The sequence below is a fragment of the Micromonospora sp. DSM 45708 genome (assembly GCF_039566955.1).
Taxonomy (GTDB): Bacteria; Actinomycetota; Actinomycetes; order Mycobacteriales; family Micromonosporaceae; genus Micromonospora.
Genome location: NZ_CP154796.1, coordinates 897,849 through 1,352,995, shown reverse-complemented (window position 1 = coordinate 1,352,995; position 455,147 = coordinate 897,849). Strand labels below are relative to the sequence as shown.

Below are 455,147 nucleotides of genomic sequence, written 5' to 3'. Positions count from 1 at the left end.
CCGGTGGTCGTCGACGACGCGGCGGCGCTCGGCCACGGTCAGCTCGGCCCAGGGACGGCCGTCCGGGGTGGGCCGGTTCCCGCCCTCGAACTCGGCGATCAGCTCGGCCACCGGGCGGGCCCTGCGCGCGTCCGCGTCGTACCAGGAGTTGTAGACCTGCAGAAAGATCCACTGCGTCCAGCGGTAGAACTCGGTGTCGATGGTGGCGACCGAGCGCCGCTCGTCGTGGCCCAGCCCCAGCCGGCGCAGCTGCGCCTTGTACCGCTCGATGTTGGCCACCGTGGTGGTCCGCGGGTGGGTGCCGGTCTGCACCGCGTACTGCTCGGCCGGCAGGCCGAACGCGTCGAAGCCCATCGCGTGCAGCACGTTGTGGCCGGCCATCCGCTGGTAGCGGGCGTAGCAGTCGGTGCCGATGTAGCCCAGCGGGTGGCCCACGTGCAGGCCGGCGCCCGACGGGTACGGGAACATGTCCAGCACGTACAGCTTCTCGGCGCCGGCGCGGGGGTGCCCCGGGTCGGCCAGCGGGCCGGTCGGATTCGGGGCGTGGAAGGTGCCCTCCCGTTCCCAGGTGTCCTGCCAGCGCTGTTCGATCTCCTCGGCCAGGGCGGCGGTGTAGCGGAACGGGGGAATGTCGGTGGCCGGTGCGGCTGCCTCACTCATGGCGTCTCCTCGGCGCGGTCTCATCGGGTGGTGGAGGTCTGCTGCGGGCACAAAAAAGCCCCTCGCGCAGGAGGGGCGGCCGTGCTGTCGCGCGTTCAGCGCATCAGCACGGCTCGGTAAGAAGCAGGAAGACTCCGGCCATGGGTCGCAGTGTACCCCGGTCCCCCGTCCGGCGAATATTCCGGGCGTAACCGACCGACCACCTGCGGGAGTCGGCGTTCCCGGCAAACATGGTTAGCCTGAGAGGCCAGTGAGATGCGTGCGGCAGACGAGGCTCGGCGTCGCGAACCCAACGGCGGGTCCAGGTGCTCTATACAGAGCTGCCGTTCCGGCGACGAGGAGGAGGCCCGTGACACAACAGACCTGGGACGAGGTGGGCGGTCTGCTGCCGCACGACGAGTTCCGTGCCGCCAGCGAGGCCGTCGTGGCCAACATCGAGCAGGTCATCGCGGGCAAGACGGCCACCGTCCGGCTCGCCCTGGCGGTGCTGCTCGCCGAGGGCCACCTGCTCATCGAGGACGTCCCCGGCGTCGGCAAGACCAAGCTGGCCAAGGCGTTGGCCCGCTCCATCGACTGCTCGGTCCGCCGGATCCAGTTCACCCCCGACCTCCTGCCCAGCGACGTCACCGGCGTCAGCGTCTACAACCAGGAGACCCACGACTTCGAGTTCCGCCCCGGCGCGGTCTTCGCCAACCTGGTGGTCGGCGACGAGATCAACCGGGCCTCGCCGAAGACCCAGTCGGCCCTGCTCGAGTGCATGGAGGAGCGGCAGGTCACGGTCGACGGGGTGACCTACCAGCTCCAGACGCCGTTCATGGTGATCGCGACGCAGAACCCGATCGAGATGGAGGGCACCTACCCGCTGCCCGAGGCGCAGCGGGACCGGTTCACCGCCCGCATCGCGATGGGCTACCCGGACCCGAGCGCCGAGCTGGCCATGTTGGACGGACACGGCGCCACGGACCCGCTGCCGGCCCTGCGACCGGTCTCCGACGCGGCCACCGTCCGGCGGCTGATCGGCCACGTCCGCCAGGTGCACGTCGCCGACGCCGTCAAGCAGTACGCGATCGACCTGGTGACCGCCACCCGCGAGGCGCCGGACCTGCGACTCGGCGCGTCCCCGCGGGCCACGCTGCAACTGCTGCGCACCGCCCGCGCGGTGGCCGCCCTGGAGGGCCGCGACTACGTCCTCCCGGACGACCTCCAGGCCCTCGCGGTGCCGGTGCTGGCACACCGGATCATCCCGACCGCGGACGCGCAACTGGCCCGGCGCACCACCGACGCGATCGTCGCCGAGCTGGTGCACCGCCTGCCGTTGCCGCACGACCGGCAGCGCTCGCCGTACGACACCCGGCCCGGCGGTGGCACCGGCACCGGCAACGGCCGAGGGCCGTTCGAGCCGCGGAGGCCGTGACGTGCGCGACGGGCTGCGTGGGCTGACCACCCGCGGCCGTTCCTTCCTGGCGGCAGCGGTGGCCGCCGCGCTCTCCGCCGGCATCCTCGGCGAGAAGGACCTGCTCCGGGTTGCCGTCCTGCTCGCCGTCCTGCCGCTGCTCGCCGCCGCGTACGTCGGCCGCAGCCGCTACAAGCTGGCCTGCAACCGCACGCTCGAACCGCACCGGGTGCCGGTCGGGGCCAGCTCCCGGGTGGTGCTGCGGTTGCAGAACCTGTCCCGGCTGCCCACCGGCACCCTGCTGCTGGAGGACCGGCTGCCCTACGCGCTGGGCAGCCGGCCCCGGGTGGTGCTGGAACGGCTCGGCGCGCACCAGGCCAGCTCGGTGGCGTACACGGTCCGTGCCGACGTGCGGGGCCGCTACGACGTGGGCCCGCTGGTGATCCGGCTGACCGACCCGTTCGGGCTGTGCGAGTTGACCCGCTCGTTCCCCAGCACCGACCACCTCACGGTGATCCCCCAGGTCACCTCGCTGCCCGCGGTGCGGCTGCCCGGCGAGTACGCCGGCAGCGGCGACAGCCGGGCCCGCTCGGTGGCCGTGCACGGCGAGGACGACGCCGCCACCCGGGAGTACCGGATGGGCGACGACCTGCGTCGGGTGCACTGGAAGTCGACCGCGCGCACCGGCGAGCTGATGGTGCGCCGCGAGGAGCAGCCCTGGGAGAGCCGGGCGACGGTGGTGTTGGACACCCGCGCCGCCGGGCATCGCGGCGAGGGCCCGACGGCCAGCTTCGAGTGGGCCGTCTCGGCCGCCGCCAGCATCGCCGTGCACCTGCGCCAGGCCGGCTACAAGCTGCGCCTGGTCACCGGCAACGGCGCCGACGTGGGCGCCACCGAGACCGGTGGTGAGGGGTTGCTCCTCGACCACCTCGCCGAGGTGCACCTCGACCGGCGTGGCGAGATCACCGCGCTGGTGCAGCAGGTCCGGCAGCGGGCCGACGGCGGCCTGATCATCGCGCTTCTCGGCACGCTGGGCGACGCCGAGGCGGAGCTGCTGGCCGGGCTGCGTGGCAACGGCGCCACCTGCGTGGCGTTCCTGCTCGACAGCAACACCTGGCTGAACCTGGCGCCGAAGGCACGGGCCGAGGCGGAGCGGGCGCACGGCAGTGCCGCGCTCGCCCTGTTGCAAAGCGGCTGGCGGGTGATCGGGGTGGAGCACGGCAACCGGCTGCCGGCGCTGTGGCCGCAGGCCGGGCGCGGCTCCCAGGGCTTCGCCCTGCGGGCGGCGCTGGCCGAGACCGTCGCCGGAGGCATGCGATGACCGGAAGGGTGGTTCGGTGATCCCGCACCGCAACATCGGCTTCGTCGCCGCGGCGGCGACGCTGCTGGCGGCGGCTCCGCTGTCGGCGATCTTCGAACGGTGGACGTGGCTGGTCCAGGCGGCCATCGTGGTCGCCGTGGTGGCCGGCGCGGCGGCGCTGAGCCGGCTGGGGCGGGCCCCGCTCTGGGGCCAGCTGCTGGCCATGCTGGCCGGCCTGACCCTGGGCCTGACGTGGGTCTTCCCCGGCGGCACCGAGGCGTTCGCGTTCGTGCCGACCCCGGCCACGTTCGCCCACTTCGGCGAGCTGCTCCAGACGTCGTTGCAGGACATGCGCGGCTACGGCGTCAAGGTGCCCGACGTCGACTCGCTGCTCTTCCTCGCCGTGCTCGGCATCGGCGCGGTGGCCGTGGTGGTGGACGTGCTCGCGGTCGGGCTGCGCCGGCCGGCGCTGGCCGGGCTGCCGATGCTGGCCATCTACTCGGTGCCGGTCGCGGTCTACGTGGACAGCGTTCCCGCCACCCCGTTCGTGGTGGGCGCCGCCGGTTACCTGTGGCTGCTGGTCACCGACAACGTCGACCGGGTGCGCCGGTTCGGCCGCCGGTTCACCGGCGAGGGCCGCGACGTCGACGTCTGGGAGGCGTCGCCGCTGGCCGCGGCCGGCCGCCGGCTGGCCGTGGTCGGGGTGGTGGTGGCGGTGGCGCTGCCGCTGGCCGTGCCCGGGATGACAAGCGGCCTGATGAGCAACGTCGGCGCCGGCCCCGGCGACGGCAACGGGCGGCCCGGCCAGGGCGGCAGCACGGGCCGGATCGACCTGTTCGCCGCGCTCAGCGGGCAGCTCAACCAGAGCGAGCGGTTCGACCTGGTCAAGGTCACCACCGACGAGCCGAACCCGTTCTACCTGCGCCTCGGCGTGGTGGACGATCTGCGGCCGAGCGGCTTCCAGGCGCGCGTGCCCAGCGGGCAACCGGTCACCCGCGGCCTGCCCGACCCGGCCGAACGCGCGCCCCGCGGCGTCGAGCAGCAGCGCTACCGGGCCACCGTCGAGGTGACGAAGAACCTGAACATGCCACTGATGCCGGTCTACGCCGAGCCGGTCAAGACCGATGACCTGGCCGGCAACTGGCGCTACGACCCGCAGCAGCAGATCGTCTTCTCCAGTCGGGACAACGCCCGCGGCAAGCGCTACTCCTTCGACTACGTGCGGTCGACGTTCAGCCCGGCGGCGCTGCGCGCCGCGCCGTCCCTGCCGTCGGACAGCGCGGTGCTGCGCCAGCAGACCGTCACCCCGTCCGTCCCGGCCGTCGACCGGCTGGTCGAACGGCTGGTGAAGGGCCGGCAGACCGACTACGACAAGGTCCGGGCGGTCTACGACTACTTCTCGGTGGAGAACGGCTTCACCTATGCGCTCTCCACCCGCAACGGCAGCAGCGGGGACGACATCACCGACTTCCTCGCCACCAAGGTCGGCTACTGCCAGCAGTACGCGGCGGCCATGGCCTGGCTGGTGCGGGCGGCCGGCGTACCGGCCCGGGTGGCGGTGGGGTTCACCAACGGCACCAACACCGGCGACGGCTCCTACGTGCTGACCAACCAGAACCTGCACGCCTGGACCGAGGTCTACTTCGGCGGGATCGGTTGGGTGCCGTTCGACGCCACCCCGGCGGCGAGCATCCCGGGCTCGGTCCGGTCGGCCTGGGCCCCGGACACCGACGCCCCGGAGGAGATCACCCCCGCGCCGGGAAGCAGCGCCGCGCCCGACGCGACCGACCCGTCGGCCGGCCCGAACGAACCGGACCGCCTGGACAAGGACGCCGACCAGGGCCTGGCGGTCGGCGACAACGGGCCGACCCGGCAGGACCAGGTCTGGCCGTGGTGGCTGGCCGGGGTGCTCGCGCTGCTGGCGTTGCTGGCCCTGCCGGCCCTGCGCCGCTCCGCGCTGCGTCGTCGGCGGCGGGTCCGGGCGACCCTGCCGGCGGCCACCGCGATGGCCGTGCCCGGGCAGCGGGGCCGCGGCCCCGAGATGGTGGTCGGGGTGGACGCCGAGGCGGCCCGCGCCGACGCGCATGCCGCCTGGGACGAACTGCTCGACACGCTTGTCGACTTCCATGTGCCGGTGGACGGCACGGAGACGCCGCGGGCCACCGCCGAGCGGTTGAGCCGGGAGGCGCTGGTCGAGGACGCGGGCGCGGTGACCGGGGTACGGCTGCTGGGCCGGGCCGAGGAGCGGGCCCGGTACGCCCGTGACCCGCTGACCGACGCCGAGTTGCAGCCGGCGCTGCGGACGGTGCGGGGGGCGCTCGCCGCCCGGGCGAACCGGCGGACCCGGCTGCTGGCCGCGGTGCTGCCGCCGTCGGTGCTGGCGCGGTGGCAGACCGCCCTGGCCGAGCGGTCGGCCCGGCTGATCACCGTCACCGGGCAGGTACGGCAGCGGATGCTGCGCTGGAGCCCGCGTCGCCTGCTGGCCAACCGCCCCGCCCGCTGACCGCCGAGCCGAGCAGGCGTGCCACCTGCCTTCCTCCGCTGCCGCACCGAGCCAAGCAGGCGTGCCACCTGACCTCCTCCGCTGCCGCAGTTTCACGGAAAGAGTGGTCATTCGGGCTCGAATGACCACTCTTTCCGTGAAACAGGCCGCACGGGGGTGGGCGCACGCGGGTGGGCGCGCACGGGGGCGCGCGGGGTGGGGCGCTCCGTGGGGGGAGAACGTGGTCATGGGAGCGATGCAGCGGACGCGCTCGCCGGCGTGCGCCGGCAAGGCGTCCGTCGCGGCCCCGCCCGGTCAGGGGCGGGGCGTGGTCAGCGGTGGCCCTCCGGGCGCTGCCGCCAGCGGTCCTCCATCCGGTCGAGGAAGGAGCCCCGACGGCCACTGCGGCCACGGGGACGACGCCGACTCGTCGTTGTGCCGCCCACCACGTGCAGGTCGGGCGACTGGGACCGGCGGTGCGACTGCACCGCGTAGCCCAACGAGGCCAGCATGACGACGAAGCCCGCCACGGCCACCGCAGGAATCTTGATCACGGCACCGTAGATCAACAGTGCCAGACCAGCGACGACCACGCCGGCAGCGACGAGCACGCGACGCCGCGCGTGGAAACGCGGGTCGCTGGCGCGCACGGCCGAGGCGAACTTGGGATCCTCGGCAAGCGACCGCTCGATCTGCTCGAACAGCCGCTGCTCGTGCTCCGAGAGCGGCACGGCACTCCTCCCCGGTCACGTTGGTCGGCCCGGTCGGGCCGACAGACCGTGGCAGCCAACCGGCTGCTTACCCGCAAGTCTACGAGGGGGCTCGCGCGTCGGAAAGCGGGACGACCTACGGCCGGGTCGGTTTTTCGACTCGTCGTGGATCCCGCCGGCCGAGAAGACTGGCCGGACCTATGACGGACCGCCCGAATCGGGCGGCTGCCGCGTCCGCCGCCGCCTCCGCCTCCCGCCACCCCCGCTCCGGCGCACCCAGGGTGAGCTGCTGCGGCGTCTCCTCCGCCGCGGCCAACCCCTCCATCCGTACGCCGACCAGGCGGACCGCCTCGCCGGGGGCGAGAGCGACCCAGAGCGCCCAGGCGGTGTCGAACATCTCCCGTGCGGTGTCGGTCGGCACGCCGAGCGTGCGGGAGCGACTGATCGTGCGGAAATCGGCGAAACGGACCTTCAGCGACACCGTGCGGCCGACCTGACCGGCCGCCCGCAGCCGGGCGCCGGCCTTCTCGGCGAGGGCGAGCAGCGCCCGCCGGATCTCGCCCGGGTCGGTGACGTCGGTGTCGAACGTGATCTCCGCCCCGATCGACTTCTCCACCTGCTCCGGGGAGACCCCACGCGGGTCCCGCCCCCAGGACAGCTCGTGCAGGTGCCTCGCGGACGCCTCGCCCACCGCCCGACGCAGCAGACCGGTCGGCGCCTCGGCCAGGTCGCGCACGGTGCGCAGGCCGAGCCGGCGCAACGCCTCCGCCGAGCGCTCCCCCACGCCCCACAGCGCCGACACCGGCAGCGGGTGCAGGAAGTCCAGCACCCGGTCGGCGGGCACCACGAGCAGGCCGTCCGGCTTGGCGCGGGTGGAGCCCAGCTTGGCCACGAACTTGCTCGGGCCCACCCCGACCGAGCAGGTCAGCCGCTGCTCCTCGGCCACCCGACGGCGGATCAGCGCGGCGATGGCCGCCGGTCGGCCGAACAGCCGGCGGGCGCCGGCCACGTCGAGGAACGCCTCGTCCAGGGAGAGCGGCTCGACCAGCGGGGTGACGTCCCGGAAGATCTGCATGACCGCCCGGGACGCCGCCGAGTAGGCGGTGAAGTCGGGCGGCAGGTAGATCGCGTCCGGGCAGAGGGCCCGGGCCCGGGCGGTGGGCATGGCGCTGCGTACCCCGAACACGCGGGCCTCGTAGCTGGCCGAGCTGACCACGCCGCGTGGGCCGATGCCGCCCACCACCACCGGCCGGCCGCGCAGCTCGGGGCGGCGGCGCACCTCGACCGAGGCGAAGAACGCGTCCATGTCGACGTGCAGGATGGAACAGCCGGTGTCGTCGGCGTCCGGCCCGAAGCGCGGGTCACCGCCACCCCGGGGCAACGACTGGCTGCGGCCCATGCCCCGCAGGCTAGCCCGCCCGTCCGACAGGTCCGCCGGTCAGCCCCGCCCCCACCGGACCGCCGGCCGCCCCCGGCCCCACCGGACCGCCGGTCAGCCCCGGACCACCAGCAGCGGGACGGTCATCTCCGCGGCGGTGTCCGCGCCGTGGTACGCCACCAGCCGCGACGCCATCGGCGGCTCGGACCGGGTGGCGACCACCGCGTACGTGTCCCGGCACACCACCACCACGTCCCCGATCCGGGCCAGGTGTGCCTCCGGCACCGGCCCGAACCAGCCGGTGGCCACCGCCTCCGCCCGGGTCAGCACGTCGGCCGCCCCGCCCAGCACCCCGGTCCAGGCGGCCACCACGTCGGCCTCGGCACCCGGCGCGACGTGCAGGTAGCGGACCCGGGGCTCGCCGGCCACCACCCGCACCCCGGCCCGCAGCCGGGGGTCGGTGTCCAGGTCGAACCGGTGCCCGGCGGGGATGTCGAGCTGGCCGTGGTCGGCGGTGACCAGCAGCGCGGCGTCCGGCGGCAACCCGTCCACCAGGCGGGCCAGCAGCGCGTCCACCTCGGCGGCGGCCGTCCGCCAGGGCGCCGAGTCGACGCCGCTGAGGTGCCCGTGCCGGTCCAGGTCGGGGTGGTAGCCGGAGACCAGGGCGGGCCCGGCGCCGGCGGCCAGCGCGGCCAGCATCCGCGCGGCGAGCGCGTCGACCCCGGCCGCGCCCCGGTAGTCGCCGCCCCGGTTGGCGGCCAGCGTCAGGCCGCTGCCGGCGAACTCGGGGCGGCTCACCACGGTCACCGCCACGCCGGCGGCACGGGCCCGCTCGTACCAGGTGGGGACCGGTTGCCAGCGGGACGGGTCGGGGTCGCCGGCCCAGTCGACGTGGGTGAGCACCCGGTCGGTGCCGGGCACCCGGACCGTGAAGCCGAGCACGCCGTGCGCGCCGGGCGGGGTGCCGGTGCCGAGGCTGACCAGACTGGTCGGGGTGGTGGAGGGGAAACCCGCGGTGAGCGGCGTGCCGGTGGTGGCGGCCAGCCCGGCCAGCGTCGGCGCGTACCGGGCGGCGGTGGGGATCTGGTGCCAGCCGAGGCCGTCGACGAGCAGCACGGCGATCCGGCGGACCCCGGCCAGCCGGGGCGTCAGGTCGAGCAGGTCGATCGCGCCGGGCACGCCGAGCAGCGCGAGCGCGCTGGGCAGCACGTCGACCAGACTGCCGCCGCCGTAGCGGGGCGCGACCCGGTCGAGTGGGCCGGTCATGCCGGACGACGGGCGAACAGGTGCAGTTGGGCGGCCAGGTCCCGGTACGGCGACCGACCGGCCAGGGCCCGTTCCAACTCCACCAGGGCGGCCGGCTGACCGTCGGCCACGGCGGCCGGGAGCAGGTCGGCGAGCACGCGTACGCCGTGGATCTCCTCGACGACGAGCCCGGCGGCGGTGAGCAGCGCGGTCGCGCCGTCGGCGTCGTAGCGGCGGCGCAGCGTGTCCCGGCCGCCGGCGGTGCCGTGCGGGTCGGCGGCGAGCGCGGCGGCGGCGTCGAGCTGCCCGTTCATCGCCCGGCCGAGCACCGCGGCGGCCCGCGCGGCGACCAGCACGCTGGCCGCGCCGCCCGGCCGGAGCGCGGCGACCAGCGCCGCCGTCACCGGGTGCGGGTCGTCGACCACCTCCAGGACGGAGTGGCAGAGCACCAGGTCCACCGAGGCGGGTTCGACCAGCCCGGCGAGCGCGTCGGCGTCGCCCTGCGTCGCGCGTACCCGATCGGCGACCCCGGCCTCGGCGGCCCGGCGGGTCAGCGCGGCGAGCGCGTCGGGGCTGGCGTCGACCACGGTGACCCGGTGGCCGGCCTCGGCGAGCGGGACGGCGAAGCCGCCGGTCCCGCCGCCGACGTCGAGCACGGCGAGCCGTTCGTCGGCCCGCCGGCCCAGCTCGGCCCGGAGCACCGACCAGATCACGGCGGTGCGGGGGGTGAGGGTTCGGGTCTGCTCCACGAGGGGAGCCTAGCCATGGTCGTCAGCGCCGGTCATCCCCCCGGCTCGGGGTCAGGACTCGCCGCCGCCGGCCGGGTCCTCCTCGGCGCGGGAACGCTGGGCGTTGGCCACCGGGCCGTCGGTCACCTGGTGCTCGCGCGGCTCGATCTCGTGGGTGGGCGCCCACCCGGCGCCGAGCCGGGTCCGTCGGGCGTTGGCCACGCCACCGGGGTACGTGCTGTGAAAGGTCATCGGTTCATCCCCCATACCCGGGTGCGCCACTCTGCCCACCCGTGTCCGGGAGTCTCCCGTGTCCGGCCCCGGGAAACCGTAATGTGGATCACTACGGTCAACGGAAATCCCGGGACGCCGGCGTGACGGGCGGCTCGATCGAGTCCAGCCGGTCCGCGGTGAGGTTCGTGACGCCCTCGTGCCGCTGCAACCGGCCCCGCACCACCAGTGCCCCGCTGGTGCGGGCGATTCGACGGTATCTCTGCCACAGCCCCGGCGAACACGTGACGTTGAGCATGCCGGTCTCGTCCTCCAGGTTGAGGAACGTGACCCCGCCGGCGGTCGCCGGGCGCTGCCGGTGGGTGACGATCCCGCCGACCCGGATCCGCCGCCCGGGCGGCACCTGGCCGAGCCGGGCGATCGGCACCGCGCCCAGCGCGTCGAGCCGGTCCCGGAGGAAGCGGGCCGGGTGGCTCTCGGGGGACAGGCCGGTAGCCCAGACGTCGGCGACCAGCCGGTCCACCGCCGCCATGCCGGGCAGCGTGGGCGGGTCCGCGCCGGTCACCGTGCCGGGTAGCCGGTCGGGCCGGTCCTGGGCCGCCGCGCCGGCGGCCCAGAGCGCCTGCCGCCGGGTCAGCCCGAAGCAGGCGAACGCGTCCGCGGTGGCCAGCGCCTCCAGCTGCGCCGCGGTCAGACCGGTCCGCCGGGCCAGGTCCGGCATGTCCCGGTACGGCCCGTGCGCGGTCCGCTCCGTCTCGATCCGCTCGGCCGCGTCCTCGCCGAGGGTACGGACGCTGCCCAGCCCGAGCCGGACCGCCGGACCGCCCAGCCCCCAGGCGTGCGGCGGCTCCCCCGGCAGGCTCCCCCACCGGGTCTCCGGCGTCGACTCCAGCACCGCCTTGGCGCCGCTGGCGTTGATGTCCGGCCGGCGCACCTCCACCCCGTGCCGGCGGGCGTCGTCGGCGAGCGTCTGCGGCGAGTAGAAGCCCATCGGCTGGGCGTTGAGCAGCGCGGCCAGGAACGGGCCCGGGTGGTAGCGCTTGAGCCACGAGCTGGCGTAGACCAGGTAGGCGAAGCTCATCGCGTGGCTCTCCGGGAAGCCGTAGCTGGCGAACGCGGTGAGCTTGCGGTAGACGTCGTCGGCCAGCTCGCCGGTGATGCCGCGCTCGGCCATCCCGGCGTAGAGCCGGTCGGCGATCCGGGCCATCCGCTCCACCGAGCGTTTCGCGCCCATGGCCCGGCGCAACTGGTCCGCGCCGGCCGCGTCGAACCCGGCCAGGTCGATGGCGAGCTGCATGAGCTGCTCCTGGAACAGCGGCACGCCGAGCGTCTTCTCCAGCGCGTTGCGCATCAGCGGGTGCGCGTACGTCACCGGCTCCTGGCCGTTCTTGCGCCGGATGTACGGGTGCACCGAGCCGCCCTGGATCGGACCGGGCCGGATCAGCGCCACCTCCACCACCAGGTCGTAGAACTCGCGGGGCTTGAGCCGGGGCAGGGTGGCCATCTGGGCCCGGCTCTCCACCTGGAACACGCCGACCGAGTCGGCCCGGCAGAGCATGTCGTAGACCTCGGGGTCGTCCAGCGTCATCCCGCCCAGGTCCAGACTCATCCCGATCATGTCGTAGCCGTAGTGCAACGCGGACAGCATGCCGAGGCCGAGCAGGTCGAACTTGACCAGGCCGACCGCGGCGCAGTCGTCCTTGTCCCACTGGAGCACGCTGCGGCCGGGCATCCGGCCCCACTCCACCGGGCAGACCTCGATCACCGGCCGGTCGCAGATCACCATGCCGCCGGAGTGGATGCCCAGGTGCCGGGGGAACGTCTGCAACTCGTTCGCGTACGCGACCACCTGCTCGGGGATGTCCGCCACGTCGACCGCGGCGACCGAGCCCCACCTGTCGATCTGCTTGCTCCAGGCGTCCTGCTGGCCGGGCGAGAACCCGAACGCCTTGGCCACGTCCCGCACCGCCGACCGGGGCCGGTACGAGATGACGTTGGCGACCTGGGCGGTGTGCTCCCGGCCGTATCGGGCGTAGACGTGCTGGATCACCTCCTCCCGCCGGTCGGACTCGATGTCCACGTCGATGTCGGGCGGCCCGTCCCGTTCCGGGGCGAGGAAGCGCTCGAACAGCAGCCGGTGCCGGACCGCGTCCACGTTGGTGATGCGCAGCGCGTAGCAGACCGCCGAGTTGGCCGCCGAGCCCCGCCCCTGGCAGTAGATGTCCTGCTGCCGGCAGAACGTGACGATGTCGTAGACCACCAGGAAGTAGCCGGGGAAGCCCAGCTCGTCGATCATCCGCAGCTCGTGCTCGAGCTGCGCGTACGCCTCCGGGTGCGCCTCGGGCGGGCCGTAGCGCTCCCGGGCGCCGTCCATGGTCAGCCGCCGCAGCCAGCTCATCTCCGTGTGCCCGGCCGGCACCGGGTACGCCGGCAGCCGCGGCGCGACCAGGTGCAGGTCGAACGCGAGTTCCGCGCCGAACTCGGCGGCCCGGGCCACCGCACCCGGGTACGCGGCGAACCGCGCCGCCATCTCCGCGCCGCTGCGCAGGTGGGCGGTGGCCGCGGCGGGCAGCCAACCGTCGATCTCGTCGAGGCTGCGCCGGGCCCGGACCGCCGCCACGGTGGTGGCCAGCCGACGTCGGCCCGGCGTGGCGTAGTGCACGTTGTTCGTGGCGACCGTGGGCAGCCCGGCGGCGGCGGCCAGCTCGGCCAGCGCGTCGTTGCGGTCGGCGTCGACCGGGTGGCCGTGGTCGGTCAGCTCCACCGCCACCGTCTCCGCGCCGAACAGCGCGGTGAGCCGGTCCAGTTCCCGGGCTGCCGCGTCGACCCCGTCGGTGAGCAGCGCGGCCGGCACGTGCCCCTTGCGGCAGCCGGTGAGCACCAGCACGTGGTCCTTCAGCTCGGCGGCGATCTGTTCCAGCTCGCCGTAGACCGGGCGGCCCTTCTCCCCACCGCGTAGCTGGGCCCGGGAGATGGTGGCGGCGAGACGCGCGTACCCCTCGTGGCCGTGCGCGAGCACCAGCAGGTGCCGGCCGAGCGGGTCGGGTTCGCCGTTCTGCGGGCCGGGCAGCCCGAGCGAGAGTTCGGCCCCGAAGATCGTCGGCAGTCGCAGCGCGCGGGCCGCCTCGGCGAAGCGCACCACGCCGTAGAAGCCGTCGTGGTCGGTGACGGCGAGCGCGGTGAGCCCCAGCCGGGCGGCCTCCTCGGCCATCTCCTCGGGGTGGCTGGCCCCGTCGAGGAAACTGAAGTTGGAGTGCGCGTGCAGCTCGGCGTAGGGCACGGCGCCGTCCGCGCGGTCCAGCTCCGGCGGCCGGTATTCCACGCGTTTGCGGCTCCAGGCCGGGGCGTCGCCGCCGTCGGCGTCGACCGCGAGCGGGTCCACCACGTGCAGGTGCCGTTCGCCCCGGCCCCGCTCGTCGCCCCGGCCGGACAACACCTGCTCCAGCTTCGACCAGGGCATCCTCGGGTTGTGGAAGCTCATGCCGCGCTCCCCCGCCCGCCACGTTCTCCCCTGTCGGCCGGTCGAAGGGCTACCTGCGGTGGCCTGCCAACTTGATGGCACGGATGAGTCATGGCGACACCGGCAACGGCAGCGGTGGTGGTGGTGGTGGTGGCGACGGCGGCGACAGGTCGGTGGGGCGACCCGTTTACGCCATCAAGTTCGTAGCCCCCGGCGAGCGGAAGTCGGCGCGGCACGGCGGCACGCCAGCGAGCCGCGGCGAGCCGCTCAGTCATAGATCGCCTCCACCAGCCACTGCCCGCCCTCGACGGCGAGCAGCAGGGCCGTGCCGTCGACCAGGCAGACCTGGAACCGGGCCCGCCGACGCGCCTCGGCCGGCGCCCACCAGCGCTCGTCCACCGGCCACGGGCCGGCCCATCCGGAGACCTCGGCCGGCCGGCCGGCGCCCACGGTCAGCCGGGCCGGCGCCGCGCTGACCACCAGCCGGGCGCTCACCACGACCGGCTGGCCCGCCGCGTCGTGCACCTCGGCCGCCAGCGGGGTGGGCAGCACCACCGCCGGCGACGGCGGCGGGATCCGCCCCGGCCACGGCGGCTCGGGCACCGCCCTGGCCCGGCCGGTCCGGCGACCGGCCCGCACCGCCGTCCGGCCCGAATCGGCGGACCCGACCGGCACGACAGCCGACTCGGTGGCCGGCTCCGGCACGACAGCCGCCTCGGCGGACGGCTCCGGCACGGTGGGCGGGACGGGCGGTGGGCCGGGACGGGCGGGCACCCGCTCGTCCCCCCACGGAACCAGACGCACCTGGTCGGCCGGGGAGCGCCCCCCACCCAGGACGGCGGTGACCACCGCCTCGGGGCCGAGGATGCCCTGCACCCGGTGCAACGCCCGGTGCGCCCGCTCCCGCTCCTCGCCGGTCTCCCCCCACAGCCCGGGTTGCAGGCCGGCCCGGGCGAGCACCCCGTCCGGCACCAGCCGCAGCCGGATGATGCCGGCGGTCGGGCGGGTCGGGCGGGCCCCGCCCCGGCCGTTGCTGCCCGAGAGCCACCCGTCGAGCTGCCAGCGGACCCGGTCGGCGATGGCCGCGGCGGTGAGCAGGCCGTCGTGCCGCCAGACCCGGTGCAGTTCCTGGCCGTGCGCGGTGACCGCCTCGATGCCGAGCCGGGTGCAGGCCAGCCCGTACGCGGCGAGCCGCTCGTGCAGTCGCTCGGCAAGCGTCCGGGCGGCGAACGCGGCGGCGTCCACCCGGTCGATCGGCTCGTCGTGCTCGACGGTGACGGTCAGGTCGGCGGGCGGCTGCCGGACCGCGAGCGGTCGGTCGTCCCGCCCGGCGGCGAGCCGGTGCGCCAGCGCCCCGTCGAAGCCGAACCGGGCCAGCACGTCCCCGGCGGGCAGCGCGGCGAAGTCACCGAGGGTGCGGACGCCGAGGCGGCGCAGCAGGTCGGCCAGGGCGGGCCGGCCGAGCGCCTCGACCGGCCGGGCGGCCAGGAAGGCCGCGGTGCCGCCCGGGGGCACGATCCGCCCCTCGCGGGCGGCCAGGCCGGCCGCGAAGACCCCGTCGGCGATGCCGACCTGGCTCTCCACCGCGCAGCTCTGGGCCACGTGCTCGACGATCCGCTCGGCCGCCGCCTCCTCACCGCCGAGGTAGCGGCTCGGCCCCCGGGCGGCGGTCGCGCAGGCGCCGGGACGGATCACCTCGACGCCGGCGACCACCTCCTCGACGGCGGCCACCACCGGCTCGAACGCCCGCGCGTCCCGGCCGGGATCGTGGTCGACCACGGTGAGCCGTGGGCAGCGCGCCTGCGCCTCCCGCCGGCGCAGCCCGCGCCGGATCCCCTCGGCCCGGGCCCGCTCGGAACAGGCCACCACCCGGTTGGCGTGCAGCACCACGACCGGGTCGGTGGCGGGCACACCGTCGACGATCTCGGCGGCGAGGACGGGCCAGTCCGGGCACCACAGCAGCAGCGCCCGCGCCGGCTCACTCCTCGCGCTCACGGTGCACCGGCCACGGTGGTGAGCGGACGGGCGGCGGAGGTCACCACGCGCAGCCGGCGGGCCGGGGCGGCGGGGACGCCGGACCCGACCGGGCGGGGGATCACCCGGGTCAGCTCGTCGCCGGGCAGCCACACCTTGATCTCCTTGGGCCGGGCGGCGGCGCCCCGGCCGCGGGCCGAGACGGTCACCTCGCGACGGCGCAGCCGCCCGCGCCCCGGCCCGAGCCCCTGCCAGACGCCACGGACCACCTGGAGTGTCACGTCCGCACCGTCCCACCGGCCGTACGGGACCAGCACGCTGCCGCGCTGCCGGGCCCGGGCGGCCAGCCGGGCGGAGACCGAGGCGGAGACCGCGGCCGGCACGGCGGTGACCACCACGTCGACCCCGTCGATGAGCGCGGCGACGACGGTGGGCCACTCCGGCCCGGGATCGGGCACCAGGGCGAGCCGGTCCAGGGCGATCCCGGCCTCGGCCGCCGCGCCGGCCCCGAACGTGGGTACGCCGACCACGGCGCACCACGAGCCGGCCCGGGACGCCTCGGCGAGCAGCGCGAGGATCAGCGAGGTGGCACCGCTGTGCCGGGGACGGCCGACGCCGACCGCGACGGTGCTGCCGCGTCGCAGCCCACGGTTGGGCAGCAGCCCGGTCAGCTCGGCCCGGACGGGGAGCACCCGGTGGCCGCCGGCCGGGTCGGGCGCGCTCGCCGGACGCACCAGTTCGGCCAGGGCGGCGGAGCCGACCACCATGCGGCCCGCCATCGGACCAACCCCCCGTCGTGTTCTCGCCACGAGCCGGCCCGTGGTGGTGCTGTGGATCATGTGGTGCGCTGGATCAGGTGGTGCGCTGGGTCAGGTGGTGCGGCGCCCGGCCCCCCGGGTCCCGCCGATGGCGGCCGGGCGCCACGACTCAGGCGGCGGCCGACCCGGGGCGCGGCGCGGCGTCGGAGCTGCCGGGCCGTAGGGGCCGGGGCAGGCCGTCGAGCGCCGGCTGGTGCGGCCGGCCGAGTGCGGTCTCCACCACGGTCACGAACTGTTCGGCGGCACGGAGCAGGTCGTCGGCCTCACGGGCGGTGACCACCCGGGGTATGCCGGCCTCGGCGGCGGCCCGCTTGCTGGCGCCGGCGGCGAAGTAGGCGGCCCACTCGTCCAGCTCGGGGGCGACGGTGGCGAGCAGCACCCAGACGCTGGTGATCCGGTTGCGGCGGGTGGGCGCGGGCCGGGCCCGGGCGGCCAGCACGGCGGCGGCGGCGCGCAGCGCCGCGAGGTGGGCGGCGGCGTACCGGAGACCGTCGGGGCGGGTGCGGGCGGCCTCGGCCAACCCCTCACGGGCCACCGCGAGCAACTGGGCGGGGGTGCGGTGCGGCAGCACGTGCGCGGGCACCGTGGGCGCCTGGGCCGGACCGGGCATGGGTCTCTCCTCCGCGTGTGGCCGGGGCGGGCGGTCGGGCGACGGGGAACCGTCGTCCGGTCGCCCGGAGCGGTCGGTGCGGAGGAAGACGCACCTCAGGTGGCGGCCGGCCGGGTGTGAACGCTTCCCCACACCCACACCCGGCCGGCGTGCCCGGCGGGTCCGTCGCCCGCCGCCCGGGGGTCGGGGGCGGCGGGCGACGACCTGCCTGACGGGCTCGGACTCGCGACTGTCCGAAGCCCGGTGCGGCCCGCGGAGCCGCACCTTGTCCGGAAGCCGGTGCCGCGAAACACCGCTTCCGGAGCTGGGGAACGGGTGGGCGACCCGACCGCGCGGGACCGGGTCAACCGCGACCCGCGTCAACGCGATCCAATCGAACACTCGTTCTAACTACCCTGACAGTACACCTCCCCGCCGACGAAAACGCAACGTGTGACGTGCCCGGGACACGCCGGAGGGCGGCCGGAATTCCCAGCCGGCGCACAGCCGCGGCAAAGGCGGCCCGGAACTCGCCGGACCAGGGTTTACCCCGTGAACGTGAGCCGTACCGAAAAGCCCCTCCGGTGAGCACCACCGTGGCCGACCGGCGCGCGGGGCGCCGCACCCCGCCGGCCGCCCCCGACTGGTGGGCCGACGTCGCCGGCGGCCTCGCGGCGCTCAGCCTGCTGGTCGTCACCGCCCTCTGGACCGCCGACCGTGGCGTGCAGGAGCTGCTGGCCGGCGCGGCCACCGGGCTCACCTCGCTCGGCCGGCTGACCGGCCTGGTCAGCGCCGACCTGATGCTGCTCCAGGTGGTGCTGATGGCCCGGGTGCCCCTGCTGGAGCGTCGCTTCGGCCAGGACCGGATCGCCCGCTGGCACCGGCTCGCCGGCTTCACCTCGTTCCACCTGCTCCTGGCGCACGTGCTGCTGACCGTCCTCGGGTACGCCGGCACCGCCCGCCAGGGGGTGCTCGCCGAGATCCGGGACCTGGTCGTCACGTACCCGGGGATGCTGCTGGCCACCGCGGCGCTGGCGCTGCTGGCGCTGGTGGTGGTCACCTCGGTCCGCGCGGCCCGGCGGCGGCTGCGCTACGAGTCCTGGCACCTGCTGCACCTCTACGCCTACCTGGGTGTCGCGCTGGCGCTGCCGCACCAGCTCTGGACCGGTGCCGACTTCGTCGCCTCGCCGCTCGCCCGCGCCTACTGGTGGACGGTCTACCTGCTGGCGCTGGCCAGCGTGCTGATCTGGCGGCTCGGCCTGCCGGCCTGGCGCTCGCTGCGGCACCGGATCGAGGTGGCCGCGGTGGTGCCCGAGGCGCCCGGGGTCACCTCGGTCTGGCTGCGCGGGCGGGACCTGCACCGGCTGCCGGCACGGGCCGGGCAGTTCCTGCTCTGGCGGTTCCTGGACGGCCCCGGCTGGTCCCGGGCCCACCCGTACTCGCTGTCCGCGCCGCCGCACGGCGACCTGATGCGGATCACGGTCAAGGACCTGGGCGACGACAGCGCCCGGGTGGCCGCCCTGCGTCCCGGCACCCGGGTGTTGATCGAGGGACCGTACGGGCGGCTCACCGGGCAGCACTGGCGCGGCGGCGGGATCACCATGCTGGCCTGCGGCGTCGGCCTCACCCCGTTGCTGGCGTTGCTCTGGGAGCTGCCGTACGCGCCGGGGCAGGCGGTGCTCGCCTACCGCGCGCGCAGCGGGGAGGACCTGGCCTTCCGCGACGAGCTGGACCGGCTCGTCGCGGAACGCGGGCTGGTCGTGCACCACCTGGTCGGTCCCCGGGCGACGCGACCGTCCTGGCTGCCGGCGTACGCCGAGGGGCTCTCCGACGCCGAGTCGTTGCGCCGGCTCTCCCCCGGCGTGGCCGGACACGACGTCTTCCTCTGCGGGCCGGACGGCTGGGTCGACGCCGTCCGCGCCGCGGCCCGCGCCGCCGGGGTGCCTGACGCGCACGTCCATCACGAACGTTTCGCCTGGTGACAGGCGCGAAGGGAGGATCCGTGCGACGGATCACCATCTGGCTGCTGTCCACGGTGGCCGCGTTGGTGCTGCTGTTCAGCTACCGGACCAGCACCATGGGCGCCGGGGAGACCGGCGCGGTCGCGGCCGGGACCGACCCGGGTGCCGGCTCGTGGAGCGGCACGGACGGCGGCGCCACCGGGTCCGACCCGTCCACCGACACCGGCGGCGGCACCGGCACCGGCACCGGCACCGGTGGTAGCGGCACGGCCACCGGGTCGGTGGCGCAGACCCGGTGGGGGCCGGTCCAGGTGAAGATCACCGTCTCCGGCGGGAAGATCACCGACGTCACCGCCGTGCAGGTGCCCGACGGCAACCGGCGGGACCAGGAGATCAACGACTACGCGGTGCCGATCCTGCGGCAGGAGGCGCTCGCCGCCCAGAGCGCGGAGATCGACAGCGTCTCCGGAGCCACCGTCACCAGCGACGGCTACCGGGAGTCGCTCCAGTCCGCCATCGACGCCGCGCACCTGCGGTGAGCGGGCCGGACCGGCGGGCCTGGGTGGAGCAGGTGATGGGGCTGCCGGTCAGCGTGCACCTGCGCGGCCCCGGCGTGCGTACCCCGGCGGTGGAGCGGCGGGTGACGCGGGTCTTCGCCGAGCTGCGCGCGGTGGACGCGGTGTTCAGCACGTACCGGCCGGACAGCGTGCTGGGCCGCCTGCGCGGCGCGCCGCCCGGCCCGGCCGCCACCGCCGACCCGCTGGTGCGCGAGGTGGCCGGGCTCTGCGAGACGGCCCGCGCGCGGACCGGCGGCTGGTTCGACGCCCGCCGCCTGCCGCTGCCGCGGGGCGGCACCGGCTACGACCCGTCCGGCCTGGTCAAGGGCTGGGCGGTGGAACGGGCCGCCCGGCACCTGACCGACCTGGCCGACCACGACCTGTGCCTGAACGCGGGCGGGGACGTGCTGCTGCGGGCCGGACCGGGCCGGCCGGCCTGGCGGATCGGGGTCGAGGACCCCGACCGCCCGGACCGGCTGCTCGACGTGGTCGAGCGGGCCGCCGGCGCGGTCGCCACCTCCGGCACCGCGCGGCGCGGCACGCACATCACCGACCCGCGCGCCGGGCGGCCGGCCGAGGCGGTCCGATCGGTCACCGTGGTCGGCCCCGAACTGCTCTGGGCCGACGTGTACGCGACCGCCGCCGTCGCCCGCGGCCCGGACGCGCTGGACTGGCTGGCCACCCTGGACGGGTACGCGGCCCTGCTGGTGGACGCCGCCGGCCGGGTTCGGGCCACCCCCGGCTGGCCCGGCTCCCGGGCCGTATCTTCTCCGCTGACGGACGGATGCCGGGGAGGGTGAACACGTGCGCACCGGTGAGGTCGACAAGAAGCGGCTGTTCGAGTTGCTCTGGGGCACGCCCGTCGGGCCCCGGCGCGGGCCGCGTCCCACGCTCTCGCCCGCCGTCGTGGCCCGCGCCGGCATCGCCGTCGCCGACGCGGACGGGCTCGACGGGCTGACCATGCAGCGGGTCGCCGCGTCGCTGGCGGTGACCAAGATGGCGCTCTACCGCTACGTGCCGGGCCGGGCCGAGCTGATCGCCCTGATGCTGGACGCGGCGCTGGGCGAGCCGCCCCCGGCCCCGGCCGACCGTCCCGCCGACCGAGGCGTGGCTCACGTCCCGGTACCGGCCGACCGAGGCGCGGCCGACGTCCCGGCGCCGGCCGACGCGGGCTGGCGGGCGCAGCTCGACGACTGGACCCGGCGGCTGGTCGAGCGGTTCCGCCGGCATCCCTGGGCGCAGGCGGCAGCCGTCGGCGCGCGACTGCCCGGGCCGAACGAGCTGGCCTGGGTGGAACGCGTCGTCGCCGCGCTCGCCGACACCGGGCTCACCGCGTCCGAGCGGCTCGACGTGGCCACCCTGCTGGTCGGGCACGCCCGCAACCTGGCCGCCCTCCCGCCCGGGTCCGGCCGGGAGGCCGCGTTCGCCGCGCTCGTGCACGGCCGCGAGGACCGCTTCCCGGCCCTCGCCGCCGCCCTGGCCGACCCCGCCGCCCCACCCGCCCCCGACCGCACCCTCGACTTCGGACTCGCCCGCATCCTGGACGGCATCCAGGCCCTGCTCCACGCCCGCACCCCCACCGACCCGTCCGTCGATCATGAGGTTGACGGTCCGACACGCCGAGGGGCGACACCGCCAACCTCATGATCAACGTACCCGGGTCCGGTCGGGGACCGGGTGGGGGGAGAATGCAGGGCATGCAGTCACAGCCACATCCGAACGTGCAGGCGGTGCAGCGGGCGCTCGACGAGGCGGGGGCGCGGGACGGGTCCGGCCACGCCAGCGCCGTCCGGCTGCTGCCCGCGGCGGTGCACACCGCCGCCGCGGCGGCCTCGGCGCTCGGCGTCGACGTCGGCGCCATCGCCAACTCGCTGGTCTTCGACGCGGACGGCAGGCCGCTGCTGGTGCTCACCTCCGGCGCGCACCGGGTGGACACCGCCGGGCTGGCCGCCACGCTGGGCGTGACCCACCTGCGCCGGGCCACCCCCGACTTCGTCAAGCGGCACACCGGCCAGGTGATCGGCGGGGTCGCCCCGGTCGGCCACCCCGGGCCGCTGCGCACCCTGGTCGACACCGCCCTCGAGGGGTACCCCGAGCTGTGGGCGGCCGGCGGCGTGCCGCAGGCGGTGTTCCCCACCACGTACGCGGAACTGCTGCGGATCACCGGCGGCGACCCGGCCGGGGTGGCGTGAACCCAGCCCTGGTCACGCTGCACGTGTGGCGCGTCCCCCGGCGGGCGGTGCCCGGGGCGCTGGCCCGGATGGCCACCCACCCGACGCGGCTGCGCCGGCTGCCCGGCGTCCGCTTCGCCAAGCTGCTCGGCACCGGGACCGGCACCGGCTTCGGGCCGGGCGACGCCGACCTGACCCGGTGGGCCGCGCTGGTGGTCTGGGACTCCCCGGCCGACGCGACCCGCTTCGACGCCGCCCCGGTCGCCCGTTCCTGGGCCCGGATCGCCGACGCCGCCGTCCGGGTGGACCTGCGCCCGCTGACCAGCCGGGGCCGGTGGTCCGGGCGGGAGCCGTTCGGCACGCCGGCCGGCGGGCGGGCCACCGGGCCGGTGCTGGCGCTGACCCGGGCCCGGCTGCGGGCCCGTCGGGCGGCCACGTTCTGGCGGGCCATCCCGCCGGTCGCCGCCGAGCTGCACGCCGCACCCGGGCTGCTCGCCCGGTTCGGCGTCGGCGAGGCGCCGCTGGGCTGGCAGGGCACGGTGAGCGTGTGGCGTGACCCGGCGGACCTGGTCGCGTTCGCGTACCGTTCCCCCGAGCACCGCGCCGCGATCACCCGTACCCCCACCGAGGGCTGGTACGCGGAGGAACTGTTCGCGCGGTTCGCGGTGGGCGACGTCGTCGGCGACCGCACGGTGCTCGGCTGGGTCGCCGCCGAGGGCGGCCCCGACTCCGCGAGAGGGAACGCATGAGGCTGGTGCGGTGGACGCCGGACGACCTGGTCCGGCGGCTGGACGACGTGGTCGCCGTCTACGGCGAGGCGATGGGCTACCGCCCCGACCTGCTGGAGGCCCGGCGCGGCTACATCGCCACCCACGTCCGCCGACCCGGGTTCCGGGCCGTCGCCAGTCTCACCACCGAGGGGCACCTGGCCGGCTTCGGGTACGGCTACCTCGGGGCCACCGGCCAGTGGTGGCACGACCAGGTGCACCGGGCGTTGGACGCGGAGGCCCGGCAGCGCTGGCTGGCCCGCCCGTTCGAGGTGGTCGAGCTGCACGTCCGTCCACCCGCGCAGGGACACGGCGTGGGCGCCCGCCAGCTCCGCGCGCTGCTCACCATGGCCGAGGGCGACACCACGTTGCTCTCCACCCCGGAGGCGGACGAGCAGGCGTCGCGGGCCTGGCGGCTCTACCGCCGGTTCGGCTTCGTCGACGTGCTGCGGCACTTCCACTTCCCCGGCGACGAGCGGCCGTTCGGGGTGCTCGGCCGGGACCTGCCGCTGCCCGCCCCCGGGCCGGAGCCGGCGTGAGCCTCCGCCGGCTGCCCTGGGCGCTGCTGGCCGTGCTGGTTCTCGCCCAGATCTGCTATCCGCTCACCGGCGGCGCGACCCGGGCCGGGCTGACCGTGGCCACCGTGGTGCTCGGCTGGCTGCTCTCCGTCGGCCACGCGCTGCTCACCCGGGGCGCCCGGGCCGCGACCGCGCTGGTCGCGGTCGTCACCGGCGGCGGCTTCGCGGTCGAGGCGGTCGGCGTGGCCACCGGGTTCCCGTTCGGCAGCTACGACTACTCCGGTGAGCTGGGCCCGAAGCTGGCCGGCGTGCCGCTGATCATCCCGCTGGCCTGGACCTGGATGGCCTGGCCGGCGTGGCTCACCGCGGTCCGGCTCACCCGATCCCGCGCCGCCCGGGTCGCGCTCGCGGCGGTGGGGCTCGCCGCGTGGGACCTGTTCCTCGACCCGCAGATGGTGGCCGAGGGCTACTGGACCTGGCGGGACGCCACCCCGGCGCTGCCCGGCCTGCCCGGCATCCCGGTCAGCAACTATCTCGGCTGGCTGGGCTTCGCGGTGCTGCTGGCCGTCGCGCTGCGTCCGCTCGCCGGGCCGGCCGTCGACCGGGTGGACGGCCGGGACGCCCCGATGTTCACGCTCTACCTCTGGACGTACGCCTCCAGCGTGCTGGCGCACGCGGTCTTCCTCCGGCTGCCCGCGTCCGCGCTATGGGGCGCGGCCGGCATGGCGATGGCCGCGGTGCCGCTGGCGGTGGTGCTGTGGCGGGCCCGCCGCGACCGCGCCGCCGCCCCGGCTCCCGTGCCCCGGGTCGACGCGCCGGCATGACCGCCGCCCTCGCGCTGGTGGTGGCGGTCGCCGCGCTCACCGGGCACACGCTCGTCAACGCCGTCGCCTGGCTGCGCCGCCCGACCGGCGGCCCGGCCGAGGTGACCGGGCCGGTGGCGGTGCTGCTGCCGCTGCGCGACGAGGCCGAGCGGGTCACCCCGTGCCTGCGCGCGCTGCTCGCCCAGCGCGGCGTGCCCGGGTTGCGGATCGTGGTGCTCGACGACGGGTCCACCGACGGCACCGCCGACGTGGTCCGCGCGGTGGCCGGCGCCGACAGGCGGGTCACGCTGCTCACCGGCGTCGCGCCGCCGCCCGGCTGGCTGGGCAAGCCGCACGCCTGCTGGCAGCTCGCCACCCGCGTCGATCCGGAGCCGACAGTGCTGGCGTTCGTCGACGCCGACGTGGTGCTCACCCCGTACGCGGTCGCGGCGGCGGTGACCGAGCTGCGCGCGGCGGGCGCGACGCTGCTGTCGCCGTACCCCCGGATCGTGGTGCGGACGGCGGCCGACCGGCTGGTGCAGCCGCTGTTGCAGTGGTTGTGGCTGACGTTCCTGCCGCTGCGCGCGATGGAACGCTCGCGGCGGCCCTCGCTGGCCGCCGCGGGCGGGCAGTTCCTGGTCGTGGACCGGGCCGGCTACCTGCGGGCCGGCGGGCACGCGGCGGTGGCCGACAAGGTGCTGGAGGACATCGAGCTGGCCCGGGCGGTGAAGCGGGCCGGCGGCCGGATCGCGCTGGCCGACGGCTCCCGGCTGGCCACCTGCCGGATGTACGAGGACTGGCCGCAGCTACGCGACGGCTACACCAAGTCGCTCTGGGCCTCGTTCGGGCACCCGGCCGGCGCCGCCGCCGTGCTGGCCCTGCTGTTCCTGCTCTACACCGTGCCGCCGCTGCTGGCCGTGGCCGCGCTGGCGGCCGGCACGCCGGCGGTGGCCGGCGTGGCGTTCGGCGCCTACCTGGCCGGCGTCGCGGGACGCGTGGTCAGCGCCCGGGCCACCGGCGGTCGGGCCTGGCCCGACGCGCTGGCCCACCCCGTGTCGGTCGTGGTCCTGGGTTGGTTGACCGTCCGGTCGTACCATCTGCGGAAGCGACGCCGGCTCACCTGGCGGGGTCGCCCGGTCACCTAGGAGGGCACCCATGGCGCGCATCGTGGTCATCGGCGCCGGCGTGGGCGGGCTCGCCACCGCCGCCCGGCTCGCGGTCACCGGGCACGACGTCACCGTCCTGGAACGGGCCGGCACGGTCGGCGGCAAGCTCGGCCGCTACACGCACCACACCCCGGAGGGGACGTGGCGCTTCGACACCGGGCCGAGCCTGGTCACCCTGCCGCAGGTCTTCCACGACCTGTTCGAGGCCACCGGCGCGAAGCTCGACGAGTACCTCGACCTGGTCCCGGTGGACCCGATCGTGCGGCACGTCTTCCCCGGCGGCGGGCCGACGCTGGACTCCTGCGCCGACCCGGACGAGTTCGCCGCCCGGATCGGCGCCGTGTTCGGCGACCGGTCCGCCGCCGACTGGCGGCGGCTGTGGCGCCGCGCCGACCGGGTCTGGGCGGCCTCGCACCGGGACATCCTGCGCCGCACCGTGGACTCGCCGCGCGACCTCGCCGCGCTGGCCTGGCGGCTGGGCGACCTCGCCGCCATCGGGCCCGGCCGCACGCTGCGCGGGTTGGGCCGGAAGTACCTGTCCGACCCGCGGCTGCGGATGCTGCTGGACCGGTACGCCACCTACACCGGCGCCGACCCGCGCCGCGCGCCGGCCGCGCTGGTCGCCGTCCCCTACGCCGAGCTGACGTACGGCGGCTGGTACCTGCGCGGCGGGCTGGGCACGCTCGCCGACGCGCTGCTGTCCCGCTGCCTGGACCTGGGCGTGCGGATCCGCACCGGCGCGGCGGTCACCGGCATCGACGCCGCCGGCGGCCGGGTGCACGGGGTACGCGTCGCCGGATCGGCCGCGCCGGTCCCCGCCGACGTGGTGGTGGCCAACACCGACGCGCTCACCGTCTACCGGGACCTGCTGCCCGACCCGCGCCGGTTGGCCGCGCTCACCGACCGCAGCCTCGCCGGTTTCGTGCTGCTGCTCGGCGTGCGCGGCGACTCCGGGCTCGCCCACCACAACGTCTTCTTCCCGCGCGACTACGACGCCGAGTTCGACGCCGTCTTCGGCGACCCCGGTCGCGGCGTGCGGGCCCGCCCGACGCCCGACCCGACCGTGTTCGTCACCGCCGCCGACGATCCGGCGGTCCGCCCCGACGGCCACGAGGCCTGGTTCGTGCTGGTCAACGCGCCCCGGCACGGCACCGCCCCGGACGCGGTGGACTGGCGGCGGCCGGGGCTGGCCGAGGCGTACGCGGATCGCGTCCTCGACGTGCTCGCCGAGCGCGGCGTGGACGTGCGGGACCGGCTGGTGTTCTCAGAGATCCGCACCCCGGCCGACCTGGACGCGGCCACCGGCGCGCCGGGCGGGTCGATCTACGGCACCGCGGGCGGGCTGCTGCGCCCGGCGAACCGGGGGCCGGCGGCCGGGCTCTGGCTGGTCGGCGGCTCCACCCACCCCGGCGGCGGCCTCCCCATGGTGACGCTCTCCGCCGAGATCGTCGCCGACGCCATCGGCCCTGCGTGGTAAGGCGGGGCCCCTTCTCGCTACCTCGACAGGCGGTCAGCCGGCGTCGACGAGGGCACGGCGGACCGCGGAGAGCAACTGCCCGAGCCCGAAGCCGGCGAGCAGCACCCACACCGTGGTCGCCATGGTGACGGTGCCGGCGGTCAGGTCGGCGTCGACCAGCCCGGTGAGCCCGGCTACCAGCAGCCCGACCAGGGCCACCGAGACCCGGGTGGGCCGTTCCCCCACGGTGACCGCGCCGATCTCCCGCATCCCGGCCGAGACGGACCGGGCCCGCACGTACTCGTGCAGCCAGGACAGTCCGCCGGCCGCGGCGACCAGCGCGCCGGGCGCGCCGAGCAGCCAGAACGCGATCAGCCAGGCCACCTCGCCGAGCCGGTCGGCGACCGAGTCGTAGACGTAGCCCAGCCGGGTGGTGCGGCCGGTGGCCACCGCCACCGCGCCGTCGACGCTGTCCGCCACGGCGGCCAGCAGCACGAACAGCGCGCCCAGGAACGGCCCGTCGCCGGCCCGGCCCACCAGCAGGGGTACGCAGAAGCAGAGCAGCACCCCGAACACGGTCACCGCGGTCGGGCCGACGCGCAGCCGGCCCAGCACGAAGCCCACGTGATAGGCGAAGCGCAGCCAGGCGCGCACCACCGGCGCGGCGCTACGGGGATCGAACCCACCGTGCAGCCGCGCCCACGCGGTCGCGTACTGGTCCCAGTTCAGCTGTGTGCCCACCACGGATCAACCGTAGAAGGGTGGCCCGGGTGTCGTGTGGGCGGTGGTCACACCCGCGCGTCGGCCCGCAGCCGCTGCCACACCTCGCGGGTCGCGGTGGACCGGTTGAGCGTGATGAAGTGGATTCCCGGCACGCCCTCGTCCAGCAGCTTCCCGCACATCTCGCCGGCCTGCTCGACGCCGAGCCGGTGGACCGCCTCGGGGTCGTCGGCCACCCGCTCGAACCGCTCGGCCAGCGCCGGTGGGAACGGCGCGCCGGAGAGCTGCACCGACCGCGCGATGGTGCCGATCTGGGTCACCGGCATCACCCCGGCGAGGATCGGGGTGTCACAGCCGGTGGCGGCGACCCGGTCGCGCAGCCGCAGGTAGTCGTCGGCGTCGAAGAACATCTGGGTGATGGCGAACTCGGCGCCGGCCCGGCACTTACGGACGAAGTGCGCGGTGTCGCTGTCCACGTCCGGCGAGCGCGGGTGCTTGTACGGGAAAGCGGCCACGCCGACGCTGAAGTCACCGCTGTCGCGGACCAGGCGGACCAGGTCCTCGGCGTACCGGACGCCCTCGGGGTGCGCGATCCACTCGCCACCCGGGTCACCCGGCGGGTCGCCCCGCACGGCGAGCACGTTGCGCACACCGACCGAGGCCAGCCGGCCGATCACGTGGCGCAACTCGGCGGTGGAGTGGTTGACGGCGGTGAGGTGCGCCATCGGCAGCAGCGTGGTTTCGGTGGCGATCCGTTCGGTCACCGCGACCGTGGTGTCCCGGGTCGAGCCGCCGGCGCCGTACGTGATCGAGACGAACGAGGGGCGCAGCGGCTCCAGCTCGCGGATCGCCTGCCAGAGCAGCTTCTCCCCGGCGTCGGTCTTCGGTGGGAAGAACTCGAACGAGAAGGTCGGTTGGCCGTCACGGATCAGCTCCCCGATGGCCGGCTGGGGGTTGGGGAGGACCGAGGGTAGACCGAGCGCCACGGACCGACTGTAGCCGGACCGGACCGCCGTGCCGAGGACCTTCCCAGTCCACGAACGGGTCGGCCCCGGAACGTCGCACCCCCGGAGTAGGAACGACGGCAGCGCGGCGGGCGGCCGGTGGCCGGCCCGGGGGCCCGCGCGGGGGTCGCCCGACGGCGACGCGCCGGTGCGGCACGGCCGGGCGTCCGCGTCGCCACCGCGCCGTCGCCCCGGAGGTCCCGATGTTCCCGTCCCCGCCGTCCGGCCCCCGCCCGCTCGGGCCGCTCCTGGCCGAGCTGCGGGCCGCCCGCGGCTGGAGCCAGCAGCGGATCGCCGCCGAGCTGTGCGCCGCCGCCGGCGTGCCCACACTCACCCGGCACGAGGTGTCCCGGTGGGAGCGGCAGCGCCGGCTCCCCGGCGACTTCTGGTCCGCCTGGCTGGCGACGGTCCTCGGCGTCCCGGACGAGCTGATCGCCGAGGCCGCGGCCCTCAGCCGCCAGCTCCGCCGCGGGCCGGCCGCCCGGCCGCCCGGGCCGCCCGTCCCGCCACCCGGGCCGCCCGTCCCGCCACCCGGGCCGCCCGTCCCGCCACCCGGGCCGCCGGTCGTCCGAGCCGGGGGTCCGGCGCCGCCCGGGGTCGCACCGGTCACCCGCGCCCACCCGCCCGCGTCGGGCCGGCCCCCGCACCCGGGCGGCCCGGGGCCGACGCCGACGCGCACGCGGACCGAACCGGCGCGGACCCAAACAGCGCGGACGCGGACCGGACCCGCTGGACGCGGACCGAACCGGCGCGGACCCAAGCAGCGCGGACGCGGACCGGATCCGCTGGACGCGGACCGAACCGGCGCGGACCCAAGCAGCGCGGACGCGGGCCGGACCGCGCCGGGCGGCGTGCCGGGGCGGCGACGAGGCGTGTCCGGCGGGAACCGGCTAGCGTCGTGGCGTGACCCATGCTGCTCCCGTCTCCCCCGTCGACCGCGCCGGCCTGCGCCAGCGGATCGACAAGGCGCTCACCGAGTTCCTCGCCGGCCAGCGGGCCTGGCTGACCACTGTCGACGACGGCCTGCTGCCGGTCGCCGAGGCGATCGAGGCGTTCGTGCTGGGTGGCGGGAAGCGGCTGCGCCCGGCGTTCGGCTACTGGGGCTTCCGGGGGGCCGGCGGGGTCGACTCCGACCAGGTCGTCGCCACTCTGGCCGCGCTGGAGTTCGTCCAGGCCAGCGCGCTGATCCACGACGACCTGATGGACCGGTCGGACACCCGGCGGGGCGAGCCGGCGGTGCACCGGCGGTTCGCCGCCCGGCACCGCGCGGCCGGCTGGGGCGGCGACGCCGACTCCTTCGGTGACGCCGCCGCGATCCTGCTGGGCGACCTCTGCCTGGTCTGGTCCGACGAGCTGCTGCACTCCGCCGGCCTGCCCCCGGCGACGGTGGCGCGGGCCCGGCCGGTCTTCGACGAGATGCGCACCGAGGTGACCGTCGGGCAGTACCTGGACGTGCTGACCCAGGCCACCGGCGACACCTCGCTCGAGCGGGCCGGCAAGGTGGCCCGGTACAAGTCGGCGAAGTACACCGTCGAGCGTCCGCTGCTGCTGGGCGCGGCGCTGGCCAACGCTCCGGCCGAGGTGCACGCGGCCTACTCGGCGTACGGGCTGCCGCTGGGTGAGGCGTTCCAGCTCCGCGACGACGTGCTGGGGGTGTTCGGCGACCCGGAGCGCACCGGCAAGCCGGCCGGCGACGACCTGCGCGAGGGCAAGCGGACGTACCTGGTGGCAGCCGCGCTGGAGGCGCTCGACCCGGCCGGCCGGGAGCTGCTGCTGGGCGGGCTCGGCGAGCCGGGTCTGGACGCCGCCGGGGTGACCCGGCTCCGCGAGCTGATCACCACGAGCGGCGCGCTGGAGCGCACCGAGCGCCGGATCGCCACGCTGACCGAGGGCGCGCTGGCCGCGCTGACCGCCGTGGACCTGGACACCGAGGCCCGCCAGGCCCTTGTCGACCTGGCCATCGCCGCCACCCGCCGCACCGACTGACCCACCCGTCGCCCCATCCTCACCCCCCACCCCAAGATCCGCGCTGTTTCACGGAAAGCGTGGTCATTTCGCGCGCGATGGCCACGCTTTCCGTGAATCTGCGGTGCCGGGTGGGGGGGTGCGGGGTGGGGGGTGGGTGCGGAAGGGGGCGGGGTTAGAAGGCGACGGCCTGGGCTCGGCGTTTGACCTCGCGCGCCAGGTCGCCGGAGAGGGCGGCGGCGGGCGTGCCGGGGAGCGACGGGTCCTCCCGGTAGAGCCAGCGCAGGGCCTCTTCGTCGTCGTACCCGGCGTCGGCGAGCAGGTTGAGCACGCCGGGCAGGTGCTTGAGCACGATGTGGTTGGCCACCAGGTCGGCCGGGATCCGGCGGACGCCGTCGCGGCGCACCGCGAGCAGCTCCCGGTCCCGGATCATCTGGTGCACCTTGCTGATCGACAGGTCGAGACGCTCGGCCACGTCCGGCAGCGTCAGCCAGCCGGCCGGGTCGGTCGGTCCGGGCAGGTCGGCTCCGGTCTCGGCGGGTACGGAATCGGTCACCAGAACACCCTGCCACGTGCCCGCCGCGCCCGGCGCACGGCACCCCCGGACGGCCCGTGGAGTGTGGCGGCCCACCCTCGTCGTACCCCGGCGGTAGCATCCTGTTCAACCTTCACCCTCCCGACACATAGACTGCCTGCCGATGGACACACAGGTCGCCGACACGTTGCTGGGCTCGCTGATCGACGGGCGCTACCGCATTCGCGGTCGCGTGGCTCGTGGCGGCATGGCGACCGTGTACACCGCCACCGACGAGCGCCTGGAGCGCACCGTGGCGGTCAAGATCATTCATCCCACCCAGGCGCCCCAGGCGCGGGCCCGGATGGCCGGCTTCGTCGACCGCTTCACCGACGAGGCGAAGACCATCGCCCGGCTCACCCACCCGAACGTGGTCGCGGTCTACGACCAGGGCATCCACGCCGGCCTGCCCTACCTGGTCATGGAGTACGTCCGTGGCCGCACGCTGCGCGACGTGCTCGCCGAGCGGCGGCGGCTCCGCCCGGACGAGGCGCTCGCCATCGCCGAGCAGATGCTCGCCGCGATCGCCGCCGCCCACCGGGCCGGTCTCGTGCACCGCGACGTCAAGCCGGAGAACGTCCTGGTCGCCGAGGCACCCGCCGGCGTCGGCGGCAACCTCGTCGACAGCGTGGTCAAGGTGGCGGACTTCGGGCTGGCCCGGGCCGTCGAGGCCAGCGCCGAGGAGGAGAACGGCAACCAGCTCATGGCGACCGTGGCCTACGTGGCGCCGGAGCTGGTCACCCAGGGGCACGCGGACCCGCGCACCGACGTCTACTCGGCCGGCATCGTGCTGTTCGAGATGCTCACCGGCCGGGTGCCCTACGACGGCGACCGCCCGGTGGAGGTCGCCTGGCAGCACGTCGACCGGGACGTGCCGGCGCCGTCGACCCTGGTCCCGGCGCTGCCGCCGGTCCTCGACGCGCTTGTCGCCCGGTCCACCCGGCGGGATCCGGCCGCCCGCCCGGCCGACGCCGCCGCGCTGTTGACCGAGGTGCAGTCCGCCCGCGAGGAGCTGGGCAACCCGCACGCGCACACCGCCGTGCTGCGCCAGCTCAGCGACGACACGGCGGTGTTGAGCCAGCCGACCCAGGTGGTGGCCGCCGTCCGCCCGGCGGAGCGGCCGGCCTGGGCCCGGCTGCCGGAGGGGGGCGGCGCGCAGCAGCCGCACCGGCGTCGCGCCGACGAGCCGGCGGGGCTGGGCAAGCGGCTGGCCGCCCTGCGTACCCGGGTCATGGGCTCGCCGCGCGGTCGGCTGGCCGTCGCCGCGGCGGTCGTGGTGCTCGGCCTGGTGGCCGCGGTGGGCGGTTGGTGGTTCGGGGTGGGCCGGTACACGGTCGCGCCGCAACTGGTGAGCCTCACCAAGGCCGAGGCGGAGGCGCAGGCCCAGCGCGGCGGCTTCACGCTGCGCTACGCCGACGCCCGCTACGACGAAAAGGTGCCCAAGGACACCGTGCTCGGGCAGGCGCCGGGTTCGGCCGCCCGGATCGTCAAGGGCGGCGCCATCACGCTGACGCTGTCCCTCGGCCCGGAGCGGCTGCCGGTGCCGGACGTGGTGGGCAAGGACTTCGAACTGGCCCAGACCGAGCTGACCGACGCCAAGCTGGCGCCGGCCAAGGGCGCCTCCCGCTACGACGACGCGTTGCCGGCCGGGGTGGTGCTGGCCACCGACCCCAAGGTGGGCACCGTGGTCAAGCCCGGGTCGAAGGTGACGCTGATCCTCAGCAAGGGCCGCGCCCCGGTGACCGTGCCCAACCTGGTCGGCAAGAACGTCAACGAGGCCCGGGGCATCCTCGGAAAGCTCGGGCTGACGCCGGAGGAGAACTACAAGGACTCCGACAAGCCGAAGGACGAGATCCTCGGCCAGAGCCCGGCCGACGGCACCGGCGTGGAGAAGGGCGCGAAGGTCAAGCTGGAGATCAGCAAGGGCCCGCCCCAGGTGGCCGTGCCCCGCGTCGTCGACATGCCCTGCCAGCAGGCCAAGCAGACGCTGGAGAGCCAGGGCTTCCCGGTCAACGTCCAGCTCAACCCGAACGGCGTGGTCCGGCTCCAGAACCCGGCCGAGAACACGCCGGTGCCGCCGGGCACCACGGTCACGGTGACCTGCCTGTGAGCCCGGCGGAGGCGACCGGCGGGCGCCGGCGGGTGGGTTCGCACACCCCCACCTCCGGTGGGCTGGCGCGGGCGGCGCTGCCGTACGCCGAGGCCGCCGCGTCCGAGGTGGTGCAGGTCTACGTCTCCAACTCGCGGGGCTGGGCGCTGCCGGCGGGCGACCCGGCGCAGGACGCGCTGTTCCGCGACGGCTGCGGCGAGCGTGGCCTGCCGGTGTTCATCCACGCCTCGCTGCTGGTCAACCTCGGCTCCCCCACTCCGGCGACGGTCACCCGGTCGGCCGAGACGCTGGCCCACGCACTGCGCCGGGGCCGGGCGATCGGCGCCGAGGGCGTGGTGTTCCACGCCGGCAGTTCGGTCGACGCCGGGCACGCGGAGGCGGCGCTGCGGCAGGTCCGGGAGTCACTGCTCCCGCTGCTGGACGAGACCGCTGCCGTCGGGGGGCCGATGCTGCTGGTCGAGCCGAGCGCCGGGGGCGGCCGGTCGCTGGCCTCCCGGGTCGAGCACCTCGGTCCCTACCTGGACGCGGTCGACCGGCACCCGATGCTCGGGGTCTGCTTCGACACCTGTCACGCCTGGGCCGCCGGGCACGACCTGGCCGCCGAGGGCGGCATGACCGCCACGCTGGACACGCTGGTCGCCACCGTGGGCGCCGACCGGCTGCGGCTGGTGCACGCCAACGACTCGAAGGACCTGTGCGGCTCCACCCGGGACCGGCACGAGAACATCGGCAAGGGCAGCATCGGCGAGCCGGCGTTCGCCGAGCTGATGCGCCACCCGGCCACCGCGGGCGTGCCGGTGCTGGTGGAGACCCCCACGGAGAAGCACGTCGGCCACGCCGCCGACATCGCCACCCTCAAGCGCCTCCACCCCTGACGGCGGAGGCCACCCGCCCGCCCCGCCGCCGGAAGGTTGATCAAGGAGTTCGCGTCGCGGTCCGCGCCCGGAACCGACACGAACTCCTTGATCACGAAGTGGGGTGGGGCGGGGTGGGCGGGGGCAGGGTTAGGAGCGGAGGATGTGGGCCAGGATCTCGGCGGCGCGGTCGACCTGGGCGTCGGTGACGTCCAGGTGGGTGACCAGCCGGGCGGTACGCGGGCCGAGCACCGAGATCAACAGGCCCTCCGCCCGGGCGGCGGTCGCGAGGTCGTGCGCGTCGAGCGGGTGCTTGGTGAGGTCCAGCGGCACGATGTTGGTCCGCACCCCGGTCGCGAGCACCCCGTGCGGGGCGACCGCCTCGGCCAGCCGGGCGGCCTTGGCGTGGTCCTCGGCGAGCCGCTCGACGTGGTGCGCCAGCGCGTACCGGCCGGCGGCGGCGAGGATGCCGACCTGCCGCATGCCGCCGCCCATCCGCTTGCGCAGGAACCGGGCCCGGGCGATCTTCTCGGCGCTGCCCACCACCAGCGAGCCGACCGGCGCGCCCAGCCCCTTGGAGAGGCAGACCGAAAGCGTGTCGAACAGCGCGCCGTACTCCGCCAGCGGCACCCCGTCGGCCACGTGCGCGTGCCAGATCCGGGCGCCGTCGCAGTGCAGCGCGAGCCCGTGCTCGTCGGCGACCTCCCGCAACCGGCGCAGCGTCGACAGCGGGACCACCCCGCCGCCGCCCCGGTTGTGGGTCTGCTCGACCGCGATCGCCCGGGTCGGCACCGCGAAGTAGCCGTCCGGCCGGATCATCCCGACGACCACGTCGGGGTCCAGCTCCGCGCCCACCGCCGGCCAGGTCCGGGTGGAGATCCCGGCGTACGCGGCGGCAGCGCCGACCTCGTACGTGACGACGTGTGCGTCGGCGTCGCAGAGCAGCTCGTCACCGGGCGGCACGAGCAACTGGAGCGCGAGCTGGTTGGCCATCGAACCGCTCGGGGCGAACAGCGCCGCCTCGTGCCCGAACCGGGCCGCCACCTCGGCCTCGAGCGCGGCGACGGTCGGGTCCTCGCCGTAGACGTCGTCGCCCACCTCGGCGGTGGCCATCGCCTCCCGCATCGCCGGCGTCGGCCGGGTCACGGTGTCCGTCCGAAGATCGATCAACGGGTCAGCCACTGTCATCCCTCCGGCCGCCGACTGCGGGGCTCGCAAGCTCACTCCTCGCGTCAGCCACTGTCATCCCTCCGGCCGCCGACTGCGGGGCTCGCAAGCTCACTCCTCGCGTCAGCCACGGAGCATCTCCGCCACCAGGAAGGCCAGCTCCAGCGACTGCTGGGTGTTCAGGCGCGGGTCGCAGGCGGTCTCGTACCGGTCGGGCAGGTCGAGGTCCTCGATGCCCTGGGCGCCGCCGAGACACTCGGTGACGTCCTCACCGGTCAGCTCGACGTGCAGGCCGCCCGGGTGGGTCTCCAGCCCTCGGTGCACCTCGAAGTAGCCGAGCACCTCGTCGACGATCCGGTCGAAGTGCCGGGTCTTGTAGCCGTTCGAGGACTCGTGGGTGTTGCCGTGCATCGGGTCGCACTGCCAGACCACCTTGGCGCCGGCCGCGGTGACCTTGGCGACGATCGGCGGCAGCGCGTCCCGGACCCGGTGGTTGCCCATCCGGCTGATCAGGGTGAGCCGGCCGGGGACGTTTTCCGGGTTGAGCTTCTCGCACAGCTCGATCGCCTCGTCCGGCGTGGTGGTGGGGCCGAGCTTGACGCCGATCGGGTTGGCGATCCGGGAGATGAAGTCGATGTGCGCCCCGTCGATCTGCCGGGTCCGCTCGCCGATCCAGAGGAAGTGCCCGGACAGGCCGTACGCCCGGCGGTCGGAGATCCGGGTGAGGGCCCGGTCGTACTCCAGCGCGAGCGCCTCGTGGGAGCAGTAGAGCGTGACCGTGCGCAGGGCCTCCTCGTCGGTCATCCCGCAGGCCCGGATGAAGGCGATGGCGCGGTCGATCTCCCGGGCGATCGCCTCGTAGCGCTCGCCGGCCGGGGACTGCCTGACGAAGTCCTTGTTCCAGTCGTGCACGGCGTGCAGGTCGGCCAGTCCACCGGCCAGGTAGGCCCGCATCATGTTCATCGCGGCGGCCGAGTTCGCGTACGCCCGGATCATGCGCTGCGGGTCGGCGACCCGCGCCTCCGGCGTGGCCTCCAGCGAATTGATCATGTCACCGCGGTACGCGGGCAGGCCGCGCGCGTCGGTGGGCAGCGACCGGGGCTTGGTGTACTGCCCGGCGACTCGGGCCACCTTGACCACCGGCAGCGACGCGCCGTAGGTGAGCACGATCGCCATCTGGAGCAGCGTGCGGGCGTTGGCCAGCAGGTGACTCTCGGTGTTGTCGGCGAACGTCTCCGCGCAGTCGCCGCCCTGGAGCAGGAACGCCTTGCCCTCGCAGACCAGGGCCAGCCGCCGCCGGAGCTGGTCGACCTCGTAGGGCGCGACCACGGACGGCACCGTGTCGAGCACGGTACAGACCTCGGCGACCTGCGCGGGGTCGGTCCAGGGCGGGGTCTGCGCGCGCGGCAGCTCCCGCCAGCGGTCGAGGCCGAGGGCCACGTCCTCGGCGGAGTCGGCGGTCGGGCGGCTGGTCTGGAGACCGGGGCTGCCCACGGCGGGGTGACTCAGCTGATGCCACTCATGGCGCATGAAGGAAAGCGTACGGCGACCGCCCGGAACGCTCTACGCCGAGGGGGACGGTTCCGGTGCGTGGGAGAACCGGGCGGCCGGGTCAGGGCGTGCCGGCCGGCTGGGCGGAGTTGCCGCCCGGGGCCTCGCCGGCGATGCACCAGTCCGCGCCGGTGCGGGTGACCGTGAACAGCAGCGCGCGGGTGGCCGTCCGGGACCCGGCGGCGACCGTTACCGAGGCGCTCACCTCCTGGCCACGCGGCCCGGTGCGGACGTCGGTGATGGTGGCCTGCGGCACCGTGAAATGGTCGGCGAAGTCGCCGTTGGGGCCGGTGGCGGACGTGTCGAAGGCGGCCTGGAGCGGGGCGCAGAGCTGGCTGCGGCCGGCGGCGACGTCGCGGGCGGTCAGCGCGTCGAGGTACGCCTGCACCCGCTCCCGGCTCTTGGCGGCCGCCTCCCGCGCCGGCGCCTGCTGTGTCGCGGGAGCGGAGCCCTCGGTGGTCTCGTCGTCGCCGCAGGCGGTCAGCGCGACCGGCAGGAGCGCGAGCAGGACGGTGGCGGTCGCCATCTTCCGGTGCTGCTGACCCATCCGTCCTCCCATCGGTGCCGGGGCACCGTGACGTGCCCGACCGGCGAGTGTGTCACACCGACCCGCACGCCGGTCACCGGCCTCCCATCCTCGCCTCGATCGCCCCGTCCGGCCAGACGGCACGCCTGTGACCGGCGACCCGGCCGGACGATCACTAGTCTCGGATGGGCGCGGCGACACCCTGCCGCGCACTTCTCGGAGGTGACGAAGCATCCTCACCGTGACATCCGTCGACACCGCGTGGCTGCCCCCGGCCGAACGGTTCGACTTCTGGCAGGACCTCGTCGCGCGGCAGTCGACGACGGCCACGATCCGGAGCGCGCACGCGGACGACTTCACCGCCTCGGCTCGTGTGATCGACCTCGGCACGCTCCGCCTCGGCGTCTGGCGTTACCCGCCCCTGGAGCTCATCCGTTGCGCGCACATGATCGACAGCGGCGATCCGGAGCTGTACCACCTCGTGCTGCCGCTGTCCGGGCGCGGGGTGGTGACCCAGCAGCGTCGCGAGGCGCCGCTCGACCCGTCGGCGTTCACTCTCGTCGACACCGTCCGACCCCACGGCTCCCGGTTGCGACTCGACGGCGCGACGGCGGGGCCGGTGGAGACGCTGACCGTCCTGGTGCCGCACCGGGCGTTGCCGTTGGCGCCGCACCGGCTGGCGGAGCTGTTCGCCGCCGAGATCCCGGCCCGCACCGGGATGGGCGCGCTGCTCGCCGCGTTCCTGCGGCGGATCGTCGCGCACCCGGAGCAGTACGCGGCGGCCGACGCGGCCGACCTCGACCGGGTCGCCCTGGACCTGATCGCCGGCACCCTGGCCCGGCGGCTGGACGTCGAGCGGGACCTGCCGGTCGACACCCGGGTCACCGGGCTCCGGGTGCGGGTGACGGCGTTCGTCCGGCAGCACCTGACCGATCCGGGGCTCTCCCCGGCCGCCGTCGCGGCGGCGCACCACCTGTCGTTGCGGTCGCTGCACCGGCTCTTCGAGGGCACCGGTACGACGGTCGGCGGCATGATCCGTGCCGGCCGGCTGGAGCGGGCGGCCCGGGAGCTGGCCGACCCGGGGCTGCGGCGGTTGAGCGTCGCGCAGATCGGCGTCCGCTGCGGGTTCGCGCACCCGGCGCACTTCAGCCGCGCGTTCCGGGCCGCCTACGGGTCGTCCCCGGGCGAGCACCGGCAACGGGCCGCCCGGGGTTGACCACGCGGGCGGGGAGGGGCTGGTGCGGCCCCTCCCCGCCGGGTGGGTGGTGCGTCGGCCCTCGGCTCAGCCGAGACCGCCCTTGATGGCGCCGATCAGCTCACCGTTGCTGGTGTCTCCGGAGAGCTCCCAGAAGAACGCGCCACCGAGGCCCTGGGTGTTGGCGTAGCTCATCTTCCCGCCGATGGTGGCCGGGGTGTCGTAGCTCCACCAGTTGCTGCCGCACTTGGCGTACGCCGTGCCGGCGACCGTGGCCGTGGCCGGGCAGGTGTTCTTGAGGACCTTGTAGTCCTCGATGCCGGCCTCGTAGGTGCCCGGGGCCGCGCCGGTGGCGGTGCCGCCCGGAGCGGTCTGGGTCACGCCGGTCCAGCCGCGTCCGTAGAAGCCGATGCCGAGCAGCAGCTTGTTGGCCGGCACGCCCTTGGACTTGAGCTTCTGGATGGCCGCGTCGGACCAGAAGCCCTGCTGGGGGATTCCGGTGTACGAGGTGAGCGGCGAGTGCGGGGCGGTCGGCCCCTGGGCCGCCCAGGCGCCGAAGTAGTCGTACGTCATCGGCATCAGCCAGTTGAGGTTCGACGCCGCGCCGGCGTAGTCGGTCGCGTCGATCTTGCCGCCGTTGCTGCCGTCGGCGGTGATCGCCGCGGTGACCAGGAAGCTGGAGCCGAACTTGCTCCGCAGCGCCGAGATCACGTTCTTGAACGCGTTCGGGCCGCTGGTGTCGCACTGGAGGCCGCAGGCGTTCGGGTACTCCCAGTCGATGTCGATGCCGTCGAAGACGTCCGCCCAGCGCGGGTCCTTGATCAGCGAGTAGCAGGAGTCGGCGAACGCGGCCGGGTTCTGCGCGGCCTGGGTGAAGCCGGCCGACCAGGTCCAGCCGCCGAAGGACCAGAGCACCTTGAGGTTCGGGTACATCTTCTTCAGCTTGCGCAGCTGGTTGAAGCTGCCGCGCAGCGGCTGGTCCCAGGTGTCGGCGACGCCGTCGACGCTGTCCGCCGCGGTGTACGCCTTGTCGTAGTCGGCGTAGCTGTCCCCGATGCTGCACCGTCCGCCGGTGGTGTTGCCGAAGGCGTACAGGACATGGGTCAGCTTGGCGGCGGAGCCGCTGGTGTGGATGTTCTTGACGTGGTAGTTACGGCCGTAGACGCCCCATTCGGCGAAGTAGCCGACCACCTTCTTGCCGCCGGTCGGCGGCGTGGTGGTGGGCGGGGGTGTGGTCGGCGGCGCGGTGGTGGGCGGCGTCGTCGTCGGCGGGGTGGTGGTCGGCGGGGTGGTGGTGGGCGGGGCGGTGGTCGGCGGGGTGCCGCCGCCGGCGCACGAGCCGCCGTTGACGGTGCAGTTCAGCGGCCCCTGGTACGCCCCGGCGCCGTTGTAGCCCCAGTTGAAGCTGGCCCCGGGCCCGAGCGGGCCGGCCCAGCTCTTGTTGACCGCGACGTAGTGGTTGCCGCTGCGGGTCACGTCGGCGTCCCAGGAACTGCTGATCGAGGTGCCGGAGGGCAGGTCGAACTCGATGCGCCAACCGTTCACGCTGGCGCCGGTGCCGTTGGTGACGGTCACCCGAGTCTCGTGTCCGGTTCCCCAGTCCTGCACCTTGGTGAACGTGGCGGTGACGCTGCCGGCGGCCGACGCGGTGGTCATCGGCACCGCGGCGACCGCGAGCGCGACCACGGCGCCGGTGGCCCAGAGGGCCCGGCGGAGGGATCTCTTCATACGGCGTCTCCCCAAACAGTTAGGAAACTTTCCAAATGGATTGCTGAGACGCTACTCACGCCGTCATCAGTTCGTCAAGATGCAGATGCATCGATTTCACGGGTGGCGTGGGGCGAAGCGGGCGACGGGTCGTAGCCTCGTCGCATGACCGTTTTCGACGTGCAGATCGACGCCCTCACCGGCGGCCCGGCCGACCTCGACCGCTACCGCGGCCGCGCCCTGCTGGTGGTCAACGTGGCCTCCCGCTGCGGCCTCACCCCGCAGTACGCGGGCCTCCAGGCGCTCGCCGACGCGTACGCGGAGCGCGGGCTCACCGTGCTCGGGGTGCCGTGCAACCAGTTCGCCGGCCAGGAGCCGGGCAGCGCGGCGGAGATCGAGGAGTTCTGCCAGGTGAACTACGGCGTGACCTTCCCGCTCACGGAGAAGGTCGACGTCAACGGCGCGGACCGGCACCCGCTCTACGCCGAGCTGGTGTCCACGCCGGACGCCGAGGGACACACCGGCGACGTGCGCTGGAACTTCGAGAAGTTCCTGGTCGCGCCGGACGGCGTCGTGGTCGCCCGGTTCGCCCCGCAGGTCACGCCCGACGACCCCGAGCTGCGGGCGGCGATCGAGAAGGCACTGCCGGCCTGAGGGCACGACGCAGCGGCGCGCCTCCGGGCGGAGGCACGCCGCTCGCGGTGCGCGGATCAGCCGGCGGCGGACCGGAAGACCGGGTAGTAGCCGCCGGACTGCCCGGCGGCCGTCGGGTGGTACGACACGGTCAGGTTCAGCACGTTCAACGCGTGCAGCCACTTGGTGCCGTAGCTGCACAGCTGGTGGCCGACGAAGATGGACCGGACGTCGGCGAACGTGAAGCCGGCGGAGGTGGCGGCCGTCCGGGTGATGTCGTCGAGCAGGTTGATGCCCTCGTTGATCTTCGCCCGGGAGGTGGCGGTGAGCCCGACGCAGACGGTGCCGAGCTGGTAGAAGACCGGGTAGCCGACCACCACGACGCGCGCCGAGGGGGCCCGGTTCCGGATGCCGTTGTAGACGTTGGCGAGCCGGCCGGGCATCTGGGTACGGGCCACGTTCATGGCCGCGTCCACGGCCGCCACGCACTGCGACTCACCCTGGAGCACGCAGGTGCTCATGATGTTGGCGAAGCCGACGTCGTTGCCGCCGATCGTGACGCTGACCAGCGTGGTGGTCGAGGAGAGCGCGGAGAGCTGGCTGTTGATCACGTCCGCCGTGGTGGCGCCGGAACAGGCGACCGAGCGGTACGAGGCCGGCCGGATGTTGGCGTTGTAGAGCGCCGGGTAGGCGTTGGTACTGCGTAGGCAGTTGCCGCTCTCGGAGGTGTAGCTGTCCGCGCCGACGCCGGAGGCGTACGAGTCGCCGAGCGCGACGTACCGGTCGGACGGGGACGCCTGCGCGGGCGCGGCGCCCAGCGACAGCGCGACCCCGATCGAGGCGGCCATGGACAGGGCGAGGGTGGCAAGACGGGATCTCCGCACGTCGCACTCCTGGGGGTGGGAAGTGGTGGTGAGAGATTGATATCAATGAGATCACTAAACAGGGAAGATCATCGATTTGCTGTCTCTGCCCATAGCGACTTGTCGGTACAAATCAATGCCACTCCGGGCCGGCAACCTGAAGGTTTCCGCCGGGCGAACAACCTACCGCCATGGTCGGGAATGCGGCGGGGTCGGCACCGGACGTGATGACTGTGGACTGGTCGGCAGCGGCAACATCGGCGGCACGGGGGCGACACGCGATGGACGCCGGCCCCCAGGTGGCGCTCAGCAACTCACGGAGCCCACGCCCGCCGCTACGCCGACGGCTGACCTCCGGCACCCGGCGGGCCGCCGGGCCGATGCCGCGTCGGCGGGCCGCTCAGACCGGACGGCGGCCGGCGAAGCCGCACTCGACCCGGTGGTACCAGCGGACGTCGGTGTCCCCCTCCAGCCAGCACCAGAGCACCGCCCGGCCGTCCCGCTCGCCGGGGAAGTCGAGCAGCACCGGCGCGATGCCCTTGACCTCGATGCCGTGCTGGTGGAACTCGTCCACCACGGCGTGCAGCCGGGCCTCGATGGCCTTCACCTCGGCGAGCCCGCCGAGCGCGCTGGCGCCGTGGTCGGCCAGGTCGACCCGCAGCTCGGCGAGGTCGGCCCGAAGTTTGATCAGCTCGTCGACGCGGGGCCGCAGGGTGGCCACCAGGTGTCGCGCCTGGGCGAGAGTGAACACCGGGCCAGTATGCGGCACGACCGGGCACCTCCGTCCACGTGACATCCACCGTCCTCAGGAAGCCGGCCGCTCCGCGTCCTGCACGAACGTGTCCGACCGACGGGCGAGTCCGTCCAGCACGGTGGTGACCGCGTCGCCGTCGACCGGCACGCTCACGTGTAGCCGCTCCGCCAGCGGCTGTTCCTGCCAGTAGCCGCGGGGCAGCAGGCGCGCCTCCGGCGCGACCGCGATGGGCAGCCTGACGCCCCTGCTGACCCGCACCGCGGGCATCGCCACGCCGACCACCTACCAGTCGGGCACCACGGCGAAGACCGGCGAGCACGCCGTCCGCTGGCTCGTCGGCGCCGCCGACTCCGGGGCGGGCCCGGCGGGGAACGCTGCTGGGGCTGCTCGCCATCACCAGCCACAGCGCCGGGGGCGCGATCGGCACGATCGCCCAGCACCAGCCCCGGTGGCTGCCGTTCGCGGGGCTGCCGGCCCTGGCCGTGCTGGTCCTCGTCCGGCGCCGCGACGAGTGGCCGGCACCGGCCCCGCCCTCGCGCTGAGCGTCAGTCGACCTGGGCGGCGAGTTCACGGGCGCGGTCGCGGGCCGCCTCCAGCGCCGCCAGCATGGCCGCGCGTACGCCGTGGTTCTCCAGCTCCCGGATCGCGGAGATGGTGGTGCCGGCCGGCGAGGTGACCGCCTCGCGCAGCTTCACCGGGTGCTCGCCGGAGTCGCGCAGCATCACCGCCGAGCCGATCGCGGTCTGCACGATCAGCTCGTGCGCCACCTGACGCGGCAGCCCGAGCAGGATGCCGGCGTCGATCATGGCCTCGACGAGCAGGTAGAAGTAGGCGGGACCGGAGCCGGAGAGCGCGGTCACCGCGTCCTGCTGCGACTCGGGCACCCGGAGGGTGGCGCCGAGCGGGGAGAACATCTCCTCGGCCAGCGCCAGGTGCGCGGCGGTGGCGTGCGCGCCGGGCGAGATGGCGCTCATCGCCTGGTCGACCAGCGCCGGCGTGTTCGTCATCACCCGGATCACCGGGGTGCCCTCGGGCAGCCGCCGGTTGAAGAACGCGGTCGGCAGGCCGGCGCAGAGCGAGATGACCAGCTTGCCGGCGGGGACCTTCGGGCCGATCTCGTCGAGCAGCGCGGCGGCGTCCTGCGGCTTGACCGAGACGGCCAGCACCTCGGCCTCGCCCACCGCGGTGACGTTGTCCACCACGCGTACGCCGTAGCGTTCGGTCAGCTCCTGGGCGCGGGCCGGCCGGCGCGCGGTGGCGAGCAGCCGGTCCACCGGCCAGCCGGAGCGCAGCAGCCCGGAGAGCATCAGCTCGCCGATCTTGCCCGCGCCGATCACCGCGACCGTGTGCCCGCCCACCCGCGCCTCCTCGTTCGACGACTGTCAAGCGGGGCCCCCACCCACGCGCAGGGCGTCAAGCGGGGACCCCTCCTCGCACGATCAGCTACCGAAGAAGACCTCGGCCTCTTCGTAGCGCTCCAGCGGCACGGTCTTCAGCTCGCGGGTGGCCTCGGCCAGCGGGACGCGGACGATGTCCGTGCTCTGCATCGCGACCATCTTGCCCCAGTCGCCCTCGTGCACCGCGTCGATGGCCTGGAGGCCGAGCCGGGTGGCGAGCACCCGGTCGAACGCGGTCGGGGTGCCGCCGCGCTGGATGTGGCCGAGCACCACGGTGCGGGCCTCCTTGCCGGTCTTCGCCTCCAACTGCTCGGCGAGCCACTGGCCGATGCCGCCGAGGCGGACGTGGCCGAAGGAGTCGAGCTCCTGGTTGTGCAGCACCATCTGGCCGTCCAGCGGCTGGGCGCCCTCGGCGACCACGACGATCGGGGCGTACTGGTGCTGGAAGCGCTTCTCGACGTAGCCGGCGACCTGCTCGACGTCGAACTGCCGCTCCGGCAGCAGGATCACGTTGGCGCCACCGGCGAGGCCGGCGTGCAGGGCGATCCAGCCGGCGTGCCGGCCCATCACCTCGACGACGAGCGTGCGGTGGTGGCTCTCCGCGGTGGTGTGCAGCCGGTCGATCGCCTCCATGGCGATGTTGACCGCCGTGTCGAAGCCGAACGTGTAGTCGGTGGCGCCCAGGTCGTTGTCGATCGTCTTCGGCACGCCGACCACGTTGACGCCCAACTCGTGGAGCTTGGTGGCGACGCCGAGGGTGTCCTCGCCGCCGATCGCGATCAGCGCGTCCACGCCCTGCGCGGCCAGGTTCTCCTTGATCCGCTCCACACCGTTGTCAATCTTGAACGGGTTGGTGCGGGACGAGCCGAGGATGGTGCCGCCGCGCGGCAGGATGCCGCGCACCTCCGCGATGCCCAGCGGCTTGGTCAGCCCCTCGAGCGGGCCCTTCCAGCCGTCCCGGAAGCCCACGAACTCGTGACCGTAGGTGGCGACGCCCTTGCGGACCACCGCCCGAATCACCGCGTTGAGACCAGGGCAGTCGCCGCCGCCGGTGAGCACGCCGATACGCATGATCTGCTCATCCTCCTGAAGCATCAGGTCAAGCCCGGATTAAGCCCCAGGATATGTGTCGGATCAGACCATCGGCGCCATTGCCGGCCCGGGGCGGGCCGTCACTGCGCACTGTAGTCGGCGTACGCGTACGCCGGCACCGCGCCCCGGCCCGTCCCGCCCGCCGGACCGGCTACCGGTCAGTAGCCGACCTCGTGGTTCTCCCCCACCTCCGGCGGCTTCCCGGTCACCGCCGCCTTGGCGAAGCCGAGCAGGTTGACCACCGTGCTGCCGGGCGAGTCCCAGTACTCCGCCGAACCGGCGTGCACCTTGATCAGGGTGATCCCCGGGGTCTGGAGACCCTCCGGGAACCACGCCTTGAGCAGCGGGTTCCACAGCTCCTTGGCGCGGTCGGCGTCCCACTCCTCGGTGGCGGTGCCGGCCACCGACACCCAGGCGTTGTGGCGCTGATCGGAGAAACCGACGTTGACCTGCGGGTTCACCCGGATCTGCCGGATCTTGGCGGAGTCCGCGTACGCGAAGAACCACAGGTCGCCGTCGAAGTCGGCCTCCTGGAGGCCCATCGGCCGACTGACCAGCCGCCCGTCGACGGCGCTGGTGGTGAGCAGGCAGATCCGGGCGTCCCGGATCAGCTCGGTGACCTTGCGCCGGGCGTCGGCGGCGCTGCTCGGCTCGTTGCTCATGGACCCTCCTCGGATCGGCGTGATGCCGCCACCGGTGCCCAGGGCAGAACGGGTCAAACCTGCCGTGCCGACCGGGCATGCCCTCACGGCCCTCGCTGCGCTCGGTGCGTTCGCTCACGCCGTGCCGACTGGGCACGCGCTCAGCGCGTGGTCATCGCCCGCCAGCGGGCCAGGTTGTGCCGGGCGTCGACGAGCGCGTCGTGCCGGCCGGCCTCGGCCTCCGGCAGCCGCGGCCGGCCCCGGTCGTCCCAGAGTTGCCGCAGCTCCTTGGTGAACCGGGGGATCTCCCGGGGCAGCGCCGGCATGGCGCCCCAGAGCTGGGCCAGCACCACGTGGTCGTACGCGGCGTACCAGGCCCACAGCTCCAACTGCTCGCCCGGACGGTCCCGCACCGGGGCCAGCAGGAACTCGTGCAGGTCGTCCCGGATCCGCTCCCGGGAACGCCAGGCCCGGTCGGCCGGCGAGGGGAGCTTGTCCAGCACGTTGCGCCGCACCCAGGGCACCGCCCGGGAGTCGTCGAACTCGGTGGAGACCGCGTAGAACTCGCGGCCGTACTCGTCGACGACGCCGATCGACACCAGGTCGACGGTGCGGCCGTCCTCGATGAATTCGCAGTCGTAGAAGTAGCGGTAGACCATCGGTCCCATCCTCGCCCATCGGCTCCGCCGGGCCGTCGCCGGGGCGTCCGCCGAGGTCGGCACGGACCGGCCAGCCGACCGGCCATGGTCACGGAAGTGTCTCCGGGGGTGTACAGCACGCTACCGGGGCGTCATGATCTGATGTGTACCGCCGTCGGGCGCCGAACCGGTTGAACTGCCTCGTACCGGGACTGACCGCTTCACCCGGTGTGCGAGCTGGTGACTTCTGACCGGGGAGGGGTTGAGCCGTGGAGTCTCGCCTGCCGGAGCCGGGTGACGCGCTCACGGGCGTGGAGATGTTCGCCGGGCTGGAGCCGGAGGTGCGGCAGCGGGTCATCGCCGCGGCTGTGCCGCGCACTTACCGCAAGGGCCAGCTCCTCTTCGTCGAGAACGACCCGGGCGAGTCGCTGATCGTGCTGCGCCGCGGCGCGGTGGCGGTGTTCCGCACCGCGCCCACCGGCGAGCGGGCCGTGCTGTCGGTGATCCGACCCCCGGACGTGCTGGGCGAGGTCTCCCTGCTGGACGCCTCGACCCGGTCGGCGTCGGCGGAGGCGATCGAGGACTGCGCCGCGCTGGCGCTGTCCCGGCCCGCCTTCATGGAGCTGGTGCACTCCAACCCGCGCATCCTGGACGCGGTGATGCGCTCGCTCGGCCAGCTCATCCGCCGGCTCACCGAGCAGAACGCCGACCACGTCTTCCTCGACCTGCCCGGCCGGGTGGCCAAGACGCTGGTCCGGCTGGCCGGCGAGAGCCAGGCCCCGATGATCACGATCGAGCTGAACCAGAGCCAGCTCGCCGAGATGGCCGGCGGCTCGCGGCAGAGCGTCAACCAGGCCATCGGCTCGTTCGCCAGCCGCGGCTGGCTGCGCACCGAGGGGCGTCGCATCGTGGTCACCGACGTGGCCGCGCTGCGCCGCCGCGCCGGCATGAGCGACCGCTAGCCCGGCCGGGGCCGGGAGCCGGGCGACGGACGAAGCCCGCCCGACGACGGCGGGGCCCGGCGGTCACCCCGCCGGACCCCACCGGATGGCACCGTCGTGCCGCGTCAGCTGTCCTTGGTGTCCGCCGGCGGCGCGCTCGGGCCGGGCCCGATCTTCGACGGCTCGGTCTTCTTCGGCGTGGTCGTGGTGGTCGTCGTGGTCTCGGTCGATCCGGTGCCCGTGGGCTGCTCCACCATGCCTTTTTCCTCCAGTTCGGCGAGTGTGACGGCGTCCACGTCGACCGTGTCGCCCGAGGCCCACACCGTCCCCCGTGGATCGGTCCATGAGGCGGAAAGCCGGACGTGCACGGCACTCTCCCTGTCGACGGGACTTCCTGCTAGGGGAGACTAGACCCGGCCGATCAGCCGCGACGTCCCGCCGACCCGTCGGGTACCCGACTGGCCGACCACGCGGGACAATGGGGACCTCACGCGTACGGAGCCGGACATCGACCTCACCTGTGGACACTGCGCCCGGACCGCCGGGCCGGACGACCGCTTCTGCGGCGGGTGCGGCCGGCCGCTCGCGGCGGCCTGTCCGGGCTGCGGTCACGCCAACGACGTCGGCACCAACTTCTGCACGAGCTGCGGCCAGCCGCTGCGCGACCACGCGGTCGCGGTGCAGGAGGACCGCCGGCAGGTCAGCGTGCTCTTCATCGACATCGTCGATTACACCACGTACGCCGAGCAGGCCGACCCGGAACAGGCCCGCGGCCTGCAACAGGTCTACTTCGCCACGGTGCGCCGGCTGGTGCACCAGTACGGCGGCGTGGTGGAGAAGTACATCGGCGACGCGGTGATGGCGCTGTTCGGCGCGCCGGTGGCGACCGACAACGACGCGCTGCGCTGCGTACGCGCCGGTCTGGAGCTGCAACGGAGCCTGGCCCGGCAGCCGGCCGGCCCGCACCCGCCACTCGGCTTCCGGGTCGGCATCGCCACCGGCGAGGCGCTCGTCGACCTGGCTGCGGCGCGCGACGGCGGGCAGGCCTTCGTCACCGGCGACGTGGTCAACACCGCGAGCCGGTTGCAGGCGCTGGCCCCGACCGGCGGCGTGGTGGTCGACGAGAGCACCTGGTCCGCCACCCGGCGCGAGATGGAGTACGCCGACCAGCCCCCGGTGACGTTGCGCGGCCGGTCGGCGGTCAGCCGGATCTGGCTGGCGGTGCGGGCCCGGCCCCGGCGCGACGGGCAGGGCGCCGAGCTGACCCCGATGGTCGACCGGGACCACGAGCGGGGGCTGCTGGTCAGCGCGCTGCACCGCACCGTCACCGAACGCACCTCCCAACTGCTGACCGTCTTCGGCCCGGCCGGGGTGGGCAAGAGCCGGCTGCTGCGCGAGCTGGCCCGGCACGCGGCTAACCTGCCCGGCGCGCGGGTCACCTGGCTGACCGGCCAGTGCCCGCCGTTCGGCGAGAACGTCACCTACGCCGCGCTGGCCGACATCGTCCGGAGCTGGGCCGGCCTGACCGGCGCCGACGACCCGGCCGGCACCCGCGAACGCCTGCGCGAGCGGTTGGGCCGGCTCACCGACCCGCACGCGGTCCGGCTCGCCGAGGCGCTCGGCCCGCTGGTCGGCGTCCCCGGCGAACGGCTCACCTCGGCCGAGACCGAGGCGGCGTGGCGACGCTTCCTGCTCGCGCTGGCCGCGGCCGGCCCCACCGTGCTCGTCTTCGAGGACATGCACTGGGCGGACGAGGCGATGCTCTCCTTCGTCGAGCAGCTCGGCGCGGCGGCCCGCAACGTGCCGCTGCTGGTCGTCGCGACGGCCCGGCCGGAGCTGCGCGAACGGCACCCGGCCTGGACCGGGACGATCAGCGGCGCGATGTCCATCTCGGTGCCGCCGATGCACGACGGGGACATCGACACGCTCTACTCGCTGCTGCTCGGCCAGGCCACGCTGCCCAGCGAGGCCCGCGCGCCGTTGATCGAGTTCGCCGACGGCAACCCGCTCTACGCCCAGGAGTACGCCCGGATGCTGCTCGACGGCGGGCTGGTCGAGCGCTCGGCCGGCCCTGGGCGGCTCGATCCGGCCGCGGGCGCCGGGATGCCGCGTACCGTCCAGGCGGTCATCGCCAACCGGCTGGACCTGCTCGACCCGGCGGACCGCGCGGTGCTCCAGGCCGCCTCGGTGGTCGGCGTGCAGTTCTGGGCGGCGCCGGTGGCGCTGGCCCTGGGCCGGCCGGCGGAGTGGGTGGAGCGGGCGCTGCACCGCCTCCAGCGCCGCGACCTGGTCTTCGAGCTGCCGATCTCGACCATGCCCGGCCAGTCGGAGTACCGGTTCCGGCACGTGCTGGTCCGGGACGTCTGCTACCAGCGGCTGCCCCGGGCGGAGCGGGTCGTCCGGCACCAGCGCGCCGCCGACTGGCTGGAGCAGCTCGCCGACGGCCGGCAGCACGACCTGGCCGAGGTGCTGGCCAACCACCGGTGGGCGGCGCACGAGATCGCCCGGACGGTGGGGCTCGACCGGGCGCCGTACGCCGCCGCCACCCGGTCCGCGCTGCACCGGGCCGCCCGCCGGGCGTACGAGCTGCACGCGCTGGAGACCGCGGCCACGCTTGTCGGGCGCGCGCTCAACGTCGAGTGCGGGCCGGACCCGGCGCTGGAGCTGTTCCAGGCCGAGCTGGCGTTCTACACCGACCGTGACGGCTTCCTGGTGGGCGGCGGCGCGGAACTCCTCACCGGCCTGGCCGGGCGGCTGGCCGACGCCGGCGACCTGCCCGGCGCGGCGAAGGCCTGGCGGCTGCTGTCCACGGCGGCCTGGGCCCGGGCCGACCGGTCGGAGATGCGGCGCTGCCTGGACCGGGCGATCCGGCTGCACGCCGAGCTGCCGGACAGCGAGGACAAGGTCGGCGCGCTGCTGGAGCTGGCCCGCGCGCACATGCTCGACGCGGAGACGGAGCCGGCCTGCGCCGCCGCGCGCAGCGCCGCCGAGCTGGCCGAACGGCTGGAGCTGCGCGAGGCGCGGGCCAACGCCCGGATCACGCTGGCGGTCGTCCGCTACCAGGCCGGCGCCGAGGAGGCGTACGCCGAGCTGGCCGAGGTCACCGAGGAGTGCCGGGTGGAGCGGCTCACCAGCCGCCGCCGGGCGGTGCACAACCTGGCCTGGGCGTTGCAGGAGGAGGGGGACCTGGCCGGCTCGGCCCGCCTGGTCGACGAGCAGCGCTCGCTGGACCTCGCCGACGAGCACGGCCTGACGGTCAGCTTCAGCGACCAGTGGGCCCGCTCGTACTACCGGGGGGACTGGACCGCGGCGCTGCGGATGGCCGAGGGGTCCACGCGGCGGCCGACCGACGAGTGGGACCTGCACATCGTCGCGGTCTCCGGCTGGATCCGGGCGCTCGGCGACGACCCGGACGCCGGCGACACCGCTCCGGACCTGGTGGACCAGGCGCTGGTCGCGGCCCGGCGCAGCGGCTTCCACCGGGTGTTGCGGTCCACCGTGGCGCACGCCGCGCTCTGCCGCGCGGTGCAGGGCCGCCGGGACGAGGCGCTGGCGCTGCTCGCCGAGCTGGACGAGGACTGGCGACGGACCCGGGTGATCCCGTTCGCCGAGTGGGTGCCGGCGGTCGGTCACGTCGCCGGCCTGCTCGGCGGCGACGCGGCGGCACTGGTGCGCGACCTGCTGGGTCGCGCCCCGCGCGCCACCCGCTGGGCGCGCGCGGCCGGGCGGTCCGCCGACGCGGCGCTGGCCCGGTGCGACGGTGACGCCGCCCGGGCGGGCCGGCTGTTCACCAGCGCGGCGGCGGACTACGCGGGGATGACCGACGTCACCGACCAGATCATCGCCTCCGCGCTGGCGGTGGGGCCGCTGGCCGAGGCGGATCCGCCCGCCGCGGCGGCGACGCTGGCCCGGGTACGCGCGTTCGCGGACCGGCACGCCGCCACCGGCCTGCTCCGGATCGCCGGGGCCGGCTGAGCGTCAGGCGGGGACCGGCTGTCGCGGCGGGTGCTTCGCCTTCTGCGCGTACGTGTCGACGTACTCGCGGCCGGACAGCTCCATCAACTCGTACATGATCTCGTCGGTGACCGCCCGTTCGACGAACCGGTCGCCGGCCAGGCCGGCGTAGCGGGAGAAGTCCAGCGGCGGGCCGAAGCTTATCCGGACCCGACCCAGGTTGGGGATGATCTGGCCGGTCGGTTGGATGGCGTCGGAGTTGAGCATGGCCATCGGGACCACCGGGGCGCCGCTGGCCAGCGCGAGCCGGGCCACCCCGGTCTTGCCCCGGTAGAGCCGGCCGTCCGGCGACCGGGTGCCCTCCGGGTAGATGCCGGCGATGCCTCCGGCGCGCAGCACCCGGAGCTGGGTGTCGAGCGCGGCCCGGGCGGCCTGGCCGCCGGAGCGGTCGACCGGGATGGTGCCGGAGCCGACGAAGAACATCTTGGTCAGCCACCCCTTGAGGCCCTTGCCGGTGAAGTATTCCGCTTTCGCGATGAAGGTGACTTTTCGCTTGACGATCAACGGCGTGAAGATCGAGTCGGAGAAGGAGAGGTGGTTGCTGGCCAGGATCACCGGGCCGGTGGCCGGCACGTGCTCCAGCCCCTCGACCTGCGGGCGGAAGACCAGCCGCAGCAACGGGCCGAGGATGATGTACTTCAGCAGCCAGTACAGCACCGGGGTCCTTCCGGGTGGGGTGTCGACGCGCGGGATCGTCCGGGACGAGGGTACGAACCACGTACGCCGCGCCACAACGCACTCCCGGAACCGGGCCCCGACGTGTCAGGATTCAGGACACGACGTCAGGCCGTGGCGAAGGGGGTGGCCGGTGTCAGGGGGCGGGGCCCGTCGAGGGCGGCGGGACAACGGGCTCGACGCGGCCGAGTACGCGGTCGCGGGCGACGTCGATCCGCGCGTCGGTGAGCACCTGCTCGACGTGCTGGCCGCCGGCGGCATCGCCGCCTACCTCCAGCCCTCCGCCGACCTCAACCCGGTGACCCGCACCACCACGGTGCCGGCCCGCCCGGTCGACCGGCTCTACGTCGACCGGTCCCACCTCACCACCGCCCGGGACTACCTCACCCAACTCGCCGACGAGCAGGCCGAGCCGCCCCGCGCCGACGAGCCCGACATCGAGGCCGAGTGGGCCAAGATCGTGGCGGGGTTCCACACCGCGCCGGCCGCCGGCAGCCATCCCTGGCCGGCCGCCGAGGACGTCGAGGACGTCGACGACCCGGCCGCGCCGGGCGGCGCCGCCGCCGGCCGCGCCGAGGAGCCGGCCGGACCGACCGCCACGGACGTGCGCCGGCTGCCCTACGCCGCGGACCTCTCCGGCATCTCGGTGAGCCGTAACCGGCCCGACGAGCCGTCCCTGCTGGACGGGCTGGACACGTTCGGCGCCGACCTGCCGGGCGACGCGGAGGAGGAGCACTACACCCCGCCCCCGCCGCCGCCGCTGCCGCGCTTCTCGAAGTACGCGGTGCTGGGTGTGCTCTGCATCGTGCTCGGCTTCCTGTTCTTCCTCTCGCCCACCGTGATGTCGCTCGTCGACCCGTCGGTGGTGACCCTGCTCGGCTTCACCGGCATCCTGGCCGGCTTCGTGATGCTGATCTGGCGGCTGCGCCCGGGTGACCGCGACGACCACGACCCGGACGACGGCGCGGTCGTCTGAGACCACGGCGACGGCTGCCCGGATCGCGGGACGGGGCCCGCCCCGGGTCGGTCCGGTAACAGGGGTGTAACTTACGGTCAGTAGGAATACCGCTGAACGTCACATCCCGCACCGGCTGTCCGGTTTGCGATTCCCCGGTGGCCGGTACCCTGCTGAGCGGATTGCCCGAGATGCGTAAGAGCCCCCTCGTGGTGGTGGCCAACCGCCTCCCCATCGACGACAGTGTGGCGCCGGACGGCGCCTTCGAGTGGCGCCGCAGCCCCGGCGGCCTGGTGAGCGCCCTGCACCCCCTGCTCCGGCACACGCCCGCCACCTGGGTGGGCTGGGCCGGCGGCACCGGCCCGGCGCCCGACCTGCCCGACGTGGACGGCGTCCGGATGCGGACCGTCCCGCTGGACGCCGAGGACTTCCGCGACCACTACGAGGGCTTCGCCAACGCCACCCTCTGGCCGCTCTACCACGACGCGGTCGAGCAGCCGGAGTACCACCGCCGGTGGTGGGAGGCGTACCAGCGGGTCAACCAGCGGTTCGCCGAGGCCGCCGCCGAGGTGGCCGAGCCGGGCGGGCTGGTCTGGGTCCAGGACTACCACCTCCAACTGGTGCCCGGCCTGCTCCGCGCGCTCCGCCCGGACCTGCGGATCGGCTTCTTCCTGCACGTGCCGTTCCCACCGCCGGAGCTGTTCATGCAGCTCCCCCGCCGGGCCGAACTGCTGCGCGGGATGCTCGGCGCCGACCTGATCGGCTTCCAGCGGGCCCAGGCGGCGCACAACTTCGCCCAGCTCGCCGCCAAGGTGCTCGGCCTGTCCGCCAGCGACCGGCGGATCGGCGTCGACGACCGGGTGGTGCGCATCGGCGCGTTCCCGGTCGCCATCGACACCGCCGAGATGTCCGCGCTCGCCGCCCGGCCCGAGGTGGCCGAGCGGGCCCATCGGCTCCGGCAGGATCTCGGCCGGCCCGAGCAGGTGATCCTCAGCGTCGACCGGATGGACTACACCAAGGGCATCGAACAACGCCTGAAGGCGTACCGGGAGCTGCTGGCCAGCGGCGACGTCAAGGTGCGGGACACCGTGCTGGTGCAGGTGGCGGTGCCCAGCCGGGACCGGGTCGCGCAGTACCAGATCCTGCGTGACCGGGTGGAGCACCAGGTGGGGCGGATCAACGGCGAGTTCGGCCGGGTCGGCGAGCCGGCGATCCACTACCTCACCCAGCCCTTCGACCGGGCCGAGCTGGTGGCGCTCTACCGGGTCGCCGACGTGATGGCGGTGACGCCGCTGCGTGACGGGATGAACCTGGTGGCGAAGGAGTACGTGGCGGCCCGGGTCGACGGCACCGGCGCGCTGCTGCTCAGCGAGTTCGCCGGCGCGGCGGCCGAGCTGGAACAGGCGTACCTGGTCAACCCGCACGACCTGGAGGGGCTCAAGCAGGGGCTGCTCGCCGCGCTGCGGGCCGGCCCGGAGGACGTCGCGACCCGGATGCACGCGATGCGGGAACACCTGGCGCACAACGACATCCACGCCTGGGCGGCGTCCTACCTGAGCGCGTTGGAGGAGAGCGGGTCGCTGGTCGGCCGCCGGGGCACCATCCGGTGACCCGGCGCCCGGCGCTCAGCCCGGGGTGGCCGCCGGGTCCTTGTCCAGCCAGTCCAGGATCGCGTCGATCGGCTCCCGCCAGCGGGCGTCGAGCATCAGGTCGTGGCCCATGCCGGGGAAGAGCAGCGGGGCCGAGGCGTGCCGGCGGGCCGCCCGGGTGAGTGCCGCGGCCGGCAGCACCCGGTCGTCCGGGCTGCCCAGCACCAGCACCGGCGGCCGGCCCACCGCCGGCTCCGGCGCCCGGCCGGTGAGCAGCTGCCACTGCGCGCGGCGGCCGGCCCGGCCGAGCCGCGCCACGTGCCGGCGCGCGTCGGCGTCGGGCAGCTCCCGGCTGAACAGCTGCCGCCGGTTGAGTCGCAGCCCGGCGCCGAAGACCGCCGGGAGCGTGCCGGCGGGGTTGCGGCGCAGCGCCGCGCCGAACGTCGCCCAGCCACCGAGCACCGGCGCCACCAGCACCGCGGCCCGCGCCGGGTAGCGGGCCATCGCGTGCGCCACGACCCGGGCGCCGGCGCCGTGCCCCACCAGCACCGCCTGCCGCGGCAGGCTCGCCGCCACCTGCGTCACGTCATGGGTGTACGCGCGCAGCGTCGCTTCCGGCGCCGGCTCGCTGTCGCCGTGCCCGCGCAGACTCAGCGCGTACGCCGGGAAGCCGCGACCGGCGGCGTGGCCCAGCCAGTGCTCGGCGAACGCCCACGCGCCGTGGCCGAAGCCGGGCACGAACAGCAGCGGCGGTTTGGCCTCCTCCTGCTCGGGCAGCGCGGCCAGCACCTCGCGGCGCACCGGCCGCTCCGGCCGGGCCCACTCCCAGGCCCGGACCACCCGCACCCGCTCGCTGGTCACTGTGCCTGCCTTCCGCTCGCGACTGCGGGACTCCGCTGCGCTGCGTTCCTCGCGCTCACCCGTCTCCCTCCAGCTCGTGCAGGGCGCGCTGCAACGCGCGCAGGTAGTCGGCGTGCCCGACCTCGAACCAGTGCCGGGTGCTGTCCTTGACCTTCGCCGAGTACCGCTCGCCGAGGCCGGCGCGGACCCGGTCGTCGAACGCGGCGACCCGCTCCGGCCGGGTGACGCGCAGCGTGAGCAGTCGGGCGAAGAGCACGCTCTGCCAGTGCGAGATGGTGAAGATGCCGGAGTCCGGCTGCACCAGACCGACCAAGGCCAGCGTGGGATGGCCGGCGGTGAACGCGTTCAGCCAGAGCCGGGGCTTCCCGGAGCCGTCCTCGTCGCCGAGCACCCGGCCGTGCAGGAACTCGAAGCGTGGCAGGTAGCCGGTGGCGAAGACGACCAGTTCCGGGTCGATCCGCCGGCCGTCGCTCAGCTCGACGGTGCGGTCGTGGAAGCGGGCCACGTCCGGCACCGGGGTGATCTCGCCGTGCCCGACGTAGTAGACGAGCTGGCTGTTGGCGATCGGGTGCGTCTCGTACACCCGGTGGTCGGGCTTCGGCAGGCCGAACCGGGTCAGGTCACCGACGGTCAGCCGCAGCGTCCAGTGGTAGAGCCACTGGCGTACCCGCAGCGGCACCCGCAGCGCCAGCAACGTGTCGTTGACCTGGTCGGCCGGGCGGCCGAGGACGTACTTGGGGGCGTACCAGTAGCCGCGCCGGGTGGAGTGCCAGCAGTGTGACGCCTGCTGGGCCGCCTCGACCGCGATGTCGCAGCCGGTGTTGCCGGCGCCGACCACCAGCACCCGCTTGCCGCGGAGCTGGGCCGGGTCCTTGTAGGAGGAGGCGTGCATGACCTCGCCGCGGAACTCCGCCAGCCCCTCGTACCGGGGCAGCTTGGGCGACCAGTTGTGGCCGTTGGCCAGCACCACGGCGGCGTAGCGGGAGGTGCGCTCCGGGCCGTAGCCGCCGGTGCTGCGGGTGGTCACGTCCCACCGGTCCCCCTCGACCGGCTCGACCCGGACCACCTCGGTGCCGAACCAGACGTGCTGGCGCAGGTCGAAGTGGTCGGCATAGCGCTCGAAGTAGGACAGCAGCTGGCTGTGGTGCGGGTAGTCCGGCCAGTCGTCCGGCATCGGAAAGTCCGGGAACTGGGTGAACGGTCGGGACGAGATGAGGTGCGTGCTGGCGTAGACCGGGCTGCGGTCGTGCCGCCAGTTCCACGCCCCGCCGACGCCGGTCTCCCGCTCGTAGCAGTCCACGCCGAAGCCGGCCTCGCGGAGGTTTTTCACGGCGGTCAGCCCGCTGGCGCCGGCGCCGATGACGCAGACCGTGTCGCCCCGGTCGGAGACCGGACGGTCGTCCCGGCTCGGGACGGCCGTGGGGTCCGGTTCGGGGCGGCCGAGGTCGGTGGAGGAGGACACCGGGAAATCTCCTTTGTGCGGCACGCGTGCCGGGTCGGTGCGAAATCCTGCCGAGAATGCCCGCCGTTGTCCAGCCACCCCCGAGCGCCGCCGGGTGCCGGCACGGTCCGACCCCGCGACCGGCCTGACGCTCAGTCACCACGGGTGGCTCACCCAGCGTGAGGGCGAGCTCGGGGGGTGGGCGTACCCCTTCCGCGCCTTTGCTCTGCAGCCACGGGCGCAGCACGGCCGTGAGCTGGGCGAGGTCGTGCGGCCCACCGGGTCGTGGGCCGCCGCCGCCATCACAACGGGTTACTGCTGCGCAGGTGGCTGCAGAGCAAAGGCGCCGGCGGGCGACGCCTTCCGGCCGCCGCCGTGTCACGTTCCGTCGTGGCGTCCGGCACCCGCCGCGGGCGGCTCCGCGCGCCGCCGCCGGCGGGCCTCCGCGCCCGCCGCCGGCCGCCCGCCGCCGGCCGCCCGCCGGCGCGGGCCTCCGCGCGCGCCCGCCGGCGCGCGCCGTGGCCGGGGTGCGGTCAGTCCGCGGCGGGCAGCAGCAGGTCGACCAGGACCGGAAAGTGGTCGCTGGCCCGGCGGGTCCGGGGCGTGTCGACCACGTCGTAGTCGACCACGGTGATCCGCGGGTCGACGAAGAGCGCGTCGATCCGGCGGCGCGGGTCGGTGCAGGAGAACGTGTGCCGGTCCGCCCGGTCGGCGGCGACCGCGGTGTCGGTCAGCCCCTCGGCCACGGTCCGCCAGGCCGGCCCGTCCGGCCCCTCGTTCAGGTCGGCGCCGGCCACCACCGGCAGCGGGGACGCGGCCAGCTCCCGCTTGAACGCCGCCGCCTGGGCCGGCCGCTCCGCCGGGTCGGTGGACAGGTGCGAGCCGGCCAGCAGTAACTCGACGCCGCCCACCCGGCACCGCGCGTAGGCGGCCCCGCGCAGGTGCCGGCCCGGCGTGAGCGGGTAGCGCGCGCACCGGGTGTCGGTGACCCGCACCCGCAGACTGGTCAGCAGCAGGTTGCCCAGCGACGGCAGACCGCCGGCGGCGACCACCAGACCGAACGAGTCGGCCAGCGTGGCGCACTTCTGCCGCCACCGGAACCGGCGCGGCCCCTCCTGGACGATCACCACGTCCGGGGCGGCCTCGCGGACCACCTCGGCCAGCGCGGCGGTGTCGTCACGCTGGCTGTGGACGTTGTACGACAGCACCCGCAGCGGCGCACCCGGCACGTCAGACCCTCCGGGCCAGGTCGGCGGCGCCGATCACGCCGGCGGTGTTGCCCAGCTCGGCCGGGCGCACCTCGGCGACGGGCAGGCGGCTGCGCTGGGCCAGCGCGTCGGTGAACGACCGCCGGGTCGGGCCGAGCAACAGGTCGCCGGCGTCGATCACGCCGCCGCCGACCACCAGCACCTGCGGGTCCAGGATCTGCGCCATGTCCGCCAGGCTGGTGCCGAGCCAGCGCCCGACCTGGGCGAACGCCTCGGTGGAGACCGGGTCACCGCCCTTGGCCGCGGCGGTCACCATCGGGCCGGTGATCGCCTCCGCCTCGCCGTCGGCCAGCTCCAGCAACGCCCCGGCCCGGTGCGGCTCCTGCCGGGCGGCGGCGCGGGCGAAGCGGACCAGCGCGCTGCCGCTCGCGTACTGCTCGATGCAACCGAGCCGGCCGCAGCCGCACTGGTGGCCGTCCGGCACGGTGAGCATGTGCCCCAGCTCGGCGGCGATGCCGTTGGCGCCACGGACCAGCTCGCCGCCGAGCACGATGCCGCCGCCGACGCCGGTGCCGATGGTGAACATGACCATCGAGTCGTCGGCGTCCCGGGCCGCGCCGTAGCGGAACTCCGCCCAGGCGGCCACGTTCCCGTCGTTCTCCACGATCACCGGCAGCCCGGTGGCGTTGCCGACGTACTCACGCAGCGGCTCGTCCCGCCACGCCAGGTTGGGTGCGAAGAGCACGGTGGACCGGGAGGCGTCGATCCAGCCGGCCGCGCCGATGCCGACCGCCTCGACGGTCCGGCCGGCGGTCAGCTCCGTGACCACCTCGATGATGACGTCACGGGTCTTGGCCACGTCGTCGGCGGGGGTGTCCCGTCGCGTCTGCACGAGTACCGCGCCGGTGTCGTCCACGACACCGCCGGCCACCTTCGTGCCACCGACGTCGACTCCGATGGTCAGCGTCACCGCTGCCACTCCCCTCTGCTGTGCTGCCCCGGGCGTCGGCCGAACCGGCCGTGCGATCCGGGATGTCCGGTGGTCAGGCCCCGTCGCCTGGTGCGTCCGCGCCCGACTCGTCGGGCGTGCGCGAGGTGGGCACCGAGGGACGGCCGCCACGCCGCGACCCGGAGCCGTCGGAGGCACCCGGGTCGGCCGCGCCCTCCCCCCGGGTGGCGGCGGACCACACGTCCTGCTCGGGTGCCGGCTGAGAATCATGCCCGGTACGGGTCGCCTCGCGCCACACGTGGTCGCCCGACCCGGCCGGCTTGGGTCCCTCGGGGCCGGCCGGCGTCGCCGGTCCCGGCGGGTCGGCCGGCGTCGCCGGTCCGGCCGGTTCCGCCGGCGCGAACGCCCGCAGCAGGCTGGCCACACCGGCCGCCAGGTCACCGGCACCGGTGGCGAGCCGCTCGGCGAATTCCGGACTCGGGTCCCGCAACGCCGCGATCCCGCGGCAGACCGGGCAGACGCAGCATTCCGGCGAGCCGGTGGCGAAACCGGCGCCGGTGCCGGTCGGGATGTGACCGAGGACACCCGAGAGGATCCCACCGAGCGGGCTGTGGCCCCCGGCCCCGGACGAGGCGGCGGCCATCCGCGCGGTGGCCAGCAGCGTGACGACGAGGCGCTCGGCCTCTTCCCGGGCCGAACCCGGATCAGTGGTGCCCATGGTTCGGCTCCTCCAGCGTGACGACCGGGACGACGATCGGGTCAGTTGGCCGCACCGGGTGCTTCTACCCGGCGCTTGAGCTGCTTCAACGCCGTATCCATGATCATTTTCTCGGCCTTGCGGCGGAACATGCCGAGCATCGCCACGGACAGTTCCACCTCCAGCGTGTAGGTCACCGTGGTCGTCCCGTCCGGATTGCCGACGAGGTCGTACGACCCGCGTTGGGACCGCTGCATCGTCGACGGCGCGACCAGGTGCCACTCGATCCGGGAGATGTCCTCGGCGTACTCGTAGGCCAACACGTACTCGTCGGCCAGCACGCCCGCGTCCAGCGTGAACCGGACCTGACTGGCGTAGCCGTCCTCGTACTCCTCGATCACCTCGGCCCGGCGCACCGACTCGGTCCACTCCGGGTAACGGGGGAAGTCACAGATGACGGCCGCCACCTGCTCCGGTGACGCGCCGACGATGATCGACTGGGTGGAGGAGTCCGCCATGGGGGGAGGCTACCCGGCTCCCCACCCGGGCGGGCGGGTAGGTTTCGACAGAGCCGACCAGGCCGGCCCGGCGCCGGTGCGAGCACGAGGGAGTGCAGGTGCGCGAGTTCTCCGTTCCGCCGATCGTCACCGTCGGCGACGCGGCCAACCTGACCGACGCGGTCTGGGAAAACGCCGAGGTCGCCCCGGACACCGTGCAGTTCGTCCGGCCGGCCGGCGACACGGGGCCGGTCGACGTGACCTGCCGGCAGTTCCGCGACGAGGTGGTCGCGGTGGCGCGGGGCCTGATCGCGGCCGGCGTGTCCCCCGGCGACCGGGTCGGGCTGATGAGCCGCACCCGCTACGAGTGGACCCTGCTCGACTACGCGATCTGGGCGGCCGGCGCGGTCACCGTGCCGATCTACGAGACCTCCAGCGCCGAGCAGGCCGCCTGGATCCTCGGCGACTCCGGCGCGGTGGCCGTGGTGGTGGAGAGCACCGCGCACGCGACGCTCGTCGCCGGCGTCCGGGACCGGCTGCCCGACCTGCGCGAGGTCTGGCAGATCGAACTCGACGCGGTGCACGAGCTAATCACCGCCGGCGCCTCGGTGGACCCGGCCGAGGTCGAGGTGCGCCGGTCGATGCTCAAGGCCGACGACCTCGCCACGATCATCTACACCAGCGGCACCACCGGCCGGCCGAAGGGCTGCGTGCTGACCCACCGCAACATCTACGCCGACATCGCCAACGCGGTGCCGGTGCTGCCGAACCTGTTCCGCCAGGGCGCCTCCACGCTGCTCTTCCTGCCGCTGGCACACGCGTTCGCCCGGCTGATCCAGGTCGGCGTGGTGCAGGCGCGGGCCACCATGGCGCACTGCGCGGACACCAGCGACCTGGTCGGCGCGCTCCAGGAGTTCAAGCCGACGTTCGTGCTCTCCGTACCCCGGGTCTTCGAGAAGGTCTACAACGGCGCGCGGCAGAAGGCGGAGGCCGACGGCAAGGGCAAGATCTTCGACCGGGCGGAAAAGGTCGCCATCGCCTGGAGCGAGGCGCTGGAGACGCCGGGCGGGCCGGGCCTGGCGCTACGCGCCCAGCACGCGCTCTTCGACCGGCTGGTCTACGGCAAGCTGCGCGCGGCGCTGGGCGGCCGGTGCCGCGACGCGATCTCCGGCGGCGCGCCGCTCGGCGCCCGGCTCGGGCACTTCTTCCGGGGCGTCGGGGTGACCGTCTGCGAGGGGTACGGCCTCACCGAGACCTCGCCGGCCGCCGCCGCGAACCTGCCCACCGGCACCCGGATCGGCACGGTCGGCCGCCCGCTGCCCGGCGTCACCGTCCGGATCGACGACGACGGCGAGATCCTGATCTCCGGCGACATCGTCTTCCAGGGGTACTGGCACAACGAGGAGGCCACCGCCGAGGCGCTCACCACCGACGGCTGGTTCCGCACCGGTGACCTGGGCCAGCTCGACGCCGACGGCTACCTCAGCATCACCGGCCGCAAGAAGGAGATCATCGTGACCGCCGGCGGCAAGAACGTCGCCCCGGCGGTGCTGGAGGACCAGGTACGGGCGCATCCGTTGATCAGCCAGTGCGTGGTGGTCGGCGACCGGCAGCCGTTCATCGCGGCGCTGGTCACCATCGACGAGGAGGCGCTGCCGAAGTGGCTGGCCGGGCACGGGCGCCCGGAGACCACGAGCGCCGCCGAGCTGCGCGACGACGAGGCGCTGCGGGCCGAGGTGCAGGCCGCGGTCGACCAGGCCAACCAGTCCGTCTCCAAGGCCGAGGCGATCAAGGTGTTCCGGGTCCTGCCCCGGGACTTCACCGAGGCGACCGGCGAGCTGACCCCCTCGCTGAAGGTCAAGCGGCAGGTCGTCCACAAGACGTACGCCACGGAGATCGCGGAGATCTACCAGCGCTGACTACGATCCGTCAGGTGCCCGCCTCCACATCCGGACAGCCACAGACGCAGCTCCTCGCGGTCGCGGCCCGCGCGGTCCTTCTCGCGCTGGTCGCCGCCCTGACCCTGTTCGCCACCCGCGACGCCACCCAGCTCTGGTGGATCGCCCTGCTCGGCGTCGCCGGGCTGCCCGCCGTCCTGGCCCCGCAGCACCGGCTGCTCACTCCGATCAGCCGCTTCGCCGAGGTGGTGGTGCTCGGGCTGGCGGCCAGCCAGGTCGCCGCCGACACCCAGCTCACCGGCGTCACCGGCGGGCTGGGCGCGTCGGCGGTGCTGCCGTACCTGGCCGTGCCGGTCACCGTGACCGCGCTGCGCCGCCGGTTCTCCGAGGGCGCCGCGCTGCTCGCGGTCGCCGCGGCGACGCTGCTGGCCAGCGCCGCGTTCACCGAGGTCGACGGCGAGCCGCAGCTCGGCCAGGTCGGTTACCTCGCGGTCTGCGCGCAGTGGCTGATCCTGGCCGGCCTCGGCCTCTACACCGCCGGCACGCTCCAGCGGGTGATGCGGGTCCGCGGCGAGGGCAAACCCCAGCCGTACGCCGAGGCCACCCGGCTGCTGACCCAGCTCCGGACGGTCGCCCGGCAGCTCCCCGGCGCCACCCTGGACCCGGGCGGCATCTCCGAGCACCTGCTGGAGGAGCTGCGGGTGGTGGCGAAGACGGACCGTGGCGCGGTGCTCTCCGCCAGCGGTGGCGGCCGGCTGGTGGTGCTCGCCCAGATCGGCGCGGACCGGGTCGACTGGGAGACCACGCTCGACGCGGACTCGGCCATCGCCGACGCCTGGGCCAGCCAGCAGCCGACCGTCTCGGCCCGCTCGCAGGCCCGGTCCCGGCACTCCGGCGAGGTGTCCGCGCTGATCGTGCCGCTGGTTGCCGGCGTACGCACGGTCGGCCTGGTGGTGATCGAGGCGGACACCGGTGCCGCGTACCCGCCGCCCGTGGTGTCCCGGGTGACGGCGCTGACCGGCCCGGCGGCGCTGCGGCTGGAGGCGGCGCTGCTCTTCGACGAGGTGCGCTCGCTGGCCACCAACGAGGAGCGGCAGCGGCTGGCCCGGGAGATCCACGACGGGGTCGCCCAGGAGCTGGTGATGGTCGGGTACGGCATCGACAACGCGCTGGCCACCGTGCACGACGACGCCGAGGAGACCGCCGACTCGCTGCGGACGCTGCGCCAGGAGGTCACCCGGGTGATCCAGGAGCTGCGGTTGAGCCTGTTCGAGCTGCGCAGCGAGGTGGACCGGCACGGTGGCCTGGCGGCGGCGATCGCCGAGTACGCCCGCACCGTCGGCGCCTCCGGCGGGCTGCGGGTGAACCTGTCGCTGGACGAGTCCACCGCCCGGCTGCCGGCCGCCACCGAGGCCGAGTTGCTGCGCATCGCCCAGGAGGCGGTGACCAACGCGCGCAAGCACGCCGGCGCGTCGAACCTCTGGGTCACCTGTGAGGTGGATCCCCCGTACGCCCGGATCGAAGTGTCGGATGACGGTCACGGCATCGGTGACCAGCGGCCCGAGGGGCACTATGGTCTTGCGATCATGGCGGAGAGGGCGGAACGTATCCGAGGCCGGTTGGAGATCAGGCCGCGACAACCCCGCGGCACAACCGTGGCGGTGGTACTCGGCTCGTCGCCCCGGCGCGATAAGGTGCGCGGCAGCGCCGCAGCAGCAGAAGGGGAGTAACCCGAGGATGACCACTAGCCCGACACCGGCCACCCGGACCAAGGTTCTCCTTGTCGACGATCACGACCTGATCCGCAAGGGTCTGCGGCACGCCTTCGAGCGGGACCGGCAGTTCGAGGTCGTGGGTGAGGCCGCCACGGCGGCGGAGGGTGTGCGCCAGGCCGGCGCGCTCCAGCCCGACGTGGTGATCATGGACCTGCGACTTCCCGACGGCAGTGGCCTGGAGGCCACCCGCGCGCTGCGCAAGTCCAGCGCCTCGATGGGCATCGTGGTGCTGACCATGTACGCCGGCGACGACCAGCTCTTCGGCGCGCTGGAGGCGGGCGCGAGCGCGTTCGTGCCGAAGACCGCCCCGGCCGACGAGGTGGTGGCCGCCGCCCGGCACGCCGCCTCCTCCCCCAGCGCGTTCACCGCGGCCGACCTGGCCGAGGCGATGAAGCGCCGGCTGGCCCCGTCCGGCCCGCAGCTCTCCCCCCGCGAGGGGCAGGTGCTGCGGCTGCTCGCCGACGGCATGAGCGTGGCCGGCATCGCCAAGCAGCTCTTCGTCAGCGAGTCGACCGCCAAGACCCACATCTCCAAGCTCTACGAGAAGCTGGGCGCGGCCAACCGGGCCCAGGCACTGATGACGGCGCTGCGGCTGGGGCTGCTGGAGGCCCCCGACGCGCCGAAGTTCTGACGGCACCGCCGGGAGAGGCCCGTCCGCACACCGGACGCGGCCTCTCCGGCGTTCCGGGCGCGGGCTGACCGCGTACGGTGAGCGACCAGACGCGGAGCGACGGCGGTCTTTGCACCGCGACGGCGGGCGGGCAGAATACCCGGGTGATCCGCGCGGCGGTGACGCCGTGCGCCGCCGACACCCAAGGGGCAGGGACATGCAGCGGCCGGACTGGGCACCCGAGACGATCGACATCGAGCGCCCGAGCGTGGCCCGCATGTACGACTACTACCTGGGCGGCTCGCACAACTTCGCGGCCGACCGGGCCGCCGCCCGGGCGATGGTGGAGGCGGTGCCGGAGGCCCCGCTGATGGCCCAGGCCAACCGCGCCTTCCTCCGCCGGGCGGTGCACTACCTGGCCGAGACCGGGGTGCGGCAGTTCCTGGACATCGGCTCCGGCATCCCGACCGTGGGCAACGTGCACGAGATCGCCCAGCGGATCGCCCCCGAGTCCCGGGTGGTCTACGTCGACGTGGACCCGGTGGCCGTCGCGCACAGCCAGGAGATCCTGGCCGGCAACGAACGGGCCGCCGTGGTCCGGGAGGACCTGCGCGACCCGGCGGCGATCCTGAACCATCCGGACGTCAACCGGCTGCTCGACTTCACCGAGCCGGTCGCGTTGATGATCGTGGCGGTGCTGCACTTCGTCCCGGACTCCGACCGCCCGGAGGAGATCCTGCGGACGCTGCGCGCGGCGCTGGCGCCCGGCAGCCACCTGGTGCTCTCCCAGGCCAGCGACGACGGTCGGGACGGCACCGGCGAGCGGGCCGAGGCGGAACGGGTCTACCGGCGCACCGACAGCCAGCTGTTCATCCGCGGCCGGTCCGAGCTGACCGCGCTCTTCGCCGGCTTCGAGCTGGTCGACCCGGGCGTGGTGTGGGTGCCGCAGTGGCGACCGGACGCCCCCGACCAGGCGGAGGACGCCGAACGGGCGGTCTTCATGGGCGGGGTGGGGCGGCTCGGTGGCTGACGACGTGGCCACCGTCACCGCCGGCCGCTGCCGCCCCGACGTCTTCGCCCGGGCCTGGGCCAAGGCGGTCTCCGGGACCAGCTACCTGCCGATGACCCAGGCGCAGCTGGAGGAGATGCTGCAACGGCTCACCGAGCGGCTCGCGCAGGCGATGCGCGCCGACCCGTTCGACCTGCGGATCGGCCAGCAGGTGGGCGCGGAGCTGGTGCAGTCGCACATCGCCTCCGCCGAGGGGCTGGGCCGCACCGTCGAGGTGATCCAGCTCCGGCTGGCCCGCGACCTCGACCTGGACGTCGACGACGTCCAGGACCGGATGTCCCGGCTGCTCGCCACCGTCGCCACCGGGTACGCCCGGGCGCTGCGCGACCGCACGCTGGACGAGCAGGAGTCCATCCGGCGGGCCGCCATGATGGCGCGCGCCCAGGCCGAACGGGCGCTGCGGGACAGCGAGGCCCGGTTCCGGCACCAGGCCACCCACGACCCGCTGACCGACCTGCCGAACCGCACGCTGTTCACCGAGCGGCTGACCGCCGCGATCGTCGCGCCCGGTCGGGGCGCGGACCGGATCGGGGTCTGCTTCCTCGACCTGGACCGGTTCAAGGTGGTCAACGACTCCCTCGGCCACCAGGTCGGCGACTCGCTGCTGGTGGCGGTGGCGCAGCGGCTGCGCCGGACGCTCGGCGAGCACCTCGTGGCCCGCCTGGGCGGCGACGAGTTCGTGATCCTGGTGGAGCGCACCGCCGGCACCGACGACGTGGTCGAGGTCGCCGAGGCGGCCCTGGACGCGGTACGCGAGCCCGCGCTCGTCGACGGGCACGAGCTGACGGTGTCGGCCAGCATCGGCATCGTGGAACGGCCGGTGGCCGGCACCTCGCCGATGGAGCTGATGCGCGCGGCGGACAGCACGCTGCACTGGGCCAAGGCCGCCGGCGGGGCCCGCTGGTCGCTTTTCGACGCCGACCGCAACCGCCGCGAGCTGGCCCGGTACGCGCTCTCCGCGGCGATCCCGGCCGCGCTGGACCGGGGCGAGTTCTACCTCGACTACCAGCCGCTGACCTCGCTGCGCGACGGCCGGGTGCTCGGCATGGAGGCGCTGGTGCGCTGGCGCCACCCGGAGCTGGGGGTGCTCCGGCCGGACAGCTTCATCCCGCTGGCCGAGGAGACCGGCCTGATCGTCCAGCTCGGCAGCTGGGTGCTGGCCGAGGCGTGCCGCGAGGCGGGCACCTGGTCGGCGGCGGACGGCGACGCGCCGTTCGTCAGCGTCAACCTGGCCGTACGCCAGTTGCACCGGGCCGACCTGGTGCCCGAGGTGCGGGGCGTGCTCGGCCGCACCGGCCTGCCCCCGGAACGGCTGCAACTGGAGATCACCGAGAGCACCATGATGAGCACCGTTGTCGAACCGGTCCGGGCCCTGCGGGTGCTGGGCGACCTCGGCGTCCGGGTCGCCATCGACGACTTCGGCACCGGCTACTGCAACCTCGCGTACCTGCGGGACCTGCCGGTGAACGAGCTGAAGATGGCCGGCGAGTTCGTGACCGGGCTGCGCGCGCCGACCGGCGACCCGGGTGGCCGTACCGACGAGCGGATCCTCGCCTCGCTGGTCTCGCTGGCGCACGCCCTGGACCTCACGGTCACCGCCGAGGGGGTGGAGACTGCCGGCCAGGCGGACCGGCTGCGCGCCATCGGCTGCGACGCCGGGCAGGGCTGGCACTTCGGCCGCCCCGGCTCGGCGCTGCAACACCTCACCCGCGCGCCCGCGGCGTAAGGAGGGGCCCCTTCTTAACGCTTCAGGTATAGGAGGGGGCCCCGCTTAACAACGTGGCCGAGCCTTTCCCGACCCCGGAGGCACCCATGACCGGTCAGCGCGTTCTTGCCCTCGTTCTCTTCGTCGTCGCGTTCCTGGCGCTGGCAGCCTCCCGCGCCTTTCCCTTCCTGGACGACGTCCCCGCTGCGGCAAAGGTTGGCATCGCGGTGGCTGGAGCCGCCTGCCTACTGGTGGGTGTCTGGCTGTGGCAGCGAGCCAGCCCCGAATCCGAGGGCTGAGCGGACGTCTGGTTCACGTACCACACCCGGTCGCCGCACGCGGTCAGCCTGCCTGGCGGCGGGTGTCCGCCCCGTCCAGATAGGCCAGCACGGCCAGCACCCGCCGGTTGTCGTCACCGGACGGCGGCATCCGCAGCTTGCTGAAGATGCTGTTGATGTGCTTGTCGACGGCCTTCTCGGTGACGAACAGCCGGGCCGCCACCGCGGCGTTCGACCGGCCCTCGGCCATCAGGCCGAGCACCTCGCGTTCCCGCGCGGTCAGCTCGGCGAGCGGCCCGGCACCGTCGCGGCGGGCCAGCAACTGGGCCACCACCTCCGGGTCCATCACGGTGCCGCCGGCGGCGACCCGGCGCACCGCGTCGACAAACTGGTCCACGTGCGACACCCGGTCCTTGAGCAGGTAGCCGACGCCGCCGCGCCGGTCGGCGAGCAGCTCACGAGCGTAGAGCTGCTCGACGTGCTGGGACAGCACGAGCACCGGCAGCCCGGGCAGCTCGGCGCGGGCCCGCACGGCCGCCTGCAACCCCTCGTCGCTGAACGTCGGCGGCAGCCGTACGTCGATCACCGCGACGTCCGGCCGGTGCGCGGCCAGCGCGGGCAGCACTGACGGTCCGTTGTCGACGGCCGCCACCACCTGGCAGCCGAACGCCTCCAGGATCCTGGTCAGCCCGTCCCGGAGCAGGGCGAGATCCTCGGCGATGACAACGCGCACGGCAACTCCATGCTGATGACGGTGGGTCCACCGGCCGGACTGGTCACTGCCATCGTCCCATCGAACGCGGCCAGCCGGCGTCCTGTCCCGGCCAGACCGCCGCCGGCCGCCGGCGCCGCCCCGCCCCGGCCGTCGTCACCGACCACGGCGGTCAGCCGCCCGTCGGCGTGCCGCAGCTCCACCCAGGCCCGGGTCGCCCCGCTGTGCTTGCCCACGTTGGCCAGCGCCTCGGCGACCGCGAAGTAGACAGCCGACTCGACCGGGGCGGCGGCCCGGCCGGGCAGGTCGACGGTGACCTCCACCGGCAGCGGCACGGCCAGCGCCAGCGCCCGTACCGCGCCGGGCAGGCCGCGCTCGGCGAGCACCGGCGGGTGGATGCCGCGAACCAGCCCGCGCAGCTCGGCCAGGGCCTGGCCGCTGGTCTCCCGGGCCTCGGCGAGCAGCCGGCGGACCGCCTCCGGGTCGTCACGGACCAGTTGCTCGGCCAGCCCGATGCTCATGCTCAGCGCGACCAGCCGGGCCTGCGCCCCGTCGTGCAGGTCCCGTTCGATCCGGCGCAGCTCGGCGGCCTGCGCGTCCACCGCCTCGGCCCGGGTGACGGTGAGCTGACGCACCCGCAGCGCCAGCGCGGCGCCGCGGGTCGGGGTCAGGAAGAACCCGGCGAACGTCACGTGCAGCCAGACCAGCCAGCGCCCGGCGGCCACCCCGGCGGCGAGCAGCAGCGCGCCCAACGGGACGCAGAGCACCGCCTCGACGAGGTTGTCGAGCGGCCAGAACGGGCCGTAGCCGTACCAGACGCCGGCGGCACGCAGCACCAGCGGCACACCGATCAACCCCTCCAGCCCGTACAGCGGGAGGACGAACGCGGCCAGGCACACCGCGCCGGTGACCGCGCCGGGCAGCAGCCAGGCCAGATCCCGCCAGGTCGCCGGGTCGCCCACCACCCACCGGAACCGCCGCCAGGTGCCGAACTGGGCACCGGCCGGCGCGGGCAGGTAGGGCGTGGGCATCTCGACGCCGCTCCACCGGGCCAGCCGGCGGTGCAGCCCGGCGCAGATCCGGACCGCGCCGGTGACCACCGGGAAGAGAGCGAAGCCGACGCCGAACGCCGGGATCAGCAGCAGCGCGACCAGCGACAGCACGAACAGGGCCACGTGCGTGGTCAACGACAGCAGCGCGGTCAGCAGCCCCTGGGCGGCGGTCACCGCGGCGGGCCGCAGCCGGGTCCGGAGCAGTACCCGTACCGATGCGTCCACGAGTTCCATTCTCCGGTATCACCGCCGGTTCGTCGGTGGTGCTGGCACCACCGGCGGAGTCGGGGCGGCACCCCTGACCGGCGGGCCGCCGGCCCGAAGGATCGAGTCAGGGCCCGCGGTCCGCGCCGGGCGACGAGTGAGAGGAACCCTGATGTCCCCGCACCGAACGGCCCGGCTGCCCGCCGGCCGCCGCGGCAAGTACGCCGTTCTCGTCCTCTGGCTGGCGCTGCTCGCGGTCGCCGGGCCGCTCGCGTTGAAGCTGGGCGAGACGCAGGACAACTCGACGCTCGGCGCGTTGCCGCCCGGCGTCGAGAGCAGCCGCGCCGCACAGCGGGCCGAAGCCGCCTTCCCCGAGTCCCGCCGGCAGTTGGCCGTCGCCGTGTACGTCCGCGACACCGGCCTCACCGCCGCCGACCGGGCCCGGGTCGACGCCGACCGGGCGGCCTTCGCCGGGTACGCCGACGGCGGCGCGGTCTCCGCGCCGGTGCCGAGCGCGGACGGCCGGGCGCTGCTGTTCTCGCTCCCGGTCACCCTCGACGAGGAGCGACGCGCCGACACGGTGCGCGCCATGAAGGACCGGCTCGTCGACGCGGCGCCCGGCCTGCGGACCGCGCTGACCGGCGACGCGGTCGCCGAGAGCGACGTCTGGGACGCGTTCGACGGGATGGACGGCGCGTTGCTGCTGGCCACCGCCGTCACCGTCGCCCTGCTCCTGCTCGTCACCTACCGCAGTCCGGTGCTGTGGTTGGTGCCGCTGCTCGCGGTCGGCGTCGCCAACCAGCTCGCCGGCGCCACCGTCTACCTGCTGGCCCGGCACGCCGGCCTGGCGGTGGACTTCCAGAGCCAGACCATCCTCACCGTGCTGGTCTTCGGCGTCGGCGTGGACTACGCCCTGCTGCTCATCGCCCGCTACCGCGAGGAGCTGCGCCGGCACGCCGACCGGCACGCCGCGATGGCGGTGGCGCTGCGCCGGTCGTACGGCGCGGTCTGCGCCTCCGCGGCGACTGTCGCGCTCGGGCTGCTCTGCCTCGTCGCGGCGGACCTGCCCGCCACCCGCGGCCTGGGACCGGTCGGCGCGGTCGGCATCGTGGCCGCGTTGCTGGCGATGACCACGCTGCTGCCGGCGGTGCTCGTGGTGTGCGGGCGGTGGCTGTTCTGGCCGTTCGTGCCACGCCACACGCCCGGCGCGGACGAGCGCGACCTCGGCGTCGACCACGGGGTGTGGCAGCGGATCGCCGGCCTGGTCGGTCGCCGGCCGCGGCCGGTCTGGGTGGGCACCGCCGTCGCCCTGGTCGCATTGACCCTCGGGATCGGCAATCTCACCCTGGGCCTGCCCGACGACGAGTCGTTCACCACCGAGGTCGGCTCGGTCGCCGGTCAGCGGCTGGTCGCCGCCCACTACCCGGGCGGGTCGGCCGCGCCGGTCGAGGTGCTGGCCGCCGCCGGCACGGCCGACCTGGTCGCGGGCGCGGTCCGCGCGGTGCCGGGCGTCGCGGAGATGGGCGGTCCGCAACGGTCCGCCGACGGTCGTTGGGTACGCGTCACCGCGGTGCTCGCCGCCGCCCCGGACAGCGCCGCGGCCCGGGACACGGTGGGCCGGCTGCGCACCGCCGTGCACGCGGTGCCCGGGTCGCAGGCGCTCGTCGGCGGGCGCACCGCGACGCTGCTCGACGAGCGACGCACCGTGGACCGGGACAACCGGGTGGTCATCCCGCTGGTGCTCGCCGTGGTCCTGGTGATCCTGATGCTCCTGCTGCGCGCGCTCGTCGCGCCGCTGCTGCTGATGGCGAGCGTGGTGCTGTCGTACGCGGCGGCGATGGGCGCCGCCGGGCTGCTGCTCGACGCGATGGGCCACCCACGGCTGTTCGTCGGCGTGCCGTTGCAGGCGTTCCTGTTCCTGGTCGCCCTCGGCGTGGACTACACGATCTTCCTGATGACCCGGGCCCGGGAGGAGACCGCGTCGATCGGGCACCGGCCCGGGACGCTGCGGGCGCTGACTGTCACCGGCGGCGTGATCACCAGCGCCGGGGTGGTGCTGGCGGCCACCTTCGGCGCCCTGCTGGTGCTGCCGCTGGTGCCGTCGGTGCAGATGGGGGTGATCGTGGCGGTCGGGATCCTGCTCGACACGCTCCTGGTGCGCAGCCTGCTGATCCCGGCGCTGACCCTGGACCTGGGGGTGCGTGTCTGGTGGCCGGGACGGCTGTCGCGTCACACGGCCGAGCGTCAGGAGGAGGCCCCGCCCACCGCGTCGAGGAGAGAAGCGGCCCCCGCTTAACACGTCGTCGCCGACGAGCCCGCGCCGTCCGCCCGGCGTGCCACGACCTCGCCCTCGGGGCGGGACGCGGTTCGGGGGCGGGCGGGCGGCGCGCTCGACGTGTCCGGGCGGGAAGCGGCGCACGGGTGAGGCGGAGACGGGACGGCGGTGGCCGGTGAACCGCCCGGGCGCCGGTCAGCCGGCGAGCAGCGTGGCCATCCGCTCGGCCTGGGTCTCCCAGCGCCACTCCCGCTCGACCCAGGCGCGGCCGGCCGCGCCGAGCTGGCGGGCGAGGTCACGGTCGGCGAGCAGGGTGGCCACCCGGTCGGTGAGCTGGGCGGTGTCCCGCCCGCTGACCACGTACCCGGTCTCCCCCTCGCGGACCGCGTCCGGCGCGCCGCCGGAGTCGCCCGCCACGACCGGCAGCCCGGTCGCGCTCGCCTCCAGGTAGACGATGCCCAGGCCCTCCACGTCCAGGCCACGGTTGCGGGTGCGGCAGGGCATCGCGTAGACGTCGCCGGCGGCGTAGTGCGCGGGCAGTTCGGCGGCGGGCACCGAGCCGGTGAAGACCACGTCCCGCTCCACCCCGGACTGCCGGGCCAGCTTCTCCAACGTGGCCCGGTAGGGCCCGCCACCGACCACCAGCAGCGCGGCGTCCGGCACCCGGCGACGGATCCCGGGCAACGCCCGGATCAGCGCGTCCTGCCCCTTGCGCGGCACCAGCCGCGACACGCACACCACCACCGGCCGGTCGGCGAGGCCGAGCCGCGCCCGGACCCGCTCGCCGTCGACGCCGGGATGGTAGGTCTCCACGTCGACGCCGGGCGCGAGGCGGCGCAGCTCGGTCAACCCGTCCAACGCCCGGGCCAGCCGCAAGCGGGTGTACTCGCCGAGGTAGGTCGTCACGTCCACGCCCCGGCCGATGCGCCGCAGCGCCGACCGGGCGCCGGGCAACGCGGCCCAACCGACCTCGTGCCCGTGCGTCAGCGCCACCGCCCGGCGGATGCCGGCCCGGCGGCGCAGCCCCGGCGCGAGCAACCCCAACGGGGCCGCCGCGCCGAACCACACCGTGTCGCAGTCGTACGCCCGGGCCAGCCGGGCCGCCCGGCGGGCGATCAGCGGCGTGGGCAGCAGCACCTTGGTGCGTTCCCGGACCACCTCGAACGGCTGGTCGGCGTCGAACTTCTCCGCGCCCCGCCAGCTCGACGCGTAGACCACCACCGAGCCGGGCGGCTGGCGCACCGCGAGGTTGTGCACGAAGGACTGGATGCCGCCGGGGCGCGGCGGGAAGTCGTTGGTGATCAGCAACGTGCGGCTCATCGGCCGGACTCCCTGGCGTAGGCGCGGGCGGCGGCGATCCGCTCCACGGTGGAGGGGTGGGACGCCGACCAGAGGTACTCCCCGCGCGGCGGGTCGGGGTCGGCCAGGTTCACCCCGGCCAGCCGGCGCTGCATCGCCTCGAACGTCGCCGGGTCGCCGGTGAGCGCCAGCGCGTGCGCGTCGGCCCGGGCCTCCACCCGTCGGGAGACCAGCGCCTGCACCGGGGTGGCGACCAGACCGGCCACCGTGACCAGCGCGATGAGCAGCGGGAACGCCCGCGGCTGGACGATGGAGTCGACGCCGGCCAGCCGCAGCAGCGGCGTCCAGGAGCCCACCAGGTAGAGCGCCACCACCGCGGCGGCGGCACCGAGCGCGCCGATGAGCGTGCCGGTCCACACGTCGCGGTCCTTGGCGTGCCCCAGCTCGTGGGCGACCACGCTGGTCACCTCCGCCGGCTCCGCCTCCCGCAGCAGCGTGTCGTAGACCACCACCCGCCGGGTCGGCCCGAGCCCGGAGACGTAGGCGTTGACCGCCCGGGTCCGTCGGGACGCGTCGGCGACCAGCACGTCGCGGACCGGGACCCCGTCCCGGGCGGCCATGCTGGTCAGCTCCGTGCGCAGCGGACCCGGCTCCATCGGGGTGAACCGGTTGAACACCGGTTCGACGAGCACCGGCAGCACGAACGACAGGATCACCACCAAGGCGGCGGCGCCGGCCGCGCCGTACGCCCACCACCACCGGGGGGTGAGCCGGACGACCGCGTAGAAGGCGAGCAGGACGAGCGCGCCGATGACCGCGCTGACCGCGTACGACTTGAGCAGGTCGACCGTCCAGCCACGCCAGTCCTGGGTGCTCAGCCCGTAGCGGACCAGCACGGTGCGCCGCCACGCCGCGAACGGCAGGGTGAGCAGGTCGGCGAGGAACATGACGCCCAACCCGCCGAGCACGGCCTGGGCCACCCAGTGCCCGCCGAAGGGCCGGCCGGCCAGCTCGACCAGGCGCCCGCCCAGCGGGGTGAGCCCGAGCAGCAGCGCCACCACCAGCCCGACCGCGAGCGCGGACCAGCCGGCCGGCCGCAACGCGCCCTGGAACGCCCGGCCGCGGGCCACCTGCTCGACCGGGAGTGCCCGCAGCGCGGCGAGCTGGTCGGCGCGGGGCGCCGGCGGCCGGCTCCACGGCACCAGCAGCGCCACGGTGACGACCAACGCCACCGCCAGCCCGGCCAGGGTCAGCAGCGCCCAGCCGCGCGGGGTCACCGCCCCACCCCGCCGTCGCGACCCGTCCGCGTCATGCCGCTCCCCTCCCGCCGTGACCGCCCATCCTATTGCCCGGGCGCGGTGGGACGGCCCGGGTGCCCGGACGGAGTCGGGCCACCCGGCGGCGGGCGGCGCGCGGAGAACTCAGGCCACCCGGCGGCGGACGGCGCGGCGGGGTGCGGGTGCGGGTGCGGGTGCGGCCTCCGGTGGCAGCACCTCCACGTCGAAGCCGGCCCGGGCGAACACCTCGATCGCCCGGTGCTCGGCCGGACCCAGGTCGGCCGCCGGGGAGTCGGAGTCGAGCAGCGCGGTCACCAGGCACCCGGAGCAGCCGGCGCCGCGGATGCCGCAGCCGTCGCAGTCGATGAGCATGAACGCCTCCTGACGCGGTCGCCGGTGGCGGTCGGGGAAGGGACCACCACCGTCGGTCACCGGAAGGCTATGCGCCGGGTACGACAGAACCGGACAACGAGGCAGCACCCACCCCGAAAACGATCATCCAGCCACCAGTACGCCGAAGTGGCGCGAGCGGGTCAGGAGCGGGCGAGCCGGCGCAGCAGCGAGTCGGCGCCGAGCGGGTACGCGCCGTGCCGGCGTACCCCGTCGGCGACCTCGCGGTCCGACGAGACCACCACCACCGGCCGGCCGGCCGGCTCCGCGCGGACCAGCCGGCGGATCAGCTCGTCCGCGGTCTCGCCCTTGCGGGAGAAGAGCACCCGCACCCCGCGCGGCGACGGCGGCAGCCCGTGGATCCGCTCCGCGCCGTCGAAGACCACGGTGACCTCGTCCCCGGTCTGCGCCGCGATCCCGCCCAACCCGGTGATCAGCCGCTTGCGCTGCTGCTCCAGCGACATCTCACCGAAGCCGCGCTTGGTGACGTTGTAGCCGTCCACCACCAGGTGCGCCCGGGGCAGCGCGAGGAGCTGGTCGAGGCGGGCCGGGTCGTCGGTGTCGCGGGCCCGGGTCGCCACTCCGGCCGGCGCGGCGCCCGGCTGGTCGGCGAACGCGTCGGCGACGAAGTCCGCCGGCAGCGTGTCCACCGGGTCGAGCGCCAACTCCCGGCGCAGCCCGACCGCGGCCTGGCCGATCGTCTCCAGCAGCAGCCACAGCCGGGCGTCGTCGACGGAGCGGGCCTCCTTGGCGCTGGCCCGGGCCACCCCGGCGGCGGCCTCCGCCTCGGCCAGTCGGGCCCGGGCGCGGCGCAGCTCGGCGTCCGCGTCGGCCGCCGCGCGGGCCGCCCGGCCCCGTTCGGTGGCCAGCAGCTCGGCGGCCCGGCGCTCGCGGGTCTGGGTCTCCCGCAGGGTACGGGCCAACTGGCGGGCCTCCTCGCGGAGCTGGCCCAGCTCCTCCCGGACCCGGGCCAGCTCGTCGCGGAGCTTCTCGGCCTCGACCCGGGCCACCGCCCGGTCGTGCTCGGCCCGGGTGGCCCGCTGCTCGGCCTCCCGGACCAGCTCGGCCACGACCGCGCTGTCCGCCTCGGCGCGTACCGCCTCGCCGCTGGCCTCGATCAGCTCCCGCCAGCCCCGGGGCCGGGCCAGGTAGGCCAGGGCGGCCACCTCGACCGGGTCGGCGGCGGCCGGCGCGGTGCCCTCCACCACCGCCGCGCCGAGATCACCGGCGTCGGCGAGCACCCGGGCGGTGACCCGCTGCCGGAACAGCGGGTCGGCGGTGAGCTGGGCGGCGATCGCCGGAGCGCCGAGCCGGGCGCGGCGGTTGGGGGCGAACTTGGCGACCCGGCGCAACGGCACCGGCACCTCGTCGCCGGGCAGGCCGGGCAGGACCGCGGCGGTCAGCGTGACGATCCGCTGTCGGACCGGCTCGGGGAGCGTGGGCTCGGGCTCGGGCAGCGACGGGTCCTCACCGGCCTCGGGCGCGCCGACCACCGGCTCCTCCGCCGAGGAGTGGTCGTCGTGCGGCTCGGTGAGGGGCATGTGGCAAGTCTCCCACCCCGAACGGGCCCACCGCCCGGTGAGTGAGCCGATCTCTCATCGTACCCCCGTGGTAGCGGCGGGACCGGAGTGACGCGAGTGTCGGACCGTGCCGTTACCGTCCCGCTGGTGACGGGAACGGAGTACGTCCAGGAGGCGCTGGCCGGTCTGGACCGGTCGGCGGGCAGCGGCGTCGACCCCGCGCTGCCGCTCTACGCGACCACCTTCGTGGTGGTCGACCTGGAGACCACCGGCGGCGCGCCGGACGGCGGCGGGATCACCGAGATCGGCGCGGTGAAGGTCCGCGGCGGCGAGGAGCTGGGCGTGCTCGCCACGCTGGTCAACCCGGGCGTGCCGATCCCGCCGTTCATCACCGTGCTGACCGGGATCACCCAGGCGATGCTGCTGCCCGCCCCGCCGATCGAGCAGGTGCTGCCGAGTTTCCTGGAGTTCCTCACCGACGCCGTGCTGGTCGCCCACAACGCCCCCTACGACGTGGGCTTCCTCAAGGCCGCCTGCGCGAAGCACGGCTACCGCTGGCCCAACCCGCGGGTGCTGGACACCGCCGCGCTGGCCCGGCGGGTGCTCACCCGCGACGAGGTGCCCAACCGCAAGCTGGGCACGCTGGCCGGCTACTTCCGCACCGCGACGCAGCCCACCCACCGGGCGCTTGACGACGCCAAGGCCACCGTCGACGTGCTGCACGGGCTGATCGGCCGGCTCGGCGGGCACCGGGTCGACACGGTCGGCGAGGCGATCGAGTTCGCCCGGGCGGTCACCCCGACCCAGCGGCGCAAGCGGCACCTGGCCGAGGGGCTGCCGAAGGTGCCCGGCGTCTACATCTTCCGGGCCGCCGACGACCGGCCGCTCTACGTCGGCACGTCCGGCGACATCGCCACCCGGGTGCGCAGCTACTTCACCGCCGGCGAGAAACGCGCCCGGATCTCCGAGATGCTGGCCGCCGCCGAGCGGGTGGAGGCGGTCGAGTGCGCCCACTCGCTGGAGGCCGAGGTGCGCGAGCTGCGGCTGATCGCCGCGCACGCCCCGCCGTACAACCGCCGGTCGAAGTATCCCGAGCGCCAGGTCTGGCTGAAGCTCACCGACGAGGCGTACCCCCGGTTGTCGGTCGTCCGCGACCTCGGCCCCACCGACACGGCCTACCTCGGCCCGTTCCGGTCCAAGCAGGCCGCGGAGCTGGCCGCCGCCGGCTTCCACGACGCGGTGCCGCTGCGCCAGTGCACCCACCGGCTCTCCCGGCGCACCACGATGCCGGCCTGCGCGCTGGCCGAGCTGGGTCGCTGCCCGGCGCCCTGCGAGCACCGGATCACCCCGGAGGAGTACGAACACGCCGCCGCCACCCCGTTCCGCACCGCCACCCGCGACGATCCCGCCGTGGTGGTCGACGCCCTGCTCGCCCGGATCGAGGTGCTCGCCGCGGCGCACCGCTACGAGGAGGCAGCCGTGGTCCGTGGTCGACTGGCCGCGGTGCTGCGGGCGGCGGTCCGGATGCAGCGCCTGGCGGCGTTGACCGGCATCGCCGAGCTGGCCGCCGCCCGGCCCGCCGCCCGGGGCGGCTGGGAGCTGGCGCTGGTCCGGCACGGGCGGCTCGCCGGGGCCGGCGTGTCGCCGCCCGGTGTCCACCCACGACCGACCATCGCGGCGATCCGGGCCACCGCCGAGACGGTGCTGCCCGGGCACGGCCCGGTGCCGGCGGCCACCGCCGAGGAGACCGAGCGGATCCTGTCCTGGTTGGAACGGCCGGAGACCCGGCTGGTCGAGGCCACCGCCGGATGGGCCTCGCCGGTGGCCGGCGCGGGGCGCTTCCGCGACCTGCTGGCGAAGGCCGAGAACGGCGGATCCCCCCAACTCTCGACCGAACGCTCATGACCAAGTGTCCGATCGGACGACGTCGGCTCCCTTAGGCTGTTGAAGAAGTGCAGCACTGCCCGATTCGCGGGCCTGCTCCCGGTCACCGGTCCCGGTGGCCGGAGGCCGGGGTGAGGAGGTGTCCCAGGTGGACGTCGACGCCGGACCCGGCGCCGCCCTGGGCGGCGCCCTTCCGACCCAGGGCGAGTTGCCGCTCACCCGCCGGCTGCGCTCGCTGCTCACCTGGCCCACCGCCGACGGCGACCCGGTCACCACGCTGGTCCGCGCCCACCGCGGCATCCACGCCAACGCCGACGCTTCGGTGCTGCGCCGGGCCTACACGATCGCGGAGAACATGCACCGCGGCCAGTTCCGCAAGAGCGGCGAGCCCTACATCACCCACCCGTTCGCGGTGGCGCAGATCTGCGCCGACCTCGGCATGGACACGACCACGCTGGTCGCGGCGTTGCTGCACGACACGGTGGAGGACACCCGCTACACGCTCCAGGCGCTCCAGGAGGACTTCGGCCGCGAGGTGGCCCACCTGGTCGACGGCGTGACCAAGTTCGACAAGGCGTTCTACGGCAAGGCCGCCGAGGCGGAGACCGTCCGCAAGATGATCGTCTCGGCCGGCAAGGACGTCCGGGTGCTGGTCATCAAGCTGGCCGACCGGCTGCACAACATGCGGACGCTCGGCGTCCGCTCCGCCGCCTCCCGGGAGCGGATCGCCCGCAAGACCCTCGAGGTGCTGGTCCCGCTCTGCGACCGGCTGGGCATCCAGACCCTCAAACGCGAGCTGGACGACGTGGTGCTGTTGCACCTGCGGCCCGAGGAGCACGCGCGGATCGCCCGGTTCGTGCACGACCGGCCCGGCTGGCACGCCTACCTGGCCGACGTGGTGGCCCGCACCCGGGCGGCACTGCGCCGCAGCCGGGTGGACGCCGACGTCTCCCCCCGCCCCCGGCACCTCTACTCGATCTGGAAGGACACCGTCGCCGGCGGCCACACCGCCCCGTACGACCTGCCCCGCATCGCCATCGTGGTGGACGGTCCGGCGACCGACTGCTACGCCGCGCTGGGCGCCGTGCACGGGCTCTGGCGGCCGGTTCCGGGCCGCTTCAAGGACTTCATCGCCTCGCCGAAGAACAACCTCTACCGGTCGTTGCACACCAGCGTCTGCGGCCCGCAGGACCGCACCGTCGAGGTGCTGATCCGCACCACCGAGATGCACCGCTCCGCGGAGTACGGCGTGGCCGCCCACTACCGCTTCCCGCGCGCCGCCGGCCGGGCCGCCGACCGGGCGGACGAGCTGGCCTGGCTGCGTCGGGTGCTCGACTGGGAGCAGGACACGGTCGACCCGACCCAGTTCATGGCGTCGCTGCGCTGTGACCTGGCCGAGGCGCAGATCCAGGTGGTCGCCGACGGCCGGCAGGTGGTGCTCCCGGCCGGGGCCACGCCGGTCGACCTGGCGTACGAGCTGGGCACCGAGCGCGGCGACCACTGCCTCGCCGCCCGGATCAACGGCCGGCTGGCCCCGCTCTCCTCCGAACTGGAGGAGGGCGACGTGGTGGAGATCTTCACGGAGAGCGACGCGGAGAGCGGCTTCGAGGTCGACGTGGCCCCGCGCGGGCCGCGCCGGGAGTGGCTGGGCTTCGTCAAGTCCCCGCACGCCCAGATGCAGATCAACAGGTGGTTCGCCGAGCACACCGAGCCGGGCATCTCGATCGCCGACAAGGTCCGGCTCGGGCGCGCCTCGATCGGCCTGGCGTTGCGCAAGCACGACCGGGGTCTGGCCAGCGACCTGCCCCTGCTGCGGCTCTCCGAGGAGTTGGGCTACCCCGACCTGGAGACGCTGCTGGTGGCGGTCTTCGACCGCTCGGTCGAGCCGGACGCGGTGGTCGAGCAGCTCATCGACCTGGTCGACCACCGGCAGTAGTGAAGGGCGTTCGCCCCCGCCGACCCACCGGCCACTAGCCTGAAGGCATGATCCCCCGCGCGCGTGCCACCGGACGGGCCTTCGGCTACCGCCTCTTCTACCGGTTGCCGGTCCCGCTGCGGCGGCGACTGGTCCGGATGGCCGTGCCGAAGTACATCGTGGGCGCGGTCACGCTGGTCCGGGACGCGGAGGCCACCGGCGCGGGGCGGATCCTGCTGCTGCGCCAGCCCCCCGGCCACAGTTGGAGCCTCCCCGCCGGCCTGCTGCAACGCGGCGAGCCCCCGGTGGTCGGCGCCGCCCGGGAGCTGCACGAGGAGTCCGGCATCCGGCTCTCCCCCGACCGGCTCCGGCCGGCGGTGCCGAACGCGGTGGTGCACGCCAAGGGCTGGGTGGACGTGGTCTTCGAGGTGACGGTGCCGGCGTCGCGCACCGCGCTGAAGGTGGACGGGGCCGAGGTGTTGGAGGCCGCCTGGCACCCGCTGGACGAGCTGCCCCGGCTCAGTCGCGCCACCGCCAACCTGCTCGCCTACTACGGCATCGGCCCGCGCGCCGGCGAGGCCCCGCCGCCCGCGCCCCCGTCCGCGTGAGCCCCGGGCCCGGCACGGAGGTCCCGCAGCCCGGCAGCGCGCCATCGGTGCACGGCCGCTCAGCGTCCGGCGGCAGCCCGGCAGCGGGCGACGGCCCGACGGCGGGGGGCGAGGTGTGCGCGGTGGTGCTGGCGGCCGGTGCGGGCACCCGGCTGCGCCCGCTCACCGAGCGGGTACCGAAGGCGCTCTGCCCGGTCGGCAACGTGCCGCTGCTCGACCGCGCCCTGGCGCGGCTGGCCGGCCTCGGCCTGACCGGCCCGGACCGGGTCGCGGTGAACGCCTGTTACCTGGGCGACCAGGTGACCGCGTGGGTCGGCGACCGGGCCCACCTCTCCGTCGAGCCGGGCGACCCGCTGGGCACCGCCGGCGGCGTCGGCCGGCTGCGGGACTGGATCGCCGGGCGGGGCGTGCTGGTCGCCAACGCCGACGCGTACCTGGCCGACCCGGCGGCCCCACCCGGCCCCGACGTGGCCGCGCTGCTCGACGGCTGGGACGGGCGGAGCGTACGCCTGCTCGGCCGGCCGGTCGACGACCCGGCCGCCCCCGGCACCTTCGCCGGCCACCGCTTCGCCGGTCTCTCACTGCTGCCCTGGCGGCTGGTCCGGGCTCTGCCGGCCACGTTCGACGAGCTGGTCCGGGCCGTGTGGCGGCCGGCGGAGGCGGCCGGCGCGCTGACCGTGATCCGCTACCGGGGGACGTTCTACGACACCGGCACGCCGGCCGACTACCTGGCCGCCAACCTGCACGCCGCCGGTCCGGCCGGGCTGGTCGACCCGTCCGCGACCGTGGACGGGCCGGTCACCCGCTCGGTGGTCGGGGCCGGCGCGCGGGTCCACGGCACGGTCGACCGGTCGGTGATCTGGCCGGGCGCGACCGTCGCCGCCGGGGAACGCCTCGACGGTGTGATCCGGGCCGGCGCCGACCTGACCGTCCCGGCCGCGCGGTGACCGCACCGCGCTCTAGCATGGGGCTCGTCGCCGACGAACGGAGAAACGTCCCGTGATCACCGCGATCGTGCTGATCGACTGCGCCACCGACTCCATCCCCGAGGTGGCCGAGAACCTGGCCAACCTGCCCGGCGTCAGCGAGGTCTACTCGGTGGCCGGGCACGTGGACCTGATCGCCATGGTCCGGGTGCGCGAGTTCGAGCAGATCGCCCAGGTCATCGCCGGCAGCATCTCCAAGGTGCCCGGCGTGCTCAACACCGAGTCGCACATCGCGTTCCGGGCCTACTCCCAGCACGACCTGGAGGAGGCGTTCGCGATCGGGCTGGCCAGCGCCGACTGAGACGCCGGTGGCCGGCCCACCCCGGTGCGGGGCGGACCGGCCACCGCCGGTCGTACGGCCGGTCAGCTCTGCGCGGGCGCCGGGGTCTCCGTGGTGCCCGGAGCGGGCTCCTCGGTCCCGGTGCCGCCAGGCGCCGGCGACTCGGTGCCGCCCGGCGCCGGCGACGTGGTGCCACCCGGGCTGGGCGTGCCGCTGGCGCTGGTCTGCGGAATCGGGACGCCCAGCGTCTGGGCCAGCGCCACCAGCGCGTCGTAGTGCGCCTGCAGGACCGGCAGCGCGTCCTGGGCGAGCTGCACCACCGACTGCTCGGAGCCCTGCGAGATCTCCGTCTGGGTGGCCTGGATGGCCTGGACGTGGCCGGCGAGCTGGGCGGTCACCCACGCCTTGTCGAACTGGGCGCCGTTGAGCCCGTTCAGCTTGTCGAGGACCTTCTGCTGGTCGGCGGTCGGGTCGGCCGGTAGCTGCACGTTGAGCTGCTGCGCGGTCGACTGCACCGTCTGGTCCAGCTGGGTGTGGTCCGTGACGAACATCTTGCCCAGGTCCTTGACCTGCTGGTTCTGGCCCTTCTGCTGGGCCAGGTTACCGGCGGTGATCTCGAACAGGTTGACCTGGTGCAGCGCCTGCAGATACTGGGTGTCCTGCGTCGACGGCTGCGCCGCGGCCTGTGCCGCGGCGGCGGGCGCCAGCCCCACGACCACCAGCGCAGCCAGCAGACCCAGGCGTTTGATTCCCCGCATGCGTTCCTCCCCCATGAGACGTCGGACCGCACGGATACCCGGCTGACCGGGGTTATTCCTGCGATTCCACCCGTCCGGGGCGCACCGGGCCGCCGATCGCGGCGGAAACGGACGTGGCGCCCGCCGGAAGGATCCGGCGGGCGCCACGGTCAGTCGTACCCGGAAGGGTCAGCGTCGGCTCTCGCCGCTGCCGATCTCCTCCCGTTCTCCTCGGGGCTCGACCGGCGGGTGACCCGGCGAGACCGGCGCCTCGGCCGGCTTCTCGATCGGGTAGAAGAAGCCCCGGATGGCGGGCCCGAGGGCACCGAGCCGGTTCATCTTCTTCGGCACCACCCAGCCGGCGTAGTCCAGCGCCGGGGCGTGGCCGTCGTGTCCGTCCGCCGACGTGAGCGGCTGGTGGACCTCGACGAACCGGCCGTCGGGCAGCCGCTTGATGATGCCGGTCTCCACGCCGTGGGCCAGCACCTCCCGGTCGTGCTGCTGGAGGCCCAGGCAGATCCGGTAGGTGACGTAGTAGGCCAGCGGCGGGATCACCAGCAGGCCGACCCGGCCGGCCCAGGTCATCGCGTTCAAACTGATGTGGAACTTGTCGGCGATGACGTCGTTGCCGCCGGAGAGCGTCAGCACGACGTAGAAGGCGACCGCCATGGCGCCCACCGCGGTCCGGGCCGGCACGTCCCGGGGCCGCTGGAGCAGGTTGTGGTGCTTGTAGTCCTTGAGGCGGCGGGCCTCCAGGAACGGGTACATCGTCGACAGGCCCACCAGGATGCCGGGGAGCACGACCGTCGGCCAGAACAGCGGCGGGATGACGTACCCGTCGCCGATCGGGATGCTGATCTCCCAACCCGGCATGAGTCGGGTCGAGCCGTCGAGGAACATGACGTACCAGTCGGGCTGGCTGGCCGCCGAGACCACCCACGCCTCGTAGGGGCCGAAGTACCAGATCGGGTTGATCTGGAAGAGGCCACCCATCAGCGCGATCACGCCGAAGACGACCATGAAGAAGCCGCCCTGCTTGAGCGCGTAGCGCGGGAACATCCGCTCGCCGACCACGTTCTCGTTGGTCCGGCCGGGGCCGGGCCACTGGGTGTGCTTCTGCTTGAAGACCAGGCCCAGGTGCACGCTGATCAGCGCCACCAGCAGGCCCGGGATGAGCAGCACGTGGGCGATGAAGAAGCGGCTGATGATGATCATGCCGGGGAACTCCCCGCCGAAGATCGACGAGCTGACCCAGGAACCGACCACCGGGATCGACAGGATGATGCCCGAGGCGATCCGCAGGCCGGTGCCGGAGAGGCCGTCGTCAGGCAGCGAGTAGCCGGTGAAACCGGCCAGGAAGCCGACCCAGAACAGCAGCGAGCCGATGATCCAGTTGGTCTCGCGCGGCTTGCGGAACGCGCCGGTGAAGAAGACCCGGAGCATGTGCACCACGATCGCGGCCATGAACAGCAGGGCCGCCCAGTGGTGCATCTGCCGCATGATCAGACCGCCCCGGACGTCGAACGAGATGTCCAGGCTGGAGGCGTACGCGGCCGACATCGGGGTGCCCCGCAACGGCGCGTAGCTGCCGTCGTAGGTCACCTCGGTCATCGCCGGCTCGTAGAAGAAGGTCAGGAACACACCGGTCAGCAGCAGCACCACGAACGAGAACAGCGCGATCTCGCCGAGCAGGAAGGACCAGTGGTCGGGGAAGACCTTGTTCAGCAGCTTGCGCAGCGGCGTGGCGACCTGGAAGCGGTCGTCCACCGCCCCGGCGGTCTTGGCCGGCAGCGCGGCCGCATCGAACTTTCGGCGCTTCATGGCCGCTCCCAGAAGTCGGGACCGATGGTCTCGGTGTAGTCGGACCTCGCCACGAAGAAGCCTTCCTCGTCCACCTCGATCGGCAGCTGCGGCAGCGGCCGGTTCGCCGGGCCGAAGATCGGCTTGGCGTTGTCGGTGATGAGGAACTGGGACTGGTGGCAGGGGCAGAGCAGCCGGTTGGTCTGCTGCTCGTAGAGGCTGGCCGGGCAACCGGCGTGCGTGCAGATCTTGGAGAACGCGACGTAGTTGCCCCACATGAAGTCGCCGCGGCCCTTGCGCTCGTTGGCGGCGCGCGACTTCTGCGCGTCGTCCTCGCGCAGGTGGATCAGCAGGGTCGGGGAGTCGGCGTGCCGGTTGCTGACGCCGCCCTCGATGCCCGGGAACACGGTGAGCTGGCCGCCGACGCTGACGTCCGCCGGGCGGATCGGCCGGCCGTCCTCGCGGATCAGCCGGATCTTCTCGCCGCCCTCGGCCGGCGCGAAGCCGGTGGTGAACATCTGGTTGTTCTTGTGCGGCTGCTCGATCAGGCCACCGATCAGTGGCGCCGCGGCGACCGCGCCGACCGGAGCCAGGCCGGCCAGCAGCGAGATGCCGAGCAGCGGACGCCGCTTCACCCCGAGCTCGTCGGCCAGGTAGAGCATGGTCTCGCCGGTGATCTTGCGATCCTCCGGGTTGCCGCCCTGGTCGTGCCGGTCCTGGATCGAGACCTCCTTGGGCAGCAGCTTCTTGCCCCAGGTCAGGATGCCGAAGCCGACGCCGAGCAGGGCGAGGCCCAGGGTCAGGCCGAGCAGCGGCGTGTAGAGCTTGTCTCCGCCCCGACCGGCCTCCCACTGCCACGGCCACCAGATGTAGATCACCAGGAAGGCGGTGGCGGCGACGCCGGTCAGCAGGAACATCAGCGCGACCGTACGGGTCAGCCGGCGCTCCGCCTTGCTGCCCGGGACGACCTGCTCCTCGTAGTGGACGATCTCGATGTCGTCCCGCCGGGCGCCCTCCTGGACGATCTCGAACCGGGAGAGCCGGGGGTCGTACACGTCGACCGGCTCCGGACCCTGCGGGGCCTGGTGCTCGGTGTGGGTGCTCATGCCGTCACCTCGCTACACGTGGCGCCGGTGGCCGGCACCAGGGCAATCCTACAGACGTTCGACCGGGTCACGACTTGCCCGCAATCCACAGGCTCGCGAAGACCAGCGCGACGATGCCGACCAGGAAGATCGCCAGCCCCTCGGTCGACGGGCCGTACCGGCCCAGGTTGAAACCGCCCTGGTCCTGGTCGCTCTTCAGGGTCTCCTGGATGTAGGCGATGATGTCCGCCTTCTCCTGGGGAGTGATCTGGTTGTCGCCGAACACCGGCATGTTCTGCGGGCCGCTCAGCATGGCGGCGTAGATCTGCCGGTCGCTGGCCGGCTTGAGGCTCGGCGCGTACTTGCCGGAGGAGAGCGCCCCACCGCCGCCACCGAACGCGTGGCACTGCGAGCAGTTGATCCGGAACAGCTCGCCACCGGTGGACATGTTGGCGCCGTCGCGCAGGTTGCCCGACGGCACCTGCGGGCCGCCGCCGAGCTCCTGGATGTACTGCCCGAGCTGGCGCACCTGCTCGTCGGTGAACTGCGGAGGCTTGCGCATGGCCTGCGCCTCCTGCCGGGCCATCGGCATGCGACCGCTGCCGACCTGGAACTCGACCGACGCCGACCCGACGCCGATCAGGCTCGGGCCCCGACCCTCGACGCCCTGGGCGTTGCGACCGTGACAGGTCACGCAGCTCACGTCGAACAGCGCCTTGCCCTCGTTGCCGGCGGCGGTCAGCGGCGGGTTGTCCTGCGCCTGCACGCCCGGGGCGAAGACGGTGTAGGCGCCGCCGGCCAGCATCAGCGCGGCGGCCAGCCGGACCGCGGCACCCAGCCGGCGGCGGCCCCTGCTGCGCGCCACGGGCCGCCCGCGCAACCGCGCGAGCAGACCGCGTCGGCGGTCGTTGTCAGAAGTCATGACCTGTGTCCTTAACCGGTTGGACCTTGTCTCAGGGGACGGAGCAGCGGCGCGGTTCGTGACGCGCCAAGATCACTGAAGCCAGTAGATCATGGCGTACAGCCCGATCCACACGACGTCGACGAAGTGCCAGTAGTAGGACACGACGATCGCCGAGGTCGCCTGCGCCGGGGTGAACCGGCCCATGGTGGTGCGGACCATGAAGATGATGAAGGCGATCAGCCCGCCGGTCACGTGCAGACCGTGGAAGCCGGTGGTCAGGTAGAACATCGACCCGTAACCGTCTTCGTTGATCTTGACGCCCTCGTGCACCAGGGTCCGGTACTCGTTCGCCTGGCCGAGCACGAAGATCAGACCCATCACGAAGGTGATCGTGAACCACCGACGCAGGGCGTGGACGTCGCCCTTCTCGGCCGCGAAGACACCGAGCTGGCAGGTCACCGAGGAGAGCACGAGGATCACCGTGAAGGTGGTCGCGTACGGGATGTTGAGAACCTCGGTGTGCTTCTCCCACTGCTCCGGCGCCGCCGCGCGGATCGAGAAGTACATCGCGAACAGCGCCGCGAAGAACATGAGTTCGCTGGAGAGCCAGACGATCGTCCCGACGCTGACCATGTTGGGACGCGTCAGGGAGTGGATCCGGCTCTTGTCAATGGCTGGGGCCGCAGTCACGCGGTCATTATTGCCCTTGACCGGGACCGACGATCAGCGGGGTGGCAAACCCGGGCCCGTAGTGGCCCGATCGTGGCCGTCCGCTTCGCCTGACCTACCCTGAAAAGCGTGCTGCACGTCGATCAGATCCTCGCCGTCACCTCGGTCGCCACCCCGGCGACCCTGGCGGCGGGGGGCGAGGCCGCCCCACCGCCGTTCACCGTGGCCCGGGTGCTCACCGAGACCCGGCTGGAGAGCTGGCTCACGCTGGGCCTGGTGCTCGCCGCCGGGCTCTACCTCTACGGGGTGCACCGGTTGCGGCTGCGCGGCGACCGGTGGCCGGTGCTGCGCACCGTCGCGTTCCTCGGCCCCGGCCTCGGCGGCATCGCCGCGGTCACGGTCAGCGGGCTCGGCGCGTACGACACCGCGCTGCTCTCGGTGCACATGGTGCAGCACATGGTGCTGTCGATGATCGCGCCGATCTTCCTGGCGCTGGGCGCCCCGGTGACGCTGGCGCTGCGCACGCTGCCGGTGCGGCCCCGCAAGCGGCTGCTCGCGATCGTGCACAGCCGGGTCGCCCGGATCTACAGCTTCCCGCTGGTGGCGTTCGCCATCTTCGTGGCGAACCCGTTCGTGCTCTACTTCACCAACCTCTACGAGTTCACCCTGCGCCACGAGTGGGCGCACGAGCTGGTGCACGCGCACTTCATCATGACCGGCTGCGTCTTCTTCTGGCCGCTGCTCGGCCTGGACCCGCTGCCCGGACGCTGGCCGTACCCGGCCCGCGCGCTGCTCATGCTGCTCTCGGTGCCGTTCCACACCGTGCTCGGGCTCACCATCATGCAGAGCACCACGCTGCTCGGCGGCGACTGGTACCCGTCGCTGAACCTGGCCTGGTCCGACCCGCGCAACGACCAGGTGGTCGCCGGCGGCATCCTCTGGGCCGGCGGCGAGTTCGTCAGCATCACCATGCTGGCCGTGCTGGTGGTGCAGTGGATCAAACAGTCCGAGCGCGAGGCCCGCCGGCTGGACCGCGAGCTGGACCGCCAGGAGGCCCGCGAGCGCGCCGCCGAGGCGAGCGCCGGGGCCGGGACCGGGCCCACCGACGGAATGTGACGCCCGCTACGATCAGCGGGCAGCTACGAGGTGGGAGCCACGTCACGATGAGCGATCGTCTTTGCACCGTCCTGCTCTACAGCGACGACCCGAAGGTCCGGGACCGGATGCGGCTCGCCGTCGGCACCCGGCCGGCGCCCGGCATCGAGATCGAGTTCGTCGAGGCGTCCGACTACGCCGGCTGCGTCCGGCTGGTCGACGACTACGAGATCGACCTGCTGGTGCTCGACGGCGAGGCGAGCCCGGGCGGCGGCATCGGCATCGCCCGGCAGATCAAGGACGACCGGGACGACGCGCCGCCGACCTGCGTGGTGCTGGCCCGCGCCGCGGACCGCTGGCTCGCCGCGTACGCCGAGGTCGACGCCACGCTGACCCACCCGCTGGACCCGGTGATCGCCGGCAGCACGGTGGCCGAGCTGCTGCGCCGCACCCACGCCGCGGCCTGATCCACCCTGCGGCGCCACGGCGACGCGGCCGTGGCGCGCCCCCAACCGCTTTCCTCACGCCGCTCGGGAGGCCCGCCATGGGCGAACGGACCTGGCCGCTTCTGCTCAACGCGCTGCTGCGCGGCGAGGAGCTCTCCGCCGCCGACACCGCCTGGGCGATGGGCGAGATCATGGCCGGCTCGGCCACCCCGGCGCAGATCGCCGGCTTCGCCGTGGCGCTGCGCACCAAGGGTGAGACCCCGGCCGAGCTGGGCGGCCTGGTCGAGACGATGCTGACCCGGGCCGTGCCGGTGCACCTGCCCGAGGAGATCCGCGCCACCGCGCTCGACGTGGTGGGCACCGGCGGCGACCTCGCCCACACGGTCAACATCTCCACCATGGCGGCGCTGGTGGTCGCCGGCGCGGGCGTCCGGGTGGTGAAGCACGGCAACCGGGCCGCTTCCTCCTCCTGCGGCACCGCCGACGTGCTGGAGCAGCTCGGCGTGCCGCTCGACCTGGCTCCGGAGCAGGTGGCCCGCTGCGTCACCGAGGCCGGCATCGGCTTCTGCTTCGCCGCCCGCTTCCACCCCGGCATGCGGCACACCGGCCCGGTCCGGCGCGAGATCGGCGTACCCACGGCGTTCAACTTCCTCGGCCCGCTGACCAACCCGGCGCGACCCCGGGCGGGTGCGGTCGGCTGCTTCGACAGGCGGATGGCGCCGGTGATGGCCGCCGTCTTCGCGGCGCGCGGCGACTCGGCGATCGTGCTGCGCGGCGAGGACGGGCTGGACGAGTTCAGCACCGGCGCGCCGACCCGGGTCTGGGTGGCGCAACAGGGCACCGTCAGGGAGTCGCTGCTGGACGCGGCGGAACTCGGGGTGCCCCGGGCCACCCTCGCCGACCTGCGCGGCGGAGACGCCGTCTACAACGCCGACGTGGTCCGGCGGCTGCTGGCCGGGGAGACCGGTCCGGTGCGCGACAGCGTGCTGGTGAACGCCGCGGTCGCGCTGGCCACCCAGGGCCCGCTCGACGGCGACCTGCACGAGGCGCTGCGCGCCAACCTGGACCGGGCCGCCGAGTCGGTCGACTCGGGCGCCGCCGCGACCGTGCTGGAGCGCTGGCTGGAGGTCGCGCGCACCGCCTGAACGGTGGGTGTCGGACCCCCGTGCCAAACTACAGGGGAGTAATTTTCCGTTTTCGGTCGATAGCTCTGTCGGTCCACGGCGCCCCGCCACGGCCGGCACCGGAGCGAAAGGAGACGCCCGTGTCGGACCGCGAGCTCTACTGCGACACCTGTGAGGGCGTCGTGCTGTTCGAGGCGCCGCTCTGCGGCGACGGGCACGGCGCCGACTGCCCGGAGCTGGCCTGCACCGGCTGCGGCGCGGCCGTGCTGATCGCCTCGTTCGCGTCGCCCGCCCCGCGTCGCGCCCGCGGGCGTGCCCCCCGCCCCGCCCACCGCCACGCCGCCTGACCCCATCCCGCACCGGTCCGGACGACCGCCGGGCGCCCCAGGCCCGCCCGGCACCCCAGGCGAGGCGACCCCGGCCCCCACTCCGTGACCAAGGAGTTCGCGTCGGAGCAGGGAACCGCGCGGACGCAAACCCCTTGATCAGGCGATTGGGGGCCGGGAAAAGCCGCAGGCCCGCGGCCCCGGAGGGGGCGCGGGCCTGCGGCGGAGACGGTGCGGGTCAGTGTTCGGCGGTGCGGCGGGTGCCGGAGTAGTACTCGAAGAGCAGCCCGCAGGCGGCGAAGACCACCGCCACCAGGCCCAGGCCCAGCAGCCAGAACTGCCAGAACACGAGCCCCAGGCCGGCGAGCGCGGCGGCCAGGGCCAGGCCGAACGGCCAGTAGCTGCCCGGGCTGAAGAAGCCGATCTCGCCGGCGCCGTCGGCGATCTCGCCGTCCGCCCGGTCCTCCGGGCGCAGGTCGATCCGCCGGGAGACGAACCAGAAGAAGCCGCCGCACATCGTGCACAGCAGGAAGGAGAGCAGCAGCGCCACGGTGCCGACCCACTCGACCCGGCCGCCGCTGTCGCCGTACGTCCAGGCGGCGTAGAGCACGGTCGCGCCGAGGAGGAACGCGGCGATGGTCAGGAAGATCTTCCACTCGGTCTTCATGCCGAACCTCTCAGCTTCCCGCGCCGGCCGACGCGTCGGACGGGTTGAAGTTGGCGGTGTTGCGCCGCGTGTCGAACGGCTTGGTCTCGGTGGCGTACTCGGGCTCACCGATCGCCTTGAGCGCGTCCTGGGTCGAGTTGCCGGCCTTCTTGGCGGCCAGGAACTGGTCGAACTTCGCCGGCGAGACGACCCGCAGCTCGAAGTTCATGAACGCGTGGTAGCTGCCGCACAGCTCGGCGCAGCGGCCGACGAACGCGCCCTCCTGGTCGATGCTGGAGACCTCGAACGTGTTGCGGACGTTGCCCGGCATGACGTCGCGCTTGAACAGCAGCTCCGGCACCCAGAACGAGTGGATGACGTCGCGGCTCTGCTCCTCGAACCGGATCGACCGGCCGCTCGGCAGCACCAGCACCGGGATGACCTCGCTGGTGCCCAGCGTCGAGGCGACCGTGTTGGCCTCCCGGCCCTGACCGTCACGGTAGTTGAACTGCCAGTTCCACTTGAACGCGACGACCTCGACGGTGACGTCGGGGTTCTTCGTCTCCTTGTTCACGTCGGTCTGCACGACCGCCGTGTAGTAGAAGAGCACGGAGACCACGAGGATCGGCGCGATGGTGTAAAGGAACTCCATCGGCAGGTTGTAGCGGGTCTGCACCGGCAGCTCGTTGCCGCGCTTGCGGTAACGGACCACGCACCAGAAGATCAGGCCCCAGACGAACACGCCGACCGCCAGCGCCGCGATGCAGGACGCGATCCACAGGTCGTACATCCGGTGCGACTCGGGCGTGATGCCACCCTGGGGCCAGCCGAAGCCGCCGAACGTCTTGCCGACGTCACAGCCGGTGAGCGCAACCAGCAGCGCCGCTCCGCCGAGACCGAGCCCGGCGAGTCGACCAGCACCACGCCGCCGACGCCCACCGGCCCCCGGGGAAGCGCTGTGCCGTACGGCCGACGGCCGTACCTCCGAACTCCTTGCGACCACCTGGTCCTGCCTCCCTAGCGCGCCGCGGCGGTTGTTCTCCTGACACCGACGGCAAAGGCGTCACCGACGGTCGCAGATTACTCGACCATGGCGGGCCAGGCGGTCTTGGGGTCACTGTCCGCCCCCTTCGGGGAGATCGTGGGCGGACCCGGGCGATAGCGTGGAGGACCATGAGCGCCTCCCCGGTCTACCTGGACGCCGCCTCCGCCGTCCCGCTCCATCCGGTCGCGCGGCAGGCGCTGCTGGCCGCCCTGGACGACGGCTGGGCCGACCCGGCCCGGCTCTACGCGCCGGCCCGCCGGGCCCGCCAACTCCTCGACGCCGCCCGGGAGGCCGCCGCGCAGACGCTCGGCGTCCGCGCCGACGAACTCTCCTTCACCCCCAGCGGTACGGCCGCCGCGCACGCCGCCGTGCTGGGCGGACTGGCCGGGCGGCGGCGGGCCGGCACGACGCTGGCGCACTCGGCGATCGAACACTCGGCGGTGCTGCACGCGGCGCAACGGCACACCGCCGGTGGGGGCGACGCGGTCTCCGTACCCGTGGACCGGCTCGGCCGGCTCGACCTGGACGCCTGGGCGGCGGCGGTGACCGCCCCCGGTGTGGCGCTGGCCGCGCTGATCGGGGCCAGCCACGAGGTGGGCACCGTGCAGCCGGTGCCGGCGGCGGCCGAGGTGTGCGCCGAGGCGGGCGTCCCGCTGTACGTGGACGCGGCCCAACTGGTCGGCCGGGCGCCGCTGCCGGCGGGTTGGTCGGTGCTGACCGCCAGCGCGCACAAGTGGGGCGGGCCGCCCGGCGTCGGCCTGCTGGTGGTGCGCAAGGGCACCCGGTGGGAGTCGCCGTACCCGGCCGACGAACGGGAGTCGGGGCGTACCCCGGGGGTGGTGAACCTGCCGGCGGTGGTGGCCGCGGCGGCGAGCCTGCGCGCGGCGGTGGCCGACGCGGCGGCCGAGGCGGCCCGGCTGGCGCCGCTGGTGGACCGGATCCGGGCCCGGGTGGCGGCGGAGGTGCCGGACGTGGAGGTGGTCGGCGACCCGGTGGACCGGCTCCCCCACCTGGTGACGTTCTCCTGCCTGTACGTGGACGGCGAGGCGCTGCTGCACGCGCTGGACCGGCGCGGCTTCGCGGTCTCCTCCGGTTCGTCCTGCACCGCGTCGACGCTGCGCCCGTCGCACGTGCTGGAGGCGATGGGGGTGCTGTCGCACGGCAACGTGCGGGTGTCGCTGCACCGGGAGACCACCGAGGCGGACGTGGAGCGGTTCCTCACCGAACTGCCCGGCATCGTCGCCGACCTGCGCGCCGAGGCGGGGGTGACCGGCCTGTGAGCGGGGAGCGAACCGGTCCGGCGAGCCCCGCAGCCGGGAACGACGGCGACCCGGTGGGCGCGGGGAGCGAGCCGGTCGAGGTGCTCGACTGCCGGGGCCAGCGCTGCCCGCTCCCGGTGATCAACCTGGCCCGCCGGCTGCCCGACCTGCCGACCGGGGCCGTGGTCCGGGTGCTGGCCGACGACCCGGCCGCGGCCGTGGACATCCCGGCCTTCTGCCGGATGCGCGGCCACGAGTTCCTCGCCGCCCACCCGGACCGGGGCCCCGCCTACGACATCCGCCGCGCCCCCTGACCGCACCCACCGCACCCACCGCACGCGGCGGGCCCGGCGGGCCCGGCGCAGATTCACGGAAAGAGTGGCTTCCAGGCCGGAATTGGCCACGCTTTCCGTGAATCTGCGCGGGCGGATTGGGGGGGTGGGGGGTCAGGTCAGGTAGGCGAGGATGCCGGGGAGGGGGTCGGTCGCCACGGCGGTGTCGACCACCAGGCGGGGGCCGATCAGCGGCTCGTACCCGGCGCGGCGTAGCAGCGTCTGCTCCCAGGTCACGGTCGCCTGCTCGCCGGGCGGCCGGGTCTCGACCCGACGCCGGTGCTCCGCCTCGTCACCGCAGTGCACCTCGATCACCCGCAGCGGCACGCCGGCCCGTTCGGCCAGGTCGTGCCAGAGACCGCGGGCGGAAGCGACCGGGTTCACCGCGTCGACCACCACGCTCAACCCGAGGCCGAGCTGCACCTCGGCGAGCCCGGCGACCGCGCCGTACGCGGCCATCCCGGGCACGTCGCCGACCAGTCCGTAGCGGCCCAGGGCCCGTTCGACCGGGTCGACCGGGAGGACCGGGGCGCGCAGCGCGGCGCCGACCCGGACGGCGAGCGTGCTCTTGCCCACGCCGGGCAGCCCGGCGAAGGCGACCAGCACCGGCCCGCCCGAGCCGGGGCGGACCGCCTCCGGGCCCACCCCGCCGGCCGGGCCGGTCGCCCCGCTCACAGCAGGTGCGGCCGGACGTCCTCGGCGGCCGAGTCCCCGTACGACTCGGCGAGCCGCTTCACGAACAGGTCCCGCCGGACCTCGTACTCCTGGCCGCCGAAGTTCTCCAGCACCAGGGTGGCCAGCAGGCAGCCGACCTGGGCGGCGCGCTCCAGCCCGACGCCCCAGTCGAGCGCGGCGAAGAAACCGGCCCGGAAGCCGTCGCCGACGCCGGTCGGGTCGACCGCCTGGATCTCCCGCGCGACCGGCACCCGGACGGTGCCGACCTCCCGGCCGGCGATCTCCACCCCGTGCTTGCCCAGCGTGGTGACCCGCACCTTCACCCGGTCCAGCAACTGCTCGTCGGTCAGGCCGGCCTTGCTCAGCAGCAGCGACTTCTCGTACTCGTTGGTCATCAGGTACTCCGCGCCGTCGACCAGGCCGAGCACGTCCGCGCCGTCCATGCGGGCGAGCTGCTGGGACGGGTCGGCGACGAAGGCGTAGCCGCGCTCGCGGCACTCGGCGGAGTGCCGGATCATCGCGGCCGGGTCGTTGGCGCTGACCAGAACCAGGTCGAGGCCGCCGAGACGCTGCGCCACCGGGGCCAGCTCGATGTTGCGGGCCTCGCTCATCGCCCCGGCGTAGAAGGACGCGATCTGGCACATGTCGGTGTCGGTGGTGCAGACGAAGCGGGCCGTGTGTGCCACGTCGCTGACGTGCACCGAGTCGCAGTCGACACCGTGCCGCTCCAGCCAGGAGCGGTAGTCGGCGAAGTCCGCCCCGACCGCGCCGAGCAGCACCGGCCGCAGCCCGAGCTGGGCCATGCCGAACGCGATGTTGGCCGCGGTGCCGCCGCGCCGGAGCACCAGCTCGTCGACGAGGAAGGAGAGCGAGACCTTGTCGAGCTGGTCCGCGATGAGCTGGTCGGCGAAGCGACCGGGAAAGCTCATCAGGTGGTCGGTCGCGATCGAGCCGGTCACGGCGATCTTCATGTCAACCCTCGTGGTCGGGAGCACGGCGCGGTCAGCCTACCGGGCGTTTCGGCGCTCCGGTCGATGTCGGTCGTGAACCGGTTGTTCTCCGCACATTCGCGTATCAACGAAAACGGCGGAACCATCCCGGAAGGGATGGTTCCGCCGTTCGGCGGGGCGTCTCGGCCCGTCGACTCAGCTGAACGAGTCGCCGCAGGCGCAGGAGCTGCCGGCGTTCGGGTTGTCGATGGTGAAGCCCTGGGCGTCGATCCGGTCGGCGAAGTCGATCGTGGCGCCGGTCAGGTAGGGGGCGCTCATCCGGTCGACGACGACCTCGACACCACCGAAGTCGGTGACGACGTCACCGTCGAGCGACCGCTCGTCGAAGAAGAGCTGGTACCGCAGGCCGGAGCAGCCGCCCGGCTGCACGGCGACCCGGAGCCGCAGGTCGTCGCGGCCCTCCTGCTCGATCAGGGCCTTGACCTTCTGCGCCGCGACGTCGGTGAGGACGACGCTGCTGGGGGCCTCCTTGGCCTCGGTCGACTCGGTCTGCGCTGGCGTGGTCACGTGGAAGTCTCCCTGCGCGGTATGAGGTCCGGACGTACTGGCCAACGCCGCACGTCCGCCAGTATTCCCGGTGGTCCGTCTCCGATCGTACGCCGCTGTCGGCTCGATCACCCGGCGGCGTGACCAGCGGAACGCCTCAGCGGCTCCACTGGCCGGCCAGCCGGGCGCCGAGCGCGCGCAGCCCCTCGGCCGGCCGCTCCATCGCCGCCGCCACTCCCCCGCGCTGCTCGCCGCCGAAGTGCTCGACCAGGCTGTGCGCCTCGGTGACGCCGGCCGCGGCGGCCTCCCGCCGCCCGGTGCTCACCCGTCCGGCCAGCACCACGCACGGCACCCCGCGGTCGCGGGCCGCCCCGGCCACGCCGGCGACCACCTTGCCGCGCAGCGACTGGTGGTCGAACGAGCCCTCGCCGGTGATCACCAGGTCGGCGGCGTCCAGGGCGGCGTCCAGGCCGACCGCGCGGGTGACCAGGCCGATGCCCGACTCGCGCCGGCCGCCGAGGGCCAGCACCGCCGCGCCGAGGCCACCGGCCGCGCCGCCGCCGGGCAGCGCGCCGAGGTCGGGCGGGCACCCGGGCAGCGCCTCGACCAGCACGGTCGCCCAGCGCTCCAGCGCGGCGTCCAGCAGCAGCACGTCCGCCCGGTCGGCGCCCTTCTGCGGCCCGAAGACGCTGCTCGCGCCGTGCAGCCCGAGCAGCGGGTTGTCCACGTCGGTGGCGGCGACCAGCGCCGCGCCCCGCAACCGGGGTACGCCGTCGAGCGCGGCCACCCCGGCCAGCGCCGCCCCGCCGTACGGCAGCGCCCGGCCGGCGGAGTCGAGCGGGGTGACGCCGAGCGGCACGAGCATCCCGGCGCCGCCGTCGTTGGTGGCGGAACCGCCCAGCCCGAGCACCACGGTCCGCGCGCCCGCCTCGACCGCGGCGGCGACCAGCAGACCCAGGCCGTACGAGGTGGTGGCCTTCGGGTCACGTTCGGCGGCGGACAGCAGGTGCAGGCCGCACGCCTGCGCGCTCTCCAGGTACGCCACGCCGTCGTCGGTGAGCAGGATCTCACCGGCGGCGGGCCGGCCGAGCGGGTCGACAGTGTGCACCGGCAGCCGCCGCCCGCGCAGCGCCCCGGCGAGCACCGCGACGAACCCGGGCCCCCCGTCGGCGAGCGGTCGGAGCAGCAGGTCGTCGTCGGGGGCGACGGTCCGCCAGCCCTCGGCCACCGCGGCGGCCACCTCCGGGGCCGGCAGGGTTCCGGCGAACTTGTCCGGACAGAGCAGCACGCGCATGCGCAGCAGTGTGGCAGGCCACATCCGTGGCGGCTGCGCGGCGGCCGGGCTGTGGGACCATGGGGGCGTGACTTCGACCTGGGTTGAGCCCTCCAACACGGCCACTGCGCTGCTGCTCCTCGGCCGCGGCAGCGATCCCGCCACCGAGCGTGGCGTGGAGTGTCCGGGTGACCTCCCCGCGCCGAGCGATCCCGACCTGGTGGCCCGCGCGACCGCCGCGAAGGCCGCGCTCGGCACCAAGGTCTTCGTGCTGGGCCACCACTACCAGCGCGACGAGGTGATCCAGTTCGCCGACGTGACCGGCGACTCGTTCAAGCTGGCCCGGGAGGCGGCGGCCCGCCCGGACGCGGAGTACATCGTCTTCTGCGGCGTGCACTTCATGGCCGAGAGCGCGGACATCCTGACCTCGGACGCGCAGAAGGTGATCCTGCCCGACCTCGCCGCCGGTTGCTCGATGGCCGACATGGCCGTGTTGTCGCAGGTCGAGGCCGCCTGGGACACGCTGACCGACCTGGGCGTGGCGGCGGACACCGTCCCGGTCACGTACATGAACTCGTCGGCCGACATCAAGGGCTTCGTCGGCCGGCACGGCGGCGTGGTCTGCACCTCGTCGAACGCCAAGCGGGCGCTGGACTGGGCGTTCGAGCAGGGCCGCAAGGTGCTGTTCCTGCCCGACCAGCACCTGGGCCGCAACACGGCGGTGCTGGAGATGGGCTTCTCGCTCGACGACTGCGTGCTCTACGACCCGCACAAGCCGGGCGGCGGGCTCACCGCGGAGCAGCTACGCGACGCGAAGATGATCCTGTGGCGCGGGCACTGCTCGGTGCACGGCCGGTTCACGCTGGAGAGCGTGAACGACGTGCGGGCGCGGGTGCCCGGCGTCAACGTCCTGGTGCACCCGGAGTGCCGCCACGAGGTGGTCATCGCCGCCGACCTGGTGGGCTCCACCGAGTTCATCATCAAGGCCGTCGAGGCGGCCCCGGCCGGCTCGGCGTGGGCGGTGGGCACCGAGCTGAACCTGGTACGCCGGCTCGCGCTGGCCCACCCGGACAAGCAGATCATGTTCCTCGACCGGGCGGTCTGCTACTGCTCGACGATGAACCGGATCGACCTGCCGCATCTGGTGTGGGCGTTGGAGGAGTTGGTCGCCGGCCGCGTGGTCAACCAGATCACGGTGGATCCGGAGACCGCCGGTCATGCCCGCGCGGCGCTGGACCAGATGCTGGCGCTGCCGGGCGCCTGATCACCCTCGGTGAGTTCGCTGGCACGGAAACGCACCGGAGGCCCCGGTTCGTGCCCCCGCTGGCGATGTGACCGATTCCATTCTCGTCACGGAGGGCTATGCTGCCGGGGCGACGACATACGCGTGCCTGTTTTCCCATGGCCGCGATCCGGGTAGCGATGACAATCGTGAGCCCCTCACCTACACGGCAACACCCAACGCGCTGGAGGTTGCGTTGACCGACGACGTCCTGGTCGTACACGGAGGCACTCCGCTCGAAGGGCGGATCCGCGTGCGCGGCGCGAAGAACCTCGTGTCCAAGGCGATGGTGGCCGCTCTGCTCGGCGACACACCCAGCCGGCTGTTCGACGTGCCCCGGATCCGTGACGTCGAGGTGGTCCGCGGGCTGCTCGGCCTGCACGGGGTGAAGGTGACCGACGGCACCGAGGACGGCGAGCTGGTCTTCGACCCGTCCAACGTCGAGAGCGCCAGCACCGACCAGATCAACGTGCACGCCGGGTCCAGCCGGATCCCGATCCTGTTCTGCGGACCGCTGCTGCACCGGCTCGGCCACGCGTTCATCCCCGACCTGGGCGGCTGCCACATCGGTCCGCGCCCGATCGACTTCCACCTCCAGGCGCTGCGCGAGTTCGGCGCGACGGTCGACAAGACCCCCGAGGGCCTGCACCTGTCGGCGCCCAACGGGCTGCATGGCACCAAGTTCGCGCTGCCGTACCCGAGCGTCGGCGCCACCGAGCAGGTGCTGCTGACCGCGGTGATGGCCGAGGGCGTCACCGAGCTGCGCAACGCCGCCGTCGAGCCCGAGATCATCGACCTGATCTGCATCCTCCAGAAGATGGGCGCGATCATCAAGGTCCACACCGACCGGGTGATCGAGATCCAGGGCGTCAAGAAGCTGCACGGCTACACCCACCGGCCGATCCCCGACCGCATCGAGGCCGCGAGCTGGGCGGCGGCGGCGCTGGCCACCCGCGGTCACGTCGAGGTGCTCGGCGCGCAGCAGGCCGACATGATGACGTTCCTGAACATCTTCCGCTCCGTCGGCGGCGAGTACGAGGTCACCGACACCCGGCCGCCGAAGCTCGGCGACCCGGGCCAGGAGGGCGGCATCCGGTTCTGGCACCCGGGCGGCGAGCTGAACGCGGTGGCGCTGGAGACCGACGTGCACCCCGGCTTCATGACCGACTGGCAGCAGCCGCTGGTGGTCGCGCTCACCCAGGCCCGGGGCCTGTCGATCGTCCACGAGACGGTCTACGAGCAGCGGCTCGGCTACACCGAGGCGCTGAACACGATGGGCGCCAACATCCAGGTCTACCGGGACTGCCTCGGCGGCACGCCGTGCCGCTTCGGCCGGCGCAACTTCAAGCACTCGGCGGTGATCGCCGGCCCGAGCAAGCTGCACGCGGCCGACCTGGTCATCCCGGACCTGCGGGCCGGGTTCAGCCACCTCATCGCGGCGCTGGCCGCCGAGGGCACCTCCCGGGTCTACGGCGTCGACCTGATCAACCGGGGCTACGAGGACTTCGAGGCCAAGCTGGCTGATCTGGGCGCGCACGTCGAGCGTCCCTGATCCACCCCGTCGTCGGGCCCGGCGCACCGCGATGTGCGGCGGGCCCGACGAGTTGGCTACCCTTGCCGGCGTGCCGTCGCTGTTTCGCCGCAAGTCCGCCGACCTCGTCGAGGAGTCCGTCACCACGGTGACGACCGACGAGGAGTCCGCCGCCGCCCGCCCCCGGGGCTACACGCCCAGCAAGAAGGAGCTCGGGCGGACCACTCCGAAGCGCCCGGCCGCCGGTCGCCGGACCGCCGCGCCGGCCCGCCCGCTGACCAAGGAGGAGGCCCGGGAGCAGCGCCGCGTGGCGCGCGCCGAGGCCAGCGCCGAGTTCCGTCGCGAGGGCGGTCCGCGGGACCGGGGGCCGGAACGGCTGCTGGCCCGCAACGTGGTCGACTCCCGGCGTACGGTCGGCACCTGGTTCTTCGGCGGCGCGCTGATCGTGCTGGTCGGTTCCAACCAGGCCATGCCGCCGATCGTGCGGCTGGTGTCCAACCTGCTCTGGGGCGCGTTGGCCCTGGGCGTGCTGATCGACTCGGTGCTGATCTCCCGGAAGATCAGGAAGCTGGTCCGCGCGCGCTTCCCGAAGAGCACCGAGAAGCTCGGTTCGCTCTACTTCTACGCGATCATGCGGTCGATCACGTTCCGCAAGATGCGCGCGCCCGCCCCCCGGGTCAACATCGGCGACAAGGTCTGAACGGTCGTCAGTCGATCTCGGCCGGGGTGCGGTAGAGGCGGGTGACGACCTCCTCGATGTCCGGCTCCACGATCGAGATGTCCCGCAACGTGGCCAGGCCGGCCAGCCCCGCCACCACCTCGGCGACGCTCGCCCGTTCCAGCGCGAAGACCAGCCGCCGCCCGTCCGCCTCCACGCGCTGCACCGGCGCGCCCGGCAGCACCGGCGTCTCGGGCAGCGCGGTGTCCAGCTCGGCGACCACCATCCGGCGTGAGCCGTACCGGTGGTGCAGCTCCGCGATCGAGCCGTCGTGCACCACCCGGCCGTGGTCGATGACCACGAGCCGCCGGCAGAGCCGTTCGATGTCGGCCAGGTCGTGCGTGGTGAGCACCAGCGTGGTGTCGCCGGCCCGGCCCAGCTCGGCCAGGAAGCCCCGGACCGCCTGTTTGCTGACCACGTCCAGCCCGATGGTCGGCTCGTCCAGGAAGAGCACCTCCGGGCCGTGCAGCAGCGCCGCGGTCAGCTCGCCGCGCATCCGCTGCCCCAGGGAGAGCTGCCGGACCGGGGTGTCCAGGAACGCGTCCAGGTCGAGCAGGTCGCGGCACCGGGTCAGCCGCGCGGCGTGCGCGCCGGCCGGCACCCGGTAGATGTGCCGCAGCAGGTCGAACGAGTCCCGCAGCGGCAGGTCCCACCAGAGCTGGGAGCGCTGCCCGAACACCACCCCGATGCGCAGCGCCAGCCGGGTCCGGTCGGCCACCGGCCGCAGCCCGCAGACCCGCGCGTGGCCCGCCGACGGCATGAGCACACCGGTGAGCATCTTCAGCGTGGTCGACTTCCCGGCGCCGTTCGGGCCGATGTAGCCGAGCATCTCGCCGCGCTCCACCCGCAGGTCGACGCCGTCGACCGCGGTCACCGTCCGTTTCTCGCGGCGCAGCGTCCCGGTCCGGACCCGGACCGTGAACTCCTTGCGCAGCCCGTCCATCTCGATGACGTTCATGACCCCGTACTCCGGTAGTGACGGATACCGACGCGCCAGGCCAGGGCCGCGACCGCTGCCGCGACCAGCGCGACGCCCGGCGCGGCCCAGCCCACCCAGGCCGGCAGGCCCAGCGGGTCGGCGCGGCCGAGCAGCGCCAGCGCCGGGTGGTAACTGACGAACGCGAACCCCATCCCGTACGCGAACAGCGCGCGGAACCACCCGCCGTAGACGGTGACCGGGTACGAGGTGAAGTCGCGTCCGCCGTAGGTGACCGAGTTGGCCAGCTCGCCGGAGTCGACCCAGTAGAACGACACCGTGGCGGTGGTGACGAAGACCGAGGCGAAGAAGACCACCGCGGCCGGCGGGGCGACCACGGCCAGCGCGATCCGGCCCGGCGTCCAGTCGATCCCGGCCGAGGCGAGCGCGAACCCGAGCACGGCCAGGCCGAACACCGCGCGGGACACCTTGCGCAGCGGCAGGTCCATCAGCAGCAGTTGGGGCAACGCGGCGAGCGGGCGGACCAGCACGGCGTCGAACAGGCCGGTGCGCACGTACCGGGGCAGCCGTTCGACGTTGCCGACCAGCAGGTCGGCGGCGGCGAACCCGCACGACGAGAGCCCGACCACGACCAGCGTCTCGCGCAGCGTGAAGCCGCCCAGCTCACGCGTCACCCCGAAGATCACCAGGACGGTGACCACGTCGAACACGGTCGCGCCCAGGTTGCCGACCAGGTCGACCACGAACGACGTGCGGTAGGCCGCCTGTGCACGCGCCTGCGCGCCGAGCAGCGCCCGGTACGCCCGCAGCGCCCCGCCGACGACCTCGACCTCCGCCGCCCGGGGCGCACCGGCGTGCTCAGCCACCCTGCACCACCAGGCGGCGCTCGGCCCGGCGCTGCACCAGCCGGCAGAGCGCCAGCAGCAGCACCGCCCAGCCGAGTTGGAGCCCGACGAGGCCGAGACCTGTCGACATCGGTTCCCGCTCGACCAGCACGTCCAGCGGGACCTGGAGGAGGCTCGGGAACGGGGTGGCGTAGCGCAGGATCGCCTCCAGCCAGCCGGGGAGGAAACCGAGCGGGAAGTAGAGCCCGGCCAGCACGCCCGAGCACAGCGTCCACAGGATCATCGGACCGCGGACGTCCTGCAACCAGTACGCGGTGGCGTTGACCAGGTAGCGGGCACCGAAGCAGACGACCACCGCGAGCACGGTGGAGAGCAGGAACAGCGGCACGGTGGCCCAGTGCCGGGGCAGGTACACCGCGAAGAAGAACGGGCCGACCACCAGCGGGGGCAGCAGCCGGGCGAGCGCGGCGAACCCGGCCCGGCCCAGGTCGACGGCGAGATAGTTGGTCACCGGGTGCACCGGCCGCAGCAGGTCGGCGGCCACCTCGCCGGAGCGGATCCGGTCGGCCAGGTCGGTCCAACCCCAGATCGCGATGACCGCCAGCAGCCCCTGCCCGGCCCAGACGAACGTGGCGAGCTGCGCCCGGTCGTAGCCGGCGACGGTGCCGGCCGCGTCGGTGGCGGCGAGGAAGATGTAGCAGCGCAGGAAGCCGAACACGGTGTTGGTCACCACTCCGGCCACGGCCGCCTGGCGGTAGGTGGCGTGCCGCCGGAACCCGGCCGCCACTATCGCGCCGAATGTCCGAAACCATGGGGTAACGTGTCCGTCGGTGGGTGACGCCACAGTGGCGGTGACCGAGCCCACGCCGTTACCCTCCTTCCGCAGCCAAGACGTGCTGGCCGGGCGACTCTACCGGCACGTCCGACGCCCCAGCGCGACAATTTCCAACGAGGTGACACCGCCGTGAGCGAGCGACGCGAGCCGGTTCCGGGGCCGCGCCGCGCGAGCCGCGGAAGAGACTGCCGATGAGTGGCTGGGGCAGCTGGCGCGAGCCGGCCGAACCGGCCTGGGCGCTCGAGCCCACCCACGAGTGGCAGCCGCAGTTCCCCGGGCAGCGCTACCCGGGTGACATCGGCCTCGAACACCTGACGCCCCCGCCGCGTCGACGGGCCGTGGTGGGACGCGCCGAGGTACGCCCGGTCAGCCCCGCCCCCGAGGACGCGCATCCGATCAGCCCGGCACCGACCGACGCGTACCCGGTGAGCCCGGCGGGCTCGCGCGGGACGTACCCGGTCAGCCCGGCCGCCCCGCGCGGAACGTACCCGGTCAGCCCGGCCGCCCCGCGCGGGACGTACCCGGTCAGCCCGGCCGCGCCGGACGAGGTGCGCGGGCCGCGGCCGGTCGGCGCGTCGGGCGAGTGGCGCGACTCTCCGGACCGGTCCGGCCCGGACGGTCGACCCCCGCGTCCGGCGGACCGGACCCCGCCCGGCCCGCCTCCGTCGCCCGAACGCTTCGACCAGCGCTGGACCCGCCCCGGGGCGCCGTCGCACCGGTCGACCCCGCCGGCACCGGGCTGGATGCCGGAGCCGAGCGAGATCCCGCAACCCGCGGCGGGCTGGTCCGAGCGCCGCCGGCCGGCGGCCGACGCGGGGCGGGATGCCGTACCCGGCCGGCCGACGGAACGCCACGGTCAGGCCGGCCCCGCGCGCGAGCGCGGCACGGCGGCACACGGCGAGCCGGCCCGTGACGGTTGGCGCGAGCCGGGACCGCGTCCCCCGACGGACCGGCGCGAGCCGGTCGACGGACGGTGGGTGGACGGCACGCCGCGCCGGGACGCCGCCGTCCCCACCGGGACCGACCGGTACGGCGCCCCGCGCCCCGCGGTCGACCAGCGGTGGGACGGTCAGCACCCGCCACCCGACCGGATCCACGCCCCACAGGGCGAGTGGCCGGTGATCGAGCGGCGACCGCGTACCGAGCCGGCCGCGTACCGGCCCGACGAGCGGTCCCGCCCGCCCGCGGACCGGCCCGTCCCGGACGGGTACCCGGTCCGTCCGACCGACGACCCGCGCCGCGACGGCCGCCGTCCGGAGCAGGACGGCCCGGCCCGCCCCGAGTCCCGGGACGCCCGACCGCCCGCCGCGCACCCGGACCACCGGCCTCGGCCGGCCCAGTGGCCGGTACGCCCCGACGAGCACGCGCCGGCCCGGGCCGGTGACGTCCCGGCACGGCCGGTACCGCCGACCCGACCGGACGAGCCGCGGCGGTCCGCTCCCCCGGCGCCCGGTCGCCACGACGAGATCCGTCGGCCGGCTGCCGAGGAGGGCCGGCGGGTGTCCACCGGGCCCGCCGTCGCTCCGGTCTCCGGCGTTCCCGTCCGGGACGTGCCCGGACCCGGCAGGCCCGGTTCGCGGGCGTCCGCGCCCGGGGTGTCGGCCGACGCACCGGCCCCGACCACTCCGACTCGCCCGACCGCTCCCGCTCGCCCGGCCACTCCCACTCGTCCGGCCCCGCCCGCCTACCCCGGCCCCGCGTCCAGCCGGACGCCCGACGGCGGCGGACCGACCCGGCCCGGCCATTCCGGTCCGCCGGAGGTTCGGACGCCCCACGCCGGACCGGCCACGCCGGCCGGAGGTGAGCGCCCGACAGCCGGCCCGACCGTCGGTGGCACGGCTGCCGGCCAGGGCCGGGACCGGCCGGAGCATGCCGGGTACCGCCCGCCGGTAGACGAGGCGGGCCCGACGCCGCAGACGAGTGGCTCCGGCGCGGAGACATGGTTCCGGCCGAACAACCCGGCGACGGCCGGCGGGCGTGACGGTCAACCGGGCGGCACGGCCCCTTCCGCGGAGCCGGCTGCGCCGTCCGTTTCCAGCGGGCCGAGCGTGCCGGCAGAACCCGTTCCCGCCGCCACGCCGGCCGGCCACGTCCCGGCTGCCGCGCCGACGGACGAGGTCGCGACTGCCACGCCGGCCGGGCCGGAACGCCAGGTCGGTCCGATCGCGCCCGCCGAAGCGACGGGTCCGGCCGGCGACCGCTACGGACCTGAGAGCGTGAACGAGTCGGCGGTCGCATCCGTGCACCAGGCGGTCCGCCCGGATCCGACCGACCCCGCCGGCCCAGCCGGTCCCGCCGGGCGTTCCGACGGCGGAGCGGCCGGCACCGGCCCGGACGGACGGGACGGTACCGGGCTCGGCACCACGCCCCGGGCCACCGAACGAGCCGGGCACACCCGGTTCACGTCCACGTCCGTCGACGATGCCGAGCACGTCGACCAGGACGGACACCGCGCGGCCGACCCGCCGGCCGGCCCGCTCGCCGCAACGGCGACCGGGGTCGCGCACCCCGGCGCGCGCCCGCCGGAGTCCCAGGCGTCGGCGCCCGCCGACTCCCCGACGCCGCTCACGGCGCCCGCCGGCTCCCGAACCCCCACGTCGACCGTCCCGACCACCGACTCCGCGCCATCCGCCGGTCACGACGGGCCGGCAACGACCGGAGACCCGGCCGGGCACCACAGCACGTTCACCGACGACCGGGCGGTCCACACGGCCGCCCCTGACGCGACGGCCCTCACCGGGGTCGACGCCGCGCCGGTCCCGGTGACCGACGACGCGCCGCACACCGGCACCGACGTCACGTCACAGCCGTACACCGACGAGCCGCCGCGCACGGGCACCGACGAGCCGTCGCGCACGGGCACCGACGTCACGTCACAGCCGTACACCGACGAGCCGTCGCGCACCGAGTCCGGCGCCACGGCTGACGCGGTCGTCCACGTCCAGCCCGGCCCGGGGACCGACGCCGTGGCGAGCACGGATGCCGTGCCGCAGGCCACGGCGGTCGAGGATACGACCGTCCCCTCGGGAGCAGCAGGGGTCTCGACCGCGCCGGCCCCGGGGACCGGGGGCACCGCTCCGAACACCGACGGCCGGGAGCAGGTGGTGGCGGGCGACGTGCGCGCTGACGCCGCCGCACCCGGCCCCGCACCGGTCGTGGACGGCCCGACCGGTGACGAGCCGACCGGTGACGGCCCGACCGACGCCAACGCGACCGACCAGGGCCCGAGCGGCAGTGGGCCGAGAGACGTCCTCCGACCGGCGTCCGGTGTCGCGGTGGCGGACGAGGAGCAGTCCGCCGGCGCGGTCTTCACTGAGGACGAGCCGCGTCGCGTGGCCCTGGCCGAAGAAGATTCGCCCAGCACCCCACCGGCCGCTGCGGATTCCGCCAGCACCACCCTGGCCGAAGGAGGTCCGGTCGATCCCACCCCGACTCCGGCCGGCCACGTCCGGAGCGCCGCGGCGACCGACACGGATCCCGCCGGCCCGACCCGGGCGGAGGCCACTTCCACCGACTCGCGTGCCCCCGGCACGACCCCCACCGACAGCACGAACCCGGCCGTCACGAACCCCGCCGCCACCGACGCGCCCCGCACCCACGCCACGCCCACCGACACCGACGCCCCCACCACGGCCCGGACCGACGCGGCGACCACCGAGGCCCCCGCCACGCCCGCCGGCATCCCCACCCCCCGCACCACTCGGGCCGACGCCACGACCGGTACGACCGTCGGAGAGCGGGACGCACCCGAGCCGGTCGGCGCGTCGGCGGCACGAGCCGACGCCGGACCGGTACGGACGGACCCGGCCGGCCGGTCGGCTGACCCGCGTACCCCCGGATCGGGGCCGGCGGGCGACGTCCGGGCGGACCTGCCGGGCGACGAGCCGGCGCCGCCGCGTCCGGTGGACCCGGAGCGGGCCCTGGCCGCCGTCCACTGGCGGCTGCACCCGGAGACGCTGCGCGAGGAGACGCCCGATCCGGCGGAGCTGCGGCGGATCCGGGACGGTCTCACCGGCAAGCTCGACACCGCGCTGGACAACCGCAGCCGGGCGCGGCTGCTCAGCCTGCGTGCGGTGGCGTCCCGGGTCCTCGGTGACGCCGACGACGCGGTCGCCGACGCGCGGCTGGCCCTCACGTACGCGGAGGCCACCGGCGAGTTGCGGCGGACCGCGCTGGCCCGCGCCCGGCTGGCCGAGGTGCTGCGTTGGCGGGGCGAGTACGCGGAGGCCGACCGGCTCTTCGCCGAGGCGAACTCGACGGAACTGCCGGACCGGTTGCGCGCGCTGCTGCACGAGCACGCCGGTCGCTGCTGCTACGACCAGGGCCGACTGACCGAGGCGTGCCTGCACTTCGAGCGGGCGCTGGACCTGCGCCGGGGCGAGGACGCGGCGCTGAACGCACGGACCCTGGTCGCGCTGGACGCGGTCGCGGCGCGGGCGGCGAGCGACGGGTTCGGGCCGGCGCCGCGCGGGCGGGCGGAGGTGCTCGGCACGCCGCGGTACCCGGTGGCGACGTTCGACGAGGAGCAGGAGCTCTGGGGGTACGCGGACGCCGACGGTGAGCTGGTGATCGGGCACCGGTACGCCGAGGCGCAGCCGTTCCACGAGGGTTTGGCCTGGGTCCGCCGGCCGGAGGCGTCCCGCTGGGCGTTGATCGACACGTCAGGGGCGGCGCTGATCGAGGCGAACAACGGCTACCGCTCGGTGGGCGCGTTCGCCGAGGGCCTGTCGTGGGTGAGCATGGACGGCAAGGGCCGGTGGATGGCCGTCGACCGGATGAACATCGTGCAGATCCCGCCCGGTTACGAGGAGGTCCGACCGTTCCGCAACGGCCTGGCCGCGGTGCGGCAGAACGGCGGCTGGGGGGCGGTGGACCACGCCGGTGAGGTGGTGGTGCCGACCCGCTACCACGGGCTCGGCACGCCGCTGGCCGACGGCCGGCACCTGGACGGCTTCACCGAGGAGGGGCTGGCGGTGGTCGAGCTGGCCGGCCGGCGGGGGGTGGTGGACCGCAACGGCCGGGTACGGGTGGCGCCCGCGTACCCGACGCTGGTGATCCACCCGGTGGCGTTCCTGGTCACCACCGAGACGGGTCGCTGGGGCGCGCTGGACCGGCACGGTGAGCCGCTGATCGACCCGGTGCACCCGGGCCGGGCCGCGGTGGCCGCCGAGATCGACCGGCTGCTCGCCGACGCGAACCCGGTGCTCTGACCCGGGGAGCCACGACGGGTGCCCGCCGTCGGGCGGGGCTAGGGTCGAGGCATGGAATTCCGACACCTGGGCCGCTCCGGCCTGATGGTCAGCGAGATCTCGTACGGCAACTGGATCACCCACGGCTCGCAGGTCGAGGAGGACGCGGCGGTCGCCTGTGTGCGGGCCGCCCTCGACAGCGGCATCACCACGTTCGACACCGCCGACGTCTACGCCGGCACCCGCGCCGAGTCGGTGCTCGGCCGCGCGCTGGCCGGCGAGCGCCGCGAGGGGCTGGAGATCTTCACCAAGGTGTACTGGCCGACCGGGCCGGGCCGCAACGACCGTGGCCTGTCCCGCAAGCACATCATGGAGTCGATCGACGGCTCGCTGCGCCGCCTCCAGACCGACCACGTCGACCTGTACCAGGCACACCGCTACGACGTCAGCACGCCGCTGGAGGAGACGATGGAGGCGTTCGCCGACGTCGTGCACGCCGGCAAGGCGCACTACATCGGCGTCTCCGAGTGGACGGCGGCGCAGCTTCGCGAGGCGCACGCGCTCGCCCGTGAGCTGCGCATCCCGCTGGTCTCCAGCCAGCCGCAGTATTCGATGCTGTGGCGGGTCATCGAGGCCGAGGTGATCCCGGCCAGCGAGGAGCTGGGCATCGGCCAGATCGTCTGGTCGCCGATGGCGCAGGGCGTGCTCTCCGGCAAGTACCTGCCCGGCCAGCCGCCGCCGGCCGGTTCCCGCGCCACCGACGAGAAGTCCGGCGCGAACTTCATCGCCCGGTGGATGTCCGACGAGGTGCTCACCCGGGTGCAGCAGCTCAAGCCGCTCGCCGAGCAGGCCGGGCTGACCATGCCGCAGCTCGCGGTCGCCTGGGTGCTCCAGAACCCGAACGTGTCCTCCGCGATCATCGGCGCGTCCCGGCCCGAGCAGGTGCACGACAACGTGAAGGCGGCGGGCGTGAAGCTCGACGCCGGCCTGCTCAAGGCGATCGACGACATCGTCGAGCCGGTCACCGAGCGGAACCCGGCGAAGACGGACAGCCCGGCGCGGCGTCCGTGACGCCCGCCGTCCCCGGGCCGGCGTCGCCGTCGGCCCGGGGACGGCCGGGTCAGCCCTGCCAGAACCGGATCAGGTAGAGCCCCAGCCGGTAGAGGTCCGGCGGGAGGCCGAGCGCGTCGCCGACCGCGAAGACCCCGCCGAAGAACGCGCCGCCGATCTGCGGGCTCCACAGCAACGCGAAGAGCAGGATGAATCCGTACGGGGCGAACAGGTCGTACATCCGCCGGTAGGCGGGGCTGAGCCAGGGCTGGATCATGTTGCCGCCGTCCAGGCCCGGCACCGGCAGCAGGTTGAGCACGCTGGCCATGAGCTGGAGGAACGCGAGCAGCGCGACGCCGGACCAGAACTCCAGCGGCCCGCCCAGCGCCGGCCCCCACGTCACGGCCGCCACCAGCACCAGCGTGAACACCACGTTGGTGGCCGGCCCGGCGAGACTGACCAGGGTGTGCCGCAGCCGCCCGGGAATGGCGTGCCGGTCCACCCAGACCGCGCCGCCGGGCAGGCCGATGCCGCCGAGCAGCAGCACGACCACCGGCAACACGATCGACAGCAGCGGGCTGGTGTATTTCAGCGGGTTGAGCGTCAGGTAACCGCGATGGGCGATGTCCCGGTCGCCGGCCCGGTACGCGACCACGGCGTGCGCGTACTCGTGCAGGCAGAGCGAGACCAGCCAGCCGGCGACCACGAAGAGGAACACGTCGAACCGGACGTTGCCGTACCGGTTCCAGGTCATCACCCCGCCGGCAGCGAAGAGCGCGACCAGGCCCAGGAAGATGGGGCTGGGCCGGAACGCCGCCCGGGGCACGCCGAGGATCAGCGGGTCGCCCGGGCGGTCGTAGCCCGTCATTCGGCCGGGGGTTGCAGGCTCATCCGGTAGTCCACCCGGTCGTCCTCGACCAGCACGACTGAGGTGACGCCGGATGTCGCGAGCTCCCGCCAGGCCTGGCCGATCCAGGACTCGGCGTCCGCCTGGCTCGGGAACGACTCGCCCGGCCCGTCGACCGGGTCGCCGTCCGCGCCCTCGTACCGCCAGCTCCACGCCATGCCGCGTCTCCCCTCGCCGCCCGTCGCCCCGCAGGACCGGAAACCCCCGCAAGCCTAGTCGGCCCGTCGCGCCACAGCCCCCACCGCTCCCGCGATCTTGCGCTTGTCGCCCCCGCAGAACGGGGCATTTGCCGCGCTCCGCGGGCAGCAACCGCAAGATCGGCACTGGGAGGGGGTGGGGCGGACCGGCAGCCGGAGAACTAAGGTACGGACATGTCCGTTGACGGGTGGCACACCCTCCTGGTGCTCGGCGGTATCCGCTCCGGCAAGTCCGAGTTCGCCGAGTCCCTGGTCGCCGACGCGCCCACGGTCCGCTACGTGGCCACCGCCCCGACCGGGGATCCGGATGACACCGAGTGGGCGACCCGCCTCGCGGCGCACCGCGCCCGGCGGCCGGGAAGCTGGACCACCGAGGAGACCGCGACGGATCCGGGCCGGCTGGCCGAGGTGATCGCCGCCGCCGGCCCGAACGACACGCTGCTCGTGGACGACCTGGGCGGCTGGGTCACCGTGCTGCTCGACCCGGCCCACCAGCCGGCCGACGACACCGCCACCGTCGCCGAGCTGGCCGCCGCGGTGCGGGCGAGCGAGGCCCGGCTGGTGCTGGTCAGCCCCGAGGTGGGCCTGTCCCTGGTGCCCACCACCCCGCTGGGCCGGGCGTTCACCGACGCGTTGGGCGCCACCAACCGGGCGGTGGCCGACGCCTGCGACGCGGTCGCGCTCGTGGTGGCCGGGCAGACCGCCTGGCTCAAGCCGCCCGCCACGTCGCACCAGCCGGCCACCCACGCCCCGGCCGGCATCCCCGCCCCCGCCGCCCCCGCCGACCCGGCCACCGCCGCCGGCGCCCACCCGACCCCGGCCGGCGTCCACACCGCCGGCACGGGCGCCCACCCGGCCACCGTCCCCGCCCCGTCCCCGCCCCGGCACGCGGCCGGCGGCCGGGGCGTCGACGACGTGGCGCTGCCCGAGGTGCTCACCCCGGCCGCGACGCCGCCACCGGCCGGCGCGCCGGCCGGCACGACCGGCGCGGGCGACTGGGCGGCACCCACCATGGCGCTGCCGATGATCGCCACCGGCCTGGTCATCCAGCCGGGCATGGATCTGCCGATGCCGGACGACTACACCGGCCCGCAGGCGGTCGACCGGCTCGCCACGCTGGACGTCCCCGGCGCCGGTCTCGGCGTGCTGGAACAGGTGGTCGGCTTCGCCGCCGCCACCCAGGGCACCTCGACCCCGCGCCCCTGGGACACCGTCCGGGTGCTGCTGCTGCACGGCGACCACGAAGGCGGCGCGTCGGCCGGCGCGGTGGCCGGCGAGTCGGCCCGCCGGGCCCGACAGGCCCGCGCCGGCCGGGGCGCGCTGGCCCGGCTGGCCGCCGAGAACCGCGCCAGCCTCCAGGTCGTCGAGACGCCCGCCTCGGCGCCGTTCGAGGACGGCCCGGCGCTCACCGGCGAGCAGGTCGAGGCGGCGCTGCGCTACGGGTGGCGGTTGGCCGAGCAGGCCGCCGACGCGGGCGTGCAACTGCTGGTGCTGGCGGCCTGCGGGGCCGGCGCCGAGGCAGCCGCCGCGGCGGTGCTGGCGGCCACCGCCGGCGCGGAGCCGCCGGCGGTGCTCGGTCGGGTGGTGAACGACCGGGGCGAGATCGACGACAACGCCTGGATGGTCCGCTGCGCGGCGGTCCGGGACGCGCTGCACCGCACCCGGCGCTCCCCCCGCGAGGCCCACGACATCCTGGCGGAGCTGGGCGGCGGCGACATCGCGACGGCCACCGGCGTGCTGCTCGGGGCCACCGCCCGGCGGGTCCCGGTGCTGCTCGACGGGCCGGTCGGCACCGCCGCCGGCATGGTCAGCCGCGACCTGGCCGGGCAGGCCCGGCACTGGTGCCTGCTGCCCGACCACGGCGGCCGGCCCGGGGTGCGGCTCGCCGCCGACGTGCTCGGCCTGACACCGCTGCTGGACCTGCGCCTCGACCTGGGCGAGGGGGCGACCGCGTTGGCCGCGCTGCCGCTGCTGCGCTCGGCGCTGTCGCTCGCCGCCACGCTGCCGGCGCACCCGTCGCTGGGCGGCGTCGACGAGGACGCGCCCGCCCACGAGCCGGACTTCGCCGAGCCGGTGCCGGCCGGACCGGGTCCGACCACGATCGGGTCCGACGAGCCGGTCTCGCCCGGCCGACGTGCCGACTGAGCGCCGGCTCGCCGACGGCGTCCGGCTGGCGCTGACCACGTTCACCACCGCGCCGGTACGCGCCGGCCGGGTCGACCGGGCCACCGCCGGCACCGCGATGGCGCTGGCCCCGGCGGTCGGCGCGCTGCTCGGCGCGGTGCTCGGCGGAGCGCTGCTGCTGGCCGCGGCGCTCGCCCCGCCGCTGGTCGCCGCCGGGGTGACGGTCGGGTTGGGCGCGCTGCTCACCCGGGGCCTGCACCTGGACGGGCTGGCCGACACCGTGGACGCGCTCGGCTCGTACCGGCGCGGACCGGCCGCGCTGGCGATCATGAAGCAGCCGGACGTCGGCCCGTTCGGGGTGGTCGCGCTGGTGCTCGTCCTCCTGCTCCAGACCGCGGTGCTGGCGGAGCTGGCCGGGCGGGACGCCCCGGCGACGCTCGCGTCGGTGGTCGCGGCCACCGCGACCGGGCGGCTGGCGGTGGGCGTGGCCTGCCGGCGCGGCGTGCCGGCGGCCCGGCCGGACGGGCTGGGCGCGCTGGTCGCCGGCACGGTGGGGTGGGGCGTCCTGACGCTCGGCGCGCTCGCCGTCGCGCTGCTGGCCGCGCCCGCGGTGCCGGGCCGCCCGTGGCAGGGTCCGCTCGCCGTGCTCGGCGCGCTCGCCGTCGCGGCCGGGCTGCTCCGGCACCTGGTACGCCGCTTCGGCGGCATCACCGGCGACGTCCTCGGAGCCCTGGTGGAGGTCGTCACCACGCTGTCCTACCTGGGACTGGTGCTGACCGGCTGATCGCCACCCGCTCGGCCGGGTAGCGTTCGGGTGAGTGCACCGGCGTGGTCGAGGGAGACGGCATGCTCATCACGGACGACTTCCTGCCCGTACCGGTGCCGGAGTCGCTCGACGCGACCTACCTGGTGCCGATCGACGGGCTGCCCCGGGTGAGCCCGAAGACCGCGGTGGAGGGGCTGACCGGCCGGCTGGCCGGGCCGGTGCACGGGCTGGCCAAGCAGATGCTCGACAGCCCGCTGATGAGCGTGGACACGCGTTCGATCAGCGAGTTCCCCGAGCTTCCGCCGGACCTGCTGGCCGCGTTCGGCGCCACCGACGAGCAACTCGCCCGGCTGGCCGCCGCCACCCACCTGGTGGTGGTGCAGGCGGAGTACCGCCCCGGCTGGCCGCCGGCGCACGAGTGGGCGGCCCGGGCGGTGGCCGCGGCCATCGCCGAGACGGTCGGCGGGGACGTGGTCGACGTGTTCGGGCTCCAGTTCCTCGACCCGGCGACGGCGCTGCGCTCACTCCCGGACGAGCACGGCCGGGTCCGGCTGGTCGACTGGGTGCTGGTGCCCTACTCGTCGGACGCCGACGGGCTCTGGTTCACCACCAAGGGGCTGCGCCGGTTCGGGTTGCTGGAGTTGCAGGCCCAGGGCGTGCCGGACCATCTCACCCGGGCCTGGGGCGCGGTGATGACCGGTGCGGCCCGGCGACTGCTGCGGGACTGGACGGACGGGCTGGCCGGCGAGGAGGTGCCGGCGTTCGTGCAGCTCCCGGTGCTGGCCACGGTGACCGGGCACGACATCGCGGTCGCGTACGGCAATCCGGAGCAGCACGGCGCGACCGCGCCGGTGCTGCTGCGGCTGGAGCTGGACCCGGCCACCGACCCGGACGCCGACTCGTTCCTCAGCCTGAACCCGCCGCCGGGGCACCCCGGGCCGCCGGGCCGCTACTTCGCCGCCGCCTGCGCGACGCTGTTCAACGGCATCCAGCCCGACGTCCGCTACACCCGCACGGACGACGCGATGAGCCGGGCCGTGGCGACCGCCCGGGCGGCGCTCGGCGACATCCGGGCCCGGTTCCTGGCCGGCGGGCTGCCGGCGGAGAGCCAGCTCGTGGTCAAGTACGGCCTGCCCGGCGACGACGGCCCGGAGTACGTCTGGGCCGGGGTGACCTCGTGGGACGCCCCGGAACGGATCGTCGGCGCGAGCGCCACCGACGCCACCACCGACCCGGGCGTGCGGATCGGCTCGCCGGTCGTGGTCGAGGCGTCGGACGTGGTGGACTGGGCCGTGCTCGACGGCACCGGTGTGCTGGAGGGCGGCTGGACCCAGGCCGTCCTCGACGCCGGCGAGCGCGGCGAGGGCTGACCCGGGTCGGTCAGCGCACCGAGGGCTGGACGAACGGCGGCCTGGTCAGGCGCATCCGGGCCCGCCGGCCACGGATGTCCACCGTCAGCTCCTCGCCGTCGGGCAGCTTCGGGTCGGTGTCGACGAGCGCGAGCGCGACGCCGTGCTTGAGCGTCGGGCTGAACGTGCCGCTGGTGACGGTGCCGACCTGGCGGTCCCCGGCGAAGACGGCCATGCCGGGGCGCGGGATGGCCCGGTCGACGGCGGTGAGCCCGCGCAGCGTACGGGCCGCTCCGGCGGCCTTCTCGGCGCGCAGCACGTCCCGGCCCCAGAAGGCCGGCTTGTCCCAGCCCACCGCCCAACCGGAGCGGCCCTGCACCGGGGTGATCTCCGGGGACAGGTCCTGCCCGTGCAGCGGGTACCCCATCTCGGTGCGCAGCGTGTCCCGGGCGGCCAGCCCGCACGCCCGCACGTCGTCACGCGCGGCGAACAGCGCGTCCCAGACGGCGACCGCGTGCTCGGCGGGCACCACCAGCTCGTAGCCCAGCTCGCCGGTGTAGCCGGTGCGGCAGACGGTCAGCTCGACGCCGGCCAGGGTGGCGGTGGAGAAGCTCATGTAGTCGTGGGCGGTGGGCAGCCCGAGGGCGTCGAGCAGCGCCGCCGAGCCCGGCCCCTGGACCGCGAGCACCGCGTACGCCTCGTGCTCGTCGGTGACGCTCACGCCGGCCGGCGCGGCGGCGCGCAGCCGGCGGGCCACCTCGGCGGTGTTCGCCGCGTTGGGCACCAGGAAGACGTGGTCGTCGGCGTGCAGGTAGGCGATGATGTCGTCCACCACGCCGCCGGTGGCGTCGTCGCAGCAGAGCGTGTACTGCGCCTGGCCGGGCGCGATCCGGCCGAGGTCGTTGCTGAGGCAGGCGTTGACGAAGTCGGCCGCGCCGGGCCCGGCGACCCGGACCTTGCCCAGGTGCGAGACGTCGAAGACGCCCACTCCGGTCCGCACGGCGGTGTGCTCCTTGAGCACGCCGCCGCCGGCGTACTCGAGCGGCATCTGCCAGCCGCCGAAGGGAGCGAACTTCGCGCCGAGCGCGGTGTGTCGCTCGTGCAGCGGGGAACGGCGCAGCCGGGTCTCGGCGGCGTCGGAGGTCACCTCGGTCATGGGTGGCAACTTACCGGCCGGGACGACGCTGGTTAGCATCGGCGGGATCCCGTCGGTGCGCATCGGCGGGACAGCCACGGTTCCGGCGGGTAGGTTGCCGCCGGAGAGACCTTCATCGCCGGCACGCGACGACGCGGCCGGCCCGGCCCGCCCGGAGTAGCTTTCGTGACATCGCCCCGCACCACCCTCAGCCTGGTCGACACCGACCCCGCCGAACTTCCCGTCGACGCGATCGTGATCGGCGTGCACAGCCAGACCACCGAACCGGGCGACGGCGCACCCGCCGGCGCCCTGCTGCTGGCCAGCGGCGCGGAGAGCATCGCCGCCGCGTTCGACGGAAAGCTGACCGAGACGCTGGCTCTGCTCGGCGCGACCGGTGGCCCCGGCGAGGTGATCAAGCTGGCCACGCTCGGCACGGTGACCGCCCCGGTGGTCGCCGCCGTCGGGCTGGGCCCGGAGCCCGCCGGCGCCGCTCCCGCCCCCGAGTCCCTGCGCCGGGCCGCCGGCGCGGCGGTCCGGGCACTGGCCGGCGCTCCCCGCGTCGCCCTCGCCCTGCCGCTGCCGGACGACGCCGACGCGCCGGCCGCGTTGCGCGCGGTCGCCGAGGGCGCGCTGCTCGGCGGCTACCGGTTCGCCGGCTACAAGACGAAGCCGCAGCCGGCCCGGCGCGAGCCGGTGGCCGAGCTGCTGATCGCGGTGCCGGACGCGGCCGACGCGACCGCCCGCGCCGAGGTCGAGCGCGCGCAGGCCGTGGCCGGCGCGGTGCGCACCAGCCGGGACTGGGTCAACACCGCCCCGAACGAGCTGCGTCCGCCGGCGTTCGCCGACGCCGTGGCCACCGCCGCCCGGGAGGCCGGGCTGGAGGTCGAGGTGCTCGACGAGGCGGCGCTGGCGGCCGGCGGCTACGGCGGCATCATCGCCGTCGGCCAGGGCTCCGAGGCGCCGCCGCGGCTGGTGAAGCTCACCTGGACGCCGGCCGGTGGCGGCAACGGCAAGCGGGTCGCGTTGGTCGGCAAGGGCATCACGTTCGACACCGGCGGCATCTCGATCAAGCCGGCGCAGGGCATGTGGGAGATGAAGTCGGACATGGCCGGCGCGGCGGCGGTCGGCGCGGCCATGCTGGCGGTGGCGGCGCTCAAGCCGGACGTGACGGTCACCGGCTACCTGCCGATGGCGGAGAACATGCCGTCGGGCACCAGCTACCGGCCGGGCGACGTGATCAGCATGTTCAACGGCAAGAAGGTGGAGGTGCTCAACACCGACGCCGAGGGCCGGATGATCCTGGCCGACGCGATGGCCCGGGCCTGCTCCGACGGTGCCGACTACCTGTTCGAGACCTCGACGCTGACCGGCGGTCAGGTGATCGCGCTGGGCAAGCGGATCGCCGGCGTGATGGGCAGCCCGGAGCTGTGCGAGCGGGTCCGGGTGGCCGGCGACGCGACCGGCGAGCCGGCCTGGCCGATGCCGCTGCCGGACGACGTGCGCAAGGGCATGGAGTCCGACGTCGCGGACATCTCCCAGGTGAACGCCGGCATGGACCGGGCCGGTCACATGCTCCAGGGCGGGGTCTTCCTGCGTGAGTTCGTCACCGACGACGTGGCGTGGGCGCACATCGACATCGCCGGCCCCGGCTACCACTCGGGCGAGGCCACCGGCTACTGGACCAAGGGCGGCACCGGCGTACCGGTCCGCACCCTGCTCCACCTGATCGACGACGTGGCCGCCAACGGCTGACCCACCCCCACCCACCCCACCCGGGTTCGAGGGCGCAGATTCACGGAAAGAGTGGCCGTCGCACGTGCGACGGCCACTCTTTCCGTGAAAGCGGCCCCTGGTTTCCGGGAGGGGGAGGGGTCAGAACAGCTCGGGGCGGCGTTTGCGGCGCTCGTTGTAGTCGCGCATCCGCTGGGGGTAGCCCATCAGGCGGACGTCGTAGATCGGGATGGCGGTCCGGTGCGCCCAGCGCCGGGCGTCCTCCGGGCTGCCGACCCGCCGCCGGGTCCACTCGCCGTCGTCGGCGATCAGCATGACGGTGGTCTCGGTGACCGTCGTCCGCGGTTCCAGGAACGCCTCGACGCCCCGCCGGGTGCGGACGAAGTTCTCGAGATGGTCCAGATCGGCGCGATCGGCGGCGCGGTCACGGCTCACCGCGGCCACCCGCTTGCGTCGTCGGAACAGCGCCACCGGACCCACTCCTCCCCCGGACGTCATCGAAGACGATGCCAAGGGTACGTGTCGCCGACGTGTCGTTGGGCACCTCGGTACGCGCCCGGCCGCCGGTGGTGACAAGATGACCGAGGTGGGGTGTGCCTGTTACTCCGCCGTAACCCCCGATGCAGTGACGCGACCTGGGAGTTGGATGTGAGCGAGCCGAACGACACGACCTTCGACATCGTCATCCTCGGAGGTGGTAGCGGCGGCTACGCGGCGGCGCTGCGTGCCGCCCAGCTGGATCTCTCCGTCGCGCTCATCGAGAAGGGCAAGCTCGGCGGCACCTGCCTGCACAACGGGTGCATCCCCACCAAGGCGCTGCTGCACGCCGCCGAGATCGCCGACCAGACCCGCGAGTCGGAGCAGTTCGGCGTGAAGGCCGAGCTGGTCGGCATCGACATGGCGGGGGTCAACTCGTACAAGGACGGCGTGGTCTCCCGCCTCTACAAGGGCCTCCAGGGCCTGGTGGGCAGCGCCAAGAAGATCACCTTCGTGGCCGGCGCCGGCAAGCTGGTCGGCAAGAACGTGGTCGAGGTGGACGGCAAGCGCTACACCGGCCGCAACGTGATCCTGGCCTCCGGCTCGTACGCGAAGAGCCTGCCCGGCCTGGAGGTCGACGGCGAGCGGATCATCACCAGCGACCACGCGCTCACCCTGGACCGCGTCCCGTCGTCGGCGATCGTGCTCGGCGGCGGCGTGATCGGCGTCGAGTTCGCCAGCGTGTGGAAGTCCTTCGGGGTGGACGTGACCATCGTCGAGGCGCTGCCCCGCCTGGTCGCGGCCGAGGACGAGGAGTCGTCGAAGGCGCTGGAGCGCGCGTTCCGCAAGCGGAAGATCAACTTCAAGGTCGGCAAGCCGTTCGAGAAGGTCGAGAAGACCGACAACGGCGTCAAGCTGACCATCCAGGGCGGCGACACCGTCGAGGCCGAGCTGCTGCTGGTCGCCGTCGGTCGCGGCCCGACCACCGCCGGCCTCGGCTACGAGGAGCAGGGCGTCAAGATGGACCGCGGCTACGTGCTGACCGACGAGCGGCTGCGCACCAGCGTGCCGAACGTCTACGCGGTCGGCGACATCGTGCCCGGCCTCCAGCTCGCGCACCGCGGTTTCCAGCAGGGCATCTTCGTCGCCGAGGAGATTGCCGGGAAGACCCCCGCCGTGATCGACGAGGCCGGCATCCCGCGCGTCACCTACTGCGACCCGGAGCTGGCCTCGGTCGGCCTGACCGAGGCGAAGGCCAAGGAGCAGTACGGCGCCGACAAGGTCAAGACCTACAACTACAACCTGGGCGGCAACGGCAAGAGCCAGATCCTCAAGACCGCCGGCCACGTGAAGCTGGTCCGGGTGGACGACGGCCCGGTGGTCGGCGTGCACATGGTCGGCGCCCGGGTCGGTGAGCTGATCGGCGAGGCGCAGCTCATCTACAACTGGGAGGCCTACCCGGCCGAGGTGGCGCAGCTGGTGCACGCCCACCCGACCCAGAACGAGGCCCTGGGCGAGGCGCACCTGGCCCTGGCCGGCAAGCCGCTGCACGCGCACGCCTGACACGACAACCGCGGCGTCCGGCGACGGGCGATGATCCCACCAGGGGAATGAAGGAGTCTGGAGAACATGCCGGTATCGGTCACCATGCCCCGGCTCGGCGAGAGCGTCACCGAGGGCACCGTCACGCGCTGGCTCAAGCAGGAGGGTGACACCGTCGAGGTCGACGAGCCCCTGCTCGAGGTGTCGACCGACAAGGTCGACACCGAGATCCCGTCCCCCGCGGCGGGCGTGCTGAGCCGGATCGTCGTCGGCGAGGACGAGACCGCCGAGGTCGGCAGCGAGCTGGCGGTCATCGCCGGCGAGGGCGAGGACACCGGCAGCGCCCCGAAGGAGGAGGTCGAGCCGGCCACCGAGCCGACCGCCGCCGCCGAGGGCGCCGGCCCCGAGCCGGAGCAGGCCGCGCAGGCCGCCGCGGAGCCCGGGGCCGAGGCCGAGCAGCCGGCCGTCGAGGAGCCGGCCCAGCCCGCCGCGTCGTCGGGCGAGGGCACCCCGGTGACCATGCCGGCCCTGGGCGAGAGCGTCACCGAGGGTACGGTGACGCGCTGGCTCAAGCAGGTCGGCGAGACCGTCGAGGTGGACGAGCCGCTGCTGGAGGTCTCCACCGACAAGGTGGACACCGAGATCCCGTCGCCGGTCGCCGGCACCGTGCTGGAGATCAAGGTCGCCGAGGACGAGACCGCCGAGGTCGGTGGCGTGCTCGCGATCGTCGGAGCGGCCGGTGCCGCGCCGGCCGAGCCGAAGCCGGAGCCGAAGGCCGAGCCCAAGGCGGAGGCGAAGCCCGAGCCGAAGCCGGAGCCCAAGGTCGAGGCGAAGCCGGAGCCCAAGGTCGAGGAGCCCACCCCGGGCATGTCCTACAACGAGCCGTCCGCCGAGGCGGAGCAGGCCGCCGAGCCGGCCAAGGCGGAGCAGGCCGCGCAGCCGGCCGCGCCGACCGCCACGCCGCAGCGCCCGACCGCCCCGGCCCAGGGTGGCGGTGAGGAGGCCGCCGGCTACGTGACGCCGCTGGTCCGCAAGCTCGCCGCCGAGCACGGCGTCGACCTGGGCTCGGTCAACGGCACCGGCGTGGGTGGCCGGATCCGCAAGCAGGACGTGCTGGAGGCGGCCGAGAAGGCGAAGGCCGCCAAGGCTCAGCCGGCCGCCGCCGAGCAGCAGCCGGCCGCGAAGGCCCCGGCCCAGCCGGCCGCCAAGCCGCAGCCGAGCGCCAAGCGGGGCACCACGGAGAAGCTGCCGCGGATCCGGGCCACCATCGCCAAGCGGATGCAGCAGTCGCTGCACGAGACGGCGCAGCTGACCACCGTCGTCGAGGTCGACGTCACCAAGGTCGCCAAGCTGCGGGCCCGGGCCAAGGAGTCGTTCCAGGCGCGGCACGGCGTGAAGCTGTCCTTCCTGCCGTTCTTCGCGCTCGCCGCCATCGAGGCGCTCCAGACCTACCCGATCATCCAGGCCAGCATGGACCTGGACGGCGGCACCATCACCTACCCGGCCGCCGAGCACCTCGGCATCGCCGTGGACACCGAGCGCGGGCTGCTCGTGCCGGTCATCCACAACGCCGGCGACCTCAACATGGGCGGCATCGCGAAGCGGATCGCCGACCTGGCCGAGCGCACCCGGGCCAACAAGATCACCCCGGACGAGATGGCCGGGGCGACCTTCACGCTGACCAACACCGGCAGCCGGGGCGCGCTCTTCGACACCCCGATCGTGCCGTCGCCGCAGTCGGCGATGCTCGGCACGGGCGCCGTGGTGAAGCGTCCGGTCGTGGTCAACGACCCGGAGCTGGGCGAGGTCATCGCGGTCCGGTCGATGGTCTACCTGGCCATGTCGTACGACCACCGGCTGATCGACGGCGCCGACGCCGCCCGCTTCCTGACCGCGGTCAAGGAGCGGCTGGAGAGCGGCAACTTCGAGGCCGAACTGGGCCTCTGACGCCTCAGGCACACAGGGGGTACGCGGCTGGAGCCGCGTACCCCCTTCGTCGTTTCCGCCCCGGCGCGGACCGCACGCTGACACACTCGGCCGGTGGGCGGGTACGGATGGCGGGGGCGCCTCGGGCCGGCGGTGCCGGTCACCCCCGGGGCCCGGGTGGACCGGTTCGAGATCTTCTTCGACCTGGTCTTCGTCTTCTCGTTCTTCATCATCACCCGGGCCACCGCGCTCCAGGTGACCGGCGGCGCGCTGCTGCACGCGCTGCTGGTGCTCGCCGTGCTGTGGTGGTCGTGGGTGGTGCACAGCGTGGTCGCCACCCGGGTCCGGCTCGGCGAGGGCTTCGTCCCGGTGCTCATGACCGTCGGCATGGCGGCGCTGTTCACGTTCGCGCTGTCGCTGCCGAACGCGTTCCGCGAGCCACGCGGCAACGCGGCCGGGCCGATCGTCGCCGCGATCAGCTACACCGTGCTGCGCATGGTGCACATGCTGCTCTACCTGCACGTGGTACGGGACAGCCCGAACGAGCGCCGGCAGTTGATCCGGTTCGCCCCGGAGTTGGTCGGCAGCACCGCGCTGCTGCTGGTCGCCGCGCTGGTGCCGCCGAGGGTCGACAACCTCGTCTCGGCGTCGGTGGTCCGCGACGGGCTGTGGGTCACTGTCGTCCTGCTCCAGTACGGCACCGGCATGCTGGCCGGCACCTGGGGCTGGGGCGTCGCCTCGGCCGAACACTGGACCGAGCGGTACGACCTCATCCTGATCATCGCGCTGGGCGAGTCGGTCATCTCGGTCGGCGTGGGCAGCAACCTGCTCGGGCAGCCACCGACCTGGCCGGCCGTGGCGGCGGCGGTGCTCGGCATCTTCTTCACCGCGGCGCTCTGGTGGGCGCACTACGACATGGTCGGGCCGGCCGCCCGGATCGCCCTGCACGCCGCCCGGGACGGGCCCCGGGTGGCGATGGCCCGGGACGCGTACGCGTACCTGTTCCTGCCGATGATCGCGGGCATCATCCTGTTCGCGCTCGGCGCCGAGATGATCGTGCACGACATCGCCAACCCGGACGTCGCCCCGTCCGAGTCGGCGCACTGGCCGGCCGTGCCGCTGCTCTTCGGCGGGGTGGCCTGCTACCTCTGCGGCAACATGCTGTTCCAGGCGCGGACGCTGCGCACGGTGAGCTGGACCCGGGTCGCGGCGGTGCTGCTGCTCGGCGCCACGGTCCCGGTCGCGGAGCGGGTGCCGGGCCTGATCGCGATGGCGCTGTTGACAGTCATCACGGTGGGCATGGTGACGGCCGAGGTGATCGTCTTCGACGAGGGCCGGCGGGCGCTGCGGAAGCTCGTCTTCGAGGAGCGGACCAGCCACGAGGCGCACGAGGCGGCCTGGCGGGCCCGATGGCACGAGCAGCCCGACGACCGCGACGAGGGCGAGTAGTGCCGGATTGAACCGGCCGGCGGTCGGCTCCGTGGAACCGCTCGGCCCACAATGGGCCTCCGAGAGGAACGGGGACCACATGACCATCGACACCGTCCACGCCGACGCGGCCGGCACCTGGCAGCTCGGCGACCTGACCGTCAACCGGATCGGCCTCGGCGCGATGCGGCTGACCGCGAACGCCGACGGCGGCCCCAGCGACCGGGACCGGGCCGTCGCCGTGCTGCGCCGCGCGGTCGAGCTGGGCGTCAACCACATCGACACGGCCGCGTTCTACTTCTCGCCGTTGCGCTCGGCCAACGAGCTGATCAACCGGGCGCTGTCGCCGTACCCGGAGGATCTGGTCATCGTGACCAAGGTGGGGCCGGGCAAGGACCCGTCCGGCGAGTGGCTGCCGGCGGCCCGGCCGGAGCAGTTGCGCGGGCAGGTCGAGGAGAACCTGCGCCAGCTCGGCCGGGACCACCTGGACGTGGTGAATCTGCGGGTGCACGGGCCGGAGCCGCTGGCCGAGCACTTCGGCGCGCTCACCGAGCTGGTCGACGCCGGGCTGATCCGGCACCTCGGCGTCTCGGCGGTACGCCCGCACCAGGTCGCCGAGGCGCGGACGATCGCCCCGGTGGTCTGCGTGCAGAACTCGTACGGCGTCGGCTACCGCCGCGGCAACGACGAGCTGATCCGGGACTGCGCCGCGTACGGCACGGCGTTCGTGCCGTTCTTCTCGCTCGTCACCAGCGGGCGGGAGGCCGGGGCGACCGGCGAGGAGCACCCGGAGGTGCTCGCGGTGGCGCGCGAGCACGGCGTCACCGCCGCCCAGGTCCGGCTGGCCTGGACGCTGGCCCGGGGCCCGAATGTGCTCGCCATCCCCGGCACCGGCGATCCGGCGCACCTGGCGCAGAACGTCGCGGCCGGCGCGCTCCGCCTCTCCCCCGCCGCCCTGGCGCGCCTCGACGCCGTCTGACGGGGGTGAGGCGGGCACCCACCCCTTCGGCCCTCGGCAGAAGGGGTGGGTGGGGATCGGGGTGGGGACGGAGACTGTGCCGATGGCGACGTTCTCCGTACAGGCCCGGCCCACCGACGCGGCGAGCTGGGGCGAGCTGGCCCGCACCGTCGAGGCCGCCGGCTTCGACGCGCTGCTGGCCGCCGACCATCCGGGTTTCGGCCCGTCCCCGTTCGTGGCGCTGGCCGCCGCCGCGGCGGTGACCGGCACCCTGGGCCTCGGCTCGTACGTGTCGAACGCCGGCGTCCGGGAGCCGATGCTGCTCGCCACCGACGTGGCCACCCTGGACGTGGTCTCCGGCGGCCGGGCGCGGCTCGGCCTGGGCGCCGGGCACACGCCGGGTGAGTGGCGGGCGGTCGGGCGCGAGCGCCCCGACGTCGCCGGGCGGGTCCGCCGCTGCGTGGCGGTGGCCGAGGCGGTCCGGGCGCTGCTGGCCGGCGACGAGGTCACCGTGGACACGCCGGAACTGGCCGCGCACGCCGCCCGCCTCGACGATCCGCGGCCGGTCCAGGACCGGATTCCGCTCGTCCTGGGCACGGCCAACTCCACGCTGCTGCGGTGGGCCGGCGCGCACGCCGACGTGGTCGGCCTGACCGGTTTCGGGCGCACCCTGCCGGACGGCCACCAGCACGAGGTGCGGTGGCGGGCCGACCAGCTCGAAACCCAACTCGCCCAGGTGGCGGCCGGCGCGGCCGGTCGGGGCACGCCGCCGGCCCTGGAGGCGCTGGTGCAGCGCGTCGCGGTCACCGACGACGCCGAGGCGGTCGCCGCCCAGACGGCCGCCGAGACCGGCCTCACCCCGGCGGAGGTGCTGGCCACACCGTTCGTGCTGATCGGGACCGCCGACGAGATCGTCGCGGCGGTGGCGGGGCACCGGCGCCGCTGGGGCGTCACCCGCTTCGTGGTACGCGCCGACGCCGTCGACGCGCTCGCGCCGCTCCTGCCCCGGCTGGCCGGAAACGGGTCGACTTCGAGCGCACTCGAGATAGGACACTGATTCCATGACGACGACACGACGGTTGGGCCGCAGCGGCATCGAGGTGAGCGCGATCGGCATGGGCTGCTGGGCGATCGGCGGCCCGCTCTGGGCCGGCACCCAGCCGCTCGGCTGGGGCGAGGTGGACGACGACGAGTCGATCCGGACGATCCACCGGGCGCTGGAGCTGGGCGCGACCCTCTTCGACACCTCCAGCAACTACGGCGCCGGGCACAGCGAGCGGGTGCTGGGCCGCGCGCTCGCCGGCCGCCGGGACCAGGCGGTGATCGCCACCAAGTTCGGCTACCCCACGGACGAGGCGACCCGACAGGCCACCGGCGAGGACGGCAGCCCCGGGTACGCGCGGCGCAGCCTGGAGGGCTCGCTGCGCCGGCTCGGCACCGACCACGTGGACCTCTACCAACTGCACCTGGGCGGCCTGCCGGTGCCGCAGGCGCTGGAGCTGGTCGAGACGCTGGAGGAGCTGGTCGGCGAGGGAAAGATCCGGGCGTACGGCTGGAGCACCGACGACCCCGCCTCGGCGCGGGTGTTCGCCGAGGCCGGCGCGCACTGCGCGGCGATCCAGCACGACCAGTCGGTGCTGCGGGACAACGCCGCGATGCTCGCGGTCTGCGAGGAGTTCGACCTGGCCAGCCTGAACCGGGGCCCGCTGGCGATGGGCCTGCTCACCGCCAAGTACCAGGACACGCCGGCCGCCCGCGGCGGTGACGACGTGCGCGGGGTGGCGCCCGAGTGGCTGGACTGGTTCAGCGACGGCGTGCCGCGTGCCGAGTGGGCCGACCGGGTGGCCCGGGTCCGGGAGACGCTGACCGCCGACGGTCGCACGCTCGCCCAGGGCGCGCTGGGCTGGCTGCTCGCCCGCAGCCCGCGGACGCTGCCCATTCCCGGCTGCCGGACCGTCGAGCAGGCCGGGGAGAACCTCGGCGCGCTGGCGTACGGGCCGCTGCCGGCGGCGGCGTTCGCCGAGGTGGAGCACCTCCTCGCCGACCTGCGCACCACCCCGGCGACCGCGTGAGCGTCATCCTGCCCGGCGTGTCCACGACCGACCGGCGCTTCGCGCTGCCACCGACGGCGGACGAACGGACGCTGCTCGACACGTTCCTGGAATTCCAGCGGGACGCGCTGGTCCGCAAGTGCGAGGGCCTGTCCGACGAGCAGCTACGGTCGCGGCCGGTGCCGTCCTCCCGGCTGTCGCTGCTCGGTCTGGTCCGGCACCTGGCGACGGTCGAACGCTGGTATTTCCAGGGCGTGGTGGCGGGCGCGTTCCCCGGTGACCTGTTCGACCTGAGCGACGACCCGGACGCGCCGTTCCACGACGTCGCCGACGCCACCGGCCCGGGCACCTTCGCGCTCTGGCGGGAGGAGGTGGCCGCATCCCGCCGGATCGCCGCCGCGCGTTCCCTCGACACGGTCGGGCGCACCCCCGGCTCCGGCGCCGAGCGGTCGCTGCGGTGGGTGCTGACCCATCTGGTCGACGAGTACGCCCGCCACCTGGGCCAGGCCGACATCCTGCGCGAGGCCCTCGACGGTCGCACCGGGGAGTGAGCGGGCGGTCCGGGCCTTCCGGGTCACCTTCGGGGACAGGCGTGACGAGTGAGTGATTTCGCTCCACGCATCCGGATCGCGTCGCGTACCCGAAGATGTGAGCATGCGGATCCTCATGGCCGGCGTGTCCGGCTTCCTCGGCACCCGACTTGTCGACCGGCTCGGCGCGGACGGGCATCAGGTCATCCGCCTGGTCCGCCGCCCGCCGCGCGGCTCCGACGAGCGGCAGTGGAATCCGTCCGCCGCGCAGCTCGACCCGCAGGTGGTCGCGGACGCCGACGCGGTGGTGAACCTGGCCGGCGCGGGGGTGGGCGACAAGCGCTGGAACGACGACTACAAGAAGCTGATCCGGACCAGCCGGGTGGACAGCACCACCACGCTCGCCATCACGATCGCCGGCCTGCCCGCCGCGGACCGGCCGGCGGCGTTGCTGAACTCCTCCGCGGTCGGCTGGTACGGCAACACCGGGGACCGCACGGTGGAGGAGGACGCGCCGGCCGGCGAGGGGTTCCTCGCCGACGTCTGCCGGGTGTGGGAGGCGGCGACCCGGCCGGCCGAGGACGCCGGCGTACGGGTGGTGCGGCTGCGGACCGGGCTGCCGCTGCACCGCGACGGCGGCCTGCTCAAGCCGCAGCTCCTGCCGTTCCGGCTGGGTGTCGGCGGCAAGCTGGGCAACGGCCGTCAGTGGCTGCCGTGGATCTCGATGCCGGACTGGCTGGACGCGAGCGCGTTCCTGCTGGCCCGCGACGACGTGGCCGGCCCGGTGAACGTGGTCGGGCCGGCGCCGGTCACCAACGCCGAGTTCACCCGGGAGTTGGCCCGCCAACTGCACCGGCCGGCGATCATGCCGATCCCGGCGCTGGCGTTGCAGGTCGTGCTCGGCGGGTTCGCGCACGAGGCGCTCACCAGCGCCCGGGTGCTGCCGGGCGTGCTGGGCAAGGCGGGCTTCACCTGGACCCACCCGGACCTGCCGGGCGCGCTGCGCGCCGCCCTCGCCGGGTGAGCCGGCCAGGGCGGCGCGGGCGGGTCAGCAGCCGATGACCCAGTAGCCGGGCCCGGTCTGCTTCAACGAGGTGGTGTAGAACGTGTTGTAGAGGCCCATCCGCTGGCCGCTGCCCAGCGCGTAGGCGTACCCGCCGGACTGGTAGGCCCGGCCGGCGGTGACGTGCGCGTAGTTGCTGGCGGTGACGCAGACCGGCGCGGTGGTCGGCGTCGGCGAGGGCGATCCGGTCGGGGTGGGCGAGGCGGTCGCGGTCGCCGTCGGGGTGGGGCTCGGCGGGACGCCGCCGCCGAGGCCGAAGAAGAGCGCGTCGCGGTACGTCGAGCAGATGGTGTCCAGGAAGTACGCCCCGGCGGTGCCGCACTGGTCCGCCGCCGAGCCCGGGTCGACCGGGGTGCCGTGGCCCATGCCGGAGACGCGGTAGACGCGTACCTGGTCGCTTCCGTAGACCTCCAGGCTGGTGCCGCCCGGCAGGGACGAGGTGCTGCTCGGGGTCGCCGACACGCCGAGCACGTTGGTCCACTGGTCGCGTGACTCGGCCGCGTTCGCCACGTTGACCGTGTAGTCGCTGGTGCCGTGCCAGACGGCCACCCGGGGACGCTTGCCGGAGTAGCCCGGGTACGCGTTGCGGACCAGGTCGCCCCACTGCGCCGGGGTCTTGTCCACGCCCGGGTTCATGCAGCTGAACGCGCTTGTGGTGCTGGTGGCGCAGCGGTACGGGATGCCGGCGATGATCGAGCCGGCGGCGAACACGTCGGGGTAGGTGGCCAGCATGACGGCGCTCATCGCCGCGCCGGCGGAGAGGCCGCTGACGTAGACGCGGCCGGCGTCGGTGCCGTAGTTGGTCTTCGCGTAGTCGACCATCTGCTTGACCGACAACGCCTCGCCCTGGCCCCGGGCGGTGTCGCCGGTCTCGAACCAGTTGAAGCAGGAGTTGGCGTTGTTGCCGGACGGCTGCTGCGGCACGATCAGCGCGAACTTCCACTGGTCGGCGTACTTCTGCCAGCCGGAGTTCGTGAAGTAGGTCGAGGCGTTCTGGGTGCAGCCGTGCAGCAGCACCACGGCCGGCGCGTTGCCGGGCAGGCCGTCCGGCCGGTAGGCGTACATGGCCAGGTTGCCGGGGTTGGAGCCGAAGCCGGTGACCTGGGTCAGCGTGGCGGCCTGCGCGGGCAGCGCGGCGGTCAGGACGCCGGCCGCGGCCAGCACGACCCCGGCCGCCGCCCCGGCGAGACGGGTGATGAGGGATGAGGAGCGGGACACGGGACCTCCCGATCATGGAATGTGAACTGGGTCACTCTCCGAGTTGCCGGAACGTTACGTCCGTGTTTCATCGACGGGAATGGCTGTCGGTCACACATTCACCGTCCGGGCGGTGTGCCCGGGTCCGGTTGGTAACGTCCGCTGCGTGCCGTCCTCCCCGGTCGCCGACCCGCCGCCCGCCACCGCCGCCCGCGCACGGCGCGCCGACCTGCTGGTGATACTCGCCGCGGTCGCGCTGGCGCTCTGGGTCACCAGCGGGATGTGGCGGGACCCGAACACCCGGACGATCACCGTCAACTCCAGCGACCAGGCGCTCTTCGAATGGCTGCTGGCCTTCGGCGGGCACGCGCTCACCCACGGCGAGAACCCGCTCTTCACCCACCTGATCAACGTCCCCGACGGGGTGAACCTCGCGGTCAACACCTCGATCACCGTGTACGCGGCGGTCTTCGCGCCGCTGACGTACCTGGTCGGGCCGCCCGCGACGTTCCTGGTGATCCTCACGCTCAACCTGGCCGCCACGGCGGTGGCCTGGTACTGGCTGCTCAGCCGGCACCTGGTCGGCAGCCGGCTGGCCGCCGCGGTGGGCGCGTTGTTCGTCGCCTACTGCCCGGCGATGGTGTCGCACGCCAACTCGCACCTGAACTGGACCGCCGGCTGGTTGGTGCCGCTGCTGATCTGGGGCGTGTTCCGGCTGCGCCGGCCCGGCCGCGCGGTGACCGGCGGGATCGTGCTCGGCCTGCTGGTGGCCGTCGCGTTCTCGATCGCGGCCGAGGGGTTGTTCTTCACCGCGCTGGCGCTCGCCACGTTCCTGCTGGTCTGGGCGCTGCACCCGGCCCGGCGCGCGGAGGCGCGGGCCGCGCTGCCCCGGATGGCGGCCGGGCTCGGGGTGACCGCCCTGGTGGCCGGCGTGCTGCTGGCGTACCCGCTCTGGCTGCACTTCGCCGGGCCGCAACGGTTCCACGGCACCGGCTTCGACCCGCTGATCCACTCCGAGGACATCGCCGCGTACCTGTCGTACCCGCGCCGGTCGCTCGCCGGTTGGGCCGGGTTCGGCACGTCGCTGGCGCCCAACCCGACCGAGGAGAACTCGTTCTTCGGCGTGCCGCTGCTGCTGCTCGCGGTCGCCTGCTTCGCGTTGCTGTGGCGGCGCGCCGACCGCGCGTTCCGGGCCACGCTGCTCGCGCTCGGCGTGACCGCGGTGATCTTCGCGGTGCTCTCCTGGGGGCCGACGGCCAAGTGGAACGGCCGGCGCACCGACCAGCTCCTGCCGTTCGGGGTGCTGGACAACCTGCCGGTGATCAACGCGGCGCTGCCGTCCCGGCTGGCGCTCGTCGTCGCGCCGGTGATCGGGCTGCTGCTGGCGTACGCGATCGACGCGTTGCGCGCCCGGCCGCCCCGGCGGCGGGTGACCGGCGCGGCCTGGCTGGTCGGGTTCGTCGCCGCGCTGCTGCCGCTGCTGCCCACCCCGCTGCTCACCAGCGTCCGCGAGCCGATCCCGGCGTTCATCACCGGCGGGGCGTGGCAGCGCTACGTCCCGCCCGACGGGGTGCTCACGCCGCTGCCGTTGACCGTCGACGTCTACCCGGACGGGCAGCGCTGGCAGGCGTACGCGCTGGCCCACCGCCAGGGTGAGTTCCGCATCCCGGCCGGCTTCTTCCTCGGCCCGGGCGGCCCGGACGGCCGGGGCCGGATCGGCCCGGTGCCGCGCACCTTCGACACGCTGATGGATCAGGCCGGGCGGACCGGGCTGGTGCCGATCATCACCGAGGGCAGCATCGAGGAGTCCCGGGCCGACCTGCGCCACTGGGGCGTGCGGGCGGTGGTGCTGGCCGACCGGGTGCACGGCGCCAAGTACGACGTCGACGAGGAGGCGTTGCGCCGCACCGCCACCGCGCTGCTCGGCCCGCCGGAGCGGGTCGAGGACGTCTGGGTGTGGCGGGTGCCCGACGCGTGACGCGACGAGCGTCACGGGTGGGCGGCCGGGCCGGCGGGACTAGGCTGGACGGGTGAGCGTGACGACTTCAGGACCGACCACCGTCCGCGCCGGCCGGCTCGACTACCGGGCCGCCTGGGACGAGCAGCGCCGGCTGCACGAGGCCGTGGTGGCCGGCGAGCGGGGCGACACGGTGCTGCTGCTGGAGCACCCGAGCGTCTACACCGCCGGCAAGCGCACCGAGCCCTGGGACCGGCCGATGGACGGCACGCCGGTGGTGGACGTGGACCGCGGCGGCAAGATCACCTGGCACGGTCCGGGGCAGCTCGTCGGCTACCCGATCGTCCGCCTGCCCGACCCGGTCGACGTGGTGGCGTACGTCCGGCGCACCGAGCAGCTCCTGATCGACGTCTGCGCCGAGTTCGGGCTGGCCGCCGGTCGGGTGGAGGGGCGCAGCGGCGTGTGGGTGCCGGCGGACGACCGGGGCCCGGCCCGCAAGGTCGCCGCCATCGGCATCCGGGTGGCCCGTGGCGTCACGCTGCACGGCTTTTCGATCAACTGCGACTGCGACCTGGGCTTCTTCGACCGGATCGTGCCCTGCGGCATCCGCGACGCCGGGGTCACCTCGCTCACCGCCGAGCTGGGCCGACCGGTCACGGTGGCCGACGTGCTGCCGGTGGTGGAACGGCACCTGCCCACGCTGACCCGGGTCTGACCGGGTGCGGCTCGACCTGGTCACGCTGGTCGTCGCCGAGTACGACCCGGCGATCGCGTTCTTCACCGAGGTACTCGGTTTCGAGTTGGCCGAGGACTCACCGTCGCTGACGAACGACGGCCGGCCCAAGCGCTGGGTGGTGGTCCGCCCACCGGGCGGCGGCACCGGGCTGCTGCTGGCCCGCGCGGACGGCGAGCACCAGGCCGGGGCCGTCGGCGACCAGACGCACGGCCGGGTCGGCTTCTTCCTCCAGGTCGACGACTTCGACGCCACGCACCGCCGGATGGTCGCCGCCGGCGTCGAGTTCGTCCGCCCGCCCCGCACCGAACCGTACGGCCGGGTCGCGGTGTTCCGCGACCTCGCCGGCAATCGCTGGGACCTGCTCGGCCCGGCCTGATCCGGACGGATCAATAGACAAGCATTGATATCTACGGTTGTAAATGCGACGCTGGGTATGGAAGCGCTCCCACTCCTATCCTATGCGCCGAAGGAGGACGTAACCGTGCGTTCCCACCACCGATCCGGCCGACCGCGATCAGCCGTCCGCCACCCCGTCCGCGCACTCGTCATGGCGCTCGCCCTGCTGGCCGGCATCCTGGCCGTGCCCGGCGCCGCCCAGGCCCACGGCACGATCGTCAACCCGGCCACCCGCGCCTACAAGTGCTGGCAGACCTGGGGCAGCCACCACACGGACCCGGCCATGCAGCAGCAGGACCCCATGTGCTGGCAGGCATTCCAGGCCAACGCCGACACCATGTGGAACTGGATGAGCGCGCTGCGCGACGGCCTCGGCGGCCAGTTCCAGGCCCGCACGCCCGACGGGCAGCTCTGCAGCAACGCGCTGTCCCGCAACGACAGCCTGAACCGGCCCGGGGCGTGGAAGACCACCAACATCAGCCGCAACTTCACCGTGCAGCTCTACGACCAGGCCAGCCACGGCGCTGACTACTTCAAGGTCTACGTCAGCAAGCAGGGGTTCAACCCGACCACCCAGACGCTCGGTTGGGGCAACCTCGACTACATCACGCAGACCGGCCGGTACGCGCCGTCGCAGAACATCAGCTTCAACGTCTCCACCTCCGGATACACCGGACACCACATCCTGTTCGTCATCTGGCAGGCGTCCCACCTCGACCAGGCGTACATGTGGTGCAGTGACGTCAACTTCACCTGATCGCCGTACCGCACCGCGCCGGCCCGGGACGCACCCGTCCCGGGCCGGTTCGCGCCACCGGTCAGGGCGTGAGGCGGTGCAGGTCGCGCGGGAAGGCGGTCACCTCCCGGACGTTCGCCGCGCCGGTCAGCCGCGCCACGAACCGCTCCAGCCCGATCGCGAACCCGCCGTGCGGCGGCATGCCGTGCCGGAACGCGTCCAGATAACCGGCGTACGGCTCGACCGGCTCGCCGCGCGCCGCCAGCGCGGCCAGGTAGTCGGCGTGTCGGTGCAGCCGCTGCCCGCCGGTGACCAGCTCCACCCCCCGGAACAGCAGGTCGAATCCGTTCGAGTACGCCGGGCGGGCCGGGTCCGGGTGGGTGTAGAAGGGGCGCTTCGCCATCGGATAGCCGGTGACGAACAGGAAGTCGCTGCCGTGCTCGGCCCGCGCCCACTCCCCCAGCGCCCGCTCGTGCGCGGGGGCCAGGTCGGGCTCGTCGGCCGGCGCGCCGGCGATCTCCAGCGCGTCGGTGAAGTGCACCGCCGGGATCTCGGCGGGCACCCGCGGCACCGTCACGCCGAGCGTGTCCAGCGCGCCGGCGGCCCGGTCCACGACGCCCGCCACCATCCCGGCGAGGGTGTCCCGCAGCACGGCCATCACGTCCCGGTGGTCGGCCACGAAGCCCAGCTCGACGTCGAGCGAGGTGTACTGGGCCAGGTGGCGCACCGTGTCGTGCGGCTCGGCGCGGAACACCGGCCCCACCTCGTACACCCGCTCGAAGACGCCGACCATGAGCTGTTTGTAGAACTGCGGCGACTGGGCCAGGTAGGCGGGCCGGCCGAACCAGTCCAGCGCGAAGACGTTCGCGCCGCTCTCGGTGGCCGAGCCGACCACCTTGGGCGTGTGCACCTCGACGAAACGCCGCCGGTCGAGCGTGGCCCGGAAGCCGGCCACCGCCGCCGCCGAGATCCGCAGCGCGGCGGACCGGGTCGGATGGCGCAGCGCGGTCGGCGCGTGGTCGAGCTGGGTGGGCAGGCTCGCGGTGAGCACCGGCCGGTACAGGTCGAACGGGGGCGGCACGGCGGGCGGGCCGAGCGGACGTACCGTCGGCTCGACGACCTCGACCCCGGCGGGCGCGGCGGGGTTCGCGACCACCGTGCCGACCACCTCGACGACGGTCTCCTCGCCGAGCGCCTCGACCTGCGCGCGCACCTCGGGCGCGGCGACCACCACCTGGGCGAGCCCGGTGGCGTCGCGGACGATCAGGAAGGCCACCGACTTGAGCAGCCGGCGGCGGTGGACCCAGCCGGCGAGCCGGACGGTCGCGCCGACCTGGGCGGGGAGTTCAGTGGACAGGATGCGTTGCACGGTGGGCTGCTCCTCGATCGATCGCAACGCCTTCGCCGCCCTGGGGTGGCGAAGCATCGCCTCAGCCCCGGGAGGTGCGGGCGAGCGGGTCCTCGCGGTGCCACCACACCTTCGCCCCCGCCGGAGCGGGGGCCTCGTTCGTCGCCTTTTCACCGGGGCCGGCCGGGCGGGGTCTACTGGGCGCGCGCCGTTCTTCCCGCAGCTCGGGAGGGTCTTCGCGGGCCGGCGCCAGACCGCCTCGCAGCAACCGGCGGCTCTCTGGCTGGCGGGTCGGTCCGCTACTCGGCTCCGTCGCAGCTCTGCCGGGACGCTAGCACCGCGACCGCCCGCTGTGACGTGGATTTTCCCGGCGCTCGTGTCCGGCGTCACAACGTTTCCGGCGTGACGGCCGTCGCCCGATCTTCATCGACCGTCGCCGACCGGCGTAGGCTCGGTTTTGTGACGATCGAGCATTCTGCGCCGACGACTCAGCAGCCAGCGCCCACCGCGACAATCGCGCCGGAGGGGCGCCGCATGCTGCGGATCGAGGCGCGCAACGCCGAGACGCCGATCGAGCGCAAACCGCCGTGGATCAAGGTCAAGGCCAAGATGGGCCCGGAGTACACCGAGCTGCGCGGGCTCGTCTCCCGCGAGGGTCTGCACACCGTGTGCCAGGAGGCCGGCTGCCCCAACATCTACGAGTGCTGGGAGGACCGGGAGGCCACCTTCCTCATCGGTGGCGACCAGTGCACCCGGCGCTGCGACTTCTGCCAGATCGACACCGGCAAGCCGGCCGAGTTCGACGCCGACGAGCCGCGCCGGGTCGCCGAGTCGGTCGCCGCGATGGGTCTGCGCTACGCGACCATCACCGGCGTGGCCCGCGACGACCTGCCCGACGGCGGCGCCTGGCTCTACGCCGAGACGGTCCGGCAGATCCACGCCCTCCGCTCCGGCTGCGGCGTCGAGCTGCTCATCCCCGACTTCAACGCGGTGCCCGAGCAGCTCGCCGAGGTCTTCGGCGCGCGCCCGGAGGTGCTCGCGCACAACGTGGAGACCGTGCCGCGCATCTTCAAGCGGATCCGCCCGGCGTTCCGCTACGAGCGCTCGCTCGACGTGATCCGTCAGGCGCGGGCCGCCGGCCTGGTCACCAAGAGCAACCTCATCCTCGGCATGGGCGAGGAGCGCGCCGAGGTCTCCCAGGCGCTGCGCGACCTGCACGAGGCCGGCTGCGAGCTGATCACGATCACGCAGTACCTGCGCCCCACCCCCCGGCACCACCCGGTCACCCGCTGGGTCAAGCCGGAGGAGTTCGTCGAGCTGCGCGAGGAGGCCGAGGAGATCGGCTTCGCCGGCGTGATGAGCGGCCCGCTGGTCCGCTCGTCGTACCGGGCCGGCCGCCTCTACCAGCAGGCGCTCGCCGCCCGCGAGGGGATCGCCGTCGCCGGCTGAGGCCGGCCGTCGACCGCGTCACCCACCGCCGGCCACCCGCCGGATGCCATGATCAAAGGCATGACCGCCGGGGTACGCCAGGAGCCACGCGAGGCCGACCGCCCGCGTACGCCCCGGCGACCCCGGCTGCCGACGCTGCTCGCCCTGCTGGTCGGGTGCGCCGGCATCGGTTACCGGCTGGCGCTGCTGCTCGCCGACGCGCCGCCCACCAACAGCGACGAGGCGACCATGGGGCTGGCCGCCCTGCACATCGCGCGCGGCGACGCGTTCCCGGTCTGGTTCTACGGCCAGGCGTACATGGGCACGCTGGAGGCGTACCTGGCCGCTCCGCTGGTCGCGGTCGCCGGGCCGTCCGTGCTGGTGCTGCGGATGCCCACGCTGGTGCTGTACGCGCTGTTCCTGCTGTTGTCCTGGCGGCTGACCCGCCGGCTCGGCGGCGACCGCTGGTACGCCCTGCTGGTCGTCGCCGTGCTCGCGCTCGGCGCGGACCGGGTGGTGAAGAACCAGCTCATCGCCGGTGGCGGCTATCCCGAGCTGAATCCGGCCGGGACGGCGCTGGCGCTGCTCACGGTCGGGCTGTGCGCCGGCGGGCCGGGCGCGCGGCTGCCCCGCTGGGCGGCCTGGGGGCTGGTCGCCGGCGTGCTGCTCTGGGTCGACCCGCTGATCCTGCCGTACGTGGCGGCGCTCGGCGCGCTGCTGCTGGCGTGGCGACGGCGGGAGCTGGCCGGCCGCGCCGGGGCGGTGCTCGCCGGCGCGCTGCTGCTGGGCGCCGCGCCGATGGTGCTGGACAGCCTGCGCCACGGCCGCAACCCGCTCACCGCCGTGGTGCGGGCCAGCGGCTCGGACGTGGCGGCGGGCTGGGCCGAGCGGCTGCACGGCGGGCTGGTCCTCGGCCCGCCGCTGGCCATGGGCTTCTGCTCCCCCGGCCACTGCGCCGGGTGGCAGCTCTGGTGGGCGCCGGTCTTCCCGGTCCTGCTGCTGCTCGCCGCGTACACCGCCTGGCGCACGCTCCGCCACGTGCCCGCCGTCCCGGATCACGGGCACTCCGCCCGTCCCCGCCCCGGCGACCCGCCGGCCCGCCGGGTGTCGGCCGGGGTGCGGCTGGCGCTGCTGGGCGGCGCGGCGGCGGTGCTGGCGGCGTACGCGGCGAGCGACGCGGCCGGGCGGACGCCGATCGAGAGCAGCCGCTACCTGTCCTGCCTGGCGGTGGCCGTCCCCGCCCTGCTCTGGCCACTGTGGCGGGCCGCCCGCCCGCTCGCCGGGCCCCGCCACCGCGCCGGAGCGGCGGCGGTCGGAGCGGCGGCGGTCGCGGTGCTGGCGGGGGTCCTCGGGACCGGCGTGGCCAGCACCGTGGACACCGTCCGGGCGGCGCCCGCCGTGCACGCCGAGGCCGACCGGCACCGGGCGCTCGTCGACATGCTCGGCGCGCTCGGCGTCCGGCACGTGCGGGGCGGCTACTGGACCTGCAACCGCCTCACGTTCGCCACCGGCGAGGACGTGCTCTGCGCCGTGGTCGACGACCGGCTGCGTCCCGGCTTCGACCGGCTGCCGGCGTACCGGCGGGCCGTCGACGCGGACCCGGGCGCGGGCTGGGTGGCCCCGGACGGCTCGCCGCTGGCCGCGCGGCTCGATCGGCTGCTCGGCCCCGAACCGGACGCGCTCGACGTGGTGATCGTCGACGGGTGGCGGATCTACCTGCCCCGTCGCTGAGCGGGCCGGGTGACCGGACGGACACGGTCGCGGCTACCGGTCACGCGCCGGCCTACCGGGGCCGGCGCCGGGCCGGGGCGGACGGCGACGGCAGGTCCAGCAGGCCGAGGCGGTGGGCCAGCGCGGCGGCCTCCACCCGGTTGGTCACGTCCAGCTTGGCGATGATCCGGGAGACGTGCACGCTGGCCGTCTTCGGGGAGATGAAGAGCCGTTCGGCGATCCGGCTGTTGCTGTGCCCCTCCGCGACCAGCCGCAGCACCTCCCGCTCCCGGCTGGTCAGCAGGTCCGGCCCGGGTCGCCCGGTGCCGCGCAGCCCGACCCGGCGGGCCAGCGTCGCGGCCTGCTCGCCCAGCGGGGTGGCACCCAGGCGGGCGGCCAGCTCGACCGTCTCCCGGACGGCGGCGGCCACCTCGTCCCGCTCGCCGGCCGCGGCGGCCACCTCGGCCAGCCCGAGCAACGCCCGACCCAGCGGGTACGGCTGCCCGGCCGTCCGCCACGCCGCCACCGCGGCCCGCCACGCGTCAAGCGCCTCGCCGGGTTCCGCACCGGTCCGACCGGCACCGCCCGACGCCGATTCATCCGTCCGACCGCCGCCGCCCGACGCCGTCCCGCCCGGCGTGGTCGGGTCGGCGTCCGCCTCGGCGGGACGGAGGCCGGTCAGGAGCGCGGTGACCTGGGCGGCGTGCGCCCGTTCCGCCGGATGAGGGGTCGGCAGCACGGCTGCCACGGTGGCCACCTCGGCGGCCACCCCCCGGTCGCCGGCCAGCACGGCCGCCCGGGCCGCCGCGCTGAGCACCGGCCAGCCCTCGCGGGGCAGGTCGACCAGATGCGTGTCGGCCAGGGCGGCGCGGGCCGCGCGTACCGCCTCCAGCTTGTCGTCGGCCGTCAGGGCCGCCTCGACGCGCAGCTCGTGCAGCGGCAGCCGGTGGTTCGGCCAGAGGTAGGGCCGGCCCAGGAACGCCAGCGCCCGCCCGACGAGTTCGTCCGCGGCGGGACGGGCCCGGGCCAGCCGGAGCCCGGCGCGCAGTTGGAGCCAGTGCAGCCCGGAGACGCCCGGCGGGTCGATCCGGGCCGCCTCGGCGCAGGTCGCGTCCGCCTCGTCCCACCGGCCCAGCGCGATCAGCGCCTCCGCGCGGTTGGACAACAGGTAGGCGCCGATCGAGCGGCTGATCCCGACCCGGCGGGCCTCGGTGACCCCGGCCGCGGCGGCCTGCTCGGACTCGGCGTACCGGCCCAGCTCGAAGAGCACGTCGGAGAGGAAGACCAGCGCGCTGACCAGCGCCCACGAGTCGCCGACGGCGCGGGCCCGCGCCTCGACCCGGCGCAGCTCGGCCAGGGCGCGCTCCGGGGTGCCGTCGAGGCGGTGCCGCACCACGATCCGGGTGGGCAGGAGCACCAGGTCGGTGCCGGCCTCGGACGCGCCCGTCATCGCCTCGGCGGCGACCGCCGCGGCCTCCCGGGGGTCGACCTTCATCAGGTGCGCCGCGATGTCGGCCAGCACGCCGAACCGGGCCGGGCCGCCGGGCGCGCCGACCGCCAGCCGGTACGCCTCGCGCAGCTCCGCCGCCCCGTCGCTCTTGCCGAGCAGCGCGAGCAGCCGGCCCCGGTGATCGAGCAGGCCGGCGGCGCGCAGCGGCTCGGCGGCGGAGTCGACCTCGGCCAGCGCGGCCCGGGTGAGCGTGAGCGCCCGGCCCAGGTCACCGGCGGTGACCGCCGCGGTGAGCGTCTCCTCCAGCACCCGCAGGTGGTCCATGCCGAGGCGGTCGGCGGCGTCGGGCACCTGCTCCCACAGTTCGAGGACGCGTTCCAGCAGCCGGCTCTGCTCGGCGTACGCGTACCGGTCGGCCGCCGCGGCGGCGGCGACCCGGGCGGCGGTGAGGGCACGCGGGTGGTCGTGCGCCGCGTACCAGTGGTGGGCGATCTCGGCCGGGGCGCGACCGGCGGCCACCAGGTGCGGCTGCGCCTCGATCGCCGCGGCGTAGCGGGCGTGCAGCCGGGCATGCTCGCCGGGGAGCAGGTCGTCGTGCACCGCCTCGCGGACCAGCGCGTGCCGGAACTCGTAGTCGCCCTCCGGGTCGGCGACCACGAGCTGCCCGGCGACGGCGGCGCGCAGCGCGTCCTCCAGCTCGGCCTCGGGCAGCCCGGCCACCTCGGCGAGCAGCCGGTGGGCGAAGCGGGTGCCGCCGGCGGCGGCGATCCGCAGCACCCGCTGGGCCGGCTCGGGCAGCCGGTCCACCCGGGCCAGCAGCAGGTCGCGCAACGTCTCGGGGAGCACGGCGCAGCCGACCGGGCTGCCGGCCGCGGCCAGCTCCTCGATGAAGAACGGGTTGCCCTGGGTGCGTTCGTGCACGTCGTCGACGACGCGGGCGGTCGGCTCGGCGCCGAGCAGGTCGGCGAGCACGGCGGCGGTGCCGTCGCGGTCGAGCCGGCCCAGCTCGACGCGGTCGACGCCACGGACCCGGTCCAGCTCGGCGAGGAAGGGCCGCAGCGGGTGGCCGCGGTGCAGCTCGTCGGTGCGGTAGGTGCAGACGACGAGCAGGCGGGTGGCCCGGGCGGCCCGCACCAGGAAGCCGATCAGGTCCCGGGTGGACCGGTCGGCCCAGTGCAGGTCCTCGATCACCAGCACCAGCGGGCGTTCCTCGGCGAGCCGCCGGAACAGGTCGGCGACCAGGTCGAACAGGTAGCCGCGGGGGGTGTCGGCGAGCGCCGGCCCGGCGGGCACGGCGGCACCGGCCGGCATCCGGGCCAGCTCGGGCAGCAGCCGGGCGAACTCCGCCTCGTAGCCGGCGAACGCGGCCGGGCCGTCGTTGCGCAGCACGTCGCGCAGCGTGGCCGCGAACGGGGCGAACGGCAGGCCGGCCTCGCCCAGCTCCAGGCACTGGCCGACCAGCAGCCGCGCCCCGGCCGCCGTGACGTGGCCGCCGAACTCCTCCAGCAGTCGGGTCTTGCCGACGCCGGCCTCGCCGCCGACCAGGACCGTGGTCGGGTCGCCGCCCCCGGCCCGGGCCAGCGCCTCGCGCAGCACGGCCAGCTCGGGCTGCCGGCCGACGAGCACGGTGCTGGCGGCGCGTACGGTCACGCCGTCGAGCATGCCACGGCGGCCTGACGCCCCGGCCGGCCCGACCGGGCCGTCGGGAGCCGCCGGTCCGGCCGCCCCCGTGACGGCCGGACCGGCGACTGCCGGCCCCGGGAACCCGGCGACGTCCGGCCGGGTGACCGGCCGGGCGGTCACCGGCGGGCGTCGGTGGTGCGGGCGGTGTGCTGGCGGCGGCCGAGCCAGCCGTGCGGATGCCGGCGGGGCAGCGACCGGGCGATCCGGTCGTTGGCCGCGTCGGCCTGTAGCTCGGAGGCGTGGCTGCGGTGGATGCTGAGCAGGAACTCTGCGTCGTTGCCGAACATCTCGGTGCTCCCCTGTCGTGCGGTGGTCGTGCTCCGTCGAGGTCGACTGTCCGCGCGAAGGTGCCCCCGGCGCATGGGTACGCCGCCCGATCTTCGCCCCGTTCCGCCTCCTTACCCGCCGCCGGCCCGGCCCGGCGCGGTCGTAAGGTACTCAGCCCTGCGCGGAACGGGTGGCCACGGATCAACCGGCCGAGCGCCGACCACTAGACTCGGTGGCATGGCAAAGCCCCAGGAGAAGGTCTCGTTCGGCCAGCGGCTGAAGCAGATCGGGATGGTGTTCAAGTTCACCGCCAAGCAGGACAAGTGGTTCGCGCCGCTGACCGCTGCGGCGGTGCTGATCCCGCTCGCGCTCACCGTGGTCGCGGTGCTCGCCTGGGGCTGGCTCTTCCTGCCGATCGGCATCCTGCTCACCCTGCTCGCCGTGCTGATCGTGCTCAACCTGCGCTCCAACAAGGCGATGATGAACGCCGCCGAGGGGCAGCCCGGTGCGGCGGCGCAGATCATGGAGAGCATGCGCGGTGACTGGCGGGTCACCCCGGCGGTCAGCTCCACGACGCAGATGGACATGGTTCACCTGGTGGTGGGTCGTGCCGGCGTGATCCTGCTGGCCGAGGGGAACGCGCAGCGCGTCCGGGGCCTGCTCGGCCAGGAGAAGCGCCGGCTGGCCAAGGTGATCGGCTCGGCCCCGCTGCACGACTACGTGATCGGTCAGGGCGAGGGCGAGCTGCCGGTCCGCAAGCTGCGGATGACGCTGATGCGGCTGCCCCGGTCCCTCTCGCCGAAGGACGTCAACGCGCTCGACAAGCGGCTCAAGGCGCTGACCGCCCGGCCGCAGATGCCCAAGGGCGCGGTCCCGAAGAACATGCGACCGGCGCGCGGCGCGTTTCGGCAGACCCGGGGTCGCTGAGTCCCGGCGTACGCGTCGAGGAGCCGGCCCCGCGCGGGGCCGGCTCCTTTCCGTTACGGGTCAGCGGCGTGGCGCGTCGGTGACGACCGCGCCGGTGAGCCGGTCGTGCAGGCCACGCCGGTGCTGATCCATGATCAGGGCCGGCACGACGAGGGACAGCAGGAGGCCGCGCAGCAGCGCGCGGACCAGCCCGATCCGGCCGCCGTCGGCCCAGGCGACGCAGCGCAGCCGGGTCAGGTACATGCCGGGGGTCTGGGCGAAGAGGCCGAGGAAGAAGCCGTACTCCAGGATCAGCACCAGGACCGGCGGCCACCCGTCGCGGACCGGGTCGGCGAAGGACCGGGCGACCAGCAGGCAGAGCACCCAGTCGATGATCAGCGCGCCGAACCGGCGGCCGAGGCTGGGTGGCGTGAAGGCGGGATCGGTGGCGGGTGGCACCGGTGCGGCGGCGGTATCGGTCACGCGGCCAGGGTAGCGCCGTCTCGACGCCCACCGAAAAATCCGACAAGGCCGCCAAAGTCGGGCAGAACGCGCGGGCGATGACGCTCCGCTAGCGACGTAACACGGCGGAAACAGAGGAGACACGGCCGGGCAACCCCCCGGCCATAGCGTCGCCAAGAGTCAGCCACCGGAGTGGACCTGCCAGGAGGACGTGTGTTCGCCAATTCCGAGGAACTCCTGCGATACCTCAGCAACGAGGACGTGAAGTTCGTCGACGTACGTTTCTGTGACCTGCCCGGCGTGATGCAGCACTTCAACCTGCCGGTCGAGTCCTTCGACGACAGCGTCTTCACCGACGGCCTCGCGTTCGACGGCTCGTCGATCCGCGGCTTCCAGTCGATCCACGAGTCGGACATGCTCCTGCTCCCCGACGTCGCCACCGCGTTCATCGACCCGTTCCGCGCCCAGAAGACCCTCGCGCTGAACTTCTTCGTCCACGACCCGTTCACCCGCGAGGCCTACTCCCGCGACCCCCGCAACGTCGCCAAGAAGGCCGAGGCCTACCTCGCCGCCAGCGGCATCGCCGACACCGCCTACTTCGGCGCCGAAGCCGAGTTCTACATCTTCGACTCCATCCGCCACGAAACCTCCGCCCACCAGTCGTTCTACTACATCGACTCGATCGAGGGCGCCTGGAACACCGGCCGCGTCGAAGACGGCGGCAACCGCGGCTACAAGACCGCCTACAAGGGCGGCTACTTCCCCGTCCCCCCGGTCGACCACTACGCCGACCTGCGCGACTCGATCGTGCGTCGGCTCGTGGACAGCGGCTTCACCGTGGAGCGCTCGCACCACGAGGTCGGCACCGCCGGTCAGTCCGAGATCAACTACCGGTTCTCGACGCTGCTGCACGCCGCCGACCAGCTCCAGCTCTTCAAGTACATCGTGAAGAACGAGGCGTGGGCCAACGGCAAGACCGCCACGTTCATGCCCAAGCCGCTGTTCGGTGACAACGGTTCCGGCATGCACACCCACCAGAGCCTCTGGCGGGGCGGCGAGCCGCTGTTCTACGACGAGACCGGCTACGCCGGCCTGTCCGACACCGCCCGCTGGTACATCGGCGGCCTGCTGCACCACGCCCCGTCGCTGCTGGCCTTCACCAACCCGACGGTCAACTCGTACCGGCGCCTGGTGCCCGGGTTCGAGGCGCCGGTCAACCTGGTCTACTCCCAGCGCAACCGCTCCGCCTGCACCCGCATCCCGGTCACCGGCAGCAACCCCAAGGCCAAGCGCGTCGAGTTCCGCGTCCCCGACCCCTCGGCCAACGTCTACCTCGCCTTCTCCGCGATGATGATGGCCGGCCTCGACGGCATCAAGAGCAAGATCGAACCCCCGGCCCCCATCGACAAGGACCTCTACGACCTCCCCCCGGAGGAGTGGGGCGACGTCAAGCAGGTCCCCGGCTCGCTGCCGGCCGTGCTCGACTCGCTCGAGGCCGACCACGACTACCTGCTCGACGGCGGCGTCTTCACGCCGGACCTGATCTCCACCTGGATCGACTGGAAGCGGGCCAACGAGGTCGACCCGGTGCGCCTGCGCCCGACCCCGCACGAGTTCGCGATGTACTTCGACTGCTGAGCACGCTCGTCAGCACCGGCCGGGCCGGCTCCGCCTTCGCGGGGCCGGCCCGGCCGTTCCATTCCGGCCCGGTCAGCGCGGCGCGTGCCGGTGGCGCAGCCCGGCCCGGACGCCGGCCGCCACAACGACCACCACCAGCGCCGTCATCAGCACCGCGCCGGGCGCCTTGGTGAACCGGGCCAGGTTCGTGCCGTCAGGCAGCGCGAGCACCGACGCCGCCGCGCAGGGCGCCACGAACCAGACGGTCCGGGCCGGCGACACCACCGCCACCGCGAGCAGGGCCAGCGGCCAGGTCGCGTACCAGGGGTGGAAGACCGGGGCGAGCGCCACGGTGGCGGCCAGCGCCAGCCCGGCGCCGAACAGCACCACCCGGGCCACCCGCTGCCGGTCGTCGCCGCGCCGACGCGACGCCGTCCACGCCCGCCACCAGAGCGCCATCAGCAGCCCGACCAGCAGCACCAGCCCGACCACCCGGGTCACCGGCACGGCGTGCGGGTCCCGCCCGACCAGCTCGCCGGCGTAGTCGATCACGAAACCGACAGCGGTCGGCGGCGAGGTCCACTGCTGCGAGTCGCCGCTGCGGCCGAGCCCGTCCACCCAGCCCAACCCGAGGCCGGTGGCGAGCGAGAGGACCAGCAGCGTGCCGAGCACCGCCGCGGCCAGCCGGCCACCGTCACGCAGCAGCGCCCGCCACGTGTGCCGGCCGGACACCGCGGCGAGCGCCGCGAACGGCAGCACCACCACGGCGACCGCCTTCACCGCGACCGCCAGGCCCAGCAGCACCCCGGCCACCACCAGCCCGCGCGGCGTGCCCGGCCGGCGGACGAGCACCAGCAGCCCGAGCAGGACCAGCCCGAGCGCGAGCGCGTCGTTGTGCGCGCCCGCCACCAGGTGCACCCCGACCAGCGGGCAGGCCAGCACCAGCCAGGCCGCGCGGCGGGCCGGCACCCCGGCGGCCCGGGCCAGGCCGGGCAGGGCGGCGGCGACCAGCAGCACCCCGGCCACCGCGACCAGCCGCAGCAGCACGATCGTCCCGACCAGACCACCGCCGGCGAGCACCGCCAGCCCGGCCAGCAGCACGAAGAACGGCCCGTACGGCGCCGGGGTGTCCCGCCAGATCGGCGACACCGAATCGGTCCACGGGCAGCCGGCCGCCGCCACCCCCACCCGGTACGGGCTGACCCCCTGCGTCCAGGTCCAGCCCTGGCAGGCGTACGAGTAGACGTCGCGGCTGCCCAGCGGCGGCGCGGCCAGCAGCGGCAGCGCCCAGAGCCCGGCCGTCAGGTACGCCCACCGGCCCGACGGGGCGCCCCAGCGCAGCGACCACCAGGCGCCGACCAGCAGCACGGTCCCCACCAGCCAGCAGCCGAGCGTCACCGGCCCGTGCGGGGCCTGCCAGAGACCGGCGAGCGTGGTACGCGGTGGCGCGGCCGGCAGCGCCCCGCCCAGCCAGCCGGCGGCGGTGAGCAGCACCACGCCGACGAGACCGGCGTACCGGGCGAGCGCGGCGGCGACCGGCCGGACCGGCGCGTCGGGCTCGCTCACCGGCACACTCCTCACTCCACGGGAACCGGCTGCCGCCCCTTCCGAGCCGACCGTACCAACCGAACCGCCACCACGATCACCAACAGCGTCATCAACGGCGCCCCGGGCATCTTGGTGTAGCGCGGCAGGCCTGTGCCGTCGGGCAGGATGAGGAACGACGCCACCAGCGCGACCACGAGATACCACTTCTGCCGCCCCGGAGCGGTCGCCGCGAGCACGGCCAGCGGCCAGGTCCAGTACCAGGGGTGGACCACCGGCGAGAGAGCCACCGTCAGGGCCAGCGCCAGGCCTGCGTGGTACAGCGGGTCACGGGTGCGGGCCCGCCACCAGAGCCAGACCAGCAGCACGGCCAGGAGCACCACGGCGATCCCCCGGGTCACCGGGAGCGCGTCGACGTGGACACCAAACGGTGCCATGACGTACCCGACGGTCTGTCCCACCGCAGTCGGCGGTGAGGTCCAGGCGACCGCGACGCCGCCCTGCGACAGTCCGCCGACCCAGCCGAAGTCCAGGCCACCGGCGACCGTCACGCCGACGACAGTGGCCACCGCGCCGCCGACCACCCACCCGCCGTCGCGCAGCAGCGTCCGGATCCGGTACGGCCCGGCCATCGCCACCAGCGCGGCGAACGGCACGACGACCAGCGCGGTCACCTTGATGGCCACGGCGATGCCCAGCAGTACCCCGCCGGCGAGCAACGGGCCGGGACGACCCGGCCGGGACGCCACCACCGCCAGACCGGCGACCAGCGTGCCGACCATCAGCGCGTCGTTGTGCGGACCGCCGATCAGGTGCACGGCAACCAACGGGCAGGCCAGCACCAGCCACACCGCCCGCTCGGCCGGTACGCCGCAGCGGCGGGCCAGCACCGGCACCGCGTACGCCGTCAGCGCCACCCCGACCAGTGCGAGCAGCCGGAACAACACGATGCTGGCGGTCAGCGAGCCGGTGGCCCCCACCACCGCACCCGCGATGACGACGAAGAGCGGACCGTAGGGGGCCGGGCTGTCCCGCCAGATGTAGGAGACGGTGTCCAACCACGGGCACGGCAGGGCCGAGACACCCTGCTCGTACGGGCTGATCCCGGCCGCGAAACTGGCTCCCTGGCACGCGTACGCGTAGACGTCCCGGCTACCGAAGGGGGGCGCGAGCAACAGAGGCGTCAGCCACAGCGCGGCGGTGACCAGAGCCCACCGCACGGACGGCACCCGGTCGCGTAGCGACCACCAGGCCCAGGCCAGCAGCGCGGTGCCCACCAGCCAGGCCAGGACGACCAACGGGCCGTGCGGTCCCTGCCATATCTTCACCGGGTTCGTCCGCAACGAAGAATCGGTCCGGGCGCCCCCGAGCAGGGCGGCCAGCGCGAGCAGGAGAGCGCCGGCCAGGCCGGTCCAGCGTGACAGATGGTGAGACACGCCCGCCATGCTGCCAGCCCCGCCGGGCCCGGCCGCCGCCAGGATCGACCACGGCGACCGCACCGGACGCGGGGGCGTCGCCGAGGCCCCGTGCTCGCGCCGTCAGCAGTGGTTCCTCGCCGGGACACCGCTGAAGACCGAAAAGTCACCGGGGACGCGTACCTGGACGGCTGTCCACCCGTCCGGCCCCGGCCGCAGGCAACCGCCGGGCCCGGCAAGGGAAAGCCAGCGCGACCATCGGATGCGGACCGGAACGTCGCCGACGCGGTCCGCGGAGAACCGCACCCGGGCCTGGTCGGCGGCCACCAACGCGCCCGGAGCACCCACCAACGGGGTCGGGTCGGACACCGCGTACAGCCGCCAGTTCGCGTCACGCCAGACCTCGCGCAGGTAGGGCTGACCGGCGAGCACCAGTTCGGCCTCGTCCCGCCCCCACCGGTCCGGCGGCGCGTCGGGCGCGACCGCGACGTACTGGACCGCGTTGCGCCGCAGCCACTCCGCGTACGAGTTCGAGGTCAGGCCGGCGGAGTAGAAGAGGGCGTTGCGGTCGGTGTCGACCTGCCGTTCCCACCCACGCGCCAGCGGTACGGTCGCCGGCAGATACGCCGACTCCCAGTGGTCACGCAGCGGCACCACCTCGACCCGGCCCACCGGCTGCCGCCTGTTCAACTCCTCGCTGAGCGGGCGGTGGAACGCGGCGGCGCTCTCCGGCGAGCCGGCGCGGGTCACGTCGCTGACCATGACCGGGTTCTGCCACCAGACCGTGGCGGCGAGCAGGCCGGCCAGCCACCGGCCGGGCAGGGGGGCGTACCCGGCCAGTAGCGGCAGCGTGAACAGCATCGGCAGTCGCAGCGCGTTGGAGCCGACCGGGCTGGGCAGGTAGTAGGCGCCGACCAGCAGCAGCACGGCAAGCACTGCGCCGATCCGCACCGCGCGGCGTCTCCCCGGCACCACGGCGAACACCAGCACCGCCAGCGCCACGTTGACCCGCATCGACTCGGCCGAATAGGGCTGGGTCCCGCCGTTGCCGAACAGCACCGCCATCGGCGCGAGCGCGAGCGCCGGCGCGAGGCAGAGCACCAGGCTCTCGGCCAGCGGGCGGTCGGCCCGCCAGCCGCCGACCAGCGGCCGGCCCGGCCCCTCACCCCGGCGTAGCGCGGCCAGCAGCAGCGCCGCGCCGGCCAGTCCGGTGAAGAGCCCGGCGACCGGGCTGGCCCAGGTGGCGGCGGCGGCGAGCAGAGCGGCCAGGACCAGGCGGGCCCACCGGGTGGGCCGCTCGGCACCGACCGCGCAGAGCGCGAGCAGCCCGAACGTGAGGCCGACGGCGAAGGTGATCCGGCCGCTGGCCAGGTTGCCGACCAGCACCACCGCGCCGAGCACCCCGGCCAGCACCGGCCGGCGTGCCCGGTGCCGGACGAACAGCCAGCCCAGGGCCGCCGCGCCGAACACGGCTGCCGACGCGCCCAGGGGCCGCACCCCGAGCCACGCACCCAGCCGGGCGGTGAACAGGCTGTAGCCGTACTGGTTCACCCCGCCGTACCAACCGAGGTCGACAGGCGTGCCGCCGTGCCGGGCGACGAAGTCGGCGCGGGCGACCTGCGCGGCCAGGTCGGTGCCCATGGGCGGGGCGAGCAGGAACGCCACCGACAGCAGCAGCGCCGTCGCGACGGCCGGCAACCAGCCGGGCACCGGGAGGCGGCCGGCCCGCCGGGCGGTCCCGGCCCGCGTCGGCCGGTCCAGCGTGTCAGGCATCAAGGACCCGCTCCATCGCGGACCGGGCGTGCCGGGCGGTGCGCAGGTAGCCGTCGAGGAATTCGCCCGGGTCCTCGTGGCCGAGCAGGCGCACCACGCCGGCCAACTCCACCCCGTGCCGGGGCAGTTGGTCACCGGACCGGCCGCGCACCAGCATCAGCGCGTCGCGGACCTGGGCGGCGAGCGTCCAGCCGGCGGCCAGCTCGGCCGCGTCCTCGCCGTCGAGCACACCGGCGTCGCGGGCGGCGGCCAGGACGTCGAGGGTACGGGTGCCGCGCAGCGCGGGCAGCCGGCCGGCGTACCGGAGCTGGAGCAGTTGCACGGCCCACTCGACGTCGGCGAGCCCGCCCCGGCCCAGCTTGGTGTGGGTGGCCGGGTCGGCGCCGCGGGGCAGCCGCTCGGTCTCCACCCGCGCCTTGATCCGGCGGATCTCCACCACCTGCTCGCGGCTCAGCCCGTCGGCCGGGTAGCGCACCGGCTCGATCATCGCCTCGAACTCGGCGCCCAGGTCGGCGTCGCCGCAGACGAACCGGGCCCGCAGCAGCGCCTGCGCCTCCCACACCTTCGACCAGCGCGCGTAGTACTGGGCGTACGCGGCCAGGCTGCGGACCAGCGGGCCCTGCCGGCCCTCGGGGCGCAGGTCGGCGTCGACGCCGAGCGGCGGGTCGGGCGCCGGCGCGGAGAGCAGCCGACGCAGCTCCTCGGCGACGGCGTGCGCGGCGGCGCTGGCCGCGCCGGCCGCGCTCTCGTCCGCCCCGGCTGGCGGGTCGTAGACGAACAGCACGTCGGCGTCGGACAGATAGTTGGACTCGTACCCGCCGAGCCGGCCCATGCCGATCACGGCGAAACGCAGGCCCGGCGGCCCGGGTTGGGCGACCCGGGCGGCGCGCAGTGCGGCGGCCAGCGTCGCGTCGGTGACGTGGGAGAGCGCGGTGCCGACCGCGCTGACGTCCACCACCGTGGGCCGGCGTTCCCCGCCGCCCGCCGGGCGTGGGGTGAGCGGGGCGAGCGACCCGGCCCGGCTGAGCACGTCGGCGGCGGCGATCCGGACCAGCTCTCGGCGGCGTAGCGCGCGGACCGCGCGGGTGGCCTCGACCGGGTCGTCGTGCCGGGCCGCCGCGGCCACGAAGCCCTCGACAAGCGTCTCCCGGGGTCGCGGGGTCAGTTCGCTGTCCTCGGCCAGCAGCCGCAGCGCCTCCGGCTCGCGGGCCAGCAGATCGGCGGCGTACCGGGAGGAGGAGAGCACCCGGGCCAGCCGGCGCGCCACCGGGCCGGAGTCGCGCAGCAGGCGGAGGTACCACGGGGTGCTGCCGAGCTTGTCGGAGACCTGCCGGTAGTTGAGCAGGCCGCGGTCCGGCTCCGGGGCGTCGGCGAACTCGTCGAGCAGCACCGGCAGCAGCGTGCGCTGGATGGCGGCGGTGCGGCTGACGCCGCCGGTGAGCGCCTGGAGGTGCCGCAGCGCACCGGCCGGGTCGGCGAAGCCGAGCACCTCCAACCGGTGCCGGGCCGCCTGCGGGGTGAGCCGCAGCCCTTCGGCCGGTACCCGGGCCACCGACTCCAGCAGCGGCCGGTAGAGCAGTTTGGCGTGCAGCCGGCGTACCTCGGTGGCGTGGGTGATCCACTCGGCGCGGAACTCCTCGACGGCGCTGCGGCCCGGGGTGGCCGCGTAGCCGAGCGCGGCGGCGAGCCAGCGCAGCGCCGCCGGCTCGGTCGGCACGGTGTGCGTGCGGCGCAGCCCCTGGAGCTGGAGCCGGTGCTCGACGGCGCGCAGGAAGCGGTAACCGCGCAGCAGTGCCTCGCCGTCGGCGCGGCCGACGTAGCCGCCGGCGACCAGGGCACGCAGCGCCGGCACGGTGCCCGGCACGCGCAGCGACTCGTCGCCGCGACCGTGCACGAGTTGGAGCAGTTGGACGGCGAACTCGATGTCGCGCAGCCCGCCCGGACCGCGCTTGATCTCGCGTTCCAGCTCCTTCGGCGGCACGTTATCGAGGATCTTGCGGCGCATGGACCGGACGTCCTCGACCGCCTCCGGCCGCTCCGCCGCGGTCCAGACCAACGGGGCGAGCGCCGCGACCCACTCCCGGGCCAGCGCCAGGTCACCGGCCGCCGGGCGGGCCTTGAGCAGCGCCTGGAACTCCCAGGTGCGGGCCCAGCGCTTGTAGTAGGCCAGGTGACTGGCGAGCGTGCGGACCAGCGGACCCCGGTTGCCCTCCGGGCGCAGCGCTGCGTCGACCGGCCACGCGACCAGCCCGCAGATGCCGATCAGCCGGGTGGCGACCTGGGTGGCGGCGGTCAGGTCGTCGTCACCGGCGGCGACGAAGATGACGTCGACGTCGGAGACGTAGTTCAGCTCGTCGCCCCCGCACTTGCCCATCGCGACCACCGCGAGCCGGGGCGGGGCCGTGCCCTCGGGCAGCTCGTCGACAGCGATGTCGTAGGCGGCGGCCAGCGTGGCGTCGGCCAGGCCGGACAGCGCGGCCATGGTCTGCTCCAGGCCGCGCCCGCCGGTCAGGTCGGCCGCCGCGATCCGCAGCAACGCCAACCGGTACGCCTGCCGCAGCAGCGGGACCCCGCCGGTGAGCGTGGTCAGCTTGGCGGCGACGGTCAGGTCGAGCCGGCCGTCGGCGGTCGGGGCGAGCCCGTCCGGCTCGGTGGCCAGCACCGCCCACTGCCCGGGGTTGGCGACCAGGTGGTCGCCGAGCGCCGAGGAGGCGCCGAGCACCGCGACCAGCCGGCGGCGCAGGCCGGGGTCGGCGGCGAGCGCGTCGCGTACGGCGGTCTCGTCGCCGTGCTGCCGTTCCGCCTCGACGAGCCGGTGGAGCTGGCGCAGCGCCAGGTCCGGGTCGGCGGCCCGGGAGAGCGCGGTGAGCAGCTCGGCGGCCTGGTCGTCGGCCGGTTCCTGGGTGTCCGGCCGCCACAGGCCGAGCCCGTCCGGGCCGAGCAGGTCGGCGGCGCGTGGACCGGTGTCGCCCTCGGCGAAGCCGTAGCGGGCCAGGCGCCCGCGGGCCGGCCGGGTCACCTCACGCCCCGAGCAGCGGCAGGCTGCGGCGTGGGGTGTCGTCGCCCAGCTCGCCGAGCGCGAGCGCGGCGAACCGGATCGCGAACGGCTGCCAGGCGTCCTCGACGTCGGCCATCGCCCGGTCGCACGCGGCCACCACCAGCTCCGGGTCGTAGCCCAGCTCGGCGAGCGTGGCCGAGTCGCGCGACCACTCGGCGATCATCGCGGTGTCGCACTCGATGTGGAACTGCAACCCCCAGGCCCGATCGCCGAGGCGGAACGCCTGGTGCGGGTAGCGGGTGGACGCGGCGAGCAGCGTCGCGCCGTGCGGCAGCTCGGTGATCTCGTCGGCGTGCCACTGGAGCACGTCGGGCATCAGCGGCACGAAGCGGAACAGCGGGTCGGTCTCGGCGGCGTCGCGCCGGCCGACCACGGTCGGGCCGACCTCCGGCCCGGACGGGCTGCGCTCGACCCGACCGGCGTGCGCGGTGGCGAGCAGTTGCGCGCCCAGGCAGATCGCCAGCGTGGGCAGCCGGTGGCGGACCGCCTTGCGCAGCAGCCCCTCCAACGCCGGGAACCAGGACGCGCCCGGGCTGCCGTCGGCCAGCGGATAGGCCTGCTGGTCGCCGCCGAGCACCACCAGGGCGGCGAACCCCGTCAGGTCGGCGGGGAGCGCGTCGCCCGCGTGCGGGCGCAGGACGTGCAGCTCCAGACCCCCCTCGGTGAGCCACTCCCCCAGTCGGCGGAGGTCGTCGGTCGGGTCGTTCTCGATCACCAGCGCGGTCGCCACGACGTCGAGGCTAGCCGGTAGGCCCGACACCGGACGGTCCGGCTCGGCCGCACTAGGCTCGCGATCGTGCCCACCGACGACTGCCTGCGCCCACCGGTCCTGCGTCCCGGCGACGCGGTGATGCTGGTGTCGCCGTCCGGCCCGACCCGGCCCGAGCGGGTGGCCCGCGGCATCGAGCTGCTCACCGGCTGGGGGCTGCGGCCGGTGCCGGCGCCGAACGCGTACGCCCGGCGGGGTTACCTGGCCGGCGACGACGCGCTGCGGGCCGCGGACCTGAACACCGCGTTCGCCGACCCGGAGATCCGCGGCGTGCTCTGCACCCGGGGCGGGTACGGCGCGCAGCGGGTGGTGGACCTGATCGACATGGCGGCGGTACGCCGCGACCCGAAGGTGGTGGCCGGCTTCTCCGACATCACCGCGTTGCAGTTCGCGCTCTGGCGGGGCGCCCGGCTGGCCGGGGTGCACGGTCCCGGCGCCGCCTGGCGGGACGAGCGCACCCCGATCCGCTCGGCGGAGTCGCTGCACGCCGCGCTGATGACCACCGAACCGGTGACCGTCGCGGCGGTCGGGACGGAGGAGACGTACCCGGTGCGGGTGCCCGGCCGGGCCGGTGGCCGGCTGCTCGGCGGCAACCTGTGCCTGCTCACCGCGTCGATCGGCACGCCGGACATGCCGGACCTGACCGGTGCGATCCTGCTGGTCGAGGAGGTGCAGGAGCCGCCGTACAAGATCGACCGGATGTTGACCCACCTGCGCCGCTGCGGTGCCCTGGCCGGGCTCGCCGGTGTGGCGGTGGGCCAGTTCACCGAGTGCGCCGACGGCTGGGACACGACTGTGGTCGACGTGCTCTCCGACCGGCTGGGTGACCTGGGCGTCCCGGTCCTCGGCGGCCTCCCGGTCGGCCACGGCCCCGGCCAGCTCACCGTCCCGGTCGGCGTCCCGGCGGTCCTGGACGCCACCGCCGGCACCCTCACGGTCACCCCCGCCGTCCGCTGACCCCCTTCACCCCGTCCCGGGCACCGGGCCCGGGCGGGGGCGGGGTGAGGTGGGCGACCGCGCCGGTTTCCAGGGCGGCCCAGACCGCTCCGTCGGGGGTGAGCGTGAGGCCGTGCGGTTCGGAGGACGGGGTGGGCAGGTCGTGGTGGGTGAACCGGCCGTCGGGGGCGACGTGGCCGATGCGGTTCGCGGCCCACTCGGTGAACCAGCAGCCGCCGGCCGGGTCGGCGACGATCGCGTGCGGGCGGGCCGCGCGGTCCGGCAGCGGGAACTCGTCGATCCGCCCGTCCGGGGTGATCCGGCCGAGCTGACCGGCGAGGATCTCGACGAACCAGAGCGCCCCGTCGCCGCCGCGGGTGATGCCGACCGGCCCGGCGTCCCCGGTGGGCAGCGCGTGCAGCGTCACCGAACCGTTCCGGGCCACCCGGGCGATCGCGTTCGCCCGGTTGAGCGTGAGCCAGAGCGCGTCGTCGGGCCCGACCGCCAGCATCGACGGGAGCGCCCCGGCCACCGGTAGCGGGAACGACGTGACCTCGCCGTCGACGGTGACCCGACCGACCGTGTCGTCGCCCATGCCGGCGTACCAGAGCGCGCCGTCCGGGCCGCTCACCAGGCCGCACGGGGCGCAGCCGGGCGGCAACGCCACCGAACCGACCTGGCCGTCGACGGTGATCCGGCCGAGCCGGTGGTCGCCGGAGCGGGTGTACCAGAGCGCGCCGTCCGGGCCGGTGGTGATGATCAGCGGCCGGCTCTCCGGCGGGTCGGTGCGGTAGGTCCGCACCTCGCCGTCCGGACCGAGCCGGGCGACGCCGCCGGAGCCGGCAAGCGTCAGCCAGAGCGCGCCGTCCGGCCCGACCGTGATCGCGTACGGGCCGGTGCCCGGCCCGGTGAGCGCGACCTCGCGAATGACGGGCTGTGTCATGAGGGATGCCCTTTCGTCGGGATCTTCGCCAAGCGTCGCGCCCGCGTCGGCGAGACTGCAACCGCATTTGTCCGCATCCGTCCCCTGGATTCCCAGCTCGCTGACAGGTTCGCCATGGGTTGTCCCCAGCTCCGGCAGTCACTGTCGGTGACGTCATCGCATCACCACCGAACAGGAGACCCGCATGATCCGCATGACGAGGAAGCGCCTGCTGGTCGGCCTCGCCGCCGCCGGTGTGCTCAGCGTCGGGATCGCCGCCCCGACGGTGGCGCTCGCCGACGACAAGGGCCCGAGCGCCAGCGCGAGCACCGACCAGAACAGCGATCGCCAGCAGCGGCACGCCGACCGGCAGGCCGAGTTCGCCGAGTCGCTCGCCAAGGAGCTGGGCGTCCCGGCCGACAAGGTCACCGCGGCGCTGGAGAAGCTGCGCGAGCAGCGGCAGGCCGACCGGCCGGAGCGGCCGACGCCGCCGTCGGCGCAGGACCGCCAGGCCGCCCTGAAGGAGCGGCTGGACCAGGCCGTCAAGGACGGCAAGCTGACCCAGGAGCAGGCCGACGCGGTGCTCAAGGCCGCCGAGGCGGGCGTGTTCCCCGGTCCGGGCGGCCCCGGCATGGGCCACCGCGGCTGGCACGGCCAGGGCAAGTGACCCGGTGGCCCCGCCACCCCTCGCCGGCCGCACCTCCCTCCCGGCCGGCCCCGGCGGGGCCACCCAGGCAGTAGGGGCGGGGCCCCGCTCAACGCATGTCGCGTCGGCGGGGCCCCGCCCGACACCTCCCGGTCAGCGCAGGTACGGCCCGTCCGCGCCGACCTTTCCCGGCGCAGGAAGCACTCAGCCTGCGGCGGGTGGGGTGAAGACGCCGAGCAGGTTGCCGGACGGGTCGCGCAGCCGCGCGTGCACCAGGCCGCTCGGCGCGGTCACCGGCTGCGCCAGCGCCGTGCCGCCGGCCGCCTCCGCCCGTCGACAGGTCTCCGCCACGTCCGTCACCTGGGCGTAGAAGATCGCGTAGTTGTCGGCGGCGGCGTCGGTGCCCCGGATCGCGCCGCCGATCCCCCGCTCGCCGCCAGCCGCCGTCTGCCGGTAGGAGTTACCCGGGCCGCCCTGCTCCTCGAAGCTCCAGCCGAACAGGTCGGCGTAGAACCGCTGCGCCTCGTCGGGACAGTCGGAGCCGATCTCGAACCAGGTCACCGGCGTGCTGGACATGCTGCCTCCTCACCGCGCCGGCCGCTCGGCCGACGTCGTCAGGAACCAGCGTCGGTGGTCTCCCCGACAACGTGCTGTCGGAGTTTCGGCGTCAGATTCGGCGGATCCTCCACCAGCGGAACCAGGCGGCGCACCAGGTCGGGCCGCCGCTCGCCGTATCGCCGGTCGACGTCGTTGAGCAGCGCCGCCCCGATCGGAATGGTTTCCACGCCGGCCTCGTGCAGCCGAACGGCTATCTCCGCGGCCACCTCATCCAGCGGGGACTCGTGCGGTGGCAGGGGAATCCTCGCTGCCGCCTCGACGACCGCGGCGAGCCGCCGGTCGACCCGCCGGTCCACGCCGAGCACCCGGTGCACGCAGGACATCAGCACGGCCGAGATGTCGGCGAAAGGCAGGAGGTCCAGCCGGCAGACGGCCTCCAACACGTCGGCCACCACCTCGGCGGACGCTTCGCGGTCTCCGGCCACCCGGTCGAGCAGCAGGCGGAGGAAGGCGCCGCGGTCCCAGTCGGGGACCAGGTCCGCGCCGCGCTCAGCCATGAACACACACCGCAGGTACACCCGCCGCCGCTCCTGCTGTGACGCCGCGCGCAACGGCAGCAGCCACGCCTCCAGCAACGCGTGGGCGGCGGACGCGGAGCCGCCCGAGTCCGGCCCCGCCACCAGGGCCAGCGCCGTGGCGAGCTTGTCGAACATCGGCTCCAACGCGCCGATCAGCACCGCGCCGTCGACGTCACAGGCGAGGTGGGCGGCACGACGGACCCGGGTCAGCAGCTCGGCCGGCAGGCCGGCGTCGAATCCCTGAGGCGCGCCAAGCACCCACAGCGGGTCGGCGTCCGGTGGCACTGCGAGCCCGGTGCCCAGCCGTACCCGGACGTCCCGGTCCGGCCCCGCGCCGAGCCGATCCAGGGCCAGCAGGTCGCCGAGGTCCTGCCACTCCTCCGGCGAGAGCTGGGAGCGCCACAACCCCACCTGGGCCCGCCACTCGGCCACCGGCGTCGACGCCTCCGGGAACAACGTCCTGCCGACCGTTTCCCGCTCCGCCACCAGGATCAGCAACAACAGGTTGGCGGTGTAGGTGGCACATCGAGTGGGCGTCCGCAGGCGCCGGGGCCGGTAGCCGTCGAAGCGGCGACCACCGGTCGCGAACGGCGCGGCCCGGAACAGCCGCACCAGCAGGTCGGCCCACGCGGCGCGAGCGGGATCGTCCCGCCCGGACAGCCTCTCCTGAAGGAAGGCGAGCACGGTGGCCCGGCTGCTGAGCACCGCGTACGAGAGCAGGGCGTGCAGCAGGTCGTCCTCGACCGGGTCGCCGGTCAGCGTGAGGCTGGCCGCCCGATGACGGGCGAGCAGGTCGTCGACCACCTGCGCGGTGAGCCGGGCCACCAGGTACTCGCCGAACGTGGCGTGCAGGAACTCGTACGTCTCGCGGCGCCGCTCCTCGTCACCGACCCGGGCCCGGTGAATGAAGAAGAACCGGCCCAACACCACCTCGGCCGCTGCCAGCGGGGCGCGCAGCCCGTCCCGCCGACCCGCCGCCGACCCGCCGAAGGGCAACGCGGCCAGGTCGGCGTCCAGCTCGGCGGAGCTCACCCACTGCACGCCCCGGTTGAACATCGCGAAGGCGACCACGGCCAGCCGGCACAACTCCTCCTCGACCGCCCGGTCCAGCTCCGGCTCGGGCAGGCCGACGCGCTGCTTGACCACCTCCCGCCGGGCGAAGCGGCGCAGCAGCCGCTCGTACAGCTCGCCGCGGCGCAACTCGCCGACCTGGCGCAGGTCGTGTCCCTCGGCGTCGTAGAGGGCCAGCATCAGCAACAACAGCGGCTGCCCGGCCAGCTCCCGGTGCGACAGCACGGTCGTCGGGTCGAGCGGGCGGGCACCGGGTGCCCGGAACGCCCTGGCGTTGACCCGGTTCCAGGTCCGCACCCAGGCGTCGACGCGGTCCTCGTCGAACGGCTCCAGCCGCACCGCCACCGTGCCGGGCGGCGTCTGGGCGCGGTCGGCCACGCTGGTCCGGCTGGTCACCACGACCACCACCGGCCGCCCCTGGTCGGCCTCCCGCCGTTGGAAGGCGGCCACCCGCCGCAGGTAGTCGGTCTGGCTGACGCCGGTGGCCTGCAACAGCTCGTCGAAGCCGTCGAGCAGCACCACCGGCAGCGCGTCGCCGGCCGAGCAGGACAGCGCCGGCCACTCGACGCGTTCGCCGGTGTCCTGCCGTACCGCCCGTTCGATTTGCTCCTGGATGTCGCCGGCCGCGTGCACGTCACGGAGCGCCACCCGAACCACCAGGAAGTCGGCGGCGGGCAGGCGGGCGGCGATGATCCGGGTGAGCACCGACTTGCCCGAGCCGGGTTGCCCGAGCACCAGCAACGGGGCCCGGACGGACCCGGGCGAGGTGAAGTGGACGACAAGCGCCTGCCAGAGGTCGTCGCGGTCCGGCCGGTCGGCCCACCAGCTCTCGTCGCTGGGCCGCGCGGCCCGGTCCAGGTCGGCGATCCGGCACAGCGGCGGTACGTACGCCTCGCCCAGCGTCGGCACGGTCAGCCCGGCCGGCACGTCGCCGGAGGTGATGATCGGTCGGGCCAGTTCGGCGGCGTACGCGGCAGCGAGGCCGGCCCGTCGCCTGTCCGGGGCCGACCCGGTGGACAGCTCGGACAGCGCCAGGTGCAGGTCGGCCAGGCCCACCGTCAGCCGGCGGACCTCGGCCCGGGTGGCCTCGTGCTCGTGCAGACCGATCCAGAAGGACACCTCGGGAAAGTCCACGGCGAGCCGGTGCAGGAGGGCGGCGTACCGGTCGACGGCGACGGCGGGCAGACCGGCGAGGGCCCGCTCGGTGGCTCGCCAGCTCGCATCCGAGAGCGCGTCACCGGCCGCCAGTCCGCCGAGGAAGCTGACGAACCCGTCAGCCTGTTGCGCATACCAGGCGACGAGCGCCGCCCGCAGCGCTGGCTGGGGCAGGTGCGGGCCGGGCACCGGCGCGGCGGTTTCGAACAATGCGGCGGTGAGGTCGTCCGCGGCGTGTGCGGCGCCGGCCAAGAGTAGTTGCTCGGACCGGTCGATCGTCAGATCCCCGGGGCCGAACGGCAGGTCCAGGCCGTCGAGCGCCTCGAAGAACGCGGTCACCGCGATCACCGCGTGTGCCGCCTCCAACCGCTGCGTCCGCCCGTACCGGGACAGCCCGGAGCGCTTCTCGGACACCGTGCGCACCAGCTCGTGGCCGAGCCGGACGAACTCGGCCTTGGCGTCGAAGATGCCCAGCAGCGCCGGCACCGGCACCGACGCGGCCAGCAGCGCACCCCCGGTCAGCTTGTCGAACCAGTCGACGGCCTTGCTCTTCTCCCCGCCGAGCAGGCGTACGGCGTCGGCGTAGCTGAGCGTGTCGGGCACCGGCGTTCCTCCCCAGGGGACGGCAGACCCGCCAGCGTCCCCCATCCGAACCGGAGACGCTGTCGGATTTCAGACCAGGGTCAGCGGGCGCAGCCGGTGCTGCGGGATGTCGATGTCCTCGGCGCGCAGCTCCCGGGTCACCGGCTCGGCCAGCGGGTGCACCGAGCGGATCCGGTCGGTGCGGAAGCAGCGCACCCCGTCCCGCAGCCGGCACCAGGCGATCAGGTACCAGTACGTCGAGTTGCCCAGGTAGGCCAGCGGCTCCACGTCGCGCGCCGAATCCGTGCCGCCACGGTCGGCGTACCGCAGGCGCAGCACCCGCCCGGCGGCGACCGCGTCGGCGACGGCGGCCGGGACGGGACCGGCCGGCCCGCGGTCGATCAGGTGCACCCGGCCGGCGAGCCGGTGCGCCTCGGCCACCGCGGCCGGCGGCATCACCGCGACCAGCTTGCGCAGCGCGGCGCCGGCCGCCGGGGCGAACGGGGAGCCGCCCAACCGGTGCAGCGCCACGGCCATCGCCACCGCCTCGGCCGGGGTCAGGTTCACCGGCGGCAGCGTGCGGGCGCGGTCGACCACGTAGCCGCCGGTGCGGCCCGGCTCGGCCCAGATCGGCACCCCGGCGCCCTGGAGCGCGGTGATGTCGCGCTCGACGGTGCGGGTGCTGACCTCGAACCGGTGGGCCAGCCAGCGCGCGCTGCGCGGGCGCGGCGACACCGCGCGCAGCTCCTCGACGAGGGCGTAGAGACGGTCGGTGCGGTTCACGTCCCGGACGCTATGCCCCGGGTCCGACAACCGGTCAGGCGATGCAGGCGCAGACGATCAGCGCGGCGCCGAAGTGGGTGGCGGCGCTGACCCGGGCCGCCGGGTGCGGCTCGTCGGCGGCGATGACGTCGCCGAGGCGGCCCGGCGTGAGCAGGTCCAGCACCAGGAAGGCCAGCGCCATCACCAGCAGGCCGACCAGCCCGAAGATGACCGTGGAGGCCAACCCCTTGGCGAACGAGCTGTAGCTGGTCAGCACCGCGGTGAAGACGATGCCGGCGATGCCGAGCTGGTTGGCGGCGAGCAGCAGCGCGGCGTTGCCGTTGCGGCGCGTCCAGATCAGCTCGCGCAGCTTGCCCGGGGTGAGCAGGTCGACCAGCAGGAACCCGGCGGCCATCAACGCCACCCCCACCACCCCGAACACGATGCTCTGCCACGCCCCGTTGAGCAGGTCTTCCAGCACCGAACGCCCTCCCCGGCTCCGCCCGCCGGGCGCGGGTGCGCAGGCGGTGCCGCAGACGATAGCGGCACCGCGCAAACACGATCTAGAGGGAGAGGTAGCGCTGCCGCTCGTAGGGGGTGACCTCGCGGCGGTACTGCTCCCACTCGGCCCGCTTGTTGCGCAGGAAGAAGTCGAAGACGTGCTCGCCGAGCACCTCGGCGACCAGCTCGGAGCCGGCCATCACGTCGATCGCCTCGGACAGGTTCTCCGGCAGCGCCTCGTAGCCCATGGCGCGGCGTTCGGCGCTGCTCAGCGACCAGACGTCGTCCTCGGCGCCCGGGGGCAGCTCGTAGCCCTCCTCGATGCCCTTCAAACCGGCGCCGAGCATGACCGCGAAGGCCAGGTAGGGGTTGGTCGCGGAATCCAGCGAGCGGACCTCGACCCGGGCCGAGTTCGGCTTGCCGTACGCCGGCACGCGGACCAGCGCGGACCGGTTCAGGTGACCCCAGCAGACGTACGCCGGGCTCTCGGTGATCCGGTCCGGCAGCGCCTGCGGGAACAGCCGCTTGTACGAGTTGACCCACTGGTTGGTGACCGCGGTGTACTCCCGGGCGTGGGTGAGCAGCCCGGCGATGAACGACTTGGCGACCTTGGACAGCTTCATCGGGTCACCGGCGTCGTGGAACGCGTTGCGCTCCCCCTCGAACAGCGACAGGTGGGTGTGCATGCCGTTGCCCGGCTGGTCGGTGAACGGCTTCGGCATGAAGCTGGCCTGCACGCCGGTGGAGAGCGCCACCTCCTTCACCACGTGCCGGAACGTCATGATGTTGTCGGCGGTGGTGAGCGCGTCGGCGTACCGCAGGTCGATCTCCTGCTGGCCGGGGGCGACCTCGTGGTGGCTGAACTCCACCGAGATGCCGATCCGCTCCAGCGCCAGCACCGCCTGACGGCGGAAGTCGCGCGCCACCGCGTGCGTGGTGTGCTCGAAGTAGCCGCCGGTGTCCACCGGGATCGGCACCGAGCCGTCCTGCGGACCGTTCTCCAGCAGGAAGAACTCGATCTCGGGGTGGGTGTAGAAGGTGAAGCCCTTGTCCGCCGCGCGGGAGAGCATCCGGCGCAGCACGTGCCGCGGGTCGGCCCAGGAGGGGCTGCCGTCGGGCAGCAGGATGTCGCAGAACATCCGGGCGCTCTCGCCGCTGACGCCGCCCTCGAACGGGAACACCTGGAACGTGGTCGGGTCGGGCATGGCGACCATGTCCGACTCGAAGACCCGGGCGAAGCCCTCGATGGCGGAGCCGTCGAAGCCGATGCCCTCCTCGAAGGCCGCCTCCAGCTCCGCCGGGGCCACCGAGACGCTCTTCAGCGTGCCGAGCACGTCGGTGAACCACAGCCGGACGAAACGGATGTCCCGCTCCTCCAGCGTACGGAGGACGAACTCCTGCTGACGGTCCACATCCACCCCTCGTGACACGTACGTTCTCCACCGGTCGGGTCGGCCGGCTGACCGCTCAGTCTCCACCGACCCCGTTACGCCGACGTTACGCCCTTCCCCGGCGTGCCGCCCTACCGTGTCCCGGCCCGGGAGACGGTTGCCGGGCTCCGGAGCATCCGGCCGGATTCGGGCCGGACGACTGGGGCAAGATGGGGAACATGCCCACCTTGCGTCTCGCCCTGTGCCAGGTCAACCCGACGGTCGGCGACCTCACCGGCAACGCCGACCGGGTCCGCGCGTGGACCCGCAAGGCCGCCGACTCCGGCGCCCAGCTCGCGCTCTTCCCCGAGCTGATGCTGACCGGCTACCCGGTCGAGGACCTGGTCTTCCGCCGGTCCTTCGTCGCCGCGTCCCGGGCCGCGCTGCACCGGCTCGCCGCCGACCTGGCCGACGACGGCCTCGGCGACCTGCCGGTGCTGGTCGGCTACCTGGACGCGGACGGGCCGCCGCAGGTCAGCGCCGACGCCGAGCCGGGCCGGGGGGCGCGCAACGCGGCGGCGCTGCTGCACCGCGGCGAGGTGGTGGCCACCTACTTCAAGCACCACCTGCCCAACTACGGGGTGTTCGACGAGGACCGCTACTTCGTGCCCGGCGACACGCTGACCGTGGTACGGGTCGGCGGCGTCGACGTGGCGCTGACCATCTGCGAGGACCTGTGGCAGGCCGGTGGGCCGTTCGCGGTGGCCCGGCAGGCCGGCGTCGGGCTGGTGCTCAGCATCAACGGCTCGCCGTACGAGCTGAACAAGGACGACGTGCGGCTGCCGCTGGTGCGCCGGCGCGCCGCCGAGGCGGGTGCCGCCATCGCGTACGTGAACATGGTCGGCGGCCAGGACGAGCTGGTCTACGACGGCGACTCGCTGATCGTGGACGCCGCCGGCACGCTGCTCGCCCGGGCGCCGCAGTTCGTCGAGCACCTGCTGGTGCACGACGTGGCGCTGCCGGCGGCGCCGGAGGCGACCGGAGGCGCCACCGACCTGGCCGACGGGATGCGGCTGGTCCGCCACGAGGTGCCGGCGGTCCCGGCCGCGCCGACCGGGCCGGCGGCGACCGGCGGGATCATCGAGCCGGTCGCCGACGAGGCCGAGGTGTGGCAGGCGCTGGTGCTGGGCCTGCGCGACTACGCCGACAAGAACCGGTTCCCCTCGGTGGTGCTCGGGCTCTCCGGCGGCATCGACTCGGCGGTGGCGGCGGCGCTCGCGGTGGACGCGCTCGGCCCGCGGCGGGTGGTCGGCGTCTCGATGCCCAGCCAGCACTCCTCCGAGCACTCCCGCGCCGACGCCGAGGAGCTGGCCAAGCGCACCGGCCTGGACTACCGGGTCGAGCCGATCCAGCCGATGGTCGACACGTTCCTGGCCAACATGTCGCTGTCCGGCGTGGCGGTGGAGAACCTCCAGGCCCGGGTCCGCGGCGTGATCCTGATGGCGCTGTCGAACCAGGAGGGCCACCTGGTGCTGACCACCGGCAACAAGAGCGAGCTGGCGGTGGGCTACTCGACGCTCTACGGCGACTCGGTGGGCGGCTACAACCCGATCAAGGACGTGTGGAAGACGCTGGTCTGGCGGCTGGCGAAGTGGCGCAACGCGGACGCGGAGCGGCGCGGCGAGACGCCGCCGATCCCGGAGAACTCGATCGGCAAGCCGCCGTCGGCCGAGTTGAGCCCCGGCCAGCTCGACAGCGACACGCTGCCCGACTACGACGTGCTCGACCCGATCCTGATCGGGTACGTCGACGGCGACCTGGGCCGGGACGGTCTGGTCGAGTCCGGCCACGATCCGGCGGTGGTGGACAAGGTGCTGCGGATGGTGGATACCGCCGAGTACAAGCGGCGGCAGTCCGCGCCCGGCACCAAGATCTCCATGAAGGCGTTCGGTCGGGACCGGCGGCTGCCGATCACCAACCGCTGGCGCGAGGACGGCTGAACGGCCTCCGGCCGGGAGTGAATTCCTCCACTCCGACCTGCCCGTGGCCGGCCGTCCGGTGCGACGATCGCGGGGAACCCGGGGACCGCGTGCGCGGCCTCGAGGAAGGAGATTGTCATGGTGGAGTCCACCCCGACCGAGGTGACCGCCCTCTACGGCGGGCCGGCCACCCGGCGGATCCGCACCCGCGACCTGATCGCCGCCAAGGAGCGCGGCGAGCGGTGGGCCATGCTCACCTCGTACGACCAGTACACCGCCTCGATCTTCGACCGGGCGGGCATCCCGGTGCTGCTGGTCGGCGACTCGGCCGCGAACAACGTGTTCGGCTACGAGACCACGCTTCCGGTGACCGCCGAGGAGCTGCTGCCGCTGGTCCGCGCCGTGGTACGCGCCACGACGCACTCGCTGGTCGTCGGCGACCTGCCGTTCGGCTCGTACGAGGAGGGGCCGGCGCAGGCGCTGCGTACCGCGGTGCGGTTCATGAAGGAGGGCGGCTGCCACGCGGTCAAGCTGGAGGGCGGCCGGCGCTGCGCGACGCAGATCGAGGCGATCGTCGGCGCCGGCATCCCGGTGATGGCGCACATCGGTTTCACCCCGCAGAGCGAGCACACGCTCGGCGGGTACCGGGTGCAGGGCCGGGGCGACACGGCCGAGGAGGTGCTCGCGGACGCGCGGGCGGTGGCCGAGGCGGGCGCGTTCGCGGTGGTGCTGGAGATGGTGCCCGGCGAGGTGGCCAAGCGGGTCACCGGTGAGCTGTCCATCCCCACGGTCGGCATCGGGGCCGGCCCGGACACCGACGGTCAGGTGCTGGTCTGGCAGGACATGGCCGGGTTGCGCACCGGCCGCGCGCCGCGCTTCGTCAAGCGCTACGCCGACCTGGCCGGCGCGTTGACCGACGCGACCCGCCGGTTCGCCGACGAGGTACGCGGTGGCGAGTTCCCCGCCGCCGAGCACACCTTCTGAGAGGTGAGGAGGGCCCCTTCCTGACGCCTGGCGCAGCGGAGGGGCCCCCTGTCAACAGGCAGGCTCAGAGGTCGGTGACCCGGATGCCGGCGTGCGCCTTGTAACGCTTGTTGATCGCGATCAGGTTCGCGGTGAACGCCTCGATCTGGTGGGCGTTGCGCAGCCGACCGGCGTAGATGCCGCGCATGCCGGGGATCCGGGCGGCCAGCGCGGCGACCACGCCGACCAGGTCCCGGTCCTCGGTGCAGATCAGCACGTCGAGGTCGATCCGGTCGACCTCCGGGTCGGCCAGCAACGGCGCGCTGACGTGGTTGAACGCGGCGCAGACCCGGGAGTCGGGCAGCAGCGCGGCGGCCTGCTGCACGGCGCTGCCCTCGGCCACGGTCAGCGCGTACGGGCCCTGCTTGTCGAAGCCGAGCGGGTTGACGCAGTCCACCACGATCTTGCCGGCCAGCGGTTCGGCGAGCGCGGCGACGGTGGCGGCGTGCCCGTCCCACGGCACCGCGACGATCACCACGTCGCTGCGCCGGGCGACCTCGTCGTTGCCGGCGCCGGTGACCGTGGCGTCGGCCGGCACGCCGGCCATCGCGGCGATCTCGGCCGCGGCCTCGACGGCCCGGTCGGCCGCGCGGGAACCGATCAGCACGGTCTGCCCGGCCCGGGCGAACCGGTAGGCCAGCCCTCGCCCCTGGTCACCGGTGCCCCCGATGATGCCGACGGTGAGCCCGGAGATGTCGGGCAGCGTGGTCGCGTCGTAAGCCATGCGGTCATCCTCGCAAAGGGCAGCGCCGCGCCGCGCGTCGAGGCGCTGTGACAATGTCCGCGCGCGGGCGGCAAACGGTCGGGCGGGCGTTCGACGAGCCCGGTCAGGCGCGTTCGAAGGCGACCTTGCGTTCGGCCGGGTCGGCGACGGTCAGCCGGACCCGGACGCGCTCGCCGAGCGGCAGCTCACCGGTGCAGCGGGCCCGCACCGGCGGTTCGTCCAGCGCGACGGTGCCGCCGGGCGGGCGGCCGGGCCGGCCGTTGCCCGCCGGGCGTGGCTCGTCGACGTCCAGCACCGCCGCCTCGAACGTCTCCCCCACCCGATGCGCCAGCAGCACCGCCTCGGCCAGTTCGATCGCGCCGCGGGTGGCCGCGCCGGCGGTCCGGTCGGTCGCCGCCATCACCTCCGGCAGCTTCGGCAGCGCGGCGCGGACGTGCGCGGGCACCTCGCGGCCGTCGTGCAGGGCCAGGCAGACCTCGGTGGCGTACCGGTCGGCGAGCCGGCGCAGCGGCGCCGTGACATGCGCGTACGCGGCGGCCACCCCGCCGTGCTCCGACTGCTCGGGCACCGCGCCGTCGAAGGCGGTGTACGCGGCCCCGCGCATCAGCTCGGCGGCCTGGTCGACGAACGCGGCGGCGCGGGGCTGCGACGCGTCCAGCCCGGCGAGCACCCGACCGACCGACGTGTCGTCCGGCCAGGGCACGCCGAGCGGGCCGGCGGCCAGCCGCAGCCGGTCGACCGCCTCCGGCCGGGGGCGGGGCATGGTCCGCAGCAGCCCGATCCGGCCGGTGAGCATGATGTCGGCGGCGGCCATGCCGGTCAGCAGCGAGATCTGGGCGTTGTGCTCCTCCATCGGGCCGGGGCCGCGCAGCACCAGCCGCCAGCCGTCGCCGTCGGGCTCGACGTCCTGCTCGGGCAGCGGCAGATTGATCGCGCCGCGGCGCAGCCCGCGCTCGGTGAGCAGCGCGCCGATCTCGGGCAGCAGCGCGACCGGCTCGGGCAGCCGGCCGGCGTCGGCGTCGCGCTGCACGCCGCCGTAGTCGAGTTTGGCGCGGCTGCGGACCCGGGCCCGTTCGAGCGTGACCGCGACGGTGCCGCCGTCGGTGTCGAGGTCGATGGTCCAGAGCACGGCGGCCCGGTCGACGTCGGGCAGCAGGCTGGCCGCGCCCTCGCTGAGCGTGTGCGGGTGCAACGGCACGTTGCCGTCCGGCAGGTAGACCGTCTGGCCCCGACGCCAGGTCTCCGCCTCCAGTTCACCGCCGGGACGGACGTGGGTGAGGACGTCCGCGATCGCGTACCGGACGCGGTAGCCGCCACCGGGGCGGCGGGCGAGGTGCATGGCCTGGTCGAGGTCGCGCGAGGTCGCCGGGTCGACGGTGACGAACGGGACGTCGGTCCGGTCGGCGACGGCCGGCAGCGGCGCCGCGGCAGCGGTGTCGGCCTCCCGCTGCGCCGCGGCCGGGAAGCTCTCGGGCAGTCCCAGCTCGCGGCGCAGCGCGCCGAAGTCGATGCGGGGCGCCAGTACGCGTCGGATCACCACGCGGTCAATCCTGACAGCGCCCCGCTCGTTCCGCTCACCGACGCGGCGGGTCGGGGAGGCGGCCCTCCCCCGCCGACGTCAGCGGCAGCCGTCAGGCGGACGCCCGGCGGGCCGGCGCCTTCCGGGCCGTGGTCTTGCGCGCGGTGGTGGTCTTGCGGGCCGGTGCCTTCTTGGCCGCCGTGGTCTTCTTCGCGGCGGTGGTGGTCTTGCGCGCCGTGGTGGTCTTGCGCGCGGGCGCCTTCTTCGCCGCCGCCTTACCGGCCGTCGGCCGGGTGGAGGCGGTGGTCTTCTTCGCCGGCGCCTTCTTCGCGGCCGTGGTCTTCTTCGCGGTGGTGGTCTTCTTGGCGGCGGTGGTCTTCTTCGCCGGCGCCTTCTTCGCGGCGGTGGCCCGCTTCGCGGCGGTGGTCTTCTTCGCCGCCGCCGTCGTGGTCCGCGCCGCCGTGGTCCGCGCCGCCGTGGTCCGCGCCGTCGTGGTCCGCGCCGCCGTCGTCGTCCGCTTCGCGGGAGCCTTCTTCGCCGCCGTCTTCTTCGCGGTGGTCTTCTTCGCGGTGGTCTTCGTGGCGGGCGCGCTCTTGGCGGTGGTCCTGGAGGCGGGCGCCTTGCGCGCCGCCGACACCACCTTCTTGGCCGCCGCCTTCTTCGCGACCGCCTTCCTGGCCGGCGTCCGTCCGGCGCCGGCGCCCGAGGCGTTCGGCGACGCCTTGGTGACCGTCGTCGTCCTACCCGCGGTGGTTCTCTTCGCGGTCGTCCGTTTCGCGGCCGGGCGGGTGGCCTGCTGTGCTACGGCCATCTCGGTTCCCTTTCCTGGGGACGTGCTCTCGCCCTCGCGGAGCACGGATCACCTCGACGCGGTCCGTCCCGCGCCGTCTATCGGCCCTCCCCGGCCCAACGGGCGTCCTCGGCGTCCCACGCGTCGTTCCGCTCCCGCACCTGTTGCAGGGCGTTCTCCGCGTCGGCTGCTGAGGCGTACGGTCCGAGAACGTGCTTCGCGGGGCACACGTCGGCATCGGTCTCGACCCGGTGGTGTCGCGTGCACCAGTAATAGTGCCCACCACTTCCGTCGTCGCTCATGCGATCACTGTGCACCGGGAACCGCCCGGCCGCCACCGGAACGCCACAAATAGTCATCGCCTTCTCCACATTAGACCAGGTCGGGGCCGTTTCGGCGGGGAACGGCGGAAGACCTCCGCCGGGTCCCGTGGGGCGTCAGACGGGTGCCGCGACGGGCCCCCGGCCAGCCGACGCCGCCCTCGTGCGGACGCTGACCGGGTGCCGGCGCGCAACTCGGCCAGGGCGAGCCGGGCCGCGCCGATCCCCTCGCCGCTGCGGCGGTGGTAGCGGCGGGCGGGTCGCCCGGCCGCGGCCGGATCGACGTCCTCCCCGTCGGCGTCGAGCCAGCCGGCCGCCCGGAGGCGGTGCCCTCACTACCTAGCCCACCGTCCGCGCCGGATTAGCCTCACCGGCATGGCCCCGTACCGGCTCGACCGCGTCACCGCCCGCCGCGTGGCCGTACGCGCGCAGTTGCTCGACGCGCACCGCCCGGCCGACCTGCGGACGGCGGTGGACCGGCTGACCTTCCTCCAGATCGACCCCACCGCGGCGGTCGCGCCCAACGCGGACCTGGTCGCCTGGACCCGACTCGGCGCCGGCTACCGGCCGAGCGACCTGGTCCGGGCGCTGGAGCGGGAACGCAGCCTGTTCGAGCACCGCGCCATGATCCGGCCCATGACGGACCTCGCGCTGCACCGCCCGGAGATGGCCGCCTGGCCGGCCGCCAACGACAGCTTCCGCCGCTACGTGCTGGACGTGCTGCGCGACGCCGGACCCCGACTCAGCCGCGACATCGAGGACCGCAGCGCGGTGCCCTGGCCGTCGACCGGCTGGACGAACAACCGCAACGTCACCCAGATGCTGGAGTTCCTCGCCGCGCGCGGCGAGATCGCGGTCGCCGGCCGGGTCGGACGCCAGCGCAGCTGGGACCTCGCCGAGCGGATCTACCCGGCCACCCCGGCGGTCCCGGCGGACGAGGCACGCCGGCTGCGGGCCGAACGCCTGCTGCGGTCGCTCGGCGTGGCCCGGCCCGCCGTGGTCGGCGCGGCCGGCGAGCCGGCGGAGATCGAGGGTACGTCCGGCGCGTGGCGCGTCGACCCGGCCGCGCTCGACGACCGGCCGTTCGCCGGCCGCACCGTCCTGCTCTCCCCGTTCGATCGCCTGGTCCACGACCGCGTCCGGGCCCGGGAGCTGTTCGACTTCGACTACCGGCTGGAGATGTACGTGCCGGCGCCCCGGCGACGATGGGGCTACTTCGCGCTGCCCGTGCTGCATCACGACCGCCTGGTGGGCAAGGTGGACGCGACGGTCGACCGTAAGGCGTCGGTGCTGCGGGTCGACGCCATCCATCCGGACGTGCCGTTCACCCCGGAGCTGACCGCCGCCGTCCGGGGGGAACTCGCCGCGCTCGCGTCCTGGGCGGGCGTGCGCGACCTCCGCCTGCCGGCCGGTTGAGCCCTCCCCCGACCCGCTTTAGCAGGTGGGTCCACGATCGACCATCGGCCGGCGAGTCCCACTTGCGGGGCCAGCGGCCGGCCGAGGCGGACCACACAGGTGGATCACCCGCCGCCCCGGTGCAGGCCGGACCGCCCTGTGCAAGCCTTCGACGAAGCATATTCACGGGAGGCGCCGGCTGTCAGCCCGCACGACACCCCGAGCGGAGACCGGCCCACCCGGCCAACACCCTGGGGAGAACACCGTGAGCAACCTCGACGTCGCGTTGAAGAACGCGATGAGCATCGACGGCGCGATCGGAGCCGCGCTCGTCGACTACACAAGCGGCATGACACTCGGCGTGGCCGGAGGCACCGGTGAGATCGACCTGACGGTCGCCGCCGCCGGCAACACCGACGTGGTCCGCGCCAAGCTGCGCACCATCGAGATGTTGAAGCTCGACGACGAGATCGAGGACATCCTCATCACGCTCGGCACCCAGTACCATCTGATCCGGCCGCTGAGCAACCGCACCGGCAAGGGCCTGTTCCTCTACCTCATGGTGAGCAAGAGCCGGGCCAACCTGGCGATGGCCCGGCACCAGCTGCGCACGATCGAGGAGAGCCTGGAACTGTGAGCCGGGTGGAAGATCTCCCCCGCCGTACGCCGGCCGCGGCCGGCACGCCGCCACCGGCGCGGAGGTTGCCGCCGTCGCTGGCCGGCAACCCGGCGCTGCCGTACCCGGCCATCGGCCAGGTGTTGTCCGCGCTGCGGCTCCAGATTCCCGGCGTGCACGGCTGCGTCCTCGGCGGCGTCGACGGCCTGCTCATCACGCACAACCTGCAGAACGACGCCAGCCCGGACGACCTGGCGGCGCTCGCCGCGACCATGTTCGGGCTGGGCCGGCAGGTCGGGCTCCGGCTGGGCCAGGGCGACTTCCAGCAGTCCACGGTGCGCAACGAGCACGGCTACCTCAGCGTGTACGCGGTCAGCCCGCAGGCGCTGCTCGCCGTGGTCGGCACGGACAGCATCAACGTGGCACGGCTGCACCTGCACGCCCCGACCACCGCGTCCCGGCTCGCCGACCTGCTCGACGGCGTCACCCCGACCACGCACTGACCCGGGCCGGTCGCGGCGGTCCGCAGGGGGCCGCCGCGACCGGTTCGCGGACGTGGCCGCGGTTTCCCGGATTCAGGAGCCGACCTGGCTCAGGGGGCCGGCCAGACTCGGGAAGTTGCGGGTGCTCATGGCCTGCGCACCCGCGGTGTGGTCACCGTTGAACGGGGTGGTCGCGCCCGGGCATCCGGCCGCCACCGCCTCCTGCGGCGAGTTGAACCAGAGGCCCAGGTGGTAGGTGTGGATCGGGCCGAAGGCCGGGTTGACCGTCGCGTCGCGACCGGGATGGGTGTTCGGCGCGGGCCCGGTGCCGGGCGCGAGCGCGAACGTCTCGACGTTGAACCGTCCGATCACCGTCACCCGGGCGACGCCGTACTGGTTGGTCCGCATGTCGCTCTGGTACCACGACACCCCGAACGGCGCGTCGGGCAGTTGCAGGACGAACAGGTCGAAGTTGGTTCGTGGTGGCAGGCCGGCGGCCCGGATGGTCAGGATCTCGTTGAGCCCTTGCGGATGGACCCGCACCTCGGCACGGGCGTTCGGAAGGCAGCCGGCGGTCTCGGCACCCTGCGAACGGACCATGGTGAACGCGAGGCCGCGCCAGTCCGCGCTGGCGGGATTACGCACGACGCCCGAAGCGACGAGCGTGCTGACGGCGGCCACGGCGAGAAACGCCCCGACGGTCCTGATACGGAACCTCATGATGTCCTCCATTCGCCGGGTCGATCACCCCCGACCGCCAGCGTTCGCCGGCTCGGGCCGGTGTGGCGGACGGATGCCCCGGCTATGGAGACGTTATGACCGTCGATTACCATCAGTGCCACAAAGACCGAGATCTGTCAATATGAGCGATTTTCGGTGAGCGTCGCGGTCCACGCCACCACGTCGGCGACGGTGGTGTTGCCGCCGCAGAGCACCAGACCCAGCCGGGCGTCCGCACCCACCCGGTCGCGTACCCGGCGGGCGGCCGGCAGCAGGCATCCGGCCGCCGGCTCGGCCCAGACCTTCGCGTGCTCGGCCAACTCCACGGTGCCCCGCACCGCCTCCGCGTCGGAGACCACGAGCACCTCGCTGACCAGCGCCGTCACGTGGTCGTAGGTGAGCTGCGAGACGGTCGGCGCGCTGAGCGTCGTGACGATCGAGGACAGCGGCACCTCGACCGGCCCGCCCTTGGCGAGGGCCTGCGACATCGCCTGCGCGCCCTCGGTCTCCACGCCCCAGACCCGGACCCCCGGCCGGCGGGCCCGCAGCGCCGCGGCCACCCCGGAGACGAGCGCCCCGCCACCGATGCTGACCAGCACGTCGGTCAGCTCACCGGCGTCGTCGGCGAACTCCAGCCCGACGGTGCCCTGCCCGGCGAGCACCACCGGGTCGTCGAACGGGTGCAGCAGCGTGAGACCGTCCTCCCGCAACCGCGACATGAGCGCGAACGCGGCGGCCATGCCGTCGGTCAGGCGGACGTCGGCACCGGCCGCGCGGGCCACCTCGACGGCCCGCGCCGGCGCCGTCCGGGGCATCACCACGGTCGCCGCCACGCCCAGCGTTCCGGCCATCACCGCCACCGCGATGCCGTGGTTGCCGCCGCTGACCGCCACCACGCCGGCCGCCCGCTCGGCGTCGTCGAGCGCGAGCAGCTTCGCCGCCGCGCCCCGGGCCTTGAACGATCCGGTACGTTGCAGCAGCTCCAGCTTGGCGGTGACCGGCACGCCGAGCAGCTCGGACAGGCCGGGGCTGGGCACGGTGGGCGTGTGTAGCACGTGGCCGGCGATCCGGTCGGCGGCCGACTCGATGTCCGCAAGCGCGATCATCACCGCAGCGTGCCACAACCCCTCGATCCAGGCACCGACCTGTTCGACCGTACCGGCAGCGGGGTGCAGGTCACCGCCGCCGGTCGGACGCTGGCCGAGGCGGCTCGACGCATGGCGGGCCCGCTGCGGGCCGCCACCGCACCCCCGGTCGCCGGCCCGCCGGAGTGCGCCTTCGCCACCTACGTGACCTCGCTCGGCGAGCTGGTGCGGTGGTTCTCGCAGCGCTGGCCGACGAGTCGATGGCACGGCGCCGAACTCCGGCCGGAGCTCGCGACGGCCGACCTGTCGCGGGGTGCCCTCGACGGAGCTCCGCCACCCGCTCGGGGCGGTCGGGCTGGGCGGCAGGGCCAGGAGCAGGCCGGAGGGCTGTCAGTCGTCGAACTCGAACCCGCTCGCCTCGGCGTCCGTCACCAGTCGACGCATGCGTTCACCGTCGGACACGACCAGGTTCATCAGAGCTTCCAGCTCGTGCAGCGCGGCTCGATCAGCGCCGTGAGCGCAGAACATGCCGCCCTCCGGATCGTAGGCGAACCGGCCGTGGAGCGTCGGCGCCTCGGTGCGGACGAGAACCTCCGCGACCCCTTTCCAGAAGTACCCGTTGGGCTCGTGACCGAGTTCCTCGACAAGGGCGTCAACCGGCGTGGTTCCCGCATCCAGCAGCAGTGAATACCGTCCTGGAGTCGTCTCGATCAGCCTGAGCAAGGTCATCTTCGAAGCCTGGCATCGGGCGGTGATCGGCGCAAGATCCGGAAGAGACAGCCGCCGGGACACCGCCCCACGTCGGAGCAGGGTCAGTCGGGATCGAACAGCGTCCGCTCGGGACGGTTCGGCACCTGCACGTCGAGACTGGGTGCCGCAGCGACCGCAGCGCGGAAGGCGGTCGACCGTTCGTTGATCAGCACCCGGCTTTCTACCACTGGGCACGCGACGCCCCCAGCAGACGACCTGACCACGGCAGTCGAAGCGCTCACTAGACCGGGACGAAGGTGGCGGCTAACACCCGCCAGTTGCCGTCCTCACGCACCCACAGCCGGGTGTAGCGCAACCGCGCGGACACAACGGCACCGCCCTGAACGGCATCCACCGCAGCGACCATCCGGGTCACGCCCGTCTCGCCGTCTTCCTGGACATCGAGCGACTCCTCCACCAGGTTGGTGATGCGCAGGGCCCCCGAGCGGTAGCTCTCCAGGTCATCTTCCTTCGTGAAGACCGTGCCATCCGGTCCAGCGCCCACGACCCGGGGGTGCAGAAGGCCGTCGAGGGACTCGACATCGCCGGCGCGCTGCGCGGCTTGGAGCTGCCGTTCCGCAGTATGGAGATCCATCCAGCGATCCTCTACAGCGCCCCGCATCAAGACAAGCGGATTCGCTCGCGGCAGAATGCCAGCCCAGCCCAGCACGGCGGTAGCGGCACAACCGAACTTCGGCATGATCCGGTCGGCGACCTGAGGGGGTCCTAATCACGGCTCTGAGCTGGTGGGCGACGGACGAGTCGACCTGTACGCCGGATTGTGAAGGGTGCACGCACTCTGAGCAGGCGTTTTACCCTCCTAATGCCCTCCCAGGGCGTCGCCAGGGCGTCTGGCGAAATTTCGGAAGCCTCGACGACCGCACTTCCGCCGGGTCACAAGCCGACCGGATCGCGCCGGCAACTATCTGGATGCCACCGGGCCTAGAAGGTCCACGGAGACGAGGAAAACGGCCGTTCCATCCTCGGTCGCCACGCCGTCAGGCTCGGTCGAGACCAGGACCAGCGACGCCGACGAGGCGTCAGGCATGTCGCGGAACTCCTTGACGACGCACCGCACCGCAGCCGGCGTCGGCAACGCGGACGCGGGATCAAGGTCGGTACCGAAGATGGGCGCCTTGTCGACGAGCGACCATGCGCGGCCCTGCGCATCGGTGAACACGACCCGCACCACGGCCGGGAAGGAGACCCGATCCAGCCACTCGACCGCTTCGCAGGCAAGTTCGACGTGATCACCGGGTCGGAGAGGGCGTGGGTCCATCTGTTCGAAATCCTGCCTGTTGAAGCATCTCGGTTGACTGCGCGTCGATCTGGGTTCTCCACCCTCGCGACGCTGCGGTGAGTCTGCAAGGGCCCGTGATCAACCGCCGCATTCGTTCGCCGTTGGTCGCGACTACGTTCATCAGAGCTCCTTAGCTGTCGCCCTCAGCGACTCCGCCGCGTAGGCCCCACTCATCAAGCCCGGAGTAGATCCGTGCGGTGCGACCCGCAGGGAAGGAAAGGCACTCTGCCTCCCCTGTGTAGATCGCCACCAGCGAGTCAGTGCCCCGCCACCAGGTGTCCGCCAGCCCCATGACCTCTCGCACCGGCTCGTAGTCGCCTAACGCGATGTCATCCAGCTCATCGCCGGTGACCTTCGTGATCTGCTTCGCCCACATGGCTGCGTGGTCAGCCAACGCAAGAGACTCCACCCAACCCTCGATGGAGGCATGTAGAGGAACCCAATCCCCTGCGTGAATCCCGAACTCGCCGGCAGGTCCGATCATGAAGGCATACGGAACCGCTGTCCGCTGTGTGCCAGCTTCGAACCACCATCCCTCAGTGATCGACCCTTCCGGTGTATCGACGCCGAGGTACCTGGGGCCGCCGTCGTACTGCGGGGCTGGAGGCAAGACCAGACCGCCCCAGCGCTCCTGATAGACCGCCACCCGGTCGATCTCTGTCGAAGGAATCCCTAGCGCAACCCATCGCTCCCGGTACTGCTCGACTTGCAGGCAGTCGACCTTGACGCCGTGCGCGCGGATGAAGGACCGGGCCCGTAGCGTGAGGCCCTTGGGCACATCGTGGAAAAGGTTCAGATTCACCGGGCCGACCCTACTCAGCGTGTCTGGTCAAGAGGATCAACGGACGACAGCAACGGCGCTGGACGGACCGACGCGGTGGCGGACGAGTAGACGCTGAGACGAGTAGTTGCCGTCATGAGAAACAAGGTCATCGGGGGAGCCTGGCAGCCGTCGGCAAGATCCTGGCGGTCGATCTCACGATGGCGATCCCGCATCTCCGGACCCAGGCTCGAACAGGCGGTCGATGGCCTGCCGGGTGCGTTCCTCGCTGGCCGGCATCAGGTGCGTGTAGACCCGGAGCGTGAAGCCGGGGTCGGCGTGGCCGAGGTACGACGCCAGGGCCTTGATGCTCTCCCCTGCGTCGAGCAGCGACGAAGCGTAGAAGTGGCGCAGCGCGTGCATCCCGGTGGCCCGGGTCGGCGTGATGCCGGCCGCGCGTACGGCGGGACGCCAGCTCTTGTCGTCGAAGGTGTGGCGGTTGATCGCACCCCGCCGGGTGGTGGTGAACAGCAGCGGCACCGTCACCCGCTCCTCGTCGGCCGGGTTCTCCCACGGCAGGGTGAGCGACACAGGCAGGAAGTCGTCGATGTGCTGGCGCAGCACCAGGGCGACGGAGTCGGGCAGCGGTATCCGGCGGTCCCGGTCGTTCTTGGGCAGGCCGAAGACGAGCCGGGAGCGGACGAGCTTGACTTGCCGGACGATGTGCACCCATCCGGCGTCGAGGTCGATGTCGTCGACGCCGAGCCCGAGGATTTCGCCCTGCCGCAGACCGCAGCCGGCGCCCAGGTCGACCATCGCCCGGTACCGCTGGGCGAGGCCACCGCGGATTGCCGAAACCTGGTCGTAGCGCAGCGGCACCACCCGACGCTGCACCGGGCGCGGCGCGGTGACCGACTTTGCCGAACACGGGTTCTTCGCGATGCGTTGGTCGTCGACGGCCGCGCCGAGGATGGTCCGCAGGTGCGCGAAGATCACGGCCCGGGTCGCCGGGGCCAGCTTGCCGACCAACGCGGCGTCCCACTCCCGGATGTTGCCCGGCTTGATCGCCGCCAGTTGCCGAGAGCCGAAGAACGGCAGCAGGTGCTTGCGTACCCGATGCTCGGTGACCTCCCGCGTCGACTCGTCGAAGGACCGGGTACGCAGCCAGGTCTCGGCGTACTCGGCGAACGTCATCCGGCCGGCCAGCGGATCGACGTAGGAGCCCCGGAGCTTGTCCGTCTCGGTTGAGACCATGAACGCCTCAGCCTCGCGCTTGGCCCGGTCCGGGAAGGACTTCTTACGCTCCTTGCCGTCCGGCCCGATGTACCGCACCCGGTAGCGCAGCCCTTTGCCGAACAGTTGCGTCTTGACCCGCTCCTTCCGCCCGCCCGGGTGATGCAGCGTCTTGTACCAGCGATCCTCGACGTGCCCCATCAGGCCGCCGCCTGCTCACGTACCCACGCCCGGACCGCTTCGGACTCGTAGCGCAGGTGTCGGCCGACCCGGGCCGCCGGCGGACCGTACTTGACCTTGCGCCAGCGGTACAGCGTCTCCTGCGGCACCCGCAGATACGCCGACACGTCCCGAACCGTCCACAGCTCGTCCTTGGCCATCACAGCCCCTCCCCCGTCTTGTCGTCCGCGTCCGTCATCGAGGCGTCTGCGGGGAGCTGGGCCGCGCGGTCCTTGGCGGCGAGCAGTTCGGAGCGCCAGCGGGCGCGTTCGTTGATCGACCGCAGCAGCCGGTGAGCCATCGCCGGCACGTCCGGGTCATCGGGGCGGGCCAGTTCCCAGGCGTGGCGGACCGGTTCGACGGCGGCGCCCTGGTCGTCGACGCCATCCAGGCCGACAGTCACGCCGAGCAGTGCCCGCACCCAGGCCCGTACATCGTGCTTGTGGTCGGAGAGCGTCTTGCCGGACCAGTCGCGGGAGATGAGGATGCGCCGGCCGCCGATGCCGAGGGTGTCGCGCTGGTGGACCTTTCCCTTGCAGCGGCCGGGCTTGAGCTTCGCGTGTGCCTTCTTCGGCTGGACCCCGTAGAGCAGCCAGTTGGCGCAGCGGTCGGTGCACGGGGTCACGCGCAGTTCCCGCCACAGCCGGTCCAGGTGCGCCCGCTGCCGGTCGGTGGTCGCCTTGTGGCAGTCGCCGGTGTGCTTGGTGATGTACTTCGTGACGTACCGGATGGTCCGCTCCGCGTCGGCGGTGCCGGGCATGACGCCGCGCGCGTCGACCTGGGCGCCGAAGCGGACCACGTGCACCGGTTCCGCGTCCGGATCGGCGTCGATGCCGTCGAGGGCTTCCGTCCAGGTGGTCAGCGGCTGGCGGGTGTCTGGGTCGACCCACGCCGAGGCGTCCTCGTCCCACACCGGAGGCCGCTCGACGGTGTATCGCTGGACGTCGACCGCCGGCCAACCACACCTGGTGATAGGTCGCCGCCGCGACGGTGCGCAGTATGTCCCGGGGAATCGTGCCCCGGATGGCGAAGTGCGCGTGTGGGGCGAGGCGGCGTTGCGGCTCGACGCAGCCGGCGTACTGGACGTTCCAGCCCTCACAGCGGCGCAGGTTCTGCCAGAACCGGTCGAGCAGACGCGGGAGGTGCACGGCGTCCCACGCGGCGCGGCGGTAGTCGTACCGGTCGGGGTTGAGCGGGGTGCCGTCGGGGCGGACCGGGCCGTAGGAGTCGAGGGTGAGCGTCGGCCACATCGACGGCCGGTAGGTGGCCCCGTCCGGGGCGGTGTACGTCCTGCCGACCGTGCGCGGCTCGACCTTGCGGCGAGGCAGTTCCGGGGCGTCCTGACGCCGCCGGGTGGAGCGCTTGCGGCGCGGGCCGGTGTCGTCGTCGCCCTGGTCCTCATCGCCGGTGGCGTGCGGAGGGGCGACCCGTCCCCGGAGCCCTTCGGCCGCGATGGCCTCTTCCACTTCGCGGATCGCCTCGTCGAGGTCGTCGACCTGGTCCCACTGGCACGCCCGGGATGCCTCGTCGCGGGAGAACTCCAGGTGTGCCCGGAACAGGATCAGGGACGACTGTTCGTCGGTCGCCGGCTCCGGGGGCGGTAGCGGCTCGTCGTCGCGGTGCCAGCCCTCCCGGATCTGGGCCTGCCGCAGCCGGCGGTTCTTCTTCGCGCATGGCGCGCACTTGTCCTCCCGCGTCGCGCCGCAGGGTAGGTCGATGACCTCGGTCCGGCCGGTGTCGAGATCCGTGCGGCGCATCGCAAGGGGACGCACGCACACGCCGTACTCGGCGGCGATCTCCTTGAGCACGTCCACCGAACGAGGCAGCGCCATGCGAGCCGCCCGCGACCCCGGCCGAGGAGCAGCAGCCGGGGTCGGGTCGGCCGGCGCGAGGCCGGGCAGAGTCGGCGCCGTCATCGGTCCACCCCCGCGAGCCGAATGCGGTGGTCCCGGAGAACGGTGCGCCGGTACTGTCCGGGCTCACCATCAACCCACACGGCGAGGTCGACATGAACAGCGATGACGGTACGACGGTGCTGTGGCGCCCGACCGGGCCGACAGAGCTGGCTCTCGTCCGCGAGTCCGGATGGCGGGCGTGGCCGCCACGTCTGCCCGATCAGCCGATCTTCTACCCGGTCCTGAACGAGGACTACGCAATCAAGATCGCCAGGGACTGGAACGTACCGGCCTCCGGCGTCGGCTACGTGACCCGCTTCCACGTGGAGTCGGAGTTCCTGAGTCGCTACCCGGTGCGCCAGGCCGGCGGGCAAACCATCCTGGAGCTGTGGGTGCCCGCCGAAGAACTGGACGACTTCAACGCCCACATCGTCGGTCTGATCGAGGTCGTGCACGAGTTCCGGTAGCCGCCAGCCGGCGGCGTGGGTGGCCCTCATCGGATGATCCCGACGACGTGCGGCCGGTTGGACTGGACAGCGCGCGGAGGCAGTGCCGCCGGGACGACGGGCGACGCTGGCACGGTCGGGCGGACCGGTTCGGCCTCGGTGGCTTCCGCCGGCTCGTCGTACCGGTACGCGTCGGGCTGGTTCGGCTCGACAGCCGGCGGCGTGATCGGGGCGTTGGACAGGACGACCTTGACCAGGGCGAGGAAGGCCAGCGACGGCACCGCCGCCACGACCCAGCCCCACACCGATGGATGGGCTTCGGCGACCTGGGCGGCGAGGGACAGCAGCGCGAACGCCACCAGCAGCGAGCCGACCAGGCCGACGGGTCGACCGGTGCGACGGCGGGCGCGTAGTTCCAGGCCGAGGTAGATCGTCATCAGCTCGACCGCTACGGCGTTGGCCCAGCCGATCCAGTTGGGTTGGCCGTGGGCGACGGAGAGGTCGTGGACGTGGGTGAAGGCGGCGGCGCCGGCCATGGTGGCGATGGCGAGCAGGATCACCAGGCGTACGGCGGTTTCGGTGCGCTCGGTCATCGCCACTCCTCCAGTGGCTTGTCGCGGATGGTCAGGTCGATGCGGATGCGCCGGTCGGCCATGTCGGGGCGGCGGTTGACCATGTGCGCCAGGCCGTGCAGGGCGGCGGCGGTCTGGTCGGCCGGGCCCACCAGGCGGATGCGCAGCGGGCGACGGAGCCGGTTGACGATGCGGGTGAGGGTGGTCATCGCGGTTACCTCCTGGCCGGTCGGATGTCGGTGCGGATGTAGTCGGGAGGGGCGCCGAGCGTGGCGACGGCTTCGGAGAGGCAGCGCCACAGCGCCCACGCCTCGTCGGGGGTCAGGGACATCCGTCGCCGGCCGGCACCGACCGCGAGATACACCGGGTACGGGTCGGGTCGTTGCGGGTCGATGCGGACGGACACGGCGGTGACGGGTTCGGGGGTACGCGTGCTGATCTCTGATATGACCGCTCCGATGGCGATCCCCTGCCGCGCCGAGGACCAAGCCGACGACCCCGGCATCCGTGCCCGAGCCCGCCGGATCACCGACCGGTCCATCCACGCCGTCACCGACGCCGTCCAGGAGCTTGCCGACCTCGGGTTGGTCAAGACCGCCACCACCGAGGTACGCGTCCACAACGCCGCGCCCCTGTTCAAGCTGTTCATCATCAACGAGCAGGAAGCCTTCTTCGGTTTCTATCCCGTCGTCGAGCACACCGTCTCCGTGGACGGCAAGCCGATGGCGATCTACGACGCGATGGGCAAGGACGCGATCCTCTTCCCGTTCACGCCCAGCGACGAGGACACCAGCAATGACGCCCTCTACGTCGAGCAGGCCCGCGCCTGGTTCGACAGCCTCTGGGGCACCATCGCCCGCGAGTACGCCTCGTGACCGCCACCGACCTGGCCAAGGTGATCGACCGTGCCCGAGTGATCCTGCTCGACTTCGACGGCCCCGTGTGCAGCATCTTCGCCCAGCGTCCCGCGCCGACCGTCGCCCACGAACTTCGCCGGCTGCTCGTCGACCAGGGCGTGACCCTGCCGCCCGAGATCCTGGCCGAGCGCGACCCGCTCGCCGTGCTCCGCTTCACCGGAACGCTTGGGCGCCCGGCCGTCGTCCGCCTGATCGACCAGGCGATGACCCGCGAGGAGGTCACCGCGGCCCGCACCGCCACGCCCACGCCGTACGGCCGAGAGGTCATCGTCGCCGCCCAGCAGACCGGCCGTCGGGTCGCCGTCGTCTCGAACAACTCAGCCGGGTCCGTCCACGCCTACCTGAGCGCCCGCCGGCTGAGCGGCTACGTACACCCGGTCATCGGCCGACCGGAGGCGGCACCGGAGCGGATGAAGCCGGACCCGTTCCCGGTGCGGGAAGCCGTCCGCGAGTTGGGCGCCAGTCCGGCAGAATGCGTCCTCGTCGGTGACTCGGAGACCGACATCGAGGCCGCCCACGCTGCCGGGGTGGCCGCCATCGGGTACGCCAACAAGCCCGGCAAGCGCGAGCGGTTCGCCGCCGCAGAGGCCGTCATCGACAGCATGGCCGAGCTGGTGTCGGCGTTCGCCGTCGACGAGCTGTAGCACCCCTCCGCACACGAGCGCCCCGGGGATCATCACCGGGGCGTTTCTCGTTGTCTCGGTTCGGAGCTGGCACCCTCCGCGAGGGACGACTACGAGCTAGTCCAGGTCCCCGCGCCTGGCAGCGATCCACGCCTCGACGTCCTCGGCAAGCCAGACGTTGCCCATCTGAAGCGTGGCCACAGGTTCAGGGAAGTCGCGCCGATTGGTGATCTGGTAGACGCGCTGCCGGGAGACGCCGCCGAGCATGGTTCGGATCTCGCCCGAACCCACCAGACGCAGCTTCTTGCCCATGACACTGACGCTAGGCATCCGTCGACTAGGCACGTATCAACTTGATGGACACCTAGTTACCGGACGCTCTAGTCGTCTACCCTTTACGCATGACTAGGCTCAAGTGGTTCCAGCGCCCTGATCATCCGGTCGACTACGTAGTCGGCGAGCCGGGCTCATCCACGCACACCCCGCAGGCTCAGAAGTGGGTCGGCCGAGCCGCCGTTTCCGCTCCCGAAAAGCCGTCGATGACCAGAGCCGGCGCTCTGCGTTCGTCGGCCGCCCTCAAACGCCTCAACCAGAGGTGAGCCGTGCTGGTCCCCGAGCAACAGCCAGGACCCCCCTTCCCCGTCCTGATGGCCGGCTATGTCATCGACTTCCACCACCGATCCGTCTGCTCGAAGTGCTCCGACACCGGGTGTCCACGCCTCACAGCAGCAGCTGCGACCCTGCGCGAATGGCGAGACCGAAAGAGTCAGCGTGAAGGTCGGTGATCTTCTGCACCTGACCCGAGCCGCGAGCCCTCAATTCACACGACCAATCTTCTTCCGCCTCATCAAGATCCGTGCCGAGTTGCACACGTACGACGGTTGGGTATGGCTTGAGGGGTACCAACTCGACGCCAAAGGTGAGGCAATCGCCCGTAGAGAGTTGTTCGTTCTCCAGTCAGGGGTGAGACGGCTCACCCCCAAGCGCAGCTAGAAACTGATCGATGCCAGCATCAACCTTGACTAGCTAGGACTAACTGAAAGGCGCCGGAACAACCGCAACGTAGGACGACCTCGCCGACGTGGATCGACGCAACCGAACTAGGCGTCCCGCTCCGAGCCGGAGGTCGTCGACAAGCGGGCAGTAGCGTCCGTCCGCCCGTTCAACGAGTAGAAGACGACCAAGAGCTACCGCATAGCCGAATACCGACATCTTAGCCGCTGTCGAGTATCAGACAGTTTCAGTCCGTTCAGTTCCGTGATGTACCAAGTTGTTCTGTCTCATGCAAGGAACCCCGATCTGAGCCTTCCTGGCTCACCCTCGCTGATCTAGTCTCGGTTGCATGCCTGAGCCGAAGACCGTGGATGAGTTAGTGGATCTTTACGGCAGCGACGAGTATCGAGCGACACTTCGAAGCTTGTTGGATTTACGTGAACTGCTGTCCGAGTGCATCATCCGGCGAAGCTACAGAGTTTCAAGGGAGATGTACGAGACGGTCAAACTGTCGGCATTGGGCGAGCGCGTTACGGACAACTTCGTAAAGAAGAACATTAAATATCCCGAGGCGCGATTCATTTGCTATCTACACATGTTCCACTCCGATCTGCTGATCGATGCCATAGGATCAGACGTGCCCGCGCTCGTTGAAATCGTCAGTCGGCAAATTAGAGAGCGCGAGCTGCTTTTTCCCTACGTATACGGGCGCACACTTTACGACAAAATTAATTCAATGCCATTTGGCGCGAACCGAACAGTACTGACGGCCGAGGAAAGTCTAGAGGTGTTGGAAGGTACACCGCAGGGCGTATTTCAGATGGGCCGTTTCATTACAGGACCCTTTGGGTTGATTGAGACCTCCCATCGGCGCGTGCTCCCGCCTGATCGGTCCATTCCTTTCCATTGCTCAGACGCTCGATGCACAAGCACTCACTACAGATCCCTCGTCTCGGATCAGGCTGCCCAAATTAACGAAAGCCGCTCCATCGCTGAGAAAATTTTCGACAAAGAGACCAAGAACCGCTGCGACTGGAAAGAATTTTTTAATAGAATCGATCTAACTCCCCAAAACGTCTACGACGACCTTTCGGGAGACTGCGTCGCCTATCTAATTGGCGATTCGCTCACAATCGAAGAGATGCGCCGTCTGCTGGAATGGCTGCTCGACAACACGAAGAATTCGGTTCGACAAGCTGCCTCCGCAGTAGGCATCAAGGGCGGACCTGCGGCGCGCATGGTCGCAGACTTAAACGTAGCCGAGTTGCTTCAGTTGACGCTAACGGCATCGAACCAGGCAATCTTCGCTGCTCTCGATAGTCTTGTCATGGATGGCACCATCCCCGTACCGCTCGGCGAAGTTCGCCGTCCTGTCGTTAATGAGGACGAGGAGATGGGTGCGTACGATTTGCAGCCCGAGCTGGGGAGGTTCGGGGTTAGGATTCGATCCAGTTCCTTGCCCTTAGCCCTTATGCGCTTGCGGCGCCTGGTCGGGCAGATGTACCGAATGGATGACGAAGGCGACCGGACCGATCTCGAGTGGCAGCTTCGAAGCGAGGAGGGGCCAAGCCTTGAAGCTAAAATCGAACACTATTTGCAGCGAGGAGAGCCGCGCGAGGTGGTCTCATCACTGCTGCTTGCGCGCAGGAGCAATTTCATAGTCGCTGCGTCCAAACTAAGCCTGGCAGAAGAGATTTTGTCGACTGACGAAGAGCGCGTAAACGCCGTAATGTGGAAACTGGGATTCTCTGTTGAAGACCTCCTAGATCCGCATAAAGAATTCTGGCTGCTGCACGAAAGGCTTACTCAGGCGGTTAGACAGGCACCGCCAACGATGACTTCTCGCGACATAGATCGCATCCGCGGAAATACCGGTTCCTATTTCCCTCAACTTGAGTCGGTACTCCGAGAGTCTCTTTACTACACGACGTGGGCACTGACGACAGATCACTCTTCCAGCCCCCGACCTTTCATATATCGGCCGCACGTAGATGAGGAAGGGGCAAGGCTTAAGCTGGACGACCTGGGTAAGGGCAACCGACAGGATGGCGACTATGCCGTTCGTTTCAACGAAAAGCCAGACCTGTACGCTCTAACACGCGGTTTCCAGATCCTCGGCGATTGGCTCGCAGAGCAAGAGGGATCAGCTAGCGATTTCGAGCGGCCCGACACAGGAATCCCCAAGTGGGTACTTAAGCAGGAACTTCAGGCTTTCGCCTTTAGGTCAACGTTGCCTTTCCTGAACCTCCTACCTGATAGCAGGTCGTTTGTCGTTCGACAGCTAAAGGAAATTAGCCAGCGCTTAGTAAGCGCCGAGGCACACGAGGCCCGGAACGAATGGGCCCACGGGAGATCGAGCACTCCTGATGTCGAAATGCTGAAGCGTGCTGTTGATGCAATCCGTGACGCCGTTACCTGGATAGAAGACGCGGGATTCTGTCGCCACGTATTTCGGCGGGTCAAGGCAACCGTAGATGACGCAAGCCGTCAGGAAATCTTGTTTGTGGACGGGAGGGGCAGGGAGTTTGCTTTCCACCGCCCGTCACGCTTCAGCTGGCTGGACCTGCCTTCCCTTACTTATTCGCAGCACATTATGCCAGCCGCACGTTTTGCGGAACCGAATGAGGTGCTGCGGTTTATCTCGGAGAGCGATTCGCCATTCTCTCGTTTATGGCGAGACTACCCGGTTCGATCGGCGGACCCTGCAAATTCGACTAGCATCCAGCACGTTCACGCATCCAAAGCTGGCAAGAGTGACTCCATTACCTGACACCGCCAGCAGGCTCGGCAATGGGGTGGAGACGATCCTCAGACACCGGGTAGTTGGTGATCGTGCGGGCCACTTCGCTTGACGATAGCCACGTGGCAGACGGTAGTGAGCCGCCACACCGTATCCAACAGGACCACTGGCGCACTTCACCTGGCGAATCCGTGAGCACATCACCCGACGGAGGGCACAAAGCGCGAAGCGCCACTGCCGAAACACTCTCATTATGATCAAGGCACCGCGCTGCGCGCGGTGCGGGGGCGGCAAGCCCGGCCGGCGGCAAGCCGCCCCGGCCGCCTACGGCGCCGGGGCGGTGAGCCACCGACAGCCGCCGGGACACCGCCCGCACGCAAGATGACGGCAGAGTCCTACGGTCACAGCATGGACGACCCGATCGAGCTGCGCCTCGACCTCGCCACCGCCGAGTACCTTCGCATCGCGCTGTACGACCTGGGCGAGCATCAGGCCGCAGGCAGGCCGATTCCCCACATGGACGCCGAGGCCAGCAGACGGCTCGGTGCCCTTCTGCGAAACCTGGATATCCGGTTGGGCGGCACCGTAAGATTCGCATAGCCAGCTTGCCAGCGAGCGGGACGGAAGCCGACACCTCGACCGCCATCGGGGTCGGGGCTTCCGCCTGCCGCGCCAGTCCAACCCCAGGACTGGCTTGCCACCGGATCACCGGCTCACCGATCGCGCTCCGCAGCCGTACCCTCGTGGTCGTCGAGGAGGTTGCCGGGTGACCATTTCGTGGAGCGCCACGTCTCCAACGTCAGGGAAGTTCGCCCCGGTGGAGCGGTCAGACTTCGCCGGCCTCATCGAGCGGTTCGACGAACTGCGTGCCCAGGGGCGCGGCTACCTCGAAGTACGGGGCGATGCTGAGTTCCCTGTGCTGACGCTCGGGTTCGCGGGTTCTGCGGCGGTCGTCCATCTGATAACGGACGAGGACGCCGTGTCCCTCCTGGCCGCCGGTAAGCCTGCGGAAGCAGATGCGGAAGTGGTGGTGCTGGACGACCTGGTCGACTTCACCGCGGACTTCGTTCTCGACCTCGAACGCGCCTGGCAAGTTGTCGAAGAGTTCGTCCGCACGGGTGATCCTCGTCGGGCAGGAGAGTGGCACGAGTTGTAGTGATGGCGATGGCGGGTTGCTCCCGCGCGTGCCGCAGCGGTCAAGCGGGCACGAGGCTTGCTGAGCCAGCACTCAGGCCGTCTCCAGGCCGTCTCAGGCCGTGGCCAGGCCGTCAAACGCCACCCAACGATGACCAAGGTCAACCAACAGCACCAGACAAACACCCAGCTCAGAGCCTTGATCACGGCTCTGAGCTGGTGGGCGACGGACGAGTCGACCTGTACGCCGGATTTTGTGCCCGGCACGCCCGTAGGCGCGCCGGCGGCGGCCATCCATCTCGGCCTGCCGTCGCCGGCAGGCTCCAGCGGCCTACCCGCAGACATCGGGCGGGCAGCCCTCAAGCGTCTGCGCGGGTCGTCATCTTGCGGTGACGGCCCTTTCTTGGCCTTGCTCCGGGTGGGGTTTACCGAGCCACCCCGGTCACCCGGGGTGCTGGTGGGCTCTTACCCCACCGTTTCACCCTTACCGTCCCGTGACGGGCCGGCGGTCTGTTTTCTGTGGCACTGTCCCGCGGGTCGCCCCGGGTTGCCGTTAGCAACCACCCTGCCCTGTGGAGTCCGGACGTTCCTCGGCGGCGGGCTGTAACCCGCCGACGCGACCGCCCGGTCGACTCGTCCGTCGCGCCCTCATCCTAACGACGCGACCGCCGCGCCCATTTCCGCCCCGACGCCTTGCGGCGCGTCACCCGGCCTCGGCGAGGATGACCTGCTCCAGCAGCGCGAGCGGGGTCCGCCACTGGTCGGGGTCGTCGTAGTTGCCGGCGGTGACGGCCACGGTGAGGTCCAGGTCGGGCAGGACGTAGAGGCGCTGGCCGCCGTTGCCCATCGCCGCCGCCAGCTCGTGGCCCGCGACGGAGTCGAGGTACCAGTGGTAGCCGTACCGCGCGCCCCATTCGGTCTGGAGGCGCGGCTGGAGCATCGTGCGGAGCCAGTCGGCCGGGACGAGCCGGCGGCCCTGCCACACGCCGTCGCGCAGCACCAGCTCGCCCAGGCGGGCCAGGTCGCGGGGCGCGAGTCGCAGCCCGGACGCGGCGGAGGCCACCCCGTCCGGGCCGGCCGTCCACTCGTGGCGGCTGATGCCCAGCGGGCCGAACAGCGTCGCCTGCGCGTACTCCGGCAGCGACTGCCCGGTGCCGTCGGCAATCAGCCGGCCGAGCAGGGCGGTGGCGCCGCCGCAGTAGGCCCATCGGGTGCCGGGCGGCTCGACGACAGGTCGTTCCAGGATGTACCGGTACCGGTCCGGTGCCAGCTCCATCGCGATCTCGGCGTTGGCCGGGCTGTCGTACGGAAGGTCCTCGCGCCATTCCAGCCCGAGTGACATGGTCAGCGCGTGCGCGACGGTGAGCCGGGCACGCGCGGGATCGGCCGCCAGGTCGGGATAGTGGGGAAACTTCGGCAGCAGCGGCTCCTCCGGCGCCGGGACCAGCCCGTCGCCCAGCGCGATGCCGTACAGCAGCGCGGTCACGCTCTTGGTGACCGAGCGGATGTCGTGCAGCGTCCCGGGCCCGAACTCCACGACGCCCAGTGACCGTTCCCAGGTGAAGTCCTCGCCGACGCCGTAGTGTTCCAACACGATCTCGTCGCCGCGAACCGCCACGACGGCGTGCAGGCCGTCGAGTTGGCCGGCACGCAGCGCGTGGTCCAGTCTGTCCCGCATCGATGCCTCCCCCGTGCCCCCGTCACGCCTGGTTATACCGGAATCCGGGGCGCACAGTGGTCCCCCCGACTCGTACCAGGACAGCCGGACCCGGGCGTACTAGCCTCGGGGATCATGGACTTCTCCGACGTCGCGCTGCTGCTGGTCGCCGGGCTGGCCGCGGGCACGGTGAACGCGGTCGCCGGTGGCGGTTCCCTGATCACCTTCCCGGCGCTGATCGCGACCGGCCTGCCGCCGGTGGCCGCAAACGTGTCGAACTCGGTGGCGGTCTTCCCGGGATACGCGGCGAGCGTGGCGGGCAGTCGGGCGGATCTGCCGCGCGGTCGGGCGTTGTGGTCGCTGCTGCCCACCGCGGCGGTCGGCACGGTGTTGGGCTGCGTGCTGTTGCTGGCCACGCCGGCGCGCGCGTTCGAGGTGGTGGTGCCGTTCCTGGTGCTCGGCGCGACCGCGATCCTCGCGTTCCAGGATCCGCTGCGCCGGCTGGTGGGCCATCCGTCGCGGTTGAGCCCGCGCCGCCGTACCGTCACCGTGCAGACCATGGTTCTGGTCGGCACGGTGTACGGCGGCTATTTCGGCGCGGCGCTCGGGGTGATGCTGGTGGCCGGGCTGGCGCTGGTGCTGGATGCCACGCTGGCCCGGGTGACGGCGGTGAAGAACCTGCTCTCGGCCGTGGTGGGGCTGACCACGCTGGTGGTCTTCGCGTTGTTCGGTCCGGTGCAGTGGGTGGCCGTCGCGGTGGTCGCGCCGGCCACCGTCGTCGGGGGGTACGTGGGCGCCCGGCTGGCCCGCCGGCTCCCGGCGGTGGTGTTGAAGACGGTCATCGTGGTGTTCGGCACGACGATCGGCCTCTACCTGCTGTGGCGGGCGCTGACCTGACGGTCGGTCAGTACGCCTCCCCGACCGGTTCCTCCGGGGCGTGCTCGGCGGCGCGGGCGGCCCGGTTCCACACCATCCGCTCGCCGTAGCCGGCGGCCATCAGGTGACCGAACGCGAGGTAGACCAGCACGCCGACGGCGAGCACCCCGAAGCCGACCCAGAACGGCAGCGCCAGGCCGTGTTCGGCGAGCTTGCCGGAGATGATCGGGGCGGGCGCGGCGGCGCCCCAGCGGACCAGGTTGAACGCGCCGGTGGCGATGCGCCGGTCGGCGGAGCCGAGCCCGAGCGCCAGGTCGGTCAGGTTGGCGTTGGCCAGGCCCATGAACAGGCCGGCGACGACCAGCACGACGAGCGACATGGCGGTGCCGGTGGAGGTGGCGAACAGGACCATGCAGACCAGCAGGCCGAGGAGTGCCACGCCGACGGTCTGCACCGCGCCGATGCGGTGGGCGAGCCGGTGCCCGAGCAGCAGGATGCCGGCGGCCAGGCCGAGGCCCCAGCCGGTGAACGCCAGGCCGAGCGGGATGACGTCGAGGCGCAGGAACAGCGGCGTGTAGCCGAGCACCACGAAGAACACGAAGTTGTACGCGGCGGTGACCACGCAGAGCGTGATGAACGCCGGTTTGCGGTAGGTGGCGAAGATCTGGCCGACGCGTACCGGTGATTGCCTGGTGGTGGGTTCGCGGAGCTTGCGGGCGGCGACGCCGAGCGCGAGCACCATGAAGATGCCGCAGACGAAGAACGGCAGCCGCCAGCTCACCTCGCCGAGCAGGCCGCCGATCAGCGGGCCGACGGCGAAGCCGAGGCCGAGCGCGGTCTCGAAGAGGCCGACCACCCATTCCCGGTCGTTGGCGAGGTTGACCAGCACCACCATGGCGGTGGCGAAGAACATCGCGTTGCCCAGCCCCCAGACGCCGCGCAGCACGGAGAGCTGGACGATGTCGTTGCTGAACGAGGCTCCGATGGCGGCCAGGCCGACCACCGAGACGCCGGTGATCAGCACCGGTTTGAAGCCGAACCGTCCGCTGGCCAGCGTCGCCGGGATCATGCCGACGGCCATCACCGCGATGTACGCGGTGAAGAGCAGTTCGACCTGCCAGGCGGTGACGCCGATGGCCTCGCCGATGGCGGGCAGGATGGGGTCCACCACCGCGATGCCGGCGATGGCGAGGAACGCCACGAGCGTGGTGGCGTAGATGGCACTGCGGTGGGGTTCGGATCGCCGATCCACTCCGCAACCTCCCAGATAGCTGTATCGTACAGGTAATTTCCTTGTATCATACAGCTATGAGCGACGACGCCCACGCGAAGGAAGTCACACTCGGCCGCATCGAAACCGAGGTCGCGTTGCTGATGCGGCTGGGCGAGGCCACCCGGCGCGGCACCGGCACCATGGAACACCGGCTGCTCGACCGGGCCGCGTACGTGATCCTGCGGCACCTCGACGCGGCCGGCCCGCAGAACGTCTCGGCGCTCGCCGCCCGGCTGAACCTGGACGGCTCCACGGTCACCCGGCAGGTCTCCGCGCTCCAGCGCGACGGCCTGATCGCGCGTACCCCCGACCCGGCCGACGGGCGCGGCACGGTGATCTCCGCGACGCCGGCCGGGCTCCAGCGGATGGCGGCCGTGCGGGCCGCCCGCACCCGGCTCTACGGCGAGATGCTGGCCGCCTGGTCCGCCGACGACCGGGACACCCTCGCGGAGCTGCTGCACCGCCTCAACGAGGCGCTCGACGCCCGCAACCGTCGCCGCTGAGGCGGTGTGAGGAGGGGCCCCCTGTTATGCAGAATGCGTTAACAGGGGACCCCATCCTTTCACGCGACCGGCTCGGGCGCGGGGTCGGCGCGGTCGGCGGAGGCGCGGGGCGTGCCCTCGTCGGCGAAGTAGTCGTCCGGGGTGGTGCCGTCCGGGCCGTCGGCCACCTTCGCGGCCCGCAGCACCAGCGTGCCCAGCGCGGCCACCACCAGGTTCACCAGCACCGCCACGATTCCCACGTAGATCGTCTTCTTGGTGTCGAAGCCGAACTCGGAGAGCGGGAACGCCGAGCCGGCGAAGTGCTTCTTCCCGGTCGCCGGGTTGCCGATCTGGTAGAGCATCCACATGCCCAGGCCCATGCCGGCCACCCAGCCGGCGATCAGCGCGCCCCGGTGGAACCAGCGGGTGTAGAGGCCCAGCGCCACCGCCGGCAGCGTCTGGAGGATGATCACGCCGCCGATGAGCTGGAGGTCGATGGAGAACTGCGGGTCGAGGAAGACGATGCAGGCCACCGCGCCGACCTTCACCACCAGCGAGGTGATCTTCGAGACGTTCGCCTCCTGCGCCGGCGTCGCGTCCCGCTTCAGGTACTCCTTGTAGATGTTGCGGGTGAACAGGTTCGCCGCCGCGATCGACATGATCGCCGCCGGCACCAGCGCGCCGATGCCGATGGCCGCGTACGCGACGCCGGCGAACCAGTCCGGGAACTGCTGGTCGAACAGCAGCGGCACCACCGTGTTGCCGTCGACGCTGCCCTCCTTCGCGCCGGGCAGCGGCTTCACGTTCGCCGCGATGGCCATGTAACCGAGCAGCGCGATCAACCCGAGCAGCAGGCTGTACGCCGGCAGCGCGGACATGTTCCGCTTGATCACGTCCCGGTTCCGGCTGGCCAGCACGCCGGTGATGCTGTGCGGGTAGAGGAACAGCGCCAGCGCCGAGCCGAACGCCAGCGTCACGTACTGGAGCTGGTTGTTGGCGTTGAGCAGGATGCCGTCGTTCGGGTTGTTGGCCGTCGCCTGGAACTTCGCGTCGGCGGCGTCGAAGATGCTGCCCCAGCCGCCCAGCTTGTACGGCAGGTAGACCACCGCCACCAGGATCACGACGTAGATCAGCGAGTCCTTGACGAACGCGATCAGCGCTGGCGCGCGCAGCCCGGACTGGTAGGTGTAGGCGGCCAGGATCGCGAACGCGATGATGATCGGCAGGTGCCGGGCCACCGCGCTGTCCCCGGTGACGCCCATGGTCTTGAGCACCGCCTCGATGCCCACGAGCTGCAACGCGATGTACGGCATGGTGGCGACGATGCCGGTGATGGCGACCAGCAACGCCAGGATCGGCGAACCGAACCGGTTGCGGACGAAGTCGGCCGGGGTGACGAAGCCGTGCCGGTGCGAGACCGACCAGAGCCGGCACAGCACCAGGAACACCATCGGGTAGATGACGATCGTGTACGGCACGGCGAAGAAGCCGGCCGCGCCGGCCCCGAAGATCAGCGCCGGCACCGCCACGAACGTGTACGCGGTGTAGAGGTCACCGCCGACCAGGAACCAGGTGATCCAGCCGCCGAAGCTGCGCCCGCCCAGCCCCCACTCGTCGAGGTGGGCCATGTCCTGCGGCCGGCGCCACCGGGCGGCCACGAAACCCATGGCGCTGACCAGCAGGAACAGCACGGAGAAGACGATGATCTCGGTGAGGTGGTCGCGCCACATCAGCGGTCACCCCGCTTCTTCTTCGTCATCTGGTAGACCAGCGTGGTGGTGCCGACGCCCAGCAGGATCCAGGCCAGTTGCAGCCAGTAGAAGCGCGGGAACCCGAACAGCCGGGGCGAGTCGGCGTTGAAGAAGGCCGGGATCAGCGGCACCACGATCGGGATGAAGAGCAGCCAGTTCCAGGGGCTCTTGTCCTTCGCCCGGGAACGCGCCGTGTCCAGCGCCTCCGGTTCCGGTGTGGCCATTGACAACCTCCGGGAAGTCGTAGCGGGCCAGGTGACGGCCGGAGGCTACGACCCCGTGAGCGCGGTCACATTCGACAGGCGGATGTCGATGCGCCGAACGGCCGCCCGGCTGCGCCGAACGGCCGACTCCCGGTCAGAGGTCGGTCAGGTGGGCGGTGTCGTTGACCGAGCGGACCGCGACGCCGCCGTCCGGGTACAGGTCGAGCACCGAGACGCCCGCGGTGTCCAGGTAGAGCCGGTGCAGGAACGCGTCGCCGGCGGCGAGCGCGTCGCGCAGCACCAGCTTGATCGGCGAGACGTGCGAGACCACCACCACGGTCTCCCCCGGGTACGCCGACCGCAGCCGGTCCACCGCCCGACCGGTGCGTTCCGCGACCGCGGCGAACGACTCCCCCTCCGGCGGCGCGACCCGGGTGGAGGCGAGCCAGGCGTCCAACTCGCCCGCCCAGCCGTCCCGCACCTCGGCGAACGTGCGCCCCTCCCAGACCCCGAAGTCGCACTCGACCAGGTCGTCGTCGGTGCGTACCGGCGGGTTGCCGACCAGCGCGGCGACCGCCCTGGCGGTGGCCGTACACCGGGACAGCGGTGAGCTGACCACGGCCGCGACGGACGGCGCCAGCGCGGCCACCCGGGCGGCGGTGGCCCGGGCCTGGGCCCGGCCCCGCGCGGTCAGCGGCACGTCGCCCCGGCCGGAGTACTGCTTCTGCACGGTGCGGTCGGTCTCCCCGTGCCGCACCAGGATCAACCGGGTGCCCTCCTCGGTCGGGCGCGGTTCCCAGGAGGCCGGCGTGGTGGCCGGGTCGGTGCCGGTGGCCTTCGCGGTGGCGGCGCGGGCGGCCACCTCGCGGGCGGCGGCCCGGGCCGCCGAGTCGGGCCCGGCGACCTCGCGCGGCGGCTGCGCGGCGCGCGGCGACGCCACCGTCGGGGCGCGGCCGGCGGCGGCGTCCATGGCGGCGTTGGCCAGCGCGTCGGCGTGCTTGTTGCGCTCCCGGGGGATCCAGGTGAACCGGACGGCGGTGAACCGGCCGACCAGCCCGGCGGCCTGGGCGGCGAGCGGACGCAGCCCGGGGTGCTTGATCTGCCAGCGACCGCACATCTGCTCGACCACCAGCTTGGAGTCCATCCGCGCCTCGACCTCGGCCGCGCCCAGCTCGGCGGCGGCCTCCAGCCCGGCGATCAGGCCCCGGTACTCCGCCACGTTGTTCGTCGCCGTGCCGATCCCCGCCGAACGCTCGGCCAGCACCTCACCGGTCTCCGGGTCCCGGACCACCGCGCCGTAGCCGGCCGGGCCCGGGTTGCCCCGGGAACCGCCGTCGGCCTCGATCACGACCGCGCGCACCGCCACGGTGGCTACAGCCCCGACTCGTTGGTCCGGACCATGATCCGGCGGCACTCCTCGCACCGGACCACGTCGTCCGGGTCGGCCTTGCGGATGCGGGCCAGGTCGGCGCCGGAGAGCTCCAACCGGCAGCCCCCGCAGCGACCGCCGGTGAGCAGCGCGGCGCCCATGCCGGTGTCCTCGCGGATCTTGTCGTAGAGCGTGACCAGGTCCGCCGGCAGGTCACCGGCGAGCGGCTGGCGGGAGGTGCGCTTGAACTCCTCCTCCTTGGCGATCTCGGCGAGCGTGTCGTCACGGCGCTGCTCGGTCGCGGCCCGGCGCTCCCGCGCCTCGGCGATCCGCCGCTCGACGCCGTCCAGCACGCCCTGCGCGGTCTCCCGCTGCTCCATCACCTCCAGCTCGGCGTCCTCCAGGTCGCTCTGCCGGCGGTTCAGCGAGACCAGCTCGTGCTGGAGCGCCTCCAGCTCCCGGGCCGGGCCGTTGCCCGAGGCCAGCCGGGCCTCGTCCTTGCTCTTACGCGCCCGCACCTGGTCGACGTCCTTCTCCAGCCGGGCGATGTCCCGGTCCAGGTCGTCGACGGCCACCTGGGCGCGGACCCGCTCGTCCTCCAGCGCCGACAGCTCGCGGGCGAGCGCCTCCAGCTCGGCCCGTTCCGGCAGGCTGCGGCGGCGGTGCGCCAACTGGGCGAGCGTGGTGTCGATCGCCTGGAGGTCGAGCAGGCGACGCTGCACCTTCGGGTCAGCCTTCACGGTCGGGGCTCCTTGTCGTCCGGTCGGGGCGCGGCGGCGTGCACGGTCCAGGGGTCGGTGTCCAGGTCGGACACCACGGTCTCGACGCCCAGGTCGTCGGCCAGGTGGGCGGCCAGGTCGTCCAGCCAGGGCCGTTCGGTCGCCCAGTGGGCGGCGTCCAGCAGGGCCGGGCCGCCGGCGGCGAGGTGCTCGCCGGCCGGATGGTGGCGCAGGTCCGCGGTGAGGAACGCGTCCACCCCGGCCGCCGTCGCCTCGGCCAGGAAGCCGTCCCCCGAGCCGCCGCTGACGGCGAGGGTACGAACCATACGCCCGGGATCCCCGGCGGCGCGAACGCCCCAGGTGGTGACCGGGAGCACGTCGGCGGCCAACCGGGCCAGCCCGGCCAGGGTGATCGGCGTGGGCAGTTCGCCGACCCGACCGATGCCCCGGCCCGGCCCGTCGGCCGGTGAGCCGGGGCGGGGCCGGTGCAGCGGACGCAGCCCGGTCAGCCCGAACCGGGCGGCGAGCGCGTCGGACACGCCGGGGTCGGCCACGTCGGCGTTGGTGTGCGCCACGTACAGGGCGACGTCGGCCTTGATCAGCCGGTGCACGATCCGGCCCTTGAACGTGGTGGCGGCCACCGAGGAGACGCCGCGCAGCAGCAGCGGATGGTGCGCGACGATCATGTCGGCGCCGGCGGCGAGCGCCTCGTCGACCGTCTCCGGGACCACGTCCACCACGCAGGCGACCCGGCGGACCGGGTGGTCGGGGTCGCCCAGCACCAGGCCGACCCGGTCCCACTCCTCCGCCCAGGCGGGCGGGTAGCGGCGGTCCAGGGCGGCCACCACGTCGGCGACCGTGGGCGGCGATCCGGTTGTGCTCACGGCCGGCCAGCTTACCGGCGTCCGGCGCCTTCCACGGTCACGGCGGCCCAGCGGGGCCCTCGAATGCGTCACCGGAGGCCCGCCGACAGCTCAGGCGACCGGCGCCACCGGCCGGCCCGCGCCACGCAGGGCGGCCAGGCCCGCCTCCCAGGGGAAGGCGTCCAGGTGCTGCTCGCCGGTCCCGGGCGGGTGCAGGCGTACGACGTGGTCGCCGAAGACCACCCGGACGCCCCACTCGGCGAGCCGGGCCAGGCTGGCCCGGAACGCCGGGTGCCCGGCCATCGCCGCGTTGGTGAACGGAACCGCCGCGATCGGCACGCCGAGCCCCTGCGCCTCGATCAGCAGGCCGAGCGCGAGCGTGTCGGTGATGCCCACCGCCCACTTGTTGACCGTGTTGACCGTCGCCGGGCAGACCAGCATGGCGTCCGCCGGGGGCAGCACGTCCCGGTCACCCGGGTTCTTGTAGTGCGTACGGACCGGGTGGCCGGTCTGCCGGGCCAACGCCGCCCGGTCGACGAACTTCGCGCCGTCCGGTGTGGTGACCACGCAGACCGTCCAGCCGTCGGCTCGGGCGAGGTCGACCAGCCGGCCGACGTGACGGGCCAGCGGCGAACCGCAGGCGATGACGTAGAGCACCCCGCGGTGCCCGTCGCTGGTGTGCGGACCGCTCATCCGGCCCGGCCCGCGCTCATACTCCGACTCCCATGTGCTCAGCCAACTCCGCAATCGGCGGCGGCGGCGCACCACGTGTGCGACGGAGCACGTCCGACATCAGCTCGTGGGCGATGGGCCGGCACCGGATCTCGGAGGGCGCGAGCCGGTCGCCCTGCAACAGCATGTCGCCGGCGTTGGCGACGTCGCCGATCTGGGCGTACCCGCGGGCCAGGTCGAGCAGGTGGTGCGCGCGCCGCTCGGGCAGCAGCGCGTTGAACGCCGGGGTGGGCAGCCGTTTGTGGGTCTCCACCGCCCGGCCGCCGTCACCCAGCTCGACCGCCGCGGCGGCGCGGTGCAGCTCCAGGTTGGTCGGGCCGAACGACGTCCAGTAGTGGTTGTGGTCGCCGCCGAGCAGGACGGCCGCCTCGGCGGCGCCGCTGATCAGGTCGTCCACGGTCGCCGAGTCGCCGATCCGGGCGGCGGCCATGGCGCCCTGGAGCAGCAGCGAGCCGTAGACCGAGAGACGCTCGGGCCGGGCGTCGTTGTCGCTGCCGGGGGCGAGCCGGTCGGCGATCCGCACGTTGAGTTCGAGCGCGGGGCGGGGACGGCCCATCGCGACGAGCGCGTTGCAGACCCGGGTGGTGGCGATGCCGGCGAGCAGCGGGTCGTCGGCCCGCTGGGCCACCGCCATCGACCGGTCGGCGGCCAGCCAGGCCAGGTTGCACTCGCCCAGCTTGCGCAGCACCGAGGAGGCGATCTGGTAGACCTGCCCGAGCAGGTGGGCGGCCTCCCGACCCTGGTCGTCGCCGCCGTAGACGGCGTCCGCCGCCTGGGCGTCGCGCAGCAGCTTGGGCAGCGCCCGGGTGAGCATGCCGTAGCGGCCGTACTGGTAGGTGAGCCAGGCGTGGTTGACCGCCTTGCGCATGTCGGCCAGCGGCGGAGGGTACGGCGCCGCGTCGAAGTAGGCGCTCATCGAGTCGTAGCGCTCCAGGGCGCTGCGGATCTCCTCCACCTCGACCTGGTCGATGCAGTTGAGCGCGTCGCTGCGCCGCTCCGGGTCCTTGCCGTGCAGCAGTTGCACGTCGATCTGGAGGATGTCGGCGATCTCGTAGAGCACGGAGAACTTGTCCAACCGGCGGACGCCGCGCTCCACCTTGTCCACCCAGCTCTTCGACTTGCCGAGCCGGTCGGCGAAGACCTGCTGGGACATCTTGCGACGGCTCCGCCAGTACGCCACCCGCCGGCCTATGGGTAGTTCGTCCATCCCACTCCCTCCCCCTGTCGGCGCCGGCCGGTCCCCGCATGTCCACCAGGTTTTCCCTGGTCGCACAGGTTGTACGTCAGCCGTCCAGCCAGTTCTCGTAGTTTTCGTGCAAGTTGCACCGGCCGTTCGTCAGGTCAACGATCCCGGGTTACGGCAGTGACGGTTCTCGACGTGTGGCGGTGGACGATTCGGTGGGGCGAGAGGGGATGGCACACATGTGGGGGAACGTCCGACCGCGCGTCGCTCACCTGTCGCCGCTGGAACGGGTGCGGCTGCGACGGGTCGCGATCCGGTACGCGCTGCACGGCTGGCCGGTCACGCCCGGCGCCTGCCTGGCCAACAGCCGCTTCGTCTGCGGTCGGGCCGGCTGCCCCACGGTGGGCTGCCACCCGGCGCTGGAGGAGTGGGAACACGCGGCCAGCGCCGACCCGGCCCGGGTGGCCACCTGGTGGCGCAGCCGCCCGCACGGGGTGCTGCTGCCCACCGGGCGCGCGTTCGACGTGCTGGAGGTCGCCGCCCACCTGGGCCGGCAGGTGCTGGAGACGGTCGCCGCCCACCCGGCCGGCTTCGGCGTACGCGGGCCGGTGCTGGTCACCCCGACCGGCCGCTGGATGTTCCTGGTCCGGCCCGGCGACCCGCTTCGGCCGGAGCTGGAGCACTGCTTCCACGTGGTGCGGCACGGCCCCGGCTCGTGGATCCCGGCCCCGCCGACCCGGCTGCCCGAGGGCGCCGTGCGCTGGGCGGTCGCCCCGGAACAGGCCCGATGGCAGTTGCCCGACTCCTACCTGGTGCAGAACGCGCTGATCGCGGCGTTGCGGGCGGCCGGCGTCACGCTCACCCCGGAGCTGTTCCCCGGCCACCTCCCGCTGCCCCGGCGGGGTCGCTGACCCGACAGCGACCTCCCCGGCACCGGGCTCGTTGTGCCTGCCGAGGGCGCGTGCGCGCCAGAGCGGGGGTTTGACGATGTCCAGGGACGACGCGGCCCGCCACACCGGCGGCACGGAACCACCACGGCACCGCCGACGCCCGTACCCGTGGGCGTTCACCCGCCCCCGGGGCGCCCGCCCCGGCCGTCCCCGCCCTCCGGGTTCCCGCCCCGCCATCCTCCACCGCCCTCTCCGCTGACCCCGGCCCCCCACGCTGCCCCCTCCCCCCACCCCGGCGTTGAGCAAGGAGTTCGCGTCGGTTCGGCGGCCCGAGCACGACGCCAACTCCTTGCTCACCCCGGTGACGGCCGGGCGCGGGCCGGGTCGAGGGTCGCAGGAAGGGTGCGGGAGTGCAGGAGACGGGCGTCGTCCGTCACCACGGCGTGCTGCCAGGGGGCGGGGAGGCGGTCCAGCCAGGCGATGCCGGGCCCGCCCATGGCCACCGCCGCCGTCGCGTACGCGTCCGCCACGCCCAGGTCCGGGCCGACCACGGTGACCGAGCGCAGGCCGGCCGCCGGCGCCCCCCGGCGCGGGTCGACGACGTGGTGGCCGCGCTCGTACACCCCGCTGGTGGCGACCGCCAGGTCGGTGCCGGTCAGCACCAGGCAGGTGGCCGCCGGGTCCCAGGGATGCCGCACCCCGATCCGCCACGGCTCCCCGGTGGCGGTCCGGCCACGGACCCGGACGTCGCCGCCGGCGTTCACGCAGTGGTTCGGGGCGCCGGCCGCCACCAGCCGGTCCGAGGCGACCTGCGCCGCCCAGCCCTTCACGTAGCCGGACGGGTCCAGCCGGCCGGTGGCGTACGCGTCGAAGAAGCCGTCCGTGGACGACCACAGGTCGGCGCACCGCTCCAGCACCGCCCGCAGGTCGCCGGAGGCGTCGGCCGCCCGCAACTCCCCCCGGTCCAGCCGGCACACCTCGCTGTCGTCCCGGTACGTGCTGAACCGGGCATCCACCTCGCGCAGCCAGTCGAACGTGCGCTCGGCCAGCTCGTGCAACGTGGCGGCGGGCAGGTCGTCGGCCAGGTCGAGGCTGATCGCCGTACCCATGATCTGCTCGACCCGACGCAGGCCGGGCCGGCCGGCGGCGGCCAACCGCGTCACGCCTTGTCGAGGGCGGACTGCAACGACTGCTTGTACGCGGTGCTGGTGTACGTGGCCCCGGAGACGGTGTTCAGGTTGGCGCTCTGCTTCGCCACCACCTCGCCGGAGCTGCCGCTGTAGCGGGCCTGCACATCGTCGGCGCGCTGCCCCTCCTGCCCGCCGACCGGCATGTCCAGCCCGGTGGCGTCGACGATGCGGCTGCCGCTCAACGTGATCTGCACCCGCAGCGACCCGTACCGGTAGGTGACGGTCGGCCCGGTGACCGTGCGCGTGGTGGGCTTCGGCGCCTTCGTGGTGGTCTTCGGCGCGGCCGGGGTGGTCCGGGCCCGGGTGCTGGTCCGGGTGGCCGGCGTCCGGTCGGCGGAGGGCTTCGCACCCGGCTTCGCCGAGGTGCTCGGCGCGGCCGAGGGCGTGCCGCCGCCGGACGCGGTGGGCGTCGGCCCGCCGGGCGCGGGCGAGCCGCCCGGCGCGACCGGGGCCAGCGCGACCGGCAGGTCACCGGCGGTGGCCTGGCCGGCGCCGGGACCGCCCTTGAGGACCACCAGCGCGGTGGTGCCGGCGGCCAGTCCGGTGATCGCGATCAGCGTGCGACGCATGGTGGGTGCCTTCCTACAACTCGAACGCGGTGAGGTGGATCTGGCGGCGGGGCACGCCGGCCGCGCGCAGCGCCTTCACGGTCTCGTCGACCATGCCGCCGGGCCCGCACAGGTAGACGTCGCGGCGGGTCAGGTCGGGCACCAGCCGGCGCAGCCCCTCCGGGTTCATCACCTGGCGCGGGCCGGGGTCGTCGCGCCGGCCGATGACGTACCAGACCGACGTCTGCCGGGCCTGCGCGAGCCAGTCCAGCTCCCGGTGCAGCAGCACGTCGGCCGGGGTACGCGCGCGGTAGATCAGCGCCGCGCCGGGCGGCAACTCCTCCAGCATCGCCCGCAGCGGCGCGATGCCGCTGCCGCCGGCGATGAGCAGCGCCCGCTCCCGGGTGCGGTGCGCGGCGGTGAACGTACCGGACGGCCCCTCGGCCCACACCCGGGTGCCGGGCGTGAGGTCCCGCAGGTCGGCGGTGTGCCCGCCGACCACCTTCACGGTGAGCCGCAGCCAGCGGCCGTTGCCCGCCGCCGAGACGGAGAACGGGTGCGACTGCCACCAGCCGCCGGGGTTCAGGAAGCGCCAGCGGAAGTACTGGCCGCCGAGCATGTCGATCTGGTTGAGCCGCTGCCCGGTCAGGTAGACCGAGACGGTGTCCGGGCTCTCCGCCACCACGTCGGCCACCCGCAGCTTGTGCCGCAGGTTGAACACCAGCGGCGCGATGATCCGGCCCCACAGCAGCGCGGCCACCACCAGCAGGTACGCGACGATCCAGCCGGTGCGCACCGGCCCCGGCTCGTGGAGCTGGGCGCCGTTGCTGAACTGGTGCGCGTAGCCGAGCAGCAGCGTGAGATAGCTGGTCAGGTGCAGCGCGTACCAGAGTTCGTAGGGCAGCCGGCGGCGGATGCCGCGGACCGCCGTGAACCCGACCACCACCATGACGCCGGCGGCCAGGAACGCGGAAAGCATGTCCTCGTAGTCGGTGAGCAGCGCGCCGACCTCGCCGAACACGGAGTTGCGCTCCTGCCGGGCGTAGCCGACCACCAGCAGCGCCATGTGGGTGAGCACCGCCACCAGCAGCGTCGCGCCGAGGTCCCGGTGCAGGCGGGAGATCCGCTCGCCGCCCAACGCGCGTTCCAGCACGCCGAGCCGGCTCATCGCCAGCACCTGCACCAGCAGCAGGTAGCCGGCGATCAGGCCGGTGATCCGACCGCCGGCGGTGAGCAGGTCGGCGGTGTCCGCCAGCGAGCCGGCCGGGGTGCCCAGCCACCACGGCAGGACCGCGACGACCAGGCCGAGCCAGAAGGCCGCCGCGAGCGCACGCCGGCCGCCGGGCCCGCGGCGCGGCCGGCCCGGTGGTACGGGAGCAGCCGGACGGCCGCCGTACGGGGCGGAGTGCCCGGTACGACGGCCGGCGGCGTGGGTGTCCTGATACGTCACGCGTACATCTTGATCGGGGTGAACTTCTGTCGGGGGAAGACCTTGTCCACCTGGGCGGCGGTGAGGCCGAAGCGGCCCTGCGCCACCGACCCGTACACGTTGAACATGTTGTTGTACTCCGGCACGTCGCCGCTGTCCAACGTGTCCAGGCCGTTCCAGGTGCCGAGCAGCGAGCCGGCGAGCTTGCGCCCGGACAGCACGGTGACCACACCGCCGTGCCCGTGGTCGGTGCCGCCGCTGTTCGAGGCGACCCGCCGGCCGAACTCGCTGGACACCATGACCGTCACGTCCGAGGCCTTGTCGCCCAGGTCGGTGAAGAACGCCGCCATGGCGTTGGCCAGCTCGTTGAGCCGCCGCCAGAGCTGGCCGCCCTCGCTGGTGCCCTGGTTCTCGTGGGTGTCGTAGCCGCCCATGCCGACGGTCGCCACCCGCACGTTCGCCCCGCCCTTGATGAGCTGGGCGAGCTGCTGGAACGCGTTGCCGACGCCCTCGTACTTGACGCCGGCCGCCGCCGCGTACGGCTTGGCGGCGAGCTTCTGGGCGGTGGACAGCGCGCCCATGCCCTCGATGACCGCCTCCTCGACCGGGTGGTTGATGCCGGTGAACAGGCCGCGGATCGCCTTCTCGGTGGCCGCGCGGTACTTGTCGTCGCCGTTGAGCCGCAGCTCGCCGACGTTGTTCAGGGAGATCGCGCCGTTCACGCCGACCAGCGAGCGGGGCAGCGTGCTGCCGATGCCGACGCTGCGGAACGCGGTGCCCTTGCCGAGCGTGTCGACCAGGCTGTCCAGCCAGCCCCGGCCGCCGGTCTCACCGGGCAGGCCGCCCAGGTTGCAGGCGTCGGCGGCCTGGAAGTGGCTGCGGGACAGCCGCGGGTCGGACACCGCCGGCACGAAGCCGAGCTGGCCGGCCTTGAGCCACTTCTCCAGCGGCGCGAACGCGCTGGTCAGCTTGAAGCCGCGGCCCAGGGCCAGCGAGTCGTTGCCGAGCAGCAGGTCGGGGCGGGCCTTGCTGAGCACCGGGTCGCTCGCCGGCGCGACCAGGCTCAGCCCGTCCAGCCCGCCGTAGAGGAAGACGTGGATCAGGGTGCCGGTCTTGGTCGCCGCGAACGACGCCGAGGTGGTGACGAACTGCGCGGTCGCCAGCGCGGTCGCGGTGGCCGCCGCGCCGGCCACGAAGGTACGCCGGGTGACGCCCCGGCCGTCCTGCTGGGCCTCCTCGACCTCCTCCAGCCGGCGGTACCGGTCGGCCTCGACCGCGTTCTCGGCCGCGACGATGTCCGCCTCCGCGCGCAGCAGCGCCTCGGTCGGGTTGTCGGCCAGCCGCCGCACGTCGGGGCATTCGGGGTGCAGGGGGTACGGGTTCACGGTCATCTCCATCGAATGCCTCACCGGAGGTGGTGCTGGGGGGACGCGAGGATCGTCCGCGCGACCGCGGCGATGGCCCCGTTGAAGGTGGCGTCGACCTTGGCGCCCTCGGACACCCCGGCCACGGCGAGCACGAGCTTCTTCTCCTTGGCGCTCAGCTTCTGGTGCACGAGCTTCTGCGCCAGCGCGTCCACGTACGCCCCGGCGGTCGTCGGCGGCTTGGCCACCAGCTTCTCCGGCTTGACGTAGGTGAACTGCTTGCGCCAGCCGCCGAGCAGGTCACCGGCCTCGTTCCAGCCGTCGACCATGGTGCCGGCCGAGGTCCAGGCGAGGTAGACGTCGGCGTAGCCGTCCGGGGTGGGCTTGCCCATCGGGTACTGGCCCAGCTCGCGCATCTTGTCCTGGATCTGCCGCAGCCCCTGGGCGAACGGGGTGCGCCGCTGGTCGCCCTCGAACCCGGCGGTCGCGTCCGGGCCCACGCCCAGCGACCGGTACGTGGCGACCAGGTACTCCATCGGGCGGCGGACCTTCTGGCCGACCGCGGCCCAGAACTCCGAGGAGCTGAACAGCGTCGCCAGCACCGGCCGGATCTGGCCCTTGTTGGTGGTGTACGCCTTCGCCAGCCGGTCCACGATCGACTTCGGCGGCGTGTCGGAGACGAACCGGGTGGCCAGGTTCTGGGCCACGTACTTCGCGGTCGACGGGTGCAGCGCGATGTACCGGATGTACGAGTCGATCACCTTGTCGGCGACCTTCGGGTCGTTCGAGTTGTTGGCGTGACTGAACCCGAGGATCTTCACCTTGCCGACGTAGTGCCGGTCGCCGAAGAACATGTACTTGCCGTCGGCGACGCCCCGCCCGGTCTGGAGCATGGCGGCCTGCCGCACGTCCTTCTCGGTGTAGCCGCCGTCGACGCCGACCGAGTACAGCTCCAGGTTCTCCCGGGCCAGGTTCTCGTTGATCGCGTCCTTGCGCGAGTCGACCTGGTTCAGGTAGAGCAGCAGCGCCGGGTGCTTGTTCGCGGCGACCAGCATCTCCGGGTAGCTGCCCAGCGCGTGCTTGCGGATGACGTCCTTGTCGAACGAGTTGCGGTACGTCTCGCCGCCGTCGAAGTCGGCCGCCACGTGCAGGAAGTCGTTCCAGAAGTCGACCATCACCTCGAAGAGCTGGCGGTCGGACCAGATCTGCCGGGCGATGGTGGCGTCCACCGTCTCCCGGGCCGGGTCGACGCCGCGCTCGTTGAGCTGCTCGCGCTGGTCGCGGAGCTGGGTCGGGCTGAGCTTCAGCGAGGGCAGCTCGGCCAGCTTCAGCTCGGCCTTGGTCGGGGCGATCTTCTCCGGCTCCAACTGCTGGCGCAGCCAGTTGTCGATGCCGAGCTTCTTGATGTCGGCGATCACCCTCGGCGTCGGGCCGAACGTGGTCCGGCTGGCCAGGTGGCGGATCGGGTCCTTGGCGAGCACCGTCTTCACGGTCACCTCGGTCGCCGCGGCGGCAGCCGCCGGGCTGCCGAAGATCCGGCCGCCGGTCGGGGTGTTGCGCTTGAGCGCCGCGCCCGCCCGGGAACCCATGTAGCTCTCGTTCTGCTCGGTGTAGGTACGCACCGTGCTGGGCTGCTGGCCGCTGGGCCGGGCCTGGGTGCCGTCGGTGGTCACCGTGCCGGTGGCGTCACCGGACTCCACACCGTCCGAGAACAGGCCGCGAAGCTGCGGGGAGAGCGCGAACGCCGCGCCGCCGGCGACCACCGCCGCGCCACCGAGCGTGGCGAGGGCGCGACGCCGGCCACGCCGGGGGGCGTCGTCGGAGTCGTCGTCCAGGTTGGGCAGTCCCGGGCCGGCCGGCGGCGGGTACCCGCCGACGGGCTGGGCGTAGCCGGGGTGGGGCTGGGGGTGACCCGCGCCGGGCGCGTGGCCGGCCGGGGCGAAGCCGTTCGGTCCGACCCACTGCGGGCCCGGGGCGGGCTGCGGCGCCGGGGCGGGGTGACCGCCGGCGTACGGGGCGGCGGAGCCCATTTCGCGGTACCCGTCCGGATGGGGGTGCTGGTATCCGTCCCAGCCGCGGTCGTCCCGAGGTCGACGCGGTGGCACGTTCAGGTCGGCCATGTAGCTATCCCGTTTTCTTCGAGCGCCGGCACGCCTGCCACCCGGGGGTTGGGTGGGAGGGGCGGCGACGGTTGCCGGAGAGTTGCTACGGGAAAGTAGCCAGGCCGGACCGGCTGCTCAAGGCGGCCCGAACCGGCTCCCGGGCGCACTTAAGACGGTGCTCAGGCCCGGCGTGGGACACCCGACGCGGACCCCCCATCCCGGCACCCCCGGGAGCAGGGCCGACTCGCCCACCAACCGCCCCGACGCGAGGTTTCGCCCGGCAACGGGCCGTCGACGCCCGTTCACCCCCACAGGAAAACTTAAGGCACCGCTAAGCCTCCCCTACCTCACCCCACCCACCCCGCCCCCGCCCCCACCCCCGCCGCCGCGCAGATTCACGGAAAGAGGGGCCATCCGAGCCGCAATGGCCACTCTTTCCGTGAAACAGGGCGCTCGTCGTCGGAGGTGGAGGGAAACGAGCAGCGGCCGGGGGCGTGACGGGCGGGGAAATCGGGTAAGCCGCCGAACCGCTGAAGCCGTGAGGGGAAGGCATCGCCATGCTCAGCCAAGAGGATCAGCGCAGGTTCGAACAGATCACCCGTCAACTGCGGGAGAGCGATCCGCGGTTCTTCGCCCGCTTGGACAACCGGCTCAGGGGTCGCCGGGGCCGGTACCTGATGCTGTTGACGATCACGCTGTGGGCCTCGCTGCCGGCGATGACCGTGCTGGCCGGACGGTTGGCCGGGGCGATCTGCGCCACGGTGCTGGTCGCCAACGCCGCCCTGATGTGGCGCTTCCGCCACCGCCTGCGGTGAGCGCGCGGAAGGGCCTCCGCCCGACGCGTCCGGCAGCGGCGGCGTCCCCGCCTAACCGGTCGGTCCGTGGAACGCCCGGTACGCCCGCCGCAGCCGCTCGACCAGGCCCGGCCCGCCGATCTCGGCGCCGGGTGGGCCGAGCTGCCGCAGCAGCAGCTCCGGGCCGGTGTCCAGGGTGGGCGGACGGTCCGGCAGCGTCACCGGCGAGAGCCAGAACCGGTCCAGCTCCGCCGCCGGCTCGATCGGCGACAACCCGGCCAGCACCCGCCCGGCGCCGGTCACCGACGACGCCGGCGTCCCGACCGGCACGTCCACCGGCCCGGCCGACGCAGCCGTGGCATCTGCTCGCACAGTCCCGGCCGACGCAGCCGTGGCATCTGCTCGCACAGTCCCGGCCGACGCAGCCGTGGCATCCGCTCGCCCAGTCCCGGCCGCCGGGGCTGGACGCGTCGCGACGCCGCTCGGACCGGTCGCGTCCACCCGACCCGCGCGGACGGCGGCGCCGCTCGGCGCGGCCACGCCGCCGGGCCGGGCACCGCGTAGCGTCCGCAGCCGGTCCAGCAGCTCGGCCCGGGACCGGCCGCGCCAGTGCAGCAGCCGGAACGGGTCCGCGTCGAACGCCTCGGCGAGCAGGTAGAACGTGGCCGCCAGATGCTTGCACGGCACCGCGAAGTCGGGGCAACCACAGCGCTGCGCCAGCTCGCCCACCTCGGCCGGGAACAGCGGCGCGCCCGCCGCGGCGAACAGCTCCTCCAGCTCCGCCGGCAGGTCACCGGCGAGCAGCCGGGCGCTGAAGAACGCCTGCCCGGCCAGCTCCGCCTCGATCCGACGCCAGACCTCCTCCGGGTACGCGGACAGCCCGATCCGCACCGGGTACGGACGCGGCCGGGACCCCTGGACCTCGGCGGTGACGAGTCCGGGTGCGACATCCAGCCGGAGCACCTGCCCCCGGCGCGCGTACGCCCGGCCCCGGGTGAGCCGGGAACCGAGCGCGAACGACTCCAGCACCTCCAGGAACCGTCGGGACCACCAGGAACGCCCGATCGCGCCCCGGACGCTGCGCGCCCGCAGCCCACCCTCGACCCGCAGCGGCGGCCCGAACTCCTCGAAGCGGGGACCCGTGGTCACTCGACCACCGCCCCGGCCTCCAGCGTGAACAGTTCGCGCAGCGTCTCGGTGGACAGCTCGGTCACCCACTGCTCGCCGCTGCCCACCACCGACCGGGCCAGGTTCCGCTTGTCCGCGATCATCGCGGCCACCTTCTCCTCCACCGTGCCGGCGCAGACGAACTTGCGCACCTGCACGCGGCGACGCTGGCCGATGCGGAACGCCCGGTCGGTGGCCTGGTCCTCGACCGCCGGGTTCCACCAGCGGTCCACGTGCACCACGTGGTTGGCGGCGGTGAGCGTGAGCCCGGTGCCGCCGGCCTTGAGTGAGAGCACGAACAGCGGCGGGCCGTCCGGCGACTGGAACCGCGTCACCATGGCATCCCGCTCGGCCTTGCCGACACCGCCGTGCAGGAACAGCACCTCCCGGCCGGTACGCGCCGACAGGTGCCCGCGCAGCATCCCGCCGAACTCGGCGTACTGGGTGAACAGCAGCGCCTTCTCGTTCGCCGCGAGCACCTCGTCGACGATCTCGTCGAGCCGTTCCAGCTTGCCGGAACGGCCGGTCAGCGCGGAGCCGTCGTGCAGCAACTGGGCGGGATGGTTGCAGACCTGCTTGAGCCGGGTCATGGTGGCCAGCACCAGTCCCCGGCGCTCGATCCCGTCACTGGACTCGATCTTCGCCATCATGTCGTCGACCACGGCCCGGTAGAGCGCGGCCTGCTCGGCGGTGAGGTTGCAGAGCACCTCCATCTCCAGCTTCTCCGGCAGGTCGGTGATGATCGACGGGTCGGTCTTGAGCCGCCGCAGCACGAACGGGCCGGTGATCCGGCGCAGCCGCTCGGCCACCTCCGCGTCGGCGTGCCGCTCGATCGGTTCGGCGAACCGCTTGCGGAACGTCGCGGCCGGACCGAGCAGCCCCGGATTGGCGAACTGCATGATCGACCAGAGGTCGGCGAGCCGGTTCTCCACCGGCGTACCGGTGACCGCGACCCGGTGCCGCGCGGGCAGCGACCGGACCGCCTCGGCCTGCCGGGTCGCGGCGTTCTTGATCGCCTGCGCCTCGTCCACCACCACCCGGTGCCAGTCGACGGCGGCCAGGTCGAACGCGTCCCGGGCGGCCACCGAGTAGGTGGTGAGCACCAGGTCCGCCTCCTGCACGGCGGTGGTGAACGCCTCGCCCCGGGCCCGCTCCGCGCCGTGGTGCACGTGCACCCGCAGGCCGGGCGCGAACGTCGCGGCCTCCCGCTGCCAGTTGCCGACCAGCGACATCGGGCAGACCAGCAGCGTCGGGCCGGCCTCCGGCGGGTCGCCGGCGAGCAGCGCGAGCAGTTGCACGGTCTTGCCCAGCCCCATGTCGTCGGCGAGGATACCGCCCAGCCCCAGCGACTGAAGGAAGGCCAGCCAGGCCAGCCCGCGCCGCTGGTAGGGCCGCAGCGTCCCGACGAAGCCCGGCGGCGGGTCGGCCGGGGTGAGCCGCCGTTCCGCCTCGCCGGCCAGCAGCTCGCCGAGCGCCCCGTCGGCGACCACGTCCAGCACCGGCAGCTCGCCGCCGCCCTCCTCGCCGGAGAGCCCCATCCGCAGCAGGTCGGCCACGGTCAGCTCGCCGGAGGACCGGAGCAGCCGCAGCCCGGCCTCCAGCCGCTGCGGGTCCAGCTCGACCCAGCGACCGCGCAACCGGACCAGCGGCGACTTCAGGTCGGCCAGCGAGGCCAGCTCCTCGGCGGTCAGCGGCTGGTCGCCGAGCGCCACCTCCCAGCGGTAGTCGACGAGCGCGTCCAACCCCAGCGTGCCGGCGGTGGTGGCGACCGCGCCCGGGGCGGTACGGCTGCGCGCCCGCAGCCGGGCGCCGAGGCGGGACGAGGAGCGCCGCCACCAGGACGGCAGCAGCACCCCGAAGCCGGCCGCGTGCAGCACCGGTGCGCCCTCGCGCAGGAACCGGTGCGCGCCCTCGGCGTCCAGCTCCATCCCCTCCGGCGCGGCGGTACGCAGTGCCGCGTCCACCTCCGGCCAGAGCCGGCTGGCCCGGCCCAGCTCCGCCAGCAGCGTCTCCTGCGGGTCGATCCCGCGGGCGGCGAGCGCGGGCGCGGGCCGCTGCCAGATGTGCCCGGCGTCGACCACCAGCCCCGGCTCGTCGGCCGGGTGCAGGCCGAACTCCACCCGCCACGCGCCGCCCTCGACCAGCTCGGCGACCGGATCGGCGGCCGGCTCGACCAGGCGGAACGTGGCCCGTACCGCGCCGCCGGCGGCGTCGCGCTGCCAGGCGTCCAGCTCGCGCCGCAGCGTCGCCAACGCGGCCGGCTCGGTGGTGAAGGCGCGCTCCGGGCCGGTGAGCGCGGCCAGCCAGCGCGGCACCGGACCACCGGGGCGCATCCCCCGGTGCAGGCGGGTGTCGGCCAGGGCCGCGCGGGCGGCGGCGTCGACCAGCGCATCCAGCGCGTCCGCCACCAGCTCGCCCGGCCCCACGCCGTCGGCCCGGCCGGTCGCCGCGGGCGGGTGCGCGGCGGCGTTCGGCGGTGTGGGTGCACCTGTGGTCGCCGGGGCGACGACAGACGCATCCGACGGTGCGGGCTGCCACTCGCGGGCGGCGCGGGCCGCCGGGGGCAGGGCCAGCGCCAGGCCGCGCGCCCAGGCCGCGTCGGTGCCGGTGAGCAACGGTCGCCAGAGCGCCAGCGCGGTCGCCACGTCGGACTCACCCACCGGGCGTAGTCGCCGCCCGGCCCGGGGCGGGTGATGAGAGGAGGCCCTGCCTCTACCGGAGGCGTTGAGCGGGGGCCCCGCCTTACCGGCGTCGAGCACGCCGGGCAGCAGCCGGCCACGCGCGACCAGGTCCGCGGCGAAGTCGGCCAGCTCGGCCAGGTGTCGCACGCTGGCCCCGACCGGGTCCGGCCGGGGCGCGCGCAGCAGCGCGTACGCGTCGTCGGGGGCGTACGCCAGGGCGGGGACCCGCCAACCGGCGCGGGTGACCGGGCCGCGGACCGGGTCCCCGACGGCGGCCCGGACCAGCTCCGGCGAGTCCACCGGCGACCCGGCGCGGGTGGGCAGGCCGAGCAGCACGGAGATCGGCTCACCCGGGAACCCGTCGAGCGCGGCGGCCAGCGTGGCGTGGTCGGCGGCGAACGGGTGCGGCCGTTCCCGGGGCGCGCGGCCGGGCCGACGTCGCGCGACGGTCGGCAGCGTGCCGTCCTCGGCCCACAGGGCGAGCCCCGCGCCGGGCAGCCACAGCCCGTGGATGACCAGCACGCGCTCTCCCCCTCGACGACGCCCGGGGCCAGGATAGGCGGCGCCGAGCGGATATCGTCGGCGCCATGGTCGACCTCCTCGTTATCGGCGGGCTGGGCGTGGACGTACGCGCCCAGGTGCCCGCGCTGCCACTGCCCGCCGCCGACTCACTGACCGTGCCCCCGGTCGAGCTGCGGATCGGCAACACCGGGGCCGGGGTGGCGCTGGCCGCGCACGCGCTCGGCCTGCGGGTGACGCTTGTCGACGTGCTGGGCACCGACCCGGCCGGCGACCTGGTACGGGCCGCGCTGGCGCGCACCTCGGTGCGGACCGTGCTGGTGGACGCGCCCGCCGGCACCCGCCGGTCGGTGAACCTGGTCGACCCGGACGGCCGGCGGATGTCGCTCTACGACCCGCGGTCCTGGTCCGGGCCGACGCCGTTCCCCGACGCGGAGCTGGCCGCGTTGGTCGCCGAGGCGGCCCACACCCACGTGTCGATCATGGACTGGGCGCGGGACGCGCTGCCGGCGCTGCGGGGCGCCGCGTCGCTCTCCACCGACCTGCACGACTGGGACGGCGAGAACGACTACCACCGGCCGTTCGCCGAGGCCGCCGACCTGGTGTTCGTCAGCGACGTGAAGCTGGGTGAGCGGGCCGGCAAGGCGGCGGCCGGGCTGTCGCCGCGCACGGTGCTGGTCACCGGCGGGGCGGCCGGCGCGACGCTCCACGCCCCGGACCTGCCGCCGGCGCACGTGCCCGCCGCCACCCCACCGGCGCCGGTGGTGGACACCAACGGCGCCGGGGACGCCTTCGCCGCCGGCCTGATCGCGGCCCGGCTGCGCGGCGCCGACCTGCTCGACGCGGCCCGCTACGCCGCCCGGGTGGCCGCCGCCGCCTGCACCCACGACGGGATGGAGTATCCGGACGGGCTGCTGCCCCGCGAGTGACGCTCAGATCGCGCCGGTCTCGCCGTCGGTCAGCTCACGCAGGATGTCGGCGTGCCCGGCGTGCCGGGCGGTCTCCTCGATCAGGTGCACCAGCACCCAGCGCAGCGACACCTCGCCGAGCTGGGGATGCGGCACCACGTGATCGAGGTCGAACCGGGCGGCGACGGCACGGGACCGGGCGCAGGCCGCCTCGTAGGCCGCGGCGAGCGCCTCGACCGTGTCGTCGGGGGCGAGCGTGAAGCTGGCGTCGGCGTCGACCTGGGAGGTGAGGTGGACGTCGCCCGGCTCCGGCGCGAACAGCCGGGCGAACCAGTTTTCCTCGACCAGGGCGAGGTGCTTGAGCAGCCCGGCCAGCGTGGTCAGCGAGGGCACCAGCCGTCGGCCGGCGTCGGCGTCGGCGAGGCCGCGCGCCTTGCGCAGCACGGTGGCGCGGTGGAAGTCGAGGAACGCGTCGAGGATCGCCCGTTCGTCGCCCGTGCGGGCGAGGACCGGACCGAGTGTCGGGTCGATCGTCGGGGTCGCCATTCTCGGACCCTAGTCGCCGGACCGGCTGGCCCGCTGCCCCGCTATCCGCTGCGCGTGCGCTGCGGCCGGGGCAGGATGGGCGCATGGCTTCCACGGTGCACATTCCGCTGGTCGGCGGCCCGGCCGACGGCGAGACCGTCACGGTCGAGCTGGACAGCAACGGCCGCCCGCCGCTGACCCACCACCACCTCGGGGCGGGCGGGCTGGCGGAGGCGCAGATCTACGAGCTGGAGTCGGGCGACCGGCCGGACCACGAATGGATCTACACCTGGCGCGGCCCGGCGGTCTGACCGCGCCGGCTCAGGCCACCGGGGTCAGCGCGCGGGCCCGGATGGTGTCCAGCACGCTGCGGATCACCTGCGAGGTGCCGCGCGCCTGGTCGCAGACCTCGGCGACCCGGCGGGCGGTCTCGTCGGCGCGGGCCGCCCGCTCGTCCCACAACCGGTCCACCTCGGCCAGCAGCGGGCCCTCCACCTCCCGTTCCATGCCGCGCAGCGCCGGCACGCCGAGCCGCTGGGCCAGGTCGAAGACCTTGCCGGCGTACGGCAGCGGCAGGAACGGCGTGTTCATCATGGCCGCGAAGATCAGGAAGTGCAGCCGCATGCCGACCGCCAGGTCGAGGTGGCGCATCAGGCCGAGAACCTGCGCCGGGCGGTAGTCGCCGTGCAGGATCCGGCCCCGGTCCGCGGCGATCATGTGTGACAGCACGCCGTGCGAGTGCCGGATGTCGTCGCGTTCCATCGGCACGAAGAGCACGTGCGCGTCGATCCGGTGCACCAGGAAGTCGCCGATCTGGGCGAGCAGTCGGTGGTAGCCGTCCACGTCGAGGCGTTCCGCGGCCCGGCCGGGCTCGCGCACGCTCAGCCCGACCAGTCGCGAACCGGCCGGCACGCCCTCCTCGCGCAGCCACTGCGCGGGGAACTCCTCGGGCGTGAGCAGGAACGCCGGGTCGCCGGTGACGGTGATCGGGTTGACCAGGCCGGCCTCCTCCAGCACCATCCGCGACTCCTGGTCGCGGACGGTCACCTCGACGGCCTGCGCCAGCGTCTCGCGGACCATGGTGGTGTCCACCCCGTCGGTGAGCGGGCCGACGCCGACCGCGTACGTGAGCAGCGGCAGGCCCCGCTCCTGGGCGACCCGGACCACCCGCAGGTAGCGCCGGGCCTCCTTGTCGTAGAGGATGCCGCCGCCGCCAAGGACGAGCAGGTCGAGCTGGGTGAGCACCTGGGACGAGTCGGCCCGGCTGACGCCCTCCCACGGCACCGCCTCGACGTCGGGGTGGGCCAGCGCGGTGTGCGCCGGGTTGCGGGAGAACACGATGATCCGGGCGTTCGGCTCGTGCTGGCGCAGGTCGGCCAGGAGACCCGTGAGGATCGCCTCGTCGCCGAGGTTACGTCCGCCGTACGAACCGAGCACGCCGATGGTCAGTCCGGCGCCTTCCCTCATCCGATGCTCCTTCCCCGGGGCGTCCGGGCCCGCGTTCCCGCTGTGCACGCTGGGGTAACCCGGTCGGGTGCCGGCCTCAGGGGGCGAGCTGCGCGGCACCGACCAGACGGGAGACCAGGGTGGAGACCACCTGGTCGGGGTCGAACCCGGCGTCGATCGAGGTGGTGAGTAGGTCGAGCAGGAGCCCGTCGACCGCGTAGTGCAGCAGCGCGATCTCGTACGCCCCGCCGGGCAGGCCGGCGGCGACGTGGAAGGCGACGTCGTCGGCGTACCCCCGGCGGAGCACGTCGCCGAGCGCGGCCCGCAGCTCGGGCCGGCGGCCGGCCTCCAGCCGCAGTTCCCACAGCGCCCGGGTGAGGTCGGGCTCGCGGGTGGTGCGGGCGACGATGTCGCGCAGGTAGTCGGTGACGAGCGCGAGCGACGGCTCCCGACGGCCCAGGTCGGCCACCACCGCCGGGTCGGGCGCCATCCGGTCGAAGATCCGTTCGGCCAGGCCGGCGAGCAGCGCCGACCGGGACGGGAAGTAGTTGGAGGTCGTGCCGGTGGGCACGCCCGCCTCGGCGTCGACCGCCCGGTGGGTCAGCCCCCGCGCGCCGGCGGCGGCGAGGATCCGCAGGCCGGCGTCGGCGAGCAGGGTACGGCGTTCCGGGTTCCTGGCCACGACGCACACCCTAGCAACAACCACGACAGGTGTTGTACATTCGTGGCCGAACCACGACAGTCGTTGTGGTTTCCTCAAACCTCGGAGCCGATTTGCGCACGCTCGTCTATTTCGTCGCCAGCACGCTCGACGGCTTCATCGCCGCCCCCGACGGGTCGTTCGACTTCTTCCCGCTGGAGCCGGACGTCGCCCCCTACCTGGTGTCCGACTGGCCGCAGACGCTGCCCACGTTCGCCCACGCCCCGCTCGGCGTCCCGTCGCCACCCACCGGCCGCTTCGACACCGTGCTGATGGGCCGCGCCAGCTACGAGCCCGGCCTGAAGATCGGCGTCACCAGCCCCTACGCCCACCTGACGCAGTACGTCTTCAGCCGCTCCCTGACCCCGGCCGACCATCCGGACGTGCAGGTCGTCACCGGCGACCCGGCGGCGTTCGTCCGCGAGCTGAGAACGCGCCCCGGCGGCGACATCTGGCTCTGCGGCGGCGGCAACCTCGCCGGCCAACTCCTCGACGAGATCGACGAACTGGTGCTCAAGCTCAACCCGGTGGTGGCCGGCAGCGGCATCCCGCTGGTCGAGCGTGGCTTCGATCCGAGGCGGTTCACGCTCTCCGCCACGCGCCCGTTCGACAGCGGCGTCGTGGTGCTGCGCTACGCCCGGTGAAGGAGGGGCCCCCGCTTGACGCGTCCGGCCCAGGCGGGGGCCCCGCCTAACTCGGTTGCCCCGGCGGGAGGCGGCGCGCACGGTGGAACACGTGAGCAGCCCGACGAAGACCCGCCTCCACTGGCACGACCTGCCGGCCCACGTGCGCGCCGCGGTCGAGGCCGTCCTCGGCGACCGGGTGGTGACGGCCGAGTCCCAGCCGGGCGGCTTCTCCCCCGGCACCGCCGACCGGGTCCGCACCGCACGCGGCGGGCGGGCCTTCGTCAAGGCGGTCAGCCCCGCGCAGAACGACCGCAGCCCCGCCATGCACCGCGCCGAGGCCCGGATCGCCGCCGCCCTGCCCGCGACCGCGCCGACGCCCCGGCTGCTCGGCAGCCACGACGACGGCGACTGGATCGCGCTGGTCTACGCCGACGTCGAGGGCCGGCACCCGGTCACCCCGTGGGACTTCGGCGAGCTGGCCGCCGTGCTGTCCACGCTGGAGACGATGGCCGCGACGCTCACCCCGGCCCCCACGGTCGCGACCAGCACCGCGGCGGAGTCGCTCACGCCCGACTTCGCCGGCTGGCGACGCATCGCCGACGATCCGCCCGCCGACCTCGACCCGTGGGCCCGCGCCCACCTGTCCGAGTTGCGCGCCGCCGCCGACCACGGCCTCGCCGCGCTGGCCGGCGACACGCTCTGCCACCTCGACGTCCGCGCCGACAACCTGCTGCTCGGCCCGGACGGCACGGTCACCGTGGTCGACTGGCCCTGGGCCTGCCGTGGGCCGGCCTGGCTGGACACGCTGCTGACCGTCGTCAACGTGCAGGTGTACGGCGGGATCGACCCGGACGCGCTGCTGGCCACCCGGCCACTCACCGCGCACGTCGACCCGGCCGACCTGACCGGGGTGCTGGCCGGCTTCACCGGCTTCTTCCTCGACGCCGCCCGTCAGCCACCGCCGCCCGGCATCCCCACCGTGCGGGCGTTCCAGCGGCTCCAGGCCGACGCGCTGCTGCCCTGGCTGGCCCGCCGGCTGGGCGGGTGAGTCGGACCCTCCGGGCCCGTACCGCCGGAGGTCGGTCGAACGGCCGGCGGCGACGGCTCGGCTCGGCCACTGTGACCGGTGAGCTGACGATCCGTCCGGCGACGCCCGACGACGACGTCGACCAGGTCTTCGACCTGCTGCGGCAGTTGGCCCCCGATGACGGGCGTCCCCCTCCGGAGGCGCTCGTCGGGGCGTGGCGGGCTCTGCACGCCCAACCGGGTCGGGCCCTCTCGTCGATCGTGGAGTTGCCGCCCCGCGACAGCCCGAGATGACCCTTCGGGCCGGGCCCACCTGGCGCTAGTGGGCCGGGTGGGGGGTCAGGGGGTTGGTCAGCAGGGGGGTGAAGGCCAGTTCGGCGGCGCCGATCAGGGTGGCGTCGTAGCCCAGCGCGGAGACGCGCAGGTGGGCCTTGTCCCGCGAGACGGGGAGCACGTTGGCGGCCATCCGGCTGCGGACCTGGGGAGCGGCGCCCGGAAACACCTCGCGGAGCGTCCCGCCGAAGATCACCACGCCGGGATTGAACAGGTTGATCAGGTTCGCCACTCCGATGCCCAGCCAGTCACCGATGCGCCGCAGGGCCTCGCGCGCGGCGGCATCCCCCTGCTCGGCGGCGGCGACCACGGCGCGCACCGCCTCGCGCCCCTGGTGGTCGGCCGGGCGGCCGGCCTCGTCGAGCAGCGCCCGCTCACCGACCTCGGCCTCCAGGCAACCGCGCGAGCCGCAGCCGCAGGGCCGCCCCTGGTACGGGTTGACCAGCATGTGCCCGACCTCGGAACCGTACCCGCCGTCGCCGCCGAGCAGGTCCCCGCCGACGATGATCCCGCCGCCCACGCCGACGTCACCGTGCAGGTAGATGAGGTTCTGCACGCCGACGCCGGCACCGCGTTGGTGCTCGGCCATCGCGCCCAGGTGGGCCTCGTTGCCGACCAGCACCGGCAGGCCGAGATCCAACCGGCGGGCCAGTTCGGCGCCGAACGCCTGGTCCACCCAACCCATGTCCGGCCCGAACCGCACCATCCCGTCCTCGGGCCGGATCATCCCGCAGTAGGACGCGCCGATGCCCACGCAGACCGACGTGGGCGACGCGTCGTGGTGCAGCGCCCGCCCGAAGTCGGCGAGCACCGACACCACCGCGTCGAGGTCGGCCCCGGCCCGGGGCCGGGTCGCCTCGAGCCGGGCCGAGACCGTCCCGCCCAGGTCGACGCGGGCGGCCACGAGCCGGTCCACCGCGATGTCGAAGGCGAGGACGTGAACGGCCGCCGACTCCGGTCGGACCACGAAGGACGGACGACCCGCCCGCCCGCTCGTCGGGGCGGGCACCTCCCGGACCAGGCCGGCCGCCACGAGTTCCGCCGTGAGCGCCATGACCGTGCTGCGGTTGACGCCCAGCCAGTCGGCCAGCTCGACGCGGGAGACCGCGCCGTCCAGGTGGACGCGGCGGAGCAGCGCGCCGAGGTTACGCCGACGGGTGTCCCCCTGCGCATGCCGATCCGCAGCCAGATCCTTCAGCATCGACCACCCCGTCAGCTGACACACGGCCTGTCCTCCGAGGATAGACCGCGCCGTCAGTCGGCCGGACGGCGTCGTGGTGCGGGTCCACGACGCCGGCGACGCGGCTCGCTCAGCCGGGGGCACGTGCGGGGTGGGTGAGGAACGGCAGCACCGCCGCCGGCAGCGCGGGCGACGCCACCACCTCGTCGTGGGTCAGGCCGGGCAGCACGGCCAGCCGGGACGCGGGGCGGTCCGATCCGTCGTCGCCCGCGTCCCGGTGGCCGCCGCCGAGCAGGCCGAAGAACTCGGCCACGTGACCCATCGGGATCGCGTCGGCGTCCGCGAAGACCAGCAGCACCGGCATCGGCAGCGCGGCCACCTCGGCCGACCAGTCGTAGTCGCGGCGCAGCAGGTCACCGCTGCGGGCCCAGAGCGCCGGCCAGTCCTGCGGCCGGGGCGCGAGCCGCGCGTACCGCTCGTACGGCGGGGTGCCGCGCATCCGCTCGGCGGCGCGCTCGTCGTGCGTGGACATCGCGGCCAGCACCCGCGGGTACCAGCCCCGCCGCCGGAACGGCGTGGAGACCAGGACCAGGCGGCGGACCAGCGCGGGGTGCTGGATCGCGGTACGCAGGGCCACGCCGCCGCCGAGCGAGTAGCCGAGCAGGTCGACCTCGGGCAGGTCGAGGTGACGCAGCAGCGCGGCCACGTCGTCGGCCATCGACTCGTACCGCAGCGGTCGGTCCGCGCCGGCGGTGCGACCGTGGCCGCGCAGGTCGACCGCGATCAGTCGCCGTCGCGCCGCCAGCGCGGAGCGGACCGGGGCGAACGTCTCGGCCGACCCGTATCCGCCGTGCAGCAGGACCAGCGGCTTGCCGGCGCCGTGCACCTCGTACCAGATCCGCAGCCCTCGCACGTCCGCATAGCTCACCCGCTGATCATCGCGGGCTCAGCTGACGCCGGTGACGGCCTTGACCAGGTTGATGCCGAAGTAGACCACGAAGGCCACCGCGACCGCCCAGAGCAGGGGGTGGATCTGCCGGGCCCGGCCCTGTGCCACCCGGATCGCCACCCAGCTCACGAAGCCGGCGCCGATGCCGTTGGTGATCGAGTAGGTGAACGGCATCAGCGTCATGGTCAGGAACGCCGGCACGGCGACCCCGAGGTCGGTGAAGTCGATGTCCTTGACCTGACGGATCATCAGCGCGCCGACCACCACCAGCGCCGGGCCGGCGGCCTCGCTGGGCACCAGTGACACCAGCGGGGTGAGCAGCAGCGCGCCGAGGAAGAGCACGCCGGTGACCACGCTGGTCAGGCCGGTCCGCCCGCCGTCCGCGATGCCCGCGGAGGACTCTACGTACGTGGTGGCGGACGACGCGCTGCCCGCGCCGCCGGCGACCGCGGCGACGCCGTCGACGAAGAGCACCTTGCCGAGACGGGGCATGTCGGTGCCGTCGGAGGTGGCCAGGTCCGCCTGCCTGGCCAGCCCGACCGTGGTGCCCATGACGTCGAAGAAGTCGGCCAGCACCAGCGTGAACACCAGCAGCAGCGCGGTCATCACGCCCACGTGGGCGAACGCGCCGAACGACACGTTGCCGACCAGGTGCAGGTCGGGCTTCTGGATCAGCGGGTCCGGCAGCGTGGGCACGTTGAGCCGCCACCCCTGCGGGTTCGGCTTGCCGTCGACGAACGCCGGCCCCGGCTTGGCGAGCGCGTTCACGACGACCGCGACCACCGTGGTGACCACGATGCCGATCAGCACGCCGGCCTTGACCTTGCGGGCCACCAGGACGCCGGTGACCAGCAGGCCGATCACGAACACCACGGTGGTCCAGCCGCGCAGTGTGCCGTCGCCGCCGAGCTGCACCGGGACCGTGGTGCCGGCCGCGTCCGGCACCCGCCGGACCAGTCCGCCGTCGACGAATCCGATCATGGCGATGAACAGGCCGATGCCGGCGGCGATGGCGGCCTTCAGCTCGGCCGGGATGGCCCGGAAGACGGCCCTGCGGAACCCGGTCAGCACCAGCACGGTGATGATCAGCCCCTCGACGACCACCAGGCCCATGGCCTCGGCCCAGGTCATCTGCGAGGCCACCGCGTACGCGACGAACGCGTTCAGCCCGAGGCCGGTGGCGACCGCGAACGGCACCCGGCCGACGACGCCCATCATGATCGTCATGACGGCGGCGACCAGCGCGGTCACGCCGGCGACCGGCGCGATGCCGAGCAGGTTGCCGTCGGCGTCCGGGGCGGTGCCGATGATCAGCGGGTTCAGCACCACGATGTACGCCATCGTGGCGAACGTGGCGAGCCCGGCGAGCACCTCGCGGCGCACCGTCGAGCCGCGACGGGTGATCTCGAAGTACCGGTCGAGGCGGCCGGGTGGGGTGGGTTCCGCCGGCTCCACCGGGGCAGCGGGATCCTGCGTGGTCACGCTCATGGCGTGGCGTACTCCGTTCCGGGTTGGCCCGCCGGTCGCGCCGGACGGGCGTGGGTGCGACCGTCCCGGTGCGGTTGGCCCGGAGAACGTCGGGACGGCGGAGCCACCCTAACCGGCGGGTAACCCCTGGTGAGCCGGCGCGGAGCGGGGCGCGTGGGCGGGATCACTCCCCGCTGCGGGGGCGGGCGCGCAGGTGGGCCCGCTCGCCCTGGCTGCCGAAGAGACTGAGGAACTCCACGCCCCCGGCGTCGGCTCGCCCGAACCAGTGCGGCACCCGGGTGTCGAACTCGGCCGCCTCGCCGGGTTCGAGCACCAGGTCGTGCTCGCCGAGCACCAGGCGCAGCCGCCCGTTGAGCACGTAGACCCACTCGTACCCCTCGTGGGTCTTCGGTTCGGGCTCGGACCGGCCGCCGGCCGGGATGACGAGCTTGTACGCCTGGATGCCGCCGGGCCGCCGGGTGAGCGGCAGCATGGTCATCCCGTGCGCGGACACCGGCCGCAGGTGCACGCGGGGGTCGCCGGTGGGCGGCGCGCCGACCAGCTCGTCCAGGGCGACGCCGTGCGCCCGGGCCAGCGGGAGCAGCAGCTCCAGCGTGGGCCGCCGGCCGCCGGACTCCAGCCGGGACAGCGTGCTCACCGAGATGCCGGTGGCGGCGGAGAGGTCGGCGAGCGTGGTCTCCCGCTCGCGGCGCAACGCGCGCAGGCGGGGGCCGACCGCGTCGAGGGCGCGGCCCAGGTCGTCGTCCATCCCGCCAGCTTGCCACGGTGGCAACCTCGCTTGCAGATGACGAATCCCACCTAACCCGACAATTCTTCCCCTAGGTTGGATGCGCAGGAGGCAGTCGACACCGGGGGGCGACGTGGAGAGCTATCCGGCGATCGAGGATCACGGGCTCATCGGCGACCTGCAGACCGCCGCGCTGGTGACCTGCGACGGGACGATCGACTGGTTCTGCGCGCCGCGCTTCGACTCGCCGAGCATCTTCGCCGCGCTGCTGGACCGGCAGAAGGGCGGCTACTTCCAGATCGCCCCGCACGACGTCCGGTACGTCACCAAGCAGCTCTACCTGCCCGGCACCCCGATCCTGATCACGCGGTTCATCAGTGCGGACGGCGTCGCCGAGGTGATGGACTTCATGCCGGTCACCGGCGAACGGGCCACCGACTCGCACCGCCTGGTCCGCATGGTCAACATGGTCCGGGGCAGCATGCGTTTCCGGGTGGAGTGCCGCCCCCGGTTCGACTACGCGCGCGAGCGGCACGAACTCGAACGGCACCAGAACGGGTACGTCTTCCGCAGCCGGTCGGCGACGCTCACCTTCAACCCGGTCGACCCGGTGCGGCAGCTCCTCGCCCAGAGCGGCGACGTCCGGCTGGAGGACGGCGACCTGATCGCCCACGGCACGCTGCACGAGGGCGACACCGGCGGGGTGGTCCTGGAGACGGAGGGAACCGAGCCCCGGATCATCCCGCCGGAAGAGGTCCAGGGCATGTTCGAGTGGACCCGCGACTACTGGCGGCGCTGGGTCGAGCGGTCCCGCTACACCGGCCGCTGGCGCGAGATGGTCGAACGCTCCGCCATCACGCTGAAGCTGATGACGTACGCGCCGACCGGCGCGATGATCGCCGCGCCCACCGCCGCGCTGCCCGAGCTGGTCGGCGGCACCCGCAACTGGGACTACCGCTACACCTGGGTACGCGACACGTCGTTCTCCGTGCACGCGCTGCTCGGCCTCGGGTTCACCGAGGAGGTCAGCCGCTACATGGACTGGCTGGACGAGCGGATCCGCGAGGCCGGCGACCACCAGGACCCACTGAAGATCATGTACCGGGTGGACGGCTCCTCCGACCTGCACGAGGAGATCCTCGACCACCTGGAGGGCTACCGCGGTTCCTCCCCGGTGCGGATCGGCAACGGCGCCGCGGACCAACTCCAGCTCGACATCCACGGCGAGGCGCTCTACGCCATGCACCTCGCCGACGAGCAGGGCATCCGGGTCTCGCACCAGGTGTGGAAGAGCACCGTCCGGCTCGTCGACTGGCTCTGCCACAACTGGGACCAGCGCGACGCCGGCATCTGGGAGAGCCGCCACCACCCCCGCAACTACACGTTCGGGCGGGTGATGTCGTGGGTGGCGCTGGACCGGGCCATCCGGCTGGCCACCCGCACCGGCCGCCCCGGGGACATGTCCTGCTGGACGGAGCAGCGCAACCGGATCTACAACCAGGTCATGGCCCGCGGGTACCACCGGGAACGCGGCAGCTTCGTGCAGGCGTACGACGAGAACGTGCTGGACGCCGCGCTGCTGGCCATGCCGGCGGTCGGCTTCATCACGGCGAGCGACCCGCTGTGGAGGTCCACCCTGGCGTCGATCGAGCGGGACCTGGTCTCCGACAGCCTGGTCCACCGGTACGACCCGGTGCACTCCCCCGACGGCCTCCCCGGCCACGAGGGCACGTTCAACATGTGCACGTTCTGGTACGTCGAGGCGCTGGCCCGCACCGGCCGGCTGGACGACGCCCGGCTCACGTTCGAGAAGATGTTCACGTTCAGCAACCACCTCGGCCTCTACGCCGAGGAGATCGCCGCGACCGGTGAGCAGATCGGCAACTACCCGCAGGCGTTCAGCCACCTCTCCCTGATCAACTCGGCGCTGGCGCTGAACGACCTGCTCGACGCCGAGGCCGACGCCCGCCGCCGCCGGTAGGAGGCTCACGCCCTGACGAGGATGGCATGCGGTTACTCCGCGTCATGTCCGGCAAGGAGCATCTGCCTGTCGGTCTCATACCTGTGAGTCATAAATATGACGAGGAGTCATATCGTGCTCAGGTAATGCTTTCCCCGCTCCCGCGCGCCAACGTCGGTCGAGCCCGACGTGGGCACCACGTTGTCCCACCCCCGTGTTCCAATCCCGGTCATGCATGTCGTCGTCATCGGGGCGCTCGTGGAGAACGGCGCGGTCCTGCTGGTGCACCGCAGTCCGACCCGCCGGGCCTACCCGGATCTCTGGGATCTCCCCGGCGGGCATGTCGAGGCGGGTGAGTCGGAGCGACAGGCGCTCGCGCGGGAGCTGCACGAGGAGATCGGTGTCCACATCGTGGCGGAGTCCTCGTCACGCCTGGGCGACCTGCACCTCGGCAGCGGCGAGGACGCCGTTCACGTGGCCGTCTGGCACGTCGGAGCCTGGGTCGGCGCGCCGACCAACCGTGCGCCCGACGAGCATGACGACATCGCCTGGGTTGCGGTAGGCGAACTGGGCGGCCTTCCCCTGGTGCACGGCGGCGTGGTGGGGCTGGTCCGGAAGGTGGTGGGCGCGGCAGGTTTCGAACCTGCGACCCCCCGCTTGTAAGGCGGGTGCTCTCCCACTGAGCTACGCGCCCGGAACGCCCGTACGGCGGGCCGGAGCGGCAAGCTTACCTGCCGCCTCCGGCCCGGTCGAACGACGTGCTCGGGGGTGGATCAGGCGGCGACGGCCTCGGCCAGCGCCTTGCGCCAACCCTGCTGGTCGCGCGCCTCGCCGGGCATGTTCATCTCGGCGAAGCGGACCACGCCGGCCTTGTCGATGACGAACGTGCCCCGGTTGGCGATGCCGGCGACGTCGTTGAAGACGCCGTACGCCTGGGCCACCGCGCCGTGCGGCCAGAAGTCGGCCAGCAGCGGGAACTGGTAGCCCTCCCGGTCGGCCCAGATCTTGTGGGCGTAGACCGAGTCGACGCTGACGGTCAGCACCTGGACGTCGTCGTTCACGTACTCGTTGAGGTTGTCCCTGACCTCGCACAGCTCACCCTGGCAGATGCCGGTGAAGGCGAGCGGGTAGAAGACCAGCAGCACGGTCTTGCGACCGCGGAGGTCGGAGAGTCGGACCTCCTGGTTGTTCTGGTCCTTGAGCAGGAAGTCCGGCGCCTCGGCGCCAACCTTGACGGGCATGTTTGCTCCTACTTCTTGCTCTTGGACCCGCGCCGCAGCACGAGGCGTGCGCCGCTCCAGTCGCGGCCCGCGTTGATGGTGGAGGTCTGCTGGAGGCCGGCGGTCTGGGCGCTCTCCGCGACCTCGCTCGGCTCGACGTGGCCGTCCCGGCCGGCCTTGGGCGTCAGGAGCCACACCACGCCGTTGTCCGCCAGCGGACCGAGGGCGTCGACGAGGAGCTCGAAGAGGTCACCGTCACCGTCCCGGTGCCAGACCAGAACCACGTCGACCACCTCGTCGGTGTCCTCGTCGACCAGTTCTCCACAGCGGTCGGTCAGGGCGTCCCGGAGATCGGAGTCGACGTCGTCGTCGTAGCCCATCTCCATGACGACCATGCCCGGTTCGATCCCGAACCGGTCCGCCAGGCTGCGTACCCCGTCGGCGGCCTGACCAGCGGTCGCGCTCACTGTCGCGTGCCTCCTCGTCTCATCCTGCCGGCGGCGTCGTGCGACACCACCGGGCCCAGTCCACACAGTTGCGGCTCGCTGCGCAAGTGGCGCACCGGGTGGAACGGAATTTACCGTGCCAGCAGCGTACGGGCACCCTGGGTAATGGCTTCCTCGGACACCAGAACCTGACGAGCAGCCGGACCTAATGGTACAAACGAGTCAAGCGCGGCCACCCGACGCGCCGCGCCGACGTAACCGGTGTCGACAAGCGCGGCCACCACCCCCTCGCCCACCCCGCCGGAGCGCCGCGTCTCGTCCACCACCAGCACCCGGCCGGTCGCCGACGCCTCCCGGATGATGTCGGCCACCGGCAGCGGGGCGAGCCAGCGCAGGTCCACCACGCGGCTGCCGACACCCTCGTCGGCCAGCGTGGCCGCGGCCCGCAGCGACATCCGCACCCCGTTACCGAAGGTGATGATGGTGAGGTCGTCGGCAGAGCCGACCCCGTACACGCGGGCGCGGCCGACCGGCACGTGCCGGTCCACCCAGGCGCCCGGCTCGGCGTACTCGGCCAGCCACCCGCCGTCGCCCTCGGTGTGGAGGTCACGGGCGTGGTAGAGCGCGATCGGCTCCAGGAAGACGCAGACGGCGCCGTCCACCCGGGCCGCCGCCAGGCAGGTACGCAGCATCGCGGCGGCGTCGTCCGGCCGGGACGGCACGGCGATCACCAGCCCCGGCACGTCCCGCAGCACCGCCACCGAGTTGTCGTTGTGGAAGTGCCCGCCGAAGCCCTCCTGGTACGCCAGGCCGGCCACCCGCACCACCATCGGGTTACGGAACGCACCCCGGGAGAAGAACCGCATGGTGGCGGCCTCGCCGCGGAGCTGGTCCTCGGCGTTGTGCAGGTACGCCAGGTACTGGATCTCCGGCACCGGCAGCATGCCGGCCAGGCCGGCGCCGAGCCCGAGCCCGAGGATCGAGGTCTCGTCGAGCAGCGTGTCGAACACCCGGGCCACGCCGAACCGGTCCCGCAGCCCCTTCGTCACCCCGTACACCCCGCCCTTGGCGGCCACGTCCTCACCAAAGACGGCCATCTGCGGGTGGTCGAGCATGCCGTCGGCCAGCGCCGCGTTGATGCTCTGCGCCAGCGTCAGCGGCCCGGTCAGCTCCGGCGGCTTCCCGCCGAACGCCTCCGCCCGGGCCCCGGCGCCCGGACCGGCCGCGTGTGCCGCCGCCTCGGCGACCGCCCGGGACACCCGCACCGGCCGGCGCGGGGCCAGCTCCGCCACCACCTCGACCGGGGTGGCCAGCTTCGGCTCGTCCAGCACCTCCTCGGCGATCCGCCGCAACTGCCAGCCCCGCTCGTCGTACCGGGCGAGCAGCTCCTCGCCGCTCGCGTAGCCGCCCGCCACCAGCCGCCGCGCGGTGAGCAGCAGCGGATCCCGCGCCACGTCCGCGGCGATCTCCGCCGGGCTCCGGTACGCGGTCTCCGCGTCCGCGCCGGCGTGCCCCATCAGCCGGACCGTGCGCAGGTGCAGCACGGCGGGCCGGCGGTGCCGGCGTACCCAGGCGGTCGCCTCGGCCGCCACCCGGTAGCTCTCCACCGCGTCCGTGCCGTCGGCGGCGAAGTAGCGGATGCCGGGTCGGGACCTGAGCGTGGCGGCCACCCACCCCTCGGGCGAGCGCACGCTGATGCCGAGCCCGTTGTCCTCGCAGACGAACAGCACCGGGATCCGCAGGCCGGTGTGGTCGTACCAGCCGGCGGTGTTGAACGCGGCGGTGGCCGTGGCGTGGTTGACCGAGGCGTCGCCGAAGGAGCAGACCACCACCGCGTCCGGCGGCCAGGACGCCACCTCCGGGTCGCCGTCGACGCGCCGTCCGCCCCGACGCAGCCGCTCCAGGGCCAACGCCAGGCCGACCGCCCGGGGCAGGTGCGAGGCGATCGTCGAGGTGGTCGGCACGACCGCCAGGTCGGCCCGGCCGAAGACCTTGTGCCGGCCACCGGCGATCGGCTCCTCGGCGGAGGCGACCATGCCGCGCAGCACGTCACGCGCCGCGCCCGCGAACGCGTCGTCGAACGACGGCGACGGCAGACCGGGTACGCCGACCGTCGCGTCGCCGTCCGCGTCCACCGTCACCCCGGCTCCGTCCGGCAGCAGCGCCGCGTCGGCGTCACCGGCGTCCGCCGGCCCGACCGGTCCGTCCCCACCGCTCCCGGGGTCCCCGGCAGCGGAGTCCTGGCCGGAACCGACCCCGGTGGGGGCACCGTCGTACCAGGATCCCTCCGTGTCCGGCGTATCGGCACACTGCTCTCCGCTGGCGACAGCGGGTGGTGCGTCGGGTGGGAACTCGCCGGCCGCCTGGGCGGCGCGCAGGCAGTAGAACGCGCCGGACCGGTAGTGCAGCAGCGCCGGGTCGGTCGGCCGCAACGCGGCGGCCACCGCGGCGTTGCCCTCGTGGCCGGCCGAGCCGATCGTGTAGTACCCCTCACCGAAGCCGCGCAGCCAGCGCCCGGCCAGATCGGCCAGCCGGCTGGTGAGCTGTGCGTCGAACAGGGCCAGCGCCTGCGCCCCGGTGAGCGGCCCGCCGTCGGGCAGCGGTTCACGCAGGTCGCGCCGCTGGTCCGGCGCGCCGAGCGCGGCCAGGTCGGCTCGGAGCCGGTCGTCGAGATCGTGCGGGGAGGTCACGTCGGACAGCATTACCGACTCATGCCCACCTCGCCCAGTCGGACACGTTCCTACCCGGCGTTGCTCAGACCTCGCCGCACTCCTGTGGGCAGCCGCCGTCGGAGACCTTCCAGACCAGGTCACGCAGCGCGGCCAGCTCCGCCGTGCTCAACCCGTCGAGCAGTCGTGAGTCCGACATCACCTGCCGGACCCGCTCCCGGACCTGCCGGCCCCGCGCGGTGACGACGAGCGCCTTCTGCCGCCGGTCGGTCGGGTCGGTCCGGCGCTCGACCAGCCCGGCCTGCTCCAGCCTGTCGGCCAGGCCGGTCACGTTGGAGCGGTCACACCCGAGTTGCGCGGCCAGGTGACGGGCCGGCGACGGGTGGTCCGGGTCCAGCTCGTGCAGCGCCCGGGCCGCGGCCGGGGTCAGGCCCAGCGCGGCGATCTCCTCGTCCTGGTGGTGCCGCAGCGCGGCGGCGACGTGCTGGATGCGGCGCACGGTGTCGCCGGCCAGGCCGAGCCGGTCGTCGGCCTCGGACGGCGTGCGGGGCACCGGACGATCCGCCATGCCACCAATCATACGTGACGGATCAACAATTGACGTCCTCCACTACCCACGCCCCCGCCCCCTCCTCCTCCCCTCCTCCCCCTCCTCCCTTCCCGCGCGCCTGATTCACGGAAAGCGTGGCCATCCGGCCTCGGATAGCCACGCTTTCCGTGAATCAGGGCCCGTCTGACGGGGGTGGGCAGGGGAGGTCAGGCGGGGAGGAAGGAGAAGCGGACCTGGCGGTCCGGGTTGTCGCCGTTCGGGTCGACGAGGCAGATCGACTGCCAGGTGCCGAGCTGGAGCCGCCCGTCGAGCACCGGCAGTGTCGCGTACGGCGGCACGAACGCCGGGAGCACATGGTCGCGGCCGTGCCCGGGCGAGCCGTGCCGGTGCCGCCACCGGTCGTCGGTGGGCAGCAGGTCGTCGAGCGCCCGGAGCAGGTCGTCGTCCGACCCGGCGCCGGTCTCGACGACCGCCAGCCCGGCGGTGGCGTGCGGGACGAAGACGTGCAGCAGCCCGTCGCCGGCCCCGGCGACGAACCGCTCGGCCTCGGCCGTGATGTCCCGGACGGCGGGCCGGGAACCGGTCCGGACGCTGATCACCTCACTGCGCATACGGCGCATTCTGCCGCAGCCGCTCGGTTCCCGCCGCCGCCACCGCAGTCTGCGCCGCCACCGCCGCCGTCCCCCGGGGCGTAGTCGGGCATCTCGCCGCCGCCGGTTTCCGGGCCGGGCGCGTGCGGGAAGGCACCGACCCCGGCGGACGGCGGAGCCGTTGATCGCGCAAAGTTACCGGTGGGTACCTGTGTTCAGCGTCGCGTCTGGGGGAGCCAGACGTGACGACGAGCGCCACGAGGGGGCAGGATGGCGCTAGAGACCTATCCCACACAGAACCGAGGGAACGCCTGTGGCTACGGAACGCAAGCGCCCGGTGATCACCGCTGGTCTGCCGAGCCAGCTTCCGGACATCGACCCTGAAGAGACCAGCGAATGGGTCGAGTCACTCGACGGTGTCATCGACGAGCGCGGAACCAAGCGCGCCCGGTACGTCATGCTGCGCCTGCTGGAGCGGGCCCGCGAGCGCCAGGTCGGGGTGCCGTCGCTGACCACCACCGACTACATCAACACCATTCCGCCGGAGCGGGAACCGTGGTTCCCCGGCGACGAGCACATCGAGCGGCGGCTGCGGGCGTACATCCGGTGGAACGCCGCCATGCTGGTGCACCGGGCGCAGCGCCCGGAGATCGGCGTGGGCGGCCACATCTCCACGTTCGCCAGCTCGGCGTCGCTCTACGAGGTGGGCTTCAACCACTTCTTCCGCGGCAAGGAGCACCCGGGCGGCGGCGACCAGATCTACTACCAGGGTCACGCCTCCCCCGGCATGTACGCGCGGGCCTTCCTGGAGGGCCGGCTCAGCGCCGACCAGCTCGACGGCTTCCGGCAGGAGCTGTCGCACCGCGCCGGCTCACTGCCCTCGTACCCGCACCCGCGGCTGATGCCGGACTTCTGGGAGTTCCCCACCGTCTCCATGGGCCTCGGCCCGCTGAACGCCATCTACCAGGCGCGGTTCAACCGCTACCTCCAGCACCGTGGCATCAAGGACACCTCCCAGCAGCACGTCTGGGCGTTCCTCGGCGACGGTGAGATGGACGAGGTCGAGTCGCTCGGCGCGATCGGCGTGGCCGCGCGCGAGGAGCTGGACAACCTCACCTTCGTGATCAACTGCAACCTCCAGCGGCTGGACGGGCCGGTCCGCGGCAACGGCAAGGTCATGCAGGAGCTGGAGGCGTTCTTCCGCGGCGCCGGCTGGAACGTCATCAAGGTGGTCTGGGGCCGCGAGTGGGACCCGCTGCTCGCCGCGGACACCGACGGCGCGCTCGTCAACCTGATGAACACCACGCCCGACGGTGACTACCAGACCTACAAGGCGGAGTCCGGGGCGTACGTCCGGGAGCACTTCTTCGGCCGCGACCCGCGGACCCGCAAGATGGTCGAGCACCTCTCCGACGACGAGATCTGGAACCTCAAGCGGGGTGGTCACGACTACCGCAAGCTCTACGCGGCCTACAAGGCGGCGATGGAGCACACCGGCCAGCCGACCGTCATCCTCGCCAAGACCATCAAGGGCTGGACGCTGGGCTCGCACTTCGAGGGCCGCAACGCCACGCACCAGATGAAGAAGCTGACGCTCGACGACCTGAAGCTGTTCCGCGACCGGCTCTACCTCGACATCCCGGACAAGCAGCTGGAGGAGAACCCCTACCTCCCGCCGTACTACACGCCGGACGAGAAGTCGGACGAGATGGAATACCTGCGGGAGCGGCGTCGCCAGCTCGGCGGCTTCCTCCCGTCGCGCACCACCGCGCCCAAGACGCTGGCCATCCCGGGCAGCGAGCGGTTCGCCGACGTCAAGCGCGGGTCGGGCAAGCAGAAGGTGGCCACCACGATGGCCTTCGTCCGCCTGCTCAAGGACGTCATGAAGGACAAGGAGTTCGGCAAGCGCTGGGTGCCGATCATCCCGGACGAGGCCCGCACCTTCGGCATGGACTCGCTCTTCCCGACCCAGAAGATCTACTCGCCGCACGGCCAGCGCTACACCTCGGTCGACCGGGAGCTGTTCCTGTCGTACAAGGAGTCGACGACCGGGCAGATCCTGCACGAGGGGATCAACGAGGCCGGCTCGGTCGCCTCGTTTACCGCCGCCGGCTCGTCGTACGCCACGCACGGCGAGCCGATGATCCCGATGTACATCTTCTACTCGATGTTCGGCTTCCAGCGCACCGGCGACGGGTTCTGGGCGGCGGCCGACCAGATGGCCCGGGGCTTCGTGCTCGGCGCGACCGCCGGCCGGACCACGCTCAACGGCGAGGGCCTCCAGCACGAGGACGGCCATTCGCTGCTGCTCGCCGCCACCAACCCGGCGGTGGTCGCGTACGACGCGGCGTTCGCCTTCGAGCTGGCGCACATCCTGGAGAACGGCCTGCACCGGATGTACGGCGAGGCGCAGGAGAACGTCTTCTACTACCTCACCGTCTACAACGAGCCGATCTTCCAGCCGGCCGAGCCGGAGGGCGTGGACGCCGAGGGCATCCTCAAGGGCATCTACCGCTACTCCCCGGCGCCGCAGGTCGACGGCGACGCGCCGAAGGCGAACGTCCTCGCCTCCGGCACCGGCATGCAGTGGGCGCTCAAGGCGCAGCAGTTGCTCGCCGAGGACTGGGGCGTGGCCGCCGACGTGTGGTCGGTGACGTCCTGGACCGAGCTGCGCCGCGACGCGGTGGAGTGCGAGGAGCACAACCTGCTCAACCCGGGTGAGGAGCAGCGGGTGCCGTACATCCAGCGGAAGCTGGCCGACGCGGACGGCCCGAAGGTCGCGGTCAGCGACTGGATGCGCGCGGTACCGGACCTGATCGCGCGCTGGGTACCGGGCGACTACACCTCGCTCGGCACCGACGGCTTCGGCATGTCGGACACCCGGCACGCGCTGCGCCGCCACTTCCACGTGGACGCCGAGTCGATCGCGGTCGCCACGCTGCGGCAGCTCGCGCTGCGGGGCGCGGTCCCGGCCCACGTGCCGGCCGACGCCGCCCGCAAGTACGCGCTGGACGACGTCACCGCCGCCCCGGTCGGCGAGACCGGCGGCGACAGCTAGGTGTGAAAGGAGGGGCCCCTTCTCAACGCCTCCGGTAGAGAAGGGGCCCCTTCTCACCGCCGACGGCGGTGCGAGACGTCGGGCGGTACCGCGACGCGGGCACCGCACAGCGGTCGGACACGACGATGGTCCGGCGTCCCTGGCCGGGATGCCGGACCATCACCGTTGCGGGCGACGCCGGGACTGCGATCCGGTCAGCCGACGGCGGCCAGGTCGGTCAGCCGGGCCAGCGAGTCCTCCAGGTCGGCGCCCACCCGACGCAGGCCGAGCCGCAGCAGTGCGGCCTTGACCGGCCCGGCGGGCCACCGCACGACGATCAGCCGGACCACGGTGCCGCCGGCCTCGTCGTCCTCGGTGAGCTGGACGTAGATCTCGGTACGCGCCTCGGCCCGGGCGCCGGCGCCCTTGGCCCGTTCGCGCCAGCCGATCAGCGTCGGCTCCTGATAGGCGATCACTTCGGCCTCGTGCGCGGCACCGCGTCCGGCCTGGACGAGCTGCCGCCGGCCGAACCCCTCCCCGGAGAGGACCTCGGCCGCACGGACCCCCGCCAGCCAGGCCGGCAGCTGCTCGGCGCGCTGCACGACGTCCCAGACCACTTCCACCGGCGCCGCCACGTGTGCGCTGCGTTCCACGAGGATCATGAGCGTCTTTCCCCCACCTAAAACTACATCCGCGATATTCGGCACTCTATGTGTAAATCGGACTTAAGCGGACGGGATCGGCTAAGACACGCCGAACCGCCCTTGTGTCGCCCGCCGTCCCGGCCTATGGCGCGGCGTTCTCCCGAGCCCTAGAGTCGCGAACAAGCTTCACGTCTCGGGAGGGTGAATTGACGACCGTGCCGATGCCCGACTTCCCCGCCGGCTTCCGCTGGGGGGTGTCCACCTCCGCGTACCAGATCGAGGGCGCGACCACGGTCGACGGCCGGGGACCCTCCATCTGGGACACGTTCGCCCACGACCCGGGCCGGATCGTCGACGGCAGCACCGGCGACGAGGCGTGCGACCACTACCACCGGCACGCCGAGGACACCGCGCTGCTGGCCGGGCTGGGCGTGTCCGCGTACCGGTTCTCGATCGCCTGGCCCCGCGTCCAGCCCACCGGCGCCGGCCCGGCCCACGCGGCCGGGCTGGACTTCTACGACCGGCTGGTGGACGGCCTGCTCGCCGCCGGCGTCGACCCGGTCGCCACGCTCTTCCACTGGGACCTGCCGCAGGCGCTGGAGGACGCCGGCGGCTGGCTGAACCGGGACACCGCCGCCCGCTTCGCCGAGTACGCCGACCTGACCGCGGCCCGCCTCGGCGACCGGGTGAAGCTGTGGATCACGCTCAACGAACCGTTCATCCACATGAGCCTCGGGCACGGCATCGGCACGCACGCGCCCGGCCGGATGCTGCTCTTCGACGTCTTCCCGGTGGCCCACCACCAGCTCCTCGGGCACGGCCTCGCGGTCGCCGCGTTGCGCGCCCGCACCGCGAGCCCGGTGGCGATCGCCAACAACTACTCACCGGTGCGGCAGGTCGGGGACACCGACGCCGACCGGGCCGCCGCGCAGGCGTACGACGCGCTGCACAACCGGCTCTTCACCGACCCGCTGCTCGGCCGCGGCTACCCCGACGCGCCCGGCCTCGACCCGGCCGTGGTCCACGACGGCGACCTGGACGTGCTGGCCGCCCCGATCGACGTGCTCGGCGTGAACTACTACAACCCGACCGGCATCCGGGCCCCCGAGGAGGGCTCGCCGCTGCCGTTCGAGATGGTGCCGCTGGACGGCTACCCGCGCACCGCGTTCGACTGGCCGGTGGCCCCGGACGGGCTGCGCGAGCTGCTGCTCCAGCTCCACGACCGGTACGGCGACGCGCTGCCGCCGGTCCAGGTCACCGAGAGCGGCTGCGCGTACGACGACGCGCCGGACGCGCAGGGCCGGGTGCACGACCCGGAGCGGATCGCGTACCTGGACGGACACGTGCGCGCGGTGCACGAGGCGATCGCCGCGGGCGTGCCGGTGACCGGGTACTTCGTCTGGTCGCTGCTGGACAACTGGGAGTGGGCCGAGGGGTTCACCAAGCGGTTCGGCCTGGTGCACGTCGACTACCCGACGCAGCGGCGTACCCCGAAGTCGTCGTACGCCTGGTTCCGGGACCTGGCCCGGCGATGACCACGGTGAACCCGACGCCGGCCTCGCTGCCGGCGGCGCTCGCCGAACCGACCGTGCCGGTCCGGCGGAGCTGGATCGCGCTGATCTTCGCCGCCAACCTGGGCGTCTGGATGGCGTTCTTCACGCCGATCCAGGTGCTGCTGCCGCAGCAGGTGGAACGCATCGCGCCGGGTGACAAGGAGGCCATGCTGGCGGTCGTCACCGGCATCGGCGCGCTCGCCGCGGTGCTCGCCAACCCGCTCGCCGGGGCGCTGTCGGACCGCACCTCGCTGCGGCTGGCGAACCGGCACTTCGGCCGCCGGCACGTCTGGACCGCGACCGGCGCGGTGGTCGGCGCGCTCGCGCTGGTGCTGCTGGCCCGGCAGGACAGCATCGCCGGGGTGGCGGTGGCCTGGGTGGCCGCGCAGGTCTGTTTCAACGCCATGCTGGCCAGCCTCACCGCCGCGATCCCGGACCGGGTGCCGGTGGCGCAGCGCGGCGGCGTCTCCGGCTGGGTGGGCATCCCGCAGGCGCTGGGCCTGGTGCTCGGCGCGGTGCTGGTCACCGCCGTGGTGACCGGCAACGCCGCCGGGTACGCCGCGATCGCGCTCGCCGTGCTGCTGCTGTCGCTGCCGTTCGCGCTGCTCACCCAGGACGACCCGCTGCCCCGGGAGCACCGGCCGCCGCTGCGGGCGCGCGCCCTGCTCGCCTCGATGTGGATCAGCCCGCGTCGCCATCCCGACTTCGCCTGGGCCTGGTTCACCCGGTTCCTGGTGCAGTTGGGCAACGCGCTCGGCACGCTCTACCTGCTGTACTTCCTCACCGACGGGGTGCGGGTGGCCGACCCCGAGGGCTCGCTGCTGGTGCTGATCCTGCTCTACACCGTGGGCATGATGCTCACCGCCGTGGTGGCCGGGCGGCTCTCCGACCGCTCGGGGCGACGCAAGGTCTTCGTGATCGTGTCCGGGCTGATCATGGCGGTGGCGGCGACGTTGCTGGCGGTGGCGCCGGTCTGGTCGATGGCGATCGTCGCCGCGCTGCTGCTCGGCGCCGGTTACGGCGTCTACCTGGCGGTGGACGCCGCGTTGATCACCCAGGTGCTGCCGGCCGCCACCGACCGGGCCAAGGACCTCGGCGTGATCAACATCGCCAACTCCGCGCCGCAGGTGCTGGGGCCGGCGCTCTCCGCCCCGATCGTGGTCCATCTGGGCGGCTACCCGGCGCTCTATGCGGTCACCGCGGCCGTCACGCTGCTCGGCAGCGCGCTGGTCGTGAAGATCAGGGCGGTGCCCTGACCGGGCCCCCTGCCGGAAAGCGGTCGCGGCCCGCCGTAGGCTGGGGGACGTGACGGTACGTGTACGCTTCGCCCCCTCCCCGACCGGAATGTTCCACGTCGGCGGCGCCCGCTCGGCGTTGCAGAACTGGATCTTCGCCAAGCAGCAGGGCGGGGTGTTCGTGCTCCGCGTCGAGGACACCGACGCGGCCCGCAACCGGCCCGAGTGGACCGAGGGCATCCTCTCCGCGCTCGACTGGATCGGCATCACCCGCGGCAGCTACGAGGGCCCCTACTTCCAGTCCTCGTACGCGGGTGAGCACCGCGCCGCCGCGCAGCGGCTGCACGAGGGGGGCCGGGCGTACTACTGCGACTGCACCCGCGAGGACGTGCAGGCGCGTACCGGCCCGCAGCACCGCGGCTACGACGGCTTCTGCCGGGATCGCGGCCTGTCCGCGGGAGAGGGCCGGGCGCTGCGCTTCCGCACCCCGGACGAGGGCGAGACCGTGGTGGTCGACCTGATCCGCGGCGAGCCGACGTTCGAGAACAAGCTGATCGAGGACTTCGTCATCGCCCGCGGCGACGGCTCACCGGTCTTCCTGCTGGCCAACGTGGTCGACGACATGACCATGGGGATCACCCACGTGATCCGGGCCGAGGAGCACCTGCCGAACACCCCGAAGCAGCAGCTGCTGTGGGACGCGCTCGGGGTCAAGCCGCCGGTCTGGGCGCACGTGCCCGTGGTGGTCAACGAGAAGCGGCAGAAGCTGTCCAAGCGGCGGGACAAGGTCGCCCTGGAGGCGTACCGGGACGAGGGCTACCTCGCCGACGCGATGCGCAACTACCTGATGCTGCTCGGCTGGGCGCCGTCGGGTGACCGGGAGATCGTGCCCTGGTCGGTGATCGAGGACGAGTTCCGGCTCGACGAGGTCAACCCCTCCCCGGCCTTCTTCGACGAGAAGAAGCTGCGTGCCTTCAACGGGGAGTACATCCGGGCCCTGCCGGTCGAGGAGTTCGTCGCCGCGTGCCAGCCGTGGCTCACCGGCACCGACACGATCGCCCCGCCGCCGTGGCAGCCGGCCGAGTTCGACCCGGCCGCGTTCGCCGCGGTGGCCCCGCTGGCACAGACCCGCATCGCGGTGCTCAGCGAGATCGTGCCGAACGTCGACTTCCTCTTCCTCGCCGACCCGCTGATCGACGAGGCGGCCTGGGCGAAGGCGATGAAGGAGGGCGCCGCCGAGCTGCTGGACGCCGCGATCGCCGCGTTCGACACGCTGGAAACCTGGGACGCCGAGGCGCTGAAGGCCACGCTGGAGGCGGTCGGCGCGGAGCGCGGGCTGAAGCTGGGCAAGGCGCAGGCGCCGGTCCGGGTGGCGGTCACCGGCCGCACCGTCGGGCTGCCGCTGTTCGAGTCCCTGGAGGTGCTCGGTCGCGACCGGACGCTGACCCGGCTACGCGCCGCCCGGGTACGCCTGGTCTGAGCCACGGTGCCGCCGCGGAGGTGCGGGTGACGCCTCGGCGTATCGCGCGCCGGAAACGGATGCCCTTTCGCGCGTTATGCCTCCTGGTCATATTTATGACCAGGAGGCATAACGAGATGCGGTAGAGGTCTGTCCCGCCGCGTCACGCACCGTGACCGGCGAGCAGACGCCTCCGGGTGGACCGGCATGCCGCCGAGTGCCCGGCCGACCAGCGTGCCGGCCGATCAGTGTGCCCGGCCGATCAGCGTTCCCGGCCGATCAGCGTGCCCGGCCCGGTCAGCCGCGGGCGGCGCGGCGACGCAGCAGCAGGCCGCCGCCCAACGCGGCCAGCACCACGACCGCGCCGGCCGCCCACAGCCAACCCGTACCCCCGTCGTCGTCCGCGGCGGCGGCTGCGGGGGTCGGGCTCGCCGGCGACGGCGCGGCGCTGGTGGGCGGCGTCGCGGTGGTCGGTGCGGTGCTGGTGGGCGTCGACGGTGTCTCCGCCGGGGTGCCGGTGGTCAGCGTGAACCGGATCTCCCCCTTGATCGGATGCCCGTCGTCGGACGCGAGCTGATAGGCCACGATGTAGAGCCCGGCCGCGGCGGGCTCGAACGGCACGCTCACCCGCTTGCCGGAGAACGTCGGCGGTCCGCCCGCGGCGGCCACGTTGTCCGGCCCGGTGACGGTGACCTTCGTGGTGGCCTCCTTCGGCGTGGCCAGGAAGCGCAGCTCGATCCGCTTCGGGGCGGTGGCCACCCGGGCCCCGTTGGCCGGGTCGCTGCCGGTCAACGAGTTGTGCGCGGCGGCCGGCGCTGCCGGCAGCAGCAGCGACACCCCCGCCGCCAGCCCGAGCACCGCCAGCCAGGTACGTGTCGTACGGGCAGTCCTGCCCCCCATGAGCCCCTCCGTCCGGGTAAGATCCGGCCGCTGATCTTCGACCGCTCATTGGTCGGTCTCAGCTCGCAGATAGTTCCAAATACTCTTCCATCTACTGCAACCACGCGACGTTCTGCGGAGTCTTTGTGGTGGGCGGGTCCAGTGTGACCGGTAGCGGAAGCCAGCCATCGAACGGGGCGAGGAGGCGGCGATGGTCCGGAAGGTGAGGCGGCTGCTGGCCGTCGTGGCCGGGGCGGCGGTGCTGGCCTGCGCGCTGGCCCTCACCGGCACGACGGTGGCCCAGGCCGCGCCGAAGCCGAAACTCGCCCCGGCCGGGGTGGACATCACCGGCGACCAGCTCGACCAGCCGTTGCAGTTGCGGGCCGACACCCGCCCGGCCGAGGTCACCATGATCGTCGACCAGGTCGAGTGGCTGGGGACGACCGGTCAGCTGCGCGGCCCGGCGGCCAAGGACCTCGGTCCGAAGTACACGGTGGTGGTGCTCGCCGCCGGCAGCCCGAAGAACACCTACGACCTCTTCCCGTTGGCCAAGGGCGGTCCCCGGGTCTACCGGCCGGCCAAGCAGCCCGACCTGAGCCACCCCCGGGCCGGCTGGTTCTTCGGGCGCCTCAACATGTCCGAGACGCTGCGCGCTGTCGGCGTGCCGCTGGCACCCCGGTTCGACACGCTCTCCGGCGGCATCGGCGGCGGCGAGCGGGTCCTGCCGGAGGACGCGCTAGACCCGGCGGAGGGCCTCGACACCGCGCTCGGCGAGTTGCAGCGGCTGCTGCTGCTCAACATCGGCGTGGTGCTGGTCATCACCGTCGGACTGGCCGGCATCGCGCTTTTGGTGCGCCGCCGCACCCGCTGAGCCCCGGCTGTGTCGGCTGGGCATGCGCTCCGGCCCTCGCTTGGCTCGGTGCGGTCACCCATGCTCAGAGCGTCAACACCACCTTGCCCCGGACGTGCCCCGCCTCCACCAGCCGCTGCGCCTCGGCGGCGTCGGTGAGCGGGAACGTCCGGGCCACGTGCACGGTGAGCCGGCCGGCGTCGACCAGCCCGGCGAGCACGCCCAGGTCGACCGTCGACGGCTTGACGAAGACGTACGCGCCGCCGAGGCGGGTCACGTGCTCGGGGTCGGCGGTGGAGACCAGCCGTCCCGGCCGGCCGATCAGCTCGGCGGAGGCGTCGAGCGCGTCGCCCCCGAACAGGTCCAGCACCACGTCGACGCCGTCCGGCGCGACCGCGCGGACCCGGTCCGGCAGGCCGTCGCCGTAGCTCACCGGCTCCGCGCCCAGCGACCGGACGAAGTCGTGGTTCGCCTCGCTCGCCGTGCCGACCACCCGGTCGGCGCCGAGCGCGCGCGCCACCTGCACCGCGAGGTGTCCCACCCCGCCGGCCGCGCCGTGCACCAGCACGGTGTCACCGGCGCCGGTGCGGGCCAGTTGCAGTGCCTGGTAGGCGGTGAGCCCGGCCAGCGGCAGCCCGGCCGCCTCCGGCCAGGACGCCCGCACCGGCTTGTCGGCCAGGCACCGCTCCGGCGCCGGGACCAGCTCCGCGTACGTGCCGTGCTGCACGTCGTCACGACGGACGTAGCCGATCACCTCGTCGCCGACGCCGAAACCGGACACCGCCGGACCGACCGCCTCCACCACCCCGGCGGCGTCCCACCCCGGCACCAGCGGAAAGTGGGTCGGGAACGCGCCGGCCAGGTGCCCCGCCCGGATTTTCCCGTCGACCGGGTTGACCCCCGCGGCCCGCACCCGCACCAGGACCGTGTCCGGCCCGACCGGCGGTGTGGGCAGCTCACGTGCGGTGAGCCGGTCGGCCGGGCCGTACTCGTCGATCGCCATCGCCCTCACCCACCCACGCTAACCGCCGGACGGGCCCCGCGTGGTCAGCACCAGCGGCGCGGCGGCCGTTCCCGGCGGCTCGTGCGGTTGCCCGGACGCACCGCGCCGTGCCGGTGGCCGCCCGCCCAGCCGGCCTGGTCGCTGCGGCAGCCCTGGGCCGGCGCCGGCTCGGCCGCGGGATAGGCCGGCTCGACGACCCGCTGACGCGGCGCCGCCGGCTCGTCGTCGGCGCGCTCCGGCGACCACCCGGCGGCCGGCTCGCCCGAGTGGGCCACACCCGAGCGGCGCGGCTGGTCGTGGCCCGGCCGGCAGTGCTCGTGCTGAGCGCAGCCGTGCTCGGCCTCCCCGTGCGCCATCCCGGTCCCCCTCACCCTTCGCCCTCGCCCGTCGGACGGAACGCCCCGACGCGCCCTGACACCGTACTGGCCCGGCCCGACGAGATCGTCAGCGCGTACCGGTGGAGATCGCCCGTCGACGGCGCCGTCGCCAACTCGAAGTGGATCCGCTGGTCAGGCCATGTCAGGCTGGTGCGGTGAGCGAACCGGGCGGTACCGAGACGTCGGCCACGCTGCGCCGCATCGAGCGGGCCGCGGGCAGCCTGGCCACCGCCAGCGTGGCCCGGATGGACGAGAGCCTGCTGTGGTTCCGGGAGCTGCCGGCCGACCAGCGTTCCTGGGTGATGCTGGTGGCCCAGGCCGGCGTGCGGTCGCTGGTGCAGTGGCTGCGCCAGGGTGGCGGCGCGACCGACCGCACCCAGGAGGTGTCGGACGAGGTCTTCGCCGCCGCGCCGCAGGCGCTCGCCCGCTCGATCAGCCTCCAGCAGACCGTGGCGCTGATCAAGGTGACCATCGAGGTCGTCGAGGAGCAGGTGTCCGACCTGGCGGTGCCGGGCGAGGAGCAGTCGCTGCGGGAGGCGGTGCTGCGCTTCTCCCGGGAGATCGCGTTCGCCGCCGCCCGGGTGTACGCCCGGGCCGCCGAGACCCGTGGCTCCTGGGACGCCCGGTTGCAGGCGTTGCTGGTGGACGCGCTGCTGCGCGGCGACTCGCCGGACGTGCTGGCCAGCCGGGCCGCGGCGCTGGGCTGGTCGGACGCGCCGCCGGTGGCGGTGGCGGTGGGCCGTTCCCCCGGCGGTGAGGTGTCGGCCGTCCTGCACACCGTCTACCGGCAGGCCCGACGCATCGGCGTCGAGGTGATCGGCGGCGTGCACGGCGACCGCTTGGTGATCGTGCTGGGCGGGGCGGCCGACCCGCTGGCGGCCACCGGGCAGCTGCGTACCGCGTTCGGCGACGGGCCGGTGGTGGTCGGCCCGGCGGTGCCCAGCCTCGACGAGGCGACCGAGTCCGCGCGGGCCGCGCTCGCCGGTTTCCGGGCGGCGCCGGCCTGGCCGACCGCGCCGTGCCCGGTCGCCGCCGGGGAGCTGCTGCCGGAGCGGGCGCTGGCCGGCGACGCCGAGGCCCGCCGCCGGCTGCGCCACGACGTGTACGCGGCGCTGGCCCGCGCCGGCGGCGGCGAGCTGCTGGAGACGCTTGACGCGTTCTTCGCCGCCGGCGGCACGCTGGAGAGCGCGGCCCGGGCCCTGTTCGTGCACCCGAACACCGTGCGTTACCGGCTGAAGCGGATCGCCGAGGTGACCGGCTTCTCCCCGCTCGCCCCGCGGGACGCCTTCGCGCTCCAGGTCGCGGTGACCGTCGGCCGGCTCGACCCGGTGGTACCGGCCGTCGCACCGGTCCCGAACCAGACAGCGAGCCCAGGGGGTCGGAAAGCCACCCAGAGCGGCGACGACCGACGCCGATCTTTGTAGGTTTCCTCTAAAGCTTCTAGTGCGGTTTGGTGCCGTGCGTTACAGCGCGACCCGCGAGTATCCGTCAGAGTCGTACACGTGCTCGCCGTACTCTCCCCCGGACAGGGTTCACAGAAGCCCGGTTTCCTGAACCCCTGGCTCGACCTCGCCGGTGCCGAGGCGCGCCTGCGCTGGTGGTCGGCGCTGGCCGGGGTCGACCTGATCCACCTCGGCACCGAGGCGGACGCGGACGAGATCAAGGACACCGCCCGCACCCAGCCGTTGCTGGTCGCCGCCGCGCTGCTCGCGGCCGAGCACCTGCCGATGCACGACGTCCGGCTGGTCGCCGGCCACAGCGTCGGCGAGCTGGGCGCCGCCGCCCTGGCCGGGGTGCTGCCCGCCGAGGCGGCCGTGACGCTCGCCGGCGTACGCGGGCGGGAGATGGCCGCCGCCTGCGCGCTGGAGCCGACCGGGATGGCCGCCGTGCTCGGCGGTGACCCGGACGAGGTGCTCGCCGCGCTGGAGACGCACGGGCTGCACCCCGCCAACCGCAACGGCGCCGGCCAGATCGTCGCCGCCGGTGCGATCGCCGGGCTGGAGAAGCTCGCCGTCGAGCCGCCGACCCGGGCGCGGGTCATCCGGCTCAAGGTGGCCGGCGCGTTCCACACCCCCTACATGATCCCGGCCGAGATCGCGCTGGCCGGCGTGGCCGCCGGCGTCACCGTGGCCGACCCGGCCCGCATCCTGCTGTCCAACCTCGACGGCGCGCCGGTCGGGTACGGCCGGGAGGCGGTGCAGCGGCTGGTCCGGCAGGTGACCGCCCCGGTCCGCTGGGACCTGTGCATGCGCACCCTGGCCGACCTCGGCGTCACCGGCGTGGTCGAGCTGCCGCCGGCCGGCACCCTGGCCGGTCTGGTCAAGCGGGAACTCAAGGGTGACCGGGCGCCGGAGATCGTCACGCTGAACACGCCCGACGACCTGCCCGCCGCGCGGAGCCTGATCGCCCGGCACGGCGGCGCCGCCGCCCGCCCGCCGGCGGCCGGCTTCCGGGTGGTGGTCTCCCCCGCCGCCGGCGTCTTCACGCCGGTGGCTGAGCTGACCGAGGGCACCGGCGTGCGCGCCGGCCAGGTCGTCGGCCACGTCGCCGCCCGGCAGGGGCAGGTCGAGGTGACCGCGCACGACAGCGGGCTGCTCACCGAGTGGCTCGCGCACCACGACGACCCGGTCGCCCCGGGCCAGCCCCTCGTCCGCATCGGAGGATCGCACTAAATGGCCGGCAGCCGGATCGCCGCGATGGGGCACTACCAGCCCTCCCGCGTGGTCACCAACGACGAACTCGCCCAGTTCGTCGACACCAACGACGAGTGGATCCGGGACCGGGTCGGCATCGCCACCCGGCGGATCGCCGGCGAGGAGACCGTGGCCGACATGGCCACCGCCGCCGCCGGCAAGGCGCTGGCCAACTCCGGCCTCACCGCCGCCGACATCGACCTCGTCGTGGTGGCGACCTGCACGTCGGTGGACCGCAGCCCGAACGTGGCCTGTCGGGTCGCGGCCAAGCTGGGCATCAACGCGCCGGCGGCGTACGACCTCAACACCGCCTGCTCCGGCTTCGCGTACGCGCTGGGCACGGTGGACCACGCCGTCCGGGCCGGCGCGGCGCGCAACGCGATCGTCATCGGCGCGGAGAAGCTCTCCGACTTCACCGACTGGACCGACCGGTCGACCTGCATCATCTTCGGCGACGGCGCCGGCGCGGCGGTGGTCACCGCGACCGCGGACGACGAGCCGGTCGGGATCGGGCCGGTGGTGTGGGGCTCCGCGCCGGAGAAGAGCGACGCGGTCCGGATCGAGGGCTGGCGTCCGTACATCGCCCAGGAGGGGCAGTCGGTGTTCCGCTGGGCCACCACCGCGCTGGCCCCGCTGGCGCTCCAGGCCTGCGAGCGCGCCGGGGTGGACCCGTCGGAACTGGCCGCGTTCGTGCCGCACCAGGCCAACGGCCGGATCATCGACGGCATCGCCAAGCGGCTGAACATCCCGGACGCGATCATCGCCAAGGACATCGTCGAGTCCGGCAACACCTCGGCGGCGAGCATCCCGCTGGCCCTGTCGAAGCTGGTCGAGCGGCGCGAGGTGCCCGCGGGCGCCCCGGTGCTGCTGTTCGGCTTCGGCGGCGGCCTGACCTACGCCGGTCAGGTCGTGCGCTGCCCCTGATGACCCCCTCGGGCGCGAACGCGCTCCAGGTGCGGTGGCCGGCGTCGCCGGCCGCCGAGAAACCCCGATGAGAGGAACCAACCGCAATGACCCGTGACGAGATCACCGCCGGCCTCGCCGAGATCCTCGAAGAGGTTGCCGGGGTGAGCCCGGACGACGTGGCCGAGGGGAAGTCCTTCACCGACGACCTCGACGTCGACTCGCTCTCCATGGTGGAGGTCGTGGTGGCGGCCGAGGAGAAGTTCGGCGTCAAGATCCCGGACAACGAGGTGCAGAACCTGAAGACCGTCGGGGACGCCGTCAGCTACATCGCGGCGCAGTCCTGATCATGAGTCGTCCAGACGTCGTCGTCACCGGGCTCGGCGCGACGACCCCGCTCGGCGGGGACGTCGCGTCGACCTGGGACGCCATGCTCGCCGGCCGCTCCGGGGTGAGTGCGCTCACCCAGGAGTGGGCCGGGCAACTGCCCGTCCGGATCGCCGCCCAACTGGCGGTGGACCCGGCCGAGGTGCTGGACCGGGTGAAGCTGCGCCGGCTGGACCGCTCACAGGCGATCGCCCTCATCGCCGCGCGGGAGGCCTGGGCGGACGCCGGGCTGGCCGACGCCGGGGCGGACCCGGAACGGTTGGCGGTCAGCGTCGGCTCGGGCATCGGCGGCGCCACCACCCTGCTCGCCCAGGACGACATCCTGGAGGCGTCGGGCCCGCGTCGGGTCTCCCCGCACACGGTGCCGATGCTGATGCCGAACGGTCCGGCCGCCTGGGTCGGGCTGGAGTTGGGCGCCAAGGCCGGGGTGCACTCGGTGGCCAGCGCCTGCGCGACCGGCGCGGAGGCGATCTCGCTGGGGCTGGACATCATCCGCGCCGGCCGGGCCGACGTGGTGGTGGTCGGCGGCACCGAGGCGGTCATCCACCCGCTGCCGATCGCCGGCTTCGCCTCGATGCGGGCCATGTCGACCCGCAACGACGAGCCGGACAAGGCCTCCCGGCCGTGGGACAAGGCCCGGGACGGCTTCGTGCTCGGCGAGGGCGCGGGCGTGCTGGTGCTGGAGCGCGCCGACCACGCCGCCGCCCGCGGCGCCCGGGTCTACGCGCGCCTGGCCGGCGCCGGGGTCACCTCCGACGCGTACGACATGGTGCAGCCGCACCCGGAGGGCGAGGGCGCGATCCGGGCCATCACCCGGGCGCTCGCCGACGCGGACGTGGCCGGACGGGACATCGTGCACGTCAACGCGCACGCCACCTCCACCCCGGTCGGCGACATGCTGGAGATCGGCGCGCTGCGCGAGGCGATCGGCGACCACCCGCTGCTCACCGCCACCAAGTCGATGACCGGGCACCTGCTCGGCGCGGCCGGCGCGCTGGAGTCGATCGCCACCATCCTGGCCATCCGGGACGGGGTCGTGCCGCCCACGGTCAACCTGGACGACCCGGACGACGGCCTCAGCCTGGACGTGGCCGCGCACAAGGCACGGCACCTGGAGATCCCGGCCGCGCTGAACAACGCGTTCGGCTTCGGCGGGCACAACGTGGCGCTGGTCTTCACCCGCCCCTGAACCGCCCCGAAGCAAGGAAGGGCCCCTTCTTAACACGTGAGTGTGAGAGGGGGCCCCTTCTCTGCCTGAGGCGTTAACAGGGGCCCGTCCTTACGTGCGGCAGGTGGTGGCGGGCAGGCCGGAGACCGGCACCGGGGAGCGGCCGGTCGGGCGGGCCTTGCCGGCGAGCACCGCGGCCAACGCGGTCATCGACGCCCCGGTGGATGAGTAGGTCGCCAGCACCGTCGGCGACTTCGCCCCGGCCAGCACGTACGGCGTGTCCATCGCCACCGTCACCGCCGCGTCGGCGTTCAGGTCCTTCGTGCCGTCGCCGTACCCGACGAGGTGCACGACGGTGCCGCCGGAGGACACCACCTTGACACCGGCGGCGGTGAGCGCCTCGGTCAGCAGGGCCCGGGTGCGGTCCCGGCCGCCGGAGGAGGTGACCCGGACCGGTCCGGCCACCGCACCACCGCACGTGCCGCGCAGCACGGTCACCGCGGCGGCGGCCAGGTCGGCAGCGGCCTTGCGGTGCTCGGGGCCGTCCAGCGTCGACAGCGCCGGCTGCGGGTGCCCGGCCAGCCGGAACTTCATGGTGAGCACCCGGGTGACCGCCTCGACCAGGCGGGTGCGGGGCAGCGAGCCGTCCGTCAGCGCGGCGCGCAGCCCGTCGTACGCCTGGCCCACGTTCGGCGTCATCAGGATGAGGTCGTTGCCGGCGTTGAGCGCGCGGACCGCCGCCTCGCCGGGCGACCACTTCTTCGCCGGCGCCATGTTCATCCCGTCGGTGATCACCACCCCCTGGAAGCCGAGCTGACCGCGGAGCACGTCGGTGAGCAGCTTGCGGGAGAACGTGGCCGGGGTGCCCGGGTCGACCGCCGTGACGTCCAGGTGGGCGGACATCACCGCCATGGCGCCGGCGTCGATCCCGGCGCGGAACGGCGGGAACGCGGTGCGCTCCAGCACGGCCCGGGACTGCCCGACCACCGGAAGTTCGGTGTGTGAGTCGGCGGCGCTCAGGCCGTGCCCGGGGAAGTGCTTGACCGCGGCGCCGACGCCCTCGGCCTGGAGGCCGCGGACCGCGCCGGCCACCTGGGGCGACGCGGTGGCCGGGGTGGCGCCGAAGGACCGGGAGCCGATCACCGTGCTGCGGGTGGCCAGCACGTCGGCGACCGGCGCGAAGTCCAGGTTGATCCCCATCGCGGCCAGTTCGGCGCCGGCGGCCCGCCAGGCGGCCTCGGTCAGCGCCGGGTTGCCGGCCGCGCCGGCGGCGAGCGGGCTGGGCAGTTGGGTCACCCCGTCGGTGATCCGGGTGACCACGCCGTACTCCTGGTCGGTGCCGACCAGGAACGGCGCGGCGCCGGCGGGCAGCTTGCCGGCGGCGGCGCGCAGCCCGTCGGTCAGCGCGCGGACCTGCTTCGGGTTGTCGACGTTCGTGGTCTCCTGGTTGCCCGAGGTCGGGTCGTCGGCGCTGAAACCGACCAGGATCACGCCGCCGAGGCGGTACTTCGCCACCATCTCGGCGGGCGTGTCGACGCCGGCCAGCGCCCGGTTGCCGGCGGCCGAGCCGGCGGAGACCTCGGTGGCCGAGCTGCCGTACGCGTACGGCATCAGCACCTGGCCGACCAGGTCCTCGTCGGAGAGCGTGGCGACCAGCGCGGCGGCCCGGGCGGCGGGATCGGCGGCGGTCGGGTCGGTGGACCCCGACGCGCTCACGCCCGCCGACGGCGTCGCTGTCGACGGCGTCGGCCGGGGCCGGTCCGGCCCGTCCGAGCAGCCGGTGAGGACCAACGCGGTCAGTGCGGCGAGCGCGACGGCGGAGCGTCGCGAAGGAATCGACACGGGCCCCACCGTATCGGGGCAACTCGCCCGGCGTCACCCCACCCGGGTGAGCAGCGTCACCGGCGCGCCGTCGCCGGCGTACCGGTAGGGCTCCAGCTCGGCGTCCCAGGCGGTGCCGAGCGCCTTGTCGAGGGCGTGCGCGAGCGCCTCCGGCGCGCGGGCGGCGGCCATCAGGCTGCGGAGCCGGTCCTCGCCGAGCTGGATGTCGCCGGCCGCGCCGACGGTGGCCCGGAACAGGCCCCGGCCGGGGACGTACATGAAGCGCTCGCCGTCGGTGCCCGGACTGGGCTCCTCGGTCACCTCGAAACGGATCATGGGCCACTGCCGGAGGGCAGCGGCCAGCTCGGCGCCCGTCCCCGGGCTGCCGGTCCAGCCGCACTCGGCGCGCCGCGCGCCGGGGTCGACGGGCTGCGCCGTCCAGTGCAGGTTGACCGGCGCGGCGAGGACGCGCGCGATCGCCCACTCGACGTGCGAGCACACGGCGAGCGGGGTCGAGTGGACGTATACGACGCCACGCGTTGGCACGGTGACCTCCCGGTGAGCCGAGGTGCGTCTTCCCCTACGACCTCGTCACCCGAGTGGCCTCTGGCACACATGATGACCGCTGTGACAGGTGGTGCGCCAGCGAATCGGAAAATTCGCCGCGGTCGGTCGGCCGGAAATACCCGGGTGGGCGACCCGGTTGTGTCCCGGTGACGGCGCGACCACCAGCCAGGCGTCGCGTTCGTGTACAGTTCTCTGGGCGGTTCTGTGCCGCCGCACGTCTTCGCGGGCCGGCGCTCACCCCGGGCGTCACTCGCACAGCCCCCGGACGGTTTCCGTCCCCACCGTACGTCTGCAAGGAGTACCTCCGTGGCGAGCAACACCTCTAAGACCGCGCGCGCGTCAGTCCGGGCCGGCCAGGCTGGCCAGGGTGGCGCCCTCAGCGTGCTGGGCGAGTTCAAGTACCTGATCCCGCTCAACGGCGGCAAGCACGCCTACGTGCGCAACCTGACCAACGGCAAGACCGCGCACCTGCGCACCGACTCCGACGCCTTCGTCGAGGAGATCCGGACGCTGGCCGCCGCCGGCCACGCCGCCAAGATCCGCGCCGAGATCAACGGCCTGGCCGCGTCCTACCCGAACCACGGCTGGGACGCGACCGAGAAGCGTCTCGTCGAGGCCGGTGTCTTCGAGGGCTGAGCCGCCCTCACCCGCACCACCGCGACCGCCCGTCGGGGATCACCCCGGCGGGCGGTCGCGTGTCTCCTCCGCCGGCAGCAGCGTGACCTCACCGGTGGCCAGGTCGTAGAGCGCGCCCACCACGGCCAGCTCCCCGGTGCCGACCCGGCCGGCGAGCAGGTCGTCGGCGCGCAGCGCGGCCACCGTGCGCCGCACGTGCCGGCGGATCGCCAGCGGGTGGACGGCCGGGTCCGCCACGCCGACCTCCCGCACCGCCGGGGTGATCCGGTCCACCACGTACCCCAGTGCGCCGCCGGGCCGCCGCCCGGTGCGCACCGCGTCGACGGTCGAGCCCACCGCGCCGCAGCGCTCATGGCCGAGCACCATCACCAGGCGTACGCCGAGCTGGCCCACCACGTACTCGATCGAGCCGCAGACCGCGCGGTCGAGCACGTGCGCCCCGGTGCGGATCACGCAGATCGAGCCGAACGTCTGGTCGAAGATCGCTTCCAGCGGCACCCGGGAGTCGATGCAGCCCAGCACCACCGCGTAGGGCTGCTGGTCGCCGGAGGCCACCGCCGCGGCGGCGGTCACGTCGTGCCCGTGCAGCGGCTGACCGCTGACGAAGCGGCGGTTGCCGGTGAGCAGCTCGGCCAGGGCGGCGCGGGGGGTCCGGGCGGCGGGCGGGGACGGCATGCCACCAGCCTGGTCACCGAACCGACGCCACGGGGGTTGGACGGCGAATCTTCTCACCATCCCGGTTGCCGTGGTGTCATGACGGGTAACGCCGGTGTCACCACCGGGTAACACCCGGTGGCTGGACACCGGCCGGCCCGGGAGGTGGACGATGCCGGAGCACCTGGAACTGCGGCTTGCCGACGACGTACGCCTGCACGTCACGGTGACGGGGCCGGCCGACGCCGAGGTCACCGTGATCATGCTGCACGGCTGGACGCTGGACGGGCGGAGCTGGCACCGGCAGCTCACCGACCTGCGGGACCGCTTCGGCGACCGGGTCCGGGTGGTCGCCTACGACGCGCGCGGTCACGGCCGGTCGAGCTGCCTGACGTTGCGCGACGCGACGCTGGCCCAGCTCGGGGACGACCTGGCCGCGGTGGTCGACGAGTACGCCGCGTCCGGCCCGGTGGTGCTGGTCGGGCACTCGATGGGCGGGATGACGGTGATGGAGTACGCGCACCGCCACCCCGACCGGTTCGCCGCCCGCACGGCCGGCCTGGTCTTCGTCTCGACCACCGCCGAGGGGCACACGCACACCGTCTACGGGCTCTCGCCCCGGATCGCCCGGCTGATCCGCCTCGCCGAGACCACCGGCGCCGGGGTGCTGGCCCGCTGCGGCGGCTGGCGTCCGCCGTACGCGTTGCTGCGCGCGCTGCGGCCGAGCATCCGCTGGATGCTCTTCGGCGACCGCTGCGACCCGGCGGACATCCGGCTGGTCACCTCGGCGGTGGCGCACGCCACGCTGCGTTCGATAGGTGGGTTCCGCGCCTCGATCGGCGCCCAGCATCGGCTGGAGACGTTGGCCGCGCTGGGCGGGTTGCCGGCCGCCGCGCTGGTCGGCGACCGGGACCGGCTCACCCCGCCGCCGTGCGCCGAGTCGATCGCGGCGGCGCTGCCCACCGCGGAGCTGACCGTCTGCCCCGGCGCCGGGCACATGCTGATGATGGAACGGCCCGACGTGGTGAACGCCGCCGTGGCCGGGGTGCTGCGTCGGGTGCTGGCCGGCATCGCGGTCCCGGGCCCGGCCGCGGCCTGACGGACGGTCCCGGCACCGGTCCGGGCCGGCGCGGAGGCAGGCCCCGACGTGCGGCTTGCCGGCGGCCCGTACCCTCATTCAGCCCGTCGTGCCGTCCGACCACAGGAGCACCGCGTTGACCGACCAGACCACGCTGGACCGGGAGATCGCCGCCGAGCAGCGGCATCTCGACCGGGTGTACGCCCGGCTGGCCGAACTGCGCCGGTCCGCGGCCGACGCCGAGCGGGAGGGGTACCGGCTGGCGCGCGTCGGCACGTTCGGCGCGCTGGTCGAGCGGGACGCGATGGTCTTCCACGCCGCGCAGCGCCGGCACGTGCTGGACGCCGAGCACGAGGGGCTGGTCTTCGGGCGGCTGGACCTGCGTACCGGGCAGGTGCTGCACGTGGGCCGGCTCGGGGTGCGCGCCGACGACGCGGAGACGCTGGTGGTGGACTGGCGGGCCCCCGCCGCCGCCGCGTTCTACCAGGCCACGCCCGCCGACCCGCGCGGTGTGGTGCGCCGGCGCACGATCCAGTCCGCCGCCGAGAGGGTCACCCGGATCGAGGACGACCTGCTGGACCCGGAGGCCGCTCCGGCGGACATGGCGGTGGTCGGCGACGGCGCGCTGCTGGCCACGTTGTCCCGGGCCACCGGTCGCGGGATGCGGGACATCGTCGCCACCATCCAGCGGGAGCAGGACGAGGCGATCCGCTCCCCGGGCAGCGGCGTGACGATCGTCTCCGGCGGCCCGGGCACCGGCAAGACGGCGGTGGCGCTGCACCGGGCCGCGTACCTGCTCTATTCCGACCGGGCCCGGTACGCCGGCGGCGGCATCCTGGTGGTCGGCCCGTCCGGCGTGTTCGTCGAGTACATCGCGTCGGTGCTGCCCTCGCTCGGTGAGGAGACCGCCACGCTGCACTCGCTCGGCTCGCTGTTCCCGGGCCTGTCGGCGACCCGGACCGACCCGCCGCAGGTGGCGGCCGTGAAGGGTTCGCTGCGGATGCGCCGGGTGCTGGAGCGCGCGGCCCGGGACGCGGTGCCGGACTCCCCGGCCGAGCTGCGCCTGCTCTACCGCGGCGAACTGCTGCGGCTGGACCGGCCGGCGCTGGACGCGGTGCGGGACCGCACGTTGACCCGGGGCGCGCGCCGCAACGAGGTGCGCCGGGCCGCGTTCGACGCCGTGCTCGCCGCGCTCTACGGGCAGGCTAGGACGCTGCGGGTGGGTCGGCTGCCGGAGCAGCCCGCGTTCGAGGACGAGATCATCGAGCGACCGGAGTTCCGCGAGTTCCTCAAGGCCTGGTGGCCCCGGCTGCACCCGCGTCACGTGCTGGGTTGGCTGGCCCGGCCCGAGCGGCTGCGCCGGTACGCCGGCGGGGTCCTCTCCGCGACCGAGATCCGGCTGCTCACCGACGCGTACCGGACGCTGGACACCGACGGGTTGACCGTCGCCGACATCGCGCTGCTGGACGAGCTGGACGCGCTGCTCGGCAAGCCGGTGCGGCGGGCCCGACCGAAGCGGGACCCGTACCAGTTGGCCGGCGGCGTGCGCGAGCTGAGCACGTACGCCGATCGGCAGCGCGCGGCCCGGGCCGCCGCCCGGGAGCGCCCGGTGGACTACCGCGACTTCGCCCACGTGGTGGTGGACGAGTCGCAGGACGTCTCGCCGATGCAGTGGCGGATGGTCGGGCGGCGCGGCCGGCTGGCGTCCTGGACGGTGGTCGGCGATCCGGCGCAGACCGCCTGGACCGGCGATCCGCAGGAGTTGGACCGGGCCCGTGACCAGGCGCTGGGGCGGCGGCCCCGGCGTCGCTTCGAGCTGACCACCAACTACCGCAACTCGGCGGAGATCTTCGCGGTGGCGGCGGCGGAGATCCGTCGGCGGTATCCGCATCTGGCGCTGCCGCAGGCGGTGCGCTCCACCGGTGTGCCGCCGGTGGAGCGCACCGTGGCCGCGGCCGAGCTGCCGGCGGCCACGGTCGAGGCGGCCCGGGTGCTGCTGGCCGAGGTCGAGGGCACGGTCGGCGTGATCACGCCGGTGCCGCGCCGGGACGAGGTGGCCGGTTGGCTGGGCGGGCTCGGCGACGGCCGGCTCCAGGTGGTCACCAGCCTCCAGGCCAAGGGCATGGAGTACGACGGCGTGGTGCTGGTCGCCCCGAGCGAGATCCGGGCCGACCCCGGTTCCGGGGTCCGCACGCTCTACGTCGCGCTGTCCCGGGCCACCCAGCGCCTGACCACGCTCGATCCGGTGGCGTGACGTCCCAGTCACTTGCACACATAGCGATGTGAGCATAGATTGGGCCCGTCCGGGGAACGGGACGGGAGGGTGGGTGCGTGGGCGCAGGTCATGACCACAGCGCTGCGGTGGCCAACGCGGCGCACCGGCACTCCGGTCGGCTCTGGGCGGCGTTCGCGCTGCTCGCCGTGCTGATGGTGGTCGAGGCGGTGGCCGCTGTCACGACCGGCTCGCTCGCGCTGCTCTCCGACGCCGGCCACATGTTCACCGACGTGCTCGGCATCGGCATGGCGCTCGCGGCGATCACCGCCACCCGACGCGCCCGGACCGACCCGCAACGCACGTTCGGGCTCTACCGGCTGGAGGTGCTCGCCGCACTGGCCAACGCGGTGCTGCTCGGCGCCGTCGCGGTCTACGTCCTGATCGAGGCGGTACGCCGGTTCGGTGAGCCGCCGGAGGTGCTCGCCGGACCGATGCTGGTGGTGGCCGTGCTCGGCCTGCTCGCCAACATCGCCGCGTTCGCGCTGCTGCGCTCCGGCGCCCAGGAGAGCATCAACCTGCGCGGCGCGTACCTGGAGGTGCTCGGCGACCTGCTCGGCTCGCTCGGGGTGATCGGCGCCGCGCTGGTCATCGCGGTCACCGACTGGTGGTGGGCCGACCCGCTGGTCGCGGTGGCGATCGGCCTGTTCATCCTGCCGCGCACCTGGCGGCTCGGCCGGGCCGCGGTGCGCATCCTGGTGCAGGCCGCGCCGGAACACCTTCAGGTGACCGCCGTGCACGACCGGCTGACCGCCGTGCCCGGCGTGGCGGAGGTGCACGACCTGCACGTCTGGACGCTCACCTCCGGGATGGACGTGGCCTCGGCGCACCTGACCACCGATCCGGGCGCGGAGGTCGCCACCGTGCTGGCCGCCGCCCGGGCCGCGCTGCACGAGGACTTCTCGATCGATCACGCCACGTTGCAGATCGAACCCGGAGCGTCCGCCGGTGCCTGTGGCCCAACCGGCTGGTAGTTAGGACAGACTTAAATTCGAGTGGCTATTGTTGACTTATGCCGGTTTTGCCCGGTATTCGGTTCCGGGTGGCGGAGCCGGCTCCGGGCAACGCCGGTAGGCTCGGTCGCGGCCGACCCGCAGGCGTCATCCGGCGCCGACGGAGCGGCCGTCGCCTAATCGCCCGCGGGGCGAGCCGGGGAACCACGTACGTGGGGTGCATCCGCGTCAGCGGTAGGGATCTTCCGTCCCGAACCCGTCAGCTAACCCGGTCGGCGGTTGACGGAAGGACACGTGAATGCCCCCAGTGGCACCTGAACGACGAACGGCCGCCCGGATGGCGGCCCTGCTCGTCGCGATGCTGAGCCTCGGCCTCGCGACGGTGCCGGTCTCCCCCGCCTCGGCGGCGCCCCCGACCAGCCCGCTCGCCGCCGCGCCCGGCGACGACGACGAGGGCGGCACGCCGGCGCTGCGCGCCAAACTCGACGCCGCCAGCAAGGGCTGGCTGGAGGCCAAGGCCGCACTGAGCCGGTCGGTGACCCGGCAGAAGCAGCTCAACGAACGACTCGTGACGATCGACGCGGAGCTGACCGAACGCGACGCCAAGGTCGGTGAGATCGCCGAGGTGGCGTACCGCACCGGCCGGATGGGCACCGCCGCGGCGCTGCTCGGCAGCACCAGCCCGGAAGGCTTCATGGACCGGGCCGCCGCCCTGGAGACGGTCGCCGCGCACGAGGACCGGACGCTGCGCGAGCTGATCGCCACTCGCGACGAGGCGATCCGCACCCGTACCGCGCTCGACGGCGAGGTCCGCGAGCAGCGCAAACAGGTCGCGGTGATGGCCAAGCGCAAGGAGCAGGCCGAGCAGGCGCTGGAGGAGGCCAACAACCGGCCGTCCGCCAGCAGCGGCGGCGGCAGCAGCGGCAGCGGCATCCGGGGCACCTCCACGGCGAACGCGAAGCCGGCCAAGCGCAACTCCGACGGCTCCTGGCCGGCGGAGTCGTGCAGCGTCGACGACCCGACGCCGGCCAGCGGCTGCATCACCCCGCGTACGCTGCACGCGCTGCAACAGGCCAAGGCCGCCGGTTTCACCCGGTACGTCTCCTGCCACCGGCCCAGCGGCTCCGGCGAGCACCCGAAGGGCCGGGCCTGCGACTTCGCGGCCCAGAAGAGCGGCTTCGGCGGCGTGGCCAGCGGCGGCGACCGGACGTACGGCAACAACCTGGCCGCGTACTTCGTGCGCAACGCCGACCCGCTCGCCGTGCTCTACGTGATCTGGTTCAAGCAGATCTGGCTGCCCAGCAGCGGTTGGAAGTCGTACAGCGGGGGCAACGGCGACCCGTCCAGCGACCACACCAACCACGTGCACCTGTCGGTGTACTGACGGCACGGCGGCACCCGGCCCACGCCGGGTGCCGCCACGCCACGCGAGCCGGAGGGGACACCGCCCGGTCAGGCCGGCCGAGCCTCCAGGGTCGCGCCGAGGCGCGCGGCGAGGCCCAGGTGGGCGGCCCGTGCCTGGCGGAACGCGTAACCGAACAGCGGCGCCGGCGCGGTGAGGGTGATCTCCACGTCGATCCGCACCACGCCGTCGGGCTCGTCACGCAGCCGGGTGTGGTTGCGGACCGTGGTCGCCGGCTGCTGCCGGGCGACGGTGACCACCTCGTCCTCGGTGGCGATCAACACGTCCGCCTGGTAGGTGACCGGGAAGTGCAGCGGACCGAGCTCCAGACGGTCGGTGATCGCGAAGCTGGCCAGCGCGCCCGACCGGGGCGGCAACTGCCGGACCCGCACGATCAACGGATGCAGCTCGCCCTGCCGGCTCAGGTCGCCGAGCAGGGCCACCGCGTCCGCCCGGCTGCACCGGGCCTGCACGGTGTAGCTGAAGCTGTCGCTGCTCTGCAACCCGTCCCCCTCGCCGTCGTGGGTCCGGACGATCGTCCCGTACCGGGGCCGACCTGGCAACGGGTCGAAGGTCCCCGGTCGGCGGTGGCCGGGAGCAGGGTTCGGTGACGCCGGGTGACGCTCAGGCGCCGGGGAGCACCTCGGGCGCGTCGTCGGCGAACCAGGGCTCCGGCGCGCCGAAGAGACCGAGCAGGCCGGTCACCCAGAGCTGCCGGTGCACGAACCGGCTCGGCTCGGTGACCACGAGCTTGACGCCGCTGACCTCGCAGGTCTGGAAGCCGGCGACCATGGCGCTGATGCCGACCGAGTCGATGAACGTGACGAGCCGCATGTTGAGCTCGATGCGGGCGGGACGGGCCTTCGCGAGCACCTCGGCGATCGCTTCCCGCACCTCGTACGCGGTGTCGACGTCGATCTCCCCACGGGGCGCGATCTGGACGACACCACCCGGACGCACCGACTTCACGATCGACAGGCTCACGCGAGCACCTCCACTCGCCCCAACGGGCGCCTCATCAGTACGCGGGCCGCGACCGAGAGTATTCCTCCAACGGCCCCGGTCGCCACCCCCCGGGATGAGCAATTCGCGGACTGGGCACACCTGGGCGAGCCCAATCCGAACCTCCGGGTTCCGATTTCCCCTCGACGCGGACCAGCGACCGGCCGAACGACCGGACCGGGTCGGCCGATCCGCCGACCCAGGGTAGCGGGCCCGCGCACCCCGCAGGGGCACCCGGCCCCCGGCGCGTACAGGTGATTCGGCCCACCCCGTCCCTTTCCCCGCGCCCGCCGCACCGACGGCGCCCGTCGTCATTCGCGCGGCGGGCGGAGCGGGAGGGGGTTTGGCGCGGGAGCGGGCCGGGCACTGCCCACGGGGAGTGAACCGTGACGCGCCGGATGACCACCGGAGTCCGACCTGGCCGCCGGGCTTCGGCACCCGAGGAGGTAGAACGATGTTCGGATCCAGTCTGTTGGACCGCCGCAGCAAGCCCGAGCGGGTCGCGGACCAGGCGTGGCAGCACCTGCTCTCCGCGGTCGGATCCGCCGGTGACAGCGTGCGGGACGCCACCCGCGTCGCCCGCCGCAACTCCTCCGGCCTGGCCGACGACGCCACCGACCTGGTCGGCTCCGCCGCCGACGAGGCACGCCGCCGGGCCGGCCTCGCCTTCGACGCGCTCGCCGGCCGGCGGCCCGCGCTGCCGTGGACGCTGCTGATCGCGGCGGCCCTGGCGGGCGCGGCCATCGGTTGGGCCGCCGGCACCGCCGCCCGCGCCGCCGGCAGCCGGGAGCGCGGCGGCGACGAGATCGAATTCGTCGACGTCGACCGGCCGAACTCCCCCGCCGGCCTGGACGGCTGACCGCACCCCCGCACACGACGAACGGTGGCCGCCCCGACGAGGGGACGGCCACCGTTGCGTCAGCGGGCTTCGGTGCTCATGAGGTTGACGGGCGAAAGAGCGCTTTCCAGTCCGGTCAACCTCATGGTCGTCTGGTAGTGCCGCCCGCGGAACCGGTCAGCGCGCGGTGCAGGCGACGGTCGGGGTGCGGTTGCCGCCGGTGGCGGTACCGGTGAAGCCGACAGTGGTCGACGCGCCGACGCCGAGGTTGCCGTTCCAGCCGGCGTCGGTGACCGTGACGGCCGAGCCGGTCTGGGTGTACGTCCCGCTCCAGAGCTGGGCGATCCGCTGCCCGTCGGGGAAGGTCCAGGTCAGCGTCCAGCCGGCGATCGGCGTGGTGCCGGAGTTGCGGACCGTCACCTCGCCCTGGAAGCCGCCCGGCCAGGAGTTCGTCACCGCGTACGTGGCGGCGCAGCCGCGTCCGGTCGGCGTCGGAGACGGAGAGGTCGGCGTCGGGCTGGGCGACGTCGGCGTCGGCGAAGGGCTCGTCGGGGTCGGCGTCGGGCTGGTCGGGGTCGGGCTCGCCGACGTCGGCGTGGGCGTGGGCGTGCCGCCGAGGCGGTCCGCGACCAGGATGCCCCGGCCGTTGGTGCCCAGGTAGACCCGGCCGTAGACGCGCGGGTCGCCGGTGAGCGCCTCGCCCGCGTTGCCGTACTGGTGCTGGTCGTCGTTGATCCGCACCCAGGTGGCGCCCGCGTCGTCGGAGCGGTACACCCCGTGCGTGCCGTCCACCGTGCCGACGGTGAACAACGCCGGGTACGTCTTCCCGGGCGCCGCCTTGCCGAAGCCGACGTTCACCGCCGTGGACACGCCGGTGACCTTCGTGAAACTCGCGCCGGAGTTGGTGGAGTGCCAGAGGCCACCCTCGCCGGCCAGCCAGACGTCGCCCTCGACGCCGGGCAGCGCCTTGAACTTGACGCCGGTGGTGGGCAGGCCGGTCGCCGCGGTGGCGGTGAACGCCGCCCCGCCGTTGGTGCTGACGTAGAACTTCCCGGCGCTGACGCCGTAGAACTTGTTCGGGTTGACCCGGTCGGACTCGACGGTGGCGTTGGCCGGGATGCCGGTGGCGGCGGTCCACGAGTTGCCGAAGCCGACCGAGCGGACCACCTGCTGGCCGGCGTCGCCGGGCGACCAGACGAACTGGCTGCCGTCGGCGGACGCGGCCACCGTGCCGCCGTTGTTGATCCCGCCGGGCTCGGTGCCCTGGAACCAGTTCGCGCCGCCGTCGGTGGAGAACGCCACGTGGCTGTCGTTGGGGCGGTCCGCGTCGGTGAAGTTACCGGCCCGGACCATGATCGCCGGCTTGGTCTCCGCGTAGTCGAGGCTGGTGGTGCTGGTGAAGCCCGGCTGGGTGAACATCATCGGCGGCACCGCCGCGAGGTCGGTGTGACGGAAACCGCCGATGTCGCCGAGGGCGCTGACCAGCGGCGCGCCCGACGGCGGGCTGACCAGGTCGAGCACGGCGGTCTCCTCCAGCCCCTTCACCATCGGCGTGATGGTGAACGTGCCGCCGGTGTCCCACTTCGTCAGGCCGGTGGTGCCGTAGATCGTCGCGCCGGTGCCGTACATCATCCGGTCACTGTCGAACGGGTCGATCTCCAGCGACTCGTTCATCCAGCCCAGCTTCGGGGACTCCTCCGGCGGCGCCGGGTTGGTGCCGAACGTCAGCCACGGCACCGAACTGACGTCCATCGTGTACTTCTTGCTCCGGTTCGGATAGCTGGTGAACTCCCAGATCCGGGTCCAGGTCGCGCCGCCGTCGGTGCTGCGCCAGAAGATCGCGTCCGGCCACCAGGAGACCTGGGTGGCGACCATGAGCGTGTTCGGGTGCTGGCGGTCGATGGTCAGCCCGGAGTAGCCGAAGTACGCGTCGCCGCTCGACGACGGCACCGGGCTGATCTGCGTCCACGCGCCGGTGGCCCGGTTGAACTTCCACACGTCGCCCTTGCCGCCGTCGTACGGGCCGCCGGTGTCGCTGGTGGCGAGGTAGAGGAAGCCGCCGACCGGGTCCACCACGCCCTTGTGCGCGAGGTAGCCGGTGGGCTGGCCGGGAATCCGCTCCCAGGTCGCGCCGGCGTCGGTGCTGCGGTAGACCGGGTTCTGCTTGTCCGCCACGCCGACGTAGATCGTCTTCGTGGCGGCGCCGGCCGTGCCGGTGCTCTTGTCGAAGCTGACCCAGGTCAGGCCCTGGTTCTGGCTCTGGTAGCCGCTGCTGTCGTTCGGGTCGGCCCGGTAGTTGCCCACGTTCGGGAAGTTGGCGACCTTGGCCCAGGTCGCCCCGTAGTCGGTGCTGCGCCACAGCCCGTTGCCGCCCTCGGCGCCGTAGTAGAGCACGCTGTTGCGGTTCGGGTCGACCGCCAGCCGCTCCCCCATGCCCCGGCCGGGCATGTTGCCGCCGTTCTTGAACGGCAGCTCGGTGGCCTGCCAGGTCGCGCCCTTGTCGGTCGAGCGCAGGATCGCCCCGTGGTTCGGGTCCCAGTCGTTGGTGTACATGCCGACCGCCGCGTACACCCGGTTGGTCTGCACCGGGTCGGTGGCGAGGCTGACCACCCCGTTCCAGCCCCACCGGTCCGCGCCGACCCAGTCCAGCAGCGGCGTCCACGACCGGGTCGCCTGCTCCCAGCGGTACGCCCCGCCGATGTCGGTCCGCGCGTAGATCAGGTTCTTCTCGGTCGGGTTGAAGACGATGCCGGGGACGAAGCCGCCCCCGTCGATCCGGACGTTCTTCCAGGTGTACGGCTCGACGGCCGCGGCGGCGGCCGGGGGTACGCCGGTGGCGACGAGCGGCACGACGACGGTCGCCACGGTGGCGGCCAGTGCGACGGCGGCCAGGCCGGCGAGACTTCTGCGCATGGGGCGGTCCTCTCGGTTGCCCTGAGACGGGGGAACGGGAGCAGGGGGTGGCGCTTCGTGAGGGGAGCTGCCCGGGCTCCCCGTCGGCGTGCTGGCTCCCGCAGCCGAGGGAGCCTCAGCGTACGCCGCCGGACCGCGTCATGGAAGCGCTCCCATGTCACCCGTTGCGGGTGGCGGCGGATCACCCGGTCACGCGCAGGATCGCAGGGTGCGGGACCGCACCGACCACCGACCGGAGGGAGAGCCGGATGACCACCGGGACGATGACGCGAACCGACCGGGAGATCCGGTCCGCCGTACACGCCGAGCTGACCCGGGCGGGCCTCGACGGCATCGACGTGACCGTGACCGGCGGCGTGGTGACGCTGACCGGCCCGGTGGACGGCCCCGCCGCGAGGTGGGCCGCCGAGCGGGCCACCCAGCGGGTCACCCGGGTCCGCGCGGTCGCCGACGACCTCGCCGCCCCGGACGTCCCCGCCACCGGCCGCGACGACCCGGCGCTCGCCCTCGCGGCCGTCCGGGCGTTGGAGTGGGACGCGTTCCTGCCGGTCGGGGCGCTGCGGGTGACCGTCGCCGACGGCTGGGTCACACTGCACGGCGAAGTCGGGTGGGAGTACCAGCGGCGGGCCGCCGAGCGGTCGGTCGCCCGGCTCACCGGCGTACGCGGACTGAGCAACGGGATCACCGTGCGCGCGTGAACCGAACCACCCGGCCCGGGTGAGCCCGGCTCACCCCGACGCGGGGCAGGGTGGGAGACATGAGTGATCCGAACGGGCTGATCACGCCCGGGCAGGCCGCGCCCGATTTCACGCTGCCCGCGTCGCCCGACGCGCGGGAGGTGGGCCCCGGGCAGTTCCGTGGCCGGCCGGTCGTGCTGGCCTTCTACCCGGCCGACTGGACGCCGGTGTGCGGCGACCAGATGGCGCTCTACCAGGCCGCCCTGCCCGAGCTGGAACGGTACGGCGCGGTGCTGCTGGGCATCTCGGTGGACAGCGTCGACTCGCACCGGGCGTTCGCGCAGAGCCGGGGCATCCGGTTCCCGCTGCTGGCCGACTTCGAGCCCAAGGGCGAGGTGTCCCGCCGCTACGGCGCGTACGCCCCGCGCGGGCAGTCGGACCGGGCGCTCGTGGTGATCGACACCGACGGCCGGGTGGCCTGGAGCCACCTCTCCCCGCCCGAGGTGAACCCGGGCGTGGACGGCATCCTCGACGCCCTGGAACAACTCGGCACCGATCGGCGGGTGAGCGCGCGATGACCACCCCGTTGCAGGTCACCACCGCCCGGCTGCGGGTCCCGGTCACCGACCGGGACCACGTCCGCGGCCCGGCCGACGCCCCGGTCACCGTCGTCGAGTACGGCGACTTCCAGTGCCGGTTCTGCGGCGCCGCGTACCCGAACCTGGCCGAGGTGCTGCGCCAGCGGACCGACGTGGTGCGGTTGGCGTACCGCCACTTCCCCATCACCAACGTCCACCCGTACGCGGAACACGCGGCGGAGACCGCCGAGGCGGCCGGCGCGCGGGGCCGGTTCTGGGAGATGCACGACTGGCTCTACGAGCACCAGGACCAGCTCGACCCGGTGCACCTGTCGCTCGGTGTCGAGCAGATCGGGCTGCCGCCCGACGAACTCGGCGCGGAGGTGGGGCGGCAGGTCCACGCCGACCGGGTCCGGCGGGACTTCGTCGGCGGCATCCGCAGCGGCGTCAACGGCACGCCCACGCTCTTCGTCAACGACATCCGCCACGACGGCGGCTACGACCTGGCCGAGCTGCTGGCCGTGGTGGACGCCGCCGCCGACACCTGACCGCGCCCGGTCAGATCAACCGCAGCTCGCGCGCCCGCCGTACCGCCTCCCGGCGGCGGGTCGCGTCGAGCTTGCGGTAGACGTTGCGCACGTGCGTCTTCACCGTGTTGACCGAGAGCGACAGCTCGGCGGCGATCTCCACGTTGGTCAGGATGCTCTGGAGATACCGCAGGATGGTCAGCTCCCGCTCGGTGAGCGGCTCGTCCAGCGCCCGCGCCGGCCCGGCCGGCACGCCGTCCACCCCCGACGCGTCGACGCCACGGGCCAGGTCGCTGACCGTCGCCCAGTACGCCGTGCCGGAGTCCAGGTGGCTGGCCAGCAGGTCGCGTACCCCCGGCTCGGCCCGGGTGAACACGCGCCGGCAGCCGTCCGGCTCGGCCAACGCCAGCGCCTCCTCCAGCAGCCGCCCGGCCCGCCGACCGTCGCCGGCCGCCCCGGCCAGCGCCGCGTCGAGCAGCCCCGCACCCAGCCGTACCGGCAGCGGCCAGCCCTCCGCGCCGGGCCCGGTCCAGTCCGGCAGCGCCCGCTCGGCCGCGCGGGCGTCACCGGCCCGCAGCCACAGTCGGGCGGAGACCAACGCCAGCGCCGGGTCGGGCGGGTCGTCGCCGGCCGCGTCCACCAGCGCGCGGGCCCCGCCCGGATCGCCGACCGCGGCCCGGAGCTGGGCCTCGCCGGCGGTGAGCCACGCGCCCAGCTCGGGCCCGGGCGCGGTCGCCCGGGCCGCGGCGAGCGTGCGCAGCGCGGCGGCCGGCTCCCCGCCGTCGGCCAGCAGCCCGGCCCGGCAGAGCGCCGCCAGCGTCGCCCCGCCCGGCTCCGCGCCGGCCGCACCGGCGAGCGCCAGGTGGGCCGCGGCCTCCGCCGGCCGGTCCCGGTGCCAGGCCACCAGCGCCAACGCCAGGTTCGCGTAGCCGCAGTCCAGCCGCGACGACCAGCCCTGGCAGGGCGGCATCGACAGGGCCTCCCGGGCGCGCTCCTCGGCGGTACGCAGCGCGCCCCGGGCCGCCTCCAGCAGCGCCGACCGGCTGGCGCAGAGCAGCTCGGTGCGCGGCCGACCGGCCCGACGCGCCGCGACCAGCGCCGCCCCGAACCGCCCACCCGCCTCCCGCAGGTCACCCTCGGCGAGCGCGACCAGCCCCCGCGCGGCCCCGGCGACCGCCCGCACGTCGTCCACGTCGACGCCCCCGGCCCGGGGATCGGCCCCCGAAACGCCGACCGGCGACCGCATGTCGGCCCCGGCCACGTCGGGCCCGGTGTCCGCACCGGCGGTGTCGTCCTGCGGTGCGGGGGCGGTCGCGAGCAGGCGGGCGGCGGCCCGGCGTACCTCGGCGTGGTCCCCGCCGAGCCGGGCCAGGCTCAGCTCGACCGCGGTGGCCAGCCGGCGGAACCGGTCGCGGCGCGGTGCCGGCAGGTCCGCCGCGTGCGCCACCGCGCGCCGCAGCAACGCGTCGGCGGCGGCCGGGTCCCCGGCGTACGCCCGCTCGGCCGACGCGGCCAGCGCCAGCTCCGGGTCCCGGCGTACCGCCTCGGCGGGAGGCTCGGGCGGGGCGGGCGGGCCGGGCCGGGCCGGCTCGTCCGGAGCCAGTTCCGGCCAGCGGGCGACCAGCAACCCGGTGGCGTCGGCCCACTCGCCGGCCGCCAGTGCGTGCCGCAGCGCCTCGGCCGGCCGGCCGTGCGCGGCGAACCAGCCGGCCGCCCGCCGGTGCAGCTCGACCAGCTCGCCGGCGGGCAGCCGGGCCAGCTCGTCGCGGAGCAGGTCGGCCAGCAGCGGGTGCGGCCGGTACCAGGGCGGGCTGCCCCCGTCCTGCTGGACGAAGCCGCCCACCCGGGCCGCCTCGGCCAGCAGGCGCCCGGCGTCGGCCCGCCCGGTCACCGCGGCGGCCAGGTCGGCGCAGACCGCGACCGCCACCGCGCCCCGGCGCAGGACGTCACGCGCCTCCGGGTTCAGCGGCGCGAGCACCTCGTCACGCAGGTACGCGGCGACGTCGGGCTGGTCGCCGGCGACGCGCTCCACGGCCCGCGCCGGGTCGGCGCCCAGCGCCAGCGTGGCCAGGCGCAGCCCGGCCGGCCAGCCGGCGGTCCGCTCGGCGAGCCGGGGCACCGCCTCGGCCGGGACCGGCACGCCGTACGCGACCAGCAGGTCGGCCACCTCGTCGGCGGTGAACGCCAGCTCGTCCGCGCCGAGCACGGTCAGCTCGCCGGCCAACCGCCACCGGTGCAGGGCCAGCGGTGGTTCCCGCCGCGCGCCGGCCACCAGCCGTAGCCGCCCGTCGGCGTGGCGGAGCAGGAACTCCAGCCCGGCCAGCGCCCGCGGATCGGTCACCCGGTGCAGGTCGTCCAGGACCAGCAGCACCGGGCGCTCGCGGGCGGCGAGCGCGGCGGCGAGCGCCTCGAGCTGCTCCGGCCGGGGCGGGTCGCCCGGCACCGGCGGCCCGGCCCCCGGGTCACCGGCGACAGCGGCGCGCAGCGCCGCGGCCAGGTACGCCCAGAGCCGATCCGTGCTGTCGCCCTCCGCCACGGTCACCCAGACCGGCGCCGGACCCGCCCGCTGCACCTGTGCCCAGTCGGACAGCACCGTCGTCTTGCCCCAGCCGGCCGGCGCGAGGAGCAGCGTGACCGGTCCCGCCGCACCCCGCTCCAGCCGGTCCACCAGCCGGGGACGCCGCAGCAGTGGCTCGGGCGGCGCGGGCGGCGCCAACCGGGACGCCAGCAACGGCGGGCCGTCGGCCATGGTTGGTGGCCCGGCGGCGAACCGGACCCGGTCGGCCTCCTCCGGCATGCGTCCCTCCCCCGTCGGTGCGGGGGGCGGTTACCCGGACCGCGGCGGTTCACCCCTTCCGGGCGAACCCGCGTCACCCCGGTCGCCGCCACGCTGGGGACACGCGGGCGGCCGGCCGCGCACCGCCGGCCGCCCGGTGACCCGCGACCTCGGGGAGGGCAGGTGACCCGGACCGGACGGCTGGCCGACGGCGTACGCGCCCTGACGGCCGGCGCACGGGCGCTCGTACGCCGACGGCGACCACGGACCGCGACCGATCCCCGGCCCGCGCGCTGGCAGGTGGTGACCGTGACCGGGCGGCCCGAGCAGGTGCTCCCGGACGGGCGGTGGCCCGAGCCGCTGCGCCGGCTCGACGGCGCGGTGGAGGTCTGGGCCCGCCCGGCGCCCGGCGGGCGCGGCACCGAGCTGGCGGTACGCCCGCTGGGCGGGACACCGGCGCTGGCCGGGTTCGCCGCGCACCTGGTCGGCGACGACCCGGGCCGGTACCTGCGGCAGGTGCTCCGACAGACCCGGCAGCTCCTGGAGACCGGGGAGGTGCTGCGGGCGGACCGTTCGCCGTTGGACCGTCCGGCAGCCCGCCGGCCCCGGCGACGCGGATCGGCGGCGGCCGGGTGAGGGCCCTGTGCTGGGAGGGCGCCGACGCGCTCGCGGTGCGCCAGGTCCCCGACCCGGAGCTGCGCAACGCCCACGACATGATCGTCCGGGTGCGGCGCAGCGCCACCTGCGGCGGCGACCTGCCGCTGCTGGCCGGGCGGGTGCCCGAGGCGGCCACCGGTGAGGTGCTCGGCCAGGAGTTCGTCGGCGAGGTGGTCGAGGTCGGTCCGGAGGTACGCCGGCACCGGGTCGCGGACCGGGTGGTGGTCGGCGCGGCGATCGCCTGCGGGGCCTGCTGGTTCTGCCGGCAGGGGCTGCTGGCCTGCTGCGACAACGGGACCAGCGACGTGGCCGCGGAGCCGGGGTGGGGACCACCGGCCGCCGGGTGCTACGGCCGGCCGGCCCGCCTCGGTGGCTTCGCCGGCGGCCACGCCGAGTTCGTCCGGGTGCCGTACGCCGACGTGGGCGCGTTCGCCGTGCCGGACGGGGTCGACGACGACCGGGCGGTCTTCGCCGCGGACGCCGCGCCGGCCGGCTGGCACGGGGTCGAGCTGGGCGGTGTCGCCCCGGGTGACGTGGTGGCGATCTGGGGCGCGGGCGCGGTGGGACAGCTCACCGCGGCGGCGGCCGTGGCCCGCGGCGCGGCCCGGGTGCTCGTGGTCGACGAGCACGACGACCGGCTGCGGATGGCCGCCCGGCACACCGGTGCCGAGCCGCTCGACCACCGGTCCGTCGACGTCCTCGCCGAGCTGCGGGAACGCAGCGGCGGCCGGGGGCCGGACGTGTGCGTGGACGCGGCCGGTACGCCGGCCGGTCCGGCGCGGTGGCCGGCCGCCGAACCGGACGCCGGGGTGGCGCTGCGCGAGGCGGTGCACGCCTGCCGCAAGGGCGGCACGGTGGTGGTGCTCACCGGCGGGACGACGTTCGTGGACCGGTTCCCGCTCGGCGCGGTGACCGAGAAGGGGCTGGCCGTGCGCGGCGGCGCCCGGGCCGGCTCGGCCGCCATCCCGGCACTGCTGGACCGGATGGCGCGGGACGAGCTGGTGACCGAGCACCTCGCCACCCACCGGCTGCCGCTGGACCGGGCCGCCGAGGGGTACGCCCTGTTCCGGGACCGGGCGGACGGCTGCGTCCGGGCGGTCTTCACGCCGTGAGTCCGGCCGCCGGGTGGCACACTCGGCGGATGCCCGCAGACCGCGCGTACGACCTCGTCCTGTTCGGCGCCACCGGCTTCACCGGCGGCCTCACCGCCGAGTACCTGGCCCGGCACGCGCCGGACCGGCTGCGCTGGGCACTCGCCGGCCGCAACCCGGCCAAGCTGGCCGCCGTCCGCGACCGGCTGGCCGCCATCGACAGCGGCCTGGCCGAGCTGCCCCTGCTCACCGCCGACGTCACCGATGCGGCGTCGGTGCGCGCGGTGGCGGACAGCGCCCGGGTGGTGGCCTCCACCGTCGGCCCGTACGTGCACCACGGCGAGCCGCTGGTGGCCGCGTGCGCCGCCGCCGGCACCGACTACCTGGACATCACCGGGGAGCCGGAGTTCGTCGACCTGATGTACGTGCGGCACCACGCCGAGGCGGTGCGCACCGGGGCGCGTCTGGTGCACGCGTGCGGCTTCGACTCGATCCCGCACGACCTCGGCGTCTGGTACACCGTCAAGCAGCTCCCCACGGACGGGCCGGTCACGGTGGACGGCTACGTGCGGGCCGGCGGGCGGTTCTCCGCCGGGACGTACCACTCGGCGCTGACCGCGTTCTCCCGCACCGGCGAGACGAGCCGGGCGGCGAAGGCCCGGCGGGCGGTCGAGCCGCGGCCGGAGGGGCGGCGGGTGCGGGCGGTGCCCGGCCGGGTCGGGCGGGTCCGCGAGTTCGGCCAGTGGGCGGTGCCGCTGCCCACCATCGACCCGCAGATCGTCCGCCGGTCGGCGGCGGCCCGCCCCGAGTACGGCCCGGACTTCCGGTACCGGCACTTCGCCGCGCTGAAGCGGCTGCCCACCGTGCTGGTCGCCGGCGTGGGCCTGGCCGGTGTGGTCGGGCTGGTGAAGCTGCCGCCGACCCGGCGCTGGCTGCTCGGCCGGCTCGCCTCCGGTCAGGGGCCGAGCGCCGCGCAGCGGGCGAGGTCCTGGTTCCGGGTGCGGTTCGTGGGCACCGGCGACGGCCGGCGGGTGGTGACCGAGGTGGCCGGCGGCGACCCCGGCTACGACGAGACCGCCAAGATGCTCGCCGAGTCGGCGCTCTGTCTGGCCTTCGACGAGCTGCCGGAGACCGCCGGACAGCTAACCCCGGTGGCCGCGATGGGCGACGCGCTGCTGGACCGCCTGGTGCGCGCCGGCATCACGTTCCGCACGCTGTCGGCGGGACGTTGACCCTCCACCTGGTGCAGGGCACAGGATGACCGGCGTGGAGAGCGAGCTTCGCAGCATCGGTGAGCTGGCCCGGGCCAGTGGGTTGTCGGTCAGCGCGCTGCGGTTCTACGACCGCTCCGGCGTGCTGGCGCCGGCCCGGGTGGACCCGGTGACCGGCTACCGCTGGTACGCCGACGACCAGGTGGGCCCGGCCCGCCTGGTGGCCGGTCTGCGCCGGGTGGGTATGCCGCTGGCCGGCATCGCCGAGGCGCTGAGGCACCGGCGTCACCCGGCCGAGGTGCACCGCCTGCTGGACGCGCACCTGCGTCGGCTGGAGGACGGCCTGGCCGACGCGCGTCGCGAACTCTCCCGGATCCGTAGCCTGATCGACCCGGAGGAGACCATCGTGACCACCCGACTCGTGCTGTCCCGCACCGACCTCGCCGCCGCCGTGGACGCCGTACGGTTCGCCGTCGGCGCCGACCCGGAGCTGCCGGTCCTGTCCGGCGTGCTGCTGGACGTCGAGGCGGCTGGCGTACACCTGGTCGCCACCGACCGGCACCGGCTGGCGGTGGCCCGGGTCGGCGCCACCGTCGACGGCCCGCCGGTACGCGCGCTGGTGCCGGTGGCGGCGGCCGACGAGCTGCGGGCGCTGCTCGACCACGACGGGGCGACCGCGGAGGTGGTCGTCACCGCGGACCAGGTCACGTTCTCGGTCGCCGGGCGCACGCTGGCCACCGCCGGGCTGCCGTACGACTTCCCGGACCACCGCCGGCTGCTGGGCGCGCAGCTCGGTGCCGCGCCCGCGTACCGGATCCCGGTGGACGGCGCGGCGCTGCGCGCGGCGCTCACCGCCGACGACGTGCGGGTGTGCCACCGGACGCACGGCGGCGTCGCGCATCCGGTGGTCGCGCTCGGCCTGGACCGCGACGGCGAGCTGCGGCTGGTCGATCCGGCTGCCGTCGGGGACGGCGGGCTGCGGGTCGGGTTGAACCGGGAGTACCTGCTCGACGCGCTGGACGCCGGTGGCAGCCAGCTCGTGCTGGAGCTGGACGGCCCGATCACCCCGCTGGCGGTGCGCCGGGCCGACGACGCCGACGTGTTCTCCATCCTCATGCCGGTCCGCCTCTGACCCCGGCGGTGCGCGCGGTCCACGGCCGGACACATTTCGATCACGTTCCGTCACATTGGGGCGGGGCCGCTGGTGGCCCGCAGCCGCCTTTGCTCTGCAGCCGTCCGCGCAGCACGCGACGGAGTGTCACCGCTGCGTCGGTGGCTGCAGAGCAAAGGCGCGACCGGGGCATGCCCGCCGGATCACCCGCTGATGCGATTGACCAGCTCAGCGCGATCCCACGAGGCAGCGGCGCGAAAGGGACCACCAGCAACCGTCACTCAGCGCAACAAACAGCGCCCCAGCGTCCCAACCACGTTGCGTCACGCCGGACAAGCCGACCGGGTCCGGGCCGGAGAGCCCGGCCCGGGCCGGCGGGGCCGCGACGGTAGCATCGGTGCGTCCCACCTGACGGCCTGGACGGAGGCGTACGAGCAGCATGCTCGACATGGAGTTGATCCGGAAGGATCGCGAGGCGGTGGCGACCGCGCTGGCGAAGCGTCTGGATCCCGCCGAGGTCACCCGGGCGCTTGACGACATCCAGCGGCTCGACCAGGAGCGGCGCGCCCTGATCACGGAGATCGACGCCGAGCGGCAGCGCCGCAAGGCCGAGGCGCGCGCGTACGCGGAGGCGAAGCGCTCCGGCGCCACGCCGCAGCCGGCCGCGCCGGAGGCCGAGCGCAAGCAGCTCGCGGAGCTGGAGTCCCAGCTCGACGACGTGCAGTCCCGACTGCGCTCGGCGATGAGCGAGCTGCCCAACCTGCCCGCCGACGACGTGGTCGCCGGTGGCAAGGAGGCCAACCGGGTGGTGCGGACGTTCGGCGAGGCGCCGGCCATCGAGCAGGTGCGCGACCACGTGGAGCTGAGCCGCGCGCTGGGTCTGGTCGACCACGAGCGGGGCGTGAAGCTGGGCGGCTCCGGCTTCTGGATGTACACCGGCCTGGGTGCCCGGCTGGAGTGGGCGCTTCTCAACTGGCTGGTCGAGCGCAACATCGAGGCCGGCTACGAGTTCCTGCTGCCGCCGCACCTGCTGCTGGACACCGCCGGCTTCGCCGCCGGGCAGTTCCCCAAGTTCTACGACGACGTCTACCACCTGGACCGGCAGTCCGCCCCGCGCGGCCAGTTCCTGCTGCCCACCTCGGAGACGGCGATCCTCGGCGCCTACCAGGACGAGATCCTGGAGACGGGCAGGCTGCCGCTGAAGGCGTTCGCCTACACGCCGTGCTACCGGCGCGAGGCGGCCGGCTCGCACTCCGACGAGCGCGGCACGGTGCGCGGCCACCAGTTCAACAAGGTGGAGATCTTCCAGTTCACGCTGCCGGAGCAGGCCGACGCCGCGCTCCAGGCGATGGTGGGTCACGTCGAGGGGCTGGTCGAGCAGCTCGGCCTACACTTCCAGACCAGCCTGCTCGCCGCCGGCGACGCCAGCGCCTCGATGAAGAAGACGCTCGACATCGAGGTGTGGATGCCGAGCACCGGCAAGTACAAGGAGGTGTCGTCGGTCTCCTGGGCCGGCGACTACCAGGCCCGCCGCGCGGCCATCCGCTACCGGGAGCCGGGCGGCAAGCAGACCCGCTTCGTGCACACGCTCAACGGGTCGGCGCTGGCCACCAGCCGGCTGTTCCCGGCCATCCTGGAGCAGTGCCAGCAGCCCGACGGCTCGGTCGTGGTCCCCGAGGTGCTGCGCGACAAGCTCGGCACCGACCGCCTCACCCCGACTCGCTGACCGCCTTCCGCGCTGCGGCGTCGCTGCTCGCGGGGGCCGCGCTGTCAAGCGGGGCCCCCGCCTCTACCGGAGGCGTTAACAGGGGGCCCCGCCTTACCAGCAACCCTGCGGCGAGCAGGGTGAGGGAGAGGGCGGCGAGCAGGGCGGGGCCGGCGGTGTCGAGGGTGCGGACCAGGGTCTGCTGCACGCGGGCGGCGGCTGTCACCACCGGGTCGCCGAACGCGTCGTGGCGGCCCCGGGCCAGCCGCACCTCGTACCAGCCGTACCAGGCGACGTAGCCGCCGGCGACCAGCAGCACCAGGCCGCTCGACCGGGACACCCACGCGCCCGCGCCGCGCAGCCCGGCCACCACCCGCCCGCGCAGCAGCGCCACGGCGAGCGCGGCCACGCCGACCACCAGCGCCATCCCGAGCGCGTACGCGCCGAACAGCGCCAGCCCGCGCAGCGGCGAGCCGGCCCGCAGGCTGGTCACCACGATCGCCAGGAACGGCGCGATCGCGCAGGTCAGCGACGTGAGCGCGTACGCGGCGCCGAACAGCGCCATGGACGGCCAGGTGCGGGTGAGCCGGGGCGCGGTGCGCAGCGGGCGGGGCGTGGGCAACCGCCGGCCGGCGAGCAGCCACAGGCCGGCCAGGGCCAGCAGCACGCCGAGCGTCACGGTCAGCCAGGGCAGCCGGGGGCGCAGCCAGTCCGCCGCCGGCGCGACGGCCAGCCCGAACGCGCCGAAGACCAGCACGTACCCGAGCGTCAGCCCGGCCGTCGCGGTGAGCGCGCGGCCGACCGCGCCGCGCCCGTCGCCGGGGCCGGCCACCAGCAACGACAGGTACGCGGGCAGCATCGCGAAGCCGCACGGGTTCACCGCGCCGAGCATGCCGGCGGTCACCGCGAGCAGCAGCGCGCCGGTCATCCCCGGGCCAGCGTCTCGACCTGCCGGGTCAGTGCCTCACCGTCGAGGAAGCCCTGGTGGACCACCCTGCCGTCCCGGTCGACGATGACGAACGTGCTCTGCTCGGCCACCTTGAACCGGCGCCACAGCGTGCCGGCGCGGTCGTCGAGCTGCGGCGTGCCGGCCAGGTCGAACTCGGTGACGAAGTCCTTCATGGCCTGCTGCTGGCCGAGGCCGGCGACGCCGACGATGGGCACGGTGTCCCGGTAGGTCGGGGCGATCTCGGCGACGGTCCACGCCTGGCTGGCGCAGGTGGCGCACCAGGGCGCCCAGAACCAGAGCACGACCGGCCGCCCGGCGAGGGCGGCGGCGGAGAACGCCGTACCGTCGAGTGTCCTCGCGGTGAACGCCAGCGTCGTCGGCACCCGGGCCGGCGACGCGGACGGCGCACCGGCGGACGCGGTCGGGGCGGCGGTGGACACGGCGGGCGCCGCGCCGGCCGGCGTGGCCCGTTCGGGGCCGACCGCGCAGGCCGCCGTGCCGACGAGCGTGGCGGCCAGCACGGCGGCGGCGCCGAGACGGTGGACGGTACGGGGTGGCATCGGCGCCTCCTGGGCGGGACGGCTACTCGGCCTTGACCAGCCGGAGCGCGAGTTCGGGGCAGACCTTGACCGCCTTGAGCGCGCCCTCGCGCAGCCAGGTCGGCACCGGGGTGGGCGGGAAGGCCGGGTACCCGTTGCCGTCGAGCCGGATGAAGTCCGGCACCACGTGCGCGCAGAGCCCGTGCCCGTCGCAGCGGGACCAGTCCAGGGTGAGTTTCTGCGGGTTGCCGTCGGGCGCGCCGGGCAGGCCCATGGTGCCCTTGACCCGTTTGCCGCAGCCCTCCCCGGTGGCGTGCAGCCGCAGGTCGTCGGCGAACACCTCCATGGCGGACAACGCGAACCGGGCGGTGCCGTCCGGGTGGCTGCACGCGCCACGTCCCTTCACGTCGCCGGCCGCCGCCCGGACCAGCTCGATCGGCGCGCTGCCGGAGACCGCGAGGTCGACGGAGCGGGCCAGGTCGGGCAGGCCCATCTTGCACGGGCCGCACTGTCCGGCGGACTCGCCGGCCAGGTAGCGGACCACCTGGGCGGCCTCGCCGAGCGGACAGGTGTCGGTGCCGAGCGGCACGACGATGCCGGCGCCGAGCGTGCCGCCGACCGCGGCGAGCCCCTTGCGGGAGACCTCGGCCCGCTCCGCCGCCTCGGCGGTGATCCATTTGCCGTGGTAGCCGCCCATCAGGATGCCCGGCCCGGGGGGCACCTCGCACAGGTCGAGGATCTCGCGCAGCGGGGTGCCGGCGGCGCACTCGACCACGGCCGGCCGCTTCGCCGACCCGGTGACGGTGAGCAGCACGGTGCCCGGCTCGTCGTCGGTGCCGAGCGCCGCGTACTCGTACGGGCCGATCCGGGCGGCGACGGCGAGCTGGGCGTACGTCTCGGCGTTGGAGAGCAGGGTGGGCAGCCCGTTGACGCCGGAGTCGCTGGACCGCTTCTTGGTGCCGGGCGGGATGTGCGGCAGCCCGTTGATGCCGTTGACCAGCGCGCCGCCCTCACCGGAGATGAACCGGTGCGGCACGGTCACGATGGTGGTCGGCACCGGCATCCGCCGTTCCTGCAACGCCTCGGTCAGCGAGGGGCGGCCCACGTCGTCGTCGGCCACCCCGATCACGATCTCCTCGGCGTCGAGCGCGAACGCGGCGAGCGCGGCGCCGTCCAGGACGAGGTGCGGGGCCCGGGTGAGCAGCACCTTGTCCTTCCAGCTCGCCGGTTCGCCCTCGGTGGCGTTGACCACCACCACGGCGGCGAGGTCCTGCCGTTCGGCGGACTCCAGCACCGCGCGCAGCTTGCGGGCGAACGGGAAGCCGGCCCCGCCCTTGCCCTTGAGGTCGATCGCCTCGGCGAGCCGGAGCAGCGCGGCCGGCTCCATCGGGCCGATCGGGCCGTGCACCTCCTCGTGGGCGAGCAGGTCGAGCCGGCCGAACTCGGCGAACCCGGCGGTGAGGCGGGGCTCCCCGACGCAGGCGACCGGGGGGACGGCCGTCCGCTTCACCGGGCCTCACCCCGCAGCCCGGCCCAGTACGCCCCGTCGACCGCGTCCACGTCGGCCTTGCGGCGGCGGCTGGAGCGGCTGTCCCTGGTGGCCCGCAGCGCCCGGCGGGAGGCGAGGTCGACGAGCGTGGGCGTGTCGTCGACGAACGCGTCGTCGGCGGTGTAGCGGGCCGGCGGGCGCCAGTAGTCCGGCTCCTCCGGCACGTCCTCCTCGTCCCGGTGGCGCCGACCGGTTCCGCTGCGCGGCTCCGCCGAGATCGGGGTGCCGGAGATCGGGCCGGCCGAGATCGGCTCGGCCGCCCAGCGGCGGGGGCTGTCCCACGGCTCCTCGGCCTCGTCGGCCGGGCGCGGCGGGGCCGAGTAGCGGGCCACTTCGGCGGGGCTGGCGTACCGGCCGCTGTCCGGCGGGGCGGAGTGCCGGCCACCGGTGTCCGGCGGGGCGGAGTGCCGACCGCCGCTGTCCGGCGGCGCGGAGTACTGCGCGGCGACCTCCTCGTCGATCCGGGACCGGCGGCTGACCCGCTCCTCGGCGTCCCGGCGACGTCGGCGGGACCGTTCCCCGTCGCGCCGGCCGGCGACCGGCTCCAGTTCCTCGTCGCGGCTGCGGCGCAGCGGCTCGCGCTCGTCGTCGCGGGCCCGGCTGGTCACCCGCTCCGGGTCCCGGCGTCGGGCGGACCGCCGCTCGGCCGGGACCTCCTGCGTGCGGGCGCGCCGCGCCGGCTCGGCCGGCTCCTCGACGCGCCGTCGGGCGGCGGCGGCGCGGACCGGCTCCCGCAGCGATCCGGGCTCCGGCACCACCGGTACGGCGAACCGCTCGGGGTCCCGCTGCCGGGCGGTGCCGGCGGGCGCGGTCCAGGTGGCGGTGGTCTCGGCCCAGCGACCGCCCCGGCCCCGGCCGGCGGCGTTCTCCTCCTTGGCCGTGGTCTTCTTGCGGGCCAGCGCCGCGAACACGCCGGTACGCTCCTCGCCCTTGCCGGCCATCGCCTTGTTCAGCGCGGCGGCCTGGTGCTGCTCGCGGCTGCGCTTGCCGAGGTGGACGGAGAGGCGCACCAGCAGCGCCATCACCACGAGCAGCACGCAGGCGAGGTAGCTGAACACCACCCAACTCTTCGCGGTCCGGCCGGCGTTGAGGCCGTGGAACAGCGCGAACGGCCAGGAGACGTACGCCATCGAGTGCAGCGCGCGCCAGAACCACTTGGGACCGACGCCGGCGAACCGGACCCGGATCAGCCCGGTCCAGAGCACGCCCACCATGAGCAGCGCGGCGACGGTGCCCAGCCCGACGTAGAGGCCGCTGCCGCCGATGAACGGCACCACCGCGTCGGTCGGCCCGGCCCGGCCGATCGCGATCTTGGTGATCACGTGGAAGACCAGCCCGGCCACGCCGAGCACGCCGGTGGCGCGGTGCGCGGACTGGAGCAGCACCCGGTGCCGGATGAGCAGCACCAGCCGGTCGGTGGCGAGCAGCCCCAGCATCACGGTGAGGCTGAGCGAGACCAGGGCGACCACCCCGGCGAAGAACTCGGTGAAGAAGAATCCGTACGAGTACATGACGCCGCCGGCGCCGGCGAGTTCCACACCCGCCCAGGCGAGGCCGAGCGCGGAGGCGGTGAGTGCCACCATCGCGGACTTCGACATGGTCCGGACACCACGGCTGGTGGTGGTGGTCCGGACGGTCGTCGCCTTTTCGTTCTGCTGTGCCCGGCCCATCTGCTCCTCGATCGTCTCGCGGCGGCGCCCCACCGGCCGACCCTGCTCCCACCTCAGGTACGGAGCGACAGCCCGGACGGATCACCTCCGGTGGCGAATTTCTCGACCGGTTCCTCGAACCGTCCCGGTCGGACGCGCGTGTAGCGCTGCACGCAACGACAGATGCCCATGCGTTGACATCTCTTGCAACAGGCTCGTAACCTTGCGGAAAATTTCAGCACCGACTGCAAGAAGTCGGCACTGGAGCCCTCCCAGACTCCCCTCCCCCACATCCCCCGTCCCGTAGGAGTCCCGATGCATCGACGTCGACGCCGCGCCGCGGCGCTCGTCCTCGGCCTCGCCGCGAGCCTGCTCGTTCCGACCACCGTGGCGGCACCCCCGGCCGCCGCCGCCACGCCCGGCGGCAAGAAGGTCATCGTCCAGCTCTTCGAGTGGAACTGGACCTCGGTGGCGAGCGAGTGCACCAGCACGCTCGGCCCGAAGGGCTACGGCTACGTCCAGGTGTCCCCGCCGCAGGAGCACGTCAACAGCAGCCCGTGGTGGGTGTCCTACCAGCCGGTCAGCTACCGGATCGAGTCCCGCAAGGGCACCCGCGCCCAGTTCCAGTCCATGGTGAACACCTGCCACAACGCCGGCGTCAAGGTGATCGTCGACGCCGTGGTCAACCACATGTCCGGCCAGGAGAACGGCGGGACCGGCTGGGCCGGCACCTCCTACGGGCACTACGACTACCCGGGCACCTACTCCTCGCAGGACTTCCACTACTGCGGTCGCAACGGCAACAACGACATCGCCAACTACAACGACCGGTACGAGGTGCAGAACTGCGAGCTGGTCAACCTCGCCGACCTGAAGACCGAGTCGGACTACGTGCGCACTTGGCTCGCCACGTACCTCAACGACCTGCTCTCGCTCGGCGTGGACGGGTTCCGGCTGGACGGCAGCAAGCACATGCCGGCCGCCGACATCGCGGCGGTCAAGGCGAAGCTGTCCCGCTCGGCGTACCTGGTGCAGGAGGTCATCTACGGCGCGGGTGAGCCGATCCAGCCGACCGAGTACACCGGCAACGGCGACGTGCACGAGTTCCGGTACGGCAAGGACCTGGCCCGGATGTTCAACAACGAGCGGCTGGCGTACCTGAAGAACTTCGGCGAGTCCTGGGGCTACCTGCCGGGCGGCTCGGCGGTGGTCTTCACCGACAACCACGACACCCAGCGCGACGGCGGCGTGCTCACCTACCGCGACCGCGGCGAGTACGCCCTGGCCAACGCGTTCATGCTGGCCTGGCCGTACGGCACCCCGGCGGTGATGTCGAGCTTCACGTTCAGCGGCAAGGACCAGGGCCCGCCCTCGGACGGCAGCAACCGGATCACGAACACCACCTGCTACTCCGGCTGGGAGTGCGAGCACCGCTGGCCGGTCATCGCCAACATGGTCGGCTTCCGCAACGCCACCGAGGGCGCCGCGGTCGCCAACTGGTACGACAACGGCTACCAGCACATCGCGTTCAGCCGGGCCGGCAAGGGCTACCTGACGATCAACGACGAGGACTCCGCGGTGAGCGGGCGGTCCTACTACACCGGGCTGCCGGCCGGTCGCTACTGCGACGTCATCCACGGCACGTTCAGCAACGGGTCGTGCAGCGGTCCGGTGATCACCGTGGACTCGTCGGGCTGGTTCGCCGCGACCGTCAACGCGCACGACGCCATCGCCATCCACATCGGAGCAAAGGTGAGCTGACCTCGCCCGCACCCCTGCGTGCAGCCCCCGTGCCGGCAGTTTCCGGCGCGGGGGCTTCGGCTCGGTTAAAGTCAGTTTCGTGCCCTTTGACCACATTACCGGGCGGCGGATCCCCGGCTGGCTGTTCGCCGCGCTCGGCGTACCGCTGCTGTTGGCCACCGCGCTGCTGGTCGGTCACGCGCTCACCGGCACGCCGGCGTCCACGCCGGTCGGCGCCGGACCCGCCACCACCGGGCCGGCGTCACCGCGACCGTCGCCGGTGGAGTCCGTGCCGCCCGCCGCGCCCGCGCCCGCCGACCTGCCGGTGGTCACCTACGACCCGGCACCCCGCGGCTTCCCCGCCGACCCGACGCCGGCCGACACCCGGCAGCTCCGCGAGGGGGCGCGGCCGGACCGGAACATCCCCGCGTACGACGCGCCCGGCGGCCGTCCCCGGGCCTTCCTCGCGCCGACGGTCAACGACGTCCCACTGACCGTGCCGATCGTCGAGCGCCGCACCGGGTGGACCGCGGTGCTGCTCCCCTCCGCGAACCGCACCATCGCCTGGCTGCCGGACGGCGGCTGGACCACTGTCGCGCTGCGCGACCAGCTCGTGGTGGAACGCCGCACGCACCGGCTCACCTGGCTGCGGGACGGGCACGCGGTCCACACCTGGCCGGTCAGCCTCGGCATGTCCGGACAGCTCACCCCGCTCGGGCGCACGTTCATCCTGGGCCGCACCCCGCCGCCGCAGGACGTCTACGGCGGCGTCGACATCTTCGCGCTCGGCGCGGTCCCCGACGACCCGGACGCGGTGCCCACCGGCCTGCGCGGCGCCCACATCGGGCTGCACACCTGGTACAACGACGACACGCTCGGCGAGAACGTCACCAACGGCTGCATCCGGCTGACCCGCGCCGCCCAACGCCAACTCCTCGCCGAGCTGGCCCCCGGCACCGGCCTGGTGGTCGTCGACCGCCTCCCCTAGCCAGCCGGGCTAGCCGAGGAGCCAGCCGTTGGCTTCGGCCAGGCGCACCGCGTCGGCGCGGTTGCGGGCGCCGGTCTTGCCGATGGCCGACGAGAGATGGTTGCGGACGGTGCCCTCGGACAGGTGCAGCATCGCCGCCAACTCGGCCACCGTGCCGCCGCCCCGGGCCGTCCGCAGCACCTCGGTCTCCCGCCCGGTGAGCGGGCTCGCGCCGGTGGCCAGCGTCTCGGCGGCCAGCGTCGGGTCGACCACCCGCAGGCCGGCGTGCACCCGGCGGACCGCGTCGGCGAGCTGGCGGGCCGGGGTGTCCTTGACCACGAAGCCGTTCGCGCCCGCCTCCATCGCCCGCCGCAGGTAGCCGGGCCGGCCGAACGTGGTCACCACCAGCACCCGGCAGCCGGGCAGCGCCGCCCGCAGCGCCGCCGCGGCGGCCACCCCGTCCAGGCCGGGCATCTCCACGTCGAGCAGCGCCACGTCCGGGTGGGTACGCAGCGCCTCCGGCACCACCTCGTCACCGCGGCTCACCTCCGCCACCACGGTCAGGTCCGGCTCCAGCGACAGCAGCGCGGCCAGCGCGCCCCGGACCAGCGCCTGGTCGTCGGCGAGCAGCAGCCTGATCGGCGCGGTCATCCACGTGTCCTTCCGTCGGGGTCCGGCACCGTGACCCGGAGCAGGAACCCGCGCCCGCCGGGCGGCCGGGCCACCGTCACGGTGGCGTCCAACCGGGCCGCCCGCTCCCGCAGCCCGACCAGCCCGTGCCCGGTGCCCGCCGACTCGCCGGCCGGTCCCCGGCCGTCGTCGCGGACCTCCACCCCCGCCGGGTCCACCCGGATCACGCAGCGTCGCGCGCCGCTGTGTCGCACCACGTTCGTCACCCCTTCCCGGACCGCCCAGCCGAACAGCTCGTCCCGGTCCGCCGGCAGCTCCGGCACCGACTCCGGCAGCTCCGCGACGATGCCCGCGGCGGCCAGCGCGGAACGGGCACCGGCCACCTCGGACGCCAGATCCACCCCGCGGTACGCCCCGACGGTGCCCCGCACGTCGGCCAGCGCCTCCCGGGCCAGCCGCTCCACGTCGGCGATCTCGACGGCCGCCCGCGCCGGGTCCAGCTCCAACAGCCGGCCGGCCAACTCGGCCTTCACCGCCACCACGGTCAGCGAGTGCCCGAGGATGTCGTGCAGGTCCCGGGCGGTGCGGGCGCGTTCCTCGGCCACCGCGAGCCGGCGAATCTCCTGCTGCGCGGCCTGGAGTTCGCCGTTGCGCTGGGCCAGCCGGCTCACCCCGAACATGGCGAACGAGGCCAGCACGACGGCGAAGACGACAGTGCTCTCCGCCTCCCAACCGGGCACCAGGTGCGACGTCACCGGCGGGGTCACCGCCGCCAGCACCACCACGACCAGCGCCTCCACCGACGGCAACAGGAACACCGCGGCGGCGGCCACGAAGACCAGCGTGGTCAGCCAGTCGCCGCCGGTGCCCGGGATGCCGGCCAGGCCGAGCGCGAGCAGCACCGCGATCAGCAGCCGGGCCCGGCCGACCGGGATCGGGCGGTGCCGCTGCCGGCGGGCCCGACCCCACTCGAAGACCAGCACGTACGCCACGGCGAACGCGATCACCGAGGCGATTCCGAGCAGCCGCCGCCACAGCTCCGGCTGGTGCAGGGCGGTGACGAACGGGATGTTGAGGAAGAACAGCCAGACCGCCGCCAGCAGCCAGCCGGTGAACCGCCAGTGGGGGCGGTGCACCGGCCGGGCCGGGACGGTCGGCGACGTCACGCCCACCACGCTAGTGCTCGCCGCCCCGGTCAGACCCGGGTGGTGTCGCGGCGGAACAGGCGGGCCGCGCCGAGACCGAAGAAGGCGGTCCAGGCGGCCACGTTGGCGACCGCCGCCCAGTCCACCCCGGTGCCGGTCAGCGGCGCGCGAGCGAGCTGACCGACCCCGTACACCGGGGTGAACGTGGCGATCTGCCGCATCACGTCGGGCAGCAGATCGAGCGGAACGAACAGGCCGCCCAGCATGGCCAGGATGGCCAGTGCCGGGCCCATGAACTGCATGACGTTCTCGGCCGGGGCGAGGTAGCCGACGAACAGGCCGAGCGCGGCGAAGACCAGCGAGCCGAGCCACGCGGTCAGGCCGGACTCCAGCCACACGTGGGCCGGCAGCCGCACCCCGGAGGCGGCGCCGACGGCGAACTCGACGAGCACGCCGAGCAGGCCGAGCACCATCGCGGTGGCCACCTTCGTCGCCACGTACGCGGCCGGACGCAGCGGGGTCAGCCGCAACTGCCGGCTCCAGCCCAACGCGCGTTCGGTGGCGACGGCGGCGCCGGCGCTGGTGGTGGCCACCATGGCCGCGTACACGGCCAGGCTGATCATGATCCAGCCGGTGACCGGCAGGCCGTTGTCGAGCTTCTCCCCGCGCGAGGGCAACCCGAACAGCAGGAAGAACACCGCCGGCATGACCAGGATGAACATCAGCGTGCGGCGGTTGCGCAGCACCCGGCGGATCTCGATGGCGAGCACGGCGGCGGAGAAGCCACCGAGGGCGGGCGGCCGGCGGTCGGCCCGGCGCGTGTCGGTGGTGGTGTCGGGTGAGGTCGTGGCGGTCATGGCGAGGGCTCCCGGCAGGTCGGTCAGGCGGCGGCGGTCAGGGCGAGGAACGCGTCCTCGAGGTTGCGCGAGGTGATCTCCAGGTCCCGGGCCTCGGTCCGGGTCAGCAGGTGCCGGGCGACGACGTCGGAGTCCTCGCTGTGCACGAGGATCGCGTCGCCGCGTACCTCGACGGAGCGGACGCCGGGCAGCGCGGCGAGCGCGGCCTGGTCGGCGTCGGGCAGGGTGGCCCGCACCACCCGGCCGGCGGCCAGGTTCTTGATCTCGGCGGTGGTGCCGTCGGCGACCACCCGGCCGGCCCGGACCAGCACGATCCGGTCCGCGTACGCGTCGGCCTCGTCCAGGTAGTGGGTGGCGAACAGGACGGTCCGGCCGGAGCGGGCGTCGGCCCGGATCGCCTGCCAGAAGTCGCGCCGGCCCTCGACGTCCATGCCGGTGGTCGGCTCGTCCAGCACCATCAGGTCCGGGTCGGGCAGCAACGCCAGGGCGAACCGCAGCCGCTGCTGCTGGCCGCCGGAGCACCTGCCCACCGCCCGGTCGGCGATCCCGGCGATGCCGGCGCGCTCCAGCACCTCGGCCACCGGCCGGGTGTGACCGTAGAAGTGCGCGGTCATCCGTACCGTCTCGGCGACGGTGAGGTCCTTGAGCAGGCCGCCGGTCTGCATCACGGCGGCGACCCGGCCGTGCCGGACGGCGTCGGTCGGGCTGCCGCCGAAGAGCCGGACCGTGCCGGCGTCCGGTCGGGCCAGCCCGAGCAGCATGTCCACCGTGGTGGTCTTGCCGGCGCCGTTGGGGCCGAGGAAGGCCACCACCTCACCGGGGGTGATCCGCAGGCTGAGCCCGTCGACGGCGGTCACCGGGCCGAAGGTCTTGGTGAGTCCGGCCAGTTCCACGGCCGGTGCGGTGTCGGTCATGCCCATGATGCTCCGGCGCCCGGCCCCCGGGTCCCGGGAGCGGCCGTCACCTTCCGGTCATGACATTTGTCAGGGTGCCACGTCGTGCCGGTGGGCCGGCGGCGAAGGAACCGGTGGGGAGTGAGGGCCGCCGGGCCGGGTAATCCGCGGTATGGGCGTACCGACCGGACGCGTCGACACGATCGTGCTCATCCACGGCCTCTGGATGACGTCGCGGAGCTGGGAGCGCTGGGCGGACCGCTACGCGGCGCGCGGTTTCCGGGTGCTCGCCCCGGCCTGGCCCGGCATGGACCGGGAGGTGGAGGCGCTGCGGGTCGATCCCACGCCGATCGCCGGCCAGCGGATCGCCACCATCGTCGACCACTACGCGGCGATCATCCGGGAGCTGCCCCGGCCGCCGATCATCATGGGGCACTCGTTCGGCGGCCTGATCGCCCAACTGCTGCTGGACCGCCGGCTCGGCGCCGCCGTCGTCGGCGTGCACCCCGCGCCGGTCAAGGGCGTGCTCAAGCTGCCGCTGAGCACGCTGCGCTCCGGGTTCTCCATCCTGCACAACCCGGCCAACCGGCACCGCGCGGTGCCGTTCACCGCCGAGGACTTCCGGTACGCCTTCGGCAACACGCTCACCCGGGCGGACTCCGACGCCGCCTGGCAGCGGTACGCCGTACCCGGCGCCGGGCAGGTGCTGTTCGAGGGTTCGTTCGCCAACCTGGACCCGGACTCCGCCACCGAGATCGACAAGAAGCGCAGCGACCGGGCGCCGCTGCTGATCACCGCCGGTGGCGAGGACCACGTGATCCCGCCGTCGCTGGCCAGCAGTCTCGCCAACCTCTACCGCGGCTCCACCGCGATCACCGGCTACCGGGAGTTCCCCGGCCGGTCGCATTTCGTCGGTGGCGAGCCGGGCTGGGAGGAGGAGGCCGACTTCGCGCTGGAGTGGGCGGTCGAGGCGGCCAACGAGTTCTCCCCCACCGTGGTCAGCGAAGCGCCCCGACGTAACCGGGCCGGGTAGTGTGGGGGTGGATGAGGTGGGTATGACGGAGCGATGAGGGCGAGTTTCCGGCTCGGCCGGGTCGCGGGCGTACCCGTCGGCGTCAACTGGAGTGTCCTGGTCATCTTCGTGCTGATCGCCTGGACGCTGTCGGCCAGCCTGTTCCCGCGTTCGTACCCCGGTCATTCCACGATTGCCTACGTCGCGGCCGGCCTGGCCGCCGCGGTGGTCTTCTTCCTCGGCCTGCTCGCCCACGAGGTGTCGCACGCGGTGGTGGCCAAGCGCAACGGCATCGAGGTCGACGGCATCACGCTCTGGCTCTTCGGCGGCGTCGCCGAGCTGAAGGGCGAGGCGAAGGACCCCGGCGCCGAGCTGCGGATCGCCGGCGTGGGTCCGCTGGTCAGCCTGATCATCGGCGTGGTGTTCGGCGCGATCGCGGTGGCCGTCGCGGTGGCCGGCGGGCACGGGCTGCTGCTCGGCGCGCTGTCCTGGCTGGCCGGCATCAACGTGCTGCTGGCGCTCTTCAACGTGCTGCCGGCCGCGCCGCTCGACGGTGGCCGGTTGCTGCGGGCGGCGGTGTGGAAGGCCACCGGCGACCGGACCCGGGCCTCGGTGGTGGCCGCCGGCGCCGGCCGGGTGCTGGGCATCGTGCTGATCGGCCTCGGGCTGTGGCGATTCCTCAGCGGCGCCGGGTTCGGTGGGCTCTGGCTGGCACTGATCGGCTGGTTCCTGATCGGCGCGGCCGGGCAGGAGGAGCGGCAGGCCCGCCTCGGCGACGCGCTGCGCGGCGTCCGGGTCGGCGACGTCATGACGCCGCAGCCGCAGACCGCGTCCGGCGACCTGACCGTGGCCGACTTCGTCGACCACTACCTGTTCGCGTACCGGCACTCGGCGTTGCCGCTGACCGCCGACGGGCGGCCGGTCGGCCTGGTCACGCTCGATCGGGTACGCGGCATCACGCCGGACCGCCGCCCGTCCACCACGTTGGCCGAGGTGTCCTGCCGGGCCGACGAGCTGGTGCTCGCCCGCCCGGAGGAACAGCTCACCGAGCTGCTGCCCCGGCTCAACGAGTGCACCGACGGCCGGGCGCTGGTGGTGGTCGACGACCAGTTGGTAGGGATCGTCTCGCCCAGCGACATCAGCCGCGCGGTGCAACGCGGCAGCCTGCGCCCGCCGACGCCCGCCGGGCGCTGAGGGCGTCAGTCGCGGGGGAAGTAGCGGTCCAGCTCCGCGGTGCGGAACTTCCCGCCCGGGTCGAACTCGCGCAGCAGGGCGGCGAAGTCGGCGTGCCGGGGGTACGCGGCGGCCGGGTCCCGGTCGAAGAGCTTGCCCCAGTGCGGGCGCGGCGCGAACGGGGCGAGCCGCTGCTCCACCTCGGCCAGCACCGGCGCCACCGCCACCGGGTCGCCGATCCAGGTGAAGTGCAGCGCCAGCGTGTCGCGCCGGTGGTTCGGGCTGAGCCACAGCTCGTCGGCGGCCACCGTACGCAGCTCGCAGACCTGGAGCACGGCGGCGATCCGCTCGGCGACCGGTTCGAGCGCGGCGAGCGCCGCCGCCGCGTCGGCGCGGGCCACGTGCCACTCGGACTGCAATTCGTCGCCGCTGCTCGGGGTGAAGCCGAGCCGGAAGTGCGGCAGCCGTTCGTGCCACGGGCCGGGCTCGCCGAACTGGGCGGTGCAGTGCTCGGGTGACATGCCGGGCACCGGGTGCTGCGGTGTCTCGGCCGCCACGGTGTCCAGCCAGTCGGCCGGCGGCGGCGCCTGGTCGGCGTACTGCTTGATCCACACCTGGTCGAAGCGCGCCGACCGCCAGCCGGTGAACACGCTGACGCTGTACGCGGCGTCGAGCGCCTCGTCGAGCGCGGCGCGGGGCAGGCCGAGCCGGACGTACTGCCGGACCGTGAACGTGGGGACCACGTCGAGCGTGAGCCGGGTGACCACGCCCAGCGCGCCGAGGTTGACCACCAGCCCGGCGAACCGGCTGTCGGTCCGGTCGACGGTGAGCAGGTCACCGTCGGCGGTGACGAGTTCCAGCGCGGCGACGGCGGCGGCCAGGTTGCGGTTGGCGACGCCGGAGCCGTGGGTGGCGGTGGCGACCGAGCCGGCCACCGAGATGTGCGGCAGCGAGGCGAGGTTGGCCAGCGCGTACCCCTGGGCGTGCAGCGCGGTGGCCAGGTCGCCGTAGCGCAGGCCGGCGGCGACCGTGACGGTGCCGCGGTCGGGGTCGAGCGCGACGGTGGGCGGCATGCCGCCGAGCGCGAGCCGGGTGCCGGTGGTGTCGCCGAGCCGGTTGAACGAGTGGCCGGTGCCGACCGCCCGGATCCGGTCCGCCCCGGCGACCAGCCGGCGCAGCTCGTCCAGGGAGGTCGGCCGCTGCCGGGCCCGGGCCGACCAGCGGACGTTGCCGGCCCAGTTGGTGTCGGTCATGCGCTGCATCATCCGCCATCCGGCGCGGGCAGGGTTGCTCCGGGGTCGCAGCGGGAATCCTGGGCGGATGAGCAGCTACCGCGACCCGAGTCTCCGCGGCGACGTGTATCCGTCGGAGGAGGAGATCGACCCGACCGGCGTCGGCCCCGACCTGACCGGGGCCGGCCCCGACCTGACCGGGCCGGTGCCGACGCCGGAACCCGAGCCGGACCCGGTGCCCCGGCCGGGGCCGCCGCCACGCGAGGGCCGGTCGATCGTGACCCGGCACCTGGACGGCTCCGTCGAGGTGGTCACCGACCTGGACGGCGACGGCGTGGCCGACATGGTGCAGGTCGACCTGGACGGCGACGGCGTCCCGGACCTGACGTACCTGGACAGCGACCGCGACGGCCGGCTCGACACGGTACGGCGCGCGACGGCGGGCTGACCTCCGCCACGCTCCACCGTCACTGTCCGTAGTAGCCGTCGGTGACAGTCTCGCTGAGACCGTTATGCCTCCTGGTCATAATTATGACCAGGAGGCATAACGCGTTCGACAGCTACCTTCTTCGTCGGCGGCCGACGACCGGGAGCACGGCTCGACCCCGCCGAGCACCGGCGGACCGGCGGGGCGGCGGGGCGGCGGGTGGGTGCGTGCTCAGAGCTGCGGCATCACCTCGGCGGCGACCAGTTCCAGGTGGTCCAGGTCGGCCAGGTCGAGCACCTGGAGGTAGATCCGGGTGCTGCCCGCCTCGGCGTACCGGCCGAGCGTGTCGACCACCTCGGCGGGCGTGCCCGCGGCGCCGTTCGCGCGCAGCTCGGCGGGCTCCCGGCCGATCGCCCCGGCACGCCGGGCCACCTCGGCGTCGTCCCGGCCGCAGCAGAGCACCAGCGCGTTGGACCAGGTCATCGTGGCCGGGTCCCGGTCGATCTCGGCGCAGGCGTCCCGCACCCGCCGGAACTGGTCCGTCGTGTCGTCGACCGAGGCGAACGGCATGTTGAACTCGTCGGCGTACCGGGCGGCCAGGCCGGGCGTGCGCTTCGGGCCCCGCCCGCCGAGCAGGACCGGCGGCCGGGGCCGCTGCACCGGCTTGGGCAGCGCCGGCGAGTCGGTGACCGGGTAGTACGTGCCGGGGAAGTCGAACGTGGCACCGGCCGGGGTGGACCAGAGTCCGGTGATGACGGCGAGCTGTTCCTCCAGCCGGTCGAACCGCTCGCCCAGCGGCGGGAACGGGATGCCGTACGCGGCGTGCTCCTCGGCGTACCAGCCGGCGCCGATGCCCAGCTCGACCCGGCCGCCGCTCATCTGGTCGACCTGCGCCACGGTGATGGCGAGCGGGCCGGGCAGCCGGAACGTGGCGGCGCTCATCAGCGTGCCGAGCCGGATCCGGGTGGTGTCCCGGGCCAGGCCGGCGAGCGTGGTCCAGGCGTCGGTCGGACCGGGATCGCCGCTCACCGAGCCCATCTTCAGGTAGTGGTCGGAGCGGAAGAACGCGGCGAAGCCGGTCTCCTCCGCGCGGCGCGCCACGGCGAGCAACTGGTCGTAGCTGGCCCCCTGCTGGGGTTCGGTGAAGATCCGCAGTTCCATGCCCCGAGCATAGGGACAGCCTCTATGCCTTCAGCGACATATAACCCTCGACCGGCTGCGCCGGGCGGAGAGCAGCGTCGGCGACCTGGTGGACGCGCTGGGCATGAGCCAGCCGACCGTCTCCAAGCACCTCCGGGTGCTCCGCGAGGCCAGCCTGGTCACCTGCTGCGCTGGGAGCTGACCCCGACCACCGCCGGCACCACGCTCACGTTGCGGCACCAGATCGACCGGCCCGATCCGCGGCGCGGAGGCGAAGGACTTCGGTTGGGCGGCGCTGCGCGACGCGTACGCCGAACGCCTGGACCGCCCCTGAGACTCAGGCCCCGGACGGCCGGACCGCCGCGGCCCCGCCGACGAAGTCGAACGTCGACCGTGCGGCCCCGGCGGCGTCGTGCCGCTCCGCGACCGACCACTCCCGCCCGGCCAGCGCGCGGCGGAAGTCCCGCCAGTCGCGCCCCGGCGCGCCCCCGCTGCGGCGGAAGAACCGGGTCGCCTCCCCCTCGCGCAGGCCCAGCCGGCGCTCCACCTCCGGCGCGATGACCCGGCCACCCAGCGCGCTGCCCAGCAGGACGTACCGGCCGCCGACGGCCCGGGCGGTGGTGCCGAAGTCCAGACCCGACCCGGCGGCCGGCCGGTCCACGGCGACGCCGAGGGCGGCCAGGTCGGCCCGGAGCAACGCGGCGGCCTCGCCCAGCCGGCGATCGAGCGGCAGCCCGGACCAGTCCGCGGCGGCGAGGTCCCGCTCCAGCGGTGACCAGGCGGCGAGCAGCGCGGCCAGCGCGACGGCGAGATCACCTCGGGCGCGGATCCGGTCGGGCAGGCCCAGCCGGCGTTCCACGGCGGCGTGGTGGTCACGGGTGCCGTCGCGCAGCGCGGCCAGCATCGGCGACGCCGCCGCCGGACGCGAGGGCTGATCGGACATCCGGCGAGTATGCCCACTCGGGCCGGGCGGCGCACCTGTCCACCGGCCATCCGGTCGGCCGGTCACCGGTCCAGGTGCTCGGCGGCGTCGAGCGTCACGACGGCGGGCGGTGTGCGTACCCGTGTCAGCGTCGTGTGCGCGCGCTGCCAGCGGCACCGGCCATGGTCGGTGCCATGAGCTACGCATTCGAGGCGGAGGGCCTGGTCAAGCGGTTCGGTTCGACGACCGCGCTGGCCGGGATCGACCTCGCCGCACGACGGGGGACCGTGCTGGGGGTGCTGGGGCCGAACGGCGCCGGCAAGACCACGGCGGTACGCATCCTCGCCACGCTGCTGCGCCCCGACGAGGGACGGGCCACCGTCGGCGGTCACGACGTGGTCGCCGACGCCGCCCGGGTACGCCGGCTGATCGGCCTGACCGGGCAGTACGCGTCGGTCGACGAGGACCTGACCGGTACGCAGAACCTGGTGCTGATCGGCCGCCTGCTCGACCTGAGCCGGCGCGACGCCCGGGCGCGGGCGGCCGAACTGCTCGCCTGGTTCGACCTGACCGCCGCGGCCGGACGGCCGGCCAAGACGTACTCCGGTGGCATGCGCCGCCGGCTGGATCTGGCCGCGAGTCTGGTCGGCCGGCCGGAGGTGATCTACCTGGACGAGCCGACGACCGGCCTGGACCCGGCCAAACGCGAGGAGATGTGGGGGGTGGTCCGCTCGCTCGTCGACGACGGCTCGACGGTGCTGCTCACCACGCAGTACCTGGACGAGGCGGACGCGCTGGCCGACGAGATCTCGGTGATCGACCACGGCCGGGTGATCGCCCACGGCACGCCGGGTGAGCTGAAGCGCATCGCCGGCAGCCAGACCATCGTGGTCCGGCCGACCGACCCGGCGCGGATCGGCGAAGTCGCCGACATCCTGCGCGCCGGCACCGGCGCCGAACCCGAGTTGCCCCGGCCCGGCCTGCTCACCGTGCCGGTGGAGGGTGACGCGGCGTTCACCGCGGTCGTACGCCGGCTCGACGACGCCGGCATCGGGGTGGTCGAGCTGGCGCTGCGGCTGCCCAGCCTCGACGAGGTGTTCTTCACGTTGACCGGCCACGGCGCCGAACAGCCCACGGAGGTGGCGGCATGACCACGACCACGCACCCGGCGGCGACGCCGCCCCGGACCCGCGCGCCCCGGCCCGGCGCCCGCCCGTTCGGGCTGGTCCGGCACAGCCTCGCGCTCGCCGGCCGCAGCCTGATCAAGACGCTCCGCACGCCGGAGCAGCTCCTCGACGTGACGCTCCAACCGATCGTCTTCGTGCTGATCTTCGTCTACCTGCTGGGCGGCGCGATCTCCGGCTCGCAGCACGAGTACCTGGAGTTCCTGCTCCCGGCGATCATGGTGCAGACCGTGCTGTTCGCGTCCGTCGCGACCGGCGTCAGCCTCAACACCGACATCGAGAAGGGCGTCTTCGACAGGTTCCGCAGCCTGCCGATCGCCCGGTCCGCGCCGCTTGTCGGCTCCGTGGTCGGCGACCTGGTGCGGTTCGTGGTCTCGATCGTGGTGCTGTTCACGTTCGGCTACGCCATCGGCTTCCGGATCGGCACCGATCCGCTGTCCACGCTGGCGGCGTGCCTGCTGACCATCGCGTTCGCGTTCGCGGTGAGCTGGGTCGGGGTGCTGCTCGGCGTGCTGATGCGCAGCCCGAGCGCGGTGCAGGGGACCGCGTTCCTGGTGATGTTCCCGCTGACGTTCGGCACCAACATGATGGCGCCGACCGACACGATGCCCGGCTGGTTGCAGTGGTGGGTCGGCGTGAACCCGGTGGCCGACGTGATGACCGCGGCGCGGGGCCTGATCCTCGGCGGTCCGGTCGCCGGACCGGTGACCCGGTCACTGATCTGGACCGTGGCGATCATCGCGGTCTGCGCGCCGCTGGCCGTCCGGGCCTACCGGCGCCGCGCCTGACCGGCCGCACCCGGCCGGGTCGCCGCCCCGCGAACGCCCGAGCGTCGGCCGTCTCCCGGGTCGCCGCCCACGAACGCCAGGGCGTCGGCCCGGCTCAGGGCGTGCCCCCGGGTGTACGCGGCGGCGTACCCGTCGTCGCCCAACTCGACGCGCAGCCGCTCGGCGAGCCGCTGCGCGTCCGGGTTGGACCGGTCCGGCCTGCCGCGCAGCGAGTCGGAGGTGCCGAGCAGCTCGGCGGCCCGCTCGTACCGGCCCTCCGCCGCGGCGACCGCCACCCAGCCGACCGCGATGATCGCCAGCACCGGCATGTCCCGGGCGGCGAGCCCCCGTGCGGTGGCCTCGGCCAGGCAGCCGCGCGCGCCCGGCACGTCATCCCGGGCGAGCGCGAGGTTCGCCATCGCGGCCAGCAGCAGCCCGCGGAACTGCGGCGCGACCAGCGGCGCCTCGTCCTGGCGGCGCATCGCCTCCGCGAAACACTCCGCCGCCTCGTCGAGCGAACCCTCGATCCGGGCGATGTCGCCGAGCATCATCAGCCCGAACGCGGCGTCCCGGCCCTCCCGGTCGGCCGCCCGCTCAGCGACGAACCGGCGCAGTTCCGCCTTGGCGCCGGCCACGTCCCCGGACCGGGCCCGGATGGCCGCCAGCCAGATCAACTGGAAGCCCGGCTCGGCGCCCGGGTTCAGTTCGCGGACCAGCCGCGCCGACTCCTCCAGCGCGGCCGTGGCCGCCGGGAAGTCGCCGCGTTTGGTCAGCGCGTCGGCGTACTGGCTCAGCACCATCGACAGGCTCCACCGCTCGCCGACCACGCGCAGCTCCGCGACCGCTCCGGTCAGGTCGCGCAGCATGCCCTCGGCGTCGCCGTCGTTCTCCCGGATCTGGCCGCGCATGGTGAGCAACGTGCCGTCGGTCCACGGGTCGGGGTGCCCGCGCGCCCGGTCGACCGCCGCGATCCCGGCGGCGGTGTCGTCGGTGAACATCGACAGGGCCGGTTCGAGCAGCGCCACCAGCGGATGCCCGGTCCCCTGCGCCGCGCGGACCGCGTCGGTCAGCTCCGCGACCCGCTCCGGCGTGGGCTCGCGGGCGCTGTGGAACATCTCGGTGATCGTGCGGATGGCGAGCACCACGGCCCGCTCGGCCGCCGGCGTCGGGCCGGGCAGCGCGAGCGCGCGGGCCAGCACGTCACCGCCGATGCCGCCGTCGTCGCCCCAGATGATCAGCGGCAGCGCCAGCCCCGCGCCGATCCGCAGCGCGGTGTCGGCGTCGCCGGCGTCGCACGCGTAGTGCAGCGCGCCGACGATGTTCTCCCGCTCCGCCGCCAGCAGCCGCAGCCAGGGGAGCTGGCCGGCGGTGCGCAGGTGCGGCTCCGCGGCCACCACCAGGTCCCGGAAGTACGTGGCGTGCGCGGTCCGCGCGCCGGCGCCCGCCCCGGTGGCGGCGAGCCGCTCCAGCCCGTACTCCCGGATGGTCTCCAGCATCCGGAACCGCCCGTCGTCGACCACCTGGAGCAGCGACTTGTCGACGAGCGCGTCGAGCAGCGCGGCGGCGGCCGGGCCGGCGACGCCGGCCGCCGACTCGGCGGTGACCGAGGCCGGGAACACGGCGAGCCGTTCGGCGAGCCGGCGCTCGTCGTCGGTGAGCAGACCCCAGCTCCAGTCCACCACCGCCCGCAGCGTCCGGTGCCGGGGCAGCGCGGTGCGGCTGCCGCCGGTCAGCAGCCGGAACCGGTCGTCCAGGCCGGCCGCGACCTGCCGCGGCGACAGCGTCCGCAGCCGCGCCGCGGCCAGTTCGATGGCGAGCGGCAGGCCGTCCAGGCGGCGGCAGATCTCCACCACGTCGGCGACGTTGTCGTCGGTCACCGCGAACCCGGCCCGCACGGCCCCGGCCCGGTCGCGCAGCAACTGCACCGACGGGTACGCGGCGGCGTCGGCCGGCGACACGTCCGCCGGCGGCAGCCGCAGCGGCGGTACGGGCTCCAGCGTCTCACCGACGATGCCGAGCGGCTCGCGGGACGTGGCGAGCACGCGCAGCCCCGGGCAGCGGCCGAGCAGTTCCTCGGCGAGCCGGGCGGCGGCCTCGACGACGTGCTCGCAGTTGTCCAGCACGATCAGCGTCTCGTCGGCGGCGAGCGCGTCGACCAGCCGGCCGAGCGTGTCGCGGAACGTGGGCCGGGCCGGTTCCAGCGTCCGCTCCCGGCGACCGAGCGTGTCGAGCACGGCGCGTGACACGTCCGCCGGGTCGGTGATCGGGGCCAGCTCGACCAGCCAGGCCCCGCCCGGTACGGCGTCCGCCAGCCGGCCGGCCGCGACGCTCGCCAGCCGGGTCTTGCCGGCACCGCCCGGCCCGAGCAGCGTGACCAGCCGGTTGCCGGCGAGCAGCGCGGTGAGCCGACGCAGGTCGTCATCCCGCCCGACGAACGTGGTGAGCGCGGCGCGCAGGTTCCCCCGCCGCGCGGCGGGCGCCGGTGGCGGGGCCGCCTCGCCCCGCAGCAACGCCAGGTGCGCGGCCCGCAGCTCGGGCGAGGGGTCCACGCCCAGCTCCTCGGCGAGCCGTTCCCGGATCCGCTCGTACGCGCCGAGCGCCTCGGCGGGCCGACCGGCGGCGGCCAACGCCCGCAGGCGCAGTACGGCCAGCCGCTCCCGCAGCGGATGCGCGGCGGTCAGCTCGTCCAGCTCGGCCACCAGCAGCTCCGGCCGGCCGGTCCGCAGCTCCGCCTCGATCCGGTCCTCCTGGGCGGTGAGCCGCAGCTCCGTCAGGCGCGCCACGGCGGCGCTCGCGTACGGCGCGTCGGCGACCTCGGCCAGCGCCGGGCCGCGCCACAACGCCAGCGCGTCCCGCAGTGGCCCGAGCGCCCGCTGCGGGTCGCCGTCGCGCAGCGCCTCCCGCCCCTGGCGGGCCAGCCGCGCGAACCGCTCCGCGTCCACGTCGTCCGGGGCCAGGTCGAGCCGGTAGCCGGCCGGGCCGCTGCGTACCCCGAGCCCGGGCACCGCGCGACGCAGCCGGGACACCAGCGTCTGCACGGCGTTCGCGGTGTCGGCGGGCGGCGCGTCCGCCCAGAGCGCCTCGGCCAGCGCCGGCACGCTCACCGGACGGCCCGGGTCCAGGGCGAGACGGATCAGCAGCGCCCGCAGCCGGGCACCGGCGACGGCGACGGCCTGTTCGCCGTCGCGGACCTCCAGCGGCCCGAGGATCCCCACCCGCACGTCGTCACTCTCTCATTCGCGGCCACCGAGTCCCGCGCCTATGGAAGGCCAGTCACAGAGGTCAGTCCGCCGTGCCCGGCCAGACCGTCACCCGGATCTTCCAGCCGGCCTCGATCGGAGCGACGAACTCGACGAACGCGACGTGGGCGTCCTCCCGCGTGTGCACGCAGTACCGGCTGCCCTTGCGGTAGGTGGAGTCGATCGTCGCAAAGCCGTTGAGCAGGGAGACGCAGTCCTCTCGGGTCGGTGAGCCTGCGCGACTCCACCTGGCCAGGCCTGCCCAGATGGGAAAGCTCTGGATCGAGCCACCCCCGTCGTAAATGTCGATCTCGGGGTCCGACCGGGTGGCCACTCTGGGCGGGTCGGCGTCGAGATCGACGCCGTTGTTGTTGAAGAGCAGTTCGAAGGGGCCGGCCCCGGCACTCTCCGGGGTGGCGGCCTGCGGTGGGGACGTCTCCGCGCCTGCCGCCCGGGGCGAAGCCGACGGGGTGGGCGACCGCGTCGCCGGAGCGGCGGTGGAGCCGCCACCGGTGACCTGGTAGACGAATGCCGCAACGCCGACGAGCGCGGTGATCAGGCCGGCGACGGCGGTGAGCATCCCTGCCATCGACTGCCAGAACGACGTCCGTGGCGCGGTGCCGCGCTGTGACTCGGTCATCCGTCCTCCCACCGACGCCCCAGGTCGATCATCACATATGGCCGCTCTTACGGACTGCCCGCGCTGCCTCCGGACAGACGGCACGGCGGGACCATCCGAGGGACCGACTACGGCCCGCAAGGCGCGGCCGGCGCATGGACCCACCGCCTTCAACCCGGGCGGCGCTCGTGTGGAACGGAAACCAGAACCCGTGTAGTGACCGCGTTCGGACCACGGGGCGCACCACACCCGTATTCCTCCAGGAACTCGGCCACCAGACGCCACCGCAGGCTGTCGGCCCCCCGGCGAGCAGAGCAGCACCCGGTCAGTCGTCGCCGCGGACGCGGGCGTGCAGGTGCATGTCGTGCCGTCCGTCCGGGTGCACGGCGGCGTTGCGCCTAGTGCCCTCGGCCCGGAAGCCGGCCTTGACGGCGACCCGGCAGGACGCCTGGTTGCGGGTCGAGTGGTCGAGTTCGAGACGGTGGAAGCCGGCGCCGAGCGCCCAGTCACTCACCGCCCGCAACGACCGGGACGCCACGCCCGCGCCGCGAGCGGCCGGCACCACCCAGTACGCGCACACCGCCACCCCGTCGCCGAGGTCCATGGCGCCCAGCACCATGCGCCCGAGCGGCTCACCGCCGCCGTACGTCATCGCCCAGCTCGCCGCCGTCTCCTGGCGCCACGCCTGGCGGTAGTACGCGAACCACTCGCGGACCTGGTCCTCGGAGTCGGGTGGGCGGGTGTGCCAGCGGCGGATCTCGGGATCCTGGTAGGCGGCGAGGAACGCCGACGCGTCGGACGCCTGCCACGGCCGCAGGACGAGGTCGTCGCCGACGGCGAGCGTCGGCTGCGGACCGGGCGCGAGGGTGCCGGCGGGAATGGCGGGCGGCGTCGAGAGGGGAAATCTCACCCGACCATCCTCCACTCGACCGGCTCCTAGAATCGAGTGGTGAGCAGGATCGATCGGGCGCGCAGGACGATCGCCGCGGCGCCGGCGACGGTCTACGACGCGCTTCTGCGCCGGGACGCGCTGGAGGCGTGGTTGCCGCCGGACGGCATGCGCGGGCGGATCGAACGGTGGGATCCCCGCCCCGGTGGCGGCTTCCGGATGGCGCTCACCTACCTCGACCCCACCGGCAGCCCGGGCAAGACGTCGGACGCGACGGACGTCGTCGACGTCGGGTTCGCCGACCTGGTCCGGCCGGAGCGGGTGGTGCAGACCGCGGTGTTCGAGGCCGACGACCCGGCGTACGCCGGGATCATGACCCTGACCTGGCATCTCGCCGCGGTCGGCGACGCGACCGAGGTGACCGTCACCGCGACCGGCGTGCCACCCGGCATCGACCAGGCGGTGCACGAGGAGGGCATCGCGTCCTCGCTGGCCAACCTGGCCGCGTATGTCGAGTCGGCGCGCTGACGACGTGGACGCCGTCTCAGGCCGGCGGGGTGAACACCACGGTGAAGATGGCGACCAGCGACGCCGCCGACATGACCATCGCCCCGAGTGCCGGATCGACCGCGAGCGCCAGCACGACGCCGCAGACCACCAGGCCCAGCGCGACCCCGACCACGCGACGCTGCCGCGCGGACATCCGGGACCATGCCGTCGACTGTCGAGCCACCCCGTCAGCGTCCCACACGGGCGGGCGCCGCGCCGCCCACCTCGGTTACCGTTCGGGGGTGGCAGCCGTGGCGGCCGGAGTCTTCCGGCGGACCGCCCTCGAGCGGTCGGACCAGCGCATCGCTTGGCAGCGCACGGACCAGGCGTTCTTCGCGGCCGGCGCGTGTCACATCCTGGCCTGGGTGTGCCGCGACGCCCACCCGGACCGGTTGATCCGGCTGGCCGGGTTGCGTTTCGTCGGCGACCGGCAGGTCTGCCATGTGTACGCGACGTGGGCGGGCTGGGCGTTCGACCACTCGGGCTGGAACCCGGAGCCGGACCTGCTCGCGGCCAATCGTGACGTCGAGAACCGGCCGCTGGAAAGCATCGCGCTCACCGACGACCTGGCCGACTTCTGCGCGGCACACCGGCACCGGATGCCGTCCGAGTACTGGCGGGACCCGATCCCCCGCGCCCTCGACTACGTGCACCGGCACCCGCCGCCCCGAGGTGCCTGACGTGCCGGCCGGACACCGGTTTCGGCGCCCGGCCGGCACATCGACCCGAACTACAGGTACGGGCGGGTGATCAGCTCGATGGCGTGGCCCCCGGGGTCCTTGAAGTAGACGCCCCGGCCGCCATGCTCGTTGTTGATCTCACCGGGTCGACGCATCTGCGGATCGGCCCAGTGCTCGACGCCCTGGTCGCACAGCCGCCGGTACGCCCGATCGAACAGGTCGTCGTCGATCAGGAACGCGTAGTGCTGCATCTGGATCTCCACCGGCGGCTCGGCGAACTGGAGCAGCACGCCGTCGGAAAGCTGCACGTTGGTGAACGGACCCCAGGACGGCGCCTCCGGCAGCTCCAGCAGCTCCCGGAAGAACCGGGCCGACGCGTGGCGGTCCCGGGCGGCGACGATGGTGTGGTTGAACGAAACGGTCATGCGGTTGACCTCACGGTGCTCGACACGAATGGGAACCATCGGTGCGCGAGCGGCGGGGAGGTCCGCGGGCCCGACCTGGCGGGTGCCCGTGGCGCACCCGTGGCGCGGTCAGACCTCCACCGGATCACCAATCCGTGCATGGCCTCGGGCCGGTCCGGTGTTCACGAACGCTGACGCTAGTCGGCCCGGTCGACAGTCGCAATCGTCACGCCGACCGGGCCCGCCGGTCGGGAGGCGCCGCGGCGTCGTACGACTCGCGGGCGTCGAGCAGCTCGTCCCAGTGCCGCTCGGTCCAGGCGCACGCCACCGCGATCGGTTCGAGCATGCTGCGGCCCACCGGCGTCAGCTCGTACTCGACGGCGCGTCCGGGGTGGACGGTGCGCGTCACCAGACCGTCCCGTTCCAGGGCGCGCAGCGAGCCGGTGAGCACCTTCGGGGTGACGCGGCGCAGCGGCACCCGCAGCTCGGAGAAGCGCCGAGGGCCGCCTTCGAGGCAGCGGATGATGAGCGCCGCCCACTTGTCGCCGAACCGGATCGGGTTGAGCGAGGACGGGCACAGCTCGTCGAACATGTCGGCGGGCAACGGTTGCCTCATGCGGCTCACGATAGCCGGTATCCCCGAGGTAACCAGGCCCGTCGATACCGTCTGCGCACCGGCCGGGCACAGGGCTCCGGCCCTGGTGAGAGGTGTTTCCGCATGGACATCGTGGTCTTCGGCGCCGGCGGTCGCGCCGGGCGGCGGGCCGTGGCCGAGGCGCGGCGGCGCGGCCACCAGGTGACGGCCGTGGTACGCGACCCCGCCCGCCACGACCCGGTCGACGCGCGGGTGGTGGCCGGCGACGTCACCGACCCGGACAGCGTGGCGCGGGCCGCCGCCGGGCAGGACGCGGCGATCAGCGCGGCGGCGGACCTGACCGTGCCACCGCAGGACTTCTTCCCCGCGTCGTCCCGCGCGCTGGCCGCCGGGCTGACCGAGGCCGGCGTACGCCGCCTGGTGGTGGTCGGTCTCGCGCCGGTCCTGCCCGGGCCGTCCGGCGCTGCCCTGATGGACGAGCCCGGCTACCCGAACGAGTACCGCCCGTTCTTCCTCGGCCACGCGGCGGGCCTCGCCGAGCTGCGACACGGCGACCTCGACTGGTCGTACGTGGCACCCGCCGGCGACTTCGACCACGAGGGCACCCGCACCGGCCGCTACGAGTTCGCCGAGCACGGCGACCCGGCCAGCCGGATCAGCTACCAGGACTTCGCGATCGCGCTGCTCGACGAGATCGAGGCACCCCGCCACCCTCGGGGCACCGCGAGCGTCCGGGAGGCGTGACGCCGGCCGTCACGCTCAACTGAAGTGCCGACGGCCGGCCAGCACGGCGTCCAACCATCGCTCGTACCAGGAGAGGAAAGGCCCACGCCCGTTGCCCGGCACGATTCCGGTCAGCGGTCGCGCCCGGGCGGTCAGGGCACCACCCGGGTGGCCGGGCTGTCTCCCGGCAGACCCGACATGTTCGTCTCGACCGGCGGCACCGGGGTGGTTCCGAGGAGCCTTCCGTCCTCGGCGTACGCGGTGAGGGTGGCGGCCCGGTCCGGCGGCACCCGGGTGGTGCCGGCGCCGGATGCGTCGAGGGCGACGGTGGCCGTCGGCGAGCCGTCGACCGTGACGGTGACGCGCGCCGCGTCGGGTGGGGCGATCACCCGCGCCTGGCCCGTCGGTGTGCGGGTGCCGGTGTCGGCCCGGATCCGCCAGCCGATCGGTCGTTGTTCCGCGCCCTCGGCCGGCAGCAGCAGCCGCAGGTCGGTCCACCAGCCGGTCCGGTCGTCGCCGTGCACGGCGTACGCGATGACTCCCCCGCCGGCCGGTTGCACGGTGAGCAGCGCGACGGCCTGGCCGCCCTCGCGGCCTGACCACCGCACCCGGACCGTCGTCCCGGCCGCCGGGAGACGGCTGTCGAGAAGTGCCGACGCGACGACGGTACGCAGGGCGGCGTCATCCAACGGCCTGCCCCGCGCGTTCCGTCCGGCGGCGGTGAGCAGCGGACCCAGCTCCGGTCCGGTCGGGTCGGGCGCGGCGTACGGGCCGCCGCCCAGGCCGCCCTGGTAGAGCAGGGCAGCGCCACGACTGACCCGGACGACGGGTTCGCTCCGAAGCGGCGCGGACGGCAGCACGGCGACTCCGACCCCGCCGCCGTCCGGCCGGGCCAGGTTCTCGTACTCCAGGACTCCCCTCGCGGTGTACCGGAGATCGCCACTGATCATCACGGTCGTGTCCGCCGGTCCGACGACCACCGCGAACCCGCCCCGGTCGGGTTCGGTCCGCATCAGGGCCATCACCGGGCTGTCGGCGCCCTCACTGCTGCCGGCCCAACGCATCTGCCGGGCGTCGGCCCCGGTCGGCCCCACCAACCAGACGAGCGTCTCCTTGGTCAGCAGGCCGAACCGTAGCGGCACCGCGACCAGCGCGACCCGGTGGCCCGGCTGGTCACTGCCGTAGAGCAGCCGCATCCGGTCGGGATCGCCGACTTTCCACACACCCTCCGGGCTCCCGCCGGTGCTCGTCGACGGATCGGCGCTGATCCGCCGCCGCAGCGAGTCCCACCAGGCCCGGTCGCCGGCCAACGCGCCCCGGGGCGGCGCGTCGAGCAGCGCCGCCGGGGCGGCGGCCACCGCGACGCGGGGCGCCCATCCGGGCAGCGGCACCACGTTGGCCTGAACCCCGACGAGCGTCGCCCCGGCCACGACGGCCACCGCCGCCCGGACCAGCCGCGCCTGCCGGTGCCGTCGCGCACGGCGCGCGAACCCCGGCCACGGATCCTCGGGTACGACGACAGCGCGCGCGGCCTGCGACAGCGCCGGACTCAGCGTCGAATTCGCGAAGCTCTCGGTCATGCCGGTTCCTCCTCGAGCCGTACCGTGGACTGGGAGACGGATGGGGCGAACTCCACCCGCAGCCGGGCCAACCCGCGCGACGCCTGGCTCTTCACCGAGCCGACGGAGCAGCCGAGCACCCGGGCGGTGTCCGCCTCGCTGAGGTCTTCGAAGTAGCGCAGCACCAGCACCGCCTGGGTCCTGGGCGGCAGCCGTCGCAGCGCGGTGAGGAGCAGTTGCCGCTCCTCCACCCGTGCGTACGCGTCCGGCGTCGGCGCGCCGTCGGACGTCAGCAGCGGCACCTCCAGCGGACGCCGTCGGCGCCGCCAGGAGATCGCCGTGTTGACCATCACCCGGCGTACGTAGACCTCGGGCGCGTCCCTGCGGAGGATGCGTTCCCAACGTCGGTGGGTCTTCTCCAACGCCGACTGCGTCAGGTCCTCGGCGGTTCCCCGATCGCCGGTCAGCAGGTAGGCCGTCCGGAGCAACGGTCCCCACTGTCTCTGCACGAACAGCCGGAACTGTTCGTCGTCCTCGTGCCGACTCACGCCACCTCCAGGCCGCGTCCGCCTCGCGTGCGCGGGCGGATGCAGGGTGAGACGCGATCGCCTCCGTCCATGGTTGAGTGGAAGGACTTCCGGCGCCAGTTCCTCAACGCAGACGGAAGCGGGCGGCGAGGTCGCGCACGTCACGCGAGCCGTCGACGGTCACCACCGGCAGACCCGACGCGACGGCCTGGCGGCGGATCTCGGCGTCCCACAGCTCGTCGCGCGCCAGCCGCAGGGTGAGCGCCTCGTCGTGGTCGCTGGCTCCCCAGCCGGCGCGGGTCCGGACCGGGCCGGCGAAAGCGGTGCACCGGCCGACGTAGCCGCGTTCCGCGCGGTCACCGTCGTAGATCAGCACGTCGTAGCGGTCGGCCAGGCCCCGCGCCAGGGTGCTCTTGCCGGCGCCGGTGCCGCCCGCGAGCCACCGCAGGTGCGCGAGACGATGAGCGAGGTCGACGGGAGGCGTCATCGGCCGGCGGCCTCCCGCGCGTTCCGCTCCACCATGTCCCGATGGGCCGCCAGACTCACGGCGTCCGACGTCGGCGTGTTCGTCGCGGTGGGAAGAAGACCGACCGCGCCGTCGATCAACTCGCGGACGATGTCGGCGTGACCGGCATGGCGCTGCGTCTCGGCGGTCATGTGCACCAGGACGTGATGCAACGTCACCTCGCCGCCGTCGCCCCACCACGGCACCCGACCGACCGCGTCCAGCGGCAACGCCTCGATCGTCGCGTCCGCGTGTGCCCAGGACCGCCGGTACAGCTCGACGATCGATTCCCGCGACTCGCTCGGCAGGGCCCACGCCTCCCACGTCGCCTCGCCCGCCGGCCACTGCGGCACGGCGTCAGCCGGCCGACCGAAGGTTTCGCCGAAGTAGCCGAACTCGCCTCGGGCCAGGTGCTTGACCAGGCCCAGCAGGTTCGTGCCGGTGGGCGTCAGCGGGCGGCGGACGTCGTACTCGCCCAGCCCGTCGAGCTTCCACACCATCACGCTGCGCGCCCCGCGCAGGTAGTCGAGCAGGTCCGCCTTCGGGTCGAAGATCGCCATGGCGGACAGCATGCGGCATCCACCCTGGCTGCACATTCCCGGCCCCGACACGAGCGCGCGGGCCGCCCGTCACCGACGAACATCGATCCCACCGGGCAGTGCGGTCCGCCCGCTGTCGGTAGCATCTCCGTGTTTTTGCCTGCAACGGGGAGGACCATCCACATGCGAATGAAGTTGTCGGCCGGTGTCGTGATAGCGCTGACCTTTCTGATTCCGGCGGCGCCGGCCGCGGCTCAGGCTCAGGCGCCCGGGCTCGACCCGGCCTGCCAGACGGTCGAGCGCAAGGTCTACCAGGACATCCGCGAGCTCATCACCATCGACCTGGACACCGCCACCAACGCCGAGTTGCGGTTGCTGGCCTACCGGCTCCTGGCCGAGGCGAAAGCCGAATCGTTGCCCGTTCTGCCCAAGGCCATCGAGGACCGGCTGAACGGCACCGCAGACGATCTGCGCGCGTTCCTCAAGTCGAGCGTGCAGACCGCCTGGCAGACGGCCCTGCGGGTCAAGACGGTCCAGACCTTGACCGGCGCCGGCCCCAACGTGCGGGCCGCGACGCAGAAGGCCCTCGACGACGGGTCCATCGACGTCCTCCTGGCCTACCTGAACACCGGCCTGTACGACGCCCGTGCGCTGGACTGCGCGGCGCAGCCGACGCCCACGGTGACGGCGACGGTTCGGCCCACGCCGACGGCGAGCGCCACGCCCAGCGCCTCGGCGACGGTCGTGCCGACCGCTGCCCCCTCCGTCAGCCCGGGCGCTCCCGGTGGCGAGGGCGGCGAGGGCGGCGGGCTGCCGGTGACCGGTTCCGACACCGCGACCGTGGCCGGCATCGGCGGCGCGCTGCTGCTCCTCGGTGGCGTGGGCTACGTGATCGGGCGCCGGCGCCGCGCCCGCTTCGTGGCGTAGCTCGCGCGACGGAGTGACGCCCCGGCAGTCAGGCCAGAGGGGCGGGGGCGCGGGTTCATGGGCGGTCTCCGCCTGACAGGAAGCGGCCCCGGCGAGTGCCGGGGCCGCTGATGGTCGGGTGGTGGCCGCGGGACCACCTCCGATGAGGTTCTGTAGTTTGCCTCAATAGGCCCATAGCAGACGCTGCTGCGGCTTCCGTCCGCCCCGACGTGCCACAATCCCCACCGCCGCCAACCCTAACCGCGGCACACAGCAGAATCGGCAGCGCGACCAGCACCGCACCCGTCACGACCAGGCCGAGCACTCCGGCGGTGATCCAGGCGGAGGTGCGAGCGTTGTCGCCCAGCAGTAGCCGGCGGGCTGCGGATGGCCGCTAGCTTGGCTGCCACCGATACTCGCCATACGGCATGGCCAGGTCAGCGATGCGCTTGCGAGGCGCCGGCAACGGCATGTATCCGTCCACGATGACCTCCTGAATCAGGCAACCGCCTCGACCGTGAAGGGCGGCTGCGTGAAGCCCGCCCAACTGGTGGACGGGGTCCGGTTACAGGACCTTGATGGAGTCGACGCGCAGCAGCGGAACCGTCGTCTCCCCGCCGATCTGGGTGTCGTACGAGAACGACCCGAGCACGGTCACCTTCGCCTGAAACTCGTCGTCCTGCACCAGGTCGGAGAGCCGGCCGGCGTCGCCCTGCAACAGGGTGTTCGTGTCGTACTCGAACTCGTAGGTGAGGTTCCGGCCGCCGACGTTGGCGCGGAACGCGTCGGTGCCCGTCGCGGCGTCGAACTGGGTGACCTGCCCGTACACGACGTACGTGCGGCCGGTGTAGCTGTCCGGGTTTTTGGCGATGAGTTTCCACTGCCGCTCGGTGAGCTTCCCGTACACAACCGGCTTCGGCTTGGCCGGCGGGGTGGTCCTCGTCGGGGCGGGTTTGCTGCTCGCCGCCGCGGCGGGAGTGGCCGGGGCAACGGTTGGGGGTACCGCGGTGGTGGGTGCCGCCGTTGCTGTGGCCGTGGGTGTGCTCACGCTCGGGCTGGTCTGAGCGGCGGGCTTGCTGTCGTCGAGGGCGGCACCGATCGCGCCCGCACCGCAGCAAAGGAGGACGAGCACCCCCAGACCGCCAGCTATCCACACCAGCGGGTTCCGCCGCTTGCCGCCGGGGGCGGGCGGGGAGGCGAAGGTGAGAGGCTGCGTTGGCGGTTGGGCGGGCGGCGGCGTGTACGGGTCGGTCAAGGTTTCTCCCCGGCTGGTGTGTGAGTTGTCGATGCTGCCCTGGCGGGTTGGTTCGAGGCTCAGGTACGTCGCGGAGGCGACAACGGGTGTGCCCGGATGGTGGCGGCTCTGAGCTGACCGTCAGCAGCACCAATCCGGGTATCGCCGATGTGGGACCGTCAGTACACCTCGCACCGGAGCCGGAAGTTCGGGTTGCCGTAGGCGTCGACTTGCCACGGTTTCGCGTTTCCTTGTCGATGCGCTCGTAGTCGCGGCGGTTCGTCCACCCGGTTTCCCCCCGGTCGTCGACCGCCTGCCCGCAGCACGGGTCCTCCACACGGAGCAGTCGGTTTCCCGGGCGGTCCCCCATGCCGAGGTCGTAGATCCCGGCACGCAGCGCAGGCATCGGACGGGGAACATCATGGCGACGGTTGCCACCTCGGCCGGGCCGTTGGGGACCGGAGTTCAGGCGCGTGGGCGTGGTGTCGACTGTGCCGGTAGGCACCTTCGGCGCGGGCGTCGCGGGCCCGCACCGCGAGCGGGTAGTTGGGTGCTTGTCTGACACGTGCTTCGACAGCCAAGAGGCCCCGGACCTGCGAGAGGTCCGGGGCGTGCGGTGAAGATCAGGCGGCGACTTCGTGGTCCGGTTTGACGCCAGGCTTCTCGCCCTTGTTGCTCTTACCTGCGCGGCCGGTTACCACCTTGCGGCTTGCCACCTTGGCTGGTGCCTTTTTCGGCGCCAGCTGCGACACCCGCTGAGCGGAGATGCCGAGCAGGGCACCCGCGTCGCGGACTGTGTAACCCTTGTCGAGCAGCGTTCGGGCAGCAGCGACGGTGGCCTTGTCGGCAGACTGTTCGGCCTCGCGCAGCGCGATACGCGCCTTGCGCGCTCTGGTGACTTCCCTCGGGACTTCGGGCTGCACCTCCACGTCAAAACTGTCGGGCTTGACGTCGAGCATGAGCGCGATCGCTTCCCGTGCCATCTTTTCGACCTGGTCCAGGCGGCGGGCCTGAGAGAAGACGCCCGTGATCTCCGGGACGGTGATGGCCCACCAGCCGCCGGAGCGGACACACGTTGCGGTGTACTTCATCGGCGGTAGTCCCTTCTACCTCAAGCCGAGAGAGCGCAGGATGCCCCGCGCGGTGAGTTCGTTGATCTCCTTGTGTCGGGGTATGACGACGTTCTGCGAGCCGTACCGGTAGATGGTGTGGCTGCCTCCTTCGCGAAGCTTCTCGAAGGTGATGCCCGCGTCGGCGGCGGCCTTGCCGATCCGGTTGATCAGGTCGGTTCGCTTCACGTGGCAAGTCTAGTGTAATAGACAATGACAGTAAAGCAGGCTTGACTTGATAACATGGGAGCGCCCGCCTGAACGAGGACTTCCAGCCGACGCCGAAAGTTCACTGCGAATCGAATGCTGCTACCGCGCCGGCGACACGTCACGCGACGAGCGCACCGCCTGGCTACTCGGGCGAGGCGGGCAATCGCGATGCTGCACGGCGAAGGCCTGGTTGCAACCCGCCAAGGGCTCACTTCACGAGTGCGATCGGTGGTCGACACGCAACCGTCGGAGCCGGCGCCTGCCGTGCACCGAGAGCTCCTTTTAGATGATCTTTAGGCGGACTTTTGCGCTGGTGGGGCGGGCGGGGTTCGAACCCGCGACCGAGGGATTATGAGTCCCCTGCTCTAACCGGCTGAGCTACCGCCCCGTCACCGCGCGTCGGATCGTAACCCGCCGATCGATCACCGGCCACCACCGCTCCGGCGCCGTGAGCCGCCGTGACGCCACGATGGGCAACGCGAGGATAACAGCGAGCAGCGGAGCGCCGAATCAACCCCGCAACTCGTCGAGCACCGCGCCGGCGGTCCGCCAGCCACTGGCCAACGCGCCCTGGATGGACGGGCTGTCCCGGTGGTCGCCGGCCACGAACAGGCCGTCGCCGAGCGCCACCGGCTTGCGCAGCCGGCCCTGCGGCGGTGGGGCGGCCGGCAGCGCGTCCGGCACCGAGACGGTGGTGAGGTGGGTCCAGTCGGCGGTGGAGCGGCCGTAGAGGCGGTCCAGTTCGCGGCGGATCACCGGTTCGGGCGGGGCCTGCGGGCCGACCACGGACGTGGCCACCAGGTGCTGGCCGTCCGGCGCGTACGTGGGCGCGGCGTTGCTGACCACCACCGTGTTGACGACCAGTTCCCGCCGGTCGCCGTCGAGCAGCAAAATCGGCTCGTCCAGCGGCGGCGTGTCGGTGCGGTGGTAGTAGGTGGTGTACGCGTGCATGCGTACCCGGTCGACGGCCGGCAGCAGCGTGGCCGCCGCCGGCGGGTCGGCGGCGACCACGACGGCGCGGCAGGTGATCTCGCCGGCCTCGGTGCGGACCCGGCCGGGCGCGACAGCGGTGACCGGCGTCCGCAGCGTGATCTGCTCGGCGGGCAGCGGCGCGGCGACGGCCCGGGGCAGCGCGCCCATGCCCTGCGCGGGCAGCCCGATCCGACCCCGGGCGAACGAGCGCAGGATGACCGCGAACACGTGGCTGGAGGTGGCCAGCTCGCGGTCGAGCAGCACACCGGCCAGGAACGGCCGGATCAGCTCCTCGATGATCGCGTCGGAGAGCCCGGCCCGGCGTAGCGCCGTCTCGGTGCTGGTCTCGGTGGCGGTGAGCAGCCGTGCGACGGGCAGGGTGGCGCAGCCGGTGGCGAGCGCGGCCAGGCGCAGCCGGTCGCGCAGCGACCCGACGTCGGCGGTCAGCGCGGCGGGCCCGCCGGTGGGCTCGCGCAGCGGGTTGACCAGCCGGGCCAGCCGGTCGCCGCGGCGGACCAGCACGCCGGAGGTGAACCAGCCCAGGTCGAGTGCGTCGAGGTCGAGCAGCGTGCCGAGTCGGGGGTATGCGGTGTTGAGCACCTGGAAGCCGCGGTCCAGCCGGAACCCGTCGACCTCGTCGGTGGCGACCCGGCCGCCGAGCCGGTCGCCGGCCTCCAGCAGCCGCCACGACACGCCGGCGCGGTGCAACCGGCGGGCGGCGGCGAGGCCGGCCAGGCCGCCGCCGACGACGACCACGTCGGTGTCAGGCACGGTCCACCCCCGCTCCGGCCCGGTCGCCGTCGCGGTGCGACCGGGACAAGCGGCTGGGCCACCACACCTTCGGCCCGATGTCGTACGCGAGCGCGGGCACCAGCAGCGAGCGGACCACGATGGTGTCGAGCAGCACCCCGACGGCGACCGCCACGCCCAGCTCCACCAGCACGACGAGCGGCAGCACGGCGAGCGCGGAGAACGTGGCGGCGAGCACGATGCCGGCGGAGGTGATGACGCCACCGGTGACCGCCAGGCCGGCCAGCACCCCGGCGCGGGTGCCGCGCCGCACCGACTCCTCGCGGACGCGGCTCATCAGGAAGATGTTGTAGTCGATGCCGAGTGCGACCAGGAACACGAAGGCGAACAGCGGGAAGGACTGGTCGACGCCGGGGAAGTCGAAGACGTATTTGAACAGCAACGCGCAGAGGCCGAGCGTGGCCAGGAACGACAGCACCACGGTGGCGATCAGCAGCAGCGGGGCGACCAGGGCGCGCAGCAGCAGCGCCAGGATGATCGCGATGACCAGCAGCACCACCGGGATGATCACGTTGCGGTCCCGGACGGACGCGTCGGCGGTGTCCACGTTGATGGCGGTGAAGCCGCCGACCACGGCGTTCGCCCCGGGCACCGCGTGCACCGCCTCGCGCAGGTCCCGGATGGTCCGTTCGGCGCCGTTGCTGTCGGGCGGGTCGGCGAGCGTGACGTTGAGCTGCACCCGGCCGTCGACGACCTTGGGCGGGGCGTTCGGGTCGGGTGGCGCGTTCTGACCCTGCTGGCCGAGCGGCGCCACCGAGGCGACACCCTTGACGCCCTGGGCCACCTGGGCGACCCGCTGCGCGGCGGCCTGTTCGGTGAAGATGGTGGCCGGGCTGCCGGTGCCGGCCGGGAAGTGCCGGTCGATGACCTCCTGGCCGGCAACCGAGTCGGTGCGCTGGGTGAAGAGCTGGGACTGGCCGAGGGTGGTGGCGCCGAGCTGGGTCACCCCGATCGCGAGGGCCGCCAGCACCACGGCGGTGACGATCCAGACGGTACGCGCGCGGCGCGCCACGAAGCCGGCGATCCGCCCCCAGAGGCCGTGCTCGGTACGCGGGTCGGCGTCGTCGTGCCGGGGTCGCCGGGGCCAGAACGCCCACCGGCCGCCGAGCACCAGCAGGGCGGGCAGGAACGTCAGCATCACCAGCAGCGTGGCGGCGATGCCGACGGCGCTGACCGGGCCGAGCGCCCGGTTGGAGTTGAGGCTGGACAGCAGCAGGCAGAGCAGGCTGACGATGACGGTGGCGCCGGAGGCGATGATGGCCGGGGCGGCGCCCTTCCAGGCGGCCTTCATCGCGTCCCAGGGGCGTTCGTGCCGGTGCAGTTCCTCCCGGTAGCGGGCGATGAGCAGCAGCGCGTAGTCGGTGCCGGCGCCGAAGACGAGCACGGTGAGGATGCCCTGCGCCTGCCCGTTGAGCTTGACCACGTCGTGCTTGGCGAGCTGGTAGACGACGACGGCGGCCAGCGAGTACGACATCCCGGCGGCCAGCAGCGGAAAGATCCAGAGCACCGGGCTGCGGTAGACGATCAGCAGGATGATCAGCACCACGACCAGGGTGACCAGCAGCAGGGGCCCGTCGATGGCGGAGAACACCTCGATCAGGTCGCCGAGCAGGCCGGCCGGGCCGGCCACGTCGACGGTGAGCCCGTCCCGGTCCGGGCCGGTGATGGCGCGCAGCTCGTCGACCACGCTGCGGATCTGTTCGCCCTCGGCGCTGTCGATCGGGACGATCACCTGGGCGGCCTGCTTGTCCTGGCTGACGATCGACGGCGGCAGCGGGCCGACCACGCCGGGCACCTGGGCGAATCGGGCCGCGTCGGCCTGGATCCGCTGCTGGTCGGCGGCGGTGATGCCGCCGGCGCGCTCGTAGACCACCAGGGCCGGCGTGGTCTCCCGGTCGACGAAGCCGGCGGCGAGGTCCTGGGCGCGGGTGGCTTCGGCGTCGGTGGGGAGGAAGGAGGCGTTGTCGTTGGTGGCGACGTCGCCGAGTTTGCCGGCGTACGGGCCGGCGACCCCGCCGACGATCAGCCAGCCGAGCACCACCGCCACCGCGATCAGCGTCGCCGTCCAGCGGCTGCGTCCTGCGGCCATCTCCACCACCCTCGGATCGACGCAAAAATCGACGCAGCGGGAGTCTAAGTCGACCCCGACCATCCTGCCGTCCGAAGCGGCGTTCGCGGGCGGAAACCGGACGGCCGTGACGGACCCGGCAACGAGAAACGCCCGTCGGCGTGGCCGACGGGCGTGAGGTGGAGCAAAGCTCCCCCGATTGGACTCGAACCAATAACCTGCCGGTTAACAGCCGGCTGCTCTGCCAATTGAGCTACAGGGGACCGTGCACCGCCCGGTGCGGATCTCCCCGCGCCGTGCGACGGGAAAAGAATACAGGACATCGGGGGGTGGCGCGCCAGGGGGTTTGCCGGCGGCGCAGAATCGGGATAAATCGTCATCTCGGCACACGGAGGCATGAGCGGCGAGCAGGATGGGTAGTTAGCCACCAACAGAGTTCAGGGACGGAAGGAGCCGCCATGCGCGGAAAGATCATGTTTCTTGGCGGGCTGGCAGCGGGGTTCGTCCTGGGCGCCCGTGCCGGCCGGGAGAAGTACGAGGAGCTGGTGGTCCGTGGGCGCAAGGTGCTCGACCACCCGACCGTCCAGGAGGCGGCGGGCGTCGCGCAGGCTCAGGCGACCCGGCTCTACTCCGAGGGCAAGGACAAGCTCGGCCAGACCAAGATCGGCGAGAAGATCTCGACCGGCAACGGCAGCAAGCCGGGGCTGACCGACGCCGACAAGCCGTTCGCCGGCACGCCAGCCGCGGTGGGCAGCAAGGCCGGCACCAGCGGTACGGGGTCGACCGGCGTGACCGGTTCGACCACGACCGGCACGAGCAGCAAGCCCAACGGCACGAGCAGCAACCTCTGACACACACGGACAGCGGGCCGGCTCACCCTCGGGTGACCGGCCCGCTCCCGTGTGTCCTCCCCGCACGTCACACCGCCGTGACGCCGGTGTGGCACATTCTCCGCAAGGGGAGGTGGACGATCACATGACGATGGTCGGACCGGAGAACGCGGATCAGGCGCGGCTGCTGCGACTGCTGCGCGACGACGGCCCCCGGTCCCGGGTCGAGCTGGTCGACGTCCTCGGGCTGCCCCGGGCGCGGTTCGCCGCCGAGGCGGACCGGCTGGTCGCGCAGGGCCTGGTGGAGGTCGCGGGGCCGGCCGCGTCGCGGGGTGGTCGCCGCTCGTCGCTGCTGCGGATCGGCGCGCAGGTGCGTTTCGGCGCGGTGCTCGTCGGCGACGGCCGGCTGCGGGTCGCACTCACCGACGGTGAGCTGAACCCGCTCACCCGGCTCGACGAGCCCGTCGACGTGCGGCTCGGCCCCGAGGCGGTGGTCGGCCGGACGGTGGAGCTGCTCGGCAAGCTGCGGGCCGAGGCGGGGCTGGCCCGGCTGACCGGCGTCGGGGTGGCGCTGCCCGCGCCGGTGGCGGTCCGCGACGGCACGCCCGTCTCCCCGCCCGCGCTGCCCGGGTGGCACCGGTTTCCGGTACGCGACACGCTCGCCGCCGAGCTGGGCTGCCCGGTGCACGTCGACAACGACGCGAACGCGATGGCGCTCGGCGAGTCGCACGCCGGCACCGGCCGCCCGTTCGACGACTTCCTCTACGTCAAGCTCGGCGACGCGGTCGGCTGCGGGCTGGTGCTCGGCGGCTCGCTCTACCGGGGCGCGACCAGCGGCGCCGGCGACATCGGGCACCTCCAACTGGCCGAGGACGGGCCGCTCTGCGGCTGCGGCAACACCGGCTGCGTCGAGGCGTACTGCGGGGATGCCGCCCTGGTCCGGGAGGCGGTGACGGTCGCGCGGGCCGGGCGCTCGACGGTGCTGGCGGAGCGGCTCGCGGCGGCCGGCGTGCTGACGGTGGCTGACGTGGCCGCGGCGGCGACCGAGGGCGATCCGGCGGCGCAGACGCTGGTCCGGGACGCCGCCCGCCGGCTCGGGCAGGTGCTGGTCGGGCTGGTCAGCTTCGTCAACCCGGCCATCGTGATCATCGGCGGCGCGGCGCCCGGCATCGGGCCGGTCCTGCTCGCCGAGATCCGGGGCGTGGTCTACCGGCGGTCCACGCCGCTGGCCACCGGCACCATGCCGATCGTCCTGTCCGACCTCGACGACCGCGCCGCCCTGATCGGCGCGGCCCGCCTGACCAGCGAGCAGCTCTTCACCACCCGCTGACCCCGGGCGCCGCCGCGTCGGCGGCCCGCCCGCGCCGATCACCGGTGGTGACCGTCGGCAACCCGGTCGACAGTCCGCGCCACAGTCCTACCTGGTGGCCCGTTGCGGCGGCCTGCCGCGGATCGGCGCTGGCCCGAACCGCGGCGTGGCCCGGCCTCGTCTGCCGCTCGCGGCCCTACACACTTGATGGCGCAGGTGGGTCACCGGCGGCGCGTCCGACCGGCCGCCGCACCGGGGCGGTTGATGACCCACCCACGCCATCAAGTTCGTAGGGCGCGTGACGACTGCGTCGGCTGCGGCTGGTCGCCGCGGCCGGGTCAGTCGCGGGTGCTGCTGAAGGCGGCGTCGAACGCCGCAGCAGGGGCGTCGAACGCGAGGCGGCGGACGAACTGGAGCGCCTCCGGCGCACCGACCAGGCGGTCCATGCCGGCGTCCTCCCACTCGACCGAGATCGGGCCGTCGTAGCCGATCGCGTTCAACGCCCGGAAGCAGTCCTCCCACGGCACGTCACCGTGGCCGGTGGAGACGAAGTCCCAGCCGCGCCGCAGGTCGGCCCAGGGCAGGTGGGAGGCGAGCCGGCCCCGCCGGCCGTCCCCGGTGCGGACCTTCGCGTCCTTGCAGTCCACGTGGTAGATCCGGTCGGCGAAGTCGAAGATGAAGTTGACCGGGTCCAGCTCCTGCCAGACGAAGTGCGACGGGTCCCAGTTGAGCCCGAACGCGGGCCGGTGGCCGATCGCCTCCAGCGTCCGCTTCGTGGTCCAGTAGTCGTACGCGATCTCGCTGGGGTGCACCTCGTGCGCGAAGCGCACGCCCACCTCGTCGAAGACGTCCAGGATCGGGTTCCACCGGTCGGCGAAGTCCTGGTAACCGCGCTCGATCATGGCGGGCGGCACCGGCGGGAACATCGCCAGCGTGTGCCAGATGGACGAGCCGGTGAAGCCGACCACGGTCCGTACGCCGAGCTTCGCCGCCGCCCGCGCGGTGTCCTTCATCTCCTCGGCGGCGCGGCGGCGCACCCCTTCCGGCTCGCCGTCGCCCCAGATCCGGCCCGGCAGGATGTCCTGGTGCCGCTCGTCGATCGGGTGGTCGCAGACCGCCTGCCCGACCAGGTGGTTGGAGATGGTGAACACCTCGAGGTTGTGCTTGGCGAGCGTGTCCCGCTTCCGCTCGACGTACGAGTCGTCGGCGAGCGCCTTGTCGACCTCGAAGTGGTCACCCCAGCAGGCGATCTCCAGGCCGTCGTAGCCCCACTCGGCGGCGAGCCGGCAGACCTCGTCGAACGGAAGGTCGGCCCACTGGCCGGTGAAGAGCGTGATGGGTCGCGCCATTGTCGTTCTCCCCTGTCGTGATGGGGGATTCCGTTGCGGACCGGGGCGAGGTGACCGGGGACGGCGACGGCCCGGCACCGGTGGACGCGTGAGCGTCTGCGCCCGACGGGTTGCGCCTCCCGACGGGTCACCGGCCACCTCGCGGTCGCCGTCCCCACTCTATGGCCTACCTCACGGCAGGGTCCAGCGCTGGTTGGTGGCCCCGGTGCAGGTCCACAGGTGCACCGGCGTGCCGTCGGCCGAGTTGTTGCCGGACACGTCCAGGCACTTGCCCGACTGTGGGTTGCGGACCGTGCCGTCGGCCTGCGCCGACCAGTTCTGCGCGCCGCTGCCGTTGCACGTGTAGAGCTGGATCTTCGTACCGTCAGCGCTGGCACCGCCGGAGACGTCCAGGCACTTGCCCAACGCCTTCACCGGCCCGTTCGGGGTCACCGTCCAGGACTGCGCCGTGGACCCGTTGCAGGTGTAGATCTGGATCTGGGTGCCGTCGGCGGTGGCCCCGTTGCGCACGTCCAGACACTTGCCGGCCAGGCCCTTCACCGGGCCGGTCCCACCGGTGCCGCCGCCCCGCACCAGCGTGAAGTCGTCGACGTCGAACAGCCCGGAACCGCTGCCGGTGAACGTCAGGTACACCGTCTGCGTCCCCGACGGCACCCCGCTCAGCGCGGCGGAGACGTCGGCGAAGGTGGTCCAGCCACCGGTGTTCGGCACCGCCACCTGGCCGAGCAGCGGGCCGGTCGGCGAGCCGGTGCGCACCTGAATGGCGCCGCCCGCTCCGCCGGAGACCACCCGGGCGCGCAGCGACGTCACGCCGGTCAGGTCCAGGTTCTGGTACGCGGCCCAGTCGCCCGGGTCGACGTACCCGAGGGTCTGCCCGCCGTTGGCGCCGGCCTTGGCGAACGCGCTGACGCCGCTGGCCGAGCTGAACGCCTCGGCCTGCACGGTGGTGGTGCCGCCCGGCGGCGGGGTGCCGCCCAGCTCCTTGATCCGGATGTTGCGGAACGACGCGTCGTCGCCGGTGCCGTGGTTCTGGATGCCGACGTGCCCGGCGAGCGACCGGACCGGGTCGGTGTTGGTGAAGTCGTTGACGCGTACGCCGTTGAGGAAGACCTGCAACCGCTCGCCCTCGACCAGGATCTCGTAGGTGTTCCACTCCCCCGCCGGGTTCAGCGCCGCGTCCCGGGCGGCCAGGTCGGCGGACTTGAAGCCGTAGATCGCGCCGGTGGTCTTGTCCGCCGAGTCGCTGGGGTCGATCTGCACCTCGTAGCCGTTGTTCACGGCCGAGTTCGGGTCGCTCGACGGTGGGAAGCCGACGAACACCCCGGAGTTGTCGTCGCCGGCCAGCCGCCAGTCCAGCTTGAGCGAGTAGTTGGTGAACTGCTTCGCGCTGTACCAGTAGAGGCCCATGCCGCCGACCGAGGTGAGCGTGGCGTCGCTGTTGGTGAAGCTGCCCGGCCCGGCCTGCGACCAGCCGGTGGTGCCGCCGTCGTAGAGCGCGGTGTAGCCGGTCTCCGGCCGGCAGTCGGCCTTGGTGCGGCCGGCGGCGTAGCGGATGCCGCCGAGCAGGTGGGCGCGGAACGCGGGCTCGGCGTACGAGGCCTGGGTGTGCCCGCCGCCGGTGTAGAACGACCGGCCGCCGCTGTACGTCTTGCACCAGGCGTGCGGGTGGTCGCCGCCCATCGCGCCCCCGGAGTACGTGGACTCGTCGAGGCTGGCCAGCACGTGCGCGGTGGAGCGCGCGTTGGTGCGGTAGTCGTACCACTCGTCGGTGCGGTTCCACCGCTGCGGCAGGTGCGCGGTGGCGGCGTGCGCCCGGTCCTCCACCTTGACGGTGGCCGGCTGGATCGCCGGGTGGGACGCGAACCAGGCGCCGACCAGGTTGCCGTAGAACGGCCAGTCGTACTCGGTGTCGGCGGCGGAGTGCACGCCGACGTACCCGCCGCCACCGCCGATGTACGACTCGAACGCGGCCTGCTGGGTCGCGTTCAGCACGTCGCCGGTGGTGTTGAGGAAGATCACCGCCTCGAAGCGGGCCAGGTTGGCGGTGGTGAACTGGGCGGCGTCCTCGGTGGCGGTGACGGTGAAGTTGTTCGCCGCCCCCAGGTCCCGGACGGCCTGCGTGCCGACCGCGATGGAGTCGTGCCGGAAGCCGGCCGTCTTGGAGAAGACCAGCACGTCGTAGGGGGCGTCGGCGGCGCTCGCCGGGGTTCCGGCGACGGTGGCGGCGACGGCGGTCACCGCCACCAGCGCGGTACGGAGGAGTCTCATCGGTGTTCTCCTTGCCATCCTCACGGCAGCGTCCACTTCTGGTTGGCGGCTCCGGTGCAGGTCCACAGGTGCACCGGCGTGCTGTCGGCCGAGTTGTTGCCGGACACGTCCAGGCACTTGCCCGACTGCGGGTTGCGGACCGTGCCGTCGGCCTGCGCCGACCAGTTCTGCGCGCCGCTGCCGTTGCACGTGTAGAGCTGGATCTTCGTACCGTCCGCGCTGGCGCCGCCGGAGATGTCCAGGCACTTGCCCAACGCCTTGACGGTCGAGTTCGGCGTGACGGTCCAGGACTGCGCCGTGGTGCCGTTGCAGGTGTAGATCTGGATCTGGGTGCCGTCGGCGGTGGCCGCGTTGCGCACATCCAGGCACTTGCCGGCCAGGCCCTTGACCGGGCCGGTGCGCACGCTCGACGTGGTGAACGTGAACGCGTCCAGGTCGTAGAGCGCCCCGGTGCCGCCGGCGAACGTGAGGTAGAGCGTGGTGGTGCCGGCCGGCGGGTTGGTGATCGTGCCGGTGACCGTGGTGAACGAGTCCCAGGCGCCGGTGACCGGGACGGTGGCCGAGCCGAGCACGGTGCCGGTGGCGGAGCCGGCCCGGATCTGGAGCGTGCCGCCCGCACCGGCCGAGGAGACCCGGGCGCTGAACCCGGTGGCGTCGGCGAGCAGGTACGGCTGGAACGCGATCCAGTCGCCGTTGTTGATGTCGCCGACGGTCTTGCCGCCCTCGGCGGTGCCCTTGTCGAACGTGTTGATCCCGGACGAGGTCTTGAAGTGCTCGGCCTGCCGGTGCCGGGGCTGGAGCGTGTGCTGGGTGTGCGTGGTGAGGCCGCCGGCGTCGGTGTACTCGGCGTCGAAGATGGCGAAGATGTTCGCCGCGTCGTCGTGTTCGCCGTCGACCGGGATGGCGATGGTGCCGGTGCAGCCGGTCGCCGAGGTGATCTGGTGGCCGTGCTGGTCGTGGCCGAGCACGTAGGTCATCTTGACCTTCGTGCAGTCGATCGTGCCGTCCTCCGGGTCGGTGACGGTGATCCGGAACGGCACGGTGTCGCCGAAGGAGAACAGTTTGCCGTTGCCGGGCGTATCGATGACCACTGTCGGCGCGGTGTTGCCCACGGTGATCGTCACGCCGGCGGTGCCGGTGGCGCCCTGCGGGTCACGGACGGTCAGCGTGGCGGTGTAGCGGCCGTTGGCGGTGTAGGTGTGCGACGGATTGGCCGCGGTGGAGGTGCCGCCGTCACCGAACGTCCAGGCGTACGTCAGCGCGCCGCCCTCCGGGTCGGACGAGCCGGCCGAGGAGAACGCCACGGTCAACGGCGCGGCGCCGGAGGTCTTGTCGGCGGCGGCGCGGGCCACCGGGGCGCGGTTGCCGCCGCCCAGGTAGTCGAAGCGGTAGAGCGCCGAGTTGGCGTCCCCGTTGAAGTAGCCGGTGCCGTAGTCGAGCACGTAGTAGGCGCCGTCCGGGCCGAACGCGGAGTCCATCACCTGCTTTCCGGTCCACGGGAACGCGTCGATGGTGCCGGGTGAGCCGTCCGCGTTGACGTGGATCGGCTTGATCCAGCCGCGGCCGAACTCGGTGGCGAAGAACTGCCCGTCGAAGGACTGCGGGAACTTGGTGGTGGACGGGTTCGCCGCGTCGTACCGGTAGAGCGGGCCGCCCATCGGCGACTCGGAGCCGCCGCCGAACTCGCTCGGGGTGCCGGCGTCGCCGCCGTAGCGGATCCAGGCCGGCTTGGCGGCCGGCAACGTGGTCAGGCCGGTGTTGCGGAACGAGTTGTTGGTCGGTCCGCCGGTACAGTTGAACTTCGCGCCGGCGGTGCCGGTGGCGAAGTCCCACTCGGCGTACGTCTCGGTGGCGGTGTTGGTGCCGGTGCAGTACGGCCAGCCGTAGTTGCCCGGCCCGGTGACCCGGTTGAACTCGACCTGCCCGGACGGGCCGCGCGCCGAGGTGGTGCCGGCGTCCGGCCCGTAGTCGCCGACGTAGACGATGCCGGTGGCCTTGTCGACGCTGATCCGGAACGGGTTGCGGAAGCCCATGGCGTAGATCTCCGGGCGGGTCTTCGCGGTGCCGGGCGCGAAGAGGTTGCCGCTCGGGATCGAGTACGTGCCGTTGGCGTTGACCTTGATGCGGAGGATCTTGCCGCGTAGGTCGTTGGTGTTGCCGGCGCTGCGCTGCGCGTCGTAGCCGGGGTTGCGGTTGGTCCGCTCGTCGATCGGGGCGTAGCCGGCGGAGTCGAACGGGTTGGTGTCGTCGCCGGTGGACAGGTAGAGGTTGCCGGCCGCGTCGAAGTCGATGTCGCCGCCGACGTGGCAGCACAGCCCGCGGTCGGCCGGCACGTCGAGCACGTCGACCTTGCTGGCCTGGTTGAGCGTGAAGTCGGCGTTCAGCGTGAACCGGGAGAGCCGGTTGACGCCCTGCCAGGCGGAGAAGTCGGTGCCGGTGGCCGGCGCGTCCCCGGCCGGGGTGGACAGCGGCGGCGCGTAGTAGAGGAAGATCTGCCGGTTGGTGGTGAAGCCGGGGTCGACGCCGACGCCCTGCAACCCCTCCTCGTCGTGGTTGTAGACCGGCAGCGTGCCGATGACGGTGGTGACGCCGGCCGCGTCGGTGCGGCGCAGCGTGCCGTTGCGGGCGGTGTGCAGGACCGACCGGTCGGGCAGCACCGCGAGGGACATCGGTTCGCCGGTCTCGGCGACGCCGCGGGCGAGTTCGACCTGCTGGAAGTCGCTCGCCGGGATGGGGTGGGCGGACGCCGGGACGGGCGTCGTGGCCAGGGTGACCGTGCCGGCGGTGACTGCGAGCAGCAGCGCCGCGCCGGCGGCGAGTCGTCGCCGGGCCGGGGGGTGGTGATGGGGGTGGCTGGACATGCCGTGCTGTCCTTCCTGACGCGCGCAGCCAGGACCGGGCGCGCGTCGCGCCGGATGCCGAAAGGGGGGAGCGTTGTGCTGGCCACGACATTAAGACCTTTCGATCAGCCTGTCCATAGCTTCTGATCGATGAGCTTTGACTTTTGACGCGTTGCGACAAAAGTCAGGTCAGGCGCGGCGGTCGACGGCGTGTTCCGCGAGCGTGGCCAGCGCCCGCCGCGCCGGTGCCGCCAGCGGCAGCCCGTCCAGCGCGACCAGCGCGGCCTCCGCCCGCGAGCGGATCATCCGCTCCACCGTGTCGCGGGCACCGGACGCCTCGATGAGCGCACGGACCTCGGCGGCCCCCGCCTCGTCCAGCGCCGGATCGCCGACCAGCGCCCGCAGCCGGGCCGCGCCGGCCGGACCGGTCGCCGCCCGGGCCAGCGCCAGCAGCACCGTCGGCTTGCCCTCCCGCAGGTCGTCCATGGTGGACTTGCCGGTCACCGCCGGGTCCCCGAACACGCCGAGCAGGTCGTCGCGGAGCTGGAACGCGTCCCCCAGCGGATCACCGAAGCCGGCCAGCGCGGCCACCTCCTCCGGCGCCGCCCCGGCCAACGCGGCGCCCACCTGCACCGGCCGGGTCACCGTGTAGCGGGCCGTCTTCAGCCGCACCACCGTGAGCGCGCTCGCCACCGACCCGTCGCCGGCCGCCGCCACCACGTCCAGGTACTCCCCCGCGATCACCTCGGCCCGCATCCGGGCCAGCAGCGGGTGCCCCCGGCGCAGCCGCGCGGCCGGCAACCCGCAGCCGTGGAACATCTGAGCCGACCAGGTGGCGCAGAGGTCGCCGCAGAGCAGCGCCGCCGCGCGGCCGTACGCCGCCGGGTCGCCCGGCCAGCCGGCGTCGGCGTGCAGCCCGGCGAAGTGCCGGTGCAGCGTCGGCTGGCCGCGCCGCCGGTCGCTGCGGTCCAGGATGTCGTCGTGGATCAGCGCGAACGCGTGGAACAGCTCCAGCGCCGACGCGGCGACCACGATCGGCTGACCGTCCGGGCCGCCGAAGCCCCGCCAGCCCCAGTAGCAGAACAGTGGGCGCAGCCGCTTGCCGCCGGCCAGGACGAACCGGCGCAACGCGGTGTGGACGGCCCCCGTACCGTCGTCCGGCCGACCCGGCCCCCGCGCGTCCAGGAACGCGGCGAGCGCGGCGTCGAAGCGGCCCCGCAGCAGGGCCGGGTCGGTCCGGTCGACGGTGACGGTCACGGGGCCTCCCGGGCCAGTCCGGCGAGCTGGAGCAGCAACGCCTTGACGTCGGTCGCCGCGACCCGGGAGCGGGCCGCGGCCGGATCGGAGCAGAGCAGCACCGGCCCGTCCGCCGGGTCGGCGGGCAGCCGGCCGTGCGAGCCACGCACGGCCCGCGCCCCGGCGTCCAGCCCGACCACGCTCATCAGGTACCGCATCCCGAGCTTCTTGCGGGCCAACGCCACCGCCGCCCGGCGTTTCGCGGCCCCCGGCGCGGCCGGGTCGAAGAACAGCTCCGCCGGGTCGTAACCCGGCTTGCGGTGGATCTCCACCAGTCGGGCGAAGTCGGGCGCCCGCGCGTCGTCCAGCCAGTAGTAGTAGGTGAACCAGGCGTCCGGCTCGGCCACCAGCACCAGCTCACCGGCGCGGGGATGGTCCAGGCCGTACCCGGCCTGCCCGGCCGCGTCCAGCACCTCGGCGACGCCGGGCAGCGCGGCACAGCGCTTCGCCACCGCCGGCACGTCCGCCGGGTCCCGCACGTAGACGTGCGCCACCTGGTGGTCGGCCACCGCGAAGGCCCGCGACGTCCACGGGTCCAGGTACTCCATCCCGGCCTGGGTGTAGACGCGCAGCAGGCCCTCGGCGCGCAGCATCCGGTTGACGTCCACCGGGCGGGAGACGTCGGTGATGCCGTACTCGGAGAGCGCCACCACCGTGGCGTCGTGCTCCCGCGCCGCGTCCAGCAGCGGCCCGAGCACCGCGTCCAGCTCCGCCGCCGCGGCGGCGGCCTGCGGCGCGGACGGCCCGAAGCGTTGCAGGTCGTAGTCGAGGTGCGGCAGGTAGACAAGCGTCAGGTCGGGGGCGTGGTCGGCCAGGATCCGCTGCGCGGCCCGGCTGATCCACGCCGACGACGGCAGTCCCGCCCCCGGCCCCCAGTAGGTGAACAGCGGGAACGTGCCGAGCGCGTCGGTGAGCGTGTCGTGCAGCTCCGGCGGGTCGGTCCAGCAGTCCGGCTCCTTGCGCCCGTCGGCGTGGTAGACCGGGCGTGGCGTGACCGTCCAGTCGACGTCCGCGCCCATGGCGTACCACCAGCAGACGTTGGCGACCCGGTAGCCCGGCTCGACCCGGCGTGCCGCCTGCCACACCTTCTCGCCGCCGACAAGCGCGTGGTGCTGCCGCCAGAGCAGCACCTCGCCGAGGTCCCGGAAGTACCAGCCGTTGCCCACCACGCCGTGCCCGGCGGGCGGCTCACCGGTCAGGAACGTGGCCTGCGCCGAACAGGTCACCGCCGGCAGCACGGTGCCCAGCTCGGCCGCGAAGCCGGCCTCGGCCACCGCGCGCAGCCGGGGCATGTGCGCCAGCAGCCGCGGCGTCAACCCGACCACGTCGAGCACCACCAGTCGCCGGCTCATGAGGGCACCCCCGCCACCGTGGCCAGGCCGAGGCCGGTCAGCTCGTCGCGGGCGAAGGCCAGTTCGGCGGCGATGCCGGCGGCCAGCTCCGCGTCGCCGGTCGGCCGCCGCGCCGCCGGCAGCACCCCCCAGGTGTACGTCTCGACGTCGAGGTGGTCGCAGCCGGCGGCCGGGCCGGCGAACAGCGCGGCGAGCGCGGCCCGCAGCACCGGCACCGTGGAACGCAGCGGCGGCTCGGGTGGGGCGTGCAGCGGCACGTGGTAGTGCACCCGCCACGCCCCGGGCAGCCGCGCGTCCAGCGCCGCGTCCAGGTCGTCGGCGGCGTACGCCGGGTCGGCCGGGTCGGCGGCGCCGGCGCAGCCGGCCGCACGGGTCTGGTGCAGGAACCGTGGCTCGACGAAACGGCGCAGCGCGGCGGTCGCGCCGGCCGGGTCGGGAGCCTCGACGGCGGCGGAGACCTGCACCTTGACCACCGGCAGCCCGGCGTCGCTCAGCCGGGCCAGCGCGTCGGCCGGGGTCTCCCAGGCGCACGCCAGGTGCGCCAGGTCCAGGCAGATCCCGAGCCGCTCGGTATCCATGGCTGACAATACCGCGCGGGCCTGTCCCGTGGACTCCACCAGACAGCCCGGCTCCGGCTCGAAGCCGACCCGGACCACCCGGCCGGTGTCCCGCTGCACGTCCGCCAGCCCGGCGGCGAGCGCGTCGAGCATCCGTCGCGCCGACTCGGCCCGCCCGGCGTCCCACGGCGTACGCCAGGCCAGCGGCAGCGTGGAGACCGAACCCCGGGCCGCGTCGTCGGGCAGCAGGTCGGCCAGCACCCGGGCCAGGTCCAGCGTGTACGCCAGCCGCGCCGGCGTGGTCCAGTCCGGGTGGTACACCGCGCCCTTGACCACCGGGGCCTGGAACGCCGCGTACGGGAAGCCGTTGAGCGTGACCACCTCCAGCCCGCGTACCGTCAGCTCGTGACGCAGCCGGCGGCGGGCCGCCGGGTCGGCGGCGAGCGCGGCGGCTGCCGGCGCGGCCAGCCACATTCCCAGCCCGAGCAGGTCGGCGTCGAGCGTCCGGCGCACCGCGACCGCGTACGTGTCGAGCTGGGCGAGGATGCCCGGCAGGTCCTCGGCGGGGTGGACGTTGGTGCAGTAACCGAGATGGACGGTGGTGCCGTCGGTGTGGCGCAGCCGCATCACTCGCCCCCGCGCAGGATCGAGTTGCCGGCGAACGTGGGCGCCGGGGCGTCCAGGTCGGTCAGGTCGAGCCGGCCGGACTGGCCGTAGAACTCGACCGGGTTGCGCCACAGCACCCGGTCCACGTCGTCGGCGTCGAACCCGGCGGCCAGCATCGCCTCCCCGGTGGCGCGGGTGAGCAGCGGGTCGGAGCGCCCCCAGTCGGCGGCGGAGTTGACCAGCATCCGCTCGGTCCCGTACGTCTTCAGCAGCTCGACCATCCGCGGCGGCGACATCTTCGTCTCCGGGTAGATCGAGAAGCCCAGCCAGCAGCCGGTGTCCCGGACCAGTTTCACGGTCACCTCGTTGAGGTGGTCGACAAGCACCCGTCCCGGGGCGATGCCCGACTCGGCGACCACGGCGAGGGTGCGTGCGACACCGCGCGCCTTGTCCCGGTGCGGGGTGTGCACCAGCGCGGGCAGGTCGTGCGCGACGGCCAGCGCGAGCTGACCGGCGAACGCGGCGTCCTCGGCCGGCGTCATCGCGTCGTAGCCGATCTCGCCGACCGCCACCACGCCGTCCTTGTCCAGGTAGCGCGGCAGCACGTCGAGCACCGGCCGGCAGCGCGGGTCGTTGGCCTCCTTCGGGTTCAGTGCCACGGTGGCGTGGTGCCGGACGCCGAACTGCCCGGCCCGGAACGGCTCCCAGCCGACGAGCGAGTCGAAGTAGTCGACGAAGCTGTCCACGCTGGTGCGCGGCTGCCCCAGCCAGAACGCCGGCTCGACCACCGCGCGCACCCCGGCGGCGGCCATCCGCTCGTAGTCGTCGGTGGTTCGGGATGTCATGTGGATGTGCGGGTCGAAGATGCGCATGTCACGCCTCCGTGGTGGTGATGGTGAGCCGGTCCAGCAGGTCGGTGGCGTCGGCGGGCATGGTGCGGCCGGCGGCGTGCCGCTCGGCGGCGAACGCGGCCAGCATCTGCGCCAGCTCGCCGTCGGCCCGGTCGGTCAGACCGTCGACCACGGCCAGCGGCACACCGGTGAACACGCACTTGAGCACCGCCTGCCGCCAGGCCGGCTGTTCCAGGTGCCGGGCGTAGGGGCCGAGCGCGGCGGCGACCAGCCGGGTGTCGTTGGTGCGGACCGCGTCGTGCAGCAGCGGCACGCACTCCGCCCCGATCGGCAGCAGCGGCAGCGCCCGCAGCACGGCCCGCTTCTCGGCCGCGTCGCCCTCCCGGTAGAGCGTCTCGGCCGCGGCGGCGTGCCCGGTGGGCAGCGCGGTGAGCAGCAACGCCCGGGCTGCCTCGTCGACCGTCCAGCCGGGCGGGTCGGGCACCGGCCCGCGCCCGCACCGCCGGGCGGCGGCGGCGAAGTAGCGCGGGATCGCCGCGGGTTCGGTCGCGACGCGGCGCCGCGCCGCGTCCAGCCACTGCGGATCGGGTACGCCCCGCAGCGCGGCGTGCAGTCGGTCGGGTGTCATGCCGTCTCCCCTCTGCCGGGTGGTGGATGGTGGTCGCCTCACCGTCCCTCGCCGCGCCGGGCGGCGGCGCGCAGGAAGTCGAGCGAGCGGGCGGCGACGGTCGGGGCGGCGTGCGAGTGCCGGGGCAGTTCCACCGCGACCAGCCCGCGGTAGCCGGCGTCGGCCAGCGCGGCCAGCACCGGCGGGAAGTCGATCTCCCCGGTGCCGAACTCCAGGTGCTCGTGCACGCCCCGGCGCATGTCGTCGATCTGCACGTTGACCAGGTGGTCGGCGACCGCCGCCACGCAGTCGGCCACCGGCAGCGGCTCCAGGCAGCGGCAGTGTCCGATGTCGAGCGTGATGCCGAAGCCGGGTGGCGCGTCGAGCGCGTCGCGCAGCCGCCGCCAGCCGGCGATGTCCTCGACCAGCATGCCCGGTTCGGGTTCGAAGCCGAGCGGCACGCCGGCTGCCGCCGCCTCGGCGCAGACCGTGGCACAGCCGGCGACCAGGCGCTCCCACGCGACCGGTGGCGGCACGTCCGGCGGGCGTACGCCGGCCCAGCAGGAGACCGCCTCCGCGCCCAGGTCCGCGCCGATCCGGACCGCCCGGCGGAGGAAGTCGACCCGGCGGGAGCTGTCGTCGTGCAGCAGCGTCGGGGCGTGCTTGTGCCACGGGTCGAGCAGGTAGCGGGCACCGGTCTCGACCACCACGGCCAGCCCGAGCGCGTCCAGCCGGCGGCGTACGGCGGCGACCCGGCCGGCCAGCCCGGGGGCGTACGGGTCCAGGTGGTCGTGGTCCAGGGTGAGCGCCACCCCCTCGTACCCGAGGTCGGCGAGGACCGCGAGCGCGTCGTCGAGGCGGTGGTTGGCGAAGCCGTTGGTGCCGTACCCGAGGCGCAGCCGGCCCGGCGCGGACGGCGGGTGCACGGCGGTCATGTCGGTGAGATCAGTCGGGCCAGCCGGCGGCCGAGCGGGGCGGCGCCGGCCACGGCGAGGCCGAGCAGCCGCGCGCCGGCGCGGGCGGTCAGTGCGCCCTGCAACGCGGGCAGCCCGGTGATGCCGGCGCCGACGGCGGCGCGGACCCGGGCCGGCGACGGGTCGGCGAGCACCCGGGCCTGTGCCCGGCCGTACCGGGCCGCGTAGCCGGCGGCGAGCACCGCCGGCACCAGGTCACCGAACCGGGCGACGCGCTCGGCACCGGGTAGGCGGGCGGTTCGGGAGGCGGGGTCGGAGACGGCGGCGCGGCCGGTGACGGGCGGTGCCGGCCGGCCCGGGGCGGTGGCCGCGATCACCGCGGTGCCGGCGAGCGTGAGGCCGGGCAGTCGCCGGTCCGCCACGCCGGTCACCTCGCGGCGGGACAGCGCGGTGACGGTCCAGGTGTGCGCCGCGACGGTCAGCGCGGCCGGCAACGCCCGGCCCACCCGGCCGGCGCTCGCGCCGAGCAGCACGTCCAGCCCCCGGCAGGCGGCCATCACGGCGGGACCGGCGGCGGTGTCCTTGGCGCGCAGGTCGTACCCCCAGATGGTGGCCGCCAGCGGGAGCGCGACGGCCGCCGCGCGCCGACCCCCGGCGGCGGTGGCGACGGCGAGGCCGGCCGCGGTCAGGCCGCCGGCCAGGCCGAGCGCGACGCCCGGCCGCACCCGGCCGGACGGGATCGGCCGCTCCGGGCGCTCCACCGCGTCGAGCCGCCGGTCCGCCCAGTCGTTGGCGGCCATCCCGGCCCAGTAGAGCAGCACCGACGCGCCGGCCAACGCGGGCGTACGCCGGCCGAGCGTCCCGGCCGCCGCCGCGCCGGCCAGCACGTCCCCGGGCACGGAGAGCGCGGCGGGCGCGCGGACCAGCTCGGCCAGGTCGGCGAGCCGGGTCACCGGGTCACCCCCGCGTGCAGGCCGGCCACGAAGTCGCACAGCACCGCCCACTGCTCGCCGAGCGCGTGGCCGGTGTCGCCGAGCGGGTCCTTGAAGAAGAACGCCAGCTCGGCCAGCGGGCCCCGGCGGCCGGCGGCGTGCGCGGCGGCGGTCAGCCGGGCCAGGTCGAGCACCAGCGGGGCGGCCAGCGCGGAGTCGCAGCCGTGCCAGGTGAACTCCATCCGCATGCCGGTGCCCAGGAAGCCGGCGAACGTGACCAGGTCCCAGGCGGTCTTGAAGTCGCCCAGCTCCTCGACGTAGTCGATCCGGGTGCTGCCCTGCGGCAGGTAGCCGAGCGTCTCCGCGAGCACCCGCTGCTTGCTGCCCACCTTGGCGGCGTTGGCGGCCGGCTCGGCGAGCGTGGCGCCGTCGCCACCGCCGAGCAGGTTCGTCCCGGACCAGGAGCGCACCGCCAGGTGCCGCATCGCGAACATCGGCGCGAGCACCGACTTGAGCAGCGTCTCGCCGGTCTTGCCGTCGTGCCCGGCGTACGGCAGGCCGCGCTCGTCGGCCAGCGCGGCCAGCGCCGGCAGCCGGGCGCCGGTGGACGGGGTGAAGTCGACGTACGGGCAGCCGGCGGTGAACGCCGCGTACGCGTACCGGGAGCTGGCCGGCAGCACGTCGAGCGCGGCGCGCAGCGCGGTCAGGTCGTGGTGGGCCGGGTGCGGCTCGGGTGCCGGCTCGGTGGCGGCCACGTTGACCACCACCACCCGGTCCAGGTCGTACCGGCGACGGAAGTCGGTCAGGTCGTCGACCACGGCGGCGATCCGGGTCGCCGGGTCGCCCTCGGTCGGCGCGGGTCGCAGCGCCGCCTCGACGTCGGCCAGCTCCGGCGCGACGGCGTCGGCCAGCCGGCCGGGCAGCACACCGGCGGCGGCGAGCGCCTCGGCGCGTTTGGTCAGCGGGGTGGCGACCACGTCGTGGCCGCCGAAGACGAGATCGGCGAGGCCCGGCAGCGCGGGACCACGCAGGTCGGGCAGTTCGGTGACACAGCCGGTCGGTGCGGCGAGCCCGGCCCGCAGGGCGAGCGCCCCGACCACGCTGGTGGTCGCGACCGAACCACGTGCTCCCACCAGCCAGACACCCGTTCGCATCGCGTTACCTCCCCAGGTCGTTGCCGGTCCACCGGTGCGGCCGGGGAATCCCGGTCCGGCCGCACCGGAGGGCCGTGCTGGTCGTGCCCGCCGGAGGTTCCGACGGCACGCTCCCCGACGCCGGCCTCGTTCCCGCCGCGGGGCGCAACCGCGGTGGGCCCTCGCCGGCCGGCGCCGGAAGGGTGTCGGCGGCGCTCGCGCGCCGCGCGGGGGTGTTAGGCGGGGCCCCCTTCTCTACCGGAGGCGTTGAGCGGGGCCCCGTCCTTCACCTCGACCCAGGCGGCGGCTTCGGCCGAACGCTCGACCGCGTCCAGCACGAGCTGCACCTGCAACGCGTCGGCGAACGACGGCGTCGGGTCGGCGCCGGTGGCGACCGCCTCGACGAAGTCGCGCATCTGGTGCGTGAAGGAGTGCTCGTAGCCGATGATGTGGCCGGGCGGCCACCACGCGTCCAGGTACGGGTGCTCCGGCTCGGTCACCAGGATCCGGCTGAAGCCCTGCTCGGCGGTGGGCCGGGTGGCATCCAGGAACTCCAGTTCGTTGAGGCGTTCCAGGTCGAACACGACGCTGCCGCGCGAGCCGTTGATCTCGACCCGCAGCGCGTTCTTGCGGCCGGTGGCGAACCGGGTGGCCTCGTACGTGGCGAGCGCGCCGCCGTCCAGCCGGGCCACGAAGACCGCCGCGTCGTCCACGGTGACCGCGCCGGTGCCCCGGCCGTTGCCGTCGGCCTGCGCGGCCAGGCCGCTCGACCCGGCCGGCAACGGCCGCTGCTTGACGAACGTCTCGGTGAGCGCGCTGACCCCGGTGACGAGCTGCCCGGTGACGTACTGGGTCAGGTCGATGATGTGCGCGCCGATGTCGCCCAGCGCGCCGGAGCCCGCTCGGTCCTTCTGCAACCGCCACACCAGCGGGAACTGCGGGTCGACGATCCAGTCCTGGAGGTAGACCGCCCGGACGTGCCGGATCTCGCCGAGCCGCCCGTCGGCGACGAGCTGCCGCATCAGGGCGACCGCGGGCACCCGCCGGTAGTTGAAGCCGCACATCGCGCGTACCCCGGACGCCCGGGCCCGGGCCGCCGCGGCGGTCATCTCCCGGGCCTCGGCGACGGTGTTGGCCAGCGGCTTCTCGCACAGCACGTGCTTGCCCGCGGCCAACGCGGCGAGGGCGATCTCGCGGTGGCTGTCCCCTGGTGTGCAGATGTCCACCACGTCGATCTCGTCGGACTCGACGAGTCGCCGCCAGTCGGTGGTGTACCCGTCCCAGCCGAGCCGGTCGGCGGCCTCGGCCACCTTCGGTTCGTCCCGGCCGCAGACGAGCGCCATCCGCACCCGCGCCGGCAGGTCGAACACGCGGTTCACGGTGCGCCACGCCTGCGAGTGCGCGGCGCCCATGAACGCGTAGCCGACCATGCCGACCCGCAGGATGCTGTCGTGACTGGACAAGCTGGGTCTCCCCCCGTGTTGTGTCAGAATCCGAGCTTCAGGTAGGCGCCCGAGTTCTCCTTGGTGATCGTCTCGGAGGAGAGCACGATCTCCTTCGGTACCTGGAGTTCCACCAGGTCGGACATGCCCTTGCCCTGGCCGATCAGCCGGGCCAGGGAGATGGCCGAGGAGGCCATCGACGGGCTGTAGGTGACGGTGGCCTTCAGCACCGTGTTGTCGGCGGCGATGTCCTCCATGGCCTTCTTCGAGCCGGCGCCGCCGACCATGAAGAACTCCTTGCGGTTGGCCTGGGTGACCGCGGCCAGCACGCCGATGCCCTGGTCGTCGTCGTGGTTCCAGACCGCGTCGATCTTCGGCAGCGCCTGGAACAGCCCGGTGGCGGCCTGCTGGCCGGAGTCCACGGTGAACTCGGCCGGCCGGCGGTTGGCCACCTTCAGCCCGTACGAGGCGAGCGTGTCGGCGAAGCCCTTGGACCGTTCCTGGGTCAGCTCCAGCGACTCGATGCCGGGGATCTCGCCGATCACCGGGTTGCTGACGCCCTTCGCCTTGAGCTGCTCGGCGATGTAGGTGGCGGCGGCCACCCCCATGCCGTAGTTGTCGCCCTTGATCTGGAGCCGGTAGGCCTTGGGGTCGGGGAACGCCCGGTCCAGGTTGACCACCGGGATGCCGGCCTTCATCGCCTCCAGGCCGAAGGCGTTCAGCTCCTTGCCGTCGTGCGGCAGCAGCACGATGACGTCCGGCTTCTGCGAGATCAGCGTGGACAGCGCCGCCCGCTGGGCCGCCGCGTCCGCGCCGGCCTCCACCGACTTCAGCTCCACGTCGGAGTACGCCCCGGCCTGCGCCTTGGCGTTGTTGGTGATGGCGGCGATCCAGCCGTGGTCGGCGGCCGGGGCGGAGAAGCCGATGGTCACCTTCTTGCCCGGCTCGGCGGCGCCGCCGGTCGCGGCGGCCTTGGTCTGCGCCTCGGTCGGGGACTGCTCGTTGCTCGTGCAGCCGGCGAGCAGCACCCCGGCGGAGACTGCGGCCCCGCCGAAGAGCAACCGGCGGCGTGACAGGTCACTTGTCATGACGACCTCCTGATGAGGTGGTGGGGGTGATTTCGGGTGCGGTGGGCCGGGCCGCCGTCTTCTCGACGGCGGCCCGGTGGTGCGGTGGGTCAGGTGGTGGTGGCCCGGTTGCGGGCGAGGAACTGGGTCAGGCTGCGGAACTGCACCTGCTGGACCAGGACGGCGGCGACGATGATGCCGCCCTTGACCATGTTCTGGGCCTCGGCGGAGAGGTTGTTGATGGCGAACAGGTTGGTGATCGTGGAGAAGATGATCACCCCGAGCAGGGAGCCGATGATGGTGCCCCGCCCGCCGCTGAGCAGCGTGCCGCCGATGATCGCGGCGGCGATCGCGTCCAGCTCGTAGAGGTTGGCCATGGCCGCCTGGGCGGAGGTGGCCTGCGCGGTCAGCATCACCGCGGCGATGCCGCAGCAGAGGCCGGAGAGCGCGTAGAGCAGCACGGTGTGCCGGCGTACGTTGATGCCGGCGAGCCGGGCCGCCTCCGGGTTGCCGCCGACCGCCACCGTACGACGGCCGAACGTGGTCCGGTTGAGCAGCACCCACCCGGCCGCCACCACCGCGATCAGGATGTAGACCAGCAGCGGGATGCCGAGCACCTTCGTGGTGGCGATGCCGTTGATGAACGAGCTGGTGGAAACCTGGGTCTGCTTGTCGGAGATCTCCGCCGCCAGCCCCCGGGCGGCCACCAGCATGGCCAGCGTGGCGATGAACGGCACCAGCCGCCCGTACGAGACGAGCAGACCGTTGACCACGCCGACGGCCAGCCCGACGGTGAGCGCGCTGAAGATCATGCCGCCGGCGCCGTAGCTCTGGGTGGCGACAGTGGTGCACCAGACGCCGGCCAGCGCCACGATCGCGCCGACCGACAGGTCGATGCCGCCCCCGATGATCACGAAGGTCATGCCGACGGTGACCACGCCGACCACCGAGGCGAGCTTGAGGATGGTGAGCGTGTTGCCCCACACCCAGTTCGGGTCGCCGTAGAGGTCGGGGCGGGTCAGGATGCCGATGACCACCAGCACCACCAGCGTGGCCAGCAGGCCGAGGTTGCGTTTCACGCCCTCCCCGCCGTCGCCGCGCCACCAGGACAGCCGGGCCGGCGCGTCGACCTTGGCGGTCTCCGCCCGGTCCACCGGCGGTGACTGCGCGGGGAGCGTGGTGTGGGTATCGCTCATGCCGGTGCGCCTTCCATGAGGGACCCCGCCATCACGAGGTCGAGCACGGTGTTCTCGTCGAGTTCGCCGGCCGGGGCCTCCCGGACCACCCGGCCCTCCCGCATGACCAGCACCCGGTCGGCCAGGCCCAGCACCTCGGGCACCTCGCTGGAGACCAGCAGCACCCCGACGCCCCGGGCGGCCAGGTCCCGGATCACCTGGTACAGCTCGGCGCGGGCGCCCACGTCCACGCCCCGGGTCGGCTCGTCGAGCAGCAGCAGCCGGGTGTCGCCGAGCAACCAGCGGCCGACCACCACCTTCTGCTGGTTGCCGCCGGAGAGTGTGCGCACCGGCCGGCGTACGTCCGCCGGGCGCAGCTCCAGCGCGGCGGCGATCCGGTCCGCCTCGGCCCGTTCCCGACCGGCGTCGGTGAAGCCCAGGCGGGCGTACCGGCCGAACGTGGCGAGCGTGATGTTGCGGTAGATCGGTTCGCCGAGCAGCAAAGCCTGACTCTTGCGCTCCTCGGGCGCCATGCCCATGCCGGCCCGGACCGCCGCGCCCACGCTGCCGGGACGCAGCGTCCGGCCGGCCAGCCGGACCGTCCCGGCCTGCGCCCGGCGGGCCCCGAAGATGGTCTCCAGCAGCTCCGACCGGCCGGAGCCGACCAGCCCGGCGATCCCGACGATCTCCCCGGCCCGCACGCCGAGCGAGACGTCGGCGAACTCGCCGTGCCGGGTCAGCCCGTCCACCCGGAGCAGCTCCGCGCCGGTGCCGTCGTCGGCCGGGCGCTGCGGAAAGACGTACTCGATGGTCCGCCCGGTCATCCGGGCGACCAGGTCGCGGGTCGGGGTGTCACGCGCCGGCAGGCTCGCCGCCGTGGTCCGGCCGTCCTTGAGTACGGTGACCCGGTCGCCGATCTCGCGGATCTCCTCCATCCGGTGCGAGATGTAGATGACCGCGATGCCCTGCGCGGTGAGTTCCCGGATGATCCGGAACAGGTTGCCCACCTCGTCGTGGGCCAGCACCGCGCTCGGCTCGTCCATGATGATCAGTCGGGCCTCGTGGGACAGCGCCCGGGCCATGCTGACGATCTGCTTGCCGGCCGCCGGCAGGTGCCGGACCAGCCGGCCGGGCGGGATCTCCGCGTGACCCAGCCGGGCCAGGATCTGCCGGGTACGCCGGGCCATGTGCCCGCGCCGGACGAAGCCGAGCCGGCGCGGCTCGTGGCCGAGGAACGCGTTCTCCGCCACCGACAGGTCGTCGACCAGGTCGAGTTCCTGGTAGATGGTGGCGATGCCGGCGCGCATGGCGGCCTGCGGGTTGGCGAACGCGGCCGGCTCGCCGCGCCACACCACCTCGCCGGAATCCGGCCGGTGCACGCCGGCGAGCACCTTGATCAGGGTGGACTTGCCGGCGCCGTTTTGCCCCAGCAGGCAGTGCACCTCGCCGGCCCGCACCTCCAACTGCACGCCGTCCAGCGCGCGTACGCCGGGGAACGTCTTCACCACGTCGGTGAGACGCAGCACCACCTCGCCCGCGACGGCGTCGGCGGGCGCCTCGACCAGCGGTTCCTTCCCGGTCATCTCCACCTCCTTCATGCGGGACCGACTTGGCATGCCCTCACGGCCCTCGCTCCGCTCGGTGCGTTCGCTCATGCGGGGCCGGCCGGGCATGCCCTCACGGCCCTCGCTCCGCTCGGTGCGTTCGCTCATGCGGCTTCCCCGAACGCGACGTCGCTGGCGAGCACGGCCGCGCCGGCGACGCCGGCGCGTGGGCCCAGCTCGGAGAGGACGACCGGCAGGTTGCCGGTGGCCAGCGGCAGCGAGCGGCGGTAGACCACGCTGCGGATCTCGGCGAGCAGGATGTGGCCGAGCTGGGCGAGCCCGCCACCGATCACGATCATCGACGGGTTGGTGAAGCTGACCAGCCCGGCCAGCACGCTGCCGACCCGCCGGCCGCCGTCGCGGATGAGCTGGATGCAGGTGACGTCGCCCTCGATCGCGCCCTGCGCCACGTCGAGCGCGGTCACCGCGCCCCGGGCGGCGAGCCGCTCGACCAGGGCCGGTGACACCTCGGCGCGGGCCGCGGCGGTCGCCTCCCGGGCCAGCGCCGCGCCGCTGAACACCGCCTCCAGGCAGCCGAGGTTGCCGCAGGAGCACATCGGGCCGTTCGGGTCGACCTGGATGTGGCCGATGTCGCCGGCGCAGCCGTCGGTGCCCCGGTAGACCTCGCCGTGCAGGTAGATGCCGCAGCCGATGCCCGTGCCGATCTTGATGAAGAGGAAGTCGTCGACCGAGTGGGCGACGCCGCCGTGCCGCTCGCCGATCGCCATGATGTTGACGTCGTTGTCGACCACGGCCGGGCAGCCGTGCTCGCGGGTCAGCAGCTCGCGGACCGGGAAGCGGTCCCAGCCCGGCATGATCGGCGGGGAGACGGGCACCCCGTCGCGGAAGCTCACCGGGCCGGGGACGCCGATGCCGATCGCGTCGAGCCGCTCGTACGCGCCGTCCACCTTGGCCTTGTGCAGCAGGTCGTTGACCCGTTGCAGGGTCACCTTGGGGCCGGAGCGGATGTCGGCCGGCTCGGTGTACGCGGTGACCGGCTCCAGCCGGCCGTTGACCACCTCGACGTCGATCGAGCTGGCGCCCAGGTCGACCGAGGCGAAGCGCAGGCGCGGGCTCAGCTCGACCAGGGTGGAGCGGCGCCCGCCCCGGGAGGCGGCCAACCCGGCCTCGGCCACGTAGCCGAGGGAGACCAGTCGTTCCAGCTCGGCGAGCAGCCGGGGGCGGGGCATCTGGAGGCGGTCACCGAGCTCGGCGCGGGAGATCGCGCCCTGGTCCCGGAGCAACCGCAGGAGCCGGACGTGCAGGGGATCGACCGTCCGCACCGGCAGTCACCTCCGCATCGGAGTCGTTCACATCGACGCAACGCCGAGGTGTTGTGTCCGACACAGTAGGAGCCTTCCGGGCCGCGTGTCCATAGCTTCAGCGTATTTGGCGAAAACTTCTGTCCGAATGAACAAAAGCGTGTTCCGGATCATGAAAACGCGCCGCCCCGCCCGGTTCTCCGGGCGGGGCGGCGCGTGCGAGGTCAGCGCGGTGTGGGCGCGTTGCGCTTCTTCCGCAGCTTGCGGTCGTCGCGCAGCTCGACGTAGGGCTCCTCGTCGGCCGGGTGCCCGGCGGCGATGGCACGACTGCGCTCCAACTCGGCGTCGAACTCCGCGCCGAGCAGGATGGCCACGTTGCTCAGCCAAAGCCAGACCAGGAAGATGATCACACCGGCCACCGCGCCGTACGTCTTGTTGTACGAGCCGAAGTTGCTCACGTAGAGCGCGAACAGGCCGGACACCACCAGCCAGAGCACCACGGCGAGCACCCCGCCGGGGCTGACCCAGCGGAAGCCGCCGTGCTTGGCGTTCGGCGACGCCCAGTAGAGGATCGCGAACATCAGGCTGACCAGCAGCAACAGCACCGGCCACTTGGCGATGTTCCACACCGTGACCGCCGTCGAGCCGAGCCCGATCGCGTTGCCGGCCTGCTCCGCCAGCCCACCGGTGAACACCACGATCACGGCGCTGACCAGCAGCATCACGCCGATCACCGCGGTCACCCCGAGCCGGATCGGCAGCGTCTTCCAGATCGGCCGGCCCTCGGGCACGTCGTAGATGCTGTTCGAGGCGCGCATGAAGGCGGCGACGTAGCCGGACGCCGACCAGAACGCGGTGACCAGACCGATCACCGCCGCCACGCTGGCCAGCCCGCCGGACTGGCCGGCCTGGTCGATCGCGCTCTCGATGATCTTCCGGATGTTCTCCTCCGGCACCGCCTGGCCGACCGTGTCCCGGACTCCGTTGGTGGCCCGCTCGCCGAGCAGACCGAGCACGGAGATGAGCACCAGCATGCCGGGAAAGATCGAGAGCACGCCGTAGTAGGTGAGCGCGGCGGCCCAGTCGGTCAGGCTGTCGTCCTGGAACTCCCGGACGGTCCGCTTGAGCGTCGCCACCCAGCCCGGACCCGGCAGCTCGGTCGGGCTGTCCGGACCGTCGTCCGGCCCCACCGGCCCGGTGCGCTCGCGCCCCTCGCGGGCAGGAGACTCGTCGCTGGCCATCGCACCTCCCTCGTCGTCGTGTCGTCACTGCACGACTTGCCCCGAGGTCGGGTCGGATAACCAGCCGAACTTCCAGACGCCATGCCGGTCCAGCGGGGCGGCAGGGCCGGGTCACCCCCGTCACACCGCCCCGGTGTGGGTCAGCGGGCGGCGAGCCGGTCGACGAACGCGCGCCAGGCGTCGGGCGCGAAGGCCAGCACCGGGCCGGCCGGGTCCTTGGAGTCACGCACCGCGACCCCGCCGGGCCGGGCGTCCGCCACCTCCACGCAGGCTCCGCCTGCGGCGTTGCTGCGGCTGCTCTTGCGCCACCGGGCGTTGCTCAGGTCCATGTCTCCGCCACCTCCGTCAGGAATTCGAGGGACTGCTGGTGCGACAGTGCCTCACCGCGGACCGACTCCCACACCTCGACCATCTGCCGCACGTGGTCGACGCGGTCGATCACCTGCGCGTGGAGCTGCCCCTCCTGGTAGACCACGTCCTCGCCGTGCGGCGGGGTGGCGATCACGAACGGGCCACTGACGCCAGCGTAGGCACCGACAGTGAGCGGCACAACGTGGATCCGTACCCGGGGCAGCCCCGTGCCGACCTTCACCAGGTGGCGCACCTGCTCGCGCATCACCTCCGGCCCGCCGACGCTCCGGCGCAGCACGTGCTCGTCGACGACGAAGGTGAGCAGCGGCGGCCGTTCCCGGGTCAGCAGCGCCTGGCGGTCCAGCCGCGTCGTCACCTGCTGCTCCACCTCGTCCGGCGCGAACAGCCGGCCGCCGGAGAGCAGCGCGCGGGCGTAGCCCTCGGTCTGGAGCAGGCCCGGCACGCAGATCGGCTCGAACCAGCGCAGCGCGCTCGCCTCCGCCTCGATGCCGGGCCAGTCGCGGAACCACGGCACCACGGCCTCCCGGCCGATCCGCCGCTGGATGCGCTCGAAGCGCCCGTCGACGCCGAACACCGCGTCGCAGCGGCGGGCGAAGTCCAGGCTCGGGCGGCGCTCACAGGTCTCCACCTTGGCCACCAGCGCGCCGGAATAGGTCAGCGCCTCGGCCAACGCCGCCTGGGACATGCCGTTGGCCGCGCGGGCGAGCCGTAGTTCCTCGGCGAAGTGCTCCAGCATGGACGACAGTTCCACGGACAGCCTCCGTACATCCTCGACACACCCGGGAGCCGGCCGCCGGACGCGCTTGTCGTCGCCGTGCCGGACGCCCCACCGTAGTCGCTCCGTCACCAGACTGTCACGCAGCGGGACCGCTCACGGGATCGGACGGCGGGCGGAACCAGGCCGGGGCGTCGGCGCACGACGAGGTCCGTCGACGCCCCCTCCCACTGCGACGGAGGTACGCCCATGCCCCGGTACCGTCCGCACGTCGCGGCACGCCCGTCCTGGCGCTGCCGGATCTGCGGCGCGGCGTGGCCGTGCTCCCCCGCCCGGCTGGCGCTGCTCGGTGAGTACCGCGAGGACCGGATCGCGCTGCTGGTCCATCTCGGCACGCTGCTGTGCGAGGCCACCGCCGACCTGACCGTCGACCGGGACGGCACCACCGCTCAGGGCCTGTGGCAGCGCTTCGTCGGCTGGGCGCGGGCCCGCTGAACGGGCACACTCTTCGATATGCTGGGCGTCAGCAGCCGCCGAGATTGTCGCGGGGGATGATGGGACGCCAATTCTCGTCGTATGGTCGCGGGCCGCAGGGCCACCGCCTGGTGCTGACGCTCGGGTTGGCGAGCGCCGTCCTGCTCATCCTCGTCGGGGTCTCCACCAACCTGGTGAGCGAATACATCGCCGAGCTGGGTCTGCCCAGACCGTTGGTGATCGGCGTCTTCCTCGGCTGCGCCGCGCTGGCGCTCCTGTTCACCGCCCTGCAACTGCGGCAGCAGACGGCGCAGGCCAGACGGTCCCCCGAACGGCGCGCGAAGGAACGCCGGCAGGCGCTCGCCCGGGTGACGGCCGCCATGCGGTCCGCCCTGGACCGGGCGTTGGGCGCGGTCCCCCAACTGCCCCTCGTCACCGAGTCTCGACCCGACCTGGTCCGGCACCCCGACGCGCTGCCGGACGCGGCGATCGGCGAGGCGGGCCGGCCGAAGGTCCACGAGGAGCCCCTCGCGACGATCTTCGACGAAACCGGCCAGGCGCTGCTCCTGCTCGGCCCGGGCGGCAGCGGCAAGAGCACCCTGCTCGCCCGGCTCTGCCTCGACCTGTGCGAACGGGTGGCCCCGGACGATGCCACCCCGTGCGTTCCCGTGCTGGTGAACCTGACCTCCTGGGCCGACGAGCGGCGGTCGTTCGAGCAGTGGCTGGCCGACGCGATCGTCGACACCTATCCCGGCATCGGCCCGGACCTGGCACGGGAGCTGATCGAGGATCGCGCGCTGGCCGTGCTCCTGGACGGCCTCGACGAAATCCCGACCGTGCGCCATCGCAGGCGGGCGCTGCGTGAGATCGACGCGTTCCTGGCCGCCGGCTCCTGCCCACTGGCCGCCGCCTGCCGCACCGAGGACTTCGACGGGCTCACCACGCCGACCGGCATCACCTACGCCGTCGAGGTCCTTCGCCCCACCCGGGAGCGGGTCCAGGAGTTCCTGACCGGGCTGGGCACGCCCGCGGCCCTCTCGGTGCGGGACGTGCCGGCCACCGACCGGAAGTGGTGGTCGATGATGCGGTCGGTGATCATGTTGGGGATCGTGGCCCGGGTCTCCTCAGTCGACGCGCACGCCGACCTGGTCAGCGAGGGGACGCCGAGTGAACGCCGCAGGCACCTCATGGCGGTCTACGTGGCCACCCTCCTGCGTCGGCGCGGGGGCCGCCGGGGCGGCTTCGCCCACGACGACGCACACCGCTGGCTGGCCTGGCTGGCGACGTGGATGACGCGCCACGGTCAGACGGAGTTCTACGTGGACCGCCTGCCGGTCGACTGGATCCGGGACGTCAGCGAAATGGAGAAGATCAAGCCACCGGCGCGGGATCCGGTGCTCCTCGTGTTCTACATGGTGGCCGCGTACCTGTTGGTGGTCGAGGGTGGGACCATCGAGATCGCCGCGCCGACGCTCACCTTCATGACGTCGAGCATGGCCGCAGTGACGAACGCGCACATCCACCACTCGTCGACGACCGAGCCGATCCGGTTGGTATGGCGGCTCCGCTGGTCCTGGGCCTTCCCGGCGCTGGTCGTGGTGCCGTTCGTCACGCTGGGCGCGTGGGCCGCGGTCAACGCGGCCGACAACGGGGTGCTCCGCGTCGTGGCCTACATGCTGCTCAGCACGCCGGTGGCGATGTTCGCCTACGCCATCACCCCGACCAGCGCGCCGGACCAGGCCGGCCTGCCACCCGGCATGCGGCTGCGCGGGTCACGGCGCCGGGCCCGCCGGGGCGCGCTGCTGGTCGGCCTGCCGCTCGCGCTCGTGCTGGGCGTCCCGGTGGTGCTCGGCGCGCGGAGCATGACGTTCGGCCTGTTCGCCGTAGCCATGATGGCGAGTTGCCTCATGTTCGCGTGCTCGGACATCTGCGGCGGCGTCCCCGCCCGGCAGTACGCCAATCTCTTCCGGGCGCTCCGTCGCACCGGTCGGGGCCCGAAGGACTATCTCGGTTTCCTCGACTGGGCGCGGGAGCGTCTCCTCCTGGAGGCCAACGGCAGCGCGCTGCGCTTCCCGCACCGGGAGATCCAACGCCACCTGGCCGAGACCTGGGACGAGGGAGCGGCGCGGGTCGCGTGACCCGCACCTCTACCGGGATGAGGCTGCCCGTCAGCGCCGCCTTCACGAAGCTGAACACGGCGGATACCGGAGCGGGCCACCACCGAGTGCTAGCATTGCTCTCATCAGCTAGGGCCGGAGGAAGCTCGATGGCATCCCTCAGCATCAGAGATCTCGATGACGCGGTGCGGGAGAAGTTGCGCATCCGCGCCGCGCGACACGGCAGATCCATGGAATCCGAGATCCGGGACATCCTCACCGCGGCCGTCGCCGAGGATGAACCGGGGACCGATCTGTTCAGCGCACTCGCCGACCGATTCACCAGGCTCGGCGGAGTCGACCTGGACCTGCCGGCTCGTTCCACGTCACCCCGCCCGGCGAGCCTGCCCGAGTGATGATCGTTCTCGACACCAACGTCGTCTCCGAGCTGATGCGGGCCGAGCCCGCGCCAGCGGTCCTCACGTGGCTCCGCCGCAGCTCCAGCACCGGCCTTTACACCACTGCCGTCACCGTCGCCGAGATCCGCTTCGGCATCGCCCGGTTGCCGCAGGGCCAGCGCCGGGAATCGCTGCACCAGTCCGCCAACGAGATCTTCGCCGCCTTCCCCCGCCAGGTGCTGCCCTTCGACCTCGCGGCGGCCGGCGCCTACGCCGACGTGGTGGCCGGTCGGGAAATGCTCGGCCGCCCGATAGACGGGTTCGACGCCCAGATCGCCGCCATCTGCCGCACCCAGGCCGCCACACTTGCCACCCGGAACACCAAGGACTTCGCTGATACCGGCATCGAGGTCACCGATCCCTGGCAGGAAAGCGTCGCCGAGAAGCCCTGAGCCGCAGACACGCACGAATGTCAGGGCGTCCACTCGCTCCGGAGCAGGCCGTAGAACACCAGGTCCGAGAAGCCGTCGCCGTCGTACGCGCGCTCCCGCTGGGTGCCCTCGTGGACGAAGCCGCACGCCTCGGCGGTGCGCCGCATGGCGGTGTTGCCGGCCAGCGTCTCCAGCTCCAGCCGGCGGAGGTTGCGGCTGCGGAAGCCGTACCGGCAGAGCAGCCGGATGACCTCGGTCCCGTAGCCCTGCCCACGCGCCTCGGGGACCAGCGAGATGCCGAGGTGGGCGAACCGCTCGAACGCGCTGATCCCCCACAGCGCGCAGCCGCCGAGATACGTGCCGTCGGCGACCGTCTCGGCCAGCAGCGACACCGAGGTGTGACCCTCGGGCGGATCGGTGACCTGCTTCTCCAGCCGGGCCCGGACCTGGCCGACGTGGCGCGGCAGGAACGGCCCGTCGTCCGTGAGCAGGTGCAGCTCGGGGTCGGCGTCGAGCCGGAAGATGTTCGGCGCGTCGTCGGGCGTGGGCGGGCGCAACCGGACCCGGTCGGTGGCGAACATCCCGCGACGCTAACAGCCAGTTTCGAACCCCACGACCGGATTACCGGTGACCCGCTCCCGCTACGAATGCGGCGCTCATGCGGCTGAGCAGGCTAAACTAGCCCCTTAGCTTAGCCAGGAGGTTTGCGCCCGGTCGGCTCTCTCGCCGGCCAACTGGACCTCTCCGGTGACTGGGATTCGCCGCAGACGAACGCCGAGATCGCCGACGACTTCGGCATCGGCGCATGAACCTGCTGCTGGACACTCACGTCGCGCTCTGGGCCATCACCGGCGACCCGACCCTCGCCTCCCGCGACGCGTCGATGTACGACGTGGACGTCCTCAAGGTGTGATCGGACGCTTCGGTCCACACGTGATGCCCGAAAGAGGCTCAGGCCCATCCACGCGAACCCGCGGCGGTCGCGGTCAGACGTCGGCGGGCGTGGCGGCGGCCCGGGCCTCGGCCACCAGGCGGCCGGTCTCGGCGACCACCGCCTCGTCGTCGGCCGGCGTGCCCGGGTCGTAGCGGACCGTCCAGGTCAGACCGTCCACGCCGGGCACCCGCCGGGCCGCGATCCGCCCGGCGCCGCCGGGCACCGGGTGGTGCGCGGTGTACGCCACCGAGCCGGTCACCCGCGTCCGGACCTGGTGCGGCAGCTCCCCCGGATCGAGCAGCAGGTGGGTCTCGGCCGGGGCGTCGGCGACCACCAGGTAGCCGTCCCGCTCGGTGACCGGCTCGGCCGGCGTGACGGTGAGTTCACGGCCCGACCAGACCGCTTTGAGGACGTCGTGCCACCCGAGGCGCTCGGCGCGGCCGGGCAGCCAGAGCCCACGGTTGCTGGCGACCAGCACGCCGTCGCCCTCGCCGTTGCCGGCAGCGGCCCAGGCGAGCACCCGCTCGTCGGCGGCGAGCGGCGGGCGGCCGGCCGGCGGCAGCTTCGAGCGGCGGCGGAAGAGTCCCATCACAGTCCTCCGGCGGCCTGCTCGCGCAGGGCCCGCGCGTGTTGTTCGAGCGAGAGCAGCTCCCCGAACAGGGCGAAGTATTCGTCCTTGTTGCTCACCGGGTTGACCCGCTGGATCTTCGACTTGAGGTCGCGGATCCGGCCGGTGACCGAACTCCACTGCAAATGGGCCATGGTGACCGAGACGTACCTCGGGTCGGGCTCGCCGTCGATGCGCAACGGCTCCACCGCCAACTCCCCCACCAGGGCCTGGGCGGCCAGGTCGGCGCAGGCGTCGCGGACCCGCTCGATCCAGACCGCACCGCTGGTGGCGCCGGCCGCCCCGCCGGCCTCGGCGACGGCGACGCGCACCGCGGCGTGCACCGGATGCTGGTAGTCGGTGGCCTCGACCGCGTCGAACATCGGGCCGGCCAGCACCGGCTCCTGCAACGCCAGCTTCAGCGCCTCCCGCTCCACCATGGAGCGGGGACTGTCCACGGCGGGCGTGGCGGGGCCGGGGCGCGTCGGCGCGGGCCGACCGTTGGCCGGCTGCCCGTTGGCGGCGGCCAGCACGGCGCGCTGCACCGGCTCGATCTCCATGCCGAGGTCGCCGGCGAGCTTGCGGACGTACTCCGGGCGTTTCTCCCGGTCCTTGATCTTCGCGACCAGCGGCGCGGCGCGGCGCATCGCCTCGACCCGGCCGTCGACGGTGTCGAGGTCGAACCGGTTGATGACGTGCCGCAGCGCGAAGTCGACGAGCGGCTCGCGGCGGGCCACCAGGTCGCGGACGGCCAGGTCGCCCTTGGCCAGCCGCAGGTCGCACGGGTCCATGTTGTCCGGGCTGACCGCGATGAACGTGCGCCCGACGAAGCGTTGGTCGTCCTCGAACGCGCGCAGCGCGGCCTTCTGGCCGGCGGCGTCGCCGTCGAACGTGAAGATGATCTCCCCGGCCCGCTCGTCGCTGTCGAAGAGCACCCGGCGCAGCACCGAGATGTGGTCGCCGCCGAACGCGGTGCCGCAGGTCGCCACCGCGGTCGGGACGTCGGCGAGGTGGCAGGCCATCACGTCGGTGTAGCCCTCGACCACCACCACCTTGCCCTGCTTGGCGATCTCCCGCTTGGCCTGGTCGATGCCGTAGAGGACGTGCGACTTCTTGTAGATCGGCGTCTCGGGGGTGTTGAGGTATTTCGGGCCGTCGTCGTCGTCGAACAGCTTGCGGGCGCCGAAACCGATCACGTCGCCGGTGATGTCCCGGATCGGCCACATCAGGCGGCGGCGGAACCGGTCGATCAGCGAGCCCGACCGGGCCGGGCGGGACAGGCCGCCGGTGACCAACTCGTCGTGGCTGAAGCCCTGCTGGCGCAGGTGCTTGGTGAGCAGGTCCCACCCGTCGGGGGCGAAGCCGCAGCCGTAGCGCTCGGCGGCGGCCCGGTCGAAGCCCCGCCGGGCCAGGAACTCCCGGGCCGGGCGGGCGCCGGCGGTGGTGAGCTGGGCCCGGTAGAACTCGACGGCGGCGGCGTGCGCGGCCACCAGGCGCTGCCGCTGCCCCTGCTGCGGCCGGGCACGCGGGGTCGACCGGTCGTCCTCGACGTAGCGAAGCTGGATGCCGGCGCGGGCGGCGAGGCTCTCGACCGACTCGATGAAGCCGAGATGCTCGGCGTCCATCAGGAACTTGATCGCGTCACCGCCGACGCCGCAGCCGAAGCAGTAGAACACGTTGCGGGCGGGCGACACGTTGAACGAAGGGCTCTTCTCGTCGTGGAACGGGCAGAGCCCCTTGAGGTTGCCACCCCCGGCCGACTTGAGCGTCACCACCTCGGAGATGACGTCCGCGATGGCGGTGCGCTCGCGGACCAACGCGATGTCCTCGTCCCGGATCCGCCCCGCCATGACCGCCACCTCCTCGGCGTACATCCTGCCCTGCCGGACCGACGATCCGGCGGCCGGGGGGACGGACGTGTGGCGGACGCCGCCCGTCCCGCCGGCTCACGCCGGGCGGCCGACCCGGGCCGCGGCGTCGCCGATCCGGGGGAACGGTTCGATGGAGAAGACCACCTCGACCGGCACCTCGAAGTACGCGGCGATGCGCAGCGCCAGGTGCAGGCTGGGCCGGAACTCACCGCGTTCCAGGTAGCCGACGGTCTGGTAGTGCACCCCGAGCGCGTCGGCGAGCTGCCGGCGGGAGACGCCCCGTTCGGCGCGCAGCACCGCGATCCGGTTGTGCACGGTCTCGCTCATCGACGCCCTCTCATCCGACCCGCTGCATGGCCCGCTCCCGGCGGGCCGCGACCCGCGAGCCGGACTCCCGGCGGGCCATCCGGCGCAGCACCACCGGGGCCAGCACCAGCCCGAGCACCGCCCAGGCGCCGAGCGCACCCAGCGTCTCCAGGTGTCGCCAGGAGCCGCCCAGCTCGACCGCCGCCAGGTCGGCCGGGAGCAGCGCCGAGCGCATGCCCAAGCCTAGCCAGTAGAGCGGGAAGATCTGGGCGACGCCTTGCAGCCAGCCGGGCAGGCCGTTGATCGGGTAGAAGATGCCGGACAGCGCGATGAGGCCGAAGATGGGCAGCACCACCAGGCCCATGTTGCGCGGATTCTCGATCACGGAGCCGATCACCGCGCCCAGCGGCAGCGTCGCCACCAGCCCGAGCGGCACCACCCAGGCCAGGGTGAGCCAGGCGGCGGGGTCACCGAGCCGCAGCCCGTCCAGGAAGAACAGGCCGGGCACGAGCTGGATGACCACGCCGATCAGCGAGATCGCCGAGATCAGCACCAGCTTGCCGACCAGGTAGCCGAGCATCCCGTTCGGGATCGCCTTGGCCCGCAGCAGCGTGCCGTCCTCCCGGTCGACGATGAGCTGCTGGGCCAGCCCGAGCAGGCCGCCGAAGAGCAGGCCCATGCCGAGCGCGCTGGGCAGCGTCCGGGCACCCAGCGAGAAGTCGGTGCCGGGCACGGTCGAGCCGCGCATGAAGAACATGGCGACCAGCAGCACCGCCGTGGGGAAGAAGTAGTTCCACAGGTCCTGGCCGTTGGTGAACGTCGCGCGCAGCTCGATCAGGCCGCGCCGCAGCCCGGCCCGGAGCGCGGTGGTGGTCGGGTTCATCGCGTCGCCTCCTGCTGCCACACCCGCTCGGCCCGGCCGGTGCGGATGCCGGTCTCCTCCTCGTGCACCAGCGCCAGGTACGCGTCCTCCAGGCTGGCCCGGCGCACCTCCAACTCCCGGACCCGGTCGCCGTGCTCGCGGAGCAGGTCACGCAGGAACGCGGTGGCGTCGGCGGTGGCGTGCACGTAGCGCTCGCCGTCGCGGGTCCAGCGGACCTCGGCGTCCCCGGCGACGCGCCGGGCGAGCTGGTCCGGCGAGCCCTCGGCGATGATCCGGCCGCCGGCCAGGATCAGGATGCGGTCGGCCAGCTTCTCCGCCTCGGCCAGGTCGTGCGTGGTCAGCACGATGGTGGTCTCGTCGAGGTCCGCGAGGCGGTGCACCAGCTCGTGGAACTCGCGCCGGGCGGCCGGGTCGAACCCGACCGTCGGCTCGTCCAGGAAGAGCAGCTCCGGCCGCCCCACGATGCCGACCGCCACGTCGAGCCGGCGGCGCTGCCCACCGGAGAGCCGGGCCACCCGGGCGCCGGCGTGCGCGGCCAGCCCCACGGTGGCCAGCAGGTCGTCGACCGGCCAGGGACGCGGCGTCCGGGCGGTCGCGTACGGCGCGTAGAAGTCGCCGAGGTGGGTGAGCAGCTCCCGGACCCGCCACTTGCCGTGGTCGCGCCAGGACTGGAGCACGACGCCGAGCCGGGCACGCCAGCGCTCGTCGCCACGGGCCGGGTCGACGCCGAGCACCCGTACGGTGCCGGCGGAGGGCAGCCGGAAGCCCTCCAGGATCTCGATGGTGGTGGTCTTGCCGGCGCCGTTGGGCCCGAGCAGCGCGACCACCTCGCCGCGCCGGGCGGTGAGGTCGACGCCGTGCAGCACGTCGACGGTGCCGTAGCGCATGCGCAGGTCGCGGACGTCGAGGACGAGATCCTCGTCGGGAGGCCGGGGGGCCGCGACCGCCCCCGAAAGTTCGACCGCAGTCATGCCTCGGAATGTAGCACTTCTACTACATATCGAGGTAGACGCACTCACTCGCGCGGACGGTGGAGCCACCGGGTCACCGGCGGCGGATCCTCCTCCTCGTACGAACGGGCCGCGCGCACCGCGGCGGCCAGGCCGGACCGGCGCGGGCGGGCCCCGGCCCGCAGCACCGGATCGGCGGCCATCTCCCGGACCAGGGCCACCGCCAGGCCCAGCATCACCACCACGAACGGCAACGCCACCAGGATGGTGGCCTGCTGCAACGCGTCCAGGCCGCCGACCAGCAGCAACGCCGCCACCGCGAGCACCAGGAACGCGTCGGCGGCGACCACGAAGAACCAGCCGAACGTGTCGATCGTCCAGTTCAGCCCCGCCGCGCCGAACGACGCCAGCGACCCGCGGGCGAACACGCCCCACGCCACCACGGCCAGCACGCCGGCCACGCCCAGCCCGAGCACCACCAGGTCGGCCGGCTGCGTCGCGGGCCGCTCGCCCACCTGTTCCGCCATGCCCCCATCCTGGGCGGCCCGGTCGCCACGGCGGGGCGGAACGCCTCAGGAGCCGGGTCAGGCCGGGACGGCGGCCTCCTCGGCCTCGACCTCGGCGTTCCAGGCCGGCTTCGTGGAGCGCCAGCCCTCGTCGTCCAGGCCGCGCCGCCAGTAACCGGAGATGGACAGGTCCGCCCGGGGCACGCCGCGCTCGACCCGCAGCAGCCGGCGCAGCTCCTTGACCGCGCCGGCCTCGCCGTGCACGAACGCGTGCACCCGGCCGGGCGGGAACTCCAACGCCCGGACCGCCTCGACCAACGCCTCCCCGGCCGGTCGGCCGGCCCGGTGCAGCCAGCGCAGCTCGACCGCGCCGGCGCTGGCCAGCGGCAGCTCGTCGGCCGGCCCCTCGACCTCGACGAAGACCCGGGCCGGCGCGCCGGCCGGCAGCCGTTCCAGCGCGGCGGCGATCGCCGGCAGCGCGCTCTCGTCGCCGGCCAGCAGGTGCCAGTCGGCGGTCGGGTCCGGCGCGTACGCGCCGCCGGGCCGGGTGAACAGCACCCGGTCGCCGGGGCGCAGGCCGGCCGCCCACGGGCCGGCCAGCCCCTCCTCGCCGTGGTGGACCACGTCCACGGTCAGCTCGCCGGCCACCGGGTCGAACGCCCGCACCGTGTACGCGCGCAGCCGCGGCCACTGCGACGCCGGGAACTCGCGCTTGATGGCGGCCAGGTCGGTGGGGTACGGGTAGGTCACCCCGGCCGGCGGGAAGACGAACTTCACGTAGTGGTCGGTGTACGCGCCCACCGGCAGGCTGGTCAGCCCGTCGCCGCCCAGCACGAGCCGGATCAGGTGCGGGGTGGGCCGCGTGGTCCGGACGACCGTGGCGGCGGTGAGCGTCTTCGGGCGATCCGTCATACGCTTAGGCTACCCTCACTTTCCGGCCGGGCCGGTCGGGCGGTCAGCTCGACGACACCAGCCGGGCGTGCCAGGCCAGCGCGGCCGGGTCGGTGAGCGAGGCGACCTGGTCGATCACCACGCGCAGTCGCGCGGCGTCGTCCGGGGCGTCCCGCCAGAGCGGGGCGAAGACCTCGTCGAGCGCGTCCGGTGCCCGGTCGAGCAACGCGGCGACCAGCTCGGTGAGGAGTTCCCGCTGCCGGTCATAGCGGCCACTGGCACCCGGCCGCCGCATCACGTACCGCAACGCGATGCCCTTGAGCAACGCGCACTGCGCCCGGATCCGGCGCGGCACCACCAGGTCGGCGGCATAGCGGCGGTGCGGGCCGGGACCGTGACGCGCCTCGGTGGCGGCCACCACGCTCGACACGAACCGGCCGGTGAGCACGCTGGTGGTGGCCTTCAACGCGGCGAGCGCCCGGTGGCTGCCGTCGTACGCGGCGAGCGGGGCGAGCACCGGATCGGCGAGCAGCTCGGCCAGCACCCCGCCCAGGTCCTCCGGCGCCTCGCCGGAGTAGGTGGCGGCCACGTCGGCGCAGAGCGCGCGCCGCTCGTCCTCCTCGGCCAGCAGCGGGCGCAGGTCGACGTAGCCGCCGTGGATGCCGTCCTCGACGTCGTGCACCGAGTACGCCACGTCGTCGGCCCAGTCCATCACCTGGGCCTCCAGGCAGCGCCGGTCGCCGGGCGGGGCACCCGCGCGCAGCCAGTCGAAGACCGGCCGATCGTCGGCGTACACGCCGAACTTGCGCTCGCCGGGGCGGCGCGGCCACGGGTACTTGCTCACCGCGTCGAGCGCGGCCCGGGTCAGGTTGAGGCCGGCGGACCGCCCGTCCGGGGCGATCACCTTGGCCTCCAGCCGGCTGAGCACCCGCAGCGTCTGGGCGTTGCCCTCGAACCCGCCGGCCGCGGCGGCCAGCTCGTCCAGCGCGTACTCGCCGTTGTGCCCGAACGGCGGGTGACCCAGGTCGTGGGCCAGCCCGGCGGTGTCCACCACGTCGGGGTCGCAGCCGAGCCGGGCGCCCATCTCGCGGGCGATCTGCGCCACCTCCAGCGAGTGGGTCAGCCGGGTACGCAGGAAGTCGTCGGTGCCGGCGGCGTGCACCTGGGTCTTCGCGGCCAGCCGGCGGAACGCCGCGCAGTGCAGCACCCGGGCCCGGTCCCGCTCGAACGGCGACCGCCCGTACCCGGTGTCCTTCGGCGCCTCGGCGACCAGCCGCGCCGCGTCGTCGGTCAACGCGGTGGCAGGACGCAGAACTCGTTGCCCTCCGGATCGGCCAGCACCGTCCACCCCGCCTCTCCCTGCCCGACGTCGACGTGCCGCGCGCCCATGTCGACGAGCCGTTCCACCTCGGCCTCCAGGTCGGCCGGGCGCAGATCGACGTGCAGCCGGTTCTTTCCCTGCTTCGGCCCGGAGACCGGGACGAAGACCAGGCCGGGGAGCGTGTCCGGCGTGCGGCGGATCTCCACCTCGTCCGGCTTGTCGGTGATCACCTGGTAGCCGAGCGCCTCGGCCCACCAGCGGGCGAGCCGGGACGGGTCCCGGGCGTCGACGGTCAGGTTCTCCCAGACGGCGGTCATGCGGCCACCCCTCCTGATCGACACGTGGCGGAAGCTCAGGTTACGCCCGGGTGGCCGGAAAGGCGCGCCGGGCGGGGCCTCCGGTATCGACCGTCGGCCCCGCCCGGCCGCGCTCAGCGCGAGTCGGACCCGGTGGTGCTGATGGCCGCGCGGCCGGCCTCCAGCCGGGCCACCGGCACCCGGAACGGCGAGCAGGAGACGTAGTCCAGGCCCACCTCGTGGAAGAAGTGCACCGAGTCCGGGTCGCCACCGTGCTCGCCGCAGACGCTCAGCTTCAACCCGGGGCGGGCCGCCCGGCCCTCCTCGGCGGCGATCCGGACCAGCCGACCCACGCCGTCGGCGTCGATCGACTCGAACGGCGAGATGCCGAAGATGCCCAGCTCCAGGTAGCGCCAGAAGAACGCGCCCTCCACGTCGTCGCGGGAGAAGCCCCAGGCCATCTGCGTCAGGTCGTTGGTGCCGAAGGAGAAGAACTCGGCCGCCTCGGCGATCTGCCCGGCGGTCAGCGCCGCCCGGGGCACCTCGATCATGGTGCCGATCAGCACCTCGACGCCGCTGTCGCCGACCACCTCGGCGATGATCTTCTCGGCCTCCGCGCGTACCGTCTCCAGCTCCTGCACGGCGCCGACCAGCGGCACCATGATCTCCGGACAGGCCGTCCCGCCGTCCCGGGCGACCGCGACGGCGGCCTCGGCGATCGCGCGGACCTGCATGGCGAACAGGCCGGGGATGACCAGGCCGAGCCGGACCCCGCGCAGGCCCAGCATCGGGTTCTCCTCGTGCATCCGCCGGACGGCGGAGAGCAGCGCCTCCTCCTTGGCCACGTCCTCGCCGCGCTCCTGGGCGACCGCGACGTTGACCGCGAGCTGCTCCAGCGGGGGCAGGAACTCGTGCAGCGGCGGGTCGATCAGCCGCACCGTGACCGGCAGGCCGTCCATCTCCCGGAAGATCTCCACGAAGTCGGCCCGCTGGAGCGGCAGCAGCGCGGCGAGCGCGTCCTCCCGCTCCCGCCCACCTTCGGCGAGGATGAGCCGCTCGACCAGCTCCCGGCGGTCGCCGAGGAACATGTGTTCGGTGCGGCACAGGCCGATGCCCTCGGCGCCGAAGCGCCGGGCCCGCGCGGCGTCCGCGCCGGTGTCGGCGTTCGTCCGCACGCGCAGCCGCCGCGCCGCGTCGGCGTGCGTCATGATCCGGTGTACGGCGCGGACCAGCGGGTTGTCGATGTGCTCCGGGTCGAGGCTGCCCTCGAAGTACTGCACCACCTCGGACGGCACGACCGGCACCTCGCCCAGGTAGACCTTGCCGGTGGTGCCGTCGATCGAGACCACGTCGCCCTCGCCGACGGTGTGCCCGCCGACGGTGAACTTCTTCGCCGGGACGTTCACCTCCAGCTCGTCGGCGCCGGAGACGCAGGTCTTGCCCATGCCCCGGGCCACCACGGCGGCGTGGCTGGTCTTGCCGCCGCGCGAGGTGAGGATGCCCTTGGCGGCGATCATGCCGGTGAGGTCGTCCGGGTTGGTTTCCCGGCGGACCAGGATCACCGACTCCCCCTCGGCGGCCAGCTCGACCGCGCGGGCCGAGGTGAAGACCACCTTGCCGGACGCGGCGCCCGGCGACGCGCCGATGCCCCGGGCCACCGGCGGGACGTCGTGGTCGAGTTGGAAGCGCGGGAACATCAGTTGGGCGAGCTGCGCGCCGTTGACCCGGTGCAGCGCCTCGTCCAGGTCGATCAGGCCCTCGTCGACGAGCTGGCCGGCGATGACGAACGCGGCGGCGGCGGTGCGCTTGCCGACCCGGGTCTGGAGCATCCAGAGCTTGCCGCGCTCGATGGTGAACTCGATGTCGCAGAGGTCCTTGTAGTGCTCCTCCAACCGGGCCATGATCCCGAGCAGCTCGTCGTAGGAGGTCTTGTCGAGCTGCTCCAACTCCTGCAACGGCACGGTGTTGCGGATGCCCGCCACCACGTCCTCGCCCTGGGCGTTGGCCAGGTAGTCGCCGTAGATGCCCTGCGCGCCGCTGCCCGGGTCGCGGGTGAACGCGACGCCGGTGCCGGAGTCCGGCCCGAGGTTGCCGAACACCATGCTCACCACGTTGACCGCGGTGCCCAGGTCGGCCGGGATGCGCTCCTGCCGGCGGTAGAGCATCGCCCGCTCCGCGTTCCACGACTCGAAGACCGCGCGGATGGCCAGGTCGAGCTGCTCGCGCGGCTCCTGCGGGAACTCCCGCCCGGTGTGCTTGGCGAAGATCTTCTTGTACGCGTCGACCAGCCCGCGCAGGTCGTCGGCGTCCAGGTCGAGGTCGTCGCGGGTGCCCTTGGCGTGCTTGGCCTCGTCCAGCGCGTGCTCGAACTCCTCGCCCGGCACCTCGCAGACGGTCTTGCCGAACATCTGGATCAGCCGGCGGTAGGAGTCCCAGGCGAACCGGTCTGCGCCGCCGGAGGCGGCCTGGTCGGCACCGCGGCCGGCCTGTCGTGCGAGTCCTTCGACGCTGCGGTCGTTGAGGCCGACGTTGAGGACGGTCTCCATCATGCCGGGCATGGAGAACTTGGCGCCGGAGCGGACCGAGACCAGCAGCGGGTCGTCCGGGTCGCCGAGCCGGCGGCCCATCTCGCGTTCCAGGGACTCCAGGTGCGCCTCGATCTGCCCGGCCAGCCCGTCCGGCTCGCGCCCGGTCGTCAGGTACGCCTGGCAGGCCTCGGTGGTGATGGTGAAGCCGGGTGGGACGGGCAGGCCGAGGTTGGTCATCTCGGCCAGGTTGGCGCCCTTGCCGCCCAGCAGGTCCTTGAGGTCCCTGTTGCCTTCGGCGAAGTCGTAGACGTACTTGTGCTCGACCGTTTCCTGCGTTGCCACCAGAGCCTCCCACGCGCGCCATTGACACTTAACGAAGGTTCAGTTCGGACATACCCCGGGAGCGACCACCGGTAATCCCGGCTCGTCAGCGATCGGTGGGCGAAGGTTAAGCGAATTTCGCGGGACCTGGGACCGTTCGGTGACGATCGGCACAACAGTCACCACTGCCCACGTCCGTACCGGTTTTTGGGAACGCTTCCACGCGCAGGATCACGCAATTCCAAATCCCCTCGTACCCTTGACGGCACTGGATTTCGCCGAACCTGACCTTTGCCATATCCCGCACGAATACACCCCTCGGAGCCGTCGCCGTGTCGACCCACCCCGTAGCCCCCGAGACCGGCCCCCTGCCCGGCGTGTCGCCGGCAACCGCCGAGCTGGCCCGCGTCGCCGCCCAGCGGGCCGCCGAGCGGCTCGCCCCGCCCGCGCCGGTCCGCCTCGCCGACGTCGTGCCGGCCCCCGAACGGGCGCACCCCGACCCGGCGGGCGACTACACCCTGCCGCCGGACGCGGCAGTGCGGGTCAGCGCCGCCGGCCGGGACGTGGCCGAACAGCTCGCCGGCTGGCTGCGCCCGCCCACCGGCTTCCCCCTCCCGGTGACCGACCAGGCCGATCCCGGGCCGGACGCCCCGCTGACGCTCACCGTCTCGGCGGCCACCGCGCCCGCGGGCTCACCGGCCCCGGCCCCGCCGGCCGACGGCCCGGCCGGCGACGGCCCGGCCGGCGACGGCCCGGCCGGCGACGGCCCGGCCGGCGACGGCCCGGCCGGCGACGCGGCGCTCGGGGACGAGGGCTACCGCCTCGACGTCACCGCCGCCGGCGTCCGGATCACGGCCGACACGCCGGCCGGGCTGTTCCACGGGGCGCAGACGCTGCGGCAGCTCCTGCCCGCGGCGGTCGAGAGCGCCACCCCGGTCGCCGAACGTTGGACGGTGCCCGGCGGCACGATCGTCGACCGGCCGCGCTTCCCCTACCGGGGCGCCATGCTCGACGTCGCCCGGCACTTCTTCGGCGTCCCGGACGTGCTGCGGGTGGTCGACCACCTGGCCCGGTACAAGCTCAACCACCTGCACCTGCACCTCACCGACGACCAGGGGTGGCGGATCGCCGTCGACTCCTGGCCCCGACTCGCCGAGGTCGGCGGCGCCACCGAGGTCGGCGGCGGCCCCGGCGGCTGGTACACCCGGGACGACTACCGGCGCATCGTCGCGTACGCCGCCCGCCGGCACGTGACGGTGGTGCCCGAGATCGACCTGCCGGGGCACACCAACGCGGCGCTGGTCGCGTACCCCGAGCTGGCGCCGGGCAGGATCGCGCCACCGCCGTACACCGGCACCGACGTCGGGTTCAGCTACGTCGACCCCGCCGACGAGCGGACGTACGCCTTCGTCGCCGACGTGTTCGGCGAGGTGGCCGCGCTGACCCCCGGCCCGTGGCTGCACCTCGGCGGCGACGAGGCGTTCAAGGTGCCGGCGGAGCACTACCGCGCCTTCGTCGAGCGGGCCCAGGCCCTGGTCGCCGCCACCGGGAAGACGGTCGTCGGCTGGCACCAGCTCGCCCCGGCCGGACACGTCGAGGGGCGCGTCCTCCAGTGGTGGGGCACCAACGGCGACGACCCCGAGACGGCCGACGCGGTACGCCGTGGCGCCCGGCTGATCCTCTCCCCCGGCAACCACGCCTACCTGGACATGAAGTACGCCCCGGACACCCCCATCGGCCACGACTGGGCGGGCCTGGTCGACGTGCGGCGCGCGTACGACTGGGACCCGGCCAGCCACCTCCACGGCGTACCGGCCGAGGCGGTGCTGGGCGTGGAGGCGCCGCTGTGGACCGAGTCGGTCACCACCCGCGCCGAGGTCGAGTTCATGCTCTTCCCCCGGCTGCCCGCCGTCGCCGAGCTGGGCTGGTCCCCCCGCTCGACGCACGACTGGGCCGGGTTCCGGGCCCGGCTCGCCGGCCACGGGCCGCGCTGGGCCACCGCCGGCATCACCTTCCACCCCTCCCCGGAGATCCCCTGGCCGCACTCCGCGACCACCGGAATCCCCCGCCAGCCCGCCCCCGACCCAACCGACGCCGTGGCCTGATCCGCCCGAAACCCGACATCCCCGCCGAGTTCGGTCCACCGGGCGGTCGGCGACCCGGGCCCGAGGGGCTCGGGCGGGCCACGGGTGGCTCGTCGACGGCCTACGAACCTGATGGCGTAAACGACTCACCCCGGGTCTGATCCATCCACGCCATCAAGTTCGTAGGCACGTGTCCGCGTACCCGGGCCGGACGCCGTCACGTTCCGGCGTCCGAGCGTGACATGTCGGGTTCCGGATGGTGGTCGGCGCCACCGCCACGGCGGAATCGACACCGGGGCGGGGGCGTTGTACCTGGCTGACCGCGCCGCATCCGCCCGCCGACCCCGCCGCGAACGGCGGGGAATGACCTCGGGCCGCCGGTCGTTACATCCCCGAGCCGCCGGAGCAGGCCCCTGGCCGCCCGTCGCTGGCTACCACACTTCCGCGGCATCCCCCGATCGCCGCGCACCCCCGACAGAGAGGCAACTGATCATGGCTACCACTCTGCTGCGCAAGACCGTGCTGACCGCTGCCGGCATCGTCGCCACCGCCGGTGGCATCGCCGGCCCCGCCATCGCCGCCCAGGCCGCCCCCGCCGAGCGCGCCGCCCAGGTCACGACCGACCGTCGGGGCCACGGCGAGCGGGAGCTGGACGTGCGCTACGAGGCCCAGCCCAACTTCTACTTCTGCGGCCCGGCCGCGGCCCGCAACGCGCTCAGCGTGCAGGGCAAGAACATCGACGTGGACGCCATGGCCAAGGAGATGGGCACCACCGAGGCCGGCACCAACAGCATCAACGACATCACCCCGATCCTGAACAAGGAGACCGGCAAGGACGTCTACAAGTCCACCGAGATCCCGGTCGACAAGGCCGGTGACAAGGTCGACAAGCTGCGCGGCGACATCGTGCGCGCGGTGGACGACGGCCGGGCCGTGGTGGCCAACATCGCCGGCACCGCGACCGACACCGACGGCAACGTCCACTCCTTCGAGGGTGGCCACTACATCAGCGTGGTGGGCTACCGCGACGGCGGGAAGGTCGTGACGATCGCCGACTCGGCGAACCCGGACCAGGCCTCCTACCGGATGGACGTGGACGCCCTGGCGCACTGGATCGCCAGCCGCGGCTACAGCTCCTGACCAAGTGACGAAGGGCCCGACCCCACCGGGGTCGGGCCCTTCGGCGTACCGGGATCAGCCGCCGGAGTCGTCCAGCTCGGCGCCGTCCGGCGGGGTGTCGTCGTCACGGCTGGCCAGCCAGCCGTCAGGCAGGAAGACCTTGCCCGGGGAGTTGGTCCGGCCGCGCGGCTGGCCGAGCGTCTCGACCGGGAAGGGCAGCTCCGGGTCGAGCTTGCCGAGCAGGTCGTCGAGCTGGGCCAGGCTCTCGATCATGGCGAGCGAGCGGCGCAGCTCCCCGCCGATCGGAAAGCCCTTCAGATACCAGGCCACGTGCTTGCGGAAGTCGGTGCAGCCGTCCCGCTCACCCCGGGCCGGGTTGCGGGCCCCGGCGACGAACTGCTCCACCAGCAGCTCGGCGTGCCGCCGCATGGTCACCGCCACCTCGCCCAGCGTGGGCAACCGCCGGTCGGTACGGCCGTCGAACGCGGCCTCCAGGTCGGCGAAGAGCCACGGCCGGCCCAGGCAACCGCGCCCCACCACCACGCCGTCCACGCCGGTGTGGGCGACCATCCGCAGCGCGTCCTCGCCCTCCCAGATGTCGCCGTTGCCGAGCACCGGCACGTCCAGCGCCGCCTTGAGCGTGGCGATCGCGTCCCAGTCGGCGGTGCCCGAGTAGCGCTGCGCCGCCGTACGCCCGTGCAGGGCGACCGCTGCCACGCCGGCGTCCTGGGCGGCCAGCCCGGCCTCGACGTACGTCAGGTGGTCGTCGTCGATGCCCTTGCGCATCTTGACCGTGACCGGCACCCCGGCGGGTGACGCGGCGTCCACCGCGGCCCGGACCAGCCGGGCGAAGAGCCGGCGTCGCCACGGCAGGGCCGAGCCGCCGCCCCGGCGGGTGACCTTCGGGACCGGGCAGCCGAAGTTCAGGTCGATGTGGTCGGCGAGGTCCCGCTCAACCACGATCCGCACGGCGGCGGCGGTGATCTCCGGGTCGGTGCCGTAGAGCTGGAGGCTGCGGGGGTGCTCGTCGGCGCCGAACGCGATCATGCGCAGCGTCTTCGGGTTCCGCTCGACCAGCGCCCGGGTGGTGATCATCTCGCAGACGTAGATGCCGCCGCCCTGCTCGCGGCAGAGCCACCGGAAGCCGACGTTGGTGATCCCGGCCATCGGCGCGAGCACCACCGGCGGCCACACCTCATGCGGCCCAAGGGTCAGCGGGCGCAGCGCGGGCAGGGTCGGGGCGGTCACCGGACAAGTGTACGGGGCCCCGACCGATCGGTCGGGGCCCCGCCTTACCTCCTCAGCAGCCGGGGAGGCGCTCGATCAGGTAGCGCTCCACCTGGTCCAGCGCGACGCGCTCCTGGGCCATGGTGTCCCGGTTCCGGACGGTCACCGCGTTGTCGTCGAGCGTGTCGAAGTCGACGGTGACGCAGAACGGCGTGCCGATCTCGTCCTGACGGCGGTAGCGGCGGCCGATCGCCTGCGAGTCGTCGAACTCGACCACCCAGCGCTTACGCAGGTCGGCGGCGAGCTGCTTGGCCTTCGGTGAGAGCGCCTCGTTGCGGGACAGCGGCAGCACCGCCACCTTGACCGGGGCCAGCCGCGGGTCGAAACGCATCACGGTGCGCTTGTCCACGCCGCCCTTGGTGTTCGGGGCCTCGTCCTCGTCGTACGCCTCGAGCAGGAACGCCAGCACCGCGCGGGTGAGGCCGGCGGCCGGCTCGATCACGTACGGCATCCAGCGTTCCTGCTTCGTCTGGTCGAAGTACGACAGGTCGACGCCGGAGTGCTTGCTGTGCGTGGAGAGGTCGAAGTCGGTGCGGTTGGCGATGCCCTCCAGCTCGGCGAACTCGGTGCCGCCGAACCGGAACTTGTACTCGATGTCGACGGTGCGCTTCGAGTAGTGGGAGAGCTTGTCCTTGGGGTGCTCGTAGAAGCGCAGGTTCTCCTCGGACAGGCCGAGGTCGAGGTACCAGTTCCAGCGCTCGGAGAGCCAGTATTCGTGCCACTGCTCGTCGGTGCCCGGCTCGACGAAGAACTCCATCTCCATCTGCTCGAACTCACGGGTCCGGAAGATGAAGTTGCCCGGGGTGATCTCGTTGCGGAACGACTTGCCGGTCTGCGCGATGCCGAACGGCGGCTTCTTGCGGGCGACCGTCTCGACGTTCTTGTAGTTGACGAAGATGCCCTGGGCGGTCTCCGGGCGCAGGTAGTGCAGGCCCTCGTCGCTCTCCACCGGGCCCAGGTAGGTCTTCATCAGGCCGTTGAACATCTTCGGCTCGGTGAAGGTGCCCTTGTTGCCGCAGTTGGGGCAGTTCAGCTCCGTCAGCGAGGTCAGCGGCTTGCCGTGCTTGGCCTCGTACGCCTCTTCCAGGTGGTCGGCGCGGAACCGCTTGTGGCAGGACTGGCACTCGGTCAGCGGGTCGACGAACTCGGCGATGTGGCCGCTGGCCTCCCAGACCTTGCGGGCCAGGATGACCGCCGAGTCGAGGCCGACCACGTCGTCGCGCTGCTGGACCATGCTCCGCCACCACTGCCGGCGGACGTTCTCCTTCAGCTCGACGCCGAGCGGACCGTAGTCCCACGCCGACCGGGTGCCCCCGTAGATCTCACTGGAGGGGAAGACGAAGCCCCGGCGCTTGGCGAGGCTGACGACGGCGTCGATACGGTCGGCTGGCATGTTTCCTCCTACGCCGGCTGGCGGTCGGCGCGGTCTAGATGGATGGAACCGGGCTGTTCGGGACCACGGTACGACCGCCTCGGCCCCGAGCCCAGCAGAATACCGGGGGCCGGTCAGCTCACCCCGCAGACCTCCATGCCGCCGGTCTGCCGGTCGGGCGCCAGCGTGACGGTCTGCGCCTCCCGCCGCCCACCGGCCAGCGTGACGTCCACCGGCACGGTCAGCGTGGTGGTGTCGACCTTGCCCACCCGGTAGCCGGAGATCTGCGGCTCGGTGGCGGCCCGCCGCTCGAACTCCGGCCGGGACTCGCGTCGCCGGGCGTCGTCGCAGAGCCTGTCGTACGCCTTGGACCACTCGCGGGCGACCAGCGCCTGGTAGTAGTCGTCGGTGACCGCCCGGCCCTGCTCCCCGACCGCCTGCACGTTGCTCACCGCCAGCCCGACCACGGCCGCGCCGCCCCCGCCGCAGCAGAGCACCACGGCCAGCGCGCCGACGCCGAGGCCGAGCCAGAGCCGGGCCCGTCCGCCCTCGGTGGGCGGGGCGGCGAACGGCGGCGCGACGCCGGGACCGGAGGGCGGCGCGGGTACGCCGGGGTCCGCCGGGACGGCCGGCGGCGTGCCGGGCGGCACGGGTGGCGGGGGTGGCGCGGCCGGTCCGGGAGCGGTCATACGCGCCAGGGTAGTGCCCCGGGACTCAGCGGTACGGGCCTGCGGCACGATCGCTGGCGACGACGACGATCTCGCCCTGCGGGGCGGCGTTGGCGAGCGTCTCGTACGCCGACGGCTCGTCCACCGACCGGGCGAGCAGCGGCACGGCGGTGACCTTGACGTCGAACCCGCCCAGCGCCCGCCGGTACGCCCCGACCGACTCCCATTCGGTGAGCAGGCACCAGTGGGCCGGGTCGTCGAGCGCCCGGAGCAGCTCGCCGCGCAGGTAGCCGGGGCGGGCGGCGAGCGCGGCCAGCGCGGCGTGCGCCTCCCGGGTGAACTCGTCAGCCGTTTCGGCGTCCACCACGAACCGGTTGGTGACCAGCACGGCGTTCCTCCTCGTAGAGTTTGTGGCATGCAGCGTACGCAGAGTCCCGTGCTGTCCCGGTTGGCCCGGCTCAACCCGACGACGGTGTTCCTCGCCGCGCTGGTGCTGGTGCTGGTCGGCCTGTTCGCGCCCGGCCCGGCCGGCGGCGTCCTGCTGTTGGTGCTGGCGGCCGGGCTGGTCGGGTTGATGACGGTCACCTGGCCGGTGCAGGCACCGGCGACCCGGGTGCTGCGGCTGCTGATGCTCACCCTGCTGATCGCGGTGGCGCTGGCCAAGCTGACGGTCGGTTGAGCCGGCGCCGGGCCGGGCCGACCCACGCTGACATGCAAGCATGCGTTTTTGACAATAGTTTTCGTTATCGCGGACAGTTGCTCCCATGACCGTTCGTGCCACCCCCCGCGCCCTGGCCGCCGCCACCGCCGCCCTGCTCGCCGTGGGCGGGCTCAGCGCCTGCTCGGACAGCGACGGCGGTGGCAAGGACCCCGATCGGGTCGACGTGGTGGCCGCGTTCTACCCGCTCCAGTTCCTGGCCGAACGGATCGGCGGCGACCGGGTGGCGGTCGGCAACCTGACCAAGCCCGGCGCGGAGCCGCACGACCTGGAGCTGAACCCCCGCCAGGTCGGCCAGGTGGTCGACGCCGAGCTGATCGTCTACCTGACCGGTTTCCAGCCGGCCGTGGACGAGGCGGTCGAGCAGAACGGCGGGGACCGCGCGTTCGACGTGGCCGGCGTCACCCCGCTGCTCGACGCCGCCGCCGGCGGCCACGACCACGAGGGCGAGGCCGGCCACGAGGAGAAGGACAGCGGCAAGGACCCGCACCTCTGGCTCGACCCGACCCGGCTGGCCACCGTCGGCGACAAGCTCGCCGAGCGCCTCGGCACGGTCGACCCGGACCACGCCGCCGACTACACCGCCCGGGCCGGCGCGCTGCGCGCCGAGCTTGCCACGCTCGACACCGAGTACGCCGAGGGCCTGCGCACCTGCCAGCGCCGGGAGATCGTGACCAGCCACACCGCCTTCGGCTACCTGGCCGAGCACTACCGGCTGGAGCAGATCGGGCTCACCGGCCTCACCCCGGAGTCCGAGCCCTCCCCGCAGCGGCTCGCCGAGGTCACGAACGAGGCCCGCGAGCACCGGGCCACCACGATCTTCTTCGAGACGCTGGTCAGCCCGAAGGTCGCCGAGACGATCGCCCGGACGGTCGGGGCACGGACCGCGGTCCTGGACCCGATCGAGGGCCCACCGGCCGAGGGCGACTACCTCTCCGCGATGCGTACCAACCTCCAGACCCTGCGAACCGCCCTGGACTGCTCATGACCCCACCCGTGATCGACATCGTGCACGCGACCGTCGGCTACGACGGCCGGCCGGTGCTGCGCGACGTCTCGCTGACGCTGACCGCCGGTGAGGTGGTCGCCGTGCTCGGCGCCAACGGCTCCGGCAAGTCGACGCTGGTCCGCGCCGCGCTCGGCCTGGTGCCGCTCGGCGCCGGATCGGTCACCCTGTTCGGCACGCCGCAGCGCCGCTTCCGGCAGTGGCACCGCATCGGGTACGTCCCGCAGCGGCTCGGCGCCGGCGGCGGGGTGCCCGCCACGGTGGCCGAGGTGGTGGCGTCCGGGCGGCTGGCCCGCCGGGGCGTGCTCCGCCCGGCGGGGCGGGCGGACCGGGAGGCGGTGGCGGAGGCGCTGCGCGCGGTCGGGCTCGCCGACCGGGCCGGCGACCCGGTGGCCACGCTCTCCGGCGGCCAGCAGCAACGCGTCCTGATCGCCCGCGCGCTCGCCGGTGGCCCGGAGCTGCTGGTGCTCGACGAGCCGACCGCCGGGGTGGACGCAGCCAGCCAGGAGGCGTTCGCCGGGGCGCTGCACGCGTTCCGCGACGGCGGCGGCACGGTGCTGCTGGTCGCCCACGAGCTGGGGCCGCTGCGCCCGCTGATCAGCCGGGCCGTGGTGGTGCACCAGGGCGGGATCGCCCACGACGGCGCGGTGCCCGAGCCGGCCGGCCACCACGCCGACCCGGACCACGAGCACGTGCACCCGCACTGCGACGAGGAGCCCGCCGGGCTCTGGACAGGCATCTGAGATGGATCTCTTCCAGTACGACTTCATGCTCCGCGCCCTGGTCGGCGCGCTGGTCATCGGCTTGGCCGCGCCGGCGCTCGGCATCTACCTGGTGCAGCGCCGGCTGGCGCTGATCGGCGACGGCATCGGGCACGTGGCGCTCACCGGCGTCGGCGCCGGGCTGCTGCTCAACCGCTCCCCGGTGCTGGTGGCGGTGCTCGCCGCCACGCTCGGCGCGGTCGTCATCGAGCTGGTCCGCGCGTACGGGCGCACCTCCGGCGACCTCGCGCTGGCGCTGCTGTTCTACGGCGGCATCGCCGGCGGCGTGATGCTGGTCGGGCTCTCCGACGCGAGCAGCGGGTCGCTCAACGCGTACCTGTTCGGGTCCCTGACCACCACGTCGCCGGCGGACGTGGTCACCATCGGCGTGCTCGGCGCGGTGCTGCTGGTGACCATGCTGCTGCTGCGCCCGGCGCTGTTCGCGGTCTGCCACGACGAGGAGTACGCACGCGTCTCCGGCCTGCCGGTGCGGGCGCTGAACCTGCTCATCGCGGTGGGCACCGCGGTGACCGTGACCATCGCCATGCGGGCGGTCGGGGTGCTGCTGATCAGCGCGTTGATGGTGGTGCCGGTGGCCACCGCCCAGCAGGTGACCCGCGGTTTCCGGTCCACCATGACGGCGGCCATGGCGTTGGGCCTGTTCGCCGCCGGGACCGGGGTGTGGGTGGCCGCCACCGCCGACACCGCGCCCGGCGCCTCGGTGGTGCTGGTGGCGATCGGCTCGTTCCTGGTGGTGGCGCTGCTGGCGGCCGGCGTGCGGAAGCTGCGCCGCGGCCGGCCGGCGTCGGCCACGTCCGCGGTCGAGCCGGCCGAGCACGAGGTGCTGCTCGGATGAGAGCGCCCCAACCGGCAGTGGTTATCGTTACGGGGTGACGAGCACCAACGGGTACGACGCCTTCGAGGGCGCGGGCGAGCTGCTGCGCGCCCTCTCGGCCCCGATCCGGCTCGCCATCGTCAGCGAGCTGGCCGAGGGTGAGCGCTGCGTGCACGAGCTGGTCGAGACGCTCGGCGCCCCGCAGCCGCTGGTCTCCCAGCACCTGCGGGTGCTGCGCGGCGCCGGGGTGGTGCGCGGCTCGCGACGCGGCCGGGAGATCGCGTACGCGCTTGTCGACGAGCACGTCGCGCACATCGTGGCGGACGCGGTCAGCCACGCCGGGGAGGGACCGGCATGACCACCGGCACCCCGCGTACCACCCGGCAACGCAGCGCGGTGAGCGCGCTGCTGGACGAGGTCGAGGGCTTCCACAGCGCCCAGGACCTGCACGCCATGCTGCGCCGACGGGGCGACCGGATCGGGCTGACCACTGTCTACCGGACGTTGCAGGTGCTCGCCGACGCCGGCGAGATCGACGTGATGCGCCCGCCCGGCGGCGAGCACCTCTACCGACGGTGCAGCGACGACGGGCATCACCACCACCTGGTCTGCCGGGGCTGCGGTCGTACCGTCGAGGTGGCCGGGCCGGCGGTGGAGAAGTGGGCGGACCGCATCTCCGCCGAGCACGGCTTCACCGAGGTCAGCCACACCCTGGAGATCTTCGGCACCTGCCCGGCCTGCGCCGGCCGGTAAATCCGACCGGTGCCGCCGGGGCCGCGCCGTGGCAGGCTGTCCGGCGTGAAGATCTACGCCGACCGTTTTCCGACCGCCCTCCGTCAGCTCCTGACCGACCTGCTCGTGGTCGTCTGGGTGTACGCGGCGATCCGCTTCGCGCTCTGGCTGCACGACCTGGTCGAGAAGCTCGCCGTACCCGGGCAGAAGCTGGAGGGCGCCGGCGGCGGCCTCGCCGACAACCTGGCCGACGCCGGCGGCAAGGTGGGCCGCGTGCCGCTGGTCGGCGACGAGTTGACCGCCCCCTTCACCCGGGCCGCCGATGCCGCGCGCGCGATGGCCGAGGCCGGCCGGGACCAGCAGGAGCTGGTCGGTCAGTTGGCGCTCGCGTTGACCGTCGCGGTGCTGGTGTTCCCGCTCGGCCTGGTGCTCTTCGGTTGGCTGCCGCTGCGGGTGCGCTGGATGCGCCGGGCCGGCGCGGCGAAGGCGATGGCCACCGCGCCGGCCGGCCGGGACCTGCTGGCGTTGCGCGCGCTCGCCGGTCAGCCGCTGTCGAAGCTCCAGCGGATCGCACCGGACGTGGCCGAGGCCTGGCGGCGCGGCGACGACGCCACCGTCGACGCGCTCGCCGCGCTGGAGCTGCGCGGACTGGGGTTGCGCACCGGCCGGTAGGGTGTTCCGGTGCTGTACTTCCTGATCGTCGTGGCCGTGCTGCTGCTGGCCTACGCGGGCGTGCTGGTGAGTTTCGTCCGCAAGGGCCGCAAGATTCCGCCCGCGGCCTACCTGGTGCTGGCCGCCCTCAACGGCCTGATCCTCGCCGCGGTGATCGCCTGGGCCATCGCCCGCTGACGTCTTGCCCCCTCCCGCAGCCGCGGCTCCGGGCTCCGGGCTCCGGGCTCCGGGCTCCGGGCTCCGGGCTCCGGGCTCCGGGCTCCGGGCTCCGGGCTCCGGGCTCCGGGCTCCGGGCTCCGGGCTCCGGGCTCCGGGCTCCGGGCTCCGGGCTCCGGGCTCCGGGCTCCGGGCTCCGGGCTCCGGGCTCCGGGAAGAGTTAATCCCTTTCCCCGGTATACCTGTGAGTCATATTTATGACTCACAGGTATACCGCGTCAATGTGATGCCTTCTCCTACGGCCACCCGGCCGCCTACGGCCACCCGGCGGGAACGACGGATGCCGGGCCCGGCCAGGGACGACCGGCCGTAGGCATCAGCCGGCAACCGGACCGCCGCCGCCGCCGACAAGCTCGAACGGGCACCAGGCAAAGCCCGAGATGCTCCGCCGGCCCGACCCGGCACGGGCCGAACCAAATACGGGACAGGCACGGCCCGCCCGAGCCGGGCACGAGCCGGGCACGAGCCGGGCACGAGCCGGGCACGAGCCGGGCACGAGCCGGGCACGAGCCCGGGAACGGCGGCTCAGCCGGCCGGCGGGATGCGGCGGCGGACGTCCTCGGCGGTGGACGGGCCGGGCTCCCACCGGGCCACCCACGGCAGGTCGGCCGGTGGGGTGACCACGCCGGCCTCCACGGAGGCGTACCGGCCGGCGACGATCCGCTTCGCGGCGGCCACGTCGACCGAGTCGGTGTTCGACCAGAGGCCGGTGAACAGCTCGTCGACGCGCAGCCGCGCCTGGCGGCAGAACAGGTCGGCCAGCTCGACGTTCTCCGGGTGTTCGAGCCGCTCGGCGTAGGCCCGGACGCAGACCGCGGACATCGCGAACAGCTCCGCGCCGATGTCCACCACCCGGCCGAGGAACGCCTGCTTGCGCTCCATCCGGCCCTGCCACCGTGACATCGCGTAGAACGTCGACCGGGCCAGCTTGCGGGAGGCCCGCTCGACGTGTCGCAGGTGCCCGGCCAGCGGCCCGAACTCCTGGTACGCCCCGGGTGCCTGCCCCTTGCCGACGGCCAGCGTGGGCAGCCACTTCGCGTAGAAGGCACCGGCCCGCGCGCCGGCGGCGGCCTTGCGGCCCAGCCCGGCGTCCGGGTCGATGATGTCGCCGGCCACCGAGAGGTGCGCGTCGACCGCCTCGCGGGCGATCAGCAGGTGCATGATCTCGGTGGACCCCTCGAAGATCCGGTTGATCCGCAGATCCCGCAGGAGTTGCTCGACCGCGGCCGGCCGTTCGCCCCGGGCACCGAGCGAATCGGCGGTCTCGTAGCCGCGCCCGCCCCGGATCTGGATCAGCTCGTCGGCGATCCGCCAGGCCATCTCGCTGGCGTACAGCTTGACCAACGCCGCCTCGATCCGGATGTCGTTGCGGTCGTCGTCGGCGAGCAGGCAGGACAGGTCCAGCATGGACTCCATGCCGTACGTGGTGGCGGCGATGAACGACAGCTTCTTCGCCACCGCCTCGTGCTCGCCGACCGGCCGGCCCCACTGGACCCGGTCGGCGGCCCATTCCCGGGCCACGTTCAACGCCCACTTGCCAGCGCCCACGCACATCGCCGGCAGTGAGAGGCGGCCGGTGTTCAGCGTGGTCAGCGCGATCTTCAGGCCCTTGCCCTCGCCACCGATCACGTTCTCCTTCGGCACCACCACGTCGTGGAACCGGGTGAGGCTGTTCTCCAGGCCGCGCAGCCCGACGAAGGAGTTGCGGCGCTCCACCGTGATGCCCTCGCTGTCGCCCTCCACCACGAAGGCGGTGATCCCGCCACGCCGTCCCTCGGTGGCCGGCACCCGGGCCATCACCACCAGCAGGGTGGCGACCGTGCCGTTGGTGGCCCAGAGCTTCACCCCGTTGAGCCGGTAGCCGGTGCCGTCTTCGGTCGGCTCGGCGGTGGTGGCCAGCCGGGCCGGGTCGGAGCCGACGTCCGGCTCGGTGAGCAGGAACGCGGAGACCTCACCGGCGGCCAGCCGGGGCAGGAATCGGTCCTTCTGCTCGGGCGTGCCGAACATCTTCAGCGGCTGCGGCACGCCGATCGACTGGTGCGCGGAGAGCAACGCGCCGATCGCCGGGCTCACCGAGCCGGCGAGCATCAACGCGCGGCAGTAGTGCAGGTTGCTGAGCCCGAGCCCGCCGTACCTCCGGTCGATCTTCATGCCGAACGCGCCGAGCCGGGCCAACCCGTGGAACACGTCGTCGGGGATCCGCGCGTCGCGCTCGATCGCCGCACCGTCCACCTCGGCGCCCAGGTACGCCCCGAACTCGCCGAGGAACTCCTCCGCGCGGGCCACGTCGGCCGGGTCGGACCGGGGCCACGGGTCGATCAGGTCGAGCCGGAACCGGCCGAGGAAGAGTTCCTTGCCGAAACTGGGCCGGTCCCAGGCCGCCTCGCGGGCCGCCTCGGCGACCTGGCGGGCCTCCTTCTCGGAGACCTGGCCCGCCTCCTTCGGCAACGGCCCCACGCCGTCGGCGGACTCGGGCCGGTTGTTCTGTGTCGTGGTCACGGCTGCCTCCTGGATGGTCGGTCCGGCTGCGGTCGACGCGCTCGACGAAAACGACGCTACCCCCGGTTGTTACCCAGGGGTAGCGTCGCGTGCACGCCCGATTTGGCGAACCGTCAGTCGCCGGTCAGCGCCTGTGGATCGTCGTCATCGTCGTCGATGTCGTCCTCACCCCAGTTGCGCCGCACGAACGGCAGCGCTGCCCAGAACGTCAGGAACCAGATGCCGGTGAGCGCGCTGAGCAGGAACGCGATCGGCCGGTCCAGCACGAAGTCGCTGACCAGCAGGACCGAGCTGACCATCGCGATCAGCATGAAGAACAGGCCGCCGGTGGCCATTCGGTGGGCGAAGCGGACCAGCTCCGGCTTGCGGCCCTGGCGGAACAGCGCCCGGTGGAACGCGACCGGCGAGATGATCATCGCAGCGGACGCGGCGGCGGTCAGCAGCGCCAGGATGTAGACGTCACGCTGGAACTCGGTGGTCCGGGTGAACCCGTTGCTGAACGGCAGCGTCAGCAAGAACGCGAAGAGGATCTGCACGCCGGTCTGCGCGACGCGTAGCTCCTGCAACAGATCGGCGAAGTTGCGTTGCCAACGCTGCTTCTCGGATTCCTTGGACACTCGTGAACCTCCGGTGAAGACGGCACGGCCGGCGGGTGAACACCCACCGGCAGCAGCGCCTGTGCCCGATTCGGATGATCACGAAACCGGTTCACGAGCCGCGGCGGATCCGCCCTGCGTACCGTGCTTCCAGCTCGGCGTTGTGCTCGTCGCCGCCGGTGATGTTGGCCGACAGGTAGACCGGCGGACGCTCCCCCGCGGCCACCAGCCGCGCCACCACCTCGATGGTGATCTGCTGGGCCAGCAGCGCGGCGGTGATCGAGGAGACCGCGCCGACCGCGCCTCCGCCGGGCAGCGGCAGCGTGGCGTCGCCGTACGGGGCGCCGTTGTCCAACACCACGTCGGCGAAATCGGCCAGCTTGCGGCCGGACGGGTGCCGCGAGGTCATCCGCGCCGAGTGCTGCGCCGAGGTGATCGCCACCAGGCCGTGACCGCGCTGCTTCACGATCGACGCGAACTCGACCATCGCCCCGTTCACGCCCGAGTTGGAGGCGAGCACGAACACGTCCGGCGGCCGGATCGGGGCCAGCTCGTAGAGCCGGTGCGCCACCGCCGGCTCGCGTTCCAGCTTCGGGCCGAGCACGGCGGCCGGCTCGCCACCGATCAGGACCAGGTCGCGCAGCGCGATCCGGTTGGTGGGCACCAGCCCGCCGGCGCGGCCGGCGATCTCCATGGCGAGCGCCTCGGAGTGCCCGGTGCCGAACGCGTGCACCACCCCGTCGGCACGCAGCGCCGCCGCGATCAGGTCGGCCGCCTCGGCCACGTTTTCCCGCTGCGCGGCGGCCACCCGCTGCATCGTCGACGTCACCGTCGCCAGGAACGCCTCGGCGCTCACCGTCATGCTTCCTCCATTCCTCGGACCCGGGCCAGGACGGCCTCGGCCAGCGGGCCCGGCGCCTCGTCGGGGATCCAGTGGCTGACGCCGGACAGGGTCACGAACCGGTAGTCGCCGGTGACGTGCCCCGCGCAGGCCTCGGCGGCGGTCCGGCCGATCGCGACGTCCCGGTCGCTCCAGACGTACGTGGTCGGCACCGCCACCGGGCCGACCGCCTTCATGTCCGACCCGCTCATCGCGCGGTACCAGTTGAGCGCCGCGGTGAGCGCCCCCGGCTCCCGCATCGGCCCGGCGTAGCGGGCGACCGTGTCCGCGTCCCCGACGCCGCGCAGCAGCCGGCGCAGCGCGGCGCCGTGCAGCGCCAGCAGGACCTTCTCCGCCTTGCCCGGCATCCGGAACAGCGCCATATAGGCGGACTTGGCCTTCTGCCGGGGGTCGGTGGCGAGCGCGTGGCCCATCGCGGCCGGGTGCGGCACCGACACCGCGGTCAGCGTCCGCACCCGCTCCGGGTGCGCCGCGGCCAGGCCCCAGGCCACGATCGCGCCCCAGTCGTGGCCGACCAGGTGCGCGCCGGTCACCCCGAGCGCGTCGAGCACGCCGGCCGCGTCGGCCACCAGCTCCGGGATGCGGTACGCCTCGACCGCCGCCGGCCGCGCGCCGGGCGAGTAGCCGCGCTGGTCGAGCGCGTACGTGCGCAGCCCGGCGGCGTGCAGCGCGGGCGTCACCGCGTCCCACTCGCCGGCGTGCTGCGGGAAACCGTGCAGCAGCAGGACGGGATCGCCGTCCCCGGGGCCGCCGGTGCGTACCTCGAACGTCAGACCTCGCGCCTCGACCTGCATGATCGCCAGCCTACCGACAGTCGCCCTGCTGGGCCCGGGACCGGCGGCGGTGCTAGCGTCTGCGACGAGACAACTTCACATCCGACAGGGGAGCGCACAGCGCTGAGAGTGCGGGCCGGTGCCCGCAGACCCTCGAACCTGATCTGGGTAATGCCAGCGCAGGGAGTTCGGTCGACCTCCAGCCGCGTCGACGTCCGGGCACACCGGGCGCGGCGTGCGTCTTCTCCTGGTTCGCCTCGAGCAACTGGGAGCAACCGTGAACCACACCGACAGCAACCGCTGGCGTACCGTCGACATCGTCGTCGCCTCGGTCATCGCCGTCGCCTTCGGCGTCGTCTTCTGGGCCTGGGGCCTGCTCTGGAGCGCCACCGACGCGGCGTTCGCGTTCTTCCCGCCGGCCCAGGCGGTGCTCTACGGCGTGTGGCTGATCCCGGCGGTGCTCGCCGGCCTGATCATCCGCAAGCCGGGCGCCGCGCTCTACTGCGAGACGGTCGCCGCGATCGTCTCCGCGCTGCTGGGCAGCCAGTGGGCGGGCATCGTGATCCTTCAGGGCCTGATGCAGGGCGTCGGCGCGGAGTTGGCGTTCGCCGCGTTCCGCTACCGCTCGTTCAAGCTGCCGGTGGCGGTGCTGGCCGGTGCGCTCACCGGCCTGGGCGCGGCGATCTTCGACTTCGTCTACTGGAACAAGGCGTACGAGCTGACCTCCTACCGCATCCCGTACGCGCTGATCACCATCGTCAGCGCCACCGTCGTCGCCGGCGTCGGCGCTCACCTGCTGACCCGCGCGCTGGCCAACACCGGCGTCCTGGACCGCTTCCCCGCCGGCCGGAACCGCGCCCTGGTCTGACCGCCCGCCCACCCCGTTGATCAAGGAGTTTGCGTCAGCCGGGTGCGGTTTCCCTGACGCGAACTCCTTGGTCAACGAGGCTGGGCCGGAACGGGAGGGGTGGCGCGGTGAGCGGGGTGGTGCTTCGGGGGTTCGGGTGGCGGCACGGGGGGCGCCGGGCCTGGGCGGTGCGCGAGGTGGACCTGCGCGTCGAGAGCGGGGAGCGGGTGCTGCTGCTCGGCGCGTCGGGGGCCGGGAAGAGCACGCTGCTGGCGGCGCTGGCCGGGCTGCTGCCGGAGGACTCCGGCGAGCAGGAGGGCACCGTCGAGATCGACGGGCTGGACCCGCGCAAGGCCCGCGAGCGCGTCGGCGCGGTGTTCCAGGACCCGGAGACCCAGCTCGTGATGGCCCGCTCCGGTGACGACGTCGCGTTCGGGCTGGAGAACCGCGGCCTGCCGGCCGAGGAGATCTGGCCCCGGGTGGACGAGGCGCTGCGCCGGGTCGGCTTCCCCTACCACCGGGACCGCCCGACCGCCGCGCTCAGTGGCGGCGAGCAGCAACGGCTGGCCCTGGCCGGGGCGCTCGCGCTGCGGCCGGGACTGCTGCTGCTCGACGAGCCGACCGCCAACCTCGACCCGGCCGGAGCCGCGCTGATCCGCCGGGCGGTCACGGAGGCGGTCGACGCGGACACCACGCTGATCCTGGTGGAGCACCGGGTCGCCGAGGCGCTGCCGCTCGTCGACCGCGTGGTGGTGCTGGAACCGGGAGGCGGCGTACGCGCCGACGGGCCGCCCGGCGCGGTCTTCGCCGCGCACGGCGAGGCGCTGGCCGCCGCCGGGGTCTGGGTGCCCGGGCACACCGCACCGCCGCGCCCCGCCACCGCGCCGGCCGGAGACGTGCTGCTCACCGCCGACCGGCTCGGCCTACCGCCCCGGCTGGCCCCCACCGACCTCCGGGTACGCGCCGGCGAGGCGCTCGCCGTCCTCGGCCCGAACGGCGCCGGCAAGTCCACGCTGGCGCTGCTCCTCGGCGGCCTGCTGCGCCCCGGCACCGGCACGGTCACCGCGACCCCGGAACTGGCCGGCCGGGACGCGCGTACTCCCCCGTACCGCTGGCGGGCACCGGCGCTGGCCCGCCGGATCGGTTCGGTCTTCCAGGACCCGGAGCACCAGTTCGTCACCGGCACGGTCCGTGACGAACTGGCGCTCGGCCCGCGCCGGACCGGACAGTCCGAGGCGGCGGCGACCGCCACCGTGGACGCGCTGCTGCACCGGCTGCGGCTGGACCGGCTCGCCGGCGCCAACCCGTACACCCTCTCCGGTGGGGAGGCGCGGCGGCTGAGCGTGGCGACCGCCCTGGCCACCGCGCCCCGCCTGCTGATCTGCGACGAGCCCACGTTCGGGCAGGACCGGCGCACCTGGCTGGAGCTGGTCGACCTGCTCGCCGAGCTGCGCGACGCCGGCCACGGCGTGGTCGCGGTGACCCACGACGCGGACTTCGTCGCCGCACTGGCCGATCGGACGCTCACCCTGGACCGCCCGACCGCCGACCCGGACGGGGTGGACCCGTGATCGGCCTGGAACCGGTGGCGACGCCCGGCGCCCCGCTGGCCCGGCGCAACCCGGTGGCGAAGCTGGCCGCCGCGATGGTGTTCACCATCGTGCTGGTGGCGACGCTGGACCCGGTCGCGCCGGCCATCGCCATCGCGGTCGAGCTGGCCGTGCTGCCGCTGTTCGGGGTCCGCTACCGGGTGCTGGCCCGCCGGGCGTGGCCGCTGCTGGCCGCCGCCGTCGGCATCCTGGTCACGCTGGTGCTCTTCGCCGCCGACCGGTCCGGCCCGGTGCTGGTCGAGGCCGGGCCGGTGCTGGTCACCCAGGGCGTCCTGGTCACCGCGCTCGGGCTGGTGCTGCGCATGCTCGCGGTGGCGCTGCCCGGCATCATCGTGTTCGCCACCACGGACCCGACCGATCTGGCCGACGCGCTGATCCAGAACGCGAAGGCGCCGGCCCGGTTCGCCATCGGCGCGCTGGCCGCGTTCCGGCTGGTGCCGCTCCTCGAACAGGAGTGGCGGATGATCAGCATGGCCCGGCGGGCCCGGGGCGTGGACGCCGGCCGCAACCCGGTGGCCAAGCTGCGGCTCTTCGCGTCCACCGCGTTCACGCTGCTGGTCGGCGCGATCCGGCGCGGCACCCGACTGGCGGTGGCGATGGATGCCCGGGGCTTCGACGCGGGCACCCCGCGTACGGTCGCCCGGCAGCAGCGCTTCACCCGCGCGGACGCCCTGCTCGTGCTCGCCGCCGCCGCACTGGCCGCCGCCGCGCTCACCACGAGCATCGCCCTGGGCACCTTCCGCCCCCTGATCGGCTGACCCCGCGCCCCGCGCCCCGCGCCGTGATCATGAAGTTGGCGGCGGCTGTTGTCCGTTCTGCCGCCGCCAACTTCATGATCAACGCCGTCGGAGGGAGATCTTGGAAGGAACGTGCCCTGGAGGGCCTGGAGCTTCCGAGATCTGTGGCGGTCAGCTCCGCCGGAAGGCGTAGAACCGGTTCTGGCCGGCGCGCTGGCTGCGCCCGGTCAGTCGGGCGTCTCGGCCGCCGGGCGGGCCCGCCTTCGGTGGTACCGGGCGAGCCGGCGCCGAACTGGCCGACGCCGCAGCGGGTGACGCCGCAGCGGGCGGAGGGGAACCGGGCAGGGTCGACGGCGTCGACGGGGACACGGTGGGCGAGTCGAGATCCGCCGGCGTCAACCCCAGCGGGGACGGCGACGACGTGCGGGACTTCTTCGGGCTGCGCTTCGCGGGCATCCGCGGGCCTCCTGTCTGTCGGACGCGCCGGTCAGGGACGCGCCGGGCGGCGCCCCGGTGCGATCCGACCACGACGGACACCGCGGACAACGGCGGCGGGAAGCGGATGCGGACGCCCGGAGCAGGACGGGTCCACGGCATCTGCGGCGGTGGACCGGGCTCGGAGGTGGGGCGTCAGTTACGCATACCGGAACGCTAACCCGACGCCCGCACGTTCCGCACCCGAATTACTGGCACCATCGTCGGCATGCTGATCGCATTCTCGATCACCCCGCTCGGCGTGGGTGAGTCAGTGGGCGACCCGGTCGCCGACGCCGTCCGGGTGGTCCGCGAGTCCGGCCTGCCGAACCGGACCGACGCCATGTTCACCACCGTCGAGGGTGAGTGGGACGAGGTGATGGCGGTGGTGAAGCGGGCCGTCGACACCGTCGCGGCACAGGCGCCCCGGGTCAGCCTGGTGCTCAAGGCCGACCTGCGTCCCGGCGTGACCGACGCGTTGACCGCGAAGGTGGCGCACGTCGAGGCGCGTCTCGCCGAGGGCTGAGACGCACGGCCACCGGTTCCTCACCCGCCGTGCATCTCCGGTCCGCTACCCCCGGCGATCGCGATACGGTCGCAGCACGACAGCGAGGACGGTCGCCGGACGAGCGAGGACGAGAGGTGGCGGTACGCATGGCAGAGCAGGCGACGGCGCAGATCGGGGTCACCGGTCTGGCGGTGATGGGTCGTAACCTGGCCCGGAACCTGGCCCGCAACGGCTTCGCCGTGGCGGTGCACAACCGGTCGCCGGAGCGCACCCGCAGCCTGGTCGCCGAGCACGGCGACGAGGGCACGTTCGTGCCGTCCGAGTCGCTCGCCGACTTCGTCGCCTCGCTGGAGCGGCCACGCGCGGTGATCGTGATGGTGAAGGCCGGCGCGCCGACCGACGCCGTGATCGACGAGCTGATCCCGCTGCTGGAGGAGGGGGACATCGTCGTCGACTGCGGCAACGCGCACTTCGCCGACACCCGCCGCCGGGAGGAGGCGCTGCGCGGGCACGGGCTGCACTTCGTCGGCACCGGCGTCTCCGGTGGCGAGGAGGGCGCGTTGCGCGGCCCGAGCATCATGCCGGGCGGCTCGGCGGAGTCCTACCGCAAGCTCGGGCCGATCTTCGAGAAGATCGCCGCACAGGTCGAGGGCGAGCCCTGCTGCCGGCACATCGGGCCGGACGGCGCCGGCCACTTCGTCAAGATGGTGCACAACGGCATCGAGTACGCCGACATGCAGCTCATCGCCGAGGCGTACGACCTGTTGCGGGCCGGCCTGTCGGCGAGCCCGGCGGAGATCGCGGAGATCTTCCGGGAGTGGAACAGCGGCGAGTTGGAGTCGTTCCTGATCGAGATCACCGCGGACGTGCTCGGGCACACCGACGCGGCGACCGGCCGTGCGTTCGTGGACGTGGTGCTCGACCAGGCCGAGCAGAAGGGCACCGGTCGCTGGACCGTGCAGAGCGCGCTGGACCTGGGCATCCCGATCACCGGCATCGCCGAGGCCACGTTCGCGCGGTCGCTGTCCGGCCACGCGGACCAGCGCGAGGCCGCCCGCCGGGTGTTCGCCGACGCCGGTGAGAAGTGGCAGGTGGAGGACCGGGACACGTTCGTCGAGGACGTGCGCCGCGCGCTGCTGGCCAGCAAGATCGTCGCGTACGCGCAGGGGTTCGACCACATCCGCGCCGGCAGCCGGGAGTACGACTGGAACATCGACCTGGGTGGCACGGCCACCATCTGGCGGGGCGGCTGCATCATCCGGGCCCGCTTCCTGGACCGCATCCGGGAGGCGTACGACGGCGAGCCGGAACTGGCGACGCTGCTGGTCGCGCCCTGGTTCGCCGACCGGGTCAGCGCCGGCGTCCCGGCCTGGCGGCGGGTGGTGGCCGACGCGGCCCGGGCGGGCGTGCCGACCCCGGCCTTCGGGTCGTCGCTGGCCTACTTCGACGCGTTGCGGGCGCAGCGGTTGCCGGCCGCGCTGATCCAGGGTCTGCGGGACAACTTCGGCGCGCACACCTACCACCGGGTGGACCGGGACGGCGCGTTCCACACCCGCTGGGCCGGCGACCGCTCCGAAGTGGAGGGCTGAGCCGCACCCCGCTCACGGACGGGAAACAGAACGCCCCGCGTCACACGCGGGGCGTTCTGTTCATCGCTGAACAGGTCAGAAGAACCGACGCCGCTTGGCCTTCTGCGGCCGGAGCAGGTCCGCGCCCTTGGTCAGCAGGCGGCTCACCCCGGTCGGCCCGCGACGGGCCTCCAGCGTGTGGCTGAGCCGGCGGGCGCCGGCCGCCGCCAGCGGCACGGCGACCGCCATGACCGCCCACTGCCCGATCCGCTTCTGAATCATGTGGTTCACCTCCGCGTTTGCTGTTGTCCCTACCGGTACCCAGCGCGTCGCGTCGGTAAGCGTGAACTCAGACTCCCGGGGCCACCGGGTTGGGCAGGGCGCCGCCGAAGCGGCGGTCCCGCTGGGCGTACAGCTCGCAGGCGTACCAGAGGTGCCGGCGGTCGAAGTCGGGCCAGAGCGTGTCCAGGTAGACCAGCTCCGCGTACGCGGTCTGCCAGAGCAGGAAGTTGGAGATGCGCTGCTCGCCGGAGGGACGCAGGAACATGTCCACCTCGGGCACCTCGGGGTGGTAGAGGTAACGGGCCACCGTCTTCTCGGTGACCTTGTCCGGATGCAGCTTGCCGGCGGCGACGTCCCGGGCGATCGCGGCGGCGGCGTCGGCGATCTCCGCCTGGCCGCCGTAGTTGACGCAGAACTGGAGCGTCAGCGTCGAGTTGTCCCGCGACATCTCCTCGGCGGTCTGCAACTCGGAGATCACGCTCTTCCAGAGCCGCCCGGCCCGACCCGACCACACCACCCGGACGCCCAGGTCGACGAGCTGGTCCCGGCGGCGGCGGATGACGTCGCGGTTGAAGCCCATCAGGAAGCGGACCTCGTCCGGCGAGCGACGCCAGTTCTCGGTGGAGAACGCGTACGCCGACAGGTAGGGAATGCCCATCTCGATCGCGCCCTCGACGGTGTCGAACAGGCTGTGCTCGCCCTGCTCGTGCCCCTTGGTGCGGGGCAGCCCCCGCTCCTTGGCCCAGCGGCCGTTGCCGTCCATCACGATGGCGACGTGCCGGGGCACCGCGGCGGGCGGCAACGCCGGCGGCCGGGCACCGGACGGGTGCGGGGTCGGCGGCACCGGCTCGCGGCGGTGCGCCCTCGTCGATCGGATCACTCGGTCATCTCCCTGTCCACACCAGCGACGGCGGGCCCGGCGCCGGTGCGCGGCGGGACCACACCCGGCCCCGCGCCGCCGGGCGGCGGGACCGCGCCGGGCGCCGGGGCACCCCGGTCGACCAGCGGCAGCGAGCGTAGCGCGCGCTCCAGATGCCACTGGAGGTGCGCCGCGACCAGCCCGCTGCACTCCCGGCGTACGCCGGTCCCGGCGGCGTCGGCGTACGCCCAGTCGCCGGTGGTCAGCGCGGACATCAGCACGAACGTGGCCGGCGCGGGATGGGCGGCGCCGGGCGGCCGGCAGTCCGGGCAGACGGCGCCGCCGGCCGGCACCGAGAACGCGCGGTGCGGGCCCGGCTCGCCGCAGACCGCGCAAGCGGCCAGCGCCGGCGCCCAGCCGGCGAACGCCATGCCGCGCAGCAGGTACGCGTCGAGCACCAGCGTGGTGGCGTGATCGCCGCGGGCCAGGGACTTCATCGCGCCGAGGGTGAGCTGGAACAGCCGCAGCGACGGCTCCCGCTCGACCGGGGTCAGCCGTTCGGCGGTCTCGGCGATCGCGCTGGCCGCCGTGTAGCGGGGATAGTCGCCGAGGAACCGCTTGCCGTACAGCTCGATCGCCTCGACCTGGCTCACGGTGTGCAGCGAGCTGCCCTGGTTGCCCTTGGGGTCCCCGGCGAGCTGGAGGTCGACGTGGCCGAACGGCTCCAGCCGGGCGCCGAACCTGCTGGTGGTGCGCCGGACGCCCCGGGCCACCGCGCGCAGCCGGCCGTGCCGGCGGGTGAACAGCGTGATGATCCGGTCGGACTCGCCCAGCTTCTGCACGCGCAGCACCACCGCGTCGTCGCGGTAGAGCTGTCGGCGGTACCCGGCCATCGGGCCATTCTCCCTCGGGGTGCGATCTCAGGGTCGGCTCGGGGTGGACCGGCGGGCGATCCCGGATGTGGCGGTCGCCCGGCCGACCCTAGTGTGCTGGCCATGGCTTCGCTCCGAACGGCGCTCCGGCCGCGCGCCACCGCTTCCCGGCCGCACGGCACCTCTTCCCGCCCGCGCACGGTGGTGGCCGCGACCGCGACGGCCGCGCTCATCGTGCTCGCCGGGTGTGACACCCTCTCGTTCCGCCGGCTCGACTACGACCAGACCGAGCGCGCGAAGGTCACCCGGATCACCGTGGACGGCAGCAACGGCGCCGGGGACGTGGTGGTGCGGGCCACCGGCCCGGCGGACCAGGTGCGGATCAAGCGCGTGGTCCGTTACCAGGGCGGCGAGCCGAACAGCCGGTACGAGATCAGGGGCGACGAGCTGGTGCTGCCCACCGACTGCGGGCACCGGTGCAGCATCTCCTGGGAGGTGACCGCGCCGTCCGGCGTGGCGGTCCGGGGCGGCACCGGGGCGGGCAACGTCGACCTCAGCGACGTCGGGGCGGTCGAGTTCACGCTCAGCTCCGGTGACCTGACCGTCAACGGGGCGAGCGGCGAGGTCCGCGCCACCACCACGGCGGGCAACATCCGGCTGGCCGAGGCCGCCGGTCCGGTCCGGCTGCGGGCCAGCTCCGGTGACATCGAGGCCCGCCGGCTCGCCTCCGCGGTCGACGCGGAGGCCACCTCGGGCAACCTGACCGTCGAGCTGGATCAGCCGGCCCCGGTCCGGCTGCACGCCACCAGCGGGGACGTCGACCTCGCCGTACCGGCCGGCCGGTACCGGGTGCGGGCGGACGCGAAGTCCGGCGACACCGACGTGCAGGTGTCGAACGACCCGGGCGCGTCCCTGCTGCTCGACGTGACCGCCACCAGCGGCAACGTCACCGTCAGCAACCGCTGAGCCGGCCGCCGCTCAGTCGGCGGCGCGGTGACCGGCCGCCCCGGCGGCGCGGCTCCGGGGTGGCCCGCCGTCCGCGTCCGCCGGCGGTCCCTGGGCTCGGTCGCCGGGCCGGGGGCGGGGTGCCGGCACCCGGGCCCCGGCGCCGACCAGCCGGCTCGCCGCGCCGGCCGGGGCCGGGCTGGCCGGCGCGTCCGCCGCCCGCTCCGTCACGGTCCGCCGGGGCTTGCCGGGCACCAGTTCCGGGGTACGCCGGGCGGCCACGTCCTCGACCCAGCCGACCAGCAACGTCACCACGCCGACGAGCACGAAGACCAGCCCCACCCGCAGCCACAGGCCGACCGGGTCCCGCGGCGACCAGCCGACCAGGCCGACCAGCGGGGTGAGCGCCACCACGAACGGCATGTGCCAGAGATAGACGGTGAGCGCCCGCCGGTTCACCACGGTCACCGCCCGGCCGAGCGCCGGGACCCGGTCGATCCATGCCGCGCCCGTGGGGGCCCGGCCGATCGCCACCAGGATGAACGCGGTCGCCCAGAGCGCGTTGCCCAGCGGAATGTCGTTGATGTCGTAGCCGCGCGGCCCGGGATGGGTGACGATCCAGCTCAGACCGGCCACGGCCAGCCCGCCGGCGACCGGCAGCAGCACCCGGTTGCGCATCCGCCGCAGCAGGCCGTCGTGGTGGGCGAAGCCGAGCAGCCACGCGCCGAAGTAGAGGCCGAACTCGCGCAGCACCGTCGGCGGGTTCAGCAGGATGCCGAACTCGATGGCGGCGAGCAACGCGTACGGGGCGGCCAGCGTGGGCAGCGGCGCGCGGCGGAACAGCCAGAGCACCGGCGGTGAGACGAGCACGAACCAGAGGTAGTCCCGCAGGTACCAGATCGGGCTGAGCGCCAGCCCACCCCAGTAGTTGGCCGGCGGGTCACCGATCGGGAAGAGCCAGAGCAGCACCCTGGGGCCGAACGTCAACCCGGTGAACAGCATCGCCGGCACGAAGACCGCGGCGAGCACCCAGAGCGAGGGCAGCAGCCGACGCAGCCGGCGCGCCACCGCGGCCACCCCGCTGCGGTCCAGCGACGCAGCCATCAGCGACCCGGCCAGCGCGAACATCACCGCCATCGCCGGAAACACCAGCGTGAGCGTGGCGTAGCCGGTGACGTGGTAGGTGACGACGCGCAGGATGGCCAGGAAGCGGAGCAGGTCGAGGTAGCGGTTTCGCATCAGCTCGCAGCGGGGTCCGGGGGCAGGGACACTGGTCCCTACCCTGCTCCGCCATGCTGTGAAACGCGTAAAGACGCCCATGGAACGTGAGATGCCCCATAGGTCTGGCTGATCCGGCCCTCAGAAGCCGAGCTTGCGCAACTGCTTCGGGTCGCGCTGCCAGTCCTTCGCCACCCGCACGTGCAGATCCAGGTAGACCCGGGTGCCCAGCAGCTCCTCGATCTGCCGGCGGGCGGTGGTGCCGACGTGCTTGAGCCGGCTGCCCCGGTGACCGATGACGATCGCCTTCTGGCTGGACCGCTCCACGTAGAGATCCGCGTAGATCTTCGTGAGGTTGCCCTCCGGGATCATCTCCTCCACCACCACGGCGATGGAGTGCGGCAGCTCGTCCCGGACCCCCTCCAGCGCCGCCTCCCGGACCAGCTCGGCGACGAGCACCTGCTCCGGGTCCTCGGTGAGCATGTCGTCCGGGTAGAGCTGGGGCGACTCCGGCAGATAGCCGGTCATCACGTCCACGAGCGTGTCGACCTGGTGACCGGAGACCGCGCTCACCGGCACCACGGCCGCGAACTCGCCCAGCTCACTCACCGCGAGCAGTTGTTCGGCCAGGCGCTTCTTGTCCACCAGGTCGGTCTTGGTGACCACGGCCAGCACGGTGGCCTTGAGGCTGGCCAGTTCGCCGGTGATGAACCGGTCGCCCCGGCCCACCGGCTCGTTCGCCGGGACGCAGAGCCCGATCACGTCGACCTCGCTCCAGGTCTCCCGGACCAGGTCGTTGAGGCGCTCGCCGAGCAGCGTGCGGGGACGGTGCAGGCCGGGCGTGTCGACCAGCACGAGCTGCGACTCCGGCCGGTGCAGCACCGCCCGGATGACGTGCCGCGTGGTCTGCGGCTTGCTCGACGTGATCGCGATCTTGGTGCCGACGATCGTGTTGGTCAGCGTCGACTTGCCGGCGTTCGGCCGACCGACGAAACAGGCGAAACCGGCCCGGTAGGGGCGGTCCCCGGACGCGGTCACTCGACCACCGTGCCGAGCACCGTGCCGTCCGGCGCGGCCACGTGGATCGGCGCGTCGGCGGAGAGGTCACGGACCGCGGCGTGCCCGGCGCCGTCGAGCGTCGACGCCTCGGTCACCACCACCGCGGCCTCCAGCCGGCTCGCGCCCGCGGCCACCGCCGAGGCGACCGCCAACTGGAGCGCGGTCAGGGTCAGCGACGGCAGCGCCACGCTGGCCGCCGCGTACGTCCGGCCGTCCTGGTCGCGGACCGCCGCGCCCTCCACGGCCCCCACCCGGCCCCGTGCGCCCCGGGCCAGCACGACCAGCTTGCCGTCCTCGGCGCTCAGCTCGGCCGGGTCGGCGGGGGTGGGCCGGGCAGCCGGCACGGCGGGTGACTCAGGCATCGGCGGGTTGCCTCTCCTCGGAACGGTTGTGGTTGCCACGGGACTCGGTCGGATCGGGCCGCCCCGCGCCGTCGGACGCGGAACCCGGCTCGGAGCGGCTCACCAGCACGGTGTCGATCCGGTTACGTCGGCCGGTGGTGCCCTCGGCGATCAGCCGCAGACCGGCCACCTCGGCCTCGGCGCCCGGGATGGGCACCCGGCCGAGCGCCTGGGCGAGCAGGCCGCCGACCGTCTCCACCTCGTCGGTGGGCAGCTCGGTGTCGAACAGCTCGCCCAGATTCTCCACCGGCAGCCGGGCGGTCACCCGCACGGCCCCGTCCGGCAGATGTTCCACCGGTGGGCGTTCGACATCGTACTCGTCGGTGATCTCGCCGACGATCTCCTCCAGGATGTCCTCGATGGTGACCAGCCCGCCGGTGCCGCCGTACTCGTCGACCACGATGACCAGGTGGTTCCGGGCCGCCTGCATCTCGGAGAGCAGGTCGTCCACCGGCTTGGACTCCGGCACGAACGTCGCCGGGCGCATCAGCTCGGCCACCGGCATCTGCCGCGCCCCCCGGTCGCCCTGGGTACGCCGGATCAGGTCCTTGAGGTAGAGCACGCCGAGCACGTCGTCGACGTTCTCGCCGATCACCGGGATGCGGGAGAACCCGGACCGCAGGAAGAGCGCCAACGCCTGCGCGAGCGTCTTGCGTTCCTCTATCCACACCATCTCGGTGCGCGGCACCATCACCTCGCGGGCGATCGTGTCCCCGAGCGCGAAGACCGAGTGGATCATCTGACGCTCGCCGTGCTCCACCACACCGCGCTGCTCGGCCAGGTCGACCAGCTCACGCAGCTCCACCTGGGTGGCGAACGGACCCTCGCGGAAACCCTTGCCCGGGGTGACCGCGTTGCCGATCAGGATCAGCAGCGACGCCAGCGGGTTGAGCGCGCGACCCAGCCAGCGCACCAGCGGCGCGACCGCCCGACCGACCGCGTAGGCGTGCTGCCGGCCCAGCGTGCGCGGCGCGACACCGACCACCACGAAGCTGACCACCGTCATCGCCCCGGCGGTGACCAGGGCCGCCCGCCAACCGGCGCCGAACGTGTCCACCGCCACCAGCGCGACGAGCGTGGTGGCGGTCAGCTCGGCCAGCAGGCGGAGCAGGAGCAGCAGGTTGAGGTGGCGGACCACGTCGCCGGCGACCGCCTGGAGGGCCCGCGCGCCGCGCGCGCCGTCGCGGGTCAGCTCGGCCGCACGCGCCGGGGAGACCGCGGCCAGCGCCGCCTCGGTCATCGCGATCAGGCCGGCGAGCACCACCAGCCCGGCCCCGAAGAACAGGAGCTGGAGATCGGGCAGGCCGGCCGGGGCCGCCGCCGCGAAAGTGACCATCACCGGGACCGGGTCGACCGCCAGCTGGCCAGCAGCCGGGCCTGGAGACCGAACATCTCCCGCTCCTCCTCGGGCTCGGCATGGTCGTAGCCGAGCAGGTGCAGCACGCCGTGCACGGTGAGCAGGTGCAGCTCGTCGGCGGCGGAGTGCCCGGCGGTGGCCGCCTGCTTGGCGGCCACCTCCGGGCAGAGCACGATGTCGCCGAGCAGGGCCGGCTCGCCGCCGGCCGGGCTGCTCTCACCCGGACCGTGGTCGACGCTGCCCTCGTCCATCGGGAACGCGAGCACGTCGGTCGGGCCGTCACCACCCATCCAGCGGTGGTTCAGCTCCGACATGTATTCGATGTCGACCAGCAGCACGGACAGCTCGGCGAGCGGGTTGACCCCCATCTCGTCGAGGGCGTGCCGGGCGACGGCGAGCACGGCGTCGGTGTCGACGTCGACACCGGACTCGTTGGCGATCTCGATGGACAACTGTCTTCCTCTGGTGGTTAGCGGCGCCGGCCGGCCCGGCCGCCCTGGGCGGTCCGCCCCGGCACGGCGTGCACGCTCTGCGCCTGCTGGTTCTCCCGCTCGGCGTCCCAGCGGGCGTACGCGTCGACGATCTCACCGACCAGCTTGTGGCGGACCACGTCGGAGCTGGAGAGCTGGGCGAAGTGCACGTCCTCGACGTTGTTCAGGATCTCCCGGACCACCCGCAGGCCGCTGCTCGTCCCGCCGGGAAGGTCCACCTGGGTGATGTCGCCGGTGACCACGATCTTGGAGTTGAAGCCGAGTCGGGTGAGGAACATCTTCATCTGCTCGGGCGTGGTGTTCTGCGCCTCGTCGAGAATGATGAACGCGTCATTAAGGGTCCGTCCGCGCATGTATGCCAGCGGCGCGACCTCGATCGTGCCGGCCGCCATCAGCTTCGGGATGGACTCCGGGTCGAGCATGTCGTGCAGCGCGTCGTAGAGCGGGCGCAGGTAGGGGTCGATCTTCTCGTTGAGCGTGCCGGGCAGGAAGCCCAGCCGCTCGCCCGCCTCGACCGCCGGCCGGGTCAGGATGATCCGGTTGACCGCCTTGGCCTGGAGCGCCTGGACCGCCTTCGCCATGGCCAGGTAGGTCTTGCCGGTGCCGGCCGGGCCGATGCCGAAGACGATGGTGTGCGCGTCGATCGCGTCGACGTAGCGCTTCTGCCCGAGCGTCTTGGGACGGATGGTGCGACCGCGCCGGGAGAGGATGTTGAGCGTCAGGACCTCGGCGGGCCGCTCGGCGCCGCCCTGCTCGAGCATGCCGACGGTACGCCGGACGGCGTCAGTGGTCAGGGTCTCGCCTTTCTCGATCAGTTCGAGGAGCTCACTGAAGAGACGCTCGGCGAGGGCGTTGTCGGCGGGCGCACCGGTGATGGTGATCTCGTTGCCACGCACGTGGACGTCGCTGCTGACCGAGCGTTCGACGAGACGCAGGATCTCGTCGCCCGCGCCGAGCAGGTTCACCATGATCTTCTGGTCGGGGACCGTGATCCTGGTCTGCACCCGGGGCGGGCCGGGAGGTGGGGTGCCGGTCATAGGTCGGGCCGTCGGGCCCTGCGCCACCTGCTCTCCGATCTCGGCGCCGGGCCCTGCCGGCGCGGCGTACGTTGCTCCCATCGTATCGGGTCGGCACCGTGCCCACCGCGCCCATTTCCGGTGCCCGGCCGGTCAGCCGCCGGTCCGGAAGTCGTACCCGTCGAACGCCTCCTGCCGCCGGGTGAAGCGGTAGGTCGCCCAGTGCATCCGGACCACCACGCCCCGCTCGTCCCGGGTGAGCCGGAGCAACTCGCCCGCCTCCCGACCGGAGACCGTGCGGAACACGTCCGGCCGGTCCGGCAGCGGCGCGAACACCGACGGCGGTCGGCCGGCCGGGTCGTCCGCGCCCCGGGCCCGCAGCGCCCCGTCGTGCCAGGAGAAGACGGACTCGAACCCCTCGCCCCACCAGCGGCCCAGCATGCCGCGCAGGTGCTCCGGCGCGGGCGGGCCGGGACGCCACGGCTCGATCTCCGCCGGGTCGTGCTCGGCCGCGGCGTCGAGCAACTCGTGCGCCAGGCCGAGCACCTCGACGCCGGTGCCGGACGAGCCGAGCACCGCGCATCCCATCGCGCCGGCGGTGCCCTCCCCGCCACGGCGGCCGTAGACGGCGGCCAGGAAGCCGGGCATCGCGCCGTCGTGCCCGACGTGCGTCACCCGAGCCGGTCGGGGCACCAGGATCAGCCCGAGGCCGAAGCCGGCCGCCCAGAGCGACTCGTCGGTGGTGGTCAGCGGCCAGCGCATCTCCTCGACGGTGGCCGGGGTGAGCACCACGCCGGCCGGGTCGAGCGCGGCCGGGTCGGCCAGGAAGGCCGCCCAGCGGGCCATGTCCGGCGCGGTGCTCCAGAGCTGGGCGGCCGGCGCCACCGCGCCGAAGTCGGCGGGCGGCTCCGGGTGCGCCTCGTCGGAGTACGCGTCCACCAGGAAACCGGTGACGGCCCGCTCCCCCGGCGTGACGCCGGTGGCGGTCAGCCCCAGCGGGGCGAGCACCCGCTCGGCGAGCACCTCGGCCCAGGTGCCGCCGCGCCGCCGGGCGACCAGCTCGCCGAGCAGCGCCGGGCCGAGGTTGGAGTAGTGGAAGCGCCGGCCGGTGGGCAGCACCCGCTCCACCCGGGCCAGGTCGGCGAGCAACTCGTCGACGGCCGGGGCGCGCAGCGTGTCCCACACGTCGCCGTACGGCTCGCGTTGCAGGCCGGCGGTGTGCGACAGCAGCCGGCGGACGGTCAGCTCGCCGTGCGCGGGCAGGTCGAGGTGCCGTCCGACCGGATCGTCCAGGTCCAGCAGGCCGTCGTCCCGACACTGCATGACCAGCACCGCGGTGAACGTCTTGGTGACCGAGCCGATCCGGAAGACGCTCTCCGGACCGAGCGGGGTGTCGTTGCCGGTACCGCCCACCGCGCAGGCCCAGAGCGGCCGGTCGGCGCGGTGCAGCGCCGCCGACAGCGCCGGGACCCGCCCCTTCGCCTGGGCCTGCCGGGCCATCCGGTCGAGCCGGTCGGAGATCGAGGTCACCGGTCAGCGGCAGAGCATGGGGCCCAGCGGCGCGCCGCCGAGCAGATGGGCGTGCACGTGGAAGACCTCCTGGCCGCCGTACGGGCCGGTGTTGAACATGAGACGGAACCCGTCCACGGTCAGGCCCTCCTCCTCGGCCACCAGCGCGGCGGTGTGCAGCACCTCGCCGGCCAGCGTCGGGTCACCCTGGGCCAGGGTGGCCACGTCCGCGTAGTGCTCCTTCGGGATCACCAGCACGTGGGTGGGGGCCTTCGGGTCGATGTCCCGGAAGGCGAGGGTGGTGGCGGTCTCGCGGACGATGGTGGCCGGGATCTCCCCGGCGACGATCCGGCAGAACAGGCAGTCCATCGCAGCAGTGTAGGGAACGTACGGCAGGATGGCCGACATGGCGGGACGGGCGGTGCTGGTGACGGGGGCCTCGCGGGGCATCGGACGCGCGGTGGCGCGCGCGTTCGCCGCCGACGGCGACCGGGTGGCGGTCCACCACCGGGACTCGGCCGGGCTGGCCGAGGCGTTGCGCGCCGAGCTGCCCGGTGCCGGACACGTGGTGGTCCGCGCCGACCTGGCGGACCCGGACGCGGTACGGACCATGGTGGACTCCGCGGCCCGGCTGCTCGGCGGCCTCGACGTGCTGGTCAACAACGCCGGCGTGTTCGGGCCGGCCGATCCGCCGCACCCGGTCTTCGGCAGCAGCTACGAGCAGTGGCGGGCGCGTTGGCGCGAGGTGCTGGACACCAACCTGGTCGGCGCCGCCAACGCCGCCTGGTGCGCCGCCCAGCACATGCGGGAGCGGGGCGGCCGGATCGTGAACGTCTCCTCCCGGGGCGCGTTTCGGGGCGAGCCGGCCAATCCGGCGTACGGGGCCAGCAAGGCGGGGATGAACGCGATGGCGCAGTCGCTCGCGGTGGCGCTGGCGCCGTACGGCATCGGGGTGGCCTGCGTGGCGCCCGGCTTCGTCGAGACCGACATGACGAACGAGCACCTCAAGAGCGAGCGCGGCGAGGCGGTGCGGGCGCAGTCGCCGTTCCACCGGGTGGCCCGCCCCGAGGAGATCGCCGCCGCCGTCCACTGGCTGGCCAGCCCGGAGGCGGAATGGGCCGCCGGCACCATCGTCGACCTGAACGGCGCCTCCTACCTCCGCACCTGACCCACCCCTCACCCTCCCCCTACCGCGCGCTGATTCACGGAAAGAGTGCCTGTCCGGCCGCGAATAGCCACTCTTTCCGTGAAACTGCGCGGCCAGGGTGGGTGGGGTGGGGGTGAGAGGACGCGTGGGGTTACCAGCGGGGGAGGCGGGTGAAGAGGACGCTGAGGGCGGCCACGCCGGCGGTGGAGGTGCGCAGGACCGAGGGGCCCAGGCGGACCGGGCGGGCGCCGGCCTCGCGGAAACTGGCCAGCTCGGCGTCGGCGATGCCGCCCTCGGGACCCACCACCAGGACGATCTCGCCGGTCGACGGCAGCTCGACGGTGGTCAGCCGCTCCTCGGCCTCCTCGTGCAGCACGAACGCGGCACCGGCGCCGGCGATCCGGCGGGCCACCCTGGCGGTGGACTCGTCCGGGGCGCCGGCCACCACCGGCAGCCACGGGCGACGGGCCTGCTTGGCGGCCTCCCGGGCGGTGGCCACCCACTTCTCCCGGGCCCGTACGCCCCGGTCGCCGCGCCACTGGGCGACCGAGCGGGACGCCGCCCAGGGCACGATCTCGTCCACCCCGACCTCGGTCATCGCCTGCACGGCCAGCTCACCCCGCTCGCCCTTGGCGATCCCCTGCACCACCACCAGCCGCGGGACGCACGCGTCGGCGTACCCCCGGGCGGTGACGCGCGCGTCGAGCGTGCCCCGGCCGACGGCGGTGACCACCGCGGCGGCGGTGCCGCCCCGGCCGTCGGCGAGCAGCAGTTCCTCGCCGACGCGCAGCCGCTGCACGGTGGCCGCGTGGTGGCCCTCCGGGCCGTCCAGCGTCACCGTGTCGCCGGTGGGCAGCGCCTCGACCAGGAACAGCGGCGCCGACACCTCAGGCGTGCCCGTTGAAGGCGTCGCGCATCCGGGAGAAGAAGCCACCCTGCTTGGTCAGCTCGGCGACCTCCTCGCCACGGGTCTTGGCGAAGTCGCGCAGCATCCGCTCCTGGTCGGCGTCGAGCTTGGTCGGGGTGCGCACGTCCAGGTGGACGTAGAGATCACCCCGGCCGGTGCCCCGCAGGTGCGGCACGCCGCGGGCGCGCAGCCGCAGCGTGCTGCCCGGCTGGGTGCCGGCCTTGACGTCGACGATCTCCTCGCTGTCCAGCGTCTTGATGGTCAGCCGGGTGCCGAGCGCGGCGGCGGTCATCGGCACGGTCACCCGGCAGTGCAGGTCGTCGCCCTTGCGGGAGTAGACGTCGTGGGTCCGCTCGTGGATCTCGACGTAGAGGTCGCCGGCGGTGCCGCCGCCCGGGCCGACCTCACCCTGCTGGGCCAGCCGGATCCGCATGCCGTCCTCGACGCCGGCCGGGATCTTGACGGTCAGTGAGCGGCGGGTCCGCACCCGCCCGTCACCGGCGCAGGTCGGGCAGGGGTGCGGGATCGTGGTGCCGTAGCCCTGGCAGACGGTGCACGGCCGGGCGGAGACCACCTGGCCGAGGAACGTCCGCTGCACCGACTGCACCTCGCCGCGACCGCCGCACGCCTCGCAGGTGGCCAGGTGGGTGCCGGCGGCGGTGCCGGCGCCGGAGCAGGTGGTGCAGAGCACCGCGGTGTCGACCGTGATCGGCGCCTCGACGCCGAACGCGGTCTCGTTGAGGTCCAGTTCCAGCCGCAGGATCGCGTCGGCGCCCGGCCGGGTACGCGGCCGGGGACCCCGGCTGCCGCCCGCCGCGCCGCCGAAGAACGCGTCCATGATGTCCTGGAAGCCGACGAACGGGCCGGCGCCGCCGGGGCCACCCGCGCCCGCGCCGCCGCCACCCGGGGCGAGCGGGTCGCCGCCCAGGTCGACGATCTGCCGTTTCCGGTCGTCCGAGAGGACCTCGTACGCGGCGTTGATGTCCTTGAACTTCTCCTGTGCCTCCGGGTCCGGATTGACGTCCGGGTGGTACTGCCGCGCCAACTTCCGGTAGGCACGCTTGATGTCGTCGTCGGAGGCGTCCCGGCTCACGCCGAGAATGCCGTAGTAGTCCCTGGCCACTGCGTTCGGTGTCCTCATGTTCGTCTCGCGTCGCCGGTCGCCGGCCGTTCCCGGCCGTCGGCCCTGACTGGTCAGTTCTGGGCCAGCAGTTCGCCCACGTAGCGTGCCACGGCCCTCACCATGGCGATATTGCCGGGGTAGTCCATCCGGGTCGGCCCGAGCACGCCGAGCCCACCGACGATCGTGGCACCCGGGCCGTAACCGGTGCTGACCACCGAGGCGGCCCGCAGATTGTCGATCTCGTTCTCGTCGCCGATGAGCACCCGGGTGGTGTTGCTCGGCTCGGTCTCGCCGATCAGCTTGAGCAGCACGACCTCCTCTTCGAGCGCCTCCAGGATGGGGCGCAGCGAGCCCTGGAAGTCGAGCAGGCCACCCCGGGTCAGGTTGGCGGTGCCGGCCAACGCGATCCGCTCCTCGTGCCGCTCGACGAGCGTCTCCAGCAGCACGGTGGAGAGCGTGGTCATGGCCGGGCGCAGGTGCGGCGCGGACTCCTCGACCAGCGCCTGCACCAGCGGGGGCGTCTCGGCGAGCTGACTGCCGACCAGCTTCTCGTTGACCAGCCGGCGCAGGTCGGTCACGTGCTCGGCGGGGACCGGGGCGGGCAGCTCGACCAGCCGCTGCTCGACCCGCCCGGTGTCGGCGATCATGACGACCATCAGCCGGGTGGTGGAGATCGGCACCAGTTCCAGGTGGCGCACCTTGGACCGGGCCAGGCTCGGGTACTGCACCACGGCCACCTGCCGGGTGAGCTGGGCCAGCAGCCGGACCGTGCGGTGCACCACGTCGTCGAGGTCGACGGCGCCGACCAGGAAGCGCTCGATCGCCCGGCGCTCGGCCGGGCTGAGCGGCTTGACCCGGGAGAGCCGGTCGACGAAGAGGCGGTAGCCACGGTCGGTGGGCACCCGGCCGGCGCTGGTGTGCGGCTGCCGGATGTAGCCCTCCTCCTCCAGCACCGCCATGTCGTTGCGCACGGTCGCCGGTGAGACGCCGAGCTGGTGCCGCTCGACCAGGGCCTTGCTGCCCACCGGCTCCTGCGTGGCGACGTAGTCCTCCACGATGGCGCGCAGCACGGCGAGCTTGCGGTCGTCGAGACCCATCTCCCCACCTCCTGACGCACCTCGGCCGGGCGACGCGCGGCATCCGCCGGGCGACTGGCACTCGACTGTAGCGAGTGCCAGTCTACGTCGGCACCCCCACCGGCGCGATGATCAGCGACGGACCCCGGGTGCGGCCGTCGCGTTCCGGCGGCGCGTCGGGACCGAACAGCCCTGGTGCCGCTTGCCCCCGGGACCTACCGTGACGTCCATGACTGAACCTCCTCGCCCTCCCGGAGCGGGGGACCCCGGCCCCCAGCCCGACCCGTTCCCGCCGTCGGCGCCGTACGGCTCCTCGCCGGCCGACGAGCCCCCCACCGCACCACTGTCCGGGGCTCCGGGCGGGGGCGGCTATCCCCCGCCCGGCGGTTATCCGCCCCCGGGCGGCCAGCCTCCGGCGGGTGGCTACCCCCCGCCGGGTGGTTATCCCCCGCCCGGTGGTGGCGCCCCGGGCTACGGCGCGCCCGGCGGCGGCTACCCCGGTGGCGGCTCCTACGGCCCGCCGGCCGGTTACGCCAACAACGACGACAAGACGTGGGCCCTGGTCGCGCACTTCGGCGGCGCGGCCGGGATGCTGATCGGCGGCGGCGTGCTGGGCTGGATCGCGCCGCTGGTGGCGCTGCTGGCCCGGGGCAACCAGTCCCCGACCGTGCGGGCGCACGCGGTCGCCGCGCTGAACTTCCAGCTCATCTGGTCGGTCATCGCGCTGGTCGGCTGGATCCTCACCTGCATCCTGATCGGCCTGGTGGTCGGCTTCGGCGCCATGATCGTCGGGATCATCTTCGGCATCCTGGCCGGGGTGAAGGCCAACGAGGGGCAGCTCTACCGCTACCCGATGTCGGCCAGCCTGATCAAGTGACCCCGCACCGGCCGGTCCCGCGCGGCGGGGCCGGCCGGACCGGTCAGGGCAGCAGGTCGCGGACCACGCCGTCGGCCAGCAGCCGGCCGCGCAGCGTGAGCACGGCACGACCGTCCGCGTACGCGGCGTCGTCGAGCAGACCACCGGCACGGGCCCGCTCGGCGCCCGCCCGCCCGGCGGTGTCCAACACGTCCAGCGGCAGCCCGGAGTCGAGTCGCAGCCGCAGCATCACGTCCTCCATGTGCTGTTCGTCACCGGTGAGCCGTTCCCGGGCCAGCGCCGGCGAGGCGCCGTCGGCCAGCCGCTGCGCGTACGCGGCCGGGTGCTTGACGTTCCACCAGCGCACGCCGCCGACGTGGCTGTGCGCCCCCGGGCCCAGGCCCCACCAGTCCGCGCCGGTCCAGTAGAGCAGGTTGTGCCGGCACCGGGCCGCCTCGGAGCGGGCCCAGTTGGACACCTCGTACCAGGAGAAACCGGCCGCGTGCAGCGCCGCCTCCGCGGCGAGGTAGCGGTCCGCCGCCACGTCGTCGGAGGGGTACGGCAGCTCGCCCCGGCGCATCCGCGCGGCCAGCCGGGTGCCGTCCTCCACGATCAGGGCGTACGCGCTGACGTGGTCCACGCCCGCGTCGACCACCTGGGCCAGCGAGGCGGCGAAGTCGTCGGCCGTCTCCCCCGGCGTGCCGTAGATCAGGTCCAGGTTGACGTGGTCGAACCCGGCGTCGCGCGCCTCGGCGGCGGCGGCGGTGGCCCGGCCCGCGCTGTGCCGCCGGTCGAGCACGGCGAGCACGCCCGGCGCGGCGGACTGCATGCCCAGCGAGATCCGGGTGTAACCGGCGGCCCGCAGCGTCCTGAGCGACTCCGGGGTGACCGACTCGGGGTTGGCCTCGGTGGTCACCTCGGCGTCGGCGGCCAGGCCCCAGGTGCGGTCGATGCCGTCGAGGATCCGGGCCAGGTCGTCGGCGGGCAGCAGGGTGGGTGTGCCGCCGCCGACGAAGACGGTGTCCACCCGGGGCGGCGGGGAGTCGCCGAGCACGCGGCCGGCGAGCGCCAGCTCGGCCAGCACGCTGTCGGCGTACGTCTCCCGGCTCGCCCCGCCACCCAGCTCCGAGGCGGTGTACGTGTTGAAGTCGCAGTAACCGCACCGGCTGGCGCAGAACGGGACGTGCACGTACACGCCGAAGCCGCGGGCGCCGACGGCGCGGCGGGCGGTGGCGGGCAGCGACCCGTCGCGCGGGACGGGTTCGCCTTCTGGAAGGACGCCGGGCATGGCCACTAGTGTGCCCGGCATGACCTCTCCGGACGCTCTCGTGCGGGTCGCCACGGCCCGTGGGGTGACCACCCTCACCCTGGACAGCCCGCACAACCGCAACGCGCTCTCCACGCCGCTGATGACCGAGCTGCTCGCCGGGCTGGCCGCGGCGGTCGCCGACGACGCGGTCCGGGCGATCGTGCTGGACCACACCGGCCCGGTCTTCTGCTCCGGCGCCGACCTGAAGGAGACCGCCGCCGCGTACGCCAGCGGGACCGTGCCGGCCGGCATGCTCGGCGACGTGCTGGTCGCCGTCCGGGAGTGCCCGAAGCCGGTGCTGGCGAAGGTGGCCGGGCCGGCCCGGGCCGGCGGGCTGGGCCTGATCGCCGCCGCCGACCTGGCGGTCTGTGCCGAGGAGGCGACGTTCGCGTTCACCGAGGTGCGGATCGGCGTGATCCCGGCGGTGATCTCGGCGACCGTGCTGCCCCGGCTGAGCCCGCGGGCCGCCGCCGAGCTGTACCTGACCGGGGAGACGTTCGACGGCCGGCGGGCCGCCGAGGTCGGCCTGGTCACCGCCGCGGTGCCGGCGGACGGGCTGGACGCCGCCGTCGAGCGCTACCGCGCCGCGCTGGTCAAGGGCGCGCCGGCGGCGCTGGCCGGGGCGAAGGAGCTGCTGCGCCGGCCGGCCGCCACCGATCTGCGGGCGGAGATCGGTGCGTTGGCGGCGCTCTCCACGGGGTACTTCCTCTCCGACGAGGGGCGGGAGGGGGTGCTCGCGTTCCGTGAGAAGCGCCCGGCGGCGTGGGTGCCCGCCGAAGGATAGAAGGCGGGGCCCCCGGTCGACGCGTCCGGCACAGGCGGGACCCCTTCTCGACAGCGACCGGTCACGGGCCGGTGACGCGGCGGTGAGAAGGCCGGTCGGCCGAGTCGGGGAGTCGCGTCGGCGACGTACGCTGGTCGGACTGTCAGGACAGGGGGTGCGGGTGCGGACGCGACCGGCGATCGTGGCATCTGGTGTGGTGGTGTGCGTGCTGGCCCTGCTCGCGATCTGGTTCGTGACCAAGCAGTTCGGTCACCACCTGCGGCTGCCGCTGGCCAGCCGGACCTGCACCGTGCAGGCCGACGGCGAGGTGGTGCTGGGCGCCGACCAGATGGCCAACGCGGCCACCATCGCCGCCATCGGGGCGCAGCGCCGGATGCCCGAGCGCGCGGTGGTGGTGGCGCTGGCGACCGCCTACCAGGAGTCGCACCTGCGCAACATCGCGCACGGCGACCGGGACTCGCTCGGCCTGTTCCAGCAGCGCCCGAGCCAGGGCTGGGGCACGCCGGAGGAGATCCAGGACCCGCGCTACGCGACCCGGAAGTTCTACGCCGCGCTGAAGAAGGTCAAGGGCTGGGAGCGGATGCGGGTCACCGAGGCCGCCCAGCGGGTGCAGCGGTCGGCCTACCCCGAGGCGTACCAGAAGTGGGCGGACGAGTCGGAGGTCCTCACCCGCGCGCTGCTCGGCCAGGCGACCGGCGCGGTGGCCTGCACTGTCGGTTCGACACCGACCATGCGCGGCCCGGCCGCCGCCAGCGCGGTGCTGGAGGGCCTGACGCTGGACTGGGGCCTGCCCCGGCTGACCGGGGCGACGAACCTGACCGGGTTGACGGTGCCGGCCAGCGACGACCGCAACGGCTGGCGCTACGCGCACTGGCTGGTCTCGCACGCCGACGACAACGGCGTGAAGCGGGTCCGCTTCGGCAGCCTGGAGTGGACCGCCGAGCAGGGCACCTGGGCCCGGGTGAAGGGTGATCCGGCGACGCAGGTGCTGGCCGAGGTCTTCGCCGACACCTGAGCCGGCGCCGGGCCGCCGACGGCCCGCCGACGGCCCGTCATCGAGGTCGACCGGGCTCAGCCCTTCACCGCGCCGGCGACCAGCCCGGAGACCATCCGGCGCTGCACCAGCAGGAAGAAGACGATCACCGGCAGCGTGAACAGCGTCGACGCGGCCATCACCGACCCCCAGGCGGTGTCGTCCCGCCCGAAGAAGAACGTCATCGCCACCGGCAGCGTGTACCGCTGCTGGTCGTTGATGAACGTCAACGCGAAGATCAGCTCGTTCCAGGCGGTGATGAAGGAGAAGATGCTGGTCGCCACCAGGCCGGGCGCGACCAGCGGGAACAACACCTTGCGGAACGTCTGCGCCCGGCTCGCCCCGTCGATCGCGGCGGCCTCCTCCAGCTCCTTCGGCACCGCCGCGACGAAGCCGCGCAGCATCCACACCGCGAACGGCAGCGAGAAGCCGAGGTAGGTGAGGATCAGGCTGGGCAACGTGTTGTAGAGGCCGAGCCGCTGGATCATCAGGAACAGCGGGATGACGAGCGCCTCCAGCGGGATCATCTGCACCACCAGGAGCAGGATCAGGAAGCTGGTGCGCAGCTTGAACCGGAACCGGGCCACCGCGGTCGCGGCGAGCAGCGCGACCAGGCCGCTCAGCAGCACGGTGGCCACCGCGACCAGCACGCTGTTGAGGAAGAAGTCGAGGAACGTCACGCCGGGGATCAGGTTGCCGGTGAGAATCTCCCGGTAGTGCTCCAGGGTGGGCTCCGCCGGCACCGGGCGCGGCGTGGCCGAGAAGATCTCCCGGTTGGGCTTCAGCGAGGTCGCGATCATCCAGTAGACGGGGAACGCGGCGAAGAGCGCGACCAGCACGCCGGCCCCGTTGAGCGCGATCTTCTTCACGACTCGTCCTCCTGCTTGAGCACCATGCGGACGTACAGGGCGGTCACCGCGAGCAGGATCACGGTGAGGATGACGGCGATCGCGGAGCCGAGTCCGTACTTCGGCGGCGGTGAGAACGCCTCCGCGTACGAGTAGATCGACAGCATGAACGTCGACCGGTCCTGGGTGCCGCCGGCCAGTACGAACTGCTGGGTGAAGACCTTGAAGTCCCAGATCGTGGAGAGCACCACGAGGATGCCGAAGACCGGCCGCAGCATCGGGAACGTGACCGACCAGAAGACGCGCCACGGCCCGGCGCCGTCGACGCGGGCCGCCTCCTGCAACTCGGTGGGCACGCTCTTGAGCCCGGCCAGCACGCTCACCGCGATGAACGGGAACGAGTGCCAGACCACCACCAGCGTCAGGATGCCGAAGAAGAGCAGCGGGTCGTTGAACCAGCCGTAGCCGGTCCAGTCGCTACGCCCGAACAGGGTCGTGGAGAGGCCGTCCGGCAGTTTGTTGAACAGCCAGGTGACCAGGCCGCTCGTGTCGTCGAAGATCCACTTCCAGACGATGGTGCCGGTCAGCGCCGGGGTGGCCCAGGCGAGCATCACGCAGCTCGCCACGAACGTGGCCATCCGCTTGCCGAGCCGGTTGAGCAGCAGCCCCACCAGCGTGCCGAGCACCATGGTGAGCGCCACGTTGGCGAACGCGAAGAGCACGGTGTTGCGCAGCACCGTACGGAAGAACGGGTCGCCGAGGATCTGCGTGTAGTTGGCCAGGCCGACCCACGGCCACTCGCGGTCCCCGCGGAGCTGGCGGACGCTGTCCAGCTTGTAGAAGGACATCATCACGACCTGGCCGAGCGGCCAGAGCAGCAGCACGGCGATGATCGCCAGACAGGGCAGGAGCAGCAGGTACGGGAGGCGGTCCACCCGGGGGCGGCGCCGCCGCGCGGGGGTCTCCCGCGCGGCGGCCTCGCCGGTGGCCTTGGTCAGCGTTGTCACTTGGCGTTGAGAATGCTTTCCATCTCGGTGGCCGCGTCGGCGGTTGCCTTCTCGACCGTCTTCTGGCCCTTGATGACCGAGCTGTTCATCGCCTGGGTCACCGTCTTGGTGCGGCTGACCTCGACCCACTTCGGGGTCAGCGGGGTCAGCTTGGTGTTCTGGATGGCGGTGGCGAACGCGGCCATCACCTTGTCGTTGGCGTAGTTCCCGCCGCTGACCAGGTCCTGGTAGACCGGGAAGAAGCCGAGGCTGCTGGCGAACTCCTGGTCCTTCTGCTTGCTCAGCAGCACGGTCATGTAGTCCCAGGCCAGCGCCTGGCGCTCGCTGTCCTTCCAGACCGCGATGTCGGAACCGCCGGCGAACGCCGGGGCGGCCTTGCCGTCCGGGCCGGGGATCGGGAACGTGCCCCAGACCTTCTCGATGTCGGGGTTGTCCTTCTTCATCGCGCCGCCCTGCCAGCTACCGGCGAACGCCATGGCGGCCTTGCCGGTGGCGAACTGGGTCCGGGCGTCGACCTCGTTCCAGCCGGCGGCGGCCGGCGGGGCGACCTTGTGCACGGTCACCAGGTCGGTCCAGAACTTGACCGCCTTCTGCGCCTCGGGGGTGTTGTAGCCGGACTTCCAGGTGTCGCCGTCCTTGGTGGCGATCTCCCCGCCGGCACCCCAGAGGAAGGAGTAGAACGGCAGCTCGGAGTTGCCGGGCAGGGCGATGCCGTAGGTGCCGGGCTTCTTGGCCTGGACGGCCTTCGCGGCGGCGACCATCTCGTCCCAGTTCGTCGGCGGCTTCACGCCGGCCTCGGCGAACCAGTCGGTGCGGTAGTAGACGGCGCGCACGCCGGCGTACCACGGCACCCCGTACTGCTTGCCGTCGAGCTGGGCGTTCTTGACCAGGTCGGGCAGGATGTCCTTGCCCTCGGTCCAGCCGTTGAACTTGTCCGTGACGTCGGCCAGGGCCTCCTGCGCGGCCCAGCCCTGGGTCTCGGTGTTGCCCAGCTCGGTGACGTCCGGGCCCTCGCCGCCGGCGAGCGCCGCCTGGAACTTCTTCGGCGCCTCGAGCCAGGGAATGTACTGCACCACGACGTCGGTCTCGGGGTGCTTCTTCTTGAACTCCGCCTCGACCGTGTCGAGGAACTTCGTCTGGGCGTCGCCGCCCTCACCCATCATCCAGACCGTCAGCTTGCTGTTGTCGGCGGCCTTGTCGTCGTCGCCGGAGCCACCGCAGCCGGTCAGCACCAGCGCGGCCGACGCCACGATGGCGGTGACCGGAGCCAGCCGCTTCCACCTGTTCACGCCATATCTCCCTCAGGGCCGTTTGGCACTAACCTTCTCCGCCGCACCTTAGTAGGAAAATTTCCTTTACAACAGGGGGTGGGTGCGGCGGGCGGCCGAGGCGACGGTATCGCAGCCGGACGCCCGGCCGGCAGGGGTGCCGTCCGGGCAGGTCAGAGCGGGAGTACGCGAACGGGCGCCCGGCCGGTGGCCGGGCGCCCGTCGAGCGTTGTGGGGCGGGGTCAGTAGCGCGAGACGCTCCGCCGGCGGCCGACGCCGGCCACCAGGGCCACGGCGATGGCGGCGAAGAGCACCTGCAACATCAGCTCACGCCAGTCGATGCCGGCGGTGTCGGCGAAGCCGGAGGCCCGGGCGACGATCGTGCCCAGCAGTGCGGCACCGACGCCGATCAGCATGTGCAGCCACATCGGCATGTTCTGCCGGCCCGGCACGACCAGCCGGCCCAGCGCGCCGACGATCAGACCAACGACCAGCGCCGTGATGATGCCCCAAACGGTGAGCTCCATGGTCGCCCTCCTCCTTCAGATCGTGTCACACGATGTCGTGTGGTTTCTGTCGTGACTGCTAGGTTCCCGACCGCCGAAAAATCCAAACCGACTCCGGTGACGAATTGTTCGGTGCCGCTCTGAGCTGGGGATTCTCGTCCGAATGCGGGCAGCTACCGCCATCACCCACACCATTGGTCAACCCACCGACTTCAATGCGAAACGGCGACGGGCGCCCGGCCGGAAGGCCGGGCGCCCGTCGAGGCGCCTCAATGACGCGGTCAGTGGTGGGTGACGCCCCGCCGGCGACCGACCCCGGCCACCAGGGCCACGGCGATGGCGGCGAAGAGCACCTGCAGCAGCAGCTCACGCCAGTCGATGCCGGCGGTGTCGGCGAAGCCGGACGCCCGGGCGACGATCGTGCCCAGCAGCGCGGCGCCCACACCGATCAGCATGTGCAGCCACATCGGCATGTTCTGCCGGCCCGGCACGACCAGCCGGCCCAGCGCGCCGACGATCAGGCCGACGATCAGCGCGGTGATGATGCCCCAGACGGTGAACTCCACGGTCGGTCCTCCTATAAGCGGTTTCGCACGTTCTGTGCGGTTGCTGTCGTGACCGGTAAGTTCCCGACCGGCCGAAAACCGAAACCGGCCGAATCACCGTCCGGCCGGCCACGGACCGACCCGACGGCACGAAAGCCCAGGTGGGAGCGTTTCCGGGGAGCTGAAAATTTCCTGAGTACGCGAACCGGCCGACACCCTCGCGGAGGGTGCCGGCCGGTTCGTGGGCGTCGAGGGCTACTTCTTGCCGGCGGGCTTGCCGTCGCCGGAGTCGGACGAGAGCGCCGCGATGAAGGCCTCCTGGGGAACCTCCACCCGACCCACCATCTTCATCCGCTTCTTGCCCTCCTTCTGCTTCTCCAGCAGCTTGCGCTTCCGGCTGATGTCACCGCCGTAGCACTTGGCGAGCACGTCCTTGCGGATCGCGCGGATCGTCTCCCGGGCGATCACCCGACTGCCGATGGCCGCCTGGATCGGCACCTCGAACTGCTGGCGGGGGATCAGCGAACGCAGCTTCGCCGCGATCGTCGTGCCGTAGTTGTAGGCCTTGTCCTTGTGCACGATGGCGCTGAACGCGTCCACCGGCTCACCGTGCAGCAGGATGTCCACCTTCACCAGGTCGGACGCCTGCTCGCCGGACGTCTCGTAGTCCAGCGAGGCGTACCCCTTGGTGCGGCTCTTGAGCTGGTCGAAGAAGTCGTAGATGATCTCGGCCAGCGGCAGCGTGTAGCGCAGCTCCACCCGGTCGGCGGAGAGATAGTCCATGCCGAGCAGGTTGCCCCGGCGGCCCTGACACAGCTCCATCACCGCGCCGACGTAGTCGTTGGGCGTCAGCACGGTGGCCCGCACGGTCGGCTCGTACACCTCGGCGATCTTGCCGGTGGGGTACTCGCTCGGGTTGGTCACCACGATCTCCTGATCGTCCTCCGTGATGGCCCGGTAGACCACGTTCGGCGCGGTGGAGATCAGGTCGAGGTTGAACTCCCGCTCCAGCCGCTCCCGGATGATCTCCAGGTGCAGCAGGCCGAGGAAGCCGCAGCGGAAGCCGAAGCCCAGCGCGCCGGACGTCTCCGGCTCGTAGACCAGCGCCGCGTCGTTGAGCTTGAGCTTGTCCAGCGCCTCGCGCAGGTTCGGGTAGTCCGAGCCGTCGATCGGATAGAGGCCCGAGTAGACCATCGGCTTCGGGTCCTTGTAGCCGCCGAGCGCCTCCCTGGCCGGGTTGCCGTTGATGGTGACCGTGTCACCGACCCGCGACTGGCGGACGTCCTTCACGCCGGTGATCAGGTAGCCCACCTCGCCGACGCCGAGCGCGTCGGCCTTCACCATCTCCGGCGAGATGACGCCGATCTCCAGCAGCTCGTGCACCGCGCCGGTGGACATCATCTTGATCCGGTCCCGGGCCGAGATCCGGCCGTCGATCACCCGGACGTACGTGACCACGCCCCGGTAGACGTCGTACACCGAGTCGAAGATCATCGCGCGGGCCGGCTCGTCGGCCTCCCCGACCGGCGGCACGAACTGCCGGACGATCTCGTCGAGCAGGTACGGCACACCCTCGCCGGTCTTGCCGGAGACCCGGATGCAGTCCGCCGGGTCACCGCCGATCAGGTGCGCCAGCTCCTCGGCGTACTTGTCCGGCTGGGCCGCCGGCAGGTCGATCTTGTTGAGCACCGGGATGATGCGCAGGTCGTTCTCGAGCGCCAGGTAGAGGTTCGCGAGAGTCTGCGCCTCGATGCCCTGCGCGGCGTCGACGAGCAGGACCGCGCCCTCGCAGGCGGCCAGCGAACGGGACACCTCGTAGGTGAAGTCGACGTGGCCGGGAGTGTCGATCATGTTGAGCACGGCAGTCTCGCCGACCCGGTCACCCTCCCGGATCGTCCACGGCATCCGGACGGCCTGGCTCTTGATGGTGATGCCGCGCTCGCGCTCGATGTCCATCCGGTCCAGGTACTGCGCGCGCATCTGCCGGGGGTCGACCACGCCGGTGAGCTGCAACATCCGGTCGGCCAGGGTCGACTTCCCGTGGTCGATGTGGGCGATGATGCAGAAGTTCCGGATGCGCGCCGGGTCGGTGGCACCAGGAGCGTTCGCGCCGGGATCGAGCTTCGGTGGCACAGCGGTCCGTTCTGGTCGGCTGACGTGAGCGGGCCGGCGCGCCGCCGGCCCCCTCTATGCTCCCACGTCGTCCGGCGCGCGCCCGGGCTCCCCCGGCACTGCCCGGCCGTCCGCCGCCGCGCGGGGCCTCACTCCGCCGGCGGCTCGACGAAGAGCGCGGCCAGCCCGGGCAGCCGGCGGCGGGCCTCCTCCTCGTCGTCGAAGTCCCAGAAGTCGTTCAGGTCCGGCACCTTCACCGGATCACGATCGGCCGGCAACTCGGACGCGGTGGCCTGCCGGTACGCCTCCCAGGGCACCGACAGCATCCGCTCGCACTCGAACTCCTCGCCGCTGAGCGCGGCGGCCCGGACCCGGGGCAACGCGGCCAGCGAATCCGGCTCGGTCACCGCCCGGGCGAAGACGTCCCGACCCTGCGTCATGAGCCAGCCCCGGAAATATTCGAAGCCGTCGTCCGAGGCGCCGCCGTTGATCAGGTACGCCGCGCCCCACAGGTCGACCCGGTAGGAGGCGGCGAGCACCCGCCGCTGGTGGTGGGCGTACCCGACGATCTCCTCCGGATCGCGCTCGGCGAGCAGCGCGACCGCCCGCACCGCGACCGCGTCGGCCTCTCCCCCGGCACCGGCCCGGGCCTGGTCGATCAACTGCCAGAAGTCCTCGGTCCTCATGGTCGGCAGTCTGGCAGACCCCACCGACGCGCCGTCCACACCCGGAGGTGGTGGCGGTGCGGCAGCATGATGCGGTGCGTGCGATCTCGCTACCGCCCGTCCCGTACGGGGAGACAGCCGAACGACCCGGCTGGGCCGACCTGCCGGACGGGCTGCGCGACGCGCTGGCGGCCCGGCTCGGCGGCCCACCGGCCGCGGTCCGGGTGGCCGGCGGCGGCTTCACGCGCGGCTTCGCCGCCGTGCTGACCGGCCCGACCGGCGACCGGGTGTTCGTCAAGGCGGCGGCGCTGACCGGGCAGCGGCACCTGGTCGACTGGTACGCCCGCGAGGCCGCGATCCTGGCCCGGCTCCCCGCCGGTTTGCCGGTGCCCCGGCCACGCTGGGCGTTGACCGCGGCCGGCTGGTACGCGCTCGCGCTCGACGCGATCGACGGGCGCACCCCCCGGCTGCCCTGGGACCCGGCCGAGCTGGCGGCGGCCCTCGCCGCGTACGCCCGGGTGGCCGCCGCGCTCGCCGACCCGCCCGCGCCGCTCGTCGCGCTCGGACTGCCGCGCCTGGCCGACCTGGCCCGCGACGACATCCTGTGGTGGGGCGAGGTGGCCGCCGGCCGCGAACCGCTGCCCGAGCCGGCGGCGGGTGCCCCGCTGGCGGAACTGGTCGCGCTGGAGTCCCGCCTGCCCGGGTACGCCGACGCCGCCCCCGGGCTGGCCCACGGCGACCTGCGGGTGGACAACCTCCTGATCGACGCCGACGGTCGCGCCTGGCTCTGCGACTGGCCCTGGCTCTGCCACGGGCCCGCCTGGTTCGACCTGGCCGGCCTGCTGCTCACCGGGTACGCCAGCGGCCTCGACGCGGACACCGCCTTCGCCGGTCACCCGGTGACCGCCGGGGCGCCCCCGGACGCGCTGGACGTGAGCCTCGCCGCACTCGCCGGCTACTTCCTCACCGGCGCCGCCGCCGGACCGTCGACCGCCTCCCCGCACCTGCGGTCCCACCAGCGGTGGAGCGGCACACAGGCACTCGCCTGGCTGACCGCCCGTCGAGGCTGGGCCTGACCGGGCAAGGAGGGGCCCCGCTTGACGTCCCCGGTAGCGAAGGGGCCCCCTCTCAGCCCTGCTGACCGGCGCGTTCGGGAGGCGTTTTGGCTCGTCCCGGGCGACCTGGTAGCCTGACCATTCGCGCGGCGATGACGCATGCTCGTCGCGTACGCAAGCTGACCAACCCGAGCTATCAAGACGAGGCTGTCGCGTGGCGAACATCAAGTCCCAGATCAAGCGCAACCGGCAGAACGAGAAGCGCCGGCTGCGTAACAAGTCGGTCAAGTCGTCGCTGAAGACCGCCATCCGAAAGTTCCACGAGGCTGCCGAGGCGGGCGACGCCGAGAAGGCCACTGTGCTCATGCAGGAGGCCACCCGGAAGCTGGACAAGGCCGCCAGCAAGGGTGTCATCCACGCCAACCAGGCGGCGAACCGGAAGTCGGCGATCGCCAAGCGCGTCGCCTCGTTCTCGGCCTGACGAGACCGTAGACCCGACCGGAAGCCCCGGGGCCACCGCCCCGGGGCTTCCGGCTGTCCGCGTTCTCCGTCCAGGGCAGTGAGCCAACGCGGCTCCCGACAGCTCCGCTCCGCGCCCGAACGGTCGAGATCCGGCAAGATTCTGCCCTTTGGGGCTCGTTCGCCTCCGAGATCTCGCGATGGCTGGAGCAGGCGCGTCGCCACGCGGTCCGGCGCTCCGGGCCGTCCTCGTCGGCGTCGACCTCGGGGAGCACGCGAGCCGGCGCAGCCCGGCGGAGCCGCACGGGAGTGGCGGGGCGGCACTACCGGCGGTCAGCGGAAGGAATCGGGCCAGGTGATCTCGGAAGTGGCCCGCCGGCCCCGCTCGTCGGGCCGGTCGAGCGGCAACGCCGCGCGCCCCGCCCGGTGGTACGGAACCGCCGAACGGGTCGCACCCCGGTCGTCGCCGGGCAGGCTCAGGCCACCGGGCACCGCCCGGACCGTGGCCGGCACCCGCGCCCGCCCGACGACCGGCTCCATCTGCCGGCGGAAGCGGTCCCGCTCCTGGTCGGGCACCTGGGCCGCGGTACGGATCACGATCTCGGCCACCACGTCGTTGAGTTTGACCATGGCCGCCACGGCCGTCGGCAGCACCAGCACCGCCCACCAGCTCACCAACTCGGCGAGCGAGAGCAGCACGGCCAACGCCACCGCGCCCTCGAAGAAGACGAAGCAGAGCACCCCACCCGGGTTGACGAAGCGCAGGCCGAGCGCCCGGGCGTAGAGGGGCCGGAAACGGTCCTCGTCCGTCGGCAGGGTCGACCACGCCCGGGTCACCGGACGCCGCCCTGCCGGGCCGCGGCCACCGAGAAGACGGCCCGCTCCAACGCGTACGCCCGGTCGTCGGCGCCGCCCTTGACGGCCGCGTTGCACTCGGCGGCGGCCCGCATCGCCTCGACCAGGCCCTCCGGCGTCCAGCCCCGACTCTGGCGTTGGGCCCGCTCGATCTTCCACGCCGGCATGCCCAGGCTGCTGGCGAGCTGGTAGGCGCTGCCCCGCCCGGCCGAGGCGACCCGGGCCACGGTCCGCACGCCGTCGGCGAGCGCGTCGGCGATGGGCACCGGATCGACCCCGACGTGCAGCGCCCAGCGCAGCGCCTCCAGGGCACCGGGAACGTCGCCGACCATCGTCGCGTCGGCCACGGTGAAGCCGGTCACCTCGACCCGGCCCCGGTAGTAGCGGGCGACCGTCTCGGCGTCGATCCGCCCGTCGGTGTCGGCGACGAGCTGCGAGCAGGCGGCGGCCAGCTCACGCAGGTCGTTGCCGACCGCGGCGATCAGCGCCTCGGCCGCGTCCTCGGCGCACTTCCCGCCATGGCGGCGGATCTCGTCCCGGACGAAGGCGACCCGCTCGCGGTGCCCCTTGAGCTTGCCCGCCGGCACCACCGTGGCGCCCGCCGACCGCAGACCGTCGGCGAACGCCTTGCCCTTGGCGCCGCCCAGGTGCAGCACCACGAGCTGCACGTCCGGGTCGGGATTCTTCGCGTACGCCAGCAGCGCGGCGGACAGATCCTTGCGGGTGTCCTGGCCGGAGCGGAGCACCAGCACCCGGCGACCGCCGAACAGCGACGGGCTCAGCATCTCGTCGATCTCGCCGACCGCCACCGAGCCGGCCTGGTACTCCCGCACGTCCACGTCGGGGTCCACCGCGCGGGCCCGGGCGACCGCTTCGGAGACCGCTCGCGTGGCGAGCAGCTCCTCGTCGCCGAGGACGAGCAGAATGGGAGGCAGGCTGGCGGGGGTCACGTCGCACATACTCGCACGCCCTGCGGGCGGATCGTGCCTGCTCATCGGGGACTGTGACCGCGCAGCCCGCACTCAGCGCAAATCCAGACATTTGACTTGATCCTCCATCTATAGCGACAGAACCACAGCGCGTTCACCGTGACCGCCCCGGTTCGATGCCGCGCGCCACCACCGCCAGGCCGGCCCCGACCCGGACGACGGCCACGTCCCCGTCGGTGTCGGTACGCATCACCCGCGCGCCGCCCCTGCTCAACCGACCCAGCAGGCCGGCATTGGGGTGCCCGTAGTCGTTGTCGACACCGACGCAGACCAGCGCGACCGCCGGGCGGACCGCGGCGAGGAAGTCCGGGTCCTGGTACGCCGACCCGTGGTGCGCCACCTTCAGCACGTCCGCCCGGAACGCGCCGGCCGGCCCCGTCTCCAGCAACGCCCGCTGCTCCTCGGTCTCGGCGTCCCCGGCCAGCAGGACCCGCACGCCGGCCACCGTGGCGGTCAGCACCAGGGAATTGTTGTTCGGGTCGGAGCGGCTGCCGCGCAGCGGGTAGGGCGGCCCCGCCGCGACCAGCTCCACCGCACCGGCCCGCCAACGCCAGCCCGCCGGCACCGGGGCGAGCGACGCGTCGCCCCGGCGGGCCGCCTCACGCACCTGGGCCACCCCGTAGGGCGGCTCGGACCAGGACGGGCCCACCACCGCGCCCACCCGCCGACCCCGGAACACCCCGGCGACCCCACCCACGTGGTCGGCGTGAAAGTGGCTGACCACCAGCAACGACACCTCGCGTACGCGGAGGCGGCGCAGGCAGGCGTCCACGCCGGACGGCTCCGGGCCGGCGTCGACCACCACGACCCGGCCGGCGGCGACCGGCAGCACCACCGCGTCACCCTGGCCCACCGCGCACGCCACCACCACCCAGTCGCGCGGCGGCCACCCGGAGGCGAGCAGCCGGATCGGCAGCGCGCCCAGCACCACGGCGACCACGACGACCGCGACCAGCCGTCGGACCCGACGCCGCCGGGCGGCGAGCAGCAGCGCCACGCTCACGGCGGCCAGCAGCAGACCGCCGGCCACCCCGCCCGGCCAGGGCAGGTTCCCGGCCGGCAGCCCGGCCCCGTGGGTCGCCACCGCCACCAGCCAACGCGCCGGCCAGCTCGCCAGCCAGGCGAGGAACTCCGCGCCGGTCGGCCACACCGGCGACAGCACCGCGGCGAGCACACCCAGCACCGTGGCCGGCGCGACGGCGGGCACGACCAGCAGGTTCGCCGGCACCGCCACGAGGCTGACGGTCGCCGACAGAGCGGCGATCACCGGGCCGCAGGCGAGCTGCGCGGCGGCCGGCACCGCCAGCGCCTCCGCCAGTCCCGGCGGTACGCCCCGGCGGCGCAACGCGTCCCGCCAGCCCGGCGCGAGCAGCAGCAGCCCGCCGGTGGCACAGACCGACAACGCGAAGCCCGGGTCACCGGCGAGGTCCGGGTCCAGCAGCACCAGCCCGGCGACGGTCGCGGCCAGGGCGGGCAGCGCGGCCCGGGACCGCCCGGCGGCGAGCGCGGCGAGCCCGATCGCACCCATCGCCGCGGCACGCACCACGCTCGGGGAGGGACGCACCAGGATGACGAAGCCGACAAGCGCCAGACCGCAGAGCGCCACGGCGGTACGCGGACCGGCGCGCGACCAGCGGGCCAGCAGCAGCACCGCCCCCACGACGATGGCCACGTTGGACCCGGACACCGCGTTGAGATGCGTCATCCCGGTGGCCCGGAAGTCCTCCTCCACCTCGGGCGGCAGCCGGCTGGTGTCCCCCACCACCAGGCCGGGCAGCAGCCCGCCCGGAGCGTCCGGCAACGGTTCGCAGGCCCGCTGCAACCCGGACCGCAACACGCCGGCCGCCCGCTGCGGCCACGACGCGTCGCCGTGCCGGGTGGGCGGCCCGGTGGCCGAGAGCACCGCCGCGGTCAGGTCCCCGCCACGCGGCGCGGCCAGCCGCCCACCGGCGGTGACCCGCTGGCCCGGCAGCAGCCCCCGCCAACCGGGGTCGGTGGCGAGCACCAGACCCCGCACCGGGCCGGTGACCTGACCGCCGTCGGCGCCGGTGAGGCGTACCAGGTCGACCCGGACCAGCAGCGTGGCCGGGCGGCCGGGCACGCCGCGCACCGGGCGGGGGTCGTCCCGGACCACCAGCTCGGCGGTGACCAGGGCCCGCTCGCTGACCAACGCGCGCACCGCGTCGGCGTCGCGGACCGCGACCCGCGCGCCGGTGGCCGCCGCCCCGCAGAGCGTGCCGAGCAGGACGGCGACGGCGATCCAGCCGTACCGGCGGGCCGGACCGGCGGGACGCCCCAGCACGCCACCGAGGTGCAGGCCCACCACCAGCGCGAGCACGGCGGCGACGGCGGCCAGCCCGGTGGTCGACCGGACGGGAAGATGCAGCCCGGCGAGCGCGGCGAGCCAGGCCGCCACCGCGAACCCGGCCAGCCGCAGGTCCGGCCCGGCCTCCGCACCGTCGACGCTCACACCGTCACCAGTTCCTTGAGCTGCTCGTAGCGGGCGTCCCCGATGCCGTCGACCTGACGCAGGTCGGCCACGGACCGGAACCCGCCGTGCTGGTCCCGGTGGTCGAGGATCCGCTGGGCGAGCACCGGGCCGACGCCGGGCAGCGCGTCGAGCTGGGCCAGCGTGGCGGTGTTCAGGTTGACCGGCCCGGCCGCCGGACCACCGGGCGCACCGCCGCCGGCCGCCGGACCGGGGGCTGGCTGTCCGGGTGGGGCGGTGACGCCGACCAGGATCAGCTCACCGTCGGTGACCTTCCGGGCGGGGTTGAGCAACGCGACGTCGATCCCGGGCAGTGCTCCCCCGGCCGCCGTCAGGGCGTCGGCCAGCCGGGCGCCGGCCGGGAGCCGGACCAGCCCGGGGCGGCGGACCTTGCCGGCCACCGTGACGACCACCTGGCCGGACGAACCGGGCGGCGACGCCTCCGTCACCGCGCCGGCCGGCGCCCGCGTCGTCACCCCGGCCGGCATCTCGCCGACCGGCGCGACCGGCCGGACGGGTTCGGCGCTCGGCCGGGATCGCCACGCCCAGACGGCGGCCACCAGGACGACGAGCGCGGCCACGGCGGCGAGGGCGCGGACGCCACGCCGGCCCGGGTCGAACGCGCCCGGCCCGGGCAGCCGGGCAGTCGAGCCGCGCGCGGGCGCCCGGAACTCCTCGGGTGGATTCTCGTCGGGCCCGTCGTCGTCCACCATGGATGCCGTGCCCGGCTCGGCCAGATGGTCCAGCCCGGTGCCGGGCTCCGGGTGGCCGCGTCGCGGCCCGGAACGGGCCGCCTCGCCCAGCCGAGGCCCGGGGTCCGGCAAACCCCACGGCTCGGCAAGGGGGTGCGTGGGTGACGGCTCGGGCGTCGCCGCTCCGACCGGATCCCGCACGCTGCCGGCGGAAGCCACCGCGCCGGCAGCCGTCCGACCGACCGGCGTGAACAGCCGGGCGAGTCGCCGCCGTACCGTCGCTTCGTCGTCGTCTGGCACGGCTCAGGACGCTACGACGCCAGCGAGCCGTTGACCGGTCCGCGACTGCTCACCTGTGGACAGTGGTGCCCTTGTGGACAACCACCCGATCATGCCGCCGATGTGCTATCGATGCCCTCGCCGCGGTTCCGTACCGACCGCTGACCGCGGGCTTCCCCGGGCGGTGGCGGCTGGCCGGCCTGTTCGGGCGTGGTGCCTCGCGCAGGGCTACGGACGGGATGCGGAGAACGGTTCAGGGGGCGACCCACCTACGCCATCAAGTTTGCAGGCGCACCGTCTCGGCATCGGCTCGCAGGATCGCCCGCGCTAGCGCCGGTCAGCGTGCCTCGGGGTCCAGCCCGAGCACGGCCCGGCCCCCGTCGACCGGCAGCGTCACGCCGTTGACGAACGAAGCCGACGCCGACAGCAGGAACGCGACCGGCGGCCAGCCGCTCGATGACGGCCCGCCCGACCCCGCGCCCGCCGCCGGTGACGACGTACGACCGCGCGCTCACCCGCGGCGGTGGACGACCACGCAGGCCAGTCCGGGGCCGGCGTGCGCGGCGACCACCGCGCCGGCCTCGGTGACGTACGTGTCGTGCAGCCGGTCGCCCAGCCGCTCGGTCAGCGCCGCCAGCAACGCCTCGGCGCGCTGCGGGGCGGCGAGGTGGTGCACCGCGAGGTCGACGTCGGCGTCACCTGCCGTCTCGACGGCCAGGTCGACCAGGCGCGCCACGCCCCGGCTCGCGGTGCGGACCTTGTCCCGTACCACGATCGCGCCGTCCGGCATGTGCATGATCGGCTTGACCGACAGGGCGGTGCCGAGCAGTGCCTCGGCCGCGTTGATCCGGCCGCCCCGACGCAGGAACTCCAGCGTGTCGACGTAGAAGAAGATGGTGGTGCGGTCGGTCGCGTCCCGGGCCGCCGCGCGTACCCCGGTCGGGTCGGCGCCCCCGGCGGCGGCCGAGGCGGCGGCGAGCGCCGGGAAGCCGAGGCCCATGCCGGTGGATCGGCTGTCCACCACCGCGACACGGTCGGCGCCGACCTCGGTGGCGGCCAGCCGGGCCGCGTCGACGGTGCCGGACAGCTCGGCGGAGAGGTGCACCGAGACCACGCCCTCCGCGCCGTCGGCGAGCAACGCGCGGTAGACCTGCGCGAACTGTGCCGGCGCGGGCCGGGACGTGCTCACCGAGACGCGCCGGGCACCCAGCGCGCGGGTGGCGTCCGCCGGGAAGGTCTCGATGCCCTCCAGCCCTTCGGCGCCGTTGAGCACGACGGTCAGCGGGACGACGGTGAGCCGGTGCGCGCGGACCAGCTCGGGGGGTAGGTAGGCGGTGGAGTCGGTGACGACCGCTACGGGCATGACCGGCACGCTAGCCGATGTCGCGGTGCCGCGCCGGGGCCGACCGGCTCAGGCCGCGTCGGTGAGCGCCGGCTGGGTGATCAGCCCGACATTGTGCGCGCGCAGGTGCCAGCCGCGGACGTCGTCGTGGCGCAGCTCGGTCCAGTGGCAGTTGGCCAGCGAGCCGACGCTGCGCAGCACCGCATGGTCCCAGCCGAGCAGGTGGCCGACGCCCTGCCGGGCCCCGCCGCCGTGGGTGGCGACCACCACGGTTCCGCCGGCGGCCAGGTCGGCCGCGTTCTGGAACGCGGCGCCGAGCCGCCTGCCCAGATCGTGCAGGCTCTCGATACCGGCGCCGGGGTCGGGGTCGCCGGCCCGCCAGCGGGCGTACTCGTCGGGGAACCGCTCGGCGGCCTCGGTCAGGGCCAGGCCCTGCCACTTGCCGAAGTGCCGCTCCCGCAGCCGCGGGTCGGAACGGACCGGCAGCCCGGTCAGCGCGGCCAGCGCGGCGGCGGTGTCGGCGGCGCGGCGCAGGTCGCTGGCGACGATGGCGTCCGGGCGCAGCGCGGCCAGCACCGGCGCGGCGGCGCGGGCCTGCTCCCGGCCGAGGTCGTTGAGCGGCACGTCGGTCTGGCCCTGGACCCGGCTCTGCGCGTTCCAGTCGGTGTTGCCGTGCCGCCAGATGATCAGGCGGGTCATTCGGCGGTGGCGGTGCCGGCGGCCGAGTCGGCCAGGTCGCGGTCCACGAACGGGATCTGCGGGCAGTCCTTCCAGAGCCGGTCGAGCGCGTAGAACTCGCGCTCCTCGGTGTGCTGGACGTGCACCACGATGTCGACGTAGTCGAGCAGCACCCAGCGACCGCCCCGCTCACCCTCGCGGCGGACCGGCTTGGCCTTCTCCGGCAGCTCCAGCAGGCGCTCCTCGATGGCGTCGACGATGGCGAGGACCTGACGCTCGTTCGGAGCGGAGGCCACCAGGAACGCGTCGGTGATCGCGAGCTGGTCGCCCACGTCGATGATGACGATGTCCTGTGCCTTCTTGTCGGCCGCGGCCTGGGCAGCGGCCATCGCCAGCTCGTAGGCGCGTTCCGGAATGGTGGTCACCGTTCTCCTTCGATCAACCGTGCGACCCTCCAAGCCTCTCACACCGGCCGGCGCGACGACCTGTCAGTTCTTGCCGGTTATCGGCATGAAAGGGGATGTAACGGGCGAGATCACCGCTGGTAGAGGCGCCGTTTGGCGATGTACTGCACCACACCGTCCGGTACCAGGTACCACACCGGCTCGCCCCGACCGACCCGGGCGCGGCAGTCGGTCGAGGAGATGGCCATGGCGGGCACCTGCACCAGGCTGACCGAGTCGGCCGGAAGGTGCTTGTCGGTCAGCTCGAAACCGGGACGGGTCACCCCGATGAAGTGGGCCAGCTCCAGGACGTCATCCAGGTCCTTCCAGGAGAGGATGCGCTCCAGCGCGTCCGCGCCGGTGATGAAGAAGAGCTGCGCCTTCGGCCCGTACTCGGCGTGCAGGTCGCGCAGCGTGTCGACGGTGTAGGTGGGGCCACCGCGGTCGATGTCGACGCGGCTCACCTGGAAGCGGGGGTTGGAGGCGGTCGCGATCACGGTCATCAGGTAGCGGTCCTCGGCCGGACTGACCGGTTCGTCCGCCTTCTGCCACGGTTGCCCGGTCGGCACGAAGACCACCTCGTCCAGGCCGAACCGGTCGGCCACCTCGCTCGCCGCCACCAGGTGACCGTGGTGGATCGGGTCGAACGTGCCGCCCATGATGCCGATCCGCCGGATGTCTTCCTCCACCCCGCGATCCTAGGCCGCGCCCCGGCGCCGGTCGGCCGGGGTCGCCGGCTCGCGCCGGGCGGGCGGACGGCCGCCCGGCGCGATGCGTCGGTCAGGCGCCCGCGGCGGCCACCGCCGTCCGGGCCACCAACGCGCGGCGCAGGTCGTCGTCCAGGTCGACGACCCGCCGGCGCAGCCCCGGCGTCAGGTCGTCGCGGGCCAGCAGCGCCGCGGCCAGCTCCCGGGTGGGCTGCGACACGGCGTAGCGCGGGAACGCCAGCGCGGCCACCCGGTCCGCCAGCCAGGCGGTACGTCTCCGCGCGGCCGTCGGCATGTCGGCGAAGAACCGCTCGACGTACGCGGCGGTCAGCTCCGCCTGCTCCGGCTGCCAGAACCCCTCGGCGGTGGCCTCCACCAACCGGTTCGACAACTCGGTGTTGTGGATGACGATCTCCCAGGCCGCCCGCTTGGCGTCGGCGTCCGGCAGCGCCGCCCGGCAATCGGCCGCCCGCTCGGCACCGGTGGCGCTGCGGTCGGCAGCCGCCTCGGCGGCGATCTCCGCCGCACCGGCGCCGCCCAGCACCACCAGCCGGTGCAGCAACGCCCAGCGCAGGTCGGCGTCGACCGCCAGCCCTTCCGGCACGCCCGAGCCGGCCAGCCAACCGGTGAGCAGATCGACGTCCGTGGTGGCGCCGATCAGGCCCCGGGCGGCGGCGAGCTGGAGCGAACCGCCGGCGGGGGCACCCGCCAGCAACGCCCGGCACGCCTCGGCGATCCGCAGCAGCGCCGCGTCCCGGGCCAGCGGCTCCAGATAGCGGTCGACGAGGTTCCGGCTGAGCGTGAGCACGTCCTCGGCGATGATCACCTCGGTCTCGGTCGGCAGCGCGGCGGCGATCAGGGTGACCAGGGCGGCGACCGGCCGCTCGCCGTCGGTGGCGGCGTCCAGCGCCTCGCCCCAGAGCAGCGCCCGGGCCAGCGGGTCGTCGAGCCCGGGGAGCAGCATCGGCACCGCGTCGGCGGAGGCCGGGTCGAGCCGGATCTTGGCGAACGTGAGGTCGCCGTCGTTGGGTAGCAGCAGGCCGGTGGCGGGCTGACCGACCAGCTCGGGCAGCGGCGTCCGGCCGCCGTCCGCGTCCGGGTCGAGGTCGACCACGAACCGGCGCGCCGGACCCTCGGCGGTGTAGTGGGCCACGCCGATGCGGTGCGGTCGCAGCACCGGATGGGTCGCCGGCGCGGTCTGCGCCACGGCCACCCCGGTCCACCGGCCGTCGGCGTCCACCGCGGTTTCCATCCGCAGCGTGTTGACCTGCGCGCGGCGCAGCCACCGCTCGGCCCAGCCGCCGAGGTCCCGGCCGGCGGCCGAGGCGAGACTGTCGAGCAGGTCGGCGAGGGTGGCGTTGCCGAACCGGTGCGCGGCGAAGTGCGCGTTCAGGCCGGCGAGGAACACGTCGTCGCCGAGCCCGGCGACGAGCTGGCGCAACACCCCGGCGCCCTTGGCGTACGAGATGCCGTCGAAGTTGAGCAGGCCCGCCGCGGCGTCGGCGACCTCCTCGGGCGCCACCGGGTGGGTGGAGGGGCGCTGGTCGGCGGCGTACCCCCACGCCTTGCGGCGCAGCGCGAAGGTGGTCCAGGCCTGGTCGAAGCGGGTGGCCTCGGCGGTGACGCGGGTGCCGAGGTACTCCGCGAACGACTCGTTCAGCCACAGGTCGTCCCACCAGCGCATGGTGACCAGGTCGCCGAACCACATGTGCGCCATCTCGTGGGCGATCACGGTGGCCCGGTACTCGCGCTGGCTGTCGGTGACCGCGGATCGGAAGACGTAGTCGTCGCGCAGCGTCACCAGGCCCGGGTTCTCCATCGCGCCGGCGTTGAACTCGGGCACGAACGCCTGGTCGTACTTGCCGAACGGGTAGCGCTCGGCGAAGAGCTGGTGGAAGCGGTCGAGGCACTGCCGGGTGACGGTGAAGATCTCGTCCGCGTCGGCGTCGAGGTGCGCGGCGAGCGAACGCCGGCAGTAGAGGCCGAGCGGGATGCCGTCGTGCTCGGCGTGCCGCACGTGCCAGGGCCCGGCGACCAGCGAGACGAAGTAGGTGGCCAGCGGCGCGGTCGGGGCGAACTCCCACCGCCCCGGCGCCGGCCGGGCGGCGAGCTGCCCGTTGGCGGCCACCGTCCACTCCGGCGGCGCGGTGACCGCCAGCGTCACCGGGGCCTTCAGGTCGGGCTGGTCGAACGCGGCGAAGATGCGCGGCCCGTCGTCCAGGAAGGACATCGCGTAGAGGTACGTCTCGCCGTCGGCCGGGTCGACGAAGCGGTGCAGCCCCTCGCCGGTGTTGGAGTAGGCCATCTCGGCCTCGACGGTGAGCGTGTTGGTCCCGGCCAGCCCGGTGAGCGGCAGCCGTTCGTCGACCAGCAGGGCCGGATCGAGGTCGCGGTCGTTGAGGCGGGCCCGCCGGAGTCGGCGGGGTTTGACGTCGACGAACGTCTCGGCGCCGGGGGTGGCCCGGAACCGGATGGTGGTGGTGGAGCGGAACCGCTCGGCGCCGCCGGTCACGTCGAGGTCCACCTGGTAGGACTCGACGGTGATCGACGCGCCACGCGCGGTCGCCTCTGCACGGGTCAGGCTTGGCATCCGCTTATCCTGCCCGATGAGGTCCGCACGGGCCTTCCTGTGACGCGTGGCGATGGAGGCACAACGATGGGTCAGCACCCCAAGGGCGATTTCGACCTTTCTCGGGCGGTCTGGCAGCGAGCGGAGGGCGACACGTCCGAGGGCGCGGTCGAGGTGGCCTTCGTCGACGACCTGATCGGAATGCGCAACTCGGCCGAGCCGGACGGCCCGGTCCTGGTCTTCACCCAGGCCGAGTGGGACGCGTTCGTGGCGGGCGCCCAGGACGGCGAGTTCGACCTGGACTGAGCCGGGCGGGTCAGTCACCGTCGCCCCAGCCGAGCCCGCCCGGCCCGGGCGCGTGGTGGAAGCCGGGATGGCCGGCCACGTCGGCACAGAGCTCGCCGTCGGGGCCGGCCGCCCCGCAGAACAGCCGCTCCGCCCGGTGCCAGGCGTCGGCCGGGGACAGGGCCGCCGCGCCGAGCGCCAGCTCCGGGCGGAGCAGGCCGAGCGCTTCCGCGTACGCGACGGCCAGCTCCCGCGCGACGGCGGGATCGGTGGCGACGAAGCCGAGGTGCACGGTGAAGAACCGTGGCGGGCGGGCCCCGGCCCGCCGGGGCCCGCCGATCAGTGGCTCCGCCCGGCCGCTGCCCCGCAGCCCGGCCACCGCGTCGCGGTGCCGCCGCCGTGCCGCCCGGTCGTCGCGCATCCGTGCCCTCCCCCGTCGCCGGTGACCGCCCACCGGACGCCGTGCCGGCGGGGGCCGGACCGGTCGCCGCCGGTCCGGGTACGAGCCAACCAGCTTTCCCGCGCCCGGGGAGGGGCCAGCGCCCGCGGGGTGGCCGGCCCCTCCCCCGAGCGGGCGGATCTGCGAAAACGGAGGATTCGGCCGACCCGGCCCGGGTAGGCAGCGCAGATCGCGCAGGGGTCGCCGAGCCGGGTCAGGAGCAACCGAGATGAGCACCATGCCGAGCGACCGGAGCCCGGACAGCACGCTGGCCTACCTCCGCGAGGGCTATCGCTTCGTCGGGACCCGCTGCGACCGGCTGGGCTCCGACGTCGTGCAGACCCGGCTGCTGCTCGAGCCGACCATCTGCCTGCGCGGCCGGGAGGCCGCCGAGCTGTTCTACGACGACGAGCGGTTCGTCCGGCGCGGCGCCACGCCGACACGCGGCCAGCGCACGCTGACCGGGGTGGGTGGCGTCCAGGGCCTCGACGGGGCGGCGCACCGCGCCCGCAAGGCGATGTTCATGTCGATGATGACGCCGGCCGCGGTCCGGCGGCTCGGGCAGCTCTTCGATGACGAGTGGCGGGCCCGGATCCCGGTCTGGGCGGGACACGGGCCGGTGGTGCTCTACCACGAGGTGGGCCGGCTGCTGACCCGCGCGGTCTGGGCCTGGGCCGGGGTGCCGCTGGCCGAGTCCGACGTGCGCCGCCGGACCGCCGAGATGCACGCCATGATCGAGGGCCCGGCGGAGCTGGGCCTGAAGCACTGGCGCGGGCTGTTCGGCCGCCGCCGGGCCGAACGTTGGGCCGGCGCGCTGGTCGAGCGGGTCCGCGCGGGCGCGCTGCCGGCGCCCGAGGGCAGCGCGCTGCGGGTCGTCGCCGAGCACCGGGACGAGCGCGGCCAGCCGCTGCCCCGCCGGATCGCCGCGGTGGAGCTGCTCAACGTGCTCCGCCCGACGGTCGCGGTGGACCGGTACGTGGTCTTCGCCGCGCTGGCGCTGCACGACCACCCGCACTGGCGCGACCGGGTGCGCGGCGACGACGACGCGACCGAGCAGTTCGTGCAGGAGGTACGCCGGTACTACCCGTTCTTCCCGCTCGCCGCCGCCCGGGTGCGCCGCTCGTTCGAGTGGCGGGGGTACGCGTTCCCGCAGGGCCGCCGGGTGCTGCTCGACCTGTACGGCACCAACCACCACCCGGCGCTGTGGCCGGAGCCGGAGCGGTTCCGCCCGGAGCGCTTCGCCGGTTGGCGGGACGACCCGTTCGGCCTGGTCCCGCAGGGCGGTGGCGACCACGACACGGGTCACCGCTGCGCCGGCGAGTGGATCACGATCGAGTTGATGAAGCGGGCGGTGGCCAACCTGACCGGCGCGATGAGCTACCGCGTCCCGCCGCAGGATTTGGCGCTCGACCTCGGCACGATGCCGGCGCTGCCGCCCAGCGGGCTGGTCGTCGACGGGGTGCGGCGCGCGGCCTGAGAGCCGGGTCGATCTCGCCGGCCGCGGCACGGTCCAGCCGGACGAGTCGGACCGCCCGTATCCGGTGACGCCACCCGACCCACGGCGGTCGAAACGGTTTCAGGGGCCGCATTCCGGGCAAGTCGCGGGACCCGAGCCGACCGGAGGGCGACGTGACCCGAACGACCGTTCCACCGCTGCCGCACCCCGGCCGGACCGCCGCGGCGTCCGCGCCGGACCGGCTTCCGATGGCGTACGTCCTGCCGCTGCGCGCCGCCGACGACCGCGGCCTCGACGAGCTGACCGGCTACCTGCGCGAGCTACGCCGGCGGGTGGACGTGGTGGTGGTCGACGGCTCGCCGCCGGAGCTGTTCGCCCGGCACGCGGACGCCTGGCGCGGGCTGGTCCGGCACGTCCCGCCGGATCCGGCGCTGCACGGGCGCAACGGCAAGGTGCTCGGGGTGCTCACCGGCGTCGCGCTGGCCCGGCACGAGCACGTGGTGATCGCCGACGACGACGTCCGGTACGACCTGCCGGCGCTGCGCGCGGTGCACGACCTGCTCGACCGGGTGGACCTGGTCCGGCCGCAGAACCACTTCGCCCCGCTGACCTGGCACGCCTGGTGGGACACCGGTCGGACGCTGCTCGCCCGGGTGTTCGGCGGGGACTGGCCGGGCACGCTGGCGCTCCGCCGGAGCACCTTCCTGGCGATGGGCGGCTACGACCCGGACGTGCTCTTCGAGAACCTGGAGCTGGTGCGGACCGTCCGCGCGTACGGCGGCAGCACCGCCACCCCGGCCTGGCTGTACGTGCGGCGGCTCCCGCCCACCGCCGCGCACTTCCTCGGGCAGCGGGTCCGCCAGGCGTACGACGAGACGGCCCGGCCGGCGTGGCTGCTGGCGGCGCTGGCGGTGCTGCCGGCCACGGCGGTCGCGCTCGTCGCCCGCCGCCCGGGGCTGCTGCTGCGGGCCGGGCTGGTCACGGTCGCGGTGGCGGAGCTGGGCCGACGGCGGGCCGGCGGGGCCCGGGTCTTCCCGGCGCACACCACGCTCGCGGCACCCGCCTGGGTGCTGGAGCGCGGCGTGTGCGCCTGGCTGGCGGTGGGCCGGCGGCTGCGCGGCGGGGTGCCGTACGCGGGCAGCCGACTGCGGACGGCGGCCCACAGCACCCGGGCGTTGCGGCGTCGGTTGGCCCGTCGCCACCACCCCGACGAGCTGGCCCGCTGGGTGGAGACGTGCGAAGGCGGGGGCCCCTGCTGACGCGCCTGGGCGACAGCAGGGCCCCCGCCTGACACGCGGCGGTCAGGAGCGCGCCTGGTGGGCGCTCTCCCGTACGTCCCGCGCGGCGCTGCGGCCGTCGTCCTTGACCGCGTGCACGGCGTCCTGCGCGGTGGAGCGCACCGACTCGGCGGCGTGCTGGGCCGGCTCGCGCAGCTCGTCCCTCAGCTCGTTGGCGACCTCACCCAGCTTCTCCTTGACGACGCCGCTGTGCTCGGTCGCCTTCTCCTTGACCTGCGCGGCGAGCTCCTGCTCGCGGCGGGTGGCCGGGATCAGCGAGGAGACCAGCATGCCGACGCCGAAGGCGATCACGCCGGCGGCGATCGGGTTGCCCTGGGACTTCTGCCGCACGACCTGCGGCGCCCGGTGCGCGGCGTCACCCACCGTGGAGGCGGCGGAGTGTGCCTTGTCGCCCACGGTGGAGGCGACCGAGGAGGCGTGGTCGCCCACCGAGTGGGCGGCGTGGCCGGTGCTGTGGCCGAGGTCGGAAGCGGTTCCCATCACCTTGTCCTTCACGTTCGTCAGCGCGCTGCGGACGCGCTGCTTGCGGTCGTCGACGATGCGGCTCGGGCTGACCTTGTACGCCAGGGCGTCCACGTCCGAGCTGAGGTTGTTGCGGGTGGCTTCGATCTCCCGGCGGATCTGGTCGGGGTCGGTGCTCATCGGGTGACTCCCTCCGGGTGCGGCTTGAGTGCGTCCGGGATGCGCTGGACGCTGTCGTTGGTCTGCTTCAGGCCACGGATCTGCTCGGCGTTCTTCTTCGCCTTCGAGTAGAGGACCGCGGCGATCGCGGCCCACACGACGGCCACGATGAGCGCGGCCAGTCCGGAGTCCATGACGTTGTCGAGGAACTGCCACACCGCGACGGAGACGAAGAGCGCCACCATGTAGCCGCCGAAGCCGGCGCCGCCGTAGAGGCCGGCGGCCTTGCCCGCCTTCTTGCCCTCCTGGCGGATCTCGGCCTTGGCCAGCTCGACCTCCTGCCGCATCAGCGTGGAGAGGTCGCCGGTGACCTGGCTCATCAGCTGCCCGATCGAGCTGCCCCGCACCTCGTCGGCGTGGTGGGGCGCGCCCGCCGCCTGGTAGCCGGGGTCCTGCGTCGGCACGGTCATGCCGTGGTCTCCCTTCTGCCGGTCCGGCCGCTCACGGGCGGGAGGCGCCGGTCGACGGCACGCCCGGCAGCGGATCGGTCCGGCTGGGCGGCGGCAACGGCTGGCCGGTGCCGCCGGCCGGGTCGTCCCAGGTGTTCGGGGCGCCGCCGCCCGGGTAGGTCGCGCCCGGTGCGGAGTAGCCCGGGTCCGGCTCGGCGTAGGTGCCCGGCGTCGGGTCGAGGTAGCCACCGGCCGGCGCCTGGGTGGGCACGGTCGGCGTGGTCGGGATGACCGCGGTCTGGTCCGGGTCGTAGGCCGGCCGGACGCCGCCGTCGTCGTTGCCCACGGCGGCGATGTTCCGGGTGAGCCGCCCGGCGACCACGCCCAGCAGGGCGGCGCCGACCAGGAACGTGCCCGGGTTACGGCGGGCGTAGCCCTTCACCTCGTTGAGCAGGTCGCCCGGCTCACGCTGCTCCAGCCAGCCGGCCACGCCGTGCACCCGCTCGGCTGCCTGGTGGGCCAGCTCGGTGACCGGCCCGGAGCCGCCGCCCTGCTGCGCCATCGACCGCATCTCGTCGGCCAGTGACCGCAGGCCGCTGGCGGCCCGCTGCTGCTGCTGGCTGGCCTGCGTGGTGACCTGGTTGCGGGTCTCGCCGTAGAGGTCGCGGGCCTGCCGCTTGGCCTCGCCCACCACCTCCCGGCCCTGCTCCTTGGCGGTCTGGGCGACCGCGCCGCCCGCGCTCGCGGCGTCGGAGCCGACCTGGCGGGCCTGATCGCGTACGCCGCCGCCGTTCGTCGACTCGTACGTGGCGGACGTGGAGGAAAAGTCCTGAGTCATGGTGTCCCTTCCGCTCGTGCGTTCCCAGCGGTTGTGTTCGGGGGGTCACGCGAATGCTTTCCGCGTGACAACTGCCCTACCCCAGGTCGTCGGGTCCATGCCTGATTCGTCATTTCTCTGCGGAAGCGACCCGTCCCGATCACAGAATGGGGAGGCCGGCCCGCCCGGGTGGGCTCCACGGGGGTGACAGCGATGGCACGTGAGGTGCGCGGACGCCCGTCGGTCCGACCGACGGTGCAGAAGGTCGCGCTCGCGGTGGCGGCCGTCTTCGTGCTGATCGGCGTGCTGGGCTTCGTCCCCGGCGTGACCGCCCACTACGGCGAGATGGCGTTCGCCGGGCACCACTCGGGAGCGAAACTGCTCGGCGTGTTCCAGGTGTCGGTGCTGCACAACCTGGTGCACCTGGTCTTCGGGCTGGTCGGGCTGCTGGCCGCGCGGCGGCTGGCCGGCGCGCGGGTGTTCCTGGCCGGCGGTGGTGCGCTCTACCTGGTCCTCTGGCTGTACGGCTTCGCCATCGACCGGGAGAGCACGGCGAACTTCGTGCCGATCAACGACGCCGACAACTGGCTGCACCTGTTCCTCGGCTTCGGCATGCTCGCCGCGGGCCTGCTGCTGAACAACGAGGTGGGCACCGGCGGCCGGCCGGACACCCCCATCGACCGGCCCTGACCAGCCACGACACGCCGGGCCGGCGTTTGCCCGGGCGCAGGCGGGGGCAGGAGGGCCGGCACGGACGGTGCACGGGGCGGGACGAGGAGGTCCGGCTATGTCACGGTGGTGGCGCGACCACGCGCTCTCGGTCGCCATGCTCGGCGCGTTCCTGGTCTTCCTGGCGTTGCAGAGCGTGTTCGGCTGGCAGGTGCACAACGAGGAGCTGAGCCAGTACGGCGCCGCGCCGCTGAGCTGGTGGGCCTACCTGGGGACCGGGCACTTCGCCGAGGCGGTGTTCGAGAACTGGGAGTCGGAGTTCCTCCAGATGGGCGGCTACGTGCTGCTCACCGCGTACCTGGTGCAGAAGGGCTCGGCCGAGTCGAAGCCGGTGGGGCAGACGGACCGCCCCGACGACAACCGCGACCACGCCGGCCCGGACGCGCCGTGGCCGGTGCGGGCCGGCGGGCTGCCGCTGGTGGTCTACCGGAACAGCCTCTCCATCGCGCTGCTGATGATCTTCGCCGGCTCGTTCCTGGGGCACCTCTTCGGCGGCGTCGCCGCCTACAACCAGGAGCAGGCGCTGGAGAGCGGCGCCGCCCCGATCAGCGCCTGGCAGTTCCTCGGCACCAGCGACTTCTGGTTCCAGTCCATGCAGAACTGGCAGAGCGAGTTCCTGGCGGTGGGGGTGCTGATCCTGCTCAGCATCGTGCTGCGTCAGCACGCCAGCCCCGAGTCCAAGCCGGTGACCGCCCCGCACGCGCAGACCAGCGCCTGAGCGGTCAGGCCGCCACCGGGAGCTGTTTGGCGAAGCAGACGCTGTACGGGTTGTCGACGTACTCGCCGTAGACCGGGATCGGCTGGTAACCGCTGGACCGGTAGAGCCCGATGGCGGCCGGCAGGTAGGTGCCGGTCTCCAGGCACACCGTCCGGTGCCCCTGCCGGAAGGCCAGTTCCTCCAACGCGAGCAGCAACTGCCGGGCGATGCCGCGCCCCCGGTACGCCGGCCGGACGTACATCCGCTTCAGCTCGCCGGTGTCGGCGTCGAGCGTCTGGAGACCGCCGCAGCCGACCGCCCGGCCGCCGACCACGGCCGCCACATAGCGGATGTCGGCGTGCGCGACGGTGGCCTGCCCGTCCAGCCCGCCATCGGCGTCCCGCAGCTCACGCTGCTGGGCCACGACGAGCGCGGCGACCTCCGGATCGGTGGCGGGACGGCATTCGATCAGCATTCCGTCACGGTAGGTCGGCCGGATTTCGCGGGGGTTTCCGGCCGACGTCCCCGACACGGACGCGACCGAACTAATCGTCGTCCGGTTCCACCGCCGGGCCCGCCTCGACCTCGTCCTCCGGGCGCTGCCGGCGGGCCTTGCGGGCCTCCAGCCGGTCCGCGGCCGAGGGACGCGTCGACTTGTCCTCCAAGCGCACGTCGGTGCCCCGGTTGCCGGGCACGAAGTCGACGCCGGCGTAGAGCGTGGGCTGCCAGTCGAACTCGCGGTCGCCGATCCGCACCAGATCGCCGGCCCGCGCGCCGGCCTTGGCCAGCTTCTCCTCGACGCCCAGCCGGGCCAGCCGGTCGGCCAGGAAGCCCACCGCCTCGTCGTTGTCGAAGTTCGTCTGCTTCACCCAGCGTTCCGGCCGGCTGCCCCGGACGGTGTAGGAGCCGTCCGGCTCGGCCTCGATGGTGAAACCGGCGTCGTCGACCGCCTTCGGGCGGAGCACGATCCGGGTCGGCTCCGCCTCCGGAACGGCACGGCGGCCCTCGTCGACCACCTGGGCCATCGCGTACGTCAGCTCGCGCAGGCCCTCGCGGGTGGCGCTGGAGACGTCGAAGACGCGGAAGCCACGGGCCTCCAGATCGGGCCGGACGATGTCGGCCAGGTCCTTCCCGTCCGGCACGTCGACCTTGTTCAACGCGACCAGCCGGGGCCGGTCGGCCAGCCCGCCGTACTGGGCCAGCTCCGACTCGATGGCGTCGATGTCGGCGAGCGGGTCACGGCCCGGCTCCAGCGTCGCGGTGTCGACCACGTGCACCAGCACGGCGCACCGCTCGACGTGGCGGAGGAACTCCAGGCCCAGCCCCTTGCCGGTGGCGGCGCCCGGAATCAGGCCGGGCACGTCGGCGACGGTGAAGGTGTGGTTGTCCACCCGGACCACGCCCAGGTTCGGCACCAGCGTGGTGAACGGGTAGTCGGCGATCTTCGGCTTCGCGGCCGAGATCACCGAGATCAGCGAGGACTTGCCGGCGGACGGGAACCCGACCAGGCCGACGTCGGCGACGCTCTTCAGCTCCAGCACCACGTCGAGCTTGTCGCCGGGCTCACCCAGCTCGGCGAAGCCCGGCGCCTTGCGGCGGGCGTTGGCCAGCGAGGCGTTGCCCCGGCCGCCCCGGCCGCCGCGGGCCGCCTCGAAGGTGGTGCCCACGCCGACCAGGTCGGCCAGCACCTCGCCGTCCAGGGTCTGCACCACGGTGCCGTTCGGCACCTTGATCACCAGGTCGTGGCCGTTGGCGCCGTCCCGGTTCGAGCCGGCCCCGCCCTTGCCGTTCTCGGCCTTCAGGTGCGGCCGGAAGTGGAAGTCGAGCAGCGTGGTGACCTGCGGGTCGACCACCAGCGACACGCTGCCGCCATGGCCGCCGTTGCCGCCGTCCGGGCCGCCGAAGGGTTTGAACTTCTCCCGGTGGATCGAGACACAGCCGTGCCCGCCGTCGCCGGCCTGCATGTGCAGGACGACCCGGTCAACGAACGTCGTCACGACGCCAATCCTTCCAGCGGGGTCCGCCCCGCACGTGGAAAGGCGAAGCGGGCCGGGACCCGAGGTCCGCGGCCCGCTTCGCCTTCGAACTACTGCTGCGGCACGATGCTGACGGTCTTGCGACCGCGCTTGGTGCCGAACTGCACCGAACCGGCGGACAGCGCGAACAGCGTGTCGTCGCCGCCACGGCCGACCAGGTCACCGGGGTGGAACTTGGTGCCACGCTGACGGATGAGGATCTCACCCGCGCTGACGACCTGACCACCGAAGCGCTTCACGCCGAGCCGCTGGGCCGCGGAGTCGCGACCGTTACGCGAGCTGGACGCACCCTTTTTGTGAGCCATTTCCGACGACCTACTTCCCGCTGTTGGAGATGCCGGTCACCTTGACCTGGGTCAACGGCTGGCGGTGACCCTGGCGCTTGTGGTAGCCGGTCTTGTTCTTGAACTTGTGGATCCGGATCTTCGGGCCCTTGGTGTGCGCGGCGATCTCGCCGGACACCGCGACCTTGGCGAGCTTCGCCGCGTCGGTCACCAGGTCGTCACCGTCGACGAGGAGCACCGCGGTGAGCTTCACCGCGTCACCGGGGGCACCGGTGAGCTTCTCGACCTCGATCACGTCGCCCTCGGCGACCTTGTACTGCTTGCCGCCGGTCTTGACGATCGCGTACATCGGAGGCGCACTCCCTGTCGTTGAGGCTGCTGGCGTCATTGCCCCACCGTTGCCGGCGGGTCGTTCCCACGGCGTCTCGCCGGGAGCCGTGACACCGGCGGCGCGGGCGCGCGGGAACTAGGCACACCAAAGTGCGCCGCAGGCAAGGGTACGCCATACCCGGTCCGCCACCCAAACCGGGCTGCCGGTCACGCCGGGCAGAGCTGGTCGAGACGCTGCTGGAGCCGGTCGAACTCCGTCTCGTCGATCGCCCGCACGTCGGTGCCGAGCCCGCCCACCTCGGTGGCCAGGTCCGCCAGCAGCGTACGCAGCCGCGGGTCGGCGGCCCGCCCCGACTGCTCCCGCAGCACGTCCCGCCAGCCCGCCAGCGCGGTCTCCGCGGCCCGCTGGGCGGCCTTCTCCGCGCTCCGGTCCCCGGTGCCGCCCGCCCGCAGCATCTCCGCCAGCTTCCGCACGTACGTCTGCACGGCCACGGACCCGGCCTGCTTCGCACGCGCGCAGACGCCCGCGTCGCCGGTGGCGGTCGGGGCCGGAGTGGGCGACGTGGCGGCCGGGGCCGGTGAGGCGAAGCCCACCGAGAACGGGTCGGCGTTCCGCTCGGCGCAGCCCGCCCCGGCCAGCACCAGTCCGGTCAGCGCGGTGACCGCGAACACCCGGCGCATGTCTCCTCCCTCCGGGGCGCGACCGGCCCGACCGGGGGTCGACGGGGAAACGGCAGGGCCCCTGCTCCGGCACTCTGTTGCCGGACCAGGGGCCCTGTCAAACGCCACGCAGGTCAGCGCCTCACGGCCGGGTACGCCGCCGGGCGCCGCCACGCCGGGACCGCCGCCGCGACGGGCCACCGTCGGCGCCCTCGTCGTCGGTCTCGCCGTCACCGATCGCGTCCGGGTCGTCGGCCGCGGCGAGCCGGGCCGAGTCGCCCTCCTGGCTGTCCGCGACCGCCGGGGCGGCCGGCGTCTCGGTCTCGAACCGGGACAGGTCGTAGCCCTGGGTGTCGTAGTAGTCGTCGGCGGACTCGGCCACCTCGACGACCGCCCGCTCCGGCTCGGCGGCGGCCCGCGGCTCCGGCGCGGCCTCCACGGCGGGCTTCTCCGCCGCGGCCTTGCGACCCCGGCGGCGGCCCTTCTCCTCGACCGGCGCGACCGCCGAGGCGACCGCCTTGACCTTCTCCCCCGCGCCGGCGGCACGCGGCTTCTCCGCCACCGGCTCGGTGTGGATGACCACCCCCCGGCCCTTGCAGCACTCGCAGGTCTCGCTGAACGCCTCCAGCAGGCCCGCGCCGATCCGCTTGCGGGTCATCTGCACCAGGCCCAGCGAGGTGATCTCGGTCACCTGGTGCTTGGTGCGGTCCCGGCCCAGGCACTCGGTGAGCCGGCGCAGCACCAGCTCCCGGTTCGACTCCAGCACCATGTCGATGAAGTCGATCACCACGATGCCGCCGAGGTCGCGCAGCCGCAACTGGCGCACGATCTCCTCGGCCGCCTCCAGGTTGTTGCGGGTGACCGTCTCCTCCAGGTTGCCGCCGGAGCCGGTGTACTTGCCGGTGTTGACGTCGACGACGGTCATCGCCTCGGTCCGGTCGATCACCAGCGACCCGCCGGAGGGCAGGAAGACCTTCCGGTCCAGCCCCTTGAGGATCTGCTCGTCGATCCGGTACTCGGCGAACACGTCGGTGACGCCGGCGTGCCGGCGCAGCCGCGCCACCAGGTCCGGTGAGACGTGCGACAGGTACGACTCGACCACGTCGTACGCCGACTCGCCCTCGATGACCAGCTCGCGGAAGTCCTCGTTGAAGAGGTCCCGGACCACCCGGATGACCAGGTCCGGCTCCTCGTAGAGCAGCACCGGGGCACCGCCGGAGGCGGCCTTGGCCTGGATGTCGTCCCACTGCGCCTGGAGCCGCTTGACGTCCCGGGCCAACTCGTCCTCGCTGGCGCCCTCGGCCGCGGTCCGGACGATCACCCCGGCGCCGTCCGGCACCAGCTTCTTGAGGATGTCCCGCAGCCGCTTGCGCTCGGTGTCCGGCAGCTTGCGGCTGATCCCGGAGGCGTTGCCGTTGGGCACGTAGACCAGGTGCCGGCCGGAGAGCGCGACGTGGCTGGTGAGCCGCGCGCCCTTGTGCCCGATCGGGTCCTTGGTGACCTGCACCAGCACCGGGTCACCGGAGCGCAGCGCCTGCTCGATCGACCGCGCCCGGCCCTCCAGGCCGGTGGTGTCCCAGTTGACCTCGCCGGCGTACAGCACGGCGTTGCGCCCGCGCCCGATGTCGACGAAGGCCGCCTCCATGCTCGGCAGGACGTTCTGCACCTTGCCCAGGTAGACGTTGCCGGCCATGGTGCCGGACGAGTTGCGGGTCACGTAGTGCTCGACCAGCACGCCGTCCTCGAGCACCGCGATCTGGGTGCGGTCGCCGCGCTGGCGCACCACCATCGTCCGGTCGACCGCCTCACGGCGGGCCAGGAACTCCGACTCGCTCAGGATCGGCGGCCGGGTACGCCGCTGCTCACGGCCGTCCCGGCGGCGCTGCCGCTTGGCCTCCAGCCGGGTCGACCCGGAGACGCCCTGCACCTCGTCGACCGCCTTGCGCGGCTCACGGATCTTGACGACGGTGGGCACACCGTCCTCGGCGGCGGTCTCCGCCTCACCCGCGCCCCGGCGACGACGCCGACGGCGGCGACGGGTCATCCCCTCGCCCTCGGCGTCCTCGTCGCCCTCCTCCGCCCCGGCCTCGGCCTCGGCGTCCTCCGCCGTACCGGTCTCGTCGTCCTCGGCCTCGTCGGCGCCGCCCTTGCCCCGGCCACGGCCCCGGCGACCACGACGGCGGCGGCGACGACCCTCGGCGGTGTCGTCGTCGTCCTCGGCGTCGATGGACTCGTCCGCCTCGACGGACGGCTCCTCGTCCTCGGCGACCTCGGGCTCGACCTCGGCCGCCACCGGCTCGGCCTCCCGACGGCCGCGACGGCGACGGCGGCCGGTCTCGACCGGCTCCTCCACCGCCTCCTCGACGACCGGGTAGGTGACCCGGACAGCCGGGGCCTCCTCGGGCTGCGGGGGCATGAACAGGACGGTGGGCGCGGAGAGCGCGGCGCGACGCCGGCGGCCGGTGGCCGGCCGCTCCTCGGCCGCCGGCTCGTCCGCCACGCCCGGCACCGCGGCGCCGGTCGACACCACGCCGGTGGCGTCCGCCGGGCCACCGGCCCGGGCCAGGTCGACGTCGTCGGTACGCCGCGGCGCGACGCCCTCGGCTGCGGCCTCGCCGGCACGGGGGCGCGCGACGCCCTCGCCCTGGGTGGGCTCGTCCTCGTCGACCGCGTCCTCGTCGGTGTCGAGCGGAGCCCGACCCTCGGCGATCTCGTCCGCGCCGCCCGGGACCGAGACCGGGCCGTCGACCACGGCGCCACCCGACGGCCCGGCGGCCTCGGCGGGGGCCTCGGTCGGCGACTCGGCCGGCACGGCCGACTGTCCGGCGGCCTCGGCGGGCGCCTCGGTCGGCGACTCGGCGGCCGGCATCGGCTCGGCGGCGGGCGGGGTGGCCTTGCGGCGACGGGTCCGGGTGACCTTGACCGGCGGCACCACCTCGTCCGAGGTGGCCTGCACCTCGGCGGCGGCCACCGGCTCCTCGGCCGCCTTCGCCGGGGTCGCCTTGCGGCGCCGGCGGGTGGTCTTCGGCGCGGCCTCCAACTCACCGGCCACCGGCGCGAACACCTCGGCCTGCGGCGACTCGTCGCTGCCGGTGGCCGCGGCGGACGCCTCGACCGGCGCGTCGGTCTGCTCCGGCTGGTTGAGCGGGGGCGCCTTGCGTCGGCTGGCCCGCTTACGGGCCGGCGGCTTCGCCTCGGCGACGCTGTCGGTGCTGGTGGCGGTCGGATCGGCCGGCTCGGCGCCGGTCCGTTCGCCGCCCTCGGGCTCGTTCTCGAGCATGGACGTTCTCCAGTTCTGGCTGCCCCGGGCGCGGGTGAGCGCTGCCACGCAGGGTTGCCGCAAAGGTGTTTCCGCCGGGCGCGCAGGTGCGCGACCGCCGAAGTCTGCCTGCCAGAGCGCTGACCGTCGGTCAGTGCCCTCCGATGGCTGCCCCGTCGCGATCCGCGTCCAACGGATCGACGATCTCGCCCTGCGCGGTCAGCGTGCCCTGCGCCAGCCGGATCACCTTCGGGGTGACCGGCGGCTCCAGGTCGGCCACCACGCGGAGGCCGGAAAGGACGTCATCGGGTCGCACGGACGGGGTGACCTGCCGCACGACCAGTTCGAGTATCGCACACGGTACGGTCGCCGCTCCGGAAGGCGTCGCAGCCGGTGCCAGCGCATCGATGGCGATCACGGCAGCACGGGCGTCGAACGTACGCCGGCCCTGCTTGGTCATCCGCTCGACCTGGATCTCCCCGGCGGCGGTGAAGGCCGCCACGGCGGCCCGGAGCACGTCCGGATCGACCTCGGGCAACTCGATGCGCCAGTGCGACGCCTCGATCCGATCGGCCAGGCTGCCAGCAGTGGCCTGGACCGCGTCGAGCACGTCGAGCCCGGGCGAGAGCGCGGCGTCCAGCGCGACGCGGAGGCGCTCCGGGTCGACCGGCTCGCGCAGGCCGATCTCCAGGTACTCGGCCTCGCTGGCCACGCCGGTCGGCGCCGCGGAGGCGTACGAGATCTTGGGGTGCGGTGTGAAGCCCTGGGAGAACGCGATCGGTACGCCGGCCCGGCGCAACGCGCGCTCGAAGGCCCGGGCGAAGTCCCGGTGCGAGGTGAACCGCAGCGGTCCACGCTTGGCGTACCGGATGCGGACCCGCTGGACGACGGGCGCCTGGCCGCCCTCGGGTTGAGGCTTTCTGGCGATCGTGAACTCCTCGGCTGTGCCTGCGTGTCCGTCCCATCCTGGCGCAGGCCCCACCACCTCCCACACCCGCCCCCACCCACCCTCACCCCACGTCCACCTCGTCGATCATGAGGTTGGCGGCGAGTTCGATCTCCGAAGGTGCCGCCAACCTCAGGAGTAACCGAGGCCCGCGGGGTCCGGGGGTCCGGTGGGGGGTGGGGGGTGGGGTGGGCGCGTCAGGGGCGGTTGTCGCCGGGCGGGGCGTAGGGGCTCCCGGTGGGTGGGGCCGGGGGGCCCTGGGCCGGGGGGCGGTAGGCGTCCGGGGCGGGCTGGGCATAGGCACCGGCGGCCTGCCTCGGGTGGACGTCGGGGCCGGCCGGGCCGGGGCCGGCCATCCGGTCGAGCACGTCGTCCGGGATCTGCGCCGCCCGGGCCAGCTCACGGCGGTGCCGGCGCCGGTTACCGATCAGGAACACCACCAGCGCCAGCAGCACCACCAGCGCCACCGCGACGCCGATGCCCACCACCATCACCTGCTGGTCGGTGGGGCCGCCACGGTCGCCGTACCTCGTCACGTCGAAGTCGTCGTCCTCGGCCGCCTGCGGCGGGGCCGCCGCACTCGCCGGGGCCGGGCCGAGCAGCGGGTTCGCCGAGACCGACGGCACGTCCGCGGTGAGCGCCGCCACCGGGTCGATCCGGCCGAAGCCGAACTGCGGGTCACGGCCCGACGGGCCGGCGTCCCGGGCGGTGCGGATGATCCGGTTGATCACCTCGGGCGCGGAGAGCGCCGGGTACCTCGAACGGATCAACGCCGCCACGCCGGAGACGATGGCGCTGGAGTCGGAGGTGCCGTCACCCCAGCCGTAGCCGTGGTCGCGGCCGGCGTTGTAGATCCCGTCCGCCGGCGCGGCGACCACCGCCTCCGGCCCCTGGGCGGAACCGGACCAGAAGCCGCCGCCACGGGTGGTGCCGGTCACCGCGATCACGCCGGGGATCCGGGCCGGCGAGGCGATGTCCACGTCGCCCGCCTTGAGGTTGCCGGCGGCGGCGACCACGACCACGTCGCGCTCCAGCGCGTACCGGATCGCCTCCTCGTCGGCCGGGTCGGGTGCGCCGGCCTGACCGAAGGAGAGGTTGAGCACCGTCGCGCCACCGTCGACCGCCATCCGGATGCCCAGGGCGGACGCGCCGTCGGGGACGGTTCCGGGGCCGGGCTCCTGCTTGATGGGCAGGATCCGGGCGTCCGGCGCGATGCCGTCCACGCCGTCGCCGACGTTGACCGCCGCGATGATGCCGGCCATGTGCGTGCCGTGGCCCTGCGGGTCCTCCCGGCCGTCGCCCCGGGCGCCGTAGCTGCGGTCGCCGGGCAGCACCCGGCCGCGCAACGCCGGATGGGTGGCGTCGACGCCGGTGTCCACCACGCCGACCACCACCCCGCGCCCGGTGGAGATCCGATGTGCCCGGTCGATGCCCAACTCGTCCAGGTACCACTGCTCGGACCGGCGGGGCGCGGCGACCACCGGTTGGGCCGCCCCCAACACCATCAGCCCGGCCAGCAGGCTGGCCGCCACCGGCCGGAGCGCGCCGACGTACACCCTCATCCGTCCGTCCTCAACGCAGGATGCCCGGGGACACACCGTCACCGGCGCCCCACGGATCGTCGTCCTCAGTCAACCACGACGAGTGCTCGCCACCGCCACCGTGCCCGGCGCCGCCGTGCCCGCCCATCATCCCGCCGCCCATCATGCCCCCGCCGGCCATGCCGCCGCGCGGCCCGCCGGCACCCGCGCCGGTCGCGTTGCGCAGCGCGCTGGCGGCGCTGGTCAGCGGCGGGACCTTGCCGTTGCCGCCACCGACCATGCCGGGCAGCGCACCCACGCCCATCCCGCCGGCCGCGCCGAGACCACCGCCGCCGAGACCACCGGCGGAGCCCAGCCCGGCGCCACCGCCGCCGAACCCGCCACCACCGCCACCGACCGTGCTCAATCCGCCGCCGCCGAACGTGCCGCCCGGACCGCCGGCCGTGATCGTGCCCGGCCCGCCCGCGCCGGCCAGGCCGGTGCCGTAGTCGTGGTCACCCGAGCCCGGGTAGCCGCCGCCGGTGACCGGCGGCACGTGCGACCCGGGGCCGCCGGTGTGGCCGCCACCGAGGTCGACGCCACCCGTGGTGGGCGGCGGCGTGAACGAGCCGCCACCGTACGAGCCACCACCGCCACCACCGATGCCGGTGCTGCCCAGCGAGGGCATCTTGCCGGCCCCGCCGCCACCGCCACCACCACCGGGCAACCCGGTGTCGGGTACGCCGGACGGCGGGACGCGGTTGTCGGGCGTGTAGCCGTCGCGCTCGTTGGTGCCCTGGGGTTGGGGCACGACCAGCTTCGGGCGTTCGGTCTCCACCGCGGCGGGCAGCGGCGACATCGCCCGGTTGGCCGCCTCCTGGTTGTCCCGGTACCAGTTGTCCAGGTGCGACTTGGTGTCCCACCAGCCGCCGCGCTTCTGGTCGTCGGCGTTGCCGTCGACCTTCATGGTCGCCTCGAGGTCGTCGGCCTTGTCGCGGAACGCGCCGTCGGCGTAGAGCGACTGGTTCTGCTGGTAGTCGCTGCGCAGCGAGGCGAGGAAACCGGACTGGCTCTCGCCGTCGCGGGCGTCGTCGAGCTCGGTGCCGCCGGGCAGGCTCCACTCGTTCCAGCCGAAGTCGTCCATCAGCGGGATCGGGATGCTGGCCACCGCCTTGCGGATGTCGCCCTCGATCCGCGACAGCGCGCCGCTGACGTCGCTGGCGTGGGTGATCAGCTCCTCGATGTCCTTGCCGATGCCACCCAGGTGCTCGCGGTACGCGTCCCCGCCGCTGCCCGTCCAGCCGGCCAGCAGCCCGGGGAGGCCGCCGCTGTGCGGACGCTCCTGGCCGGACGCGATCGGGCCGACGAACGAGCGCCCGACCAGCGCGTCGCGCAGGTAGCCGAGCCCGGCGGAGAGGTTGTTCCAGCCGACGCCGACCGACCCGACGGTCTCCGGGTCCGCGGCGAGCGTCACCTCTCGGACGCAACGCTCCCAGGTGCCTCCAGCCATGATCGCCTCTCCCTCAGGCCGGGTACGGATAGGTGGGCTGCTGTCCGGCCTCCGGCGGTGGCGCCGCGGACTCCAGCAGCCGCTCGATCTGCTTGCCGTTGGCGGCGTTGCGGGCCTCGGCGTCGCGGAACGCCTTCGCGATGTCCTCGGTGCCCTTCTTCAGCCCGGCCAGCTTGCTGGAGATGGCCTTGAGATGGGCCTCCATGTTGGCCGTGGACCGGGTCAGCGCCGCCCACTGCATCCGCGCGTCCTCGTACGCGCCGAACGGCGTGCCGTTGGGCACCGCCTGGGCGTTGTTGCTGTCGCCCTTCATCCGCTCCTTGATGCGCTCCATCTCGTAGCCGATGGTGTCGTCGACGTACTGCTTGAGGCGCTCGACGTAGTCGGCGGCGGCGTCCAGGTCCTCGACGCTGACGTGCAGGTCGCCGGTGTCCGGCGGCGTGATGCCCATGCTGCTGTCCTCCCCGCTACCGGCCCCGGCCGGTCCAATACGGACGCAGCGTATCGAGGAAGCACCAGTCGGGGCAGCCCCGCCCCGGGTGCCCGGCGGTCGCACCACGCGACGGAGCGCGGGCACCCCGAGGGGTACCCGCGCTCCGGTACGCGTCGGCGGGCCTCAGCCCTGGGCCGCGGCGGGCAGCCGCATCCCGCCGACCGGCGTCAGCGGCAGCAGCTTGCGGCCGGTCGGGCCGATCTGGATCTCGGTGTCCATGGACGGGCAGACGCCGCAGTCGAAGCAGGGCGTCCAGCGGCAGTCGTCCTGCTCGTACTCGGAGAGCGAGTCCTGCCAGTCCTGCCAGAGCCAGTCCTTGTCCAGGCCGGAGTCGAGGTGGTCCCAGGGCAGGACCTCCAACTCCTCGCGCTCCCGGGTGGTGTACCAGTCGAGGTCCACCCCGAACGCCGGCAGCGTCTCGGCCGCCGCGTCCACCCAGCGCTGGTACGAGAAGTGCTCGCTCCAGCCGTCAAACCGGCCGCCGTTCTCCCAGACCCTGCGGATCACCGCACCGACCCGGCGGTCGCCCCGGGACAGCAGGCCCTCGATCAGCGACGGCTCGCCGTCGTGGTAGCGGAAGCCGATCGCCCGGCCCAGCGAACGGTCACTGTTGATCGCCTGCTTGAGCAGCTTGAGCCGGCCGTCGATGACCTCGGGCGTGGACATCGAGGCCCACTGGAACGGGGTGTGCGGCTTCGGCACGAAACCGCCGATGGAGACCGTGCAGCGGATGTCCTTGGACCCGGTGGCCGCACGGCCGGCCCGGATCACCTCGTGCGCCATGTCGGCGATCTCCAGGACGTCCTCGTCGGTCTCGGTGGGCAGGCCGCACATGAAGTAGAGCTTCACCTGCCGCCAGCCGTTGGAGTACGCGGTGACCACGGTGCGGATGAGGTCTTCCTTCGACACCATCTTGTTGATCACCTTGCGGATCCGCTCCGACCCGCCCTCCGGGGCGAAGGTCAGGCCGGTCCGCCGCCCGTTGCGGGACAGCTCCTGGGCGAGGTCGATGTTGAACGCGTCCACCCGGGTCGAGGGCAGCGACAGCGAGACGTTCGTGCCCGCGTACTGCTCGGCCAGGCCGGAGCACATGTCGCCGATCTCGGAGTGGTCGGCGGACGACAGCGACAGCAGGCCCACCTCGTGGAAGCCGGAGAACTCCAGCCCCTGCTGCACCATCTGACCGACAGTGGTGATCGAGCGCTCCCGCACCGGGCGGGTGATCATGCCGGCCTGGCAGAACCGGCAGCCCCGGGTGCAGCCCCGGAAGATCTCCACCGCGTACCGCTCGTGGACCGTCTCGGCGAGCGGCACCAGCGGCTTCTTCGGGTACGGCCACGCGTCCAGATCCATGGTGGTGCGCTTGTGCACCCGGAACGGCACGTCCGGCCGGTTCGGCACGACCCGCTGGATGCGGCCGTCGGGCAGGTAGTCGACGTCGTAGAAGCGCGGCACGTAGACGCTCTCGGTGCGGGCCAGCCGCAGCAGCAGCTCGTCCCGGCCGCCCGGCGCGCCCTCGGCCTTCCACTCCCGGACGATGCCGGTGATCTCCAGCACCGCCTCCTCGCCGTCGCCCAGCACCGCGGCGTCGACGAAGTCGGCGATCGGCTCCGGGTTGAACGCGGCGTGCCCGCCGGCCACGATCACCGGGTCGGCGTCGGTGCGGTCGGCGGCGAGCATCGGGATGCCGGCCAGGTCGATCGCGGTGAGCAGGTTGGTGTAGCCCAGCTCGGTGGAGAACGAGACGCCGAACACGTCGAAGTCGCGCACCGGGCGGTGGGCGTCGACGGTGAACTGCGGGACGCCGTGGGCGCGCATCAGCGCCTCCAGGTCCGGCCAGACCGCGTACGTGCGCTCGGCGAGCACGTCGGGCAGCTCGTTGAGCACCTCGTAGAGGATCTGCACGCCCTGGTTGGGCAGGCCCACCTCGTAGGCGTCCGGGTACATCAGCGCCCACCGGACGGTCGCCGCGTGCCAGTCCTTGACCACCGCGCCCAGCTCGCCCCCGACGTACTGGATGGGCTTGGTCACCTGGGGCAGCAACGGCTCCAGCCGGGGCCAGACCGACGGCTCCGGGCTGTCGGCGGCGGGACGCGGGGTCGTGGACGGGACACTCATGATGCCCAAGCGTACGCGGTCCCCCACCCCGTCCTCCCCCACCGGCACCCTTCCCCCCGGCCACTCCCCCGTAATCAAGGACTTGGCGCGCGGATCGGCGCTCCGACCGACGTGAACTCCTTGATCATCGGGGCGGGAGCGGGAGGCGGGGATTCGTCGGGGTGGCGGGGCGGTACTAACCTCGCAACGGGCGCGAGAGGAGATTGCCGCGATGTCGCAGCCGCAGCCGGGGGCGGGCCGGCCGGCCGACGGGGCCGATGGGCCGGCCGTCACCGAGCCGCCGACCGCCGTACCGACGCCGGCCGACGCCGAGGGCGCCACCCCGCCGTCCCCACGTACCGCGTCGGAAACGGGAGTCCCGCAGGTGGAGCCGCCGGTCGGGACCGCCACCGTCGGCGCCGGGGAGCCGGGCGCCGCCGGGGCCACCTCGGAGGGCCCCGACGCCCCCGATCCCTCGGACGCCCCGGCGACCTCGGACGCCCCGGCGACCTCGGACGCCCCGACCGAGAAGGCCACCGCCGAGAACGCCACCGTCGGAGCGGACACGGCCGAGGACGCCACCGTCGGAGCCGACACGGCCGGGAACGCCACCGTCGGGGCCGGCCCGGACCGGGACGCGCCACCGACCCCCGACATCCGTACCGAATCCGGCACCGACGCCACCCCGGCCGTGCCGGCCGGCCGCGCCCGCGGCTCCGCCACCGTGCCCGGCCGCGCCACCCCACCGCCACCGCCACCGGCACCGGCACCGGACCCCACCAAGGTCGAGGCCGGGCCGAACGCCACCCGCATCGACAGCGGGCCGAACGCCACCCGGGTCGAGAACGCGCCACCGCCGACCCGCGTCGAGCCGCCCGCGCCGCGGTGGAGCGGCTCCGCCGCGGTTCCGCCCCCACCGCCGCGCCGGCGCGGCTGGGGCGAGTCGGCCGAGCCCACCCCCGTGCCGCCGGTCGACTCCCCCGAGCACGCCACCCCGGTCGATCCGTGGGCGGGCGTGGACACCACCGGCTGGGACGTCCACTCGGTCGATCTGCCGGCGCTGCCGGCGACCATGCCGTACACCGCGCCCTGGCCGGCGCACCCGGCGCCGCACCCGGCCCCGCCGCCGGCCGCGCGGCCGGTGTCACCGCCGGCGCCCGCCCTGCCGTACCCGGGGCCGCCGCCGGCCCGGCCGGTCTCGCCGCCCGCGCACACGCCGCCGTACCCGTCGTCACCCGCCGCCCGCCCGGTGTCACCGCCGGTGCACACCCCGCCGCCGGCACCGGTCGTCGTCCCCCGGCCGCCGAAGCAGACCCGGCCGCCGAAGCAACGTCGGGGTGGCACCCCGCCGCCGGTCGCGCCACCGCCCGGGTGGCAGGCCCCCCAGGGGTACGCGCCGCGACGCCGGCGACGCCGCTGGCCCTGGGTGCTGCTGCTCTCCGTGGCGTGCTGCTGCGGCGTCCCGCTCTGGTGGCTCCAGCCGTTGTCCAGCCAGTATCCGGCCAGCGCCAGCCTCCCGGACCAGCTTGACTCGATGCAGCTGCGTCAGGACGACCGCAGCCAGGCCGCCGCCGAGGAGTTGAAGAGTCAGGTACGCCAGGCGGACCTGCTCGCCGAGGACACGTTCGCCGGCATCTACGCCACTGACGACGGCAAGCGGGTGACCCTTTTCGGCAGCACCGGTTTCCGGTTGACCCCGGAGTCCGACGCCGAGGCCGAGCTGAAGCGCCTGGCCGGCGACTACGCCCTGCAGTCCTCGGTGAGCGTGGACACCGGCGTACGGGGCCGGTACGAGCGCTGCGCGGTCGGCCGGTCGGACGGCGACGCGGTGGTGGTGTGCACGTCGGTCGACCACGGCAGCCTGACCACTGGGGTGTTCACCCGGCTGTCGGTGGACGACAGCGGCCAGCTGCTGAACGAGCTGCGCCAGCGGGTCGTGGTGCCCAAGCAGTCCTGAGCGGACGCGTCAGTCGCGCGACTCACCCGGTGTCGGCTCGCTGCGCTTCGGCGCGTAGCGCGGGACGTACTCCTGGCCGGTGAGCTGCTGGATCTCGGCCATCAGCTCGTCGGTCATGGCCCGCAGCGACGTCCGGTCGTCGGGCCGGCCGGTGAAGTCCAGCGGCTTGCCGAACTTGATGGTGATCTTGGCGCGGCCGGGGCGGGGCACCCGCGTCCCGATCGGCTGGGCCTTGTCGGTGCCGGTCACGCCGACCGGGATGATCGGCACGCCGGCGGCCACCGCCAGCCGGGCCGCGCCGGTGCGCCCGCGGTAGAGGCGCCCGTCCGGTGAGCGGGTGCCCTCCGGATACACCGCGACCAGGTCACCGGCCTTGAGCACCGGGATGGCCGCGTCGAACGCGGACAGCGCCGCCCGACCGCCGGCCCGCTCGACCGGGATCGCACCCAACCCGGTGAGCACGAACTTGGAGAAGCCGCCCTTCACCCCGGTGCCGTTGAAGTACTCCGACTTGGCCCAGAACGCCAGGTGGCGGGGCACCACGGTGCCGAGCAGCAGCTCGTCGGCGACGGAGAGGTGGTTGCCCGCGAAGATCGCGCCGCCGGTCGCCGGGATGTGCTCCAACCCCTCCACGTGCGGACGGAAGGCCAACCGGAGCGTGGGCGCCACGGTGAGCTTGCCGATGGTGTAGAGCAGGGGCACGGGTCCTCCGGCGGTCGTACGCGGAACAGGCGCTGTCACGGTAGCCGACGCCGCCACCCCCGGCCGAGCGGGTGGCCCGCAGTCCACCCGCTCGGTGCGTCGGGTGAGACGGGGCCCCTTCTCTACCGAAGGCGTCAACAAGGGGCCCCGCCTTACACCTCACACGCGGCGGACGCTGACCACCACGCGCTCGCCGTCGCCGACCTCGCCGGCGAAGCCGTCCAGGCCCTCGGCGAAGTCGACCGTCGCGGCCAGCACCTCCCGCGCCACGAAGTCCGTGAACGCGGCGACCGCCGCGCGCACCTCCTCGGAGGCCGACACCGCCACCGTGATCCGGTCCGAGATGTCCAGGTCGGCGTCCCGACGGGCCTGCTGCACCACCCGGACCACGTCCCGGGCCAGCCCCTCGGCGGCCAGTTCCGGCGTGACCTCGGTGTCCAGCACCACCACGCCCTCACCACCGGGCAGCGGCGCGGAGTGCTCCGCGTCGGCGGCGACCAGGCGCAGCTCGTACTCGCCCTCGGCCAGGGTGACCCCGGCGGCGACCGGGGCGCCGTCGACGAGTTCCCACTCCCCCGACTTGACCGCCTTGATCACCTGCTGGACCGCCTTGCCGACGCGCGGGCCGAGCGCCCGCGGCACCACGGTCAGCACCTGCTGGCAGTAGGCCGCCACCTCACCGGTGAGCACGACCTCCTTCACGTTGACCTCGTCGGCGACCAGGTCGGCGAACGGCCGGAGCTGGTCGGCGACCGGCGAGGCCACGGTCAGCTTCGCCAGCGGCAGCCGGACCCGCAGGCCCTTCGCCTTGCGCAGCGACAGCGCCGCCGAGGCGACCGCCCGGACGTTGTCCATCGCGGAGACCAGCTCGTGGTCGGCCGGGAACTCGTCCGCCGACGGCCAGTCGGTCAGGTGCACCGACCGCTCGCCGGTCAGCCCGCGCCAGATCTCCTCGGCGGTCAGCGGCGCCAGCGGCGCCACCACCCGGCAGAGCGTCTCCAGCACGGTCGAGAGCGTGTCGAACGCGTCCGCGTCGCCGGCCCAGAACCGGTCCCGCGAGCGGCGCACGTACCAGTTGGTCAGCGCGTCCAGGTAGGACCGCACCGTCGCGCAGGCGCCGGAGATGTCGTACGCGTCCATCTGCGCGCCGACGGTCGCCACCAGCTCGTTCGTCTTCGCCAGCACGTACCGGTCGAGCACGTTCGTCGAGTCGGTGCGCCGACGCGCCTGGTAGCCGTCCGCGTTGGCGTAGAGCGTGAAGAAATACCACACGTTCCACAGCGGCAGCAGCACCTGACGCACCGCGTCCCGGATGCCCGACTCGGTGACCGCCATGTCCCCGCCGCGCAGCACCGGCGAGGACATCAGCATCCACCGCATCGCGTCCGAGCCGTAGGAGTCGAACACGTGGTAGACGTCCGGGTAGTTGCGCAGGCTCTTGGACATCTTGCGCCCGTCGGAGCCGAGCAGGATGCCGTGGCTGAGGCAGTTGCGGAACGCCGGCCGGTCGAACAGCGCGGTGGCCAGCACGTGCATGGTGTAGAACCAGCCGCGGGTCTGCCCGATGTACTCGACGATGAAGTCGCCCGGGTAGTGGTGCTCGAACCAGTCGCGGTTCTCGAACGGGTAGTGCACCTGGGCGAACGGCATCGAGCCGGACTCGAACCAGCAGTCCAGCACCTCCGGCACCCGGCGCATCATCGACCTGCCGGTCGGGTCGTCCGGGTTGGGGCGGACCAGGTCGTCCACCGCCGGCCGGTGCAGGTCGGTCAGGCGTACGCCGAAGTCACGCTCGATGTCGGCCAGCGACCCGTACACGTCGACGCGCGGGTAGGTCGGGTCGTCGGAGCGCCACACCGGGATCGGCGAGCCCCAGAACCGGTTCCGGCTGATCGACCAGTCCCGGGCGTTGGCCAGCCACTTGCCGAACGAGCCGTCCTTGATGTGCCCCGGCGTCCAGTTGATCTGCTGGTTCAACTCGACCATCCGGTCCCGGAACTGCGTCACCGCGACGAACCACGACGACACCGCCTTGTAGACCAGCGGCGTGTCGCAGCGCCAGCAGTGCGGGTACGAGTGGGTGTAGACGTCCTGCCGCAGCACCACCCCCCGCTCCTTCAGCTCCCGGATCACCGGCTTGTTCACGTCGAAGACCTGCTCGCCCTGGTACGGCGGGACCAGCGCGGTGAACCGGGTGTGGTCGTCCACGGTGACCACGGTCGGGATGCCGGCCGCGTTGCAGGTGTTCTGGTCGTCCTCGCCGAACGCGGGGGCGAGGTGGACGATCCCGGTGCCGTCCTCGGTGGTCACGAACTCCGCGCCGAGCACCTGGTAGGCGTTCGGCCCGGCCGGCTCGACCAGGAAGTCGTAGAGCGGCGTGTACCGGCGGCCGACCAGGTCGCGGCCGTGCACGGTGCCGACCTGCTGGTACCCCTCCAGCTCCTTGGCGTACGCGCCGAGCCGCGCCGCGCCGACCACGTAGCGTTCGCCGTCGCGGTCCAGCACCGCGTACTCGATGTCCGGGCCGACGGCGAGCGCCAGGTTCGACGGCAGCGTCCACGGCGTGGTCGTCCAGACGCCCAGCTTGACCGGCCCGCGCAGCGGCTCCGGCGCGTTCTCGTCGGCGGTCAGCTCGAACCACACGGTCAGCGTCGGGTCGTGCCGGTCCCGGTAGACGTCGTCCATCCGGGTCTCGGTGTTCGACAGCGGGGTCTCGCACCGCCAGCAGTACGCCAGCACCCGGAAGCCCTCGTAGACCAGGCCCTTGTCGTGCAGCGTCTTGAAGGCCCACATGACGCTTTCCATGTAGTCCAGGTCGAGCGTCTTGTAGTCGTTGGCGAAGTCGACCCAGCGGGCCTGCCGGGTGACGTAGCGCTCCCAGTCCTGGGTGAACTCCAGCACGCTGGCGCGGCAGGCGTCGTTGAACCGGGCCACGCCGAGGTCGAGGATCTCCGCCTTGCTGGTGATGCCGAGCTGCTTCTCGGCCACCACCTCGGCCGGCAGCCCGTGACAGTCCCAGCCGAACCGGCGCTCGACGTGCCGCCCGCGCATGGTCTGGTAGCGCGGCACCACGTCCTTGACGTAGCCGGTGAAGAGGTGGCCGTAGTGCGGCAGGCCGTTGGCGAACGGCGGGCCGTCGTAGAAGACGTACTCGTTCTTGCCGTCGGTGCCGGCCGGGCGGGCCTCGACGCTCGCCTCGAAGGTCTTGTCGGCGGTCCAGTGCTCCAGCACCCGGCGCTCGACCGCGGGCAGGTCCGGGCTCGCCGGGACGCCGGCGCCGGTCGGGTCGTGCAACGGATAGGCCATCGGGGGTCGCTCTCCTCGCGCAGCTCACTCGTCGGTGGGTCTGCGAGGACGAACCGTCCGGGTACGCCTGGAACGACGCCCCCGGGTGGTCCGCGGTACCACCCCGCTTGGCGGTCGAGGTGCGACCGCCCGCTCGTTGGCCGGCTGTGACGGGCCGTCCCGTCCGGTTCTACTGAGCCGGTCACCCGGCCGTTCTTCCGGAGGCTCACCGGTGATGGCCGGGTCGTAGCCTGTGCGCCCCAGCGTACTCGACCCGCCCACCCCGCCGCCTCCGAGTAAGGCGGGGCCCCCGGTTAACGCATACGGATTGGCGGGGGCCCCTCCTGACGAGCCCGCATGACCGGCGTCACACCGCCGGGGCGTCACGCCGCGCGGGTCCGGATCCGTCGTGTGGGCGTACGGACGACACGAGGGAGGCGGCGATGAGCCGGATCAACCTGGCGACGGTGGCGCCGGAGGCGTACGCGGCGGTACGCGGGCTGGAGACCTACATCCGGGGCAACCTGGACCACACCGTGCTGGAGCTGGTGAAGGTGCGGGCGTCGATGCTCAACGGCTGCGCGTTCTGCGTGGACATGCACACCCGGGAGGCGCTGGGCGCCGGGGAGGACAGCCGGCGGCTGTTCGCGGTGGCGGCCTGGCGGGAGGCCCCGTTCTTCGACGAGCGGGAACGCACCGCGCTGGCCCTGACCGACGCGGTCACCCGGCTCGGCGAGCACGGCGTGCCGGACGAGGTGTGGGACGCCGCCGCGAAGGTCTGGTCGGAGAAGGAGCTGGCGGACCTGGTCGTCGCGATCGCCACAATCAACGTGTGGAACCGGATCGCGATCAGCAGTCGGACCCAGCCACCGATCGAGGGGTGACCACCACCGGGGCGGCGGAGTCGGCCGGTGCGCTCACCGCGCACCGGCCGATGCTGCTCGGGCTGGCGTACCGGCTGCTGGGCAGCCTGCACGACGCCGAGGACGTGCTCCAGGAGGCGTACCTGCGGTGGCTCGGCGTGGACCGGGACGCGGTCGACGAACCGCGCCGCTACCTGTCCCGGGTGGTGACCCGGCTGGCGCTGGACCGGCTGCGCGCCCGCCAGGCCGCCCGGGAGACGTACGTCGGCCCGTGGCTGCCCGAGCCGGTGCCCACCGACCCGTCGCCGTTCGGGCCGCTGGAGACCGTCGAGCTGCGGGAGACGGTCTCCACCGCCCTGCTGCACCTGCTGGAACGGCTCACCCCGCCGGAGCGGGCGGTCTACGTGCTGCACACCGCGTTCGCGCTGCCGTACGCGGAGATCGGCGACATCCTGGACCGGTCGGCGGCGGACTGCCGCCAGCTGCACCACCGCGCGGCGGCCCGGCTGGCCGAGCAGCGGCGGCGCTTCACCGCCGGCCCGGCCGAGCAGCGGCGGCTGCTCGACGCGTTCCTCGCCGCGGCGCGCGACGGTGACCTGGCCCGGCTGACCGATCTGGTCGCGGCCGACGCCATCGCCTGGTCGGACGGCGGCGGGCGGATCCGCGCGGCCCGCAACCCGGTGTACGGCGCGGACCGGATCGCCCGCTTCTTCGCCGGGGTGTACGGCCGCCGGCGGCCCGGGATGCGGGCCACTCCCGTCGAGCTCAACGGCGCGCCGGCCCTGCTGCTGGGCTGGCCGACCGGCGCCCGCTACACGCTCGGGGTCACCGCGGCCGACGGCCGGATCACCGGCTTCTACCTGGTCGGCAACCCCGACAAGCTGACCCGGGTCGGCGGCTGAGCGGACGCCGTCCCGGCCGGCGGAACGTCAGCCCAGCTCGGGGAACCAGAGCGCGATCTCGCGCTTGGCGCTGTCCGTCGAGTCGGAGGCGTGCACGAGGTTCTCCCGGTTCGACAGCGACAGGTCGCCACGGATGGTGCCGGCGGCGGCCTTGCGGCCGTCGGTGCTGCCGATCATCCCGCGGACCACCTCGATCACCTGGTCGCCGGAGAGCACCAGCGCCACCAGCGGGCCGCCGGTCATGAACTCCTTCAGCGGCGGGTAGAACGGCTTGTCGACGTGCTCGGCGTAGTGCTGGTCGGCGAAGTCGCCGTCCATGGTCCGGGTCACCAGCGCGTCGATCCGCAGGCCTTTGCGCTCGAAACGGGACAGGATCTCGCCCACCAGACCACGGCGCACCGCGTCGGGCTTGATCAGTACGAGCGTCCGCTCTTGCGGGCTGCTGCTTGACACGCTGGTTTCCTCCTGTGCACGAACCGGGGCCGGGCTGGGTACGGTCAGCGTAGCGACCCGGTCCGGGCGCCGGCGCGGCGGCTGCGTCTTCCCTGGCCCGCCGCGGCGGCCTAGCCTGGCCTTGGAACCCCTGGGAGGTCCACTGTGGCGAATGGCGGGAACCGCACCATCGCGCCGGTACGCAAACTGATCGGCGCGGTGCTGGGCACCGTGGCCACCTTCGTGACCCTGTTCGGGCTCGGCATGACCAGTTGGGCGATCGTGGCGCTCGGCGTCGCGCTGCTGGTACTCGCGATCGCCCTGGCCATGGTGCGCGGCGGCGGGCGCGCCTGGGTGGTCGGCCTGGGGCACGTGCACAGCGCCTCCGAACCACCCACGCAGTACGCGTTCGGCCGCTGCGAGCTGCAACTGGTGATCGACGCCCCGGGGCTGCCACCCCGCTCCAAGAAGATCATCGAGCCGCGGGTGCCGGTGGCCAAGTGGCCGTCGCTCGGCCAGGCGCTGCCGGTCCGGGTGGCCCTGGACGACCAGCGCCACGTCCGGGTGCTCTGGGACGAGGTGCCCACCCACGCCGAGAGCGCCGCCACGGTCGCCGACCTGCCGCCCGAGTACGCCGGGTCGGAACAGCCGCTCGACGAGCCGCTCTTCGGCCAGGAGGCGCCGCCGTGGGCCGAACGCGCCCCGGAGGACGACTTCCGCGACGACTACCCGCCCGCCCCGGACCCGCTGCTGGACGACGTCACGCTGCGCGGCGAGGAGCGCGAGCCGGTGGTGGTGCACCAGCGGCCCGGCGGCCCGGTCGTGCTGGAGGGGCAACTGGTCGAGCCGACCAGCCTCGGCCCGCTCCCGCGCCGCGCGCCGGCGCCCCGCCCGGCGGCCGAGGAGCAGGCCCCCGACACGGTGCCGGTGGAGTCGATCGACGTCCCGCTGGACGCCCCCGGGTCCGCCACGACGCCCACCCCGCAGGAACTGGACGAGGCCATCTTCGGTCCGGCCGGCGACGCCGAGCCGGACGAGCTGGCCAGCCCGATCAGCGGGGTCGGCATCACGCTGCTCGTCACCGACCTGGACCGGTCGCTCGACTTCTACCGCGAGCTGGGCTTCGACGAGATGGACCGGGGCGAGGGCAACGCCGTGCTCTCCTCCGGGTCGACCCGGCTGGTGCTGCGCCGGGTGACCGGGGCCGCCCCGATCAGCCGCCGGCTGGTGCACGTCAACCTGGAGGTCGACGACATCCAGGCGGCGTACGAGCGGCTGCGCGAGTCCGGCGTGCGGTTCACGTACGCCCCGCGCGTGGTCAACCGGGGCACCAAGCTGGAGGTCTGGGCCGCCGCCTTCCGCGACCCCGACGGGCACGGCGTGGCGCTCACCCAGTGGCGCACGCTCGCCGACGCCTGAGCGACACCCGGCGGGCCGGCCTCAGCCGAGGATGACCCGCCGGACGTGCCACGCGTACGCCCACACCAGCGCGAAGATCACGCCGAGCCCGAACAGCGACCAGTGCAGCAGCCCGGAGAGCAGCAGCAGACCCTGGAGCACGGTGCCGGCGTGCCACGCCCAGGCGCGGCGCATCATGCCGGCCAGCACCACGCAGGCCACCGCCAGCGCGACGATCACGCCGATCGCGGCGCCGCCCAGGTCACCGCCGACCAGCCGGATCGGCTGGATGGCCAGCAGCAGCACCAGCGCCTCCAACGCGAGCGTGCCGGCGCCCAGCCCGCGTACCGCCCGGTCCGGGTTGCGCAACCCGGACCGGCGCACGCCGGCCGGGGCCTCCCCGCCGGTCCGCGCCGCCTCCGGGCGCGGCTCCGCCTCCGGGCCCTGCGCCGCCTCCGGGCCGGGCTGCGGCTCCGGGCCGGGCTGCGGCTCCGGGCCGGGCTGCGGCTCCGGGCCGGGTCGCGGGCCGGTCATCGCTTGAGCAGCCGACGCGCGTCGGCCACGGTCACCACCGAACCGGTGATCAGCACGCCCACCCCGGCCAACTCGCCCGGCACGTCGGACTCGGCCTCGGCCACCGCCGCCTCGATGGCATCCGGCATCTCCGGGGCCACCTGCACCCGGTCCGACCCGAAGACCTCCCGGGCCAGCTCGGCCAGCGCGTCGACCGGCATCGCCCGGGGCGAGCTGTTCTCCGTCACCACGATCGTGTCGAGCACCGGTTCGAGCAGTTCGAGCAGGCCGGCCGCGTCCTTGTCGCCGAGCACGGCCAGCACGCCGACGAGTTTGCTGAACGCGAACTCCTCCTGGAGCGCGGTCACCGTGGCGGCCATCCCGTGCGGGTTGTGCGCGCCGTCGAGCAGCACCGTCGGGGCGGTACGCACCCGCTCCAGCCGGCCCGGGGAGCTGGTCGCGGCGAAGCCCTCGCGGACCGCCTCGATGTCGAGCTGCCGCCGCGCGCCGGCGCCCAGGAACGCCTCCACCGCGGCCAGCGCCACGGCTGCGTTCTGCGCCTGGTGCGCACCGTGCAACGGGATGAAGATCTCCTCGTACACCCCGCCCAGGCCCTGGATGGTGAGCACCTGGCCGCCGACGGCGACCGCCCGGCGCATCACCCCGAACTCGGCGCCCTCACGGGCGACCGTGGCGTTGACCTCGGCGCAGCGTTCCAGGATCGGCCGGGCCGCCTCCTCCTCCTGCGCCGCCGCGATCACGGTGGCGCCGGGGTGGATGATGCCCGCCTTGTGCAGCGCGATGTCCTCGATCGTGTCGCCGAGCCACTCGGTGTGATCCAGCCCGATCGGCGTGATCACCGCGACGCCGGCCTGGATCACGTTGGTCGCGTCCTCCGCGCCGCCGAGCCCGACCTCCACCACCGCGACGTCGACCGGGGCGTCGGCGAACGTGGCGAACGCCAGCGCCGTGGTCAGGTCGAAGTACGTCAGCGGCTCGGCGGAGCGCTGGTCGACCAGTTCGGCCAGCGGGGCGATCTCCCGGTACGCGGACACGAACCGTTCCTCGCTCACCGGCTCGCCGTCCAGGCTGATCCGTTCCCGGACGGTCTCCAGGTGCGGGCTGGTGTAGCGCCCGGTGTGCAGCCCGAACGCCCGCAGCAGCGAGTCGATCATCCGGGCCGTCGAGGTCTTGCCGTTGGTGCCGGTCAGGTGGATCGACGGGTACGCCCGCTGCGGGCTGCCGAGCAGGTCCAGCAGGCTCTCGATCTTCTCCAGCTCGAACCGCATCCGGGTGAAGCCGCGCCCGTTCAGCGCGGCCTCCACCTCGACGAACGCGGCGTGGTCGGTACGGTCACTCATGCGGAGCCACCTTCCGTTCGCGACTGCGGGGCCCGCAACACCGGCTCACTCCTCGCGCTCACGATGTCAGCGCCTCCAGGGCGGCGTCGATCCGGGCCAGGTCCGTCTCGGCCACCGCCAGCCGCTCCCGGATCTTTGCGACCACCGGCTCGGGCGCCTTGCCGACGAACGCCGGATTGTCCAGCTTCGCCCGCGCCTGGGTGGCCTCCTTCTCGGCCGCCGCCCGGTCCTTAATGAGCCGCGCCCGCTCGGCGGCCACGTCGATCGCGCCGCGGGTGTCGAGCGCGACGCTCACCTCGCCGGGCATGGCCAGCGTGGCGGCGGACTGGAAGTCGTCGCCGGGCGCGTCGAGCCGGGCCAGCGACCGGATCAACGGCTCGTGCGCCGCGATGCCCGCACCGGCCAGGCCGTCGAGCCGGGCGGCGACCCGCTGGGTCGGCCGCAGCCCCTGGTCCGAGCGGAACCGGCGGACCTCGGTCACCACCCGCTGCAACGTGGCGACCTCCGCCTCCGCGGCGTCGTCGATCCCGGTACGGTCGACCGCCGGCCACTGGGCCCCCAGCAGCGTCTCCGCGCCGGTCAGCGCGGTCCACAGCTCGTCGGTGACGAACGGGATCACCGGGTGCAGCAGCCGCAGCAGCTCATCGAGCACGTGGCCCAGCACCCGGCGGGTGGCGTCCGCCGCCGGCCCGCCCTCGGCGAGCACCGGCTTGCTCAGCTCCACGTACCAGTCGCAGACGTCGTCCCAGGCGAAGTGGTACAGCAGGTCGCAGACCTTGGCGAACTCGTACCCCTCGAACTGCTCGTCCACCTCGGCGGTGACGTGCGCCAACCGGGACAGGACCCACCGGTCGACGGTCGACAGGTCGCCGGCCGCCGGCAGCGGGCCGCCGGTGTGCGCGCCGTTGAGCAGCGCGAACCGGGTGGCGTTCCACAGCTTGTTGCAGAAGTTGCGGGAGCCCTGGCACCACTCCTCGCTGACCGGCACGTCCTGGCCGGGGTTGGCGCCGCGGGCCAGCGTGAACCGGGTGGCGTCGGCGCCGAACCGGTCGATCCAGTCCAGCGGGTCGACCACGTTGCCGAACGACTTCGACATCTTCTTGCCGTGCTCGTCACGCACCATGCCGTGCAGCGCCACCACGTCGAACGGCTGCACGCCGTCCATCGCGTACAGGCCGAACATCATCATCCGGGCGACCCAGAAGAACAGGATGTCGTAGCCGGTGACCAGCACGCTGGTCGGGTAGAACTTGGCCAGGTCCGGCGTCTGCTCCGGCCAACCGAGCGTCGAGAACGGCCAGAGGCCGCTGGAGAACCAGGTGTCCAGCACGTCCTCGTCCTGGTGCCAGCCCTCGCCGGTGGGCGGGGCCTCGTCCGGGCCGACGCAGACGATCTCACCCGCCGGGCCGTACCAGACCGGGATGCGGTGGCCCCACCAGAGCTGGCGGGAGATGCACCAGTCGTGCATGTTGTCCACCCAGGCGAAGTAGCGCTTGGCCAGCTCGGCCGGCTCGATCTTCACCCGGCCGTCCCGGACCGCGTCGCCGGCCGCCTTCGCCAGCGGCCCGGTGTTGACGAACCACTGCAACGACAGGCGCGGCTCGACCGTCGTCTTGCACCGGGAGCAGTGCCCCACCGCGTGCAGGTACGGCCGCTTCTCGGCCACGATCCGGCCCTGCTCCCGCAGCGCTGCCACGATCGCCGGGCGGGCCTCGTACCGGTCCAGGCCCTGGAACGGCCCCGGCGCGGTGATCACCCCACGCTCGTCCATGATCGTCAGCGAGGGCAGGTCGTGCCGCTGCCCGATCTCGAAGTCGTTCGGGTCGTGCGCCGGGGTCACCTTGACCATGCCGGTGCCGAAGGTCGGGTCGACGTGCTCGTCCGCGACGATCGGGATCCGCCGGTCGGTGAGCGGGAGCGCCACCTCGGTGCCGATGAGGTGCTGGTACCGCTCGTCGTCCGGGTGCACCGCGACCGCGGTGTCGCCGAGCATCGTCTCGGCCCGGGTGGTGGCCACCACGACCTCGTCGCCGTAGCGGATCGAGACCAGCTCGCCCTCGTCGTCGGTGTGCTCGACCTCGATGTCGGAGAGCGCGGTGAGGCAGCGCGGGCACCAGTTGATGATCCGGTTGGCCCGGTAGATCAGGCCGTCGTCGAAGAGCTTCTTGAACATGGTCTGCACGGCCCGGGAGAGGCCCTCGTCCATGGTGAAGCGCTCACGGTCCCAGTCGACCGCGTCGCCGAGCCGGCGCATCTGGCCCAGGATCGCGCCGCCGGACTCTGCCTTCCACTGCCAGACCCGCTCGACGAACTTCTCCCGCCCGAGATCGTGCCGGGACAGCCCCTCGCCGGCGAGCTGCCGCTCGACCAGGTTCTGGGTGGCGATGCCCGCGTGATCCATGCCGGGCAGCCAGAGCGCCTCGAAACCCTGCATCCGCTTGCGCCGGGTGAGCGCGTCCATCAGCGTGTGCTCGAACGCGTGGCCCATGTGCAGCGAACCGGTGACGTTCGGCGGCGGGATGACGATGGCGAACGGCGGCTTGTCGCTCTGCGCCGACGCCCGGAAGTGCCCGCCGGCTACCCACTGCTCGTACCGTCGCTGCTCTACCTCGCCGGGCTGGTACTGGCCGGCAAGCGTCGGGGCGTCGGGGCGTCGGGCATCCAGTCTCTCGGTCACCCTCAAAGTCTACGGAGCGCTTCCGGAGACCTGACGTGCGCCACCGGTGATTCGCGTACGGTGGCGGACATGTCCGACGCGCATCTCACCGAGCGTCAGGTCGACGGGGGTCACGGTCCGGTCGAGCTGACCGACGAACCGATCCGACTGAGCCGCCGCGACCCCGCGCTGGAACCCGAACGACGGCCCGTGTCGCGGCGCCGGAAGGTCGTGCTGGCCGCCGTGCTGGCGGCCGGCCTCGCCGGCGCCGGCGCGCTCGGCCTGGGCGGCTGGCGGGTGTTCCAGCAGAAGGACACCGAGCTGACCCCGCCGGCCGGAGTGGCCGGACTCACCCGGGACGACAGCGAACGGGCCCGTAGCACCGCCGAGTACCTGCGCGACGGATTCGCCGCCGACATCGAGCTGGACCGCAGCTTCGGCACTGTCTACACGGACCCGGCGGACGCGAAGCGGTCGGTGCTGCTGTTCGGCGGCACCACGCTGCTCTGGCAGCCCGAACGGGACCTGGACACGCTATTCGACCTGATGGCCGACGAGACGGGCAGGGTCGCCGCGGTACGCGAGGTCGACGCCGGCCGCCTGGGTGGCGTGATGAAGTGCGGCACCACGAGCGGCGACGGCGGCGACTTCGCGGTGTGCGGCTGGGCCGATCACGGCAGCGTGGCGATGGGGATGTTCCCGGGCCGTGCGGTCGACGACGCCGCGACGTTGTTCCGGAAGATCCGCGAGGGCGTGCAGCGCCGGTGAAACGCAGTCAGGGCCACCCCGATGGGTGACCCTGACTGAAAGATTGTCCGGCGGTGTCCTACTCTCCCACACCCTCCCGAGTGCAGTACCATCGGCGCTGGAGGGCTTAGCTTCCGGGTTCGGAATGTAACCGGGCGTTTCCCCTCCGCCATGACCGCCGTAACTCTATGAACATATCAACCAACAACCCACACACAAGGGGTCTGGTGTTTGTTCAGAGTTGCACAGTGGACGCGTAGCAGCTTAGTAGTCAAGTCCTCGGCCTATTAGTACCGGTCAACTGAACCCGTTACCGGGCTTACATTTCCGGCCTATCAACCCAGTCGTCTAGCTGGGGGCCTTACCCACTCAAAGAGTGGTGGGATACCTCATCTTGAAGCGAGCTTCCCGCTTAGATGCTTTCAGCGGTTATCCCTTCCGAACGTAGCTAACCAGCCGTGCCCCTGGCGGGACAACTGGCACACCAGAGGTTCGTCCGTCCCGGTCCTCTCGTACTAGGGACAGCCCTTCTCAAGTATCCTACGCGCACGGCGGATAGGGACCGAACTGTCTCACGACGTTCTAAACCCAGCTCGCGTACCGCTTTAATGGGCGAACAGCCCAACCCTTGGGACCTGCTACAGCCCCAGGATGCGACGAGCCGACATCGAGGTGCCAAACCATCCCGTCGATATGGACTCTTGGGGAAGATCAGCCTGTTATCCCCGGGGTACCTTTTATCCGTTGAGCGACACCGCTTCCACATGCCAGTGCCGGATCACTAGTCCCGACTTTCGTCCCTGCTCGACCTGTCAGTCTCACAGTCAAGCTCCCTTGTGCACTTGCACTCAACACCTGATTGCCAACCAGGCTGAGGGAACCTTTGGGCGCCTCCGTTACCCTTTAGGAGGCAACCGCCCCAGTTAAACTACCCACCAGACACTGTCCCTGAACCGGATAACGGTCCGAAGTTAGATACCCAAATCAACCAGAGTGGTATTTCAAGATTGCCTCCACCCATACTGGCGTATGGACTTCACCGGCTCCCACCTATCCTACACAAGCTAATTCAAATACCAATGTCAAGCTATAGTAAAGGTCCCGGGGTCTTTCCGTCCTGCCGCGCGTAACGAGCATCTTTACTCGTAATGCAATTTCGCCGGGCCTGTGGTTGAGACAGTGGGGAAGTCGTTACGCCATTCGTGCAGGTCGGAACTTACCCGACAAGGAATTTCGCTACCTTAGGATGGTTATAGTTACCACCGCCGTTTACTGGCGCTTAAGTTCTCCGCTTCGCCCCGAAGAGCTAACAGGTCCCCTTAACGTTCCAGCACCGGGCAGGCGTCAGTCCATATACATCGAATTACTTCTTCGCATGGACCTGTGTTTTTAGTAAACAGTCGCTTCCCCCTGCTCTCTGCGGCCATACAACGCTCCACCCGCGCGGGGCTTCACGTCTCCGGCCCCCCTTCTCCCTAAGTTACGGGGGCAATTTGCCGAGTTCCTTAACCACAGTTCGCCCGATCGCCTCGGTATTCTCTACCTGACCACCTGTGTCGGTTTGGGGTACGGGCCGCTAAGAACTCGCTAGAGGCTTTTCTCGGCAGCATAGGATCACTGACTTCACCTGAATCGGCTCGGCATCACGTCTCAGCCTACATGCGCCACGGATTTGCCTATGGCACGGCCTACACGCTTACCCCGGCACAACCACCGGCCGGGCTCAGCTACCTTCCTGCGTCACCCCATCGCTTGACTACTACCCGCCAGGTTCCCACGCTCACCACCATCAGTCCGAAGACCTCCAGCAGCTCGGATGGTTAGCACAACGAGGTTCGTCAGGGTCGCTCTTTCGCGGGTACGGGAATATCAACCCGTTGTCCATCGACTACGCCTCTCGGCCTCGCCTTAGGTCCCGACTCACCCAGGGCGGATTAGCCTGGCCCTGGAACCCTTGGTCATCCGGCGGAAGGGTTTCTCACCCTTCTTTCGCTACTCATGCCTGCATTCTCACTCGTGCCGCGTCCACGACTGGGTCACCCCGTCGCTTCACCCCCGGCACGACGCTCCCCTACCCATCCACACACCTGCACCCGATATCAAGACCGGGCGAAGTAAAAATGTGAATGCCACAGCTTCGGCGGTGTGCTTGAGCCCCGCTACATTGTCGGCGCGGAACCACTTGACCAGTGAGCTATTACGCACTCTTTAAAGGGTGGCTGCTTCTAAGCCAACCTCCTGGTTGTCTATGCGACCCCACATCCTTTTCCACTTAGCACACGCTTAGGGGCCTTAGCTGGTGATCTGGGCTGTTTCCCTCTCGACTACGAAGCTTATCCCCCGCAGTCTCACTGCCGCGCTCTCACTTACCGGCATTCGGAGTTTGGCTGATTTCGGTAAGCTTGTGGGCCCCCTAGACCATCCAGTGCTCTACCTCCGGCAAGAAACACGCGACGCTGCACCTAAATGCATTTCGGGGAGAACCAGCTATCACGGAGTTTGATTGGCCTTTCACCCCTAACCACAGGTCATCCCCCAACTTTTCAACGTTGGTGGGTTCGGCCCTCCACGCGGTCTTACCCGCGCTTCAGCCTGCCCATGGCTAGATCACTCCGCTTCGGGTCTAGAGCATGCGACTGAATACGCCCTATTCAGACTCGCTTTCGCTACGGCTCCCCCACACGGGTTAACCTCGCCACATGCCACTAACTCGCAGGCTCATTCTTCAAAAGGCACGCCGTCACCCCGTAAGGCTCCGACGGATTGTAGGCGAACGGTTTCAGGTACTATTTCACTCCCCTCCCGGGGTACTTTTCACCATTCCCTCACGGTACTTGTCCGCTATCGGTCACCAGGAAGTATTTAGGCTTACCAGGTGGTCCTGGCAGATTCACGGCAGATTTCAGGAGTCCGCCGCTACTCGGGAACACCCACAGAAGACCAGCAGCTTTCACCTACCGGACTATCACCGTCTACGGTCAGCCATTCCAGACTGTTCGACTAACCACTGGCTTTGTAACTTCTCCAACAGATGTCAGTCTGTTGAGCAGGGTCCCACAACCCCGACCACGCAACCCCTGACAGGTATCACACGCAACCGGTTTAGCCTCAATCCGCTTTCGCTCGCCACTACTCACGGAATCACTATTTGTTTTCTCTTCCTGCGGGTACTGAGATGTTTCACTTCCCCGCGTTCCCCCCACACACCCTATGTGTTCAGGTGCGGGTGACATCACATGACTGATGCCGGGTTTCCCCATTCGGACACCCTGGGATCACAGCTTGGTTGACAGCTCCCCCAGGCCTATCGCGGCCTCCCACGTCCTTCATCGGCTCCTGGTGCCAAGGCATCCACCGTTCGCCCTTGACAACTTGACCACAAAGATGCTCGCGTCCACTGTGCAATTCTCAACAAACAACCAACCCACAACCCTCAAGCCCCACACCAAACCCGACAACCGCCGGCGGTATGCGAGACCAGGCCATGCCTGGCAACCTTCACGGACTCCCGCCCGCACAAGGCTCCGAAAAAACAACCCACAGGTTGTTCCTTCAGGACCCAACAGGGTGCTCTACGCCATCCCCCAGCCGCACCAGGGACTCCGTTCCCACCACTCCCGAAGAAGCAGCTGTACTAGAAGAACCCCGGCCGTTGCCGAAGAAAAACTCACCAGTGTCTCCGCCATCTGAGCACCCCGACCCGACATTCGCGGGCCGCGGGCTCCATACCAGCTTTCGCCGGATGGTGCTCCTTAGAAAGGAGGTGATCCAGCCGCACCTTCCGGTACGGCTACCTTGTTACGACTTCGTCCCAATCGCCAGCCCCACCTTCGACGGCTCCCTCCACAAGGGTTGGGCCACCGGCTTCGGGTGTTGCCGACTTTCGTGACGTGACGGGCGGTGTGTACAAGGCCCGGGAACGTATTCACCGCAGCGTTGCTGATCTGCGATTACTAGCGACTCCGACTTCACGGGGTCGAGTTGCAGACCCCGATCCGAACTGAGACCGGCTTTTTGGGATTCGCTCCACCTCACGGTATCGCAGCCCATTGTACCGGCCATTGTAGCATGCGTGAAGCCCTGGACATAAGGGGCATGATGACTTGACGTCATCCCCACCTTCCTCCGAGTTGACCCCGGCAGTCTTCGATGAGTCCCCGCCATAACGCGCTGGCAACATCGAACGAGGGTTGCGCTCGTTGCGGGACTTAACCCAACATCTCACGACACGAGCTGACGACAGCCATGCACCACCTGTGACCGCCCCCGAAGGACCCCCCATCTCTGGAGGTTTTGCGGCCATGTCAAACCCAGGTAAGGTTCTTCGCGTTGCATCGAATTAATCCGCATGCTCCGCCGCTTGTGCGGGCCCCCGTCAATTCCTTTGAGTTTTAGCCTTGCGGCCGTACTCCCCAGGCGGGGCGCTTAATGCGTTAGCTGCGGCACAGGGAACCGGAGAGGCCCCCCACACCTAGCGCCCAACGTTTACAGCGTGGACTACCAGGGTATCTAATCCTGTTCGCTCCCCACGCTTTCGCTCCTCAGCGTCAGTATCGGCCCAGAGACCCGCCTTCGCCACCGGTGTTCCTCCTGATATCTGCGCATTTCACCGCTACACCAGGAATTCCAGTCTCCCCTACCGAACTCTAGCCTGCCCGTATCGACCGCAGGCCTGGGGTTGAGCCCCAGGTTTTCACGGTCGACGCGACAAGCCGCCTACGAGCTCTTTACGCCCAATAAATCCGGACAACGCTCGCGCCCTACGTCTTACCGCGGCTGCTGGCACGTAGTTGGCCGGCGCTTCTTCTGCAGGTACCGTCACTTACGCTTCGTCCCTGCTGAAAGAGGTTTACAACCCGAAGGCCGTCATCCCTCACGCGGCGTCGCTGCATCAGGCTTTCGCCCATTGTGCAATATTCCCCACTGCTGCCTCCCGTAGGAGTCTGGGCCGTGTCTCAGTCCCAGTGTGGCCGGTCGCCCTCTCAGGCCGGCTACCCGTCGTCGCCTTGGTAGGCCATCACCCCACCAACAAGCTGATAGGCCGCGAGCCCATCCCAGGCCGAAAAACTTTCCACCACACACCATGCGATGCGAGGTCATATTCGGTATTAGCCCCCGTTTCCGAGGGTTATCCCAAAGCCTAGGGCAGGTTGCTCACGTGTTACTCACCCGTTCGCCGCTCGAGTACCCCGAAGGGCCTTTCCGCTCGACTTGCATGTGTTAAGCACGCCGCCAGCGTTCGTCCTGAGCCAGGATCAAACTCTCCAACAAAAACTTTGTCGGACACAATGTCCTGGCAACAAAAGTGTTGCCAAAGGAATCCCGACCAAATCAGACCAAAGCCTGACCAGTCCGGGGTATAAAACAATTGGCACTGGCTTATCAAGCACCCTGTTGAGTTCTCAAAGAACAACCACACACCAACCCGAAGCCCTGCATCGCAGGACCCCCGCTTGGGGCAACCTCTCTAACTTACCCGGCTCGACTTTCGTTGTCAACCTCATGTTTCGAGGTGGTCAACTTGGTGCGAACCGACCCACGCTGACGCTCGCCGTTTCCGGCGGTCGTTGCTGTCGTGGTTTCCGGCGGACCGGCCGGCGCCGCTCTCGCAGCCACCCGCCCGGCTCCCTGCCGGCTTCCGAACTCTACCCGGCCGGCTTCGCGTTTGCAACCCCGTGTTCCCGGAGTCTTTCCGCACCGCCCGAATCCTCAGTCTGGCTCGGCGTCACCGCCACCATCCTGGTGCCCGCTCTCGGCCGGTTTGCCCCGGCTTCCCGCGTGCAGAGAGAAAGTTACGCGGAGCCGTCCAGGAAGGCAAATCAATGATCGTCACTATCTACGACCGATCGGGTTCCGGGGACTCCGCCCGTGGAGAGGGTCCCAATCGGAACCCGCCGTGCCAGAGTGGTCCGCATGGCTGACCCGTCCCGGCTCCCGCCCCTCGCCGAGGAGGCTCTGCTCGGTCTCCTGCTGCCGTTCTGGCAGCTGGTCATCGGCGCGTTCGTGCTCGCCGTGCTGGTGTTGTCGGTGGGACGGCTGGTCCGGCGTGGCCCGTCCCGGATGACCACCGCCCTGCTGGTCACCGCGGCGGCCATCGCCTGCTTCGCGGTGCTGGGCGTACTCCTCGAGACCTGAGCCGGTCAGAGCCGGCGGTTGGCGAGACTGGGCAGCTCGGCCCGGATGGTCCGTAGCCGGTCCAGGTCGATCTCGGCGACCGTCAGGCCCGGGCCGTCCGGAACCTGGCTCACCACCGTCCCCCACGGGTCCACCACCATGCTCCGCCCGAAACAGGTCCGGCCCGGGTCGTGGTCGCCGGTCTGACCGGCCGCCGCCACGAAGCACTGGTTCTCGATCGCCCGGGCCCGGAGCAGCACCTCCCAGTGGTCCCGCCCGGTGTGCATCATGAACGCGGCCGGCACGACCAGGAGTTCCGCGCCGCCGTCGACGGCGAGCTGCCGGTAGAGCTCGGGAAAGCGCAGGTCGTAACAGATCGACAGGCCGACCCGGAGACCTTCGACGTCGACCACCACGGGCTTCTCCCCCGGAGCCACGGTGGCCGACTCCTGATAGGAGACGCGGCCGGGGATCTCCACGTCGTACAGGTGGATCTTCCGATACGCGGCGGCGAGCGCGCCCTCGCGGTCGAAGACCAGCGAGGTGTTCCAGGTATGTGCCGGGTCCGGGCCGGCCTCGTGGAACGAGCCCGCGATCACCCAGAGGCCGAGCCGGCGGGCGGTCGCGGCGAAGAACCGCCCCACCTCGCCGTCGACCGGTTCGGCCGGCGGCATCCGGTCGGCGGGGCCGAGATAGTCGACGTACTCCGGCAGGAGCGCCAGGTCGGCGCCGGCCTCGGCGGCACCGACCAGCAGGGCCTCGGCGGCGGCGAGGTTCGCCGCCCGGTCGTCGCGGGCGTTGAGCTGGCAGACGGCGACGCGCATGAGGAAAGGGTACGGGCTACCGGCCGCCGGGCGACAGGTCTCAGACGCTGGCCAGTACGAGCGCGGCGGCGGCGAACCCGAGCCCGGCCAGTTGCACCGGCCGCAGCCGTTCCCGGTCCACGGCGAGCGCGAGCAGGACCGTGCTCGCCGGGTAGAGCGAGGCGATGGCCGCCACCACGCTGAGATGGCCCCGCCCGGCGGCGGCGAGGAAGAGCGCGTTCGCCGCGGAGTCGAGCAGTCCGGCGGCGGCGGCCCAACCGAGCACCCGCGGGCCCAGGCGCAGCCGGGCGCCGGTGCGGGCGGCGAGCGCCAGCCCGAACGCGACGGAGCTGACGCGCACCGCCAGGACCGGCCACATGCCGGCGCGCTCGTCGGCCTGGCCGAGCAGCGCGAAGAAGATGCCGAAGAGCAGGCCGGCGGCGAGCGCGGTGCCGATGATCCGCCCCGACAGGCGGCCGGCGCCGCCGCGCTGCCCGAGGCTCACCAGGGCGATCGCCACCACGGCGAGCCCGGCTCCGCTCAGCGCGACGGCGCCCGGAGAGTCGGCGACGAGCAGACCGGCGACGATCGGCACGATCGCGGCGGTGATCGCGGTGACCGGTGCCACGACCGCCATCGCGCCGGTGGCGAGCGCGCGGTAGAGCAGCACCACGCCGGCGAAGCCGGCCACCCCGGCGAGCAGGCCCCATGTCACGTCGGCGCGACTCGGTGCACCGGGGACGACGAACACGAGCGCGACCAGCAGCGGCAGGCTGAGGCACTGGGAGACCACGGTCACCGCGATCGGGTCGGCGTGCCGGGAGGCCTTGCCACCGGAGAAGTCGGCCGTGCCGAATGCGATCGCGGACACCGCGGCGAGCACAATGGGAAGCATCCGGCAGTCGTACCACAATAGTGACCGTGAAGGATAGTATTATGACCGACGGCGGTGGACGGGTGGGCGCGGTGACCGCTGCGGTCGCCCGACAGGTACGCGAGCTGCGGGCCGCGCGGGGCTGGTCGTTCGAGGAACTGGCCGGCCGGTCCGGGGTCAGCAAGGGGATGCTGGTGCAGATCGAGGGCGCCCGCACCAACCCGAGCATCGGCACGCTCTGCCGGGTCGCCGACGCGTTCGGGGTCAGCATGGCCCGGCTGCTGGAGCCCGTCGAGGAGAGCAGCGTACGGATCACCCCGGCCGACCGGGCGCCGGTGCTGTGGCGCGGGGCGCACGGCGGCGCCGCCCGACTGCTCAGCGGTCTGGGCGAGCCCGACCTGGTGGAGCTGTGGGACTGGCGGATGCGGCCCGGCGAGGCGTTGCACTCCCCCGACCACGCCCACGGCACCCGGGAGATCCTGCACGTGCTCGACGGCGCCGTCACGCTCACCGTCGACGGGGTCGACCATCAGGTCGACGCCGGCGAGACGGTGGAGTTCCACGCCGACCGGGAGCACGGCTACCGCACGGCCGGCGACGAGCCGGTGCGCCTGATGATGGTGGTGGTCACCCCGTCGGGCGAGTGGGACCGCCGGACCCGCTCACGCGGACCGCGCCCGAGCTGACCCGGGCGCGGTCGCGACGGGCGGTCAGGCCGACTTCTCCTCGCGGTCCCGGCGACGCCGGCCGGTGAACTCGCGGGGCACGATCGTCGGGTTGACGTTCTCCAGGACGGCCTCGCGGGTGATCAGCACCCGGGCGGCGTCGGGGTTGCTCGGCACCTCGTACATCACGGAGAGGAGCACCTCCTCCATGATCGCCCGCAGGCCACGGGCGCCGGTGCCGCGGAGCATGGCCTGGTCGGCGATGGCCTCCAGCGCCGGCGGCTCGAACTCCAGCTCGACGCCGTCCAGCTCGAACAGGCGCTGGTACTGCCGGACGAGCGCGTTGCGCGGCTCGGTGAGGATCCGGACCAGCGCGCTGCGGTCGAGGCTGCGCACGTTGGTGATCACCGGGAGCCGGCCGATGAATTCCGGGATCAGCCCGAACTTCAACATGTCTTCCGGCATGACCTGGCTGAAGATGTCGTCGGTCGACCGCTCCGAGACCGACCGGAGCCGGGCGCCGAAGCCGGTGCCGCCGGAGCCGGTGCGGGACTCGATGATCTGGTCGAGGCCGGCGAACGCGCCACCACAGATGAACAGCACGTTCGTGGTGTCGATCTGGATGAACTCCTGGTGCGGGTGCTTCCGACCGCCCTGCGGCGGCACGTTGGCCACCGTGCCCTCCAGCATCTTCAGCAGCGCCTGCTGGACGCCCTCGCCGGAGACGTCGCGCGTGATCGACGGATTCTCCGACTTGCGGGCGATCTTGTCGACCTCGTCGATGTAGATGATGCCGGTCTCGGCGCGCTTGATGTCGTAGTCGGCGGCCTGGATCAGCTTGAGGAGGATGTTCTCCACGTCCTCGCCGACGTAGCCCGCCTCGGTGAGCGCCGTGGCGTCCGCGATCGCGAACGGGACGTTCAGCATCCGGGCCAGCGTCTGCGCCAGGTGGGTCTTGCCGCAGCCGGTCGGGCCGAGCAGCAGGATGTTGGACTTGGCCAGCTCGACGCCGTCACTGCCGGCGCCCGGAGCGCCGGCGGCCTCGGCCTGGATCCGCTTGTAGTGGTTGTAGACCGCGACGGCGAGCGCCTTCTTGGCCTGCTCCTGACCGACGACGTAGTTGTCGAGGAACTGGCAGATCTCCATCGGCTTGGGAAGCTCTTCCCACTTCACCTCGCCGGACTCGGCCAGCTCCTCCTCGATGATCTCGTTGCAGAGATCGATGCACTCGTCGCAGATGTAGACCCCGGGGCCCGCGATGAGCTTCTTGACCTGCTTCTGTGACTTGCCACAGAAGGAGCACTTCAGTAGGTCGCCGCCGTCACCGATCCGTGCCACCTACGTTCTCCCTGCACTCATCGGCCGGAGCGCCGGCCCTGACCTGCGGACGCCACCGCGCCCGTCCGTCCTGTCGTCCTGCTGTGCTGTCGGATCCAGCCGATCCGACCCCGGAGCGGTACAGACCCGACGTTACCCGGTGGCCGGGTTTTCTCCGACCCCCAAAACGGGTGTGTCAGAGGTCGGTCGGGAACCGCCCCCGGCCGACCTCCGACCCCGTTCGTGCTCAGCCCGCGGCGTGAGTCGCCAGCAGACCCTTCTTGCGGCTGGTCAGGATGGTGTCGACCAGACCGTAGTCCTTGGACTCCTCGGCCGTCATGATCTTGTCACGGTCGATGTCCTTACGGACCTGCTCGATCGGCCGGTTGCAGTGGCGGGACAGCATGTCCTCCAACTGCGTCCGCATCCGCAGGATCTCCCGCGCCTGGATCTCGATGTCCGAGCCCTGGCCGTAGCCGCCCTCGGTGGCCGGCTGGTGGATGATGATCCGCGAGTTCGGCAGCGCCATCCGCTTGCCCGGCGTGCCCGCCGCGAGCAGCACCGCCGCCGCGCTGGCCGCCTGCCCGAGGCAGACGGTCTGGATGTCCGGCCGGACGTACTGCATGGTGTCGTAGATCGCCGTCATGGCGGTGAAGGAGCCACCGGGCGAGTTGATGTACATGATGATGTCGCGGTCCGGGTCGGTGCCCTCAAGCGTCAGCAACTGGGCCATCACGTCGTTGGCCGACGCGTCGTCGACCTGGACCCCGAGGAAGATGATCCGGTCCTCGAAGAGCTTGTTGTACGGGTTGGACTCCTTCATCCCGTACGACGTGCGCTCGACGAACGACGGCAGGACGTAGCGGTTGTGCACGGCCGCGAACTGGGGCGGCAGGCTCAGGTCGGTCATCGTCAGCTCCTCGGTCAGCTCAGGGTCCCGGCGCCATCCGGAACCTGCGCGGCCCCGATGATCACCTTGTCGATGAAGCCGTAGTCCATGGCCTCCTGGGCGGTGAACCAGCGGTCACGGTCCGAGTCCGCCTCGATCTGGGCCTGGGACTGGCCGGTGTGGTGCGCGACCCGCTCCTGGAACATCCGCTTGGTGTAGAGCATCTGCTCGGCCTGGATCGCGATGTCCGACGCGGTGCCGCCGAGGCCACCCGAGGGCTGGTGCATCATGATCCGCGCGTGCGGCAGGGCGTAGCGCTTGCCCTTGGTGCCGGCGCAGAGCAGCAGCTGACCCATCGAGGCGGCCATGCCCATGGCCACGGTCGACACGTCGTTGTCGATGTACTGCATGGTGTCGTAGATCGCCATGCCGGAGTAGACCGAGCCACCCGGCGAGTTGATCCAGAGGAAGATGTCGCGGTCCGGGTCCTCCGCGGCGAGCAGCAGCAGCTGCGCGCAGATGCGGTTGGCCACCTGGTCGTTCACCTCGCTGCCCAGGAAGATGATGCGTTCCTTGAGCAACCGGTTGTAGACCGAGTCGTCGAGGTTGCCAATGGAGTCGCCACCGCGGGCCTCGATCGCCCGGAGCGACTTCTTGGGGATGTGCATGTCGGTCATGGCAGCCCTTCGCTCTCCGTACCGTCCTGTCCGACACTAACCGCTCGCCCTACGGGCGTACTCCCGGTCGGGGCACTGTTCGCTCTCAGCGCAGTCACCCGCTCGGCGTACCCCGGAAAGGGTTTCGGCCGCCGCCCGGCGCGCAGCGCGGGACGGCGGCCGTCACCGGAACGGTCAGTGCTGGTGGTCGTGCTCGGCCTCGTTCTGGGCCCGCAGCGCGTCGAGGGAGACCTCGTTGCCCGCCGCGTCCTTGATCTTGATCTTCTCCATCACCGCGGCCAGCGCCTTGCCCCGGCGGACGTCGCCGAAGACGGCCGCGGCGGCGCCGGAGCGGGCGAGCTGGTCGTAGTACTGCTGCGGGGCCATGCCGGCGCGCTGCGCCCGGTGCACGATCTCGTGGCCGAACTCGTCGTCGGAGACCTGCACGTCCTCGGCGTCGGCGAGCGTGTCCAGCAGCAGCTGGATCTTGACACCGTCGGTCGCCGCCTCGGTCAGCTCGGCGTCGATCTGCTCCTCGGTCTTCTCCTCCGCGGCGAGGTACTCCTCCAGGGAGGCGCCGATGCGCTCGAGCTGGTCGACCATCGCGGCCTTGCGGCTCTCGACCTCCTCCTTGACGACGCCCTCCGGCGCCGGCACCTCGGCGGCGGCCACCATCTGCTCCAGGGCCTTGTCGCGGGCGGCGTAGATCTGCTCGACCTGCTTGCCGCGGGTGACCCGCTCGCGCAGGTCGCCGCGCAGCTCCTCGATGGTGTCGAACTCGCTGGCCATCTGCGCGAAGTCGTCGTCGAGCTCGGGGAGCTCCTTCTCCTTCACCGTGCGGACGGTCACCGCCACCTCGGCGTCCCGGCCGGCGAAGTCGCCGCCGACGAGCTGGGTGGTGAAGGTGGTGCTGTCGCCGGCGGCCAGGCCGACCAGCGCCTCGTCCAGCCCCGGCAGGAGCTGCTTGCTGCCGACCTCGTGCGAGATGTTGCTCGCCGAACCGCCGGGGACGTCCTCGCCGTCGACGGTCGCGTTCAGGTCGATCTGGACGAAGTCGCCGTCCTGGGCGGCGCGCTCCACCGTCTTCAGCGTGGCGAACCGCTCGCGCAGGCTGCTGACCTGCTCGTCGATCTCGCTGTCGGCGATCTCGATCTCGTCGACGGTCACCTCGATGGTGGCCGGGTCCGGCAGGGTGATCTCCGGACGGACGTCGACCTCGGCGGTGAAGTTGAGCGAGTCACCGTCGTTGAACTCGGTGATGTCGACCTCCGGACGGCCGAGCGTCTTGAGGTCGTGCTCCCGGACCGCGGCGAGGATGTTCTGCGGGATGGCCTCCTGGATCGCCTCGTTGAGGACGGTCCCCCGGCCCACCCGCTGGTCGATCACGGCGCTGGGAACCTTGCCCCGGCGGAAGCCGGGAACCTGGACCTGCTGCCCGATCTCCCGGTACGCCTTCTTGAGGCTCGGCTCGAGCTCGACGAACGGCACCTCGATGGCGAGCCGCACGCGCGTCGGGCTCAGAGTCTCGACGGTGCTCTTCACAGGCGTACTCCTTGACGGATCTGGGTGTCGATTCTGGGGCGTGATTGCGCGCATCGAGTGTAGGCGAGTCGGCCTGCGGCATCGGCAGGGCCCGGGTACCGCGCGGAGAAACCGGCGGTTCCCGGGACGATCCGGTCGCGAACGACAGTCGGGGTGGCGGGATTTGAACCCACGGCCCCTCGCTCCCAAAGCGAGTGCGCTACCAAGCTGCGCCACACCCCGTGGCGACAAAGAGTGTATGCCGTCCGGGCCCTCCCACGGGTGACCGGGGCACACATGCCGGCCTTGCGTGGATCTTGCGGCCCGCTGGCGCCGGCCGGGTGGGATGCGCGTGCGGTGCGGGGATTCGGTACGCTGTCGCATGCGCCCCGCCGACGCGGGACGCTCGCGGGCGTAGCTCAATGGTAGAGCTTCAGTCTTCCAAACTGACTACGCGGGTTCGATTCCCGTCGCCCGCTCCACCGCTCCACCGCCCGACCGGCGCTCAGCCGCCGAGTCGTCTCCGGATCTGTTCCGCGTCCGCCGCCGGCAGCGCGTCGGCCACCAACACCCGGGGCAACAGGTCCGGCTCCGTCGTCACGGCGCGGAACAGGAACGCCACCGTCACCTCGTGGTCGGGCCGGTGCACGACCTCCACCGGGTCGCCGGCCCGGACCGCGCCCGGCTCGACCACCCGCAGGTACGCGCCCGGCACCGCGGCCCGGGTGAACCGCTTGATCCAGCCCTGCTCACCCAGCCAGCCCTGGAACGTGCCGCACGGGATGCGCGCGCAGGAGACCTCCAGGAGGAGGCCCGACCCGATCCGCCACCGCTCACCGACCAGCGCGCCGGTCACGTCCACGCCGGTGGTGGTCAGGTTCTCGCCGAAGCTGCCGTTGCCCAGCGGCCGGCCCAGCTCGGCCTGCCAGCGGTCCAGATCCTCCCGGGCGTACGCGTAGACCGCCTGGTCGGTGCCGCCGTGGTGGGCCACGTCGTAGACCCGGTCGCCGGCCAGGCCGACCTCCCCGGCGCCCTTGGGGCCGGGCGCGCTGACCGCGACCGGGCCGTCGACGGGGCGCTTGTCGATGCCGGTCGCCCCGAGCCCCTTCCAGGGGTTGGGTCGGGGCCGGCCCACGTTCACGGAGAGCACCTTCATGGCGGCGACGGTAGGCGCTGACCGTCCGTCCGGGCCACCCCATTCCCCGTACCGGGCGAGGGTCGGGGCGGCGCGGGCTGCGTACGATGCGGGGCCGGACGTGCCCCTCGTCGGGTGGAGGTAGTGACGGATGTCAGGCCAGCAGGACGGTTTCGCCCTCGGCGTGGACCTCGGCACGTCGAACACCGTGGCGGTGCTGCGCCGGCCGGACGGGACCACCCGGCCGCTGCTGGTGGACGGCCAGCCGATCCTGCCGTCCGGCGTGTACGCCGACACCGCCGGCCACCTGCACGTCGGGCGGGACGCCCAGCGCCTGGCCCAGGCCGACCCGGCCGGCTACGAGCCGAACCCGAAGCGTCGGGTCGACGAGGAGATTGTCGAGCTGGGCGGGCGGGCGTACCGGCCGGCGGAGCTGCTGGCCACGGCGCTGCGGGCGGTCGCGGACGCCGCGGTGGCCGCGGTCGGCCTGCTGCCCCCGGCGGTGGTGACGCACCCGGCGGCCTGGACGGCGCCCCGGCGGCAGGTGCTGCACGACGCGCTGGAACTGGCCGGCTGGCCGGCCGCGGCCGAGCACACGCTCGCCGGACCGATCGCGCCCGGCACCCGCCTGCTGCGCGAGCCGGTGGCCGCGGCCCGCTACCACACCCAGGTGCTGCGCCGGCCGGTGCCGGTGGGCGGCGCGGTCGCGGTGTTCGACTTCGGCGGCGGCACGCTCGACGTGGCGGTGCTGCGCAACGAGGGCGCCGACCCGTGGGGCGACTCGGGCTTCCAGCTGATCGCCACCGGCGGGATCGCCGACCTGGGCGGTCTCGACCTCGACGCGGCCCTGCTCGGACGGCTCGGCGAGCTGGTGCGCCCGGCCCACCCCGGGCGGTGGGCCCGGCTGACCGACCCGACGACCACCGCCGACCGGCGGGACCGGCAGCAGCTCTGGGACAACGTGCGCGGGGCCAAGGAGATGCTCTCCCGGGTCATGGTCGCGCCGGTGGCCGTGCCGGGGGTGGAGGCGGCCGTGCCGCTGACCCGGGAGGACTTCGAGCGGCTCGCCGCGCCGCTGCTCGCCCGCGCGGTCGCCGAGACCCGGCAGGTGACCGCCGCCGCCGGGTTGCGGCCCGAACAGCTGTCCGGCCTGTTCCTGGTCGGCGGGTCCACCCGGATTCCGCTGGTGGCCCGGCTGCTCCACGCCGAGCTGGGCATCGCGCCGACCGTGCTGGAGCAGCCGGAACTCCCGGTGGCCGAGGGAGCGCTGACCGATCTGCCGCTGCCCCGCCGGGCCGGTCGGCCCGGCGCCCGGCCGGCACCCGGGAGCCCCGCCGCCCCGCCGGTGGGGGCGGAGGCGCCGGGCGCGACCGTGGCGCCCGCGACGCCCGGCCCGACCAGGGAGGACCGGGCCGCGACCGTCGGCGCGGCGACCACCGTCGCCGGCCCGCCCGCCGACGCGGCGACCACCGCGCCCGGCGGTCCGCACGGCACGCTGGTCGCCGACGTGGCCGGCCCCACCCTCCCGGGGTACGCCCCGACCGCGACGCCTCCCGGTCGGCACGCGCCGGCGTACGCCGGGAGCGGCGTACCCCCCGCGCCGCCGCCCGGACACCCGGCGTCGACGTACGCCGCTCCCGGCGTACCCCCGGGTTGGGCGCCCCCGACGGGTGGTCCGCCGATCCCCGCCCCGGCGGACGGCGCGTCGCCCGGCGGCGGCCGGCGGGGCCGGTGGCTCGCGCTGGGCGCCGCGGTCGCGGTGGTCGGCGTGGCGGCGGCGACGCTGCTCTGGGTGTTCCGGGACCGGCACCCGGCGCTCGACTTCCACCCGCCGGTGCTGGTCGAGGCCGTGGCGGTGGGCGACGACCGGCCGGGCGAGATGTTCACCGCGACGCTTGCCGACCGCGCCTACCTGGCCTGGTCGCGACCCGACGACCGGCTGAACGTGGTCGCGGTGGACGCCGCCACCGGCCGGCGGATCTGGGAGAAGCAGACCCGGGTGAGCGCGGACCGGTGGGCGGGGATCCGGGCGCTGCCGGACGGGGTGGCGGTGGTGGCCGACGGGTCCGGCACCAGCACCCCCCGACCGTTCGCGGTGCTCGACGACGACTCGGGCGACCAGCGGTGGGAGGTGAGCATCCAGGGCGACGACCAGATCTTCCTCGGCGTCGACACGGTGGTCCGGCTGGACCGTGCCGGCAACCGCCTGGTCGGGTTGCGGCTCGACAACGGCCGGCAGCGGTGGGCGCGGGACAACCCGCGCACCGAGTACGGCGACGCCCGGACCGTGGTGCTGCCGGTCGCCACCGGGGAGGCGCTCGACGGCGCGGCGTACCCGGACGGCTCGCCCCGCGCACCGTGGTCGGGCGGGGCCGACCGGTTGGTCCAGGTGGGCGCGGACCGGTCGGTGCGGGTGGTGGCCATGGGCGACGGGAAGATCCTGCGCAGCCGGGGCAACGTGGCCGACCTGGACGACCCGGTGGCCGCCCGGGACGACCGGCTGTACGTGGCGGAGAGCGACCGGGGGCTGCGGCTGGTCTCCTACGACCTCGGCACTCTCGGCACGCCGGACGTGCGGTACGAGGCGACGGAGCAGGACAGCCGGGCGCGGGCGCTGGTCACCTGCGGTGAGCATCGCGCCTGCCTGCTGGAGGTGCCGAGCGCGGGCGCCGACGGCACCCGGGTGGTGACCGTGGCCGACGGCGAGGACAGCCGGCGCTGGCCGGCCCCCCGGGCGCAGCGGCTGGTCCCGCTCGGCGACCACCTGCTGGCCGCGTGGGACACGCCTCGGGACGCGGTGACGGTGTTCGCCCCGGACGGCAAGCCGGTGCTGCGCGACCGGGACGGGGTGGCGGTCCGGCTGGACGCCGGCAACCTGCTG

At 73.5% G+C, this 455,147-nt stretch carries 410 protein-coding genes, 5 tRNA genes, 3 rRNA genes, 1 other RNA gene, 10 pseudogenes and 2 riboswitches (2 of these 431 cut by a window edge); of the genes and pseudogenes, 169 read left to right on the top strand and 260 right to left on the bottom strand.

From position 1 onward, the window contains the following. On the bottom strand, positions 1-660 hold the 5' portion of the coding sequence (leuS, locus tag VKK44_RS06505; RefSeq protein WP_343445934.1) for a leucine--tRNA ligase. Its footprint begins 2,181 nt before the window's first position; only the first 660 of its 2,841 coding nucleotides appear in the window; the start codon lies at positions 658-660; its stop codon lies off the left edge, out of view. A gap of 349 nt (positions 661-1,009) precedes the next feature. Here leuS and VKK44_RS06500 point away from each other — a divergent pair, with 349 nt between their 5' ends. Genes VKK44_RS06500 through VKK44_RS06490 form a run of 3 tightly spaced genes read left to right on the top strand, consistent with a single transcriptional unit; the run spans position 1,010 to position 5,856 of the window. Next, positions 1,010-2,074 (top strand): AAA family ATPase, encoded by a 1,065-nt coding sequence (locus tag VKK44_RS06500; RefSeq protein WP_343445933.1) that lies wholly within the window; start codon positions 1,010-1,012, stop codon positions 2,072-2,074. 1 nt (position 2,075) lies between these two features. Then, positions 2,076-3,374 (top strand): DUF58 domain-containing protein, encoded by a 1,299-nt coding sequence (locus VKK44_RS06495; protein WP_343445932.1) that lies wholly within the window; start codon positions 2,076-2,078, stop codon positions 3,372-3,374. A 16-nt stretch (positions 3,375-3,390) separates the two neighbouring features. Then, positions 3,391-5,856, top strand: a complete 2,466-nt coding sequence (locus VKK44_RS06490; RefSeq protein ID WP_343445930.1) for a transglutaminase TgpA family protein — start codon at positions 3,391-3,393, stop codon at positions 5,854-5,856. A gap of 311 nt (positions 5,857-6,167) precedes the next feature. On the opposite strand, the gene VKK44_RS06485 is transcribed toward VKK44_RS06490, so the two are convergent. From VKK44_RS06485 to VKK44_RS06445, 10 genes and pseudogenes are all read right to left on the bottom strand, one after another. Further along, a complete protein-coding gene (locus VKK44_RS06485) occupies positions 6,168-6,566 on the bottom strand; it encodes a DUF3040 domain-containing protein (protein WP_107162615.1) in 399 nt (132 codons plus the stop codon). 115 nt (positions 6,567-6,681) lie between these two features. After that, positions 6,682-7,944: a DNA polymerase IV gene (locus tag VKK44_RS06480; protein ID WP_343445929.1), complete on the bottom strand. Its 1,263-nt coding sequence runs from the start codon at positions 7,942-7,944 to the stop codon at positions 6,682-6,684. Between the two features lie 93 nt (positions 7,945-8,037). After that, complete coding sequence (locus tag VKK44_RS06475; protein ID WP_343445927.1) at positions 8,038-9,189, bottom strand: alkaline phosphatase family protein; 1,152 nt, start codon at positions 9,187-9,189, stop codon at positions 8,038-8,040. Next, positions 9,186-9,917 (bottom strand): methyltransferase domain-containing protein, encoded by a 732-nt coding sequence (locus VKK44_RS06470; RefSeq protein WP_343445926.1) that lies wholly within the window; start codon positions 9,915-9,917, stop codon positions 9,186-9,188. The genes VKK44_RS06475 and VKK44_RS06470 overlap by 4 nt, the downstream gene beginning before the upstream one ends. A 51-nt stretch (positions 9,918-9,968) precedes the next feature. Continuing rightward, positions 9,969-10,148, bottom strand: a complete 180-nt coding sequence (locus tag VKK44_RS06465) for a hypothetical protein (protein ID WP_089157237.1) — start codon at positions 10,146-10,148, stop codon at positions 9,969-9,971. A 97-nt stretch (positions 10,149-10,245) separates the two neighbouring features. After that, positions 10,246-13,608, bottom strand: coding sequence for an error-prone DNA polymerase (locus tag VKK44_RS06460; protein WP_343445925.1), 3,363 nt, complete (start codon positions 13,606-13,608; stop codon positions 10,246-10,248). 246 nt (positions 13,609-13,854) lie between these two features. Further along, positions 13,855-14,184 (bottom strand): annotated as a pseudogene (locus VKK44_RS30945) (DNA polymerase Y family protein); the annotation flags it as partial. A gap of 153 nt (positions 14,185-14,337) precedes the next feature. Then, positions 14,338-15,582: pseudogene (locus VKK44_RS06455) on the bottom strand (DNA polymerase Y family protein); the annotation flags it as partial. Beyond that, positions 15,579-16,340: a hypothetical protein gene (locus VKK44_RS06450; protein ID WP_343445923.1), complete on the bottom strand. Its 762-nt coding sequence runs from the start codon at positions 16,338-16,340 to the stop codon at positions 15,579-15,581. The gene VKK44_RS06450 and the pseudogene VKK44_RS06455, both read right to left, overlap by 4 nt. 148 nt (positions 16,341-16,488) lie before the next feature. Then, the gene (locus tag VKK44_RS06445; protein WP_343445922.1) at positions 16,489-16,989 is read right to left on the bottom strand and encodes an SAV_6107 family HEPN domain-containing protein; all 501 of its coding nucleotides are present in this window, start codon (positions 16,987-16,989) and stop codon (positions 16,489-16,491) included. A 563-nt stretch (positions 16,990-17,552) separates the two neighbouring features. On the opposite strand from VKK44_RS06445, the gene VKK44_RS06440 reads away from it, so the two are divergent. From VKK44_RS06440 to VKK44_RS06395, 10 genes are read left to right on the top strand one after another with little or no spacing between them, the layout of a single operon-like run. After that, on the top strand, positions 17,553-18,950 hold the full coding sequence (locus VKK44_RS06440) for a ferredoxin reductase family protein (RefSeq protein ID WP_343445921.1): 1,398 nt from the start codon (positions 17,553-17,555) through the stop codon (positions 18,948-18,950). A 20-nt stretch (positions 18,951-18,970) separates the two neighbouring features. Next, positions 18,971-19,468 (top strand): FMN-binding protein, encoded by a 498-nt coding sequence (locus VKK44_RS06435; RefSeq protein ID WP_343445920.1) that lies wholly within the window; start codon positions 18,971-18,973, stop codon positions 19,466-19,468. After that, a complete protein-coding gene (locus tag VKK44_RS06430; protein ID WP_343445919.1) occupies positions 19,465-20,286 on the top strand; it encodes an FAD:protein FMN transferase in 822 nt (273 codons plus the stop codon). The genes VKK44_RS06435 and VKK44_RS06430 overlap by 4 nt, the downstream gene beginning before the upstream one ends. A gap of 4 nt (positions 20,287-20,290) precedes the next feature. Then, positions 20,291-21,133, top strand: a complete 843-nt coding sequence (locus VKK44_RS06425; protein ID WP_343445918.1) for a TetR/AcrR family transcriptional regulator — start codon at positions 20,291-20,293, stop codon at positions 21,131-21,133. Positions 21,134-21,183: 50 nt separating this feature from the next. Then, complete coding sequence (locus tag VKK44_RS06420; RefSeq protein ID WP_343445917.1) at positions 21,184-21,678, top strand: YbaK/EbsC family protein; 495 nt, start codon at positions 21,184-21,186, stop codon at positions 21,676-21,678. Next, positions 21,675-22,406 carry a monooxygenase gene (locus VKK44_RS06415; protein WP_343445916.1) on the top strand — a complete coding sequence of 244 codons (732 nt, stop codon included), beginning with the start codon at positions 21,675-21,677 and terminating at the stop codon, positions 22,404-22,406. Before VKK44_RS06420 ends, VKK44_RS06415 begins: the two co-directional genes overlap by 4 nt. Next, positions 22,403-22,963 carry a GNAT family N-acetyltransferase gene (locus VKK44_RS06410; RefSeq protein ID WP_343445915.1) on the top strand — a complete coding sequence of 187 codons (561 nt, stop codon included), beginning with the start codon at positions 22,403-22,405 and terminating at the stop codon, positions 22,961-22,963. Before VKK44_RS06415 ends, VKK44_RS06410 begins: the two co-directional genes overlap by 4 nt. Next, positions 22,960-23,766 (top strand): carotenoid biosynthesis protein, encoded by an 807-nt coding sequence (locus VKK44_RS06405; protein ID WP_343445914.1) that lies wholly within the window; start codon positions 22,960-22,962, stop codon positions 23,764-23,766. The genes VKK44_RS06410 and VKK44_RS06405 overlap by 4 nt, the downstream gene beginning before the upstream one ends. Beyond that, a complete protein-coding gene (locus tag VKK44_RS06400; protein ID WP_343445913.1) occupies positions 23,763-24,890 on the top strand; it encodes a glycosyltransferase family 2 protein in 1,128 nt (375 codons plus the stop codon). Before VKK44_RS06405 ends, VKK44_RS06400 begins: the two co-directional genes overlap by 4 nt. A 10-nt stretch (positions 24,891-24,900) precedes the next feature. Then, positions 24,901-26,388: a phytoene desaturase family protein gene (locus VKK44_RS06395; RefSeq protein WP_343445912.1), complete on the top strand. Its 1,488-nt coding sequence runs from the start codon at positions 24,901-24,903 to the stop codon at positions 26,386-26,388. A gap of 33 nt (positions 26,389-26,421) precedes the next feature. Here the strand turns inward: VKK44_RS06395 and VKK44_RS06390 are convergent, their stop codons facing one another. After that, positions 26,422-27,111: a CDP-alcohol phosphatidyltransferase family protein gene (locus VKK44_RS06390; protein ID WP_343445911.1), complete on the bottom strand. Its 690-nt coding sequence runs from the start codon at positions 27,109-27,111 to the stop codon at positions 26,422-26,424. Between the two features lie 44 nt (positions 27,112-27,155). Then, positions 27,156-28,073 (bottom strand): methylenetetrahydrofolate reductase [NAD(P)H], encoded by a 918-nt coding sequence (metF, locus tag VKK44_RS06385; RefSeq protein WP_343445910.1) that lies wholly within the window; start codon positions 28,071-28,073, stop codon positions 27,156-27,158. Between the two features lie 221 nt (positions 28,074-28,294). On the opposite strand from metF, the pseudogene VKK44_RS06380 reads away from it, so the two are divergent. Next, positions 28,295-28,471 (top strand): annotated as a pseudogene (locus VKK44_RS06380) (helix-turn-helix domain-containing protein); the annotation flags it as partial. 523 nt (positions 28,472-28,994) lie between these two features. Then, on the top strand, positions 28,995-30,077 hold the full coding sequence (locus VKK44_RS06375) for a polyprenyl synthetase family protein (RefSeq protein ID WP_343445909.1): 1,083 nt from the start codon (positions 28,995-28,997) through the stop codon (positions 30,075-30,077). Between the two features lie 154 nt (positions 30,078-30,231). On the opposite strand, the gene VKK44_RS06370 is transcribed toward VKK44_RS06375, so the two are convergent. Beyond that, a complete protein-coding gene (locus VKK44_RS06370; protein ID WP_343445907.1) occupies positions 30,232-30,612 on the bottom strand; it encodes an Rv2175c family DNA-binding protein in 381 nt (126 codons plus the stop codon). 142 nt (positions 30,613-30,754) lie between these two features. On the opposite strand from VKK44_RS06370, the gene pknB reads away from it, so the two are divergent. Next, complete coding sequence (pknB, locus tag VKK44_RS06365) at positions 30,755-32,740, top strand: Stk1 family PASTA domain-containing Ser/Thr kinase (protein WP_343445906.1); 1,986 nt, start codon at positions 30,755-30,757, stop codon at positions 32,738-32,740. Continuing rightward, complete coding sequence (locus VKK44_RS06360) at positions 32,737-33,615, top strand: deoxyribonuclease IV (RefSeq protein ID WP_343445905.1); 879 nt, start codon at positions 32,737-32,739, stop codon at positions 33,613-33,615. The genes pknB and VKK44_RS06360 overlap by 4 nt, the downstream gene beginning before the upstream one ends. A gap of 129 nt (positions 33,616-33,744) precedes the next feature. Here the strand turns inward: VKK44_RS06360 and VKK44_RS06355 are convergent, their stop codons facing one another. From VKK44_RS06355 to VKK44_RS06345, 3 genes are all read right to left on the bottom strand, one after another. After that, positions 33,745-34,764 (bottom strand): threonine aldolase family protein, encoded by a 1,020-nt coding sequence (locus VKK44_RS06355; protein ID WP_343447695.1) that lies wholly within the window; start codon positions 34,762-34,764, stop codon positions 33,745-33,747. 120 nt (positions 34,765-34,884) lie between these two features. Continuing rightward, positions 34,885-36,291 carry a class II 3-deoxy-7-phosphoheptulonate synthase gene (locus tag VKK44_RS06350; protein ID WP_343445904.1) on the bottom strand — a complete coding sequence of 469 codons (1,407 nt, stop codon included), beginning with the start codon at positions 36,289-36,291 and terminating at the stop codon, positions 34,885-34,887. Positions 36,292-36,373: 82 nt separating this feature from the next. Continuing rightward, positions 36,374-36,859 (bottom strand): hypothetical protein, encoded by a 486-nt coding sequence (locus VKK44_RS06345; RefSeq protein ID WP_343445903.1) that lies wholly within the window; start codon positions 36,857-36,859, stop codon positions 36,374-36,376. 220 nt (positions 36,860-37,079) lie between these two features. Here VKK44_RS06345 and VKK44_RS06340 point away from each other — a divergent pair, with 220 nt between their 5' ends. Further along, the gene (locus VKK44_RS06340) at positions 37,080-38,054 is read left to right on the top strand and encodes an AraC-like ligand-binding domain-containing protein (protein WP_343445902.1); all 975 of its coding nucleotides are present in this window, start codon (positions 37,080-37,082) and stop codon (positions 38,052-38,054) included. Positions 38,055-38,120: 66 nt separating this feature from the next. Here the strand turns inward: VKK44_RS06340 and VKK44_RS06335 are convergent, their stop codons facing one another. Beyond that, positions 38,121-39,761: a glycosyl hydrolase family 18 protein gene (locus tag VKK44_RS06335; RefSeq protein ID WP_343445901.1), complete on the bottom strand. Its 1,641-nt coding sequence runs from the start codon at positions 39,759-39,761 to the stop codon at positions 38,121-38,123. Between the two features lie 144 nt (positions 39,762-39,905). Between VKK44_RS06335 and VKK44_RS06330 the strand changes: the two genes are divergently transcribed. Further along, entirely contained in the window at positions 39,906-40,394 is a 489-nt protein-coding gene (locus VKK44_RS06330) for a glutathione peroxidase (RefSeq protein ID WP_343445900.1), read from the top strand. Positions 40,395-40,450: 56 nt separating this feature from the next. Here VKK44_RS06330 and VKK44_RS06325 read toward each other — a convergent pair whose 3' ends face one another. From VKK44_RS06325 to VKK44_RS06295, 7 genes are all read right to left on the bottom strand, one after another. Then, positions 40,451-41,257, bottom strand: a complete 807-nt coding sequence (locus VKK44_RS06325) for an SGNH/GDSL hydrolase family protein (protein WP_343445899.1) — start codon at positions 41,255-41,257, stop codon at positions 40,451-40,453. Positions 41,258-41,636: 379 nt separating this feature from the next. Further along, positions 41,637-41,987 carry a DUF2203 domain-containing protein gene (locus VKK44_RS06320; protein WP_343445897.1) on the bottom strand — a complete coding sequence of 117 codons (351 nt, stop codon included), beginning with the start codon at positions 41,985-41,987 and terminating at the stop codon, positions 41,637-41,639. 54 nt (positions 41,988-42,041) lie between these two features. Then, entirely contained in the window at positions 42,042-42,263 is a 222-nt protein-coding gene (locus tag VKK44_RS06315) for a hypothetical protein (protein WP_343445896.1), read from the bottom strand. A 272-nt stretch (positions 42,264-42,535) separates the two neighbouring features. After that, positions 42,536-43,297, bottom strand: a complete 762-nt coding sequence (gene proC, locus VKK44_RS06310; RefSeq protein WP_343447694.1) for a pyrroline-5-carboxylate reductase — start codon at positions 43,295-43,297, stop codon at positions 42,536-42,538. A gap of 132 nt (positions 43,298-43,429) precedes the next feature. Then, positions 43,430-44,458: a 6-phosphofructokinase gene (locus VKK44_RS06305; protein WP_343447693.1), complete on the bottom strand. Its 1,029-nt coding sequence runs from the start codon at positions 44,456-44,458 to the stop codon at positions 43,430-43,432. Between the two features lie 179 nt (positions 44,459-44,637). Continuing rightward, entirely contained in the window at positions 44,638-45,141 is a 504-nt protein-coding gene (locus VKK44_RS06300) for a pyridoxamine 5'-phosphate oxidase family protein (RefSeq protein WP_343445895.1), read from the bottom strand. A gap of 140 nt (positions 45,142-45,281) precedes the next feature. Further along, complete coding sequence (locus VKK44_RS06295) at positions 45,282-45,779, bottom strand: polyadenylate-specific 3'-exoribonuclease AS (protein ID WP_281936680.1); 498 nt, start codon at positions 45,777-45,779, stop codon at positions 45,282-45,284. Positions 45,780-46,027: 248 nt separating this feature from the next. Here VKK44_RS06295 and VKK44_RS06290 point away from each other — a divergent pair, with 248 nt between their 5' ends. Continuing rightward, positions 46,028-46,720, top strand: a complete 693-nt coding sequence (locus VKK44_RS06290; protein WP_091059444.1) for a Crp/Fnr family transcriptional regulator — start codon at positions 46,028-46,030, stop codon at positions 46,718-46,720. Positions 46,721-46,824: 104 nt separating this feature from the next. On the opposite strand, the gene VKK44_RS06285 is transcribed toward VKK44_RS06290, so the two are convergent. Beyond that, the gene (locus VKK44_RS06285; protein ID WP_343445894.1) at positions 46,825-46,995 is read right to left on the bottom strand and encodes a hypothetical protein; all 171 of its coding nucleotides are present in this window, start codon (positions 46,993-46,995) and stop codon (positions 46,825-46,827) included. Between the two features lie 211 nt (positions 46,996-47,206). Here VKK44_RS06285 and VKK44_RS06280 point away from each other — a divergent pair, with 211 nt between their 5' ends. Then, positions 47,207-50,674, top strand: coding sequence for an ATP-binding protein (locus VKK44_RS06280; protein WP_343447692.1), 3,468 nt, complete (start codon positions 47,207-47,209; stop codon positions 50,672-50,674). A 3-nt stretch (positions 50,675-50,677) separates the two neighbouring features. Here VKK44_RS06280 and VKK44_RS06275 read toward each other — a convergent pair whose 3' ends face one another. Continuing rightward, complete coding sequence (locus tag VKK44_RS06275; protein WP_343445892.1) at positions 50,678-51,370, bottom strand: lysophospholipid acyltransferase family protein; 693 nt, start codon at positions 51,368-51,370, stop codon at positions 50,678-50,680. Between the two features lie 151 nt (positions 51,371-51,521). Between VKK44_RS06275 and VKK44_RS06270 the strand changes: the two genes are divergently transcribed. Both VKK44_RS06270 and VKK44_RS06265 read left to right on the top strand, forming a co-directional pair. Continuing rightward, a complete protein-coding gene (locus tag VKK44_RS06270; RefSeq protein ID WP_343445891.1) occupies positions 51,522-52,364 on the top strand; it encodes a DUF308 domain-containing protein in 843 nt (280 codons plus the stop codon). Between the two features lie 170 nt (positions 52,365-52,534). Beyond that, positions 52,535-53,953, top strand: coding sequence for an alpha,alpha-trehalose-phosphate synthase (UDP-forming) (locus VKK44_RS06265; protein ID WP_343447691.1), 1,419 nt, complete (start codon positions 52,535-52,537; stop codon positions 53,951-53,953). A gap of 15 nt (positions 53,954-53,968) precedes the next feature. On the opposite strand, the gene VKK44_RS06260 is transcribed toward VKK44_RS06265, so the two are convergent. From VKK44_RS06260 to VKK44_RS06235, 6 genes are all read right to left on the bottom strand, one after another. Continuing rightward, positions 53,969-54,793, bottom strand: coding sequence for an alpha/beta hydrolase (locus VKK44_RS06260; protein ID WP_343445890.1), 825 nt, complete (start codon positions 54,791-54,793; stop codon positions 53,969-53,971). 55 nt (positions 54,794-54,848) lie between these two features. After that, positions 54,849-56,255: a flavin-containing monooxygenase gene (locus VKK44_RS06255; protein WP_343445889.1), complete on the bottom strand. Its 1,407-nt coding sequence runs from the start codon at positions 56,253-56,255 to the stop codon at positions 54,849-54,851. A 512-nt stretch (positions 56,256-56,767) separates the two neighbouring features. Next, entirely contained in the window at positions 56,768-57,463 is a 696-nt protein-coding gene (locus VKK44_RS06250) for an endonuclease/exonuclease/phosphatase family protein (protein WP_343445888.1), read from the bottom strand. 1 nt (position 57,464) lies between these two features. Continuing rightward, positions 57,465-58,412 (bottom strand): ROK family glucokinase, encoded by a 948-nt coding sequence (locus tag VKK44_RS06245; RefSeq protein ID WP_343445887.1) that lies wholly within the window; start codon positions 58,410-58,412, stop codon positions 57,465-57,467. Between the two features lie 73 nt (positions 58,413-58,485). Next, positions 58,486-59,109: a hypothetical protein gene (locus VKK44_RS06240; RefSeq protein WP_343445886.1), complete on the bottom strand. Its 624-nt coding sequence runs from the start codon at positions 59,107-59,109 to the stop codon at positions 58,486-58,488. A gap of 41 nt (positions 59,110-59,150) precedes the next feature. Next, complete coding sequence (locus VKK44_RS06235) at positions 59,151-59,606, bottom strand: SRPBCC family protein (RefSeq protein ID WP_107159917.1); 456 nt, start codon at positions 59,604-59,606, stop codon at positions 59,151-59,153. A gap of 98 nt (positions 59,607-59,704) precedes the next feature. Between VKK44_RS06235 and VKK44_RS06230 the strand changes: the two genes are divergently transcribed. From VKK44_RS06230 to VKK44_RS06205, 6 genes are all read left to right on the top strand, one after another. Further along, a complete protein-coding gene (locus tag VKK44_RS06230) occupies positions 59,705-61,504 on the top strand; it encodes an AMP-dependent synthetase/ligase (RefSeq protein ID WP_343445884.1) in 1,800 nt (599 codons plus the stop codon). A gap of 14 nt (positions 61,505-61,518) precedes the next feature. After that, a complete protein-coding gene (locus VKK44_RS06225; RefSeq protein ID WP_343445883.1) occupies positions 61,519-63,213 on the top strand; it encodes a sensor histidine kinase in 1,695 nt (564 codons plus the stop codon). Positions 63,214-63,220: 7 nt separating this feature from the next. Continuing rightward, positions 63,221-63,889, top strand: a complete 669-nt coding sequence (locus VKK44_RS06220; protein WP_007072219.1) for a response regulator transcription factor — start codon at positions 63,221-63,223, stop codon at positions 63,887-63,889. A gap of 196 nt (positions 63,890-64,085) precedes the next feature. Continuing rightward, entirely contained in the window at positions 64,086-64,898 is an 813-nt protein-coding gene (locus VKK44_RS06215) for an SAM-dependent methyltransferase (RefSeq protein WP_343445881.1), read from the top strand. 91 nt (positions 64,899-64,989) lie between these two features. Next, positions 64,990-66,663, top strand: a complete 1,674-nt coding sequence (locus VKK44_RS06210; RefSeq protein WP_343447690.1) for a putative bifunctional diguanylate cyclase/phosphodiesterase — start codon at positions 64,990-64,992, stop codon at positions 66,661-66,663. Between the two features lie 86 nt (positions 66,664-66,749). Continuing rightward, positions 66,750-66,941, top strand: a complete 192-nt coding sequence (locus tag VKK44_RS06205) for a hypothetical protein (protein WP_343445880.1) — start codon at positions 66,750-66,752, stop codon at positions 66,939-66,941. 43 nt (positions 66,942-66,984) lie between these two features. Here the strand turns inward: VKK44_RS06205 and VKK44_RS06200 are convergent, their stop codons facing one another. Together VKK44_RS06200 and VKK44_RS06195 are read right to left on the bottom strand one after the other, a co-directional pair. Beyond that, on the bottom strand, positions 66,985-67,653 hold the full coding sequence (locus tag VKK44_RS06200; RefSeq protein ID WP_281936710.1) for a response regulator transcription factor: 669 nt from the start codon (positions 67,651-67,653) through the stop codon (positions 66,985-66,987). Then, on the bottom strand, positions 67,605-68,918 hold the full coding sequence (locus tag VKK44_RS06195; RefSeq protein ID WP_458351609.1) for a sensor histidine kinase: 1,314 nt from the start codon (positions 68,916-68,918) through the stop codon (positions 67,605-67,607). The genes VKK44_RS06200 and VKK44_RS06195 overlap by 49 nt, the downstream gene beginning before the upstream one ends. A gap of 142 nt (positions 68,919-69,060) precedes the next feature. Between VKK44_RS06195 and VKK44_RS06190 the strand changes: the two genes are divergently transcribed. Then, positions 69,061-71,184 (top strand): MMPL family transporter, encoded by a 2,124-nt coding sequence (locus VKK44_RS06190; RefSeq protein WP_343445878.1) that lies wholly within the window; start codon positions 69,061-69,063, stop codon positions 71,182-71,184. A 174-nt stretch (positions 71,185-71,358) separates the two neighbouring features. Here the strand turns inward: VKK44_RS06190 and VKK44_RS06185 are convergent, their stop codons facing one another. The 4 genes from VKK44_RS06185 to VKK44_RS06170 form a co-directional block, all read right to left on the bottom strand. Beyond that, a complete protein-coding gene (locus VKK44_RS06185; RefSeq protein ID WP_343445877.1) occupies positions 71,359-72,483 on the bottom strand; it encodes a glycosyltransferase family 4 protein in 1,125 nt (374 codons plus the stop codon). Next, positions 72,480-73,739, bottom strand: a complete 1,260-nt coding sequence (locus VKK44_RS06180; protein ID WP_343445876.1) for a M48 family metallopeptidase — start codon at positions 73,737-73,739, stop codon at positions 72,480-72,482. Before VKK44_RS06180 ends, VKK44_RS06185 begins: the two co-directional genes overlap by 4 nt. Before the next feature lie 144 nt (positions 73,740-73,883). Continuing rightward, positions 73,884-74,111: a hypothetical protein gene (locus VKK44_RS06175; RefSeq protein WP_343445875.1), complete on the bottom strand. Its 228-nt coding sequence runs from the start codon at positions 74,109-74,111 to the stop codon at positions 73,884-73,886. Positions 74,112-74,272: 161 nt separating this feature from the next. After that, the gene (locus VKK44_RS06170; RefSeq protein ID WP_343445874.1) at positions 74,273-75,670 is read right to left on the bottom strand and encodes an NYN domain-containing protein; all 1,398 of its coding nucleotides are present in this window, start codon (positions 75,668-75,670) and stop codon (positions 74,273-74,275) included. Between the two features lie 126 nt (positions 75,671-75,796). On the opposite strand from VKK44_RS06170, the gene VKK44_RS06165 reads away from it, so the two are divergent. The 5 genes from VKK44_RS06165 (at position 75,797) to VKK44_RS06145 (ending at position 81,343) form a co-directional block, all read left to right on the top strand. After that, entirely contained in the window at positions 75,797-77,554 is a 1,758-nt protein-coding gene (locus VKK44_RS06165; protein ID WP_343445873.1) for a DEDD exonuclease domain-containing protein, read from the top strand. 127 nt (positions 77,555-77,681) lie between these two features. After that, on the top strand, positions 77,682-79,469 hold the full coding sequence (locus VKK44_RS06160; RefSeq protein ID WP_343447689.1) for a RelA/SpoT family protein: 1,788 nt from the start codon (positions 77,682-77,684) through the stop codon (positions 79,467-79,469). A gap of 47 nt (positions 79,470-79,516) precedes the next feature. Further along, a complete protein-coding gene (locus tag VKK44_RS06155; protein ID WP_343445872.1) occupies positions 79,517-80,056 on the top strand; it encodes an NUDIX hydrolase in 540 nt (179 codons plus the stop codon). 122 nt (positions 80,057-80,178) lie between these two features. Further along, a complete protein-coding gene (locus VKK44_RS06150) occupies positions 80,179-81,003 on the top strand; it encodes a nucleotidyltransferase family protein (RefSeq protein ID WP_343445871.1) in 825 nt (274 codons plus the stop codon). A gap of 52 nt (positions 81,004-81,055) precedes the next feature. Further along, positions 81,056-81,343, top strand: a complete 288-nt coding sequence (locus tag VKK44_RS06145) for an Lrp/AsnC family transcriptional regulator (protein ID WP_343445870.1) — start codon at positions 81,056-81,058, stop codon at positions 81,341-81,343. Positions 81,344-81,405: 62 nt separating this feature from the next. Here the strand turns inward: VKK44_RS06145 and VKK44_RS06140 are convergent, their stop codons facing one another. The 5 genes from VKK44_RS06140 to ctaE form a co-directional block, all read right to left on the bottom strand. After that, the gene (locus VKK44_RS06140) at positions 81,406-82,080 is read right to left on the bottom strand and encodes a DUF4142 domain-containing protein (RefSeq protein ID WP_343445869.1); all 675 of its coding nucleotides are present in this window, start codon (positions 82,078-82,080) and stop codon (positions 81,406-81,408) included. A gap of 168 nt (positions 82,081-82,248) precedes the next feature. Continuing rightward, positions 82,249-83,880 (bottom strand): cytochrome bc1 complex cytochrome b subunit, encoded by a 1,632-nt coding sequence (gene qcrB, locus VKK44_RS06135; RefSeq protein ID WP_343445868.1) that lies wholly within the window; start codon positions 83,878-83,880, stop codon positions 82,249-82,251. Beyond that, positions 83,877-84,965 (bottom strand): cytochrome bc1 complex Rieske iron-sulfur subunit, encoded by a 1,089-nt coding sequence (gene qcrA, locus VKK44_RS06130; protein ID WP_343445867.1) that lies wholly within the window; start codon positions 84,963-84,965, stop codon positions 83,877-83,879. The genes qcrB and qcrA overlap by 4 nt, the downstream gene beginning before the upstream one ends. 67 nt (positions 84,966-85,032) lie before the next feature. Continuing rightward, positions 85,033-85,866: a cytochrome bc1 complex diheme cytochrome c subunit gene (qcrC, locus tag VKK44_RS06125; RefSeq protein WP_343445866.1), complete on the bottom strand. Its 834-nt coding sequence runs from the start codon at positions 85,864-85,866 to the stop codon at positions 85,033-85,035. 72 nt (positions 85,867-85,938) lie between these two features. Then, on the bottom strand, positions 85,939-86,538 hold the full coding sequence (gene ctaE, locus VKK44_RS06120) for an aa3-type cytochrome oxidase subunit III (RefSeq protein ID WP_091059316.1): 600 nt from the start codon (positions 86,536-86,538) through the stop codon (positions 85,939-85,941). A 108-nt stretch (positions 86,539-86,646) separates the two neighbouring features. Between ctaE and VKK44_RS06115 the strand changes: the two genes are divergently transcribed. The 4 genes from VKK44_RS06115 to VKK44_RS06100 all read left to right on the top strand — a co-directional run bounded on the left by VKK44_RS06115 (position 86,647) and on the right by VKK44_RS06100 (position 89,529). Next, positions 86,647-87,633: a cytochrome c oxidase assembly protein gene (locus VKK44_RS06115; RefSeq protein ID WP_343445864.1), complete on the top strand. Its 987-nt coding sequence runs from the start codon at positions 86,647-86,649 to the stop codon at positions 87,631-87,633. Between the two features lie 47 nt (positions 87,634-87,680). Continuing rightward, complete coding sequence (locus VKK44_RS06110; protein WP_343445863.1) at positions 87,681-88,079, top strand: hypothetical protein; 399 nt, start codon at positions 87,681-87,683, stop codon at positions 88,077-88,079. Between the two features lie 77 nt (positions 88,080-88,156). Beyond that, entirely contained in the window at positions 88,157-89,203 is a 1,047-nt protein-coding gene (gene trpD / locus VKK44_RS06105) for an anthranilate phosphoribosyltransferase (protein WP_343445861.1), read from the top strand. 119 nt (positions 89,204-89,322) lie between these two features. Next, positions 89,323-89,529, top strand: a complete 207-nt coding sequence (locus tag VKK44_RS06100) for a hypothetical protein (RefSeq protein ID WP_343445860.1) — start codon at positions 89,323-89,325, stop codon at positions 89,527-89,529. 217 nt (positions 89,530-89,746) lie between these two features. Here the strand turns inward: VKK44_RS06100 and VKK44_RS06095 are convergent, their stop codons facing one another. Further along, a complete protein-coding gene (locus VKK44_RS06095; RefSeq protein ID WP_343445859.1) occupies positions 89,747-90,175 on the bottom strand; it encodes a cytochrome c oxidase subunit 4 in 429 nt (142 codons plus the stop codon). 10 nt (positions 90,176-90,185) lie between these two features. After that, positions 90,186-91,157 carry an aa3-type cytochrome oxidase subunit II gene (gene ctaC / locus VKK44_RS06090; RefSeq protein ID WP_343445858.1) on the bottom strand — a complete coding sequence of 324 codons (972 nt, stop codon included), beginning with the start codon at positions 91,155-91,157 and terminating at the stop codon, positions 90,186-90,188. Between the two features lie 170 nt (positions 91,158-91,327). Between ctaC and VKK44_RS06085 the strand changes: the two genes are divergently transcribed. Both VKK44_RS06085 and VKK44_RS06080 read left to right on the top strand, forming a co-directional pair. Next, complete coding sequence (locus tag VKK44_RS06085) at positions 91,328-92,479, top strand: cysteine desulfurase family protein (protein ID WP_343445857.1); 1,152 nt, start codon at positions 91,328-91,330, stop codon at positions 92,477-92,479. Between the two features lie 53 nt (positions 92,480-92,532). Then, on the top strand, positions 92,533-92,772 hold the full coding sequence (locus tag VKK44_RS06080) for a sulfurtransferase TusA family protein (protein WP_343447688.1): 240 nt from the start codon (positions 92,533-92,535) through the stop codon (positions 92,770-92,772). A 132-nt stretch (positions 92,773-92,904) separates the two neighbouring features. On the opposite strand, the gene VKK44_RS06075 is transcribed toward VKK44_RS06080, so the two are convergent. The 4 genes from VKK44_RS06075 to VKK44_RS06060 all read right to left on the bottom strand — a co-directional run bounded on the left by VKK44_RS06075 (position 92,905) and on the right by VKK44_RS06060 (position 96,279). Then, positions 92,905-93,465, bottom strand: coding sequence for an AAA family ATPase (locus tag VKK44_RS06075; protein ID WP_343445856.1), 561 nt, complete (start codon positions 93,463-93,465; stop codon positions 92,905-92,907). Beyond that, on the bottom strand, positions 93,462-94,436 hold the full coding sequence (locus VKK44_RS06070; RefSeq protein WP_343445855.1) for a carbohydrate kinase family protein: 975 nt from the start codon (positions 94,434-94,436) through the stop codon (positions 93,462-93,464). The genes VKK44_RS06075 and VKK44_RS06070 overlap by 4 nt, the downstream gene beginning before the upstream one ends. A 174-nt stretch (positions 94,437-94,610) precedes the next feature. Then, positions 94,611-94,982 carry an iron-sulfur cluster insertion protein ErpA gene (gene erpA / locus VKK44_RS06065; RefSeq protein ID WP_343445853.1) on the bottom strand — a complete coding sequence of 124 codons (372 nt, stop codon included), beginning with the start codon at positions 94,980-94,982 and terminating at the stop codon, positions 94,611-94,613. Between the two features lie 136 nt (positions 94,983-95,118). After that, on the bottom strand, positions 95,119-96,279 hold the full coding sequence (locus VKK44_RS06060; protein ID WP_343445852.1) for a glycerate kinase family protein: 1,161 nt from the start codon (positions 96,277-96,279) through the stop codon (positions 95,119-95,121). 43 nt (positions 96,280-96,322) lie between these two features. Between VKK44_RS06060 and nadA the strand changes: the two genes are divergently transcribed. From nadA to VKK44_RS06045, 3 genes are all read left to right on the top strand, one after another. Further along, a complete protein-coding gene (gene nadA, locus VKK44_RS06055) occupies positions 96,323-97,498 on the top strand; it encodes a quinolinate synthase NadA (RefSeq protein WP_343445851.1) in 1,176 nt (391 codons plus the stop codon). A gap of 214 nt (positions 97,499-97,712) precedes the next feature. Then, positions 97,713-99,068, top strand: a complete 1,356-nt coding sequence (murA, locus tag VKK44_RS06050) for a UDP-N-acetylglucosamine 1-carboxyvinyltransferase (RefSeq protein WP_343445850.1) — start codon at positions 97,713-97,715, stop codon at positions 99,066-99,068. A gap of 70 nt (positions 99,069-99,138) precedes the next feature. Then, a complete protein-coding gene (locus VKK44_RS06045; protein WP_343445849.1) occupies positions 99,139-99,747 on the top strand; it encodes a DUF3043 domain-containing protein in 609 nt (202 codons plus the stop codon). 7 nt (positions 99,748-99,754) lie between these two features. Here the strand turns inward: VKK44_RS06045 and VKK44_RS06040 are convergent, their stop codons facing one another. From VKK44_RS06040 to VKK44_RS06030, 3 genes are read right to left on the bottom strand one after another with little or no spacing between them, the layout of a single operon-like run. Next, a complete protein-coding gene (locus VKK44_RS06040; protein ID WP_343445848.1) occupies positions 99,755-100,723 on the bottom strand; it encodes an ABC transporter ATP-binding protein in 969 nt (322 codons plus the stop codon). Continuing rightward, complete coding sequence (locus tag VKK44_RS06035) at positions 100,720-101,568, bottom strand: ABC transporter permease (protein ID WP_343445847.1); 849 nt, start codon at positions 101,566-101,568, stop codon at positions 100,720-100,722. Before VKK44_RS06035 ends, VKK44_RS06040 begins: the two co-directional genes overlap by 4 nt. Next, positions 101,561-102,412 carry an ABC transporter permease gene (locus VKK44_RS06030; RefSeq protein WP_343445846.1) on the bottom strand — a complete coding sequence of 284 codons (852 nt, stop codon included), beginning with the start codon at positions 102,410-102,412 and terminating at the stop codon, positions 101,561-101,563. The genes VKK44_RS06035 and VKK44_RS06030 overlap by 8 nt, the downstream gene beginning before the upstream one ends. Before the next feature lie 161 nt (positions 102,413-102,573). Between VKK44_RS06030 and VKK44_RS06025 the strand changes: the two genes are divergently transcribed. After that, positions 102,574-107,592 carry a WG repeat-containing protein gene (locus VKK44_RS06025; RefSeq protein WP_343445845.1) on the top strand — a complete coding sequence of 1,673 codons (5,019 nt, stop codon included), beginning with the start codon at positions 102,574-102,576 and terminating at the stop codon, positions 107,590-107,592. 51 nt (positions 107,593-107,643) lie between these two features. Continuing rightward, positions 107,644-108,642 (top strand): aldo/keto reductase family protein, encoded by a 999-nt coding sequence (locus tag VKK44_RS06020; protein WP_343445844.1) that lies wholly within the window; start codon positions 107,644-107,646, stop codon positions 108,640-108,642. Positions 108,643-108,691: 49 nt separating this feature from the next. Here VKK44_RS06020 and VKK44_RS06015 read toward each other — a convergent pair whose 3' ends face one another. Both VKK44_RS06015 and VKK44_RS06010 read right to left on the bottom strand, forming a co-directional pair. Then, positions 108,692-109,489, bottom strand: coding sequence for a site-2 protease family protein (locus VKK44_RS06015; protein ID WP_343445843.1), 798 nt, complete (start codon positions 109,487-109,489; stop codon positions 108,692-108,694). Next, a complete protein-coding gene (locus VKK44_RS06010) occupies positions 109,486-109,686 on the bottom strand; it encodes a hypothetical protein (protein WP_343445842.1) in 201 nt (66 codons plus the stop codon). The genes VKK44_RS06015 and VKK44_RS06010 overlap by 4 nt, the downstream gene beginning before the upstream one ends. 213 nt (positions 109,687-109,899) lie before the next feature. Between VKK44_RS06010 and VKK44_RS06005 the strand changes: the two genes are divergently transcribed. From VKK44_RS06005 to VKK44_RS05995, 3 genes are all read left to right on the top strand, one after another. Then, positions 109,900-111,870 (top strand): bifunctional adenosylcobinamide kinase/adenosylcobinamide-phosphate guanylyltransferase, encoded by a 1,971-nt coding sequence (locus tag VKK44_RS06005; protein ID WP_343445841.1) that lies wholly within the window; start codon positions 109,900-109,902, stop codon positions 111,868-111,870. Further along, complete coding sequence (locus VKK44_RS06000) at positions 111,860-112,633, top strand: adenosylcobinamide-GDP ribazoletransferase (protein WP_343445840.1); 774 nt, start codon at positions 111,860-111,862, stop codon at positions 112,631-112,633. The genes VKK44_RS06005 and VKK44_RS06000 overlap by 11 nt, the downstream gene beginning before the upstream one ends. 62 nt (positions 112,634-112,695) lie before the next feature. Then, on the top strand, positions 112,696-113,985 hold the full coding sequence (locus VKK44_RS05995) for a DUF2314 domain-containing protein (RefSeq protein WP_343445839.1): 1,290 nt from the start codon (positions 112,696-112,698) through the stop codon (positions 113,983-113,985). A 10-nt stretch (positions 113,986-113,995) separates the two neighbouring features. On the opposite strand, the gene gcvT is transcribed toward VKK44_RS05995, so the two are convergent. Then, positions 113,996-115,120 (bottom strand): glycine cleavage system aminomethyltransferase GcvT, encoded by a 1,125-nt coding sequence (gcvT, locus tag VKK44_RS05990; RefSeq protein ID WP_343445838.1) that lies wholly within the window; start codon positions 115,118-115,120, stop codon positions 113,996-113,998. A 165-nt stretch (positions 115,121-115,285) separates the two neighbouring features. Between gcvT and VKK44_RS05985 the strand changes: the two genes are divergently transcribed. Further along, positions 115,286-116,854 carry a leucyl aminopeptidase gene (locus tag VKK44_RS05985; RefSeq protein ID WP_343445837.1) on the top strand — a complete coding sequence of 523 codons (1,569 nt, stop codon included), beginning with the start codon at positions 115,286-115,288 and terminating at the stop codon, positions 116,852-116,854. A 120-nt stretch (positions 116,855-116,974) separates the two neighbouring features. Here VKK44_RS05985 and VKK44_RS05980 read toward each other — a convergent pair whose 3' ends face one another. Beyond that, positions 116,975-117,304, bottom strand: coding sequence for a hypothetical protein (locus VKK44_RS05980; protein ID WP_343445836.1), 330 nt, complete (start codon positions 117,302-117,304; stop codon positions 116,975-116,977). Between the two features lie 177 nt (positions 117,305-117,481). Between VKK44_RS05980 and lpdA the strand changes: the two genes are divergently transcribed. The 8 genes from lpdA to VKK44_RS05940 all read left to right on the top strand — a co-directional run bounded on the left by lpdA (position 117,482) and on the right by VKK44_RS05940 (position 126,769). Then, positions 117,482-118,873, top strand: coding sequence for a dihydrolipoyl dehydrogenase (lpdA, locus tag VKK44_RS05975; RefSeq protein ID WP_343445835.1), 1,392 nt, complete (start codon positions 117,482-117,484; stop codon positions 118,871-118,873). 66 nt (positions 118,874-118,939) lie between these two features. Further along, positions 118,940-120,799: a 2-oxoglutarate dehydrogenase, E2 component, dihydrolipoamide succinyltransferase gene (gene sucB / locus VKK44_RS05970; RefSeq protein ID WP_343445834.1), complete on the top strand. Its 1,860-nt coding sequence runs from the start codon at positions 118,940-118,942 to the stop codon at positions 120,797-120,799. Positions 120,800-120,892: 93 nt separating this feature from the next. Then, entirely contained in the window at positions 120,893-122,227 is a 1,335-nt protein-coding gene (locus VKK44_RS05965; protein ID WP_343445833.1) for a low temperature requirement protein A, read from the top strand. Positions 122,228-122,306: 79 nt separating this feature from the next. Further along, positions 122,307-123,185: an oxidoreductase gene (locus tag VKK44_RS05960; protein ID WP_343445832.1), complete on the top strand. Its 879-nt coding sequence runs from the start codon at positions 122,307-122,309 to the stop codon at positions 123,183-123,185. An 82-nt stretch (positions 123,186-123,267) separates the two neighbouring features. After that, on the top strand, positions 123,268-124,221 hold the full coding sequence (locus tag VKK44_RS05955; protein ID WP_343445831.1) for an LLM class flavin-dependent oxidoreductase: 954 nt from the start codon (positions 123,268-123,270) through the stop codon (positions 124,219-124,221). Positions 124,222-124,225: 4 nt separating this feature from the next. Further along, complete coding sequence (locus VKK44_RS05950; RefSeq protein ID WP_343445830.1) at positions 124,226-125,236, top strand: aldo/keto reductase; 1,011 nt, start codon at positions 124,226-124,228, stop codon at positions 125,234-125,236. A gap of 17 nt (positions 125,237-125,253) precedes the next feature. Continuing rightward, positions 125,254-125,766 (top strand): DinB family protein, encoded by a 513-nt coding sequence (locus tag VKK44_RS05945; RefSeq protein WP_343445829.1) that lies wholly within the window; start codon positions 125,254-125,256, stop codon positions 125,764-125,766. Between the two features lie 103 nt (positions 125,767-125,869). Further along, complete coding sequence (locus tag VKK44_RS05940) at positions 125,870-126,769, top strand: TIGR01777 family oxidoreductase (protein WP_343445828.1); 900 nt, start codon at positions 125,870-125,872, stop codon at positions 126,767-126,769. Positions 126,770-126,793: 24 nt separating this feature from the next. On the opposite strand, the gene VKK44_RS05935 is transcribed toward VKK44_RS05940, so the two are convergent. Further along, positions 126,794-128,026, bottom strand: a complete 1,233-nt coding sequence (locus VKK44_RS05935; RefSeq protein WP_343445827.1) for an extracellular catalytic domain type 1 short-chain-length polyhydroxyalkanoate depolymerase — start codon at positions 128,024-128,026, stop codon at positions 126,794-126,796. A 145-nt stretch (positions 128,027-128,171) separates the two neighbouring features. On the opposite strand from VKK44_RS05935, the gene VKK44_RS05930 reads away from it, so the two are divergent. The 4 genes from VKK44_RS05930 to VKK44_RS05915 all read left to right on the top strand — a co-directional run bounded on the left by VKK44_RS05930 (position 128,172) and on the right by VKK44_RS05915 (position 131,851). Continuing rightward, positions 128,172-129,983, top strand: coding sequence for a DUF2079 domain-containing protein (locus VKK44_RS05930; RefSeq protein WP_343445826.1), 1,812 nt, complete (start codon positions 128,172-128,174; stop codon positions 129,981-129,983). Between the two features lie 52 nt (positions 129,984-130,035). Continuing rightward, entirely contained in the window at positions 130,036-130,677 is a 642-nt protein-coding gene (lipB, locus tag VKK44_RS05925; protein ID WP_343445825.1) for a lipoyl(octanoyl) transferase LipB, read from the top strand. A gap of 4 nt (positions 130,678-130,681) precedes the next feature. After that, a complete protein-coding gene (locus VKK44_RS05920) occupies positions 130,682-131,074 on the top strand; it encodes a VOC family protein (protein WP_343445824.1) in 393 nt (130 codons plus the stop codon). Between the two features lie 171 nt (positions 131,075-131,245). Beyond that, a complete protein-coding gene (locus tag VKK44_RS05915) occupies positions 131,246-131,851 on the top strand; it encodes a lytic polysaccharide monooxygenase auxiliary activity family 9 protein (RefSeq protein WP_343445823.1) in 606 nt (201 codons plus the stop codon). Positions 131,852-131,912: 61 nt separating this feature from the next. Here VKK44_RS05915 and aspS read toward each other — a convergent pair whose 3' ends face one another. After that, positions 131,913-133,199, bottom strand: coding sequence for an aspartate--tRNA(Asn) ligase (aspS, locus tag VKK44_RS05910; RefSeq protein WP_343447687.1), 1,287 nt, complete (start codon positions 133,197-133,199; stop codon positions 131,913-131,915). Positions 133,200-133,580: 381 nt separating this feature from the next. Here aspS and lipA point away from each other — a divergent pair, with 381 nt between their 5' ends. Then, the gene (gene lipA, locus VKK44_RS05905; RefSeq protein ID WP_343445822.1) at positions 133,581-134,627 is read left to right on the top strand and encodes a lipoyl synthase; all 1,047 of its coding nucleotides are present in this window, start codon (positions 133,581-133,583) and stop codon (positions 134,625-134,627) included. Between the two features lie 60 nt (positions 134,628-134,687). After that, positions 134,688-136,337 (top strand): DUF423 domain-containing protein, encoded by a 1,650-nt coding sequence (locus VKK44_RS05900; protein WP_343445821.1) that lies wholly within the window; start codon positions 134,688-134,690, stop codon positions 136,335-136,337. Positions 136,338-136,389: 52 nt separating this feature from the next. On the opposite strand, the gene VKK44_RS05895 is transcribed toward VKK44_RS05900, so the two are convergent. Both VKK44_RS05895 and VKK44_RS05890 read right to left on the bottom strand, forming a co-directional pair. Then, positions 136,390-139,428, bottom strand: a complete 3,039-nt coding sequence (locus tag VKK44_RS05895; RefSeq protein ID WP_458351608.1) for a helix-turn-helix transcriptional regulator — start codon at positions 139,426-139,428, stop codon at positions 136,390-136,392. A gap of 137 nt (positions 139,429-139,565) precedes the next feature. Next, positions 139,566-139,736, bottom strand: coding sequence for a hypothetical protein (locus VKK44_RS05890; protein ID WP_343445819.1), 171 nt, complete (start codon positions 139,734-139,736; stop codon positions 139,566-139,568). Positions 139,737-139,953: 217 nt separating this feature from the next. Between VKK44_RS05890 and VKK44_RS05885 the strand changes: the two genes are divergently transcribed. Continuing rightward, positions 139,954-140,643 carry a DUF4191 domain-containing protein gene (locus VKK44_RS05885; protein ID WP_343445818.1) on the top strand — a complete coding sequence of 230 codons (690 nt, stop codon included), beginning with the start codon at positions 139,954-139,956 and terminating at the stop codon, positions 140,641-140,643. A 60-nt stretch (positions 140,644-140,703) separates the two neighbouring features. On the opposite strand, the gene VKK44_RS05880 is transcribed toward VKK44_RS05885, so the two are convergent. After that, positions 140,704-141,105 (bottom strand): RDD family protein, encoded by a 402-nt coding sequence (locus tag VKK44_RS05880; RefSeq protein ID WP_458351607.1) that lies wholly within the window; start codon positions 141,103-141,105, stop codon positions 140,704-140,706. 192 nt (positions 141,106-141,297) lie between these two features. On the opposite strand from VKK44_RS05880, the gene glnA (VKK44_RS05875) reads away from it, so the two are divergent. Further along, positions 141,298-142,722, top strand: a complete 1,425-nt coding sequence (glnA, locus tag VKK44_RS05875; RefSeq protein WP_343445817.1) for a type I glutamate--ammonia ligase — start codon at positions 141,298-141,300, stop codon at positions 142,720-142,722. Between the two features lie 72 nt (positions 142,723-142,794). Here the strand turns inward: glnA (VKK44_RS05875) and mptB (VKK44_RS05870) are convergent, their stop codons facing one another. The 5 genes from mptB (VKK44_RS05870) to VKK44_RS05850 form a co-directional block, all read right to left on the bottom strand. Beyond that, on the bottom strand, positions 142,795-144,267 hold the full coding sequence (gene mptB, locus VKK44_RS05870; protein WP_343445816.1) for a polyprenol phosphomannose-dependent alpha 1,6 mannosyltransferase MptB: 1,473 nt from the start codon (positions 144,265-144,267) through the stop codon (positions 142,795-142,797). Between the two features lie 11 nt (positions 144,268-144,278). Further along, positions 144,279-145,682: a polyprenol phosphomannose-dependent alpha 1,6 mannosyltransferase MptB gene (gene mptB / locus VKK44_RS05865; protein WP_343445815.1), complete on the bottom strand. Its 1,404-nt coding sequence runs from the start codon at positions 145,680-145,682 to the stop codon at positions 144,279-144,281. Between the two features lie 102 nt (positions 145,683-145,784). Next, complete coding sequence (locus tag VKK44_RS05860) at positions 145,785-147,302, bottom strand: hypothetical protein (RefSeq protein ID WP_458351656.1); 1,518 nt, start codon at positions 147,300-147,302, stop codon at positions 145,785-145,787. 124 nt (positions 147,303-147,426) lie between these two features. Continuing rightward, positions 147,427-150,453, bottom strand: a complete 3,027-nt coding sequence (locus tag VKK44_RS05855) for a bifunctional [glutamine synthetase] adenylyltransferase/[glutamine synthetase]-adenylyl-L-tyrosine phosphorylase (protein ID WP_343445813.1) — start codon at positions 150,451-150,453, stop codon at positions 147,427-147,429. A 1-nt stretch (position 150,454) separates the two neighbouring features. Then, positions 150,455-151,222, bottom strand: a complete 768-nt coding sequence (locus VKK44_RS05850) for a type 1 glutamine amidotransferase (RefSeq protein ID WP_343445811.1) — start codon at positions 151,220-151,222, stop codon at positions 150,455-150,457. Between the two features lie 66 nt (positions 151,223-151,288). Between VKK44_RS05850 and VKK44_RS05845 the strand changes: the two genes are divergently transcribed. Further along, positions 151,289-152,218, top strand: a complete 930-nt coding sequence (locus tag VKK44_RS05845; RefSeq protein ID WP_343445810.1) for a S66 peptidase family protein — start codon at positions 151,289-151,291, stop codon at positions 152,216-152,218. Here the strand turns inward: VKK44_RS05845 and VKK44_RS05840 are convergent. After that, positions 152,199-153,140, bottom strand: a complete 942-nt coding sequence (locus VKK44_RS05840; protein WP_343445808.1) for a Vgb family protein — start codon at positions 153,138-153,140, stop codon at positions 152,199-152,201. The genes VKK44_RS05845 and VKK44_RS05840 overlap by 20 nt on opposite strands. A 184-nt stretch (positions 153,141-153,324) precedes the next feature. On the opposite strand from VKK44_RS05840, the gene VKK44_RS05835 reads away from it, so the two are divergent. Further along, positions 153,325-153,786, top strand: a complete 462-nt coding sequence (locus tag VKK44_RS05835; RefSeq protein ID WP_343445807.1) for a hypothetical protein — start codon at positions 153,325-153,327, stop codon at positions 153,784-153,786. Between the two features lie 183 nt (positions 153,787-153,969). On the opposite strand, the gene VKK44_RS05830 is transcribed toward VKK44_RS05835, so the two are convergent. From VKK44_RS05830 to glnA (VKK44_RS05810), 5 genes are all read right to left on the bottom strand, one after another. Continuing rightward, positions 153,970-154,341 (bottom strand): VOC family protein, encoded by a 372-nt coding sequence (locus tag VKK44_RS05830; RefSeq protein WP_343445806.1) that lies wholly within the window; start codon positions 154,339-154,341, stop codon positions 153,970-153,972. Positions 154,342-154,379: 38 nt separating this feature from the next. Beyond that, on the bottom strand, positions 154,380-157,730 hold the full coding sequence (locus VKK44_RS05825; protein ID WP_343445805.1) for an NACHT domain-containing protein: 3,351 nt from the start codon (positions 157,728-157,730) through the stop codon (positions 154,380-154,382). A 69-nt stretch (positions 157,731-157,799) separates the two neighbouring features. Continuing rightward, a complete protein-coding gene (locus VKK44_RS05820; protein ID WP_343445804.1) occupies positions 157,800-158,492 on the bottom strand; it encodes a helix-turn-helix transcriptional regulator in 693 nt (230 codons plus the stop codon). 34 nt (positions 158,493-158,526) lie between these two features. Beyond that, positions 158,527-158,952, bottom strand: coding sequence for a DUF350 domain-containing protein (locus VKK44_RS05815; RefSeq protein WP_107161579.1), 426 nt, complete (start codon positions 158,950-158,952; stop codon positions 158,527-158,529). A gap of 82 nt (positions 158,953-159,034) precedes the next feature. Then, on the bottom strand, positions 159,035-160,384 hold the full coding sequence (gene glnA / locus VKK44_RS05810) for a type I glutamate--ammonia ligase (RefSeq protein ID WP_107161577.1): 1,350 nt from the start codon (positions 160,382-160,384) through the stop codon (positions 159,035-159,037). 197 nt (positions 160,385-160,581) lie between these two features. Here glnA (VKK44_RS05810) and VKK44_RS05805 point away from each other — a divergent pair, with 197 nt between their 5' ends. Next, positions 160,582-162,342: an NAD+ synthase gene (locus tag VKK44_RS05805; protein ID WP_343445803.1), complete on the top strand. Its 1,761-nt coding sequence runs from the start codon at positions 160,582-160,584 to the stop codon at positions 162,340-162,342. Between the two features lie 117 nt (positions 162,343-162,459). Continuing rightward, a complete protein-coding gene (gene panB / locus VKK44_RS05800) occupies positions 162,460-163,305 on the top strand; it encodes a 3-methyl-2-oxobutanoate hydroxymethyltransferase (RefSeq protein WP_343445802.1) in 846 nt (281 codons plus the stop codon). Between the two features lie 64 nt (positions 163,306-163,369). On the opposite strand, the gene npdG is transcribed toward panB, so the two are convergent. The 3 genes from npdG to VKK44_RS05785 all read right to left on the bottom strand — a co-directional run bounded on the left by npdG (position 163,370) and on the right by VKK44_RS05785 (position 166,398). Next, entirely contained in the window at positions 163,370-164,068 is a 699-nt protein-coding gene (npdG, locus tag VKK44_RS05795) for an NADPH-dependent F420 reductase (RefSeq protein ID WP_343445801.1), read from the bottom strand. A 103-nt stretch (positions 164,069-164,171) separates the two neighbouring features. After that, positions 164,172-165,608 (bottom strand): RNB domain-containing ribonuclease, encoded by a 1,437-nt coding sequence (locus VKK44_RS05790; RefSeq protein WP_343445800.1) that lies wholly within the window; start codon positions 165,606-165,608, stop codon positions 164,172-164,174. A 91-nt stretch (positions 165,609-165,699) separates the two neighbouring features. Then, positions 165,700-166,398, bottom strand: a complete 699-nt coding sequence (locus tag VKK44_RS05785) for a histone (RefSeq protein WP_343445799.1) — start codon at positions 166,396-166,398, stop codon at positions 165,700-165,702. Positions 166,399-167,072: 674 nt separating this feature from the next. On the opposite strand from VKK44_RS05785, the gene VKK44_RS05780 reads away from it, so the two are divergent. The 3 genes from VKK44_RS05780 (at position 167,073) to VKK44_RS05770 (ending at position 169,211) form a co-directional block, all read left to right on the top strand. Continuing rightward, the gene (locus VKK44_RS05780; RefSeq protein ID WP_343445798.1) at positions 167,073-168,113 is read left to right on the top strand and encodes a DNA glycosylase AlkZ-like family protein; all 1,041 of its coding nucleotides are present in this window, start codon (positions 167,073-167,075) and stop codon (positions 168,111-168,113) included. A 244-nt stretch (positions 168,114-168,357) separates the two neighbouring features. After that, on the top strand, positions 168,358-168,729 hold the full coding sequence (locus VKK44_RS05775) for a hypothetical protein (RefSeq protein ID WP_343445797.1): 372 nt from the start codon (positions 168,358-168,360) through the stop codon (positions 168,727-168,729). Further along, the gene (locus VKK44_RS05770) at positions 168,726-169,211 is read left to right on the top strand and encodes a roadblock/LC7 domain-containing protein (protein WP_343445796.1); all 486 of its coding nucleotides are present in this window, start codon (positions 168,726-168,728) and stop codon (positions 169,209-169,211) included. Before VKK44_RS05775 ends, VKK44_RS05770 begins: the two co-directional genes overlap by 4 nt. Before the next feature lie 72 nt (positions 169,212-169,283). Here the strand turns inward: VKK44_RS05770 and VKK44_RS05765 are convergent, their stop codons facing one another. The 9 genes and pseudogenes from VKK44_RS05765 to VKK44_RS05725 all read right to left on the bottom strand — a co-directional run bounded on the left by VKK44_RS05765 (position 169,284) and on the right by VKK44_RS05725 (position 177,173). Then, positions 169,284-169,910 carry a hypothetical protein gene (locus VKK44_RS05765; RefSeq protein ID WP_343445795.1) on the bottom strand — a complete coding sequence of 209 codons (627 nt, stop codon included), beginning with the start codon at positions 169,908-169,910 and terminating at the stop codon, positions 169,284-169,286. Between the two features lie 137 nt (positions 169,911-170,047). Continuing rightward, the gene (locus VKK44_RS05760; RefSeq protein WP_343445794.1) at positions 170,048-171,016 is read right to left on the bottom strand and encodes a threonine/serine dehydratase; all 969 of its coding nucleotides are present in this window, start codon (positions 171,014-171,016) and stop codon (positions 170,048-170,050) included. A gap of 369 nt (positions 171,017-171,385) precedes the next feature. Continuing rightward, positions 171,386-171,724, bottom strand: coding sequence for an immunity 51 family protein (locus tag VKK44_RS05755; RefSeq protein WP_343445793.1), 339 nt, complete (start codon positions 171,722-171,724; stop codon positions 171,386-171,388). Positions 171,725-171,986: 262 nt separating this feature from the next. After that, positions 171,987-172,340 (bottom strand): nuclear transport factor 2 family protein, encoded by a 354-nt coding sequence (locus tag VKK44_RS05750; RefSeq protein ID WP_343445792.1) that lies wholly within the window; start codon positions 172,338-172,340, stop codon positions 171,987-171,989. A gap of 327 nt (positions 172,341-172,667) precedes the next feature. After that, positions 172,668-173,024 (bottom strand): hypothetical protein, encoded by a 357-nt coding sequence (locus VKK44_RS05745; RefSeq protein ID WP_343445790.1) that lies wholly within the window; start codon positions 173,022-173,024, stop codon positions 172,668-172,670. A 151-nt stretch (positions 173,025-173,175) separates the two neighbouring features. Beyond that, complete coding sequence (locus VKK44_RS05740; RefSeq protein ID WP_343445789.1) at positions 173,176-173,847, bottom strand: hypothetical protein; 672 nt, start codon at positions 173,845-173,847, stop codon at positions 173,176-173,178. A 174-nt stretch (positions 173,848-174,021) separates the two neighbouring features. Further along, positions 174,022-175,239: a tyrosine-type recombinase/integrase gene (locus tag VKK44_RS05735; RefSeq protein WP_343445788.1), complete on the bottom strand. Its 1,218-nt coding sequence runs from the start codon at positions 175,237-175,239 to the stop codon at positions 174,022-174,024. Continuing rightward, positions 175,239-175,421: a helix-turn-helix transcriptional regulator gene (locus tag VKK44_RS05730; protein ID WP_343445787.1), complete on the bottom strand. Its 183-nt coding sequence runs from the start codon at positions 175,419-175,421 to the stop codon at positions 175,239-175,241. Before VKK44_RS05730 ends, VKK44_RS05735 begins: the two co-directional genes overlap by 1 nt. Next, a pseudogene (locus VKK44_RS05725) lies at positions 175,418-177,173 on the bottom strand (replication initiator). The gene VKK44_RS05730 and the pseudogene VKK44_RS05725 overlap by 4 nt, the downstream one beginning before the upstream one ends. 92 nt (positions 177,174-177,265) lie before the next feature. On the opposite strand from VKK44_RS05725, the gene VKK44_RS05720 reads away from it, so the two are divergent. Then, positions 177,266-177,619: a hypothetical protein gene (locus VKK44_RS05720; protein ID WP_343447685.1), complete on the top strand. Its 354-nt coding sequence runs from the start codon at positions 177,266-177,268 to the stop codon at positions 177,617-177,619. A gap of 26 nt (positions 177,620-177,645) precedes the next feature. On the opposite strand, the gene VKK44_RS05715 is transcribed toward VKK44_RS05720, so the two are convergent. Genes VKK44_RS05715 through VKK44_RS05705 form a run of 3 tightly spaced genes read right to left on the bottom strand, consistent with a single transcriptional unit; the run spans position 177,646 to position 178,636 of the window. Continuing rightward, on the bottom strand, positions 177,646-178,191 hold the full coding sequence (locus tag VKK44_RS05715; protein WP_343445786.1) for a DUF2637 domain-containing protein: 546 nt from the start codon (positions 178,189-178,191) through the stop codon (positions 177,646-177,648). After that, positions 178,188-178,379: a hypothetical protein gene (locus VKK44_RS05710; RefSeq protein WP_343445785.1), complete on the bottom strand. Its 192-nt coding sequence runs from the start codon at positions 178,377-178,379 to the stop codon at positions 178,188-178,190. The genes VKK44_RS05715 and VKK44_RS05710 overlap by 4 nt, the downstream gene beginning before the upstream one ends. Before the next feature lie 5 nt (positions 178,380-178,384). Next, positions 178,385-178,636, bottom strand: a complete 252-nt coding sequence (locus VKK44_RS05705; RefSeq protein ID WP_458351655.1) for a hypothetical protein — start codon at positions 178,634-178,636, stop codon at positions 178,385-178,387. Here VKK44_RS05705 and VKK44_RS05700 point away from each other — a divergent pair. Both VKK44_RS05700 and VKK44_RS05695 read left to right on the top strand, forming a co-directional pair. Next, positions 178,629-179,045 carry a hypothetical protein gene (locus tag VKK44_RS05700; RefSeq protein WP_343445783.1) on the top strand — a complete coding sequence of 139 codons (417 nt, stop codon included), beginning with the start codon at positions 178,629-178,631 and terminating at the stop codon, positions 179,043-179,045. The genes VKK44_RS05705 and VKK44_RS05700 overlap by 8 nt on opposite strands. Further along, entirely contained in the window at positions 179,042-179,731 is a 690-nt protein-coding gene (locus VKK44_RS05695) for an HAD family hydrolase (RefSeq protein WP_343445782.1), read from the top strand. Before VKK44_RS05700 ends, VKK44_RS05695 begins: the two co-directional genes overlap by 4 nt. A gap of 96 nt (positions 179,732-179,827) precedes the next feature. On the opposite strand, the gene VKK44_RS05690 is transcribed toward VKK44_RS05695, so the two are convergent. Beyond that, positions 179,828-180,022: a helix-turn-helix transcriptional regulator gene (locus tag VKK44_RS05690; protein WP_281575159.1), complete on the bottom strand. Its 195-nt coding sequence runs from the start codon at positions 180,020-180,022 to the stop codon at positions 179,828-179,830. Positions 180,023-181,052: 1,030 nt separating this feature from the next. On the opposite strand from VKK44_RS05690, the gene VKK44_RS05685 reads away from it, so the two are divergent. The 3 genes from VKK44_RS05685 to VKK44_RS05675 all read left to right on the top strand — a co-directional run bounded on the left by VKK44_RS05685 (position 181,053) and on the right by VKK44_RS05675 (position 184,599). Then, positions 181,053-183,473 carry a hypothetical protein gene (locus VKK44_RS05685; RefSeq protein WP_343445781.1) on the top strand — a complete coding sequence of 807 codons (2,421 nt, stop codon included), beginning with the start codon at positions 181,053-181,055 and terminating at the stop codon, positions 183,471-183,473. 378 nt (positions 183,474-183,851) lie between these two features. Continuing rightward, on the top strand, positions 183,852-184,043 hold the full coding sequence (locus VKK44_RS05680; RefSeq protein WP_343445780.1) for a hypothetical protein: 192 nt from the start codon (positions 183,852-183,854) through the stop codon (positions 184,041-184,043). Between the two features lie 166 nt (positions 184,044-184,209). Continuing rightward, complete coding sequence (locus VKK44_RS05675) at positions 184,210-184,599, top strand: hypothetical protein (RefSeq protein WP_343445779.1); 390 nt, start codon at positions 184,210-184,212, stop codon at positions 184,597-184,599. A gap of 205 nt (positions 184,600-184,804) precedes the next feature. On the opposite strand, the gene rnpB is transcribed toward VKK44_RS05675, so the two are convergent. Together rnpB and VKK44_RS05665 are read right to left on the bottom strand one after the other, a co-directional pair. Continuing rightward, positions 184,805-185,213: RNase P RNA component class A (rnpB, locus tag VKK44_RS05670), an RNA gene on the bottom strand. Between the two features lie 67 nt (positions 185,214-185,280). Continuing rightward, on the bottom strand, positions 185,281-186,255 hold the full coding sequence (locus tag VKK44_RS05665; protein ID WP_343445778.1) for a serine hydrolase domain-containing protein: 975 nt from the start codon (positions 186,253-186,255) through the stop codon (positions 185,281-185,283). A 114-nt stretch (positions 186,256-186,369) separates the two neighbouring features. Here VKK44_RS05665 and VKK44_RS05660 point away from each other — a divergent pair, with 114 nt between their 5' ends. Continuing rightward, positions 186,370-187,131: a sulfite exporter TauE/SafE family protein gene (locus tag VKK44_RS05660; RefSeq protein WP_343445777.1), complete on the top strand. Its 762-nt coding sequence runs from the start codon at positions 186,370-186,372 to the stop codon at positions 187,129-187,131. A gap of 7 nt (positions 187,132-187,138) precedes the next feature. On the opposite strand, the gene VKK44_RS05655 is transcribed toward VKK44_RS05660, so the two are convergent. After that, complete coding sequence (locus tag VKK44_RS05655) at positions 187,139-188,362, bottom strand: MFS transporter (protein WP_343445775.1); 1,224 nt, start codon at positions 188,360-188,362, stop codon at positions 187,139-187,141. A 56-nt stretch (positions 188,363-188,418) separates the two neighbouring features. Between VKK44_RS05655 and VKK44_RS05650 the strand changes: the two genes are divergently transcribed. Continuing rightward, on the top strand, positions 188,419-188,886 hold the full coding sequence (locus VKK44_RS05650) for a MarR family winged helix-turn-helix transcriptional regulator (RefSeq protein WP_343445774.1): 468 nt from the start codon (positions 188,419-188,421) through the stop codon (positions 188,884-188,886). Between the two features lie 59 nt (positions 188,887-188,945). Here VKK44_RS05650 and mctP read toward each other — a convergent pair whose 3' ends face one another. From mctP to VKK44_RS05615, 7 genes are all read right to left on the bottom strand, one after another. Next, complete coding sequence (mctP, locus tag VKK44_RS05645; RefSeq protein WP_343445773.1) at positions 188,946-190,595, bottom strand: monocarboxylate uptake permease MctP; 1,650 nt, start codon at positions 190,593-190,595, stop codon at positions 188,946-188,948. Next, the gene (locus VKK44_RS05640; protein WP_091572757.1) at positions 190,595-190,840 is read right to left on the bottom strand and encodes a DUF3311 domain-containing protein; all 246 of its coding nucleotides are present in this window, start codon (positions 190,838-190,840) and stop codon (positions 190,595-190,597) included. The genes mctP and VKK44_RS05640 overlap by 1 nt, the downstream gene beginning before the upstream one ends. A gap of 133 nt (positions 190,841-190,973) precedes the next feature. After that, on the bottom strand, positions 190,974-192,185 hold the full coding sequence (locus VKK44_RS05635) for a bifunctional RNase H/acid phosphatase (RefSeq protein ID WP_343445772.1): 1,212 nt from the start codon (positions 192,183-192,185) through the stop codon (positions 190,974-190,976). 5 nt (positions 192,186-192,190) lie between these two features. Next, positions 192,191-192,928 (bottom strand): zinc ribbon domain-containing protein, encoded by a 738-nt coding sequence (locus VKK44_RS05630; protein ID WP_343445771.1) that lies wholly within the window; start codon positions 192,926-192,928, stop codon positions 192,191-192,193. Beyond that, positions 192,925-193,755 carry a Nif3-like dinuclear metal center hexameric protein gene (locus VKK44_RS05625; RefSeq protein WP_343447684.1) on the bottom strand — a complete coding sequence of 277 codons (831 nt, stop codon included), beginning with the start codon at positions 193,753-193,755 and terminating at the stop codon, positions 192,925-192,927. The genes VKK44_RS05630 and VKK44_RS05625 overlap by 4 nt, the downstream gene beginning before the upstream one ends. Positions 193,756-193,881: 126 nt before the next feature. Further along, entirely contained in the window at positions 193,882-194,463 is a 582-nt protein-coding gene (locus VKK44_RS05620; RefSeq protein ID WP_343445770.1) for a flavoprotein, read from the bottom strand. 16 nt (positions 194,464-194,479) lie between these two features. Further along, on the bottom strand, positions 194,480-195,709 hold the full coding sequence (locus VKK44_RS05615; protein WP_343445769.1) for a helix-turn-helix domain-containing protein: 1,230 nt from the start codon (positions 195,707-195,709) through the stop codon (positions 194,480-194,482). Positions 195,710-195,924: 215 nt separating this feature from the next. Here VKK44_RS05615 and VKK44_RS05610 point away from each other — a divergent pair, with 215 nt between their 5' ends. Further along, the gene (locus VKK44_RS05610; protein ID WP_343447683.1) at positions 195,925-196,596 is read left to right on the top strand and encodes a bifunctional DNA primase/polymerase; all 672 of its coding nucleotides are present in this window, start codon (positions 195,925-195,927) and stop codon (positions 196,594-196,596) included. Between the two features lie 332 nt (positions 196,597-196,928). Here the strand turns inward: VKK44_RS05610 and VKK44_RS05605 are convergent, their stop codons facing one another. From VKK44_RS05605 to VKK44_RS05585, 5 genes are read right to left on the bottom strand one after another with little or no spacing between them, the layout of a single operon-like run. After that, positions 196,929-197,684: an FAD:protein FMN transferase gene (locus tag VKK44_RS05605; RefSeq protein ID WP_343447682.1), complete on the bottom strand. Its 756-nt coding sequence runs from the start codon at positions 197,682-197,684 to the stop codon at positions 196,929-196,931. A 50-nt stretch (positions 197,685-197,734) separates the two neighbouring features. Then, on the bottom strand, positions 197,735-198,334 hold the full coding sequence (locus tag VKK44_RS05600; protein ID WP_343445768.1) for an FMN-binding protein: 600 nt from the start codon (positions 198,332-198,334) through the stop codon (positions 197,735-197,737). A gap of 13 nt (positions 198,335-198,347) precedes the next feature. Further along, positions 198,348-199,763, bottom strand: a complete 1,416-nt coding sequence (locus VKK44_RS05595) for a ferredoxin reductase family protein (protein ID WP_343445767.1) — start codon at positions 199,761-199,763, stop codon at positions 198,348-198,350. Next, positions 199,760-201,133: a DUF1501 domain-containing protein gene (locus VKK44_RS05590; RefSeq protein WP_343447681.1), complete on the bottom strand. Its 1,374-nt coding sequence runs from the start codon at positions 201,131-201,133 to the stop codon at positions 199,760-199,762. Before VKK44_RS05590 ends, VKK44_RS05595 begins: the two co-directional genes overlap by 4 nt. Before the next feature lie 14 nt (positions 201,134-201,147). Further along, positions 201,148-203,226, bottom strand: a complete 2,079-nt coding sequence (locus VKK44_RS05585; RefSeq protein ID WP_343445766.1) for a DUF1800 domain-containing protein — start codon at positions 203,224-203,226, stop codon at positions 201,148-201,150. A gap of 539 nt (positions 203,227-203,765) precedes the next feature. Between VKK44_RS05585 and VKK44_RS05580 the strand changes: the two genes are divergently transcribed. Continuing rightward, a complete protein-coding gene (locus VKK44_RS05580) occupies positions 203,766-204,023 on the top strand; it encodes a DUF3040 domain-containing protein (protein WP_343445765.1) in 258 nt (85 codons plus the stop codon). Between the two features lie 51 nt (positions 204,024-204,074). Here the strand turns inward: VKK44_RS05580 and VKK44_RS05575 are convergent, their stop codons facing one another. The 3 genes and pseudogenes from VKK44_RS05575 to VKK44_RS30940 form a co-directional block, all read right to left on the bottom strand. Continuing rightward, positions 204,075-205,151, bottom strand: a complete 1,077-nt coding sequence (locus VKK44_RS05575) for an SWIM zinc finger family protein (protein WP_343445764.1) — start codon at positions 205,149-205,151, stop codon at positions 204,075-204,077. Further along, positions 205,148-207,808: pseudogene (locus tag VKK44_RS05570) on the bottom strand (DEAD/DEAH box helicase); the annotation flags it as partial. The pseudogene VKK44_RS05570 and the gene VKK44_RS05575, both read right to left, overlap by 4 nt. A 113-nt stretch (positions 207,809-207,921) precedes the next feature. Next, positions 207,922-208,372, bottom strand: a pseudogene (locus VKK44_RS30940) (ATP-dependent helicase); the annotation flags it as partial. A 65-nt stretch (positions 208,373-208,437) separates the two neighbouring features. On the opposite strand from VKK44_RS30940, the gene VKK44_RS05565 reads away from it, so the two are divergent. Further along, complete coding sequence (locus tag VKK44_RS05565) at positions 208,438-209,298, top strand: carbohydrate kinase family protein (protein WP_343445762.1); 861 nt, start codon at positions 208,438-208,440, stop codon at positions 209,296-209,298. 3 nt (positions 209,299-209,301) lie between these two features. Here the strand turns inward: VKK44_RS05565 and VKK44_RS05560 are convergent, their stop codons facing one another. Next, entirely contained in the window at positions 209,302-209,823 is a 522-nt protein-coding gene (locus VKK44_RS05560) for a DinB family protein (RefSeq protein WP_343445761.1), read from the bottom strand. Between the two features lie 83 nt (positions 209,824-209,906). Here VKK44_RS05560 and VKK44_RS05555 point away from each other — a divergent pair, with 83 nt between their 5' ends. Continuing rightward, complete coding sequence (locus VKK44_RS05555; RefSeq protein ID WP_343445760.1) at positions 209,907-210,113, top strand: hypothetical protein; 207 nt, start codon at positions 209,907-209,909, stop codon at positions 210,111-210,113. Positions 210,114-210,123: 10 nt separating this feature from the next. Here VKK44_RS05555 and VKK44_RS05550 read toward each other — a convergent pair whose 3' ends face one another. Together VKK44_RS05550 and VKK44_RS05545 are read right to left on the bottom strand one after the other, a co-directional pair. Then, positions 210,124-211,269 carry a polysaccharide pyruvyl transferase family protein gene (locus VKK44_RS05550; RefSeq protein ID WP_343445759.1) on the bottom strand — a complete coding sequence of 382 codons (1,146 nt, stop codon included), beginning with the start codon at positions 211,267-211,269 and terminating at the stop codon, positions 210,124-210,126. 76 nt (positions 211,270-211,345) lie between these two features. Continuing rightward, on the bottom strand, positions 211,346-211,930 hold the full coding sequence (locus VKK44_RS05545) for a TetR/AcrR family transcriptional regulator (RefSeq protein WP_343445758.1): 585 nt from the start codon (positions 211,928-211,930) through the stop codon (positions 211,346-211,348). A 92-nt stretch (positions 211,931-212,022) separates the two neighbouring features. On the opposite strand from VKK44_RS05545, the gene VKK44_RS05540 reads away from it, so the two are divergent. The 3 genes from VKK44_RS05540 to VKK44_RS05530 all read left to right on the top strand — a co-directional run bounded on the left by VKK44_RS05540 (position 212,023) and on the right by VKK44_RS05530 (position 213,894). Continuing rightward, positions 212,023-212,592 carry a dihydrofolate reductase family protein gene (locus VKK44_RS05540; protein WP_343445757.1) on the top strand — a complete coding sequence of 190 codons (570 nt, stop codon included), beginning with the start codon at positions 212,023-212,025 and terminating at the stop codon, positions 212,590-212,592. Between the two features lie 91 nt (positions 212,593-212,683). After that, positions 212,684-213,622: a phosphotransferase gene (locus VKK44_RS05535; protein ID WP_343445756.1), complete on the top strand. Its 939-nt coding sequence runs from the start codon at positions 212,684-212,686 to the stop codon at positions 213,620-213,622. Further along, positions 213,619-213,894, top strand: coding sequence for a GNAT family N-acetyltransferase (locus VKK44_RS05530; protein ID WP_343445755.1), 276 nt, complete (start codon positions 213,619-213,621; stop codon positions 213,892-213,894). The genes VKK44_RS05535 and VKK44_RS05530 overlap by 4 nt, the downstream gene beginning before the upstream one ends. A 25-nt stretch (positions 213,895-213,919) precedes the next feature. Here the strand turns inward: VKK44_RS05530 and VKK44_RS05525 are convergent, their stop codons facing one another. From VKK44_RS05525 to VKK44_RS05510, 4 genes are all read right to left on the bottom strand, one after another. Further along, positions 213,920-215,134, bottom strand: a complete 1,215-nt coding sequence (locus tag VKK44_RS05525; protein WP_343445754.1) for an ROK family transcriptional regulator — start codon at positions 215,132-215,134, stop codon at positions 213,920-213,922. A 109-nt stretch (positions 215,135-215,243) separates the two neighbouring features. Beyond that, positions 215,244-216,041 carry an alpha/beta fold hydrolase gene (locus VKK44_RS05520; protein ID WP_343445753.1) on the bottom strand — a complete coding sequence of 266 codons (798 nt, stop codon included), beginning with the start codon at positions 216,039-216,041 and terminating at the stop codon, positions 215,244-215,246. 18 nt (positions 216,042-216,059) lie between these two features. Beyond that, positions 216,060-217,550 carry an NCS2 family permease gene (locus VKK44_RS05515; protein WP_343445752.1) on the bottom strand — a complete coding sequence of 497 codons (1,491 nt, stop codon included), beginning with the start codon at positions 217,548-217,550 and terminating at the stop codon, positions 216,060-216,062. A gap of 163 nt (positions 217,551-217,713) precedes the next feature. Then, on the bottom strand, positions 217,714-218,298 hold the full coding sequence (locus VKK44_RS05510; RefSeq protein WP_343445751.1) for a helix-turn-helix domain-containing protein: 585 nt from the start codon (positions 218,296-218,298) through the stop codon (positions 217,714-217,716). A gap of 112 nt (positions 218,299-218,410) precedes the next feature. Between VKK44_RS05510 and VKK44_RS05505 the strand changes: the two genes are divergently transcribed. Both VKK44_RS05505 and VKK44_RS05500 read left to right on the top strand, forming a co-directional pair. Next, positions 218,411-220,258: a glycoside hydrolase family 15 protein gene (locus tag VKK44_RS05505; protein WP_343447680.1), complete on the top strand. Its 1,848-nt coding sequence runs from the start codon at positions 218,411-218,413 to the stop codon at positions 220,256-220,258. 210 nt (positions 220,259-220,468) lie between these two features. After that, on the top strand, positions 220,469-220,900 hold the full coding sequence (locus VKK44_RS05500; protein WP_343447679.1) for an NUDIX domain-containing protein: 432 nt from the start codon (positions 220,469-220,471) through the stop codon (positions 220,898-220,900). On the opposite strand, the gene VKK44_RS05495 is transcribed toward VKK44_RS05500, so the two are convergent. The 6 genes from VKK44_RS05495 to VKK44_RS05470 form a co-directional block, all read right to left on the bottom strand. After that, positions 220,857-220,931, bottom strand: a tRNA-Val gene (locus tag VKK44_RS05495). The two genes, VKK44_RS05500 and VKK44_RS05495, sit on opposite strands and share 44 nt — an antisense overlap. 79 nt (positions 220,932-221,010) lie before the next feature. Next, positions 221,011-221,478: a peroxiredoxin gene (locus VKK44_RS05490; protein ID WP_343445750.1), complete on the bottom strand. Its 468-nt coding sequence runs from the start codon at positions 221,476-221,478 to the stop codon at positions 221,011-221,013. Between the two features lie 8 nt (positions 221,479-221,486). Then, on the bottom strand, positions 221,487-221,924 hold the full coding sequence (locus VKK44_RS05485; protein ID WP_343445749.1) for a DUF3052 domain-containing protein: 438 nt from the start codon (positions 221,922-221,924) through the stop codon (positions 221,487-221,489). Between the two features lie 110 nt (positions 221,925-222,034). Beyond that, a complete protein-coding gene (locus VKK44_RS05480) occupies positions 222,035-224,605 on the bottom strand; it encodes a thiamine pyrophosphate-dependent enzyme (protein ID WP_343445747.1) in 2,571 nt (856 codons plus the stop codon). A 52-nt stretch (positions 224,606-224,657) separates the two neighbouring features. Further along, complete coding sequence (locus tag VKK44_RS05475) at positions 224,658-225,140, bottom strand: MarR family winged helix-turn-helix transcriptional regulator (RefSeq protein WP_343445746.1); 483 nt, start codon at positions 225,138-225,140, stop codon at positions 224,658-224,660. A gap of 188 nt (positions 225,141-225,328) precedes the next feature. After that, the gene (locus tag VKK44_RS05470) at positions 225,329-225,733 is read right to left on the bottom strand and encodes a YjbQ family protein (RefSeq protein ID WP_343445744.1); all 405 of its coding nucleotides are present in this window, start codon (positions 225,731-225,733) and stop codon (positions 225,329-225,331) included. A gap of 292 nt (positions 225,734-226,025) precedes the next feature. Between VKK44_RS05470 and aceE the strand changes: the two genes are divergently transcribed. Further along, positions 226,026-228,770, top strand: a complete 2,745-nt coding sequence (aceE, locus tag VKK44_RS05465; protein WP_343445743.1) for a pyruvate dehydrogenase (acetyl-transferring), homodimeric type — start codon at positions 226,026-226,028, stop codon at positions 228,768-228,770. Positions 228,771-228,964: 194 nt separating this feature from the next. Here the strand turns inward: aceE and VKK44_RS05460 are convergent, their stop codons facing one another. Next, positions 228,965-229,411 carry an SRPBCC domain-containing protein gene (locus tag VKK44_RS05460; protein WP_343445742.1) on the bottom strand — a complete coding sequence of 149 codons (447 nt, stop codon included), beginning with the start codon at positions 229,409-229,411 and terminating at the stop codon, positions 228,965-228,967. Positions 229,412-229,614: 203 nt separating this feature from the next. Here VKK44_RS05460 and VKK44_RS05455 point away from each other — a divergent pair, with 203 nt between their 5' ends. The 3 genes from VKK44_RS05455 (at position 229,615) to gltX (ending at position 233,661) form a co-directional block, all read left to right on the top strand. Then, a complete protein-coding gene (locus VKK44_RS05455) occupies positions 229,615-230,928 on the top strand; it encodes a GH1 family beta-glucosidase (RefSeq protein ID WP_343447678.1) in 1,314 nt (437 codons plus the stop codon). Further along, a complete protein-coding gene (locus VKK44_RS05450) occupies positions 230,925-232,202 on the top strand; it encodes an MFS transporter (RefSeq protein ID WP_343445741.1) in 1,278 nt (425 codons plus the stop codon). Before VKK44_RS05455 ends, VKK44_RS05450 begins: the two co-directional genes overlap by 4 nt. An 88-nt stretch (positions 232,203-232,290) precedes the next feature. Then, entirely contained in the window at positions 232,291-233,661 is a 1,371-nt protein-coding gene (gene gltX / locus VKK44_RS05445) for a glutamate--tRNA ligase (protein WP_343447677.1), read from the top strand. Positions 233,662-233,937: 276 nt separating this feature from the next. On the opposite strand, the gene VKK44_RS05440 is transcribed toward gltX, so the two are convergent. Further along, positions 233,938-234,540 carry a copper resistance CopC family protein gene (locus tag VKK44_RS05440; RefSeq protein WP_343445740.1) on the bottom strand — a complete coding sequence of 201 codons (603 nt, stop codon included), beginning with the start codon at positions 234,538-234,540 and terminating at the stop codon, positions 233,938-233,940. 190 nt (positions 234,541-234,730) lie between these two features. On the opposite strand from VKK44_RS05440, the gene VKK44_RS05435 reads away from it, so the two are divergent. Next, positions 234,731-235,390, top strand: coding sequence for a hypothetical protein (locus tag VKK44_RS05435; protein ID WP_343445739.1), 660 nt, complete (start codon positions 234,731-234,733; stop codon positions 235,388-235,390). Positions 235,391-235,454: 64 nt separating this feature from the next. On the opposite strand, the gene VKK44_RS05430 is transcribed toward VKK44_RS05435, so the two are convergent. Both VKK44_RS05430 and VKK44_RS05425 read right to left on the bottom strand, forming a co-directional pair. Next, positions 235,455-236,372 (bottom strand): NADP-dependent oxidoreductase, encoded by a 918-nt coding sequence (locus VKK44_RS05430; protein WP_343447676.1) that lies wholly within the window; start codon positions 236,370-236,372, stop codon positions 235,455-235,457. A 44-nt stretch (positions 236,373-236,416) separates the two neighbouring features. Further along, positions 236,417-236,728 carry a hypothetical protein gene (locus VKK44_RS05425; RefSeq protein WP_343445738.1) on the bottom strand — a complete coding sequence of 104 codons (312 nt, stop codon included), beginning with the start codon at positions 236,726-236,728 and terminating at the stop codon, positions 236,417-236,419. A 140-nt stretch (positions 236,729-236,868) separates the two neighbouring features. Here VKK44_RS05425 and VKK44_RS05420 point away from each other — a divergent pair, with 140 nt between their 5' ends. From VKK44_RS05420 to fabF, 5 genes are all read left to right on the top strand, one after another. After that, positions 236,869-238,173: a PucR family transcriptional regulator gene (locus tag VKK44_RS05420; RefSeq protein WP_343447675.1), complete on the top strand. Its 1,305-nt coding sequence runs from the start codon at positions 236,869-236,871 to the stop codon at positions 238,171-238,173. Positions 238,174-238,251: 78 nt separating this feature from the next. Beyond that, positions 238,252-239,421, top strand: a complete 1,170-nt coding sequence (locus tag VKK44_RS05415; protein WP_343445737.1) for an acyltransferase domain-containing protein — start codon at positions 238,252-238,254, stop codon at positions 239,419-239,421. Continuing rightward, positions 239,422-240,366 (top strand): beta-ketoacyl-ACP synthase III, encoded by a 945-nt coding sequence (locus VKK44_RS05410; protein WP_343445736.1) that lies wholly within the window; start codon positions 239,422-239,424, stop codon positions 240,364-240,366. Positions 240,367-240,452: 86 nt separating this feature from the next. After that, on the top strand, positions 240,453-240,692 hold the full coding sequence (locus tag VKK44_RS05405) for an acyl carrier protein (protein ID WP_229402568.1): 240 nt from the start codon (positions 240,453-240,455) through the stop codon (positions 240,690-240,692). A gap of 2 nt (positions 240,693-240,694) precedes the next feature. After that, a complete protein-coding gene (gene fabF, locus VKK44_RS05400) occupies positions 240,695-241,921 on the top strand; it encodes a beta-ketoacyl-ACP synthase II (RefSeq protein WP_343445735.1) in 1,227 nt (408 codons plus the stop codon). A 90-nt stretch (positions 241,922-242,011) separates the two neighbouring features. Here fabF and VKK44_RS05395 read toward each other — a convergent pair whose 3' ends face one another. Together VKK44_RS05395 and VKK44_RS05390 are read right to left on the bottom strand one after the other, a co-directional pair. Then, positions 242,012-243,742: a glycoside hydrolase family 3 protein gene (locus tag VKK44_RS05395; protein WP_343445734.1), complete on the bottom strand. Its 1,731-nt coding sequence runs from the start codon at positions 243,740-243,742 to the stop codon at positions 242,012-242,014. Positions 243,743-243,775: 33 nt separating this feature from the next. After that, positions 243,776-244,267, bottom strand: a complete 492-nt coding sequence (locus tag VKK44_RS05390) for a DUF3145 domain-containing protein (RefSeq protein ID WP_343445733.1) — start codon at positions 244,265-244,267, stop codon at positions 243,776-243,778. A 327-nt stretch (positions 244,268-244,594) separates the two neighbouring features. On the opposite strand from VKK44_RS05390, the gene VKK44_RS05385 reads away from it, so the two are divergent. Then, positions 244,595-244,924 carry a hypothetical protein gene (locus tag VKK44_RS05385; RefSeq protein ID WP_343445732.1) on the top strand — a complete coding sequence of 110 codons (330 nt, stop codon included), beginning with the start codon at positions 244,595-244,597 and terminating at the stop codon, positions 244,922-244,924. Positions 244,925-244,963: 39 nt separating this feature from the next. Here VKK44_RS05385 and VKK44_RS05380 read toward each other — a convergent pair whose 3' ends face one another. Beyond that, positions 244,964-245,599: a carbonic anhydrase gene (locus VKK44_RS05380; RefSeq protein ID WP_343445730.1), complete on the bottom strand. Its 636-nt coding sequence runs from the start codon at positions 245,597-245,599 to the stop codon at positions 244,964-244,966. A 151-nt stretch (positions 245,600-245,750) separates the two neighbouring features. On the opposite strand from VKK44_RS05380, the gene VKK44_RS05375 reads away from it, so the two are divergent. From VKK44_RS05375 to VKK44_RS05360, 4 genes are all read left to right on the top strand, one after another. Continuing rightward, the gene (locus VKK44_RS05375) at positions 245,751-246,677 is read left to right on the top strand and encodes an alpha/beta fold hydrolase (protein WP_343445729.1); all 927 of its coding nucleotides are present in this window, start codon (positions 245,751-245,753) and stop codon (positions 246,675-246,677) included. 115 nt (positions 246,678-246,792) lie between these two features. Next, on the top strand, positions 246,793-248,910 hold the full coding sequence (locus VKK44_RS05370; RefSeq protein ID WP_343447674.1) for a HelD family protein: 2,118 nt from the start codon (positions 246,793-246,795) through the stop codon (positions 248,908-248,910). Positions 248,911-248,987: 77 nt separating this feature from the next. After that, the gene (locus VKK44_RS05365) at positions 248,988-249,902 is read left to right on the top strand and encodes a cation diffusion facilitator family transporter (RefSeq protein ID WP_281936996.1); all 915 of its coding nucleotides are present in this window, start codon (positions 248,988-248,990) and stop codon (positions 249,900-249,902) included. 142 nt (positions 249,903-250,044) lie between these two features. Next, positions 250,045-250,174, top strand: a riboswitch (cyclic di-AMP (ydaO/yuaA leader). A 5-nt stretch (positions 250,175-250,179) separates the two neighbouring features. Next, on the top strand, positions 250,180-251,265 hold the full coding sequence (locus VKK44_RS05360; RefSeq protein ID WP_343445728.1) for a coiled-coil domain-containing protein: 1,086 nt from the start codon (positions 250,180-250,182) through the stop codon (positions 251,263-251,265). 68 nt (positions 251,266-251,333) lie between these two features. Here VKK44_RS05360 and VKK44_RS05355 read toward each other — a convergent pair whose 3' ends face one another. Beyond that, positions 251,334-251,846, bottom strand: coding sequence for an SRPBCC family protein (locus VKK44_RS05355; protein WP_343445727.1), 513 nt, complete (start codon positions 251,844-251,846; stop codon positions 251,334-251,336). Between the two features lie 61 nt (positions 251,847-251,907). Beyond that, positions 251,908-252,267: an STAS domain-containing protein gene (locus VKK44_RS05350; protein ID WP_091572519.1), complete on the bottom strand. Its 360-nt coding sequence runs from the start codon at positions 252,265-252,267 to the stop codon at positions 251,908-251,910. 472 nt (positions 252,268-252,739) lie between these two features. Here VKK44_RS05350 and VKK44_RS05345 point away from each other — a divergent pair, with 472 nt between their 5' ends. Continuing rightward, the gene (locus tag VKK44_RS05345; RefSeq protein WP_343445726.1) at positions 252,740-253,144 is read left to right on the top strand and encodes a hypothetical protein; all 405 of its coding nucleotides are present in this window, start codon (positions 252,740-252,742) and stop codon (positions 253,142-253,144) included. Between the two features lie 156 nt (positions 253,145-253,300). On the opposite strand, the gene VKK44_RS05340 is transcribed toward VKK44_RS05345, so the two are convergent. Beyond that, on the bottom strand, positions 253,301-256,036 hold the full coding sequence (locus VKK44_RS05340; RefSeq protein ID WP_343445725.1) for a cellulose binding domain-containing protein: 2,736 nt from the start codon (positions 256,034-256,036) through the stop codon (positions 253,301-253,303). 248 nt (positions 256,037-256,284) lie between these two features. On the opposite strand from VKK44_RS05340, the pseudogene VKK44_RS05335 reads away from it, so the two are divergent. The 3 genes and pseudogenes from VKK44_RS05335 to VKK44_RS05325 form a co-directional block, all read left to right on the top strand. Next, positions 256,285-256,728 (top strand): annotated as a pseudogene (locus VKK44_RS05335) (BON domain-containing protein); the annotation flags it as partial. A gap of 65 nt (positions 256,729-256,793) precedes the next feature. Then, positions 256,794-257,291 carry a redoxin domain-containing protein gene (locus tag VKK44_RS05330; RefSeq protein WP_343445724.1) on the top strand — a complete coding sequence of 166 codons (498 nt, stop codon included), beginning with the start codon at positions 256,794-256,796 and terminating at the stop codon, positions 257,289-257,291. Continuing rightward, on the top strand, positions 257,288-257,839 hold the full coding sequence (locus tag VKK44_RS05325) for a DsbA family protein (RefSeq protein ID WP_343445723.1): 552 nt from the start codon (positions 257,288-257,290) through the stop codon (positions 257,837-257,839). The genes VKK44_RS05330 and VKK44_RS05325 overlap by 4 nt, the downstream gene beginning before the upstream one ends. A gap of 10 nt (positions 257,840-257,849) precedes the next feature. Here VKK44_RS05325 and VKK44_RS05320 read toward each other — a convergent pair whose 3' ends face one another. Continuing rightward, positions 257,850-260,615, bottom strand: coding sequence for a LuxR C-terminal-related transcriptional regulator (locus VKK44_RS05320; RefSeq protein ID WP_343445722.1), 2,766 nt, complete (start codon positions 260,613-260,615; stop codon positions 257,850-257,852). A gap of 162 nt (positions 260,616-260,777) precedes the next feature. On the opposite strand from VKK44_RS05320, the gene VKK44_RS05315 reads away from it, so the two are divergent. From VKK44_RS05315 to serS, 5 genes are all read left to right on the top strand, one after another. After that, the gene (locus tag VKK44_RS05315) at positions 260,778-261,230 is read left to right on the top strand and encodes a hypothetical protein (RefSeq protein ID WP_343445721.1); all 453 of its coding nucleotides are present in this window, start codon (positions 260,778-260,780) and stop codon (positions 261,228-261,230) included. Continuing rightward, complete coding sequence (locus VKK44_RS05310; protein ID WP_343445720.1) at positions 261,227-262,363, top strand: alcohol dehydrogenase catalytic domain-containing protein; 1,137 nt, start codon at positions 261,227-261,229, stop codon at positions 262,361-262,363. The genes VKK44_RS05315 and VKK44_RS05310 overlap by 4 nt, the downstream gene beginning before the upstream one ends. 29 nt (positions 262,364-262,392) lie before the next feature. Beyond that, the gene (locus VKK44_RS05305; RefSeq protein WP_343445719.1) at positions 262,393-263,574 is read left to right on the top strand and encodes a saccharopine dehydrogenase family protein; all 1,182 of its coding nucleotides are present in this window, start codon (positions 262,393-262,395) and stop codon (positions 263,572-263,574) included. A gap of 25 nt (positions 263,575-263,599) precedes the next feature. Continuing rightward, on the top strand, positions 263,600-264,685 hold the full coding sequence (locus VKK44_RS05300; RefSeq protein WP_343445717.1) for a DNA polymerase III subunit beta family protein: 1,086 nt from the start codon (positions 263,600-263,602) through the stop codon (positions 264,683-264,685). A 418-nt stretch (positions 264,686-265,103) separates the two neighbouring features. Beyond that, positions 265,104-266,390: a serine--tRNA ligase gene (serS, locus tag VKK44_RS05295; RefSeq protein ID WP_343445716.1), complete on the top strand. Its 1,287-nt coding sequence runs from the start codon at positions 265,104-265,106 to the stop codon at positions 266,388-266,390. Here the strand turns inward: serS and VKK44_RS05290 are convergent. Genes VKK44_RS05290 through VKK44_RS05275 form a run of 4 tightly spaced genes read right to left on the bottom strand, consistent with a single transcriptional unit; the run spans position 266,374 to position 271,109 of the window. Next, entirely contained in the window at positions 266,374-267,297 is a 924-nt protein-coding gene (locus VKK44_RS05290) for a cytochrome c biogenesis CcdA family protein (protein ID WP_343445715.1), read from the bottom strand. The two genes, serS and VKK44_RS05290, sit on opposite strands and share 17 nt — an antisense overlap. Next, a complete protein-coding gene (locus tag VKK44_RS05285; protein ID WP_343445714.1) occupies positions 267,294-267,878 on the bottom strand; it encodes a TlpA family protein disulfide reductase in 585 nt (194 codons plus the stop codon). Before VKK44_RS05285 ends, VKK44_RS05290 begins: the two co-directional genes overlap by 4 nt. Before the next feature lie 22 nt (positions 267,879-267,900). Continuing rightward, complete coding sequence (locus tag VKK44_RS05280; RefSeq protein ID WP_343445713.1) at positions 267,901-269,367, bottom strand: NADH-ubiquinone oxidoreductase-F iron-sulfur binding region domain-containing protein; 1,467 nt, start codon at positions 269,365-269,367, stop codon at positions 267,901-267,903. After that, a complete protein-coding gene (locus VKK44_RS05275) occupies positions 269,364-271,109 on the bottom strand; it encodes a hypothetical protein (protein WP_343445712.1) in 1,746 nt (581 codons plus the stop codon). The genes VKK44_RS05280 and VKK44_RS05275 overlap by 4 nt, the downstream gene beginning before the upstream one ends. Positions 271,110-271,370: 261 nt before the next feature. Between VKK44_RS05275 and VKK44_RS05270 the strand changes: the two genes are divergently transcribed. Continuing rightward, positions 271,371-272,816: an alpha-amylase gene (locus VKK44_RS05270; RefSeq protein WP_343445711.1), complete on the top strand. Its 1,446-nt coding sequence runs from the start codon at positions 271,371-271,373 to the stop codon at positions 272,814-272,816. A gap of 79 nt (positions 272,817-272,895) precedes the next feature. Next, a complete protein-coding gene (locus tag VKK44_RS05265; protein WP_343445710.1) occupies positions 272,896-273,783 on the top strand; it encodes a L,D-transpeptidase in 888 nt (295 codons plus the stop codon). Between the two features lie 9 nt (positions 273,784-273,792). Here the strand turns inward: VKK44_RS05265 and VKK44_RS05260 are convergent, their stop codons facing one another. Genes VKK44_RS05260 through VKK44_RS05245 form a run of 4 tightly spaced genes read right to left on the bottom strand, consistent with a single transcriptional unit; the run spans position 273,793 to position 277,308 of the window. Then, entirely contained in the window at positions 273,793-274,413 is a 621-nt protein-coding gene (locus tag VKK44_RS05260) for a response regulator transcription factor (protein ID WP_343445709.1), read from the bottom strand. Next, a complete protein-coding gene (locus tag VKK44_RS05255; RefSeq protein ID WP_343445708.1) occupies positions 274,410-275,558 on the bottom strand; it encodes a sensor histidine kinase in 1,149 nt (382 codons plus the stop codon). The genes VKK44_RS05260 and VKK44_RS05255 overlap by 4 nt, the downstream gene beginning before the upstream one ends. A gap of 29 nt (positions 275,559-275,587) precedes the next feature. Then, positions 275,588-276,394 carry an ABC transporter permease gene (locus VKK44_RS05250; RefSeq protein ID WP_343445707.1) on the bottom strand — a complete coding sequence of 269 codons (807 nt, stop codon included), beginning with the start codon at positions 276,392-276,394 and terminating at the stop codon, positions 275,588-275,590. 23 nt (positions 276,395-276,417) lie between these two features. Next, complete coding sequence (locus tag VKK44_RS05245; protein WP_343445706.1) at positions 276,418-277,308, bottom strand: ABC transporter ATP-binding protein; 891 nt, start codon at positions 277,306-277,308, stop codon at positions 276,418-276,420. 151 nt (positions 277,309-277,459) lie between these two features. On the opposite strand from VKK44_RS05245, the gene VKK44_RS05240 reads away from it, so the two are divergent. Together VKK44_RS05240 and VKK44_RS05235 are read left to right on the top strand one after the other, a co-directional pair. Beyond that, the gene (locus tag VKK44_RS05240; protein ID WP_343445705.1) at positions 277,460-278,320 is read left to right on the top strand and encodes an alpha/beta hydrolase; all 861 of its coding nucleotides are present in this window, start codon (positions 277,460-277,462) and stop codon (positions 278,318-278,320) included. A gap of 33 nt (positions 278,321-278,353) precedes the next feature. After that, entirely contained in the window at positions 278,354-279,493 is a 1,140-nt protein-coding gene (locus VKK44_RS05235; protein WP_343445704.1) for a site-2 protease family protein, read from the top strand. Between the two features lie 5 nt (positions 279,494-279,498). Here VKK44_RS05235 and VKK44_RS05230 read toward each other — a convergent pair whose 3' ends face one another. Continuing rightward, a complete protein-coding gene (locus VKK44_RS05230; RefSeq protein WP_343445703.1) occupies positions 279,499-280,725 on the bottom strand; it encodes an FAD-binding protein in 1,227 nt (408 codons plus the stop codon). Positions 280,726-280,792: 67 nt separating this feature from the next. Between VKK44_RS05230 and VKK44_RS05225 the strand changes: the two genes are divergently transcribed. Continuing rightward, positions 280,793-281,152: a hypothetical protein gene (locus tag VKK44_RS05225; protein ID WP_343445702.1), complete on the top strand. Its 360-nt coding sequence runs from the start codon at positions 280,793-280,795 to the stop codon at positions 281,150-281,152. 210 nt (positions 281,153-281,362) lie between these two features. On the opposite strand, the gene VKK44_RS05220 is transcribed toward VKK44_RS05225, so the two are convergent. After that, on the bottom strand, positions 281,363-282,292 hold the full coding sequence (locus VKK44_RS05220) for an LLM class F420-dependent oxidoreductase (protein ID WP_343445701.1): 930 nt from the start codon (positions 282,290-282,292) through the stop codon (positions 281,363-281,365). Positions 282,293-282,332: 40 nt separating this feature from the next. On the opposite strand from VKK44_RS05220, the pseudogene VKK44_RS05215 reads away from it, so the two are divergent. Beyond that, positions 282,333-282,452: pseudogene (locus tag VKK44_RS05215) on the top strand (ArsR family transcriptional regulator); the annotation flags it as partial. Positions 282,453-282,608: 156 nt separating this feature from the next. On the opposite strand, the gene VKK44_RS05210 reads toward VKK44_RS05215, so the two are convergent. Continuing rightward, a complete protein-coding gene (locus tag VKK44_RS05210; RefSeq protein ID WP_343445700.1) occupies positions 282,609-283,214 on the bottom strand; it encodes a biliverdin-producing heme oxygenase in 606 nt (201 codons plus the stop codon). A gap of 173 nt (positions 283,215-283,387) precedes the next feature. Here VKK44_RS05210 and VKK44_RS05205 point away from each other — a divergent pair, with 173 nt between their 5' ends. Next, positions 283,388-284,344, top strand: a complete 957-nt coding sequence (locus VKK44_RS05205) for an ATP-binding cassette domain-containing protein (protein ID WP_343445699.1) — start codon at positions 283,388-283,390, stop codon at positions 284,342-284,344. Continuing rightward, positions 284,341-285,165, top strand: a complete 825-nt coding sequence (locus tag VKK44_RS05200; protein ID WP_343445698.1) for an ABC transporter permease — start codon at positions 284,341-284,343, stop codon at positions 285,163-285,165. Before VKK44_RS05205 ends, VKK44_RS05200 begins: the two co-directional genes overlap by 4 nt. On the opposite strand, the gene VKK44_RS05195 is transcribed toward VKK44_RS05200, so the two are convergent. From VKK44_RS05195 to VKK44_RS05185, 3 genes are all read right to left on the bottom strand, one after another. Beyond that, complete coding sequence (locus tag VKK44_RS05195) at positions 285,147-288,365, bottom strand: BTAD domain-containing putative transcriptional regulator (RefSeq protein ID WP_343445697.1); 3,219 nt, start codon at positions 288,363-288,365, stop codon at positions 285,147-285,149. The two genes, VKK44_RS05200 and VKK44_RS05195, sit on opposite strands and share 19 nt — an antisense overlap. A 61-nt stretch (positions 288,366-288,426) precedes the next feature. Further along, positions 288,427-289,023 carry a hypothetical protein gene (locus tag VKK44_RS05190; RefSeq protein ID WP_343445695.1) on the bottom strand — a complete coding sequence of 199 codons (597 nt, stop codon included), beginning with the start codon at positions 289,021-289,023 and terminating at the stop codon, positions 288,427-288,429. Between the two features lie 304 nt (positions 289,024-289,327). Further along, positions 289,328-289,912, bottom strand: a complete 585-nt coding sequence (locus VKK44_RS05185; RefSeq protein ID WP_343445694.1) for a GNAT family N-acetyltransferase — start codon at positions 289,910-289,912, stop codon at positions 289,328-289,330. Positions 289,913-289,951: 39 nt separating this feature from the next. On the opposite strand from VKK44_RS05185, the gene VKK44_RS05180 reads away from it, so the two are divergent. Then, positions 289,952-290,419 (top strand): SRPBCC family protein, encoded by a 468-nt coding sequence (locus VKK44_RS05180; protein ID WP_343445692.1) that lies wholly within the window; start codon positions 289,952-289,954, stop codon positions 290,417-290,419. Positions 290,420-290,435: 16 nt separating this feature from the next. Here the strand turns inward: VKK44_RS05180 and VKK44_RS05175 are convergent, their stop codons facing one another. Further along, the gene (locus tag VKK44_RS05175) at positions 290,436-290,594 is read right to left on the bottom strand and encodes a hypothetical protein (RefSeq protein WP_343445691.1); all 159 of its coding nucleotides are present in this window, start codon (positions 290,592-290,594) and stop codon (positions 290,436-290,438) included. Positions 290,595-290,682: 88 nt separating this feature from the next. On the opposite strand from VKK44_RS05175, the gene VKK44_RS05170 reads away from it, so the two are divergent. Then, positions 290,683-291,120: a hypothetical protein gene (locus VKK44_RS05170; protein WP_343445690.1), complete on the top strand. Its 438-nt coding sequence runs from the start codon at positions 290,683-290,685 to the stop codon at positions 291,118-291,120. A 50-nt stretch (positions 291,121-291,170) separates the two neighbouring features. Here the strand turns inward: VKK44_RS05170 and VKK44_RS05165 are convergent, their stop codons facing one another. Both VKK44_RS05165 and VKK44_RS05160 read right to left on the bottom strand, forming a co-directional pair. Continuing rightward, positions 291,171-291,545, bottom strand: coding sequence for a VOC family protein (locus VKK44_RS05165; protein ID WP_343445688.1), 375 nt, complete (start codon positions 291,543-291,545; stop codon positions 291,171-291,173). Between the two features lie 205 nt (positions 291,546-291,750). Continuing rightward, positions 291,751-292,140, bottom strand: coding sequence for a winged helix-turn-helix transcriptional regulator (locus tag VKK44_RS05160; protein WP_343445686.1), 390 nt, complete (start codon positions 292,138-292,140; stop codon positions 291,751-291,753). Positions 292,141-292,242: 102 nt separating this feature from the next. Here VKK44_RS05160 and VKK44_RS05155 point away from each other — a divergent pair, with 102 nt between their 5' ends. Next, positions 292,243-292,863, top strand: a complete 621-nt coding sequence (locus tag VKK44_RS05155; RefSeq protein ID WP_343445685.1) for an NAD(P)-dependent oxidoreductase — start codon at positions 292,243-292,245, stop codon at positions 292,861-292,863. A gap of 131 nt (positions 292,864-292,994) precedes the next feature. On the opposite strand, the gene VKK44_RS05150 is transcribed toward VKK44_RS05155, so the two are convergent. The 4 genes from VKK44_RS05150 to VKK44_RS05135 form a co-directional block, all read right to left on the bottom strand. Continuing rightward, positions 292,995-294,422, bottom strand: coding sequence for a YML083C domain-containing protein (locus VKK44_RS05150; protein ID WP_343445684.1), 1,428 nt, complete (start codon positions 294,420-294,422; stop codon positions 292,995-292,997). Then, a complete protein-coding gene (locus VKK44_RS05145; protein WP_343445683.1) occupies positions 294,419-294,949 on the bottom strand; it encodes a SigE family RNA polymerase sigma factor in 531 nt (176 codons plus the stop codon). The genes VKK44_RS05150 and VKK44_RS05145 overlap by 4 nt, the downstream gene beginning before the upstream one ends. Before the next feature lie 103 nt (positions 294,950-295,052). Beyond that, on the bottom strand, positions 295,053-295,415 hold the full coding sequence (locus VKK44_RS05140) for a hypothetical protein (RefSeq protein ID WP_343445682.1): 363 nt from the start codon (positions 295,413-295,415) through the stop codon (positions 295,053-295,055). After that, a complete protein-coding gene (locus tag VKK44_RS05135; protein WP_343445681.1) occupies positions 295,412-296,005 on the bottom strand; it encodes a DinB family protein in 594 nt (197 codons plus the stop codon). The genes VKK44_RS05140 and VKK44_RS05135 overlap by 4 nt, the downstream gene beginning before the upstream one ends. A 150-nt stretch (positions 296,006-296,155) precedes the next feature. On the opposite strand from VKK44_RS05135, the gene VKK44_RS05130 reads away from it, so the two are divergent. After that, on the top strand, positions 296,156-296,899 hold the full coding sequence (locus tag VKK44_RS05130; RefSeq protein WP_343447673.1) for an ALF repeat-containing protein: 744 nt from the start codon (positions 296,156-296,158) through the stop codon (positions 296,897-296,899). Positions 296,900-297,443: 544 nt separating this feature from the next. Here VKK44_RS05130 and VKK44_RS05125 read toward each other — a convergent pair. The 7 genes from VKK44_RS05125 to VKK44_RS05095 form a co-directional block, all read right to left on the bottom strand. After that, entirely contained in the window at positions 297,444-297,926 is a 483-nt protein-coding gene (locus VKK44_RS05125; RefSeq protein WP_343445680.1) for a hypothetical protein, read from the bottom strand. An 809-nt stretch (positions 297,927-298,735) separates the two neighbouring features. Continuing rightward, positions 298,736-299,203, bottom strand: a complete 468-nt coding sequence (locus tag VKK44_RS05120; protein WP_343445679.1) for a type II toxin-antitoxin system HicB family antitoxin — start codon at positions 299,201-299,203, stop codon at positions 298,736-298,738. 15 nt (positions 299,204-299,218) lie between these two features. Beyond that, the gene (locus tag VKK44_RS05115) at positions 299,219-299,410 is read right to left on the bottom strand and encodes a type II toxin-antitoxin system HicA family toxin (protein WP_343445677.1); all 192 of its coding nucleotides are present in this window, start codon (positions 299,408-299,410) and stop codon (positions 299,219-299,221) included. A gap of 332 nt (positions 299,411-299,742) precedes the next feature. Continuing rightward, positions 299,743-299,819, bottom strand: a tRNA-Ile gene (locus tag VKK44_RS05110). A 122-nt stretch (positions 299,820-299,941) separates the two neighbouring features. Beyond that, entirely contained in the window at positions 299,942-301,174 is a 1,233-nt protein-coding gene (locus VKK44_RS05105) for an FAD-dependent oxidoreductase (protein ID WP_343445676.1), read from the bottom strand. Beyond that, on the bottom strand, positions 301,167-303,302 hold the full coding sequence (locus VKK44_RS05100; protein WP_343445675.1) for an MMPL family transporter: 2,136 nt from the start codon (positions 303,300-303,302) through the stop codon (positions 301,167-301,169). The genes VKK44_RS05105 and VKK44_RS05100 overlap by 8 nt, the downstream gene beginning before the upstream one ends. A 169-nt stretch (positions 303,303-303,471) precedes the next feature. Then, positions 303,472-303,544, bottom strand: a tRNA-Asn gene (locus VKK44_RS05095). A gap of 195 nt (positions 303,545-303,739) precedes the next feature. On the opposite strand from VKK44_RS05095, the gene VKK44_RS05090 reads away from it, so the two are divergent. After that, on the top strand, positions 303,740-304,132 hold the full coding sequence (locus VKK44_RS05090; RefSeq protein ID WP_343445674.1) for a hypothetical protein: 393 nt from the start codon (positions 303,740-303,742) through the stop codon (positions 304,130-304,132). Positions 304,133-304,256: 124 nt separating this feature from the next. Further along, complete coding sequence (locus tag VKK44_RS05085) at positions 304,257-305,441, top strand: ROK family transcriptional regulator (RefSeq protein WP_343445673.1); 1,185 nt, start codon at positions 304,257-304,259, stop codon at positions 305,439-305,441. 317 nt (positions 305,442-305,758) lie between these two features. Here the strand turns inward: VKK44_RS05085 and VKK44_RS05080 are convergent, their stop codons facing one another. The 19 genes from VKK44_RS05080 to VKK44_RS04990 all read right to left on the bottom strand — a co-directional run bounded on the left by VKK44_RS05080 (position 305,759) and on the right by VKK44_RS04990 (position 329,039). Further along, a complete protein-coding gene (locus VKK44_RS05080; RefSeq protein ID WP_343445671.1) occupies positions 305,759-306,769 on the bottom strand; it encodes a sugar phosphate isomerase/epimerase family protein in 1,011 nt (336 codons plus the stop codon). A 171-nt stretch (positions 306,770-306,940) separates the two neighbouring features. Then, on the bottom strand, positions 306,941-309,037 hold the full coding sequence (locus VKK44_RS05075) for a lectin (RefSeq protein ID WP_343445670.1): 2,097 nt from the start codon (positions 309,035-309,037) through the stop codon (positions 306,941-306,943). A 20-nt stretch (positions 309,038-309,057) separates the two neighbouring features. After that, the gene (locus tag VKK44_RS05070; protein ID WP_343445669.1) at positions 309,058-311,898 is read right to left on the bottom strand and encodes a carbohydrate-binding protein; all 2,841 of its coding nucleotides are present in this window, start codon (positions 311,896-311,898) and stop codon (positions 309,058-309,060) included. A 168-nt stretch (positions 311,899-312,066) separates the two neighbouring features. Next, complete coding sequence (locus VKK44_RS05065) at positions 312,067-313,134, bottom strand: polyprenyl synthetase family protein (protein ID WP_343445668.1); 1,068 nt, start codon at positions 313,132-313,134, stop codon at positions 312,067-312,069. Beyond that, positions 313,131-314,525, bottom strand: coding sequence for an alkaline phosphatase family protein (locus tag VKK44_RS05060; RefSeq protein ID WP_343445667.1), 1,395 nt, complete (start codon positions 314,523-314,525; stop codon positions 313,131-313,133). Before VKK44_RS05060 ends, VKK44_RS05065 begins: the two co-directional genes overlap by 4 nt. Continuing rightward, entirely contained in the window at positions 314,522-315,709 is a 1,188-nt protein-coding gene (gene eboE, locus VKK44_RS05055) for a metabolite traffic protein EboE (RefSeq protein WP_343445666.1), read from the bottom strand. The genes VKK44_RS05060 and eboE overlap by 4 nt, the downstream gene beginning before the upstream one ends. Further along, positions 315,709-316,560 carry a TatD family hydrolase gene (locus VKK44_RS05050; RefSeq protein ID WP_343445665.1) on the bottom strand — a complete coding sequence of 284 codons (852 nt, stop codon included), beginning with the start codon at positions 316,558-316,560 and terminating at the stop codon, positions 315,709-315,711. The genes eboE and VKK44_RS05050 overlap by 1 nt, the downstream gene beginning before the upstream one ends. A gap of 1 nt (position 316,561) precedes the next feature. Beyond that, on the bottom strand, positions 316,562-317,167 hold the full coding sequence (locus tag VKK44_RS05045; protein ID WP_343445664.1) for an EboA domain-containing protein: 606 nt from the start codon (positions 317,165-317,167) through the stop codon (positions 316,562-316,564). Positions 317,168-317,205: 38 nt separating this feature from the next. Further along, complete coding sequence (locus VKK44_RS05040) at positions 317,206-318,081, bottom strand: sugar phosphate isomerase/epimerase family protein (RefSeq protein ID WP_343445663.1); 876 nt, start codon at positions 318,079-318,081, stop codon at positions 317,206-317,208. Then, positions 318,078-319,013, bottom strand: coding sequence for an SCO3242 family prenyltransferase (locus VKK44_RS05035; RefSeq protein WP_343445662.1), 936 nt, complete (start codon positions 319,011-319,013; stop codon positions 318,078-318,080). The genes VKK44_RS05040 and VKK44_RS05035 overlap by 4 nt, the downstream gene beginning before the upstream one ends. After that, complete coding sequence (locus tag VKK44_RS05030) at positions 319,010-320,146, bottom strand: inositol-3-phosphate synthase (protein ID WP_343445661.1); 1,137 nt, start codon at positions 320,144-320,146, stop codon at positions 319,010-319,012. The genes VKK44_RS05035 and VKK44_RS05030 overlap by 4 nt, the downstream gene beginning before the upstream one ends. A gap of 215 nt (positions 320,147-320,361) precedes the next feature. Then, on the bottom strand, positions 320,362-321,555 hold the full coding sequence (locus VKK44_RS05025) for a Gfo/Idh/MocA family protein (RefSeq protein WP_458351654.1): 1,194 nt from the start codon (positions 321,553-321,555) through the stop codon (positions 320,362-320,364). Positions 321,556-321,611: 56 nt separating this feature from the next. Further along, complete coding sequence (locus VKK44_RS05020; protein ID WP_343445659.1) at positions 321,612-322,655, bottom strand: substrate-binding domain-containing protein; 1,044 nt, start codon at positions 322,653-322,655, stop codon at positions 321,612-321,614. Between the two features lie 89 nt (positions 322,656-322,744). Next, positions 322,745-323,830, bottom strand: coding sequence for an ABC transporter permease (locus VKK44_RS05015; RefSeq protein ID WP_343445658.1), 1,086 nt, complete (start codon positions 323,828-323,830; stop codon positions 322,745-322,747). Beyond that, on the bottom strand, positions 323,827-325,392 hold the full coding sequence (locus VKK44_RS05010; protein ID WP_343447672.1) for a sugar ABC transporter ATP-binding protein: 1,566 nt from the start codon (positions 325,390-325,392) through the stop codon (positions 323,827-323,829). Before VKK44_RS05010 ends, VKK44_RS05015 begins: the two co-directional genes overlap by 4 nt. Before the next feature lie 125 nt (positions 325,393-325,517). Beyond that, positions 325,518-326,696 carry an ROK family protein gene (locus tag VKK44_RS05005; RefSeq protein WP_343445657.1) on the bottom strand — a complete coding sequence of 393 codons (1,179 nt, stop codon included), beginning with the start codon at positions 326,694-326,696 and terminating at the stop codon, positions 325,518-325,520. 203 nt (positions 326,697-326,899) lie between these two features. Next, positions 326,900-327,916, bottom strand: a complete 1,017-nt coding sequence (locus VKK44_RS05000; protein WP_343445656.1) for a YihY/virulence factor BrkB family protein — start codon at positions 327,914-327,916, stop codon at positions 326,900-326,902. Positions 327,917-328,056: 140 nt separating this feature from the next. Continuing rightward, positions 328,057-328,245 (bottom strand): DUF397 domain-containing protein, encoded by a 189-nt coding sequence (locus VKK44_RS04995; RefSeq protein ID WP_343445655.1) that lies wholly within the window; start codon positions 328,243-328,245, stop codon positions 328,057-328,059. Next, complete coding sequence (locus tag VKK44_RS04990; RefSeq protein WP_343445654.1) at positions 328,236-329,039, bottom strand: helix-turn-helix domain-containing protein; 804 nt, start codon at positions 329,037-329,039, stop codon at positions 328,236-328,238. Before VKK44_RS04990 ends, VKK44_RS04995 begins: the two co-directional genes overlap by 10 nt. Positions 329,040-329,252: 213 nt before the next feature. On the opposite strand from VKK44_RS04990, the gene VKK44_RS04985 reads away from it, so the two are divergent. From VKK44_RS04985 to VKK44_RS04970, 4 genes are all read left to right on the top strand, one after another. After that, positions 329,253-329,498, top strand: coding sequence for a flavin reductase (locus VKK44_RS04985; protein WP_343445653.1), 246 nt, complete (start codon positions 329,253-329,255; stop codon positions 329,496-329,498). A 56-nt stretch (positions 329,499-329,554) separates the two neighbouring features. Further along, the gene (locus VKK44_RS04980; RefSeq protein ID WP_343445652.1) at positions 329,555-331,615 is read left to right on the top strand and encodes an NACHT domain-containing protein; all 2,061 of its coding nucleotides are present in this window, start codon (positions 329,555-329,557) and stop codon (positions 331,613-331,615) included. 128 nt (positions 331,616-331,743) lie between these two features. Continuing rightward, on the top strand, positions 331,744-331,989 hold the full coding sequence (locus VKK44_RS04975) for a FitA-like ribbon-helix-helix domain-containing protein (protein ID WP_343445651.1): 246 nt from the start codon (positions 331,744-331,746) through the stop codon (positions 331,987-331,989). Beyond that, the gene (locus VKK44_RS04970; RefSeq protein ID WP_343447671.1) at positions 331,989-332,423 is read left to right on the top strand and encodes a type II toxin-antitoxin system VapC family toxin; all 435 of its coding nucleotides are present in this window, start codon (positions 331,989-331,991) and stop codon (positions 332,421-332,423) included. Before VKK44_RS04975 ends, VKK44_RS04970 begins: the two co-directional genes overlap by 1 nt. A gap of 20 nt (positions 332,424-332,443) precedes the next feature. Here the strand turns inward: VKK44_RS04970 and VKK44_RS04965 are convergent, their stop codons facing one another. Continuing rightward, complete coding sequence (locus tag VKK44_RS04965; RefSeq protein ID WP_343445650.1) at positions 332,444-332,983, bottom strand: GNAT family N-acetyltransferase; 540 nt, start codon at positions 332,981-332,983, stop codon at positions 332,444-332,446. Positions 332,984-333,115: 132 nt separating this feature from the next. Between VKK44_RS04965 and VKK44_RS04960 the strand changes: the two are divergent. Next, positions 333,116-333,211: pseudogene (locus VKK44_RS04960) on the top strand (prevent-host-death protein); the annotation flags it as partial. A gap of 177 nt (positions 333,212-333,388) precedes the next feature. Here VKK44_RS04960 and VKK44_RS04955 read toward each other — a convergent pair. The 10 genes and pseudogenes from VKK44_RS04955 to ppdK form a co-directional block, all read right to left on the bottom strand. Continuing rightward, positions 333,389-333,925, bottom strand: a complete 537-nt coding sequence (locus VKK44_RS04955) for a hypothetical protein (protein WP_343445649.1) — start codon at positions 333,923-333,925, stop codon at positions 333,389-333,391. Next, the gene (dnaG, locus tag VKK44_RS04950; protein WP_343445647.1) at positions 333,925-335,817 is read right to left on the bottom strand and encodes a DNA primase; all 1,893 of its coding nucleotides are present in this window, start codon (positions 335,815-335,817) and stop codon (positions 333,925-333,927) included. Before dnaG ends, VKK44_RS04955 begins: the two co-directional genes overlap by 1 nt. Positions 335,818-335,889: 72 nt before the next feature. Beyond that, a complete protein-coding gene (locus VKK44_RS04945) occupies positions 335,890-336,141 on the bottom strand; it encodes a helix-turn-helix transcriptional regulator (protein WP_343445637.1) in 252 nt (83 codons plus the stop codon). Between the two features lie 10 nt (positions 336,142-336,151). Further along, entirely contained in the window at positions 336,152-337,003 is an 852-nt protein-coding gene (locus VKK44_RS04940; protein WP_343445636.1) for an ABC transporter permease, read from the bottom strand. Next, positions 337,000-337,974, bottom strand: coding sequence for an ABC transporter ATP-binding protein (locus VKK44_RS04935; RefSeq protein ID WP_343445635.1), 975 nt, complete (start codon positions 337,972-337,974; stop codon positions 337,000-337,002). Before VKK44_RS04935 ends, VKK44_RS04940 begins: the two co-directional genes overlap by 4 nt. Positions 337,975-338,018: 44 nt before the next feature. Further along, positions 338,019-338,267, bottom strand: a pseudogene (locus VKK44_RS30935) (BCCT family transporter); the annotation flags it as partial. 270 nt (positions 338,268-338,537) lie between these two features. Further along, the gene (locus VKK44_RS04925; RefSeq protein WP_343445633.1) at positions 338,538-339,371 is read right to left on the bottom strand and encodes a siderophore-interacting protein; all 834 of its coding nucleotides are present in this window, start codon (positions 339,369-339,371) and stop codon (positions 338,538-338,540) included. A gap of 43 nt (positions 339,372-339,414) precedes the next feature. Continuing rightward, positions 339,415-340,644: a deoxyguanosinetriphosphate triphosphohydrolase gene (locus VKK44_RS04920; RefSeq protein WP_343445632.1), complete on the bottom strand. Its 1,230-nt coding sequence runs from the start codon at positions 340,642-340,644 to the stop codon at positions 339,415-339,417. Beyond that, on the bottom strand, positions 340,641-340,988 hold the full coding sequence (locus VKK44_RS04915; RefSeq protein WP_343445631.1) for a VOC family protein: 348 nt from the start codon (positions 340,986-340,988) through the stop codon (positions 340,641-340,643). Before VKK44_RS04915 ends, VKK44_RS04920 begins: the two co-directional genes overlap by 4 nt. Before the next feature lie 113 nt (positions 340,989-341,101). Then, on the bottom strand, positions 341,102-343,837 hold the full coding sequence (ppdK, locus tag VKK44_RS04910) for a pyruvate, phosphate dikinase (RefSeq protein WP_343445630.1): 2,736 nt from the start codon (positions 343,835-343,837) through the stop codon (positions 341,102-341,104). Positions 343,838-344,148: 311 nt separating this feature from the next. Here ppdK and VKK44_RS04905 point away from each other — a divergent pair, with 311 nt between their 5' ends. After that, positions 344,149-345,921 (top strand): family 20 glycosylhydrolase, encoded by a 1,773-nt coding sequence (locus VKK44_RS04905; protein WP_458351606.1) that lies wholly within the window; start codon positions 344,149-344,151, stop codon positions 345,919-345,921. A gap of 471 nt (positions 345,922-346,392) precedes the next feature. Continuing rightward, entirely contained in the window at positions 346,393-347,040 is a 648-nt protein-coding gene (locus tag VKK44_RS04900; protein ID WP_343445629.1) for a C39 family peptidase, read from the top strand. 54 nt (positions 347,041-347,094) lie between these two features. On the opposite strand, the gene dusB is transcribed toward VKK44_RS04900, so the two are convergent. The 4 genes from dusB to VKK44_RS04880 all read right to left on the bottom strand — a co-directional run bounded on the left by dusB (position 347,095) and on the right by VKK44_RS04880 (position 350,734). Next, positions 347,095-348,186 carry a tRNA dihydrouridine synthase DusB gene (dusB, locus tag VKK44_RS04895; RefSeq protein WP_343447670.1) on the bottom strand — a complete coding sequence of 364 codons (1,092 nt, stop codon included), beginning with the start codon at positions 348,184-348,186 and terminating at the stop codon, positions 347,095-347,097. 133 nt (positions 348,187-348,319) lie between these two features. Beyond that, positions 348,320-349,699, bottom strand: coding sequence for a glycine--tRNA ligase (locus VKK44_RS04890; protein WP_343445628.1), 1,380 nt, complete (start codon positions 349,697-349,699; stop codon positions 348,320-348,322). A gap of 113 nt (positions 349,700-349,812) precedes the next feature. Continuing rightward, positions 349,813-350,367 (bottom strand): Rv0361 family membrane protein, encoded by a 555-nt coding sequence (locus VKK44_RS04885; RefSeq protein WP_343445627.1) that lies wholly within the window; start codon positions 350,365-350,367, stop codon positions 349,813-349,815. A gap of 25 nt (positions 350,368-350,392) precedes the next feature. Next, complete coding sequence (locus VKK44_RS04880) at positions 350,393-350,734, bottom strand: antibiotic biosynthesis monooxygenase family protein (protein WP_107155735.1); 342 nt, start codon at positions 350,732-350,734, stop codon at positions 350,393-350,395. A 27-nt stretch (positions 350,735-350,761) separates the two neighbouring features. Here VKK44_RS04880 and VKK44_RS04875 point away from each other — a divergent pair, with 27 nt between their 5' ends. The 8 genes from VKK44_RS04875 to VKK44_RS04840 all read left to right on the top strand — a co-directional run bounded on the left by VKK44_RS04875 (position 350,762) and on the right by VKK44_RS04840 (position 355,247). Further along, complete coding sequence (locus VKK44_RS04875) at positions 350,762-351,025, top strand: DUF6703 family protein (protein WP_343445626.1); 264 nt, start codon at positions 350,762-350,764, stop codon at positions 351,023-351,025. A gap of 85 nt (positions 351,026-351,110) precedes the next feature. Next, on the top strand, positions 351,111-352,052 hold the full coding sequence (locus tag VKK44_RS04870; RefSeq protein WP_343445625.1) for a metal ABC transporter substrate-binding protein: 942 nt from the start codon (positions 351,111-351,113) through the stop codon (positions 352,050-352,052). Then, positions 352,049-352,813: a metal ABC transporter ATP-binding protein gene (locus VKK44_RS04865; protein ID WP_343445624.1), complete on the top strand. Its 765-nt coding sequence runs from the start codon at positions 352,049-352,051 to the stop codon at positions 352,811-352,813. The genes VKK44_RS04870 and VKK44_RS04865 overlap by 4 nt, the downstream gene beginning before the upstream one ends. Position 352,814: 1 nt before the next feature. Beyond that, positions 352,815-353,687, top strand: coding sequence for a metal ABC transporter permease (locus VKK44_RS04860; RefSeq protein WP_343445623.1), 873 nt, complete (start codon positions 352,815-352,817; stop codon positions 353,685-353,687). 34 nt (positions 353,688-353,721) lie between these two features. Further along, complete coding sequence (locus tag VKK44_RS04855; protein ID WP_343445622.1) at positions 353,722-354,024, top strand: ArsR/SmtB family transcription factor; 303 nt, start codon at positions 353,722-353,724, stop codon at positions 354,022-354,024. After that, positions 354,021-354,419, top strand: coding sequence for a Fur family transcriptional regulator (locus tag VKK44_RS04850; protein ID WP_281937165.1), 399 nt, complete (start codon positions 354,021-354,023; stop codon positions 354,417-354,419). The genes VKK44_RS04855 and VKK44_RS04850 overlap by 4 nt, the downstream gene beginning before the upstream one ends. 45 nt (positions 354,420-354,464) lie before the next feature. Further along, positions 354,465-355,070 carry a hypothetical protein gene (locus VKK44_RS04845; protein WP_343445621.1) on the top strand — a complete coding sequence of 202 codons (606 nt, stop codon included), beginning with the start codon at positions 354,465-354,467 and terminating at the stop codon, positions 355,068-355,070. 9 nt (positions 355,071-355,079) lie between these two features. Then, on the top strand, positions 355,080-355,247 hold the full coding sequence (locus tag VKK44_RS04840; RefSeq protein WP_343445620.1) for a hypothetical protein: 168 nt from the start codon (positions 355,080-355,082) through the stop codon (positions 355,245-355,247). Positions 355,248-355,811: 564 nt separating this feature from the next. On the opposite strand, the gene VKK44_RS04835 is transcribed toward VKK44_RS04840, so the two are convergent. The 4 genes from VKK44_RS04835 to VKK44_RS04820 all read right to left on the bottom strand — a co-directional run bounded on the left by VKK44_RS04835 (position 355,812) and on the right by VKK44_RS04820 (position 360,076). Continuing rightward, positions 355,812-357,785, bottom strand: a complete 1,974-nt coding sequence (locus tag VKK44_RS04835; protein ID WP_343445619.1) for an acyl-CoA dehydrogenase family protein — start codon at positions 357,783-357,785, stop codon at positions 355,812-355,814. Between the two features lie 113 nt (positions 357,786-357,898). Next, positions 357,899-358,402 carry a DUF6328 family protein gene (locus VKK44_RS04830; RefSeq protein ID WP_343445618.1) on the bottom strand — a complete coding sequence of 168 codons (504 nt, stop codon included), beginning with the start codon at positions 358,400-358,402 and terminating at the stop codon, positions 357,899-357,901. Positions 358,403-358,493: 91 nt separating this feature from the next. After that, positions 358,494-359,243 (bottom strand): SIS domain-containing protein, encoded by a 750-nt coding sequence (locus tag VKK44_RS04825; protein WP_343445617.1) that lies wholly within the window; start codon positions 359,241-359,243, stop codon positions 358,494-358,496. Then, entirely contained in the window at positions 359,240-360,076 is an 837-nt protein-coding gene (locus tag VKK44_RS04820) for an alpha/beta fold hydrolase (RefSeq protein ID WP_343445616.1), read from the bottom strand. The genes VKK44_RS04825 and VKK44_RS04820 overlap by 4 nt, the downstream gene beginning before the upstream one ends. A gap of 76 nt (positions 360,077-360,152) precedes the next feature. Continuing rightward, a riboswitch (TPP riboswitch) is annotated at positions 360,153-360,259 on the top strand. 73 nt (positions 360,260-360,332) lie between these two features. On the opposite strand from VKK44_RS04820, the gene VKK44_RS04815 reads away from it, so the two are divergent. The 5 genes from VKK44_RS04815 (at position 360,333) to gndA (ending at position 365,820) form a co-directional block, all read left to right on the top strand. Further along, complete coding sequence (locus VKK44_RS04815) at positions 360,333-360,923, top strand: ECF transporter S component (protein ID WP_343445615.1); 591 nt, start codon at positions 360,333-360,335, stop codon at positions 360,921-360,923. A 107-nt stretch (positions 360,924-361,030) separates the two neighbouring features. Then, positions 361,031-362,473, top strand: coding sequence for an ABC transporter ATP-binding protein (locus VKK44_RS04810; RefSeq protein WP_343445614.1), 1,443 nt, complete (start codon positions 361,031-361,033; stop codon positions 362,471-362,473). Further along, the gene (locus VKK44_RS04805) at positions 362,470-363,270 is read left to right on the top strand and encodes an energy-coupling factor transporter transmembrane component T family protein (protein WP_343445613.1); all 801 of its coding nucleotides are present in this window, start codon (positions 362,470-362,472) and stop codon (positions 363,268-363,270) included. The genes VKK44_RS04810 and VKK44_RS04805 overlap by 4 nt, the downstream gene beginning before the upstream one ends. Before the next feature lie 682 nt (positions 363,271-363,952). After that, positions 363,953-364,249, top strand: a complete 297-nt coding sequence (locus tag VKK44_RS04800; RefSeq protein WP_343445612.1) for an MTH1187 family thiamine-binding protein — start codon at positions 363,953-363,955, stop codon at positions 364,247-364,249. A gap of 128 nt (positions 364,250-364,377) precedes the next feature. Beyond that, entirely contained in the window at positions 364,378-365,820 is a 1,443-nt protein-coding gene (gene gndA, locus VKK44_RS04795; RefSeq protein WP_343445611.1) for an NADP-dependent phosphogluconate dehydrogenase, read from the top strand. A gap of 75 nt (positions 365,821-365,895) precedes the next feature. Here gndA and VKK44_RS04790 read toward each other — a convergent pair whose 3' ends face one another. From VKK44_RS04790 to recO, 3 genes are all read right to left on the bottom strand, one after another. Next, entirely contained in the window at positions 365,896-366,081 is a 186-nt protein-coding gene (locus tag VKK44_RS04790; RefSeq protein WP_107155717.1) for a hypothetical protein, read from the bottom strand. A 67-nt stretch (positions 366,082-366,148) separates the two neighbouring features. After that, on the bottom strand, positions 366,149-366,925 hold the full coding sequence (locus tag VKK44_RS04785; RefSeq protein WP_281938541.1) for an isoprenyl transferase: 777 nt from the start codon (positions 366,923-366,925) through the stop codon (positions 366,149-366,151). 32 nt (positions 366,926-366,957) lie between these two features. Next, the gene (gene recO, locus VKK44_RS04780) at positions 366,958-367,833 is read right to left on the bottom strand and encodes a DNA repair protein RecO (RefSeq protein ID WP_343445610.1); all 876 of its coding nucleotides are present in this window, start codon (positions 367,831-367,833) and stop codon (positions 366,958-366,960) included. 102 nt (positions 367,834-367,935) lie between these two features. Here recO and VKK44_RS04775 point away from each other — a divergent pair, with 102 nt between their 5' ends. Then, complete coding sequence (locus VKK44_RS04775) at positions 367,936-368,778, top strand: DUF4097 family beta strand repeat-containing protein (protein WP_343445609.1); 843 nt, start codon at positions 367,936-367,938, stop codon at positions 368,776-368,778. A gap of 12 nt (positions 368,779-368,790) precedes the next feature. Here VKK44_RS04775 and VKK44_RS04770 read toward each other — a convergent pair whose 3' ends face one another. From VKK44_RS04770 to VKK44_RS04735, 8 genes are all read right to left on the bottom strand, one after another. Beyond that, positions 368,791-369,996 carry an acyltransferase family protein gene (locus VKK44_RS04770; protein WP_343445608.1) on the bottom strand — a complete coding sequence of 402 codons (1,206 nt, stop codon included), beginning with the start codon at positions 369,994-369,996 and terminating at the stop codon, positions 368,791-368,793. A gap of 120 nt (positions 369,997-370,116) precedes the next feature. Then, the gene (era, locus tag VKK44_RS04765; RefSeq protein WP_343445607.1) at positions 370,117-371,013 is read right to left on the bottom strand and encodes a GTPase Era; all 897 of its coding nucleotides are present in this window, start codon (positions 371,011-371,013) and stop codon (positions 370,117-370,119) included. Next, positions 371,010-371,396, bottom strand: coding sequence for a cytidine deaminase (locus VKK44_RS04760; protein WP_343445606.1), 387 nt, complete (start codon positions 371,394-371,396; stop codon positions 371,010-371,012). Before VKK44_RS04760 ends, era begins: the two co-directional genes overlap by 4 nt. Further along, positions 371,389-372,795, bottom strand: coding sequence for a hemolysin family protein (locus VKK44_RS04755; RefSeq protein ID WP_343447669.1), 1,407 nt, complete (start codon positions 372,793-372,795; stop codon positions 371,389-371,391). Before VKK44_RS04755 ends, VKK44_RS04760 begins: the two co-directional genes overlap by 8 nt. Then, a complete protein-coding gene (gene ybeY, locus VKK44_RS04750) occupies positions 372,771-373,244 on the bottom strand; it encodes an rRNA maturation RNase YbeY (protein ID WP_343445605.1) in 474 nt (157 codons plus the stop codon). The genes VKK44_RS04755 and ybeY overlap by 25 nt, the downstream gene beginning before the upstream one ends. Before the next feature lie 17 nt (positions 373,245-373,261). Further along, entirely contained in the window at positions 373,262-374,320 is a 1,059-nt protein-coding gene (locus VKK44_RS04745; protein ID WP_343445604.1) for a PhoH family protein, read from the bottom strand. A 132-nt stretch (positions 374,321-374,452) separates the two neighbouring features. Then, entirely contained in the window at positions 374,453-375,829 is a 1,377-nt protein-coding gene (locus tag VKK44_RS04740) for a serine hydrolase domain-containing protein (RefSeq protein ID WP_343445603.1), read from the bottom strand. Positions 375,830-375,832: 3 nt separating this feature from the next. After that, complete coding sequence (locus VKK44_RS04735; RefSeq protein WP_107155707.1) at positions 375,833-376,177, bottom strand: histidine triad nucleotide-binding protein; 345 nt, start codon at positions 376,175-376,177, stop codon at positions 375,833-375,835. Between the two features lie 37 nt (positions 376,178-376,214). On the opposite strand from VKK44_RS04735, the gene VKK44_RS04730 reads away from it, so the two are divergent. Further along, positions 376,215-376,976 carry an SDR family NAD(P)-dependent oxidoreductase gene (locus VKK44_RS04730; protein ID WP_343445602.1) on the top strand — a complete coding sequence of 254 codons (762 nt, stop codon included), beginning with the start codon at positions 376,215-376,217 and terminating at the stop codon, positions 376,974-376,976. Between the two features lie 130 nt (positions 376,977-377,106). Here VKK44_RS04730 and VKK44_RS04725 read toward each other — a convergent pair whose 3' ends face one another. From VKK44_RS04725 to hrcA, 3 genes are all read right to left on the bottom strand, one after another. Beyond that, on the bottom strand, positions 377,107-377,841 hold the full coding sequence (locus tag VKK44_RS04725; protein ID WP_343445601.1) for a 16S rRNA (uracil(1498)-N(3))-methyltransferase: 735 nt from the start codon (positions 377,839-377,841) through the stop codon (positions 377,107-377,109). Between the two features lies 1 nt (position 377,842). Beyond that, entirely contained in the window at positions 377,843-378,985 is a 1,143-nt protein-coding gene (gene dnaJ, locus VKK44_RS04720) for a molecular chaperone DnaJ (RefSeq protein ID WP_343447667.1), read from the bottom strand. Positions 378,986-379,056: 71 nt separating this feature from the next. After that, on the bottom strand, positions 379,057-380,082 hold the full coding sequence (gene hrcA, locus VKK44_RS04715; protein WP_107155704.1) for a heat-inducible transcriptional repressor HrcA: 1,026 nt from the start codon (positions 380,080-380,082) through the stop codon (positions 379,057-379,059). Between the two features lie 208 nt (positions 380,083-380,290). Here hrcA and VKK44_RS04710 point away from each other — a divergent pair, with 208 nt between their 5' ends. Further along, positions 380,291-380,938 carry a DUF4870 domain-containing protein gene (locus VKK44_RS04710; protein WP_343445600.1) on the top strand — a complete coding sequence of 216 codons (648 nt, stop codon included), beginning with the start codon at positions 380,291-380,293 and terminating at the stop codon, positions 380,936-380,938. Positions 380,939-380,981: 43 nt separating this feature from the next. Here VKK44_RS04710 and hemW read toward each other — a convergent pair whose 3' ends face one another. After that, the gene (gene hemW, locus VKK44_RS04705) at positions 380,982-382,205 is read right to left on the bottom strand and encodes a radical SAM family heme chaperone HemW (RefSeq protein WP_343445599.1); all 1,224 of its coding nucleotides are present in this window, start codon (positions 382,203-382,205) and stop codon (positions 380,982-380,984) included. 19 nt (positions 382,206-382,224) lie between these two features. Between hemW and VKK44_RS04700 the strand changes: the two genes are divergently transcribed. Both VKK44_RS04700 and VKK44_RS04695 read left to right on the top strand, forming a co-directional pair. After that, positions 382,225-383,010 (top strand): enoyl-CoA hydratase-related protein, encoded by a 786-nt coding sequence (locus VKK44_RS04700; RefSeq protein ID WP_343445598.1) that lies wholly within the window; start codon positions 382,225-382,227, stop codon positions 383,008-383,010. 154 nt (positions 383,011-383,164) lie between these two features. After that, positions 383,165-384,025, top strand: a complete 861-nt coding sequence (locus VKK44_RS04695; RefSeq protein ID WP_343445597.1) for a hypothetical protein — start codon at positions 383,165-383,167, stop codon at positions 384,023-384,025. A gap of 56 nt (positions 384,026-384,081) precedes the next feature. Here VKK44_RS04695 and VKK44_RS04690 read toward each other — a convergent pair whose 3' ends face one another. The 7 genes from VKK44_RS04690 to VKK44_RS04660 all read right to left on the bottom strand — a co-directional run bounded on the left by VKK44_RS04690 (position 384,082) and on the right by VKK44_RS04660 (position 391,015). Beyond that, on the bottom strand, positions 384,082-384,912 hold the full coding sequence (locus VKK44_RS04690; protein ID WP_343445596.1) for a carbohydrate ABC transporter permease: 831 nt from the start codon (positions 384,910-384,912) through the stop codon (positions 384,082-384,084). Continuing rightward, complete coding sequence (locus tag VKK44_RS04685) at positions 384,909-385,898, bottom strand: carbohydrate ABC transporter permease (protein WP_343445595.1); 990 nt, start codon at positions 385,896-385,898, stop codon at positions 384,909-384,911. Before VKK44_RS04685 ends, VKK44_RS04690 begins: the two co-directional genes overlap by 4 nt. Beyond that, positions 385,895-387,187, bottom strand: coding sequence for a sugar ABC transporter substrate-binding protein (locus tag VKK44_RS04680; protein ID WP_343445594.1), 1,293 nt, complete (start codon positions 387,185-387,187; stop codon positions 385,895-385,897). The genes VKK44_RS04685 and VKK44_RS04680 overlap by 4 nt, the downstream gene beginning before the upstream one ends. 221 nt (positions 387,188-387,408) lie before the next feature. Continuing rightward, complete coding sequence (locus VKK44_RS04675) at positions 387,409-387,693, bottom strand: GlsB/YeaQ/YmgE family stress response membrane protein (RefSeq protein ID WP_343445593.1); 285 nt, start codon at positions 387,691-387,693, stop codon at positions 387,409-387,411. Between the two features lie 260 nt (positions 387,694-387,953). Continuing rightward, positions 387,954-388,238 (bottom strand): GlsB/YeaQ/YmgE family stress response membrane protein, encoded by a 285-nt coding sequence (locus tag VKK44_RS04670; RefSeq protein WP_343445592.1) that lies wholly within the window; start codon positions 388,236-388,238, stop codon positions 387,954-387,956. Positions 388,239-388,472: 234 nt separating this feature from the next. Next, complete coding sequence (gene lepA / locus VKK44_RS04665; protein ID WP_343445591.1) at positions 388,473-390,350, bottom strand: translation elongation factor 4; 1,878 nt, start codon at positions 390,348-390,350, stop codon at positions 388,473-388,475. 128 nt (positions 390,351-390,478) lie between these two features. Beyond that, positions 390,479-391,015: a DUF4240 domain-containing protein gene (locus tag VKK44_RS04660; protein ID WP_343445590.1), complete on the bottom strand. Its 537-nt coding sequence runs from the start codon at positions 391,013-391,015 to the stop codon at positions 390,479-390,481. Positions 391,016-391,071: 56 nt separating this feature from the next. Between VKK44_RS04660 and VKK44_RS04655 the strand changes: the two genes are divergently transcribed. Both VKK44_RS04655 and rpsT read left to right on the top strand, forming a co-directional pair. Further along, a complete protein-coding gene (locus VKK44_RS04655) occupies positions 391,072-392,070 on the top strand; it encodes a phosphotransferase family protein (RefSeq protein ID WP_458351605.1) in 999 nt (332 codons plus the stop codon). Between the two features lie 193 nt (positions 392,071-392,263). Further along, positions 392,264-392,530 (top strand): 30S ribosomal protein S20, encoded by a 267-nt coding sequence (rpsT, locus tag VKK44_RS04650; RefSeq protein WP_091071372.1) that lies wholly within the window; start codon positions 392,264-392,266, stop codon positions 392,528-392,530. Between the two features lie 311 nt (positions 392,531-392,841). On the opposite strand, the gene VKK44_RS04645 is transcribed toward rpsT, so the two are convergent. From VKK44_RS04645 to pepN, 9 genes are all read right to left on the bottom strand, one after another. Beyond that, positions 392,842-393,345: a hypothetical protein gene (locus tag VKK44_RS04645; RefSeq protein ID WP_343445589.1), complete on the bottom strand. Its 504-nt coding sequence runs from the start codon at positions 393,343-393,345 to the stop codon at positions 392,842-392,844. Continuing rightward, positions 393,342-394,322, bottom strand: coding sequence for a DNA polymerase III subunit delta (holA, locus tag VKK44_RS04640; RefSeq protein ID WP_343445588.1), 981 nt, complete (start codon positions 394,320-394,322; stop codon positions 393,342-393,344). Before holA ends, VKK44_RS04645 begins: the two co-directional genes overlap by 4 nt. Before the next feature lie 124 nt (positions 394,323-394,446). Further along, entirely contained in the window at positions 394,447-396,822 is a 2,376-nt protein-coding gene (locus tag VKK44_RS04635) for a ComEC/Rec2 family competence protein (RefSeq protein WP_343445587.1), read from the bottom strand. Then, on the bottom strand, positions 396,819-397,832 hold the full coding sequence (locus VKK44_RS04630) for a helix-hairpin-helix domain-containing protein (protein WP_458351604.1): 1,014 nt from the start codon (positions 397,830-397,832) through the stop codon (positions 396,819-396,821). Before VKK44_RS04630 ends, VKK44_RS04635 begins: the two co-directional genes overlap by 4 nt. 490 nt (positions 397,833-398,322) lie before the next feature. Then, positions 398,323-399,174, bottom strand: coding sequence for a DegV family protein (locus tag VKK44_RS04625; RefSeq protein WP_343445586.1), 852 nt, complete (start codon positions 399,172-399,174; stop codon positions 398,323-398,325). A 48-nt stretch (positions 399,175-399,222) separates the two neighbouring features. Further along, the gene (locus VKK44_RS04620) at positions 399,223-399,852 is read right to left on the bottom strand and encodes a histidine phosphatase family protein (protein ID WP_343445585.1); all 630 of its coding nucleotides are present in this window, start codon (positions 399,850-399,852) and stop codon (positions 399,223-399,225) included. Next, entirely contained in the window at positions 399,849-400,220 is a 372-nt protein-coding gene (gene rsfS, locus VKK44_RS04615) for a ribosome silencing factor (RefSeq protein WP_107155880.1), read from the bottom strand. The genes VKK44_RS04620 and rsfS overlap by 4 nt, the downstream gene beginning before the upstream one ends. 146 nt (positions 400,221-400,366) lie before the next feature. Beyond that, positions 400,367-400,963 (bottom strand): nicotinate-nucleotide adenylyltransferase, encoded by a 597-nt coding sequence (gene nadD / locus VKK44_RS04610; protein ID WP_107155686.1) that lies wholly within the window; start codon positions 400,961-400,963, stop codon positions 400,367-400,369. Between the two features lie 91 nt (positions 400,964-401,054). Next, positions 401,055-403,571 (bottom strand): aminopeptidase N, encoded by a 2,517-nt coding sequence (pepN, locus tag VKK44_RS04605; RefSeq protein WP_343445584.1) that lies wholly within the window; start codon positions 403,569-403,571, stop codon positions 401,055-401,057. 66 nt (positions 403,572-403,637) lie between these two features. On the opposite strand from pepN, the gene VKK44_RS04600 reads away from it, so the two are divergent. Continuing rightward, positions 403,638-403,856, top strand: a complete 219-nt coding sequence (locus tag VKK44_RS04600) for a DUF397 domain-containing protein (protein WP_013287999.1) — start codon at positions 403,638-403,640, stop codon at positions 403,854-403,856. Positions 403,857-403,866: 10 nt separating this feature from the next. Here VKK44_RS04600 and VKK44_RS04595 read toward each other — a convergent pair whose 3' ends face one another. Continuing rightward, entirely contained in the window at positions 403,867-404,256 is a 390-nt protein-coding gene (locus VKK44_RS04595) for a hypothetical protein (RefSeq protein ID WP_343445583.1), read from the bottom strand. 247 nt (positions 404,257-404,503) lie between these two features. Here VKK44_RS04595 and VKK44_RS04590 point away from each other — a divergent pair, with 247 nt between their 5' ends. Then, positions 404,504-405,751: a cytochrome P450 gene (locus VKK44_RS04590; RefSeq protein WP_343445582.1), complete on the top strand. Its 1,248-nt coding sequence runs from the start codon at positions 404,504-404,506 to the stop codon at positions 405,749-405,751. Between the two features lie 152 nt (positions 405,752-405,903). Beyond that, positions 405,904-406,989 (top strand): glycosyltransferase family 2 protein, encoded by a 1,086-nt coding sequence (locus tag VKK44_RS04585; protein WP_343445581.1) that lies wholly within the window; start codon positions 405,904-405,906, stop codon positions 406,987-406,989. A gap of 42 nt (positions 406,990-407,031) precedes the next feature. Here the strand turns inward: VKK44_RS04585 and VKK44_RS04580 are convergent, their stop codons facing one another. The 3 genes from VKK44_RS04580 to VKK44_RS04570 are packed head-to-tail and all read right to left on the bottom strand — an operon-like array spanning position 407,032 to position 408,936. Then, on the bottom strand, positions 407,032-407,670 hold the full coding sequence (locus VKK44_RS04580; protein WP_343445580.1) for a DUF3618 domain-containing protein: 639 nt from the start codon (positions 407,668-407,670) through the stop codon (positions 407,032-407,034). After that, the gene (locus VKK44_RS04575) at positions 407,667-408,119 is read right to left on the bottom strand and encodes a phage holin family protein (RefSeq protein ID WP_107155680.1); all 453 of its coding nucleotides are present in this window, start codon (positions 408,117-408,119) and stop codon (positions 407,667-407,669) included. Before VKK44_RS04575 ends, VKK44_RS04580 begins: the two co-directional genes overlap by 4 nt. 31 nt (positions 408,120-408,150) lie before the next feature. Further along, entirely contained in the window at positions 408,151-408,936 is a 786-nt protein-coding gene (locus VKK44_RS04570) for a hypothetical protein (protein WP_343445579.1), read from the bottom strand. A 192-nt stretch (positions 408,937-409,128) separates the two neighbouring features. Here VKK44_RS04570 and VKK44_RS04565 point away from each other — a divergent pair, with 192 nt between their 5' ends. Together VKK44_RS04565 and VKK44_RS04560 are read left to right on the top strand one after the other, a co-directional pair. Next, complete coding sequence (locus VKK44_RS04565) at positions 409,129-409,605, top strand: DUF4383 domain-containing protein (RefSeq protein WP_343445578.1); 477 nt, start codon at positions 409,129-409,131, stop codon at positions 409,603-409,605. A 97-nt stretch (positions 409,606-409,702) separates the two neighbouring features. Beyond that, positions 409,703-410,362, top strand: a complete 660-nt coding sequence (locus tag VKK44_RS04560) for a DUF6766 family protein (RefSeq protein WP_343445577.1) — start codon at positions 409,703-409,705, stop codon at positions 410,360-410,362. A gap of 4 nt (positions 410,363-410,366) precedes the next feature. On the opposite strand, the gene VKK44_RS04555 is transcribed toward VKK44_RS04560, so the two are convergent. The 11 genes from VKK44_RS04555 to VKK44_RS04505 form a co-directional block, all read right to left on the bottom strand. After that, positions 410,367-410,816, bottom strand: coding sequence for a GNAT family N-acetyltransferase (locus tag VKK44_RS04555; RefSeq protein ID WP_343445576.1), 450 nt, complete (start codon positions 410,814-410,816; stop codon positions 410,367-410,369). Between the two features lie 70 nt (positions 410,817-410,886). Then, complete coding sequence (gene obgE, locus VKK44_RS04550) at positions 410,887-412,338, bottom strand: GTPase ObgE (RefSeq protein WP_343445575.1); 1,452 nt, start codon at positions 412,336-412,338, stop codon at positions 410,887-410,889. Positions 412,339-412,427: 89 nt separating this feature from the next. After that, the gene (rpmA, locus tag VKK44_RS04545) at positions 412,428-412,682 is read right to left on the bottom strand and encodes a 50S ribosomal protein L27 (RefSeq protein ID WP_091072397.1); all 255 of its coding nucleotides are present in this window, start codon (positions 412,680-412,682) and stop codon (positions 412,428-412,430) included. A gap of 10 nt (positions 412,683-412,692) precedes the next feature. Continuing rightward, positions 412,693-413,010: a 50S ribosomal protein L21 gene (rplU, locus tag VKK44_RS04540; RefSeq protein WP_343445574.1), complete on the bottom strand. Its 318-nt coding sequence runs from the start codon at positions 413,008-413,010 to the stop codon at positions 412,693-412,695. A 188-nt stretch (positions 413,011-413,198) separates the two neighbouring features. Continuing rightward, the gene (locus VKK44_RS04535) at positions 413,199-413,672 is read right to left on the bottom strand and encodes a hypothetical protein (RefSeq protein WP_343445573.1); all 474 of its coding nucleotides are present in this window, start codon (positions 413,670-413,672) and stop codon (positions 413,199-413,201) included. Between the two features lie 121 nt (positions 413,673-413,793). Beyond that, entirely contained in the window at positions 413,794-416,931 is a 3,138-nt protein-coding gene (locus VKK44_RS04530) for an Rne/Rng family ribonuclease (protein ID WP_343445572.1), read from the bottom strand. 130 nt (positions 416,932-417,061) lie between these two features. Continuing rightward, positions 417,062-417,757 (bottom strand): TIGR03936 family radical SAM-associated protein, encoded by a 696-nt coding sequence (locus VKK44_RS04525; RefSeq protein WP_343447664.1) that lies wholly within the window; start codon positions 417,755-417,757, stop codon positions 417,062-417,064. Between the two features lie 296 nt (positions 417,758-418,053). After that, the gene (gene mycP / locus VKK44_RS04520; RefSeq protein WP_343445571.1) at positions 418,054-419,418 is read right to left on the bottom strand and encodes a type VII secretion-associated serine protease mycosin; all 1,365 of its coding nucleotides are present in this window, start codon (positions 419,416-419,418) and stop codon (positions 418,054-418,056) included. A 10-nt stretch (positions 419,419-419,428) separates the two neighbouring features. After that, on the bottom strand, positions 419,429-420,886 hold the full coding sequence (locus VKK44_RS04515; protein WP_343445570.1) for a hypothetical protein: 1,458 nt from the start codon (positions 420,884-420,886) through the stop codon (positions 419,429-419,431). 13 nt (positions 420,887-420,899) lie between these two features. Then, the gene (locus VKK44_RS04510) at positions 420,900-421,337 is read right to left on the bottom strand and encodes a hypothetical protein (RefSeq protein ID WP_107155670.1); all 438 of its coding nucleotides are present in this window, start codon (positions 421,335-421,337) and stop codon (positions 420,900-420,902) included. Between the two features lie 165 nt (positions 421,338-421,502). After that, on the bottom strand, positions 421,503-423,497 hold the full coding sequence (locus VKK44_RS04505) for a TIGR03960 family B12-binding radical SAM protein (RefSeq protein WP_343445569.1): 1,995 nt from the start codon (positions 423,495-423,497) through the stop codon (positions 421,503-421,505). A gap of 211 nt (positions 423,498-423,708) precedes the next feature. Here VKK44_RS04505 and VKK44_RS04500 point away from each other — a divergent pair, with 211 nt between their 5' ends. After that, positions 423,709-425,433 (top strand): hypothetical protein, encoded by a 1,725-nt coding sequence (locus VKK44_RS04500; protein ID WP_343445568.1) that lies wholly within the window; start codon positions 423,709-423,711, stop codon positions 425,431-425,433. Positions 425,434-425,442: 9 nt separating this feature from the next. Here the strand turns inward: VKK44_RS04500 and VKK44_RS04495 are convergent, their stop codons facing one another. Next, the gene (locus tag VKK44_RS04495; protein WP_343445567.1) at positions 425,443-426,135 is read right to left on the bottom strand and encodes a lysophospholipid acyltransferase family protein; all 693 of its coding nucleotides are present in this window, start codon (positions 426,133-426,135) and stop codon (positions 425,443-425,445) included. Positions 426,136-426,294: 159 nt separating this feature from the next. Next, positions 426,295-429,441: an isoleucine--tRNA ligase gene (gene ileS / locus VKK44_RS04490; protein ID WP_343445566.1), complete on the bottom strand. Its 3,147-nt coding sequence runs from the start codon at positions 429,439-429,441 to the stop codon at positions 426,295-426,297. Positions 429,442-429,863: 422 nt separating this feature from the next. On the opposite strand from ileS, the gene VKK44_RS04485 reads away from it, so the two are divergent. Further along, a complete protein-coding gene (locus VKK44_RS04485) occupies positions 429,864-430,304 on the top strand; it encodes a carboxymuconolactone decarboxylase family protein (protein ID WP_343445565.1) in 441 nt (146 codons plus the stop codon). Next, positions 430,301-431,185, top strand: a complete 885-nt coding sequence (gene sigJ, locus VKK44_RS04480) for an RNA polymerase sigma factor SigJ (RefSeq protein WP_343445564.1) — start codon at positions 430,301-430,303, stop codon at positions 431,183-431,185. Before VKK44_RS04485 ends, sigJ begins: the two co-directional genes overlap by 4 nt. A gap of 27 nt (positions 431,186-431,212) precedes the next feature. On the opposite strand, the gene ndk is transcribed toward sigJ, so the two are convergent. After that, entirely contained in the window at positions 431,213-431,638 is a 426-nt protein-coding gene (ndk, locus tag VKK44_RS04475) for a nucleoside-diphosphate kinase (protein WP_343445563.1), read from the bottom strand. A 144-nt stretch (positions 431,639-431,782) separates the two neighbouring features. Here ndk and VKK44_RS04470 point away from each other — a divergent pair, with 144 nt between their 5' ends. Continuing rightward, positions 431,783-433,036, top strand: coding sequence for a VOC family protein (locus VKK44_RS04470; RefSeq protein ID WP_343445562.1), 1,254 nt, complete (start codon positions 431,783-431,785; stop codon positions 433,034-433,036). 21 nt (positions 433,037-433,057) lie between these two features. Here VKK44_RS04470 and VKK44_RS04465 read toward each other — a convergent pair whose 3' ends face one another. Genes VKK44_RS04465 through VKK44_RS04455 form a run of 3 tightly spaced genes read right to left on the bottom strand, consistent with a single transcriptional unit; the run spans position 433,058 to position 437,566 of the window. Next, entirely contained in the window at positions 433,058-433,549 is a 492-nt protein-coding gene (locus tag VKK44_RS04465; RefSeq protein ID WP_343445561.1) for a DUF4233 domain-containing protein, read from the bottom strand. Continuing rightward, positions 433,546-434,889 (bottom strand): bifunctional folylpolyglutamate synthase/dihydrofolate synthase, encoded by a 1,344-nt coding sequence (locus tag VKK44_RS04460; protein WP_343445560.1) that lies wholly within the window; start codon positions 434,887-434,889, stop codon positions 433,546-433,548. The genes VKK44_RS04465 and VKK44_RS04460 overlap by 4 nt, the downstream gene beginning before the upstream one ends. Positions 434,890-434,947: 58 nt before the next feature. After that, on the bottom strand, positions 434,948-437,566 hold the full coding sequence (locus tag VKK44_RS04455) for a valine--tRNA ligase (protein WP_343445559.1): 2,619 nt from the start codon (positions 437,564-437,566) through the stop codon (positions 434,948-434,950). Between the two features lie 69 nt (positions 437,567-437,635). On the opposite strand from VKK44_RS04455, the gene VKK44_RS04450 reads away from it, so the two are divergent. After that, a complete protein-coding gene (locus VKK44_RS04450; RefSeq protein ID WP_343445558.1) occupies positions 437,636-438,313 on the top strand; it encodes a hypothetical protein in 678 nt (225 codons plus the stop codon). 45 nt (positions 438,314-438,358) lie between these two features. Here the strand turns inward: VKK44_RS04450 and rrf are convergent. The 3 genes from rrf to VKK44_RS04435 form a co-directional block, all read right to left on the bottom strand. After that, positions 438,359-438,475 (bottom strand): 5S ribosomal RNA (gene rrf, locus VKK44_RS04445). 84 nt (positions 438,476-438,559) lie between these two features. Then, positions 438,560-441,670 (bottom strand): 23S ribosomal RNA (locus tag VKK44_RS04440). A 378-nt stretch (positions 441,671-442,048) separates the two neighbouring features. After that, a 16S ribosomal RNA gene (locus VKK44_RS04435) occupies positions 442,049-443,563 on the bottom strand. Together the 16S, 23S and 5S rRNA genes form the textbook arrangement of a ribosomal RNA operon. Positions 443,564-444,205: 642 nt before the next feature. Between VKK44_RS04435 and VKK44_RS04430 the strand changes: the two genes are divergently transcribed. Beyond that, positions 444,206-444,427, top strand: a complete 222-nt coding sequence (locus VKK44_RS04430) for a hypothetical protein (RefSeq protein ID WP_343445557.1) — start codon at positions 444,206-444,208, stop codon at positions 444,425-444,427. 5 nt (positions 444,428-444,432) lie between these two features. On the opposite strand, the gene VKK44_RS04425 is transcribed toward VKK44_RS04430, so the two are convergent. Both VKK44_RS04425 and VKK44_RS04420 read right to left on the bottom strand, forming a co-directional pair. Next, the gene (locus VKK44_RS04425) at positions 444,433-445,230 is read right to left on the bottom strand and encodes a carbon-nitrogen hydrolase family protein (RefSeq protein ID WP_343445556.1); all 798 of its coding nucleotides are present in this window, start codon (positions 445,228-445,230) and stop codon (positions 444,433-444,435) included. 40 nt (positions 445,231-445,270) lie between these two features. Then, positions 445,271-446,104 (bottom strand): EamA family transporter, encoded by an 834-nt coding sequence (locus VKK44_RS04420; protein ID WP_343445555.1) that lies wholly within the window; start codon positions 446,102-446,104, stop codon positions 445,271-445,273. Positions 446,105-446,130: 26 nt separating this feature from the next. On the opposite strand from VKK44_RS04420, the gene VKK44_RS04415 reads away from it, so the two are divergent. Continuing rightward, the gene (locus tag VKK44_RS04415) at positions 446,131-446,769 is read left to right on the top strand and encodes a helix-turn-helix domain-containing protein (RefSeq protein WP_343445553.1); all 639 of its coding nucleotides are present in this window, start codon (positions 446,131-446,133) and stop codon (positions 446,767-446,769) included. Between the two features lie 24 nt (positions 446,770-446,793). On the opposite strand, the gene clpX is transcribed toward VKK44_RS04415, so the two are convergent. From clpX to VKK44_RS04390, 5 genes are all read right to left on the bottom strand, one after another. Further along, positions 446,794-448,086: an ATP-dependent Clp protease ATP-binding subunit ClpX gene (gene clpX, locus VKK44_RS04410; RefSeq protein ID WP_343445552.1), complete on the bottom strand. Its 1,293-nt coding sequence runs from the start codon at positions 448,084-448,086 to the stop codon at positions 446,794-446,796. 226 nt (positions 448,087-448,312) lie between these two features. Further along, positions 448,313-448,975, bottom strand: coding sequence for an ATP-dependent Clp protease proteolytic subunit (locus VKK44_RS04405; protein WP_281587072.1), 663 nt, complete (start codon positions 448,973-448,975; stop codon positions 448,313-448,315). A 14-nt stretch (positions 448,976-448,989) separates the two neighbouring features. Continuing rightward, entirely contained in the window at positions 448,990-449,631 is a 642-nt protein-coding gene (locus tag VKK44_RS04400) for an ATP-dependent Clp protease proteolytic subunit (RefSeq protein ID WP_089158260.1), read from the bottom strand. A gap of 174 nt (positions 449,632-449,805) precedes the next feature. Next, on the bottom strand, positions 449,806-451,152 hold the full coding sequence (gene tig, locus VKK44_RS04395) for a trigger factor (RefSeq protein ID WP_343445551.1): 1,347 nt from the start codon (positions 451,150-451,152) through the stop codon (positions 449,806-449,808). Positions 451,153-451,300: 148 nt separating this feature from the next. Continuing rightward, positions 451,301-451,374, bottom strand: a tRNA-Pro gene (locus VKK44_RS04390). Positions 451,375-451,539: 165 nt separating this feature from the next. Between VKK44_RS04390 and VKK44_RS04385 the strand changes: the two genes are divergently transcribed. Next, a tRNA-Gly gene (locus VKK44_RS04385) sits at positions 451,540-451,613 on the top strand. A gap of 23 nt (positions 451,614-451,636) precedes the next feature. Here VKK44_RS04385 and VKK44_RS04380 read toward each other — a convergent pair. Continuing rightward, the gene (locus VKK44_RS04380; protein WP_343445550.1) at positions 451,637-452,287 is read right to left on the bottom strand and encodes an MOSC domain-containing protein; all 651 of its coding nucleotides are present in this window, start codon (positions 452,285-452,287) and stop codon (positions 451,637-451,639) included. A 130-nt stretch (positions 452,288-452,417) separates the two neighbouring features. Between VKK44_RS04380 and VKK44_RS04375 the strand changes: the two genes are divergently transcribed. Beyond that, a protein-coding gene (locus VKK44_RS04375) for an Hsp70 family protein (protein ID WP_343445549.1) crosses the window boundary here: on the top strand, positions 452,418-455,147 show its 5' portion. It continues 183 nt past the right edge of the window; the window shows 2,730 of its 2,913 coding nt (coding positions 1-2,730); the start codon lies at positions 452,418-452,420; its stop codon lies beyond the right edge, outside the window.

Bases quoted from the DNA above. Each gene is read 5' to 3' on its own strand.
- VKK44_RS06480 (WP_343445929.1), bottom strand. From the start codon at position 7,944: ATGGGCCGCAGCCAGTCGTTGCCCCGGGGTGGCGGTGACCCGCGCTTC.
- VKK44_RS06475 (WP_343445927.1), bottom strand. From the start codon at position 9,189: ATGACCGGCCCACTCGACCGGGTCGCGCCCCGCTACGGCGGCGGCAGT.
- VKK44_RS06465 (WP_089157237.1), bottom strand. From the start codon at position 10,148: ATGACCTTTCACAGCACGTACCCCGGTGGCGTGGCCAACGCCCGACGG.
- VKK44_RS06460 (WP_343445925.1), bottom strand. From the start codon at position 13,608: ATGAGCTTCCACAACCCGAGGATGCCCTGGTCGAAGCTGGAGCAGGTG.
- VKK44_RS06450 (WP_343445923.1), bottom strand. From the start codon at position 16,340: ATGGCGGGCCGCATGGTGGTCGGCTCCGCCGCCCTGGCCGAACTGGTG.
- VKK44_RS06445 (WP_343445922.1), bottom strand. From the start codon at position 16,989: ATGCCCGGTCCGGCCCAGGCGCCCACGGTGCCCGCGCACGTGCTGCCG.
- VKK44_RS06420 (WP_343445917.1), top strand. From the start codon at position 21,184: ATGCAGTCACAGCCACATCCGAACGTGCAGGCGGTGCAGCGGGCGCTC.
- VKK44_RS06410 (WP_343445915.1), top strand. From the start codon at position 22,403: ATGAGGCTGGTGCGGTGGACGCCGGACGACCTGGTCCGGCGGCTGGAC.
- VKK44_RS06400 (WP_343445913.1), top strand. From the start codon at position 23,763: ATGACCGCCGCCCTCGCGCTGGTGGTGGCGGTCGCCGCGCTCACCGGG.
- VKK44_RS06395 (WP_343445912.1), top strand. From the start codon at position 24,901: ATGGCGCGCATCGTGGTCATCGGCGCCGGCGTGGGCGGGCTCGCCACC.
- pknB (WP_343445906.1), top strand. From the start codon at position 30,755: ATGGACACACAGGTCGCCGACACGTTGCTGGGCTCGCTGATCGACGGG.
- VKK44_RS06350 (WP_343445904.1), bottom strand. From the start codon at position 36,291: ATGCGCCATGAGTGGCATCAGCTGAGTCACCCCGCCGTGGGCAGCCCC.
- VKK44_RS06345 (WP_343445903.1), bottom strand. From the start codon at position 36,859: ATGGGTCAGCAGCACCGGAAGATGGCGACCGCCACCGTCCTGCTCGCG.
- VKK44_RS06335 (WP_343445901.1), bottom strand. From the start codon at position 39,761: ATGAAGAGATCCCTCCGCCGGGCCCTCTGGGCCACCGGCGCCGTGGTC.
- VKK44_RS06330 (WP_343445900.1), top strand. From the start codon at position 39,906: ATGACCGTTTTCGACGTGCAGATCGACGCCCTCACCGGCGGCCCGGCC.
- proC (WP_343447694.1), bottom strand. From the start codon at position 43,297: ATGCTCTCCGGGCTGCTGCGCTCCGGCTGGCCGGTGGACCGGCTGCTC.
- VKK44_RS06305 (WP_343447693.1), bottom strand. From the start codon at position 44,458: ATGCGTATCGGCGTGCTCACCGGCGGCGGCGACTGCCCTGGTCTCAAC.
- VKK44_RS06300 (WP_343445895.1), bottom strand. From the start codon at position 45,141: ATGAGCAACGAGCCGAGCAGCGCCGCCGACGCCCGGCGCAAGGTCACC.
- VKK44_RS06295 (WP_281936680.1), bottom strand. From the start codon at position 45,779: ATGGTCTACCGCTACTTCTACGACTGCGAATTCATCGAGGACGGCCGC.
- VKK44_RS06265 (WP_343447691.1), top strand. From the start codon at position 52,535: ATGCGTAAGAGCCCCCTCGTGGTGGTGGCCAACCGCCTCCCCATCGAC.
- VKK44_RS06240 (WP_343445886.1), bottom strand. From the start codon at position 59,109: ATGGGCACCACTGATCCGGGTTCGGCCCGGGAAGAGGCCGAGCGCCTC.
- VKK44_RS06235 (WP_107159917.1), bottom strand. From the start codon at position 59,606: ATGGCGGACTCCTCCACCCAGTCGATCATCGTCGGCGCGTCACCGGAG.
- VKK44_RS06220 (WP_007072219.1), top strand. From the start codon at position 63,221: ATGACCACTAGCCCGACACCGGCCACCCGGACCAAGGTTCTCCTTGTC.
- VKK44_RS06215 (WP_343445881.1), top strand. From the start codon at position 64,086: ATGCAGCGGCCGGACTGGGCACCCGAGACGATCGACATCGAGCGCCCG.
- VKK44_RS06210 (WP_343447690.1), top strand. From the start codon at position 64,990: ATGACCCAGGCGCAGCTGGAGGAGATGCTGCAACGGCTCACCGAGCGG.
- VKK44_RS06205 (WP_343445880.1), top strand. From the start codon at position 66,750: ATGACCGGTCAGCGCGTTCTTGCCCTCGTTCTCTTCGTCGTCGCGTTC.
- VKK44_RS06195 (WP_458351609.1), bottom strand. From the start codon at position 68,918: ATGGAACTCGTGGACGCATCGGTACGGGTACTGCTCCGGACCCGGCTG.
- VKK44_RS06190 (WP_343445878.1), top strand. From the start codon at position 69,061: ATGTCCCCGCACCGAACGGCCCGGCTGCCCGCCGGCCGCCGCGGCAAG.
- VKK44_RS06185 (WP_343445877.1), bottom strand. From the start codon at position 72,483: ATGAGCCGCACGTTGCTGATCACCAACGACTTCCCGCCGCGCCCCGGC.
- VKK44_RS06175 (WP_343445875.1), bottom strand. From the start codon at position 74,111: ATGCTCATCGACTGCGACGGCTGCGGCATCCGCGGCGCCGGCTGCTCC.
- VKK44_RS06170 (WP_343445874.1), bottom strand. From the start codon at position 75,670: ATGCCCCTCACCGAGCCGCACGACGACCACTCCTCGGCGGAGGAGCCG.
- VKK44_RS06155 (WP_343445872.1), top strand. From the start codon at position 79,517: ATGATCCCCCGCGCGCGTGCCACCGGACGGGCCTTCGGCTACCGCCTC.
- VKK44_RS06140 (WP_343445869.1), bottom strand. From the start codon at position 82,080: ATGCGGGGAATCAAACGCCTGGGTCTGCTGGCTGCGCTGGTGGTCGTG.
- qcrB (WP_343445868.1), bottom strand. From the start codon at position 83,880: ATGAAGCGCCGAAAGTTCGATGCGGCCGCGCTGCCGGCCAAGACCGCC.
- qcrA (WP_343445867.1), bottom strand. From the start codon at position 84,965: ATGAGCACCCACACCGAGCACCAGGCCCCGCAGGGTCCGGAGCCGGTC.
- qcrC (WP_343445866.1), bottom strand. From the start codon at position 85,866: ATGACTTCTGACAACGACCGCCGACGCGGTCTGCTCGCGCGGTTGCGC.
- VKK44_RS06110 (WP_343445863.1), top strand. From the start codon at position 87,681: ATGAGCGATCGTCTTTGCACCGTCCTGCTCTACAGCGACGACCCGAAG.
- trpD (WP_343445861.1), top strand. From the start codon at position 88,157: ATGGGCGAACGGACCTGGCCGCTTCTGCTCAACGCGCTGCTGCGCGGC.
- VKK44_RS06095 (WP_343445859.1), bottom strand. From the start codon at position 90,175: ATGAAGACCGAGTGGAAGATCTTCCTGACCATCGCCGCGTTCCTCCTC.
- VKK44_RS06085 (WP_343445857.1), top strand. From the start codon at position 91,328: ATGAGCGCCTCCCCGGTCTACCTGGACGCCGCCTCCGCCGTCCCGCTC.
- VKK44_RS06070 (WP_343445855.1), bottom strand. From the start codon at position 94,436: ATGAAGATCGCCGTGACCGGCTCGATCGCGACCGACCACCTGATGAGC.
- VKK44_RS06060 (WP_343445852.1), bottom strand. From the start codon at position 96,279: ATGTGGCCTGCCACACTGCTGCGCATGCGCGTGCTGCTCTGTCCGGAC.
- VKK44_RS06040 (WP_343445848.1), bottom strand. From the start codon at position 100,723: ATGAACGTCATCGAGATGGACGGGCTGCGCAAGGAGTTCACGGTCCGG.
- VKK44_RS06025 (WP_343445845.1), top strand. From the start codon at position 102,574: ATGAGTGGCTGGGGCAGCTGGCGCGAGCCGGCCGAACCGGCCTGGGCG.
- VKK44_RS06020 (WP_343445844.1), top strand. From the start codon at position 107,644: ATGGAATTCCGACACCTGGGCCGCTCCGGCCTGATGGTCAGCGAGATC.
- VKK44_RS06015 (WP_343445843.1), bottom strand. From the start codon at position 109,489: ATGACGGGCTACGACCGCCCGGGCGACCCGCTGATCCTCGGCGTGCCC.
- VKK44_RS06010 (WP_343445842.1), bottom strand. From the start codon at position 109,686: ATGGCGTGGAGCTGGCGGTACGAGGGCGCGGACGGCGACCCGGTCGAC.
- VKK44_RS06005 (WP_343445841.1), top strand. From the start codon at position 109,900: ATGTCCGTTGACGGGTGGCACACCCTCCTGGTGCTCGGCGGTATCCGC.
- VKK44_RS05995 (WP_343445839.1), top strand. From the start codon at position 112,696: ATGCTCATCACGGACGACTTCCTGCCCGTACCGGTGCCGGAGTCGCTC.
- gcvT (WP_343445838.1), bottom strand. From the start codon at position 115,120: ATGACCGAGGTGACCTCCGACGCCGCCGAGACCCGGCTGCGCCGTTCC.
- sucB (WP_343445834.1), top strand. From the start codon at position 118,940: ATGCCGGTATCGGTCACCATGCCCCGGCTCGGCGAGAGCGTCACCGAG.
- VKK44_RS05960 (WP_343445832.1), top strand. From the start codon at position 122,307: ATGACCATCGACACCGTCCACGCCGACGCGGCCGGCACCTGGCAGCTC.
- VKK44_RS05955 (WP_343445831.1), top strand. From the start codon at position 123,268: ATGGCGACGTTCTCCGTACAGGCCCGGCCCACCGACGCGGCGAGCTGG.
- VKK44_RS05950 (WP_343445830.1), top strand. From the start codon at position 124,226: ATGACGACGACACGACGGTTGGGCCGCAGCGGCATCGAGGTGAGCGCG.
- VKK44_RS05940 (WP_343445828.1), top strand. From the start codon at position 125,870: ATGCGGATCCTCATGGCCGGCGTGTCCGGCTTCCTCGGCACCCGACTT.
- VKK44_RS05915 (WP_343445823.1), top strand. From the start codon at position 131,246: ATGGCGCTCGCCCTGCTGGCCGGCATCCTGGCCGTGCCCGGCGCCGCC.
- VKK44_RS05900 (WP_343445821.1), top strand. From the start codon at position 134,688: ATGACCGCCGGGGTACGCCAGGAGCCACGCGAGGCCGACCGCCCGCGT.
- VKK44_RS05895 (WP_458351608.1), bottom strand. From the start codon at position 139,428: ATGCTCGACGGCGTGACCGTACGCGCCGCCAGCACCGTGCTCGTCGGC.
- VKK44_RS05890 (WP_343445819.1), bottom strand. From the start codon at position 139,736: ATGTTCGGCAACGACGCAGAGTTCCTGCTCAGCATCCACCGCAGCCAC.
- VKK44_RS05885 (WP_343445818.1), top strand. From the start codon at position 139,954: ATGGCAAAGCCCCAGGAGAAGGTCTCGTTCGGCCAGCGGCTGAAGCAG.
- VKK44_RS05860 (WP_458351656.1), bottom strand. From the start codon at position 147,302: ATGGGCACCGACCTGGCCGCGCAGGTCGCCCGCGCCGACTTCGTCGCC.
- VKK44_RS05840 (WP_343445808.1), bottom strand. From the start codon at position 153,140: ATGACACAGCCCGTCATTCGCGAGGTCGCGCTCACCGGGCCGGGCACC.
- VKK44_RS05835 (WP_343445807.1), top strand. From the start codon at position 153,325: ATGATCCGCATGACGAGGAAGCGCCTGCTGGTCGGCCTCGCCGCCGCC.
- VKK44_RS05830 (WP_343445806.1), bottom strand. From the start codon at position 154,341: ATGTCCAGCACGCCGGTGACCTGGTTCGAGATCGGCTCCGACTGTCCC.
- VKK44_RS05805 (WP_343445803.1), top strand. From the start codon at position 160,582: ATGCCCACCTTGCGTCTCGCCCTGTGCCAGGTCAACCCGACGGTCGGC.
- panB (WP_343445802.1), top strand. From the start codon at position 162,460: ATGGTGGAGTCCACCCCGACCGAGGTGACCGCCCTCTACGGCGGGCCG.
- npdG (WP_343445801.1), bottom strand. From the start codon at position 164,068: ATGGCTTACGACGCGACCACGCTGCCCGACATCTCCGGGCTCACCGTC.
- VKK44_RS05785 (WP_343445799.1), bottom strand. From the start codon at position 166,398: ATGGCCGTAGCACAGCAGGCCACCCGCCCGGCCGCGAAACGGACGACC.
- VKK44_RS05780 (WP_343445798.1), top strand. From the start codon at position 167,073: ATGGCCCCGTACCGGCTCGACCGCGTCACCGCCCGCCGCGTGGCCGTA.
- VKK44_RS05765 (WP_343445795.1), bottom strand. From the start codon at position 169,910: ATGAGGTTCCGTATCAGGACCGTCGGGGCGTTTCTCGCCGTGGCCGCC.
- VKK44_RS05760 (WP_343445794.1), bottom strand. From the start codon at position 171,016: ATGATCGCGCTTGCGGACATCGAGTCGGCCGCCGACCGGATCGCCGGC.
- VKK44_RS05755 (WP_343445793.1), bottom strand. From the start codon at position 171,724: ATGACCTTGCTCAGGCTGATCGAGACGACTCCAGGACGGTATTCACTG.
- VKK44_RS05750 (WP_343445792.1), bottom strand. From the start codon at position 172,340: ATGGATCTCCATACTGCGGAACGGCAGCTCCAAGCCGCGCAGCGCGCC.
- VKK44_RS05745 (WP_343445790.1), bottom strand. From the start codon at position 173,024: ATGGACCCACGCCCTCTCCGACCCGGTGATCACGTCGAACTTGCCTGC.
- VKK44_RS05735 (WP_343445788.1), bottom strand. From the start codon at position 175,239: ATGGGGCACGTCGAGGATCGCTGGTACAAGACGCTGCATCACCCGGGC.
- VKK44_RS05720 (WP_343447685.1), top strand. From the start codon at position 177,266: ATGAACAGCGATGACGGTACGACGGTGCTGTGGCGCCCGACCGGGCCG.
- VKK44_RS05715 (WP_343445786.1), bottom strand. From the start codon at position 178,191: ATGACCGAGCGCACCGAAACCGCCGTACGCCTGGTGATCCTGCTCGCC.
- VKK44_RS05710 (WP_343445785.1), bottom strand. From the start codon at position 178,379: ATGACCACCCTCACCCGCATCGTCAACCGGCTCCGTCGCCCGCTGCGC.
- VKK44_RS05700 (WP_343445783.1), top strand. From the start codon at position 178,629: ATGGCGATCCCCTGCCGCGCCGAGGACCAAGCCGACGACCCCGGCATC.
- VKK44_RS05690 (WP_281575159.1), bottom strand. From the start codon at position 180,022: ATGGGCAAGAAGCTGCGTCTGGTGGGTTCGGGCGAGATCCGAACCATG.
- VKK44_RS05685 (WP_343445781.1), top strand. From the start codon at position 181,053: ATGCCTGAGCCGAAGACCGTGGATGAGTTAGTGGATCTTTACGGCAGC.
- VKK44_RS05680 (WP_343445780.1), top strand. From the start codon at position 183,852: ATGGACGACCCGATCGAGCTGCGCCTCGACCTCGCCACCGCCGAGTAC.
- VKK44_RS05665 (WP_343445778.1), bottom strand. From the start codon at position 186,255: ATGCGGGACAGACTGGACCACGCGCTGCGTGCCGGCCAACTCGACGGC.
- VKK44_RS05660 (WP_343445777.1), top strand. From the start codon at position 186,370: ATGGACTTCTCCGACGTCGCGCTGCTGCTGGTCGCCGGGCTGGCCGCG.
- VKK44_RS05650 (WP_343445774.1), top strand. From the start codon at position 188,419: ATGAGCGACGACGCCCACGCGAAGGAAGTCACACTCGGCCGCATCGAA.
- mctP (WP_343445773.1), bottom strand. From the start codon at position 190,595: ATGTGGCGCGACCACCTCACCGAGATCATCGTCTTCTCCGTGCTGTTC.
- VKK44_RS05640 (WP_091572757.1), bottom strand. From the start codon at position 190,840: ATGGCCACACCGGAACCGGAGGCGCTGGACACGGCGCGTTCCCGGGCG.
- VKK44_RS05620 (WP_343445770.1), bottom strand. From the start codon at position 194,463: ATGAGCGGTCCGCACACCAGCGACGGGCACCGCGGGGTGCTCTACGTC.
- VKK44_RS05615 (WP_343445769.1), bottom strand. From the start codon at position 195,709: ATGGACGAACTACCCATAGGCCGGCGGGTGGCGTACTGGCGGAGCCGT.
- VKK44_RS05610 (WP_343447683.1), top strand. From the start codon at position 195,925: ATGTGGGGGAACGTCCGACCGCGCGTCGCTCACCTGTCGCCGCTGGAA.
- VKK44_RS05605 (WP_343447682.1), bottom strand. From the start codon at position 197,684: ATGGGTACGGCGATCAGCCTCGACCTGGCCGACGACCTGCCCGCCGCC.
- VKK44_RS05600 (WP_343445768.1), bottom strand. From the start codon at position 198,334: ATGCGTCGCACGCTGATCGCGATCACCGGACTGGCCGCCGGCACCACC.
- VKK44_RS05590 (WP_343447681.1), bottom strand. From the start codon at position 201,133: ATGACCGTGAACCCGTACCCCCTGCACCCCGAATGCCCCGACGTGCGG.
- VKK44_RS05585 (WP_343445766.1), bottom strand. From the start codon at position 203,226: ATGGCCGACCTGAACGTGCCACCGCGTCGACCTCGGGACGACCGCGGC.
- VKK44_RS05580 (WP_343445765.1), top strand. From the start codon at position 203,766: ATGCTCAGCCAAGAGGATCAGCGCAGGTTCGAACAGATCACCCGTCAA.
- VKK44_RS05565 (WP_343445762.1), top strand. From the start codon at position 208,438: ATGGTCGACCTCCTCGTTATCGGCGGGCTGGGCGTGGACGTACGCGCC.
- VKK44_RS05560 (WP_343445761.1), bottom strand. From the start codon at position 209,823: ATGGCGACCCCGACGATCGACCCGACACTCGGTCCGGTCCTCGCCCGC.
- VKK44_RS05555 (WP_343445760.1), top strand. From the start codon at position 209,907: ATGGCTTCCACGGTGCACATTCCGCTGGTCGGCGGCCCGGCCGACGGC.
- VKK44_RS05550 (WP_343445759.1), bottom strand. From the start codon at position 211,269: ATGAGGGAAGGCGCCGGACTGACCATCGGCGTGCTCGGTTCGTACGGC.
- VKK44_RS05525 (WP_343445754.1), bottom strand. From the start codon at position 215,134: ATGCTGAAGGATCTGGCTGCGGATCGGCATGCGCAGGGGGACACCCGT.
- VKK44_RS05515 (WP_343445752.1), bottom strand. From the start codon at position 217,550: ATGAGCGTGACCACGCAGGATCCCGCTGCCCCGGTGGAGCCGGCGGAA.
- VKK44_RS05510 (WP_343445751.1), bottom strand. From the start codon at position 218,298: ATGGACGACGACCTGGGCCGCGCCCTCGACGCGGTCGGCCCCCGCCTG.
- VKK44_RS05500 (WP_343447679.1), top strand. From the start codon at position 220,469: ATGCATGTCGTCGTCATCGGGGCGCTCGTGGAGAACGGCGCGGTCCTG.
- VKK44_RS05490 (WP_343445750.1), bottom strand. From the start codon at position 221,478: ATGCCCGTCAAGGTTGGCGCCGAGGCGCCGGACTTCCTGCTCAAGGAC.
- VKK44_RS05480 (WP_343445747.1), bottom strand. From the start codon at position 224,605: ATGCTGTCCGACGTGACCTCCCCGCACGATCTCGACGACCGGCTCCGA.
- VKK44_RS05475 (WP_343445746.1), bottom strand. From the start codon at position 225,140: ATGGCGGATCGTCCGGTGCCCCGCACGCCGTCCGAGGCCGACGACCGG.
- VKK44_RS05470 (WP_343445744.1), bottom strand. From the start codon at position 225,733: ATGCGCAGTGAGGTGATCAGCGTCCGGACCGGTTCCCGGCCCGCCGTC.
- VKK44_RS05460 (WP_343445742.1), bottom strand. From the start codon at position 229,411: ATGATCCTCGTGGAACGCAGCGCACACGTGGCGGCGCCGGTGGAAGTG.
- VKK44_RS05455 (WP_343447678.1), top strand. From the start codon at position 229,615: ATGCCCGACTTCCCCGCCGGCTTCCGCTGGGGGGTGTCCACCTCCGCG.
- VKK44_RS05450 (WP_343445741.1), top strand. From the start codon at position 230,925: ATGACCACGGTGAACCCGACGCCGGCCTCGCTGCCGGCGGCGCTCGCC.
- gltX (WP_343447677.1), top strand. From the start codon at position 232,291: ATGTTCCACGTCGGCGGCGCCCGCTCGGCGTTGCAGAACTGGATCTTC.
- VKK44_RS05440 (WP_343445740.1), bottom strand. From the start codon at position 234,540: ATGGGGGGCAGGACTGCCCGTACGACACGTACCTGGCTGGCGGTGCTC.
- VKK44_RS05435 (WP_343445739.1), top strand. From the start codon at position 234,731: ATGGTCCGGAAGGTGAGGCGGCTGCTGGCCGTCGTGGCCGGGGCGGCG.
- VKK44_RS05430 (WP_343447676.1), bottom strand. From the start codon at position 236,372: ATGGCGATCGACGAGTACGGCCCGGCCGACCGGCTCACCGCACGTGAG.
- VKK44_RS05425 (WP_343445738.1), bottom strand. From the start codon at position 236,728: ATGGCGCACGGGGAGGCCGAGCACGGCTGCGCTCAGCACGAGCACTGC.
- VKK44_RS05410 (WP_343445736.1), top strand. From the start codon at position 239,422: ATGGCCGGCAGCCGGATCGCCGCGATGGGGCACTACCAGCCCTCCCGC.
- VKK44_RS05405 (WP_229402568.1), top strand. From the start codon at position 240,453: ATGACCCGTGACGAGATCACCGCCGGCCTCGCCGAGATCCTCGAAGAG.
- fabF (WP_343445735.1), top strand. From the start codon at position 240,695: ATGAGTCGTCCAGACGTCGTCGTCACCGGGCTCGGCGCGACGACCCCG.
- VKK44_RS05380 (WP_343445730.1), bottom strand. From the start codon at position 245,599: ATGCCGTCCCCGCCCGCCGCCCGGACCCCCCGCGCCGCCCTGGCCGAG.
- VKK44_RS05375 (WP_343445729.1), top strand. From the start codon at position 245,751: ATGCCGGAGCACCTGGAACTGCGGCTTGCCGACGACGTACGCCTGCAC.
- VKK44_RS05360 (WP_343445728.1), top strand. From the start codon at position 250,180: ATGCCCCCAGTGGCACCTGAACGACGAACGGCCGCCCGGATGGCGGCC.
- VKK44_RS05345 (WP_343445726.1), top strand. From the start codon at position 252,740: ATGTTCGGATCCAGTCTGTTGGACCGCCGCAGCAAGCCCGAGCGGGTC.
- VKK44_RS05340 (WP_343445725.1), bottom strand. From the start codon at position 256,036: ATGCGCAGAAGTCTCGCCGGCCTGGCCGCCGTCGCACTGGCCGCCACC.
- VKK44_RS05330 (WP_343445724.1), top strand. From the start codon at position 256,794: ATGAGTGATCCGAACGGGCTGATCACGCCCGGGCAGGCCGCGCCCGAT.
- VKK44_RS05325 (WP_343445723.1), top strand. From the start codon at position 257,288: ATGACCACCCCGTTGCAGGTCACCACCGCCCGGCTGCGGGTCCCGGTC.
- VKK44_RS05320 (WP_343445722.1), bottom strand. From the start codon at position 260,615: ATGCCGGAGGAGGCCGACCGGGTCCGGTTCGCCGCCGGGCCACCAACC.
- VKK44_RS05305 (WP_343445719.1), top strand. From the start codon at position 262,393: ATGCCCGCAGACCGCGCGTACGACCTCGTCCTGTTCGGCGCCACCGGC.
- VKK44_RS05300 (WP_343445717.1), top strand. From the start codon at position 263,600: ATGACCGGCGTGGAGAGCGAGCTTCGCAGCATCGGTGAGCTGGCCCGG.
- serS (WP_343445716.1), top strand. From the start codon at position 265,104: ATGCTCGACATGGAGTTGATCCGGAAGGATCGCGAGGCGGTGGCGACC.
- VKK44_RS05290 (WP_343445715.1), bottom strand. From the start codon at position 267,297: ATGACCGGCGCGCTGCTGCTCGCGGTGACCGCCGGCATGCTCGGCGCG.
- VKK44_RS05285 (WP_343445714.1), bottom strand. From the start codon at position 267,878: ATGCCACCCCGTACCGTCCACCGTCTCGGCGCCGCCGCCGTGCTGGCC.
- VKK44_RS05270 (WP_343445711.1), top strand. From the start codon at position 271,371: ATGCATCGACGTCGACGCCGCGCCGCGGCGCTCGTCCTCGGCCTCGCC.
- VKK44_RS05260 (WP_343445709.1), bottom strand. From the start codon at position 274,413: ATGACCGCGCCGATCAGGCTGCTGCTCGCCGACGACCAGGCGCTGGTC.
- VKK44_RS05250 (WP_343445707.1), bottom strand. From the start codon at position 276,394: ATGACCGCCACGACCTCACCCGACACCACCACCGACACGCGCCGGGCC.
- VKK44_RS05245 (WP_343445706.1), bottom strand. From the start codon at position 277,308: ATGACCGACACCGCACCGGCCGTGGAACTGGCCGGACTCACCAAGACC.
- VKK44_RS05240 (WP_343445705.1), top strand. From the start codon at position 277,460: ATGGGCGTACCGACCGGACGCGTCGACACGATCGTGCTCATCCACGGC.
- VKK44_RS05235 (WP_343445704.1), top strand. From the start codon at position 278,354: ATGAGGGCGAGTTTCCGGCTCGGCCGGGTCGCGGGCGTACCCGTCGGC.
- VKK44_RS05230 (WP_343445703.1), bottom strand. From the start codon at position 280,725: ATGACCGACACCAACTGGGCCGGCAACGTCCGCTGGTCGGCCCGGGCC.
- VKK44_RS05225 (WP_343445702.1), top strand. From the start codon at position 280,793: ATGAGCAGCTACCGCGACCCGAGTCTCCGCGGCGACGTGTATCCGTCG.
- VKK44_RS05220 (WP_343445701.1), bottom strand. From the start codon at position 282,292: ATGGAACTGCGGATCTTCACCGAACCCCAGCAGGGGGCCAGCTACGAC.
- VKK44_RS05210 (WP_343445700.1), bottom strand. From the start codon at position 283,214: ATGTCCGATCAGCCCTCGCGTCCGGCGGCGGCGTCGCCGATGCTGGCC.
- VKK44_RS05205 (WP_343445699.1), top strand. From the start codon at position 283,388: ATGAGCTACGCATTCGAGGCGGAGGGCCTGGTCAAGCGGTTCGGTTCG.
- VKK44_RS05200 (WP_343445698.1), top strand. From the start codon at position 284,341: ATGACCACGACCACGCACCCGGCGGCGACGCCGCCCCGGACCCGCGCG.
- VKK44_RS05190 (WP_343445695.1), bottom strand. From the start codon at position 289,023: ATGACCGAGTCACAGCGCGGCACCGCGCCACGGACGTCGTTCTGGCAG.
- VKK44_RS05175 (WP_343445691.1), bottom strand. From the start codon at position 290,594: ATGTCCGCGCGGCAGCGTCGCGTGGTCGGGGTCGCGCTGGGCCTGGTG.
- VKK44_RS05165 (WP_343445688.1), bottom strand. From the start codon at position 291,545: ATGACCGTTTCGTTCAACCACACCATCGTCGCCGCCCGGGACCGCCAC.
- VKK44_RS05160 (WP_343445686.1), bottom strand. From the start codon at position 292,140: ATGAGGCAACCGTTGCCCGCCGACATGTTCGACGAGCTGTGCCCGTCC.
- VKK44_RS05155 (WP_343445685.1), top strand. From the start codon at position 292,243: ATGGACATCGTGGTCTTCGGCGCCGGCGGTCGCGCCGGGCGGCGGGCC.
- VKK44_RS05150 (WP_343445684.1), bottom strand. From the start codon at position 294,422: ATGACCGAGAGCTTCGCGAATTCGACGCTGAGTCCGGCGCTGTCGCAG.
- VKK44_RS05140 (WP_343445682.1), bottom strand. From the start codon at position 295,415: ATGACGCCTCCCGTCGACCTCGCTCATCGTCTCGCGCACCTGCGGTGG.
- VKK44_RS05135 (WP_343445681.1), bottom strand. From the start codon at position 296,005: ATGCTGTCCGCCATGGCGATCTTCGACCCGAAGGCGGACCTGCTCGAC.
- VKK44_RS05130 (WP_343447673.1), top strand. From the start codon at position 296,156: ATGCGAATGAAGTTGTCGGCCGGTGTCGTGATAGCGCTGACCTTTCTG.
- VKK44_RS05120 (WP_343445679.1), bottom strand. From the start codon at position 299,203: ATGAAGTACACCGCAACGTGTGTCCGCTCCGGCGGCTGGTGGGCCATC.
- VKK44_RS05100 (WP_343445675.1), bottom strand. From the start codon at position 303,302: ATGGCCGCAGGACGCAGCCGCTGGACGGCGACGCTGATCGCGGTGGCG.
- VKK44_RS05090 (WP_343445674.1), top strand. From the start codon at position 303,740: ATGCGCGGAAAGATCATGTTTCTTGGCGGGCTGGCAGCGGGGTTCGTC.
- VKK44_RS05085 (WP_343445673.1), top strand. From the start codon at position 304,257: ATGACGATGGTCGGACCGGAGAACGCGGATCAGGCGCGGCTGCTGCGA.
- VKK44_RS05080 (WP_343445671.1), bottom strand. From the start codon at position 306,769: ATGGCGCGACCCATCACGCTCTTCACCGGCCAGTGGGCCGACCTTCCG.
- VKK44_RS05075 (WP_343445670.1), bottom strand. From the start codon at position 309,037: ATGAGACTCCTCCGTACCGCGCTGGTGGCGGTGACCGCCGTCGCCGCC.
- VKK44_RS05070 (WP_343445669.1), bottom strand. From the start codon at position 311,898: ATGTCCAGCCACCCCCATCACCACCCCCCGGCCCGGCGACGACTCGCC.
- VKK44_RS05060 (WP_343445667.1), bottom strand. From the start codon at position 314,525: ATGAGCCGGCGACTGGTGGTGCTCGACGTGGTCGGGTTGACGCCGCGG.
- eboE (WP_343445666.1), bottom strand. From the start codon at position 315,709: ATGCGGCTGCGCCACACCGACGGCACCACCGTCCATCTCGGTTACTGC.
- VKK44_RS05050 (WP_343445665.1), bottom strand. From the start codon at position 316,560: ATGCGCATCTTCGACCCGCACATCCACATGACATCCCGAACCACCGAC.
- VKK44_RS05045 (WP_343445664.1), bottom strand. From the start codon at position 317,167: ATGACACCCGACCGACTGCACGCCGCGCTGCGGGGCGTACCCGATCCG.
- VKK44_RS05040 (WP_343445663.1), bottom strand. From the start codon at position 318,081: ATGACCGCCGTGCACCCGCCGTCCGCGCCGGGCCGGCTGCGCCTCGGG.
- VKK44_RS05030 (WP_343445661.1), bottom strand. From the start codon at position 320,146: ATGCGAACGGGTGTCTGGCTGGTGGGAGCACGTGGTTCGGTCGCGACC.
- VKK44_RS05025 (WP_458351654.1), bottom strand. From the start codon at position 321,555: ATGGTCGGCTACGCGTTCATGGGCGCCGCGCACTCGCAGGCGTGGCGC.
- VKK44_RS05020 (WP_343445659.1), bottom strand. From the start codon at position 322,655: ATGACAAGTGACCTGTCACGCCGCCGGTTGCTCTTCGGCGGGGCCGCA.
- VKK44_RS05015 (WP_343445658.1), bottom strand. From the start codon at position 323,830: ATGAGCGATACCCACACCACGCTCCCCGCGCAGTCACCGCCGGTGGAC.
- VKK44_RS05010 (WP_343447672.1), bottom strand. From the start codon at position 325,392: ATGACCGGGAAGGAACCGCTGGTCGAGGCGCCCGCCGACGCCGTCGCG.
- VKK44_RS05000 (WP_343445656.1), bottom strand. From the start codon at position 327,916: ATGGCCAGCGACGAGTCTCCTGCCCGCGAGGGGCGCGAGCGCACCGGG.
- VKK44_RS04995 (WP_343445655.1), bottom strand. From the start codon at position 328,245: ATGGACCTGAGCAACGCCCGGTGGCGCAAGAGCAGCCGCAGCAACGCC.
- VKK44_RS04985 (WP_343445653.1), top strand. From the start codon at position 329,253: ATGCCCCGGTACCGTCCGCACGTCGCGGCACGCCCGTCCTGGCGCTGC.
- VKK44_RS04980 (WP_343445652.1), top strand. From the start codon at position 329,555: ATGATGGGACGCCAATTCTCGTCGTATGGTCGCGGGCCGCAGGGCCAC.
- VKK44_RS04975 (WP_343445651.1), top strand. From the start codon at position 331,744: ATGGCATCCCTCAGCATCAGAGATCTCGATGACGCGGTGCGGGAGAAG.
- VKK44_RS04970 (WP_343447671.1), top strand. From the start codon at position 331,989: ATGATCGTTCTCGACACCAACGTCGTCTCCGAGCTGATGCGGGCCGAG.
- VKK44_RS04965 (WP_343445650.1), bottom strand. From the start codon at position 332,983: ATGTTCGCCACCGACCGGGTCCGGTTGCGCCCGCCCACGCCCGACGAC.
- VKK44_RS04955 (WP_343445649.1), bottom strand. From the start codon at position 333,925: ATGGGACTCTTCCGCCGCCGCTCGAAGCTGCCGCCGGCCGGCCGCCCG.
- dnaG (WP_343445647.1), bottom strand. From the start codon at position 335,817: ATGTACGCCGAGGAGGTGGCGGTCATGGCGGGGCGGATCCGGGACGAG.
- VKK44_RS04945 (WP_343445637.1), bottom strand. From the start codon at position 336,141: ATGAGCGAGACCGTGCACAACCGGATCGCGGTGCTGCGCGCCGAACGG.
- VKK44_RS04940 (WP_343445636.1), bottom strand. From the start codon at position 337,003: ATGAACCCGACCACCACCGCGCTCCGGGCCGGGCTGCGGCGCGGCCTG.
- VKK44_RS04935 (WP_343445635.1), bottom strand. From the start codon at position 337,974: ATGACTGCGGTCGAACTTTCGGGGGCGGTCGCGGCCCCCCGGCCTCCC.
- VKK44_RS04925 (WP_343445633.1), bottom strand. From the start codon at position 339,371: ATGACGGATCGCCCGAAGACGCTCACCGCCGCCACGGTCGTCCGGACC.
- VKK44_RS04915 (WP_343445631.1), bottom strand. From the start codon at position 340,988: ATGACCGCCGTCTGGGAGAACCTGACCGTCGACGCCCGGGACCCGTCC.
- VKK44_RS04900 (WP_343445629.1), top strand. From the start codon at position 346,393: ATGGCTACCACTCTGCTGCGCAAGACCGTGCTGACCGCTGCCGGCATC.
- dusB (WP_343447670.1), bottom strand. From the start codon at position 348,186: ATGGCCGGGATCACCAACGTCGGCTTCCGGTGGCTCTGCCGCGAGCAG.
- VKK44_RS04890 (WP_343445628.1), bottom strand. From the start codon at position 349,699: ATGCCAGCCGACCGTATCGACGCCGTCGTCAGCCTCGCCAAGCGCCGG.
- VKK44_RS04885 (WP_343445627.1), bottom strand. From the start codon at position 350,367: ATGACCGCTCCCGGACCGGCCGCGCCACCCCCGCCACCCGTGCCGCCC.
- VKK44_RS04875 (WP_343445626.1), top strand. From the start codon at position 350,762: ATGCAGCGTACGCAGAGTCCCGTGCTGTCCCGGTTGGCCCGGCTCAAC.
- VKK44_RS04870 (WP_343445625.1), top strand. From the start codon at position 351,111: ATGACCGTTCGTGCCACCCCCCGCGCCCTGGCCGCCGCCACCGCCGCC.
- VKK44_RS04865 (WP_343445624.1), top strand. From the start codon at position 352,049: ATGACCCCACCCGTGATCGACATCGTGCACGCGACCGTCGGCTACGAC.
- VKK44_RS04860 (WP_343445623.1), top strand. From the start codon at position 352,815: ATGGATCTCTTCCAGTACGACTTCATGCTCCGCGCCCTGGTCGGCGCG.
- VKK44_RS04850 (WP_281937165.1), top strand. From the start codon at position 354,021: ATGACCACCGGCACCCCGCGTACCACCCGGCAACGCAGCGCGGTGAGC.
- VKK44_RS04825 (WP_343445617.1), bottom strand. From the start codon at position 359,243: ATGACGGTGAGCGCCGAGGCGTTCCTGGCGACGGTGACGTCGACGATG.
- VKK44_RS04820 (WP_343445616.1), bottom strand. From the start codon at position 360,076: ATGCAGGTCGAGGCGCGAGGTCTGACGTTCGAGGTACGCACCGGCGGC.
- VKK44_RS04800 (WP_343445612.1), top strand. From the start codon at position 363,953: ATGCTGATCGCATTCTCGATCACCCCGCTCGGCGTGGGTGAGTCAGTG.
- gndA (WP_343445611.1), top strand. From the start codon at position 364,378: ATGGCAGAGCAGGCGACGGCGCAGATCGGGGTCACCGGTCTGGCGGTG.
- VKK44_RS04790 (WP_107155717.1), bottom strand. From the start codon at position 366,081: ATGATTCAGAAGCGGATCGGGCAGTGGGCGGTCATGGCGGTCGCCGTG.
- recO (WP_343445610.1), bottom strand. From the start codon at position 367,833: ATGGCCGGGTACCGCCGACAGCTCTACCGCGACGACGCGGTGGTGCTG.
- VKK44_RS04775 (WP_343445609.1), top strand. From the start codon at position 367,936: ATGGCTTCGCTCCGAACGGCGCTCCGGCCGCGCGCCACCGCTTCCCGG.
- VKK44_RS04770 (WP_343445608.1), bottom strand. From the start codon at position 369,996: ATGCGAAACCGCTACCTCGACCTGCTCCGCTTCCTGGCCATCCTGCGC.
- VKK44_RS04760 (WP_343445606.1), bottom strand. From the start codon at position 371,396: ATGCCTGAGTCACCCGCCGTGCCGGCTGCCCGGCCCACCCCCGCCGAC.
- VKK44_RS04745 (WP_343445604.1), bottom strand. From the start codon at position 374,320: ATGACCGGCACCCCACCTCCCGGCCCGCCCCGGGTGCAGACCAGGATC.
- VKK44_RS04735 (WP_107155707.1), bottom strand. From the start codon at position 376,177: ATGGACTGCCTGTTCTGCCGGATCGTCGCCGGGGAGATCCCGGCCACC.
- VKK44_RS04730 (WP_343445602.1), top strand. From the start codon at position 376,215: ATGGCGGGACGGGCGGTGCTGGTGACGGGGGCCTCGCGGGGCATCGGA.
- hrcA (WP_107155704.1), bottom strand. From the start codon at position 380,082: ATGGGTCTCGACGACCGCAAGCTCGCCGTGCTGCGCGCCATCGTGGAG.
- VKK44_RS04710 (WP_343445600.1), top strand. From the start codon at position 380,291: ATGACTGAACCTCCTCGCCCTCCCGGAGCGGGGGACCCCGGCCCCCAG.
- hemW (WP_343445599.1), bottom strand. From the start codon at position 382,205: ATGCCCGGCGTCCTTCCAGAAGGCGAACCCGTCCCGCGCGACGGGTCG.
- VKK44_RS04700 (WP_343445598.1), top strand. From the start codon at position 382,225: ATGACCTCTCCGGACGCTCTCGTGCGGGTCGCCACGGCCCGTGGGGTG.
- VKK44_RS04675 (WP_343445593.1), bottom strand. From the start codon at position 387,693: ATGGAGCTCACCGTTTGGGGCATCATCACGGCGCTGGTCGTTGGTCTG.
- VKK44_RS04660 (WP_343445590.1), bottom strand. From the start codon at position 391,015: ATGAGGACCGAGGACTTCTGGCAGTTGATCGACCAGGCCCGGGCCGGT.
- holA (WP_343445588.1), bottom strand. From the start codon at position 394,322: ATGTGCGACGTGACCCCCGCCAGCCTGCCTCCCATTCTGCTCGTCCTC.
- VKK44_RS04625 (WP_343445586.1), bottom strand. From the start codon at position 399,174: ATGCCCGTAGCGGTCGTCACCGACTCCACCGCCTACCTACCCCCCGAG.
- VKK44_RS04620 (WP_343445585.1), bottom strand. From the start codon at position 399,852: ATGACCCGCCTGATCATCTGGCGGCACGGCAACACCGACTGGAACGCG.
- rsfS (WP_107155880.1), bottom strand. From the start codon at position 400,220: ATGGCCGCTGCCCAGGCCGCGGCCGACAAGAAGGCACAGGACATCGTC.
- pepN (WP_343445584.1), bottom strand. From the start codon at position 403,571: ATGCCAAGCCTGACCCGTGCAGAGGCGACCGCGCGTGGCGCGTCGATC.
- VKK44_RS04600 (WP_013287999.1), top strand. From the start codon at position 403,638: ATGGGTCAGCACCCCAAGGGCGATTTCGACCTTTCTCGGGCGGTCTGG.
- VKK44_RS04595 (WP_343445583.1), bottom strand. From the start codon at position 404,256: ATGCGCGACGACCGGGCGGCACGGCGGCGGCACCGCGACGCGGTGGCC.
- VKK44_RS04590 (WP_343445582.1), top strand. From the start codon at position 404,504: ATGAGCACCATGCCGAGCGACCGGAGCCCGGACAGCACGCTGGCCTAC.
- VKK44_RS04580 (WP_343445580.1), bottom strand. From the start codon at position 407,670: ATGAGCACCGACCCCGACCAGATCCGCCGGGAGATCGAAGCCACCCGC.
- VKK44_RS04575 (WP_107155680.1), bottom strand. From the start codon at position 408,119: ATGACCGTGCCGACGCAGGACCCCGGCTACCAGGCGGCGGGCGCGCCC.
- VKK44_RS04570 (WP_343445579.1), bottom strand. From the start codon at position 408,936: ATGACTCAGGACTTTTCCTCCACGTCCGCCACGTACGAGTCGACGAAC.
- VKK44_RS04565 (WP_343445578.1), top strand. From the start codon at position 409,129: ATGGCACGTGAGGTGCGCGGACGCCCGTCGGTCCGACCGACGGTGCAG.
- VKK44_RS04560 (WP_343445577.1), top strand. From the start codon at position 409,703: ATGTCACGGTGGTGGCGCGACCACGCGCTCTCGGTCGCCATGCTCGGC.
- VKK44_RS04555 (WP_343445576.1), bottom strand. From the start codon at position 410,816: ATGCTGATCGAATGCCGTCCCGCCACCGATCCGGAGGTCGCCGCGCTC.
- rpmA (WP_091072397.1), bottom strand. From the start codon at position 412,682: ATGGCTCACAAAAAGGGTGCGTCCAGCTCGCGTAACGGTCGCGACTCC.
- rplU (WP_343445574.1), bottom strand. From the start codon at position 413,010: ATGTACGCGATCGTCAAGACCGGCGGCAAGCAGTACAAGGTCGCCGAG.
- VKK44_RS04535 (WP_343445573.1), bottom strand. From the start codon at position 413,672: ATGCGCCGGGTGTTCGCGGTCACCGCGCTGACCGGACTGGTGCTGGCC.
- VKK44_RS04530 (WP_343445572.1), bottom strand. From the start codon at position 416,931: ATGCTCGAGAACGAGCCCGAGGGCGGCGAACGGACCGGCGCCGAGCCG.
- mycP (WP_343445571.1), bottom strand. From the start codon at position 419,418: ATGAGGGTGTACGTCGGCGCGCTCCGGCCGGTGGCGGCCAGCCTGCTG.
- VKK44_RS04515 (WP_343445570.1), bottom strand. From the start codon at position 420,886: ATGGCTGGAGGCACCTGGGAGCGTTGCGTCCGAGAGGTGACGCTCGCC.
- VKK44_RS04510 (WP_107155670.1), bottom strand. From the start codon at position 421,337: ATGGGCATCACGCCGCCGGACACCGGCGACCTGCACGTCAGCGTCGAG.
- VKK44_RS04505 (WP_343445569.1), bottom strand. From the start codon at position 423,497: ATGAGTGTCCCGTCCACGACCCCGCGTCCCGCCGCCGACAGCCCGGAG.
- VKK44_RS04500 (WP_343445568.1), top strand. From the start codon at position 423,709: ATGTCGCAGCCGCAGCCGGGGGCGGGCCGGCCGGCCGACGGGGCCGAT.
- ileS (WP_343445566.1), bottom strand. From the start codon at position 429,441: ATGGCCTATCCGTTGCACGACCCGACCGGCGCCGGCGTCCCGGCGAGC.
- VKK44_RS04485 (WP_343445565.1), top strand. From the start codon at position 429,864: ATGAGCCGGATCAACCTGGCGACGGTGGCGCCGGAGGCGTACGCGGCG.
- VKK44_RS04465 (WP_343445561.1), bottom strand. From the start codon at position 433,549: ATGACCGGCCCGCGACCCGGCCCGGAGCCGCAGCCCGGCCCGGAGCCG.
- VKK44_RS04460 (WP_343445560.1), bottom strand. From the start codon at position 434,889: ATGAGTGACCGTACCGACCACGCCGCGTTCGTCGAGGTGGAGGCCGCG.
- VKK44_RS04450 (WP_343445558.1), top strand. From the start codon at position 437,636: ATGTCCGACGCGCATCTCACCGAGCGTCAGGTCGACGGGGGTCACGGT.
- VKK44_RS04430 (WP_343445557.1), top strand. From the start codon at position 444,206: ATGGCTGACCCGTCCCGGCTCCCGCCCCTCGCCGAGGAGGCTCTGCTC.
- VKK44_RS04425 (WP_343445556.1), bottom strand. From the start codon at position 445,230: ATGCGCGTCGCCGTCTGCCAGCTCAACGCCCGCGACGACCGGGCGGCG.
- VKK44_RS04420 (WP_343445555.1), bottom strand. From the start codon at position 446,104: ATGCTTCCCATTGTGCTCGCCGCGGTGTCCGCGATCGCATTCGGCACG.
- VKK44_RS04405 (WP_281587072.1), bottom strand. From the start codon at position 448,975: ATGACCGACCTGAGCCTGCCGCCCCAGTTCGCGGCCGTGCACAACCGC.
- VKK44_RS04400 (WP_089158260.1), bottom strand. From the start codon at position 449,631: ATGACCGACATGCACATCCCCAAGAAGTCGCTCCGGGCGATCGAGGCC.
- VKK44_RS04380 (WP_343445550.1), bottom strand. From the start codon at position 452,287: ATGAAGGTGCTCTCCGTGAACGTGGGCCGGCCCCGACCCAACCCCTGG.